The sequence below is a fragment of the Streptomyces sp. NPDC015532 genome (genome assembly GCF_043078065.1).
In the GTDB taxonomy this organism is placed as follows: Bacteria; Actinomycetota; Actinomycetes; order Streptomycetales; family Streptomycetaceae; genus Streptomyces.
In genome coordinates this window covers 57,672-393,240 of sequence record NZ_JBIBSY010000001.1, presented here as the reverse complement: position 1 = coordinate 393,240, position 335,569 = coordinate 57,672, and the positions used below count along the sequence as shown (strand labels likewise).

Here is a 335,569-nt window from a genome sequence, read left to right as displayed (position 1 = left end):
GCCGTACCGGCACCGGGGTCCTCCCGGTCCGGGGGCGGCCCGCGGGCCGGTGCCGGTACGGCGGGTCCTGCGTCGTCCGGCGCCTCCAGGGGCGGCGGTTCGCGTGGCTCCGACAGCGTCGGCGTGCGCGGCGGATCACCCACCAGCTCGCGGACGTCGTCGCGGACGTCGTCCCGCTCCTCGCAGTCGCGGCGATCGGTCTCCGGCCGCCTGTCGCGGTCGTTGTCGGGCCGGTCGACGGGCCGGTCGGTGTCGGTGCGCAGCTCCGGCTCGGCGGCGTCCTCCTCCGGGCGGGGCCGCCTCGGCGCCGGGCTCGTCGAGGTGCCGGGGGTGCCGCGGCCCGACCCGCGCGAGATGGTCCTGGAGAACCCGGAGGTGCCCGAGCGCAAACGGTTCTGTTCGCGCTCCGACTGCGGTGCGCCGGTGGGGCGTTCGCGCGGCGACCGGCCCGGCCGCACCGAGGGGTTCTGCACGAAGTGCGGCCACCCGTACTCGTTCGTGCCAAAGCTGGGCACCGGTGACGTGGTGCACGGCCAGTACGAGGTGATGGGCTGTCTGGCGCACGGCGGGCTCGGCTGGGTGTACCTCGCCGTCGACCGCGCGGTGTCCGACCGGTGGGTGGTCCTGAAGGGTCTGCTCGACACCGGCGACCAGGACGCGATGGCGGCCGCGATCTCCGAGCGGCGCTTCCTCGCGGAGATCGAGCACGCCAACATCGTGCGGATCTACAACTTCGTCGAGCACCTCGACCAGCGGACGGGTTCGCTGGACGGGTACATCGTCATGGAGTACGTGGGCGGCAAGTCACTCAAGGAGCTGGCCAACGGGCGCCGCACGGCGGACGGCAAGCGCGATCCGCTGCCGGTGGAACAGGCCTGCGCGTACGGCATCGAGGCCCTGGAGGCCCTCGGCCATCTGCACAGCCGCAACCTGCTGTACTGCGACTTCAAGGTCGACAACGCGATCCAGACCGAGGACCAGCTCAAGCTGATCGACATGGGCGCGGTGCGCAGGATGGACGACGACGAGTCGGCCATCTACGGCACGGTGGGCTACCAGGCCCCCGAGGTGGCCGAGGTGGGCCCCTCGGTCGCCTCCGACCTCTACACGGTCGCCCGGACGCTCGCCGTCCTCGCCTTCGACTTCCAGGGCTACACGAACGTCTTCGTGGACTCCCTGCCCGACCCGGACAACATCGAGGTCTTCCGTCAGTACGAGTCGTTCTACCGGCTTCTCGTCCGGGCCACCGACCCCGACCCGGCCCGCCGTTTCGCCTCGGCGCAGGAGATGTCCGAGCAGCTGACGGGCGTGCTGCGCGAGGTGGTCTCGCTCCAGACCGGGCGTGCGCGGCCGGCGCTGTCGACCCTGTTCGGGCCGGAGACCAAGGTCACCGACACCGAGCTGTTCGGGAAGGCCGTCGAGGACGTGTCGCGGCTGGGGGCCCGCGTGGTCCCCCTACGGGCCGGGAAGGGCGCGGCCGCGCTGCCCGCGGGGACGAACGGGAGCGGGCCGCTGCCGCCCGGGCCGCCGTCCTCCGCCACCCTGGTCAGGCCCGTCGCGGCGGCGGCCACCGCGCTCGCCCTGCCCGTGCCGCGGGTGGACCCGGGCGACCCGAACGCCGGTTTCCTCGCGGGGCTCATCGCGTCCGCGCCCGCGGAGCTGATCGCCGCGCTGCGGGCGGCACCGGCCGCTTCTCCGGAACTGCGGCTGCGGGAGCTGCGGGCCCGCCTGGAGATGGGCGACCCGAGCGGCGCCGGCTCGGCCGTCGACGCGCTGGAGGCCGATCACCCGGACGACTGGCGGGTGGTCTGGTACCGCGGTGTCACGGCGCTGGCGACCGGCGAGAACGAGATCGCGGCGCTGTCCTTCGACGCGGTCTACGACGCCTTCCCCGGTGAGCCCGCGCCCAAGCTGGCCCTCGGCGTGTGCGCGGAGGTGCTCGGCCAGCTCGACAACGCCGCCGAGTACTACCGGCTGGTGTGGACGACCGACCCCAGCTATGTGAGCTCGGCGTTCGGGCTGGCCAGGGTGCAGCTCGCGGCCGGGGACCGCCGGGGCGCCGTACGTACCCTGGAATCCGTGCCGGAGTCGTCGATCCACTACACGGCGGCCCGGGTCGCCGCCGTGCGGGCACGGCTGCGGCAGCGCCCGGTGACGGAGAGCGCGGCGCCGTTGCTGGACGATCTGACGGCGGCGGCCGGGCAGGTCGAGGCCCTCGACGGATTCGGTCTGGACGCGGTGCGGCGCGAGCAGTTGTCGACGGAGGTCCTCGGCTGCGCGCTGGACTGGGTACTCTCCGGTAGCCAGGGTTCCGCTCCGGCTTCCCGAGGCGGACCCGCGCTGCTCGGCAGCGAGTTGGACGAACGTGGCCTCCGTTTCGGCCTCGAACGTTCGTACCGGACGCTGGCCCGGCTCGCGCGGGGCGGCGAGGAAAGGATCGACCTGGTGGAACGCGCAAACCGTTACCGCCCCCGGACGTGGGTGTGATTGATGTCCCAGATGCCCCAGCCGACGGCCCTTTCGCGGTGCCCCAGTTGCGAGGAGCCGCTGGACGCGGCCGACCGTTTCTGCGGTGCCTGCGGCTATGACCTGTCGACGGTGTCCGCACCGCCGCCGGACCACCCCACGATCGCCATGAACGGCACCGCGGCCGGCCCCCCGCCGGCCGCCCCGTCCACGGGCTGGCCCCTGGCGCACGAGACCGGTGGCACGGACACACCCGCGCCGGTCCACCGCGCCGCCGACATCCCGGGCACCGATTCGGGTGGTTCCGAACTGCCGCACCCCGAGCACCCCGAGCACCCCGAGCAGGATCCGGCGGCCGTCCGCCCGGCCGCCGCCAGGCGGACCGCCGGGCAGCCCTCGGGCGTACGGTTCGACAGGCCGTCGGAGCCCGACGAGTACCCGCTCGCCCCTCCGGCCGACGGCCCGGACCGCGCGGTACCCGCCGATCCCCGGACCGGCGACCTCCCGGTTCCCCCCGCGGGCGCCAAGCTGTGTGTGGCCTGCCGTGCGGGCCAGGTGGACACCGACGGCTACTGCGAGAACTGCGGGCACGCGCAGCCACGGGAACGGGACCACATGGAACAGGAGTTGGGCGCGGTCGCCGCGGTCAGCGACCGGGGCCTGCGCCACCACCGCAACGAGGACGCCTTCGCGATCTCCTCGACCGCGCTGCCCGACGGCTCCCCCGTGGTCGTCGCGATCGTCTGCGACGGCGTCTCCTCCGCGACCCGCCCCGACGAGGCCTCGCTCGCCGCCTCCCTCGCGGCCAACGAGTCGCTCCTCGCGGCCCTTCCGCTGGGCACGCATCCGCAGCAGGCCATGCACGAGGCGATCGTCGCCGCCTCGGAGGCCGTCAACGCGCTGGCCGGCCCGTCCACCGCGCAGGGCGAGCACGCGCCGCACGTGAACGCGCCCGCCTGCACCATCGTCGGCGCCATCGTGACGTCCTCCCTGCTGATCGTCGGCTGGGTCGGCGACAGCCGTGTCTACTGGGTGCCCGTCGACCGCTCCTCCCTGCCGGCCCGGCTCACCGAGGACGACTCCTGGGCCGCGCAGATGGTCGCCGCGGGCCTGATGAACGAGGCCGAGGCGTACGCCGACGAGCGCGCCCACGCGATCACCGGCTGGCTCGGCGCCGACGCCTACGAACTGGAGCCGCACACCGTCTCGTTCAAGCCGGACCGGCCGGGTGTGGTCGTGGTGTGCACGGACGGACTGTGGAACTACGCGGAGAGCGCGGAGGAGATGGCCGAGGCCGTTCCCCTCGACGCCGCCGAGAGGCCGCTGCACAGCGCCCAGGTTCTCGTCGGCCACGCCCTGGACGGCGGGGGCCACGACAACGTAACAGTGGCCGTCCTGCCGTTCCCCGCGCCCTCCCAGGGGGCAGGATCGGCCTGAGGCCGTATATGAACGGGGGCGGCCGCGGACCGGAGGGGACCGGTCCGCACACAGTCAGCACCTCCGCCGGGGGCGGAGGCCCGAGGGGGACGAAAAGGCATGGCCAATTTCTCGAAGTCGAACGTGCCGCAGTTCTCGGTCGACGTGTACCAGAACGAGTTCTTGCCGGAGGGCGGTCGTGAGGTCAACGCGATCGTCACGGTGAGCGCGACCGGCGGCGGCACCATCGGAAGCGCGGTCACCTCGCCGCACCTGTACACGGCGGGCCAGGGCCCGGACGCCGCCGTGGCGATCATGGTCGACTGTTCGGGCTCGATGGACTACCCGCCGGCCAAGATGCGCAACGCCCGCGACGCGACGGCCGCCGCGATCGACACCCTGCGCGACGGGGTCCACTTCGCGGTGATCGGCGGCACGCACGTCGCCAAGGAGGTCTACCCGGGTGGCGGGCGGCTCGCCGTGGCGGACGCCTCCACCCGCGACCAGGCCAAGCAGGCGCTGCGCAAGCTGAGCGCGGGCGGCGGTACGGCGATCGGCACCTGGCTGCGGCTCGCCGACCGGCTGCTCTCCTCCGCGGAGGTGTCGATCCGGCACGGCATCCTGCTCACCGACGGCCGCAACGAACACGAGTCGCCCGAGGACCTGCGGGCCGCGCTGGGCTCCTGCGCCGGGCGCTTCACCTGCGACGCCCGGGGGGTCGGCACCGACTGGGAGGTCAAGGAGGTCACCGGGATCGCCTCGGCGCTGCTCGGCACCGCCGACATCGTGGCCGACCCCGCCGCCCTCTCCGCCGACTTCACGCACATGATGGAGACGGCCATGGGCAAGGAGGTCGCCGACGTGGCCCTGCGGGTGTGGACGCCGGTCGGCACCGAGATCAGGTTCGTCAAGCAAGTGGCGCCCACGGTGGAGGAGTTGACGGAACGCCGCACCGAGGCCGGACCCCGCGCGGGCGACTACCCGACGGGCTCCTGGGGCGACGAGTCCCGCGACTACCACGTGTGCGTCCAGGTCCCGACGGCCGCGATCGGCCAGGAGATGCTCGCCGCCCGTGTCTCGCTGGTGATCCCGCAGAGCGACGGCAGCGTGCAGAACCTCGGCGCACAGGGGCTCGTACGGGCCGTGTGGACCGACGACATGGCCGCCTCGACCTCCATCAATCCGCAGGTCGCGCACTACACAGGTCAGGCCGAACTGGCACAAGTCATCCAACAAGGTCTGGATCTTCGCAAAGCGGGAGATGTCGACGGAGCAACGGCCAAGCTGGGACGGGCCGTTCAACTCGCCGGAGCCTCCGGAAACGCCGATACCGCGAAACTCCTCGCGAAGGTGGTGGACGTGGTCGACGTCGCGGCAGGTACTGTGCGATTGAAAGCACGTGTCGCGGAGGCCGACGAGATGACCCTCGAGACACGGTCCACAAAGACTGTTCGTGTAAAGAAGTAGCGAGCCCGGGTCCCGCGGGGATCCGGAGAAACCCGGTCATCACGACCGGAAAAGGAAGGGGGAAGCGCCGACATGCCGACATGCCCGAACGGACACCAGTCGGGTTCCGACGATTGGTGCGAGGTCTGCGGTCACCGCATGGCCGGTACCGTGCCCCCGCTCCCTCCACCGCCGCCCGGCTACGGCTACCCGGCGCCCGGTTCGCCGCCGCCGGCGCCCGGCGGGCGGTCCGGCGTGCCGGACGCCAACGCCGAGTTCTGCCCGCAGTGCCGCACGCCCCGTGAGGGCGCGGCGCCGTTCTGCGAGGAGTGCCGGTGGAACTTCCTGACCAACACCGCCACCTCGTACACCCCGGCGGCACCGCGTCCGCCGGCCGGCGGTCAGGGTGGTCCGGGCGGTCCTGGCGTTCCCGGCGGGCAGTCGCCGTACGGCGGTCCCGGTGGTCACGGTGGTCCCGGCGGCCAGAATCCGGCGCCGCGGTTCCCGCAGCCCGGGCAGGGACAGCCGGCCGGTCCGGGTGCCGGTGGCCCCGGTCACGACCCGTTCGAGTACCAGAGCTCGCGGCCCTCGCAGATGAACCGGCCCGCGGAGCCGATCCCGCCGGGCCCGGGGGCGCAGCCGTACGGCGGCCCCCAGGGCTTCGGCGGCGCCCCCTCCCGCCAGGCGGCGCCGACCGCGCCCGGCGGCCCCGGTGCTCCGCAGCAGGCCTACACCCAGCAGCCCTCCCCGCCGCCCTTCGGGCAGGGCGGACCGCAGCGGCAGGCCGGCCCGCAGCCCGGCGGCCCGGCCTTCGGCGGCGGTGAGGACGACTGGGTGATCCCCCCGCCGTCGTCCGGTACGCCCGGTGGTCAGGGCGGTCAGGGCGGCCCGGGTCAGGCAGCCGGCTACGGCTACCCGCAGCCCGGCGCCACCCAGGCTCCGCCCGGTCCCGGCTACCAGCAACAGCAACAGCAACAGCAACAGCAGTCGCTGTCCTGGAGCGCGACCATCGCACCGGACCGCGAGTACTTCATGGCGATGATGCAGCGCTCCGGTCCCGAGGCCGCGGGCCTGAACCTGCCCGCGTACTCGCCGGAGCTCCAGCGTCCGCTCCTCGGCAACCAGATCACGATCGGCCGCCGCCGGCACTCCACCGGCGAGTCCCCGGACATCGACCTGTCGGTGCCCCCGGAGGACCCGGGTGTCTCGCACCAGCACGCGGTCCTGGTCCAGCAGCCCGACAGCACCTGGGCGGTCGTCGACCAGAACTCGACGAACGGGACCACGGTCAACGGCGGCGAGGAGCCCATCCAGCCGTTCGTGCCGGTGCCGCTCCAGGACGGCGACCGGGTGCACGTGGGCGCCTGGACGACGATCACCATCCGGCGCGGCTGAGCACCGTCCTGCCGGGCCCGGCACGGTGGCCCGGCAGGTCTCCCGTGCCGGGGCCGCCGCCTGAGCGCCTCCCTGCCGTTCGGGGTCCCGGCCGCGCGGCTCAGGCCAGCGGCCAGCTGTAGGGCCCCTCGGGGTCGTCCAGCCACGCCCTGGCGCCCTCCTCGCCGACCGTGACCCCGTACCGCTCGCGCTGGGGCCGCCCCTCGCGCTCCCACAGCGTGTAGGCGTCGTACGGGTCCAGGCGGCCCGCGGTCAGGGCAAGCAGGAAACGGAAGAGATCGTGGCCGAGGGCCCGGCGCGGCACGCCGTCGGTCCGGGCGGGCTCCGGCTCGGGTCCGGGCCGGGTGGCACCGCGCAGCGGCACGAAGAAGGCGGACGTGTGCAGGAAGCGTCCCTCGGCATGACCGGAGTCCCGGACCTCCAGCGCGATCAGGCCGGTGGCCAGCGGCGCGAGGACGCGGGCTCCGGGGCCGCACTGGGCCAGCCAGGGGGGCGGGATCGTGGTCAGGGTGCAGGTGGCGATGATCCGGTCGAAGGGGGCGCGCTCGGGGACACCGCGCGCTCCGTCCGCGGTGACGACGGTCGGGTGGTACCCGGCGATGTCCAGATGCCGGCGAGCGGTCTCCGTGATCTCCACGTCGAGGTCGACCGTGGTCACCAGGCCGTCGCCGAGACGGTACGCGAGCAGGGCCGCGTTGTAGCCGGTCCCCGCGCCGATCTCCAGGACGCTGTCGCCGTCCCGTACGTCCAGCTCGGCCAGCATCTTGGCCATCAGCGACGGCTGGCTGCTGGAGGAGACCAGCTCCCCGTCCCGTACCCGGGTGGCCAGCGGGGCGTCCGCGTACGCGCCGCGCAGCCAGCGGTCCCGGACCAGCGGGTCCGGGTCCTCGCCCCACAGCCGCTCGTAGCCGCCGATCCCGCCGAGGTAGTAGTACGGCACGAACAGGTGGCGCGGGACGGCCTCGAAGGCCTCCCGCCAGACGGGATCGCCCTCCCAGGCCCCGCTGCGCTCGATCACGCGCACCAGGGACGCCCGCGCCAGATCGGCGAGGTCGTCGGGACCGGGACCGGATGCGAGAGCGTGCGCGCCCATACCTCCACTGTGCTGCCGAACGGGCCACGAGGCGAGCGCCGGCCCGGCCGCCCCGAAGCCGCCGCGTCCGCCGCACCGTGTGTGGTCCTCGGCCGGTCCTAAGCCTTGAGTCCTCGGTCGCGCCGTCTGAGAACATGGGGACGTGAAAGAGATTCGGCGCGGCACGCTTCAGGAGCAGACCTTCTACGAGCAGGTCGGCGGCGAGGAGACCTTCCGGCGCCTCGTACACCGTTTCTACGAAGGTGTCGCCGGGGATCCGCTGCTGAAGCCCATGTATCCCGAGGAGGACCTGGGCCCGGCCGAGGAGCGCCTCACGCTGTTCCTGATCCAGTACTGGGGCGGCCCGACGACGTACAGCGAGAACCGCGGCCACCCCCGGCTGCGGATGCGGCACGTCCCGTTCAAGGTCGACCAGGCGGCTCACGACGCCTGGCTGAAGCACATGCGGGTGGCCGTCGACGAGCTCGGCCTCTCCGAGGAGCACGAGCACACGCTGTGGAACTACCTGACGTACGCCGCCGCCTCGATGGTGAACACGGCGAGCTGATCGCCGGCTCCGGCGCCGGACACCGTGCGCCGCCGGGCGGGCCGCGGCGCGCGGGGGTCAGTGGACGCTGACGCCCAGCGAGCCGAGTCCCGCCCGGCGGACGGCGATCGAACCGAACGGCGTCCGCAGCCGCAGCCACGCACCGGACGAGTACAGCGCCAACGGGCTGTCGCCCGAGGTGACCTGTCCCCCGGCGGAGACGGGCGCGGGCGGTACGGGCCGCAGGAATCCGAGGGCCTGCGCGGCGTGCGCGGCCCGCACGGGAAGTCCGGTGTCACCGATCGGCCGGGACCATATCTCCCGCCCGACCCGGTCGAGTTCCGCACGGGTGCGCAGCTCGGGGGCCAACTCCTCGGTACGGGACCGGAATTCGGCCACCGCCTCGGCGACCTTCGCCCGCACGGCGTCGGCGGTGGGCAGTCCCGGCTCCGGCCGCCAGCCGCCGCGGGGCGGCAGGACGCCGGCCCACGGGGGCCCGGTGACGGGGACCGGGACGCCGACGGTGGCTGCCTGCTCCTCGACGGACTCCAGCAGTTCACCGGCGGAGACGGTCACGTCGAGGGTGACGTCGAGCCCGTTCTCGTACGGCTTGGCGAGCCGTGCCGTACGGATCGCGAGGACCTCGAACGACGGCGGCCGGCCGAAGACCGCGAGCGTGGTGCCGTGCGCCTGAAGGCGCACGGCGGCCGCGCGGTCGTAGTGGACGAGCCGGGAGAGGAAGGCGGCGAGATCCGCCGCCTCCCCCGCGTCGGCGAGGTGCAGGACGGTCATGCCGCGACGGCCTCGTCCTCGTCGTCGCGGTACGACTCCAGGAAGTCGCGTTCCTCGGCCGTGATCCGGCGAGGGCGCTGGTGCCCGAAGTCGAAGGGCACGATCACCGTCGACGCCGTGACGTAGACCTGATCGGGATCCTTCACCTCGTAGGTGATCGTGAAGGAGGCCGCGCGGATCTGCGTCACCCAGAGCTCGATGTCCACCGGCGCGTGCCGGTGGACCAGCTGCCGCTTGTAGTCGATCTCATGGCGCGCCACCACGGACCCCTGCTTGAAGTCCTTCTCCGGGCGGAACAGGAAGTCGATACGGGCTTCCTCCAGGTAGCGGAGGAACACCACGTTGTTGACGTGGCCGTACGCGTCCATGTCCGCCCAGCGCAGCGGGCAGCGGTAGATGTGCCGCAAGATCGATCAGCCCCGGGTCAGCTTCTTGTAGGTGGCACGGTGCGGACGCGCGGCATCGGCGCCGAGCCGCTGGATCTTGTTCTTCTCGTACGACTCGAAGTTGCCCTCGAACCAGTACCACTTCGACTCACCCTCGTACGCGAGGATGTGCGTCGCGACCCGGTCCAGGAACCAGCGGTCGTGGGAGATGACCACGGCCGCACCGGGGAACTCCAGCAGCGCGTTCTCGAGCGAGGACAGGGTCTCCACGTCGAGGTCGTTCGTGGGCTCGTCGAGAAGCAGCAGGTTGCCGCCCTCCTTGAGGGTCAGCGCCAGGTTCAGCCGGTTGCGCTCACCGCCGGAGAGGACACCCGCGGGCTTCTGCTGGTCCGGGCCCTTGAAGCCGAAGGCGGACACGTAGGCCCGCGACGGCATCTCGACCTGGCCGACGTTGATGTAGTCGAGCTCGTCGGAGACGACGGCCCACAGCGTCTTCTTGGGGTCGATGTTGGCGCGGCTCTGGTCGACGTAACTGATCTTGACCGTGTCGCCGACCTTGATCGCGCCGGAGTCCGGCGTCTCCAGGCCCTGGATCATCTTGAACAGCGTGGTCTTGCCCGCGCCGTTCGGGCCGATGACGCCCACGATGCCGTTGCGCGGCAGGGTGAAGGAGAGGTCGTCGATGAGGACCTTGTCGCCGAACGCCTTGGAGAGGTTGTTGACCTCGACGACGATGGAGCCCAGACGCGGGCCCGGCGGGATCTGGATCTCCTCGAAGTCCAGCTTCCGCATCTTGTCGGCCTCGGCAGCCATCTCCTCGTAACGGGCGAGGCGGGCCTTGGACTTGGTCTGACGGCCCTTGGCGTTGGACCGGACCCACTCCAGCTCTTCCTTGAGCCGCTTGGCGCGCTTCTCGTCCTTGCGGCCCTCGACCTTGAGGCGGGAGGCCTTCTTGTCGAGGTACGTGGAGTAGTTGCCCTCGTAGGGGATCGCGCGGCCGCGGTCCAGTTCGAGGATCCACTCGGCGACGTTGTTCAGGAAGTACCGGTCGTGCGTGACGGCGACGACGGCGCCCGCGTACTTCGTGAGGTGCTGCTCCAGCCAGTTCACCGACTCGGCGTCGAGGTGGTTGGTGGGCTCGTCGAGGAGGAGCAGGTCCGGAGCCTCGATCAGCAGCTTGCAGAGCGCCACGCGGCGCTTCTCGCCACCGGAGAGGTTGTTGACCGGCCAGTCGCCGGGCGGGCAGCCCAGCGCGTCCATGGCCTGTTCGAGCTGCGCGTCCAGGTCCCAGGCGTTGGAGTGGTCCAGGTCGTCCTGGAGCTTCCCCATCTCCTCCATGAGCGCGTCCGAGTAGTCGGTCGCCATCAGCTCGGCGACCTCGTTGAAGCGGTTGAGCTTGCCCATCAGCTCGGCGGCACCGTCCTGGACGTTCTCCAGCACCGTCTTGGACTCGTCCAGCTCCGGCTCCTGCATGAGGATGCCGACGCTGAAGCCGGGCGACAGGAACGCGTCACCGTTGGAGGGCTGCTCGATGCCCGCCATGATCTTGAGAACGGTGGACTTACCGGCACCGTTCGGACCGACCACACCGATCTTCGCGCCCGGGAGGAAGCTCAGGGTGACGTCGTCGAGGATCACCTTGTCGCCGTGCGCCTTGCGCGTCTTGCGCATGGTGTAAATGAACTCAGCCAAGAGAAACCGTCCGGACGCTTGAAATCGGCAGTGGGCAGATACACCCCATCTTGCCTGACGGCTAGCCCTCGGGGGAAACCCGTTCGGCCGGGGGGCTGTGACCTGGGGGTCCACCGCCGACGTCCGCGGCTCATCCGTCACTCTCGGTCGCCGTCGTCACCGTCGGTCGCCGTCGGTCCGCCTCGGAGAGCTCCGGAGCGCCCCGGACGGCCCCGCGGAGCGGGAAGCGGAGCAGGAAGCTGAGCAGGAAGCGGAGCAGGAAGCGGAGCAGCGAGCGGGAAGCGCAGCGGGACACGGAGCCGCAAAGGGGCTGGACCCGTGGGGAACGGACATCGCCGTGGGAGGGGCCCCGGAATCCCCTCTTCCCGCGCACAACCATTCCGACGGTTCCATGGTCACACCCGTGTCATAGGCATCCGAAGCATGCCGCGCCCGGTGCGTTCCGACCTCCGGCGACGCGCGGCCTCCCACGGCTCATGGGGGCTCGAACCATCTTGCGCAACCGCAGAATCTCCACCGCGACGGCACTCGCCGTCCTCTTCAGCTCCGTCGCCCTGACGGGCCTCGGGTCCACGGCCGCCCACGCGGACGGCCACGCCGTCCTGCCCGTCGCCTCCGTCGCCGACGTCGTCGTGGACAGCGTGCACCAGCGCGTCTTCGTGAGCGACCCGACCGGCGGCAAGGTCGTCGCCACCGACTACAGCGGCAACGTCGTCGGGACGCTCGGCTCCCTGCCGGAGGCCAACGGTCTGGAACTCTCGGCCGACTCGCGGACGCTGTACGTGGCCGTCCGGGGCAGCGACGAGATCGCGGCCATCGACACGGCCGGCCTCACCGAGTCCGCGCGCTACCCGACCGGCACCGCCGACGCGCCGACGACCCTGGCCCGCGCCGGCGGGAAGCTGTGGTTCGGCTACGGCACCGCGACGGAGGGGAACATCGGCTCCCTCGACCTCTCGGGCCCGGATCCTGTTCTCGCCGTCGCCCAGGACAGCCGCAGCCGCTGGTACTACGCGCCCCGGCTGGCGTCCAACCCGGCCGCGCCCGGTGTGCTGGCCGCGGGCGTGCCGGGCCTCAGCCCCTCCGCCGTGGCGACCTATGACGTCTCCGGCGCCGACGCGCCCACGCTCATCGCCCAGGGCGAGGCCGGCAGCAACCTGCGCGACCTGGAGGTGACCCCGGACGGCAGCCAGGTCGTCACGGCGAGCGGCGCACCCTACGAGCACCAGGTGCTGTCCGCCACCGACCTGAAGAAGGTCGGCAGCTACCCGACCGACGCCTACCCGAACGCCGTCGACATCGCCGCGGACGGCACCGTCGCCGCGGGCATCGACGGCATGTACGAGCCGGACGTCTACATATTCAAGCCCGGTACCACCCAGCCGCTCCGGAAGTACGACTTCGCCGAGACCGGCGCCGGCACGCTGGTCCCGGACGGCCTGGCCTGGGAGCCGGACGGCGACCACCTCTTCGCGGTCACCGAGAGCGGCAGCACGTACCGCCTCAACCCGCTGAACGCGCCGACCAGGGCCGTCACGACGGTGACGGTGAGCGCGCCTTCCACGGTGGTTCCCGGCACGTCGCTCACGGTCACCGGAAAGGTCAGCGGCGGCGATCCCCTGCCGGCCGGAACGTCACTGACGGTCACCCGCACCGACGCCCAGTCGCCCTCGGGCAGGACACTGCCCCCGGTCACGACCGACGAGGACGGCACCTTCACCTTCACCGACAGCCCGTCGGTCGAGGGCGACGCGAAGTACACCGTCTCCTACGCGGGCGACGCCGACCACGCCCCGGCGTCCGCCACGCGGACCGTGGCCGTGTCCCGCAGCACCACGACGGTGACGGTGAGCGCGCCTGCCTCGGTGGTTCCCGGCACGTCGCTGACGGTCACCGGAAAGGTCAGCGGCGGCGATCCCCTGCCGACCGGAACATCACTGACGGTCACCCGCACCGACGCCCAGTCGCCCTCGGGCAAGACACTGCCCCCGGTCACGACCGACGAGGACGGCACCTTCACCTTCACCGACGCCCCGCCGGTCGAGGGCGACGCGAAGTACACCGTCTCCTACGCGGGCGACACGACCCGCACCCCGGCTTCCGGCTCCGACACGGTGGCCGTCTCCCGGACCGCCACCACGCTGACGGTGAGCGCTCCCGCCACGGCCACCCGTGCCAAGGCACTGACCGTCACCGGCAAGGTCACCAACGCCGCGGCCCTGCCCGCCGGCACGGTACTCACCGTCAAGCGCACGGACCTGGAGTCGCCCTCAGGCAAGACGCTCGCCTCGGTGAAGACCAAGGCGGACGGCACCTTCTCCTTCACCGACGCCCCGCCGGCCGGCGGCGACGTGAAGTACACCGTCTCCTACGCGGGGGACACGACCCGCGCCGCGGCGTCCGGCTCCGACACGGTGGCCGTCTCCCGGACCGCCACCACGCTGAGCCTGAACAACAACGGCACGGTGTACTCGTACGACAAGGACGTCACCTTCACCACGCACCTGGGCACCACCTACAAGAACCGCACGGTGGAGATCTGGGCCAACCCCTTCGGCTCGGACAAGCCCAACGTCCTGGTGAAGAAGGCGACCGTCAACTCCAGCGGAAACGTCTCCGCCGTGGTGGACATGAAGCGGGACACCACCGTCACCGCGGTCTTCGCCGGTGACGCCCGTAACGCCCCGAAGTCGGTCAAGGTCACCGCGTACGCCAAGGTGAGTGTCTCCACCTCTCTGGCGAAGCACTACAAGACCGGCAAGCTCAGCGCGAACTCCTCGACGTACTACTGGTACCGCAAGAACACCGGCCCGCTGTTCACCACCGCGATGACCTCCCACCCGGGCCGCCACTACCGGCTGGACATCGACGTCTACCTCCGGGGCCAGTGGCAACGCGGTTACGCGGAGTACTTCGAACTGGGCGCCAACGGCAAGAGCGTCATCGACCTCGGCGCCTCCGACGAGGCGGGCCTGCGCGTCCGGGTCCGGTCGGCCTACATCAACGACTCCTCCGGCGACGACGTCAACTCCACCACGTACAGCTCCTGGAAGTACATCTACTTCACCAACTGACCCGCGTCCGCGGGCCGTCGGTCACCCCCACGACGGCCCGCGGACGACGGCCTCCGACGCCGCACAGGCACCGACGCGCCACCCCGTGTGACCCTCCGCCCCCTCGCCTCGTGCCAGGACGGCCGGAGGAGCACACTTCTTCTGAGGGCTTCACCGGGGGGCGGCTGCTTCGGAGGTGATCGCGATGACACAAATGACAGCGATGCAGGCACGGACCACGGTCGGCTGGCATGTCGAGATGGAATTCCAGGAGGACGACCACCGCACCCGCGCGGCCGCCCTGCTGCGGCTCCCCGACGGCAGCGAGGTACGCGCCCACGGATACGCCAGCCGCCACCCGTCCGACTCGAACCAGCCCAGGGTCGGCGAGGAGGTCGCGGGCGCGAGGGCCCTGAACGAGCTGGCCATGCAACTGCTGACCAAGGCCCACGACGAGATCGACGCGGCATCCGGCAGGACGTCCCACACGCTGAGGTGACCGCGGGGCCGCCCCGCTCGTTGGACCCGTTGGACCCGTTGGACCCGTCCGGGCGTCTTGGCCTGCCCGGAGGCCGACCGGGGCGGACAGCTTAAGGACCTTTACACGAATCCCGCACAGATTCTGCGCGACTCCTCCGTATACGGTTTCGTGGGCACTACAGTCACCCGCGCACCGATCACCGCACGACGGCGGGCGTCAGGCGGCCGGGCGGGCGTGTCGGCACACCGAGTTGCATCGTTCTGGGGGGCTTCATGCGTGAAATGGTCAAAGGGTCGAATGTCTCGCTCGCGGCGCTGAGCGAGACCATCGATTCGGTGATCGTCAGTCTGGGCTGGGGGAGCTCGACCGGCGAGGGGGACGCCGATGTGTCCGTCCTCCTGCTGGACGCGAACGGCAAGGTCCGCAGCGACGCCGACTTCTACTTCTACAACAACCCGGTCGCCGCGGACGGAAGCGTGCAGCTTCTGGGCAAGACGCCGACGGCGGACGGCGACGAGGACCGGATCAGCTTCGACCTGACCGCGGTGGCCCCCGAAGTCGATCGCATCGTCCTGGCCGCCAGCCGCTACGAGGGCGCCCGCTTCGGCGAACTGGACCGCGTGAGGCTGGCGTTGTCGGACGGCGGGGGTGAGGAACTCCTCCACTTCGCCATCGACGACGCCGACTCGGTGAGCGCGATCATCTTCGGTGAGCTGTACAGGCGGGCCGAGGAGTGGAAGTTCCGCGCCGTCGGCCAGGGTTACGACGCGGGTCTCGCCGGTCTGGCCGCGGACTTCGGGGTCGACATCGACGACGACGCGGCGACCGAGGCGGCACTGGACGAGGCGGCCGACGACGATCAGCCGGACACGACGACGCCCGCGGCGTCGCCAGCGACCTCGGCAGCGACCTCGGTCGGCGAACCCCAGCCGCCCCAGCCGCAGGAGACGCCGGCGGCGATCCCCTCCCCGCGCCGGCCGGAAGGCGAGGCCCAGCCGACGAAGGCGGCGGCGCGGCCTCGTACGGCCAAGAAGAAGGTCACCCTGCCCAAGGCGGTCAGGAAGACGCTGGCCGAGAACGAGTCGTGGAGGGACGCGCGGCTCTTCCCCGCGTCGGCGCTCAAGAGCGACCGCGAGCGCGAGACGCGTGCGACCTCGGTACTGCTGTCCGTGATGGCTCAGGTGCCGGAATTCGGCAGGCGCCTGACCGCCGCATTCGGAGCGCCGGCCGGGCGCATGGAGACCTTCACCGAGGTCACCCTGCCGCACGGCGACACCCCCCGTCGCCCCGACGGAGTGATCCGGGTCGAGCGGGCCGGCAAGCTGTGGACGGCGCTGGTCGAGACGAAGACCAACGGCAGCGCGCTCAGGGCCGAGCAGGTCCAGGCGTACATGGACATCGCCGCACGCCGTGGCTACGAGGCCGTGATCACCCTGTCGAACGACGTCGCGCTCGAAGGCAGCCCGCTCGTCGAGGTGAAGATCGACAAGCGGCGCAAGCACAAGGTGGCCCTGTGGCACCTGTCGTGGGCGGAAGTCGCCCATCAGGCGCAGCTGTTGATCAGGCACGAGGGCGTGAACAACGCGGCGCACGCCTGGCTCCTCCATGAACTGCTGCACTATCTGCGGCACGAGAACTCCGGCTGCCACGGCTTCCAGAACATGGGACCGGCCTGGGTGCCGGTACGCAACGGGCTCGACGACGAGACCCTGTGCCAGGGAGACCCGCGCGCGCTGGAGGTCGTCGAGAGCTGGGAACGCCTCGTACGCCAGGTCTGCCTGCGGCTGGGCGGCGAACTGGGGCAGAAGGTACTGCCTGTCCAGCGCACCAGACGCGGAACCGATCCGAAAGCGCTGCGCGCCGGTCTCGCGGATCAGCTCTGTCTGGACGGGCGGCTTCAGGCGGAGCTGCGCATCGAGGGTACGCCCGGCGTCCTGGCGATCAGCGCGGACCTGCGTACGGGCAAGCTCCGCACCTCGATCGAGATCCCGGCGCCCGCGCAGGGCTACCCCTTGTCGTGGGCGAAGCGACTGATCCGGCGGCTGGCCGAGGCACCGGCGGCTCTTCATGTCGAGACCCTCGTCGAAGGCGAGGCGCCCGGCCCCCGGGGAACGCTCGAACGCCTCCGTCCCGAGCCGGCCGACATGCTGCCCAAGGATCCCGCCTCCCAGATCACCGGGTTCCGGCTGTCCCTGCTCAAGAGCATGGGAAGCACGCGCGGGAACGCGGAGTCGGGCTTCATCCGCAGCGTCGACGACGCGGTACACCGCTTCTACACCGGTGTGGTGGTCCACCTGGACGGTACGACAACGCGCCGGACGCCTTCCAAGGAGTACGCGACGACGAGCTGAGCCCGGCGATCGGGACGGAAGGGAGCCGGCGCCGCGGTGGCCGGATGCGCGTCACGCGACCGCTGCCACCCGGGTGAACCGGCCAGGCAGTCCGGGACAGAAGAGGGGGCCCGGCCGGGAGAACACGGCCGGGCCCCTGGCGGTGCCGCCGGATCTCCTCGAACGCGAGACGAGGGTAGGGGCGCACGCGACATGGGCCGCCACATACCTGCATACGGCAATCACTTAGCACGTGCCAATCGACAGGAGATTGCGGAACGCTGCGCAACAGGCGAAGTCGTGCGCCTGATCAGGCACTTCAGGATGGCCGTCATGGAGACCGCAGGGACGGTCCTCCTCATCGGGTGCGCAGGTGCACAGGGTTTGCCTTCCGCAACCTCGCCCTGACCGGCACCGACTGGATGCCCGGTACGCAGGTCACCACATCCGGCGGATTCGGCACCGCGCACGCCTCGGTCCCCTGCCAGGACTCTGCGCCGGACGCGCTGGCGCCCGGCGACTCGTTCACCTCCTGCGGGACGTACATGACGGCGAAGGACGTCAGCGTGATGTCCGTGACGCACACGCTCGGGGGCGGGTTCATCAGCCCGGCCGACCAGGTCACCTTCTGGCCGGTCGACGGCGGCCTCGCCACGGCCGAGAAGGAGATGGCGGCCCAAGGCGACACCATCGCCGTCCGCTGGGACACCGGTGCCGGGGCCGGTGACCTGGTCCCGCCCGGCGGCAGGGTGACGCAGCGCACCGTCCACCTCCTGGCGGACGGCGACGAACCGGTCGGGATCGGCTTCGAGGACGCGGACGAGGGCGACCTCTCGGTCCGGCGGGCGCACGTCTCCTGATCCGGTCCCCCGAGCGGGCGCCCGGCGGGCCGAGGGACGGAGAGCTGACCTGAAAAGGCGCCTCGGAACCGCCGGACATCTCGCCGACCCGCCCGATCCGGGCCGAGGCTTCCCGCCGAGGACTTCGCCACGTATGCGGCAGGGCCACCCGCGAAATCCCGGTGACAGCCGGACAGCCCCGGACCTTCCCCTTGATCATCGGGGAGGTGTCCGGGGCTTCGTCGTATCGAGTGAAACGTTCTCTGACCAGCAAAAAGCCCTCCCCAAAGGGAGGGCGGAGACTGGCGCCCCCGGCAGGACTCGAACCTGCGGCCAAGCGCTTAGAAGGCGCCTGCTCTATCCACTGAGCTACGGGGGCCGGGTGTGTCGGCCTGTGTCCTGGTGCCCGGGTGTGGGCGGATCCGTGACCTTGCCGGGGACAAGGATAGGGCTCCCGCATCCCTGCCCCTCATACTGCGCCTCCGTGGCTCGATGTGGAGGTTCAGTGAAGCGGTCCTGATAATCGCAGGCGGGTACGAATCGTGCACCGCTTTTGGCGTCTCGCGCATCGGGTGTTGTGCACTCGTTATGCCTGCGCCCCAGTCATCCCTTCCGCCCCGTGTGTCCTGTCGGCGCGCAGACATACCCATATGCTTCAGAAAGACTCCAAAATTGGGCATTCTTCGCATGTGGTGACCTTGGACGTACGGCCCCAGCTGCTCGACGCACTTTCCGCCCTGCGCGACCGTGTCGCCGCCGCATGCTTTCCGCTGCCCCTGGCGGGGGCTCCACGCGCGCGTGCCAACCGCGACGAACTGCTCGCACAACTCGACGACTATTTGGTGCCCCGGTTGAGAGAACCCGAAGCACCCCTTCTCGCCGTCATCGGAGGGTCCACCGGTGCCGGCAAGTCGACCCTCGTCAACTCCCTTGTGGGGCGCCGGGTCAGCGAGGCGGGCGTCCTGCGCCCGACGACCCGTACCCCGGTACTGGTGTGCCATCCGGAGGACCATCACTGGTTCAGCGGCATGCGGGTACTGCCCCAGCTCACGCGCGTGTGGATGCCCCATCAGGAGCCCGGCGACGATCTGCCCGCAGGCACCGAACGCGGGGAGCGGGTGCTGCGTATCGAGACCGCCGACACGCTTCCCCGCGGCCTCGCCCTCCTCGACGCGCCCGACGTCGACTCCCTGGTGGCCGAAAACCGGGTGCTGGCCGCCGAACTGATCTGCGCGGCCGACATCTGGGTGATGGTCACGACGGCCGCGCGGTACGCCGACGCGGTGCCGTGGCATCTGCTGCGTACCGCCAAGGAGCAGAAGGCGACCCTGGTGACGGTCCTGGACCGCGTGCCGCACCAGGTGGTCTCCGAGGTCTCGCGGCAGTACGGCGCTCTGCTCGCCAAGGCGGGACTCGGTGAGGCGCCCCGCTTCACCGTGCCCGAACTGCCCGAGTCCGCCTGGGGCGGCGGTCTGCTGCCCGCCACGGCCGTCGCACCGCTGCGTACGTGGCTCACGCACCAAGCCCAGGACCCGGGAGCCCGGCACGGAGCCATGGCCCGTACGGCCCATGGCGTCCTCGACTCCCTGAAGGCGCGGATGCCGGAACTGGCCAGCGCCACCGCCGCGCAGTACGCCGCCGCAACACGGCTCACCGCGGCCGTGGACGGGGCGTACGACAGCGAGCACGCACGCGCGAAGGGGCGCCTGCAGGCCGGGGCCGTGCTCTCCGGGGACGCCCTCAAGCGCTGGCGCGCCTATCCCCTCGACTGCACCGCCGAGGAATTGCTGGACGCGCTCGTGGAAAGCCTGTCCGCCCTGCTGCTGTGCTCCGTCACGGCCGCCGACGAACGCGTGGACGACGCCTGGCGCCGTGAACCGGCCTCGGGCGCTCCGGGGCTGACGGACCGTGATCCGGCGCTGGAGAGCGCGGAGCACCGGATCGGCCTGGCCGTACGACGCTGGCGACGCGTCCTGGAGGAGTACGCCGAGGACGAGGTGCGCGACCTCGACAAGAGTGTCGCGCCGGACTCCGCGGTGGTGGCCGCGCTGGTCGCCACCGCGCTCCTGGGCGGCCGCAGGGCGCGCAGCGCGGGCGAGGGACTGGCCGAGCGGATCGGGGCCCACGGCGCGCTGCGGCTGCGCGACAAGGGCGGCCGGCTGCTCACGGACCTCGTCGACAAAACCCTCCAGACCGAACGCGAGCGCCGGCTCGCCCCCCTCGAAGCGCTCGACGTCCATCCGGAACCCCAGGCCGAACTCATCGCCGCGCTGTCCGTACTGCAGAAGGAGAGGTGACCGCGGTGACTGCCGTCACTGACCACACGGATCAAGCCGACCGTCCCGGAGAAGGAGGTCCCGAGGACAGTCGTCCGGAGAACGGCCGTCCCCCGGAGGACCACCCCGAGGACGGTGCCGGCGAAAACAACCCCTCCCGGGCGGGCGCCCCGGGCGAGAAGCGCACCGGCCTCGACGACCACGACGGGGCGGCCGGGGGCGCCGGGGGCACTCAGGAAGGCCGCCCGGACGACGGCCGGGCCGGTGGGCCGCGTTCCGGGGCCCGGCTCCTGGAGGGCGCCAGGGAGGCCGGAGGGGGCGGTGAGGGGGATACAGGCGGAAGGGCCGCGCGCGGCGACGGTACGGCCGGACAGGGAGCCTCGCAGGACGCGTCCGGAGCGGAGCCCAGCGCGCGTGGGGAGGGCGACGACCCGGCGCCCGCGGAGGACGGCCCCGTCTGGGACGACGGCCTCATCGCGCGGCGCGTGAGCGAGGCGGCCCCGGCCCGGTACCAGGCGCCGCCGGTGGAGGCCAAGGCAGCCGTCCCGTCGGTGCCTGCGCCCCTCGCGTACGACGGGCCGCTGCGCTCGCGCCTGGACGCGCTGCGCGAACTGGTCGGACTCTCCCGCGCCCGGCTCGACAGCGGAACCCTCGCCGAGGCGGGCCGGGTCCTGGACGAGGCGGCCGCCCGCCGCAGGCTGTCCGGGGAGCACACCGTCGTCGCGATCGCCGGAGCCACCGGCAGCGGCAAGTCGCAGCTCTTCAACGCGCTCGCGGGCGTGGCGATCTCGGAGACCGGCGTGCGCAGGCCGACCACGTCGGCCCCCATCGCCTGCACCTGGAGCGACGGCGCGGCCACCCTGATCGACCGGCTCGGCATCCCCGGGCGGCTGCGCAGACGCCCGTTGCAGAGCGCGGAGGCGGAGGCCCAGCTGCGCGGCCTGGTCCTGGTGGACCTGCCCGACCACGACTCGGCGGCCGTTCAGCACCGCGCGCAGGTGGACCGGGTCCTCGGGCTGGTCGACGCGGTCATCTGGGTGGTGGATCCGGAGAAGTACGCGGACGCCGTCCTCCATGAGCGCTATCTGCGGCCGCTGGCCGGGCACGCGGAGGTCACCTTCGTGGTCCTCAACCAGGTGGACCGGCTCCCCGGCGAGGCCGCCGATCAGGTGCTGGACGATCTGCGGCGGTTGCTCGACGAGGACGGCATCGCGCTCGGCGAGTACGGCGAACCGGGCGCGACCGTCCTCTCGCTGTCCGCCCTCACCGGGGCCGGGGTCCCCGAACTGCGGGAGTGTCTCGGCCAGTTCGTGGCGGAGCGGGGCGCCGCCGCGCGACGGATCTCGGCCGATCTCGACGCGGCCGCCGCACGGCTGCGGCCCATCTACGCGACGGGACGGCGGGTCGGGCTCAGCGAGGAGGCGCGGGACGAGTTCGCGGACCGGCTCGCGGACGCGGTCGGCGCCGTGGCGGCCGGCGAGGCCGCCGAACGGTCCTGGCGCCGCAACGCCAACCGCGCCTGCGGCACGCCCTGGCTGCGGCTGTGGCGCTGGTATCTGGAGCGGCGCGAGCCCCCGACCGGGCGTCTTCCCGTGCGCGCTCCTGCGGACGAGGAGGCCACCGCCCGCCAGCGCGTCGAGCAGGCGGTGCGGACGGTCGCCGACCGGGCCGCGTACGGGCTTCCGGCGCCCTGGGCGCTGGCGGTGCGCGAGGCGGCCGTACGGGGCGCGCAGGGGCTGCCCGAGGCGCTGGACGACATGGCGGCGCGCGCGGCGGCACCGGCGGGACGGCCGCCGAGGCCCGGGTGGTGGCCCGTCGCGGTGCTGGCACAGGCCGCGATGACGATCGTTCAGGTCATCGGCGGGCTCTGGCTGGTGGGCCAGATCATCGGGGTCATGTCTCCGAATCTCGGGGTTCCGGTGCTGCTGATGGTGTCGGGCATCGTCGGCGGCCCGGCCGTCGAGTGGGCCAGCAGGATTGCGGCCCGCGGCCCGGCCCGGCGCTACGGCCTGGAAGCGGAGAGACGATTGCGCGAGGCGGCCGCCGGCTGCGGACGGGCGCGGGTGCTGGATCCCGTGGCGGCGGAGTTGCTGCGGTATCGCGAGGTGCGGGAGCAGTACGGGCGGGTCATGGGGACGGCGACGGCGGGTACGCCGGTCGGGTGACGCGGTTTTCCACAACCGTCCGTCGGTCCACAGCGCCCAGCGGGCCCGGCCCGGCGGAGGCAGTCTGAATCCCGCGGCGACCGCAGCGCATGCGATCGCCGCGGCAGACGCATCCGCACGGGAGGGATTCACGATGAACGAGACGATGGTGTGCGCGGTGGGGAACGTGGCGACACGGCCCGTGTACCGGGACGTGGCGAACGGCGCGTCGGCGCGGTTCCGGCTGGCGGTGACCTCGCGGTACTGGGACCGCGAGAAGAACGGGTGGACGGACGGGCACACCAACTTCTTCACGGTGTGGGCCAATCGCGCGCTCGCCACGAACGTGGGAGCCTCGGTGTCGGTGGGCGATCCCGTCATCGTGCAGGGCAGGCTGAAGGTGCGCACCGAGACCCGTGACGGGCAGAGCTGGACGTCGGCGGACATCGACGCGGTGGCGATCGGCCACGACCTCTCCCGCGGTACGTCGGCCTTCCGGCGCCCGTCCAAGGAGGCCGAGCCGGCCGCGGCGCAGCGCCCCGAGCCCAGTTGGGAGTCGGTCCCGGACGACCCGCCGGAGGGCGTGTCCCCATCGCGTCCGGAACCGGCCGGGGTGACGTGATGTCAGCGGGAACCACGATCTGACCGAACTGCGGCTTATCGACGAATACATGACTAACAGTCCTCATGGATTTGTCGATAAGCGCAGCTCACGAGGTGATCGCGATAACGATTCCGAGTCAGATCGGTTGTCGGACGACATGACCGGGGGGAGCGATGCGGCACTTCTTTAGGATGCCGAACACAGCTCTCGGGGCTTCTGATTCTGCTGGCGGGACCGTCCCCCATGTCAAAGGGTCCTGCGCGAAGGGGAATTCTGTGTCATCTGCGTTCTCGGTGTTGTCCGCGCGCGGGCGACGGGCAGCGCGTCTCGCCGCCGCGGCCCTGGTGTGGGGACTCGCCGCCACGGGAACGATCGCCGCAGCCGGCACGGCCGCCGCAGAGGAGCTCCCGCAGAGCCAGGGCGGAGCGACCGCCACCGTAGGGGAACTGAAGACGTACGGGTCGGCGGTCATCCACGAGAACGGCGAGGACTCCTGGGTCTCGGCCGGCCTGTTCGAGATGTCAGTCGAGAACGGCGGCATGCTGCAGACCTATTGCGTCGACCTCCACAACCCGACCCAGCGGGACGCCAGATACCAGGAGACCTCCTGGAGCGGAACCTCGCTGAGCGGCAACAAGGACGCGGGCCGGATCCGCTGGATCCTCGAGCACTCCTATCCGCAGGTGAACGACCTGGCGGCGCTGGCCGAGAAGGCAGGCGTCACCGGTCTCACCGAGCAGGACGCGGCGGCGGGCACCCAGGTGGCGATCTGGCGGTACTCGGACGGCGCCGACGTGGACGCCGCGGACCCGCAGGCCCAGAAGCTCGCGGACTATCTGCAGAAGAACGCGCGGGACCTGGCGGAGCCGCGGGCCTCGCTGACACTCACCCCCGCCGCGGTGTCCGGCCACCCCGGTGAGCGGCTCGGCCCGGTCACGGTGCACACCAACGCGGGCAGCGTGACGGTGACTCCGCCGACGGACATCGCCGCCGGCGGAGTGAAGATCGTCGACCAGAAGGGCAGGGCGGTCACCTCCGCGAAGGACGGGAGCCGGATCTTCTTCGACGTGCCGAAGGACGGCGCGGACGGTTCCACCGCCCTCACGGTGCAGGCCTCGACGACGGTTCCGGTCGGGCGCGCCTTCACCTCGGAGACCCGCAGCCAGACGCAGATCCTCGCCGGCTCCAGCGAGTCCACCGTCTCCGCGACGGCGAGCGCGAAATGGGCGGCGAAGGGCGCGATACCCGCCCTGTCCGCCCAGAAGAACTGCTCGAAGCGCGGTGTGGACATCACGGCCGCGAACAAGGGCGACGCGGCGTTCACGTTCGAGCTGATGGGCGTCGAGCACACCGTCGAGGCGGGCATATCCGAGACGCTCACCATCCCGCTCCAGGAGGACCAGGCGTACGACTTCACGATCGGCGCCACGGCCGGCGACGGGCAGCGCTTCAAGGGCGTCCTGGACTGCGAGACCCAGGGCAGTCCGGGCGACCTCTCGGCCCAGACCCTCAGCGAGCCGAGCCCGGCGTCGGTGGGAGGCACGGGCGGGGGCACCGACCTCGCCGAGACCGGCGGCTCCGGACTGACTCCGGTCATCGCGGGCGCGGCCATCGCCCTCGTCGTGATCGGCGGCGGCGTGGTGGTCTTCGTCGGCAGGAAGCAGACACCGCCGCGGGTCTGACGGACCGACAGCCGAGCCGGGGCCAGGCCTGAGGGGACCGGCCGCCCCGCCGACCGGAGTCGACGAGGCGGCGGCAGCACCCGAGGGGCGGCGTCGGGACCGCGGGGTGGCGGCGGGACCGGACTAGGGCTGGGTCTTCCGGACGCGTACGACGGCGAAGGCCGCCGCGAGCAGACCGAGAACACCGACGATCAGGCCCGCGGTGCCCAGGGCACGTGCCGTGGAGTCGCTGCTCTTGTCGCTCGCGGTCGATTCGGCGGCGGCTGCGGAGGAGGACGACGAGGACGAGTCGGAGCCGGAGGCCCCGGTCCCGGCCGAAGCCGGTTCCTCTCCCGCGCCCTCGGCGGTGAGGGCGAGCGCCGGAGCCGGGCTCTCCGGCTCCTCCTCACCCTTCTGCGGCTGCTCGATCCAGCGGACCACCTTGCCGTCCGAGTAGGTCTGGAGCGTCTTGAAGGTCAACTGGTCGACGTCGTCCGGGAGCTGGCCGAAGGCGACCTGGAAGTCCTGGAACTCGCCGTGGCGGATCCGGCCGCCGGTCCAGGTGATCTCGGAGACCGCGTCGGTGATCGTGCCGTCGTCCGTCTTGACGGGCTTCTTCAGCTTGACGGTGGTCGCCTTCGCGGTCCAGCCCGCCTGCGGGGTGACGAGGACGCCCACGACCGGGTGGTCGGTGGGCAGGAAGATCTGCACCTTGGTGGTGCTGGCGGTGTCCTCCTCGTTGGGGACACGGAAGCTCAGGAGGCCGTCCGTGGCTCCCTTGGCGTAGCTCTCGGGGTGGACCGTCACGTGCGCGAAGGCCGCGCCCGCGGTGGTCAGGACGCCGGCGGCGGCGAGGGCGGCGACGGCGGCGGTGCGGCGCAGGGTGGTGCTGATCGGGGACATCCGGGGAACTCCGTACTGAAGGGGAACGTGGTCAGGGCGTGTGAGCGAGCCCTGCCGGCGGTCCCCGGCGCGAGACGGCGTGACGCAGCAGCGCCTGGCCGAGCGGCGACGGCTCGGCGGGCCTCTGGCCCACGGCCTCCCGGTACGGCCGTACCGGGGACAGTCCCGTCCTCGTCCTCCACCAGGCGGCGAGCCCCGGGACGAACGTCGCGGCCCGGCGCAGCAGGGACCACAGGGCGGCCTCGCCGCGCCGCAGCCACCATGTCGCCAGCAGCGCGGCGGCGACATGCGCGGCCGTGGCGTGCGGGGTCAGGGCGTGCGCGACCGGGTGTGCCATGTGCATCCCGTGCATGTTCATCGTCATGCGCGGCCGGGCGGCCTCGAAGCCGAGGTGGAGTCCGGCCTGCGCGACCAGCATGGCGCCGCCTATCCCGGACAGGGACCGTTCGCGGCCGCCGAGCGCACAGCCGGCGGCGAGGACGGCCAGCAGTCCGGCGCCCTCCGCCCACAGCGGCGGCGCCTGCCCGGTGGCGAGCACATGCCCCCCGGCGGCCAGCAGCACGCACAGCACGGCGAACACCGCGGCGCGCAGACTCCGTACCGCCGGCGACGCATTCATAGTGCCCAGATACTGCCATGAGGCGGGAGTGACCGTCGCGGCTTCCCCCCGCGGTCCGCCGTCGTGGTCCGCCCGGCTCCGCCCGCCGCCGCTCGGGTAGGGTCCGGCTGAGCCTGGGAGGGACCCGTCATGCGTCTTCGCTGTGCCGTGCTGGACGACTATCAGAGCGTCGCGACCCGGATCGCCGACTGGTCGCCCGTCGCGGACACCGTGGAAGTCACCGGTTTCGACCGGCACTTCGGTGACGAGGACGCGCTGGCGGCCGCGCTGGCGGACTTCGACATCGTCGTCACACTGCGCGAACGCGTGCCCTTCCCGGCGTCCTTGCTGGCCCGGCTGCCGCGGCTGAGGCTGCTGATCGCCTCCGGGATGCGCAACTCGGTGATCGACTACGCCGCCGCCGAGGCGCACGGGGTGACCGTGTGCGGTACGCCGAGTTCCTCGACGCCGCCGGTCGAGCTGACCTGGGCCCTGCTGCTCGGCCTCGCACGGGGGATCGTCACGGAGAACAACGCCCTGCGGGCGGGCGGTCCTTGGCAGAGCACCGTCGGAGCCGATCTGCACGGCCGGCGGCTCGGCCTGCTCGGGCTGGGCAAGATCGGCGGCCGGGTGGCCCAGGTCGGGCTCGCCTTCGGCATGCGGGTCGGCGCGTGGAGCCAGAACCTCACCGCGGAACGGGCCGAGGAGGTGGGGGTGGACCTCGCGGCCTCCAAGGAAGAGCTGCTGACGGACAGCGACTTCGTCTCCGTCCACCTCGCGCTCGGCGACCGCACCCGGGGGCTCGTCGGCGCCGCCGAACTGGCCCTTCTCAAGCCGACCGCCTACCTCGTCAACACCTCGCGCTCGGCGATCGTCGACCAGGACGCCCTGCTGGCCGCGCTGCACGCGGGGCGGATCGCCGGGGCGGGCGTCGACGTGTTCGACACCGAGCCGCTGCCCGCCGGCCATCCCCTGCGCTCGGCCCCTCGCCTGCTGGCCACCCCGCACCTCGGCTATGTGTCGCGGTCCAACTACGCGACGTACTACGGGGCGGCCGTCGAGAACATCCAGGCGTTCCTGGCGGGCACACCCCTGCGCCGTCTCGGCTGACGACGCCCACCCGGTCACCGGTCCGCCCCGCTCCTCGGTCCACCGATCCGCCCCGCTCCTCGGTCCGCTCGACCGCCGGTCCGGACGAACAGTCGCTCGTCAGGACCCTGTTCGAACACTGATCCCCTGGTGGAACGCCCGTGACCACGTGCCGACGGACGCGTTGAACGGGAAGTGCGGTCGCGTCCGAGCCATCGCACTCATCAAATCTAAGGAGAACGTGATGTCTCGCATCGCGAAGGCCGCCGCAGTCCTCGTGGGCACGGGTGCCGTGGCCCTCAGCGGGGCCGGCATGGCCATGGCTGACGCCGGCGCCCACGGCGGGGCCGTCGGCTCGCCCGGCGTCCTGTCGGGCAACGTCATCCAGGCCCCGATCCACATCCCGGTCAACCTGTGCGGCAACACGATCAACGTCGTCGGTCTGCTGAACCCGGCCTTCGGCAACGCCTGCGTGAACGGTGACGCCCCGGTCAAGAAGCACCACGCCGACAAGAAGCACGGGAGCAAGAAGCACCACGAGGCCCGCGGCTACGGCAACTGAGCCCAACTCACCGAGCCCAGCACGCGCGAGGCCCCCGGCGGGATGTCACCGCCGGGGGCCTCGTCGTCGTCGTCGCCGGTGCCTGTGCCTGTGCCTGTGGCTGTGGCTGTGGCTGTGGCTGTGGCTGTGGCTACGCGTACCGGTAGATGAGGCTGTGGTCCTCCATCGACTCCGGCGTCACGCCCCACGGGGGCATCTTCTCGCGCCGCGCGACGATACGCCGGTGCTGGGAGTCGCCCGGTCCCGGTGGCCGCTCGGGCAGATATGGGGCACCCCTGTGCAGCATCTGCCAGCGGGACCACTGAAGGTCGACGAAGGCGTGGTGCAGCCAGAAGACGGGATCGTTGACGGAGGCACCGCCCAGCATGTGGCCACCGACCCAGCGGTGGACCCGGTTGTGGTTCTCCCAGGTGGCGTTCCCCACCCCGTGGCCCCACCCCTCCAACCGGTTGCGGAAGCCGCGCCGGGTCGTCGAGTCGAAGGGTGCGGTGTCGTAGACGGGGTCGCTCAGGGCCGCGTTCAGCGAGGCCAGTGTGGGCAGTTGGATCGGCTTGCGCGGGCGGCCGAACTCACGCATGAGGAACGCGCCGTCGGTCACGCCCTCCTTGATCGTCCACTGGCCCTGCGCGTAGGCGAAGGGCCCGGTCATGACCTGCCGGTCCGAACGCCGCCCGTCGCCGCCGAGCAGGTCCTTGGTCCACGGGGCGGAGGCCGGCGTGCGGTCCCGCGTCCAGTCCCAGTACGGCACGCTCACACCGGGGTCCACACGTCTGAGCGCATTCTCCAGGTCCAGCAGGAAGCACCGGTGCCAGGGCAGGAACGAGGGCGCCATGTGGGCCGCGCGCAGCCCGCCTTCGCCGTCGGAGACGTAGTAGTCGATGTGTCTGCGGACGAACTCGTCGTATTCTCCGCGGCGTTTGAGCTCCAGCATCGCGGTGACGAAACGGCGCCGCTCCGCGCTCGTGAGCGTACTGACGTTCTTACGGGTGTACACCATGGTGGTGGCCGCTCCCCTCCGTACCGTTCTTCCCCGTGCCGGTCCCGCGCCCGCCCACGTCGCCCGCTCCGCCGTTCCCGGCGCCCATGCCGCCCATGCCCCTGAGCTGCTCGGCCGGGCCCAGTTGGTCGACGGCCGCGCGGACCGCCGCCAGCGGTGTCGGATAGGACTCGTAGTGGTCCACCATGCTGAGGTAGCTGCCGTCGGCGCGGCGCATCAGATGGAGCGGCCGGCCGTCCACCGTGACCTGCCACTCGACGCCCGCGAACGCGGCCCTGCCGTCCGAGCGGCTCTGCGTGCCGAGGATGTGCCGGCCGCGGTACACCTCGTCGAAGGAGATGTCCCGGGGGCGGTGGCGCGGCGGCCGTGAGGCCGCGACGACGGGGGCCAGCGCGGCGCCGACGGCCGACACGAGCAGGCCGCGCATCGCGCCGCGCCGGGTCAGCGCCAGCCCGCCCGCCACGCGTTCCGTCCCGCGGCCGCGCCCCGGGGCGTCCGGCACCCGGCCGCCCCGCCCGCGTCTCGATACTCTGCCCGGCATCCAGCTGGCGAACATGCTTCTCTCCTCGGCGAATTCACGCTGTGTCGTTCGGTTTCGGGAAGGCCGACGGCGGAGCGCGCCCGGCCGGACCTCCGGGCCCGCTCCGCCGGACGGAACGCCTAGGCGCCGGAGCCCATCTCCAGGTTCGCCGTCGGGGTGGTCCTCACCAGCGGTGCGAGCACCGCGGCCTGCGGCTCCTTCAGTCCGGGAAGACCGAGGCGCGCGGGGTCCGGTGCGCCGAGCGGGCTGTCCAGGTCCGCTCCTGGGGTCAGTGTCCGCAGACCGGCCGCCGGCGCGGAGAGCCCGAGGTGCTCGAATCCGCCGTCGAGGACGTGCGGGAGAGGCGTACGGACGTCCGCGCCGGGAAGTCCGCCGCTGAGCGGCACCTGCGGCACGGCCCCGGCGGGGATCATCCGGCCCTCGGCGTACCGCGGTCCCTCCGGCCGGCCCGGCAGGGGCAACGGCAGTTCACCCGCGACCTCGGGCGCCTTCAGGCCGAGGGACTGCTCGACCCCGTTCAACGGCACCGGGATGGGAACCGTGGCAGCCGCGACGGCCGGTGTGGCGGCGGCGGCACCCACCGCCGCGGCCACACCGGTCATGACGGCGGCGAGAGTTCCTCGTGTGGTCGGCTTCATCTCAGGTACGGTCCCTTTCAGGATTCGGGGGCTCGGCGTCCGTATCACGTAACGATTCCGGGAACGTCATCAGCGCAAGTTTCCCCCGACGGACTCATTAGTCGTCCGATAGGGAGATCTCAGCTCGTCCAGAAATCCCACCAGCGGGTGAGGATCAGCATTCCGATGACGCCGATGTGCAGCACCGGAACGACCCAGGTGAACTCTGCGAGAAATACCTTCAGCCATTTCGGGGCGGGCAGAAACGCGTTCCGCACGGTGAAGGAGGTGACATACCAGAACATGATGATCGTGGCGGCCCACGCCAGACAGCACCACAGACACAGTGCGTTGATCCGGTAGAACGACTGGAACTGGAGCCAGCTGCAGAATCCGACGCCGAACAGCATGCCCGCGTCGAAGGTCAGCCAGTACCACCGCGGGAATCGCGCACCGGCCAGCAGACTCACGCCGACACAGATCACCACGCTGTACGTCACCAGGCCAAGCATCGGGTTGGGGAACCCGAAGGCGGACGCCTGCTCGCTCTTCATGACGCTGCCGCACGAGACCACCGGGTTCAGGCTGCACCCAGGAACGAAGTTCGGGTTCTCCAGCAGCTTGAACTTGTCGATCGTGATGACCCACGCGGCGAGGAGACCGGCCGCCCCGGTGATCACCAGCAGTACGGCCAGGGCACGGCCGCTGCCCGCGGTGTGGCCGCGGGGACCGCCGCCGCCCGCCACCGATCCCGCGGCGGCCGGCATCAGCCGCGCAGCCTGCGCGCGGGCAGCAGCACGTGGGACGCGCTGAGCAGAGTCTCCTCGTCGCCCGCGAAGGCCGTCAGGTCCTCGGGCGCGACGGGCTTGCCGGGCTGGGCGACGGGCCAGGCACGGGTGGCGAACAGGAAGTAGGCGTAGCCGCGTTCCCCGACCGCCTCGAGCCACTCCGGCGGTGCCACACACTGGGCATTGAGGTACGGCATGCTGACGACGGCCTGGCCGGCCTCGACGAGCAGGGTGAGCGGCAGGCTCGGCTGCCGGGATCCGTCGATGAGCTTGTCGCCCACGGGCAGTCCGTTGTCGATCAGCAGTTGCCGGATGGCCGCGGCGGAGCCCTCGGGGCCACCGTCGCCGTCTCCCAGCGAGTAGGCGAGGAGATAGGGCATGTCGCCGTCGGGGGCTTCCCCGCTGAATGCCATGACGGCGAGCGTGCCGAGATCGGCGCTCCGAAGTGAGCGCTTTTCGCTTGATGTTGAGGTCACCGCGGAACCTTATCGATGCGTCCGTTCGGGTTCTGACCCGATATCACCCGACCGGGGGATGCCGGGGAGTGTGACCACACGAACGAGGTACGCGGCTCGAACAGCGCGAAGGACCGATTCCGCATCGGGGGAATCGGCCCTTCGCACCACTTCGGCCGTGGGATGTCAGCCGTTGAGGCAGGTGTTGCCGAACGCCGGGTTCAGCAGACCGATGACGTTCACGGTGTTGCCGCAGACATTGACCGGAACGTGTACGGGAACCTGGACGACATTGCCCGAGAGGACACCCGGGGAATTGGCCGCGACGCCCTCGGCTCCGGAGTCCGCGATGGCACTCCCGGCGGCGGCACCCGCGGCCATTCCGGCGGTGGCGAAAATAAGAGCGGCCTTCTTGGCAGTGTTCATTGTGAGCCCTTTCATCGGAGATTTTCTCCAGAGCCTAGGGAAATGCCCGCGGGCATTGCGGAAAGACACGCACGCAAGGGAGACGACTAACCCTGAAGGGGAAGTCCGCCGAGGAGCTGCGCGGGGGAGGCCTTCGAGTTGAGCGTCTTGGCCGCGCTGTTCACGCCGTTCAGCGCGGAGCCCTTGTTCTCGGTGTCGAGCGCGTTCGACTGGTGCTGGAGAGGAAGAGCGTCCTGCGCGCTGATCGAACGCTGGCTGGTGAGGGTCTCCAGGGCGCCGTTGAGGCTGGAGGGCGCGAGGTCGGAGGCTCCGGCGGCGAACGCGGGCGCGGCGGCACCGGCGACGACCAGGGACCCGGCGACGACAGCGGCGGCCTTGAGGGACTTCATCGTGTTCCTTTCTTCGGCGACGGATGTCACCGGAGGGAATTCCTCTGTGCGCTGCCTAACGAGCCCCGAACGCGACGGAAACTCCGTGTGCGGAGAATTCCTGGCCCCAGGGAGCCGGGGCGCGCCGGGCGGCACCGGCCTGGCCGGGCCTTCGCGTGAACGGCCGGCGCCGTGGGCGGCAACGCGGACCGGCCGCCCTCCGTTTCGGGAGGACGGCCGGCCAGAAGGGTCCGCGCTGACGTCAGCCGTTGACGCAGGTGTTCCCGAACGCGGGGTTCAGCAGGGCGATGACGTTCACGGTGTTGCCGCAGACGTTGACCGGGACGTGAACGGGAACCTGCAGGACGTTGCCCGACAGGACGCCCGGGGAGTGGGCGGCCGCGCCGTGCGCGCCGCTGTCGGCGGCGGCGATGCCGGCGGTGCCGGCCACGGCGGCGGCGGCAACGGAAGTCAGGGCCAGGCCCTTCGCGATACGCGACATGGGGAAGTGCTCCTTGGAAATCGACACAACATCCGGGCGGGATACCCGGCTCTGGTGCAACGCGTGAGGCTCACGCGGGTTGCGGCTCCAAAGGGGTGATGTCCCGGACAGCCGGAGTTGACGATTCCGACACACATCACAGCTTTCGATGACAAAGGCGGACACCAGCTAGAGTCAGGCGCTCCGAGGACGACTGGAAGCAGGCGTCCAGGGGCGCCGGGGGCTCGCGGGGAGCCGACGCGCACATGCCTGATTCATCCGATTCTCGGATTTCCGCCCGTCCTCTCGTCCAGAACCTTTCCCCGAAAGGGCACCGCCGGTCATGCGTACTTCCCCGGGCCTGCTGCTGCGCCGTGCGATCGTGGGCGGCTCCGCCCTCGCCACCTTCTGGGCGCCCGGCGTCCCCGCGTCCGCGGAGCCGCCCGCCGACAGACCGCCCGCCGCGCGGGCACAGACGCTCCCGTTCACGCAGCGGTACCACGCGCTCCAGCACGGTGGAATCGTCCGGGCCGCCAACTCCTCGATCAGTTGCCGCGGTTCGGCGAGGGCCGCGCTGCCCCACGGCTCGGTGAGAACAGCCGGCATGTCCCGCGCCACGGCCCCCACGTGCCTCGCGGCACGCCGGGGCGCTCCGGCCGCGAACGGCGACTTCGACATGGCCTACATCGACGTCGACCAGGACCCGAACACCTACAACTCCAGCCGCGCGGAGGTCCGTCTGCCCCGGGGCGCGCGGGTCACGTACGCACGGCTGTACTGGGGCGGCAACCTCCGGGCCGGCGAGCAGAAGCCGCCGGGGGACAACGGGCGGGTGCTGATCGCCGAACCCGGCGGCGCGTACAAGGATCTGCGCGCGGACCGTGCGGTCGGGCACCGGGTGGCCCGCGGGGCCGACGCGTTCCAGGCCTCGGCGGACGTCACCCGGCTGGTGCGGGCGAGCGGTTCGGGTCTCTACACCGTGGCGCAGGTCAATGTGGCGAGGGGCCGGTCCGCCGCGGGGGCGTGGGGTGGCTGGACGCTGATGGTGGCGTACGAGAGGAAGTCGGAGCCGCTCCGGCATCTGGCCCTGTGGGACGGCTTCGGGACGCTCGGCCCCGGCGAGGAGCGGGTGGTCCGGCTGGACCGGCTCAGGCTCCCCGCACACCCACGGGGCCGGGTGGGCATGGTCGCGTACAACGGCGACCGCGGACGCGGGGGCGACGCGCTGTCCGTCTCCACGGGCCGCGGTACGCCGACGGCGCTGGGCGACTCGGCCAACCCCCGCGACGACGTGCTGAATTCCAGCATCAGCGGGCCCGGAGCCGGTGCCCCGAGACGGGTGCCCTCGTACGCGAACACCCTCGGTTACGACTCGGACGTCCTCGAACTTGGCAAGGGGATCCGCGGCGGGGGTGACCAGTTGGCCTTCCGGATCGTTTCGCAGCGGGACGCGGCCTGGATCGGAGCACTGTTCGCCGCCGTCGACGCGAAGCAGTGACGCGTGCCCCGGCGCGCCGCCCGTGAGCAAGGAACCGCGCATGCATCTGCCCTCAGACCCTCCGCCGCGGGTCCTTCATGTCACGCAGCCGGTCGACGGCGGTGTCGCCCGCGTGGTCACCGACCTCGTCGGTGCCCAGATCGCCGCCGGGACGCGGGTCACCGTCGCCTGCCCGGACGGCAACGCCTTCACCCGGGACGTGCGGGCGCTCGGCGCGGACGTACGCCCCTGGCACGCGACGCGGGCGCCGGGGCCGCAGCTCGCTCAGGAGGTACGGCGGCTCGGCCGGGTCCTGGCGCGGGTGCGGCCCGACGTGGTGCACGCGCACAGCGCGAAGGCGGGGCTCGCGGCCCGGCTCGCGCTGCGTGGACGGGTGCCGACGGTGTTCCAGCCGCACGCCTGGTCGTTCGAGGCCGTCGACGGTGCCGCCGCGGCGCTCGCGCTGCGCTGGGAGCGGTGGGGGGCGCGCTGGGCGTCCCTGGTGGTGTGCGTCAGCGAGGCGGAGCGCGCGACCGGCGTACGAGCAGGGGTGCGCGCCCCCTGGAGGGTGATCCCCAACGGCGTCGACCCCGGGCGATTCCACCCCGCCGCCGCGGACACCGTACGCGCCGGAATGCCGCTGCTCGCGGGGGTCGGTCCGGCCGCTCCCCTGGTGGTGTGCGTGGGACGGCTGTGCCGGCAGAAGGGGCAGGACATCCTCCTCGACGCGTGGCCCGCGGTGCTGCGGCGGGTGCCCACGGCGCGGCTCGTGCTCGTCGGGGACGGACCGGACGCGGCACGGCTGCGCGCCGCGGCACCGCGTGACGTGCTGTTCGCCGGGACCGCCGCCGACGCGGTGCCCTGGTACCAGGCCGCCGATCTGGTGGTGCTGCCGTCCCGCTGGGAAGGCATGGCGCTGGCCCCGCTGGAGGCCATGGCCTGCGGGCGTCCGGTCGTCATGACGGACGTGGACGGCGCCCGCGAGAGCCTGCCGCCGGGGCACGACAGCCGCTGTCTGGTGACCGCGCCGGAACCGGCGCCGCTGGCGGAGGCGATCGGCGCGCTGCTGGCCGATCCCCCGCTGCGCGCGTCGCTCGGCCACCAGGGGCGCCGCCACGTACTGACCACGCACGACGTGCGCCTCACGGCGGACGCCGTCGCGGGGGTGTACCGCGAACTGCTGGCCGGCCGACAGCCGCCGCACGCCGGAAGCGTCCTGTGCGCGGACCACACCGAGTGCAGGGAGTCCATCCACTCGTGACTGCGGAAAGCAGCGTTCCCTCCCCCGGCGGACAGCCCCGGGAGCACGGATTCTCACCCGTCTCGGTCATGTCGTCACGCGGGAGCGACGGGGGTTTCAGGTTCCCCGCCGGACAGCGGAAGACGGTCCGGCGCGTCTCCTGGCTGCCGCTGGCCGCCGTGGACGCCGTCGCGGCGCTGACGGCCGGACAGACGCTCACGGAGATCCAGCGCCACCCCCTGTCCGTCCTCGCGCTGCTGCTCGTCGTCATCCTGCTGAACACGCGGGCGTCCCTGTACCGGCCGGCGCCGCTGCCCGCCCTGCTCGACGAACTGCCCGCCGTCTGCGCGCGGATCGCGGTCACCTGGTGCGCCCTGGCCGCCGTGTTCGCCGCGTTCGCCCCGGACGAGGCGCTGACGGCCCGGACGCTGGCCCTGGGCTGCGCCGCGCAGTCGGTGATCAGCTGCGCCGGACGCGGCACCGTCCACTGGCGGCGTCGCCGGGCCCTCGCGCTGCACCCCGGGGCCGCCCTGGTGATCGGTCCCGCCGCGACCGCGCAGCGGGTGGCCGCGGCCTTCCTGCGCCACCCGAACTGCGGGGTACGGCCGGTCGGTGTCGTCGCCGACCGGCAGACCGGCCCTGAAGGGCTGCCGGTGCTCACCACCGGCGAGGAGGTGCAGCGGGCGCTCATCCAGAACGGGGTGCGGGCCGCGCTGGTGGTGGAGCCGCCGGTCAGGCACGGGCCGATGCTGCGGGCGCTGGCCCTCGCGGGCTGCGAGCTGTGGGAGGTCGACCCGGACTCCCCGTCGTACGACCGTCCGGGCCGGCACACGCTGGCGGGCTTCGCCTGCCGCCCCCTGTCGATCGGCGCCCGGCGCGCCGCGTTCGGGAAGCGGTTCCTCGATGTCGCCGTCTCCGGCGCGCTGCTGCTGCTGGTCAGTCCGCTGCTGCTGGTGTTCGCGGCCGTCCTGCGGCTCACCGACGGACCCGGTGTGGTGTTCCGGCAGGAGCGCATCGGCAAGGACGGACGGCCGTTCACGCTGCTGAAGTTCCGCACCCATCGCCCGGTCGACGCGCACGAGGCCGCGACCCGCTGGAGCGTGGCGGGCGAGCAGGAGATGAGCCGCTTCTGCCACTTCCTCCGACGCACCTCGCTCGATGAGCTGCTCCAGCTCCTGAACGTCCTGTGGGGCGACATGAGCCTGGTCGGACCGCGTCCCGAACGGCCCTACTTCGTGGCCCAGTTCAGCCAGACCTACCCCGGCTACGCGGCCCGTCACCGGATGCAGACCGGCATCACCGGACTCGCCCAGGTGCACGGGCTGCGCGGCGACACCTCGATCGAGGACCGGTGCCGGTTCGACAACGCGTACATCGACAACTGGTCGATGTGGCAGGACATCTGCATCCTGCTGCGCACGGCCGCGGCGCTCGTGCGCCCGACGGGGAGCTGACCCGGTGAGCCAGGCCCTGCCCGTCACTCCCCTGGACACCGCGACCGCCGCCCTGCGGCGCGCGCTGCCGGTGCTGCCCGTCGTCGCGGTGATCGCGCTGCTCGGGCTGCCGATCGCGCCGAGCGGCGAGGGCGGCGCGAACATCGCGGACGCCATGTCCGGTCTCGTGGTGCTCTGCTGCGTGATCCAGCTCGTACGGACCCGCCGGCGCCCGCTGTCCGCGACCGCCGCCCTCGTTCTCGGTCTCCCCGTGGTCGGCATCTCGGTCGCGGCGGCCGGGGCGGCGGACCCGGGCGCGGGGATCACCGGGCTCACCCGGTATCTCCAGGTCTTCGTGCTGGTGCCGGCCGCGGTCCTGCTGCTCGTCCGCGACCGGCGCGACCTCCGGCTGCTGGCCTGGTCGTTCGTCGCCCTGGCGCTGTGGCAGGGGGCGGTCGGGGTACGGCAGTACGTCACCGGGACCGGCGCCTCCTACCAGGGCGAGGACGTCCGGGCGGTCGGCACCTTCGGGCCGACCGACGTGATGGGCATGGCGACGGTGGTCGCGTTCGGGCTGGTGTGCGCGGTGGCGCTGGCCCTGGGAGCCGGTGAGGCACGGCAGCGCTCGGTCGCCGTGCTGTGCGCGCTGGCCCTGCTGCCGCCGCTCGCGCTGTCGTTCAGCCGGGGCGCGTGGATCGCCACGGCCGTGGCCTGCGGCGCGCAGCTCGTGCTGGCGGGGCCGCGGCGCGCGGTCAAGGCGGTCGCCGCGCTGGCCGCGGCCGGGATGATCCTGGTGGGCGGGCTGGGCCTCGGCAGCGCGATGCTCCAGGAGCGCGTCACCAGCATCACGCAGGTCACCGACGCGCCGGACCAGTCGGTGACCGACCGGTACACGATGTGGGCGGCGGCCACCGACATGTGGCGCGAACACCCCCTGACGGGCGTCGGACTGAAGGGCTTCCCCGAGTACCGGGACGGTCACGCCTCGCTCGCGCTCTCCTCGGGCAGCGACATCGCGGGCGCGGGCGCCGCCTATCACAAGCAGGCGCTCCTCTCGCCGCACAACATGTATCTCCTCGTGCTCAGCGAGCAGGGTCTCGTCGGACTGCTCGCCCTGGTGGGCAGCTGGCTGGCGCTGCTGGTGTGTTCGCTGCGCGGACTCGTCCGCGTACGCCGCACGGCACGGCAGGCCACGGCACCCGGCCTCGCGACGGCGGGTCCCACCCCGCACGGCACGGACTGCGCGCTCGTCGCCTGCGGGCTGCTCGTCTGGCAGCTCGTCGACTTCGTGTACGCGGACATCGGCGGCCCCTCCACGGTCCTGACGGCCGTCGTCTTCGGCGTCATCGGCTGGTGGGCCCTGATGGATCCGTCGGCCACGCCCGCCGCCGCACGGGAACAGGCCGCGGCGCGATGACGGTGACGCCGCCCAGGGCGGGGGAAGGCCCGGACACCACCGCGGACTTCGAGACGGGCGGATCGAAGGACACGGGTACGCGAACCGGTCCGGACACGGGCACGGGAACCGGCACGGGGACGGGTGCGAGGGGCGGTATGGGTGTGGGGGGCGCGGGGATGAGCACGGAGACCGAAGCGAGTGCCGAGTCGGGGGTGGGTGCCGCGTCGGGGGTGGGTGCCGCGTCGAAGGCGGGCGCCAGGTCGAAGTCGCGTGCCCGGTCAAGGGCGGCTGCCCGGTCGCAGGCGGGTGTGGGTGCCCCGTCGGCGGCGGATGCCCGGTCAGGGGTGGATGCCGGCGCGGGGGCGAGTGCAGGGTCGGGGGCGGGTGCCGGCGGGGTGAGCGGGGTCGGGGCCGCCTTCCCGTTGCCGCCCGCCCGTGCCTGTGGCGCGCCCGGCGGCCCGCCGCCCGCGTCCGCCGCCGTGAAGACCCCCGGTTCCCCGAAGGGCCGCAAGGGCCGGAAGGAGGCGGATCAGCCCGAGGCCGCCTCCAACCGGTTCCTCGCCAAGGCCGCTCTCGTCACCATCGCCCTCTCGATCGCCGGAGCCCTGCTGGGCCTCGGCCGGGACCAGGCGCTGGCGCATCTGTTCGGGGCCGGGTCGGACACGGACGCCTTCCTCGTCGCGTGGACGGTGCCGGAGTTCGCGGCGACGCTGCTGATCGAGGACGGGCTGGCCTTCGTGCTGATCCCGGCGTTCAGCGTGGCCGTGACGCGGCGGGCCCGGGGAGCCGCCGGTGATCCCGTACGCGCCCTGGTCGCCGCCACCCTGCCCCGGCTGACGTTCGCCTTCGCGGCCTTCGGCGCGCTGCTCGTCGCGGGGGCGCCGTACCTGGTCGAGGCGCTCGCGCCCGGCCTGCCCGACCCCCGGCTCGCGGTGGACTGCACCCGGCTGACCGCGACCTGTGTGTTCTCCTTCGGGCTCGCCGGGTACTGCAGCGCGGCCCTGCGGGCGCACCGGCGCTTCGTGGCACCGGCGGCGATCTACATGGCGTACAACACCGGGATCATCGGGGTGATGTTCGTCCTCGGCGCGCGCTGGGGCGTACGGTCGGCGGCCCTCGGTGTCGCGGTCGGCGGCGCGCTCATGGTGATGGCGCAGGCACCGTCGCTGTGGCGGCAGCTGCGGCGCGGGCGAGAGGCGACCGGGTCCCTGGACGGTGAGCCGGCCCGCCCCATGAACCTGACCCTCATCGGTACGGTCCTGCTCTTCGCGCTGTGCCGGCAGTCCCAGGTCCTCATCGAGCGCTTCCTCGCCTCCTCGCTGCCCGCCGGGGCCATCTCGCATCTGAACTACGCCCAGAAAGTGGCCCAGATGCCGATGGTGCTCTCGCTGATGCTCTGCACGGTCACCTTCCCCGTGGTCGCGCAGGCCATCGCCGAGGGCGACACCGAGCGGGCCCGCGACCGGGTGGAGCGCGATCTGACACTCGTCGCCTGCACGGTGCTCCTCGGCACGGCGGTGGTCGTGGCGTGCGCCCCGCAGATCATCCAGCTGCTCTTTCAGCGCGGCGCGTTCACCGAGCGGGACACGGCGGCGACGGCGGCGGTCATGCGGGTGTACGCCCTCGGACTGCTGGGCCACACCCTGGTCGGCGCGCTCGTGCGCTCGTACTTCTGCTCGGGGCGGCCGACCTGGTACCCGCTGTTCGCGATGACCGCCGGGATCGTCGCGACCGGCTGGGCCGGGGCCTTGGCCGTCGGCCCGTGGGGGGTCTGCGGGATCGCCGCGGCCAACGCGGCCGGCATCACCCTCACCGCCGTGCTCCTGCTGCACGGGATGGGGCCGCGCAGTGTGCCGATCCGCACCCGCGCGGTGGTGGCCGAGATCGGCAAACCGCTGCGGGCCGCCCTGACCGCGGCGGTGACCGGTGCCCTGTGCGCGGGCGCCGTGGATTCCCCGCTGCTCGGACTCGTCGTCGGCTGCACGGTCGTGACCGTCGTCTTCGCCCTGCTGGCCTGGGCCTTCCGGGTCGAGGGGTTCGCCTCCGCACTCCGTTCCGTCACACGAAGGGTTCCGTATGCCCGTTTCCGCTGACAGCAGCAGACGTACCGGTACGAGCTCCCTCGACGCGCCGCCCTGGGTGGCGATGTACCACTCCGTCGGAGACTGTTCCGACGACCCGTACCGCGTCACGGTCTCCCCCGACCGCCTCGGCCGGCAGCTCGGCTGGCTGCGCCGGCGCGGTCTGCGCGGGGTGTGCGTCGCGGACCTGCTCGCGGCCCGCGCCCGCGGCCAGGGCCAGGACCTGGTGGGCCTGACCTTCGACGACGGGTACGCCGACTTCGTCGAGACCGCGCTCCCCCTCCTGCGGCGCCACGGATTCGGCGCCACCCTGTTCGTGCTGCCCGGCCGGCTCGACGGCGAGAACGCCTGGGATCCGCTGGGCCCACGCAAGCCGCTGCTGGGCAAGCAGGGCATCCGGCTCACCGCCGCGTCCGAGGGCATGGAGGTCGGCTCGCACGGACTCACCCACGTCGACCTGACGAAGGCAGACGACGCCGTGCTGCGCGCCGAGGTCGCTGAGAGCAGAGCGGTGCTCTCGGACCTGATCGGTGCTCACGTCGACGGCTTCTGCTATCCGTACGGGACCGTCGACCGCCGGGTCGTCGACGCCGTGCGTGACGCCGGATACGGCTACGGCTGCGCGATCGACCCCGGCCCGCTGACCGGCCCGCACGCCCTCCCCCGAGTGCACATCGGCGAGAACGACACCTCCGTACGCCTGTTCCTGAAGCACCGCCTTCACCGGCTGCGCCGGCGTCCCGTGGAGGCGGGCCGGTGAAGGTGCTGCACATCATCACCGGCCTCGGTGTCGGTGGCGCCGAGCAGCAACTGCGGCTGCTGCTGCGGCACCTGCCCGTCCCCTGCGACGTCGTGACGCTGACGAATCCGGGCACCGTCGCCGAGGGGCTCGCCGCCGACGGCGTACGCGTGATCCATCTCGGCATGTCCGGCAACCGCGACCTCGCCGCGCTCCCCCGCCTGGTGAAGGTGATCCGCGCGGGCCGCTACGACCTCGTGCACACCCACCTCTACCGGGCCTGCGTGTACGGAAGGCTCGCCGCCCGGCTGGCCGGGGTCAAAGGAGTCGTCGCCACCGAGCACTCGCTCGGCGACTCACAGATGGAGGGCCGCCGGCTCGGTCCGGGCGTACGCGCCCTGTATCTGGCCAGCGAGCGGCTCGGCACCTCCACCGTCGCCGTCTCGCCCACGGTCGCCGAACGGCTGCGCCGCTGGGGTGTGCCCGCGCCGCGCATCGAGGTCGTGCCGAACGGCGTCGACATCGCCCGCCTGCGCTTCGACCCGGGTCTGCGCGAACGCACCCGCCGCCGGCTCGGGCTCCCGCAGGACGCGTACGTCATCGGCGGCGTCGGCCGGCTCGCGCCGGGCAAGCGGTTCGACGTCCTGATCGGCGCGCTGGCAGGGCTGCCCGACGACTGCCGGCTGCTGCTCGTCGGCGGTGGCATGGAGGAGACCGCGCTGCGGCGCGCGGCGCACGACGCCGGGGTCGCGGACCGGGTGCTGTTCGCCGGCGAGCGCCCCGCGGGCGGCTCTCCCGGGGCTGATCTGCCGTCCCTGCTGGGGGCCATGGACGTCCTCGCCTCGCCCAGCCCCGAGGAGGCGTTCGGGCTGGCCGTCGTGGAGGCGCTCGCGGCCGGACTGCCGGTGCTGTACGTCTCCTGCCCGGCCGTCGAGGACCTGCCGCCCGGGGCGGCGCGCGGCGCCACCCGGGTCGGCGGCGGTGCGGACTCCTTCGCCCGCGCGCTGGCCGGCGTCCGGGCCGAGGGACCCGCCCCCCGCTCGGCCCCGGAGGCGGCCCACCACTACTGCATCACTCGCAGCGCCGCACAGCTCATGGACGTGTACGCGGCCGCCGTCTCCCGCACCTGACTGGAGTGAATTCCACATGTCCGAAAACCTCACCAGGGGCCACCGCTCCTCGGGTTCGGCCCTTTCCCGGGCGAGAACCATGCCGGCCTGGTCGCTGCTCGCGGCCACGGCCGTGTTCGGCGGCGTGCTCGGCGGCGCGTACGGCGTGGTGAAGCCGCCGGCCTACACGGCCACGAGCTACGTCATCGCCGTTCCGACGGACAAGGGGGACCCGTCCGCCGCGCTCGGCTTCGCCCAGGCCTACGGCCGGGTCGCCACGCAGCTCGCGGTGCTCGGGGACGCGCAGGTGTGGGCCGGTGTGCCGGTGAAGACGCTGGAGGCCGACGTGCGGACGGCGACCTCCCCGGACGCGCCGATGGTCGCCGTCTCCGCCACGTCCACTCGCCCCGACCGGGCCGCCGACATGGCCAACGCGGTCACCCGCTCCCTCACCCAGCACGCCAACGCGAGCCAGAAGAGCACCCACGTCCAGCTCCTGTCGTTCTCCCGCGCGGTGAAGCCGACTTCGGCGTCCTCCCCTTCCCCGACGGTGACGGGCCTGGTCGGCGCGAGCGCGGGCGGCCTCCTCGGCGGCCTCGTGCTGCTGGTCCGTCCCCGGCGGGCCGCCGACACGGTCCGCCCGGCCTCGGTGCCGAGCCCGGCCACCGCCGCCGATGTGCACGGCCAGCGGTGAGCGCGACCACGCTCCGGGCCGGCGTTCGGAGCACCGCACGGGCCGAACTCATCACCGAGGAGCGGGAGTTCGCCGAACTGGCGGGGGCGTGGGGGCGGCTGTACCGCCGGTGCGGCGCGGCCACCGCGTTCCAGAGCCACGCCTGGCTGCACTCCTGGTGGCTCTCGTACGGCACGCCGGGGCGCCTGCGTCTGGTGGTCGTGCGCGAGGACGGTGAACTGCTCGCGGTCGCGCCGCTGATGCGGGCCCGGCGACGGCTGCCGATGCTCGTGCCGCTCGGCGGACCGATCTCCGACTACGCGGACGTGCTCCTCGACGACGAGCACGCCGACCGCGCGGCGGGCCTGCTCGCCGAGGGGCTGTCGGCCGCGGCCCGCACCGCGCTGATCGACTTCCGCGAGGTCCGCCCCGGCGGGGCGATGGAGCGGGTCTACGAGCACTGGCGCGGACCGCGCCGCCAGGTCGGGGACTCCCTGTGCCTGGAGCTCCCGGCCACCTCGATGGACGAGCTGGTCGGCCGCCTCCCCTCGTCCAAGGCCCAGCGCGTCCGGGCCAAGCTGCGCAAACTCACCGCGCTCGGGGTCGAACAGCGGATGGTGGGCCCCGACGAGGTGGACGTGGCCCTCGGCCGGCTGCTCGAACTGCACCGGTTGCAGTGGGAGGGCCGGAAGGTGACGTCCGAGCACCTCCATGAACGGTTCTCGGAGCATCTGGTCCGCTCGGTGCGCCCGATGGTGCGGACCGGGGACGCCGTGGTCACCGAGTTCCGGCTCGACGGCACCGTGATGGCCGTGGACCTCACGCTGCTGTCCCGGCGCCTGGCGGGCGGCTACCTGTACGGCGCCCATCCGCAGTTGCGCGAACGCAAGGCGGACGTGGCGGTGATACTGCTCGACGCCTGCTCCCGGCACACCGAGGGCGGCGACCGCGGGACGCTGAGCCTGCTGCGCGGCGACGAACCGTACAAGCATCACTGGCGCCCGGACCCGGTCGTCAACCAACGGCTGCTCCTGGCCCGTCGGCGTACGGCGCCGCTGATGTCGGCGGTCGTCTGTGACGTCGCCGCGCGCCGACGGGGCAAGGAACTGCTGCGGAGCTGGAAGGAACGCGGTGGCGGCAGGCCCTGACCGACCCGCCGCCACCCGGGGGTCACCAGCCGCTCGGCCACCAGTCGCCGGACCACCACTCGTCCGGCGTCCAGTCGACACGCACGCACGGCTTCCCGCCGAGCCAGTACTCCACCCAGTCACCGAGCTCCAGCGGAGCGCAGGCGGCCTGGTCCGGTGTCGCGTGCGGGACGGGCTCGCGCGCCGGGGGCGGGGTCGGGGTCGGTGTGGAGACCGGCTCCGACACCGGCGTCTTGACCGGCGTCGGGGTCGGCTCGGCCACCGGCGTCTTGACCGGCGTGGGAACCGGCTTCGGCGTCGGTGTCGGGACCGGCTTCGGCGTCACGGTCGGCGTGGAGACCGGCTCCGAGACCGGCGTCTTGACCGGGGTCGGTGTCGGCTCGGCCGTCGGTGTCTTGACCGGTGTCGGGACCGGCTCGGCCGTCGGCGTCTTGACCGGCGTCGGGACCGGCTTCGGCGTCGGGACCGGTGTCGACGCCGGCTCGGACACCGGGGTCTTCACCGGTGTCGGAACCGGCTTCGGCGTCGGCGTCTTGACCGGTGTCGGAACCGGCTTCGGCGTGGAGGCGGGCTCGGTCGCCGGAGTCGAAGCCGGTACAGGCGTGGAGGGCGCCGCGGGTGTCGGCGTCGACGCCGGCTCGGACGCCGGGGTCGGTGCCGGAGCCGTGGGCGGCGGATCGGCGACGTGGGACAGCGCGGCCCGGTAGGCCTCGGCCGCCGACGGGTTGTCCTGGCACTGCCACACACCGTGCGGGCAGTAGTCGGTGAGCGTGTTGTACAGCGGCTTGTGCTCGTCGATCCACGCGAGCATGTCCTTCATGTACGACGCGTTGTCGCCGTTGCGATAAAGGCCCCACTCGGGATAGGAAATGGACTTGCCGTGGGCCTTGGCGAAATCCACCTGTTCCTGAAGCCCGTACGGCTCCTTCACCTGCTCGTCGAACGAAAGTCCCGACGGCTGGTCGTACGCGTCCATACCGATGATGTCGACCGTGTCGTCGCCGGGATAGCACTCGGTCCAGGGAATGGCGTCCCGGCCGCGGTTCGGCGTGAAATCGAACCGGAATCTCTGTCCCGGCACCGACCGCATGGTGGTGACGATTCTGTTCCAGTACGTCTTCCAGGCCTCCGGGTCGGGACCGCAGCGATGGGTGTACGTGATGCCGTTCATCTCCCAGCCGAGCACGATGACGGTGTCGGGCACCTTCAGCTCGACGAGCCGCTCGGCGAGCGCGCGGAAATGGTGGTCGAAGGCTCCGGTCCCGGCCTCGCGCAGCAGCCGGCGGACCTGGCCGTCGGAGAAGCCTTCCTCGTTGCGCTCCATCATGGGGACGTTGAGGACGAGCATCCGGTCGTCCTGGCGGCGGCGCCAGTCCGCCCAGGCGTCCAGGAATCCGGGCGCGCCCTCGATGTTGCTCCAGAGGTCGCCGGGCAGATACGTGTGGCCGACCCGCAGTTCGGTGCCGCCCAGCCACCGGCTGAGCTGCTCGATACGGGCGACGCCCTGGGGGCCGAAGTCGAGGTAGGCGCCGAAGGCGGGCAGCCCGGCCGCGCCCGGCCGGGCGGGCTTCACGCCGTCCCTGCCGGGTGCCGTGGGTCCGCCGGCGGCCGGGCTCGGCGTGCCGGTGGGCACCGGGGCCGACATCGCGGCCGGGCCGCCACCACGGACCGAGGCGTTCCGGGGTGGTTCCGCCGTCGTGGGTGTCGGAGCCGGTGGGTCGCCTACCCGCACCGCCCCGCCGCCCACGGCGTACGCCGGACCGGACGCGAGGGCGACCGACGTGACGATGCCGGCCGCGATGAACGCCAGCCTTCCGCTCCGGGGTCGCTGCCGCTGCCGCTGTGGGGCCATGCCTGCTCCTCTCCCTCTTGATTCTCGGATTTCCCTTTCCGATGACTGACACTCAGTCACATGAATGCGTATTCAGCCAACCGTGCTTTCGGTCTCCCGTTTTGATGATCACTCCCACGGGTGACCCGCCCGGTCTCCGTGCCCTCTCGATTCCGAAGGAGAGCCCGTGCAGAATCTCGACAGCCGAGTTCCCGCCGTGCTGCTGCGCATCGACCGGAATCCCTTTCACCACGGAACGCTGGGAGCCGTGCGCTCACTCGGCAGAGCCGGTGTGGAGGTGCACCTGGTCGCGGATTGCCAGGGAAGTCCCGTCCGCAGATCGCGCTTTGTGAGCGAGACGCACCCTCCGCCCCCACCCGGTTCGTCGCTCGCGGACATCGCCGAGGTGTTGCGCCAAGTGGCCGCCCGGGTTTCCCGGCCCGCCGTACTGGTCCCGTTGGATGACGTGAGCGCCCTCGCGGTGAACGGCCTGGGCGAGGAGCTCGCCTCCGGGTTCCTGCTGCCGCGCCAGCCCCGCGCTCTCGCCGAGCGCGTCGCCGACAAGGCCGAACTGGCCGCCCTCTGCGAGAGTCTGGGTGTTCCGCATCCCGTGACCCTGATGCCGCACAGCCCGGAGCAGGCGGCCGCCGCGGCCTGGCAACTGGGGCTGCCGCTGGTGGCCAAGTGGAGCCGGCCCTGGCTGATCCCGGCCGGGAGGGGTCTGCGCAGCACGGTGGTGGTCCGCTCCGCGCGGGAGGCGCGGGCTCTGTATCTGCGCACCGCGGAAGCGGGCAGTCCGCTGCTGTTCCAGGCCTACCTGCCGCCGGGGCCCGACCGCGACTGGTTCTTCCACGGGTACGTCGACGGGGCCGGGGTGACCCACGGCGGCGGCGCGGGCCGCAAGCACCACGCCTGGCCGCGCGGCGCGGGGCTGACGACCGTGGGCCGCTGGACGCCCAACCCGCGGCTCCAGGACCTCGTCGGGCAACTCGTCCGGGCCCTCGGCTACCGCGGTGTCCTCGACCTCGACTTCCGTAGGGACGACACGACGGGCCACTACCACCTGCTGGACTTCAACCCCCGCCCCGGCGCCCAGTTCCGGCTCTTCGAGGACGGGTCGGGCCTGGACGTCGTCCGCGCCCTGCACCTCGATCTGACCCGCCGTCCCCTGCCCGCCCCGGCACCCGTGCCGGGCCGTGCGTTCGTGGTGGAGAACTACGCCCCGCTCACGGCTCTGCGCCGGGGCGGCCCGCAGCGCGAACTGGCCTGGCACGCGCCGGACGACCGCGCGCCCGGACGCGCGCTGTGGGGTCTGTGGGCCCGCCATGTGACGCTGCGTCTGGCGCAGCGCGTCGGCCGTCTGCTGCGCGCACCGGCCGTCCCGGCGAGCACGACCGCAATAGCCGTCGCCGCTCCCGGGACGGCGACGGCAAAGGCCCTCTGGATGCCGGCTCCGGCGTCCGTCCGCCCGGCCGACCCGCAGGCGGGCTCCCCCGCCCGCGCCCTTGCCGACGACGAGAAAGCGAGCAGACGCTGATGTACGACCTCCTGGTGGTGGGAGCCGGCCCCTACGGCCTGTCCATCGCGTCCCACGCGGCGGCGGCCGGGCTGAGCCTGCGCGTCCTCGGCCGCCCCATGGCGTCCTGGCGTGACCACATGCCCCGCGGCATGTTCCTGAAGTCGGAGCCCTGGGCGTCCAGCCTCTCCGACCCCGAGGGCCGCCGGCGCCTGGAGACGTACTGCGCGGGCCGGGGTGTCGCGGCCCGGCACGGCGAGCCGGTCCCGGTCGAGCTGTTCGCCTCGTACGGCCTGTGGTTCGCCCGCAACGCCGTGCCCGACGTCGACGAACGCACGGTCACCCGCGTAGGGGTGTGCTCGGGGGGCTTCGAGGTCCTGACCGCCGACGGCGAGGTGCTGCGCGCCCGCGCGGTCGCCCTGGCCATCGGCGTGATGCCCTTCGTCGAGATGCCGTCCGCGCTGAGCGGCCTCGGGCCGGAGCGGGTGTCGCACAGCAGTCACCACGGTGACCTCTCCCGCTTCCGAGGGCGGGACGTGACGGTGATCGGCGGCGGCCAGGCCGCCCTGGAGACGGCGGCCCTGCTCACCGAACAGGGCACCCGGACAAGGGTCCTGGCCCGCGCCGACGGGCTGTCCTGGAACGACGTGCCGCCCGACTGGGAGCGGCCGTGGTGGCGGTCCGCCCGCGCGCCGCACACCGGCCTGGGCTGCGGGTGGCGCAACTGGTTCTACGCCGAGCGCCCCGGCCTCTTCCGCAGGCTCCCGGAACCCACGCGGGTACGGATCACGGCCTCCGCGCTGGGCCCCGCGGGTGCCTGGTGGGTCCGCGATCGGGTGGAAGGGGCGGTGGAGCTGATGCTGGGGCACGAGGTCACGTCGGCCCACGGCTCGGGCACCGGTGTACGGCTCGAAGCGGTGGACCGGGACGGCACGCCGACCCGTCTGGAGACCGACCACGTCATCGCGGCCACGGGGTTCAGGGCCCGGCGCGAGCGGCTCGGCCTGCTGGACGACGAGCTGCGCGCGGGTCTGGCGGTTCTGCCGGACGGTTCCCCGGAGGTCGGCCGGGACTTCGAGTCGTCGGTGCCGGGACTGTTCATGGCGGGTCTGATCACCGCCTCGGCCTTCGGCCCGGCCATGCGCTTCGTGCACGGCGCCGGCTTCACGGCGGGCACGCTGGTGCGCGGTGTGCGGCGACGGCTGCGCACGGGCACGGGCCGCGGCCGGATCCCGGCGCCCGGGGAGGGCCGTCGGCGGGGATCGGACCGGGGGCTCAGCGCCGGGCTCTGACACCGGCCGCGCAGCGATCGGACCGGCTCCGGCCGCCCGCCGGTCGGGTGTGCGAACCGGGTCCGGCCGCCCGCCGGTCGGACGCGTGAACCGGGTCCGGCCGCCCGCCGGTCGGACGCGTGAACCGGGTCCGGCCGCGCGCGGATCGGGCGCGGATCGGCTCCGGGTGCCGGGCGTGAGAACGCGAGCGGCACCCGGAGCGGGGCGTCACGGGCGGGACTGGGCCCGGCTGCGCCGGTACAGCAGGGCGCCGCCCGTCATCAGGGCGGCACTGATCGCGGCGTTGGCGAACACTCCCTCGCCGCCGGTCTCCGCCAGCGTGGGCGGGCTGTACTGCCGGTGCACCGTGGGCGGGGCCGGGGGCTGCTCGTGGACCGTCACGGGCGTGTGCGGAGTACGCGACTTCGGCGGCTGCGGGGGCGTGTGCGGAGGAGTCACCGGCGGAGTGCAATGGTGCGGGGTCGTCGCGTGGCCCTCCGGCGCGTGGTGGTGGGCGCACGAGTTGCCGAACACGGGGTTCGCGATGCCGATCACGTCCAGCGTGTTGCCGCAGAACTCGACCGGGATGTCCACCGGAGCCGCCACCTGGTCGCCCGAGAGGACGCCGGGCGATCCGTGCGTCCCGCCGTACGACGAGGAGCCGCCCCAACCGCCGTGGTGGGCACCCGAGTCACCGTGCCCCCGGCTCAGGTGACCGGAGTGCCCCTGCCGGGAGTCACCGTAACCAGAGTCCCCGTAACCGGACTGACCGTGCCGGGAGTCACCGTAACCAGAGCCGCCGTAACCGGACTGACCGTGCCGGGAGTCGCCGTAGCCCGAGTCGCCGTAACCACCGTGCGCACCGCCGTAACCGCCCTGGCCACCGGCCTGGTGACCCCCGTGTCCGGCGTGTTCGGTGCCACCGTGACCGGCGCCGCGTCCCGGGTGGTGCGAGGAGCCGGCGCCGTGCTGCGCGGGGTGGTGCGGCGCCGTGTGCCTGCCCTTCGAAACCGGGCCGTTGGCGCAGGAGTTGCCGAACGCCGGGTTGAGGGCGGCGACGACGTCGACCGTGTTGCCGCAGATGTTCAGCGGCACGTTCACCGGAACCTGGACGTTGTTTCCCGACGCCACGCCGGGTGAGTCCGAAGCGGTCGCGCTCGCGTTCGAGTCCGCGAAGGCCGGGCTGGCGTACAGGGACATGATGCCTGTCGCGGCCGCGGCCAGGACCACTCCCCTACTCAGGTTCTGTCGCACTCTTGTTGTCTTCCTGCTGGGAGAAGTGAGGAAGCCGGCCTTGGGGTCCGCGAGGCGGTCCAAGGCCGGCCGTGGCACAGCCTGAGGCGGCTGAAGTGCCGAAACGTCAGCCGTTGGCGCAGACGTTGCCGATCGCCGGGTTCAGCAGGGCGATCACGTTGACCGAGTTGCCGCACACGTTGACGGGGATGTGGATCGGGATCTGGATCACGTTGCCCGAGAGGACGCCGGGAGAGTTGGCGGCGAGACCCTCGGCGCCCGAGTCCGCGAAGGCCGGGGCAGCCATGCCCAGAGCCATGATCGCGCCGACGACGACGGAAGTGCCCTTGCTGAGCTTCACGTGCTTTCCCTTCTCTGCGGCCATGCCCCTTTGTCGGCCGGAACCGAGCGAGCGCACTGGGGCGGCTCGCATCATGACCTGCAGGCTGTGAACGAGGCACGGACCGCCGAAGAAACTGCGAAACGTAAGCCCATGAGGAATTCACTCGAATCGCCCTGCCCGGAATGGACACGGAAGCTTCACATCAGGAGAAACGCCCCTCTCGAAGGAGAAGCGTTTCACCCGGGACGGGAATGTCAACGCGACGGAAATGGAATTCATATATACGACGGGCCCACGTGTCGGGGCCCGGACCGCCCGCCTGGACACGACGTGCGGCCCGGGCCCCGGGCGGAGGTCAGCTGCCCAGGGCGCCGTTGCCCGACAGGACCGGGATGTTGTCCACGATGTGCGAGAGCGGCTCGTCACCCTTGGCCTGGGTGGAGTTCTCGGTGCACTGCTGGTTCTGCGGGGCGGAGAGGACCGGGACGTCCTGAAGACCGGCCTGCGCCAGCAGGCCGAGCACGTTCTGGGCGTTGACCTTGGCCGGCAGACCGATGCAGGGCTTGTTCAGCGAGCCCTGGACCACCGAGAGCTGGGGGCTCTGGTCGCCCTTGGTCAGGGCGTTGCCGTACGTCTGCTCGGCACCGTTCCCGTTGACCGTGGTGACGCCGTCGTCGTTGCCGATGGCCAGCGCCTGCGGGGCGGCCGCCGCCGAGACGCCGACGACGGAAGCCGCGACCGCTGCCACGGCCATTGCCTTCTTGAACATTTCTCCGGGTTCCTTTTCTGCCTGTGCCCGTATTCCTGTCTCCACCCCCAACCGGAGCCGAAGGGATTGGTTGCGTGACGTCACCCGATCGGGCTGTACGGCCCGTCCGAATTCACGGAACCTCTGGCCCGAGGATTTGACCGCTACGCCACCCACCTCGACCATTGGGGTGAACCGGAGCAACTATGCAGCCGGGGGCGAGTTGTCCAGATCGCTCCGGTGGACGGGGTTTCTCCAGAAGGGATCAGTAAGTGATCAAGAAGGTTATGGCTGCCGCGGCGATCGCCGCTTCCGTCGTCGGAGCCTCGGCCGCCGCCGCGCCGCAGGCGCTGGCCATCGGCAACGACAATGGCGTCACCACCGTCAACGGCAACGACGCCTCGCAGATCTACGGCAACCAGGCCACGTACGGCACCATGAGCCCGCAGATGGCGCTCATCCAGGGGTCCCTGAACAAGCCCTGCGTCGGTCTGCCGGCCAAGCTCAACGCCCAGAACGTGCTCGGCGCGGCGCAGATCGGCCTTCAGGACGTCCCGATCCTGTCCGCCCCGCAGAACCAGCAGTGCACCGAGAACTCCACCCAGGCCAAGGGCGACGAGCCGCTCTCGCACATCCTGGACAACATCCCGGTCCTCTCGGGCAACGGCGCCCTCGGCAGCTGACGCGCACGCCGCGTGCGGCGGGCCGCCGTCACACCGGCGGCCCGCCGCCGCTGTCACCTCCTCGACGACAGCGGCGGCGACGCGTCGGCCCGCGACCCCCGTGAGCCATCCGGGGGCACCCCGCAACCACCACCCACGCAGCACTGTTGATCATGATGCGGCTCCGCTCGGAGTCCGCTCTCCGAAAGGGCACAACGAACATGAAGAAGCTCTGGGCGACCGCGGCCGTCGCCGCCTCCCTCGTCGGCGTCGCCGCCGCCGCCGCGCCCCAGGCGCTCGCCATCGGCAACGACGACGGTGTCACCACCGTCAACGGCAACGGAGCGGTCCAGAAGTACGGCAACCAGGCCACGTTCGGCGACATGAGCCCCCAGCTCTCGCTGGTCCAGGGCTCCCTGAACAAGCCCTGTGTCGGCCTGCCGGCCAAGCTCAACGTCCAGAACGTCGCCGGCCTGGCGCAGATCGGCCTCCAGGACGTCCCGGTCCTCTCGGCCCCCCAGAACCAGCAGTGCACCGAGAACTCCACCCAGGCCAAGGGCGACGAGCCGCTCTCGCACATCCTGGACAACATCCCGGTCCTGTCGGGCAACGGCGCCCTCGGCAGCTGATCGCCTCCGCACCACGGACAGCGGGCCGCTCCTCGGAGCGGCCCGCTGTTCGCGTGTCCGGCGCGCTGTTCAACTCCCGTACAGGGCCTCGATCTCGACCGCGTAGGCCGTCGTCACCGCGTGCCTGCGCACCTTCAGGGACGGGGTGAGCAGGCCGTTGTCCTCGGTGAACTCGCCTTCCACCAGGGCGAACGCGCGAATGGACTCGGCCCGGGAGACCGCGTCGTTGGCGTGGTCCACGGCCCTCTGGACATCGGCGCGCATCCGGGGGTCGCGGACGAGGCCGGCGAGCGGGGTGTCCGCGGGAAGTCCGCGGACGGCGAGCCAGTGGGCGACCGCCTCGGCGTCGAGGGTGATCAGGGCCGCGACGAACGGGCGGTTGTCGCCGACGACGAGACACTGTCCGACGGGGGCGCGGCCGCGCAGCCGGTCCTCCAGGACGGCGGGCGAGACGTTCTTGCCGCCCGTCGTGATGAGGATGTCCTTCTTGCGGCCCGTGATGGTGAGATAGCCGTCCTGGTCCAGGGCGCCGAGGTCACCGGTGGCGAACCAGTCGCCCTTCAGGACGGCGTCGGTCGCCTCCGGGTTGTTCCAGTAGGCGCCGAAGACGACACCTCCCTTGATCAGCACCTCTCCGTCGTCGGCGATACGGACGGCGGTCCCCGGAACCGGCAGGCCGACCGTTCCCGGGCGGGGCCCGAGCGGCGGGACCACGGTGGCGGCGGCGGTCGTCTCGGTCAGGCCGTAGCCCTCGTAGACGATGATTCCGGCGGCGTGGAAGAAGAGGTTGAGGTCCCGGTCGAGCGGGGATCCGCCGCTGATGGCGTAGTGCGCGCGGCCGCCGAGTTCCTTGCGGATACGGCGGTAGACCAGCAGGTCGTACAGCGCCCAGGCCGCGTACAGGCCGGGCCCGGGGCCCTTGCCCGTGCCGAGGAACCGGTTCAGGTACGCCTCTGCGAAGCGCACGCCGACGCGGTGGGCGCGGTCGAAGGAGGCGGCGCGGCCCATCTTCTCGGCGGTCGCCCGCCCGGTGGCGTGGATCTTCTCGAAGAGATACGGCACACCGACCAGGAAGGTGGGCCGGAACTCCCGCAGCGCGGGCCGGAGTTCGCCCGGTTTGATGCTCGGACAGTGGCCCAGCTCGATCCGGGCCATCAGGCAGGCGATCTGCAGGGTGCGGCCCATGATGTGGGCGAGCGGAAGGAAGAGGATCGTCGACGCGGTCGCGCCGGTGACCTGCTGGAAGACGGGGTGCAGCAGCTCGACGGTGTTGGCGGCCTCGGCGTACAGGTTGGCGTGGGTGAGGACGCAGCCCTTGGGTCTGCCGGTGGTTCCGGAGGTGTAGCAGATCGTCGCGACGGTCTCGGGGGTGAGCGCGGCACGGCGCTCGGCGACCTCCTCGTCGGTGATGTCCCGCCCCAGGGAGGCGAGTTCGGCGAGGGCTCCCTCGTCCAGCTGCCAGACGCGCGGGGGTTCGGGGTGGCGGGCGACACCGGTGGAGACGGTCTCCGCGTTCGCGGGGTTCTCGACGATCACGAAGCGGGCGCCCGAGTCCCGGACGATCCACTCCACCTGTTCGGCGGAGGAGGTCGCGTAGACCGGGACGGTCTGGCCGCCGGCCGCCCAGACGGCGAAGTCGAGGACCGTCCACTCGTAGCGCGTCCGGGACATCACCGCGACCCGGCCGCCCGGTTCGAGGCCCGCCGCGATCAGTCCCCTGGCGGTGTCGGTGACCTCGCGGGCGAAGGCGGCCGCGGTCACCGGCGTCCAGCCGCCGGCGCCCGGCCGCCGCAGCACGACCGCGCCGGGAGCCTCGGCCGCGTTGGTGAACGGCAGGTCGGCCGTGCTGCCGGCGGCCGGGGTGGGCGCCAGGGTGGCGGTACGGGCCTCGCGGACCGTACCGCTCTCGTCCCTGACCAGCTCCACCCGGCCGCGGCCCGCCAGGTCCGCGTGCCGCTTCGCCCGTTTCAGGTCCTTGCGTACGCCCATGGCGGCTCCCGGTCGCAGGGTTCTTTACCGGCGAGTCAACTTACCCGTGCGTAACAGAATTTCAACGGGTCGCGCAGTCGTCGGCGCAGATGTCCAGTTCGTCGGCCTGCCCGATCGCGGTGGCGAGCGCCGCGACGTCCTTGTCCTCGGTCACGTTCGCCAGGGAGCGGGCCCGCGAGGCGAGTTCTCCGAGGGAGGGGACACCGGGCAGGGAGCTCCAGCGGGCGTCGCCGGAGCGCAGGTCGTCGGCGAAGTAGGCGGCCACGGCGGTGACCTGGAAGGAGTACGGCGAGGTCCAGACACCCTCGCGCAGACCGCCGGTCTCCAGGCTGCCGGACTCCTCGTGCGGGGCGCGGGAGCGGGGGTCGAGCCAGCGGACGGTCGCGGTGGCCAGATGCCCGGAGGCGCCGGGGCGGGTGCGGACGGCGTAGAGGGCGGTGACGGTGTGGCCGGGGCCCACCTCGCCGCCGTCCACCCGGTCGTCGCGGAAGTCCTCGTCGGCGACCTTCCGGTCGTCGTAGCCGATCAGCCGGAACCGTTCGACCGTCTCGGGGTCGAAGGCGACCTGCGCCTTGGCGTCGCGTGCCGTGAGGTCGATGTTCTGCGGAAGCCGGTCGCAGAAGACGGTGAGGGCGTCGTCGCGATCGGAGACGTACGTCGTGTGGCCGTCGCCCTTGTCGGCGAGGCGTTCCATGAGGGCGTCGCCGTAGTCGCTGCCGACACCCACGCCGAAGAGGGTGATGCCGTGCTCGCGGCGGGCGGAGGAGATCCGTTCGAGGATGTCGTCCGCGTCCGTGTCGCCGGTGTTGGCGAGGGCGTCGGAGATCAGGACGACCCGGTTGGTCGCTCCCTCGCGCAGCCCGCGGACGGCGGTCGCGTACCCGGTCCGCACGCCCGCGCCGAGGTTGGTCGAGTCGGTCGGCTCCAGGCTGCCGATCGCCCGGTGGACGCGGGCCCGGTGACCTCCGAGCCGGGTCATCGGCAGCACGGTCTCGGCTTCGTCGCTGAAGGTGACCAGGGCGACCGAGTCGTCGTCGCGCAGCCGGTCCGTCATCACGTCGAGGGATTCCGTGGCCAGGTCGAGGCGGCCCGGCTCCGCCATGGAACCCGAGATGTCGATGACGAAGGTGAGGGCGGCGGGCGGGCGTTCGCTCTCGCTCTCGGCGGGCCGGGTGGCGAGCCCGACCCGGACGAGGGACCAGCGTCCGTCGTCGGTGCGGGCTCCGTCGACGGACAGGGAGAAGCCGTTGCCGTCGGGGCGTTCGTAGTCCTGGCGGAAGCTGTTGACGAACTCCTCGGGGCGGATCGTCGAGGGGTCGGGGGCGCGGCCGTCCGCGAGGGTGCGGCGGGCGTAGCCGTACGACGCGGTGTCGACGTCGAGGGCGAACGTGGAGAGGTAGTCGGGCGACGGCTGGACGTCCGGGGCGTCCGACTGCTCGCCCTCGGTGCCGCGCTCGGCCGCGCCGCCGGTCGGCTGCGCGGGGCCCGGCAGCGGGAGGTTGTTACGGCCGCCGCCGGACTTGTCCGCGCCGTCCGAGGAGTTGCTGCCGTCGCCCGCGCCGCATCCGGTGAGCAGGAGTGCGCCCGCGAGGGGCAGGGCGAGCAGTGTCCCGGCGAGCCGTCGACGGCTCGCCCTCCGTGCGCCGCTGTGGGGGCGGCCCGCGAAGGCCGCCGTCCGTGTGTGCTTGATCCCCATCTGTGCCCCCTCGGCGTACGGCCCTTGTGTGGGCCGACTTGTGTGACTGTGACGGCCGAGGGGGCCGGTACGTGCGCTCGGATGCGTTGCGGAAGGATCTCGAAGCGGCCACGACGGCGGGCCGCCGAGACCGGTAGGTGATCTTCCGGAGACCTACGACACGATGTCCTTGCGCCGGAAGCCGCGGAAGGCCAGGGCGAACAGGACGAGGGCGTACGTCACGGAGACCGCCGCGCCCTGGATCATGCCTCCCCACTCCGGTGTCGGCTGGATGGCGTCGGCCCAGGCGAACTGCCAGTGGGCCGGCAGGAAGTCGCGCCAGTGGCCGAGTGCGGTGACCGCGTCCAGGACGTTGCCCACGATGGTCAGGCCGACCGCGCCGCCGACCGCGCCGAGCGGGGCGTCCGTCTTCGTCGACAGCCAGAACGCGAGCCCGGCGGTGACCAGTTGGGACACGAAGATGTACGCGATCACCGCGAACAGCCGCTGGGCGGCGGTGCCCGCGGAGAGCGCGCCGCCGGTGGGGATCTCCAGCGGGCCCCAGCCGTAGGCGGCGGTGCCCACGGCCAGCGCGACGACCGGCAGCAGGACCATCGCCGCGAGGCTGAGCCCGAGGGCGACGGTGAGCTTGGACCACAGCAGCCGGGCTCTGGGCACGGGCGCCGCCAGCAGGTAGCGCAGGGAGGACCAGCTCGCCTCGGAGGCGACGGTGTCCCCGCAGAACAGCGCGACCGGGATCACCAGGAGGAAGCCCGCCGAGACGAACAGGTTCACCGCGGCGAAGTTGGCGCCCGAGGCGGTGGCCGTGTCCAGCAGGGTGATCCGGCCGTTCCGCGCGCCCGGCTGACCACCGATCGCGAACGCGACGAGCAGGACGAAGGGCAGGGCCGCGAGGACCGACCCCATCACCAGGGTGCGGCGGCGCTTGAGCTGGCGGACGAGCTCGACGCGCAGCGGCAGGGTGCGGCTCGCCCGGTACCCGTCCGCCGTCTCGGTCCGCTGGAGTGTGCTCATGCGGAGCCTCCGATCAGGGTGAGGAACGCGTCTTCCAGACGGCGGTGGGGTCCCACCGACGCCACCGGTACTTCGAGGCGTACGAGTTCCACGACCAGGCGTTGCGCGCTGCCGCCGGTGTCGAGGCGGACCAGCAGCCCGTCCTCGGTCGCGACGGCCGAGAGGACGCCCGGCAGCGCGCCCACCTTCTCCACGACCGGCGCGTCGACGGGTGCCCCCGTGCCGACGAGCAGGGTGTCGCCGGAGCCGATGATCTCGGACACCGGGCCGGCCTGGACGAGCCGGCCGCGGTCCATGACCACGAGGTGGGTGCAGGACTGCTCGACCTCGGCGAGGAGATGGCTGGAGACGATGACGGTACGGCCCGCGGCCGCGTAGCGGATCATCACCTGGCGCATCTCGCGGATCTGCGGCGGGTCGAGGCCGTTGGTGGGTTCGTCCAGGATCAGCAGGTCCGGGAGGCCGAGCATGGCCTGGGCGATGGCGAGGCGCTGGCGCATGCCCTGGGAGTAGGTGCGCACCGCGCGGGCGAGGGCGTCGCCGAGTCCGGCGATCTCCAGGGCCTCCTCCAGGTGGGCGTCCTCGCGGGGACGGCCGGTGGCCTGCCAGTACAGCTCCAGGTTCTCGCGGCCGGTCAGGTGCGGGAGGAAGCCCGCGCCCTCGACGAACGCTCCGACCCGGGAGAGGACCGGCGCGCCGGGGCGGATCGCGTGCCCGAAGACGCGGACCTCGCCGTCGTCGGGCTGGATGAGGCCCATGAGCATGCGCAGCGTGGTGGTCTTGCCCGCGCCGTTCGGCCCGAGCAGGCCGAGGACCTGGCCCTTCTCCACGCGGAACGACAGGTCCCGTACGGCGTACCGGTCGGCGGACTTGGCGTAGCGCTTGCTCAGGCCGGTGATCTGGAGCGGGACTTCGGCCAGTCCGGGGTCGGCTGCCGGGGCGCTCGTACGGCGGCGGCCCGTCACCAGCAGGGCCAGGGCGGCGAGCGCGCCGGCGAGCGGCAGCCACCACACCCAGGAGGGCAGCGGCGCGGCGGCGGTCTTCACCGCGGGGGCCGTCGGCACCTGGAGGGCGCTCTTGAGGGACACCGTGTACGTGGCGGGGGCCACCGGGGAGGCGTAGCCGAGGTCGGTCGAGGCGAGGACCAGGCGCAGCCGGTGGCCCTTGCGGACCGCGTGGTCGACGGCGGGAAGGGTCAGGGACACGTCCTTGCCGCTCTTCGCGCCCTCGACGCGGACCGGGGTGACGAGCTGGGAGGGCAGTACCTGCTGGGTGCCGCCGGGTCCGACGTCGTACACCTTGCCGAAGAGGACCGCGTCGTCGGTGCTCGACCCGACGTGCACGGTGACGGTCGGCGAGCCGGTGATCCGCAGGTCGTCCCGGAAGGGAGCGGACTCGAAGCGGGCGTACTGGCCGGGGAAGTCCAGGGAGACCCCGAGGCCGAGGGTGGAGAGCTGGGCGAGGCCGCCGGAGCCGCCGAGTCCCGGCAGGGCCGAGATGGCGGGCGGACTGGCGCCCGCCGGGTTCTGGAAGCGCTGTTCACGGCCGGTCAGCTCAATCGTGCGGCGGCCGCTGTCCAGTCCGGGGTAGGTGTCCGAGCTCGCGCCGCGCAGCAGGGCGGCGCCGTCGGTGGAGTCGACCCCACCGGTGCGGGTGACGCGGAAGGCGGGGCCGGTGCCCGCGCCCTTGTCGTCCTTCAGGTAGCGGTCGAACCAGGAGACGACGCGGGAGGTGACGCGGTCCGTCTCCATGTCGCCGCCGTCGTGTCCGCCCGCGATCCAGTCGACGTCGACGGGGGCGCCGTTGGCCTTGACGGCCCTGGCCATCGCGTCGGCCTGGCCGAGCGTGAACAGGGAGTCGGACTGGCCCTGGGTGATGAGGGTGGGGACCTTGACGCGGTCGCCGACGGCGGAGGGGCTGCGCTCCTGGAGCAGCTTCGTCGCCGCCGCGTCCGGCTTACCGGACTCCGCGACCCGGTCGTACATCGCGCACAGCTCGGGCTCGAAGCGGGCGCAGCCGCCGCCGGAGTTGATGAAGATGCCGGCCCAGAGCTTCTTGAACACGCCGTTGGGGAACAGGGCGTCCGCGAGGTTCCAGTACGTGATCGACGGGGCGATGGCGTCGACGCGCCGGTCGTTCGCGGCGGCCAGCAGGGAGATCGCCCCGCCGTACGAGGCTCCCGCCACGCCCACGCGCGGGTCCCCGCTCCCGTCGAGCCGGACCTCGGGGCGCCGGGCGAGCCAGTCGACGAGCCGGGAGACGTCGGCGACCTCGGCCTTGGGGTCGTTCAGCCCGATCTTTCCGGTGGAACTGCCGAAGCCGCGCGCCGACCAGGTCAGGACCGCGTATCCGTCGCGGGCGAGCTTTTCCGCCTCGGCGCGTACGTCCGCCTTGCTGCCGCCGAAGCCGTGCGCGAGGAGGACGGCGGGGCGGCGGGGCGAGGACGGTCCCGCGGTGAAGTACGAGGTGTCGAGCCGCACTCCGCCGTCCATGGCCATGACGCGGTCGGAGCGGTGGACGGCGGGCGCGCCGTCGGAGGCGACGGCCGTCCAGGTGCCCGCGCCGGCGAGCACCACGAGGGCAGCGGCGGCGGCCGCCCATCGCCCGCGGGCTCGGGCCGCCGTGCGGCCGGAGGGGTGTCCCCGGCGCGGCCCGCGCGGCCGGGGCAGTCGAAGATCCATGGCTCAACCGTACGGGCGCCACCCGGCGGCAGGGACAGCCGCCGGGTTGAACCGGCACCCCTCCCGGGGAAGTACGGCGGGGGCCGCGTGTACCGCGTCCGTGGTACGAACGGGCCGTCAAGCCGCGGCGCGCCGCCGCCGTCCCGGGGCGCCGGGAGGTTCCCGTACGGGCCGGCGGGTCACGCCTGGGCGTCCTCCGGAATCGACACCAGCCAGCGGGTGTCGCGGCGCGGGCGCAGGTAGAAGGCCCAGTACAGGGTGGCGACGGCGGTGATGCCGCCGGTCCACAGCAGGTACTGCGTCTCCTGCTGGGTGAGGACGTAGGCGAGCACGACGATCAGCAGGATCGGCGTCGCAGGCCACAGCGGCATCCGCCAGGCGGGGGTGTGGCGGTGGTGGCCGCGCCGGGCGAGCAGGGCGGCGACCGCGACGAGCAGGTACATGGCGGTCACCGACACGCCCGTGACGCCGTACAGGGTGTCGAGGTTGACGAAGCAGAGGGCGGCGCCGGGGACGCCCACCAGCAGGGTGGCGACCCAGGGGGAGCCGAACCGGCCGAGCCTGGACAGGCCGTTGTTGACCGGCTCGGGCCACGCCTTGTCACGGGCCGAGGCGAACAGGACGCGCGAGTTCTGGATGACCATGACGATGCCCGCGTTGATGATCGCGAGGGCGACGCAGAGGCTGACGAACGTGCCGACGGCCGAGTTGGACCAGGCCGTGACCATGCCGCTGATGTCGCCGCCGGTGAGCTCCTTGATGTCGGAGGCGCCCAGGGTGATGGCGACGACCGGGACCAGGATCACGACCGTGGAGATCGCGAGGGTGGCCAGGACCGTGCGGGCGACGTTGCGCCGCGGGTTCTCCAGTTCCTCGGAGAGGTAGACGGCGGTCGAGAAGCCCTGGGTGGCGAAGAGGGCGATGGCGAGCCCGGAGATGACGAGCATGGCCGTCACGGCGTCGGTGTGTCCGCCGGTCCCGGCGACCTGCAGGGAGGTCAGGCTGCTCAGGCCCCGCTGGCTGTGCGTGAAGCCGAGCAGGGCCACCACACCGGCGGCGACGACTTCGAGGACCAGGAAGATGCCGGTGATCCAGGCGTTGGCGCGCAGGTCGAGCAGTCCGGCGAGGGTGGCCAGCAGCATCACGCCGGCGCCGGTCATCGCCGGGTCGAGGTGTACGAGCGGGGCGAGGTAGTCGGCGGTGCCGATGGCGATCACCGGCGGGACGATCATGACCACGAGCAGGGACATCACGAAGACGAGCCAGCCCGCGAGCCGTCCGGCCATCGTGGAGACCATGGCGTACTCGCCGCCCGCGCTGGGGATGAGGGTGCCCAGCTCCGAGTAGCAGAACGCCACGGCGACGCAGAGCAGCGAGCCGATCGCGATCGTGAGGGCGGTCGCGGTGCCGAGCGAGCCGAAGAGGTCGGGGATGACCACGAACAGCGTCGAGGCCGGGGTCACGCAGGACAGCGTCAGCAGGGTGCCGCCGACGACGCCGATGGAACGCTTGAGTGTCTTCGGGTTCCCCGTCTCCGTGGGGGCGGGGTCCAGGACGGCGGTCTCTGCGGGGCGGAGCGTGTCGGTCATCAAGCGGTTCCGATCGACTCGGGCGTCAGGTGGTTCGGGCGGGAGCGATATCGCCTCCGGCGGCTCGCGTCGTACTTCGTTCTCGTCCGCTCCCGCGCCGATGGAACCTTGACGGAAACCGTTGCGTCAATGGCCGTTCACCTACGGAATCCGCAGGAGTGGAGCGACGCACATCACATCACTTTCCCAGGCAAGGGCGCCATGGTGATGCAATCATCAAGAATTTTTCCGTCATGACCTTGCTTTCGCAGGTCGCGATGCCGAGTAACCTGCGTCACCCGTTTCATCACCACATGACGAGAACAGCAGTCACGCCGCCGAAACTCCCCGGAATTGGTCCGCATTCCGGACGGCACCCACGGACCGGACGGAGTCCCTGGGCTCGGCCGAGGTCAGGGTGACGACCCCGTTGAACGGCGGCGCCCCCATAACCATGGAGGCGGCAGCAGGCCGGGACGGCAGGATGCCCGGACCTCGGGAGGCCCGGAACGCGACGGTGCCCCGCCCCGGGCGAGGGGCGGGGCACCAGGGACGCGGACGCCTCAGTGGTTGCGGGGGAAGCCCAGGTCGACGCCCGCCGGTGCCTCCGACGGGTCCGGCCAGCGGGTGGTGACGACCTTGCCGCGCGTGTAGAAGTGCGTGCCGTCGTTGCCGTAGATGTGGTGGTCCCCGAACAGGGAGTCCTTCCAGCCTCCGAAGGAGTGGTAGCCGACGGGGACCGGGATCGGCACGTTCACGCCGACCATGCCCGCCTCGATCTCCAGCTGGAAGCGGCGGGCGGCGCCGCCGTCCCGGGTGAAGATCGCGGTGCCGTTGCCGAAGGGGGACGCGTTGATCAGCGCCACGCCCTCGTCGTAGGTGTCCACGCGCAGCACGCACAGCACCGGGCCGAAGATCTCGTCCTTGTACGCGTCCGCCGTCACCGGCACACGGTCCAGCAGCGACAGGCCGATCCAGTGACCGTCCTCGTGGCCCTCGACCGTGTAGCCCGTGCCGTCGAGGACGACCTCGCAGCCCTGGTCGGCGGCGCCCTTCACGTACGACGCCACCTTGTCGCGGTGGACGGCCGTGATGAGCGGGCCCATCTCCGACGTCGGGTCGTTGCCGGGACCGATCTTGATCTTCTCGGCGCGCTCACGGATCTTGGCCACCAGCTCGTCGCCGACGGAACCGACCGCCACGACGGCGGAGATCGCCATGCAGCGCTCGCCGGCGGAGCCGTACGCGGCCGAGACGGCGGCGTCGGCCGCGGCGTCCAGGTCGGCGTCCGGCAGGACCAGCATGTGGTTCTTGGCGCCGCCGAGGGCCTGGACCCGCTTGTGGTTCGCGGCGGCGGTGGTGTGGATGTAGCGGGCGATCGGGGTCGAGCCCACGAAGGACACCGCGGCGACGTCCGGGTGCTCCAGGAGCCGGTCGACGGCCACCTTGTCACCGTGCACGACGTTGAAGACACCGTCGGGCAGGCCCGCCTCGGCCAGCAGCTCGGCGAGCTTCATCGCGGCCGACGGGTCCTTCTCCGAGGGCTTGAGGACGAAGGTGTTGCCGCAGGCGATGGCGATCGGGAACATCCACATCGGGACCATGGCCGGGAAGTTGAACGGCGTGATGCCCGCGACGACACCCAGCGGCTGGCGGATCGAGGACACGTCGACCCGGGAGGCCACCTCGGTCGACAGCTCGCCCTTGAGCTGCGTCGTGATCGCGCAGGCCAGCTCGACGATCTCCAGACCGCGCGCGACCTCGCCGAGCGCGTCCGAGTGCACCTTGCCGTGCTCGGCGGTGATCAGCTCGGCGATCGCGTCCCGGTTGGCGTCGAGCAGCGCGCGGAACGCGAACAGGATCGTGGTCCTCCTGGCCAGCGAGGACCGGCCCCAGGTCGCGTAGGCGTCCTTCGCGGCGGCGACCGCGGCGTCGACCTCCTCGGCGGTCGCGAAGGCGACCTTCGTGGTCACGGCGCCGGTCGCCGGGTCGGTGACCGGCCCGTACGTACCCGACGCACCCTCGACGGTCTTGCCACCGATCCAGTGGTCGACGGTCTTCGTCATGGCCATGCACTCCTTCACAGATGGCGGCGTCGGGCGGCGACGTGCCGGTCGTACTCCTCACGGGCCTTGACCGCGGACGGTCGGGTCGCGGTCTCGGCCACAGGTACATCCCACCAGGCCTGGGCCGGAGGCGCGCCCGACACTGTGTCTGCCGTTTCGGTCTCCACGTAGACACAAGTGGGAGTGTCCGCCTCGCGCGCCTCTGCCAGGGCCGCCCGCAGGTCACGCACGGTCCTCGCGCGCAGGACCCGCATCCCCAGACTGGCCGCGTTGGCCGCGAGATCCACCGGCAGGGGCGCCCCCGTGTACGTACGGTCCGCGGCCAGCGCGCGGTACGCCGTGCCCAGGCGCTCGCCGCCCACGGACTCCGAGAGCCCGCCGATAGAGGCGTACCCGTGGTTCTGGAGGATGACCACCTTGATCGCGACGCCCTCCTGGACCGCGGTGACGATCTCGGTCGGCATCATCAGATACGTACCGTCGCCGACCAGCGCCCACACCGGCCGGTCCGGGGCCGCCATCCGCACACCGATCGCGGCCGGGATCTCGTAGCCCATGCACGAATAGCCGTACTCGACGTGGTACTGGTCCCGCGACCGCGCCCGCCACAGTTTGTGCAGGTCGCCGGGGAGCGAGCCGGCCGCGTTGATCAGGATGTCGTCCTCGGTGACCAGCTCGTCGAGGACGCCGAGGACCTGCGGCTGGGTGGGCCGGGTGTCGATGTCCTCGGCGTCGTAGGCCGCGTCGACGCGGTGCTCCCAGCGCTCCTTGCCGTCCGTGTACTCGGTGACGTACGCGGGCTCCGCGCGGTGGCGGTCCGCCGGCAGGGCCCCGGTGAGCGCTTCGAGACCCGCGCGGGCGTCGGCGATCAGCGGAGAGCCGGCGAGTTTGTGACCGTCGTACGGAGCGATGTTGAGGTTGAGGAAGCGGACGCCCGGGGCCGTGAACAGCGTGCCCGAGGCGGTGGTGAAGTCGGTGTAGCGGGTGCCGACCCCGATCACCAGGTCGGCGGTGCGGGCGAGCTCGTCGGCGGTCGCCGTGCCGGTGTGCCCGATGCCGCCGACGTCCTGGGGGTGGTCCCAGCGCAGCGAGCCCTTGCCCGCCTGGGTGGAGGCGACGGGAATGCCGGTGGCCGAGGCGAACGCGGCGAGCGCCTCCTCGGCGCGGCTGTGGTGGACGCCGCCGCCCGCGACGATCAGCGGCCGCCGGGCGGCGCGGACCGCCTCGACGGCCCGGGTCAGCTCCACGGCGTCGGGCGCCTGGCGCCGTACGGTCCAGGTCCGCTCGGCGAAGAACTCCTCCGGCCAGTCGTACGCCTCCGTCTGCACGTCCTGCGGCAGCGCGAGCGTGACGGCGCCGGTGTCGACGGGGTCGGTGAGCACGCGCATCGCCTGGAGGGCCGCGGGGATCAGGGCCTCGGGGCGGGTGATCCGGTCGAAGTACCTCGACACCGGGCGCAGACAGTCGTTGACCGAGACGTCCCCGGCGAAGGGGACCTCCAGTTGCTGGAGCACCGGGTCGGCGGGGCGGGCCGCGAAGACGTCGCCGGGCAGGAGCAGCACCGGCAGGTGGTTGACGGTGGCGAGCGCGGCGCCGGTGACGAGGTTGGTGGCGCCGGGCCCGATGGAGGTGGTCACGGCGTGCGCCGACAGCCGGCCGCACTGACGGGCGTAGCCGACGGCCGCGTGCACCATGGCCTGTTCGTTGCGCCCCTGGTGGTACGGCATCAGGGGCGACGCGGGAGGTGTCCCGCCGCCGGGCACGGTGGCGTGCTCGACGAGCGCCTGGCCGATCCCCGCGACGTTCCCGTGGCCGAAGATGCCCCAGACGGCGCCGATCAGCCGGCGGCGCGCGCCGTCCCGTTCGGTGTACTGCGCGGCCAGGAACCGCACCAGCGCCTGCGCCACCGTCAGCCTCGTCGTCGAGGTCATCGGTACCCCCCTGTGCCCTTCGCGTGTCCCGGGTGGAAGCGGATCCGCCACTCCCTGTCCCCGCCCGGCCCCGCCATGACGTTCAGGTAGTACATGGTGTGACCGGGCTGGGCGATGGACGGGCCGTGCCATCCGTCGGGGACGAGGACGGCGTCGCCGGTGCGGACCTCGGCGAGGACGTCCGAACCGCCCTCACGGGAGGGGAAGACGCGCTGATAGCCGAACCCGTCCGGTCCCTCGATCTCGAAGTAGTAGATCTCCTCCAGCAGGGACTCCACACCGGGCAGGTGTTCGTCGTGCTTGTGCGGCGGATACGAGGACCAGTTGCCGCCCGGGGTGATCACCTCCACGGCGATGAGCCGGTCGCACGCGAAGACGTCCGCGGCGGCGAAGTTGCGTACCTGGCGGGCGCAGTTGCCGCTGCCGCGGTCTTCGACGGGAACCTCCGGCGCGGGGCCGTAGCGGGCGGGGAGTCGGCGCTCGCACTTCGCTCCTGCCAGGGCGAAGCGGCCTCCCGCGCCGGAGGCGATCTGGGCCCGGGCCTCACGGGGAACGTACGCGAAGTCGGAGACTCCGTCGAACACGCTCCGCCTGCCCAGGAGTTGGAACTCCTGCTCTTCCGTACCGTCCTTGGTGCGCACCGTGCAGCCGCCGCCGAGCGGGAGCACGATCCACTCGCTGTCCCCGGTGGTGAACGTATGGGTGCCGCCGGGGGCCAGCTCCACGATCCGCAGGCTGCTGTGGGTCCAGCCGGCCCGTTCGGGGCCGATGTCGAGGGCGTGGTGGGCGTCGGCGGCGGTGCCCGCGGGCACGTACAGCTCGTTGCTCGGACGACTCATGCGGCCCTCACAGAAGTCCTACGGCGGTGTCCACGGCCGCGGCGACATCGCCGTCCGCGGGGTACAGCAGCGAACGCCCCACCACCAGGCCCTGCACGGTGGGGAGTTGGAGCGCCCCGCGCCATTTCTCGTACGCGCCCTCCTGGTCCTCGCCGACATCGCCGCCGAGCAGGACGGCGGGCAGCGTGGAGGTCTCCATGACCCGGGCCATGTCGTCGGGGTTCTCGGTGACGGGGACCTTCAGCCAGGTGTACGCCGAACTGCCGCCCAGGCCGCCGGCGATGGCGATGGACTTGGTGACGGCCTCGGCGCTCAGATCGTTGCGCAGGGAGCCGTCGTCCCGGCGACGGCAGAGGAACGGCTCGACGAAGACCGGAAGCCGCCGTTCGGCCATGTCGTCGATGACGCGGGCGGCGGACTCCAGGGTGCGCAGCGACCCTGGATCGTCGTAGTCGATGCGCAGCAGCAGTTTGCCGGCGTCGAAGCCGAGCCGTTCGATGTCCCGCGGGCGGTACCCGGTGAAGCGGTCGTCCAGTTCGAAGGCGGAGCCCGCGAGTCCGCCCCGGTTCATCGAGCCGATGACCACCTTGCCGTCGAGCACGCCGAGCAGCAGCAGGTCGTCCAGTATGTCGGCGGTGGCGAGCACGCCGTCGACCCCGGGGCGCGAGAGCGCGACGCACAGGCGTTCCAGCAGACCGGCGCGCCCCGCCATGGCCATCCTCCGGTCGCCGACGGCCAGCATGCCGCGTGCCGGGTGGTCCGCGGCGACGATCATCAGCCGTCCGGAGCCGTCGACCAGCGGCCGCCGCACCCGCCGGGCTGCGGCCTCCGCGATGGCCTCGGGGTGGCGGGCACGGGCCCGCACGAGGGCGGAGACGTCGACACGCACCGGCGCGGGCCCGTCGCCGCCCTGTTCGGGGCGGGCTCCCCCGACGTGGCCCGCCCTCACCGCACCGCTCCGGCGGAGAGGGCCTGTTCGATCTCGCGCTCGGTGGGCATCGCGGAGGAGCACTCCAGCCGGGAGGCGACGATGGCGCCCGCCGCGTTCGCGTGACGCATGACCTTCTCCAGGTCCCAGCCGGCGAGGAGTCCGTGGCAGAGGGAGCCGCCGAACGCGTCCCCGGCACCGAGGCCGTTGAGGACCTCGACCGGGAGGGGCGGGACCTCGGCGGTGGTGCCGTCGCGGTGGACGGCGAGGACGCCCTTGGGGCCCTGCTTCACCACGGCGAGCTCGACGCCGGCTTCGAGGAGGGCGGCGGCGGCCGCGTGCGGCTCGCGTTCCCCCGTGGCGACCTCGACCTCGTCGAGGTTGCCGACGGCGACGGTGGCGTGGCGCAGGGCCTCCGCGTAGAAGGGGCGCGCGGAGGAGGCCGGGTCGTCCGGGTCCGGGGTCTCCCGGGCCGTGTTCGGGCGGGCTGGGCTTGTCCAGAACGTGGGGCGCCAGTCGAGGTCGAAGACCGTCGTGCCGGAGCGGGCCCGGTGGGCCAGGGCGGCGAGGGTGGCCGTGCGGCTGGGCTCCGCGCTCAGGCCCGTGCCCGTCATCCAGAAGACACGGGCCTCGCGCACGGCGTCGAGGTCGAGTTCGTCGACGCCGATCTCCAGGTCGGGGGCCTTGGGCTCCCGGTAGAAGTACAGCGGGAAGTCGTCCGGCGGGAAGATCTCGCAGAAGGTGACCGGCGTCGGCAGTCCCGGGACCGAGGTGACCCAGCGGTCGTCGACACCGAAGTCCCGCAACGCCTCACGCAGATAGGTTCCGAAGGGGTCCGCACCCGTTCGGGTGACGACGGCCGTACGCCGTCCGAGCCGCGCGGCCGCCACCGCGACGTTGGTCGCCGAGCCGCCGAGGAACTTGCCGAAGGAGGTCACCCGGGACAGCGGGACACCCGTCTGCAACGGGTAGAGGTCCACACCGATCCGCCCCATGGTGATCAGCTCGTACGCCATCGAGTTCCCTTCTCCGCGGTCCCTGCGGCTGCCCCCAGGTCTAGTCCCGCGAGGGGACCCTGTCAACGTTTTGTCCAGACATTCGGACCAGGGCTTGACACCTCCAGGGAGCCGCCGGAAGCTGACGCCCATGACGTCGTTGCCGCCGCAGTCATCGCCGCAGCCACCACCCGGACCCTCCCCGAGGTCGTCACCGCGGTCGTCACCTCCCTCCTCACTGTCGCGCATCCGGATCGGTTCGGCCCCCGACTCCTGGGGCGTCTGGTTCCCCGACGACCCCGGGCAGGTCCCCTGGCAGCGCTTCCTCGACGAGGTCTCCGGCTCCGGCTACGAGTGGATCGAGCTCGGCCCGTACGGCTATCTGCCCACCGATCCGGACGTCCTGCGGGAGGAGACCGCCCGGCGCGGGCTCAGCGTCTCGGCGGGCACCGTCTTCACCGGGCTGCACCGGGGTCCCGACGTGTGGGAGTCCACCTGGGCTCACGTCTCGGACATCGCTGCGCTCGCCCAGGCGATGGGCGCCGGGCATCTCGTGGTCATCCCGGCCTTCTGGCGGGACGACAAGACCGGCGCGGTGCTGGAGGACAGCGTGCTGACGCCGGCCCAGTGGCGCGATCTGACCGCCCAGACCGAGCGGCTCGCCCATGAGGTGCGCGAGCGCTACGGGCTGCGCGTCGTCGTCCATCCGCACGCCGACACGCACATCGACAGCGAGGAGAACGTCACCCGTTTCCTCGACGCGACCGATTCCTCGCTGGTGTCGCTCTGTCTGGACACGGGCCACTACGCCTACTGCGGCGGCGACAGCGTCAAGCTCATCGAGACGTACGGCGAACGCGTCGGCTATCTCCACCTCAAGCAGGTGGACCCGCAGGTGCTGGCCGGGGTACGGGCCGAGGAGCTGCCGTTCGGGCCCGCCGTCGCACGCGGTGTGATGTGCGAACCGCCCTCCGGCGTACCGGCACTGGAGCCCGTCCTCGCCGCCGCGCAGGACCTCGGCGTCGAGCTCTTCGCGATCGTCGAGCAGGACATGTACCCGTGTCCGCCGGACAAGCCGCTTCCCATCGCCCGGCGCACCCGGGCGTTCCTGCGCTCCTGCGGGGCCTGACACCCGCCTACCGGGGCACCCGGACCCCTGGCCCGCCGGGTGTTCGGGGCCTGCCGGGCGTTCGGGACCGGCGGGTGTTCGGGGCCCGGCGGGTCGTCAGGGCCACCGAGTCGCACGGGGCGGGGTCACCGGGCCGCCCGAGGTCCGTCAGGGTCACCGGGCCGCCCGGTGACCCCGCCCCGTGCGGCGACCGAAAGGCACCGGCGCCTCCACCCCCGTCCGCACCACCGGCGCCACTCGCACCACCCGCTCCACCCCGCTACCGCCAATGCGTCACTCGTGTCACAAATAACACCCCTGTGTCACGCATGTCGCGTTTACGCGGGTCTTGGGTCACACCCGGTCGACAGTCACAGTCCAGCGCTCACGCTGCGTCGTTCACCGGGCACACGCTTTGTGATCACCAGCGCAGCGCCCGGCTCCCCCGACGACCGTCCCAGGCCGCCGCCGCGGCGCGCGCGGGGAGGTGCCACTCATGACCGACCGCACGCTCTGGTCGTACAAGGAGATCGCCGCGCACATCAAGGTGCAGCCGGACACCGTCCGGTCCTACCGCAAGCACGGGCTGCTGCCGCCGCCCGACCACGTCGAGGCCGGAAAGCCCTACTGGTACGCCGACACCGTCCGTGCCTGGGTCGCCTCCCGCCCGGGAAACCGGGGCCGCGGCGACAGATGACTCCGCACGGGGTTCTCGACCCCGGGCCCCTCTCCCGGCGGCGCCTCACCTCCGGGTGGGGCGCCGCCCCGAATTCGATTGCCGTCGCACCGGCCGCCCGTCGATGATCCAGCGATGAGCTTCTCCGAGAAACCCGTCCTCGTCGGCGAGAAGACCCTGCTGCGGCCGTTCACGCCCGACGACGTCCCGGTGATGACCGGGATCCTCGGCGACCCCGAGGTCCTGCGGCTCACCGGCAGCCCCGACGAGGAGCTGGGGCCGGAGCGGCTGCGCTCCTGGTACGCGACGCGCAACGAGCAGCCGGACCGGCTGGACCTCGGCGTGGTGGACCGCGCCACCGGTGAACTGGTCGGCGAGGCCGTCCTTTACGAGTGGGACCGGCACAACCACAACTGCGTGTTCCGCATCCTCATCGGACCGCGCGGCCGGGACCGGGGGCTCGGCACCGAGGCCACCCGGCTCATCGTCGGACACGCCTTCGAGCAACTGGCCCTGCACCGCGTCTCGCTGTACGTCTTCGCCTTCAACCCCCGCGCCCGACGCGCCTACGAGAAGGCCGGGTTCGTGGCCGAGGGGATCGAACGCCAGACGCTGCTCCAGGGCGGCGAGTGGATCGACGCCGTACGGATGTCGGTCCTGGCCCACGAGTGGGCCGCCCACCGGGGACATCCCACCGGCCCGACGGGCGTCAGCTCCACGGCTCGATGACCGTCACCCCCGATCCCGGTGCCGAGCCCATCGCCGCCAGTGCCGCCGGCGCGGCGTCCAGGGTGATGGTGGACGTCACCAGGAGGTCGGGCCGCAGGATCCCGGCGCGGACCGACTCAAGGAGCGGCGGGTAGGCGTGGGCCGCCATCCCGTGGCTGCCGAGGAGTTCGAGTTCGAGGGCGATCACCCGGGCCATCGGGACCGGGGTGACACCGGTCGGTGAGGGCAGCAGGCCGACCTGGACATGGCGGCCGCGGCGGCGCAGGCCGTCGATCGAGGCCGCGCACGTGCCGGGCGATCCGAGGGCGTCCAGCGACAGGTGCGCGCCACCGCCGGTCAGTTCACGGACCGCCCGCGCCGGGTCGGCCACGACGGAGGCGTCCACGCACTCCGCCGCCCCGAACCTTCGCGCCAGACCGAGCGCCTCGGAGGACACGTCGACGGCCACGACCCGCGCCCCGGAGGCCGCCGCGATCATCACCGCCGAAAGGCCCACGCCGCCGCAGCCGTGCACCGCGACCCACTCCCCCGGGGCCACCCGCCCCTGGGCGGCCACCGCCCGGAACGCCGTGGCGAACCGGCATCCCAGCGAGGCCGCCGTCGCGAAGGACAGCTCCGGCGGCAGCGGGATCAGGTTCACCTCCGCGTGGTCGAGCGCCACGTACTGGGCGAAGGAGCCCCAGTGGGTGAACCCCGGCTGGGTCTGCCGCTCGCACACCTGCTGGTCGCCCGCCGCGCAGGCGGGGCAGCTTCCGCAGGCGCAGACGAACGGGACGGTGACCCGGTCGCCGGGGCGATGGCCGCTCACCCCGGCGCCCACCGCCTCGATCACCCCGGCCAGTTCATGGCCCGGAACGTGCGGCAGCGCGATGTCCGGGTCGTGGCCCATCCAGCCGTGCCAGTCGCTGCGGCACAGCCCCGTGGCCTCCACCCGCACCACCACCCCTTGCTCCGCGGGCGCCGGGTCCGCCACCTCCCGGACCTCGGCCGGCTCCCCGTACCGCTCGAACACCACTGCCCGCATCCGCTCCCGCCCTCCACTCGGAGATCAGCTCCAGCGGAAACGCTATCCGCGTGCCTCGGCCCTGTCCCGGCCGGACTCCGCCGATGCGTCCGGCACCGCGTCCGGCACCGGCTCGGCCCTGGACACCGTGTCCGGGACCGGCTCTGCGGCCGGAGCCGGCCGCGGAGTCTCCGCCTCGCTGAGGCCGAACCGGTCGTGGAAGCGCCGCAGGGGTCCGGGCGCCCACCAGGTGGCCTTGCCCGTCAGACGCATGACCGCCGGGACCAGCAGGCTCCGCACGACCATCGCGTCCATCAGGACGGCCAGCGCGACGCCCAGTCCGAGCATCTTGGTGTTGGCCACCCGGGAGGTGCCGATGGCGACCATCACCACCGCGAGGATGACCGCGGCCGCGGTGATCAGTCCCCCGGTGCGCTGGAGTCCGAAGCGGACCGCCTCCCGGTGGTCGCCGGTGTGGTCGTACTCCTCCTTGATGCGGGAGAGGAGGAAGACGCCGTAGTCCATGGACAGACCGAAGGCCACGCAGAACATCAGGACCGGGAGGGTCGTCTCGATCGACCCGGAGCTGGTGAAGTCGAGGAGGCCGGAGAGATGGCCGTCCTGGAAGACCCAGACCACCGCGCCGAACATCGCGGTCAGACTCAGCGCGTTGAGCAGGACCGCCTGGACCGGGATCAGCACGCTGCCCGTCAGCAGGAACACCAGGAGCAGGGTGACGATCGCGATGAAGCCGGCCGCCCACGGGAGCCGGTCGGCTATCGCGTGCTTGGAGTCGACCAGAACGGCCGCGGTGCCGGTCACGGAGGTGCCGAACGGAGCGTCGGCCGCCCGGAGTTCGCCCACCAGCCGCTGGGCCCCCTCGTCCACGGCCTCGCCCTTCGGCAGCACCGAGAAGTAGGCGGCGTCGCCCTTCACCAGCGGGCCGTCCACCCGCAGCACCTCGGGCAGCGCGGCGATCCGCTCCCGGTACCGGGCGTACTCCGTCTGCGTGGCGCTCCCCTCGGCCAGCACCTCCAGAGCGCCGCCGGGGCTGCCCGGGAAGCCGTCGCGGATGTGCTGCTGGACGATGTGCGACTCCGCGCCCGAGGGCAGCTGCCGGTCGTCGGCCGTGCCGAACTTGACGCCCAGGAAGGGCAGTCCGAGCACGATGAGGCCGGCCGTGGTGGCCACCGCGAAGAGCGGTGCCCTGCGCATGACGAGGGCGGCCGTGCGGCCCCACACGGCTCCGCCGCCGGACGGGTCCTGCCTTCCGCGCCGGAACAGCCGCCGCAGGTCCAGGGAGTTCACCCGGTCGCCGAGGAGCATCAGAGCGGCGGGGAGCAGGATCAGGGCGGCGGCCGCGGCGAGCAGCACGACGGCGATGCCCGCGTAGGCGAAGGAGCGCAGGAAGTACTGCGGGAAGACCAGCATCGCGGCCAGCGACACGGCGACCGTGAGGGAGGAGAAGAGAACGGTCCGGCCCGCGGTGCGCAGGGTGACACCGATCGCGGCGCGCGGCGGGGCGCCGGTGGCCAGCTCCTCGCGGAACCTGCGGACGATGAACAGGGCGTAGTCGATGGCGAGGCCGAGACCGAGGGCCGTCGTCAGGTTCATCGCGAAGACCGATACGTCCGTGACCTCGGTGAGTCCGCGCAGCACGGCGTTGGTGCCGAGGATCGCGATGATCCCGACCCCGAGCGGGAGCAGGGCCGCGACGGCGCTGCCGAAGACCATGACCAGCAGCAGGAGGGTCACCGGGAGGGCGATCATCTCGGCCCGGGTGAGGTCCTCCTTGATGGTCGTCTGCATCTCGTGCCGTACGGCGATCGGTCCGCCGACCTCGACCTCGACGGGCCCGCTCTTCCCTCGGTAGGAGGATGCGAGGCGGTCCAGGGTGTCGGCCGCGGCCGTCTCGTCGCCGGTGATCCGGGCGGCGATCAGCGCTTCGTGGCCGTCGCGTGCCTTGAGCGCGGGTGAACCGGACTGCCAGTACGAACCGACGCCGGTGACACCGTGCTCGGCGGCCAGACGTGCCGCGATCCGTTTCGCCTCCGCGGCGACCGAGGGGTCGTCGACCGAGGCCGCGCCCGCGTCGAGAAGGAGCAGCAGATTGGGCTGCGAGGCGGGGAACTCCCGTTCCAGCGCCTTGGTCGCGTACGTGGACTGCGCGGTGGGGTCCTCCCAGCCGCCGCTGCCCAGCCGGTCCGCGACCCCGCTGCCGGCGACCACGGCGAGCGCGGTCAGCAGGAGGGCGACGAGCAGGGAGAGCCGCGGCCGCGCGGTGACGAACCGGGTCCAGCCGCCGAGGCGCGCACCCCCGCCCGTACGGCCGGCCGAGGCCGTACCCGTACCCCCGCCCGTACCCGTACCCCCGCCCGGGCCTTCGCTCCCGCCCGGGTCCCTGCCGGGCCTCTTCGCGGGCCCGTCGTCCGCGCCGTCGACTTCGGACATGATGCGGTGTCCCCTTCACCGTGACCCGATGACCCGCATCCGTGCAGGCATCATGGATCGCCCATTGCCATAGACTGGCAAACACGAGTCATCGCTCGCGTTTCTCAAGAATGCGAGTGACCGCTCGCGTTTGTCAATCGTGTCCCGAGAAGCTGGGGATGACCCGTGCCCGAGAAGCAGCAGACCGAGGAGCCCCCGGAGCACCCGCGGCCGGCCGAGGAGAAGCCGCGCCGCCGCCAGGCCCGCGGCGAGCGCCGCGTCGCCCAGCTCCTGGAAGCGGCCGCCTCGGTGTTCTGCCGGTCCGGCTACACCGCGGCGAGCACCAACGCCATCGCCCGCGAGGCCGGCGTCTCCCCCGGCACGCTCTACCAGTTCTTCCCGAACAAGGAGGCCATCGCCGTCGGCCTCAGCGACCAGCTCCTCGACCACTGGGCCCGCTCGCACGGACAGGCGCTCGCCCAGGAGAACGCCGGCCTCCCGCTGGACCGGATGCTCAACGCGGTCCTCGACCCGCTGATCGCGTTCAACGTCGAGAACCCGGCCTTCGCCGTCCTGATGCACGGCGCCGACACCCCGGGGGTGATCGTCGAGGAGATCGGCACCCTGCACGGCACCCTCCTCGCCCGCGTCGAGGAGATGATCGCCGCCCGCCTGCCGGACATGCCCTCCGACGAGCGCACCCGCACGGCGAACATGACGGTCCACCTGTTCAAGGCCGGTCTCACCCTGGTCATGTCCCACGAGGGCGCCGAACGGGACGCCTACATCGCGGAGCTGAAGACGGTCATGCACCGCTACCTGAAGCCCCTGCTCGAAAGCGGGTCACCCGCCGGACGCTGAGCCGCGCCGGACGGGATCGACACCGGCGTTCCGGCCCGCGACATCGGGGACATGTGTCATAAGATTCGGACAAATCGACAGCGATCCGCGGCATCGATCCGTCCGCACGCCCCCGCGTCCCCCACCTGGGGCCGTCCCGGCGCGCCGGGACGCGGGTCCCCCGCCCCTGCCGGCGTACGGCGACATTTCTTGGAGAAATACCCCCTAGGGGTATAGTGTGGTGAACATCGAGGGGAACCCTGGGTTCCCAGGGGTCCCTCCCTCACACGCACGCCCCAGAACGCCTCGATGAGGAGTAACGCCATGACCGCCCAGACAGGCACCCCGGGTTCCGTCACCACCGTCTACCAGGTGAGCGGCATGAGCTGCGGACACTGCGAAGGCTCCGTCAGCGGCGAGATCTCCGCGATCCCCGGCGTGAGCTCGGTGAAGGCCGTCGCCTCGACCGGTGAGGTCACCGTCGTCTCCGCCGCCGCGCTCGACGAGAGCGCCGTCCGCGCCGCGGTCGACGAGGCGGGCTTCGAGCTCGCCGGCCAGGCCTGAGCGACCCCGCAGCTCTTCCTCTCCGTACCGGGCCGTGCCGACCGGCTGATACCGGCTCCGCGCGGCCCGGCCCCTTACTGGAGCCGCACCATGACCACCGCAGCACCCGAGACACCGATAGGCACGGCCTCGGAGATCGAGCTCTCCATCGGCGGGATGACCTGCGCCTCCTGCGCGGCCCGCGTCGAGAAGAAGCTCAACCGCATGGACGGCGTCACCGCCACGGTCAACTTCGCGACGGAGAAGGCCAAGGTCTCCTACCCCGAGGGGGTACGGGTCGCCGATCTGATCGCCACCGTGGTCAGGACGGGCTACACCGCCGAGGAGCCCCCGCCGCCCGCGCCGCCCGAGCAGCAGGCGCCGCCCGCCAACGACGATCCCGAGACCGCCTCCCTGCGCGAGCGGCTGACCGTCTCCGCGGTGCTCGCCCTGCCCGTCGTCCTCATGTCGATGATCCCCGCCCTCCAGTTCGAGAACTGGCAGTGGCTCTCCCTGACGCTCGCCGCCCCCGTCGTGGTCTGGGGCGGGCTGCCCTTCCACCGGGCCGCCGTGACGAACGCGCGGCACGGCGCGGCCACCATGGACACCCTGGTCTCGGTCGGCACCCTCGCCGCGTTCGGCTGGTCCCTGTGGGCGCTCTTCTTCGGCGACGCGGGGATGCCGGGCATGCGGCACGGCTTCGAGTTCACCGTCTCCCGTACGGACGGGACCTCCACGCTCTATCTGGAGGTCGCCGCGGGTGTCGTCGCGTTCATCCTGCTCGGCCGCTTCCTGGAGGCCCGCTCCAAGCGGCGCGCCGGGGCGGCGCTGCGGGCGCTGCTGGAGCTCGGCGCCAAGGACGTCAGCGTCCTGCGGGACGGCCGTGAGGTCCGCGTCCCCGTGGCACGGCTGGCGGTCGGCGACCGCTTCGTCGTACGGCCCGGCGAGAAGATCGCCACCGACGGGACCGTCGTCGAGGGCACGTCGGCCGTGGACGCGTCCATGCTGACCGGCGAGTCGGTGCCGGTGGACGTGGGCGTCGGGGACGCCGTCACCGGTGCGACCGTGAACGCCGGGGGCCGGCTCGTCGTCGAGGCCGGCCGGATCGGCGCGGACACCCAGCTCGCGCGGATGGCCCGGCTCGTGGAGGACGCGCAGAACGGCAAGGCCGAGGTGCAGCGGCTCGCCGACCGGATCTCCGGGGTCTTCGTGCCCGTCGTGCTGGTGATCGCGCTCGGCACCTTCGGGGCCTGGATCGCGGTCACGGGGGACACGGTCGCGGCCTTCACCGCCGCCGTCGCGGTGCTGATCATCGCCTGCCCGTGCGCGCTCGGTCTGGCCACCCCGACCGCCCTGATGGTCGGCACCGGCCGCGGCGCCCAGCTCGGCATCCTGATCAAGGGGCCCGAGGTCCTGGAGTCCACCCGCCGGGTCGACACCGTCCTGCTGGACAAGACCGGCACGGTGACGACGGGCCGCATGAGCCTGCACGAGGTGTACGTCGCCGGGGGGCGGGCCGAGGAAGACGTCCTGAGGCTCGCGGGAGCCCTGGAACACGCCTCCGAGCATCCGGTTGCCCGAGCGATCGCGGCAGGCGCTCAGGAGCGCGTCGGTGCCCTTCCGGCGCCCGAGCACTTCGAGAACGTGCCGGGGCGGGGCGTGCGCGGGCGGGTGGAGGGCCACGAGGTCACCGTCGGCCGGTTCCCGGGCACGCTGCCGGCAACGCTTGCGGACGCGAAGAACGCGGCCGAGGCGGCGGGGCGTACGGCCGTCGTGGTCACCCTGGACCGCAGGGCGGCGGGCGTGCTGGCCGTCGCCGACACGGTCAAGGAGACCAGCGCCGAGGCCGTACGCGCGCTGCGGGACCTCGGGCTCACGCCGATGCTGCTGACCGGGGACAACCGGGCGGTCGCCGAGGCCGTGGCACGGGAGGTCGGCATCGCCCCGGCCGACGTGTTCGCCGAGGTGCTGCCCGAGGACAAGGTCGCCGTGGTCCAGCGGCTGCGGGGCGAGGGGCGGACGGTCGCGATGGTCGGCGACGGGGTGAACGACGCGGCGGCGCTCGCCACCGCCGATCTGGGCCTCGCGATGGGCACGGGGACGGACGCGGCGATCGAGGCGAGCGATCTGACGCTCGTGCGCGGGGATCTGCGGGTGGCCGCGGACGCGATCCGGCTGGCCCGCGCCACGCTGTCGACGATCAAGGGAAACCTGGTCTGGGCCTTCGGCTACAACGTGGCGGCGCTTCCGCTGGCCGCCGCCGGCCTGCTGAACCCCATGATCGCGGGGGCGGCGATGGCCTTCTCCTCCGTCTTCGTGGTCACGAACAGCCTTCGACTGAGAGCATTCGCGTGACGACAGACCACGAGTCCCCCTAGAGTCCAACGGGAGCCTCACATAAGCTCTTCACAAGGCTCGCGCATCTTCCTTACGATTGGTCCTCGATTCCCATATCGGGGCTCTTGCCTATCTTCAGGACATATGCAAGAGATCCAGATCACAGTGATGTGAACGTAACCACCGAAGGGGTTCGTCAGTCTAAGTTGGCGATGTCAGAAGCGTCTTGGGGGGCGTGACTGGCATCTGGGGATGTCTTGGGGGACGTTCCCGGAAATTGCGTCGCCGGGGCACGTACAGCGGGGAGCTTTGAGCGGCCCTCCCGATCCGTACGCGTCCCGGCAGATCGCACCGCACCACCGCAGTACGGCGAGTTCAGCTCGCCCGGCTCACCGTCGGCTTCGTGCCGGCACACAGCGATTCAGGCGCTGTCCCACAGACGCCCGGCCGGATCCCGTGGGGGGAATCCGCACCGGGACAAGGAAAGCGCCCTGACTGCCGGCCCGTGGGGGGACCAGTAGCAGGGCGCTTTCCGTTTTTCCGCCTGGGTACGAGACCGCCGGGCCCCGCGTACGGGACCCGGCGATCTGTCGTGCAGGCGTCAGCGAGCCTCGACCGGCACGAAGTCGCGCTCGACGATGCCCGTGTAGATCTGACGCGGGCGGCCGATGCGGGAGCCGGGCTCCTTGATCATCTCGTGCCACTGGGCGATCCAGCCCGGCAGCCGGCCGAGGGCGAACAGGACCGTGAACATCTCGGTCGGGAAGCCCATGGCGCGGTAGATCAGGCCGGTGTAGAAGTCGACGTTCGGGTAGAGGTTGCGCGAGACGAAGTAGTCGTCCGAGAGCGCGTGCTCCTCCAGCTTCAGGGCGATGTCCAGCAGCTCGTCGGACTTGCCGAGAGCGGACAGGACGTCGTGCGCGGCGGCCTTGATGATCTTCGCGCGCGGGTCGAAGGACTTGTACACCCGGTGGCCGAAGCCCATCAGGCGGACGCCGTCCTCCTTGTTCTTCACCTTGCGGATGAAGGAGTCGACGTCGCCGCCGTTGGCCTGGATGCCTTCAAGCATCTCCAGGACGGACTGGTTGGCGCCGCCGTGCAGCGGGCCCCACAGCGCGGAGATGCCGGCGGAGATCGAGGCGAACATGTTCGCCTGCGAGGAGCCGACCAGACGCACGGTGGAGGTCGAACAGTTCTGCTCGTGGTCGGCGTGCAGGATCAGCAGCTTGTCGAGCGCGGAGACGACCACCGGGTCGAGCTCGTAGTCCTGCGCGGGGACCGAGAAGGTCATGCGCAGGAAGTTCTCGACGTAGCCGAGGTTGTTGCGCGGGTACACGAAGGGGTGACCGACCGACTTCTTGTACGCGTAGGCCGCGATCGTCGGAAGCTTGGCGAGAAGCCGGATGGTGGAGAGGTTGCGCTGCTTCTCGTCGAACGGGTTGTGGCTGTCCTGGTAGAAGGTCGACAGCGCCGAGACGACCGAGGAGAGCATCGCCATCGGGTGGGCGTCGCGCGGGAAGCCCCGGTAGAAGTTCTTGACGTCCTCGTGCAGCAGGGTGTGCTGCGTGATCTCGTTCTTGAAGGTGGAGAGCTCGTCGATGTTCGGGAGCTCACCGTTGATCAGCAGGTAGGCCACCTCCAGGAAGGTGGAACGCTCGGCCAGCTGCTCGATCGGGTAGCCCCGGTAGCGGAGGATGCCCTGCTCACCGTCGAGATAGGTGACCGCGGATTTATACGCGGCGGTGTTGCCGTACCCGCTGTCCAGCGTCACCAGACCGGTCTGGGCGCGGAGCTTGCCGATGTCGAAGCCCTTGTCGCCGACGGTGCTGTCGATCACCGGGTAGGTGTACTCGCCATCGCCGAACCGCAGTACTACAGAGTTGTCGCTCACGTCATCCCTCACCGACGTTGTGCCTCTTCTTCGAGGTGCCCTGACTGTCTCTACCATCCCCCATTTGGCCCTGGAGAGTGCACTCGGGGTCGACCATTGGGCCTATTGGCGGCACTCAGTGCCGCCAACCTGCTCATCCTGCCGCGTTCGCCCCGCAACCGGAAGTGCTCTGTGACCTTCATGACTCGTTTGATCGATCATTTTTTGCGACGGGCCCCGCCCCGTGCCCGAAAGGCCCCGTTCGACGCTCGGGCGGGGCCTGTCCGTCGCACGGAGAGGCGGTGGTTCACGAGCCGGAGAGCCGGAAGTCCAGGGCCGTGCACCGGCGTCCCGCGGACACCGTACGCACCGCCTGGCCTATCGCCTTGCGCGAACCGACGAGAACGACGAGCTTCTTGGCCCGGGTGACCGCCGTGTAGAGCAGATTGCGCTGGAGCATCATCCAGGCGCCCGTGGTCACGGGGATCACCACCGCCGGATACTCGCTGCCCTGGGAACGGTGGATGGTCACCGCGTAGGCGTGGGCCAGTTCGTCGAGCTCGTCGAACTCGTACGGCACCTCCTCGTCCTCGTCGGTGCGCACCGTCAGCCGCTGCTCGACCGGGTCGAGGGAGGTGACGACCCCCACGGTGCCGTTGAAGACGCCGTTCTCGCCCTTGTCGTAGTTGTTGCGGATCTGGGTGACCTTGTCGCCGACCCGGAAGACACGGCCGCCGATCCGCTTCTCGGCGAGGTCCGGGCGGCCGGGGGTGATGGCCTGCTGGAGCAGTCCGTTCAGATGCCCCGCGCCGGCCGGGCCCCGGTGCATGGGAGCGAGGACCTGGATGTCCCGGCGGGGGTCGAGACCGAACTTGGCCGGAATCCGCCGGGCCGCCACGTCCACCGTGAGCCGTCCGGCCTCCTCGGTGTCGTCCTCGACGAACAGGAAGAAGTCCTTCATGCCGTCGGTGAGCGGATGCTGCCCCGAGTTGATCCGGTGCGCGTTGGTCACCACACCGGACTGCTGGGCCTGACGGAACACCTTGGTCAGGCGCACCGCGGGGACCGGGCCCCGCTCGGCGAGCAGGTCGCGCAGCACCTCGCCGGCGCCGACGCTCGGAAGCTGGTCGACGTCGCCGACGAAGAGCAGGTGGGCACCCGGCGGCACCGCCTTGACCAGCTTGTTGGCGAGCAGCAGGTCGAGCATGGAGGCCTCGTCCACGACCACCAGGTCGGCGTCCAGCGGCCGGTCCTTGTCATAGGCCGCGTCTCCGCCCGGCTTGAGCTCCAGGAGCCGGTGCACGGTGGAGGCCTCGGCTCCGGTCAGCTCCGCCAGACGCTTGGCGGCGCGGCCGGTGGGCGCCGCGAGAACGACCTTGGCCCCCTTGGCGCGGGCCAGCTCCACGATCGAGCGGACCGTGAACGACTTGCCGCAGCCCGGGCCTCCGGTGAGCACGGCGACCTTCTCGGTGAGCGCGAGCCGGACCGCCGCCTCCTGCTCGGGGGCCAGCTCCGCGCCCGTACGCCCCTTCAGCCAGGTCAGTGCCTTGTCCCAGGCCACGTCGCGGAAGCCGGGCATGCGGTCCCGGTCGGCGCGCAGCAGGCGCAGCAGCTGCGCGGACAGCGAGAGTTCGGCGCGGTGGAAGGGGACCAGGTAGACGGCCGTCACCGGGTCGCCTCCGTCCGGGCCGGGCACCTTCTCCCGTACGACACCGGGGTCCTCGCCGTCCTCCGCGGGGGCCGCCAGCTCGGCCAGGCACTCGATGACCAGGCCGGTGTCGACCTGGAGCAGCTTCACCGCGTCGGCGATCAGCCGCTCCTCGGGGAGGTAGCAGTGGCCCTGGTCGGTGGACTGCGACAGGGCGTACTGAAGGCCGGCCTTGACCCGCTCCGGGCTGTCGTGCGGGATGCCGACGGACTGGGCGATCTTGTCGGCGGTGAGGAAGCCGATGCCCCAGACGTCGGACGCCAGGCGGTAGGGCTGGTTCTTCACGACCGAGATCGACGCGTCGCCGTACTTCTTGAAGATGCGCACCGCGATGGAGGTGGACACCTCCACGGTCTGGAGGAAGAGCATGACCTCCTTGATCGCCTTCTGCTCCTCCCAGGCGTCGGCGATCCTGCCCGTGCGCTTGGGGCCGAGGCCGGGAACCTCGATGAGCCGCTTCGGCTCCTCCTCGATGATCCGCAGGGTGTCCAGGCCGAAGTGCTCGGTGATGCGGTCGGCGAAGACCGGTCCGATGCCCTTGACCAGGCCGGAGCCGAGATAGCGGCGGATCCCCTGGACGGTTGCCGGGAGCACGGTCGTGTAGTTCTCCACGGTGAACTGCTTGCCGTACTGCGGGTGGGAGCCCCAACGGCCCTCCATGCGCAGGGACTCGCCGACCTGGGCGCCGAGCAGGGCTCCGACGACGGTGAGCAGATCGCCCGCACCGCGGCCGGTGTCGACCCGGGCGACCGTGTAGCCGTTCTCCTCGTTGGCGTACGTGATGCGTTCGAGCACGCCTTCCAGCGTGGCCAGTCGCCGCTCGCCTGTCTGGGCGGCCCCCGCCTGATCGGTCATAACCCGACGGTACCGCCCGCCTCCGACAGCGCTCGGGCGGTGTGGACGGCTCACCCGATCGCGGCACTCCAAGGGCGTCGGGAGCGGTCGCGAAAAATTTCGAGGGGCCCGGTCCGTCGACCGGGCCCCTCGGTTTTCCCCTCCGTATCAGAACCCCCGCGATCCCCCCGGATCCCCCCTCCAAAGGTCCTGATGCCACGTACGACCCGCGAAGTCGCGGAAGGGTTGTACGGCTTCCGGATTTTTTTTCCGGCGGCTTTCGGGACCCGGGATCCGGGTCAGCGGACGACGTGTTCCACGAACCGTGCCGCCGTCTCCGCCAGCACCTCACGCCCGTCCCTGGCCCACAGTTCCTCGTTGAAGAGTTCGACCTCGACGGGTCCGGTGTAGCCCGCCGCCTCGACCAGGCCGCGCCACACGCGGAAGTCGACCGAGCCGTCGCCGAGCTGGCCGCGGCCGTCGAGGACGCCCGCGGGAAGCGGGGTGGTCCAGTCGGCGAGCTGGAAGCTGTGGATGCGGCCCCCCGCCCCCGCGCGGGCGATCTGGGCGGGCGCCGTGTCGTCCCACCAGAGGTGGTACGTGTCGACGGTGACGCCCACCTGTTCGGCGGGGAAGCGTTCCGCGAGGTCCAGGGCCTGGGCGAGCGTGGACACCACGCAGCGGTCGGCCGCGTACATGGGGTGGAGCGGTTCGATGGCCAGGCGCACCCCGCGGGAGGCGGCGTACGGGCCCAGTTCGCCGAGCGCGTCGGCGATGCGCTCACGGGCGCCGTGCAGGTCCTTCGAGCCGGTCGGCAGACCGCCGGAGACCAGGACGAGGGTGTCGGTGCCGAGGACCGCGGCCTCGTCGACGGCGGCCCGGTTGTCGTCCAGCGCGCGCCGCCGCTCCCTGGGCTCGATCGCCGTGAGGAAGCCGCCCCGGCACAGGGTGGTGACCACCAGACCCGCGTCGTGGACGAGCTCGGCGGTGGCGTCCAGGCCGTAGGACCGCACGGGTTCGCGCCACAGGCCGACGCCCGGGACGCCGGTCTCCCGGCAGGCCGCGACCAGTTCGGGCATCGAGAGCTGCTTGACGGTCATCTGGTTGACGGAGAAGCGGGCGAGGTCGGTCATGCGGTCACTCCGTACAGGGCGAGCAGGGTCCTCATCCGGGCCTCGGCGCGGTGCGGGTCCGGGAACAGGCCCAGTCCGTCGGCCAGTTCGTAGGCGCGGGCGAGGTGCGGCAGGGAACGCGCCGACTGGAGGCCGCCCACCATCGCGAAGTGGTCCTGGTGACCGGCGAGCCAGGCCAGCAGGACGACACCCGTCTTGTAGAAGCGGGTCGGGGGCTGAAAGAGGTGCCGGGACAGCTCGACCGTGGGGTCGAGGAGTTCACGGAACCCCTTGGTGTCCCCGGTGTCCAGGACGCGCACGGCCCGGGCGGCGAGCGGGCCGAGCGGGTCGAAGACGCCGAGCAGCGCGTGGCTGAAGCCGCGCTCGTCGCCCGCGATCAGCTCGGGGTAGTTGAAGTCGTCGCCGGTGTAGCAGCGGACGCCGTCCGGGAGCCGGCGGCGCAGCTCGACCTCCCGGCGGGCGTCCAGCAGGGAGACCTTGACGCCGTCCACCTTGTCCGGGTGCGCGGCGATCGCCTCCAGGAACACCTCCGTCGCCGCGTCGAGGTCGCCCGATCCCCAATAGCCCTCCAGGGCCGGGTCGAACATCGGGCCCAGCCAGTGCAGGATCACCGGTCCGGCGGACTGGCGCAGGAGGTGGCCGTAGACGTCGAGGTAGTCCTCGGGTCCGGCGGCGGCAGCGGCGAGCGCGCGCGAGGCCATCAGGACCGGCCGCGCCCCCGACTCCTCGACGAGGGCGAGCTGTTCCTCGTAGGCGGCCCGCACGTCCCGCGCCGTGGCCGGTCCGGTGAGCTGGTCCGTTCCGACGCCGCAGACGATCGCGCCGCCGGTGGCCCTGGCCTCGGCCGAGGACCGCCGGATCAGTTCGGCCGCCCCGGCCCAGTCCAGGCCCATCCCCCGCTGGGAGGTGTCCATGGCCTCGGCGACACCGAGGCCGTGCGACCACAGATGACGCCGGAAGGCGAGCGTGGCGTCCCAGTCGACGGCGGCGGGCGCGTCGGGCGAGACGTCGGCGTACGGGTCGGCGACGACATGCGCGGCGGCGAAGACCGTACGGGAGACGAGGGGTTCGTTCGCGGGGAGGACGGGGAGGGGGTCGGTCCGCGGCTCGTAGGTCCGCAACCGGCCGCCGGTGTCCGGGAGTCGGATGGTCACAGGGCGATCTCCGGTACGTCGAGGCGGCGGCCCTCGGCCGAGGATCTCAGGCCCAGTTCGGCGAGTTGCACGCCGCGGGCACCCGCGAGGAGGTCCCAGCGGTAGGGGGCGTCGGCGTAGACGTGCCGCAGGAACAGCTCCCACTGGGCCTTGAAGCCGTTGTCGTAGTCGGCGTTGTCGGGGACCTCCTGCCACTGGTCGCGGAAGGAGTAGGTGGCGGGGATGTCCGGGTTCCAGACCGGCCTGGGGGTCGAACCGCGGTGCTGGACACGGCAGTTGCGCAGCCCTGCGACGGCGGACCCCTCCGTGCCGTCGACCTGGAACTCCACGAGCTCGTCACGGTTGACGCGCACGGTCCAGGAGGAGTTGATCTGGGCGACCGCGCCGCCCTCCAGCTCGAAGATGCCGTAGGCGGCGTCGTCGGCCGTGGCGTCGTAGGGCTTGCCCCGCTCGTCCCAGCGCTGCGGGACATGGGTGGCGGTGAGCGCCTGCACCGAGGTGACGCGGCCGAACAGCTCGTGCAGGACGTACTCCCAGTGCGGGAACATGTCGACGACGATGCCGCCGCCGTCCTCGGAGCGGTAGTTCCAGGAGGGCCGCTGGGCGCTCTGCCAGTCGCCCTCGAAGACCCAGTAGCCGAACTCCCCGCGCACGGACAGGATCCGCCCGAAGAAGCCGCCGTCGACGAGCCGCTTCAGTTTGAGCAGGCCGGGGAGGAAGAGCTTGTCCTGGACGACGCCGTGCTTGACGCCCGCGGCGTGCGCGAGGCGGGCCAGTTCGAGGGCTCCGTCGAACCCGGTGGCGGTCGGCTTCTCCGTGTAGATGTGCTTGCCGGCGGCGACGGCCTTCCTGAGGGCCTCCTCGCGGGCGGACGTCACCTGGGCGTCGAAGTAGAGGTCGACGGACGGATCGGCGAGCACCGCGTCCAGGTCCGCCGACCAGTGGCCGAGGCCGTGCCGCTCGGCGAGCGCCTTCAGCGCGTCCTCGCGACGGCCGACGAGGACGGGCTCGGGCCACAGCACGGTGCCGTCGCCGAGGTCGAGGCCGCCCTGCTCGCGCAGGGCGAGTATCGAGCGGACGAGGTGCTGGCGGTAGCCCATACGTCCCGTCACGCCGTTCATGGCGATCCGCACCGTCTTGCGTGTCACGTCTTTCCCTCCGTACGCCTCGGGCGCCGCGCACGCGTACAGGTGAGCGTGACAGCAAGCGCTTTCTATCCTGGGAGAAGCTAGCCTCTTCGCAGCGGTATGGACAAGACCACCGCGAAGCCGAGTTGTTCGAGGGGGCGAACAACCCGGGCCGATGGCCGTATGGTCTGCACGGACCCTGCCCACAGGAAGCGGCGCACCCGGCCTTCCGCTCCGTGTTCGACGCCGTACGACGAGGCGGGACCAGGCACGACGACGTACGAGACGTACGAAGTGGTACGACACAACGCGCGACCGGAGGACGACGAGATGACGGTGACCCTGGCGGACGTGGCGGCCCGCGCGCAGGTCTCTCCCGCGACGGTGTCGCGCGTGCTGAACGGGAACTACCCCGTGGCCTCCTCCACGCGTGAGCGGGTGCTGCGGGCGGTGGACGAGCTGGACTACGTACTGAACGGGCCGGCGAGTTCGCTGGCGGCGGCGACCTCCGACCTCGTCGGCATCCTGGTCAATGACATCGCCGACCCCTTCTTCGGGATCATGGCGGCGGCGATCCAGTCGGAGATCGGCGGGCCCGGGGGGCGCGCGGGCGGGGAGCGGCTCGGGGTCGTCTGCAACACCGGCGGCTCCCCGGAGCGCGAACTCACCTACCTCACCCTCCTTCAGCGCCAGCGCGCCGCCGCGGTCGTGCTCACCGGCGGCGCCATAGAGGACACCGCGCACGCGGGTGCGGTCGCCGCCAAGCTGCGCAAGCTGACGGAAGCGGGCACCCGGGTCGTGCTGTGCGGGCGGCCGCCCGCTCCGGAGGCGCCCGCGGCGATCGCGCTCACCTTCGACAACCGCGGTGGCGGCAGACAGCTCACCGAGCACCTGATCGGCCTCGGGCACCGGCGGCTCGGATACATCGCGGGCCCCGAGGAACGCACGACGACCCGTCACCGGCTGGAGGGTCACCGTGCCGCGCTCGACGCCCACGGCGTCGAGGACGACCCCCGGCGCACCGTGCACGGCCGCTACGACCGCCGGTCCGGTTACGAGGCGACGCTGGAACTCCTGCGCCGCGAACCGTCGTTGACCGCGGTCGTCGCCGCGAACGACACCGTGGCGCTGGGCGCCTGCGCGGCGCTGCGCGACTCCGGTCTCGACATCCCCGGCGACGTGTCCGTCGCGGGCTTCGACGACCTGCCGTTCAGCATCGACGCGGTGCCCGCCCTCACGACCGTCCGGCTGCCGCTCTCCGAGGCGGGCGCCCGCGCCGGGCGGATCGCCATGGGCCGCGAGGAGCCGCCGCCGGGCGGGATCGCCACGGTGCGCGGCGAGCTGATGGTGCGGGGATCCGCCGGGGTTCCCCGGGGCTGAGGTCCGCCGGGACGTCGGCGCGGAGGTAGGCAGGGGGCCGGGGCGGGTTCTATGCTCGGGGGAGATATCTCTGACTGAGTCAGCGGTCTGGGCCGAGCCGGCCGCCGTGACCGCGCGAGCCGACCTTCGGGGCCGATCATGACCGTCCAGGACATCCGCTCCTTCAACCGCTTCTACACGAACGTCATCGGCGCGCTCGACTACGGCCGCCATCTCTACGCGCCCTACACGCTGACCGAGTCACGCGTCCTGTACGAACTGGCGCACACGCCCCGGGCGGACGCCGCCGACCTGCGGACCCGTCTCTCTCTGGACTCGGGCTACCTGAGCCGGATCCTGAACAAGTTCGAGCAGGACGGGCTGGTCGAGCGGGCCGCCTCCGAGAAGGACCCGCGGCGCCGCCGGATCACGCTCACCGCGCGCGGGCGGGAGGCCGCCGCGCTGCTGGACGAGCGGGCGCGTCAGAGCGTGGGCACGCTGCTGGCGACCGTGCCGCCGGCCGACCGGCCGCGGCTCGCGGAGGCGATGCGCACGGTACGGACCCTCCTGGGGGACGGGCGGGCCGCGCCGGGCCCCGAGGACGTCCTCCTGCGCGAGCCGGGCCCCGGTGACCTCGGCTGGATCGTGCAGCGCAACGCCGCGCTGTACGCGGCCGAGTACGGCTGGAACGCCGACTACGAGGGCCTGGTCGCGAGGATCGTCGCCGATTTCGCCGAGGACCACGACCCGCACCTGGAGCGGGTGTGGATCGCCGAACTCGACGGGCGGCCCGTCGGGTGTGTGATGTGCGTACGCGACGACGCCCCCGGCACCGCCCGCCTCCGACTGCTGCTGGTCGAGCCGGAGACCCGGGGTCTCGGCGTCGGCGACCGGCTCGTCGGGGCCGTCACCGACTTCGCGCGCGGGGTCGGCTACCACGAGCTCGTCCTGTGGACCAACGACGTCCTGGCCGCCGCCCGGCGGATCTACCGGCGCCACGGCTTCGCCCTGGTCGCCGAGAAGCCGCACCGGTCCTTCGGGGCGGATCTGACGGGCCAGGACTGGCGGCTTGACCTGCGCGCCGGCCGGGAATGACACGGACCGCGGCGGGCCGTGTCCAGGGCCTGTCCGGCGTGATCCGCCGTGCCGGCCCCGGCGCCCGCCAGCGGGGTGCGCGCCGCCGTGTCCGGAGTGCGGACAGCTCGTCCGTCCGATGAACCCGTCCGCATCACGGAGTTAACGCAAACACCCACCGTACGGATCCGCTCACGCAACCTGGGCGCGGGACCGTACTCCCCCAAGTAACCTGTTCCCTGGGGGAGTTGGCATATATGCAAGGCACCGTGGACGGCTTCGAGTTCGGGGCGGTGACTCCGGCGGCCTCCTACCTCGTCGCTTGCGTGGGCAGCGCCCTGGGGCTGCGCTGCGTCGTCCGTTCACTGAACAACCGGCGGTCGTGGAAGCCCGGTTGGCCGGCCCTGGGGGCCGCGACCATCGGCTGCGGCATCTGGACCATGCACTTCGTCGCGATGGTCGGCTTCAGGATCCAGGGGATCCCGATCGACTACGACGCCCGTCTGACGTCGCTGAGCCTCGTGGTGGCGATCGTGGTGGTCGGCATCGGCGTCTTCGCCGTCGGATACCGCGGGGCCACCCCCGTCACCCTGACCGCGGCCGGGATCCTCACCGGGCTCGCCGTGGTGGGCACGCACTACACCGGCATGGCCGCGCTCAAGCTGAACGGGTCCCTGGAGTACGACGCGCTCACGGTGTCGGCCTCCGTGCTGCTCGCGGTCACCGCCGCGACCGCCGCGCTGTGGACCGCCGCGTCCCGCCGGGGTTTCCCGGCCGCCCTCGGAGCCGCTCTCCTCATGGGCGTCGCGCTGACCGGCACGCACTACACCGGCATGGCCGCCCTCGGGGTGCATCTGCGCGGTGCCACGAACGCGTCGTACCTGACCGGGTCGTACGGCAGCAGTTCACCGGCCTCGATCCTGCTCCCCATGCTCATCGGACCGGTCGTCTTCCTGATCCTGGCCGGAGTCGTGGTGATGTTCGACCCCCAGCTCGTCCTCGGCGACGGGGAGTGGAGCCGGGCCGCCCCGCGCCGTCGCCGGGCCGCGGGGGCCGTTCCCGAGCGCCCCGAACGGCCCCCGGGGACCGGCTCCCTCTTCGATTCCCGCGACCGGCACGCTGGCCGGCACGCTAGCCCGCGCGGGCGGTGAGCCGCGCCGTCCCGTCCAGACACCACTCCAGCACGGCGGGCCAGGGCCCGTACCCGGCGTCCATGCCGAGATGCCCGGCCCCGGACAGGATCCGCGTCGGTACGCCCAGCGGCTCGCCGTAGACGGCACCGGCGCCCTCGGAGCAGTACGGGTCGTCGTCGCCCGCGACCAGCCGGGTGGGCCCGGGGAGGGTGAAGTCCTGTGCGGTCAGGGCGAATCCGGCGATCTCCGGCAGACCCGCGAGGACGGAGGCGGAGGGCGGGGCGACGAGCAGCACCCGGTCGACGCCTGCCGCGCCCGGCAGCCCACGGGCGGCGGCGTGCAGCCACAGCACGGCCGAGAGGCTGTGGGCGACGACCACACGTTCGGATCCGCGCAGGGCGTCCAGGTGGCGGGCCAGCTCCGCCAGCCACACCTCCAGGTCCGGGACGTCCGGGTCCGGGAGCTGCGGGTAGACGACGTGCCGGCCGAGCTCGCCGAGCCGCCCGGCGAGCCAGTGCTGCCAGTGGCCCTCCGGGCGGTGGTTCTGCCAGCCGTGCAGGATCAGGAAGGACTGCGGGGCCGGCGCGGGGCCGTCGTTCGCGAGATCACCGGTGTCGTACGTGGTCATGGCACCGATCGTTTCCGATTCCCGGGCTCCCGGTCCAGCGGATCCTCCCCGGTGTCCGCCCGCTGGACACCCGCCGCCGGCTCACCCCGGCCTCCGCGCGGGCCCCGAGGCCCTCCCGGAAGGTCCTCGCCGCCGTCGGCGCTCCGTCACGCGCCAGGAGGGCCGGCCTGTTGGGCCGGCGCGCCGGCCGCCCGGGACGAGGCCCCGGCCACCCTCGCGGACAGCCGGTCCCGGCACGCGGGCCACTCCGCCGCCGTCACCGAGAAGACCGCGGAGTCGCGCAGCAGGCCCTCCTCGCCGGGCGCCCAGGAGCGGGACCAGTTGCGCAGGACGCCCTCCAGACGGGCGCCGGTGCTCGCGATCGCCGCGCGGGAGCGGGCGTTGCGGGCGTCGGTCTTCAGGTCCACCCGAGCCACACCCCATTCCTCGAAGGCGTGCCCGAAGAGCAGGAGCTTGGACTCGGCGTTCAGACCGGTGCCCTGGGCCGAGGCGGCGAGCCAGGTGAAGCCGACCTCGACGGCGTCGAGCCGGTCGTCCGACCGCCAGCAGCGCGGTTCCCAGTACGCCGTGGCGCCGACCGCCCGTCCCGAGGCGAGGGAGATCTGCGCGTAGGGCGCGAGCATGCCCGTGGCGGCGCGGGCGAGCTGCGCCTCGACGTAGTCCCCGACCTCAGCGGCCCGGGGCACCCAGGTGAACGCGTACGAGTCCCGGTGTTCCTCCGCCGCCTCGGCGAGCTCGGCCGCGTGCCGGTGGCCGAGCGGCTCCAGCCGTACCAGCGTGCCTTCGAGGACCGGCCCCTTCATCTGGAAACCCAACGCCCCGCACCCTTCGCCGACCGGTATGTGTCCGGTGCGATTCCTATGCGGTGGGGGCGGCGCGTGTCCAGCGGTTATACGTCCTCGACGGTGCCGGCGAGGCGGGCCCGCTCGGCGGCCAGGACGGTGAGGTGGCTGGTCAGGGACTCGCGCGGGCCGGACTTCACCAGATCGGGGTTCCCGGTGGCGACGGCGCCGACGAAGGCGTCCATCAGCCCGGCGTCGCCGCCCCCGTGGCCGCCCGCCGCGTCCATGCCGCCCGGCCCCGCGAGGTCGACGGCCTCCTCGGTCCGGGTCAGGAAGTCGTAGACGCTCAGACTCCCGCCGTCGCCGCGCAGTTCGCCGCGGGTCCCGAAGATCCGGGTCCGGCGGTCGGCCTGCTCGGTGAAGGCGGTCATGGTGAAGGTGGCGGTGGCCCCGGAGGCGAACTCCATCGACACCACCTGGTGGTCGACCACGTCGTTGTTGCAGGCGTACACGCACCGCCCGTAGGGGCCCTCGCGCAGGGCCCTCTCCAGGGCCTCGGGGGTGTAGTCGTCGACCAGCACGCTCAGCGGCCAGTGGTGTTCGCCGCGGGCGAGCCGGTCGCCGTACTCGCGCCGGGCGGAGTAGGGGCAGGTGTTCTCCACCGCGCAGTCGAGGCAGCGGTCGGCGGCACCCTCGGGCTTGTTCTCGGGACGGAAGTGCGAGAGGCGGCCGAAACTGGAGACGCGGACGGGGGGTTGCCCGAGGACGTACTGCAACCAGTCGATGTCGTGGCAGGACTTGGCCATCAGCATGGACGTGGCCCGGTCCGTGCGGCCCCAGTTGCCCCGGACGAAGGAGTGCGCCTGGTGCCAGAAGCCGACGGGTTCCAGGTGCTGGACGCTGACCACGTCACCGAGCCGGCCGGAGTCCACCACCTCCTTCACGGCGCGCGTGTACCGGGTGTAGCGCAGGACGTGTCCGACCGCGAGGATCACACCGGCCTTCTCCACGGCGTCGACGATCCGCCGGCACTCGTCCTCGGTCAGGGCCATCGGCTTCTCCAGCAGGATGTGGTAGCCGAGGGCCGCGAACTCCAGGACGGGCTCCAGGTGTTCGCGGTCGAGGGTGCAGACCAGCACGGCGTCCGCGATCCGGCCGCGGGCGGCGAGCGCGCGCCAGTCGTCCACCGCGGCGTCCGGTTCCAGGCCGTGGGCGGCCGCGAACCGGTCGCGCCGGGTCTTCCGGGGCTCGGCGACGGCCACCACCCGGGCCCGCTCCGGGTGGTCCAGGGCCCAGCGCGCGTGACCGGTCCCGCGGTCCCCGGCACCGACGACGGCGAGTGTGACAACGGAGGCGACGGGGGACATCTGTTCACCGCTTTCCCGGTCGGGGCACAGGCGCGGTCGGCGCCGTCCGTCGCGAAGCTAGCCGCTCCGGATCTTCCCGACAAGACGTCGGCAATGCACGCCGGGACCGCTCAGCCCTCGTGCGCGGCGACCGCGGCGGCCCGCTCCGGCGCCGGAACGTCCGCCGGCCTGACCCTTCGTGGCGCCCGTGACGTGAGCGCCACGCCGCCCACCAGCAGGGCCGCCGCCGCCCACCGCGGCGGGCTGACCGACTCGTGCAGGAACAGCGCGGCCGACGACATCCCGAAGACCGGGACGAGCAGCGAGAAGGGCGCGACGGTGGACGCGGGGTGCCGGTGCAGCAGCCAGCCCCAGGCGCCGAAGCCGAAGACGGTGGTGATCCAGGCGACGTAGACGACGACTCCGGCGCCCTGCCAGTCGAGGTCGCGCAGCGCGTCGAGGTCGCGGGAGGGGCCCTCGGTGAGCAGGGACAGGCAAAGCAGCGGCAGGACGGGGACGGTGCTCACCCACACCATGAAGTTCAGCGCGTCGGGCGGGGACGCCTTGCGGGTGAGGACGTTGGACAGTCCCCAGCAGGCCGCCGCCGCGATGACCAGGGCGAAGGCGCCGAGGGGGCCGGACGTGCCCTCGTCGACGGCGGCGAGGCCCACCCCGGCGAGGGCCACCGCCATGCCGTACAGCCTGACGCGGCCGGGGCGTTCGCCGAGGAAGGCGAAGGCGGCGACCGCGGTGAACACCGCCTGGATCTGGAGCACGAGGGAGGACAGTCCGGCGGGCATCCCCGCGTCCATGCCGATGAACAGCAGGCCGAACTTGGCGACACCGAGGACGAGTCCGACCGCCACGATCCACTTCCACGCCACCTTGGGGCGGCCCACGAGGAACACGGCGGGCACGGCCGCCACCAGGAAGCGCAGGGCCGAGAAGAGCAGGGGCGGGAAGTGGTCGAGTCCGACCTCGATGACGGTGAAGTTCACGCCCCAGACGGCGGCGACGAGAACGGCGAGGCTGATGTGTGCGGGGCGCATACGTCGAGCATCGGACGCCACCACCATGTAGCACTAGCACGGATGTCTGCATGGATGGATGAAGCAACGCTTACGTAAGCTGGGTGGCGAGCGACATCGCGGACCGGGAGGCCTCCATGCTCGATCTTCAGCGCCTGCGCGCCCTGCACGCCGTCGCGGTGCACGGCACGGTCGGCGCCGCGGCGGCCACGCTCGGCTACACCCCCTCCGCCGTGTCCCAGCAGATCGCGAAACTGGAGCGGGAGACCAGGACGGTCCTGCTGGAACGGCGTGGACGCGGCGTCCGGCTCACCGAGCAGGCCGAACAACTCGCCGCGACGGCACAGGAGTTGCTGGCCATCGTGGAACGGGCGGAGACCGAACTGGAGGAGCGCCGGGGCATGCCCGCGGGACGGCTGACGGTGGCCGCGTTCGCCTCGGCGGCCCGCGGTCTGATGCCCGCCGTCCTGGCCGATCTGGCCGCCCGGCACCCGGCCCTGGACACCCGGCTGACGGAGATCGACCCGCATCTGTCCGTCGACCTGGTCGCCAGGGGCGCGGTCGACCTGGCCGTCGCGCACGACTGGGACATCTCCCCGCTGCCCGCCCCGCCGGGGGTGGAGCAGGCGGTGATCGGGGACGACCTGTGCGATCTGCTCGTCCCCGCCGGGCACCCCTTCACCGGGCGGGCCTCGGTGCGGCGCGAGGACCTGGGCGGCCAGCGGTGGATCTGCCAGCCGCCCGGGCGGGTCTGCCACGACTGGCTGGTGCGCACCCTGCGCGCGGCGGGCAGTGAGCCGGACATCGTCCACCAGGCCGAGGAGAACCCGACCCTCATCGCGCTCGTCGCCGCCGGTCTCGGTGTCGCCCTCATCCCGCGCCTGGGCCGCGGCCCCCTCCCCGAAGGGGTGGTGGAGGTACCGCTCGACCCGCTGCCGGTCCGCCGGCTGTACGCGCTGTGGCGCACGGGGGCGGCGCGCCGGCCGGCCATCGCGGAGACGGTCCGCACGCTCCGGTCGCACTGGCCTGCGGTGGCGAGCCGCGACTGAGCGGGCCGCGACCGGCCGGGCCGGGCAGGCCGCGGTACCCGCGATCGCCGGCCGGTCCCCTCCGCCGCCCGCGGCCGACAGCGTGCCGTCACCGGCGCGCCCCCCTCCAACTGCGCCGGTGGCGGCCCTTTCACGGATACTGTGCACACTCTTGACTGGAAGAAACTTCCCGGATAATCGTGATTCCTCGGAAGTTTCCTTCACGAGGGAAGGAGCGCTCGTGCGCGACTCCAGCACGGGAAGCACCGCAAGACCGTCCGGGCCGCCCGAGCCGGACAGACCGTCAAGGCCCTCCCGGCGTACGGTTCTCGCCGCCACGGCGGGGATCACCGCCGCGCTGGCGGCCGGCCCCCGCGCCCACGCGGCCGACGCCCGCCCGCACGACGACAAGGCCCTGCGCGCCCTGATCTCCCGTATGACACTGGAGGAGAAGGTCGGCCAGCTCTTCGTCATGCGGGTGTACGGCCATTCGGCCACGGCGCCCGACCAGGCCGACATCGACGCCAACCTCAAGGAGATCGGCGTCCGCACGGCCGCCGAGCTGATCGCCACGTACCGTGTCGGCGGCATCATCTACTTCGCCTGGGCGCACAACACCCGCGATCCGCACCAGATCGCCGCGCTGTCGAACGGGATCCAGCAAGCCTCGCTGGAGCTGCCGCGCGGGCTGCCGTTGCTGATCTCCACCGACCAGGAACACGGGATAGTGGCCCGGGTGGGCAAGCCCGCGACGCTGTTCCCGGGCGCCATGGCGCTGGGCGCGGGCGGCTCGCGGGCCGACGCCCGGACGGTGGGCCGCGTCAGCGGGGCCGAACTGCGCGCGATCGGCATCAGCCAGGACTACTCCCCCGACGCCGACGTGAACGTCAATCCGGCCAACCCGGTGATCGGCGTGCGCTCCTTCGGCGCCGACCCGGAGGCCGTGGCGGGCCTGGTGGCGGCCGAGGTGAAGGGGTACCAGAGCTCGGGGGTCGCGGCCACGGCCAAGCACTTCCCCGGCCACGGCGACACCGCCGTGGACAGCCACTTCGGCTTCCCGGTCATCACCCACAGCCGTGAACTGTGGTCGGAGCTCGACGCGGTGCCCTTCCGGGCGGCGATCCGCGCCGGCATCGACTCGATCATGACCGCGCACATCATGGTCCCCGCGCTCGACCCCGCCGGAGACCCCGCCACGCTGTCCCACCCGATCCTCACCGGCATCCTGCGCGGCGAACTGGGCTACGACGGCGTCGTGGTGACGGACTCGCTCGGCATGGAGGGCGTGCGCACGAAGTACGGCGACGACCGCGTCCCCGTCCTCGCGCTCAAGGCCGGTGTCGACCAGCTCCTCAACCCGCCCGACCTGGCCGTCGCGTGGAACGCGGTGCTGAACGCCGTGCGCGGCGGCGAGCTGACCGAGGCCCGGCTCGACGAGTCGATCCTGCGCATCCTGCGGCTCAAGGCGAAGCACGGGCTGCTGAGCGACCCGTACGTCCGTGACGCGGCCGTCGACCGGGTGGTCGGCGTCCCGGCGCACCTCAGGGCCGCCGACCGGATCGCCGAGCGCACCACCACCCTGCTGGTCAACAAGGAGGGGCTACTCCCGCTGTCCCGGCGGCGCACCCCGAGGGTGCTGGTGGTGGGCGCCGATCCCGCCTCGCCGTCGCTGTCCGACGGACCGCCCACCACCGTCGTGGCCGCCGAACTGACCGGGCTGGGCTTCACGGCGACGGCCCTGTCGACGGGTACGGCGCCGTCGGCGGCCACGATCGCCAAGGCCGTCACGGCGGCGGCCGGCGCGGACGCGGTGGTCGTCCTGACGTACAACCTGACGGCGACCGGCTCCCAGAAGACGCTGGTCGAGAGTCTGGTCGCCACGGGAGTCCCGGTGACCGCCGTCGCCATCCGCAACCCGTACGACATCGCCCAGATCCCGGGGGTCGGCGCCTGCCTGGCCTCGTACTCCTGGACCGACGTCGAGGTGCGCGCCGCCGCGCGGGTGATCGCCGGCCGGGTGCACCCGCGGGGCAGGCTGCCGGTGCCGGTGCAACGGACGGACGACCCGGCGCAGGTGCTGTATCCGATCGGGTACGGCCTGAGGTACTAGCGGTACGCGGTCGCGCCCGCCCGTGTGAACGCGGGCGGGCGCGGTCGCGCTCCGGTCAGGGACGCAGGGTCATGTCCCGTTCGGTGTCCCGGCGGTCCAGCTTCGCGTCGAACCTCGCGAGCGGCCGGGCCGCCGAGGGGTCCGCCTGGACCGTCGCGGAGGCGACGCCCGCCCAGTCGAGGACGCGGGCGGTGGCGAGCGCCTTCTCGTCGGCGGCGAGTCCGGCGACGTTGGCGCCGTGGTTCAGGCCCGGAGCCGTGAAGACGTAGGAGTCGCGCGCCTTGGAACCGAGACGGAACCGCTCGGCTCCCCAGGGGTCGTTCTGGCCGTAGACGAACAGCATGTGGTGCGCGTTCCGGCGGACCCAGCCGTCCACGTCACGCATCGCGGAGGGCTGGAACCTCATCGGGATGGAACGCGGTACGAAATGGCGCGGGGGCTGGTAGCCGTAGCGGACGTACTTCTTCTCGATGTACGGGAAGTGGATGGTGGGCGCGCCCAGTTGGGTTCCCGCCTGGTAGTAGTACGGGGTGTACGGCTCCAGGCCCTGGTCGGTGTAGAACGAGAAGCCTGAGATCGTGTCGACGGAGTTCCAGATGTCCTCGTCGCTCGCGTGCGCCGCCTCCGCGGGAATCGTGTCGCAGTCCGTCAGCAGGCTGTACTGCCAGAAGCCCCACACGTAGTCGAGCACGACCGCCTCGTACGCCTTGTCGAGGCTGCCGACCGTGGTGAATGTGTAGCCGTTGTCGGCGGCGTACTGGGCGTACTTCTTCTCCAGCGGTTCGCGGCGCACGAGGGCCTCGCGCTGCACGGCGTTCAGCTTGTCGCGGCACTCCTTGGTGCCGACCGACGCGAAGAAGCGGTCGTACGCCGAGTCCTCGTCGTTCACGACGTCGTTGGGCGCGACATAGGCGACGACGCCGTCCATGTCACGCGGGTAGAAGCGCTCGTAGTACGTGGCGGTCATGCCGCCCTTCGAGCCGCCGGTGGAGATCCACTTCTTGTCGTAGACCGGCTTCAGGGCCTCGAAGATGCGGTGCTGGTCGCTCGCCGCCTGCCAGATGTCGAGCTTGGACCAGTCGGCCGGGTCGGGCCGGGACGGCGTGAAGTAGCGGTACTCCATGGAGACCTGGTTGCCGTCCACGATCTGGGTCGGCTCGCGCCGGCTCGGCGTGGTCGAGACGTTGTAGCCGCCGGTGTAGAAGACCGTCGGGCGCGCGGTGTCCTTGTGCAGCACGGTGATCCGCTGCTGGAACGTGCCCTTGGACGGGTGCCGGTGGTCGACCGGCTGGGTGAAGTTCAGGACGAAGAACCGGTAGCCGGTGTACGGCTTCTCCTGGACGAGGCTCATGCCCGGGATCGCGAGGAGCCGGTCCAGGATGTCCTTGCCCTCGTCGGCCGTGCTGGTTGCTCCTGTGGTGCCGTGGACTTCCGGCTGGACGGCGGTGGCCGTCCCGGCCGTGCTCAGCGTGCCGATGAGCACCGTGAGCACGAGCAGCCCTCTGAGCGCCTTGCGCATGCACCCTCCCCTGGGAATACGCAGTTGTCCGCCGGAACCTAACGGAGCAACTCCCGTGACGCCAGGGGGTCTTGGGTCATCTGCGGTTCAGCACAGGATCCAGCCGGAACTCACCGAACCCGAACCGACCGAGCCTTTGATCCGGACACAGCGATGGCCCGCGTACAGGGTCACCGGGCCCGCGTGATGCGCGAAGCGTCCGGAGTCCACCACCGGCCGGCCGCCGCGCGCCTGCACGCTGACGGACATCCGCTTGCGCGAGCCCCGCGCCTCGGGGAAGGTCACGGCGCAGACATAGCCGCTGCGCCTGTACACCTGGACGGAACCGGTCGTGAAGGGCAGGGTGCGGACCTTGCGGCCCGAGCAGGAGGAGGGGGCGGCCTGGGCGCTGCCCGCACCCGTGAAGGCGAGCAGTCCGGCCGCGGCCAGGACGGCCAGGCCGAGCGCCATCCGCCGGCGTATCGCACCACGGTCCACTGTCGTCCCTCCCGCAGCAATCAGCGTACTGGTGTACGGACGCAGGACGTACGGCGGATGGTTGCGTACCGCTACGGCCTCACCTGCGGGCGCCTCTCACCCTTGCGAGGTCTTTGCCTTCTTCGGCCACAACCGTGCCGGTTTCTCCCGGGTCCAACCGACCAGGAAACGAAAGGCGGTTCTCCATGTCCGGCATCAAGCCCTCCCTCACTCCCGGCCGCGCGGTCATCGCCGCGGCCCTTCTCATCGCCGCCGGCGCCTCGGTGCCGGCCGTCGCGAGTTCCACCGCCGCGCCGCCCGCGCGCAGCGGAAGCAGCGGTCCCGCCTACGACCGCGTGGCCGACTTCTACGGCGCCTACATCGACGCCGTGACCGACGGGGACTCCGGCACCCTGAGCACCCGGCTGCGCTCCTTCTACCTGACGTCTGGGCTGCGCACCCAGCTCACCGGCTGGGAGCGCCGGCAGCACGCCGACGGGGTGCTGCGCGCCCAGGACGTGCCGAGCGCCTGGAAGGTGACGGCGGGCGACAGCGGCGCCGGGCACACCTGGTCGACGGTCCGGCTGACCTGGGGTTCAGCGCAGCACCCGACGTACACCTATCTGACGGTGCAGTCGGATCTCGCGACGAAGAAGATCTCCGGCATCAAGCCGAGGAGCTGACGGGCTCCTCGGGCTCCGGGGAACCCACGAAGGTCCGCCACAGGGCGGCGTAGCGGCCGTCCAGGCGGAGCAGTTCCTCGTGGGTGCCGTCCTCGGCGACCCGGCCGTGGTCCATGAGCACGACCCGGTCCGCGCGGGCGGCCGTCGTCAGCCGGTGGGCGACCACCAGCGTCGTACGGCGGCCCGCAAGCCGGTCGGTGGCCTGGTTGACCAGGGCCTCGGTCGCCAGGTCCAGCGCCGCCGTCGCCTCGTCGAGCAGCAGCACGTCCGGGTCGACCAGCTCGGCGCGGGCCAGCGCGATGAGCTGGCGCTGGCCGGCCGAGAGGTTCCGGCCGCGCTCGGCGACCTCGTGGAGATAGCCGCCGTCCAGGGTGGCGATCATCTCGTGGGCGCCGACCGCGCGGGCGGCGGCCTCCACCTCGGCGTCGGCGGCGCCCGGACGGCCGTAGGCGATGGCGTCGCGGACGGTCCCCTGGAAGAGATAGGCCTCCTGGGGGACGACACCGAGGCGGTGCCGGTAGGAGGTGATGTCCAGGTCGCGCAGATCCGTGCCGTCGACCGTCACCCGCCCGGCCGTGGGGTCGTAGAACCGGGCGACCAGCTTCACCAGCGTCGACTTGCCCGCGCCGGTCTCGCCGACGAAGGCGACGGTCTGCCCGGCGGGGATGCGCAGGGACACCGCGCTGAGCGCCTCCTCGGCCTCGCCCGCGCGGCCGTACGCGAAGCCGACGTCCTCGAACGCGATCTCGCCCCGCAGCGACGTGACGTCCCGCGGCGCGTCGGCGGGCTTCGTCGAGGTCGGCTCGCGGAGCAGTTCCTGGATGCGGCCGAGCGAGACGGTGGCCTGCTGGTATCCGTCGAACACCTGCGAGAGCTGCTGCACGGGCGCGAAGAACAGGTCGATGTACAGGAGATAGGCGACCAGCGCGCCGGTGGTGAGCGTGCCGGAGTCGATCCGGTGGGCGCCCACGATCAGCACGGCCGCCGCGGCCCCCGAGGCGAGGAGCTGGACGAACGGGAAGTAGACGGAGATCAGCCACTGCCCGCGGATCCTGGCCCTGCGGTAGCTGTCGCTGCCCTCCGCGAACCGCCGCCCGCTCGCGTCCTCGCGCCGGAACGCCTGGAGGATCCGCAGCCCGGACACCGACTCCTGGAGATCGGCGTTGACCACCGAAACCCGCTCGCGGGCCAGTTCGTACGCCTTGACGCTCGCCCGGCGGAAGAAGAACGTGCCGACGACCAGCGGCGGCAGCGTCACGAAGACGACCAGCGCGAGCTGTACGTCGATCACCAGCAGGGCGCCCATGATGCCGAAGAAGGTGACGACGGAGACGAACGCGGTGACGAGCCCGGTCTGCAGGAACGTCGACAGGGCGTCCACGTCGGTCGTCATCCGGGTCATGATCCGGCCCGTGAGCTCCCGCTCGTAGTAGTCGAGTCCCAGGCGTTGGAGCTGCGCGAAGATCTTCAGGCGCAGCGCGTACAGGACCCGCTCGCCGGTGCGGCCGGTCATCCGGGTCTCGCCGATCTGCGCGGTCCACTGCACGAGCACGGTGATCAGCGCGAGCACGGCCGCCGCCCACACCGCGCCGAGCGCGAGCCGGGTGACGCCCTGGTCGATGCCGTGCCGGATCAGGATCGGCAGCAGCAGCGTCATGACCGCGTCGACGGCGACCAGCGCGAGGCTGATGAGCAGCGGGGCCCCGAAGCCGCGCAGCAGCCGGCGCAGTCCGTAGGAGTCCTCGGCCCGGACCGCGCGGGCCTCGTCGACGTCCGGGACGTCGTCGGCCGGGGGCAGCGCCTCGACCTGGGCGAGGAGCCCGGGGGTGGCGGGCATCCCTTCGAGCGCGTTGTCCCGGGGCTCGCGGTCGCCGGTCCACAGACGCGGGGTCACCCCGCGCTCGGCGTCGAACTCGGCGTCCAGCTCCTCGCGTACGGACGTGTCCTCCCGCGGCGCCGCCGGAACGGCGTGTCCCGGGGAGACGCCGCCCAGCTCGTCGGGGTCGGTGAGCAGGCGCCGGTAGAGGGCGCAGCGGTCCTGGAGTTCCTCGTGGGTGCCGATGTCGGCGAGCCGGCCTCCGTCGAGGACGGCGATGCGGTCGGCGAGGTTGAGGGTGGAGCGGCGGTGCGCGATCAGCAGGGTCGTACGGCCCCGCATGACCTGCCCGAGGGCCTCGTGGATCTCGTGCTCGACCTGGGCGTCCACGGCGGAGGTGGCGTCGTCGAGAACGAGCAGCCGCGGGTCGGTGAGGATGGCGCGGGCGAGCGCGACGCGCTGGCGCTGGCCTCCGGAGAGGGTCAGGCCGTGCTCGCCGACCTTGGTGTCGTACCCGCCGGGCAGCTCGGCGATGAACCGGTGCGCCTGGGCGGCGCGGGCGGCGGTCTCGATCTCGTCCTGGGTGGCGCCAGGGCGGCCGTAGGCGATGTTGGCGCGCACGGTGTCGGAGAAGAGGAAGGAGTCCTCGGGGACGAGCCCGATCGCGGCGCGCAGGGACTCGGTCGTCAGCTCGCGGACGTCGTGCCCGCCGATCAGGACGGCGCCGCGCGTCACGTCGTAGAAGCGGGGCAGCAGCAGCGAGACCGTCGACTTGCCCGAGCCGGAGGAGCCGACGACGGCGAGGGTCTCGCCGGGCCGGATCTCGAAGCTCAGCCCGTCCAGGACGGGGCGGTCCCTGGTGTACCCGAAGGACACGTCGTCGAACTCGACGGTGGCGGGCGCGTCGGCCGGCAGGGTCTTGGTGCCGTCCTTGATCGACGGTTCGGTGTCGATGAGCTCCAGCACGCGCTCGGCACCCGCGCGGGCCTGCTGTCCGACGGTCAGCACGACGGCCAGCATCCGTACCGGTCCGACGAGCTGCGCGAGGTAGGTGGAGAAGGCCACGAAGGTGCCCAGCGTGATCTGGCCGCGTACGGCCAGCCAGCCGCCGAGCGCGAGCATCGCGACCTGGCCGAGGGCGGGCACCGCCTGGAGGGCCGGGGTGTACCTGGCGTTGAGCCGGATGGTCCGCAGCCGGCCCGCGAAGAGCCGCCGCCCGACCTCGCGCAGCTTGCCGGTCTCCTGGTCCTCCTGCCCGAAGCCCTTCACCACCCGGACGCCGCTGACGGCGCCGTCGACGACACCCGCCACGGCGGCGGCCTGTGCCTGCGCGTACCAGGTGGCGGGGTGCAGCCGGGAGCGGCTGCGTCGGGCGACGACCCACAGGGCCGGGGCGACGGCCAGCGCGACCAGGGTCAGCGGCAGGGACAGCGCGGCCATGATTCCGAGGGAGATCAGGAAGAGCAGGACGTTCCCGATGGTCATCGGGAGCATGAACAGCAGACCCTGGATGAGCTGGAGGTCACTGGTCGCGCGGCCCACGACCTGCCCGGTGGACAGCTCGTCCTGGCGCCGCCCGTCCAGCCGGGTGATCGTCTCGTACATGTCGGTCCGCAGATCGTGCTGGACGTCGAGGGCGAGCCGGCCGCCGTAGTAGCGGCGGACGAAGGTGAGGGCGTAGACGAGGACGGCGGCGCCGAGCAGCGCTCCCGCCCAGGGGGCCATGCCGCGGCTGTGGTCACCGATGACGTCGTCGATGACCACCTTGGTGATCAGCGGGACCACCGCCATCACGGCCATGCCGCCCAGCGAGGAGCCGAGCGCGAGCACCACGTCCTTCGGGTACCGCCAGGCGTACCCGGCGAGCCGCCGCGCCCATCCCCGTTCCGTCGCCACTCCGGCACCTTCCGTAGATCTCACTCCGCCGGAAGGCACCAACACCGAGCGAAGCGGATTTCATCCCTCCGCAACAAAAGCGTCCGCCCGCCGGGCAGGAGTGCCGGGCGGGCGGACGACGGACCGGGGACCGCGGAGTGCGTACCGCGAGCCCCTCGGGCCACGGATGCCGACGGACGTGACGACGCGGGGTACGGCCCCGGTCAGCCCGCCGGGACGGCCGGGAAGGCCTCCGCCGGCCGCGTGGTCGGCGTGAACCGCTGGGGCGCGACGGTGGTCGGCACGAGGTCCTTGTGGATGGCCTTGGCTACGGCCTGGATGGTGGCGACGCCGTAGTCCATGGTGCTGCTGCCGACGGTGAGCACCGACATCATGTAGTCGTGGCCGCCGCCGTTGAAGGTGCCGAGGCTGTGCACCCGCCACGCGTTGGAGGAACGCGAGAGCCAGCCGTTCTTGACGTGCACGGTGACCGTCGAGGGCGCCCCGGCCGGTGTCCCCCAGCGCTGCGAGGAGACGACCTTGTTCATGAGCTTCAGGATGTAGGCGCGCGCGTTGTCGCTCAGCACCGTGTTCTTCGCCGTGACGAGTTTGAGCAGCTTCTGCTCGTCGGTGACGTTGATCTGCGTCAGACCCCAGTAGCCGCCGGTGCCCGGCGTGGTCTTCGTCATCCCCGCGGCGGCCAGGAATCCCTTGATCTTCGTCAGACCGAGCTGGTTCCAGAGCTTGGTGGTGGAGGCGTTGTCCGACTGGGTGATCATCTTGGTGGCGAGCGACGTCTCGGTGCTCGTCAGATAGCGGTTGTGCTTCTTCGCGTCCCACAGCAGCGCGGCGAGGACGGTGACCTTCACCGTGCTGGCCGAGTCGAACGAGGTGGTGGCGCGGAGTGTGCAGGTGGTGCTGGTCGAGCGGTCGTACAGACCGACCGCGACCGTGCCCCGGCGGTTCGCGAGCGCCGCGGTGATGTCCTTCTGAAGTTTGGCGGCCAGACCGGCCTTGCCCGACGTGCAGCTGACCGTCGGCGCCGGCGCTGCGGCGGCCGGGGTCGCGGCGGCCACGAGCGGCACGATCACCGCGGCACCGAGGCTCGCTGCGAACACCCGGGCGCCCCGGGATATCCGGTGAGTCATGGAGGCTTCCCATCCCCTTGAAGCGATACGAACGCGCCAAGGGCGCGCTCGTATCGGATGACTCACAGGAACGCCCGATAGTTGTACGGGTGTTCTAAGAACGGGGATCCGGATCGCCGGGGTGCCGGAAGGCGCCTATTCGCCCACAGGCCACTCACAGGCGGCTGACAGGCCGCAGGTCACGTACACGCCGAAAGAGCGGCGGTTCCCCGGAGGCGCGCGTCACGGCACCCGCCCCGCCCGCCGGAATGCGCGTTGTCGCACCTCGGGGGCCGGCGTGCCGGCCGGCGCCGGTCCCGGCCGGCTCGGCTCCCGGCACCCGGCGCGCCTTGGCCCACTTTCGGCCGGCGGCCGGATGCGGCGGACCGCGCCCTGTTCCCTCATGTCCCGTGCGCGGCAGCCGAGTTGTTGAATCCCGACACAGAACCGACACCCTTTCTTAACCCCATCGACAGCATGTCCATGTCACCCTCCCGGTTATCCCGCTCCATTCAACCCGCGTAGAACGGACACCCCACGATGCCCGCCACGCACATAGGCCGCTGGAAGACCCTGGCGCTGAGTACCTCCGCGATCCTCATCGGCATCACCCTGCCGACGATGACCGCGACCCCCGCGAGCGCCACCACCACCGCGTACGACAGCACGTACTACAAGAACGCGGTCGGCAAGACCGGCACCAGCCTGAAGTCCTCGCTGCACACCATCATCAGCAGCCAGACCAAGATCTCGTACTCCGCGGTCTGGAACGCCCTGATGGCCACCGACCAGGACCCGAACAACAGCAACAACGTGATCCTGCTGTACAGCGGGGTCTCGCGCGCCAAGTCCCTCAACGGCGGCGACGTCGGCGACTGGAACCGCGAGCACACCTGGGCCAAGTCGCACGGCGACTTCGGCGAGGTGACCGGCCCCGGCACCGACCTGCACCACCTGCGTCCCGCGGACGTCCAGGTGAACAGCATCCGCGGCAACCTGGACTTCGACAACGGCGGCAGCGCCGTCACCAACGGCGGCGGCAGCACCGTCGACTCCGACTCCTTCGCGCCTCGCGCGGCGGACCGGGGCGACGTGGCCCGCATGATCCTCTACATGGCCGTGCGCTACGAGGGCGACGACGGCTTCGCGAACCTGGAGCCCAACGAGAAGGTCGGCAACGGCAGCAACCCCTACATGGGCAAGCTGTCCGTCCTCAAGGCATGGAACGAGGCGGACCCGCCGAGCGCCTTCGAGGAGAAGCGCAACCAGGTCATCTACGACACCTACCAGCACAACCGCAACCCGTTCATCGACCACCCGGAGTGGGTCGAGGCGATCTGGTAGACGGGCGGGCCCGGCCCGGCCCTTGCCCGTACGCCGGGGCCTCTTCCGGACGGGAGAGGCCCCGGGGTGCTCTTCCGGAACGGGAGAGGCCCCGGGGTGGCCCTCGGTCCCGGCGGGGGCGGGCCCTCAGCCCAGGTGGGTCGGCTCGAACATCCGCAGCAGCGCCGGGAGGACGACCACCGAGGGGCCGGGCGCGGCCAGGGCCCTGGTCAGATCCTCCTCCAGCGTCCCGGGGGTCGTCAGGACACCCGGGACGCCGAAGGACTCGGCGAGGGCCACGTAGTCCGGGCGGGCCAGTTCCGTGGCGGTCGCCTGGCCGAAGGCGTCGGTCATGTACTCGCGCAGGATGCCGTAGCCGCCGTCGTCGACGATCAGCCAGGTGACGTTCAGGCCGTACTGCCTGGCCGTGGCGAGTTCGGCGATCGAGTACAGCGCGCCGCCGTCGCCGGAGACCGCGAGGACGGGGCGGGTGGGATCGGCCGCCGCCGCGCCCAGCGCCGCCGGGAATCCGTAGCCGAGACCGCCCGCGCCCTGGGCGGAGTGCATGGTGTTCTTTCCGCGCGGGTCGAAGGCCGACCACGCCCAGTACGCCAGGATCGTCATGTCCCAGAAGGACGGCGAGCCGGCCGGCAGGGCCCGGCGGACGGAGGCCAGCACGTCCTGTTCCAGGATGAGTTCCTGGGCGGCGATGCGTTCCGCCACCCGCGCGAGGACCGCACTCACGCGCTCCGCCGCCGACGGGTCGGGACGTTCCCCGACCGTCTCCAGCAGCGCGGACAGCGCGAGACGGGCGTCCGCGTGGATGCCCAGCGCCGGGTGGTTGGACTCCAGCTTGCCGAGGTCGGCCTCGATCTGGATCACCCGGCCCCGGGGCTTGAACGTGTGGTAGTTCGAGGACAGTTCACCGAGGCCGGAGCCGACCACCAGCAGGACGTCCGCGTCCTCCAGGAAGTCCGTGGTGTGCCGGTCCTCCAGCCAGGACTGGAGCGAGAGCGGGTGGGTCCAGGGGAAGGCGCCCTTGCCGCCGAACGTGGTGACGACCGGCGCGTTCAGCCTCTCCGCGAGGGACTTCAGCTTGCCGGACGCGTCCGACCGGACGACACCGCCGCCCGCGATGATCGCGGGGCGGGCCGCCGAGGACAGCAAGTGGGCCGCCAGCGCGGTCAGTTCGGGACGAGGGACGAGGTCCTCGGGGGTCGCGTCCATCGCCGTGACCTGCGGCAGGTGCGTCTCGGCGAGCAGGACGTCCTGCGGGATCTCGACCCACACCGGTCCGTGCGGGGCGGTCAGCGCCGACTCCCAGGCCGCCGCGATGGCGGAGGGGATCTGCGACTGCGTACGCACGGTGTGGACGGACTTGACGACACCCCTGAACGACGCCTGCTGGTCGGGGAGTTCGTGGAGATAGCCGTGGCGGCCGCCGCCGAGTCCGGCGGTCGGGACCTGGCTGCTGATGGCGAGGACGGGGGCCGAGGCGGCGCGCGCCTCCTGGAGCGCGGCCAGCGAGGTCAGCGCCCCGGGGCCGGTGGACAGCAGCAGCGGCGCGGCCTCGCCGGTGATCCGGCCGTAGGCGTCCGCCGCGAATCCCGCGTTGTTCTCGACGCGCAGCCCGATGTACCGGAGCGAGGAGCGGCGCAGCGCGTCGAACATGCCGAGCGCGTGCTGGCCCGGCAGCCCGAAGACGGTCGTCGCGCCGAGACCGGAGAGGGTCTCCACGACCAGGTCTCCGCCGTTGCGGCCGGGGGGCGGGTTGAGCGCGGCCTCCGTCTGTGCCGCCGACGGGCGGAGAACCAGGTCGTGGTCGTGGGTCACTTGTTTCGGGCCTCCGCGATCTGGCGGGACATGATGGTGGTCAGTTCGTAGGCGGTGTGGGACGCGGCCACCGCGGTGATCTCGGCGTGGTCGTAGGCCGGGGCGACCTCGACGACGTCGGCCGAGACCAGGTTGCAGGACGAGAGTCCGCGCAGGATCTCCAGGAGCTCGCGGGAGGTCATGCCGCCTGCCTCCGGGGTGCCGGTGCCGGGCGCGTGCGCCGGGTCGAGGCAGTCGATGTCGATGGAGATGTAGAGCGGGCGGTTCCCGATGCGCTGGCGGAGCTGGTCGGCGACCTCGTCGGCGCCGCGGCGGTAGACGTCCGCCGAGGTGACGATGCCGAAGCCCATCTTCTCGTCGTCGGTGAGGTCCTGCTTGCCGTACAGCGGACCGCGGATGCCGACGTGGGAGAGCGCGGAGGTGTCGAGGATGCCCTCCTCGACGGCGCGGCGGAACGGGGTGCCGTGGGTGTACTCGGCGCCGAAGTAGGTGTCCCAGGTGTCGAGGTGCGCGTCGAAGTGGAGCAGCGCGACCGGGCCGTGCTTCTTGGCGACCGAGCGCAGCAGGGGCAGCGCGATGGTGTGGTCGCCGCCCAGGGTCATCAGGCGGGCGCCGGTGCCGAGCAGTTCGTCGGCGGCGGCCTCCACCGTCTCCACGGCCTCGTTGATGTTGAACGGGTTCGCCGCGATGTCACCGGCGTCCGCGACCTGCGCGAGGGCGAACGGGGAGGCGTCCTGCGCCGGGTTGTAGGGGCGCAGCAGCCGGGACGCCTCGCGGATCGCGTTGCCGCCGAAGCGGGCGCCCGGCCGGTACGAGACGCCGGAGTCGAACGGCACACCGACGACGGCGACGTCGGTGGTGCCGACCTCGTCGAGGCGCGGCAGCCGGGCGAAGGTCGCGGGACCGGCGTACCGCGGGACGCGGGACGAGTCGACGGGGCCGCGGGGCGTCTCGTTGCTGCTCATGAGGTATTGCCTTCTTTCCTACGCTTCGTCGCGTATGTACAACTAAGTACAAGTAATACGACTCTACTGGGGAACCGGGACCGGTTCGGACAGGGGTTCGGCGTCGCGGCCCGCGAGCCGCTCCCGCCAGGTGGCCAGCACCGCGGCGTCGGTCGCCGGCGTGGCCAGCGAGACGATCACGTACGCGGCCAGGGAGAGGATCAGTCCGTAGTAGACGGGCTCGTTGGCGAGGATGCCGTAGCCGGCCATCAGGCCGATGACGGCGACACCGCCGACGACGACGGAGGCGAGGGCGCCGTGGACCGTGCCGCGCTTCCACAGCAGACCGCCGAGGATCGGGACGAGCAGGCCGCCGACGAGCAGGTTGTAGGCGACGGTCAGCGCCTCGACGACGTTGTTGAGCGCGATCGCCGTGCAGATCACGGCGATGCCCATGACCAGGATGAAGACGCGGTTGCCCTTGACCTCGTCGTGGTCCCCGGCGTCGCGCTTCACGGCGCCGCGCAGCCGCGACCAGATGTCGTTGTTGGCGACGGTGGCACAGGCGATCAGGGCGCCGGAGGAGGTGGACATCACGGCGGCGAGGGCCGCGGCGAGCACCAGTCCGCGCACACCGACGGGGAGTTCGTCCTTGACGATGGTCGCGAAGGCGGTGTCGGCGCTGGGCAGCTTCGGGTACATGACCTTGGCCGCGGTGCCGATGACGGCGCCGGCCACGGCGTAGACCAGGCAGTAGGTGCCGGCGACCGTGCCGCCCCACTTGGCGGTCCTGTCACCGCGCGCGGTGAACACGCGCTGCCAGATGTCCTGTCCGATCAGCATGCCGAACGTGTAGATCAGGACGTAGGTGAAGATCGTCTCGCCGCCGATGCCCAGCGGGTCGAAGTACTCGGTGGGCAACTTGGCCTTCATCTCGCCGAACCCGCCGGCCTTGACGACCGCGATGGGCAGGAGCAGGAGCAGCACGCCGATCGTCTTGACCACGAACTGCACCATGTCGGTGAGGGTGATCGACCACATGCCGCCGAGCGTCGAGTACGCGACGACGATCGAGCCGCCGAGGATGATCGCGAGCGTGCGGTTCATGTCGAACAGGACGTCGAAGATCGTGGCGTACGCGATGGTCGAGGTGACCGCGAGCATCAGGGTGTACGCCCACATGACGACGCCGGAGATGACTCCGGCACGGCCGCCGTAGCGCAGGTCGAGCATCTCGGAGACGGTGTAGACCTTGAGGCGCGCGATGCGGGCGGAGAAGAAGACGGACAGGGCCAGCAGGCCGAGGCCGATGGTGAAGACCATCCAGGCCCCGGAGAGGCCGTACTGGTAGCCGAGGCCGACACCGCCGATGGTGGACGCGCCGCCCAGGACGATCGCGGCCATGGTGCCGGAGTACATGACGGGCCCGAGCCGTCGCCCCGCGACGAGGAAGTCGCTCTTGGACTTGGCGCGGCGCATGCCCCACCAGCCCATGGCCAGCATGCCGGCCAGATAGACGACGATGACTGCGTAGTCGACGGCCATGGGTCTCCTCGGGGTGCTCTGTGGCGTGTCGTGCAGGGATGTGGGGGACGAGCCGGCAACTGATCGCGGGGACATCCGCCCGTACCCGTGGCTGCCGGTCGGGACCGACACTAGGTGGCCGGAAAGCGGCTGCGAAGTGTACGTTTCATCCATTCGATCCGAACAGGATGGAGGAACTGTCCATCGTGCCGGACTCACCGTCACCGTCCGTCCCGGCCGTGTCCGTCCCGGCCGTGCCGCCGACCCCTCCGGTGCCGTTGTCGGCGCTGCTGGCCCGCGAGGACCTGGCCCTGCGCCTGATCGCCGGACCCGCGGAGCCCGACACGGTGATCCACTGGGCCCACACCTCGGAGATGGCCGACCCCTATCCGTATCTGCTGGGCGGAGAGCTGCTGCTGACCGCCGGGGTCCACGTGCCCGCCGCGGCCGGTCCCGGTGAAGGCGGCCCCGGCCCGGAGGACTACTTCGACGGCTATGTCTCCCGGATCGTCGCGGCGGGCGGAGCGGCCCTGGGGTTCGGCCTGGCTCCGGTCCACGACACCGTCCCGCCCGCCCTCGTCGCGGCCTGCGACACCTACGGGCTGCCACTGCTGGAGGTCCCGCCCCGCACGACGTTCTCCGGCGTCGCCCGTGCGGTGTGGCAGCTCATGGCCCAGGCCCGGCTGGCCGAGCTGCGCCGGGTGACCGAGGCCCAGCAGAGTCTGGCGGCCGCCGCCGCCCGCCCCGACCCGGTGCCGGCGGTACTGCGGCAGCTCGCCCGGCGGGTGAACGGCTGGGCGGTGCTGTACGGCCCGGAGGGCACGGAGCTGACCCGAGCCGGAACCGTCCCGCCGCCCGGCCCACCGGAGGCACCCCGGCCCGGCCCTGCCGCCCCCGCACCCCACCCGACCCCGGGAGACCCGGCGCCCGCCCCTCCCGGCGGCCCGACGGCTTCCGTCCGACCGGCGCAGGCAGGCCCGGCGGCTCCGGGAAACCCGGCGACCCCCGGCAGCCCACCGGCGCAGGCAGGCCCGGCGGGTCCTGGCAGCCCCGCACCTGCCGGCAGCCCGCCGGCGCAGGCAGGCCCGGCGGCTCCGGGAAACCCGCCGGCCCCCGGCAGCCCCACGCCTCCCGGCAGCCCCGTGCCTCCCGGCGGCCCGACAGTTCCGGCCTACCCGACGGCTCCGGCCGGCCCGGCGGCTCGCGTCCGTCCGGTCCGTGGGGGGTCTCCCGAGGACGTGCTCGGCGAGCTCGCCGGGGTCGTGCGGCCCCGTGACGCGCAGGGCCCCGCTCCGGCCTCGGCCACCGACACCGTGGGCGGTGTCCATCTCACGGCCTACGCCCTCGGCAGCGGCCAGGGCTTCGTCCTGGGCGTCGCCTCGCCGCGCCGCGACCCCGGCGACCACACGATCGCCTCCGTCGCGTCCGTGCTGCTCTCCCTGCTCACCGGGGAGCACCAGAGCGCGAGCGGGGCCGCGCGGTCGGCGGCCCTGGTGCGGCTGCTGCTCGGGGCGGCACCCGAGACGGTGGCCCCCCTTCTCGGCGGTGAACAGTGGGTGGTCGTGCACGCGCGCCCCGCCGGGGACGGCCCCGCCCCGGACGCCGTCTCCGCGTCCGCGCTGGCCGCCGCGCTGGGCTCCGCGCTGGTGGACACCGGCGGCGACGTCGTCCGCGTCCTCGTCCCCGGTGACCGAGCGCCCGCCGCGCAGCCGGGCTGGACCTGCGGGGTCAGCGCGCCCGCCGGCCCGCACGGGTGGGCGGCCGCCGACACCCAGGCGGCGCGCGCGCTGGCCCGCGCCCGCGCCACCCGGGCGGCCCTGGTCCGGCACGGCGACCGTCCCGCACTCGCCGACCTCGTCCCCCCGGCGGACGCCGAGGCCCACGCCCAGGCCCTCCTCGCCCCCGTCTCCGGGACCCCGGCCCTGACCGAGACGCTGCGCGCCTGGCTCTCCCTGCACGGCAGTTGGGACCGCACCGCGGTGGCCCTCTCCGTCCACCGCAACACCGTCCGCCAACGCATCGCCCGCTGCGCCGCGTTGCTGGGCACGGACCTCGACGACCCGGACGTACGCATGGAGTTGTGGTTCGCGCTCAGGGAGGACGGAACGCGGGTCGCGCCGGACGGCCCCGCGGCCCGAACACCCGAGTGACGCACGTCCCAGCGACCGGGACGGCCGCGCCCGGGGCCCAAAAGCACCGGCACAATGGGGGTATGCCGATACCCGGGACGCCCAGCCGCGCCGAACTCGTCGACCATCTCGTGAAGACCCGCATCGCGGGGGATGTCGCCACGCCCCGCGAGAACAACCTCTCCCACTACCGCAAGCTGGCGAACGGGGAGCGCAACTGGTGGCTCGGACTGGAACTCGGCGACCGCTGGGCCGACGAGCAGGACGTGCTCGCGGTGATGGCGGAGCGGGTCGGCGTCAACGACGATCCCGAGTACCGCTACGGCCAGGACACCATCGACCCCGAGCTGACCGTGGACGCGCTGGACCGCCTCGCGGGACGGCTGCGCAAGGCGGCGGAGGACCGTCAGCGGGTGCTGTTCGCGACCGGTCACCCGGGCGGTCTGCTGGACGTGCACCGGGCCACGGCCGCCGCCCTGCGCGCCGCCGGCTGCGAGATCGTGGTGATCCCGGACGGCCTCCAGACGGACGAGGGTTACGTCATGCAGTTCGCGGACGTGGCGGTCCTGGAGCACGGCGCCACGCTGTGGCACACGCACTCGGGCGAGCCGATGCGCGCGATCCTCACCGCGCTGGAGCGGGAGGGCCGCCCGCTGCCCGACCTGGTCGTGGCCGACCACGGCTGGGCCGGCTACGCGGGCCGCCACGGTGTCGACTCCGTCGGCTACGCCGACTCCAACGACCCGGCGCTCTTCCTCGCCGAGTCGGAGGGCACGCTCCAGGTCGTGGTCCCGCTCGACGACCACGTCCTCAGCCCGCGCCACTACGACCCGATGACGGCGTACCTGCTCAGAGAGGCCGGCCTCGCCTGAGCCTCCTCGGACACCGGCCCGGATCCCGGCGACCGGTCCGGGGGCGCGCCCGGCGCGGGCGGGCTCCCGGACGGCGTCCGCCGCCCCGCGCCATCGGCCCGCGCGGCGCGGGCCCCGCTCACGGCCAGGGATTCAGCCCCTCGGACCGCCGCTGGGCACCGCCCGGTGTCGGGTCCAGGTACACCCTGCTCACCGAGGGGAACACCGACCGGATCCGGTCCTCGGCCCGCTCGCAGGCCCACTCGATCTGGGCCGCGGTCGACGCGTCCCGGAAGTCGACCTTGGCGGCGACGAGCGCCTCGCGCGGCCCCTGTACGAGCGTGATCAGCTCCAGTACGGCCTCCACGTGCTCCACGTCCAGCAGCTCCGCCCGGATCCGCTCCCGCATCGGCCTGGGCAGCGGCCGTCCGATCAGCAGCTCCGCGTTGGAACGGCCGAGCACCCAGGCGACGTAGAGCAGCAGGAGTCCGATGAGCAGCGAGGCGACGCCGTCCCAGACGCCCGATCCGGTGAGCTGGCCGCCGAGCAGGCCACCCGCGGCGAGCACCAGGCCGACCAGCGCGGCCGAGTCCTCCATGACGACGGCCTTCACCGCGGTGTCGGGGGTGCGCCGGAGGTAGGCCCGGAAGGGGACGTCGAGGCGGGCGGCCTCACCGCGCGCCTGCCGCAGTCCCGTCCGCAGGGAGAAGCCCTCCAGCAGGAAGGCGACGGCCAGCACGATGTACGACACGAGCGGGTCGCCGAGCTCCTCCCCCGCGACCAGGGTGTGGACGCCGTCGTAGATCGAGAAGACCGCGCCGCCGACGAAGGTGGCGACGGCGGCGAGCAGGGCCCAGATGTAGCGCTCGGGTCCGTAGCCGAGCGGATGGTCCTCGTCCGCCGGCTTCTCGCTCCGTTTCAGCGCCGTGAGCAGCAGCAGCTCGGTGACGGTGTCGGCGACGGAGTGGGCTGCCTCGGACAGCATCGCGCTGGAGCCGCTGATGACACCGGCGACCGCCTTGGCGAGGGCGATCCCGAGATTGGCGACGGCGGCGACGATCACCGTGAAGACGCTCTCGCCGCCGCCGGAGTCCTGCGCTGCGTCAGTCATGCCCCAGTCTTACCGGGCCACGGCTACCGGGGGACGCGGACCACGCCCTCCTGGATCACCGAGATGGCCAGCCGGCCGTCCTGGGTGTAGATGCGCGCCTGGCCGAGGCCCCGGCCGCCCGAGGCGGACGGCGACTCCTGGTCGTACAGCAGCCATTCGTCGGCGCGGAAGGGGCGGTGGAACCACATGGCGTGGTCGAGCGAGGCGCCGACGACGTCGCCGGTCACCCAGCCGCCGCGCCCGTGCGCGAGCAGGATGGAGTCGAGGAGTGTCATGTCCGAGACGTAGGTCGCGAGGACGACGTGCAGCAGCGGGTCGTCCGCGAGTTTGCCGTTGGTGCGGAACCACACCTGGGAGCGCGGCTCGCGGGCCTCGCCGACGGTGGCGTACGGCGGCGCGTCGACATAGCGCAGATCGACGGACTCCCGGGCCTCCAGGATGCGTTCCACGACCTCGGCGTCGGTGAAGACGTCGGCGTACAGCGGAAGGAGTTCGGCGGCCGTGGGCAGCGTCTCCGGGTCGGGCGCGGGCGGCATCGGCGCCTGGTGCTCCATGCCCTCCTCGTACGCCTGGAAGGACGCGGAGAGATGGAAGATCGGCTGTCCGTGCTGGACCGCGACCACCCGGCGGGTGGTGAAGGAGCGGCCGTCGCGGATGCGGTCCACCGAGTACACGATGGGCGCGCCGGGGTCGCCGATCCGCAGGAAGTACGCGTGCAGGGAGTGGGCGAGCCGGTCCTCGGGGACCGTGCGCCCGGCGGCCACGAGTGCCTGCGCCGCCACCTGTCCGCCGAAGACCCGGGGGACGACGGCGGACCGTGAACGGCCGCGGAAGATGTCCTCCTCGATCCGCTCGAGGTCGAGCAGATCGAGGAGGGACTGAAGTGCCTCGCTCATAAGGCAGTTGTACCGCGCAGTCTTTTCTCGGACCTTACAGGCCCATGTCCTTGGCGATGATCGTCTTCATGATCTCGCTGGTGCCGCCGTAGATGCGGTTGACCCGGTTGTCCGCGTACAGACGGGCGATCGGGTACTCGTTCATGAAGCCGTAGCCGCCGTGGAGCTGGAGGCAGCGGTCGATGACGCGGTGCGCGACCTCGGTGCAGAAGAGCTTCGCGCTGGCGGCCTCGGCCGGGGTCAGCTCGCCGGCGTCCAGGGCCTCCAGGGCGCGGTCGGCGACGGCCTCGGCCGCGTCCACCTCGGCCTGGCAGGCGGCCAGCTCGAACTTGGTGTTCTGGAAGGACGCGACGGTCTTGCCGAAGACGGTGCGCTCCTGGACGTACTCCTTGGCGAACCGCACGGCGGCCTTGGCCTGCGCGTAGGCGCCGAAGGCGATGCCCCAGCGCTCGGAGGCGAGGTTGTGGCCGAGGTAGGAGAAGCCCTTGTTCTCCTCGCCGAGCAGGTCCTCGACGGGCACCTTCACGTCGACGAACGCCAGCTCGGCGGTGTCGGAGGTCTTCAGGCCGAGCTTGTCCAGCTTGCGGCCGATGGAGTAGCCCTCGGACTTGGTGTCCACAGCGAACAGGGAGATGCCGAAGCGGCGGTCCTCGGCGGTGGGCGCGGAGGTGCGGGCGCAGACGATCACGCGGTCGGCGTGGACGCCACCGGTGATGAAGGTCTTGGAGCCGTTGAGGACGTAGTGCGTGCCGTCCTCGGAGAGCCTGGCGGTGGTCTTCATGCCCGCGAGGTCGGAGCCGGTGCCCGGCTCGGTCATCGCGAGGGCCCACATCTCCTCGCCGCTGACGAACTTCGGCAGGAAGCGCTTCTTCTGCTCGTCGGTGGCGAGCGACTTGAGGTAGGGCAGGCCGAGCAGCACGTGCACACCGGAGCCGCCGAACTGGACACCGGCGCGCGCGGTCTCCTCGTACATCACGGCCTCGAACTTGTACGAGTCGATGCCGGCGCCGCCGAACTCCTCGTCCACGCGGATGCCGAAGACGCCGAGCTCGGCGAGCTTGTAGTAGAAGTCGCGCGGCGCCTGGCCGGCGGCGAACCACTCGTCGTAGACCGGGACGACCTCGGCCTCGATGAAGGCGCGCAGGGTCTCCCGGAACGCCTCGTGGTCCTCGTTGAACACAGTACGGCGCACCGCCGCCACCTCCGCCTGGATACCTTGGGTTATTTCTAAGCGCTTGCTCAGATACGAGGTTACCCGTCGGTCACGAGCGCCGTCCAGGGGTCGCCCCCCGAGACGCTCGTCACGCCCCGGGAACCACGGGAGCCTCGGGAGCCACGGCCGCCGCGCCGAAAGCGCCCCGCGCCATCCGGTGCAGCAGCTCGGCGGTCCCCGCCCGCCCGGGCAGCGCGCCCGGCCGCCCCAGGTGAGGGGTCGAGTTCAGCAGCCCGAAGACCGAGTGCACGGCCGAACGGGCGGCGGGCTCGGTGAGCTCGGGGTACACGTCGCGGACCACCTCCACCCACAGCTCGACGTACTGGCGCTGGAGCTGGCGCACGAGCTTGCGGTCGCTGTCCCGCAGGCGGTCCAGCTCGCGGTCGTGCAGGGTGATCAGAGGGCGGTCGTCGAGCGCGAAGTCGATGTGCCCCTCGATGAGCGAGTCGAGGAGACACCCGGCGCCGCCCTCGGCCTCCGCCACCCTGCGCCGGCCGCCCGTGAGCAGCTGCCCGCTGATCCCCACCAGCAGCTCGGCGAGCATCGCGTCCTTGCCGGCGAAGTGCCGGTAGAGACCCGGGCCGCTGATTCCGACCGCCGCCCCTATCTCATCCACTCCCACACCGTGGAAACCGCGCTCGGCGAAGAGCCGCGCGGCCTCCCTGAGGATCTGCTCGCGCCGGCTGGGGGCGTCGGTTCTCGTGGCCATGAAAACAATTCTAGACATCGGGGTTAGCGGTCGTTAACCTGAAGGAGTTGCGTTAACGCTCATTAACTGGTCGACCACTGGTGAGGGGACCGCAGGATGCAAGAGGCACCGGAGCTGACGAGCGCGGCAGATCCCGCGTCGGAGGCCTGGAGGGCCAACGAGGCGGCGCACCGCGCGCTGGGCGAGGAGCTGCGCCACAAGCTGGCCGCGGCGCGGCTCGGCGGCGGCGAGAAGGCACGTGCGCGGCACACCGCGCGCGGCAAGCTGCTGCCCCGCGACCGTGTGGACGCCCTGCTCGACCCCGGCTCGCCGTTCCTGGAGCTGGCGCCGCTCGCCGCCGACGGGATGTACGACGGGGCGGCCCCGGCCGCCGGCGTCATCGCCGGGATCGGCCGGGTGAGCGGGCGCGAGTGCGTGATCGTCGCCAACGACGCCACCGTCAAGGGCGGCACGTACTACCCGATGACGGTGAAGAAGCACCTGCGCGCCCAGGAGGTGGCGCTGGAGAACCGTCTGCCCTGTCTGTATCTCGTCGACTCCGGAGGCGCCTTCCTGCCCATGCAGGACGAGGTGTTCCCCGACCGTGAGCACTTCGGGCGGATCTTCTACAACCAGGCGCGGATGTCCGGCGCCGGGATCCCGCAGATCGCGGCCGTCCTCGGCTCCTGCACGGCCGGCGGCGCGTATGTGCCGGCGATGAGCGACGAGGCCGTGATCGTCCGCAACCAGGGGACGATCTTCCTGGGCGGGCCCCCGCTGGTGAAGGCCGCCACCGGTGAGGTGGTGACCGCCGAGGAACTGGGCGGCGGCGAGGTCCACTCCCGGATCTCCGGCGTCACCGACCACCTCGCCGAGGACGACGCGCACGCGCTGCGGATCGTGCGCACCATCGTCGCCACGCTTCCAGCTCGCGGGAAACTCCCCTGGGAGGTCGCCGCGGCGGCGGAGCCCAAGGTCGACCCGTACGGGCTGTACGGCGCGGTGCCGGTCGACTCCCGCACTCCCTACGACGTGCGCGAGGTCATCGCGCGCGTGGTCGACGGTTCGCGTTTCGCCGAGTTCAAGGCCGAGTTCGGGCAGACCCTGGTCACCGGCTTCGCGCGGATCCACGGGCACCCGGTCGGGATCGTCGCCAACAACGGCATCCTGTTCTCCGAGTCGGCCCAGAAGGGCGCCCACTTCATCGAGCTGTGCGACCAGCGCGGCATCCCGCTGGTGTTCCTCCAGAACATCTCCGGATTCATGGTGGGCCGCCAGTACGAGGCCGGCGGCATCGCCAAGCACGGCGCGAAGATGGTCACGGCCGTCGCCTGCACCCGCGTGCCGAAGCTGACCGTCGTGATCGGCGGTTCGTACGGCGCGGGCAACTACTCGATGTGCGGCCGGGCGTACTCGCCGCGCTTCCTGTGGATGTGGCCGGGCGCCAAGATCTCCGTGATGGGCGGCGAGCAGGCCTCGTCGGTCCTCGCGACCGTCAAGCGCGACCAGATCGAGGCGCGCGGCGAGTCCTGGCCGGCCGCGGACGAAGAGGACTTCAAGGACCCGATCCGCCGGCAGTACGAGCAGCAGGGCAACGCCTACTACGCGAGCGCCCGCCTCTGGGACGACGGTGTGATCGACCCGATGGAGACCCGGCAGGTCCTCGGACTCGCCTTGACCGCCTGCGCCAACGCGCCCCTGGGTGACCCCCAGTTCGGCGTCTTCCGGATGTGAGGGGACCCATGTTCGACACAGTGCTCGTGGCCAACCGGGGTGAGATCGCCGTACGCGTCATCCGCACCCTGCGCGCGCTCGGCGTGCGCTCGGTGGCCGTCTTCTCTGACGCGGACGCGGACGCCCGGCATGTCCGGGAGGCCGACACGGCGGTGCGGATCGGACCGGCGCCCGCTTCGGAGAGCTATCTGTCGGTGGAGCGGCTGCTGGAGGCGGCGGCCCGCACCGGCGCCCAGGCGGTGCACCCGGGGTACGGCTTCCTCGCCGAGAACGCCGCCTTCGCGCGGGCCTGCGCGGAGGCCGGACTGGTCTTCATCGGCCCGTCCGCCGAGGCGATCTCCCTGATGGGCGACAAGATCCGCGCCAAGGAGACGGTGAAGGCGGCCGGAGTCCCGGTCGTCCCCGGCTCCTCGGGCAGCGGTCTGACGGACGCGGAGCTGATCGCGGCCGCCCGCGAGATCGGCGTCCCGGTGCTCCTGAAGCCGAGCGCGGGCGGTGGCGGCAAGGGCATGCGCCTGGTGCGCGACACCGCGGTCCTGGCCGACGAGATCGCCGCCGCCCGACGCGAGGCACGGGCCTCCTTCGGCGACGACACGCTTCTCGTCGAGCGCTGGGTCGACCGGCCCCGGCACATCGAGATCCAGGTCCTGGCGGACGGGCACGGCAACGTCGTGCACCTGGGCGAGCGCGAGTGCTCCCTCCAGCGCCGCCACCAGAAGATCATCGAGGAGGCGCCCAGCGTGCTCCTCGACCCCGCCACGCGCGCCGCGATGGGCGAGGCGGCCGTCCAGGCGGCCCGCTCCTGCGGCTACCGGGGCGCGGGCACGGTCGAGTTCATCGTCCCCGGCGGCGACCCGTCCTCGTACTACTTCATGGAGATGAACACCCGCCTCCAGGTGGAGCACCCGGTCACCGAGCTGGTGACCGGCCTCGACCTCGTCGAGTGGCAGCTGCGGGTCGCCGCCGGCGAGCACCTGCCGTACGCGCAGGAGGACATCAGCCTCACCGGGCACGCGGTGGAGGCCCGGATCTGCGCCGAGGACCCGGCGCGCGGCTTCCTCCCCTCCGGCGGCACGGTGCTCGCGCTGCGCGAGCCCCAGGGCGACGGGGTGCGCACCGACTCGGGCCTCTCCGAGGGCACCGAGGTCGGCAGCCTCTACGACCCGATGCTCTCCAAGGTCATCGCGTACGGCCCCGACCGCCCGACGGCGCTGCGCAGGCTCCGGGCCGCGCTCGCCGACACGGTCACCCTGGGCGTCCAGACGAACGCGGGCTTCCTGCGCCGTCTGCTGGCCCACCCGGACGTGGTGGCCGGCGACCTGGACACCGGTCTGGTCGAGCGGGAGGCCGACGGTCTGGTCAGCGCCGAGGTGCCCGAGGAGGTGTACGAGGCGGCGGCGGCCGTCCGGCTGGCCGCTCTGGCCCCGTCGGGCGAGGGCTGGACCGACCCGTTCTCGGTGCCGAGCGGATGGCGGCTCGGCGGCACACCGAAGCCGGTGGGCTTCTGCCTGCGCGTCCTCGACCCCGTGGAGTACACCCCGCGCGGCACCCACACGGTGACCGCCGACCGCGTCGCGGTGACCCTCGACGGGGTGCGGCACACCTTCCACCGCGCCGCCGACTGGATCGGCCGCGACGGCGACGCCTGGCACGTGCGTGATCACGACCCGGTGGCCGCCTCGCTCACCGGATCCGCGCACGCCGGTGCCGACTCGCTGACCGCGCCCATGCCCGGCACGGTCACCGTCGTGAAGGTCGCCGTCGGCGACGAGGTGACCGCCGGACAGAGCCTGCTCGTGGTCGAGGCGATGAAGATGGAGCACGTCATCTCCGCGCCGCACGCCGGGACCGTCAGCGAGCTGGACGTCACCCCGGGCACGACGGTCGCCATGGACCAGATCCTGGCGGTCATCACCCCCGCGGAGGAGGCGGAGACGGCATGAGCACTTCCGAACTGGGCCTGCCGATGGCCGTACCGGCCCAGGGCCTGCCCGCCCGGGTGCGGATCTACGAGGTCGGCGCGCGCGACGGGCTCCAGAACGAGAAGGCGACCGTGCCGACCGAGGTGAAGGCGGAGTTCATCCGCCGCCTCGCGGACTCGGGGCTGACCACGATCGAGGCGACCAGCTTCGTCCACCCCAAGTGGGTTCCCCAACTGGCCGACGCGGAACAGCTGTTCCCTCAGATCGCCGGCCTGCCGGTGGCGCTTCCGGTGCTGGTGCCGAACGAGCGCGGGCTGGAGCGGGCGCTGGCGCTCGGCGCCCGGCACGTGGCCGTCTTCGCCAGCGCGACGGAGTCCTTCGCCAAGGCCAACCTCAACCGGACGGTCGACGAGTCGCTCGCCATGTTCGAGCCGGTGGTGAGCCGCGCCAAGGCCGCGAACCTCACGGTCCGCGGCTACATCTCGATGTGCTTCGGCGACCCCTGGGAGGGCCCGGTCCCGGTCCATCAGGTCGTCCGCGTCTCCAAGGCGCTGAGGGACATGGGCTGTGACGAGCTGAGCCTCGGCGACACGATCGGCGTGGCGACGCCGGGCCATGTGCAGGCCCTGCTCGCCGCGCTGAACGAGGAGGGTGTGCCCACCGACGCGCTCGGCGTGCACTTCCACGACACCTACGGCCAGGCGCTCTCCAACACCCTGGCCGCTCTCCAGCACGGCGTCGCCACCGTCGACGCCTCCGCGGGCGGCCTCGGCGGCTGCCCGTACGCGAAGTCCGCGACGGGCAACCTCGCGACCGAAGACCTCGTATGGATGCTCCAGGGCCTCGGTATCGACACCGGGGTCGACCTCGGCCGCCTCACCGCCACAAGCGTGTGGATGGCCGGACAACTGGGCCGACCCAGCCCGTCCCGCACCGTCAAAGCACTCGGTAAAACGACTCAGTCCCACCAGGAGTGATCCGCATGTCCCTGGACCACCGCCTCTCCCCCGAGCTCGAAGAACTCCGCCGTACGGTCGAGGAGTTCGCCCACGACGTCGTGGCGCCGAAGATCGGCGACTTCTACGAGCGGCACGAGTTCCCGTACGAGATCGTGCGGGAGATGGGCCGCATGGGCCTGTTCGGCCTGCCGTTCCCCGAGGAGTACGGCGGCATGGGCGGCGACTACCTCGCGCTCGGTATCGCCCTGGAGGAGCTGGCCCGGGTCGACTCCTCCGTGGCCATCACCCTGGAGGCGGGCGTCTCGCTGGGCGCCATGCCGATCCACCTCTTCGGCACCGAGGAGCAGAAGCGGGAGTGGCTCCCGCGGCTGTGCTCCGGGGAGATCCTGGGCGCCTTCGGCCTGACCGAGCCGGACGGCGGCTCGGACGCGGGCGCGACCCGGACGACGGCCCGCCTCGACCCCGAGACGAACGAGTGGGTCATCAACGGCAGCAAGTGCTTCATCACCAACTCCGGCACGGACATCACGGGCCTGGTGACGGTCACGGCGGTCACCGGGCGCAAGCCCGACGGCAGGCCGCTGATCTCCGCGATCATCGTCCCCTCGGGCACCCCTGGGTTCACGGTCGCCGCCCCGTACTCGAAGGTCGGCTGGAACGCCTCCGACACCCGTGAGCTGTCCTTCTCGGACGTGCGCGTCCCGGCCGCCAACCTGCTCGGCGAGGAGGGCCGCGGCTACGCGCAGTTCCTGCGCATCCTGGACGAGGGCCGCGTCGCCATCGCGGCGCTGGCCACGGGTCTGGCGCAGGGCTGCGTCGACGAGTCGGTCAAGTACGCCAAGGAGCGGCACGCCTTCGGGCGTCCGATCGGCGCCAACCAGGCGATCCAGTTCAAGATCGCCGACATGGAGATGAAGGCGCACATGGCCCGGGTGGGCTGGCGCGACGCCGCGTCCCGTCTCGTCGCGGGTGAGCCCTTCAAGAAGGAGGCGGCGGTCGCCAAGCTGTACTCCTCCACGATCGCCGTCGACAACGCCCGGGACGCCACCCAGGTCCACGGCGGCTACGGCTTCATGAACGAGTACCCGGTCGCCCGTATGTGGCGCGACTCCAAGATCCTGGAGATCGGCGAGGGCACGAGCGAGGTGCAGCGGATGCTGATCGCCCGGGAGCTGGGGCTCACGGGCTGATCCCGCGCCGTGACCGCGGCTCCCGGACACCACCGGGAGCCGCGAGGGCCGCGGGACGCCGCGCCCGGCCGGACGTCAGGTCTGGTTGCCCGCTCCCGCGGTGGCCTTACGGGCAGTCAACTCCCGTCGACCTACGGACTGTTGGAGAACTCCCGGAACGGCGGAGGGAGATCGGCGGGCACACGCGCCGACCTGCGGCACGGCGGGGCCGGCTCGCGGACCCGGTGGTGGCACCCGCCCTCTGGACATGAGCTGAGGTTAGGCTAACCTACCTTCGAACTGATCCGGTGGAGCTTCACCGCCCCATGTCGAAAGCAGCCACACTCATGCCCAACGCCCGTGCCACCCACCTCTCCCGTCGCGGCATCCTCGCCGCCGGCGGCGCCCTCGGCCTCGGCGCCGTCCTCGCCGCCTGTGGCGACGACGACGCTGCGAAAAGCGGTGGCTCGGACGCGACGAAGGCCGCCGCGAAGGCCGGCCCCTGGACGTTCAAGGACGACCGCGGCACGACCGTGAAGCTGGGCAAGACCCCGGCGAACATCGTCGCCTTCACCGGTGTCGCCGCCGCCCTGTTCGACTACGGCATCGAGGTCAAGGGCGTCTTCGGCCCGACCACGACCAAGGACGGCAAGGCCGACGTCCAGGCCGGCGACATGGACGTCAGCAAGCTGACGGTCCTCGGCAACGAGTGGGGCCAGTTCAACATCGAGAAGTACGCGGGCCTCGCCCCCGACGTGCTGATCTCCACGATGTTCGACACCGCGGGCACCCTCTGGTACGTCCCCGAGGAGTCCAAGGACAAGATCCTCAAGCTCGCGCCGAGCGTCGGCGTCTCCGTCTACGACCGCCAGATGCCTCAGTCCCTGGAGCGCATGTACGCGCTGGCCGAGTCCCTGGGCGCCGACGTGAAGTCCCCGAAGACCGTCGAGGCGAAGAAGAAGTTCGAGGCGGCCGCCGAGCGGCTGCGCAAGGCCGCCAAGGCGCGCCCGGAGATCAAGGTGCTGGCCGGCTCCGCGAGCCAGGACATCTTCTACGTCTCCGGCTCCAACCTCTCCATCGACCTGGAGTACTTCAAGGCCCTCGGCGTGAACATCGTCGAGCCCTCCGCCAAGGCCCTGAAGGCCAGTGGCGGCTGGTTCGAGAACCTGAGCTGGGAGAACGTCGACAAGTACCCGGCCGACATCATCATCATGGACGACCGCAGCGCGACCATCCAGCCGGCCGACATCACCGAGGCCACCTGGAAGAAGCTGCCCGCCGTCAAGGCCGGCCAGGTCATCGCCCGCACGCCCGAGGCGATCCTGTCGTACGACAAGTGCACCCCGATCATCGAGCGCCTCGCCGAAGCCATCGAGAACGCCAAGAAGGTCGCCTGACACCCTCCGGGTGACCCCCTGACGATCACTCAGGAGCGCACATGACGACGGCCGTAGCCGCCCCGTTCCGTTTCTTCACCCTCCGGGTCGTACGGACGAGGCGGCTCGGCCCGTCTCTGGTCCGGGTGACCTTCGGCGGACCCGACCTGCGGGACTTCCACTCCGACGGGCGTGACCAGTCCCTGTCGCTGTTCCTCCCGCACCCCGGCCAGGACGAGCCGGCCGTGCCCTTCGAGCTGGGCGACGACTGGTGGCAGGCCTGGCGCGAACTGCCCGACGACGTACGGGCGGTGATGCGCTCGTACACCCTGCGCGAGCTGCGCCGCGACCCCGACGAGATCGACATCGACCTCGCGCTGCACGGCCTGGAACCGGGCGCGGCCGTCCCCGCCGGGCCCGCCGCGCGCTGGGCTTCCGGCGCGCGGCCCGGTGACCCGGTGGTCCTGCTCGGGCCCGCCGTGGCGGACAACCGGGCCATCCGCTTCCGCCCGCCCGCGGACGCCGACCTCGTGGTCCTGTGGGGCGACGAGACGGCCCTTCCCGCGGTGTCCGCCATCCTCGAATCCCTTCCGGCGGGCCTGCCGGTGCGGGCCTGGCTGGAGGTCCCGCACGCCGGTGACATCCAGGACCTGGCCACCCCGGCCGACGCCGAGATCACCTGGCTGGTCAGGGACGGCCGCACCGCCGGGGACGCGCCCCTGGCGCTCGATGCCCTGCGGGACGCTCGGCTCCCGCCCGCCGAGGCCCCCTACGCCTGGATCGCGGGCGAGTCCGGGTGCGTACGGGAACTGCGCCGCCACCTGGTGCGCGAGCGTGGCATCAACGGCCGCCGGGTCACCTTCGTGGGCTACTGGCGGCAGGGGCTGAGCGAGGAGCAACTGCGCGATCTGGGCGAGTAGTTCGCGAACATCCGCGAGGTCTCCCCTCGGAGATCGAACCGAGGCGCACATCACGAAAGGCACAGGTGGGGCGGGGTCGCCCAGTCGACTTAGGTTAGGCTAACCTTAGTTGAACGTCGCGACTCCGCCCTTCTCCTGTCCCGCTCGGACTCTCCCCCGCACGGAGGACCCCCACATGCGCTCGCACCTGCTCAACGACACCACCGCGGACCGGTATCGCCGCTCCGTGACCGAAGGGGTCGAGCGGGTGGCCGCCAAACTCGCCGCCACCGAACGCCCGTTCACCGGCGTCACGGTCGACGACCTCGCCCCCCGCATCGAGCGGATCGACCTCGACAAGCCCCTGCACGACACCACGGCCGTCCTCGACGAGCTGGAAGAGGTCTACCTCAAGGACGCGGTCTACTTCCACCACCCGCGCTACCTCGCCCACCTCAACTGCCCGGTCGTCATCCCCGCCGTGCTCGGCGAGGCCATCCTGTCCGCGGTCAACTCCTCGCTGGACACCTGGGACCAGTCGGCCGGCGGCACCCTCATCGAGCGCAGGCTCATCGACTGGACGAACGAGCGCATCGGCCTCGGCCCGGCCGCCGACGGCGTGTTCACCAGCGGCGGCAGCCAGTCCAACCTCCAGGCCCTGCTCCTCGCCCGGGAGGAGGCCAAGGCGGAGAGCCTCGCCGATCTGCGGATCTTCGCCTCCGACGTCAGCCACTTCAGCGTCAAGAAGTCGGCCAGACTCCTCGGCCTCGCCCCCGACGCCGTCGTCTCGATCCCCGTCGACCACGACAAGCGCATGCAGACCGTCGCCCTCGCCCACGAGCTGGAGCGCTGCCGGCAGGACGGCCTCGTCCCCATGGCCGTCGTCGCCACCGCCGGCACCACCGACTTCGGCTCCATCGACCCGCTGCCCGAAATCGCTGAACTGTGCTCCCAGTTCGGCGCCTGGATGCACGTGGACGCGGCCTACGGCTGCGGACTGCTCACCTCGCTGAGGAACCGGGACCGCATCGACGGCATCGAGCGGGCCGGCTCCGTCACCGTCGACTACCACAAGTCCTTCTTCCAGCCCGTGAGTTCCTCGGCCCTGCTGGTCCGCGACGCCGCGACGCTGCGCCACGCGACCTACCACGCGGAGTACCTCAACCCGCGCCGCATGGTCGAGGAGCGCATTCCCAACCAGGTCGACAAGTCCCTCCAGACCACCCGCCGCTTCGACGCGCTCAAGCTGTGGATGACGCTGCGCGTCATGGGCGCCGACGGCATCGGCGAACTCTTCGACGAGGTCTGCGACCTGGCCGCCGAGGGCTGGAAACTGCTGGCCGCGGACCCGCGCTTCGACGTCGTCGTGCGGCCCTCGCTGTCCACCCTCGTCTTCCGGTACCTCCCGGCCGCCGTCACCGACCCGGCCGAGATCGACCGCGCCAACCTCTACGCCCGCAAGGCCCTGTTCGCCTCCGGTGACGCCGTCGTCGCGGGCACCAAGGTCGGCGGACGCCACTTCCTGAAGTTCACCCTGCTCAACCCCGAGACCACGACGGGCGACATCGCCGCCGTCCTCGATCTGATCGCCGGCCACGCCGAGCAGTACCTGGGAGACTCCCTTGACCGCGCTTGCTGAATCCACGCACACCACCTACGACTTCGTGGGAATCGGGCTCGGGCCCTTCAACCTCGGCCTCGCCTGCCTGACCGAGCCGATCGCCGAACTCAGCGGCGTCTTCCTGGAGTCGAAGCCCCACTTCGAGTGGCACTCCGGCATGTTCCTGGAGGGCGCGCACCTCCAGACCCCGTTCATGTCGGACCTGGTCACCCTCGCCGACCCGACCTCCCCGTACTCCTTCCTCAACTACCTGAAGGAATCGGGCCGTCTGTACGCGTTCTACATCCGCGAGAACTTCTACCCGCTGCGGATCGAGTACGACGACTACTGCCGCTGGGCCGCGGACAAGCTGAGCAGCGTCCGCTTCTCCACGAAGGTCGCGGAGGTGACGTACGAGGACGAGGTGTACACCGTACGGACCGAGGCCGGCGAGGTGTTCCGCGCCCGCCACCTGGTCCTCGGCACCGGCACCTCGCCGCACGTCCCGGACTCCTGCGCGGACCTCGGCGGCGACTTCATCCACAACTCCCGCTACACACGGCACAAGCAAGAGCTCCAGGCCAAGGACTCGATCACCCTGATCGGCAGCGGCCAGTCCGCCGCCGAGATCTTCTACGACCTGCTCAGCGAGATCGACGTCCACGGCTACCGGCTGAACTGGGTGACCCGCTCGCCGCGCTTCTTCCCCCTCGAATACACCAAGCTCACCCTGGAGATGACCTCCCCGGAGTACATCGACTACTTCCACGCGCTGCCCGAGGCGACCCGCTACCGCCTCCAGTCGGAACAGAAGGGCCTGTTCAAGGGCATCGACGGCGACCTGATCAACGAGATCTTCGACCTGCTCTACCAGAAGAACCTCCGCGGCCCGGTTCCCGCCCGGCTCCTCACCAACTCCTCGCTCGAAAGCGCGCGGTACGACCAGGGCACGTACACCCTCGGGTTCCGCCAGCAGGAGCAGGGCAAGGACTACGAGCTGAGCTCGGCGGGCCTGGTGCTGGCCACCGGCTACCGCTACGCGGAGCCCGCGTTCCTCGCGCCGGTCCGCGACCGGCTCCGCTACGACACCCAGGGCAACTTCGACGTGGCCCGCAACTACGCCATCGACACCACCGGGCACGGGATCTTCCTGCAGAACGCGGGCGTCCACACCCACTCGATCACCTCGCCGGACCTCGGCATGGGCCCGTACCGCAACGCGTCCATCATCCGCGAGCTGCTCGGCACCGAGTACTACCCGGTCGAGAAGACCATCGCGTTCCAGGAGTTCGCCATATGACCACCGCCACCGCCATCGGCACCTTCACCGTCCGGCCCCTCGACCCGATCGAGGACGGCCCGACGCTGCACCGGTGGGTGACCCACCCCAAGTCCGCCTTCTGGATGATGCAGGAGGCGAGACTGCACGACGTGGAGCGCGAGTACATGGCCATCGCGGCCAGTGATCACCACGACGCCTTCCTCGGTCTCCTGGACGGCGAGCCCGTCTTCCTGATGGAGCGCTACGACCCCCGGTACGTCGAACTCGTCGGCCTGTACGAGCCGGAGCCGGGTGATGTCGGCATGCACTTCCTGGTCGCCCCGAGCGACACGCCCGTGCACGGCTTCACCCGGGCCGTGATCACCACGGTGATGGAGCACCTCTTCGCCGACCCGGCGACCGAGCGCGTCGTCGTCGAGCCCGATGTGAGCAACACGGCCGTGCACGCCCTCAACGAGGCCGTCGGCTTCGTGCCCGTGGGGGAGATCCAGAAGCCCGAGAAGAAGGCGCTGCTGAGCTTCTGCACCCGGGAGCGGTTCACGAAGGCGGTGGCCGCGTGAACCTCACCGAGAGTGTCGCCCACCTGTCCCCCGAGCGCTGGGACCTCGCCAACCGCCTCCTCGTCCGCAAGGCGCTCGCCGAGTTCGCCCACGAGCGGCTGATCGCCCCGCGGACCCTGCCGGACGGCCGGTACGAGGTCCGCGGCGACGACGGCCTGACGAGCTACCGGTTCACCGCCACCAGGCGGGCCCTCGACCACTGGCAGGTGGCCGCCGAGTCGATCACCCGGCACCGTGACGGGAACGAACTCCCGCTGTCCGCGCTCGACTTCTTCGTCGAGCTGAAGGAATCGCTCGGCCTGAGCGACGAGATCCTGCCCGTCTACCTGGAGGAGATCTCCTCCACCCTCGCGGGCACCTGCTACAAGCTCACCAAGCCGCGGGTTCCCGTCCGCGAGCTGGCCGGCTCCGGTTTCCAGGCCATCGAGACCGGCATGACCGAGGGGCACCCCTGCTTCGTCGCCAACAACGGGCGGCTCGGCTTCGGTGTGCACGACTACCGCGCCTACGCGCCCGAGACCGCGAGTCCGGTGCGGCTGGTGTGGCTGGCCGCGCACCGCTCACGGGCCGCCTTCACGGCGGGCGTCGGCATCACGTACGAGTCCTTCGTGCGCGACGAGCTGGGCGCGGAGACGGTCGAGCGGTTCGACGGGATCCTGCGTGAGCGGGGGCTGGACCCCGAGGACTACCTCCTCATACCCGTCCACCCCTGGCAGTGGTGGAACAAGCTGTCGGTGACGTTCGCCGCCGAGGTCGCCCAGCGGCGTCTGGTCTGTCTCGGCGAGGGCGACGACGAGTACCTGGCGCAGCAGTCCATCCGGACGTTCTTCAACACCACCAGCCCGGAGAAGCACTATGTGAAGACCGCGCTGAGCGTGCTGAACATGGGCTTCATGCGGGGGCTGTCCGCCGCCTACATGGAGGCGACCCCGGCCATCAACGACTGGCTGGCCCAGCTCGTCGAGAACGACCCGGTGCTGAAGTCGACGGGTCTGTCGATCATCCGTGAGCGGGCGGCCGTCGGCTACCGGCACCTGGAGTACGAGGCGGCCACGGACCGGTACTCCCCGTACCGCAAGATGCTCGCCGCGCTGTGGCGCGAGAGCCCGGTCCCCTCGCTCCAGGAGGGCGAGTCGCTGGCGACGATGGCGTCCCTCGTCCATGTCGACCACGAGGGCGCCTCGTTCGCGGCCGCGCTGATCGAGCGGTCGGGCCTGACGCCGGTGGAGTGGCTGCGCGGCTATCTGCGCGCCTACCTCACCCCGCTCCTGCACAGCTTCTACGCGTACGACCTGGTCTACATGCCGCACGGCGAGAACGTCATCCTCGTGCTGGAGGACGGGGCGGTGCGGCGGGCGGTCTACAAGGACATCGCCGAGGAGATCGCGGTCATGGACCCGCAGGCGGTACTGCCGCCCGCGGTCGAGCGGATCCGCGTCGACGTCCCCGAGGACACGAAGCTGCTGTCCGTCTTCACGGACGTCTTCGACTGCTTCTTCCGGTTCCTGGCGGCCCAGTTGGCGGACGAGGGCGTCCTCGGCGAGGAGGACTTCTGGCGGACGGTCGCCGAGTCGGTGCGCGCCTATCAGGAGGCGACGCCCGAACTCGAGGACAAGTTCCGGCAGTACGACCTGTTCGCGCCCGAGTTCGCGCTGTCCTGCCTCAACCGGCTCCAGCTGCGCGACAACCGGCAGATGGTCGACCTGGCGGACCCGTCGGGAGCGCTCCAGCTCATCGGCACGCTGAAGAACCCGATCGCCGGGTTCTGAGCACCGGGCTCCCAGGAGCCCCACGGACGGGCGGGCGCCCCGGAGACGGTCCTCCGGGGCGCCCGTCGGCATTCCCTCTAGCCCGCGGGCCAGGGGACCTGGGGTGAGCGGTAGTACGCGATGCCGAGGGCGTCCCAGCGCGGAGCCTGTGCCGCGAGCCGCACCTTGTAGGTGTCCCAGTCGTGCGTGGCCGCGGGCGACCAGCCGAGTTCGGCGGCCCCGGGCAGCCTCGGGAAGGCCATGACGTCGATGTCCGCCGAGGTCTGGATCGTCTCCGTCCACAGCGGTGCCTCGACGCCCTCGACGGCCGAGGCGGGCACTCCGGGCAGGTAGCTGCCCGGGTCCCAGTCGTAGGCCCGCCGCACCTCCACCAGACCGGCCCAGTCCTGGCCGAGCGGGGTGTCCGCGGTGTACTTCATGTCGAGGTAGAGCCGGTCCGCGGGCGACAGCACGAGCCCGGTCCCGTTCCGCGCGGCCTCGGCGACCTGCGCCTTCTCCTCGGCGCCGGTGTCGTCGAGCCCCCAGAACTGCGCGATGGCGCCCTTCGCCGGGGTGGCCCCGGTCAGCTGGTGCCAGCCCATCACCTTCTTGCCGTACTTGGCGACCAGGGGCTGCACCTTGTCCATGAAGGTCACGTAGTCGGCGTGGCTGGTGGAGTGGGCCTCGTCGCCGCCGATGTGGAGGTAGGCGCCCGGGGTGATCGCGGCCAGCTCGCGGATCACGTCGTCCACGAAGTCGTAGGTCCGCGGCTTGCCCACGCACAGCGAGCTGAAGCCGACCTCGGTGCCGGTGTACAGCGGCGGCGCGACGCCGTCGCAGTTCAGTTCGGCGTACGAGGCGAGGGCGGCGTTGGTGTGCCCGGGCATGTCGATCTCCGGGACGACCTCCAGATAGCGCGAGGCGGCGTACCGGACGATCTCCCGGTAGTCGGCCTTGGTGTAGAACCCGCCCTGTCCGCCCCCGACCTGGGTGGAGCCGCCGTGGGCCGCCAGCTTCGGCCAGGAGTCGACGGCGATACGCCAGCCCTGGTCGTCGCTCAGGTGCAGATGCAGCTTGTTGACCTTGTAGAGCGCCAGTTCGTCGATGTAGCGCTTGACCTGGCCGACGGTGAAGAAGTGCCGGGAGACGTCCAGCATGGCGCCGCGGTAGCCGTAGCGCGGGGTGTCTTTGATGGTGCCGCCGGCGATCAGCCAGGGGCCTCGCTGTACGGACTTCCTCTCGACGCCGGCGGGCAGCAGCTGACGCAGGGTCTGGACGCCGTGGAAGAGGCCGGCGGGCCTGCCGGCCGTGATGGTGACGCCCGAGGCGCCGCTGTCGAGCCGGTAGCCCTCGTCGCCCAGCCCCTTGCCGCCGAGCCGGAGCCGGATCGCTCCCGTGCCGTGCGAGCCGACCGGCAGCCGGTAGCCGGTCGAGGGCCGCAGGATGCCGGCGAGGTACTCGCCGACGGCGCGGGCCGCGCGCGAGTCGTCGACGCGGATGCGGGTGTCACCGGTGATGCGGTACGGGGCTCCGCCCGGCTCGACGGAGGCGGGGGCCGGGACGACGCGGCCCAGCGGGGCGGCGGTCCCGGTGTGCGGTGCCGCGCCGACGAGGGAGAAGCCGGCCGTCGCCACGAGCAGCAGCGTACCGAGAAGGCGGGGCGTTCTGTGGTGCTGTCTCACAAGCGCTCCCTTCGGTGCCCGGCGAAATTCCCGGCCCGTCCTCGGCCGCGCGCTCTCGCCGTGCCCTTCGATCTGGTCGAGACCTCGAATTGGTCGAGACCACTCTGCCGCAGACGGGGTGGAACAATCCCCCGCATGGCGGAAATCATCCAGCGGGACGGCACATGGATCTTCGACGGCGACACGTTGCGCCTGACGCCGGGACGGGACAAGAACGTCAGCCTGCTGCGCCGGACCCTGGGTGAACTCGCCGTGCCGCTCGGGGCGTTGGCGGGGGTCTCGCTGGAGCAGGGCAGGAAGGCCGGACGGCTCAGGCTCCGGCTGCGGGACGGCGCCGACCCGCTGCTCCAGGCGACCGGCGGCAAGCTCGCGGAGCCGAACGATCCGTATCAGCTCACGGTGGAGGCCGACCGTCTCGGGGTCGCCGAGTACTTCGTGGACGAGGTGCGGGGCGCGCTGCTCCTCGACCAGGTCCCGGCCGGTCCGGTCGACGGCTATCTGGTGCCCGGCCCGGCGGTGCCGCTGTCCGCGTCCGCGGGTGACGGCTCGGCGAGTTTCGACGGCGAGCGCGTACGTCTGGAGTGGAACTGGAAGACGGAGGACGCGAAGTCCGCGGCGGGCTCCCGCACGCTCGCCCTCGCCGACATCACGGCCGTCGAGTGGCGGCCGGCGGCCGGACTGGAGAACGGCTGTCTGCGTTTCACCGTGCGGGGCGCCGACACGAAGGCTCCGCCGAAGTACGACCCGAACTCCGTTGAGCTGTGGGGCTTCAAGCGGGATCCGCTGATGGCGCTGGTCGCGGCGGCCGTGCAGGCGAGGCTGCCGCATCCGGCGGCGGCGGTGGACGACCCTCCCGCCGAGGAGCCGGACGGGGCGGCGGCCCTGGGGCCGGGGCCCGAGGCCGACCACGACGCCCTCCTGCGCAGGCTGCGCGAACTGGGCGAGTTGCACAGGCAGGGCGTCCTGACGGACGAGGAGTTCGCCCTGGCCAAGCAGGCGGTCCTCAAACGCCTGTAGGAACGGGCGGGCGAGGACCGCCGCGCGGGGGCCGGCCGCCGGTCAGGGAGGCGGTACGCCCCGCCTTCCGGGTGTACCTGGTCCTGGGGGCCGGCGGTGTCCGGTGCGCCGGGTACGCGGGCCCGGGGCTACTTGGCCCGGCGCGCGATGGTGAAGTGGTCGACCTCCGCACCGGTCTCGGCGATACCGCGGACCTTCAGGGTGGCCAGGCGTCCCTTCGGGGCCGGCTGGACGTCGACGCGCAGGAACGAGTAGTCGAGGTAGCGCACGCGCGACCAGGCGACCGTCTCGTTCTGCTTGCCCTCCTTGAGGTTGACGAAGGAGGCGACGGACTCGACCTCGTTCTCCTTGCCCTCGTAGGACTCCGGGGCGCTGAAGGCGTACAGGCTGCGGCCGGCCGCGCCCGCCGTCACGTACACGACGCCGTCGGTCTCGGTGTACGCCGTGCCGCCGATCGGCAGCTTCCTGGTGACCGTGTTCGCCTTGATGACGTCCGTGCGCTCGTACTGGTGGTTGTGGCCGTTGATCACCAGGTCGACGGTGTACTTCTCGAACAGCGGCACCCACTCCTGTCGCACGCCCCCCTCCGAGGCGTGCGCCGTGGAGGTGCAGTACGCGCAGTGGTGGAAGAAGACCACGACGAAGTCGATGTCCCGCGCGGCCCGGTACTTCTTGAGCTGAGCCTCCAGCCACGTGGTCTGGGTGCCGCCGGAGATGCCGAGGTTGGCCGGGATCTCGAAGGAGATGTCGTTGGCGTCCAGGGAGATGATCGCCGTGTTGCCGTGGACGAAGGAGTAGACGCCGGGCAGGTTGGCCTTGTCGGGGCCGTTGTCCGGAAGCGTCCAGCGGGCCTCCTCGCCGCCGTAGCCGTTGGGCGAGTACCAGGCCTCCATGTCGTGGTTGCCGTACGCCGGCATCCACGGGACCTGCTTGGCGACCGTCTCGGTCTGGGCGAGGAACTGGTCCCAGATGCGCGAGTCGAAGCCGGTGTCGGCGGTCTTGCCCTGGCCCGCCGGGTCCGCGTACGCGATGTCGCCCGCGTGCAGGTGGAAGGCGGGGTTCTGGGCGAGCAGCAGGGCGTCGTTGGCGAGGCCGTGGTAGCCGACGCCCTCGTCGCCGAAGGCGGTGAAGGTGAAGGGCTCGGCACGGTCGGGCGCGGTGGTGAAGGTGCCGAGCGTGCCGAGGAGGTGGGGCGCGGCCGGGTCGAAGCCCGCGTGGCCGACGCCGTAGTAGTAGGTCCTGCCGGGGCGCAGGTGGGTGAGCCTGGCGTGCAGGTAGTACTGGGTGTGGTCGCCGCTCACGCCCACGCCGGCCGGGGTGTACAGGGTGCGGACCTCGGCGTCGATCTTGCGGGAGAGGTCCCAGGGGTGGGCGCCGATGCGGATGTAGGGCTTGCCGACCGCGGTCGGCACCTGCCAGGAGACGGTCATCTCGGTGCGCGGGTCGTTGCCGAAGGCGAGGTGGCGGCCGAAGGGGGCGACGAGCGCGCCGTCGACCTTCTGGGCCGAGACGGGAGCCGCGGTCCGCTGCGACGGGGCGGCCGCCTGGGCGACGCCGGGCACGAAGGCGCCGCCCGCGACGGCGCCGATGGTGACGGCGCCGCCTCTGATCATGTTGCGCCGCGAGAACGTTGCGCGAAGGTACTCGTGCTGCTCGGCCATGGTCATCTTCTCGGCGAGCCGCTCGGGTACGCCCATGCGTGGAGTGTCCATGGCTCCAGAAGTTGCTCCGGGCAATCGACGGGACGTAAGACGCCGGATGGACAGCCCGCAAACAGCACACCATGAGAGATTCAACAAGCGCTTGCCCGATATCGGGCAGGATTCTTGCGAATCGTCTTCCGGTACCTCAGGATCAACGGGTGCACGACGAACTCGTTGATCATTTGACGCGGTCGACCCCCCTGAACCGGGGTGAGGCGCTGCGGGTGATCCAGGACGTTCTCGCCTACTTCGACGAGACGGCCCAGGAGTTCGTCCGCCGCCGCCACCGCGAGCTCCAGGCCCAGGGCCTGGTGAACGAGTCGATCTTCGCGCGGATCGAGGCGGACCTGAAATACCGCGCGGTCGCGCCGCCGGAGCTCACGCTCAGGCAGCTCCGCCGCATCGTCTATGGCTGAGGGAATCTACCTGTATGTGCGGAATCGTCGGATACATCGGCAGGCGTGATGTGACCCCGCTGCTCCTCGAAGGCCTTCAGCGCCTGGAGTACCGCGGCTACGACTCGGCGGGCATAGTCGTGACCTCCCCGAAGTCGGCCGGCCTGAAGATGGTCAAGGCGAAGGGCCGGGTCCGCGACCTGGAGGCGAAGGTCCCCAAGCGCTTCGCCGGCACCACGGGTATCGCCCACACCCGCTGGGCCACGCACGGCGCCCCCTCCGACGTGAACGCGCACCCGCACATGTCCGGCGACAACAAGGTCGCGGTCGTGCACAACGGCATCATCGACAACGCCTCCGACCTGCGCAAGAAGCTTGAGGCCGACGGCGTCGAGTTCCTCTCCGAGACCGACACCGAGGTCCTCACCCACCTCGTCGCGCGCTCCCAGCAGGAGAAGCTGGAGGACAAGGTCCGTGAGGCGCTGCGCGTCATCGAGGGCACCTACGGCATCGCCGTGATGCACGCCGACTTCCCCGACCGCATCGTGGTGGCGCGCAACGGCTCCCCCGTCGTGCTCGGCATCGGCGAGAAGGAGATGTTCGTCGCCTCGGACATCGCCGCCCTGGTCACCCACACCCGCCAGATCGTCACGCTGGACGACGGCGAGATGGCCACGCTCAAGGCCGACGACTTCCGGACGTACACCACCGAGGGCACCCGTACGACCTCCGAGCCCACCACCGTCGAGTGGGAGGCCGCGTCGTACGACATGGGCGGCCACGACACGTACATGCACAAGGAGATCCACGAGCAGGTCGAGGCCGTGGACCGCGTGCTGCGCGGCCGGATCGACGACCGGTTCTCGACGGTCCACCTCGGCGGCCTGAACCTGGACGCCCGCGACGCGCGCGCCGTGCGCCGCGTGAAGATCCTCGGCTGCGGCACCTCGTACCACGCGGGCATGATCGGTGCCCAGATGATCGAGGAGCTGGCCCGTATCCCCGCGGACGCCGAGCCGGCCTCCGAGTTCCGCTACCGCAACGCGGTCGTCGACCCCGACACCCTGTACATCGCGGTCTCCCAGTCCGGTGAGACGTACGACGTGCTGGCCGCCGTGCAGGAGCTGAAGCGCAAGGGCGCGCGGGTCCTCGGCGTGGTCAACGTCGTCGGCTCGGCGATCGCCCGCGAGGCGGACGGCGGCATGTACGTGCACGCGGGCCCCGAGGTCTGCGTCGTCTCGACGAAGTGCTTCACCAACACCACCGTGGCCTTCGCGCTGCTCGCCCTGCACCTCGGCCGCACCCGCGACCTGTCGGTCCGTGACGGCAAGCGGATCATCGAGGGCCTGCGCAAGCTCCCCGCCCAGATCGCCGAGATCCTGGAGCAGGAGGACGAGATCAAGAAGCTGGCCGAGCAGTACGCCGAGGCCCGCTCGATGCTCTTCATCGGCCGCGTCCGGGGCTACCCGGTGGCCCGCGAGGCCTCGCTGAAGCTCAAGGAGGTCTCGTACATCCACGCCGAGGCCTACCCGGCCTCCGAGCTCAAGCACGGTCCGCTGGCGCTCATCGAGCCCGCGCTCCCCACCGTCGCGATCGTCCCCGACGACGACCTGCTGGAGAAGAACCGCGCCGCCCTGGAGGAGATCAAGGCCCGCAGCGGCCAGATCCTCGCCGTCGCGCACCGGCACCAGGAGAAGGCCGACCAGACGATCGTCGTCCCGAAGAACGAGGACGAGCTCGACCCGATCCTGATGGGCATCCCGCTCCAGCTCCTCGCGTACCACACGGCGCTGGCGCTCGGCCGGGACATCGACAAGCCGCGCAACCTCGCCAAGTCGGTCACCGTCGAGTAGTCAGCACCGGGCGGCGGATCGACCGCCGCCCCCTCGTCGCCGCCCAAGTCCCATGCGGGCGGCCGGACATGAACGATCCCCGTGCGCACCACCCGCGCACGGGGATCGTTCTTCGAGGGGCCGGAGCCGCCCAATACCCCGGCCCGCGCCGAGGTCAGCCGGTGGCCGTCACCCCCCGGCCGGCGGCGCGTCGCGGAAGTGCGGTGGGCCAGTGGGCGAGAGCCGCGGTCGCCGCGTACCAGGCGACCGCGCCGGCCGCGACGGCGAACCAGCCGCCGGCCTTGCCCAGGACGGCGCTGTCCGCGAAGCGGCCGACGGCGAGAAGCAGCAGGGAGACGAAGAACAGTCCGTAGGTGCCCTGGCCGAGGGTGTCCCCGCCCGCGAGGGCGAGCGAGAGCACGACGAGCGCGAAGAGCAGCAGGAAGAGTCCCGCCGCGTTGTCGGAGACCTGGCCACCGGCCGAGACGGCCCAGGTGAACCAGAGGGCGCCGAGTCCCGTGAAGGCCGTGCCGTCGGCCGTGTCACGGTCGCGGAAGGCGAGCAGACCGGCGACGAACAGCGCGACGCCGCCTACGTAGTGGGCCAGTGACACGGCGTCGGCCGCCGTCACTCCGTCGATCAGGTCGGTGTACCCGAGGCCGAAGGCCAGCAGGGTCACGCCGAGCGCGAGTCTTCCTACGATGGTGGTGGTGGTGCTTCCCGCAGAGACGTCATTGTCCACGGCGGGCTCCCTTCATGCCTGTGCAGTTGTGCTGCGCCGTACCGGTCGCCGCGTAGGACCGGCGTCCGGTATATGCCCTTCACAAAGGCACAAACACCTCTACGCGTCAGTAGGTTCACTCACCGCACTGAGAACGCCGCCCGCCGCGCGCGGCGCGGCAGGTCCGGCCCACGAGGGACGGGGCGTCAGGGAATGACGATGACAGGGCGCTTGGCGCGCTTGGCGAGACGTCCCGCGACCGAGCCGAAGATGCGCCCGACGATGCCGTGCGTGGAGCCCACGACTATCGCGTCCGCCTCGTACTCCCGGCCCACTTCCTCGAGTTCGTGGCAGATGTCTCCGCCGCGCTCGACCAGGATCCAGGGCACTTCGGAGAGGTACTCGGCGCAGGCGAGTTCGAGCCCCAGCACCTCGGTGCGGTGGTCGGGTACGTCGACGAAGACAGGCGGCTCGCAGCCGGCCCACACCGTGGTGGGCAGCCGGTTGGCCACATGGACGATGATCAGGCCCGAGCCGGAGCGGTGGGCCATCCCGATCGCGTAGGCGAGGGCACGCTCGCTGGACGTCGAGCCGTCGAAACCGACGACGACGCCGTGCTTGAAGGCGGGATCGCAGGAGTGGCGGGGTTCTTCCGCCGCCAGGGGCTCGGCCGCCGTGGGATCGGCGAGCGGGCGCTTGCGGTCCGCGGGATCGAAGAATTCGTGACCGGCCATGGGTGTCTCGGCGTTTGGATCCTCGTGGTGGGGACGACAACGAACGGCAGAGCTGTGTCTGGGAAACATCTTCCCAACCCCATACCCCCAAGGGTACGGCGGCACGCCTCCTCTGCCCAGATCCCGCGCGCCTTACGCGGCATTCCAGGGAGCATGCACGAAAGGGCGCCCGTAACGCAATGGTTGCTGCCCTGTACAGGTGGTTTGCGCACGGCTCCCCGTGAATTTGCACCGGCGCCCGGGAACGGGGAATTCCGTCGCCGTACGGGACCGGGCGATCACCGTCCCGGCACACGCTCCACCGACCGGGCAGTGACCGGCGGGTCGAACACGCGTTGAACCGGTCGCAGCCGCCGCGGAGAAGGCACGCCATGGAGATCACATGCCGTGCGAAGCCCGGAGAACACCGGAGCACAAGGGAGCAGAACGTGTCCGGACCCGACACCGTCCCCCGCTCCCCCGCTCCCTCCGTACCCTCCGCCCCACCGGCCCGCCCCACCCGTTCCCCCTCGCCCCCGGCACTCCCTGGAGCGCGACCCGGATCACACTCCGGATCGCGATCGGGAACGTGCCCCGGTTCGCGCCCCCCGGCGCCCCCCGTGCCGGACACGGTGAGCGACGTGGTCCGCTGGGCCGCCTTCAGCTGCGTCCTGGTCCCGGCGGTCCTCCTCTGGTACGGCGGCTCGCTCGCCGGCGCGGCCGGTACGGCGCTGGGTCTCGCGGCCGTGACGGGGGCCTGTGTGATCCTGCTGCGCCAGTCCGAGCGAGGGGCGGCGCTCCTGGCCGATGAGCAGCGGAGCACGTCACGCTCGCACGCCCGCCGGCGTGCCGACCGGCGGCGCGGACGGCACGGGAGGACCGGCCCGGGGAGCACGGGAAGCACCGCGGCCGCGGGGCACGGGAGCGCGGCGGGCCCGAGAGTCGTCCCGTGGGGCGGAAGCGGCACGGGAGTTCACCGAGGCGCTCGTCACAGTGCGGGGAACAAGTCGGTCGACTGACCGGTTTGCGCGTACACCTACGCTTCTTTTCAGCCAACTTCCGGCCATGGCCCATCCCTTGCTCGAACGACCCCCCAACCCCCGTTCGACCTGCACCTAAAGGGGTACGGAGGGCGCGCGCACCCTACGTGGATTGGCCACTGCCACGAGGCGCACTTCCCTGGGGCGCCCACGAGTGCAACGCTTCGTGATCGAATGCTTCACGCCAAGTTGCCATGTCGACATTCTGCGGAGTACCGAACTGGTCACCTTGGCGTGACGGGACACAGTAGATTCGATCTTGTCTTACGGCGGGGGACTCGTGCAGGACCGAGGGGAAACGTGCAGGAGCGACACAACCGAGGAGCCGCGACCACCGAGGGGGGCTTAGCAGGATGAGCCACGACTCCACTGCCGCGCCGGAAACCGCGGCCCGGAAACTGTCCGGGCGACGCCGCAAGGAGATCGTCGCGGTGCTGCTGTTCAGCGGCGGCCCCATTTTCGAGAGTTCCATTCCGCTGTCGGTGTTCGGGATTGACCGCCAGGACGCCGGCGTGCCGCGCTACCGCCTCTTGGTGTGTGCCGGCGAGGAAGGCCCGCTGCGGACCACAGGGGGCCTGGAACTCACCGCACCACATGGCCTGGAAGCGATCTCCAGGGCAGGCACGGTCGTCGTGCCCGCCTGGCGGTCGATCACCTCGCCACCACCGGAGGAGGCGCTCGACGCACTGCGCCGTGCCCATGAGGAAGGCGCCCGCATAGTCGGGCTGTGCACCGGCGCCTTCGTGCTCGCCGCGGCCGGCTTACTGGACGGCCGTCCGGCGACCACCCACTGGATGTACGCGCCGACACTGGCCAAGCGCTATCCGTCGGTGCACGTCGACCCCCGCGAGCTCTTCGTGGACGACGGCGACGTCCTGACATCGGCGGGTACGGCGGCCGGAATCGATCTCTGTCTCCACATCGTGCGGACGGACCACGGCAACGAGGCGGCCGGCGCGCTCGCCCGGCGTCTGGTGGTCCCGCCGCGGCGCAGCGGAGGCCAGGAGCGCTATCTCGACCGGTCACTGCCGGAAGAGATCGGCGCCGACCCCCTCGCGGAGGTCGTCGCCTGGGCGCTGGAACATCTCCACGAGCAGTTCGACGTCGAGACGCTGGCGGCTCGCGCCTACATGAGCCGCCGCACCTTCGACCGCCGGTTCCGCTCGCTCACCGGAAGCGCTCCGCTGCAGTGGCTGATCACTCAGCGCGTCCTGCAGGCGCAGCGTCTCCTGGAGACGTCCGACTACTCGGTGGACGAGGTCGCGGGCCGCTGCGGCTTCCGTTCGCCGGTCGCGCTGCGGGGCCACTTCCGGCGGCAGCTGGGTTCGTCCCCGGCCGCGTACCGGGCGGCGTACCGCGCCCGCAGGCCACAGGCCGAGCGGGTCGCGGATCCGGACGGCCCGACGGGTCCGGTCGGACCACCGGCGTCACTGCACCAGGAGCACTCGGGCCCGGTCCCGATGCAGACCCGCCGTACCGCGGCGGCCGGCCTGAGCGCGGCGGCCTCGCACTCCGCGGAGGCGATGCGGGAACGGGCGGAGCTGTACGCCACGGGCAGGCCGAGCCTGCCCGGACAGCGCAGCGCGCCGTAGCTCCGGCTCCGGCGGCAGGACACGCGGGGCCCGCACCTTCGGGTGCGGGCTCCTTCGTATGCGGACCCCTTCACGCGCGGGCGCGGACCCGGAGCGATCCGCCGCCCCGGCGGGGCGCACGGGCGGGTCCACCGGAGGGAGGCGGGCCGTAGGGTGAGACGCATGAACGATCGCATGGTGTGGATCGACTGCGAGATGACAGGACTCTCGCTGTCGGAAGACGCGCTCATCGAGGTGGCCGCGCTGGTCACCGACTCTGAGCTGAACGTGCTCGGCGAAGGGGTGGACATCGTGATCCGCCCGCCGGACGCGGCCCTGGAGACGATGCCGGACGTGGTGCGCCAGATGCACACGGCCTCCGGCCTGCTGGAGGAGCTCGCCGGGGGAACGACCCTGGCGGACGCCGAGGAGCAGGTCCTCTCCTACGTACGTGAGCACGTCAAGGAGCCGGGCAAGGCCCCGCTCTGCGGGAACTCCGTCGGAACGGACCGGGGTTTCCTGCTGCGCGACATGCCGACGCTGGAGGAGTACCTCCACTACCGCATCGTGGACGTGTCCTCGGTCAAGGAGCTGGCCCGCCGCTGGTATCCCCGGGCGTACTTCAACAGCCCGGAGAAGAACGGCAACCACCGCGCCCTGGCCGACATCCGCGAGTCCATCGCCGAGCTCCGGTACTACCGCGAGGCAGTCTTCGTCCCGCAGCCGGGCCCCGACTCGGACACCGCCCGCACGATCGCGGCCAAGCACGTCCTGCCCGCCGAATAGGCCTTTGCCGGGGCCCGGATGGGCCCCGGAAAAAGCTGTGCGCGAGCACCCCTTCAGACCCTGTACACTTTTTCTCGGCCGGTCGGAGAAGCACGAAGACCGGACATGGTGGGTGTAGCTCAGTTGGTAGAGCACCTGGTTGTGGTCCAGGTGGCCGCGGGTTCAAGTCCCGTCACTCACCCTGAGTGATCAGCCGGTGACCTGGTGAACAGGTCACCGGCTGATTGCGTTCCCGGACCCCTCGGCCCGTACGCTCCCCTCGTGTCGCACCCCACTAAGCCCCTCGCCACCGCCCGGCTCGATCTCCTGCCGCTGCGGGCCGAGCACGCCGAGGAGATGGCCGTGGTGCTGTCCGATCCGGCGTTGCACGCGTTCATCGGCGGGGCGCCGGACACTCCGCAGGCGCTGCGGGCCCGGTACGAGCGCCTCGTCACGGGTTCGCCGGATCCGGACGTCCTCTGGTGCAACTGGGTGCTGCGGGAGCGGGCCCTGGGATGCCTGGTGGGGACGGTGCAGGCGACCGTCTCGGAGGAGACCGCGGAGGTCGCCTGGGTCGTGGGCACGCCCTGGCAGGGCCGGGGATACGCGGTGGAGGCGGCGACGGCACTGGTCCGGCATGCGGTCCGGGCGTTCCCCGTCCGCGGGGTCGTGGCCCATGTGCACCCCGCTCATCACGCCTCGGCCGCCGTCGCCGCGGCGGCGGGACTCACCGCGACCGGCGAACTCCAGGACGGTGAGGTCCGCTGGGAGCTGACGGTACGACGGTGACCCGGGCCGGCCGCCATGCCCCCGCCCCGACCCGAACCCCACCGCTGACCGCCGTACGGCGTCGCGGGACCGGCCACGCCGCGAGACCGCCCTTCGGGCGACGAGGACCGCCCCCGGCCCGCGAGGCCGCGTCGTCCCGAGCCACGAGCCGCCCTCCCGGCGAGGGAGACCACCCCACCCGGCACACCGGAGCGCACCCCCGGGCACCGCGGGCCGCTCTCCGGAACACGGATGCCGCCCCGCCGGGGGACGATGCCGCCCGGGCCCGGCCGGGGACCGCCCCGCGCCGGTCTCAGGACGAGGCCCGCACCACCAGTTCCGCGGGCAGCACCAACTGGCGCTTCTCCAGGCCCCTGGAGGCCACGGGGCGGCGGTCCGCGATCTCGCCGAGCAGGAGGTCGATCATGGCCCGGCCCATCTCCTCGATGGGCTGGCGGACGCTGGTCAGGGGCGGATCCATGTGCCGGGCTATGGCGGAGTCGTCGTAGCCGATGAGCGCCACGTCGTCCGGGATGCGCCGGCCCTTCTCGCGGAGCACCTGCCGGGCACCCGCCGCCATGACGTCGGAGCCGGCGAAGACCGCGTCGAGGTCGGGGAAGCGCTCCAGCAGCAGGGTCATGGCGCGCCGGCCCCCTTCCTCGGTGAAGTCGCCGGGGACGATCAGCCGGTCGTCCACCTCGCGGCCCGCGTCCCGCAGACCCTGGCGGTAGCCGTCGACGCGTCGCTGGGCGCCGTAGACGTCCATACGGCCGGCGAGGTGGCCGATTCTGCCGCGCCCCCGGGAGACGAGATGTTCCACGGCCGCGCGCCCGCCGCCGTAGTTGTCGGAGTCCACCGACGGAAGCGTCTCCTCCGCCGAGCGCCGGCCGCTGATCACGGCGGGGATCTCCAGCTGGGAGAGCAGGTCGGGAAGCGGGTCGTCGGCGTGCACCGAGACCAGCAGGACGCCGTCCACGCGGTGCGCCGCCAGGTACTGGGCGAGGCGCTGCCGCTCCCGGTCGCTGCCCGCGAATATCAGCAGCAACTGCATCTCGGTCTCGGAGAGTTCGGCACCGACACCGCGCAGCATGTCCGAGAAGTACGGTTCCGCGAAGAAACGCGTCTCCGGTTCGGGGACGACCAGGGCGATCGCGTCCGTGCGATTGGCCGCGAGGGCGCGGGCCGCCGTGTTCGGAACATATCCGAGCTCCGCGACCGCCGCCTCCACCGCCGCCCGGGTCGCGTCACTGACCCGCGGGGAGCCGTTGATCACCCGGGAGACCGTGCCACGGCCCACTCCCGCGCGCGCGGCCACCTCTTCGAGGGTCGGCCGCCCACCGCTGCGGCCCCGCGCTCCGTGGACTGCCATGGCCTCCGCCTCCCGTTGAAACCAAGTTGGCCTGGAATCTAACAGCCTCGTCCGGTGAGGCTCGCGTCCCTGGGCCACCGCCCGGGAGGCGTCACGTCACCGAACCCGCCCCCCTTCGGGCGCCGGATCCGCCATGAGAGGCTTCCGGCCATGTGGCGGAATGACATCTTCAGCTAACAGGCCGATAACTGAACGCATCTCTCCGCTCCCTCACCCTTGACACCCCCGCCCGAACCGACGACTCTTCAACACATCACCTGTGGGAGCGCTCCCACAGTACCTGACACATACACATCCCGCACGTTCCCCGCCCGAGCCGCAGCGAGAAACAACGGGCGCCACCAATGCAGTTGGCCGGGGGGTCGGCACGTCAGGCAACAGGAGGACGCAATGCGCACGAGTACCCGCCGGTCCCGCAGGCTGGGGGCCATCGCGGTCGTCGCCGCGCTGGCTACGGGGCTGCTGGCCGGCTGTTCCAGCGACCCGGACAACGGCTCGTCGGACAACAACGGTGGAAGCGGCAAGGGCAAGACGACCCTGACCATAGGCACCTTCGGCGTCTTCGGATACAAGCAGGCCGGCCTCTACGACGAGTACATGAAGCAGCACCCCGACATCTCCATCAAGGAGAACGTCACCACGCGTACCGACGTCTACTGGCCCAAGACGCTCACGCGCCTCCAGGCCGGCTCCGGCACCGACGACATCCAGGCGATCGAGGTCGGCAACATCACCGAGGCCGTCCAGACGCAGGCCGACAAGTTCGTCGACCTCGGCAAGGAGGTCGACAAGTCGCAGTTCCTGCCCTGGAAGGTGTCCCAGGCCACCACCAAGGACGGCAAGACCATCGCGCTCGGCACCGACATCGGCCCGATGGCGATCTGCTACCGCAAGGACCTCTTCGAGAAGGCCGGTCTGGAGACCGACCGCACCAAGCTCGCCGAGCAGTGGAAGGGCGACTGGGCGAAGTACGTCGCCCTCGGCAAGGACTACATGAAGAAGGCGCCGAGCGGCACCAAGTTCGTGGACTCCGCCTCCTCGGTCTACAACGCGGCCCTCGGCGGCGAGAGCCAGCGGTACTACGACAAGGACGGCAACGTCATCTGGGACAAGTCCACGGGCGTGAAGAAGTCCTGGAACACCGCGATGACCGTGGCGACCAGCAACATGTCGGCGAAGCTGAAGCAGTTCGACCCGACGTGGGACCAGGGCTTCGCCAAGGGCTCGTTCGCGACCGTGGCCTGCCCCGCCTGGATGATGGGCTACATCCAGGAGAAGTCCGGTGACTCGGGCAAGGGCAAGTGGGACGTGGCGGCCGCGCCGACCGCGGCCAACTGGGGCGGTTCGTTCATCGGTGTCCCGGTGGCCGGCAAGCACCAGAAGGAGGCCATCGCGCTGGCGAAGTGGCTGACCGCCCCCGAGCAGCAGGCGAAGGTCTTCGCCAAGCAGGCGAGCTTCCCGTCGACCCCGTCGGCCTACGCGTCCCTGACGCCGGCCGCCGCCACCACGGAGTACTTCTCCAACGCGCCGATCACGCAGATCTTCGGCGACTCGGCGAAGACCATCCCGGTCCAGTACTTCGGCACGAAGGACCAGCCGATCAACACCGCGATCTCCGACGTCGGCATCCTCCAGGTCGAGCAGAAGGGCAAGTCCCCCGACCAGGGCTGGAGCGCGGCAAAGGCTGAGATCAAGGACGTGCTCGGCCAGTGACCAGCTCCAAGCAGGCTCTCGCGCACCCCGCGACGAGCGCCGACGCCGCGCCCGGCTCTCAGCCGGGCGCGGCCCGGGGCGCTCAGGGTCGCGGTAAGCCGCCGCAGGACCCGGGGTCCTGGCGCAGCCGGCTGTACCGCTGGGACATGAAGGCGTCGCCGTACGCATTCATCGCCCCCTTCTTCATCGTCTTCGGAGCCTTCGGGCTCGTACCGCTGCTCTACACGGCCTGGTACTCGCTGCACAATGTGCAGCTTTCCGGGCTCGACCACCAGACCTGGGCCGGTCTGGACAACTACAAGAACCTGCTGTCCTCGGAGTTCTTCTGGAACGCCCTGGGGAACACCTTCACCATCGGTGTGATCTCCACGGTGCCGCAGCTGCTGATGGCGATCGGCATCGCCCACCTGCTCAACTACCGGCTCCGCGGCTCGACCGTGTGGCGGGTCGTCATGCTCACCCCGTACGCCACCTCGGTGGCGGCGGCGACGCTCGTCTTCACGCTGCTGTACTCGTGGGACGGCGGCATGATCAACTGGCTGCTGCACTTCGTCGGGGTGGACCCGATCAACTGGCGCGAGTCCGACTGGGGCGGCCAGTTCGCCGTCTCCTCGATCGTGATCTGGCGCTGGACCGGCTACAACGCGCTGATCTATCTCGCGGCGATGCAGGCGATCCCCACGGACCTGTACGAGTCGGCCGCCCTCGACGGCGCCGGCCGCTGGCAGCAGTTCCGCCACGTGACGATCCCCATGCTGCGGCCGACGATCCTGTTCACGGTCGTCGTGTCCACGATCGGCGCGACCCAGCTCTTCGGTGAACCGCTCCTGTTCGGCGGGGTCAGCGGCTCGAAGGGCGGCTCCGCGCACCAGTACCAGACGCTCGGCCTGTACATGTACGACCAGGGCTGGAACATCGGCAACCTCGGCAAGGCGTCGGCGATCGCATGGACGATGTTCCTGATCCTCCTGATCATCGCCGCGATCAACCTGCTGATCACCCGACGGCTGAGGAAATCCCAATGACCACGACTGAACTGACCGCCTCCCCGGCAGACGCGAGGCCGACCCCGGACAAGCGCGAGCCCGGACGCCGCCGGGTGCTCGGCGCGGGCAAGCAGCTCCACGCGGGTCCGGTCACCTATCTCGTCCTGATCGTGTTCGCGCTGGTCTCGCTCGCGCCGCTGGTCTGGACGGCCGTCGCGGCCTCGCGCAACAACACCCGGCTGGCGCAGTCACCGCCGCCGCTCTGGTTCGGCGGGAACCTGTTCAAGAACCTCCAGGCCGCGTGGGAACAGGCCGGGCTCGGCACCGCGATGGTCAACTCCACGATCGTCGCCGGGACCATCACCGTCGGCACGGTCGTGTTCTCCACGCTCGCCGGCTTCGCCTTCGCCAAGCTGCGGTTCAAGTTCTCCGGACTTCTCCTGCTGCTGACCATCGGCACGATGATGATCCCGCCGCAGCTCGCCGTCGTACCGCTGTATCTGTGGATGAGCGACCTGGGCTGGTCCAACCAGCTCCAGACGGTCATCCTGCCCACCCTGGTGAGCGCCTTCGGTACGTTCTTCATGCGCCAGTACCTGTTGCAGGCCCTGCCCTCCGAGCTCATCGAGGCGGCGCGGGTCGACGGCGCGAACAGTCTGCGCGTGGTGTGGCACGTCGTCTTCCCGGCGGCGCGCCCGGCGATGGCGGTGCTCGGCCTGCTGACGTTCGTGATGGCCTGGAACGACTTCCTGTGGCCGATCATCGCCCTGAACCAGCAGGAGCCGACCGTGCAGGTCGCCCTGAACGCGCTGGGCACCGGCTACATCCCCGACCAGGCCGTCATCATGGCGGGCGCGCTGCTCGGCACTCTGCCGCTGCTCATCGCCTTCCTCCTGTTCGGCAAGCAGATCGTGGGCGGGATCATGCAGGGCGCGATCAAGGGCTGACCGCCCTTCCAGGGGCCGGGTCACCGCCGCCTCGGCCCCTCAGTGACGCCGCTACTTCCCCACCTCCAACTCGTCGGTCTTCACGACCCCCTTGGGAGCGCTTCCATGCCTGAGCCCGCAACATCCGTGACGTTTCCTCCGGCCTTCCTCTGGGGTGCGGCGACCTCCGCCTACCAGATCGAAGGTGCGGTGCGGGAGGACGGCCGAACGCCGTCGATCTGGGACACCTTCAGCCATACACCTGGCAAGACGGCCGGCGGCGAGCACGGTGACATCGCTGTCGACCACTACCACCGCTACCGCGACGACGTGGCCATGATGGCGGACCTCGGACTGGGCGCGTACCGCTTCTCCGTCTCCTGGTCGCGGGTGCAGCCCACCGGCCGGGGCCCCGCCGTCCAGCGCGGCCTGGACTTCTACCGGCGGCTGGTCGACGAGCTGCTGTCGCACGGCATCAAGCCGGCCATCACCCTCTACCACTGGGACCTGCCGCAGGAGCTGGAGGACGCGGGCGGCTGGCCCGAGCGCGAGACGGCGCTGCGCTTCGCGGAGTACGCGCAGATCGTGGGCGAGGCGCTGGGCGACCGCGTCGAGCAGTGGATCACGCTGAACGAGCCCTGGTGCAGTGCCTTCCTGGGCTACGCCTCCGGGGTGCACGCCCCGGGCCGGACGGACCCGGCGGCGGCGCTGCGCGCGGCCCACCACCTGAACCTCGCGCACGGGCTCGGCACCTCGGCGCTCCGTTCCGTCATGCCGTCCCGCAACTCGGTCGCGGTGAGCCTCAACTCCTGCCCGATCCGGCCCCTTTCGCAGGACCCGGCGGACCTGGCCGCGGTCCAGCGCATCGACGACCTGGCCAACGGCGTCTTCCACGGCCCGATGCTGCACGGCGCCTACCCGCAGACCCTGATCACGGCGACCCGGTCGATCACCGACTGGTCGCACGTCCAGGACGGCGACCTCGCGCTGATCCACCAGCCGCTGGACGCCCTCGGCCTCAACTACTACACCCCGACGCTGGTCTCGGCGGCCTCCAAGGCTCCCACCGACAGTCCGCGCGCGGACGGCCACGGCTCCAGCGCGCACTCCCCCTGGCCGGGCGCGGACGACGTCACGTTCCACCAGACCCCGGGCGAGCGCACCGAGATGGGCTGGACGATCGAACCGCAGGGACTGCACGACCTGATCATGCGGTACACCCGCGAGGCGCCGGGCCTGCCCCTGTACATCACGGAGAACGGCGCGGCCTACGACGACAAGCCGGACCCGGACGGCCGCGTCCACGACCCCGAGCGCGTTTCCTACCTGCACGGCCACCTGTCCGCGGTGCACCGCGCGATCGCCGACGGGGCGGACGTCCGCGGCTACTACCTGTGGTCCCTGATGGACAACTTCGAATGGGCCTACGGCTACGAGAAGCGCTTCGGCGCGGTCTACGTGGACTACGCGACCCAGGTCCGCACCCCGAAGTCGAGCGCCCACTGGTACAGCCAGGCGGCCCGCACGGGAACGCTGGCGCCGGTGACGCCCGCCGAGTAGGCCGGCGCCCGGAAGACACGGGGCGCGACACCCGAGGGGGGTGCCGCGCCCCGGCACGGCGGTGAGGGGAAGAGGAAGGGTCTGGGCCGCGTCCGGAACATCACCGGACGCGGCCCAGACCCTTCACGCCTTGCTACGACGCCCCGGCCGGGTGGGGGGTGGAGAAGTCCGGCCGGGGCGCGCAACCCCCGTTCTCGCGATGGCTACTTGAGAGCGGCGAACGCCTTGGAGAAGGCGCCGTCGCTCTGGACGATGGAGCTGCAGACCGCGTCCGCGGTGTTCTTGGCACCGCCGGCGCACTGCTTGTCACGGGCGGCGGACCACATCGAGAGCCAGCCGATGCCCTTGGACTGCGCGAAGGCCACGAGCTGCGAGGCGTCGTCGACCTTGAAGATCTCCGAGGCCACGTCGTTGACGCCGATCATCGGGGTGACGGCGACGGTCTTCCACGCGGCACTGTCGGAGAGGCCGAGGACGCTCTTGATCTGCGCCTGCGTGGCCGTGGCGGCCTGCTGGGCGAGGTCGCCCATGTCACCGCTGAACGCCGGGCCGTAGTCCATCGCCATGATGTTCACGGTGTTGATCTTCACGCCGTTGGACTTGGCGTCGGAGAGCAGGCTGACGCCGTCCTGGGTGAGGCCCTGGGGCAGGACCGGCAGGGTGAAGGAGACGTCCAGGCCCGGGTGCTGCTGCTGGAGCTTGGCGATGGCCTTCGCCCGGTTGGAGTTGGCCGTCGTGTTGGGCAGCGCACCGCCCTCGACGTCGAAGTCGACCTTCGTCAGCTTGTAGGCGTCCACCGCCTTGCCGTACGCCGTCGCCAGCGCGTCGGCCGAGGAGCAGGTGGTGGCCAGTTCCGAGCCGGAGGCCCCGCCGAAGGAGACTCGGACGTCGCCGCCCTTGGCGCGCAGCGCGCCGATCTGCGCGGCCACCGCGTCACTGGCGAGGTCGCTCACGCCGCCCCACTTCGGGGTGCAGCCGCCGCCGTCGGTGACGAACGCGAGGTTGTAGTTCTTCACTCCGGTGGCGTCGGCCGCCTTGAGCAGGTCGAAGGCCGGGAAGAGGGAGGTGTCGACGTAGGGCGCGAAGCCCGCGGTCGTCGTGGTGCCGCCGCCCGAGCTCTGTGTGGGGGTCGGGGTGGCCGTGGCGGTGGCCGTCGGCTTCGGGGTCGCTGTCTGCGTCGCGCTCGCGGTCGGGGTGGGCGCGGCCGTGGGGGTCGCGGTCTGCGTCGGGCGTCCGCTCGGTTCGGGCGTCGCTCCGTCGTCCACCGAGCACTTGGTGCCGTCGATGACACAGCCTGTCGGGTTCGCGGTGCCGGTCACGACGAAGCCGACGGTGACGGACTCGCCGGCCGCCAGACCGTCCTTGTCCCAGGACGGCGGCGTCACGGTGACGTGCTGCCCGCTCACCGACGACGTCGCGTCCCACAGCGAGCTGAGCTTGGACCCCGAGGGCAGGTCGAACTCCAGCTTCCAGTCGGGCTTCCGCTGGCCCGTGTCGTTGGAGACGACGTACTGCCCGGTGTACCCCGTGGACCACTCGCTGGTCCTGGTGTAGGCGGCGCCGACGCTCGACGCGTTCGCGATGCCGGTGAACACGAGGGCGCCACCGCCGGCCACGGCCGCCGCGACGATGCCGCCGATCACCTTGTTCCTGCCACTGACCTTGCGCCGGTGCGTGCTGCTCATCGCGTGTGCCTGCCTTCGCGGAATCACGGGGTTCGCTGGGTTGTCCCAGGGGGTGCGGGCATCACGCTAACGATCCGGAATCGGTCAAACCGCCTGATCCGGACGGCGGTTGAGGATCTTAGGGTCCGCTTAAGGAAGGCATCGGGAGGCGTTAAAGGTCGAGACCAATGTGGGCGGTTTGCCGGGTGCGCGGGCCCACGGGGAACAGCAGGTCGCCCGTGGCGTGTCAGCGCACGCCCGCGCCGCGCCTGCGGCGCCGGACGCTGCCGCGGTGTCCGCTGCGGACCGGCGCTCTGCCGTCCAGCTGGATCCAGATCCGCACCTCGGTTCCGCCCAGCACGGAGGACCCGATCCGTACGTCCCCGCCCGTCGCCTCCGCGAGCCGTCGCACGATGTCGAGGCCGAGGCCCGTCGACCCGTCGTTGCCCGAGCCCCGGCCGCGGGCCATCGCCGCCTCCGGATCCACGATTCCGGCGCCCGCGTCCGACACCAGCACGATCACGGCGTCCTCGGCGTTGTGCACGTCGACCGCGAAGGCCGTGCCCTCGGGGGTGTGACGGAAGACGTTGCCGAGGAGGGCGTCGAGCGCGGCGACGAGATCGGCGCGGGCCACGGGTATGCGGCACGGCCGGTCCACACCGGCCACCCGCACCTTGCGTCCCTCGTCCTCCGCGAGCGCCGACCAGAAGTCCATCCGCTCACGGACGACTTCGGACGCGTCGCACCCGGCTCCGGCGCCGATCGCCGCGGTCTGCGGTTTGGCCTCCCGGGCCGTCCTGATGATCGTGTCGACCTCACGCTCCAATTGCTCGACGGCGGCCCGGGTCTGCTCGGCGGCCGGTCCGTCCCCGAGGGAGGCGGTGTTGAGCCGCAGCACGGTCAGCGGCGTACGCAGACGGTGCGAGAGGTCGGCGGCGAGTTCTCTCTCGTTGGCGAGCAGTTGGACGACCTGGTCGGCCATGGAGTTGAAGGCGACGGCTGCCTGACGCAGTTCGGTCGGCCCTTCCTCGGGCACTCGGGAGCCCAGCTTCCCCTCGCCCAGTTCGTGCGCGCTCTCGGCGAGGCGCTGCGCGGGCTGCACCATCCGCACGCCCAGCCGGTCGGCGACCGCGACCGAGCCGACGACGAGGGCGGCGCCGACCGCGGCGAGGACCGCCCAGGCCGTGCCGACGCCGTTGCTGACCTCGGACTCGGGGACGTACACCTCGATGACCGCGATCTCGCCGGAGCCGAGCGCGACGGGCTGGAGCAGGGTGGAGCCGCCGGGGACGTCCGCGGTGGAGGCCCGGCCCAGCCGCCGGGTCATGGCGATGTCCTTGCCGACGGCGCGCCGCTTGCCGATCTCGACGGCCGGCTGGCCGTCGGCGGCGGGGATGTGCACGGCCATCTGCGCGTCCGATCCGGCGGAGACGACGACGCGCTCCAGCTTCTCCCGGTCGGTGGTGATGGAGAGCGCGGGCGCGATGGCGGCGGCCTGCCGCTCGGCGTTCGAGAACGCCCGGTCCCGTGCCATCTCCTTGATCACCAGGCCGAGCGGGACCGCGAAGGCGACGACGACCATCGTCGTCACCGCGACGCACACCTTGACCAGGGCCCACCTCACAGCGGACGCTCCGCTCTCGGCGGCTCCAGCTTCACGCCGACGCCCCGCAGGGTGTGCAGATAGCGCGGGCGGGCCGCGGTCTCCCCCAGTTTCCGGCGCAGCCACGAGAGATGGACGTCTATGGTCTGGTCGTCGCCGTAGGACTGCTGCCACACCTCGGCGAGCAGTTCCCTGCGCGGCACGACGACACCGGGGCGGCCGGCCAGGAAGGCGAGCAGGTCGAACTCGCGCCGGGTGAGGTCGAGTCGTACGCCTTCCAGTTCCGCCTGGCGGCGCAGCGGGTCGATGGCGAGCCCGCCGACGCGAAGGACCGTCGACACGGGGGTGTCGCCCACGGTGGTCCGCGAACGGCGCAGCACCGCCGCCATCCGCGCGGACAGGTGCTCGACCGAGAACGGCTTGGTCAGATAGTCGTCCGCGCCGGCGTTCAGGAGCCGGACGATCTCCGTCTCGTCGTCCCGCGCGGTGGCGATGATCACCGGGACGTCGGTGATCCCGCGCAGCATCTTCAGTGCCTCGGACCCGTCCAGGTCGGGCAGTCCGAGATCGAGGATCACGACGTCGAAGGAGAAGTGGGCGACCTCGCGCAGCGCCTCCAGGGCGGTGCCGACGCTGCGCACGATGTGCGCGGCCTCGGTCAGATGCCGGATGAGCGCCGAGCGTACGAACTGATCGTCCTCGACGACGAGCACACTTGCCATGGGCGGCACCGTACGCCATTCGGGAGCGACCGTCCGGAGCCTGTGGACAACCCCCGTCAGGCACTTGTGGACAATCCCGGCCCGGCCCCCCGGGACATTCCGGATCTTGGCAGGGCCGGGAGACACCCGTGGTGCTCGTGGTGCAGTATGGCCGCGATGCGCAGAGGACTCGTACACGTACTCGCGTGGTTGCTCGCCACGGGCGCGGCGGTCACGCTGTCGTGGTGGGGTGTCCACACCGTCATGACGGGGACGGCCTACGACCCGCCGCGCGCCCTGCCCATCACGGTGGCGGGCGCGACGGCGCCGGAGACGAGACCGCTGGCGTCCTCGACCCGGCGGGCCGAGCCGTCCAGGAGTGCTCCGAACAGCGCGTCCACGAGCCCGAAGCCGAGCTCGACGCCCTCGAAGTCCGGTTCGGCGAGCGGCAGTCCGTCACCGGCCCCGCCGGCTGCGACGGCGTCCCCGTCCGCCTCCGGACAGGTCAAGGGCTACGACTCCGACGGCGGCCGGGTGGTCTTCGACATCACCGCCACGTACGGGACGCTGGTGTCCGCGACGCCGAACACCGGCTGGTCGATGCAGGTGTGGAAGACCGAGACGTGGATCCGCGTGGAGTTCACCTCGGGCGCCGACCGGGTGTCGGTGTTCTGCGACTGGCACGACGGGCCTCCGCACGTGGACATCGGGACGTACTGAACCGACGCGCGCGGCGAGCGGGCGTCCGCACGCCCGCCGGGGTGCGCTGACGCCGGGTCAGCGGAACACGGACGGCGGCGGTGCCGGTGAGGCGACCGCCACCGCGTCCGTGACCGGTACCGCGCCGCCCGTGAAGTCCAGGAGCTCCTTGCCGTGTTCGACCCGGGCGGGATGCGGGTCGGAGGCGGCGCGGCGGGTCAGTTCGGCGATGGGCAGGGGCCGGCCGGAGGCGACGAGGACGGCGTTCCCGAAGCGTTTGCCGCGCAGCACCGTCGGGTCGGCGACCAGGGCGAGCTCGGGGAAGACGGAGGCGACGGTGGCGATCTGGCCGCGGAGGTGCGCGAGCGGGGGGCCGTCGGCGAGGTTAGCGGCGTAGACCCCGGAGTCCTTCACGGTCCGGCGGACCTCCGTGACGAACTCGGCGGACGTCAGGTGGGCCGGGGTGCGCGCGCCGCTGAAGACGTCGGCGATGACCAGGTCCGCCCAGCCGTCGGGCACCTTGGCGAGGCCTTCCCGCGCGTCCACGGAACGCACCCTGATCCGGGCGTTCGGGTCCAGTGGCAGTTCGCGGCGCACCAGTTGGACGAGGGCCGCGTCCCGCTCGACGACCTGCTGGGTGGACCGGGGACGCGTGGCGGCCGTGTAGCGGGCCAGGCTGAGGGCGCCGCCGCCGAGGTGGACGACCTGCACGGGCTTGCCGGGCGGGGCGACGAGGTCGATGACATGACCGAGGCGGCGCTGGTACTCGAAGCTGAGGTACGCGGGGTCGTCGAGGTCGACGTGGGACTGCGGGGCGCCGTCGATGAGCAGGGTCCAGCCGCGTGCCCGGTCGCGGTCGGGCAGCAGCTCGGCGAGCCCGCCGTCGACGGCCTCGACGACCGCCTCGGCCGGCCCGCGCCGTCCACCCCGTCCGGTGTCACGGCCGTCGTCCGCCCGCTGTTTCCTCGCCCTTGCCATCTGGCCATTATCGGGGCGCGGGGACGGGTCGGCTCAGCGACCGGTCACCGGGGCGCGCGCCCGCTCACCGGCAGCCGTCGGCCGCCTCGATCAGCCGCGCGGCCTCGCCCAGCGCGGCCCGCAGCACCGCCGGATCGGTCGCGAGGTCCGCGTCACCGGGCGGGAGCAGCCAGTCCGAGCCCTCGACCGGAGGCTCGGGCGCCGGCCGCAGGCCGCGGCCGCCGGTCTGCGTACAGGTGCTGCCGGGCACGTCCCAGGCGTCGGCGGTGCCGGGCGGCACCAGGAAGCCGAGGGTGTCGCAGCCGCCGTCGTGCAGGACGGGCCCCACGAGGTCGGCCGCGCCCCGGCGCAGGATGTCGACCGCTTCCAGCCCCTGGCGGGCCGGGACGGTCACCAGGTCGCACTCGGCGGCCGGCCGCGGCGGGACGCCGCGCTCCGGGGACGGCCTGTGCTGCGCGGTCGACGGCGGCGTACGGAACTCGATGCTCTGCGTGATCTGCATCCCGGCCTCCAACGGAACCCCTCCTCATGACGAGTGGGTCGGGAGTTCGGGCGGCTCCCGGTCCACCCGGTTCAACGCGCCAGGACGTCAACGGCTACGGCGAAACTCCGCCACAAAGGATGGCAGTTCATGGCAGATCGTGGATGAGATATCCGGTTTGTAGCCAAACCCAGCGTGGCGGCGTTGTCACAGCAGGTACGTTCTTGCCCCGCCGGAAGCAGGCACCTACCGGGTACAACCCGGTCAAGTCAGCCTCGGTTCCGGCGTGGTTCGACGGTTCGCAAGAGAGGGCCCGGCCATGGCGTCGTCATCGGTGACCTCGTCCCCGTCCCCCCGGCCGGCACGGCCGAATCTCGCCTTCCGGAGGCTGCGCGGTCAGCGCTCCCCGGGCGAGTTCGCCGCGCTGGTACGGAGGGCCGCGCGCGAGATCGGCGAGCGGGTGAGCTGCGACGCGCGCTACATCGGGCGCGTCGAGGCGGGAGAGATCCGCTGTCCCAACTACGCGTACGAGCGGGTGTTCCTGCACATGTTTCCCGGCCGCACACTGACGGACCTCGGTTTCACGCCCCGCTCATGGGTGCGCGGACGCGGGGCGCGCGACACCGGGGAGCCCCCCCTCGCGCACTCCACGAACCTCCCGCACGCCCCGCACGCGCATGAGACGGACGGGGCGCGCGAGACGTATGAGACGTCGGGTCCGCTCCCTGTCCCGGCTCCGTACGGCCCGCGCACCGCGCACCACACGGACAGCCCGCACGATCCGTACAGCCCGCACGATCCGTACGACCCGCACCGCTTGTGCGATCCGTACGACCCGTACGACAAACGCGATCAGAACCACGAGGAGAGCGACGTGCAGCGTCGCGCATTCATGACCGGAGGCACCGCCACGGTGGCCGCCTCACTGGGACCCTTCGCGGGCGCCTTCGGCGGCACCGCCGCGGCCTGCGAACGCCGCGTCCACCGGGCGGGTACGTCCGAGGCGGGCGCCCTCGAAGAGGCCGTCCGCAGGATCCGGCTGCTCGACGACAGACACGGGGCCGACGGGCTCTACCGACGCGCGGCGGCACCCCTGCGCACGGCCTACGAACTGCTCGACGCGGGCACCACCCGGCGGGCGACCGCCGACCGGCTGTACTCCGGAGCGGGCGAACTGGCCATCTCGGTGGGCTGGCTGGCACATGACTCCGGGCGCTTCGACGACGCGCGCTCGCACTACGCGGAAGCCCTCGCGACCGCCCGGATGGCGGGCGACGCGGGCCTGGAGGCCCACGCCTTCTGCAACACGGCGTTCCTCGCCCGCGACGCGGGGCGCCCGCGCGAGGCCGTACGCGCGGCCCAGGCCGCCCAGCGCGCCGCACGTCCCCTCGGATCCCCCCGGCTGCTCTCCCTGCTGGCGCTGCGCGAGGCGGGCGGCTGGGCCGGACTCGCCGACCGCCGGGGATGCGAGCAGGCGATGGCCCGCGCACAGGCCCTCTACGAACGGGGCCCCTCGGAGACCGACCCCGAGTGGATGACCTTCTACGGGGAGGCCGAGCTGGAGGGGCTGGAGGCGCAGTGCTGGTCGACGCTGGGCGACTGGCCCCGGGCCGCCCGCCACGCACGCCGCGCGGCCCACCTCCAGGACCCGCACTTCACCCGCAACATCGCCCTCTACACCGCCGAACTCGCCGACGACCTCGCCCGCGGCGGCCGCCCGGACGAGGCGGCCCTCGCCGGTCTGCGCGTCCTGGACCTGCTGAACGAGGTCCAGTCCTCCCGCATCCAGACCATGCTGGCGGCCACGGCCCGCGTGCTGCTGCCTCACCGCCGGGCCTCGGGCGTCTCGGCGTTCCTCGACCGGCACGCGAGCCTGCCCCGCACGGCGTGAGGGCGGCCGGGGGCGCCGGTCAGGCGCTCAGGTGCCCGCAGTCGTTCCACACCTCGATCGCCGGTTCCCCATAAGCCCAGCCGAGCACCGACAAAGAGGTCGGGTTGAGGCGGATGCGGGCCGCGAAGTCCAGCGGAAGGCCCATCCAGCGGGCGCCTATGGAACGCAGGATGTGGCCGTGGGCGAAGATCAGCACATCGCGGTCCTCGGAGCGGGCCCACGAGACGACCTCGTCCGCGCGCGCGGTGACCTGCTCCAGGGTCTCCCCCTCGGGGACCCCGTCGCGCCAGATGAACCAGCCGGGACGGATGTCCTGTATCTCGGCCGGGGTCATGCCCTCGTAGGCGCCGTAGTCCCACTCCATGAGCGCGTCCCAGGCCGTCGCCCGCTCCCCGAAGCCCGCGAGTTCGCACGTCTCGCTCGCGCGCGCGAGCGGGCTGGCACGCACCTCGGCGGCGGGCAGCGAGTCGAACGGTGACCGGTGGAGCCGCTCGCCCAGCAGCTTGGCTCCGCGCCGCCCCTCCTCCAGGAGGGGGATGTCCGTCCTGCCGGTGTGCTTTCCGGACAGCGACCATTCGGTCTGTCCGTGCCGGGCCAGCAGGATGCGCGGTGCCATGACGAGGAGCCTTTCCGTGACGGGCGGCACGGATGAGAGGGCCGGCTCACCCGTGGACGACTGAGGAGTGGGTCACTCCATCATCGCTCACGTCCGCTCCGGGCAACCCGGAGGGCGATCTCCGCGTCTTTGACATCCGGGGCGCCCCTCCGGGGAATTCGCGTACACCGTAAAATCCCCGGGTGGCCACGGACCGGGTCACCGCGAACGAGCAAGCACGAGCAGTTGGGGGAGGGCGATCGGATGCCGCAGACCGATGCACCGCGTACCGAAGCGGCACCGCGCGCCCGGTCGGGCCGGTGGAGCGCCCTGCGCGCGTCCGCCGCGTCGCAGGCCCGTCTGCGCTGGTGGACCGAGGTCCCGCTGATCCTGCTCGTGTACGGGGCGTACACCGCGGGCCGGCTGCTCGCCCGGGGCAACACCTCCGGCGCCGTGGACCACGGCCTGGAGATCCTGCGCGTCGAGAAGGCTCTCCACCTCAACGCCGAGCATCCGCTGAACCGGCTGTTCACGCGGGAGACCTGGCTCGGTGTGCCCGCCGACTTCTGGTACGCGTCGCTGCACTACGTGGTGACGCCGGCGATCCTCATATGGCTCTTCCGCTCCCGGACCGTGCGCTACCGCGCGGCCCGCACCTGGCTCTGGACCTCCACGTTCATCGGCCTGATCGGCTTCACCCTGCTGCCGACCTGCCCGCCCCGGCTGCTGTCGCCCGAGCACGGCTTCGTCGACACGATGGCCCAGTACAGCGCCTACGGCTGGTGGGGCGGCGAGGCGAGCGCGCCGCGCGGCATGGGCGGGATGACCAACCAGTACGCGGCGATGCCGAGCCTGCACGTGGGCTGGGCGCTGTGGTGCGGGGTGATGCTGTGGCGTCACGGCCGTACGCCCGCGGCCAGGGCCGCCGCCGTCATCTATCCGCTGTTCACCACGATCGTCGTGATGGGCACGGCCAACCACTACTTCCTGGACGCCGTCGCGGGTGCCGCCGTGATGGGGGCCGGCCTGCTGCTGACCCCGTTCGTGATGCGGGCGGCGGACCGGGTGCGGACGCTGCTGAAGGTCCGTGTCCCGTGGGCCGGGGGTGCCGCGGGGGGCGAGGGTTCCGCGATTGTCAGTGCGGGGTGCCAGACTTCCACGGGTGAACGAATTCCCCGACAGCGCGAGTCCCGGCCCGGGCCGGGAGCCGAGGCAGGTGCCTCCGCCACGGAGGCGGGCGACAGCGCTGCGACAGCAGCTCGCTGAGCTGCGCGGTCCGGACATCGCGCCGAAGGCGCTGGACGCGCGGGCGCTGGCGGCGCTCGCCGCCAACCCCGGGTGCGACCGGCGCGCCCTGCTGGACGGCGTGGGCGTCGACAAGGCGAAGCTGGCCGGTGCGATCGGCGCGCCGTCCGCGTTCGGGATGTCGCAGTTCGCCTTCATGCGGGGCAACGCGTTCGAGGCACGGGTCAAGGCCGACGGCGGCGCCGAGCTGCTGCGGCTGGTGCACGAGAAGCTGGACCCCGGCGCCGCGCCGCCCGGCGCCGGTTCCGTTCCCGACCTGAGCGCGATCGGCCCCGAGGGGCGCACGGAACGTACGGCACGGGCGTTGCGCGAGGCCACCGGGGCCGGCGCCTGGACCCTGCTCGACCACCCCATGCTCGCCCTGGACGTCGCGGGTTCCCCGGCCTTCCTGGAGCCGGACGCGGTGGTCGTGCATCCCGACGGCGGCTGGACGGTCGTCGAGATCAAGTCGTTCCCGATGCTCGACGGCTCGGCCGACCCCGCCAAGGTGGGCGCCGCCGCCCGGCAGTCCGCGGTGTACGTCCTGGCCCTGGAGGAGGTCGCGGCCGGCCTCGATCCCGCTCCCGAGGTCCACCACCGTGTCCTGCTGGTCTGCCCGAAGGACTTCTCCAACCTCCCGGCCGCCTCGGCCGTCGACGTGCGCAAACAGCGCGCGGTCACCCGCCGCCAGCTCGCCCGCCTCACCCGCGTCGAGGACATCGCGGCCGCCCTCCCCGAGGGCACCTGCTTCTCCCCCGGTCTTCCCGCCGAGGATCTGATCACGGCCGTCGAGGCGGTCCCCGCCACCTATGCCCCCGAGTGCCTGTCCGCCTGCGAACTGGCCTTCCACTGCCGGGCCCGCTCGCGCGCCGAGGGCGCGGTGACCTCGCTCGGCCGCTCGCTGCGCGCGGAACTCGGCGCCCTGACGACCGTCCCGGACGTCCTCGCCGCGGCACGCGGGAAGGCGGGCGACCCCGGCGATCCCGCCGTGGCGGCCCTCAGGAGAGCGGCAGCGCTGCGCGCGGAGGCCCTGAGCGGCGCGTCCGCGCAGGCCCGTACCCGAGCGGCGGAGCGGGTACCGGCCGCGGTGGCGGCACGGACCGGCGTACGGGACGACCACGCGGCAGGCCGGATCGGCACCGCCGGCGCCCTCCTCGCCACGCCACCCACGGTGCCCGCCCCCGGCTCCCCGACCCTGGAGGCCGACGCACCCCGAGCCGACGCATCGCGGACCGGCACACCCCGAGCCGACGCACCCCAGGCCGGTGCACCGCGGACGGGCGCATCGCGGGCCGGTGCGCCCGGAACCGCTGCGGCCGGTGTGCCCGGGTCCCCCGAGGCGTCCGCCCCCGGCGTCACGGACGGCCGGGAGGCGGGCGTATGTCGCTGATCACCGCCCTCGCCCGGCTGGAGGCCGTCGAGAGCGGCCGGGCGCAGCCCGCCGCCACCGTGCTCCACCGCCATCTCGTCGAACGGCCGCTGGTGTTCGTGCCGCTGACCACCGCGGGCGAGGCGGGGGCCCCGCTCGGCGCGCTCGTCGGCACGGACCGGGACGCGCCCCGGCTGCTGGTCGTGCCGCAGCCGCGCGACCGCGACCTGCGTTTCGCCTTCCTCGCCGAACTCGCGGACGTCGTCCTGCCCTATGTCGACGCGTACGCCGACGTCGTCGAGGCGGCCGAGCGCAGCGAGACCGACCCGGAGACCGGCAAGCGCGTCAAGGTCGAGGTCGAGCTGTGCGCCGACGCTCCGCAGCTGATCGTGCCGGGCCGGGCCGGTATCGAGTTCGTCCGCCTCCTCGGGCGCTCCACCCGCTTTCGCCGCACCGCCGAGCAGGATCCCGAGACACCGCATCCGGCGCCTCCCCGGGTGCCGCTGTTCGGGCGCTGGCTGACCCACTTCGGGGAGCGCGCCCGGGTGCCCGGCTCCGCCCTGCTCCTCGCCCTCACCGATGTGCTGTCACGGCACTGGGCCACCGGTCAGAGCAGCCTGGAGGATCAGCATCTGGGCGCGCTCCTGGCCTGGCTCGATCCGCCGGACGGCGGGCCGGGCGCCGAGGCGGCGGTGCGGGCCGAGCTCCAGCGGGACACGCGCGGTCAGCTCGTCTGCCCGCCCGCGGGACCGGCCACCGACCCCGCCTTCGACAACGAGCTGCTGGCCCCCGCGATCGAACGCTACGACCGCGCGCGTACGGCGCTGGCCGCCGCCGAGGACGGCGTCGAGGCGGACGACCGGCTCGGTGAACTCACCGCGGCCGAGCGGAGGATCCGCGACCTGGTCGAGAGCGTCACCCGGCCCACCTGGGACGCGGTCTGGCACGGGCTCGACCTGCTGCGGGCCCTGCCGGAGGGGGCGCGCGCCGCCGACCGGTGGACCCGTGACCGCTGGTCGTTCACCGGACACCGCGACCGGGTGGTGGCGGGCGAGCCGCCGCAGCCGCGCCGCGACGACGCGGTCACCGCCGCGAACAAGCTGGCCACCCGCGAGCGGGAGCAGGCCCGGCTGGAGGCGCAGGAGGCCCTGGACGACCCGCTGGTCATGGCCGGCCGGCGGCTCGCCGGAGAGGCGTTCGCCGGAGAGGTCACCGAGGTCGTGACGGCGTACAGCGAGGGCAAGCGGCCGAGCCCCCGCCCGCTGGTGACCGTCCGCACGGACGACCGCCCGCACCTGGGGGAACGGGCCAGGGTGTACCGCTCGCTCGGCGGGAAGCCGCAGGCCGCGGAGTTCGTGGGGTACGCCGACGAGGGCGCGGCCGTGGTGCTGCGGATCGTCGACAAGATGGGGCGCGGCAAGGAACCCGAGGCCGGGTCCGTGCCGGAGAAGGGGGACCTCGTCTGCTTCACGCTCTTCGAGCACGAGCAGCGCGGCGGTGCCAAGCTGCCCGACCCGGAGGAGACGCCGTGGACGCACGGAGGGCCGCCGGGTGAGCCCGACGCCCTGCCGCTGCCGGACCAGGTGACGGAGGAGGACGTCCTGTGACCGTTGTCTTCGACCCGGGTGCCGAGGCCGCCCGCGCCACCGACGCGATCCTGCGCGACACCCTGCACGGCACCGACCGCGGCGTCGTGGTCGACTCCCCGCCGGGCGCCGGCAAGTCGACCCTCGTCGTCCGGGCCGCTCTCGAACTGGCTGCCGCCGGACGCCCGTTGATGGTCATCGCGCAGACGAACGCCCAGGTCGACGATCTGGTGCTGCGGCTCGCGGAGAAGGAACCGGACCTGCCCGTGGGCCGGCTGCACAGCAGCGACTCCGACCCGTACGACAAGGCGCTTGACGGCCTGGACCAGGTCCGCAAGTCCGCGAAGGCGGCCGACCTGGCGGGCCTGGACGTCGTCGTCTCGACCGCCGCGAAGTGGGCGCACGTCAAGGGTGTCGAGCCCTGGCGGCACGCCATCGTCGACGAGGCGTACCAGATGCGCTCGGACGCGCTGCTCGCGGTCGCCGGGCTCTTCGAGCGGGCGCTGTTCGTGGGCGACCCGGGGCAGTTGGACCCGTTCGCGATCGTCGGTTCGGAGCAGTGGGCGGGACTGTCCTACGACCCGTCCGCGTCCGCGGTGTCCACGCTGCTCGCGCACAATCCGCAGCTGCCGCAGCACCGGCTGCCGGTGTCCTGGCGGCTGCCCGCGTCGGCCGCGCCCCTGGTCTCGGGCGCCTTCTACCCGTACACGCCGTTCCGCAGCGGCACCGGTCACGGCGACCGGCGGCTGGACTTCGCCGTCCCGTCGGACGGTTCGGGCACCGACCGGGTCATCGACGAGGCGGCCGAGTCCGGTTGGGGGCTGCTGGAACTGCCGGCCCGGCACACTCCGCGCACGGACCCGGAGGCAATCCACGCGGTGGCCGGGGTCGTACGGCGGCTGCTCGACCGGGGCGGCGCGGCCGTGTCGGAGCGGGCGGAGGATCCGGTGCCCCTGACGGCCGACCGGATCGCCGTCGGCACGGCGCACCGCGACCAGGCCGCGGCCGTGCGGGCGGCGCTGGCCGGTCTCGGCGTCACGGATGTCACCGTGGACACGGCGAACCGGCTCCAGGGACGGGAGTTCGACGTCACCGTCGTCCTGCACCCGCTGTCGGGACGGCCCGACGCCACGGCCTTCCATCTGGAGACCGGACGTCTGTGCGTCCTCGCTTCCCGGCACCGGCACGCGTGCATCGTGATCTGCCGGGAAGGAATCACGGAGTTGCTGGACGACCACCCGTCGACCGAGCCCGTACAGCTGGGGGTGACCGTGAAGTTTCCGGATGGCTGGGAGGCCAATCATTCGGTGCTGTCGCATCTGGCGGAACACCGGGTGGCCTGGCGGCCCTGAGCCCGCGGGCGGCCCGCTCCGAGGGCCCAGGGATCCGGCGAGGTCCGGCTTCCGCGGGCGTGCTCGGCCCTGCGGGCCCACTTGCGCGGGCGCGAGACAATGGACGGTGGCCCTTTGCCGAGAGGGGCCCCGAACCTACGAGGAGGAGAAGACATGGCGGAGCCCACGCCGCGTCGGAACGAACCGCGGCTACGCCCCGCGCCCCTGCTCTTCGAGCCCGCGGAGGCCGCCGGGGATCCGGAGCATTTCTTCGACCTGGAGTCGATCGACGATCCGCGCGCGCTGCTCGACCGGTCCACGGAGCTGGCGCACGCGTTTCGCGCCGCCGCCGACCGGGCCGTGGAGTTCCAGGCCATGGCCGCCGCGCAGCTCGCCGATCCGCGCCGTTTCGACCGGCTGACCACCGCCTCGATCGCCGAGCGGGCCGAGTGGACCGAGGACTACGCGAAGAAGATGGTCGAGTTCGGCCAGGACCTGCTGCGGGGCGCGGAGGGCAACGGACACGGTCACGGGGTGACCGACCCGCTGTGACGCGGACGCCCGGGATCAGGACGGCCGGGCGGCCTCACCCCGCCCCCTTCCTGGCATATGCCAGCCGGGCAAGATACTCCACCTCGGCCCTGCCTGTCCCGATTTCCGGCAACCCTCCGGGACGGGACGCTCACCGCCGGTAGATGTATGCGGCATGAGCAGCACACGGAACCCGCCGAGCAGCAGCCCGCACAGCCCCGGAGCCAGGTCGCCCGAAGAGCTGGACGTCTCGGGTGTCACGGCCGAGGGCGCCGCCTGGCTCGCCTCCGCGGGAACGTATCCGCGCAGCACGCTCGCTCTGTGGCGCGAACGGCCCGACGCCCCGGTCGTCCTGCTCTGCGGCAGCGCGTTCGACGTCGTCAGCGCCTCGGCCCTCTTCGGGCGGCGGATGCTCGACCGGCTCTGGGACGAGGGGCCGGGCTCGGGCCCGGTGGCGGCCTACCGCGGACGGATCCTGCTCTTCGCCGCGCCCGGCACCGCCCAGCGGCTCCCTTCGCTCATGGAGTGGGAGGAGTGGGGCGTGAGCACCTCCCCGGAACACGCGGGCGCCTCCCCCGCCCGCGTCGGCACTTCCCCGGAACACGTCGGCACCTCCCCGTCCCCGGAACGCGTCGGCACCTCCCCGTCCCCGGAACGCGTCGGCACCTCCCCGTCCCCGGAACGCGTCGGCACCTCCCCGTCCCGGGAACACGTCGGCGCCTTCCCGGGGCCGGCCGGCGCCTTCCCGGAGCGCGCGGGCGCCGGGGAGCGGGGCGGGCGCCCGGCGGCCGGGGCCGTCCAGGGGCCCGGTGGCCCCGTCGGCTCCGCCGGCCCGGGACACGGCCCCCGGGCGGGGCGGTGCCGCGAGGTGCCACCGCTGCTGTGCCACGGCACGGGAGACGCGGTCACCGTGCCCCCGCTGAACCCCGGGAGCCACGGGCCGGAGGCCGTCCGGGCCGATTCCCGCTGGCTGGTCGCCCCCGACACGCGGCGGCCCTGGCTTCCCGGCCCCGAGATCCTGCTCTGGGCGGCCGTGCGGGCGGCCCGCGAGGCGGCGGCGTCGGCGGTACGGATATCGATTTTTCCTCGTGCCGATCAGGATGCTAAGGTCTACGACGTCAGCAGGCGCCGCTAGCTCAGTTGGTTAGAGCAGCTGACTCTTAATCAGCGGGTCCGGGGTTCGAGTCCCTGGCGGCGCACGCCAACGAGAGCGGGATGATTCGCGGAAACGCGAGCATCCCGCTCTCGTCGTTTCCGCGGTCGCGGAGCCCGCTCAGCCTGTCGTGATCCGCACCGTCCAGGCCCCCGAGGCCGTCCGGTCCTCCACCTGGACCCGGACGTTCGCGCCCGGCACCTCGAAGCCCTCCCCGAGGCCCACCGGGGCGTCCGCGAGCGGCGGGTACACCGAGTCCTCCCAGCAGGACTCGGTGCCGGGGTGGGCGTCGAGGACCTGGATGGGTCCGCTGCCCGACTCGGTCCGGCTGCGGACCCGGTAGACGAGGACGCCCTGCTCGCACGTCGACCTGTCGTTGCCCGACGGCCCCCTGGCCTCGAAGGCGATCGCGCTGTCCGGGCCCGTCGGAACCACCGCCAGCTTGGTGCCCCGGCCGGCGCCGACGGTCCGCGATCCGGGGGGAGCCGCCACACCCACCGCGTTCGAGGAGGTGCCCGGCGCGCCCGGACCCCGCACGGACGTCCGCGGTCCGCCCGAGGGCACCCGCGGCCCCTGCCAGGCCACCTCCGGTCCGGTCGCCCCACTCGGCCCGGTCGCCCCGTTCGCCCCGTTCGACGCGGCCCGGCCTCTCGCCGCCGACGCGGCCGGGCCGGTGGCCAGCACCCCGGCTCCGGCGTCCTCCCGGGCGCTCGCTCCGGCCGATCCGACCGTGGAGCGGGCGGGTCCGGCCTCCAGCGGTTCCAGCGTCAGCCGGGTGGTGCCGGAGCCCAGGACGCACGCCACTTGATGCGGTTCCAGCCACCCCAGCCGCCACTTGTGCCAGCCGAAGAGGTCGGGGGCGAGGCCGAACTGGCTGCCCATGAGGTCCCAGTCGCCCACATAGGTGTCCCAGTCGCCCTTGCCGTCGGTGGGGCGGTGGTAGAGGTCGGGCAGATCGAAGACGTGGCCGGTCTCGTGCGCGAGGACGAGCCGGTCCGGCGGATGCTTCTCGAAGACCGTGACCACGCGCCGGATGTCCTTGCCGTCCGCGCGCAGCGGCGTGTCCAGGTTGACGACCTTCGTGGCGTCCGAGTCGACGCCCGGAGCGTCCGGGTCCGCGACGAAGTAGACGACGTCGTACCGCGAGAAGTCGATCCGCGGGTCGGCCACGGACAGGGCGTCGCGCAGATAGGCGGCACGGTCACCGGCGTTCCAGTCACGCTGTATGGCGTACGAGGTGGAGGCGTGCGGCATCCGGATCCAGGCACGCTGGGGATGCGGCCGGACCGTGAACTTTCCGTACGAGGCCTGCTCGAAGAAGCGGCTGGTGGCCGGGAAGTAGTCGCCCGTCAGCTCGGCGGGCGTGGTGCGCGGGGTGGAGTCGGGGAAGGACAGGAAGACCATCACGGCGTCGAGGGGCCGCGTGGGCCGCTCATAGGCGGCGTTCCAGGTGTCGGCGCCCTCCGAGTGGTGTGCCCCGGTCCGCGTCAGGGCGCAGGGCGACGCGAGGGGTTCGGCGATCGCGTGGCCCGGCCCCAGCGAGGTCGCCGCGAGCGCGGTCATCGACGTGAACATGGCCGCGGTGCTGCGCCAGCGGGCCGCCCCGTCGCGGGCGGGACCGCGCAGGAGCCCGCGAGCGAGAACCCTCAAGGGGAGCGGACGCGGCACGTCGACCTCCGGATGCGGTTTCGGGTCACCGCACCCAGCCTGATTGAATTTGTACTATTTCGCCCTGTTTGTCTGCACCGGACGAGTGAGTGCCGAGGGGGCCGACACCCCCGGACATGCACGGAACGTCACGTGCGGTCGGCGGGAGAGGGAACCCGTCCGGATAACAGGCAGAAACGATCTGTCAGAACAGGTGGTTGTTCCTGGACACTGGACAGTGGCCGCACCGTTTCGCGGGCAGCCTCTATGATCGGCACACTTTCCTGCACGGACACGGCTTGTGCGGCCGCCCATCACCGGCCGACCGCCCCGAGAGACCCATACGAAGAACGAGTGCACTGCGGGAGCGAGCGGTGAGCGGAACGTCCGAAGGGCCGGCGCCCGCGGGAGACCTCGTCCGGCCGACCGTCACAGAGCGTCACGTCGACACGTCTTCTCGTACGTCCGCCGGAACCTCTCACGGCCCACCCGCCCCCTCCGTACCGTCCGTGGCGCCGGGGCCGCCTTCCGGGACACCGGCCTCCCCTGCGGTTCCCGACGGAACGTCACTCCGTACCTTCCACGCGGCCTTCGGTACGGCTCCCCTCGCGATGGCCGTCGTCGACCGCGAAGGTCTCGTCGTCACCGCCAACGAAGCGCTGGGCACGCTGCTCGGCGCCGAGGCGCGGACGTTCACCGGGCGGGCCGCCGCCGATCTGGTGGACCTGGCCTCCGACGCCCGCACCTGGCACGCGTACCGGGAGATGCTGGGAGGCAGCCGGGCCCGGCTGCGCTGCACCCGCCGGCTCAAGCATCCCGACGGTCATGTGGTCTGGGCGCAGGTCACGATCGCGCCACTGCCCCCGCAGGAACGGGCGGTGCTGATCTCGGTCACGGACATCGGCGCGCGGCGTGAACTCCAGGCGCGGCTGCGCCACTTGCAGATGCACGACCCGGTGACCCGGCTGCCCAACCGCACCCTGTTCTTCGAGCGCCTCTCGGCGGCGCTGGAGGCGGAGGCGTACGCGGAGTGCGGCACCGGCCGGATCGGGCTCTGCTATCTGGACCTGGACGGCTTCAAGGCGGTCAACGACACACTCGGCCACCGGGTCGGGGACCGGCTGCTCGCGGCGGTCGCGGAGCGTCTGACGCGCTGCGCCGAGGAGGCCGGCCTCACGCGGGCCGCCAAACCCCTGGTGGCCCGGCTGGGAGGGGACGAGTTCGCGCTGCTCGTCGAGGACTCCACGGGCACCGACCAGCTCGCGGATCTCGCCGAGTCCGTACTGAAGGCGCTCCAGGCGCCGTTCGACCTGTCGGGGCAGCGGCTGTCCCTGTCGGCGTCCATCGGGGTCGTCGAGCGGCGCGCCACCGGCACGACGGCGACCGGTCTGATGCAGGCCGCGGACACCACGCTGTACTGGGCGAAGGCGGACGGCAAAGGCCGCTGGACGCTCTTCGACCCGGAGCGCAACGCGCACCGCATGACCCGCCAGGCCCTGTCGTCCACCCTGCGCGCGGCCGTCGAGCGGGGTGAGTTCGCCTTGGAGTACCAACCGTTGGTGGGGATGGAGGACGGCGGTGTGCACGGGGTCGAGGCGCTCGTCCGCTGGAACCACCCGCGGTTCGGGACGCTCACACCGAACCGGTTCATCGGACTGGCCGAGGAGAACGGCTCGATCGTCCAGCTCGGCCGCTGGGTGCTGGCCACCGCCTGCCGCCAGGCGCGCCGTTGGCAGCTCGACCGTCCGGACGCCCCGCCGATCTTCGTCAGCGTCAATGTCGCCGTGCGCCAGGTCTGGGACTCCGACCTGGTGGCGGACGTGGCGAAGATCCTGGCGGAGACCGGACTGGCCCCGCATCTGCTCCAGTTGGAACTGACGGAGTCGGCGGTGATGGGCTCGGCGGGCCGTCCGCTCCAGGCGTTGCAGGCACTCAGCGACATGGGGGTCCGCATCGCCATCGACGACTTCGGCACCGGCTACTCGAACCTCGCCTACCTGAGCAGGCTCCCGGTGTCGGTGCTGAAGCTGGACGGCTCGTTCGTGCGGGGCTTCCAGTACGAGAACGCCGACGGTTCGTCCGCCCACCCCAACCCGGCCGACGAGGTCATCGTCGAGGCGCTCATCCAGCTCGCCCACCGGCTCGGCCTGACGGTCACCGCCGAGTGCGTGGAGACCGCCTCGCAGGCGTCACGGCTGCGCGGGATCGGCTGCGACACCGGCCAGGGCTGGCTGTACTCCCGGCCGGTGGCGCCGGAACGCATCTCCGCGCTCCTGATGTCGGCGACCTGCCCTCAGGCCTGAGCGGTCCGCGCCCCCGGCAACCCGTAGGCGTCCGCGATCAGTTCGTACGAGCGCAGCCGTACGTCGGCGCTGTGCGCGTTGCCCGTGATCATCAACTCGTCGGCGCCGGTGCGCTTCTGAAGGTCGTCGAGGCCGGCGCGCACCTCGTCGGCGGTGCCGTGGATGACGTTGGCGTTCCAGGATCCGATGAACTCCCGCTCCATCGGGCTGAATTCGTAGGCCTCCGCCTCCTCCGGGGTGGGCACGAGTCCGGGACGCCCGGTGCGCAGGCGGACCATGTTCAGCGCGGCGGCCAGCACCTGGCGGCGGGCCTCCCTCTCCTCGTCCGCGGCGAGCGCGGAGACGCCGATGAGGGCGTACGGGGCGTCGAGGACCGCGCTCGGCCGGAAGGACTCGCGGTAGAGGTCGAGCGCCGGGATCGTGTTCTGCGCCGAGAAGTGGTGCGCGAAGGCGAACGGCAGGCCGAGGGACCCGGCGAGGCGGGCGCTGAAACCGGAGGAGCCGAGCAGCCAGACCGGGGGCCGGTGCGGGGACTGGACGCCGCCCGGCGAGGTCGCCTGGACCGGCCCGGGAACGGCGTGGATCCGGGCGTAGGGGTGGCCGTCGGGGAAGTCGTCGTCCAGGAAGCGGACCAGTTCCGCGAGCTGTTCGGGGAAGTCGTCGGCGCCCTCGCCCAGCCGCTGGGTGCGGCGCAGCGCGGCGGCCGTCGCGCCGTCCGTACCCGGGGCCCTGCCGAGGCCCAGGTCGACGCGGTGCGGGGCCATCGCCTCCAGCGTGCCGAACTGCTCGGCGATGACCAGCGGGGCGTGGTTGGGGAGCATCACTCCGCCGGAGCCCAGGCGGATGCGGTCCGTGTGGGCGGCCAGGTGGGCGAGGATCACCGCGGGCGAGGAGCTGGCCACGCCGGGCATCGAGTGGTGTTCGGCCACCCAGTAGCGGTGGAAGCCGCGGGACTCCGCGAGGCGGGCGATCTCGACACTGGTGCGCAGGGCGTCGGTCGCGGTGCGGCCCGCGCCCACGGTGACCAGGTCCAGTACGGACAGGGGCACGGGGGCGGTGCCCTGTGCCGTACCTCGGATCTCGTCCGTCTCGGCCGTCTCGTCCACCGGGGTGCCTCCTGTTGCGTACGCGTTGGTGTCCTCGGCGTACGAACAGGAGGCCGTCTCCGCTTATTCCCTCCGGGTGGGCGGGGAGCGCCCCTCAGACGCCGGAGGGGCTGGATCTTTCACTCCTGAAGGGCTGGACCACCCTCCGCCTGGACGATCGGTTCCCTGGTGAAGAGGGTGCCGAGGGCCGGGGCGTTCACGCGGCGGTCCGTCAGGCGCAGGGCCTCCCAGACCGTGACCTGGTTGGCGGTGAGGACCGGTTTGGCGAGCTCCTTCTCCAGGTCCGTGAGATGGGAGACGGTGTGCAGGGCCGTGTCGGGGAGGAGGATCGCGTCGGCGTCCGGGTGGTCCGCCGCCCTGGCCAGCGCGAGGACCTCGTCGTAGTCCCAGCCGGCGACCTCGGCGGCGGTGACGACGCCGGAGCCGCGCACCGCGGCCACCTCCGTACCGGTCTCCTTCAGGAACCCGGCGAAGAGCGCGGCCACGTCGTCGGGGTAGGTCGCCCCGATCGCGACCCGCCTCGCCCCGAGCTCCCGCACGGCATGGGCGAAGGCGAAGGACGTCGAGGAGGCGGGCAGCCCGGCCGTCCTGGCGAGGTCGCGGACCTGCTCGTGGGCGCCCTGCACCCCGTACACGAAACTGCCGCTCGTACACGCCCAGACCACGGCCTCCGCGCCGGACAGGCGCAGCTCCTCGACGCCCGCCGCCAGGCGGTGTGCCGAGCCCATTTCGAGGAGGGCGTCCACGCGGTGGGCGTCCTCCCCCATGTCCGTGTGGACGACGGTCAGGCGGATGTCGCTGCCGAGGAGCTGCTCGACGCGTGGGTAGTCGTCCTCGGCCGAGTGGCCCGGGTAGAGGAATCCGAGTGCGGTCATGCCCAACCTTCCTGTTCTTCGGGAAGTACGGGTCCCCGGCGGGCGGCCCGGTCAATCAGCCGCTGATAGGGGCCCACCGCCCGGGTACCCAGTTGGCGCAGCGCCGCCCACATCGTCACCTGGTTGGCCGAGATCACCGGTATCCGCAGTTCCGCCTCCAGCTGGGGGATGACGTCGTACGTCGGAAGGTTGGTGCAGCTGATGAAGAGGGCGTCCGCCGCGCCTCGCGCCGCCCGGCGGGCCATGTCGGCCACATCGCGGTACGGGACCTTCCAGATGTGCCTGGTCAGACCCATGAAGGCGCGCTCGGTGACTGTGATGCCGGCTTCCGCGAGGTACTCCTCCAGGGACTGGGTGACCGAGACCGTGTAGGGGGTGACCAGGGCGATCCGGCGGGCGCCGAGCTCCTCCAGGGCGGCGAGGAGGGCGCCGGAGGTGGTGAGCGAGGGCAGCGCGCCCGCCCGGGTCATCGCCTCGCACATCGCCCGCTCCCCGGCGACCCCGCCGACGAAACTGCCGGACGTGCACGCGTACGCGACGACCTCGGGCGCGACCGCGTTCAGGGCGCGGACCGCGTCGCCGAGGGTCTCGTGCTCGGAGACCAGGCGGGCCAGGTGCAGGCTCACCTCGACCGGTACGAACGGGGTGCGGGTCAGGTGCAGGGAGACGTCGTCCGGGACCCACCGCCACAGTTCACGGTCGAGGGCGAAGTCGAAGGGGGCGACGACGCCGACCCCGCGCTGTGGATACGGACCGCCGAGAAAGGAGACATCCATGGCAGGCACCGGCCTCGAAGAGGGAAACGGGCGGGCAACGGACCGTATGCGAGCCCGTGTTGACGAAGGTAGGTTCGGGTGCGAGCGTGGTCAATCCGCCCATCTCAGACGGTTCGGCTCCCGTTCGCCCGCACGTCTCCCGGTCATTTCGCCCCAGGATCTCCCAGAGAAGCGGACTCCCCTTGCGAAACGGTTTCCTCCGATGAACGCCCGTGTGTCCCCCGGCGCGTCCAGCCCGTCGGACCGGGCCACACTGCTCGTCCTGGACGCCGACCCGCTTCCCCGGCTGGGCCGGCTCACCGGCCGCGTACGGATCGAGCACGCCGACGAGTCCACGCTCGCGAAGCTGCTGCCGCACGCGGACGTGCTGCTCGTGTGGGACTTCACCTCGCGGGCCGTACGCCGTGCCTGGCCGGGCGAGGGGCCGCGGCCGCGCTGGGTGCACACCGCGAGCGCGGGTGTGGACCATCTGATGTGCCCCGAGCTCGCCGCCTCCGACACGGTGGTGACCAACGCGCGCGGCGTCTTCGACCGGCCGATCGCCGAGTACGTGGCCGCGCTGGTCCTCGCCATGGCGAAGGACCTTCCGCGGACCTGGGACCTCCAGCGGCAGCGCGAGTGGCGGCACCGCGAGTCGCAGCGGGTCGCCGGGACCCGCGCCTGCGTGGTGGGGTCGGGGCCGATCGGACGGGCGATCGTCCGCACCCTCAAGGCGCTCGATGTCACGACGGCACTGGTGGGACGCGTCCCGCGCACCGGGATCCACGGTCCCGGGGAGCTGGACCGGCTGATGGCGCGTGCCGACTGGGTGGTGTCGGCGGCGCCGCTCACCGCGGAGACACGCGGCATGTTCGACGCCCGGCGCTTCGGGTTGATGCAGCCCTCGGCCCGCTTCGTCAATGTCGGGCGCGGGCAGCTCGTCGTCGAGGAGGCGCTCGCCGAGGCGCTGTCGAAACGGTGGATCGCGGGCGCGGCCCTCGATGTCTTCGAGCACGAACCCCTCGGCCGCGACAGCCCGTTGTGGGACGTCCCGGGTCTGATCGTGTCGCCGCACATGAGCGGGGACACGGCCGGCTGGCGGGACGAGCTGGGGGAGCAGTTCGTGGAGCTGTTCGAGCGCTGGGCCGCGGGCAGACCGCTGTCGAACGTGGTCGACAAGAAGCGCGGGTACGTGCCCGGACACTGAACCGCCTCTGGGAGGGACCGATGCCGGAACTCACCGAGCTGACGGCGATACAACTCGTCGACGGGTACCGCAAGGGCGAATTCAGCCCCGAGGACGCGACCCGCGCGGCCCTGGAGAGAGCCGGCCGCGCGCAGCCCGCCGTGAACGCGTTCGTCGTTCTCTTCGCGGACGAGGCCCTGGCGCGGGCACGGGAATCAGCGGACCGCTGGCGGCGGGGCGAGCCCGCGGGCCTGCTGGACGGCGTGCCCGTGACGGTGAAGGACATCCTGCTGCTGCGCGGCCATCCCACCCTGCGCGGCTCCAGGACCACGATCGCGGGGGGCCGTTGGGAGGAGGACGCGCCGGCCGTGGCCCGGCTGCGCGAGCACGGCGCGGTGTTCCTGGGCAAGACGACGACGCCCGAGTTCGGCTGGAAGGGGGTCACGGACTCACCGCTGTCGGGGGTGACGCGCAATCCGTACGACGTCACGCGCACCGCGGGTGGCTCCAGCGGGGGCAGCGCGGCGGCCGTGGCGACGGGAGCGGGACCGTTGTCGCTCGGTACGGACGGCGGCGGCAGTGTCCGTATCCCGGCCGCTTTCTGCGGCATCTTCGGACTGAAGCCGACGTACGGCAGGGTGCCGCTGTATCCGCCGAGTGCCTTCGGGACTCTCGCGCACGTGGGCCCGATGACCCGGGACGCCGCCGACGCGGCCCTCATGCTCGACGTGATCGGCGCGCCGGACGCCCGCGACTGGTCGGCGCAGGCCCCGGCCGGGGGGTCCTTCGTGGACGCCCTCGGCGCGGGGGTCCGGGGGCTGCGGGTCGCCTTCTCGCCCTCGCTCGGCGGACAGGTCGCGGTCGCCCCGGCCGTGGCGGCGGCGGTACGGCGGGCGGTGGAGCGCCTCGCGGGCCTCGGCGCCCATGTCACCGAGACGGACCCCGGCTTCGCCGATCCGGTGGAGGCCTTCCACACCCTGTGGTTCAGCGGGGCGGCCCGGGTGACCCAGCGGTTCGGCGCCGGCCGGCGGGCCCTGCTCGACCCGGGCCTGCTGGAGATCAGCGGCCTGGGAGCCCGGTTCAGCGCGCTGGACTATCTCGCCGCCACGGACGTCCGGATGGCGCTCGGGCGCAGGATGAGCCTGTTCCACACGTCGTACGACGTGCTGATCACGCCCACCCTGCCGCTGACGGCCTTCGAGGCGGGCGCCGAGGTCCCGGCCGGGTCGGGCTCCCGTCGCTGGACGGGCTGGACCCCGTTCACCTACCCCTTCAATCTGACGCAGCAGCCCGCGGCGACGGTCCCGGTCGGCACGGACGGCCAGGGACTTCCGGCCGGCCTGCAGATCGTCGCCGCCCGGCACCGGGACGACCTCGTCCTGCGGACGGCACACGCGCTGTACGAGGCGGGCGCCGCCGGCGTCGCGGCGCCACCGCCCGTTCTCTAGAGCCGTTCGAAGCTCAGCGTCTCCCCCGCGGCGCCGGTGCGCCACAGGTCGTTGCAGGCTCGGGCCATCTCGTCGAGACCCTCGACCAGTTGGCCCCAGACGATGCCCGGCACCCAGCCCACGTCTCCGTTGAGGAGCAGGTTGTTGCGTTCGTAGAAGAGCGCGAGGTCGACCACGGTGGTGCCGGGGCGGACGTCGGTGCCGTATCCGTAGGCCCCGGTACCCAACTCCGTACCCGCGAAGGCGAAGTAGCAAAGGTCCCCGGGAATGGGAGTGACGGTCGGATTCTCCAGCGGTGGCTCGGATGTCGCGAAAGGGGGGAAGAGTGCGTAGATCTCATTGCGCGCGTACTTCGCGTGGTACACGTCCCCGCTCAGCGGGAGCGCGTCCCACACCGCCGCGCAGGTGACCGGCGCGCGGTCGTCGAGAAGTTTCACGGTGCCGTGCACACCGCGCCTGACCAGCGAGACTTCGATGAATCGAGCAGCCATGCGTTCCATGGTCCCGCGGCGGTCAAGAGCCCGTCGGCCCGCACGGGGCCGGAATCGGCCCGCATACAACGCATGGTCTCGGGTAGCCGCGCGGCCATGGCTCCACCATTCGAGAACGCACGTGCGAACACAACGGGAAACGAGAGACATCCCTCCGGGACGACCCGCCGGTCGCTGCTCGCGGGGGTCGCGGCACTCGGCGCGCTCGGCGCCGCCGGATGCAGTCGCGTGGCCTCGGCGTCGTCGACGGACGGCGGAGATCTCCTCGACCGGCTGAAGGCGCAGGGGGTCGTCCGCCTCGGCATCGCCGGCGAGATCCCCTTCGGCTACATCGACCGGGACGGCGAACTGACCGGCGAGGCACCGGAACTCGCCAGGGCCGTCTTCAAACGGCTGGGCGTCGACCGGGTCCAGCCGGTGCCGACCGAGTTCGGTTCCCTCATACCCGGTCTCAACTCGCAGCAGTTCGACGTCGTCTCCGCCGGGATGTACATCAACGCCGAGCGCTGCGAACAGGTCATCTTCGCCGACCCCGACTACCGGATGCTCGACGCGTTCATCGTGCGCAAGGGCAACCCGAAGGGGCTGCACGACTACAAGGACGTCGTGGCGAAGAAGGCCAGGTTCGCGACGGGGACCGGTTACGCGGAGATCCAGTACGCGGTCGAGGCCGGATACAAGGAGAGCGACATCCTGATCGTGCCCGACCAGGTCGCCGGGCTGAACGCGGTCGAGGCCGGTCGCGCCGACGTGTTCGCGGGGACCGCGCTGACCGTCCGCGAGGTGGTGCGTAAGTCCGCCAAGGCCGAGAGCACGAAGCCCTTCGCGCCGCTGGTCAAGGGCAGGCCGCACGTCGACGGCGGCGGCTTCGCGTTCCGTTCGCCGGAGACGAGGCTGCGGGACGCCTTCAACGTCGAGCTGCGGAAGATGAAGGAGAGCGGCGACGTCTTCCGCATCCTGCGGCCGTTCGGCTTCACCAAGGCCGAGATGACCGACATGACCGCGAAGGAGCTGTGCCGCGGATGACATCGGGACTCTGGAAACTCGTTCTCGAAGGGATCTGGGTCACCGTCCAACTGCTGTTCTTCAGCGCCTTGTTGGCCGGAGCCATGTCCTTTCTGGCAGGAATCGCGCGTACGTCGCGGCGGTGGGTCGTCCGCTTCCTCGCGGGCTTCTACACCGAGGTGTTCCGCGGCACCTCAGCGCTGATCATGATCTTCTGGGTGTACTTCGTGCTGCCGCTCGCCTTCGGCTGGCAGCTCGTCCCGCTGTGGGCGGGCACCCTGGCGCTCGGGCTGACCTATGGGGCGTACGGCTCCGAGATCGTGCGCGGCGCGCTCGACGCGGTCGACCCGGCGCAGCGCGAGGGCGGGATCGCGCTCAGCTTCACACCGGGGCAGCGGATGCGGCTGATCCTGCTGCCGCAGGCGGTGCCGGAGATGATCCCGCCCTTCTCCAACCTGCTGGTCGAACTGCTCAAGGGCACGGCGCTCGTCTCCGTGATGGGGATGGGTGACCTGACCTTCAGCGCCAATCTGGTGCGGCTCGCCCTCCAGCAGAGCGCGGAGGTCTACACGTACGTCCTGCTCATCTACTTCGTCATCGCCTTCCTGCTCACCCGGCTGATGCGCGGCCTGGAGAAGCGGCTGAAGGCCGGGGTCGGCGGGGTGCCGGACAGCACGCCGGTCCGCGAGGCGAAGCGGGCCGCGACGACCGGCGCGGGCGCCGGTGCGGGCGCCGCCGCGGGCGGAGGTGCCTCATGAGCACCACGCCTCACGCCACGCCTCTCCACGCCACACCCCTCAGCGCCATCCCCCTCATGAAGACGACGATCGGTGGTGCCCCGTGACTTGGGACTGGAGCGCCGTCGGCGACTTCATGCCGCACTTCCGGGACGGCCTGCTGGTCACCCTTGAGGCCCTGGCCCTCGGTTCGGTGATCTCGTTCGTTCTCGGCCTGGTGTGGGCGCTGCTGATGCGGACACCGACGCGCTGGGTGCGCTGGCCGGTCGGGGTGGCCACCGAGTTCGTACGCAACACCCCGCTGCTGGTGCAGCTGTTCTTCCTCTTCTACGTGCTGCCCGAGTGGAACATCACGTTCTCCGCGCTGACCACCGGTGTGATCGCGATCGGGCTGCACTACTCGACGTACACGATGCAGGTCTACCGGGCCGGTATCGAGGGCGTGCCCGCCGGCCAGTGGGAAGCGGCCACGGCGCTCGGCCTGCCCGTGCGGCGCACCTGGACGGCGGTGATCCTGCCGCAGGCTGTCCGCCGTGTGGTGCCCGCGCTCGGCAACTACGTCATCGCGATGCTCAAGGACACCCCGCTGCTGATGACGGTCACCGTGCTGGAGATGCTGGGCGAGGCGCGGCTGTACTCGCAGCAGCACTTCCAGTTCACGGAGCCGCTCACGGTCATCGGCGTGGCCTTCATCCTCATTTCCTACCCGGCTTCCCTGCTGCTGCGAGCCCTGGAGCGACGCCTTGTCCGCTGACACGAACACCGGCGCGAACGCCGGCGCGCACAACGACCCGACCGCCGGTACGACCGCCGGCCCCGACACCGAGGCCGGCCCCCTGAAGGACCTCACCAACCCCCCGGTGGACGGCACCGAGCTGATCCGCTTCGACAAGGTCACCAAGCGCTTCGGGGACAACACCGTCCTCGACGGGCTCGACTTCCGCGTCGACTCCGGCAAGCACGTCACGCTGATCGGCCCGTCCGGTTCCGGCAAGACGACGATCCTGCGGCTGCTGATGACCCTGGACCGGCCGGACGAGGGCACGATCACGGTCGCCGGGGACCGGCTGTTCCCGGCGCAGGGGAAGCAGGTCCGCGAGGTCCGCAAGAAGATCGGGATGGTCTTCCAGCAGTTCAACCTGTTCCCGAACATGAGCGTGCTGCGCAATGTCACCGAGGCGCCCGTCACCGTGCTCGGCCTGTCCCGGGACGAGGCCGAGGAGCGGGCCCGCGGTCTGCTGGACCTGGTCGGTCTCGCGGACAAGTGCGACGAGCGGCCGGGCCGGCTGTCCGGCGGCCAGCAGCAGCGCGTGGCCATCGCCCGCGCGCTGGCGATGCGGCCGCAGGTCCTGCTGCTGGACGAGGTGACGTCCGCGCTCGACCCCGAACTCGTCGCGGGCGTCCTCGACGTCCTGCGCGACATCGCCCACACCACGGACATCACGATGCTCTGTGTGACCCACGAGATGAATTTCGCCAGGGACATCTCGGACCAGGTGCTGATGTTCGATTCTGGCCATGTCATCGAATCCGGCCCGCCGGAGCGGATCTTCGGCGACCCGGAGCACGAGCGGACCAGGGAGTTCCTCGGCGCGGTCCTCTGAGGCCGGGGAGCGCGGGAGGGGCGGAAGGGCGGCACGGACGGCAAGGCGCGAGGTCCGGCCGGTGGGACATGCCCGAAGGGTCATGCCTTTGGCATATGCCAAGGTGGTGCGCTCCTGCTGAGAGGCATGAGGCGCACCATCAATCTCGTCAACAGACCGCCACAGATGGCGTCTTGGCCGTTATCGTGTAGTGAGCCCAGGTGTCCGGGCCGACGTCATTTTTGAGCCGGGCCATGAAGCGCAGGGGGAAACCGTGGCGCTGATGAACGAGCCGACCGCGCCGTACCACTCGGCCCAGGACGCCCTGCGCGTCCTGGAGACGGTGTCGCGGCACACCACCGGCGTCACCGCGACCGAACTCGCCCGCCAGGCCGGCCTCGGCGCCGACCGGCTGACCGCACTGCTGCGCATGCTGCGCCGGGAGGGCTACGTCGAGCAGGTCACGGACGGCGCGTACGTCACCGGCGCCGCCCTCGGCCGGCTCGGTTCCGCCCACGGCCGCGAGCAGGCGCTGCGCGACACACTCCAGCAGACGATCGACCGGCTCCGCGACTCGGTCGGCGCCGCGATCTACCTCAGCCGCTACATCGACGGCGAGGTGCACGTCACCCAGTACGCGGAGAGCCCGTCCACCCCCGCGGTCAACGAATGGGTCGACTTCCGCTCCTCCGCGCACGCCAGCGCGGTCGGCAAGAGCCTGCTCGGCCAACTCGACCACAACGGCCGCCGCGACCATCTCGCCCGCCACAAGATGGCCCGGCTCACCTCGCGGACCATCACCAGCGAGCGGCTCCTGCTGTCCCGTCTCGACTCCCAGCCGGCCACCGTGCCCGTGCTCGACCTCCAGGAGTACGCGATCGGCACGGTCTGCGCGGCCGTCCCGATCACCGCGGGCTCCTCCGTCGGCTGCCTCGCCCTCTCCCTCCCGGTCGAACACGCCCATCGACTCCGCCGCGCCGCGGACACGCTGAACCGCGGGGCGACCCCGGTACTGCTCTCCCTGGCGATCTGACAGCGCTCACCCGGCCCGTACGAGCTCCACCCGTGCGGTTCGCGCGAACGGTGCGCGCGGCTGGTCGGAAGCACCGCCGCGGACCAGGTAGTATTTCTTTCGTCGCCGACCGCGCAAGCGGAAGGCGAGAGTCATGCGCCGCTAGCTCAGTTGGTTAGAGCAGCTGACTCTTAATCAGCGGGTCCGGGGTTCGAGTCCCTGGCGGCGCACTTCGGTGAAGGCCCTCCACTTCGGTGGGGGGCCTTCACGCATGTCCGGGGAACCTCAGACGCCTCCGCTCGCCCCGGTCCGCTCCGCCGTGACGAACTCGGTCAGCACCCGCGCCAGCAGCTCCGGGTCCCGCGCCCCGCACAGTTCACGCGCCGAGTGCATCGACAGCCCGGCCACCCCGACGTCGACGGTCGTCACGCCGAGGCGGGCCGCGGTGACCGGGCCGATCGACGTCCCGCACGGCATCGCGTTGTGGGAGACGAACGGCTGCCACGGCACCCCGGCCCGTTCGCACGCGGCGGCGAAGGCGGCGACACCGACGCCGTCGCTGGCGTAGCGCTGATTGACGTTGACCTTGATCACGGGGCCGCCGTTGGGCAGCGGACGGTGGTCCGGTTCGTGGCGTTCGGCGTAGTTGGGGTGCACCGCGTGGGTCATGTCGGAGGAGACGCACAGGGCGTCGGCGAGAGCACGGTCGAAGTCCTCCGGTCCGCCACCCCTGGCGGTCACGGAGCGGCTGAGCACCCGTTCCAGGAACGGGCCCTGGGCTCCGGACTCCGATCCGTTGCCGACCTCCTCGTGGTCGAAGGCGGCGAGCACCGGTATGGACGCGGGCGGCCGTTCCGCGCCGGCCGCGGCGACCAGGGCGGTGACACCCGCGTGCACCGAGATCTGGTTGTCGAGGCGTGGCGCGGCGATGAACTCCTCGTCCGCCCCCAGATATCCGGGCGGCTGGATGTCGTGCAGCATGAGGTCCCAGCCGAGGACCTCCGCGGCGTCGGCGCCCGCCTCGTCCGCGATCCGGCCGAGCAGGGCGCCGGGCGCGGGGCCGCCGAGCCCCCACAGCGGGGTCATGTGCCGCTGCCGGTCCAGGGCGAGCCCCTCGTTCACGGTCCGGTCGAGGTGGATGGCGAGCTGCGGCACCCGCAGCAGCGGCTTGTCGACGCGGACCAGCCGGGTCGAACCGTCCCGCAGGGCCAGCCGCCCCGAGACACCGAGGTCCCGGTCGAGCCAGGTGTTGAGCGGCACCGCGCCGTAGATCTCCACGGCTGTCTGCCGCCACCCCGCCGAGCCGGTGTCCGGCACGGGCTTGACCCGCAGGTTCGGTGAGTCGGTGTGGGTGCCGACGATCCGGAACGGGGTGGTGGCCGGGGCGCCCGGCGGGACGTACCAGGCGACCAGTGCTCCCCCGCGCACGACATAACGGCCTCCCTCGGTTCCGGCCGTCCACCCGTCCCGCTCCCGCAGCTCCGCGAAACCCGCCTTCTCCAGGCGCTGCGCCGCGCTCGCCACCACGTGGTACGGCGAGGGGCTGGCTCTGACGAAGCTGAACAGGTCGTCGTTGTGTCCGCGGTCGAGTGGGTCATGCGTGGGGGACATGATGGCCTTTCGGGTGCCGTCGAGGGGGTGGGGGTGGGGGCGTCGGACCGCCCCGCCGGTCGCGCGGTTCGGCCGGGGCGACGGTCCCGCCGGGAGGCGGCCTGGGCCTGGGTCTCACGGGCATGGGACCGGGACCGGACCTCGGCACACGCGGCACCACCGACGTCACCGGCGCGGACGTGGGCCGGGGCGGCGGCGCCCCGCGGCTTCCGTGTCCGCGACCCGGATCAGGCAACGCAACGCCCTTCTTCCCTCGGCTCGGGGCTCTGGCGCGCAGGCCCCTCGGCACACGTGCCCGGATATCCTCCCCGCGGAAAGCGGCCGGGATGCCTCATGTCGCCACCGTTCACAAGACACCACCGGACGCCCCCGGCCCCGCGAACCGTCCCGGCCGACACCACGGGACACCGCGCCCGCCCGCCGTGCCCCGGCTCCGGGGCCGCGGTGCTCCGCCGGAGTGCCCGTTCCCCGAACCGGCCCCGCGGTCAGCGCGTCAGCAGCTCCTCGCGCCCGTGCTCCCGGTACCGGGTCACCAGCACGGACACGTCCGCCGCCGTCAGTCTGCGGTACGTCTCCTCGCCCGGGGGCCGCCACAACACCGGGTCGGCGCAGTGGAAGCCCTCGCGCCTCAGGGCCACCCGGTGGATCTTGTTGGTGGCGGTGACGGGCATCCGCTCCACCAGACGCAGGAACCGGGGTGCCATCTTCGTGCCCAGATCCGGCTGGGCACGCAGGAACGCGGCGAAGGGCGCGGGACCGAAACGCGCCCCGTCCTTCAGGGCCAGGGCCGCCATCACCTGGTCGCCCGCCACCGGATCCGGTACGGCGTACACCGCGACGGCGGCGGCGTCCTCGTACCGGGCCAGGATGTTCTCGATCATCGCGGCGGCGAGGTTCTCGCTGTCGACGCGCAGCCGGTCGTCGGACCGTCCGGCGAAGTAGAGGAAGCCGTCGGCGTCGCGGTAGAAGAGGTCACCGGTCCAGTACCAGCCCTCCCCCGCCCCAGCGCTCCCTTTCCCCGCTCCACCTGCCCCTGCGTTCCCTGTGCTCCCTGCCCCCGCTTCCCCTGTCCCGCCCGGCTCGGGTGAGGCCCCCCGGCGCCGGGCCGCCTCGGCTCCGGGATTGCGCCAGTACCCCTCGAAGAGACTGGCGCCCCGGTTCACCAACTCCCCTATCGCGGCCGCGCCGTTGAGCAGACGTCCGCCCGCGTCGAAGACGGCCGGCGGACATTCGCGCCGGGTGTCCGGGTCGAGCACCGCGAGGTCGTCGGCGGGCGCCGCCCGGCCGATCGCCCCGGCCGGGGTGCCGGGCGTGCGCTGGATGGCGGCGCCGCCCTCCGAGGAGCCGTACCCCTCGACGAGTCGCGCCCCGAACCGCTTCTCGAAGGCGGCCACGTCGACCGCTCCGGCCTCCGTCCCGAACCCCAGACGCAGCGGGTTGTCGCGGTCGTCGGGGCGGGCGGGCGTGGCCAGCAGATACTGCACGGCACGCCCGACATAGGTGAAGTACGTGGCCCCGCAGGCCCGTACGTCGGGCAGGAACCCGGAGGCCGAGAAGCGGCGCCGCAGCGCGATCCCCGCGCCGGCCGCCAGCGCGGGAGCCCAGTCCGCGATCACCGCGTTGCCGTGGAACATCGGCATGCAGATGTAGTGGGTGTCGTCCGCGCGCACTCCGAAGTGGCCGGCGAGCGACCGCCCGGCCGCGGCGATCCTGCCCTGGGTGCAGATCGCGGCCTTGGGCGCGCCGGTCGAACCGGACGTGAACAGCAGCAGGAAGCGGCTGTCAGGACGCGCCCCGCCGTCGTCCGGAGGCGTGCCCTCGTACGTCTTCAGGAGCTCGGCGTAGGCGTCCGTATCGGTCACCAGGACGTGCAGGCCGGGCAGTTCGAGTCCGTCGAGAAGCGGCAGAAGGGCCCGCTCGGTGACCAGGACGCGGCACTCGGTGTGCCGGATGTCCCGGGCCAGTTCGGGTCCGCGCCGGGTCGGATTGATCCCCGCGACGGCGGCACCGGCGAGGGCGGCCGCGCCCAACCACAGTGGGTACTCAGGGGTGTTGTCGAGGAGCACTCCCACGTGCGGCTCCGCGCCCGGCGGCAGCAGCTCGGCGAGCAGCGCCGCGCGCGCCGCCGCGCCCTCCACGACCCGGTGATGGCTGATGGTCCGGCCCTCGAACCACAGTCCCGGCCGATGGTCGCCCCACCGCTCCCGCACGAGCTCCCCGACGGTACGCCTCCTGGACTCCATGGAGACGTAAGGTAATTGACGGTCCATCAGATAGGGAGTCTCGTGCGCGGACCCGCCCGCCCGCACTAGCTCCCGAGGAACGCGTCGCCGGAGAATGCCGCGTGGTACGTGATCATGAAGCCGACGCAGAAGCTGACGATCACTCCGTAGAACACCAGCATGCCGAGGGTGCCCGCGGCCACCTTCGCCGGGCTCGGAGGGTACGCCGTGCCCTTCTCGGGGTGACGGGCGGTGTAGTACGCCGGGACGATGTCGCCCTCGACGACCGTCGAGGGGCCGTTCGGCTCCTCGAAGCGGATCGTCCGGCCGTCGCGGGTCGTGAACTCGTAGACGTGGTGCATGGTCGTGGTGACGTGGGTGTCGTTGCCTCCGCCGCGGACCGTCGTGTACGAACGCAGACAGCGCGCCTCCGCGGTCAGTCCGCTGTTCCAGGCGCTGCGCAGCTCCAGCGAACGGCGCACGGTCCTGGCCGCCACGAACAGCACAAAGACGATCATCAGACTGGGCAAGGCATAGAAGAACACACTCATGACGGTCCCCCGGTGGTCGGATACTGCTCCCCGCACGTCGACCTGGTCATGTCGACGTGCGGGGAACATACCCGTACCGGTGCCGTCAGCGCCTCAAGGAAGGCTCAGAACCCGGGCTTCAGAACGTGACGTCCGCGCAGGAGTAGAACGCGTTCGTCGTGTCCGCGACCGTCCACACCCCGAGGATGACGTGGTGTCCGGTCCTGCCGCCGGGCAGGGTGCCGGTGTGCGAGAGCGTGGACGGGGGGCGCTGTCCGTTGTAGGGGACCGTCAGGAACGGGGTGGTCTCCAGGTCGGCGCGGGTCAGCGCGTGGTTCTGGTTCCAGCCGGTCTTGGTGATGAAGTACTTGAAGTCGGTCGTCGCGTGCATCGCGGTGAACTGCCAGCGGAAGGTGTACGTCTGTCCCGCGGTCACCTTGGTCGTCGGCCAGGCCGTACCCGCGGGGGTCTTGGGCTGGTCGAGCTGGCCGAAGTTCGTGTGGTTGGCGGAGCAGATCCGGCCGTCGGCCGGGCCCGCCGCCGGGAAGCCCTTGAGGCCCTCGACGCTCTGCGGCTCCCATTGGATGTCACCGCAGTTGGCCACGATGCCGCCGTTCGCGGCGCACATCTTCTGGCGGCTGAGGGGCTGGTCGGTGTAGCCGTGGGCGCTGGCTCCGCCCGTGGAGAGCACGAAGGTGCCCGCCGTCGCGAGGCCCAGCGCCGCCGCGTACATCTTCGCTTTCCTGCCGGTACGGGACCGGCCGGTGAGGTTCTGGTTCGTCCGTTTGCGCATGCTGCCGCTCCTGGAGGACGTGGGGGATGTTCCCGTGAGCCGTGCGCGCAGGGTTCAGGTCTAGACCAAGTATCAGATTATTGCGGGTAGTTGAACATGTCCATACCAATGCCCGACCCGGCCGACCGCCCCACGCGAGGCACCCGAGCGGCGCGAGCCGCGCGAGGCGCCCCCACGGTCCGCAAGGGCACGAGGAGGAGGAGTACGGGGAGTACGGGAATGGCAAGGCCTACGAAGGCACGAGGCCTACGAGGACACCTCCCCGCGCCCCGTGCAGAACGCCACCGTCAAGTCCTTCACCAACGCCTTGCGTTCGTAGTCGTCCAGTTCGACCAGCCCGCGCAGGGTCAGCCGGGTCACCGTGTCCTCGACCGAGTCGACGACCGAGCCGAGCACGCTGTCGCGGTGCTGGGCGTCCAGGGCCGCGATCCGGCGGCGCTGCATCACGGCGGCGATCTCCGGCGCGTACTCGATCCGGGTGGGCTGCGCGGAGAACACCTCCAGGCCCACGGGAGCCGTGTCCGCGGCCACCATCCGGGTCAGCGCCTCGCCGACCGCGTCCGTGTTGCGCAGGGTCAGATCCCTGATGACGGCGGGCGGCAGCTCGGCCGGCAGCTGGGAGAGCACCCGCGAGAGCGCCGCCTCCACACATTCGCGCAGATACGTCCGGTGGTCGTCGACCGCGAGGGTCGCCCGCGCGGTGTCCTTGACGCGCCACACCACGAGCACGACCACCCGCAGCTCGACCCCGTTCGCGTCGACCACGGACATCGGCTCGCTGCGCCAGTGCCGCAGCCGCACATCGACCCGGCGGCGCAGCACCAGGGGGTTGACCCACATCAGACCGGTGCGCCGGACGGTACCGCGATAACGCCCGAACAGCCCGAGCACCCAGGCCCGCCCGGTCCGGCCGCGGGCGAGACCCCCGAAGCCGAACAGACCGAGCGCGCCCGCCCCGGCGTACGCCGCCCATTGCGCGGGGCCGAGTCCGGTACCCGCGTGGCCGTGCAGTTCCAGGGCGGCCAGCACGGAGGGCGGCAGCAGGCCCGCCCACCAGGTGGTGAGGGCACATCCGGCCGCACCACAGGCCCCGGCCAGCACACCCGCCGCGCCGGGCAGCACCCGTGCCGGCCGTTCGACCAGCTCGGGGTCGACGTCCGGCACCGGGCGCGGAGGCCGGCCGGGCGTGGGCCGCCGGATTCTCGGCTGCTCCCCGGTACCGCGCCGGCGGCCCACGACGGCGGGCGCGAGCGGCACGGACACCGGGTCGGGGTCGTCGCGGAAGAGCAGGTGAACGGGGATCTCGGTGGTGACCTCGTTGTGGATGAGCCGGGCGGGCCGATGACCCCCACCACCCTCGGCCGCCGCACCGGACCGCTCACCACCACGGCCCTCGACCGCCGCACCGGACCGCTCACCACCGCGCCCCTCAGCCGCCGCACCGGACCACTGACCGTCGCCGCCCTCGGCCGCAGCACCGGACCACTGACCGTCGCCGCCCTCGGCCGCCGTGCCGGACCCGGGTTCCACCGGAGGTGCTCCTTCTGACTCCGGGGTGTCTGACGTCGTCGTACTCATAGCTGCCTCCATGCCTCCGCGCCTGGAAGTGTGTTCACGAGCCGTGGGGAAACCGGCCGCTCAGGAGAAGAGCCGCCGCCAGGTCTCCGGTCCCGGATAGCCGTCCGCCGCCCCGCCGCGCCAGCCCTGGGCCCGCTGGAACGCCTCGACGTTGCGCCGGTCCGCCTCGCCCCAACGCGGCCCCGGACCGGACGTGTAGTACGTGCCGAACCCCTTCTTGACCAGCTGCTTTCCCAGCTCGGTCACCTGGGCGTCGTTCGCTCCGGGCCGGAACACCGCGCGTCCCGGATAGCCGGGGACGGCATGCGAGGAACCCGGACCGGCCGTCACGGCGGGGATGTTCCTGCCCTTCTTGCCCACCAGGTACGACCAGGTCGCCGGCCCCGGCAGCCCGTCCGCGTCGGCGCCCTTCCAGCCCTGCGCCCGCTGGAACGCCTGGGTGGCCCGCTTGTCCGCGGCCGACCAGCGCGGCCCCGGTCCCTTGGTGTAGAAGCGGCGCCCGCCCCGGTCCACCAGGAGCCGGCCGAGCTGGGTGACGTACGCGTTGTTCGCACCGGTCCCGAAGTACGCGGCCCCCGGATAGCGGGTCGACGTGGAGGGCGGCGAACCACCCGCGCCCTCCGTGATCCCCCGGTAGCGGTAGGGCACGTAGTGGTCCGAGTTCGTCCAGTACGCGTACGGCGTGGGCTGCTTCCTGGCCCGCGGCGGGCTCTGCTCGTAGGCGACGTACTGGGTGTGCGTGTAGTCGGTCCAGCCGCCGAAGATGACGACGTGCGAGCCCTTCTCGGGGTTGGCGGGGTTGTGGAAGAGCAGCATGTCGCCCGGCTGGAGCCGGTCCCGGGTGATCCGCACCCCGAAGCTGTCGAGGCTGCCGGTCCACTCGTTGCCCGGCAGGTTCCAGGCCATCGAGACGAAGCCCGAGCAGTCCTGCCGGTACCCGTCCCGCCAGTAGTCGTCCATGCTGTACGGCACTTGCGCGTCGATCCATGTCATGGCGCGGCTGATGATCGCGGCCCGCGTGGTGGCGGGTGCCCGGACCGCCGTCCCCGGCCTGGTGGGCAGCGCGGGCTTCCCCGCCGGTCCGTGCAGCGGCGCCCGGCGGCCCTGGGGGGTGCCGTCGTGTCCGTCGGCCGGGGGGAGACCGGGCCGGACGGGTCCGTGCACGGCGGCGACCGCTGGGACCGCGCCGAGGACGGTGCCCGCCGTGGCGGCCAGCGCGAGCGCCATGGGGGTTCGCGCGACCCCCGCCAGGCCGAGGACATGGGCACGGGCCGCCGGATGCCCCGGAGGGCCGGACGGCCCGAGCCGCGAGGAGACGGGCAGGACACGCCGCCAGTGGACGCATCCGGGGCAATCACAGTCACTCGCGGGATCGACCTCCTCGAACACCGGAGTCTTCATGCGACGCCCCTCACCCTCCAGATTGAAATGTCCGCAATTCTGCACAATCGTCAGTTTCTCAACTGACATGCGGCGCCGCACGCTGACGGTCCGAATGATGTACGGGACCGCCCCCACCTGCCACGGAGCCGCCCACCTGGTCGGGAGCACCCCCGTGGGTCGGGTAGAGTTTTCCCGTCAGCAAGCGCCGCTAGCTCAGTTGGTTAGAGCAGCTGACTCTTAATCAGCGGGTCCGGGGTTCGAGTCCCTGGCGGCGCACAGACCGGAGGGCCTCCTCGTGAGAACGAGGGGGCCCTTCGTCATGCCTGCCCGGAAAGCCCCGGGGGGGAGGCCGCGAGGGGCGCCTCACGACCCCCATCGAGCACCTTCCGCCTCACAGCCCTCTCCCCGTGAGGTACGCCGAGACGACCACGTTCGCCGTGTAGCTGCCGTCGGTCCGGTCGAAGGTTCCGCCGCAGGTGATCAGCCGCAGCTCGGCCCGCCCGGACTCCCGTACCCCGTAGGCCTGCCGGGCATCGAAGTGGTCGCGCGGCAGAACCTGGACGTCGTCCACGGTGAACTCGGCGACGGTCCCGTCGTCGCGCATGACCCGGACGGTGTCGCCGGGCTTGACGGTGCTGAGCCGGTAGAAGACCGCGGGCCGGGTCTCGGTGTCGACGTGGCCGACCATCAGCGCCGTCCCGGCGGCCCCCGGCCTCGCCCCCGCCGCGTACCAGCCGACGACACCCGGCTGGTCGAACGGCGGCGGATCGATGGCGCCCCGGCCGTCCAGCCCGCGGGCCACGACGGGCGCCTGCACCCCCATCGAGGGAATGTCGACGCGCTGCGGCCGGGCGCCGCCGAGGGGCTTGAGCGCGGGGGGCAGCCGCACCTCCGGCGGCCGGCCGACGGCGGCGATGTCCCCCGTGGTCGGTGCCGACGTCCCCAGCCGCAGATCCGTCACCTCACGGCCCCACAGCCACAGCCCGAGCAGCAGGACCAGCCAGGCCACACCGGTCAGCAGACGGCCGCTGCCGGATGAACGCTCCCGATCGGACATGTCAGTCGCGGCCGTCGTTGCCCCGGCGCGAACCGCGGACCGCGACGGCGATCGCGGCGACGCTCGCGAGGATCAGGCCGACCACCGCCTGCCTGGTGCCGGGTCCGGCCGCGTGGGCGTCGTCCGCCGCGGCGAGGCGGGCCGTTCCGCCGCCCCCCGCGTTCACCGGCGCGACCGGCGAGGCGGGCATGACGCTCGGGGAGGAGTCGCGTGCCGGGACGGTGAGCGTGCCCTTGACCCGCTCGCGGTGGCCGTCGCAGTCCACCTGGATGCCGTAGCTGCCGGGCCGCAGCGCGGTACGGACGCGGGTGTCACCGACGAGTCCGCCGCCGCCCCCGCCGGTCAGCCGCGCGTCCGAGACGAACGCGTCCGACGCCGCCGTGCCCGTCCGGCCCGCGCAGCCCATGGCCCGCAGCCGGATGTCGCTGCCCGCGGCCGGGGACACCGGGTTCACGGAGACACCGGCCGGTCCCGCGTCGGCCGCGTACGCGGCGGGCGTGAGCGCCGCGGCGACCGCCGCCCCGGCACAGAGAGTGAGTCGCATCGAGCGCATCGTGAAACCTCCAGACAACTGGAGACTCCCCCTCGGGGCGGCGGCCCGCATCTCCAGGGGGCCGCCGCTGCTCCGTACGGGTCTGTGCGCGGCGCCGGGGGTTTGGGCCCGGCCCGACGCGCTCCGGAACCAGGACCGGAGTCTCCCGGAGGTGCTCACCACCGCCGGGCGTCCGGACCGGAGGTCACGAACGGACGGCCCGGTCACGGATGTGCGGCCTGTGGCCGGGCATCCGGGTCGCGGTCACGGAGATGCGGCCCCCGGCCGGGCGTCCGGGGCGGTGCGGTGGCTCAGACGCGGTCGACGAGGTCCGCGATCGAGTCGACGATCTTCGACGGACGGTACGGGTACCGCTCGACCTCCTCGGGCGTGGTCAGCCCGGTCAGGACGAGGAAGGTCTGCATCCCCGCCTCCAGACCGGCCAGCACGTCGGTGTCCATCCGGTCGCCGATCATCGCGCTGGACTCGGAGTGCGCGCCGATGGCGTTCAGGCCGGTCCTCATCATCAGCGGGTTCGGCTTGCCCGCGAAGTACGGCTGCTTGCCGGTGGCCTTGGTGATCAGCGCGGCGACCGCTCCGGTGGCCGGCAGCGGACCCTCGGTGGACGGCCCGGTCTCGTCCGGGTTGGTGGCGATGAACCGGGCGCCCCCCTTGATCAGCCGGACCGCCTTGGTCATGGCCTCGAAGGAGTACGTACGGGTCTCGCCGAGGACCACGTAGTCCGGTTCGTGGTCGGTCAGCACGTAGCCGATGTCGTGCAGCGCGGTGGTCAGACCCGCCTCGCCGATGACGTACGCCGTGCCGCCGGGCCGCTGGTCGTCCAGGAACTTGGCGGTGGCGAGGGCGGAGGTCCAGATGTTCTCGACCGGTACGTCCAGGCCCATGCGCTTGAGCCTGGCGTGCAGGTCGCGCGCCGTGTAGATGGAGTTGTTCGTCAGCACCAGGAACGGCTTCCCGGACTCCCGCAGTCTCTTGATGAAGGCGTCGGCGCCGGGGATGGGCACCCCTTCGTGGATGAGGACGCCGTCCATGTCGGTGAGCCACGACTCGATGGGCTTGCGCTCTGACATGTGCTGGGTCTCCTGCCGTCCTGGCGTACGTAACGCACTCGAACCGGGGCTGCCGGAACGACGCTGTGCCGACCCGCCCAGCCTAGTCAGGACGGCACGCCCACGGCCGGGCCGCCCTGGCCGCGGCTCCGTCACGCCCTTCGCACGCCTTGCCACGCCCGGCCGGCCACCGGACCCGGACTCAGCCCCGGGTCCCCGCCGCCCTCTTACGGCTTCCGGCTTACGTCTTCCGGCTTCGCGCTTCCCGCGCCCCGGGGTCAGCGTCGGCGCGGGCGCATGCGCCGGGCCAGGGCGAACAGTCCGGAGCCGAAGGCGACGAGGACGAGCGCGAGCGCGGCCAGTGCCGGCCGGTTCGCTCCGCCGGGTCCGGTGCTGGCGAGCTGTTCGGCGGACGGCGCCGTCGTGCCGGTCCCGGTGGTGGTCCCCCTGCCCGTGTCCGTACGGGCCTCACCGGTACCGGTGGTCCCGGTCCCGGTGCCGGGACCCACGCCGGCGTCGGCGTCGGCACCGGTGTCCGCGGTGCCGTCCTGGTCCTCGCCCGTACCGGTCTCCTCGCCCGACTCCGGGTCCTTGTCCCTGACGGCGCCCTCGATCCGGAAGCGGTAGGCGTTCGACTCTCCGACCCAGTCGCCGTCGTCGTCGTGCTTCTGCACGACGGCCGCGTTCGCGACGACGGAGTTCGGGGCGCTCGCGCCGGACGCCAGGGAGAGCCGGACCTTCACGGTCAGGGTGCGGCCGGGGGCGACGGTGAACCCGGGGAAGCCGTCGTCGAACGGTGCCACGTTCTCGGCCTCGTCGCTCCGCTCGAACCTCACGGCATGGGCCCGCTCCCCCTCGTAGAACTCCAGCCGCGCCTGCTCCGGCCGCAGCGTCCGCTTCTCGTCCACGAGGACGACGACCGGATGGATCGCGCCGCAGGGGTGTGCCGTGGTGTTGGTGAGGTCGATGTACCAGGTCCCGGAGTCGCCGCCCGCCTGGTAGGCGTCGGGGCCGCCGTGGATCCGGGTCTTGATCGGAAAGTCGTGGGTGTCGGACGCGACACAGCCCGGGCGGGGCTCCAGCGCGTGCGCCGGAGCCGAGGTGAACGTCACGAACAGGGCGAGAGCGGTCGGGGCGAGGGCGGTCGGAGCGAGCGGATGAGACGTACGCAGTCGCATGAGGAGCCTTTGGCCGATCGAGAGGGGGCGGGGATCGGGAGGATCGAAAGCGTCAGTCGGTACCGGGCAATGGCCTCGTGACCCTGCCACGCCGCACCCCAGCCGCCGGACCGCCGAACGGGCGGTCACCCCCGTTCGGCCCCCGGAATCCCACCGTCCGGCGGCACCCCCACCGATCCGGCCCCCCATCGACCGGCCCCTGCGGACCTCGTCGAGCCTGCTGTTCTCGTTGAGCCTGCTGTTCTCGCTGAGCTTCCAGGAGACGACGGTCAAGTCCCGATTGCTCAGCCCTCCCCGCGCCCGAACAGCGGAGCCAGCAGCAGTTGGGCCGCGCCCTCGGCCACCCCTCGCGCTCCGCCGGGGGCCACCCGGACCGGCACCGCCGGACCGCCTCCTTCGCGCCGGGCGCGTTCCTCCAGGACGGCCCCGACCCCCTGGAGGAAGACCTCCTCGTGAGCCGCGACCGTGCGCCCTCCCAGCAGCACGAGGTCGATGTCGAGCAGCCCCACCAGATTCGCCGCTCCGGCGCCGAGCACCCGAGCGGCCTCGGCCACGGTCCCCCGCCCCACCGCGTCCAGGCACAGCACCTCGATGCATCCGCGGTTCCCGCACTCGCACTTCGGCCCGTCCAGCTGGATGACCTGGTGTCCGAACTCCCCGGCTCCGGTACGGGCCCCCCGGTGCACGGCCCCGCCGATCACGAGCCCGGCGCCCAGACCCGTACCGAGGTGCAGATACGCGAACGACCCGCCGCCCGTGACGCCGGGGCCGGACCGGGCACCGGCCCCCACCGCCACCCCGAGCGCCGCCGCGTTGGTGTCCTTGTCCACGACCACCGGCAGCCCGAGCCGCCCGGCCAGCGCGTCCCGCAGGGCGAACCCGTCCCACTCCGGGAACCCCGTCACCCGGTGCAGCACCCCCAGGACGTGATCGAGCGGCCCCGGCAGCGCGACCCCCACACCCAGCGGTGACACCCCGCCGAGCAGGGCGGAGACCTCCCCGGCCGCCCCCTCGACCACCGCGTCGGCCCCGGCTCCCAGATCGAGCGGGGCGTGCCGCTCGGCCACCACGGCCCCGGTGAGATCGCAGAGCACCGCGGTCAGCTCGTCCCGGTCCAGATGCAGCCCGACCGCGTGCCCGGCGTCGGGCACGAGCCGCAGCACCGTACGGGGCTTGCCGCCCGTGGACGCGAGACGCCCCGCCTCCGTCGCGAGGCCGTCCGCCCGCAGCCGCGCGGTGATCTTGCTGACGGCCTGCGGGGTCAGCCCGGTCCGCTCGGCGAGTTCCAGGCGGCTGATGCCGGAGGCGCCCGCAGTGCGCAGCAGATCGAGCACCAGCGCGGCGTTGTGCGTGCGCAGGGCGGGCAGGTTCACCCCGGCCGCCCCGGCGCCGGCGCCCCCGCCGGAACCCGGATTCCCGGGAACGCCGTGGTTCGCGAAGACACCGGAACCCGGATTCCCGGGGACCCCGTGGTTCGCGAAGACACCGGAAGCCCCGCCCCCGCCGTTCCGGTCGGAAGCCCCGCCGCCCGCACCGTGACGACCGGAACCGCCGGCCTCCCCGGCTCCGCCCTGATCCGCGCATTGTCCCGAGGTCCGGGGTACACCTGGATTCCCGGGCGTTCCCTGCGTCCCGGCCCCACCCGCATTGGTCCTGTTCACATCACCCATTGTCCCCTGCGCTTGCACTTTGGCAACAGCGTTGCGAAAGTAGGACGCATGACAGGCATGACTGGTACTGGTACGCCCCTTCGCGTGGGTCTCGTCGGCTACGGCCTCGCGGGTTCCGTCTTCCACGCCCCGCTGATCGCCACGACCGAGGGGCTCGCCCTCGACACGGTCGTCACCTCGAACCCGGAGCGCCAGGCGCAGGCCCGCGCCGAGTTCGGCGACGGACTCCGCTTCGCCGCGACGCCCGACGAACTGCTGGACCGCGCCGACGAACTCGACCTGATCGTCATCGCGTCCCCGAACAAGACCCACGTCCCGATCGCGACCGCCGCCCTGAAGGCCGGCCTCCCCGTGGTCGTGGACAAGCCCATCGCCGGTACGGCGGCCGAGGCCCGCGAGCTGGCCGCCCTGGCCGACGAGCGCGGCCTGCTGCTCTCCGTCTTCCAGAACCGCCGCTGGGACAACGACTTCCTGACCCTGCGCAAGCTGTTCGCCGACGGCGAGCTGGGTGACGTCTGGCGCTTCGAGTCCCGGTTCGAGCGCTGGCGTCCGCAGCCGAAGGGCGGCTGGCGCGAGTCCGGCGACCCGGCGGAGATCGGGGGTCTGCTCTACGACCTCGGCAGCCACCTCGTCGACCAGGCGCTCGTCCTCTTCGGCCCCGCGGCCTCGGTGTACGCGGAGTCGGACGTCCGCCGTCCGGGCGCGCTGACCGACGACGACACGTTCATCGCGATCACGCACGAGAACGGGGTCCGCTCGCACCTCTACGTCTCCGCGACGACCGCCCAGCTCGGCCCGCGCTTCCGCGTCCTCGGCTCGCAGGCGGGTTACGTCAAGTACGGCCTCGACCCGCAGGAGGCCGACCTGCGCGACGGCAAGCGCCCCGGCGCCGGCGCCGAGTGGGGCGTCGAGCCGGAGGCCCTGTGGGGCCGCGTCGGTTCCGGCGAGTCCCCGCTGACCGGTGGCGGCCGTCCCGAGCCGACGGTTCCGGGTACGTACCCCGCGTACTACGCGGCCGTCGCCGCCGCCATCCGTGACGGCGCCCCGAACCCGGTCACCGCCCACGAGGCCGCCGCCGCCCTGGAGGTCCTGGAGGCGGCCCGCCGCTCCGCCCGCGAGTCCGTGGTGGTGTCCCTGTGAACGCGCCCGTCGCACCGGAGATCGCCGACCTGGAGGAGCAGGAGCGCCGGCTGACGCTCCAGCGTTTCACCCACGACGACGCCTGGGCCCTCGGCACGCTCCTCGTCGAACTCGCCCGCGAGCGCGAGGCGCCGGTCGCCATCGACATCCGCCGCGGTGGCCAGCAGCTCTTCCACGCGGCGCTGCCGGGGTCCACCCCGGACAACGACGCCTGGATCGACCGCAAGCGCCGCGTCGTCGAGCGCTACGGGTGCTCCTCGCTGCTGGTCGGCTCGCGCTTCCGCGCCAAGGGCACGACCTTCGAGGACTCCTCGCGCCTGGACCCCGACACGTACGCGGCCCACGGCGGCGCCTTCCCGATCGCCGTGACGGGCGCGGGCGTCATCGGCACCGTGGTGGTCTCGGGCCTGCCCCAGGTCGAGGACCACAAGATGGTGGTGGAGGCCCTGGAGAAGTTCCTGGCCGCCTAGCGAACCGGTTCCCCGCGCCCCCGTCAGGGGCGCGGGGAACCGCGCGAGCAACCACGAACCACCCGCGGAGCACGACGCACGGCAGAGCCCCGTCAGGGGCGCGGGGAACGGCGCGAACAACCACGACGCACCCGCGGCAAAAAAAGTCACCCGGCCCCGGCGGACCCGAACCGCAAACGAAGCGGAGCGCCTACGCGTTCTTGAGTTCCTGGCGCTGCCGCCCCAGCCCCTCGATCTCCAGCTCGACGACGTCACCCGCCCGCAGGAACGGCTTGGGGTCGGGCCGGCCGAGCGCCACCCCGGCGGGCGTACCGGTGTTGATCACGTCCCCCGGGTACAGGGTCATGAACTGGCTGACGTACCGGACGACCTCGGCGACCGGGAAGATCTGCTCGGCCGTCGTCCCGTCCTGCTTGAGCTCCCCGTTCACCCAGAGCCGCAGCGACAGCGCCTGCGGGTCCGGGACCTCGTCGGCGGTCACCAGCCACGGCCCGAGCGGGTTGAACGTCTCGCAGTTCTTGCCCTTGTCCCAGGTGCCGCCCCGCTCGATCTGGAACTCTCGCTCGGAGACGTCGTGCGCCACCGCGTACCCGGCGACATGCGCGAGCGCCTCCTGCCCGGACTCCAGGTAGCGGGCGGTACGGCCGATGACGACGGCCAGCTCGACCTCCCAGTCGGTCTTCACCGACCCGCGCGGCACCAGCACCGTGTCGTCCGGTCCGACCACGGTGTCCGCCGCCTTGAAGAAGATCACCGGCTCGGCGGGCGGCTCGGCCCCGGTCTCCCGGGCATGGTCGTGGTAGTTCAGCCCGATGCACACGACCTTGCCGATCCGGGCCAGCGGCGGTCCCACGCGCAGTCCGTCGGCGTCCAGCACTGGCAGCTCACCGGCCGCCGCGGCGGACCGGATCCGGCCGAGCACCGCGTCGTCGGCGAGCAGTGCCCCGTCGATGTCGGCGACCAGTCCCGACAGGTCCCGGAGGATCCCCTCGGCGTCGAGCAGCGCGGGCCGCTCCGCCCCGGTCGTACCGACTCGCAGCAGCTTCATGGTCACCGTCTCCCTCGGTCGCGGGCCGTCCGACCGACGGGTGCGGCCGTCGGAGGACCGTGCGATCCTCCAAGCTCACGGTCCAGTCCGCAAGACCCCGTTCACGGACTGGACCGACCGGCGCCCTTCCGCAGCCGGCCGCGATGCCCTTCCCACAGCCCGGTCGCCGCACCCCCCTCCCGAGGCCCGGCCGGACGAGCCGCCCCGTCAGGCACGCGGTCCCGTCAGGCGAGAGCCGCGGCCGCGGGCACCGCGCCCGGCATGTCCCGGTAGAGCACCGCCCGCTCCACCGCGCTCCAGGCCGCACTGGTCACCACGTACAGCGCGGCAGCCAGCGGCACCACGGCCACGGTGAACAGCGTGAAGAAGGACATGAACGGCATGATCTTGGCGACCGAGGCGAGAGCGGCCGCCTGCTCGCCGCCGGCCTCACCCGCCACCGGCGCGGCGACGACGGCCGTCCGCTTCGTGCGCACGTAGTTGAAACCGGCCACGACCGTGACGACGGCGAAGAGGACCAGGTAGACGAGGCCGGCCGGGCCGAAGAGCCCGCCGTCGCCGAGCGCGTCCGCCCACCGGTCCCCGAGCGGCGCGGCGAACAGCTTGTGCCCGAGGAGGGTGTTGGCCTCGCCGCCGATCGCCGAGCTGGAGAACAGGTGGTAGAGGAGGAAGAAGGCCGGCATCTGGATCAGGCTGGGCAGACATCCGGAGAGCGGCGACACCTTCTCCTCGGCGTGCAGCTCCATCAGCGCCTTCTGGAACTTCTCGCGGTCCTTCCCGTGCTCCTTCTTCAGCTCGGTGATCCGCGGCTGGAGCGCCGCCCGCGCCCGCTGTCCGCGTGCCGCCGCCCGCGACAGGGGATGCACGAGCAGTCGTACGAGCGCGGTGAACAGGACGATCGCCGCGGCGGCCGCCGAGGCGTGGAACAGCGGCTGGAGCAGGTCGGCGATGTGCTCGACCAGGTGCGCGAAAACGGACATGAACGTGGACATGCGTGAGCCCTCCGGGGGTCTCGTCGTGCCGGGAGTACGGAATGCGGCATGACGACCCGCGCGGGTCACCCGTGACGGAGCACCACTCGGGGTGAGTCACCGGGAGTGGGGAACCACCCCGGGCGAACGGTCACCGGGGGTGGAGGGGAAGGGTGCCTACGCGGTCGCCGGGAGGGCGTGTCCGGGTGCCCTGGGGCGCGGCCGTCCGCTGGCGTCGGGATCGCGTTGCGGCAGGAAGGCCGTGCGGCGGTCGCGGTCGCGGATGGCCGTACGGACCCGGGTGGGCGGCACGACGGGCGCGCAGCGCGCCACGATGAGGGAGCAGGCCGCGAAGGCGGACCCGGCCGCGGCCGTCGCGGCGACCGCGACGGTGGCGGTGAGGGTGCCCGTGTCGAGCAGGGCGACCTCGAGGAGCAGAAGCAGCAGTACGGCGGCGGGGCGGGCGTCGGCCCAGGTCCGGGTCATCGACCGCTCCTCCTCTCGTACGTGGCGCGCGTGTCTCGTACGCGGCGCGCGTGTCCCTCCGTTCGTTATACAGGATGCTTCTCGGCGGACCGCCCGGGAAGCGACGCGGCGTCCGCCACACCGCCCGGACCGCGGTCCGTCCCGGCGGACCTTCGGAAGTCCGACCTGGCGGACCTTCGGGAGTCCGGCCCGGCCAGCCCGCCGGATTCGGCGGCCACCGGCTTCCGCGGGTCCGTCTGACCCGCGTCGCGCAGGGAGCAGCGAACGCGGCGATCCTCGCGAGCAGCCTGGGACTGATCGTGCACACCTTCTCGACCCTGCGCGGGCGGCTACGCGCGACAGGGGTGTGGGGCAAGCAGCGGCCTGCTCAACGCCGCGCTGCCGCTGCTGGCCGTCGAATCCGTGCCACCGACCCGTGCGGCGATGGACTCGGGCGCCCAGCAGGCCTTCCGCTACCGGTAATCATTCGCAGTGCTCCGGCCTTCAGGCCGGGGTGAAGCGAATCCTGTGGTCGCGACACGGAGCGTCGCAGTGGCGTTCCGGCGGAGCCGGACCCCGCTTCATGACGGTGACGGGTCGCTCACATGTTCCCGGTGACGATGCGGGTTCGACTTGCCTAATGTGATCGTCATGCGGCTCCGGTACGCCTTCAGGCTGTACCCGGACTCGGTCAGTGCACGGCGCTGGCGAAGGCGTTCGGGTGCGCACGTGTTGTGTTCAACGACGCGGTGCGTGCCCGTGAGGACGCCCGCAAGGCCCAGCAGCCGTTCCCGACGGCTGGCCAGCCGTCCACGCGCCTGATCACCCAGGCCAAGCGGACAGCGGAACGGTCCTGGCTGGGCGAGGTCTCCGCGGTGGTGCTCCAGCAGTCCCTGCGCGATGCCGAGGCTGCCTACCGCAACTTTTTCGCCTCCCTCAAGGGCACCCGCAAGGGTCCCAGGCTGGGTGCGCCCCGCTTCAAGTCCCGCAAGGACACCCGGCAGTCGATCCGGTTCACCACCAATGCCCGCTGGAACATCACCGCCGGCGGACGGCTGAACCTGCCGAAGATCGGCGCGGTGAAGGTGAAATGGTCCCGCACCCTGCCCACCACCCCACCTCAGTCACCGTGATCAAGGACAGCGCGGGACGGTACTTCGCCTCCTTCGTCATCGACACCGACCCGGCTGTCGACGCCGCCCGGATGTCCGACACCCATCAGACGGTCGGCATCGACCTCGGCCTAACCCACTTCGCGGTCCTCTCCGACGGCACGAAGATCAACTCCCCGCGGTTCCTGCGCCGGGCGGAGAAGAAACTGAAGAAGATCCAAAAGGAGCTGTCCCGCAAACAGAAGGGAAGCAAGAACCGCGCCAAGGCCCGCCTGAAGGTCGCCCGCGCCCATGCGAGGGTGGCCGATGCCCGCCGTGAGTTCCACCACCAGCTCTCCACGAAGCTGATCCGCGAGAACCAAGCGATCGGCGTGGAGGACCTGGCAGTCAAGGGACTGGCGCGCACCAGGCTGGCCAAGAGCGTGTATGGCGCGGGCTGGGCACAGTTCATCGGCATGCTGGAGTACAAGGCGGCCCGGTACGGGCGCACCCTGATCAAGATCGGCCGGTTCGAACCGACGAGCCAGGTCTGCTCCACGTGCGGGGTCAAGGACGGACCCAAACCCCTGAACGTGCGGGAATGGACCTGCACCGCCTGCGGCACCCACCACGACCGGGACACCAACGCCGCGATCAACGTGAAGACGGCCGCCGGACTGGCGGCATCGGCCTGCGGAGCGCCGATAAGACCAGGAGCAATCCCGGCACAGCGCGAAGAAACAGGAAGCCACGGATTCCCGACCGGGAACCGTGCCGCGTAGCGGTACGGCAACCAGTCGAGGAAGGCCGGAATCCTCGCCCTTCAGGGCGAGGAGCATGTCAAATCGGTTCGTGCGCCGGGGTCGCGTCCTAACGACCGCCCTGGTCACCTCCACCGGCGGACCGGCGCACGGCGCGGACATCGCGATCGCCGTCTCGGCGGGCCTCGCCGCACCGGCCGCGGCGAGCGTCCTGGTCCTGCGGGACCGGGCGTGAACCCCGATCGTCACCGGGGCCGCATGGAGGTGAGCTTCCCCCACACCGCCATGCGGTACCGGGAGGTGTACTCGGGGGTGCACGTGGTGAGCGTGATGTAGTACCCGGGCCGGCTGTACCCGTACGACGGCCGGACGGTGCTGCGCGGCACCGGGCGGATCACCCCGACGTCCCGCGCGGAGGTCCGCGGAAGCGTCCGGTCGACGGTGTACGTGTAGACGGCGGTCCTCGTCTCGACGGTGATCGTGTCACCGCGCCGGAGCCTCGGCAGGTACCGGAACGGCTCCCCGTGCGTGTTCCGGTGCCCGGCGAGCGCGAAGTTCCCTGCCTGCCCCGGCTGCTGGGTGCCCTTGTAGTGGCCGACGTAGCCCTTGTTGAGGACGCCCGCCTTGCTCACGCCCTCCGCGACCGGTACCCGCAGGGAGAGCCGCGGAATGCCGAGGACGGCGTAGGCCTGCGACCAACGGGGGCGCTCCGGACCGCCGGTGCCGCTCCCGGGCCCCGACGAGGAGTGCCGCCCCGCCGACCGTCCGGCGCCGCTCCCCCCGTCGTCGGGCCCACCCTCCCCGGTCCCCCCGGCACCGGAGGCGGCGCCCGCATCGGGGCCGGCACTCCCGGGCGCCGGGGTCCCCCACTCCCGCTCCAGCGCCTGCACCTTGCGCTCGGCACCGTGCCGCGCCTGCCGGTTGGTCCACCAGAGCTGGTGCGCGACCAGGAGGAGCAGCACCACTCCGACGGTGACGAGCACCTCGGCGCCGCTCCAGACCACGCGCCGGTACGCGGCCCGCCGTCGCCGCGTGCCGTGGTGCACGACCCCCGGAGCCCGCATCCGTACGCCCCCTTCGCCGGGCGCACGATAGGCGCAGGCCCGCCAACTCTCCAGCCCCGCGCGGCCCTTGTCCGGACCGGCACTCCTCCGGCGCCCTTCGGCGCGCCCCCGCCGAGGCTTCCTCCATCGGTTTTAGAAAGGGCTGTCACAACCCTCGACAACCTCAGGCGCCACACCCGATGCTTCCTGATGGCATCACCGGGACGGGCAAGCGCCGACGGGAGCGCCCCGGCGACCGAGTTCGAAGTCGAGTCGACAGAGACGGCCAACTCCGCCACACGGCAAGCGAGTTGCGTCGAGACGGACGGAGAAGCCAGCCATGATCCGACGCAGAACACTTCTGGCCGCCACGGGCGGTACGGTCCTCGGCGGCGCCCTGGCGACAGGCACGGCCCGCGCGGACGCGACGATCGCCGTCAACCCGGCGACGACGTACGGGAAATGGGAGGGATGGGGTACCTCCCTGGCGTGGTGGGCCAATGTCTTCGGCGCCCGCGACGACTTCGCCGACCTCTTCTTCACCACCAAGTCGACCACGTACAACGGCGCTTCACGCCCCGGCCTGGGCATGACCATCGCCCGCTACAACCTCGGCGCGTGCGGCTGGAACACCGTGGGCGGCGAGAGCATGACGGCCTCCGCCAACATCCCCTCCTTCAAGCAGATCGAGGGCTACTGGCAGGACTGGAACAACGAGGACCCGACGTCGTCGGCCTGGAAGTGGACGGCGGACGCCACCCAGCGCGCCGCCCTCACCAAGGCGACGGCGCGCGGCGCGACGAGTGAGCTGTTCGCCAACTCCCCGATGTGGTGGATGTGTCTGAACCACAACCCCTCGGGCGCGTCCGGGGGCGGCAACAACCTCCAGTCCTGGAACTACCGCCAGCACGCCTCCCACCTCGCGGCGGTCGCCCTCTACGCGAAGTCGAACTGGGGCGTGAACTTCGCCACCGTGGAGGCGTTCAACGAGCCCGCCTCCAACTGGTGGACGTCCACCGGCACCCAGGAGGGCTGCCACATGGACGCGTCCGTCCAGGCGGCCGTCCTCCCCTACCTTCGCAGCGAGCTGGACAAGCGGGGCCTCACGTCCACCAGGATCTCCGCGTCGGACGAGACGAGCTACGACCTGGCCCGTACGACATGGAGCTCCTTCAGCTCGACGGCCAAGGCCCTGGTCAACCGGGTCAACGTGCACGGCTACCAGGGCTCGGGCGGCCGCCGGGACCTTCTCTACACGGATGCCGTGACGTCGTCCGGCAAGGCGCTGTGGAACTCCGAGTACGGCGACGGAGACGGCACCGGCCTGACCCTGGCGAGCAACCTCCTCCTCGACTTCCGCTGGCTGCATCCGACCGCCTGGGTCTACTGGCAGGTGATGGACCCCACCGCGGGCTGGGGCATGGTCAAGTACGACGCGAGCACCCTGACCGCCGGCGCGGTCGAGACGAAGCTCTATGTGATGGCCCAGTTCAGCCGCCACATCCGCCCGGGCATGACGATCGTGGCCACGGGCGTGGACTACGCGGTGGCGGCGTACGACGCGACGGCGAAGCGCCTGGTGATCGTCGCCGCCAACAAGGCGACGTCGGCCCAGACGCTGACCTTCGACCTCTCCCGCTTCACGACGGTCTCCGGCGGCACGAACGGCCTGGTCCCCCGCTGGAACACCCTGACGTCCGGCGGCGGCGACCTCTACACCGCCCGCTCGGACACCTACCTCAGCGGCAAGTCCCTGGCGGTGCCGTTCGCGGCGGGGGCGGTCCAGACGCTGCAGGTGGACGGGGTCGTGGCGTGAGGCGGGGCTGAGGGCCTCGGCGGTGCGGACGCCCGTGGCCCCGGCCGCGGGCGGCCGACCGCCGGCCGGGCGACGCGTCGAAGCGTCGAAGCGTCGAAGCGTCGAAGCGTCGAAGCGTCGAAGCGTCGAAGCGTCGAAGCGTCGAAGCGTCGAAGCGTCGAACGCAACGTGAAATATGCCATCGGGGACTCCCGCGTCTCTGGCCAGCAGGTCTCTCTCCTTGGCGGCCCGGCGGCAGTACGGTGTCCCCCATGCGCCCCGACACGCCTGCCGAGAACGTCGACCACACCGCCGAAGCGGCTCGCCTGGAGCGGACCGCCGGCCTGTACCCGGAGGACGCCGAGCACCTGCTCCTGCAGGCCGCGGCTCACCTCGAACTGGCCGGCGACCGCCCCGGCGCCTCCACCCTCTACGACCGCCTTCTCGCCTCGGACACTCCGCTGGAGAAGCCCTATCTCGTCCGCGCCCTCAAGGCGTCGAACCTGTGGGAGTACGACCACGAGGCCGAGGCCCGCGCGATCATCGACGGAGTCCGGGCGGCGGCGCCCCGCGACCCGGCTCCCTGGGTGATCGTGGCGGAGGCCCTGGAGTCGCACGACGAGCTGGAAGCGGCACAGGACACCTTCACGCAGGGAACGGTCCTGCTCCTGACGGACGTACCGGAACCCCCCTACTCCACGCTCCCCCTCCTCTTCGGCCGTCACCGGGTGCGCCGCATGCTGGGCGCGGCGCACGACGAGTGGGACGCCCTGGCCGACACCCTCCACTCATCCCCGATCTCCCTGGACGAACTCCACGACCCGAAGCGCGTCTGGTCCCTCGGCTCGGACAACCCGGCGGAACTCCAGGCCGAGATCAGCCGTCTCCAGGCCGAACTGGGCACCTACCGCGAGGCCCTGTCGCGCCCCTTCCCGGTGGCGGTCCTGCACTGGTCGGCCCCCGAACTCACGGAACTGACCACCGCGTACCCGGACCTCACCGCCGAGTACCCGTCGCACGACGAGCACCTCGCGACGATAGAGGCGTCCCTGCGCGAACTGGCCGGCTCCGGCACCCCGAACCTCGGCATCGTCACCGCCACGGTCCCCTCCTACGAAGCCTTCGCCGCCTCGGAGGCCTCGTCCCCCTCGGACACGACCCTGCTCCCCCAGTACGCGACGACCCTCGCGGCCCGCGGCCTGGCGGTGGCATGGCCGCCGCAGCGGACGAGCGAGTGCTGGTGCGGATCGGGCATCTCCTACGGCGAGTGCCACGGGGCGCAGGACGCTTGAGACCGGCACGCCACACCCCTTGGAACGCGGTCCCTGGAACGCCTCCGGGGGCCGCACGCGTATTCGTGTCGGCCCCGTTACTCCTTCACAACTCGTTCACGCTAACGTCACACCCGACCTGCTGAACCCGGCACGCCCGCACCCCTCCCGGACGTGTCCCTGCGCGCGAGGACCACGTATGCCGCCCTACCAGCCGTCTTCCGACTGGCAGTTCGACGTACCCACGAGCGGGAGCAAGCGACTCCCCCCGGCGGCCAGGTCGTTCGAATCACTCGCGCACCAGGGCTACGGCTTCGAAGCGGCCATCGCCGACCTGATCGACAACTCGATCGACGCCGGAGCCCGCGACGTCGTCGTGAGCTTCCTGCGGGACACGGGTGAGCGCGGCGGACGGGACCGCCTCGTCGGCCTGCTCGTCATCGACGACGGCCACGGCATGGACGAGGCGGGCCTGGACACGGCGATGACCGTCGGCGGGCGCGAGAAATACGCCGTCGGGGCTCTCGGGCACTTCGGCGCCGGGCTGAAGGCCGCCTCCCTCTCGCACGCCGACGCGCTCACCGTCATCAGCCGGACGAAGCGCAGCCCGTCGACCGGCCGCCGCTGGCTCACCGCCCGTGCGCGGGCCGACTTCACCTGCGACATCGTCGACGCGACGTACTGTCAGGACCTGGTCGACCGCTACGACGGGATCATCGACTGGCACGGCACGATCGTGCGCTGGGACCAGGTCCGTCCGTTCGAGACCATCACCGCCGGTCAGACCGACCGCTACCTCAACGACGCGATCGAACGTCTCGAGACCCACCTCGGTCTCTACCTCCACCGCTTCCTCGCCCGCGACGGCTTCCACATAGACATCGTCGTCGAGGACGTCCACACCCGGGAGGAGCTGGACCACCGCAGCGTCGAGCCCATCGACCCGTTCGGGTACCGGGTCCCGGGCAGCCCCGGCTATCCCCGTACGTACACCGCGCCTGTCGAAGGCCTCGGAGACGTCTCGCTCACCGCGCACATATGGCCGCCCAAGTCGCCACTGGTCGCCTACCGCGGCATCGGCCCGCTCGCCGAGCGCCAGGGCTTCTATCTCTACCGCAACGACCGACTCGTGCAGGCGGGCGGCTGGAACGACACCCGCAGCCCGGAGAGTCACCTCGCCCTCGCCAGGATCGCCCTGGATCTGCCGTCCGAGCCCAACGACGTTTTCTCGCTGACCGTCAAGAAGGACGGTGTCCAGGTCACCCCGGCGTTCGCCCGCGGTCTGGAGAAGGCGGCGAACCCCGACACCGGCCACACGTTCACCGACTACGTCCGTGACGCGGAGACGGCCTACCGCGAAGCCGCCAAGCGCCGCACCGAGGTCAAGCGCATGGCCGTCATCCCGCCCGGCAAGGGCATCGACCCCAAGCTGAAGCGGACCCTGCGGGACGAACTGCCCCAGCTGGAGGGCGTCGACCCCATCACCTTCATCTGGACCAGACTCGACGTGCCGGCCGGCGTCGACCCCGCTGAACTCGTCTTCACGATCGACCACAAGGAACGCCTGGTCGTCCTCAACAGGGACTACCGGCAGGCTTTCAACGGCGGTCGGCGCGGAGGTTCCAACGACGCTCCGGTTCTCAAGAGCCTTCTCTACCTGATGCTCAACGAAATCTTCCAGAAGGAACGGGTCTGGGCCAATCAGACCGACAAGGTCGCCCTGTGGAACAGCGTGCTCGTCACCGCGGTACGGGCCGAACTCGCCCGCGCCGAGGACTAGTCCACCGCTCTCCCCGCATCTTCCCGTACACCAGAGAGGCCTCCCGACCACCGTGACCGCCGAGAACGCGCCCGCCGCCGACCACCTCACCGACCTCCACGGCGAGGTGCTCGACGCGATGAGCCGGCGCGGCCCCAAGCATTTCGCGAAGCTCGCCTTCGCGCTCGCCGACGACGCCGAGGAGCCGGCGGACACAGACGTGGCAGGTTTCCACGAGCGCATCCTGGCCGCGGCCCCCGGAGACGACCTGCTCGCCGTCTGGCGCCGCAAGCTCACCGCCTGGGATTTCGAGCAGACCCCCTCGTGGTCGGCCACGACGGCACGCACCCCCGAGCGGCGCGCCGAGGTCTACGACAAGCTCGCGCTGGACGCGGATCTCCGCAAGGCGTTCGACGCGGCCGTTCCGGTCCACACCGAACCCGGTCCTGTCACCATCAGCCGCGAGTTCCAGCCCTGGTACACCCGGGAACAGGCGGCGAACCGCTCCTTCTACTGGACGTCGTACGAGCGTCTGTTGCGCCGCAAGGGCTGGGGGGACGCAGCCGTCTGCGGTCTGGACGAGGCCGCCCACGCGGTCGTGGAGCGGCTCGCCGACCCCACCCGTGACGACCCCTACGGCGCCCGCGGACTGGTCGTCGGCTACGTGCAGTCCGGCAAGACAGCCAACTTCACCGGGGTCACGGCCAAGGCCATCGACGCCGGCTACCGGCTGGTCATCGTGCTCGGCGGCACCCTGAACCTGCTGCGCGGCCAGACCCAGCGCCGGCTCGACATGGAACTGATCGGCCAGGAGAACATCCTGGGCGCCGCCGACCCGAACGACCCGGACGCCCTGGTCGGCATCGACTACCAGGACGACGAGGACTGGCCGGCGAAGTTCGTCTCGTTCGGTGCCCGCCCCTCCCTCCTCGGCGCGTTCGACATCGAGCGTCTGACCTCGCGCGACCGCGACTACATGTCTCTCGAACGCGGCATCAGCGCGCTGGAGTTCGAGAAGCCCGACCGCACCCGGCCTCTGCACGACCCGGCGAACCTGCACGCGGCACGCGCGCGCGTCATGGTCGTGAAGAAGAACAAGTCGGTGCTGGAGAAACTGGTCAAGGACCTCAAGAAGATGGGTCCGATCCTCGGTGAGATACCGGCCCTGATCATCGACGACGAGTCGGACCAGGCCTCGGTGAACACCACGGACCCGAAGAAGTGGGAGGACGGCAAGGTCACCCGCACCGCGATCAACGGCCAGATCAGCAAGCTCCTCAAGCTGCTGCCCCGCGCCCAGTACGTCGGCTACACCGCGACCCCGTTCGCCAACGTGTTCGTCGACCCGGGCGACGACGAGGACCTCTTCCCGCGCGACTTCCTGATCTCCCTCCCCCGGCCCAAGGACTACATGGGCGTTCAGGACTTCCACGACCTGGACTCCGTCGACGGAGAGGAGGGCGAGGCCGAGCGGAAACACGTCCGGGGCATCTGCGACTGCACGGGCGACCCCGGCATGGGGTCGGAGTCCACGGGTGACCGCCTCCAGGAGGCCCTGGACGCCTTCGTCCTCACCGGGGCGCTGAAGCTCTACCGCGCGGAGCACGACGTTCCCTCCGACCCGTTCCGGCACCACACGATGCTCGTGCACGAATCCGTCCGCATGGCCGAACACGCGGTGCTCGCGCAGCGCATCAACACCATGTGGAACAACGCCGCGTACACCGGCCCCGAGGGCCACGCACGCCTGGCGTCCCTCTTCGAGAAGGACTTCCACACCTACGCGGACGGCTCCCTGCCCACCCCCGCGACGTACGAGGACCTGAGGCCGTACGTCCATGGGGCGCGTCGCCTCATCAACCAGGGCGGCACGCCCGTCATCGTCGTCAACGGCGAGAGCGAGCGCGACTACGCCCAGCCCGACCTCGACTTCGACCGCACCCCGAACGTGTGGAAGATCCTCGTCGGCGGCACCAAGCTGTCCCGCGGCTTCACCGTCGAGGGCCTGACGATCACGTACTACCGCCGGACGACCCAGCAGGCCGACACCCTGATGCAGATGGGCCGCTGGTTCGGCTTCCGCCCCGGGTACCGGGACCTGGTGCGGCTCTACATCGGCCGCGAGGAGACCCTCGGCCGCGGGCGCAACGCCAAGACCGTCGACCTGTACGAGGCCTTCGAGGCGATCTGCCGCGACGAGGAACTCTTCCGCGCCGAACTGGCCCGCTACGCCCCCCTGGTGGACGGCCGCCCCCAGGTCACGCCGGCCCAGATCCCGCCCCTGGTGGCCCAGCACCTGCCGTGGGTGAAGCCGTCGGCCCGGAACAAGATGTTCAACGCCGAGCTGGTGGAGGTGCGGTCGCCGGGGACCTGGGTGGAGCCGACCGCCTACCCCGACACCCCGCAGGGTTTGGCCCACAACACCGAGTGCTGGGAGCCCGTGCTCGCCGCGCTGGGGCAGGACCCGGTACGTCTGTCGGTCGGCGACGGCCCCGAGTACGAGGCACGCGTGGGGACGGTCTCGCACGAGACGCTGACGAAGGTGCTGTGCGACCTGCGCTGGTCGCTCCCGAGCCAGTTCTCGCCGCACCTGGAGTTCCTGCTGGGCACGGGACGGCGACCGACGATCGACGACTGGCTCGTGATCACTCCTCTGCAGACCTCCGTCAGGCGCGTGGAGGCTCGCATCCTGGGGCACGGACCGTTCACCCCGGCCCGCCGTACCCGCAGGCGTGGTTCGCTCTTCGGCGCGGTCAGTGAGCCGAAACATCGCGCCGCCGCCCTGCGCGTCGCGGGCACCGTGGAGACGCCCGGGAACACGACGGTCGAGCAGCACCTCCACCCGCGTCGAGGCGCCCTGCTGCTCTACCCGGTGGTCGAGTCCGAGCCCCGACTCGCCTCCGACGGGACGATCGATCCCGGTGACCTCGTGATGGCCTTCTCCTTCGTCGCCCCGATGTCGTCGGGGGAATCCGAACGCCCCCTGATCCGGTTCCGCACGATCGACTCCAGCCGGCAGGATGCGATCGTCATCGACCGGGACGACGTACGTATTTGAGGCGCGAGAGCATTGGACAACGTGAGGCCCTCCTCTCCCGCCGTCTCGGCGCGCATGTCCCGCCAGGCCAGCAAGAACACGAACGCCGAACTGGCCGTGCGGCGGCTGCTGCACGCGGCGGGCCTGCGCTACCGCGTGGAGTACCCGGTGCCGGGCATGGCACGACGCCGCATCGACGTGGCCTTCACCCGGGCCAGAGTGGCCGTCCTGATCGACGGATGCTTCTGGCACGGGTGCCCGGAGCACGCCACGCGGCCGAAGGCCAACGCTGAGTGGTGGCGCGAGAAGCTGGACCGGAACATGGCCCGCGACCGGGAGACGACGGAGCACCTGGTCGCGCAGAAGTGGGTGGTGCTGCGGTTCTGGGAGCACGAGACTCCCGAGGAAGTGACCGCGCGGGTGGCCGCGACCGTGCGGCGACGACTGGCAGAACGATCGAAGGGCCGTGAAGAGTGACGGGACTGACGTTCGTGGACGTGTGCTCCGGAGCCGGTGGCTTGGCCCTCGGGCTGGAGCAAGCGGGATTCGCACCACGTCTCCTTCTGGACGACGACGAGGTCGCCGTCGCGACCCTGAGGACCAACCGGCCCCGATGGAACGTTCTGCGGTCCGACCTACTGGATTTCGATCCGGCCGAGCACCCCGAGAGCCACGACGTCGACCTCCTCGCGGCCGGTCTGCCCAGGGTGAGGTCGACGGCGACCGCCGGGCGGGTGGATTCGGGCCTGGAGGAACGACTGTTGAAGGCAACGGTCTATCTCGTTCACGCGATCAGACCACGGGCTGTGCTCATCGAGAACGTCCCCGAACTCACCCACTCGGACAGCCATGAGGCGTTCCGCGAATTCGCCCGTATCGAACTGGATCACTTGGGATACGCGTTCCGTTGGTTCGTCGTGGACGCCGTCGACTTCGGTGTACCGCAGAACCGGAAGCACGGCGTCCTGGTGGCTGTCCGGCGGCAGTGGGCCGAGGCGTTTCGACCGCCGGCGCCCACCTCGCGAGAACCGATGACGGTGGGTGCCGCTCTGGGACCGTCCATGGCCGCACGCGGTTGGGCCGACGCGACCCGCTGGGCCGATCAAGCCGATCAACCCGCTCCGACGCTCGTCGGCGGGTCGAAGAACCGTGGCGGAGCCGACCTGGGGCCGACGAGGACCAAGAAGAAGTGGGCCACGATGGGCGTGAACGCGCACACCGTGGGTGACAGAGTCCCCGGCCCCGACTTCGTCTGGGACCCTGAACTCGGCCGGGAGAATATGGTGAAGCTCACAGTCGAACAGGCCGCCCTGTTGCAGGGGTTCCCGGCGACGTGGCAGATCAGCGGCCTGAAGACGGCCCGGTACCGCCAGGTCGGACACGCGACGCCACCCCCCGTCGGGAAGGCGCTCGGGCTGGCCGTCGCCGAAGCGCTGCACAGTGGTTCGACGATCTTCGCTGCCGGCTAGACTTCAGCCCCATGACCAGCACGGTGCCCCAGCAGTCCTTCCTCGACAGACCCTTTGTCCTGGACCTCTTCGCGGGACCCGGTGGACTGGACGTCGCCGGGCATGAGCTCGACATCCCGAGCCTCGGCATCGAATGGGAGAAGAGTGCCTGCCTGACCCGCTACGCGGCGGGGCTGGAGACCCTCCATGCCGACGTGAGCGCGGTTCGCCGGGACGCCTTCGAGTCGCTTCCGCCGGAGATCAATGTGCTCGCCGGTGGACCTCCGTGCCAGACCTACTCAGTGGCCGGGCACGGCGCGGGCCGCGAAGCCCTGGAGGAAGTCAAGCAGTACATCCACCGACTGGTCGCGGGCGAGCCCGACGAGGCGATCGACAAGGATCTGAAGAAGCTCAGCGATCCGCGCACCGCCCTGGTCCTCGAACCTCTTCGTTACGCCATCCGGGCGACCAGGAGCCGGGCCCGGGCCAACCGCCCGTACGACGTGATCGTTCTGGAGCAGGTACCCACGGTCGCCCCGGTCTGGGAACACTATGCCAAGGCGCTGAGGGACAAGGGTCTGCCCGACGGCACCAAGTACGAGGTCACGTTCGGTGTTCTCGCCACCGAGAGGTACGGGGTGCCGCAGACGCGATCCCGCGCCGTGTTGATCGCTCGACGTGCCGGGCTCGGTCAGCCCTCCCTCCCCTCGCCGACCCACCGCGCCTACGAGCCGAAGGCCTGGAACCGCAGGATCGCCTCGGGCGAGAACCCGGTCCATCAGCCGACGCTCGACGACGCGGAAGCGCGAGGTCGTGGGAAGAAGGCAGATCAGGACCTACCGTCGTGGAAGTCCATGGGGGAGGTACTTCGCGACCGCGTGGGCACACATCCCGGGCGAACCACTCCCTTCCTTGTCCGCTCGAACTACGGCAGTTCCGGAATTCCCGGGCGCCGCGGGGTGCGGACCGACCAGCAGCCCGCCGCCACCGTCACGGGTCGTATCTCCCGCTTCGTGGTCTTCGAGCACCTCGACGAGAACGTCGTCCACGAGGGCGCGCGCTTCAGCATGAACGAGGCGGGGATGCTGCAGAGCTTCCCGCCGGACTACCCGTGGTCCGGTACGGCACAGGCCCAGCAGGTCGGCAACGCCGTGCCGCCCGCGTTCGGCATGCACCTGCTTAGCGCCGCGCTCGGTCTTCCCACTCCCGACACACAGCTCCTGCGCAAGCCGTGGCAGGCGGCCACGGAGGACCAGCGGGCCAAGTCGCGAAGCCACGGTTGCGGAGACGCGGACGCGTGCACCGAGAGGTGCCCGCGCCCGCAGGACCAGGTTCCACCGCCCTCCTCGCGCCCGCGCAAGAAGGTCAAGTAGGTCGATCCGCGCTTCGCCGACCCCTGACCGGTGCCGTCTCGAACAGGTCGGCGAAGTAGTCGGTGAGCGCGACGACGGATTTCTCCGGAACGGGATCCTCGTCGGGCCCTTTGGGGAGCGCGTGCCGTTCCACGGGGGGTGCCGATCCCGCCTCCGCGATCCAATCCCGCAGACGGGCAGGGTCCCTGGGTTCGTCCGGCGCCAGGATGTCGTAGATCAAGGTCGCGCCGGCCGCGTTGATCGCGGTACTGAGGCCGTTGACCCCTCGGCCCGTGGCGACCTGTTCGTTCCGCAGGAGCCTGACCAGGGCCTGGGCGGTGGGCCGGTGGTCGATCAGCTCCATCCGGAGAACCGTGTGGATGAGGTCCTGGTTTCCGCAGGCCGCCTCGACCGGCTCATAGTCCGACCCGTTCCGGAAGAGTTCGGCCGCCCACCACAGGCGGGAGAAACACTGGCGGTCGGCGACACCCCGAAAACGCTCTGGAGCGATTCGCCTTTCCGGCCTCTTGGCAGTCGGCTCCGAGAGATGGCGCCAGGCGACATAGTCGGGGGCCACAGCAAGGGCGATGTGGTTCCACAGCCGCTTGTCCGCCGCTTCCCGCCGTGTCAGGCGCAAAGTGGCGTGGAGCCGTGGCGCGAGCCACGCGTCCGCTCGGGTCCGTTCCTCCCTGAACTCGAACATGGCGTCCTCCACCAGACCCCGGATCGGTTCGACCGACCACCTGGCGTCGTCCTCGGCGAGGGGCTCGACGACCTTGGCGAGATCGATGCCCCCGTGCACCTGCTCGCCTCTCAGCAGTTCCTCCGTGAGAAACGGATCGGCGGCCGGTGTGGGGAGATGGGCCAAGCGCTCCGGTACGTGGTTCGGTCTGGTGATCATGCGTCGCTCCCGCGGTTCATCTGTTCCAGACTGCGAATGACGTAGGCGAGGGCCTTGGAGGCATCGGCCCGACGGACCGCCGCGTAGTGGATGCGGGTCTGCAGCTCCACCCAGCCCGAGTCACCGGTGCGACGTCGATGCACCTGGCGCAGTGCCTCCTCCACGTGCACTCCGGGGATCACGTCGGGGAGCATCTCCCGCAACACCTCGCCCTGCCAATCGGTCGGGAAGACCGGGCCGCCGCCGGGCTCGACCTCCAGATCGCCGATGGCGCCGTGGAACACCGCCGTCCAGGCATCTGTGGCCATCTGGGACACCACGAGGTCGCGCACCTTGCTGTCGACACCGGAGCCCCTGCTGTCCAGCAGGCCCATGACGCTCTCGACGTCGGTGTTCACGAGGACCGTGGGAACCCGGGCCGAGACGTCGACGATCCAGGGGGCGTCGGCGTACGCGTGCAACCACTCCCGGGAACTTCGCTTGAACGAGGCTTTCTGGACGTCCAGTTGCAGTCCTCGGGTCGGCTCCTCCGAGACCGTGTCGATGACCCAGTTCCGGTCGGTCTCCGCGATGGCTCGACCGCGTACGTCGTCCACCGTGGCGACGGCGTGCACAGCGAGAGAGGCCCGCCCCATGTGTTCGTCACGGAGCAGTTCCAGCGATCCGGACCAGTCTCGACCGTCGTCCGTGTCACGTCCCAGTTCCACCGAGGTGCGGATGTTGGTCTCGCCGTCGGTCAGTACGGCGAGGACCTGTAGATCGGACCAGGGCGCGTCGGAGGCGTTCGCGCCGGGCGGCAGGGTCGCCGACAGACGGATCGTGGCGCTCACCCAGTCGTCGTGACCCGCGACACCGAGCGCCACGGTCTGCTGCTGGGTCGAGTAGGCGGTGGTCTCCAGCGGATCGCGGGTGCCGTCGGACAGTCTGAGCGAGACCGAGGTCACCCTGAGCGTCACCGGTCGGTTGAGTCGCTTGTACGGATAGATCTTCACGTGTCATTCCCCCTTACCGGCTCGGAGTTCGACGACAAGGCGGGTCAGCGTCGTCCTGACCGGGTGGCTGGTGACGTCGGTGGATCCTCGGAACTTCGCACGCCGGACACCCGGTGTGAAGCGCAGGACTCCGTCCTGCACCTCACAGCCGTCGACAGCCACGAGCTCGGCCCAGTCCAACCTCGGGCGGCCTCCGGACCGCACGTCCATCTGGACGACCGGCACCATCGGAGTGATCTCGTCGCCACGCGGAATGCTCACCTCGGCGGTGATCAGCCACTCCCCGTCCTCGCCGATCGTCGCGTCCAGTCCGTCCAGTACCGGGACCACCGGTCCGGAGGGTGCCTTCGGCTTGGGCTTCGCCTTCACCGTCAGTGCCTTGCGCAGAGCCTCACCGCCTTCACCCGTGCTGCGCTTCGGCCGGGCTACGAGCTCCTTGACCGCGCTGTTCACCTCGGTGGTCAGCATGTTGATCCGGCGGTACGCGGAGGGGGACCAGCGCAGGGTCAGCTCCTCCGTCTGCCCCCAGCGATCGTGCTCGGGCGGCTCCGCCGCCCGGAGGAACTCTTCCGCCTCCTTCGCGAAGGGGGCCGATTCCCCGGCGGCCTCGCCGACCAGGACGACGGCCTGGAACGGGTTCGTCCCGAGCGGCAGGTTCGGCACACCGGTCTCTTTGACCGTCATCCGGTTGCCGCGCAGGGAGTGGACCTGATTCTTGTCCCCGTCGTCATCCACGCCGTCGGTGACCAGCAGCACGGCCTGATGGACACCCAGCGTGCCCCGAGGAGCTCCGGAGAGCGGCAGCTTCAATGGAACGGTGCGCGCCGCCACATGCCCGGCCTCGGTGAGCCGGTCCACCGTGGTGCCCTCGTAGTACGCCCGAAGGGCCCGGGTTCGCGACGGCTGCTTGTCGGAAGGATCGACCTGCTCCTCCTCCATCACCACCTCGCCGTTGCGCAGGGATCGGACGGAGACCTCCAGCAGGGGAAGCCTGTTGCCACCGCCGGTCATCGCGGCCCAGAAGTCCCGCCCCAACGCCTCGACCAGGCGACGGTGCATCTTTCGGATGTTCCGCGTGTCGTCGGCGCCTTCGTCGTCCGTCATCTCGTCGTCGTCGGCATCGGACGACCTCTCGTCGAGGCTGGCCACGTCGTGCGCCCCGACGATCAGGAAGGAGGTGCCCGGCTCGTCGTTCTCCCGGGTCAGGTGCAGGCGGGCCACGGTCTCCTCGTCCGCCCACCAGGAACGAGCGACCTGGGCGCCCGCGGAATCGGGGTCCGGACGTCCGAACCACGCGGGGCCGGCGTACGGACGACCCTCGACCTCGCGCCAGGGCAGCTCCAGACGGCCGATGACTCGGCGCTCGGTACGACCCTCGTGCGGAACGGACAGGGTGGAGTTGATGAGCACGAGCCCCAACGCGCTGGTGGCCCAAAGAGTCGCCTTGCCGAGGCCGTACGAACCACCCGCCCCGTGACTCGACTTGAGACTCTCCAACTGGCGTCTGACCACTGCGGAGAACTTGCCGTCGCCGTAGTCGTCACCGATGAGCCCGGAAGCGTTGTAGTCGTCGACCCGCAGCAGGACCAATCGACCCTTCTCGTACATGTCACGCACTCCCGCGTCCACGACTCGGCCGACCTTCTGGTTGCCCGCACCCTCCGAGACGGCGGAGTAGTGGGGGAAGAGATCGTTCCAGAGGATCGCCTCACGGAAGGCGTCGAGCGCCTCGCCGGTCAACTCGTGCAGCGTATAGCGGACCTTGACAGGTCGCCCGTTCTCCGGGAGGCGTTCGTCGAGGCTGTTCTGGCAGGTCTCTCGAGCGAGCACCTGCACGTCGGCGTCGAAGGCGAAGGCCGCGGCATTGCCCAGGTCACGGCCGCCGTCGGGGTACCCCGGGCGGTGGTACCAGGTGGTCGGCAGACCGGTCTGGGTATCCGTGGTGCGGGTGTGCACCGTACCGACGTCGGTGCCGAGCGCTTTGGCGATGTCCAACATGACGGTCGGGCGCGGAGTCGACCTTCCGGTGATCCACGCGGACACGGCGGCCCGGGTCAACTGGAGTTCCTCGGCCAGTTCGGCCTGGGTCTTCCCCGCAAGCTTGAGCTGCCGAGCCAACCATGGCCCGAACTCCTCGCCTGTCTCCACGCGTCACCTGCTCTTCCCCTCGGAGCCGCGGCAGGTCGCACACGGCAGACCCGGAGGCTAATTTGACGCCGACTCGACTGTCAACCAACAGTTGATCGGGCGCGACACCCTCACAGCTCTTCGCCAGATGCCCGATTTCGGCAATTCACCCAGCCTTGCCCTGTATGTTCAATCCAAAAGCGGAACGACCAATTCCCCATCTCCCTGCCGAGAGAAGGCAGTTGAGGGTTGCCAGCTTGCGGCACCACCCGATAGCCTTGCATCGACGGAAAAGCCGTCTCGCTCGAAAACCCGAATTCGGGAAGCTCGGGCGACGGGACACAGCTGTACCCAAATTCAGAGTTGGACCGAAAAACTCGACGCAGGCCCCTTCAGGCAACCCCTGACCGCACCGAAGCCGCACAGAAACGATCCCCCCAAAACGCTGGCGCCGCGAGACCCGCAACCGCTACCGTTTTCAACGGGGAAGGTTCTCACTCGAGAACCACCCACTTCACGGGGGCTATTAAGTGTGCCCAAAACCCCTGTGCGACCTCGACCACATCATAATCACAGGGGTGAATCTTCATGGACGGACAGGGATACAGCAACTACTTGAACTCGAGCCGCGAGTTAAGTGCATTTGAAATGGAAATTCAGATGGCGGACAGCAAGGCCAAGGTGACAGAAATCCTCGATTGGGTCGACCTGTCCGAAGAAAATTTCATTGAAGGATTTCCCGACTTGGCAAAGAAGGTTCGAGACCTGCCTGACAGCCCCACCTTCTCTGACTGATATTTCTTGCCGCACAACACCTGCAGCCAGGCATCTTCCCACAGGTGACGCTGCCCTCTCGGCCTCGTGCAAGCTCGCCATGAGGCCCTCTTGAGCAACCAAAAAATTCCATCGCCTCACGTCGAGAACGACGATCCGGCTGTTCATCTCTGACAGCCGGCCACCGGTTCTCACTTTCAGCCCCGGATCTTCACACCCAGGAGCGCAGAAGCAGTGTCACCTTCGCACCAGTCAGTGATTGAAACCGTTCTCGAACAGTCTTCCCGAGTACTCCACACCTACGCCGTGGACCCCGGCCTCGTCGCCGAACACGCAAATGGAGAACGCCGGATCACCCAGGGCGGATACGGCGACCGGCAACTGTTCGAACTCGTCCAGAATGCTGCCGACGAGATTTCCGGAGAACCGGGTGGGCGCGTCCACGTCACCCTCACGGAAACGCATCTCTATTGCGCCAACGAGGGAAGTCCGGTCACCCCCGAGGGTGCCGAGACAATTCTTCGAATGAGCATGTCGAAGAAGCGTGGAGGACAGATCGGAAGGTTCGGTGTCGGCATCAAATCTGTTCTCGTGGTGACCGATGCACCGGAATTCTTCAGTCGCACCGGCAGTTTCGGATTCGACCGTGCGTGGTCGTACGAGCAGATCAAGTCGGTGGCCGGCGTAACGGCTCGGTACGGTCCGGAATTCGACGCCCCCGTGCTACGGATGGCCCGCCCTCTCGACATACAGGCCGAGCGCGCCGCCGACCCCGTCCTGCACGAGTTGCTGACCTGGGCGACCACGGTCGTCCGCCTTCCTCTGCTCCCGAAGGCGGACGACCGTCTGGGCCGGGACATGCACGGCGGACGCGCCAAGGATCACGGCGAGCCCCGGGACGAGTTCCCGATGGGTTTCCAGCTCTTCTCACCGCACGTGGCGAAGGTCGTCCTGGAGGATCGTCGTCCACGCCCCGTCGCTCGCCGGGTGCTGACCGCACAGAACTCCGGTGATCTGCACACCGTGATCGAGGAAAGGACGGGAAAGGCCACCGTCACCGATCGTTGGCGGGTGTTCACCACGACCTACGAGCCCGGCCCGTCGGCCCGGGCCGACGCCGGTGAACTCCATGACCGGCTGTCGCTCGATCTCTCCTGGGGCGTCCCCGCCTTGGAGAAGGACCTGGAAAGCGGCCTGTACGTCAACTCGCGGGCCCGTGGCCGCGGCAGGTTCTGGTCGTTCTTCCCGACCAAGTACGAAATGTCGTTGAGCGGCATTCTCAACGGCGCCTGGAAGACCAACGAGGACCGACAGAACCTCCTCGACTCCTCGCCCTTCAACCAGGAAATGATCAAAGTGTCGGCGGCATTGGTCGTCGACTCGCTCCCCGAACTGGCACCCGCCGAGGATCCGGCCGCCTACCTCCGGCTGCTCCCCGGACGCGTCAAGGAGGCGATCAGCTGGGCGGACGAGTTCCTGACCCGGGAGGTCTGGGCCCGCGCGGCGACCCGTCCGTCGCTCCCCGACCAGGACGGCGTCCTGCGCGTCCCGACCGCCCTACGCATCCACCCCCGACTCGACAAGGACCAGAAGCGGTTGGCCGGTTGGCTGCGGATGTGGCACGAGTGCCCCGGGCGGCCCTCGAACTGGCTGCACCCGAGCGTCGAGGGCGACAGCCTGCGCTCCGGGAAGGTGGAGCACATCCTCGGCGCGGCCGGGCACGAGCGGTCGGACGTCCGCTCGTGGCTGGAGGCCTTGGTCGACGGCGGTACCGCCGAGGGCTCGGCCGTGGCGATGCGGATCCTCGCCGACATGATCGAGCGCGGCTCTCCTCACGCGGACGAGGCCCGCAGGGCGCACATCGTGCTCACCGAGGAGCACGGACTCGTTCCTCCCGTGCACGGTCGGGTCTTCCGCCGCGCCGACGAGGGCGGGTTGCGCGAGTCCCTGGTGTACGTGGTCGACGCGCTCGCCCAGGATCCGTCGCTGGCGCACGCGCTCAATGTCCTCGGAATCCGCGAGGCCGACATCGAGGGGCGTTTCGTCAGCGTCCTCGACCAGGGCTTCGACGGATACCGGGACGCCGAGTGGGAGCGATTCTGGGAGCTGTTCCGCCAGGCCGGGATCCGCCGGTTGGCGCACAAGTTGCTGGAGCGGGTTCCCTCACCCGGCTCGACACTGCGCGTGCGGACGGCCGACGGCCGGTTCCGTCCGATCGAGGACTGCATGCTCCCGGGCCCGGTGGTCGACGCCGGACGTGACCCGAGCATCGCCGTCGACATGAGGTTCCACTCCGACGACATCGCCTTCTTCGCCCAGGTCGGCCTGCTCGAGCGCCCCACCAGGGGAGTCCAGCCGAAGGAGGGGACCGCCTGGTTCGACGCCTACCGGGAGGCCGTCCACTCCGCGTACCTGCGCAAACTGGACAGTCACGCGCCCCGACCCACGCTGAACCGACTGAAGGTCGAAGGAGCCGCGATCGGCGGCCCCCTCCACATCTTCCCTGCGCTGTCCGAAGCGTCCCGCGCCGCCTTCCTGAAGGCGCTGCCCGACGACGCCGTGGTGGACAACTGGACCCGGCAGATCGGTGCGCAGAGCAGCACCCGACAGCCCGTGATCTCGCCGATCCGCTGGATGCTGCGCAAACACGGCACGGTCGCCACGTCCCAGGGGATCAAGCCACTGAGTGAGGCGGTGGGACCCCAACTCGCCTCCTACCGCGACGTTCTGCCGGTCGCCGACATCTCTGCCGAGAAGGCTCGCAAGCTACGGCTGCCGACCACGGTCGACGAAGTCCCCGCGGACCGCTGGAACTCGCTCCTCGACGAAGTCACCCGCAGCGAGGACGACTCCTTCGTCGGCGCCACCTACGTGATGCTGACCCGGTTCGGTGCGGACTTCCCCACCGACTCCCTCACCCGCTGCCGGATCGGCGACAGCTGGGGCACCCGCCCCGACGACGAGATCACGCTCGCCGTCGGCGCCGCCGAGTACCGGGCGCTGCGTGCCGAGCAGCTCCCGGCCCTGCTCGTATCCACCGACGACGACGCCGAGCTGATGGTCGAGAAATGGGGCATGCTCCGTTACGCCGACGTGATCAGCCGCGAGACCCGCGAGGTCGTCGAGGGCGCTCCGATCCCACTGGTCGAGCTGTACCCCGCTCTGCGTCGGAATCTCAACGGTTCCAATCGGAACAGCCTGGTGCAGCGGTGCACCGAGCTGGAGGAGGTCACGCGCACCCCGAACGGCACCCGGACCTCTCCCCTGGACGCCGTCCGTCAGGACGGCACCGTCAAGGTCCGTGTCCCCCTCGATCCGGAGCCGATGCTGCGACTGATCGACCGTGAACTCGGGCTGGGCCTCGGCTCCTCCGGCTGCAGGGCCGTGCTGGAGCTCCAGGAGCGGATGGCTCGCGACAGCGCGATGCAGGCGGCCCGGAAGGCCGTGCGCGACGCCGACGACGTGGTCGTCAAGATCGAGTTGCTGATCGGGGCCGAGGCCCTCCGGGGCGGCCTTCCCGAGGGGCTCATGGAGGCCGAACTCCAGGAGAGCGACGGTGTCGAACCGTCGGGCCGGCGGATCGCGCAGATGGCGTTCAACGCCCACGGTGACGGCGTGCTCAACCAGCACGCCCGCGACATCCAGGCGCGTTTCCCCGACGCGCCGGTCGGCTACAGCGGCTCCTCGGTCGCCGTCGCCTTCGTGTCGGACCTGAAGCTCCCGGCGTCCTTCGCGGGATCGCGGACCCCCACCCCCCCGTCGTTCGAGACCGTCGAGGGTCCGCGGGACTTCCCGAGTCTCCACGGCTACCAGGAGGACCTCGTCCGCAACATCACCACCATGCTCGACCGCCTCGCACCTCAGCGCGGCATGCTGTCGCTGCCGACCGGCGCGGGCAAGACCCGTGTCACCGCCGAGGCCGTGATCCGCTGGGTGAAGCGGGTGGGTGATCTGAAGGGACCGCTGCTCTGGATCGCGCAGACCGAGGAACTGTGCGAGCAGGCCGTGCAGAGCTGGAAGTTCGTCTGGAGCAAGGTCGGCGCGGAGCGACCGCTGACCATCAGCCGTCTCTGGAGCAGCAACGAGGTCGGGAACGTCGTCGATCACCCCCACCTGGTGGTCGCCACCGACGCCAAGCTGGAACGTTGCCTGGACACCGAGCAGTACACGTGGCTGAAGCAGTCCGCCCTGGTGATCGTGGACGAGGCCCACACCGCCATCTCCAAGAGGTACACCGAGATCCTGAGCCTATTGGGTCTGACCCAGTACGAGACCGGCCGGCATCTGCTCGGCCTGACCGCCACCCCGTTCCGCAACACCAACGAAGTCGAGACTCGTCGCCTGGTCAGCCGCTTCGGCAACCGGAGGCTCGACGAGGGCGTCTTCCCGTCCGGCGACCCGTACCGTGATCTCCAGAAGTGGGGGATGCTCGCACAGGTCGAGCACCGCACCCTGGAAGGCGGTCGGATCGAACTGACCCGTGACGAGAAGGCACAGGCCGAACGGATGGCGATGCTCTCTCGCGCCGCCGAACAGCGGCTCGCCGACGACCACGCGCGCAGCCGGCGCATCGTCGATTCGGTGGTCGCGCTTCCCAGCGACTGGCCGACATTGTTGTTCGCCACCTCCGTCGACCATGCCAAGTACCTGTCGGCCATGCTCAACGACCGGGGTGTCCCGTCCGCCGCCGTGGACTCGACGACCAGTGCGAACGACCGTCGCACACGCATCGAGAACTTCCGCAACGGGCGCATCCGGGTACTCACCAACTACGGCGTCCTGACCCAGGGATTCGACGCCCCCGCCACGCGCGTCGTGGTCGTGGCCCGCCCCGTGTACAGCACCAACGTCTACCAGCAGATGATCGGCCGAGGCCTGCGCGGTCCGCTCAACGGCGGCAAGGACACCTGCCTGATCCTCAACGTCAGCGACAACATCGCCAACTTCGACACCCAGCTGGCCTTCACCCAGTTCGAGCACCTCTGGAGCGAGAAGTGACCGACGCCTACCTCGGCAGTCCGCCTCTCACCGACGAGCAGCGGACCGTGGTCGAACAGCCCTGGGACGCACGCGTACTGGTCACGGCGGGCGCCGGAGCGGGAAAGACGCACACCTTGGTGCGTCGCCTCGATGCCCTGTGCGGTCATGAGGATCCCGACGAGGCGTTGGAGGCCGCCGAGATCCTGGTGCTCACCTTCTCCCGTGCCGCCGCGCGTGAGCTGCGCGAGCGGATCGCCCGGCACGGGGAGCGGGCGATCCGGGTACGCGCCCAGACCTTCGACTCCTGGGCGTACGGGGTGCTCCTCCAGGCTCGCCCGGACGTCGAGTGGGGTGCGACCGGCTTCGACGAGCGGATCAAGGCCGCGGCCCAGGCGATCGGGGAGAGGGCGCTGGAAGCGGGCGATGCCGTTCCGCCGGCTCACATCGTGATCGACGAGGTACAGGATCTGCTGGGTGCCAGACGCGAGTTGGTGGAGGCCCTCCTCGATCAGTACCAGGGCAGTTGCGGCTTCACCGTCGTCGGCGACGCCGCTCAGTCCGTCTACGGCTTCCAGATCGAGGATCCGGCCGAACGCGCCGACGAGACCGGCCGGTTCTTCGACTGGCTGCGTTGCTCGTACCCCGACGACCTGGTGGAACTGCGTCTCACTCAGAACTTCCGGGCCGTCACCCCGGAGGCCCGGATCGCGCTGGCGCACGGCCCCGGGCTCCAGCGGGTCACCGACGCGGACGAGGCGGCGACCCTGTACGAGGATCTGCGTGACCTGCTGATGGACCCGGCGAACGAGATGGGTGACCTCATCGATCCGTTCACCGTGGCCGGCCTGCGCGATCTCTCCGAGACATGTGCGATCCTCACCCGCGACAACCGACAGGCTCTGGTCGTCTCCGGGCTGCTCCACCGCCACGGCGTGGAGCATCGGTTGAGGCGCCCGCTCGAAGATCGTCCGGTGCCGTACTGGGTGGCCGAGCTGCTGCACCGCACCGAGGCGACGGGCCTCACCGAGCAGCGGTTCCGCTCACTGCTCGGCGACATCCCTCTGCCGTACGAGCCGAACGCGGACGCCCTGTGGACGGTGCTTCGCCGCACCGCGCGCGGGGCCGGACGCGACGTGATCGATCTGGAGAAGCTGCGCCGCTCGGTCGCCGACGGAAGGTTCCCCGACGAGGCGGCCGACCCCGAGACCGCCAGAATCGTCGTCTCCACCGTGCACCGGTCCAAGGGGCTCGAGTTCGACAGGGTGATCGTCCTGAACCCGCCGACCGTCGCCGAACTCGGCAAGCGGCACAAGGGCGACTTGGACCTCCCTGCCGAGGCACGAGCCCTCTACGTGGCGATGACACGCGCCCGCCAGGACATCTACCACGCGGACTCTCCCGAGTTGCCGCTCCTCAGGAGAGCGGGCGGCAGGAAGAACGGTCGCCGGTACGTGGGCGGATGGCAGCCGCACAAAAGATTCGGGGTCGTCGCCGAGGCGGGTGACGTCTGTCGGGACAACCCTCCCGGTCACGACACGGACGGTGTGGCGACCCAGGCGTATCTGCTGAACCATGTCGGTCCCGGACAGGAAGTGGTGTGGCGGAAGCGACATGATCTGCCGATGGGTGAACATCAGAGCCCGCCCTATGCGCTGATCCACGACGGGCGGGAGATCGGTGAGGCGTCGGAGCTGTTCCGCGAGGAGTTGTTCCAGGTACAGAAGGTGAATCGGACGTGGGATCCCTGGTGGCCCGACGAGATCCATGGCCTACAGGTGGACACTCTGGAGACCGTCACCGGCAGCCCCGCCGCGGGCGCCAACGCGGGCCTCGGTGATCGGGGTGTGTGGATCGCACCCCGCATCACCGGCATCGGTCTGTACCGGAGAGTTGACGACAACGGGAAGAACAGCGAATGACGTACGTGGCAGGCCGACACTCCGAGCACTACCGCGTTCGGGACGAGGAACTCCTGGTGGGGCTCCGCCGTGAACTCCTCGGCCCCCCGGAGGACGCGGGCCCGGACGACAAGGACGAGGTGCTCGCTCATGACGCACCGATCGACCGCTACCTGACCGGTGTCCTGTACCCGCGAGCGGCCGACAGAGCCGCACAACAGCGGAAGGCCGAGGACCACGCCGAACTCGACGGTCTGGACCAAGCACCCCGGCTCGCCCGCGACGACGTCGAGGAGGCCGGAACCGCACAGGACGTCGGCGCCTCGACGGACCGGCGCCCCTCCTCGATGGGGCTCACCTTCGCGATCGACCCGACCATAAGCGACACGATCGTGGTCTCGGCACGTGCCGTCGTCTACGAGCCCACGGACGCCGACGGCACGCTGATCCCGGCCCGCCGCGCGGAGGCCCGCACCACCGCCGACCAGCGGGAACAGTGGCGACGCCGGGAACTCGACCTGCCGGACCACCGCATCGTCGTGACCGAGCCGGCGCCGGGCGAACCGATCGCGCTCGGGCCGGAAGCCGCGTTGCACGTCATCGCCCGACGCCCCGACCCCGCAACCGGCACGGTCACGATCACGGTCACCCTGATCAACACCCAGAAGGTCGGCGAGCGGGATCTGCAGGACGCGTTCTCCTTGTTCCAGTGCGGTCTGACCGTGCGGGCGGTCGACGGCTCCACCGTGTTCGTCGAACGCCCCGCCCCGGCGGCCGCCCATGACGCGGAGATCGCCACGAGCAGACTGCTGCACCGACACGCACCGACCTTCGCCGTCGGCCACGGCTGCGCAGCCGAATGGGACTGGACACCGCCGCCGATCGGCGTGACCGATACCGTCCTGGCCGCCGTCGCCGAGGTGCGAAGCGAATTCGTACCCACCGTGGAAGTGCTGCTCACGGACTCCAACCCGGAGATCGACAGCTCAGCGCTGTCCATGCTGGGGCTGGCGGAGAAGTCCGACGCCGAGGTCCTGGCCGCTCTGGAGGAACTCTCCACGGGCTACGAGCGCTGGATCGACCGAAAGGCCGCCGAGGCGGAGTCCCTGGCGGGCGGCACCCACGAGAAGCCCGCCCTGGATCAGGTGGCGGCCTGCCGTGAGGCTCTCGGCAGGATCCGTGAGGGCATCGACCTCCTGCGGACCAAGCCTGACCTGATGCGGGCGTTCCGGTTCGCCAATCGCGCCATGGCCGACCAGCGCGCCCGCAGCGTCTGGGTGAAAGGTGGACGCCGCGGCTCCCCCGATCCGGCCGCCGGCCGCTGGCGCCCCTTCCAGATCGCGTTCGTACTGCTCTGTCTGGCCGGCATCGACGACCCCGAGCACCGCGACCGGCAGGTCTCCGATCTGCTGTGGTTCCCCACCGGTGGTGGAAAGACGGAGGCCTATCTCGGGCTGATCGCCCTCACGTCGTTCCTACGTCGTCTGCGCAGGGGTGGCAGCGGCGGAGGCGTCACGGTCCTCATGCGCTACACGCTGCGTCTGCTCACCCTTCAGCAGTTCGAGCGTGCGGCGATCCTGCTCTGCGCGATGGAGCACATGCGTCGCCACACGCCCGAGTTGGGCCATGAGGAGTTCTCCGTCGGCATGTGGGTGGGGCGCTCGGCCACCCCCAACACGCTGGCCGAGGCCGACAAGAAGCTCGATGAGCTGCGTGCGAACCTCGACAGGCGACTGGCCACCGAGAACCCCGTCCAGCTGCATGTCTGCCCCTGGTGCGGGAGCCGCCTCGACGCCCGGAACTACAAAGTCGACGAGGACGCCGGGCGGATGTACGTCCGATGCCCCGGGACGGGCTGCGACTTCGCCGACGGCCTCCCCGTCCATCTGATCGACGAGGCGGTGTACGCCGCCCGGCCGACGCTGGTGATCGCCACCGTCGACAAGTTCGCCTCGATGCCATGGCGTCCGGCGACCTCAGCACTCTTCAACCGGAACGACCCGGATGACCCCACCCCTCCCCCGGAACTGATCGTCCAGGACGAACTCCACCTGATCTCCGGGCCTTTGGGGACACTCACCGGCCTGTACGAGACCGCTGTGGACGCACTGGCGGATCGCCCCAAGGTGATCGCCTCCACCGCGACCATCCGTCGTGCCGCCGAACAGGGGCGCCACCTCTTCGCCCGCGAGGTGCGGCAGTTCCCGCCCGCCGGACTGGATGCCCGTGACTCGTGGTTCGCCGTGGAGACACCGCGCGAGGAGAAGGCGAGCCGCCGCTACGTCGGTCTCCTTGCTCCCGGTACCAGCCAGTCGACCCTGCTGATCCGCACGTACGCCACTCTTCTCCACCGTGCCAAGCACGCGAGGACCAAGGACGAGGTGCGCGACGCCTACTGGAGTCTCGTCGGCTACTTCAACAGCCTCCGTATCCTCTCGGCGGCCGAACTCCAGGTCCACGACGACGTGGTGGCCTACCTCGAACTGCTCGCCGAGCGTGAAGGAGTGGCGGTGCGGCCGATCGCCAACTACTCCGAGCTGACCAGTCGGATCGACGCCAGCGAGATCCCCACCCGCCTCAAGGGCATCGAGAAGAGACTCCCCGACGAGGACACCGTGGATGTCCTGCTCGCCACCAACATGATCGCGGTGGGGGTGGACGTGGACCGCCTCGGCCTCATGGCTGTGATGGGCCAGCCGCAGACGACCGCCGAGTACATCCAGGCCACCAGCCGGGTCGGCCGCGCCCACCCCGGGCTGGTCGCGGTCATGCTCAACTCGTCGCGATCCCGTGACCGTTCCCACTACGAGGGCTTCCAGCACTACCACTCGGCCCTCTACCGCGAGGTCGAGTCCACCTCCGTCACCCCGTTCTCCGCCCGCGCCCGCGAACGAGGTCTGCATGCGGTGATCGTCGCCCTCGCCCGCATCATGATCCCGGCCGCCCGCCCCAACGAGGGCGCCGGAGACGTCGAGTCCTACGAACACCTCCTCAAGGGCCACATCAAATCGGTGCTCCTGGATCGCGTCCGGGAAGTCACCCCGGAGGAGACCGGCGCTGTGTCGCTCGCCTTCGACGAGTTCGTCGAGTGGTGGTGCGAGGAGGCCGACATCCACGGTGGCCTCCTCTTCGAACCGCGCCGGGGCAATCGATCCCCCTCGCTCCTCAAGGCGTACGACGACGAGTCGGAGGATTCCGAGGCGTGGTCCACGCTCTGGAGCCTGCGCGACGTCGACGCCGAGTCCGCACTGTTCATGGAGGGAACCCGATGACCCCGCCCCCCGCCCGCCGTCGCCGTACCGGCGCGACGGGCTCCGCACCCTCGCACAACCTCCCGCGCCGCGGCACGGTCCGTCGTGCCCAGGCGATCACCACGTACGGAGTCGGATCGCTCGTCGCCGTCGATCACGAATCCTTCGTCGTCTCGGGTCTGGATCACGCCGAGGAGAGCTGGAGCGCCGACGAGTCCCCGCGAGTCCACGAACGTCGTCTGGCCCGAGTACTCGGTGTCGACTATTTCCGACTGCCGCCCGCATCCGGCGACACCAGTAAGGACGGCCTGCGGGTCCGCCGCTTCCCCCTGATGCACTCGTGTCCGGAATGCGACGACCTGCAACGGCACCGCGACTTCAACCCGCCCGCGGGGCGAAGCGTCTGCGGCGTGTGCGAGGTCGAGCTCGTCCCCTCACGCTTCGTCGTCGCCTGCGAGGCCGGGCACCTCGACGAGTTCCCGTACTGGCAGTGGGTGCACCGCTCCACCGAACGCGGTACGACCTCGTCGGGACAGTGCGGGGGAAAGCTCAGGATGCGCTCGTCGGGGCGTACGTCCTCGCTCCGTTCGATCCTCGTCTCCTGTACCTGCGGACGCGCTGCCGAGGTCTCGATGGAGGGCTCGTTCCGCAGGAACGCGCTCAAGGACCTGGGCCTCAAGTGCCGAGGCACCCGCCCTTGGCTCGGCACGTCCGCCCCCGCTCAGGAGTGCGGGCTTCCCCTGCGTACGCTCCAGCGTGGTTCGTCGGCGGTGTGGCAACCGGTGCTGAAGTCGGCGCTCTCCATCCCTCCGTGGAGCGACGGCCGCGCGGACCCTCTTGCCGAACACTGGGACGCGCTCCGCGAGTACGACAGCCGTGAGCACGTCGAGATCTATCTCAAAGGTGTTTTCAAGGGAGCGTGCCCCGTACCGCTGGACGAGGTGATGGCGCTGCTCGACGCGGAGCGCGAGGAGGATCCCGACGGCGAGACGGCACCCACCTTCGACCATCGCTACCGTGCCTTGCGCAGCAAGGAGTACGAGCGCCTCAGCACGGGCAACGCCGAGAGCGAGCACTCTCACGACGAGCAGTTCGTCTGCGAGGCCCCGTCGGGCGATCAGAGCGTCCTCGGCCCGATCGGCGTCACCTCTCCGATGCTGGTCAAGAAGCTCCGCGAGGTGCGCGCCCTCAAGGCCTTCACCCGGCTCGCCGACCCCGACTCGACGACCGACTCGAAGGAGATGCCGCTCTCCGGTTCTCCTCTGCGTTGGCTCCCTGCCATGCAGGTACGGGGGGAGGGGGTCTTTCTTCGTATGGACGAGGACCGACTCCGCGCCTGGGAGAAGGCCACGACAGTGGCAGCCCGGATCGAGCGGATGCGCACCGCTCACCAACGGGTTCTGGAGCAGCGCGCCGACGACCCGAGTCAGGTCGTTCCCTCCCCGGCCACCCCTCGCATGGTGCTGCTGCACACCCTGGCCCACGTGCTCATCAACGAGTGGAGCCTGGAGGCGGGCTACCCGGCCGCTTCCCTGCGTGAGCGCCTGTACGCCACCGACGACATGGCCGGGGTGCTCGTCTACACAGCGACGAGCGACTCCGCGGGCAGTCTCGGGGGTCTCGTCGCGCAGGGCGAACCGGACCGCCTCGAACGGTCGATCCGCTCGGCCGTTCAGCGCGCCGAGTGGTGTTCCTCCGACCCGCTCTGCATGGAGACCGAGGCTTCCGGCGCCGGCGGAACGAACCTGGCCGCCTGCCACGCCTGCGTGATGCTCCCCGAGACGAGCTGCGAGCACAACAACATCCTGTTGGACCGCGCGCTGCTGGTTGGGACCCCGGAAGATCCTGACCTGGGCTTCTTCGCGAACATATTGGCCCGCTGAGGCCACGGGCAGAGGAGGCATCGGCGGCAGACCTTGTCCGCCGGTGCCTCGACGGAGGTGGGAACGTCGGGCTGCTTCGAGCGCACCATCAGTGACTCGAAGCAGCCGTCGCCTCCACCGCACGACTCTCCACGCCTCTTCGTCACGGATCCCGGCAAGGTCGACCTGGAGCTTCCGAGATCTGTGCCTCGAAGCGGATCTGCGCTCTGTCCAGGACCTCCTCCTCGTCGCAGTCACGTGCGCGCAGCCAGTGGAGGACATCCACGATGACGTCGCTCGCCGCCTCTGCCGCGAGCGTCCTGCTCAGTCTGTTCGGGGTCCCCTCACAAACCGATCCTGTGGCTTCGCGGAGACTCAGAAGGGCTTCGGCCCGCGCGACCGCGGCTCCGTCCACGTGGCCGTTCGACGTGTTCGATCCCGTCGCCAATTCGCACCATGTCACTTTTCGGTCCGCGCGCAGCGAGACACCCCAACCGTCGGCGATCGCATCGACGATGGCCATACCTCGCCCGGCCTCGCAGTCGGAACCCGCCTCGACGAGGGTGGGCTGAGCCTGCGTGTCCGGATCGTGCAACTCGATACGGAGACGAGTGCCGTTCATCGAGACACCGAGCATGGCCGGGGTGCCCGCCCCCACGTGCTTGATGATGTTGGACACCAACTCGCTGACGCACAACTGGGCCGCGTCGGCGACCTCATGAAGGCCCCAGAGCCCCAGGTGCAACCGCATGACACGGCGCAGGGCGGCCGCTTGCTCGGGTTCCGCGGTGAAGTCCAGTTCCCAAGGCTTCCGCGACATACACGTTTCTCGGATCACGAAGACCTCTCTCGTCGTACGTCATCTCCACACGATCAACGGAGCGTCACGCATTCTCACGCGGAGTTGCGCCGCGCATCAGAATGGCGTGTGCATATCCCGCCGTGCAATGTGCACAGCGGGATTCCCACTTCCGAGTGATTGGCAAGCACACCCCTTGGCGAAAGACTGAACGCCCGTTATCAGGAGAGGGGTTGGGATGGCCGGCTCACCGACCGCACGACGTCGACGTCTCTCGATCGAGCTGAAGAAGCTCCGTGAGCAGAGCGAGCTGACCTGTGCGCAGGTCGGCGAGGCGCTGGACTGGAGTGGCTCAAAGGTCAATCGGATGGAGACAGGCAGCGGCAGGGTCCAGCCGTCCGACGTCGATGTCCTGTGCCGGTTCTACTCCACCGGTGACGAGTTGCGTGAGTTCCTGAAGTCGCTGGCCCGGCAGGCCAGAACTCGCGGTTGGTGGCAGGCGCACGGCTCCGGAGTCCCCGATTGGTTCTCGATCTACATCGGCCTGGAGCAGGACGCGTCCACGTTCCGCCAGTACCAGTGCGAGTTGCTGCCCGGTCTCATGCAGACCACGGCGTACGCTTCCGAACTCCACCGGACCGGAGCGCACATGACGCCCGCCGACATCGACCGTGCGGTGCGCGTCAGGCTGGAGCGGCAGTCCATGCTCACTCGGCCCGACGGTCCGGACGCCTGGTTCATCGTGAACGAAGGCACTCTCCGCAATACCATCGGCGATCGGGCCCTGATGCGTGAGCAACTCGAGCGCGTCCTGAAGTCGGTGGAGTCGCCGTCCGTGACATTGCAGGTGCTGCCCTTCGACTCAGGCACCTACCCGGCCATCGGGTCGTTCACGATGCTCGGGTTTCCCGACCCGGAGGATCCGGACATCGTGTATCGGGACGGCATCACCGACGCCATCTACCTGGAGGGCGAGCATCATGTTCGGGAGTACACCCGGGCGTTCGACGGTTTGAGAGCTGCCGCCCTGAGCCCTCAGCGCTCCAAAGAGTTGATCGAATCGGTTCTGAAGGATTACGCACGATGAGCATTGCAGAATCCACCGTCCCCACCGGCTCGGCATGGTTCAAGTCCTCGTACAGCAACGGCGCCGGCGGCGAGTGCGTCGAATGCGCCCACATCGGCCAGGACACGTTGATACGCGATTCCAAGGCCGACCCCGGCTCCGTCGTCACCGTCGGCCGTCGCAGTTGGCATGCCTTCCTCCGTGCCCTTGTCCAGGAGACCCTGGAGCGTTGACCATCGGTGGACCTGGTCGCGTGCAACCGTCGAAGCGCGCTTCCGGCGTGCCCGGTTCAGGACGCGTCCGGCCGCAGATCGTCGGTCAGCGGGTATCCCATGGCCCTCGCGGCCGCGACCACTTCGGGCACGGAAGCCCCGGGGTTGAGTGCGATGATCTGGGGCAGTCCGAGGGGGCGCAGCTCGTAGAGGTGTCGTAGGGCCCCGATGTCCACCGGTACCTCGTAGCAGTCCTCGGCGAACGCCCGGAACGCCTCGGGGGTCGGGGCGAGCAGGAGTTCGAAGAGCTGGGTCGAACCGTCGGGGTCCGGGTGGTCGGCGGGGTAGGTGATCTGGCCCGTCCGCCAGGACGTGGCGTTCGTTTCGCGCCACAGGCACGCCGTCACCACAGGGCAGTCGTCCTCGTCGGTGAAGGCCGGCTCGTCGACGTAGCGCCGGAAGGCCTCGGGCACCGAGTCCAGCACGCCTGGCCAGGGCTCCGGCCCGTCCTCGTGTCGGTACGGGCTCAAAGGGGACTCGTGGTCGAAGCCGCGGATGTACGCGCCGACGGGCGCGAAGACGATGTCGTACTCGTCGCCCGAGCCGTTGCGCATCGAGGCCACCTGCTCGGTCTCGGACCACTCGGCGCTGTAGGAGTAGAAGCACTCGCCGTCGGGGTTCAGTATCGCCTCGGCCATGGCCATCGATCGGCAGAGGTCCTTCAGAGTGTCGATGTCGGGCAGGACGGCGGCGATGTCTCGGACTGTCATGCGGGCCATCCAATCGGGTACCACCGACAGTGGGTCCGGGGCGGCCCCGGGCGACGACCGGGCCTCACCCGGCCCACGGCCACCCGCGCGCCCGCCGGGCTCCGGCACCGGGTTAGCCTCGGGGGACGAACAAGGAGGCAGCAATGGCGAAGGTTCCGGCCGCGGTGGTGGCCGCCGGGGGACTTGTCGGTGGGTACGGTGTCGCTCGGTGGACGAGGAAGCGGCAGCTCGGCGGGGTCGTGCTCGCCGCCGCCGGAGTCGCCGCCGCGCGGCAGTGGAAGCAGGAGGCCGGTGGGGTGGCCGCCGGGGTGCTGACCGCCGGGTACGTCGCCGCGTTCGCCGGGTCGCATCCGCTGGCCAAGAAGGTGGGCGCCTGGCCCGCCGTCTTCGGCGTCGCCGGTGCCATGGCCATCGCCTCCTGGGCCGTGGCCGACCGACGCGCCTGAGCCGAGCGCCGGTCCCGGCTCAGACCCAGGCCCGGTCCACGGGCCGGGGCATCTCATACCCAGGGCCCCCACGCACTGCGTCACGCCCAGTGCCGCCTCCCTGCCCAGGGTCACACCCACGCCCATGATTCAGGAGGCCGGCTCCTCCACCCCCCGAAACGCCCGTCGATACGCGTACGGGCTCGTCCCCACCACTCGCTTGAAGCGGTCCCTGAAGGCTGTCGGGGAGCCGAAGCCCGCCTGGGACGCGATGCGTTCGACCGGATACGTGGTCGTCTCCAGGAGGTACTGGGCACGGCGTACCCGGGCCCGGTGCAGCCACTGGAGCGGAGTCGTGCCCGTCTGTTCGCGAAAGCGGCGGTTGAGGGTGCGGGTGCTCGTGCCGGCGTGCGCCGCGATGTCCTCCAGGGTCAGATCCCGGCCCGCGTTCTCCTCCAGCCAGTCGAGCAGCGGCTCCATGGTCGTGCCCGCCGGTGTCGGCGGCTGGGTGTGGACGATGAACTGGGCCTGGCCGCCCTCCCGTTCGAGCGGCATCACGGACATCCGGGCGGCATGTGCGGCGACCGCAGAACCGTGGTCCTTGCGGATCATGTGCAGGCACATGTCCAGCGCCGCCGACGCGCCCGCCGAGGTCAGGAACTGGCCGTTGTCCACGTAGAGCACGTTCGGGTCCACGGTCACCGCCGGGTGCCTGGCCGCCAGTTCCCCGGCCGCGACCCAGTGCGTGGTCACGCGCAGTCCGTCCAGCAGGCCGGTGGCGGCGAGAATGAAGGCGCCGACGCAGACCGAGGCGATCCGGGTGCCGTTCGCGGCCGCCGCGCGCAGCGCCTCCGCGACGCCGGGCGGGAGGGTGGCGGACGGGTCGGCCACGCCCGGCACGATGATCGTGTCCGCGTCGGCCAGCGCCTCCAGGCCGTAGGGGGCGCGCAGCGTGAACGCTCCCGCGCTCACCTCCGCGTCCGCCGTGACCGCGCACACCCGGGTCCGGTAGGCCGGGCGGCCGTCGGGCAGCCGGGCCCAGCCGAACGTGTCGATCGGGGCGGAGAGATCGAACGGGATAACCTGGTCGAGTGCCAGTACGGCCACGGTGTGCATGACCAGAGCGTAGGCATACACCGGGTTCCCGTCATGCCCCGCCGGTGCGGCGACGATCCGTCCCGCGCCCATACCGGGTGCGCGCCATGCCCCACGGTGACGGCCCGTCCCCCGTCCACACCGGGTTCACCGTCCTGCGCACACACCGGGTTCGCGCCATGCCCGCACGCCGACGGCCTGTCCTGCGCGCGCACCGGGTTCCTGTCAGCGCGCACACCGGGTTCCCGTCCCGCGCACACCCCGGGGCTCCGCAGGCCGGTGGCCATGTCTCGCCTGCGTCTTCACCCCGGGCAAGGGCGGCGAAAAGCCTGGCCGGAGGCCCTGGCTGGAATCCGTTGGCTCCTGGCAGAAGTGCCACTTCTCCATGATCCGGCCGCCCCCTACCGTCACCCCGTGACCAAGTTCCTCCTCGCCGTCCACGTCATCGCCGCGATCGTCGCCATCGGGCCCGTCACCGTCGCCGCGAGCATGTTCCCGCCGGCCGCGCGCAAGGTGCTCGAAGCGCCGGACGACGCGAGCGCCCTCGCCGCCGTCCGGCTGCTGCACCGCATCTGCCAGGTGTACGCCGTGGCGGGCGTCGTCGTCCCCGTGTTCGGGTTCGCCACGGCGAGCGACATGGGTGTGCTCGGCGACACCTGGCTGATCGTCTCGATCGTGCTGACCGCGCTCGCGGCCGTGGTCCTCGCCGCGCTGGTCCTGCCCCGGCAGAGCGCGATCCTGGAGGGAGCCGTCCAGGACAGGACCGTGGACCGCGCGGCGACCGTGCGGCTCGCCATGTTCACCGGGATCTTCAACCTGCTGTGGGCCACCGTCACCGTGCTGATGATCATCCGGCCGGGATCCACGACAGGCGCCTAGCCGACTCCCCCGGCCGGGTTCCTCGACGGGCCCTAGGACCCGTCCGATCGGCTCCTCCGACCGGAACCCCGCCCACCCGTTCCGGTCGGTGTCCCGGGACCTTAGGATCCCCGCCATGGACGCAAACCAGCAGCAATCCGCACCGGGTACCTATCTGACCTTCGTGGAGGGTCAGTTGACCGCCGACGGGTGCGCCACGCGGTGGGAGGACTGGGCCGGGGTGCCCGTACTCGTGGGGCGGCGGGGCGAGTTCCGGATGCGCTGGATGGGGACGAAGCTGCATCTGTTCACGGTGGCCGCGGCCGTCCCGGAGATAACCGTGCAGGCGATCTCCGGGTTCACCGACCAGGTGATGAAGTACGCCAAGGACACCAAGGGCGGTCTGCCCGTCGGTTTCCAGAACGGCATCGGTGCTTTCCCGCTGCTGGTCAGCGACCGGGTCGATCCGGCGGCCGTGCAGTGGGCGGAGGCGCAGCAGCGGGTCAAGTTCGCCTGTATGACCCGGCCCGTCGTGGTCGACAGTTCGCGCCAGTACGTGGGGATGTACCGCGGCAAGCCGGTTCTCGGGCGCGTCTACGCCTCGTACTTCAACGAGAAGGGCTCGCGGTACTTCTACGGCCGATGAGCGGGCCGGTGCCGGCTGGCCGGCCTGCGTCCTCCGACGTCAGCCGGCCAGGACCAGTTCCTCGTCCATGGCGTCCGCCACGTCCGTCCTGAACTGCCGTGCCACCGCGCTCGCGACCAGGACGGCGGCGGCCCCGAGCAGCGTGACGGCCGCCCAGGTCAGCGGCCACACCTGGACGAAGCCGTCCGGCGGGCCGGGATGGGTCCGCAGCGACACGTGGAGCAGGGTCGCCGGGGGTGCCGCGACCAGGAGCAACGGCCAGGCCAGCGCGTCCCGGAGTCCGAAGTGGACGGCCAGGACCAGCAGGATCGCGGCGAGGGCGAGGACGCCGGTACCCGTCACCGGAGTGGTCTCCGCGACGGAGCCCGGCGTCTCGGGGCGGTTGCGCAGGTCCCAGGGAAGGCACAGAAGGTACGCCGCGCACGAGAGGGCGGCGCCGAGGACACGCGTCAGCCAGCGTTCCGGCCAAGGGCGCGTTCGCAAGGGGCGGAGCAGTTTCTCGGTCATGCGTACGAGGGTTCCGCGCCCGGCGGGGCCGCGACAGAGTACGCGTACTCAGAACCGTGGACGAGTCACGCCGAGCGCGACGCGTCGCGGACCGGGAGCCGGGAGGAACCGCCCGCGCCCGCCCGCGCCGGCTCAGGTCGCCTGTGCCGTGGTCGCCGACGACGAGGTGCCGGCCGTGGCGGGTGCCGTCGACAGGGGCGCGGCGATGTCCTCCAGGGAACGGCGCTCGGCCTTGACCGCGAGGAACACGGCGACCAGGCCGGCGGCGCACATCAGGGACGCGCCGATCTGGAACGCGAGCACCGTGTCGCCGACGACGCCGGACTTCGTGAGGTCGGCGAAGACCAGCGGGCCGCTGATGCCGCCGGCCGCGGTGCCGATGGCGTAGAAGAAGGCGATGGCCATCGCCCGGGTCTCCATGGGGAAGACCTCGGACACGGTCAGATACGCGCTGGAGGCGCCCGCCGACGCGAAGAAGAGCACCACGCACCAGCAGGCCGTCATCGTCACCGCGTTCAGCGACCCCTGGTCGAAGAGCCAGGCGGTGCCGAAGAGCAGCAGACCCGAGAGCAGATAGGTCGAGGAGATCATCACCCGGCGGCCGAGGGTGTCGAAGAGCTTGCCGAGCAGCAGCGGGCCGAGGAAGTTGCCGGCCGCGATGACGGCGAAGTAGTAGCCGGTGCCGCCGGTGGGCACGTCGAAGAACGTGGTGAGGATGGAGCCGAAGCCGAAGGTGATCGCGTTGTAGAGGAAGGCCTGGCCGATGAAGAGGGCGAGTCCGAGCACGGCTCGTTTCGGGTACCGGCCGAAGACGGTCTTCGCGATGACGCCGAACCCGATGCTCTTGCGCTGTTCGATGGTGATCTCACCCTTGGGCCGTGGCAGTGGTTCGCCCCGCTCCTCCTCGATCTCCTCCTCGACGGAGGAGACCAGTTCCTCCGCCTGTTCGCCGCGGCCGTGGATGAACTGCCAGCGCGGGCTCTCCGGCACGTGCCGCCTGACCAGCAGGATCACCAGACCGAGGACCACGCCGAGGGCGAAGGTCAGCCGCCAGCCGAGGTCCTTGGGGAAGATGTCCGTGTTCAGCATGACGATCGACAGCAGCGCACCGCCGATCGCGCCGAGCCAGTAGGTGCCGTTGATGATCAGGTCGACCCGGCCGCGGAACCTGGCGGGGATGAGCTCGTCGATCGCCGAGTTGATGGCCGCGTACTCGCCGCCGATGCCGAAGCCGGTGAGGAAGCGGAAGACGAAGAACCACCAGGCGTCGAAGGACAGGGCGGTGAGCGCGGTCGCGGAGAGGTAGACGACGAGTGTGATCATGAAGAGTTTCTTGCGGCCGTACCGGTCGGTGAGCCAGCCGAAGAACAGGGCGCCCGCGCAGGCACCCGCCACGTAGAGCGCCGCCGCGATACCGGTGACCTGCGCCGAGGTGATGGACAGGCCGCTGCCCTCCTCGGAGAGCCGGCCCGCGATGTTGCCGACGGTCGTGACCTCCAGGCCGTCCAGGATCCAGACGGTCCCGAGGCCGATCACGATCATCCAGTGCCAGCGGGACCAGGGCAGCCGGTCAAGCCGGGACGGCACGTTCGTGGTGACCGTGCCGGTGGCACCGGGGGCGGGTGCCGGTGAGGTGGGGGCGGGCATGGGGTTCCCTCTCCGTCGGGCGAGCCCCGCCCGGGCTCCCTCTTCGCCGGGCGAGCCTCGCCCGGGTTCCCCGGCCTTCTCCCGCTTACGCCCCCAACGCCCGTGACACCACGTAGATCAGCAGTCCGGCCAGCGAGCCGACGACCGTGCCGTTGATCCGGATGAACTGCAGGTCGCGGCCGATGTTCGCCTCGATCTTCCTGGTCGTGTGCTCGGCGTCCCAGCCCGCCACCGTGTCCGTGATGAGCGAGGTGATCTCCTTGCGGTACGTCGTCACGACGTACACGGCGGCGCCCTCCACCCAACTGTCCACCTTGGCCTGGAGCTTGGGTTCGGTGGCCATCCGGGCGCCGAGGGACAGCAGGGAGGCCCGCACGCGCAGCCGCAGCTCACTGCGCTCGTCCTCGGCCGCGGACACGATCATCGACCGTACGGCCGTCCAGGCGGAGGCGATCAGGTCCTGGACCTCGCCGCGGCCGAGCACCTCGCCCTTGAGGCGCTCCACGCGCGCGCGGGTGTCGGTGTCGGACTGGAGGTCGGAGGCGAAGTCGGTGAGAAACCGGTCCAGGGCACCACGGGCCGGGTGGGACGGGGAGTCGCGCATCTCGGTGACGAAGCGGAGCAGTTCCTTGTAGACGCGCTCGCCGACCTTCTTGTCGACGAAACGGGGCGTCCAGCCGGGTGCGCCGCCCTGGACTGCGCCCATCACCTGCTCGTCGTGGAACACCAGCCAGTCGTGGGCGCGGGTGACCACCAGGTCGACGAACCGCCTGTGGCCGCCGTCCACGACGATCTTCTCCAGCATCTTCCCTATGCCGGGCGCGATCTCCTGCGCGTCGGCGCGGCGGGTGATCGCCTCCCCGACGACGGCCTGGACGTCGGAGTCCCGAAGGACGGTCAGCGCGCCCCTGAGCGCGGCGGCCAGTTCGGCCGTGACCCGGTCCGCGTGGTCCGGATCGGCGAGCCAGGCGCCCAGCCTGCTGCCGATGCCCACCGCGCGCAGCCGCTGGCGCACGACCTCCTCGGAGAGGAAGTTCTCGCCGACGAACTCGCCCAGCGACACGCCCAGCTGGTCCTTCTTCTTGGGGATGATCGCGGTGTGCGGGATGGGCAGGCCGAGCGGGTGCCGGAAGAGGGCCGTGACCGCGAACCAGTCGGCCATCGCGCCGACCATGCCCGCCTCGGCGGCCGCCGCGACATAGCCGGCCCAGGCGCCCGCGCCCTCGTTGGAGGCCCATTTCGCCAGGACGTAGACGAGCGCGACGAAGAGCAGCAGGCCGGTGGCGGTCGCCTTCATCCGGCGCACCCCGCGGCGCTTCTCCTCGTCGGCGGGGCTGAAGGTATTCATCGCCCGGCCCGGCGGCGCGCCGGACCTCCGGACGTCCGCGCCACCGGCGGCCCTCGCGGCACCAGCACCAGCACCAGCACCAGCACCAGCGGCACCGTCAGCGGCGTCCGCCGGATCGGCCGTGTCCGCGCCACCGGCGGCCCCCGCGGCGGCGTCACCGGCGTTCACCGCCTCGGCGGCGTTCGCGGCGTCGCCGGGACGGGCATGCTGCTCCGTGCCGTCCCCTTCACCCGAATTCGTGCGTCCCATTCACTCCACCCGTTCGCAGGCCACGTCACGCACCGTACCCATTGTCCCTTTCTCCCTCTCTTCTCACCGACTCCTGGAACGACACGGGAGTTCCCGGCGTCTGTTCGGATGGGGAATCAGTCAGGGGGGTCCCTCAGGGGGCGCGTCGGAGTCCTCGCGCTGCATGACGCATCATGGAGTGATCACATCGGAGCCTCGGGCTCCCTCGCCCGAGGAGACACGCACCGCATGACCAAGCGTCACGGTTATGCCCTGCTCGCCGCGATCCTTGCCGTGGTCGTGGTCCTTTCCGCCGCCATCTACACAGGCGTCGCGGCGGACGACGGCAACGAGACCAGGGCCACCGTGGCCAGTGGCCGCACATCCCACGACGCCGCCCCCGCCTCCACCGGCACCTGGGTCGGCGCCTGGTCCACCTCCCCCGTCGGAGCCGAGCCCGGCACCGAGCCCGACGGACTGGCGGGCCGCTCCGTGCGCAACGTCGTGCACACGGCCGCCGGGGGTACGAGTGCCCGCATCACGCTGTCCAATCTCTACGGGCAGCAGCCGCTGGTCATCGCACACGCCACGATCGCCGTCGCCGCGACCGCGAACAACGCCGCCGCCACGGCCGACACCATGCGCCGCCTCACGTTCGGCGGCGCCACGACCGTCGTGATCCCGGCGGGCCGGCAGGTGATGAGCGACGCCGTACGTGTGCGCATCCCGCACGGTGTGGACGTCCTCGTCACGACGTACTCACCGACCCCGTCAGGGCCGGTCACCTACCACCCGCACGCCCAGCAGATCTCGTACGTGGCGGACGGCGACCGCACGGAGGACGTGAGCGCCGCCCCGTACACCGAACAGAGCCCGTACTGGCGCTACCTGACGGCGCTCGACGTGCTCAGCGACGACGCCACGGGCACCGTCGTCGTCCTGGGCGACTCCCTCACCGACGGCATCACGTCCACCGTGGGGGCCAACCGCCGCTGGACGGACGTCCTTTCGGAGCGGCTGAGCGCCTCGGCCGGAACCGGCCAGACGCCCCGCTACAGCGTCGTCAACCAGGGCATCAGCGGGAACCAGGTCCTCGCCGCCGGGTTCGGCCGGCCGGCCGACAACCCCAGCGGACTGAGCCGGTTCGGCCGCGACGTGCTCGACCGTACGAACGTCAAGGCCGTCGTCATCGACCTCGGCGTCAACGACATCCTGCGCAACCCCGCCCAGGTCGACCCGAACACCGTGACCCAGGGACTGCGGACCCTGGTGCAGCAGGCGCACGCCCGCGGACTGCGGGTCATCGGCGCCACGTTGATGCCCTTCCAGGGGCACCGCGGATACACCGAGGCGCGGGAGGCCGTACGCCGGGCCGTGAACGCGGAGATCCGGGCAGGGAAGGTGTACGACGCCGTCGTCGACTTCGACGCGGCGCTGCGGGACCCGTACAACCCGCGCCGGCTGCGGCCCGACTACGACTCGGGCGATCATCTGCACCCCAGCGACAAGGGGTTCCGGCGGATGGCCGAGGTGTTCGACCTGAAGGAGCTGAAGGGACCGGTTCCGGCGGAGCTGTGATCCAACGGCGGTTCAGGCGAACCGTGTTCCGCCGACGGCCCGGGCAGAACAGCCGAGAAGACCCGCGGCCCGGGCAGCACGGCCGAAAGGCCTACCGCCCGGAGGGGCGCGGGAGTTCAGTAGTCGCCGTCGCGCCGCCGGTGGCGGTCCTCCCGGCGCTCGCGGTGCCGCTCCCGGCGCTCCTCATGGCGTTCACGGCGCTCCTCGTGGCGCTCGCGTATCAGGTCGCGGGCCTCTTCGAGCGCGTCGAACATGTCACCGAGACCCTCGTCCCGCGACCCGTCGAGCTCCTTGCGGGCCTCCCTGCGCTCCACCTTCTCCTGCCGGCGCTCCTCCTTGAGACGCTGGCGCTCGGCACGGGTGAGCTTGCGCTCCACGCCGACACCGCCCCAGAAGGCGAAGCCCGTGACCACGACCCGGGGTGCGCCCGGGTCGCCCGGCCGGCCCTCCTCGCGGTGGTCGAAGCCGCCCATCACGCCGATGCCACGCACCACGACCTCGACACCCGGCGGCACGATGACGTTCAACCCGCCCATCACCGCGACACAGTTGATGACGACCTCACGGTCCGCGAAGTTCGCCTCGCGCAGGTCGATCTCGCCACCGCCCATGAAGGCGAAGCAGTTGAAGCGCTTGGGGACCGTCCAGCGGCCCTTGCGCTCGAAGCCCGACAGAACCGCCACACCCCACGAGGACGAGCCCTCGCCGCCGACGACACGGGATCCCCAACTTCCGTCGTCCACAGGCTGCTTGACCATGGAGATGCGGGCCGTCCCCACCGCGCCCGGCAGATCGCGGGTGATCGGCGTCAACTCCCCGTAGGTACGGGCCGCGTACGTCGCCTCCAGCCGCTCCTCGAACTCCTCCATGTCGAGGCGGCCCTCCGCGAGGGCGTCCCTCAGCTGTTCGGCGACTCGTTCGCGATCGGCGTCGGAGGCACGCAGCTCCGGGAGTTCGTCGGTCATGGGCAGCAGCCTACGAGGTCCCCCGCCCGCGGGCTATCCGGCCCGCGGTTGCGGCGGCCTTCCTACGACACCCTCTTCCCGGCGTACATACGGCTGATGACCGCCTCGATGTCCGGCTCCCGCACCGAAAGGTCCACCAGCGGATAGTCCGCCGCGATCCGGGCCACCAGCGGAGCGGCCGACATGCCGGCGGGGAAGGCCAGCCACTGACGCGGCCCCTCCACCTTCACCACCCGCGCCGACTCCAGCTCGATCGGGGGCAGTTCCCGCTCCAGGTCCACGACCAGGGTCCGCTCGCTCTCCCCCACCGCGTGCAGTCCGCTCAGGGCGCCGTCGTACATCAGCCGCCCGTGATCGATGACCATCACCCGCCGGCACAGCTGCTCGATGTCGGTGAGGTCGTGCGTGGTGAGCAGGACGGTCGTACCGCGTTCGGCGTTCAGATCCCGCAGGAACTCCCGGACCCGCACCTTGCTGACCACGTCGAGCCCGATCGTCGGCTCGTCGAGATAGAGCACCTCGGGGTCGTGCAGCAGGGCCGCCGCGATGTCACCGCGCATCCGCTGCCCCAGCGACAACTGCCGTACGGGAACGTCCAGCAGGGCACCGAGCTCCAGGAGTTCGACACAGCGGTCGAGGTTCTCCCGGAACCGCGCCTCCGGCACGCGGTACATCCGGTGCATGAGCCGGTACGAGTCGATCAGCGGGAGGTCCCACCACAGCGTCGTACGCTGCCCGAACACGACCCCGATCCGGCGCGCGACACGGGTGCGCTCGCGGGACGGGTCCAGACCGGCCACCCGCAGCCGGCCGGCGGACGGGGTGAGGATGCCGGTGAGCATCTTGATCGTGGTCGACTTGCCGGCGCCGTTCGGGCCGATGTAGCCGACCATCTCCCCGCGCCCGACCGTGAACGAGATCGAGTCGACGGCCCGCACCTGCCGCCGCTCACCGCGCAGGAACCCCGTCCTCCTGCGCACATCGAAGACCTTCTCGACCCCGTCCAGCTCGATGAAGCCGGCCCCCGGGCCCGGTTCCCCGCCCGGACCGGCCGGTTCCCTGTCCACTGCGATGGCCACGCCCGTTCCCCTAACTTCCCGTACTCCGGTAGGCGCGCAGCCCCGCGCGCCAGGCGAGCCCGGCCAGCGCGCAGCACAGCGCCGCCACGACCGGTGGTGCGAACGCGACCCACGCCGGCAGGTCGAGCGGATAGGGCCGCCCCAGCACGTACAGCGCGGGCAGCCAGTTGACGAAGGCGAGCGGGAGGACGAACGTCACTCCGCGCAGCATGTCCTTGGCGAAGACGGTCGGGGGGTACTGCAACAGCGTATTGCCGCCGTACGTGAAGGAGTTCTGCACCTCGGAGGCGTCCTGCGCGACGAACTGGAACGCCCCGCCCGCCACGAACACCGCCGAGAAGATCGCCGAACCGCTGAGCAGCATCATCGGCATCATCAGCACCTTGAGCGGCGTCCAGTGGATGTCGAGGACGACGAGGGCGTACCCGAGGACGAACAGCCCCTGGGTGATGCGGCCGAGCCGGCGCAGCGCGAAACGGTCCGCGGCGACCTGGGCGAGCACCGGCGCGGGACGCACCAGCAGGGTGTCCAGCGTGCCGTCGCGCACCCGGCGCCCCAGCCGGTCCATCGAGCCGAGCGCGAGGTCCGCGAACCCGAACGCGACACCGGACACCCCGTAGAGCAGGGCGACCTCGGGCAGGCTGTAACCACCCAGCCGGTCGACCCGCGAGAACATGATCAGGACCGCCACGAAGTCGAGGGCGGTCGCCGCGAAGTTCCCGAAGGCGGTCATCGCGAACGAGGCCCGGTAGGCCATCGTCGAGCGGATCCACATCGCGGTGATCAGCCGGTAGGCGCGCAGCCCGTCCCGCAGCCGCTCGTACGCCCCCTGCCGCTCGAACGGCTCGAAGTCCACCGCCGGGACCGCCGTCTCCCGGACCGGCCCGGCCTCGGCCCGATCCCGCGCCGGCCCCGCCACGACCCCCGCCCCGCGCTCCACCGGATCAGCCACCCTGCACCACCACCCTGCGCGTCGCCACCGACTGGATCAGCCGCCCGGCCGCCAGCAGCCCGGCCGCCCAGGCGCCCTGCACCGCGTACGTGCCCAGCGGATCCGCCGTGCCGAGCAGGACGTCCACGGGCGCCTGGATCAGCGACGACCAGGGCAGCGCCCGTACGACCTCGCCCAGCGCGCCCGGAAAGACGTTCAGCGGCAGCAGCATCCCCGAGCAGAAGATCCCCGCGATGGAGGTCAGCTGCGCCACCCCCGCTCCGTCGAGCAGCCAGAACGCGGACAGGGCCACCAGGAAGCGGATCGCGAACCCGACGACCACCCCGAGCGCGACCGCGACCAGGAAGGCGAGCCAGGTCAGCGGATCCGAGGGCAGCGCCAGGTCGAAGACCAGCGCGCCGAACAGGAGCGGAACCACTCCGCGGCCCAGCAGATGGAACAGCGCCCGGCCCATGTCCTGGGCGAGCCACCACATCTGCAGGTCGGCCGGCCGGTACAGGTCGATCGCGATGTCACCCGTACGGATCCGTTCGATCAGTTCGTCCTCGAAGCCGCCGCCCATCATCGCGACCACCATCAGCAGCCCCTGGCTGACCCACACATAGGTCAGCGCCTGCGCCTGGTCGTAGCCGCCGAGGTGCGGCTTCACGTCCCACAGGGCGATGAACAGGTACGCCAGGATCAGCCCGAAGACGGTGTTGGTGAAGACACCGGCGGCGGTGGCGACCCGATAGGTGGCGTACCGCCGGAACCCGCTGCCCGCGACAGCCGCGTACAACCGCGCCGTGCCCACAACCCGTCCCTTTCCCCAGCGTTGAGCCAAAGCGCAGGAGCCTAGTCCGGACCCGGCACGGCCCGCCAGGCATTTTCCGGCGCGACGCGTGCCGGGATCGGGGAACGGAACACATGGTGCGAGAGTCTTCATACGGGGCGCACCAGGCGTACAAGGGCGTACGACGCGAAACAGGAGTCCGGCGAACAGATGAGCGACGAGCCGCAGCAGCGCAGCCAGGGCTGGGCACCCAGGGAACCGGGAGCGGGCCCCCGCCCGAACCCGGCCCCCGCGGCGGGACCGCAGACAGGCCCGCGGTCGGGGCCGGGAACAGGACCGGGCGGGCCCGGCGCCAAGCGGAACCCGCAGCAGAAGGGGAAGCGGACACAGCGGCCGAAGCGGACGGGCCTGCGCAGACTCGTCCCGACCTGGCGCATGCTGCTCGGCACCGTCCTCGGCACGGCACTGCTCCTGGCCGGACTCTTCGCGCTCGGCTACTTCCTCGTCAGGATCCCCTCCGCGAACGCCTCCGCGGTCAAGCAGAGCAACGTCTTCCTGTACGCCGACGGCAGCCAGCTCGCCCGCGACGGCGACGTCAACCGCGAGAACGTCGCACTGGAGCACATCTCCAAAGCCGCCCAGCACGCCACCCTCGCCGCCGAGGACCGCGACTTCTACAGCGAGTCCGCCGTCGACCCCAAGGCGATGCTCCGCGCCGGCTGGAACACCGTCACCGGCAAGGGCAGACAGTCCGGCTCGACCATCACCCAGCAGTACGTCAAGAACTACTACCTGGGCCAGGAACAGACCGTCACCCGCAAGGTGAAGGAGTTCTTCATCTCCATCAAGCTCGACCGGGAGAAGAGCAAGGACGACATCCTGGAGGGCTACCTCAACACCAGCTACTACGGCCGCAACGCCTACGGCATCCAGGCCGCCGCCCAGGCCTACTACGGCGTGAACGCCAGGGACCTCACCGTCGGCCAGGGCGCCTACCTCGCCGCCCTGCTCAACGCGCCCAGCGAGTACGACGTGATCGCGCACCCCGAGAACAGGGCCGGGGTCCTCGCCCGCTGGAACTACGTCCTCGACGGCATGGTCAAACAGAAGTGGCTGACCCGGGCCGCACGCGACCGGGTCTCCTTCCCGAAGCCCCGGCAGGCCAGGGGGTCGGCGGGCCTCTCGGGCCAGCGCGGCTACCTCGTCCAGGCCGTGACCGCCTACCTGACCTCGAACAGGATCCTCGACGAGGACACCCTCGGCCGCGGCGGCTACCGCATCACCACCACCCTCCAGAAGTCCAAGCAGGACGCCTTCGTCAAGGCCGTGAACGACCAGGTGATGGACCAGCTCGACAAGAAGAACCGCAAGGTGGACACCTACGTCCGCGCCGGCGGCGTCGCCATCGACCCCACCGACGGCCGGGTCCTCGCGATGTACGGCGGCATCGACTACACCAAGCAGTACGTCAACAACGCCACCCGCCGCGACTACCAGGTCGGCTCCACCTTCAAGCCGTTCGTCTTCGCCTCGGCCGTCCAGAACGGCTCACAGACCCAGGACGGCCGCACCATCACCCCGAACACCGTCTACGACGGCACCGACCAGCGCCCCGTGCGGGGCTGGAACGGCGGCGCCTACGCACCGGAGAACGAGGACGGCGGGTCGTACGGGGACATCTCCGTGCGCACCGCCACCGACAGGTCGGTCAACTCGGTGTACGCGCAGATGGCCGTCGACGTGGGCCCCGCCGCCGTGGAGAAGACCGCCGTGGCCCTCGGCCTGCCCGCCGGCACCCCCGACCTGACCGCCTCCCCCTCCATCGCGCTCGGCCCGGCCACGGCCAGTGTCCTCGACATGGCGGAGGCGTACGCCACGCTCGCCAACCACGGCCGGCACGGCACGTACACGCTCGTGCGGAAGATCACCAAGGACGGCTCGGAGGACGTGGAACTGCCGGCCCGGGACGACGTCCGGCAGGCCGTGAGCCGCGAGGCCGCCGACACGACGACCGCCATGCTCCAGAGCGTCGTCGACGGCGGCACCGGCCAGGCCGCGCAGAACGCGGGCCGGCCCGCCGCGGGCAAGACCGGCACGGCGGAGGAGGACACCGCCGCGTGGTTCGCGGGCTACACCCCCGACCTCGCCACCGTCGTCGCCGTGATGGGCCAGGACCCCGGCACCGGCGCCCACAAGTCCCTGTACGGCGCCCTCGGGCAGTCCCGCATCAACGGCGGCGGCTACCCCGCGCAGATCTGGGCCCAGTTCACCGGGGACGCGCTGGAGGGAACGGAGGTGTCGGACTTCGACCTCCGGCTCCAGCCGGGCGCCGAGGAGATGTACGACCCCGGCGACGAGACCGACGACCCGGACGCCACCGTCGAACCGGACGGCGACGGCACCGCCGACGGGGGCGAGAGCGCGGGCGGGGCCAACGGCAGCACACCGGCGTCGCCGAACGGCCGGACCCCGAGCCAGGGCCAGACCCCGGGCCGGACCGACGGCCGCACCCAGGGCCGCACCGACGGCGGCACGGACACCTCCGGCGGGACCTCGGCCGGCACCACCGGTGGCACCCCCACGGACGGAGGCGCCACCGGAACCACCCCGACCGGGGGCACCACGGCCGGCACCACGGGCGGCGGGGGCACCACGTCCGGCGGCGGCACGGGCACGACAGCGGGCGAGGGACCGCTCAGCGGGCTCACCCCCAGAAGGGAGAACCACTGAGCGCGCCGGCCGCCCGGCCGTCGGTTCCGCGATCGGTCCGACGGTCGGTCGCGGGTGAAGCGGTCAGATCCCCAGGTCCTTGATGATCTTCGCCACGTGTCCGGTCGCCTTCACGTTGTAGAGCGCCCGCTCGACCTTGCCCTCCTCGTCCACGACCACCGTGGAGCGGATGACGCCGACGACCGTCTTGCCGTACAGCTTCTTCTCGCCGAAGGCCCCGTACGCCTCCAGGACCGTCTTGTCGGGGTCGCCGACCAGCGTGACCTTCAAGGACTCCTTCTCGCGGAACTTGGCGAGCTTCTCGGGCTTGTCCGGGGACACACCGATCACGTCGTAACCGGCACCCGCCAGCAGATCCAGGTTGTCCGTGAAGTCGCAGGCCTGCTTAGTGCAGCCCGGGGTGAGGGCGGCCGGGTAGAAGTAGACGATGACCTTGCGGCCCTTGTGATCGGCGAGGGAGACCTCGTTGCCGTCGGCGTCGGGCAGGGTGAAGGCGGGGGCGGTGTCGCCGGGCTGGAGTCGCTCGCTCATCGGAACCTCACGTGGCCGGGGGGATGGAATGGATACGGAACGAGCGTAATGGGGGGTGCCGAGGGGTGCGGTCCGGTACGAACTGACAGACTGTCCGAATCAGGGACTCACTACACGACCACGGAGGCAGCGCGGTGTCGGATACGTCGAGAACGCCGGATACCAGGACTCCGGCGCAGATCGAGGCGGACATCAAGCACCGCCGCACAACACTCGCCGACACGCTCGACGAGATCGGCGTACGGGTGCACCCCAAGACGATCGTCGGAGACGCCAAGGCCAAGGTCGCCTCCAACATCGACCACACCCTGGGGCGCGCCTATGTCGGCGTCAACCGCGTCGTCGGCGATGTGAAGGGCCAGTTCGTCACGGAGGAGGGCGCGCCCCGGCTGGAGCGCATCGTCCCGGTGGCTCTGGTCGCGGTGGGACTCGTCGGGCTGCTCGTCGTGGGCACGCGGCGGCGCAAGGGCTGACCCGTCCGCGTACGAAACGGGCCGGGACAGGTAGGTTCAGGGCGTGAGCGCCAACCGTGAAACGCACAGCACCCATGACGACAAGCTGCCCATCCGGATGCTGCACGACCGCGTGCTGGTACGGCAGGACGCCGCCGAGGGCGAGCGGCGCTCCGGCGGCGGCATCCTGATCCCCGCGACGGCGGCCGTCGGCCGCCGGCTCGCGTGGGCCGACGTCGTCGCGGTCGGGCAGAACGTCCGTACGGTGGAGCCGGGCGACCGGGTCCTGTACGACCCCGAGGACCGTGCCGAGGTCGAGGTGCGGGGGATCGCCTACGTGCTGATGCGCGAGCGGGATCTGCACGCCGTGGCCGCGGACCGCTTCGAGGGGTCCGAGGACTCGACCGGCCTGTATTTGTAGGGCGTACGCATTCCGAAGGGGCCGGTGACCATGGTCACCGGCCCCTTTCGCCATTCCTTGCTACGGTGGAGGGACCCCGACGAGACGCGCCGTACCGGGCTCAGCAAAGACGACGCAGCCTGTGATGCCGTCGTCTCCCGGAGGTGCCTCCCATGGCCTGGGTCCTGCTGATCGTCGCCGGACTGCTCGAAGTCGGCTGGTCGATCGGAATGAAGTACACCGACGGTTTCACCCGCCCGGTCCCCAGCGTTCTGACGGCCGCGGGCATCGTCGCGAGCATGCTCCTGCTGTCACAGGCGGCCAAGTCGCTCCCGATCGGCACCGCGTACGGCGTCTGGGTCGGCATCGGCGCGGCCGGCGCCGCGATCCTCGGCATGACCCTCCTGGGCGAACCGGCGACAGCCGCCCGCGTCTTCTTCGTCTGCCTGCTCCTGGCATCGGTGGTGGGCCTGAAGGCGACGTCGGGCCACTGAGCGCGCCGAACCCGACCGGACACGCACTGGGCGTAACCGTCCGATTAACGGTTCGTTAGTCCGTACGAGGTCGCGAACGTGCGGTCGAGAACGGAGCGGGCATGAGCGTCAGGTACACCCGTGAGTTGCTTGAGGAAGCAGCTCGCGAGACACGGCACATTGACGACGCGGTCCGGTGGTGCGGAGGAAATCCGACACCGGGCAGCCGTCGGTACCTGCGGCAAAAGATGAGCGAGGCCGGCATAGACATCTCGCATTTCATGACGAGCCAAGTGCGCCACACGGAGGAACGCCTGAAGGCGGCAGTGAGCGTGTCGACCAGCATCAAAGACGTCGTACGCCACCTCGGAATCAGCCAGGTCGGCGGCAATCAAACACATGTGGCCCGCAGGATCACCGCGCTCGGGATCGACACGTCGCACTTCACTCAGACCCGCCGTGGCGCATCAAAGGGCTCGCTCAGCGGCCTCCTCACCGTTCGGCTTCCGGAGAACGGCAGAGTTCCAGGAAGGAGGCTCCGGCGCGAGTTGCTGCGATCCGGACTGGAAGAGCGCTGCGCCGAGTGTGGCACTGGCCCCGAATGGAACGGCAGGCCACTCACCCTCGAGGTCGACCACATCAGCGGGCGCTGGTGGGACAACCGGCCGGAGAACCTACGCCTCCTCTGCCCCAACTGCCACGCCGCAACGGACACTTATCGCGGCCGCCAGAGGAGGCACACGTGACTGGCTCGAAGTATCCACGGGACAGGCTGGCCAGGACGGCAGCCGTCTCCACAAGTCTGGTGGACCTGTTGCGACGCCTCGGCGCTCCCCTCGGCAGCCACACTCTGCGCTATGTGAGCAGCAGGCTCGACCACTATGGAATCGATACCTCGCACTTCATCGGCGAGCCCCTGCCCTCCCGTGAGAAACGCTTCTACACACGGGAGTTGCTTCAAGAGGCGGCCCGTCACTCGCGCAGCCTGAGGGAGATTTTCGAGTATCTCGGATACTCACCCGACAACAGCCCGTACGGCCATGTCCGCAAGAAGCTCGACCAGTTCGGAATCGACACCTCACACTTCACCAGTGGCCGCAGATACGGCCCCGGCTTGGTCCCGGCGGAAAGACTCATGCCCGCCGCCGCGCAGTCCAGCAGCATCGCAGGCTTGCTGAAACTGCTTGGCCTGACGGACAACGGCGCAAGTCGAGAACGGGTGAAGCGCAGCGCGGAAAGGTACGGCATCTCGATCGACCACTTCACCGGCCAGGGGCACCGGCGAGGTCAATCTTCGCCGCAGCGGAAATCCGCCGCAGATATTCTGCGCCTAGAGCCGCCTGGATTGCAGCGAACCAAGACCGCTCACCTCAGACGGGCCCTCGACGACCTCGGCGTGCCGCACATGTGCACGGAGTGCGGAACCGGGGACTCCTGGCGGGGCAAGCGTCTGGTGCTGGAGATCGACCACGTCAACGGTGACCGGCTCGACAACCGTCGCGAAAACTTGCGATACCTCTGCCCGTCCTGTCACAGCCAGACGAGGAGCTACTCCCGGAGTCGACGAACACACGACCCGCACCGCCCAGTAAAGTAGGCGCGGTACACGCGCCTGTACTCCAATTGGCAGAGAGACTGGTCCTAGGAACCAGCTGTTGTCGGTTCGAATCCGACCGGGCGCACCACGGCGAAGGCCCGGCTCGGACTGTGAGAGCTGGGCCTTCGTGTGTGTGCGGCGCTCGGCAGGCCGGGCTCAGCCCAACAGCTCCCGCACCACCGGTACCAGTGCGCGGAATGCCTTGCCCCTGTGGCTGATCGCGTTCTTCTCGTCGGGTGACAGTTCGGCGCAGGTACGGGAATCGCCCTCGGGCTGGAGGATCGGGTCGTAGCCGAAGCCGTTCGTGCCGGCGGGGGTGTGGCGGAGGGTGCCGAGCAGTTGGCCCTCCACGACGCGTTCCGTGCCGTCCGGCAGGGCCAGGGCCGCCGCGCAGGCGAAGTGGGCGCCCCGGTGGGGGGCGTCGATGTCGGAGAGCTGGGCGAGGAGCAGGTCCAGGTTGGCCTGGTCGTCGCCGTGGCGGCCGGCCCAGCGGGCGGAGAAGATGCCGGGGGCGCCGTTCAGGACGTCGACGCACAGGCCCGAGTCGTCGGCGACGGCGGGCAGCCCGGTGGCCTGGGCGAGGGCGTGGGCCTTCAGCAGGGCGTTCTCGGCGAAGGTGACGCCGGTTTCCTTGACGTCGGGGATGTCGGGGTAGGCGTCCGCGCCGACGAGGTCATGGGTGAGCCCTGCGTCGGCGAGGATCGCCTTCAACTCGGTGAGCTTTCCGGCGTTGCGGGTGGCGAGGATCAGGCGGGTCATGGTCGCCAGTATCTCCGAGTCCGGCCCTGAGCCGGGCTCAGGCCGCCCCGAGCCGGGTCCCGGTGGGGCCCTACGGCGTGCAGACCTTCGTCAGTTCGCCCGCCGCGGCCGTGACGGGGCTGATGTCGGGGGTGGTGTCGCCGTTCTTGACGGCCGTACGGACGTTGCCGACCGCCTTGTTCAGCTCGTCGACCGCCTTGTTGACGTCGGCGTTGTCGGTCTTGTCGCCGATCTTGTCGAGGTTGTTCTCGATGGCGTTGAGGGACGCGTCGGTCTGCGTCGGGTCGTTCGCCGCGTTCTCGACGGCCTGCTGGAGGTCGGTGACGCTGTCGGCTATCGAGTCGGCGGTCTGCACGCAGTCGAGCGCCTTGCTGACGGCGTCGCAGCCGACGACTGCCGGCAGGACGACAAGTGCGGCGACGACGGTGAATGCGGCGGTACGGCGGCGATTGCGGTGGCGCGCGGCCATGGAACGGTCCCTCCCCGTGGACGTGGTGTGGTGCGGCCGCACCGACCGCATCGCACCGGTCCGCTTGTGCGGTCGGCCCGATCCGCCCGAAGGGGCCGGCGGGCGCACGGCTGGACCGTACGCCCGTACCCATAAGAACGCTGAGGGTCAGCCCTCGGTTGCCTGTGAGGTCTCTTCGAGTACCGCGCGCTGGATGGCGGCGAGTTCGTCGCAGCCGGCGACGGCGAGGTCCAGCAGGGCGTTGAGCTCCTTGCGGTCGAAGGGCTCGGCCTCGGCGGTGCCCTGGACCTCGACGAAACGGCCGTCGCCGGTGCACACGACGTTCATGTCGGTGTCGGCCCTGACGTCCTCCTCGTAGCAGAGGTCGAGGAGGGGGACGCCGCCGACGATGCCGACGGAGACCGCGGAGACCGTGCCGGTGAGCGGCTTGCGGCCGGGCTTGACGAGCTTCTTGCCCTGGGCCCAGGTGACGGCGTCGGCGAGGGCGACGTACGCGCCGGTGATGGCCGCGGTGCGGGTGCCGCCGTCGGCCTGGAGGACGTCGCAGTCGAGGACGATGGTGTTCTCGCCGAGCGCCTTGTAGTCGATGACGGCGCGCAGTGAGCGGCCGATGAGGCGGCTGATCTCGTGGGTGCGGCCGCCGATCTTGCCGCGGACGGATTCGCGGTCGCCGCGGGTGTTGGTGGCGCGGGGCAGCATGGAGTATTCGGCGGTGACCCAGCCCTCGCCGCTGCCCTTGCGCCAGCGCGGGACGCCTTCGGTGACGGAGGCCGTGCAGAAGACCTTGGTGTCGCCGAAGGATACGAGGACGGAGCCCTCGGCATGCTTGCTCCAGCCACGCTGGATGGTGATGGGGCGCAGCTGTTCGGGGGTGCGGCCGTCGATTCGAGACATGGCGTCGAGCCTATCCGCACAGGCGTGAGGGGCTGCCCGCCGGTGGCGGAATCAGCCCCTCATGGGTGAGCCGGTGCGGCTCCTGAAGCGGTGTGCGGCTCGCGAGGGGCCGGGGTGGCTTCAGTGGGTCCTGCCGGTCACATCATGTCTTCGATCTCGCCGGCGATGGGGTCGGCGTCGGTTCCGATGACGACCTGGATGGCGGTGCCCATCTTGACGACGCCGTGGGCGCCTGCGGCCTTCAGGGCGGCCTCGTCGACGAGTGAGGCGTCATGGACCTCGGTGCGCAGGCGGGTGATGCAGCCTTCGACCTCTTCGATGTTGTCGATGCCGCCGAGCCCGGCGACGATCTTCTCAGCCTTGGTGGCCATGTCCTACTCCCTGATCAGAACCGCTTTTTCGCAGTAACCCACAGTTGGCCCATCTTCGCGAGCGGTCATGTCGTGGGTGCCGAAGGATGGCGATCACGACAGAGCGACTGCCCGCCGACTGGTCTACACCAGTCGGCGGGCAGTCGCCAAACCGGCCCGCCCGGAGGACGCCCATGAGTGCCGTAAGTGATGTGTCTCCAGCGCGTGCCCGCTGGCACAAGGCGTTCCAGGGACTGCAGAAGATGGGCCGCAGCCTGCAGTTGCCGATCGCGGTGCTGCCGGCCGCGGGCATTTTGAACCGGCTCGGTCAGCCTGATGTGTTCGGTGCGGACGGGCTCGGCTGGGACAACCTGTCGAAGGTGATCGGCGCGGCGGGCGGCGCGCTGCTGGACGGCAATCTCGGGCTGCCGATGCTGTTCTGTGTCGGCGTGGCCATCGGTATGGCGAAGAAGGCGGACGGCTCGACGGCCCTGGCGGCCGTCGTGGGTTTCCTCGTCTACTACAACGTGCTGCGCGCGTTCCCGGAGACCTGCCCGGGCGGGAGCATCCAGATCAAGCTGGGCTGTCAGCTGGAGGACAACTCGGTCGTCGAGTTCACGTACCAGAACCCCGGGGTGTTCGGCGGTATCGCCATCGGGCTGATGTCGGCGTTCTTCTGGCAGCGCTATCACCGGACGAAGCTGGTGGACTGGTTGGGCTTCTTCAACGGGCGCCGGCTGGTGCCGATCATCATGGCGTTCGTGGCCATGGGGTTCGCCTCGCTGTGTCTGTGGGTGTGGCCGCCGATCGGTGACGGGCTGGAGAACTTCAGCGACTGGCTGGTGGGACTGGGGGCGTGGGGTGCGGGTGTGTTCGGTCTGGCGAACCGGGCTCTGCTGGTGATCGGTCTGCACCAGTTCCTGAACGTGCCCATCTGGTTCCAGTTCGGCAGTTTCACCAAGCCCGACGGCCAGGTCGTGCACGGGGACATCAACATGTTCCTGGCGGGCGACCCGAACGCGGGGCAGTTCCTCTCGGGCTTCTTCCCGATCATGATGTTCGCGCTGCCGGCGGCGGCGCTCGCGATGACGCACACCGCGAAGCCGCATCGGCGCAAGGAGATCGGCGGTCTGATGCTGTCGGTGGCGCTGACGTCGTTCGTCACGGGTATCACCGAGCCGATCGAGTACTCGTTCCTGTTCATCGCGCCGCTGCTGTTCGCGGTGCACGCGGTGCTCACGGGTGTGTCGATGGCGGTGACGTGGGGGCTCGGTGTGCACGACGGGTTCAGTTTCTCGGCCGGTCTGATCGACTACATCATCAACTGGAACCTGGCGACGAAGCCGTGGTTGATCATGCCGATCGGGCTGTGTTTCGCCGCGGTGTACTACGTGATCTTCCGGTTCGCGATCACGAAGTTCGATCTGAAGACTCCGGGGCGGGAGCCTGAGGAGGACGTCGAGGACACGACGAAGGCGTAGCTTCCGCGCCGGGCCGCGAGCCCGTGCGGGGCGTGGGCCCCCGGACCACCTGGTCCGGGGGCCTTCGTCATGACCGGAATCAGTTGTTCCCGTTATGGCCCAGACCACAAAATTCGTGGGTTCCTTATCCGGCCTTCACCGTGCTAGAAACAGGTCTACACCACTGAGTGGTGTAGACCACGCGAGGCAGACGAGTCACCGCGTGCCGTCGAAGACGCCGCCGTCCTCTCCTGTCCCCTGGGCGGCGCCTTGCCAACTGGAGGAAGTTGATGACCACGGCCAGCGCGGCACCCGCCGCCGAGAAGAAGAAGGGCGCCGGCGCGATGGCGGTCCTGCAGCGCATCGGCCGCAGCCTGATGCTGCCGGTCGCCGTGCTGCCCGCAGCCGCGCTGCTGGTGCGCCTCGGCAACCCCGACATGCTGGGGCGCCCGTCGTTCCCGATGTTCCTCACCAAGATCGCCGGCTTCATGGCGGCGGGCGGCAACGCGATCCTCGACAACATGGCCCTGCTGTTCGCGGTGGGCATCGCGATCGGCTTCGCGAAGAAGTCGGACGGCTCGACCGCGCTCGCGGCCGTGGTCGGTTACCTGGTCTTCAAGAACGTGCTGGCCACGTTCACCGACAAGAACCTGCCGAAGGTGGCCACGGCCGTCGACGGCAAGGTGGTCATGGTCGACGCCGCGGTGGACGCGAAGGTCCTCGGCGGTGTCGTGATGGGCATCGTCGTGGCCCTGATATACCAGCGCTTCTACCGCACCAAGCTGCCCGACTGGGCAGGCTTCTTCGGCGGTCGCCGTCTCGTCCCGATCCTCTCCGCCTTCGCGGGTCTGCTGATCGGCATCGTGTTCGGCTACATCTGGCCGGTCCTCGGCACGGGTCTGCACAACTTCGGTGAGTGGCTGGTCGGTTCGGGTGCCGTCGGAGCGGGCATCTTCGGCGTCGCCAACCGCGCGCTCATCCCGATCGGCATGCACCACCTGCTGAACTCCTACCCCTGGTTCCAGGCGGGCGACTACCACGGCAAGAGCGGCGACATCTCCCGCTTCCTCGCGGGCGACCCGAGCGCCGGACAGTTCATGACCGGCTTCTTCCCGATCATGATGTTCGCCCTTCCCGCGGCCTGCCTCGCGATCGTGCACTGCGCCCGCCCCGAGCGCCGCAAGGTCGTCGGCGGCATGATGTTCTCGCTCGCCCTGACCTCCTTCGTCACGGGTGTCACCGAGCCCATCGAGTTCACGTTCATGTTCATCGCCCCGGCCCTGTACGCGATCCACGCGGTCCTCACCGGTGTCTCGCTGGCGCTCACCTGGGCGCTCGGGATGAAGGACGGCTTCGGCTTCTCGGCCGGCGTGGTCGACTTCGGCCTCAACCTGGGCATCGCGTCCAACCCGTGGGGCCTGGTCCTGGTGGGCCTGTGCTTCGCCGCCGTCTACTACGTCGTCTTCCGCTTCGCGATCACCAAGTGGAACCTCCCGACCCCCGGTCGCGAGTCCGACGAGGAGCTCGCGGAACTGCAGAAGGCCGAGGCCAAGTAGCAGCGGCCGCTGCCCCCGGCACAGCAGAATTCCCCGGACCGTCCGCCGGTCCGGGGAATTCTGCGTGTCAGGGAACTCTGCGCGCCGCGCCGCGGGCGTCAGATCTCGTACGTCGCTCCCGGGGCCGCCAGTTCCACCGGGCCCCGGTACGCCGAGCGGGCGTCCGTCAGGTTGGTGTCGGCGTCCGTCCACGGGGGGATGTGGGTGAGGACGAGGCGGCGGGCACCCGCGCGGGCGGCGGTCTCACCGGCCTCCAGGCCGTTGAGGTGGAGCCCGGGGATGTTCTCCTTGCCGTGCGTGAACGCGGCCTCGCACAGGAACAGGTCCGTGTCGCGAGCGAGTTCGTCCAGGGCTCCGGTCACCCCCGTGTCACCGGAGTACGTCAACGACCGTCCACCGTGCTCCACCCGGATGCCGTACGCCTCCACCGGGTGGGCCACCCGTTCGGTGTGCACGGTGAAGGGGCCGACCTCGAACGTGGACGGCTTGACCGTGTGGAAGTCGAAGACCTCGCTCATGGACGAGGCGCTCGGGGTGTCGGCGTAGGCCGTGGTGAGCCGGTGCTCGGTACCTTCGGGGCCGTAGACCGGGAGCGGGTCGCAGCGGCCGCCGTCGTGCCGGTAGTAGCGCGCGACGAAGTAGGCGCACATGTCGATGCAGTGGTCGGCGTGCAGATGGCTCAGGAAGATCGCGTCGAGGTCGTAGAGACCGCAGTGGCGCTGCAGCTCGCCCAGGGCACCGTTGCCCATGTCGAGAAGCAGCCGGAAGTCGTCGGCCTCTACGAGGTAGCTCGAACAGGCCGATTCCGCGGACGGGAACGACCCCGAGCAGCCGACGACGGTGAGCTTCATAAAGCAGAAACCTCCGCTGGCGGGTAACAGCTGGAAACGGGGAGGACGGGGGTCGTGCGGTCCGTCGAGCGTAAGGCGCAAAAGGACGGGTCGCTCCTCCGCCTGGGGCTGTTGTGGGCGAACTCACCTGTGCTGTCACCGGTTCGGATGGACCTGAGGCACGGTGTTTGGATCAGTTCGGACGACACGTCGGACACCGGGCTCGTCCCAGGGCGGGCGCGGTCACCCGCGCGCCGGTACCTTCTTTGCTGTGGACACGTCCTGGTGGCTCGCGTTGGCGGCGGTGGTGCTGCTCGCGCTGGTCGCGACACTGGTGGACGGCTGGGGGCGCCGCGGGCGCTGGCCGGCCGGACGGACGCGCCCGCCGGGCCGGGACCGGGGACCGCGCCGGAGCGGAACGCGGCGTGAGGGGCGGGCGCCGCGGGCGGCGGAGATCTGGTGGGCGAACGTCCCCTACGAGGACGGGCCGGGGGCCAAGGACCGGCCGTGTCTGGTGCTGGTGGTGCGCGGGAAGCGGGTGACCGTCGCGAAGATCACCAGCAAGTACCACGACGAGCGGCCCGGGGTGATCCCGTTGCCCCCGGGGGCCGTGGGCGACACGCAGGGGCGGCCGAGCTTCCTGGAGACGGACGAGTTGCGCGAGGTGCCGGTGGGCGACTTCCGGCGCCGGGTCGGTGTGGTGGATCCGGTCCTGTGGGACCAGGTCCGTTACCTGGCCCGCTGAGCCGCTCTCCGGCCCGGGTGGAGCACGCGAGAACGCGGAAGGGCGCGGGGACCGTCGATCGGTCCCCGCGCCCTTCGTCGCGGCCGGTGCCGTGTCCGGTCTACGCCCAGAGCTGGCCCTGGAGTGTCTCGATGGCCTCTTCCGTCGTCGCCGCCGTGTAGACGCCCGTCGACAGGTACTTCCAGCCGCCGTCGGCGACCACGAAGGCGATGTCGGCAGGCTCTCCGGCCTTGACGGCCTTGTTGCCGACGCCGATCGCGGCGTGCAGCGCGGCTCCGGTGGAGACGCCCGCGAAGATGCCCTCCTGCTGGAGGAGTTCCCGGGTGCGGGTGACCGCGTCCGCCGAGCCGACGGAGAAGCGGGTGGTGAGGACGGAGGCGTCGTACAGCTCCGGTACGAAGCCCTCGTCCAGGTTCCTGAGGCCGTAGACCAGGTCGTCGTAGCGCGGCTCCGCGGCGACGATCTTGACGTCCGGCTTGTGCTCACGCAGGAAGCGGCCGACGCCCATGAGGGTGCCGGTGGTGCCGAGTCCCGCCACGAAGTGGGTGATGGAGGGGAGGTCGGCGAGGATCTCGGGGCCCGTCGTGGCGTAGTGGGCACCGGCGTTGTCCGGGTTGCCGTACTGGTAGAGCATCACCCAGTCCGGGTGCTGCGCGGAGAGTTCCTTGGCGAGGCGGACGGCGGTGTTGGAACCGCCGGCGGCCGGGCTGGGGATGATCTCGGCGCCCCACATGCCGAGCAGGTCACGGCGTTCCTGCGAGGTGTTCTCGGGCATCACGCAGACCATGCGGTAGCCCTTGAGCTTGGCCGCCATCGCCAGGGAGATGCCGGTGTTGCCGCTGGTCGGTTCCAGGATCGTGCAGCCCGGTGTCAGACGGCCGTCCTTCTCCGCCTGCTCGATCATGTGGAGGGCCGGCCGGTCCTTGACGGAGCCGGTCGGGTTGCGGTCCTCCAGCTTCGCCCAGATACGGACGTCCGCGGACGGCGACAGCCGCGGCAGGCGCACCAGAGGGGTGTTGCCCACCGCGGCGAGCGGGGAGTCGTAGCGCATGGGTGACCAGGGTCCGATCAGGCCATGCCGCCGGCGACGGCCGGCAGGATCGTGACGCTGTCGCCGTCGGTGAGCTTGGTGTTGATGCCGTCGAGGAAGCGGACGTCCTCGTCGTTGAGGTAGACGTTGACGAAGCGGCGCAGCTCGCCGTTGTCCACGATCCGGGCCCGGATGCCCGCGTGACGGGTGTCGAGGTCGGTGAACAGCTCGGCAAGGGTCGCCCCGCCGCCCTCGACGGCCTTCTCGCCGTTCGTGTAGGTGCGGAGGATGGTGGGGATGCGGACCTCGATGGCCATGGTTGCGGGCTCCTGTCGGAAGGAAAGTCAGGTCGGACGACGCGCGGCAGCGCGGGCAGGGCAGGGGGTGCGCCGGTTGCGGAGCCGCGGCTCTCCGGCCGTACGCGGCGGCGGGTCAGCGCGTACAGATGGCGCTCTGCAGCCTGCACAGGTCGACGTGCAGCCGCGCGACGAGCATCATGCCCGGCGTCTTGTCGCTCACGTCGTTCAGAACCATGGGCTCATCGTATCGATTCCCGGTACGGGCCCCGGACTGTGATCTCGCATTCCGGACGCTTTTGGGTCGGTGGGTGAGATCAGTAGCTCTCTACGACCTTGACCTCCTCCTCCGTGACCTCGCCCTCCACGATCCGGTACGAGCGGAACTGGAAGGGACCGGCGTCGTCGGTGTCCGCCGTGGAGACCAGGACGTAGTGCGCGCCGGGCTCGTTCGCGTAGGCGAGGTCGGTGCGGGAGGGGTAGGCCTCGGTCGCGGTGTGCGAGTGGTAGATGACGACGGGCTCCTCGTCGCGGTCGTCCATCTCGCGGTAGAGCTTGAGCAGGTCGCCGGAGTCGAACTCGTAGAACGTGGGCGAGCGGGCCGCGTTGAGCATCGGGATGAAGCGCTCGGGCCGGCCGGTGCCCGCGGGCCCCGCGACGACGCCGCACGCCTCGTCGGGGTGGTCCTGGCGTGCGTGGGCGACGATCTGGTCGAACAGGGCCTCGGTGATGGTCAGCATGCTGGTCAGGATAGACAGAAGGGCCGTCCCGTACCGAGGCGTGGTACGGGACGGCCCGAATGCCGGACGTCCTGAGCGGTGGCCCGGGGGCCGGACATCCGTGACGTGGTCAGCCGATCTTCTCGAGCTCCGGCTCGCGGCGTTCGGTGACCTGGGGGTTGCGCGCCTTGAGGATCGCCCAGCCGACGGCCAGTGCGACGGCCCAGACGGCCATCACGTACAGGCAGACGCGGGAGTCCGGGTCGTAGGCGATCAGGCCGGTGACGAAGAGCAGGAACGCGACCGCGACGTAGCTGCACTTCGCGCCGCCGGGGGCGGGGAAGGACGAGGCCGGGAGCCGGCCCGCGTCGACCGCGCGCCGGTAGCGGATGTGGCTGACCAGGATCATCAGCCAGGTCCAGATGCCCGCTCCGGTGGCCACCGAGGTGACGTAGGCGAAGGCCTTCTCGGGGACGACGTAGTTCAGGATCACGCCGATGCCCATGAAGAGGACCGAGATCGTGATGCCGAGCGCCGGGGTCTTGGTCGCGGACAGCTTGCTGAAGCCCTTGGGGGCCTCCCCGTTGTCGGCGAGGTTGCGCAGCATGCGGCCGGTGGAGTACATGCCCGAGTTGCAGGAGGACAGGGCGGCGGTGAGGACCACGAAGTTGACGATGCCGGCGCCGGCCGGGATGCCGATCACGGCGAACGCCTTCACGAAGGGGCTCACCCCGGGCATGAACTCGGTCCACTTCACGACGCAGAGGATGACCGTGAGGGCGCCGACGTAGAAGAGGGCGATGCGCCACGGGAGGGTGTTGATGGCCTTGGGGAGCGTCTTCTCGGGGTTCTCGGACTCCCCCGCCGTGACGCCGACGAGCTCGACGGCGAGGTAGGCGAACATGACGCCCTGGAGGGTCATCAGGGACGAGCCGATGCCGTTGGGGAAGAAGCCGTCGAACTGCCAGAGGTTGCCGACGGACGCGGTGTCACCGGCGGCGCTGAAGCCGAAGGTGAGCACGCCCAGGCCGATCACGATCATGCCGATGAGGGCGGTGACCTTGACCATCGAGGCCCAGAACTCGATCTCTCCGAAGAGCTTCACCGAGATCAGGTTGGCCACGAACAGGACGACCAGGAAGACCAGCGCCGACACCCATTGGTGGATCGACGGGAACCAGTAGTGGACGTAGATCGCGGCGGCGGTGAGTTCCGCCATGCCGGTGACCACCCACATCAGCCAGTAGGTCCAGGCCGTGAAGTAGCCGAAGAACGGGCCGAGGAACTCACGGGAGTAGTCCGCGAAGGAGCCCGAGACAGGGCGGTAGAGCAGGAGCTCGCCGAGCGCCCGCATGATGAAGAAGATGATCACGCCCGCGAGGGCGTACATGAGGATGAGACTGGGTCCCGCCTTGGCGATGTTCGCCCCGGCGTTCAGGAAGAGGCCGACGCCGATGGCGCCGCCGATCGCGATCATCTGGACCTGACGGCTGCCGAGCCCGCGCTCGTACCCCTCTTCGGGGGCGTCGCCGCCCACGGCCTCACTGCCGTCGTGCTGCTTGCCGACCTGCGATGAGGTCATGTGGTGCGCCTTTCTCCATACCGGCCCGAGCCAGTGCCTTGGCCTCGAATCGGCTTCCGATCCCCCCGGACAGGTGGAGCTTGTGCCTGGCCGGCGGTCCGCCGGCTCGGTGGCGCACCCGGCGGACATGGGTGGTGTCCTGCCGGGCGGTCGTGAAGATCTATCACGGCGGCGGCGTTGATCGGTTGCGGCTCATGTTGCGCAGACCACAGGAAGAACCGGACAAAACGTCGAACCGCGCCCCAAAGGACGCGGTTACGGTGACGTGATCGTTATCCGGATTTGAGCGTCCGCTGAGCGAACGCGCGGGGGGTCACGCGACGGGTCGCACGGGGGTGCGTATCCCGGCGGATCAGGGCATAAGGGTGGTGACGAGGGTCTCCTGGAGGCCGCCGAGCCACAGGTAGGCCATCACCATCGGCTTGCGCGGGTCCTCGTCGGGGAGGCGGTAGAGGAGGTCGGTGTCCTCCTCGTCGACGACGTCGAGCCGCGAACCGATGGCCAGACGCAGGTCGTTCAGGGCGCGCAGCCACTGCTCGGACTGTGCCGTGGTCAGCTCCAGGACCGCTCCGCCGTCGCCTCCGGGCGTCAGCGCGTCCAGCGAGCGGACCACCGCGAGGGCGTTCTCGCGCTTGCCGGCGCGCAGGTCGTTCTCGGTGAAACGGCGGAACTCGGCGGAGTGGGCGTGCTGCTCCTCGGCCTGCTCGGGCGTGTCGGCCCGGACGCCCGGGCCGCTGTAGGCGTCGGGGAACAGGCGCTTGAGCACCGGGTCGCTCGGCGGCTCGCTGGGGCCCTCGGCGAACAGCTCGGCGAGCGGGTCGGCGGAGGCGCTCTCCGCGGGGCCCGGACCGATGAGCTCCAGGAGCTGGACGGCGAGGGAGCGGATGATGGAGATCTCGACCTCGTCGAGCGCGACGGCCGCGCCGCCGCCGGGGAGCGGTTCGAAGTGTCCGGGCATGGAGTGAGTTCGCTACTTCCGGTCCTGCGGGCGGTCGGTTGACAGGGGGCCGGCTACTTCCGGTCCTGCTGAAGGGTGGCCCACAGACCGTAGCCGTGCATGGCCTGTACGTCGCGCTCCATCTCCTCGCGCGTGCCGCTGGAGACGACGGCCCGGCCCTTGTGATGGACATCCATCATCAGCTTGGTGGCCTTGTCCTTGGAGTAGCCGAAGTACGTCTGGAAGACATACGTCACGTAGCTCATGAGGTTGACCGGGTCGTTGTGGACGATCGTGACCCAGGGGACGTCCGGCTCGGGTACGGCGTAGACCTCCTCCGCCGACTCGGTCTTCTCGATCTCTAGAGGTGCGGGAGCCGTCACACCGCCCATGCTCCCACCAGAGGGGGTCACCCGCATAAACGGGCCCCGGAACACGTGCTCGGGCGCTCCGGGAATCGCCGGTCCGATAGAAATCGTCAAACTGACGAAATGGGGGTACGATCCCTGCCATGAACACAGCGGACCTTGGGCTGCCGGTGGATGTTCCCTCTACGGCACTCTTCACCGACCAGTACGAACTGACGATGCTGCAGGCCGCGCTCGCGGCCGGAACCGCCGAGCGCCGCTCGGTCTTCGAGGTCTTCACCCGGCGGCTGCCCGAAGGGCGGCGCTACGGGGTGGTGGCGGGCACCGGACGTGTCCTCGACGCCGTCGAGAACTTCCGGTTCGACCCGGACGTCATCGGCTTCCTGCGCGAGCACTCGATCGTGGACGAGCCGACGCTGGAGTGGCTCGCCTCCTACCGCTTCGAGGGAGACATCTGGGGCTACCCCGAGGGCGAGGTGTACTTCCCGGGCTCGCCCCTCCTGCGGGTCGAGGGCAGCTTCGCCGAGTGCGTGCTCCTGGAGACGGTGATCCTCTCGATCCTCAACCACGACTCCGCCATCGCGGCGGCCGCCTCCCGCATGTCCTCCGCCGCGGGCAGCCGGCCGCTGATCGAGATGGGCGCCCGGCGCACCCACGAGCTGGCCGCGGTGGCCGCCTCGCGAGCCGCGTACCTCGGCGGGTTCACCAGCACCTCGGACCTCGCCGCCGGTTTCCGCTACGGCATCCCGACCGTGGGCACCTCCGCGCACGCCTTCACGCTCCTGCACGACCACGAGCGGGACGCCTTCCGGGCCCAGGTGGACTCGCTGGGCCGCGGCACCACGCTGCTCGTGGACACCTACGACGTCGCCGAAGCGGTCCGCACGGCCGTCGAGGTCGCCGGGCCCGGACTCGGCGCGGTGCGCATCGACTCCGGCGACCTGCTGCTCGTCGCCCACCGGGTACGCCGGCAGCTCGACGAGCTGGGTGCGACCGAGACGAAGATCGTCGTGACCTCCGACCTCGACGAGTACGCCATCGCCTCGCTCGCGGCGGCCCCCGTGGACGCGTACGGCGTCGGCACCCAGCTCGTGACGGGATCGGGCCACCCGACGTGCTCGATGGTCTACAAACTGGTCGCCCGCGCCGAGTCGGCCGACCCGAAGGCGCCGCTGGAGCCGGTGGCCAAGAAGTCCACGGGCGGCAAGACCTCCATCGGCGGCCGCAAGTGGGCCGCGCGGCGGCTGGACGGGCAGGGGGTCGCGGAGGCCGAGGTGATCGGCGTCGGACCGGTGCCCGCCGAGCTGGCCGACCGGCAGCTCCTGGTCCAGCTGGTCAAGGGCGGACAGGTCCTGGCCCGCGAACCGCTCGACGTCGTACGCGACCGGCACGCGACGGCCCGCGCCCGGCTGCCGCTGTCGGCGACCCAGCTGTCGCGCGGCGAGCCGGTGATCCCCACCGAATACCTCTGAGACGCCCGGGACGGGTGGTGCGGGCGTTGCCGGGGTGGCACCGCGCATGAACCCTCGGTGAGCGGGAATGCAACGGCAGCGTGCCCGCGCGGGCACCCGAAGCCGAATACCCCCTCCCGCACGACCCCGGAATTCTCTAGGCTCGGAAGTTCAACGGCCGGGCCCGCACCCTTGTCTGCCGCCCCCCATAGCCGAAGGACACAGCCCATGCGCCGCGCCTTGATCGTCGTAGACGTGCAGAACGACTTCTGCGAGGGAGGCAGCCTCGCCGTGGCCGGGGGCGCCGATGTGGCCGCCGCGGTCACGGAGCTGATCGGGCAGGCCCCCGCCGGCTACCGGCACGTGGTCGCCACCCGGGACCTGCACATCGCGCCGGGCGGCCACTTCGCCGACAACCCCGACTACGTGCACTCCTGGCCCGCGCACTGCGTGGCCGGCACCGAGGGGGTGGGCTTCCACCCGAACTTCGCCCCGGCCGTCGCCTCCGGCGCGATCGACGCGGTGTTCGACAAGGGCGCCTACGCGGCGGCGTACAGCGGCTTCGAGGGCGCCGACGAGAACGGGCTGCCCCTGGGCGACTGGCTGCGCGCCCGCGGGATCGGCGAGGTGGACGTGGTCGGCATCGCGACCGACCACTGCGTGAAGGCGACCGCCCTGGACGCGGCGCGGCAGGGCTTCCGCACGACCGTCCTGCTGGACCTGACGGCCGGGGTGGCGGAGGAGACGACGCAGCGGGCGCTGGAGGAGCTGCGGGCCGCAGGAGTCGAGCTCACGGGCAAGCCCGTGGTCTGACCGAGCCGCCCCACCCGCGACACCCGCCGCACCCGTGGGGCCGCGACACCCGCCGAATCCGCGAGGTCCGGCGAACCCGTGATGTCCGCCGCCCCGCCACAGCGAGCACGGGCGGTCACGGCAGGCACGGTGACGCGCGAGGCGTCACGCCCAGTGGTACCGGGCGACCCCGGGTCGTGCCCGGTCCGTCCCGGTCGGCCGCCGCGCGGTCACGGCTGTGGTGCCGGGCGTCTGAGCAGCGTCCTGACCGGGTGCCACAGCTCCTGGCTGAGCTCGGTGCAGCCGGTCTCGGGGGCCGTGCGCCATATGAGCCCGTCGGGATGGTGCAGCACCGCGGTGATCTCGTCGGGGCTGGGCGGGGACGCGTTGCCCCGCAGGTAGACGGCGCGCAGGCCCAGGTTGCGCAGCCGTGTCAGGGCGCGGGCCCGGTTCGGGGCGACGACCAGGAAGCGCACGCAACCGCCCGCCGGACCCGCCGGGCTGGGCAGGTTCAGCGCCACGACGACGCTGCCGTTGGGCAGTCTGCAGAAACCTCCTGCGGCCATGCGGTCACACCCCCGTGCGAGTCGGTTCAGATGTCGGTGTCAATAAGCCAGGCACAGGAGGCACCTAAACACGATCGGCGGCAACCCGCCAGGGGTTGCCGCCGATACGCTTTTGACCTGCGGAAATGGTGATTACTTCACCGCGGGGCCAACCTTGAGGGAGATCGTCGAGCCATCCTTGGCCTGCTTGACGATCTCGATCTTGGTGTTGGTGTCAGTGATCTTGACACCGCCGGTCGGGTTCCGGTTGTCGTAGTAGTCGCTGGTGTGGTCGTTGAAGACCGACACCCCCTTCGACGACGGAATCTTCGTGGCGACGTCCGCGCTGTGCAGCGTGAGACCACCCGTGCGGTACAGGCTGAACGGCGAGTCGTAGGCCTGGATGCGGTTGCGCATCAGCGTGCCGTTGTCCCACCACAGAGCCTTGGGGTGCGAGTCGACCGGAAGGGCGAGGCCGACACCCGGGTGCTGGCTGGTGTTGTTGTCCGCCTGCGAGGTGTCCCACTTCCAGATCAACAGGCCGGTCTGGTACGGGTAGTGCTCCACCCAGTCCGGACGGGTCGTCGAGAAGCCGAAGTTGTACGGGCCGACCTTGAGGGTCTTGTCGTACGAGACGTACTGACGGTTCTCCGCGAGGTAGTACTGCGCGTAGTCCTTGGTGAACGAGGCGCCGATGCGGGAGAAGCCGGCGGCGGTCCAAGCGGCGTCGGCCGACTCGGCGTTGTCCGAGAAGAGCGCGGTGCCGTCCGCGGTGACGCTGATCTCGTCGGCCGCGAAGCCCTTCAACGCCACGCCGCCGTCGCTCTGGTAGCGGAAGCGGACGTCGATCTTCTTGCCCGCGTAGGCGTCGAGCGGGTACACCAGCTTCGCGTACGCGTCGATGGTGCCGGTGAGGGCGGGCTTGTCGCTGCCGTCACGCGGGATGGCGGCACCGTCCACCGTGCCGTCGAGAGCGGTCCAGTTGGCACCGCCGTCGGTCGAGACCTCGGTGTAGAGGTAGTCGTAGTTCGCCTCGATGTCGTACCAGCCGTCGAGGGTCAGCTTCGCCGACGACTTGCCCGTGAGGTCCACCGACCGGGTCAGCGTGTTCTTCAGGTTGTCACCGCTGCCGCTCCACCACTGGGACGAGCCCTGCGCCGGGTTGACGACCGTGGTCGTGACCGCCTTGTCCGGCAGGGAGACGACGAGCGCCTGCTTGTCGAACGTGTTGTACTCGGCGACGCCCAGCTTGTGCGTGGACTGCTTGCCGGCCTTGGCGGAGTCGTAGTTCAGCCAGCCGAGCTGGAGCTTGTCCCAGGCGTTGAAGTCGCCGGGGAGGTCACCGATGGACTGCTTGCCGGTGCCGAGCCAGGAACCCGAGGACATCAGGGTCCAGAAACCGGTGGAGTTGTCGCCTCCGGCCGTGTCGTAGTGGTCCGGCAGACCGAGGTCGTGGCCGTACTCGTGCGCGAAGACGCCGAGTCCGCCGTTCTCCGGCTGGATGGTGTAGTCGCCGACCCAGATGCCGGTGTCGCCGATCTGGGCGCCGCCGAGCTTGTTGTCGCCCGGACCCGTGGCGCCCGCGTCGGTGCCGAACGCGTACCAGCGGTGGGCCCAGATGGCGTCCTCGCCCTGAACACCGCCGCCCGCGGACTCGTCCTCACCGGCGTGCACGATCTGGAAGTGGTCGATGTAGCCGTCGGGCTCGTTGAAGTTGCCGTCGCCGTCGAAGTCGTAGCGGTCCCACTGGTCGAACTGGGTCAGGTCCGCCTTGATGGCCGCGTCGGTCCGGCCGGCCGCCTTCTGCTGGGCGACCCACGCGGTGACGCCGTCCTTGACGACGTTCCACACGCTCGGGCAGTTCGTGCTCCCGCAGGCGTTGTTGCCGTAACGGGCCTCGTTGTACGGCACCTTGACCCAGTCGGCGACCTCGCCGTCGACCGAGTAGCGGCCCGAGGACTGCGTCTCGTAGAACTTCTTCATCGACTCGACGTTCTTGCCGGTGCCGAAGTAGAGGTTCTGGAAGTGCTTCTGGTTGTAATCCGCCTGCCAGGCCGTGCTGTTGTCCTTCTTGCGGTCCGGCGCGGCGATCGTGTTGTGCGCGGGACCGGCGGTGCCGCCGAACTTGGGGTCCGTCTGGTCGCCGAACTCGACAAGAATCGTGAAGATCTTGTCGGTCTTCTCGCGGCCGAGCTCGACGTACTTGCTGTCGCCCTTCTTGGACTTCAGCTGGACGACCTGCGAGCCGTTGCGCTTCTGCACCTTGGCGTCGCCGGATATCACCTGGTTCAGCGCCTCCTGGCGCTGGGCGTTCTGCGTCTTGCTCAGCGGGCCGTCGAGGTCGTGATCGACCGTGTTCTTGACCGGCTGCGGGTCGTGGCGGTCCACGACCGGTGAAGCGGCGGCCGAGTCGGCCTGCGCCACGGCGTACGTCGAGAACGTGGCGGTGGCCGCCGCGAGGGCAACGCCCACCGCGGCCGCTCTGAACGTCCATGGTCTGTTGGTCACTTGATGTCCTCCCCCGCGCACGTTCACGCGGAGGGGGTTCCGGGTCATGGAGGTCCGCGAGCGTCTGCGCGATTCAAGTGACGACATTTGACCGGAGTTACGAAAGAAAAAACAGATCTTGACTTGAACCTGGCAAGTGCGTTATGCGGAGCCCTCGTTCGGTATCCGGACGGCCCCGAAACCCCCCAACGGGCGCGCCTTCAGGCCTACTTGTCAGGCCCGGTGACTCCGTGCGCCCCCTGTGCACCGGCACCGTGGGTAAGGTCACGCTTACCGGACGTTCCACTCGGGCATGCAGGCGAATAGAGTCGATTGGCGAAGCGTCGGAAGCCGGCGGACAGCCACGTCGACACCGTTGTCTCACCCCCGACATCTATCCGCACCCTCCCCCATCGCGAGAGGCCCCGGGGGGAGAACCCCCATCCGAGGACACGATTGCCATGCCTCGTCCGACCGCCGCACAGCTCGCCTACGGTTCCTGCACCGTGATCTTCTCCACACTCGCCATGCTGCTGCTGTCACAGACGAGTTCGAGTCTGGGGATCGTGCTGATCACCCTCTCGGCGCTCGCTCTCGGACTGCTGGTGGCCATGACCGTCCCGATGCCGAAGCCCTCGCCGTCCGCCCCGGCGGCCGTCGTGCCCGAGCGGGTTCCGGCCCGGCGCGAGACCGCGTCCGTGTCCGTGTCGGTGTCCGCGTCCTCGGCGCCCGAGCCGGTGCGCGAACCCGCGGGGCCCTGAAGCCGCGTACACGCGCCCTGTTTCCCGGCCTGCCGCCGGCATCCCGGACGCTCCGGCCTCGTACCGGAACGGCGGGCCCGTGAAGCTCGGGCCCGCCGTTCCGGTGTGCGCACGCGCCGCCCGGCCCGTCGTCCGGCCGCCGTCCCGTGACGCGATGTCGTCCGGCCGCCGTCAGCCGGTGTCGACCACGACCGTCTTGGCCGCCTTGTCGTGCAGGCCCTGTTTGTAGGGCTTGTCGAAGAAGCTCCAGCCGCCCGCGATCGCCGTCCAGATGCAGGCGCAGCAGAACGCGAACGGAATCCACAGCACCAGGGCACGGACCAGGGACGTCTGCACGGAGGGCGTCGAGCCGTTGTCGAGGTTGGCGACCCGGTGGTTGAACAACTTCTTGCCGACGGTCTGGCCCGTCTTGCTGATCATCACGGTGTCGTAGGTCACGAAGAGCACCGCGACCACCAGGGACTGCCCGAGCGACTTGCCGTACTCGATCTTGTTCGAGTCCATGTTGTACTCGGTGACCCCGAACGCCCAGGACAGCAGCCACGCCACGATGCCCACCAGGATCATGTCCAGGATCCTGGCCAGCACCCGCTTCCCGCTGTCCGCGAGCGGCGGCATGCCGGCGAGCGGGTCGCCGCCGTAGGGGCCGCCACCGCCGTAGGGGTCTCCGCCTCCCGGGGGCGGTCCACCGCTGCCCTGGTAGGGGCCGCCGCCTTCGCCGTAGGGGCCGCCGCCGAACGGCGGCGGCTCGCTGCCGTAGGGCGGGGTCCCGTCGCCGGGACGGGGCGGCGGGTCGTACGGGGAGCCCGTGCCCTCACCGGGCGGGGGCTGCTTCTTGAACGGGTCGTCGTCCGGTGGCCCGCCGGGGGCCGGGGGCGGCGGTTCGCTGCTCATGGCCCGAGTCGACCGCGAACCCCCCGGCTCCGCATCCGGCGAAGGGCCGTCCGGGGGACGGGGTTACCGGGCCGGGCCGGCCACGAAGGTGTGCGCCGCCTTGTCGTGCCAGCACTGGCTCCAGGGTTTGTCGAACAGGCCCCACACGACCCCTGCGAGTCCCACGACCAGCAGACACGGCACGCTGAGGACGAGCCAGCGGACCAGGGCCCGTCCGAAGCCCGGCGGTTCGTGGCCCTCGATGTCGCGCACCTCGATGCCGCACAGCTTCTTGCCCAGGGTGCGGCCCCACCGGGCGGTGGGCAGGACTTCGTAGAGGACGCCGAAGACGAGCAGGACGGCGAGGACGGCACCGAGGCAGGAGGCGGTCGTGCCGTCGAGGAGCCAGACGGTGACCTTCTCGCCCGACAGCTTGGCCGCGTCGATCTTCTCGTCGACGTGGTCGACGGCCCTGGTGCCCAGCGGCACGGCGGCCGCCGCGGTGACACCCGCGATGACGACGGTGTCCAGCAGCCGGGCGACCAGCCTTCTGCCGAACCCGGCCGGGCGGGCCGCCGCCTGACGGCGCGCGGCCGCCTGGAACGGATCGTCGACCGGGGGCTTCCACGGCGCGACGCGCTGTCCGCCCTCGGCCGGTTCACCCGCGAGCTGGTGCACCTGCTGGGCCCAGGAGGGCTGACCGCCGCCGGTCCCGGAGGCCACGGGGGCGGATTCACCGGGCTGTTGGGGGACGGCGGAGGCGGGAGCGGCCTGCCCGGCGGGAGCGGGAGCGGCCTGCCCGGCGGGAGCGGGAGCGGCCTGCCCGGCGGGAGCGGGAGCGGCCTGCCCGGCGGGAGCGGGAGCGGCCTGCCCGGCCGACGGCTGCGCGGCGGCGCCCGGGGCGGCGCTCTGCGCGGCGCCCGGGACGGCGGGGCTGTGCGCGGCCGTCCCGGCTCCGAAGCCGCCTCCGGCCGGCGCGGTGGACGCCGCGGGCGGGGCGGAGGCGGCGGATGCGGCCGTCGGGCCGGGTGCGGCCGTCGGGCGGCCGGTCGCGGCGGACGCGGCCGACGGGCCGGACGCGGGGGACACACCCGGCGCGTCCGCCGAACCCGTGCCCCCGCCCTGGCGCTCCGTACGCGGGGAGGGCGCACGGAACGCCGCGTCACCCTCGGCGGGCACGGGGTCCGCTGTGCCCGGAGTGGCGGTGAGGTGTCCGGCGCCGGACGGCGCCGTGCCCGGGGCGGCCCCTGTCCCGGGCCCGATCCGGCTCTCGGCTCCGCCCGAACTCGCCTCATCCGTACGGCTCGTGGCGCTCGCGCCCGCCGCGCCGTCCGGCCCCGCCGACGGCACCGGACCGGTGGGGCGGCGGAAGACCACGGGACCCGCGGCCGCGGAAGGCCGGGAAGCGGAGCCGGAGTCGGGGGCGGGCGGGATCGTCGTCGTGCCGTCCGCGCGCGCCGAGGCACCGTCGGGGCGGCTCACCGGGTCGGCGGGTCCCGCGGCGCGCGGGTCCGCCCCCTTGGGCGCGCCCCAGGACACCCGGCGATCCTGGTCGCCGCCGAACCCGGACTGCCGGGAGCGGTCGGCGCCCCACGAGGCGGCGGGTTCGGGGCGGTTGCCGTGCTGCGACTCGGCCGGGGCGGGGTGCTGGGCCTCGGCGGGGACCGGGTGCCGGGACTCGGCCGGGGCCGGGTGGTGGGGCTCGGCCGGGGCTGGGTGGTGGGGCTGCGGGTCCTCGTCGAAGAAGTGCGGACCCGTCTCCTCCGCGGCGGGGACGTCCGTCCGCCCCCGGGGGGTCGTGTACTCGGGGGAGGTCGCCGGAGCGGGCACATGCGCGGGACGGGCGGCGGCCGGCGGGGCGAGCGCCTCGCCGCCGGACGGCGCCGGGCGGCTCGTGCCCGGCACCCAGGCGGCGCCGTTCCAGTACCGGACGTATCCGGGGATGGAGGGGTCCGGGTAATACCCTTCGCGGGGCTTGTCGTCACCGGGGGCCGGGGTTGGGGCGCTCATGTCCGTCGTCCCGTATCTGCTCGGGGGTCGTGTGGGAGGTCCACATCTACCAGACCGGCGCACGCGTCACGGCCGGTCCCGCTGTACCCACTCCTTTCGGGCAAGGATCCGTTCCCTCGCGCGGCCGGAGGCCCGAGGCTGTTCCCGGTGTGCCCGAAGGGGGACCGAAGCGGACCCGAAAGAATTCTCCGAACCCGCGTAATGGTCGCGGCGCGAGGCGCTCTCCACTCGTACGGGCCCGTCCGCAGGAGCCCGTACGACGAAAGGAAGCACATCGACATGCACACCGTGGTGGAACGCGAGCTGGAGCTTCATCTCGTCCTGTCGCCCGAACACAGCATCCCGGTCCCGGCGCGTCTGAGGTACCGCGCCGACGACCCGTACGCCGTCCGCATCACCTTCCACGTCGGCTCCGACCATCCCGTCAACTGGACCTTCGCCCGTGAACTGCTCGTCGAGGGGGTGTTCCGGCCGTGCGGTCACGGCGACGTACGGGTGTGGCCGACGAAGGTCGGCGGCCGCGGCGTCGTCCTGATGGCGCTGAGCTCGCCGGACGGCGACGCGCTCCTTGAGGCGCCCGCCGCGCAGATCACCGCCTGGCTGGAGCGCACCCTCAGGGCGGTCCCCCCGGGCACCGAGGCCGGTCAGCTCGGCATCGACGCCGGTCTGGCCGAGCTGCTCGCGCCGTCCCCGAGGCTGTCGGCCCCGCTCGACCCGACGGGAGCGCCGTCCCCCGACGATCTGTGGCTGCGCGACCCGTGGCCCTCGGACGAGTCGGCGGACGGTGAACGGCCCTGACGGGCCGGCGGACGGTGAGGTGTCCGACCGACGGACGGTGAGCGGTCCGAGGGGCCGGCGGACGGTGAGCGGTCCGAGCGGCCGGCGGCGGAGCGGTCCCGGACCTCAGAACAGTTTGCCCGGGTTCAGGAGGCCCAGCGGGTCGAACGCCGCCTTGATCGCCCGCTGCATCTCCACACCCACCGGGCCGATCTCGCGGGCCAGCCACTCCTTCTTCAGCACACCCACGCCGTGCTCACCGGTGATCGTGCCGCCGAGTTCGAGGCCGAGGGCCATGATCTCGTCGAAGGACTCGCGGGCGCGCCGGGACTCGTCGGGATCGGTCGCGTCGAAGCAGACGGTGGGGTGCGTGTTGCCGTCGCCCGCGTGCGCGCAGACGCCGATGGTCAGGGCGTACTTCTCGGCGACGCGTTCGATGCCGTCGAGCATGTCGCCGAGCCGGGAGCGCGGTACGCACACGTCGTCGATCATCGTGGTGCCCTTGACCGCTTCGAGCGCGGTGAGCGACAACCTCCGCGCCTGGAGGAGGAGTTCGGACTCGGCCGCGTCCTCGGCGGGGACCACCTGGGTGGCACCGGCGGCCTCGCAGAGGGCGCCCACCAGGGCGAGGTCGGCCGCCGGGTCGTGCGTGTCGAAGGCGGCGAGCAGCAGCGCCTCGGTGGTCTCCGGGAGGCCCATGTGCGCGAGGTCGTTGACGGCCTTGACGGTCGTCCGGTCCATCAGTTCGAGCAGGGAGGGGACATGCCCGCCCTCCATGATCTTGCAGACGGCGTCGCAGGCGGCCCGCGCCGACCCGAACTCGGCCGCGAGGACGAGCTGTTGGGGCGGCTGCGGCTTCAGCGCGAGCACGGCCCGTACGACGATGCCGAGCGATCCCTCGGAGCCCACGAAGAGGCGGGTGAGGTCGTAGCCGGCGACGCCCTTGGCGGTTCGGCGCCCGGTGGACATCAGCCGCCCGTCGGCGAGGACGACGTCCAGGCCGAGGACGTACTCGGCCGTCACCCCGTACTTCACACAGCACAGGCCGCCGGAGGCCGTGCCGATGTTGCCGCCGATGGTGCACATCTCCCAGCTGGAGGGGTCCGGCGGGTAGTACAGGCCGTGTTCGCCCACGGCGCGGGAGAGCGTGGCGTTGACGACACCGGGCTCGACGACGGCGATGCGGTCGACGGGGCTGATCTCCAGGATGCGGTCCATCTTGACGAGGGACAGCACCACACAGCCGTCGGTGGCGTTGGCCGCTCCGGACAGGCCGGTGCGGGCGCCCTGCGGGACGACGGGGACGCGCAGTTCGGTCGCGACGCGCATGACGTGCTGGACCTGCTCGACCGTGCGCGGCAGGACGACCACGGCGGGGGTGCCCGCCTCGCAGAAGCTCGCCATGTCGTTGGCGTAGGAGGCCGTGACGTCCGGGTCGGTCAGGACGGCCTCGGCCGGCAGAGCGCTCAGCAGACGGTCGAGGAGGCTTCCGGCCGCTGCCGTGTCCTCATCGCGCGGGGCTTCGATACGGCTCATGATCACAGGGTCGCACCCGGGGCCATCGGTGTGAACCCCATTCGCGCGAGGCTTGGCGTGCCGGGGTGCGGTCTTCGTATTGACGCACAGTGAGCGGCATGGAGATCGAAGAGCGACAGCCGGTGCCCGCCGGTCCGCGGTCCGAGGAGCCCTCCGGCGAGCGGTCCGAGGGGCCCTCCGGCCCGCGCCGCTCCCCGTTCGCCCGGCGCCCGCTGATCGCCGCGGCCGCCGGCTGTGCCGTGCTCGGCGGTGTGCTGGTACTGCTGCCCTCGACGGACGAGGGCGGGGCACCGCGGCCCGCCCCGGGTCCGGTGGCGCGGGCGGTGGGCGCGGTGGGAGCCGGGGCGCCCGCGGCGCTGCCCGATCTCGCCGCGCTCATCCACGACCGCGAGTCCCGGGTGCGGGCCCGTCCGCGCGACGACGTGTCGTGGGCGGTGCTGGGTGCCGCGTACACGGAGCGGGCGCGGCGGACGGCGGCGGGCGCGTCCTACCCGAAGGCCGAGAAGGCGCTGCGCACCTCGCTGCGGCTGCGGCCCAAGGACAACGTGGCGGCGCTGGAGGGGCTCGCCTCCCTCGCCGGCGCGCGGGGCGACTTCCGGGCCGCGAAGCAGTGGGGCGAGGCCGCTGCGGAGCTGGCGCCGAAGCGGTGGACGACGTATCCGGCGCTCGTCGACGCGTACACCGGGCTCGGCGACTACAAGGCCGTGGACAGGGCCCTCGCCAGGCTGCTGGCCCTGCGTTCCGGGCCGGCGGCGCAGGCCGTCGCGTCGCGCGTGTACCGGGACCGCGGGCGGCGCGAGGACGCGGCGGCGGCGATCTCGGACGCGGCGGCGGGCGCGGCCACCCCGTCCGAGCAGGCCGCCTTCCTCACGCAGGCCGGGGACCTGGCGTGGGAACGCGGCGACCGTCAGGAGTCCCTGGACCACTACCGGGCCGCGGTGAACACCGACGCCGACGCGTACGACGCGCTGGCCGGGCAGGGGCGCGCGCTGGCGGCGCTGGGGCGCGCGCCGGAGGCGCTGCGCGCGTACCGGGCGGCGCTCGCCGGGCGGCCCGTGCCGCGTTACGCGCTGGAGCTGGGTGAGCTGTACGACCAGCTCGGGCTCGGCGCGGAGGCGCGCGCTCAGTACGACCTGGTGCGGGACCTGGTGCGGCGGGACGGTGCCGCGGGTGTGGACGACGCGCCGGTCCTCGGGCTCTTCGAGGCGGATCACGGCGACCCGCGGGCCGCCGTGCGGGAGCTGCGCGCCGCGTGGCAGCGGCGGCCGGGCATCGAGGTGGCGGACGCGCTGGGCTGGGCGCTGCACCGCGCCGGGGACGACCAGGAGGCGCTCGGCTTCGCCGTGCGGGCCACGGACAAGGAGCACGGGGGCGGTGTGCGCAGTGCGCTGTACGCGTACCACCGGGGGCAGATCGAGCGTGATCTGGGGCTGTCCGGTGCGGCCCGCCGGCATCTCGCCGAGGCGTTGCGGATCAATCCGTACTTCTCGCCGCTGCTGGTGCCCGCGGCCCGGGAGGCGCTGACCGCGCTGGGCGAGCCGCCCGCCGGGGGCCCGCCGGAGGAGTCCGGGGACGAGGACACGGCGGCCCCGCCGGCGCCGCCCGCCGCCCCGGGGCAGACCTCTGCGCGCTGAACACCATCACGAGGACACCGTCGGGAAGGCACCCGTACGAAAGCACCGGCACGAAAGCACTCGTGCGACGGCACGCGTGCGAAGAACGTGTCCGGGGGACGCCGGTTCGGCGTCCCCCGGACACGTGGAGACCGACAGGCCTTCGGGGAAGGCCCGATCGCTGCCTCAGAGGTTGCCGCGCTTCTCCTGCTCGCGCTCGATCGCCTCGAACAGGGCCTTGAAGTTGCCCTTGCCGAAGCCCATCGATCCGTGGCGCTCGATCATCTCGAAGAAGACGGTCGGACGGTCCTGGACCGGCTTGGTGAAGATCTGGAGCAGATAGCCGTCCTCGTCGCGGTCGACGAGGATCTTCAGCTCGCGCAGGGTGTCGACGGGGACGCGGGTGTCGCCGGCCCACTCGCCGAGGGTGTCGTAGTACGAGTCGGGGGTGTCGAGGAACTGGACGCCGGCCGCGCGCATGGTGCGTACGGTCGCGACGATGTCGTTCGTGTTCAGCGCGATGTGCTGGACACCCGCGCCGCCGTAGAACTCCAGGTACTCGTCGATCTGGGACTTCTTCTTGGCGATGGCGGGCTCGTTGATCGGGAACTTGACCTTGAGCGTGCCGTCGGCGACGACCTTCGACATCAGCGCGCTGTACTCGGTCGCGATGTCGTCGCCCACGAACTCCTTCATGTTCGTGAAGCCCATGACCTTGTTGTAGAAGCCGACCCAGTCGTTCATCCGGCCGAGCTCGACGTTGCCGACGCAGTGGTCGATGGCCTGGAAGGTGCGCCGCGCGGGGGGCTCGACGATGGGCGCGGCGGCGACGAAGCCGGGCAGGTAGGGGCCGTCGTAGCCGGTCCGCTCGACGAGCGTGTGGCGGGTCTTGCCGTAGGTGGCGATGGCGGCGAGGACGACCGTGCCGTTCTCGTCCTTCATCTCGTGCGGCTCGGCGATCGAGGTGGCGCCGTGCTCGACGGCGTAGGCGTACGCGGCGCGCGCGTCCGGGACCTCGATGGCGAGGTCGACGACGCCGTCGCCGTGCTCCGCCACGTGTTCGGCCAGGAAGTGGCCCCAGGTGGTGGCGGGCTTGATCACCGAGGTGAACACGAAGCGCGCCGAGCCGTTCTCGAGGACGTACGACGCCGTCTCGCGGCTGCCGTTCTCCGGTCCGGAGTACGCGACGAGCCGCATGCCGAAGGCCGTGGAGTAGTAGTGCGCGGCCTGCTTGGCGTTGCCGACGGCGAAGACGACCGCGTCCATTCCCTTGACCGGGAAGGGATCGGCCTGCCGGGCGGTGTCGGGAGTGTGGTGTGTGGTCTGCGTCATGGCCGCAGGCTCCCTCCGTTCCGCAAGGTGCGCAATAGTTCGCCTGTCGGTTGAACAATGTGTGCAGCGAAAGACCCGGGCCAGCGGGCTTTCTGTACATGATGACCATCTCGGAGGCCCGCATGGCGATCGATCATCTGGACGGGCGGCTACTGGTGCTGCTGGCGAAGGAGCCGCGCATCGGGGTCCTGGAGATGTCGCGGCGGCTCGGGGTCGCACGGGGGACGGTGCAGGCCCGGCTGGACCGTCTTCAGTCGAACGGAGTCATCCGGGGCTTCGGTCCCGAGGTCGATCCGGCGGCGCTCGGCTATCCGGTCACGGCGTTCGCCACGCTCCAGATCCGCCAGGGACAAGGGGCGGACGTACGCGCCCACTTGACGACCGTGCCCGAGGTGCTGGAGCTGCACACGACGACCGGCAGCGGGGACATGCTGTGCCGGCTGGTGGCCCGCTCGAACGCCGATCTCCAACGTGTGATCGACCGGGTTGTCGGTTTTGATGGCATCGTCCGGGCCTCCACGGCGATCGTCATGGAGAACCCGGTCCCACTGCGGATCATCCCGCTCGTGGAACAGGCGGCGACCGAGCGCTGAACCGAGGAGCGGGGTGATGGCGTGAACTTCTGGCAGTACCTGAGCAGCCGCCACGAGCAGCTCCTCACGGACACCTACCAACACGCCAGCGCGGTCTTCCAGTGCATGGTCGTGGCGACCGTCATCGGTGTGCTGATCGGCGTCGTCACCTACCGCAGCGACTGGGCGGGAAACCTCGCCACCACGACGACGTCCGCGATTCTGACCATTCCCTCGCTGGCCATGATCGGTCTGCTGATCCCGATCGTGGGGCTCGGCGTCCCGCCGACCGTGATCGCCCTGACGCTGTACGGGCTGCTGCCGATCGTGCGCAACTCGATCGTCGGTCTGCGCGGTGTCGATCCCTCGCTGGTGGACGCGGCCACGGGTATCGGGATGTCGCGGACGGCCCGCCTGATGCGGGTCGAACTGCCGCTGGCCTGGCCGCCGATCCTGACCGGCATCCGGATCTCCACCCAGATGCTGATGGGCATCGCGGCCATCGCGGCCTACGCCTCCGGGCCCGGCCTCGGCAACGAGATCTTCCGCGGCATCAGCTCGCTGGGCAGCAAGAACGCGCTCAACCAGGTACTCGCGGGCACGGTCGGGATCATCATCCTCGCGCTGCTCTTCGACGCCGCCTACGTCCTGCTCGGCCGGCTGACCATCCCGAGGGGGATCCGTGCCTGAGGCCGCAGAGACCGCAGAGGGCCCCGCGGACGCCGAGGGCGGCGCCGGTACGCCGGGCGCCGCGCGCGCGGACGGCGGCAGCGGGGGCGGGAGGACCTCGTCCACCACGGGCGCCACCATCGAGCTGGAGAACCTCACCAAGCGCTACCCCGGCAGCCGCGACGCCGCCGTCGACAGCGTCAACATGGAGATCAAGGCGGGTGAGCTCGTCGTCTTCGTCGGCCCGTCCGGCTGCGGCAAGTCGACCACCCTGAAGATGATCAACCGGCTGATCGAGCCGAGCGGCGGCCGCATCCGGATCGGCGGCGAGGACGTCACCGACATGGACCCGGTGAAGCTGCGCCGCAAGGTCGGGTACGCGATCCAGTCCTCCGGGCTGTTCCCGCACATGACGGTCGCCCAGAACATCGCGCTCGTGCCGAAGATGACCGGCTGGCCGAAGGCGCGGATCAAGGCGCGGGTCGAGGAGATGCTGGACCTGGTCGGGCTCGACCCCGGCGAGTTCCAGGGCCGCTATCCGCGCCAGCTCTCCGGCGGTCAGCAGCAGCGCGTGGGCGTGGCGCGGGCGCTGGCCGCGGACCCGCCCGTCCTGCTCATGGACGAGCCGTTCGGAGCGGTGGACCCGATCACCCGCGACCATCTCCAGGACGAGCTGATCCGGCTCCAGCACGAGTTGCACAAGACGATCGTCTTCGTGACGCACGACTTCGACGAGGCCATCAAGCTGGGCGACCGGATCGCGGTCCTGCGCGAGCACTCGCACATCGCGCAGTTCGACACCCCGGAGGCGATCCTCACCAACCCGGCCGACGACTTCGTGTCGGGGTTCGTGGGCGCGGGCGCGGCGCTGAAGCGGCTCAACCTCAGCCGCGTACGGGATGTGGAGATCACCGACTATCCGACGGTCACCGTCGACGATCCCCTCCAGGAGATCTTCGGCAAGCTCCGCTCCAGCGGGACGAACGAGATCCTGCTGCTCGACAAGCGGGGCCGCCCCTACAAGTGGCTGCGGCGCGGCGATCTGATGCGGGCCAAGGGCTCGCTGGCGCGGGCGGGCACGCTGGTGCACGACACGGTGACCAGGGACGCCACCCTGCGCGACGCCCTGGAGGCGGTGCTCACGGACAACTCGGGCCGGGTCCCGGTGACCGGGCGGCGCGGCGAGTACACCGGGGTGGTCGACATGGAGACCCTGATGAACTCCGTGCACGAACTCCTGGAGGCCGACCGGCTGGAGGCGCTGGAGCACCAGCACGACCTGGAGGAGGCACGCGCCCATCAGACCCAGTTCGAGCAGGAGGGTGTCGACGGCGGGGAGGCGAAGGCGTGAGCACGCCGCCGACGGACCAGCGCCCCGAGGGCGAGCACGAGGTCAAGGGCGTCCCCTTCCGCGACGACAGCGACGGTGACGGCGAGGGCGAGCGGGAAGCCCCGCCGCCGCACGCGCCCCCGAGGCGGCGGATCAGCTGGCAGAAGCTGACCTTCCTGCCCGCCGTGCTGATCGCCCTGCTGCTGGCCACCTGGATCTGGTTCCAGCAGGCCGACCTCGACGCGATCTCCAAGAACGCCCTGTCGAACGGCCAGGTGTCCAAGGCGCTGTGGCAGCACATCCAGCTGACGGTGATCTCCACGTTCTTCGTGCTGATCATCGCCATTCCGCTGGGGATCCTGCTGACCCGCAAGGCCTTCAAGAAGCTGACGCCGATCGCGATGACGGTCGCCAACATGGGGCAGGCGACCCCGGCGATCGGCCTGCTGGCCCTCCTCGTGATCTGGCTCGGCACCGGCGAGAAGTCGGCCCTGATCGGCATCACGATCTACGCGATCCTGCCGGTCCTGTCCAACACGATCGCCGGGCTGAAGGCCAACGACCCGACCCTGCTGGAGGCGGCGCGCGGCATCGGCATGTCACCGCTGGGCGTGCTCACCCGGGTGGAACTGCCGCTGGCCGTACCGCTGATCCTCGCCGGCGTCCGGACGGCGCTCGTCCTGAACGTGGGCACCGCGACCCTCGCCACGTTCGGCGGAGGCGGCGGCCTCGGCGTCCTGATCACCACGGGCATCACCACCCAGCGCATGCCGGTCCTGGTCCTCGGCGCCATCCTCACGGTGGCGCTCGCGCTCCTTGTCGACTGGCTGGCGTCGCTGGCGGAACTGCTGCTGAGGCCGCGCGGGCTGGAGGTGGGGACATGAGCGGGGTGCGCGCCCACGCGGCCCTGGCCGCCGTCCTCGTCCTGGCGTCCGCGTGCGGGCTGACCAGCGGCTCCCCCATGACCGACAACGTCGAGCCCGGGTCCATCGGGCGGGGCGAGCCGCTGAAGGGCGCCACGCTCACGGTGGCGTCGAAGGAGTTCACCGAGCAGCTGATCCTCGGCGCGATCATGGGCATCGCGTTCCAGGCGGCGGGCGCGAAGGTGATCGACCGCACCGGCATCCAGGGATCGATCGGCGCGCGCGAGGCCATCAAGAACGGTGACGCGGACGCCATGTACGAGTACACGGGCACCGCGTGGATCACCTATCTCGGCAACAGCGAGCCGATCCCGGACCCGCAGAAGCAGTGGCAGGCCGTGCACGACGCCGACCCGGAGAACGGGGTCACCTGGCTGCCGCCGTCCGCCCTCAACAACACCTACGCGCTCGCCATGAACCAGGCCAACTTCAAGAAGTACGGCACCACGACGCTGTCCGACGTGGCCGCGCTGTCGAAATCGGACCCGAGCGCCGTCACCCTGTGCGTGGAGAGCGAGTTCGCCAACCGGGCCGACGGACTGCCGGGCATGGAGAAGGCGTACGGGATGGACATCCCCGCGAAGAACATCACGCAGATGGACACCGGGATCATCTACACCCAGGTGGAGAAGGGGAGTTGTACGTACGGGGAGGTGTTCACCACCGACGGGCGCATCAAGTCGATGAACCTGGTGGTGATGAAGGACGACAAGAAGTTCTTCCCCAACTACAACGCCGCGCCCGTCATCAACTCCAAGGCCCTGAAGAAGTATCCGCAGATCGCCGAGGTCATCGAGCCGGTCACGAAGAAGCTCAACAACACGGTGGCGCAGGACCTGAACGCGAAGGTGGACGTCCAGGGCCAGGACCCGCACGAGGTGGCACTGGACTGGATGACGCAGGAGGGCTTCGTCAAGCAGGACTGATCCCGCGGGCCCGCTCCAAAGAAGTGGTTGCAAAGAAGTGGTTGCAAGGGATTCTTTGCAACGCTATCTTTGTACGCATGACGGAGCAGCCCCCGCTTTCCCCCGAACCGCCGGACCTTCCGGATGCCGGCGGTCCCCCGGTCCCGCCGGAGGCACCAGGCCCCCCGGCTCCCCCCTCCCCGCCCCTGCCGCCGGAGCCCCCGCAGCACCGCCGCCTCGACGCCCGCTCACTGCGCGGGATCGCCCACCCCCTGCGGATGGAACTGCTGAGCAGCCTGCGCCAGAAAGGCCCGGCCACCGCGTCGATGCTCGCCGAGCGGCTGGGGGAGTCCAGCGGAGCGACCAGCTACCACCTGCGTCAGCTCGCCGCGCACGGCTTCGTCGAGGACGCCCCCGAACGGGGCAAGGGGCGCGAGCGCTGGTGGCGGGCGGTGCACCAGGGCCTGGACTTCGGCGAGGACCTGCTCAGCGACCCGGACCCGGTGGTACGCGGAGCGGCCGACATGTTCCTGCACGAGGTGGCCACCACCCACGCGCGTGAGCTGTCGACCTGGCTCGGCACCCGCGAAGAGTGGGGGGACAGATGGACCCCCGCCTCCGACATGAGCGACTTCACGATGCGCCTGACCCCGGCGCAGGCCAGGGAACTCGTCAAGAAGATGCACGACCTGCTCGACAGCTACTGCGCCCTCGAACGACCCGAGGACGATCCCGAGGCGGAGCAGGTGCGCTTCCACACGCACGTCTTCCCTCAGACCTCCGGCTGATCCGCTCGGTCGAGGACCGCGTCGCGCCCGCCCGACCCGCACGACGGCTCGGCACGGACACCCCGCACCACCCGCACGTCCGGCTCACCTCGCACGATCACACCGACTCGATCACGAAGAGAGGTCACCCCGATGCATCCCGAGACCCGCCTCCAGTTGCAGCACGTGCGCGCCGCCGACCTGCGAGCGGAGGCGGACGCCTACCGGCTCACGGCCGGGACCAGGAACACCCCCCGGCTGCGCGCCCGCGTCGGCTGGACGCTGGTGGAGGTCGGCCTCCGGCTGGCCTCCGCGCCGCGGGCGGCCGTCGCCCTCGGCTGACCCGGCCGCACCCCGGCCGTCGCCCCTCCCCCGCCGACCCGGCCGCACCCCGGCCGGAGGGCCTCAGCAGCTCGGGACCGAGCCCTTGTTCCTCTCCAGGGCCACCAGGGCGTTCACCGCTCCGTCGAGGTCGGTCACCGGGATCAGCCGGAGCCCCTTCGGCAGTTCCGCCTTCGCGTCCGAGCACTCCGCCTTCGGAACCAGGAACACGGTCGCGCCGTCACGGTGGGCCGCCTGCGTCTTGAGGCTGACACCGCCGACCGCACCGACCTTGCCGTCGGGGTCGATCGTGCCCGTCCCCGCGACGACGCGGCCGCCCGTGAGGTCACCGCCGCTGCCGTCGCCGTCCAGCTTGTCGACGATCCCGAGCGAGAAGAGCAGTCCGGCGCTCGGTCCGCCGACGTCGGCGAGCTTGAGCGTGACCTTCACGTCGCCCTTCTCGTGCAGGTACCCCAGGGCCGCCTCGGTGGCGCTGTCCTGGGACTCCTTCATCTCGTTCGCGTTGTGCCGCTCGATCTCCTTGACGCTGCCACCGCTCGGGTACACCGAGTCGCGGGGCATCACGGCCTTGTCCGTGGCGAACCAGGCACTGAGCACGTCACCGAGGGAGACGCTCGCGTCCGGGCCGGTGGCCTCGATCGTCGTCATCCGCAGCTGACCGCTGGTGTTCCGGGTGGGCGCCCCGCTGATGGTGATCACCGGCTCGCCCTTGTTCTCGCCGAGGACGTTCGCCGTCAGGCCGGGCTGCGCCAGGGAGAACGGCAGCGGCGCGAACACGGCCGTGGCCAGCAGGGCCACGACGGGGAAGGCGCAGACGGCGACGGCTTGGGGGCGCGTGAGGCGAGAGAGCACGGGGTCAATCTAACGTCACCACCGGGCGGAACCTCCGGACAGGTCCCACGGCCTCCGCACAGGACCCCGGACCTGGGGTCACGAACCCGGCCCCGCACGGGGGTTCGAGGCACGTCGGGCTCCGGTCCGGACCCAGTGACGAGCCTCCGGACCCACGGCCAGCGCAGGACGTGCCCGCACGGGGGGGGCGAGGCACGTCGGGCTCCGGACCGGACCAGACGCGACCTTCCGCACCCGGTCAGCGCAGGGCGTCCGCCACCTCACGGGCCGCGTCGACCACGCGCGGGCCGACCCGCTCCGGAACGGCGTCCGCCAGCATGACCACGCCCACGCTGCCCTCGACCCCCGTCACCCCGACCAGCGGAGCCGCCGCCCCGCACGCCCCGGCCTCCAGCTCTCCATGGGTGAGCGTGTATCCGGGCTCCCCCACCGGCGCCTTCCGGGCGGCGAGGATCGCGCGGCCCGCGGCCCCCCGGTCCAGGGCGTGCCGGAAACCGGCGCGGTAGGCGACGTGATAGTCCGTCCACGTCGGCTCGACGACCGCGACGGCGAGCGCCTCCGTCCCGTCGACCAGGGTCAGATGAGCCGTCGCGCCTATGTCCTCGGCCAGCGACCGCAGCGCGGGCAGCGCGGCCTCCCGGACCAGCGGATGCACCTGGCGGCCCAGACGCAGCACGCCGAGCCCGACCCGGGCACGGCCGCCCAGATCACGGCGTACGAGAGCGTGCTGCTCCAGGGTGGCGAGCAACCGGTACACCACGGTCCGGTTCACGCCCAGCTTGTTCGCGAGCTCGGTGACGGTCAGTCCGTGATCGGTGTCGGCGAGCAGCTTGAGGACCCGCAGTCCCCGGTCGAGCGTCTGAGAGGTCTCCGCGGTCACGACGCCCACTCCTTAGTGGTGAGGTCGACGGCCCTCGTACGGCGGATGCGGCACCGAGTCCCGTCGGCGACGCGCTTCAGAGGCCGCCGGTCGGCCGGCGCCCCGGGCTGTTCCCGGGCCGCAGTCGCTTCACGGCTGCGCTCCGCGGCGGCGCTGCCACGGGGCGTGTGCGTAGCCGGACAGTAGCGAGCCGGTCCGCTCAGCGGAAGCCTCCGTCCAGAATCCGGGCATCCGCCGGTGCGAAGTGATTCCGTTTGTCCCGGAACGCGGGGCGCGCGCGACTCGGCGTACACCGCTCGTATACGCAGCGCACGGGCCACGGCACACGCCTGTCCGAACACAACACGCCCCCTCGGTACGGCATCCGCGGCCCGCGGTACGGGTTCCGGATACCGCCGTCGCCGGCGGTGATCGGCTCACCGTCCCGACGGTTGGACGCCCCGGGCACACTCCCCGGTTCCCCGTGGACGTCACCGCATCCGGGTGGCCCACTCCTGGACCTTGGCGATGCGCTGCCGGAGCTGTCCGGCCGTGGCCTCCGCGCTCGGGGGGCCGCCGCAGACGCGGCGCAGTTCGGTGTGGATCACGCCGTGCGGCTTGCCGCTCTGGTGGACGTACGCGCCGACCATGGTGTTGAGCTGCTTGCGCAGTTCCAGCATCTCCTTGTGGGAGACGACGGGGCGGCGCTCGGCGGGAAGTTCGAGGAGGTCCGCCTCCTCGGCCGGCTTCTTGCGGCTGTGCGCGATCTGCCGGGCCTGCCGCTTCTGGAGCAGGAGCTGTACCTGGTCGGGTTCGAGGAGCCCGGGGATGCCGAGGTAGTCCTGCTCCTCCGCGCTTCCCGGGTGGGCCTGCATGCCGAACTCGGCGCCGTCGTACAGGACCCGGTCGAAGACGGCCTCGGACTCGAGCGCCTCGAAGGAGAACTGCTCCTGCTCGCCGGTGTCCTCGTCCTGCTCCTTGTTCGCCTCCTCCATCTCCTTCTCGGAGTCGGCGTACGGGTCCTCCTCGCCCTCCTTCTTGGGCTTGTCGAGGGCGTGGTCGCGCTCGACCTCCATCTCGTTGGCGAAGGTGAGGAGGTCGGGGACGGTCGGCAGGAACACGGAGGCCGTCTCGCCGCGCCTGCGGGACCGTACGAAACGGCCGACGGCCTGGGCGAAGAAGAGGGGCGTCGAGATGGTGGTGGCGTACACACCGACGGCCAGGCGGGGCACGTCGACGCCCTCGGACACCATGCGGACGGCGACCATCCACCGGTCTTCGCTCGCCGCGAAGTCGTCGATCCGCTTCGAGGCCCCGGTGTCGTCGGAGAGCACGAGGGTCGCCTTGGTGCCGGTGATCTCGCGGATCAGCTTGGCGTAGGCGCGCGCGGAGTCCTGGTCCGAGGCGATGACGAGCGCCCCGGCGTCCGGGATGCCTTTGCGCACCTCGGTGAGGCGCTGGTCGGCGGCGCGCAGCACGCTCGGCATCCACTCGCCGCGCGGGTCGAGCGCTGTGCGCCAGGCCTGGCTGATGGCGTCCTTGGTCATCGGCTCGCCGAGCCGGGCGGCGATCTCGTCGCCCGCCTTGGTGCGCCAGCGCATGTTGCCGCTGTAGGAGAGGAAGATGACCGGCCGCACGACGTGGTCGGCCAGCGCGTTCCCGTAGCCGTACGTGTAGTCGGCGGACGAACGCCGGATCCCGTCCCTCCCCTCTTCGTACGTGACGAAGGGGATGGGGTTGGTGTCGGACCTGAAGGGCGTACCCGTGAGCGCGAGCCGGCGGGTGGCGGGCTCGAACGCCTCCAGGCAGGCCTCGCCCCACGACTTGCTGTCTCCGGCGTGGTGGATCTCGTCGAGGATGACGAGGGTCTTGCGCTGCTCGGAGCGGTTGCGGTGGAGCATCGGCCGCACACCGACACCGGCGTACGTGACGGCGACGCCGTGGTACTCCTTGCTGAGGGGTCCGGCGCTGTACTCGGGATCGAGCTTGATCCCTATCCGCGCGGCCGCCTCGGCCCACTGCTTCTTCAGGTGCTCGGTCGGCGCGACGACGGTCACCTGCTGCACGACATGGTGGTGCAGCAGCCAGGACGCGAGCGTCAGGGCGAACGTCGTCTTGCCGGCGCCGGGGGTGGCTACGGCGAGGAAGTCGCGCGGCTGCTCCTGGAGGTACCTCTCCATCGCCCCCTGCTGCCAGGCACGCAGCTTGTTGGCGGTACCCCAGGGGGCTCGTCCGGGGAACGCGGGCGAGAGGTGGTGGGTGTGCGAGGAGGCGCTGGCGGCGGTGGTAGTCACGGTCTCCGGTCTGGGTGTCGATTGGGAGCGTCCGGGTCCACGCGCGACGCGTCAGCGGTGACGGGTGGGCGGCTCGGCTACGTATGACAACCGGGCCACCCTACCGGCGCCCGGCTCACGACGACGTGCGGACAAGGCCGGGCCGGCGGTGGATGGGACTGACGTCACAGATCACCCGCCCGCAACACCGGCACCTCGGTCCGCCCTCCGCGCGAGCCTTCCCGGACCGCGTCAGCCCGTGTTCGCGGGTTCCCGCAGCCGGGTCGTCACCCATGCCCCCAGCAGTGCCACCCCCGCCATCGGCAGGAACACCGCGGCGAAGGCGGCCGGGTGGGAGGTGGGGGCGGCGGATGTCGCGACGGTGGCCGCGTCGGCGACCGCGCCGCCGCCCAGGGCCGCGAAGGCGGCTCCGCCGAGGGCGAGCAGCAGCACGTTGGCCAGGGCGTCGGAGATCTGCAGGGCGGCCGAATTGGCGCCGGCCTCCGCGGGGGCGGAGAGGTGGAGCAGCAGCACGCTGGTCGAGGCGATCACCAGGCCCATGCCGAAGCAGCCGAACGCCCAGGCGACGGCGACGGTCCACACCGGAACGGCGGGGATCAGCACGCTCGGCGCGGCGGCGACGGCCGCCGCGACCAAGAGCATGCCGAGAAACATCAGGCGTTCCCGGTACGGCTCCACGCGCGGCCGCGCCTGCACCCAGGAACCCAGCGCCCAGGTCCCGCCGCCGGCCGCGAGCGAGAGCCCGGCGAGCGTCGGCGACAGCCCTCTCTGGGTGACCAGCATCAGGGGCACGAAGGACTCGGCGGCGATGAAGGCTCCGGCGGAGACCCCGCGCAGCAGGACCACCGAGGGCAGCCCGCGGGCCGCCCGGCAGGTGCCGCGGGGCAGCAGCCCGCGCACGGCCGGGACGAGCAGGGCGGCTCCGGCCGCGGCGGGTACGAGGGAGAGCGGGCGCGGATCCTGCGCGGCGTACTGGAGGAGCCCCGCGCCCAGCGCGATCCCGAACGCCAGCCGGATGCGCCGCCGGTCCAGCCGCGGGCGGCCGCCCGCCTCGGCGGGCCCGGACGCCCGCCGCCGTATCTGCGGCAGCGCGAGCGCGAGCGGAACACCGACCAGTGCCGGGATCCCGATGAAGACCCAGCGCCAGCCGAGGTGCTCGGTGACCGCGCCCGCGGCGAGTGGTCCCACCACGGACGGCACCACCCAGGCCGCCGCGAACGCGGCCATGATCGCGGGCCGCAGCCGCTGCGGGTAGGCCCGGCCGACCACGACGTACAGCGCGACGATGACGAGCCCGCCGCCGAGTCCCTGGACGGCCCGCCCGAGGATGAACATCCACATCCCGCCGGCCGTCCCGGACAGCAGCAGTCCCGCGGCGAACGCGCCGATGCCCGAGGCCAGCGAGGTCAGCGGCCCGTCGCGGTCGGACAGCTGCCCGGCGAGCACCATCCCGAACAGGCTCGTCGTGAAGTAGCCCGAGAACGCGAACGCGTACAGGGCGACCCCGTCGAGGTCCCGCGCGGCGACGGGCATCGCCGTGCCCACGGCCGTCGCCTCGAACGCGATGACCAGCACCACGGACACGATCCCGACGGTGAGCGCCCGGTGGGCCCGGCCGAGCACCCCGCCGTCGCCGTCGTCACCCTCGGACCGAACCGTCGCGACCTCGGTCGCCTCCACTGCTGTCATGCCGGCCAGCGTAAGGTGCGCAGCTTTCGTTGACTCCTGTCGGCAGACGGTGATCAGGCGGTCCTTTGGACCTAGGACCACTCCCCCGAGCCGTCCGACGGCCCTGTTCCCGGCGGGTCGGGCCGCCGTTCGTGAACGGCGTGTGGCAGTCGCGTTGCGGCCGCCCCGGAACCCTTGAGCCGGCTCCCGCACCCCGCCTACGGTCGACCCATCAGGTTCGGAACGAGTGAGCCGTGCCGCACCTGAGAACGGCCGTGTGCCCGAGTGGTTCAGGGGCTCGACTGCAAATCGAGTTACGTGGGTTCGATTCCCGCCACGGCCTCCACGCAGGGGTCGGCCGTCCCGGTTGGGGCGGCCGATCTGCTGTGTCCGCCCCTTCGCCGGGCGGCCGGGACCACCAGGACAGGCCCTAGGCGTAGAGCATGCCGATCGAGCGGTCCTCGAATATCTCCGGCCAGTGGCGGCGGCCGTCGTCGCCCGGGAGGGTCGGGGTCCGGTCGCAGGCGGTGGGGTCGACGGTGGCGAGGGTCTCGGTCAGGGTGGCCGCGAGCTGGCCGTAGGAGCCGCTGAGGCCGCGGGCCGCCTCCACGGTCTTCTCGCGGTGGACGAGCCAGAGGGTGAAGGCCAGCGTCGAGATGTCCGCGTTGAGCGGGCGCAGGGTCAGGTCCGGCTCGCTCCAGGCGAGTACGGCGCCCGTGGCGCCGTCCACCACCAGGCTCGTGTCCTCCAGGAGGCGGCCGAGGCGTATCAGGCGGTCGGCGGCGGCCGGGAGCAGGCCGGCGGCGAACGCCTCGGGGCGCTCGTCCGCGTAGAACTCGGTGAGGGACGGCAGCGGCATCTCGGTGTCGAGCTGGAAGAGCAAGCCGTCCTCGGGCAGGCCCGACTCCCGCAGGAAGCGGCGGGTCGGCTCGTGCGTCAGGGCGGGCGGGAAGTCGACGTCCTCGAAGCGCATGATCCCGCCCGCGCCGAACTCCTCGTCCAGCAGCCGCTTCGGCAGACCGAGGACGAGCCCGTCACCGGGTCCGGCGATCCGGGCGAGCGGGCGGATCAGGGCGGCCATCCGCCAGTACGGCGGCACGTCCTCGCCGGTGCAGCCCTCGAAGACGGCGCTCAGCCGGTGCGACACCTGGGCGACCGCCTTCGGACCGAAGGGGCCGGAACGACCGCGGGGCAGGGTCAGTTCCTCGGTGGCCGCCGCGAAGCGCAGCAGGGCGTCCAGGGAGGGGGCCAGGGGCGCGAGGTCCAGGTGGGCGGGGTCCCGCCGGACGTACGCCGAGGACACCTCGCCCGTCGTCCCGTCGAGCACGATCGGCTCCAGGTCGCGGTCGAGGCTGCGCAGCGCCCCGATGACGAGCCGGTCGCGCAGTTCCTCGGCGAGCCGGTCGGCGCCGCCCGCCAGGTCGGCGACCGTGCGCAGACCGTGCTCGCGCAGGGCGTCGAAGGCGAGCAGCGCGCCGCCGGGAGGCAGTCCGGGACCGGTGAGCCGGTCCCGGGTGCCCGGGTGGGTGACGAACGGATCCAGCTCGTCGCCGGTCAGCGTGATCGCGCCGCCGATCTCGGTGTCAGTCGTACTCATGGCTCCCCCGCGCATGTGAACGCTCCGTGCTTCCCCCGAAGGGAACGGCCGGTCGTTCCACGGCAGTTCCCCATCGAGCCAGAACGATACGCCGCCCCACTGACAACGCCAGGGACGCGCCGGAACCGGCCGTGCGCGGATGCGGAACCGTCCGCGTGATGCCGCGGCGGGCGTCAGGTGAGGTAGACGCCGCCCAGGACGACGACCAGGGCCGCCAGCACGAACAGCAGCACCCAGAACAGCAGCTTCCCCACGCTGGGCGGGGGTTCGTACCGCGGCTGCCCGGCCTCGGCGCCGGGCGGCGGCGGGGCGGAGCCGTCCGGCGAGGGTTCGCCGGCCGGCCGCTCCCGCTCGGTCACGAGGCCGTCACCACGGCCGCCTGCGGGCGGATCGGCAGACGGTTGACCGGCCGGCCGGTGGCCGCCCGTACGGCGGAGGCGATGGCCGCGGGTGAGGTCACGACCGGCACCGCGCTGGCCGCCTTGGCGCCGAAGGGGGCGACGACGTCGCGCTCCTCGACCAGCTTGACGATGCGGATCTCGGGCGCGTCCAGCGCGGTCGGCAGGGCGTAGCCGGTGAGGTCGGGGTGGCGGACCAGGCCGCGGTTGGTCCGCAGGTTCTCGGTCAGCGCGGCGCCCACGCCCTGGGTGACGCCCGCCTCGATGCGGGCCTTGAGCTGTGCCGGGTTGAGGATCCGGCCGACGTCCTGGGCGAGCGCCAGCTCCACGACCCGTACCGAGCCCAGCTCGATGTCGACGTCGACGACCGCGCGGATGGCGCAGAAGGCGAGACCCACGAAGGCGTCGCCCTGGCCGGCCTCGTCCAGCGGTTCGGTCGGGTGCGGGCGGCACTGCGCGGTCGCCCACAGCTCCTTGCCGTCCATCGCCTCGGTGACCGTGGTCGACAGGACCCCGTCGTACGAGGTGATCTTGCCGTCGGTGATCTGGAGCAGCTCGGTGGACATGCCGAACTTGTGCGCCAGGGGCTGGAGCAGCTGCGTACGGACCATCTTGGCCGCGCGCTCCACCGCTCCGCCGGACACCCAGGTGTGCCGGCCCCGGCAGCTCGGACCGGCCGGCGGCTGGTCGGTGTCGACCGGGGCCACGTGCACCTCGTCGATGCCGAGGGTCTCCTGGACGATCTGGCGGGCCAGCGTGGTGAAGCCCTGGCCGGTCTCCACGGCCGCGCAGAGCACGGTGGCGACGCCGTCGTGGACCTTCACGGTGGCCGTCGAGACCTCGTCGGCGCCCTCGGCGCCGAGCATGTGCACCATGCCGAGTCCGTAGCCGACGCCGCGGCGTACGGCACCGGGTTCGCCGGCGCCCTCGGGGCCGCCGGGCAGCAGCCACTCGTCCTCGGGCGTGTCCTTGGGCAGCGCGGGCAGCGGGTAGTCGCGTACGGCCTGGAGCAGCTCGGCGACGGGCGCCGGGCAGGTCACGGTCTGGCCGGTCGGCAGGACGTCGCCCGTGGCCATGACGTTGCGCAGGCGCAGTTCCGCGGGGTCGATGCCGAGCTTCTTCGCCAGCTTGTCCATCTGGGCCTCGTAGGCGGCGCAGACCTGGAGGGCGCCCTCGCCGCGCACATGGCCCGAGGGCGGGTTGTTGGTGCGGACGGCCCAGCCCTCGATGAAGGCGTTCGGGACGACGTAGGGGCCGCAGGCGAAGGAGACCGCGGCGGCCAGGGACTCGCCGGAGGTGTCGGCGTAGGCGCCGGCGTCGAGCAGGATCTGCGCCTCGACCTTGACCAGATTGCCCTCGGCGTCGGCGTGGTGCCGGTAGCGCAGCAGGGTCGGGTGCCGGTGGGAGTGGCCGAGGAAGGACTCCTCGCGCGTGGCGGTGAGTTTCACCGGGCAGCCGGTCGCCAGGGCGAGCAGGCCGAGCGCGAGCTGGAAGCCCTGGTCCTCACGGTCGGCGGTGGCTCCGGGGACGCCCGTGACGACGACCTTCACGCGCGCGGGTTCGAGGCCGTAGCAGGCGGCGGCCGCGTCGCGGTCGCTGTGCGGGTCGGTGGAGGCGATGTAGAGCTCGACGCCGCCGTCGGGGCGGGGCACGGCGAGTCCGGCCTCGGCGCCGATGGGGGCGGGGTCCTGGCGGCCGATGCGGTACTGGCCCTCGACGACGACCTCGCCGACGGCGTCCGGGTCGCCGTGGCGCAGCGGGATGTGCCGGATCAGGTTGCCGTCGGGGTGCAGCGGTTCGGCCTCGAAGGCGTGCTCCGGGTCGGTGACCGGTTCGAGGACCTCGTACTCGACGATGACGGCGGCGGCGGCCATCCGCGCGGTGTCCGGGTGGTCGGCGGCGACGGCCGCGATGGGCTCACCGTGGTGGCGTACGACGTCGGAGGCGAACACCGGACGGTCGGCTCTGCCGCGGCCGTGCAGCGGGGTGCCGGGCACGTCCTCGTGGGTGATGACGGCGCGTACGCCGGGCATCTCGCGCGCGTGGCTGGTGTCGATGGACAGGATGCGGGCGTGCGGGTGCGGCGAGCGGAGCACGGCGGCCCACAGCAGGCCCTCGGCCCACAGGTCGGCGGCGTAGGGGAACGTGCCCTCGGTCTTGGCGCGGTCCTCGGCGGCGGGCAGCGAGACGCCCAGCCCGTGCGGCAGGGGCTCGGGGCCCGTCTCGGGCGCCACCGGTGTCGCGGTCGCGGCTTGGTTGGTCACGCCTGGCCTCCGTCCTGGCCGTACGGCTGTTCGTGCTGTGCCGGTGAACCGTAGGCGGCGCCGTCCTCGTACGCGGACGGGTGGACGCCGCCGGCGCCGGGTCCGGCCTGGTGCGGGATGCGGGCCGCGTCCGCGTCGGGGGCCTCGGCCGCGGCGACGGAGTGCGCCTCGCGTTCGGCGACGACCTCGCGCACGGCGTCCAGGACACCGCGGTAGCCGGAGCAGCGGCACAGGTTGCCGCACAGCGCCTGGCGGGTCTCCAGCTCGGTCGGAGCGGGGTTGCCCTCCAGCAGGTCGTGCAGGGTCATCGCCATGCCGGGGACGCAGAAGCCGCACTGCACGGCCCCGCACTTGGCGAGCGCGCGCTGGACGTCGGAGGGCTGTCCGTCGGCGGCCAGGCCCTCGACGGTGCGCACCTCGCTGCCGGCGGCGGTGACGCCGGGCACCAGGCAGGACGCCACGAGCCGGCCGTCCACCTGGATGTTGCAGGCGCCGCACTCGCCCTGCGAGCAGCCGTCCTTGGCGCCCGCGAGGCCGAGCCGCTCGCGCAGGACGTAGAGCAGCGACTCGCCGACCCAGGCGTCGGTGACCGGCCGGTCGGCGCCGTTGACCCGCAGGACGTAGGAGGCGAGGGGGTGGTCGTCGTGTCCGGCCGGGGCCGGGAGGTCCGCGTCCGGCGTTCCGTCGCCCGTCACGATGGCCTCGTGCGCCGGATCCGGCTCGGCCACCCCGTGTGTCCCCGCGGTCACCGGACCGGGGCCGGCGTCGGGCTCAGCGGCCTCGTGGGCGTCCTGTGCGGGCCTCTGGGCGGCCTGCGCGGGTGATTCGGCCCCTGATTGCCCCGCGGGCCCTGCGAGGGCCTCAGCGGCCGCTTCTCGCGCGTCGGCGGTCCAGGGCTGCCCGATGTCGCCGGCCCAGGGCGCGGCCGCGCCGCCGGGGAGCGTGGAGGGCGGGGTGCCGCCCCACTGCTCGACGAGCGCCGACGTGGTGAACTCGCCCGATTCGTCCGGGAGGTCGCCTCCGGCCATCGGGATCGACCACTGTCCGGTCACATCGTGTCCGGGGCCCTGTGCCTGACCCTGCGCCTGGCCCTGCCCCGCGCCGTCGTCGAACTGCCACTGCCCGGTGGACCCGGGGTGGTAGGCGAACCGGTCGTCGTGGGCGCCGTCCCGCGGCTGCGCGGCGTCGGGATCCGGCCATCGCGGGTCACCGCCCTGACCGGCCCAGGTTCCGCCGTCGGCCGGGTCCCCGGCCGCGGGCGGGGCGGGTGTCACGCTGATCTGCGGGGGCACGTAGCCGTGTCCGGGTGCGGCGAGCGGCTCCCGGGCGGCGAGGAGGGCCTCGATGCCCCCCTCGGGAAGTTTGACGAAGGCGGTGGCCCCGTCGTCGTAGTCGCCCTGGGGCAGCGGGTCCCAGCGGCCCCCGCCGCGCGACGCGCCCTCTTCGTGCTGGTCGTCGGTCACGACAATGCCCTTCCAAGTGCTCGTCGGGCCAGCGCGGCGACGGTGCGCCGCAGGTGCAGTACGGCGGGCGGAAGCGGGGTGAGGGTTCCGTCCTCGGCGGGGACGGGGTCCGGGATGCAGGCCGCGGCCACGTACTCGCCGAACGCGGTCAGCGCTTCCGGGACGATCGCGCGGCTGTTGTCCCAGTCGATGAGCTGGGCCACCCAGGCCTCGGCGTCCAGCGGTCGCAGCGGCATCGGCGCTATGGCGCCGACGGCGCAGCGGACGCCGCGCCTGGCCGGGTCGAGGACGACCGCCACGGAGGCGATGGCCCGCCCGGGTCCGGTGCGGCCGGTGGCCTTCAGGAAGACCTGCGGGGCGTGCAGCAGCGGCACGCGCACATAGCCGATGAGTTCTCCGCCGCGGAGCATGTCCACGCCGGCGAGCAGGTGCGACACGGGGATCTCGCGGCGGGCTCCGCCCGGTCCCGCGATGATCAACGTGGCTTCCAGGGCGGCCAGTACGGGCAGCGCGTCCCCCGTGGGGGCGGCCGAGGCGACGTTTCCGCCGAGGGTGCCCGCGTTGCGGATCTGCGGCGGTCCGGCCGCCCGCGCGGCGGCCGCCAGCGCCGGGATCAGGGCGGCGAAGTCGGGGCGGCCCATGCGGGCGTGCGTGAGGCCCGCGCCGAGCAGCGCGTGGCCGTCCTGGTACTGCCAGCCGCGGATCTCGGTGATCCGGCCGAGGCCGACGAGCGCGGCCGGTCTGAGCTGCCCGGAGTTGACCGCGGCCATCAGATCCGTGCCGCCCGCGACCGGAACGGCCGTGGGCATGGCGGACAGCGCCGCCACCGCCTCGTCCAGCGAGACGGGCAGCGTCACGGCCTGCGCCGTCCGCGGTGCGTGCGTGGTCAAACCGGTTGCCCCTTCCCGCTGCCCCACCTGGTCCCACCTGTGCTGCCGTACGGTACGTGCTGACAGGGCGGACGTGGCAACTCTGGCACATCTTCCCGGGCCCTCGACGCGGGGGTCCGCTAGGAGGCATTCGCCCGCCTCACCAGGGATGTGGCCGGTTTTCGCACGGCATCACCGGTGGGAGCCGATTATCACTCTTCGGTGACCCTTGGGGGCCTTTTTTCCTTGGGGTGCAAAGGCTCCGGGGCACCGCGGACGGGGCCGGGCGACCGTGAGCGGTCTCACACGTTCGGGGGCGCCCCCTCGATCGGGCGTCCGAGCACCCCCGGCCGCCGCTGCCAGGGCCGCGGACCCGAGGGCGCGCGGTAGGCCACGCCGAGGGCGTCGAGCCGCCCGTAGTGGGCGTTCATCCTCCGCTCGAAGCCGGCGAAGTCCCGCTCCCCGGGGGCCGGCAGGCGGCTCCAGGCGACCTCGGCGAAGGCGGCGAGCCTCGGGAACGCCTGGTAGTCCACGCGCGTGTGGTCTTCCATCACCTCGGTCCACAGGTTGGCCTGCGTGCCCAGGACGTGCCGCGCCTCCGCCTCGGTGAGCTGCGGCGGAACCGGCTCGAAGCGGTAGACGTCCTCCAGGGTGCGCACGTAGGCGATCGGCACCGGTTCGTCCTCGCCCGCGGCCTGACGGTAGTCCAGGTACACGTGCTGCTCGGGGCACATGACCACGTCGTGACCCGCGCGCGCGGCCGTGACGCCGCCCTGGTAGCCGCGCCACGACGACACCGCGGCGCCCGGCGCGAGACCGCCCTCCAGGATCTCGTCCCAGCCGATCAGCCGACGTCCGCGCGCGGACAGCCAGTTGTCGAAGTGCCGGATGAACCAGGCCTGCAACGCGTCCTCGTCGGCGAGCCCGAGTTCCTTGATGCGCGCCTGCGCCGTGGCCGACTCCTTCCACTGGTCCTTGGCGCACTCGTCGCCCCCGATGTGGAAGAAACCGGAGAACTCCGGGAAGCGGGCGGGGTCCGCCGGGAACAGGTCGAGGAGTTCCTCGAAGACCCCTTCGTAGAAGCGCAGGGTGTTGTCAGTGGGGGCGAGTACGTTTTTGGAGACGCCCCAGGTGTCCCAGACGGTCAGGGAGGTCGTGTCGATGACGTCGGTGTTGCCCAGTTCCGGATACGCGGCGATGGCCGCCTGCGAGTGGCCGGGGATGTCGATTTCGGGGACGACGGCGATATGCCGCTCGGCCGCGTACGCGACGATCTCCCGGATGTCGTCCTGGGTGTAGAAGCCTCCGTGCGGCTTCTCCTCCCACAACGGCGAGGCCCGGTGGCCGAATTTGGTGCGCGCCCGCCAGGAACCGATCTCCGTCAGCTTCGGGTAGCGATTGATCTGAACACGCCATCCCTGATCGTCGGTGAGATGGAAGTGGAAGACGTTGAGTTTGTGCGCGGCCAGCAGATCGAGGTAGCGCAGGACGCCTTCCTTGGGCATGAAGTGCCGGGCGACGTCGAGCATCAGGCCGCGCCAGCGGAATCGGGGCGCGTCCTCGACGGTGCCGTGCTCGATTTCGTACGCCGTCCGCGGATGGACCGGGGCCCGGCGGAAAGCGTCGGGGCCGAGCAGTTGACGCAGTGTCTGGGCGCCCCAGAAGACCCCGGCCGCGTCGCCGCCGCGGATCTCGACACCGTCGTCGCCGACGGCGAGCCGGTAGGCCTCCGGCCCCAGGGTGTCGTCGAGGAGCAGGCGTACGGCCCGCGTCGCGTCCCGCGGCCCAGGTCGCAGGGGCAGTCCGAGTGCGGCGCCGAGCGTCGAGCCGAGCCAGCGTGCGGTGGTGTCCGTGCCGGGCGCGGACCACAGGACGGTGTCCGCGTCCAGCGCGAACCGCCCGTGCGCGGCGCCGTCGACGACGAGGGGAGCGGGAATCAGGCCCGTATCCATCATGTCCATCCGTCCTTCAGTCCTTTTCCGCCACAGGGGCCGGAGACGAGTCTCTGGGGTTCGCGTACGAAGAAGATCGGCCGGTGAATGGTCTTCACCGTGAAGACGGCGACGGCCGTCACCGCGGAGACGGCCGCCATACCGTCCGGTCGGGCTCTTGGGCTCGCGCCGCGCGGGCGAGGACATCCGCGCGGACCGCGCGCGACGACGCCCGGGAGAAGGGGCCGGGGAACGCGAACCCTTCGCCATCGGCGTGCGCGGGAAAACGTCCCGGCGGCCGTGAGGCGGGGGAACGCGGGCGCGAAAGGCATCCGCCGGGGAAATCGTGTGCGGCGCGCTCCGCCGGGTTCACAGTCACCTTCCGCGCATCCGCGGCGGCCTCGGTGAAACCGCGTGACATCGGGGTCGCGAAGGGCCCCGGGCGGGCCGCGTACGACAGGGTCCCCGAACTCGCCGTGTTCGGCCGGCCGAGGTCCCGCGGGAAGAGGAAGAGAGGTTCGCCGGAGGCTCGGCGGGCATCGTCCGGGCGGCCGGGAACATGATCGGCGAGGTGGCCCGTAATCGGAGGCGGAATGATCCCCGCACCGCCGCCGGAAAGAATCCGACGAGCGCGGGGACGACCGCGGCACGGTCCGACCGAGAAGGCGTCCGGAGAACCGACGGGCGAATTCCCGCCGCCGCGCGACGCCGTGAGGCGGGACGCGGGAAAGATCAGCGGGAAGGCCGCGGTCCGCGGGGTGGGAGCGCGGCGGACCCCGCCCGGCCGGATCGCCCGAGCGCGACCGGCGCCGCCCCACGGGGAGGTGGTCACGGTCCCGGCCACGACGGTGAGGGGGCACTGGGCTTCATCGGCGTCCTCCGGCGCGTGTTGCGGTGCGCGCAATGACGGTTTCGCATCGCACAACACTCCGGAGGCTAAGGAGTTCCGGGACCCGCCCACAAGAGGTCTACACCACTCTGTGATCACGGGCGCCGCGAAAACCCGCCCTCCCCGGACACGACACGGCCGCGGCACCCCTCGCCAGGGGCGTCGCGGCCGTGGTCGTTCTGCGCGGCGTGCACCGCGCCGGGGGCGGAGTCCCGGCGCTACTTCTTGTCGCCGCCCTTGCCCTGGTCGCCGCCGGCGCCCATGGACTCGAAGATCTCCTTGCACATGGGACACACGGGGTACTTCTTCGGGTCGCGGCCCGGCACCCACACCTTGCCGCACAGCGCCACCACGGGCGTGCCGTCCAGCGCGCTCGCCATGATCTTGTCCTTCTGGACGTAATGGGCGAAGCGCTCGTGGTCCCCGTCACCGTGCGACACCTGCGGCGTCGGCTCTACGAGGGTCCCCGTCCCCGTGCCTCGCTGGGGCTGGGTCTCAGGCTCAAGAGTGCTCATGGAGCCAAGGGTACTGGGGCTCGCACCCATCAGTTGAGGGAAGGGTCGCGGCGCTTCGGCGCACGGCTCGCGGGCCGGTGCGCCGGTCAGTTGAGGGAGGGGTCGTCGGGATACGTCGCGACCATCGCCAGATCGCTGCGCTGGCGGCGCAGGACCTCGCGCCACAGGCGTTCCGGCGACGGGGAGGAGACGTCACCGGGCTCGGACTCGACGACGTACCAGGCTCCGTCGACCAGTTCGTTCTCCAGCTGGCCCGGTCCCCAGCCCGCGTACCCGGCGAAGATGCGCAGGGAGCCGAGGGCGGAGGCGAGAAGCTCGGGCGGGGCCTCCAGGTCCACCAGACCGATCGCACCGTGCACACGCCGCCAGCCGAGGGGCGCGCGCTCCCCCGCCGTGCCGCCCGGGATGACCGCCACCCCCAGCGCGGAGTCCAGCGAGACGGGGCCGCCCTGGAAGACGACGCCCGGTTCCCCGGCCAGACCGGCCCAGTTCTCCAGGATGTCGCCGACACCCACCGGGGTCGGGCGGTTGAGGACGACACCGAGGGAGCCCTCCTCGTCGTGGTCGAGGAGCAGCACCACCGCACGGTCGAAGTTCGGGTCCGCCAGGGCGGGCGTGGCCACGAGCAGCCGCCCTGTGAGCGAGGACACCTCGGTCATGCCAGACATGATCCCGCACATTCCCTCCATGTGGGGAGCCAATGCGTGTACGGGAGTGAATGCAGCTCAGGGCGCAACGAAGCGCTGCCCGCGCACGCGTGCGACGGTGACCCCGTGTGCCCGGGGCGGAACGGCTCGTGTTGTGGCCAAGCTATGACCGAGCTGAGTCCTCCTCGGGCTTACTGCGCCGGGGTGGGCGGCCATTACCCTTGCTGTTCGGCTCCCGTACGACCGGCCTGCCGACGACCACGCCTGCCCAACTCATCGGAACGCGAGATACATGACCGTCAACGACGATGTCCTGCTTGTCCATGGCGGAACCCCGCTTGAGGGCGAGATCCGTGTCCGCGGTGCGAAGAACCTCGTACCGAAGGCCATGGTCGCCGCCCTGCTGGGCAGCGGGCCGAGCCGGCTGCGCAATGTCCCCGACATCCGCGACGTCCGTGTCGTACGCGGGCTGCTGCAGTTGCATGGTGTGACCGTCCGTCCGGGTGAGGAGCCCGGTGAGCTGATCCTCGATCCCTCGCACGTCGAGAGCGCGAACGTCGCCGACATCGACGCCCACGCGGGCTCGTCGCGCATCCCGATCCTCTTCTGCGGCCCGCTGCTGCACCGGCTGGGCCACGCGTTCATCCCGGGTCTCGGCGGCTGCGACATCGGCGGCCGGCCGATCGACTTCCACTTCGAGGTGCTGCGGCAGTTCGGCGCGAAGATCGAGAAGCGGGAGGACGGCCAGTACCTGGAGGCCCCGCAGCGGCTGCGCGGCACCAAGATCCAGCTTCCGTACCCGTCCGTGGGCGCGACCGAGCAGGTGCTGCTGACCGCGGTCCTCGCGGAGGGGGTCACGGAGCTCTCGAACGCGGCCGTGGAGCCGGAGATCGAGGACCTGATCTGCGTCCTTCAGAAGATGGGCGCCATCATCGCGATGGACACCGACCGGACGATCCGCATCACCGGTGTGGACTCGCTCGGCGGTTACACCCACGCGGCCCTCCCGGACCGCCTGGAGGCAGCCTCCTGGGCCTCCGCCGCGCTGGCGACCGAGGGCAACATCTACGTCCGCGGCGCCCAGCAGCGGTCGATGATGACGTTCCTGAACACCTACCGCAAGGTGGGCGGTGCCTTCGAGATCGACGACGAGGGCATCCGCTTCTGGCACCCGGGCGGCCAGCTCAAGTCCATCGCCCTGGAGACGGACGTCCACCCCGGCTTCCAGACGGACTGGCAGCAGCCCCTGGTCGTGGCCCTGACGCAGGCCACCGGCCTGTCGATCATCCACGAGACGGTGTACGAGTCCCGGCTGGGCTTCACGTCCGCGCTGAACCAGATGGGCGCGCACATCCAGCTCTACCGCGAGTGCCTCGGCGGCTCCAGCTGCCGCTTCGGCCAGCGCAACTTCCTGCACTCCGCGGTCGTTTCGGGCCCGACGAAGCTCCAGGGCGCCGACCTGGTCATCCCCGACCTGCGCGGCGGCTTCTCGTACCTGATCGCGGCGCTGGCGGCGCAGGGCACGTCCCGCGTCCACGGCATCGAACTCATCAACCGCGGCTACGAGAACTTCATGGAGAAGCTGATCGAGCTGGGCGCGAAGGTCGAACTGCCCGGCAAGGCCCTCGGCTGACCCAGCCTCTCGCCCCGGCCCGGGCAACGCCGTTCGGCTGGGGGTCCGGGGGTCATCCCCCGGGCAGGCACAGCATGCGGCGGAGTGATCCGCCTACGACGATGGGGCGGCCCCCTGAAAGGGGCCGCCCCATCGGGCGTTACCGGCCTTGTACGCGTCCCGCGTCCCGCGTCCGAGGAAAACGTACCGGCGCCGGGGCTAGTTGCCCTTGGCGGCTTCCTTGAGCTTGCTGCCCGCGGAGACCTTCACGCTGAAGCCGGCCGGGATCTGGATCGGGTCGCCGGTCTGCGGGTTGCGCGCGGTGCGAGCGGCACGGTGGGTGCGCTCGAAGGTCAGGAAGCCGGGGATGGTCACCTTCTCGTCGCCCTTGGCGACGATCTCGCCGACGGTCTCGGCGAAAGCGGCCAGAACGGCGTCGGCGTCCTTGCGGGTCACCTCGGCGCGGTCGGCCAGCGCGGCCACCAGCTCACTGCGGTTCATGTTGTTACTCCCGTGTTCTTCTTGCTGTTGAGGCGTGCCAGGCGGCGGAGCCGCATATCGGGCACAGTGAAGCCGATGCTGCCAGGGTCCTCGGTCGGCTCCCGGACCCGGGTCCGTGGCCAGACCGTCGCGCCCGAATACGCATCCTGCCCCCACCTGCGGCGGGAAAGCCAATCCGGCACCCCTGGGAGTCACACGAACACCCTTGGGGGTCACACGAAGAGGCCCCTGCGAGGCCTGAACCTGGCCGCCACCCTAGAGGCGGCCACGGGCCCCGCGTTCCGCGACGCGCCGGGTTCCGGGCGGTCGTGGCGCCCGTCACAGACGGGACATCTCCGTGCAGGACACGGGAACGGGGCCCGGTTCGACCCGTACTACGCGCTCGCGTTGGCCGCGACCGCGGCCCCCGCCGCCTTCGCCGCGTCACGCACCGCTCCGGCGACCGCGCCCGCGACCTTGTCGTTGAAGACGCTGGGGATGATGTAGTTCGCGTTGAGCTCGTCCTCCGTCACCACGCTCGCGAGCGCGGCCGCGGCGGCCAGCATCATGTCCGTGTTGACGGTACGCGACTGGGCGTCCAGGAGGCCGCGGAAGACACCCGGGAACACCAGCACGTTGTTGATCTGGTTGGGGAAGTCGGAGCGGCCGGTGGCCACAACTGCCGCCGTCTGGCGGGCGATTGCCGGGTCGACCTCGGGGTCGGGGTTCGCGAGCGCGAACACGATGGAGTTCTCCGCCATCGAGGCCACGTCGGCGCCGTCGATCACGTTCGGGGCCGAGACACCGATGAACACGTCGGCGTCGCGCACAGCCTCCTTCAACGTGCCCGTGAGGCCTTCGAGGTTGGTGTTGTCGGCGATCCAGCGCAGCGGCGAGTCCGCGGCGGCGTCGACGAGGTCCGCGCGGTCCGCGTGCACGACACCGTGGATGTCGGCGACGACGGCGTGCTTCACACCGGCGGCGATCAGCAACTTGAGGATGGCCGTACCGGCAGCTCCCGCACCCGACATGACGACCCGGATGTCGCCGATCGCCTTGCCCGCGACGCGAAGTGCGTTGGTCAGGGCGGCGAGGACGACGATGGCCGTGCCGTGCTGGTCGTCGTGGAAGACGGGGATGTCGAGGGCCTCGCGCAGCCGGGCCTCGATCTCGAAGCAGCGCGGCGCGGAGATGTCCTCCAGGTTGATGCCCGCGAAGCCGGGGGCGATCGCCTTGACGATCTCGACGATCGCGTCGGTGTCCTGAGTGTCCAGGCACAGCGGCCAGGCGTCGATGCCGGCGAACCGCTTGAAGAGGGCCGCCTTGCCCTCCATGACGGGCAGCGCGGCCATCGGGCCGATGTTGCCGAGGCCCAGCACCGCGGAGCCGTCCGTCACGACCGCAACGGAATTGCGCTTGATGGTGAGGCGGCGGGCGTCCTCGGGGTTCTCGGCGATCGCCATGCACACCCGGGCCACACCCGGGGTGTAGATCATGGAGAGGTCGTCACGGTTGCGGATCGGGTGCTTGGACTGCATCTCGATCTTGCCGCCGAGGTGCATGAGGAACGTACGGTCGGAGACCTTGCCGAGGGTCACGCCCTCGATCTGCCGGAGCTGCTCGACGATCTCGTCGGCGTGCGAGGTGGAGCTCGCCGCGATGGTGACGTCGATCCGGAGCTTCTCGTGGCCGGACGCGGTCACGTCGAGGCCGGTCACCGAGCCTCCGCTGGACTCCACGGCCGTGGTGAGCTGGGAGACCGCGGTTCCGCTCGCGGGCACCTCCAGCCGGACCGTCATCGAGTAGGAGACGCTGGGCGCCGTTGCCATGGCCGACTTCCTCTGCTTTCACCGAGTCACTGCTTGTGCCGTCCGATCGTCGCACCTACCCCTGAGTACGCGGTAGTCGCCCCGGATTGCGGACGTTTTGTTCACCGGAGGCCCGTTTCCCGGAAAGCTGATTCCACTCTACGAGAGAGGGGTCCGCCCTGCGCCGACGGGCCCGGGGACGAAAGAGGCCCACGTCACAGGGTGACGTGGGCCTCTTCAGGTCCTTCGGTGAAGGACGACGGTCAATGACACCGACCCGCCATGCTCGCCTCGCGGCAAGTGGTCGCTCGTAGCGACGAAGGTTGGGCCCGGGGGCTTGGATCGGGCCGGTGTCACGTCAAAGGTAACAAAGGATTCCCATAGAGCAATTCCCGTCCCGGGAGTTCTTTTCGGCCGGGACGGGACACGGGGCCCACGGTGGCGGACAGCCCGTGCTCCGGGCGGGTGACGCGGAGCGCGTCAGTCCCGCAGGAGGTCGGGGATCCCGTCCGCGTCGGGTTCGTCGCGGTCGCTGGAGACGACGGTGAGCTGCTGCGTGGCCCGGGTCAGGGCGACGTACAGCACACGCAGTCCGGCGGGCGACTCGTCGGCGATCTCCGCGGGCGAGACGACCACCGTCGCGTCGTACTCCAGGCCCTTGGCCTCCAGGCTTCCCAGGGCCACCACGCGGTCCCCGAGCCCGGCGAGCCAGCGGGCGGCCTCCTCGCGCCGGTTCATGGCGACGACGACGCCCACGGTGCCGTCGACCCGGTCGAGGAGATGGGCGGCCTCGGCGCGCACGGTCTGCGCGAGGGAGTCCCGTACGACGGCGAACCGGGGCTCGACGCCCGTGGACCGTACGGCGGACGGCGACTCCGAACCCGGCATGGCGAGGGCGAGGACCTTGGCGGCCAGCTCGGCGATCTCCGCCGGGTTGCGGTAGTTGACGGTGAGGGTGAAGCGGCGCCGGGGGCGGGTGCCGAGCGCCTCGTCACGGGCCTCCGCCGCCTCGTCCGGGTCGGACCACGAGGACTGCGCCGGGTCGCCCACGACCGTCCAGGTGGCGTGGCGGCCGCGCCGGCCGACCATCCGCCACTGCATGGGCGTGAGGTCCTGCGCCTCGTCGACGATGACGTGCGCGTACTCGGTCCGCTCCAGCGCGAGGCGCTCGGCGCGTTCGCGCTGCGTCTCCTCGCGGTGGGGCATGAGCTCCTCGAGACCCGTGAGGTGGGCCAGCGGGTCCACGTCGCGCCGCTTCTTGGGGCGGACGGGCGCGCCGACGATGGCCTCCAGCTCGTCGAGCATCGCCACGTCGTGCACGGAGAACCCGTCCCGCTTGAGCGAGCGGGCCACCCGGCGGACCTCACCGGGGTTGAGGATCCGACGCGCCCAGCGCCCGAGGCGCCGTTCGTCGGCCATGGCGGCCAGCACCCCGCGCGGGGTCAGCTCCGGCCACCAGGCGTCCAGGAACGCCAGGAAGCTGTCCTCGGAGGTGACGTCCTCGTCGAACGAGGACCGCAGCTCGGCGGAGAGCTCCGGGTCCGCGTGCCGGGTCCCGGCGCCCGACTTCGCCCACAGGGCGTCCAGCAGCAGTCTGCGGGCGCGTGGGCGCAGCAGGTTGACCGGCGCGGTCCCGCCGAGCGCGTTGTGCTTGATCCGGTCCAGCTCGGCGGACTCCAGCTCCAGCCGGCGCCCGAAGGCGACCACCCGCAGCCGGGTGGGAGCTCCCGCGGGAGCCGCCTCCGGCTCACCGAAGGCCAGCTGGCCGCCGCCCCGGCCGGACGCGCCCGCCGGGGCCTCCAGCGCCCCGCGCGCCGCCTTCCGCAGCACCCGCAGCATCCGGTACGAGCCCTTGGCCCGGGCCACCGCCGGGGAGTCGTACAGCGTGGCGCCCACGCCGTCCACGAGCGAGCCGATCGCGCGGATCGCGACCTGCCCCTCCTCGCCGAGCGAGGGCAGCACGCCCTCGGTGTAGGCGACGAGCAGCGGGGTCGGGGAGACGATCAGGATGCCGCCCGCGTACCGGCGGCGGTCCTGGTAGAGGAGATAGGCGGCCCGGTGCAGGGCCACCGCGGTCTTGCCGGTGCCGGGGCCGCCCTCGACATAGGTCACGGACGCGGCGGGCGCGCGGATCACCATGTCCTGCTCGGCCTGGATGGACGCCACGATGTCGCGCATGGTGTGGCTGCGGGCCTGCCCGAGGGCGGCCATGAGCGCGCCGTCGCCGATGACGGGCAGCTCCTGGCCGTCGAGGGAGGCCTTCACCTGCGGGCGCATCAGGTCGTCCTCGACCCCGAGGACCCTGCGGCCCTTGGAGCGGATGACCCGGCGGCGTACGACCCGGCCGGGGTCGACCGGGGTGGAGCGGTAGAACGGGGCCGCGGCGGGCGCCCGCCAGTCGATCACCAGCGGCGCGTACTCGGCGTCCAGGACGCCGATACGGCCGATGTGGAGCGTCTCCGCGATGTCGGCGGTGTTGTCCTCGCGGACCGCGCCGTCGGCGGGTTCCACGGCGGTGTAGGCACCGTCGGGCCCCTTCACGCCGTCCTTCCCGCGGAGCAGGTCGATCCGGCCGAAGAGAAAGTCCTCGAACTCGTTGTTGAGACGGTTGAGGTGGATTCCCGCGCGGAACACCTGGGCGTCTCGCTCGGCGAGCGCCCCCGGTGTGCCGACGTGACCGCGCTGGGCGGCGTCGTGCATGAGGAACTCGGCCTCGTGGATCTTCTCCTCGAGGCGCCGGTAGACCCGGTCCAGATGTTCCTGTTCGACAGCGACCTCACGGTCCCGTACGGAGTCGTCCTTGACGGATTCGTCCGGCACGGATGTGCGGACCGAGCCGAGCGCGGTTTCCTGCTGAGCCTGAGCGGCCACCGGGCGCCCCCTTCTGACGTGCTGGGCAGCCGTCAACCGTACGCGAAGGGAGGCCCGCCGGGCTACGTCCGCGCCCGGAGTCCGCTCACGCCTTCACCTCGACGAGACGCTTCCCACTGAAGGTCATGACCTCGAAGTGGTCGATCTGGTTCGGCTCGAAGGCCGCGCCGCCATGGACGTAGAGGGGCTGCTTGGCCTCCTCGGTCTTGGCGTTGGGAGTGCCGTAGCCCCACTCCGGGACCGACCAGGAGGTCACCGTCTCGCGCTCGCCGTTCTTGCCGACGGCGATCAGGGAGCACTTCTCCGGGCCCGTGACGTTCTTGAGCTGGAGGACCGCGTGGGTGCCCCAGTCCTTCGGCTCGATCGCGACGACGGCGTTGACCTTGGTCTTCGGGTCCGTGGCCGACGACTTGTCGGTCATGTCCTGGAAGGCGGCCTTGGCCGGGCTGGTCGCGTGCGCCTGCGGCATGTTCGTTCCGGTGTCGCTGCCGCCGTTGACCGCCATGACGGTCAGCGGACCGCCGATGATCAGCGCGGCCGCGGCCGCCACCAGGTACATGCCGCGCCTGCGCTTCTGGGCGCGGCGTGCCGAGACCTCGTCCACCAGCCGCTCCGCGAGCCGTGGGCTCGGGCGGGCCGAGAGGGACTCCGCGATGGCCGGGCTGCCCTGCGAGGCGGGCAGGTCGGCGAGTGCCGCGAGCATCGGTTCCATCCCGGCGAGCTCGTCGAGCTGCTGGGCGCACCACTCGCAGGAGGCGAGATGCTCCTCGAAGGCCGTCGCCTCGACGTCGTCGAGGATGCCGAGCGCGTAGGCGCCGACAGTCTCGTGAATGTTGTCCCCGGACCCTTGCTGTCCTCGTGGACCTTGCATGGCTCCCGGACCACCTGTTCCGTAACCCCCGTACGTGTTCATGCCGTCACCCCCCGCTCCTCCAGCGCAAGCTTCATCGACCGCAGGGCGTAGAAAACCCGTGAGCGCACAGTGCCGCTGGGAATGCCGAGCGTTTCGGCCGCCTCATTGACGGTACGCCCTTTGAAGTATGTTTCGACCAATACTTCCCTGTGAGCAGGGGTCAGGTCGTCCAGCGCGTCCGACAGTGTCATCAGCCACAACGCCTTGTCGATCTCGTCCTCCGCGGGGATGACCTCCAGCGGCGACGGGTCGACCTCCTGCGGCCGGGCCTGCCGACTGCGGTGGCCGTCGATGACGATGCGTCGGGCGACCGTCACCAGCCAGGGGCGTACCGAACCGGTCGCTCGATTGAGCTGGCCGGCGTTCTTCCAGGCACGGATGAGCGTTTCCTGCACGACGTCCTCGGCGCGCTGCCGGTCTCCGGCCACCAGGCGCAGCACGTAGGCCAGCAGGGGCCCCGCGTGTTCCCGGTACAACGCACGCATCAGCTCCTCGTCGGGTTCGGTCGACGAGGACTGCTGAGACATGCGATGTCGGGCCCTTGGCCTGTGTTCATCAGCCACGGCTGAATCCTTGCGCACGCCTACCTCCGGTGTCCGGGGGTTCCCCCAGTCGGTCGCTCATCACCGGGTACGTGTGCCGGTACGCGAGTGTTCAAAGTGTTCAGGATTTTTTCTGGTGAAGATGTGTAGACAGCGAAAAGAATGCATACCGATCACCTCACGTCACTGGTACATCACGGACGGGTGTGATCAGGCGCGCGCCAGAGCCGCGCGGCGCCGGTGCCGGGCCACTCGCTCCCGATTGCCGCACACCTCGCTGGAGCACCAACGGCGGCGTCGGCCGCGCGAGGTGTCCAGATAGACGATCGGGCAGTTGTCACCCGCACACTGTCTCAGACTCGCGCGGGCGTTCGGGTCGGTGAGCAGGTCGAGGGCGTCCCGGGCCACCAGGGAAAGGAGTTCACCGCAGCGGGGCGGGGCGTGCAGCGCCCGGCGCAGCGAGCCATCGGCGGCGCGGACGGCCCAGGGCGCGGGCGGGGCCGCGAGGGCAACGGCGTTGACGCGGGCGAGCGCGCTGTCCGCGGGCCGCCCGTCCAGCTCGCCGCGCACCAACTGGGTGATATGTCCGCGCAGTTCCTGGAAGCCGAGCAGCCATGAGGCGTCCACGGCGGCCAGCGCGGTGCCGACGGGTACCAGCCCGGAGGCGACGACCCAGGCGCTCAACCGGGCGGCCGAATCGAGGCGTTCGTCGGGATGGGTGGTCGCCGTCAGGTCCAGGCAGATCCGCCCGGAGTCGAACCGCAGCTCGTACGAGGCTGTGGCCATGCCCGATGCCATGCGCCTGTCACCGCCTTGGGGTCACCTGCCGTGGTACCCCTACAGTGCCTCCCCCGGCGCCCCGCCGGAAGACTCGGCACCGGTCCCGTACCGGATGCGTACCCGACGGGCACCGGACGGGGTCCGCGGCGCGGCGTGGACGCCCGCTTATGCGGCCGCGCTCCTCGGCCATGTCACCCGCTCCGGACCGCCGGTTGACTGAGGGACATGACGGACAACAGCACGGAGCGGCGTGACGCCGCCGCGGGTGTACTGGGTGCGGCCACGGTGGCGACGGGCCTGGTCGCCGGAACCTTCTACGTCTTCGCCTGCGCGGTGATGCCGGCGCTGGCACGCAGCGACGACCGCGTCTTCATCGAGGTCATGCAGAACATCGACGAGGTCATCCAGAACCCCGTCTTCTTCCTGGGTTTCCTGGGCGCGCCGGTGCTGACGGCGGTCGCCGCCCGGCAGTCGCGCGGCGCGCCGGAGAGGTGGTGGGTGCTGGCCGCGCTCGCCGCGTACACGCTCGCGTTCGTGGTCACCGTGGCCGTCAACGTCCCGCTCAACAACGGTCTCGCGAACGCGGGCGCCCCCGGGCGCATCGCCGATCCGGCCGCTGTGCGCGACCGGTTCGAGGACCCGTGGGTGGCGTGGAACGTCGTACGGGCGCTGCTGTCGACGCTGGCGCTCGCCTGCCTCGCCCGCGCCCTGCTGCTGCGCCGGCGGCCTCAGGCGTCGGCGTACTTGGCGTCGGCCGCCGGGTCGAGCGCGAGCCGGTAGCCCCGCTTGACGACCGTCTGGATCAGCTTGGGCGCGCCGAGTGCCGTACGCAGCCGGGCCATCGCGGTCTCCACGGCGTGCTCGTCGCGGCCCGATCCCGGCAGCGCGCGCAGCAGTTCGGCCCGCGCCACCACCCAGCCGGGGCGCCGCGCGAGGGCTCGCAGCAGCGACATCCCGGCGGGCGGGACGGGCCGCAGCGAGCGGTCCACCAGCACGGCGTGCCCCCGGATCTCCACCTGGTGCCCGGCGATGGGCAACACCCGTGCCCGGCCGGGCAGTTCCTGGCACAAGAGCTGTACGAGGGGGCCGAGCCGGAAGCGTTCGGGCTGGACGGTGTCGACGCCGAGGGCCTGCAACGGCAGCGCGGTGACCGGGCCGACGCAGGCGGGCAGGACGTCGTGGTGCAGCGCGGCGAGGAACTCCGCGCTCAGGCCCCGCTCCTCGGCCCTGGACAGCAGGGAGGCCGCGGCGGGGGCGCTGGTGAAGGTGAGCGCGTCCACGCCGCGGGTGAGGGCCGCGTCGAGCAGCCGGTCGACCGGGCCGATGTCCTCCGGCGGCATCCACCGGTAGACGGGCACGAGGACGACCTCGGCACCGGCGGCGCGCAGCGACTCGACGAATCCGGGCAGCGGTTCGCCGTGCAGCTGTACGGCGATACGGCGGCCGTCCACCCCTTCTTCGAGCAGCCGGTCGAGCACCTCGGCCATCGACTCGGAGGACGGCGACCACTCCTCGGTCAGCCCCTGGGCCCGGACCGCGCCCTTGACCTTGGGTCCCCGGGCGAGCAGTTCCACGCTCCGCAGCCGCTCCAGCAGTTCCTCGCCCATGCCCCAGCCGTCGGCGGCCTCGACCCAGCCGCGGAATCCGATGGCGGTGGTGGCCACCACCACGTCCGGCGCGTTGTCGACCAACTCCTTCGTCGCGGTGAGCAGTTCGCCGTCGTCGGCGAGGGGCACGATCCGCAGGGCCGGCGCGTGCACGACGGTGGCCCCGCGCCGCTGGAGCAGCGCGCCCAGTTCGTCTGCCCGGCGCGCGGCGGTCACCCCCACGGTGAATCCGGAGAGTGGACCGTGCTCGGGTCGCTGCTGTTCGTCGTGCATGCGGTCTCGTCTCGCGCTCGTCGAGTCGTCGTACGGGTCTGTGCTTGTCGTACGTCGTGGCGGATCCGAGCCTGTCAACGGACCGTGACAGGCTCGGATCAAGGTGATGTCGGGCGTGTTACGTCACACCTCGGCGTAGCTGAGCTGGGCCTTCGCCTCGGCGGTGGCGCTCGCCCGGGCCGGGGCGGCCGGCCGGCGAAGGTATACGGCCCAGGTGACCGCGAAGGCCGCCGCGTAGAAGGCGAGGAACGTGACGAAGGCGCCGGTGCCGGAGCCTGAGTCGAGGAACGACTGGCGGAAGGCGAGGTTGATGCCGACACCGCCGAGCGCGCCCACGGCACCGATGAGCCCCATGGCCGCGCCGGACAGGCGCCGTCCGTGGCGGGCGGCCTCCTCCCCTTCGAGCCCGGCGTCCAGGGCCTTCCGCTGGAAGATGCCGGGGATCATCTTGTACGTCGACCCGTTGCCGAGCCCGCTGAGCACGAAGAGCACCACGAAGACCGAGACGAAGAGCGGCAGCGACCCCTCACTGCTGGCGAAGACCAGGACCCCGGTCGCCGCGGCCATGGCGACGAAGTTCCAGAGCGTGATCCTGGCGCCGCCGTAGCGGTCGGCGAGCCGGCCGCCGACGGGCCGGATCAGCGAACCGAGCAGCGGGCCGATGAAGGTGAGGTAGGCGGCCTGGAGCGGCGTACGCCCGAACTGGACCTGGAGCACCTGTCCGAACGCGAAGGCGTAGCCGATGAACGACCCGAAGGTGCCGATGTAGAGGAACGACATGATCCAGGTGTGCGCGTCCTTCGCGGCGTCCAGGGCGGCGCCGGTGTCGTTCTTCACGGAGGCGATGTTGTCCATGAAGAGGCCGGCGAGGACGGCGGCCACGACGATGAGCGGGATGTAGATCCCGAGGAGCAGCCGGGGGCCGCCGCTCGCCCCGATGATGGCGAGGGCCACGAGCTGGATGACGGGGACGCCGATGTTGCCGCCGCCCGCGTTGAGGCCGAGCGCCCAGCCTTTCCTCCGCAGCGGGAAGAAGGCGTTGATGTTGGTCATGCTGGAGGCGAAGTTGCCGCCGCCGACACCGGCCAGCAGGCCCACCACGAGGAACGTGTCGAACGAGGTGCCCGGCTTCATCACGACGAACGCGGCGACGGTCGGTACGAGCAGCAGGGTCGCGGACACGATCGTCCAGTTCCGGCCGCCGAAGAGGGCGACGGCGAAGGTGTAGGGAACCCGCACCACCGCGCCGACCAGCGTCACCATCGAGGTGAGCAGGAACTTGTCGGCCGGGGTGAGTCCGTACTCGGGTCCCATGAACAGGACCAGCACCGACCACATGGTCCAGACGGAGAACCCGATGTGCTCGGACAGCACGGAGAAGAGCAGGTTGCGCCGGGCGACCTTCTCGCCCTTCTCCGCCCAGAAGACCTCGTCCTCCGGATCCCACTCCTCGATCCAGCGACCGCCCCGCGCGGGGGCCGTACTCGTGTCTGGGGCAGTCATGTCACGCCTCCATTGGTTCTCCGGGCTTACTGGCCTGCTGTTTCCCGAAGGTAGGGAGGGCTCGTTTCCGCCCTGTGGCTGTGAGTGACCTGAAGGGAACGTTGCTCTCACCCGGTCCCGGACCCGGCGGTGAGGACGGGCCCGGGACGGGGTGAGGTCCGTCCGGCGCGCTCGCCCGCCGGGCGGGTCCGTCCGGCGTGCTCGCCGCAGGGCGGGAGGGCGTACGGGGCGCTCGTCCGGGCCTGTCAGACGGCCGCGTTGTGGTACGAGGTGATGGCCCAGGTCGCGTCGGCGGGGTCGCGGACGAGCACCCAGGTCGCCCGGTGCTGCCGGCCGGCGGGCACCTCGCTCTCCCCGGCCAGGAGAATTCCGGCCTCGCTGACCACGACGGCGGTGCCGGGGCGCGGGAAGCGGATCCGCCGGGGTTCGTCGAGCGGCCGGGATCCCTTCAGCGGTCCCTCGAACGCGGCCGCGATGTAGGAGCGGATCTCCTCCCGCCCGTCGTTGAAGACGCCGGGCATCACGACGGTCGCGTCCTCGGTGTAGAGGGCGGCGAAGGCGTCGGCGTCGTAGTCGGCCCAGGCGGAGTAGAGACGGGCGAGGACGCGGCGGATGTCCTGGACGTCGTCGGTGCTGGTCATGATGGTTCCTTCTCCTCGAACGGGTTCGGCGCCGGTATGTACCTCGACGGCACCCGGAAGTCATCGGTGCCGCGGCGATGAGTCCGGGCGGGTCCGGAGGTAGGTACCGGTGACGGACGGGACTCGGCGAAGCGAGCCCCGAGGAGCGGACCGCCGACGCAGCCGAGGAGCAGACCATGGAGACGCGGGACGACGGGCGCCTCGACGGGCACGACGAGCCCTTCGACGGGGACGACGGGGGTGACCGGCCCTTCGAGGGGGACGACGGGGACGACGAGCCCTTCGACGGGGACGACGGGGGTGACCGGCGCGACGACTTCGAGAAGCGGACGGCGCCCTACCGCCGCGAGCTGCTGACCCACTGCTACCGGATGCTCGGTTCGGTGCACGAGGCCGAGGACCTGGTGCAGGAGACGATGCTCCGGGCCTGGCTCGCGTACGACCGTTACGACGCCGGCCTCGCGTCCCTGCGCACCTGGCTGTACCGCATCGCCACCAACCGATGCCTCACCGCGCTGCGCGGCCGCACGCGCAGACCGCTGCCGTCGGGTCTGGTGGGCGCGCTGGAGGATCCGGGGGCGCCGATGACCCTGGGGGCGGAGGTGCCGTGGCTCGAACCGTTCCCGGACCGGGGCGCGACCGGGCCGGTGTTCGGCGCCGGGGCCGCGGCCGGGGATCCCGCGGGTGTGGTCGCCGCCCGGGGCAGTCTGCGCCTCGCGCTGATCGCCGCGATGCAGTTGCTGCCGCCGCGCCAGCGGGCCGTCCTCATCCTGCGCGACGTACTGGCCTGGCCGGCGGCCGAGGTGGCCGAGGCCCTCGGCACGTCGACGGCCTCCGTGAACAGCGCGCTGCAACGGGCCCGCGCACGACTCGGCGAGGCCGGTCTGACCGAGGAGGAGGTGACGGAGCCACCGGACCATGAGCAGCGCGCGGTGATCGACCGTTATCTGCGCGCCTTCGAGGACGCCGACCTCGACGCCCTGCGCGCCCTGCTCACCCAGGACGTCGTCCTGGAGATGCCCCCGGTGCTCAACTGGTACGTCGGCCCGGACGCCTACGTCGCCTTCATCGCCCGCGTCTTCGCGATGCGCGGCACGGACTGGCGCCTGCGCCCCACCACCGCGAACGGCCAGCCCGCACTGGCGGCCTACGTCCGCGCCCCCGGCGACGACACCTACCGCCTGCACACCCTCCAGGTCTTCACAGCGACCCACGGCGCGGTGAGCCACACGGTGGTCTTCCAACTCCCGACGGTCTTCACGGCGTTCGGGCTGGCGGAGGAGTGGGAGGACTGACCACGCCGGGGCCGTGGACTACTGGGGTGGTTGCGGCTGCGCCTGCGGTGGTACGGGTCCGGACTGGGCGGCGTACGGGTTGCCGGGCCCGCCCGGGGCAGGGACGGGGGGCTGCTGAGCGTAGGGGCCGGGGGTCTGCGGGGGCTGACCGGCGTAGGGAGGCTGGCCCGCGTACGGAGGTTGCGGGGCCTGAGCCGGGTAGGGAGCCTGACCCGCGTACGGGGATTGGGGGGCTTGACCGTACGGGGGCTGGGCGGCGTACGGGGGCTGGCCGGCGTACGGACCTTGCGGAGCCTGAGCCGGGTAGGGAGCCTGGCCCGCGTACGGGGCTTGCGGGGCCTGGCCCGCCTGCCCCGCCTGCGGGGCATAGGGGCCGTACGGGCCGGTGGGCTGACCGGCGTACCCGGCCGTCGGCGGCAGATACCGCACCCGCCCGCCCTCCTCCGTCACGGGAGCGAACCCGGCCGCCCGCAGCAACGCCGCGAACTTAGCGTTCCGCTTGCGTGTGACGACGAGCCCCACGCCGAGGACGACCATCATCACGGCCCAGAGCACGCCCGCCACCGTGAAGGCGACGGAGCCACCGCCGGCCCGTACCGCGAGGACGACGCAGCCGACGCTGAGACCGACCCCCGCGTACACCATCCGCTTCTCGGCGTTCTTGCCGGTGAGGTCGAAGTTGATGCGGGCCTTGAGGAGTTCCAGGGCGTCGGGGACGACGGGCGGCAACGAGACCCCGTCGCCGGCCTTCGGGTACTGCGCCCCGTTCTGCGCGGCACGCGCCTGAGCCTGCGGGCCGGGGTCGGGCACGATGAGCATCGTGAGCGCGTTGTTGCGGCCGCTGCCCTGACGCACGTCCGCGTACTCGTAGCCGAACTGCTGGGCGATGAAGGCGAGTCGGGCCAGCTTCTTCACGGAGGCCATGGGGCTCGTGAGCTGTACCGCCTGGCCCTGAGCCATGAGCCCGAACATCTTCCGGATCTGCCGCTTACTCACGTGACCCCCAACTCCCCACCGAACCAACCCGTTCGCATCAGCAACGGCCCCACCTTTTCACGCACGACATCTCCGCAGAACAGCCGGGCATCTCCGTTTACCGGCGCTTGACTCGGCCTTGCCGGGCCCGTGGACAGGCCGGGCTCAGCGGTTGATGGACTGGATCTCCTGGACGACGACGTCCTGGTCGGCTCCGAAGGTGCCGTCCGGCAGGTTCCGCGCGTCGGGTACGCCGGTACCTGTCCAGTGGATCTTCCAGGTGATGGTGGCCCTCAGCTTGTACGAAGCGTCGCCAGAGGAACGCAGGTACTTCACCCCGCAGGGCGGGGTCTCCCCGGCTTTGCCCTTCGCGTACGCCTCGCCGATGCGGTCGCCCGTGATCTCGCAGACGCCCGACGCGGGATACGTCTGCGCGTCCGCCGTACCCGGCTCGATCCTGAGGGAGACCGGCTCCGCCGTCGTCGTGGCCGTCACACGCAGCAGGGGAACCGACGCGGTCACCGACACCGGCTTGAACTTCGCCGTGTCCAGCCACGCCCACGTCGGCAGATTCACCTTCGTCGTCCCCGCCGGAGCCAGATCCACCTTCGTCGACGGCACCCGTATCTCCGCATACGCGAGCTGCGCCAGCATCTCCGGCGTGATCGCCTCCGGAATATCCGCCGGAGGCGCCTCACCCGTGTCCACCCAGAAGATGCCCTTCGTGCACTTCAGCGCACCGGGGTCACCCTCACGACCCGGCGTGACATACGAGTCCCACCAATAGCCCTTGCCGGTCTTGTCCTTGTTGAAATCCTTGGCTTCGCCACCATTGACGTACTTGTCACGCTGGGTCTGATCCCAATCGGAACCGGTCGACTCGGCGTTCCAGATGGGCTCCAGATACTTCTGCAACTCATCCGGCGTGTACTTCGGCGCGTAATAGCAGGCGGGCGGAGTCCAGTCACCGGACGAAGAGGTCACTGGCCCCGACGAGCCCCCCGACCCGTTCTTGGACCGATCGAACACAACAGCACCGGCAGTGGCGGTGAGGTTGCCCTTTCCGTCACTGTCACCGGAGGTGTGCGTGCCGCCAGGCTTCTGGCTGCCGTTGCCGAAGTCGTCGTCGGCTATGGCAGAGTTGGCGTTGACCAAGAGAAGAATCGCAACCGCGGAGCCGCTCACAGCCCCGCGCCATTTCACGGCTGACATTTCCCGCTGCCCCTCTCCGAGAGCATGTCCTGCGTCACCCAGACACCGTCCGCATTCCGCTTCAACGACGTGTTGTAGAAGATGTAGCTGTTCTTCGTGACGGGAGTCTTGTCGACCTTTCCGGTCTTGACGAACTTGTTGTACGCCTTGCCCTGGTCTTCGCAGTACGTGAGCGCCGCCGATCCGTCACCGAGAAGCGTCGCCGTCTCGCCGTAGAAACGGTAGGTACCGGTGGTCCGAGCCTTGTGGTCCACAAATCGCTGCACGTACTTCTGCGTCGCCGCCGCGAGCTCTTCCGCCGAGTAGAAGCGGTATGCGGGGTCGAGCGGGTCCTGATTGGCGATCGCCTGGTCCGTGGCCTTGATGAACAGTTCACCGTCGGCCAGGACGGCGTCCTTATCCTTGTTGCCCGTCTTGCGCCACTCGAAGGTGTAGTGAAGGTCGGCAGGCAACTCGATCTTCGGTCGGCCCGTCGATTGCGTCGCGCTTGCGCTGGGTGTGGCCGACGCCTTGTCTCCGGTGTCCGCGCCGGCGATCTTGTCGTTGGCCTTCGGCTTGTCACCACCCCCACCGCAGGCGGTCAGAACCAGCACGGCTGACGCTCCGACAGCGGCTGTGGCAAACAGGCGGGAACGGCGGTTCACGGCAGACTCCTGTGCGGCGTGGGGTGCGGAGGGGCACCAACACGCTAGCGGGGGTCTGTGCGACGACACCACAGCGAATGGTGCCAAGCGAGTAACAGACGCCGACCATAGATGCCCATAGCGTGCTCAACTGGCCGCCCGGAGCCTTCGATTCAGCGAACGCCACCGGAAGCACGGTTCACCCAGTTGCTCTCCGCAAAGCTCTCAGCCTCCGTCCCCGCGCCCCAGGGCGGCTGGACGCAGCGGATTGTCGAAGGAGGCCAGGGCCGCGATCCGGCGAAGGATCACTCGGTACTGCTCACGCCGGCCGACAGCGGTCGTGCTCAGCGTGAACACGGCCAGCTGTCTGCAGTCCGGATGCGGCAGGTGGGCGCGGAACTGGACCAACGGCATCTGGGGGATTCCGCTCACGGCTCCGGGAGTATGAACGGCCTCGCTGAACGTGACCGGCCCGCAGGGGAGTTCGGTGAACTCGACGCGGGCCTGCCCATCGAACCCGCTCACCGCACGCGCGGCCGTCACGGCTCGTGGTGAGACCGCCGTCGCCCGCCAGGAGACGGTGAAGAACGACAACAGCGGCCGGCCACAGCTCGCGTCCCCCGCGTCGACGTCATCACGGTGCAGTCCGATGGAGCAATGGACGGTTCCCGCCTCCGTCAGAGCGGCGAGCAGTCGCTGCCCCTGAGTGAACTGAGCGATGAACCGCTCTCGTGCCATCCCGTCAAGAGCCGCCTCCAGGAACGGCGCGAGTGCGGTACGCAGGTCATCCGCGGCCTGGGAGCCGGGTTCGGGCAGCAACGCGTCGAGGGGCACAGCCGTGAAGCCGGCGGGTTCCGCGAACCAGATATCGGCGTCGGGGTCTTCGGCCGAGTCGGCGACGGTGAAATGAGGGGCCGTGGTCATCGGATCCTGCCGGGTACGAGTCAGTGAGGGTGGGAATGCGGGCGCACCGCGTCGGGGACGTGGGCGCCGGAACGGCGGGCCCGTTCGAGTGCGGCAGGGCTCGCGTTCCAGTCGGTCGGCTCGATGCCCCGGCGGCCCGTGGCCGTGCGCTGATAGAGCAGGTGCAGCCTCTTGGGTGCCTCACCCTTTTTCCTGGAGGCCGCGATGACGGCGATGAAACGGGGGTCCCCGGCGAACCAGAGCGGCTCGATCTCGGCCTTCAGCTCCGGCTTCGTACGAGCGGTACCGAACCGCCGCATCCACCAGAAGGTCCGCATACCGGAAAGGAACAGCAGAGGAATCCTCTCCCCCGGCTCCTCAGGATTGGACAACTCCAGCCACATCTCATCTTCCTGAACCATCGGATGCCGGTTCCGTCCCCGGGGTACATCAGCCATAAGCTGCCAGGGGTACTGCCAGAGGACGCGCTGAATGTAGATGGAGGGACGGATGTAGGCGAGTTGGAGGACGGCTCGGAAGGCTGCATAGCCCAGGATGGGGACGAAGAGCAGGGTAAATCCTGGCGAGAGAAAGACCACCAGGAAAGCCAACGAGCCGATCCAGACTGCGATCCAGCCCAGTAGCCGCAGAACGATCAAGATCGAGTGCTGAACGAAGGCTCTTCTGGTCGGGGGGTGGTCCCATGCTGTCGGGTACTCGGTCGGAGCCATGTGGCGCCTTCTCTCTGCTCGGAAATCAGAAGACATGACGGGCGATGTCCACAAGTCCTCCGACGTCCAGGCCAAGCCTGGCGCCGTCGATACCCGCCACCGAGCCGTCCTTGATCCCATCGTCGTCGGTGTCCACGGCGGTCATGGCGAGTCCAAAGCCTGCGGTACCCACGCCCACCGAGGCCGAGGTGACCTCAATCCCTTTGGTGATCTGGGCCGCTCTGGCACCGCGAACCGTGAAGCCGAGCAGCGCATTGTCCAAGCCTGAAATGGCTTTCGCATGCTCCATGGTGCTGCCCCCAAATCGGATGACCCGTTGACCGAGCGAGAGAGCATCACCCGTCTCACTCGCAGCCCGAAGCCCAACCGCGGCGCCCTTGCCCACCGCAGCAATTCCGGGAAACATTCCAAGAGCGTCGCCCCCGACCGTCACGAGGTTGCTCCAGAAGTCGGTGTCGAACTCTCCCTTGGCAAACCCATCTCTCAGCGACGCCCACACCGTGGGGTGCTCAGAGATCCGGAGAGTCAAGGCCGTCGCACTCAGAACCGACGCAGCCAGCAGCAACACCGCAGCCAACGTCCCACCCGACACCACAAACAACGCGACCAAGCCGATCACGGCCCCCAAAGTGCTCAGGATGTCCGGCAAGTTCTCGGTGACCCAGTCCAGTGCCGAGTCGAACCAGCCCGGTTCATGGGGCGTCAGCTTCTTCGTGGCGTCGCGGATCCTGTCGGCCCGAAGCCGGGCCTGGTGCTCGTGTTCCTCGGCGAGTTCGCGCGCCTTGCCGCGAACTCTGCGCAGCACGTCCTCGGCGTCGTCCACCGCCGATTCCGCCTTGGTCAGTGCCTTGCGCGCCTCGTCGTGCGCGGCGCCCTTCCCCTCCAGATCGGCGCTGTCGCCCGCCTTCGTGGCGTGGCCCTTCGCCCGGTCCACGGTGGCCTGGGCTTCCTTCGCCTCTTGTTCCAGTCGCTTCGCCCGCCGCTGGAAGTCGTCGAGTTCGCCTTCCCAGCGGTCGAGTTGTCGGGCCGCCTTGCGGATGGAGTGCGCCGCGTTCTTCAGGTTCAGCGGAAGCGGTCCGCCGTCCAGCTGCTCGCGGAAGGCGACGGCCGCGTCGCCCTCCCAATAGCTGCCGTCCATCAGCTTGGTGACGAGTTCACGCGTCTCTTCGAGGACCTTCGCACACCCCGTGAGCTTCTTGCGGAGGCCGCTCACGGTCTCCGTACTGCCGGGCACCGGATCGAACCCGAGGTGCGGGTAGTCGGGGTTGGGGATGCGCGGGACCGACTTGAGTCCCTGCGGCTTGTCGTGGTCGGCGAGGGACCGCGGGTCCATCGCCGCTCCGGTGTCCTCGGGCTCGTAGGTCACCTCGTACCCCCGCCGCCGTTCCCGGCCTTCTTCAGAGCCTGCTCCAGGGCTCTGTCCACCTCGCGGTAGCTGTCCCTGCTCTTCCCGATGATCTCGGCCAGGTCCTCGGTCTGCTCACCGATCTGGTCGGCTCCGTACTTCCAGTTGTCCTGGAAGTCCTCGCAGGCACAGTCGAGGTCGTCCGTTCCCAGACCGGTGACCGTGGCGTCCTCCAACGCTCTGCGCAGGCCCCGCAACGACTCGGTTGACTTCCGGAGCATCTTCATGAAGTGCGACAGCTCATCGCCGTCGACAGCAAGCCGTTCCGCCATGCCCTCTGCTCGTTCCGGATCTCAGGGAGTCCGGAGGGCCGGACTCAGCGGTTGATGGACTGGATCTCCTGCACGACGACCTCCTGGTCGGCGCCGAACATGCCGTCCGGCAGGCTCCGTGGCGCGGGTATGCCGGTGCCGGTCCAGTGGATCCGCCAGGTGAGGGTGGCCCGCAACCGGTACGAGGCGTCGCCCGAGGAACGCAGGTACCGCAGCCCGCAAGAAGGCGTCTCCTTGGCCTTGCCCCTGGCGTACGCCTCGCCGATGCGGTCGCCCGTGATCTCGCAGACGCCCGACGCGGGATACGTCTGCGCGTCCGCCGTACCGGGCTCGATCCTGAGGGAGACCGGCTCCGCGGTCGTCGTGGCGGTCACATCGAGCAGGGGAACCGACGCGGTCACCGACACCGGCTTGAACTTCGCCGTGTCCAGCCACGCCCACGTCGGCAGATTCACCTTCGTCGTCCCCGCCGGAGCCAGATCCACCTTCGTCGACGGCACGCGCATCTCCGCGTACGCGAGCTGCGCCAGCATCTCCGGCGTGATCGCCTCCGGGATGCCCGCCGGCGGGGACGCGCCCCTGTCGACCCAGAAGGTGTCCTCGGTGCATGTGGAGGCCGCGGGGTCGCCCTCGCGGCCTTCGGTGACGTACGAGTCCCACCAGTAGCCCTGGCCGGCCTTGGCCTTGTTGAAGTCCTTGTAGGGGTGCCCGTTCACATACGTGGCGCGCTGCTCCGCGTCCCACTGATACCCGGTCGATTCGACTGCCCAGATCGACTCCTTGTACTTCTGCATCTGAGCCGGGGTGTACTTCGGGGCGTAGTAGCAGGCGGGCGGGGTCCATTCACCCGACGCAGAGGTCACCGGCCCGACAGAGTCACCCGCCCCGTTCCCCGACCGATCGAACACAACAGCCCCTGCCGCGGCAAAGAGGTCGCCCTTGCCGTCCGCACCTCCGGAAGCCCTCACGCTGGGAGGGGTTGTCTGCGCGCCTCCGCCGATCTCGTTGTCGGCCACTGCGGGCGCTGCACTCAGCCAGAGAGAACCAATCATCGATACGGAGATCACTGCTCCCCAGCCGGTGCTCAGGGCCGGCACTTTGTGCTTCCCCTCTGAGAAAGGAGCTTCTCGATGACCCAGACGCCCTTGCCGTTCTTGTGCAACTGGGTGTTGTACAGAACGTAGCTGTTCTTCGTGACGGCCGTTTTGTCGATTCTTTTCGGCTTCAGGTACATGTCGTACGCCTTGCTCTGGTCCTCGCAGTAGACGAGCGACGCGCTGTCGGCGCCGTTCACCTTCACCGCTGGGGCGTAGTACCGGTACGTGCCCGTCGTACGCGCCTTGGCGTTGACGTATGCCTCGACGAACTTCTGGGTCTGCGCGGCGGCTTCGCCCTCGTAATAGAAGAGATATGCCTTGTCGAGAGCGTCTTGGTTGGCGATGGCCAGGTCCACGGCCCTGATGGACTGCTCGCTGTCCCTGAGCACCGCGTCCTTGTCCTCGTCGCCCGTCTTGGGCCACTCGAACGTGTAAGTGAGATCCGACGGCAACTCGATCTCCGGTCGCCCCGCCGGCGGCGTCGCCCTCACCCCCGGCGAAGCCGACCTCGCACCCCCCGCCCCCGCGATCTCGTCGTGCCCCTTCGGCTCGGTGCCGCCCCCGCCGCAGGCGGTCAGGAGGAGCAGTGCGGCTGTCGCTCCGGCGGCGGTCGTGGGGAACAGGCGGGGGCGGCGGGTCACGGAGAGCTCCTGGCGGCGTGGGGGCAGCGGCACGTCACGCTAGCGGGGCCCTCGCGACGGCTCCAGGACAACGAACGCCGAGCAGGTGGACATAAAGGTTCATAGCGTGACCAAACGGCCACCTGGAAACCTTCGATTGAGTGACATCGCGGATGAACGGGGCAGGAAGCCTCTAAGCCTTGGTCCGGCGTCCCCGCGCCGTCGAACGGCCCTTGGACTTACGGCTCTTGGCTCCGTTCGGCCACAGACGCGGGCTTCGTTTGGCCGCGATGTCCTCGATCCAGCCGAAGGCCAGGATGGTCAGGCCGATCAGCGGCCACACCAGGACGAGCATCCACAGGGTGTAGGTGGCGTCGAGGGCGGCCGTCGCCTGGTCGTTCTCCATGAAGGGGAGGTTGTAGAGCTGGTCGAGGATCGGGACCGTGGCCATGATGAGCATGTTGTGCCACAGGTAGATCGTGACCGCGCGGTTGTTGGACAGCGTCACCAGCTTGTCCCACCGGGCGAGGCGGCCCGGCAGTTCCTGCCAGGACGGGCTGTACTGGAGCAGGATCACCACGAACCCGAAGGACCACATCGCGTCGGCCAGCGGGATGTCGTTCAAGTCCCAGCCGTCGGGGCCCAGATGACCCGAGGCCCACCACAGGCCGAAGGCCATGGTCAGGGTCGAGCACGAGATGGCGATGTAGCGCGGGACCTTCGCGAGCTTGCCCTCGTGGTGGGCGAAGCCCAGGATCCAGCAGCCGCCGTAGACAGCGAAGTCGGTGATGGCGTTGCCGGTCTCACCGGGGATGGTGACCAGCCCGGTGCCGACCACCGCCGTCAGGGCGAGGGGAGCCAGCACGGTCACCCACGGAGCGCGGCGGAACGCCCACAGCATGAGCGGGGACGCGACCACGAACCACAGGTACGCGCGCAGATACCAGAGCACACCGGCGCTCTGGACCGCCCAGCTGTCCTCCAGCAGGCCCGACTTGGAGCCGACACTCCAGGGGAACGGCGGGGCGCCGACCGGGACGATGTAGTTGAGCAGGTCGACCAGGCCCCACATGCCACCGTGGTCGGGGTCGTTCCAGGGGTTCCAGCCGCCCGCGAACATCATGGCCAGCGCCACCGCGCTGAAGGCCCAGAGCGGGGGCAGCAGACGCCGTACGCGTCCCCTGATCACGTTCAGCGGCGGCCGGCTCAGCGAGCGGGCCATCAGGGAGCCGGCCAGCGCGAACATCACGCCCATGGAGGGGAAGACGACCGTCAGCCAGCCCCAGCCCATCAGGTGGTACACGACCACGCGGACCAGCGCCATGGAGCGGAGCAGGTCCAGGTAGCGGTCACGGCCGGGGCGGCTCGGGGCCGGGGCCGGCTTCCGCCCCGGGTCCGCCCCTTCGGCGGTCTCGGGAAGCGGGCTCGTCCCGGACAACGGTCCCGTCCCGGGGAGCGGCGCCGTCTCGGACAGCGATCCCGGGTCGGACAGCATTGCCGGGTCCTTGTCCGTCGGCGGCTGTGGCTCCGGCTGCGGGCGCGGCCAGTCGTCCGCGGGCGCTCCCGGGTACGTCCGCGGACGCGGGACCGCCGGCTTCGGCGTGCCCAGCGGCGGAGTCGCCCCCACCGGGTACTCGTGCGTGGTCATCCGACCGGCCTCCGTTCGTTCCCGCTGTCCGACGCCCGCTGCTGCGGGACGGATCCCGGTGCCGCGCCCACGACGCCGGTGCGGCGCAGCTTCTGCCAGCGCAGCCGGCCGCCGGTGAGGGCGGTGATCCAGGACTGCAGCAGGACGACGTACATCAGCTGCCGGTAGAGGATCTGCTGAAGGGGCAGCGAGATCAGATGGGTCATGGGTTCCTTGTCCAGGCGGAACGCGTACGCCGCGCACACCGCCTGGATGGTGAGGACACCGAGCCAGGCCACGATCGTCTTCTGGGTCGGGCCGAAGACGACGCCGTACAGGAGGAAGACGTCGATCAGGGGCGCGAGGAGCGGGGCGAGGACCATGAAGAGGGAGACCAGGGGCAGGCCGACCCGGCCGAAGCGGCCCGACGGGCCCCGTTCGATCAGGGCGCGGCGGTGCTTCCAGATCGCCTGCATGGTGCCGTAGCACCAGCGGTAGCGCTGGGACCACAGCTGCTGGACGGACTCCGGGGCCTCGGTCCAGGCGCGCGCGTTCTCCGCGTAGACGACCCGCCAGCCGTCGCGGTGCAGGGCCATCGTGATGTCGGTGTCCTCGGCGAGCGTGTCGTCGCTCATGCCGCCGACGCGCTCGAGCGCGGTACGGCGGAAGGCTCCGACGGCGCCGGGGATGGTGGGCATGCAGCGCATCAGGTCGTACATGCGGCGGTCGAGGTTGAAGCCCATCACGTACTCGATGTGCTGCCAGGCGCCGATGAGGGAGTCCCGGTTGCCGACCTTGGCGTTGCCCGCGACCGCGCCGACCTTGGGGTCGGCGAAGGGCTGGACGAGTTCGCGGACGGTCGCCGGCTCGAAGACCGTGTCGCCGTCCATCATCACGATGATGTCGTGGCCGGCGTTCGCCAGGCCCCGGTTGAGGGCCGCTGGTTTGCCGGCGTTGGTCTGGCGTACGACGCGTACGTTCGGCAGATACATGTCCTCGACGATGCGGGCGGTGCCGTCGCCCGATCCGTCGTCGATGACGATGATCTCGATGGGGTGCTCGCTCGCCATGAGGGAGTTCACCGTGTTCTCGATGCACTTGGCCTCGTTGTACGCCGGGACCAGCACCGTCACCGGTTCGGCGACCGGCGCCGCGCCCCAGCGGAAGTCCTTGCGGCGGACCCGGCGGGCGTGCAGCGCGGAGAGCAGGAGCATCAGCCCGAAGCGGGTGAAGACCAGCACGCCGATGATCGCGATTCCGACGACCAGGATGTCGGTGGTCTTCTCCGAGGCCTGCACCAGGAAGATCCAGGCCTTGCCCTTCCACAGGTCGAGGCCGGTCACCGGGGTGTTCGCGCTCGGCGCGTCGAGTGCCTCGGTGAGGTTCTGGAACGCGTAGCCCTGCCGCTGGAGCCGGGGCAGGAACTCGGCCAGCGCCTGCACGGTCTGATGGCGGTCGCCGCCCGAGTCGTGCATGAGGACGATGGCGCCCTTGCCGCCCTTCGGCGTGGCCCGTCGGATGATCTCGGCGACGCCCGGCTTCTGCCAGTCCTCACTGTCGGTGTTGTTGACGACGGTGATGTAGCCGCGGGTTCCGACGTACTGCGTCACCGGCCAGGACTTGTCGTCCATGGCGTCGGCGAACGAGGAGTACGGCGGGCGGAACAGGGAGCTGCGGATGCCCGCCGCACCCTCCAGCGCCAGCTGGTTCTGCGACAGTTCCCAGTCGATACGGCTCTTGGACTGGTACGACAGGTCGGGGTGGCTGAAGGTGTGCAGGCCGACCTCGTGGCCTTCCCTCACCATCCGCTCGACGAGCTCCGGGTAGCGCGAGGCCATGGTGCCGGTGACGAAGAAGACCGCGTGGGCGTGGTTCGCCTTGAGGACGTCCAGGACCTTGGGGGTCCAGGTCGGGTCGGGGCCGTCGTCGAAGGTGAGGACGAGACGGTGGTCCGGGACGCCGAGGCTGGTCGTGCGTCCGCTGCGGGTGTCGATGACCGGGCCGCCGTCGAGGATCTTCTGCGGCACCTTGTCCGTGGCCGCCTCGGGCCGGATGCGGTGGTCCGCGAGGATCTCGCTGTGCACGTAGCCGCGCAGCATCAGCATGCCCATCATCGCGGCCAGGACGAGGACGGGCAGCAGGAAGCGCAGGGGGAGGCGGCGGCGCCGGACGTCGCGGGCCCGTCGCGGGGTGGTGCCGAGGCCATGACGCGGCGCGCTGGGCGCGGGACCGTGGCGGCTGGAGCGGGACATCAGAGGAGGTTCTCCGGAAGCGAAGGGGAGAGGGAGTACGGGGTGGTGAGGTGGCTCGGCCGCCTGGACGCCGCGAGCGTGTCCTCGACGAGCGCCGCCACCGCGCCGGGCGCGGTGGCGGGAGCGTGTTCCCGCCCGGCGGGCGCGCGCCGGTGAAGGGCGCTCATCCGGTGCCGGCCCCCGCTCCGGTTTCGCCTGTGGTGCCCGTGCTCTCCGTGGGAGCCGGGGTGCTGCCGGGAGTGGTCGCCGGGGCGGAGGCCGTGGGCTGGCCGTCCGCGGAGGACGTCGGTTCGGGGTCAGGGGCCGGGTTCTTGGTGGTGGCGCCGGGATTCGGCTTCTTGGTCGGCGACGTGCTGGGCTCGGGGTCGCTGGAGGCGCCCGTGGCGGTGGCGTCGGCGGAGGCGCCGGCCGTGGCGGTCGAGCCGGGTGAGGGCGTCGTTCCGTCGGCGGCCGTGGCCACCGCGCCGGGCGCGGTGGCGGCGCCCTTGGCGGAGGGGTTCACCGACTGCGTGGGCAGCGGCGAGGTCTCGACCTGCCCGGCGGGGGTGTCCTCCTCCTGGCCCGGGACCGGGAGCCAGGGTGCGTTCGAGTTGCCCGACAGGAGCGTGGCGACGATCACGACGGCGTAGACCGCGCAGGCCACGGCGACGAGCATGCCGAGGCGTCGGAATCGGCGGCTGCGGCGGCCGGACTCGTCGACGAAGACGGGGCCGTCGGAGATGTCGGCGGTCGCCGGGACGTCCTTGCCCGGCCCGTCGTCCGCCTTGCCCGCGCTGTCGAGCTGGATGGTGACCTCGTGCGGGTCGTGGCCGTCCGCCGGCCGGCCGGTGTTCTCCGGGGACGCGGACAGCGGGCGGCCCGAGTCCGGTGCGGCTCCGGGGAGCAGCTGGGTCGACGGGCCGTCGTCGAAGACAGGTCCGTCGTTGAAGAAGGGCCGTACCGGGGCCGTGCGGGTGAGGGTCGACGTCTCCGTGCCTCCGGGGGCGGGCCACGCCACCCCCGGCTCCTGCTCGGACGCCGAGGCCGGCTCGGGACGCCGGCCGGAGAGCACCTCCGTCTCCGTGACGCGACCGACGAGCAGTTCGGTCTCCGGCTCCGGGGTTCGCTCGGGACGCCCGCCGACTGCTCGCTCGGCGCGTCCCCCACGCTCAGGACTGATGCCAACTCCCATATCCGGCCACGAAATCGTTCCGCCGGCTCTCGGCCGGGAGATCGGTTCCCCGGCTTGTTGCCCAGGTGACGGATCGACTCGTCGTCCGTCCCGCCGACCGCTTTCCCGATCGAACGGTTGGGCGTCTTTCCGCCAGTTCTCTACGCGCACGTGCATCCCCCCACGGGACTGATCACGGGTGCGCGACGACTCCGGGCAAATAATCTTTATGCCGTCAGGACCAGGCCCCCACCCGGTCTGAGCGCCCCCCAATATCACACCGCGCCCGGACCGAAAATGTAGCGGCGGTGGGACTCGTGCGGTTACGTCTCATCCGCGTTTCATGAAAATGAGGGCATCGGTGGCTGGAATCCACCCTCTCCGGGGACTCAGGAGCCACTTTTCGTCGCTTGCGAGTTCGATAGAAGCTCGTATTAGCGCATCAATTCCTGGATGAACGAGTCCCTTGCGCCACACCAGTGACACTGGTGAGAGCGGAACGGGGTCGATGAGGGGTCTCGACACCGAACCGGGCATGGCCGGAAACTCCACCACGGCCAGGACCGGAGTCCGCCACTTCGCCATGATCCGCCGGAATTCCTCGGGCCCGACCGCCACCGGTGCGGGTGACGCGAGTCGGATACCCCGTCCCTCGAACAGGTGACGTGCCAGGTCGGTCCACTCCAGCGTCCGGGGGTTGCCCGCTCCCGCGTACACGGTCTCGCCCGCGAGCGCGGCCAGCGGCACCGCGTCCAGGGCGGCGAGGTGATGGTCCTCGGGCAGGACGACGGCCATCGGCTCGTAGCGCACGAGCCGCTGCTCCAGCCGGGCCCGCACGGCCGGGTCGAGTCCCGCGAACCGGCCGAACGACACGTCCAGACGGCCGGCGAGCAGGTCCGCCGCCGCGCCGGTGAGCCCCGTCTCGTACCGGGCCATCAGTTCGCTGCCGGGGGCGAGTTCACGGGCCCGGTCGAGGATGCGGCTGGAGACCAGTCCGGGCGTGTTGACGTCCACGAGCAGCGGTCGCTCCTCGCCGCCGGGGCGCGCGAAGGCGTCCAGCAGCGCGTCGTGCGCCTCCAGCACGCGGCGCGCGTACGGCAGCAGCCGCTCGGCGTCCAGTGTCGGCGTCACCTGCCGGGTCGTGCGCACGAACAGCTCCGCCCCGAGTTCCCGCTCCAGCCGGCGGATGTCACGGCTCAGGGACTGCTGGGCGACGTACAGGCGGGCGGCGGCGCGGGTGAAGTGCAGTTCCTCGGCGACAGCGAGGAAGGCGCGCAGCAGACGGGGGTCCAGGTGGCCGGGAAAGGGGCGTTGCCCGGGCGAGGGGCGGTGATCGGGAAGGGGGCGTTGACCGGGCATCACGTGAACCTACAACCCATGTGCGTCAATCGCGACGGAGCAGGTGTTGGACCGCCGCCGCCGTGCCGGGCGACGGTTCACCCATGTCACCGCTCACCCCGTACCGCCGTCTCTTCGCGCTGCCCGGCACCCGCGCCTTCACCCTCGGAAACCTCGTCGCCCGGCTGCCCATGGGCATGTTCAGCGTGAGCGCGGTCATCATGATCGCCGGCGCGCGGGGCTCGTACGCGCTCGCCGGAGCCGTCACCGCGACGGGTCTCGCCGCGACGGCCGTGGTCGCTCCCTGGACCGCGCGGCTCGTCGACCGGCACGGACAGGCCCGGGTGGCCGTGCCCGCCACGGCCTTCGCACTGCTCGGCGGGGCGGGGCTGGTGGCGTGCGTGCGCTTCGGGGCGCCCGACTGGACCCTGTTCGCCGCGTACGCCGCCACCGCCACGACCCCCAACACGGGCGGGATGTCACGCGCGCGCTGGGCCCACCTCCTCGAAGGGGACGCGGCGGCGCTGCACACCGCGAACTCCTTCGAGCAGGCCGCGGACGAGCTGTGTTTCATGCTCGGCCCGGTGCTCGCGGCCTTCCTGTGCGGGACGATCGCCCCGGAGGCCGGCATGCTCGTGGGGTCCGCGCTGCTGCTGACGGGTGTCCTGCTCTTCACCGCACAGCGTTCGACGCAGCCGCCGCCCCGGCCGGTCACGACGTCCGGGTCGCCCGTGCTCGCGCCCGGAATGCCCCCGCTGCTGCTCTCCTTCCTCGCCACCGGAGCGGTGTTCGGCGCGATGGAGGTGGCCACGATCGCGTTCGCGGACGAGCGGGGGCACCGGTCGGCCGCAGGGGTCGTGCTCGCTCTCCAGGCGGCGGGGTCCTGCGTGGCGGGCCTGCTGTTCGGCGCGCTGCGGCGGGGCGCTCCGTCGCCCGGCCGCACGACTCCCGCCGACCGCGCGGCGGGTCCCGCCCGGAACGTCGAACCGTTCGACGCCGAGGCGCTCGCCGCCCGGCGGTACGCGGTGTGTGTCGGCGCCATGGCGGTCCTGCTGACGCTTCCGCTTCTCGCCGTCCGGCTCACCGGCTCGCTCACGGTTCTCGCGGGCGCGCTGCTCGTGGCCGGCATGGCGACCGCTCCGACCATGGTCACCGGCATGACGCTGGTCCAGCGGCGCACACCCGAGGGCAGGCTGAACGAGGGCATGACGCTCGCGGTGACCGGCCTGCTGGGCGGGATAGCCGGCGGCTCCGCGGCGGGCGGCTGGATGGTGGAGCGCTGGTCGCCGGCCGCGGGATACACGGTCCCGGTCGTGGCGGCGACGACCGCGCTGGTGATCGCCGCGCTGGCCGCGAGAACGGGCACGGCACGGCGCCCGGAGCGGCGCCTCGCACTCGGCCCGGTGAACACTCCCTAGGCTCCTGGCCGGCACCCGGCGCCCGGCACCGCCGCGTGCCGGCGCCCGGCACCGCCGCCGTCCGATCCGTCGAACGCCTGCCCCAATTCCGGTTCAGCCCATTGACGTGTCCACGGCCCCCACCTACCTTCCCCCGTCGAAGCGCTTCGACGGCGTGCATCGAAACGGTTCGACGACGGTGCATGGCGGCCCGATACCCATCCGACTCCTCTGGAGGCAGTGGATGCTGACGAAACGACGGCGTGCGGCGGCGGCGGTGGCCCTGGCGGGCGCCCTGCTGGCGACGTCCTGCGGCGGCTCGGACAGCGGTTCCCCGGACGGCAAGACCCTGAAGCTGTGGCACTACGAAGGTCCGGACAGCGCGATGGGGGTGGCCTGGAAGGAGGCCATCAAGGAATTCGAAGCGCAACACCCGGGCGTGCGGGTGAAGTTCGAGGAGAAGGGCTTCGAGCAGATCCAGAAGACGGCGCCCATGGTCCTCAACTCGGACGACGCCCCCGACCTCATGGAGTACAACAAGGGCAACGCGACCGCCGGACTCCTGTCCAAGCAGGGGCTGCTGACCGACCTCACGGCCGAGGCCACCCGGCGCGGCTGGGACAAGAAGCTGAGCGCCGGTGTGACGACCACGAGCCAGTACGACACCAACGGCGTCATGGGCTCCGGCAAGTGGTACGGCGTGCCCAACTACGCCGAGTACACGATGGTCTACTACAACAAGGACCTGTTCAAGAAGTACGGGATCGCGGTGCCGGCCACGTACGACGAACTGGTCTCCGCGATGGACGCGTTCACGGCGAAGGGCGTCACCCCGCTCGCCAACGCGGGCGCCGAGTACATGGCCCAGCAGTACCTCTACCAGCTCGCCCTCTCCCGGGCCGACCGCTCCTGGGTCGACAGCTACGAGCTGTACAAGGGCAGGACCGACTTCCACGACACGGCCTGGACCTACGCGGCGGACACCTTCGCCGACTGGGTGAGGAAGGGCTACATCTCCGAGAAGTCCAGCGGCACGAAGGCCGAGGACGCCGGCGTGTCCTGGATCCAGGGCAAGTCCCCGATCCTGTTCTCCGGAAGCTGGTGGTACGGCCGCTTCGAGTCGGAGGCCACGTTCGACTGGGACTCCGGCCTGTTCCCCGGTTCGAACCTCACCCTGGGGTCCGGCGGCAACCTGTGGGTGGTGCCCAAGGGCGCCGAGAACAAGGAACTGGCCTACGACTTCATCGACATCACCATGTCGAAGAAGATCCAGAACCTGCTGGGCAACAAGGGCGGTGTCCCGGTGGCCGCGGACACCTCCGCGATCACCGACGCCAGGACGAAGACGCTGATAGCCGACTACAACACCCTCTCGGGGCGTGACGGGCTCGCCTTCTACCCCGACTGGCCGGTGGCGGGCTTCTACGACACCCTCGTCTCCGAGACGCAGAAGCTGATCACCGGCAGCGAGAAGCCCGACGCCTACCTGGACAACCTCCAGAAGGCGTACGACAAGGGCGTACCGCGGCGATGACGGTGACCGCCGAACGCGGCGGGCGGGTGACCGGCCTGAAGGCCCGGGCCGGTCACCCACGCCGCCCGCGCACCTCGTACGCACTGTTCCTGCTGCCCGGAGCGGTGGCCTTCACGGTCGTCATCGTCGTGCCGTTCCTGATGAACACCGGTCTCGGCTTCACCGCCTGGCAGGGCGTCGGGACTCCTTCGTGGACCGGGCTCGCCAACTACCGTGCCCTGGCGGACGACAGCGAGTTCTGGGCGTCGTTCCGGCACAGCCTCTTCATGGTGCTGGCGATGGCCGTCGTGCCCACCGCCGCCGGACTCGTCCTGGCCGCCGCCCTGTTCGACTACGTCGGCAGGCACTTCGGCAGCAGGATCGTGGCGGTGCTGCGGGCCTGCTACTACCTCCCCCAGGTCCTGCCGATCGCCGTCGCCGGGATCGTGTGGAGCTGGATCCTCGCACCCGACAACGGGTCGCTCAACGAACTGCTCCAGGCCCTCGGCCTCGGATCCTGGCAGCAGGACTGGCTCGGTGACCCCGACTTCGCGCTGTACAGCGTGATGGGAGTGATGATCTGGGTGCAGCTCGGCTTCCCGCTGGTGGTCTTCATGGCGGGACTCCAGCGCGTCGACCCGGGGCTGCACGAGGCCGCCGAGCTGGACGGCGCGGGCTGGTGGCGGCGGTTCTGGCACATCACGCTGCCGCAGATCCGCCCGGAGATCTCGGTCGTCCTGCTGTGGTGCACGATCGCCGCGCTGAAGGTGTTCGGGGCGGTCTACGTCCTGACGAAGGGCGGCCCGGGCGGAGCCACCGACGTGCCGTCGTACTTCTCCTTCACGACCTTCTTCGAGAAGACCCAGGTCGGCTACGGCGCGGCCGTCTCCACCGTCCTGACCGTGATCATCCTGGCGCTGGCGCTGATCGGGCTGAGGTTCCAGACCCGCGCCGAGGACGCCGAGGAAGGGGCCCGCGCATGACCGCCCTCCGCCGCTACCCGGTGCTCGGGGCGCTCGTCATCGGCGCCCTGTTCATGGTGCTGCCCTTCGCCGTCGTCGCCGTCAACGCGGTCAAGTCGCCCGCCGAATACGCCGAGCACGGACCGCTCAGCCTCCCGCACGGCCTCTACCTCGACGGGATCGAGGACTTCTGGCAGCGCGTCGACTTCGGGCGGAAGCTCCTCAACTCGGTCCTGATCTCCGGGTCGGTGGCGGCCCTGGCCGCCATCCTGTCGGTCCTCAACGCGTACGCCATCGGCATCGGCCGGATCAGGGGCCGCACCTGGGTGCTCGCCTTCTTCGTCCTCGCCAACACGCTGCCGCAGGAGGCGCTGGTCTACCCGCTCTACTACCTGAGCAAGCAGGCCGGCCTCTACGACACCAGGCTCAGCGTGATCATCGTGTTCGCGGTGATCCAGACGGCCTTCGGCACCTATCTCCTCTCCGCCGTCCTCGGGCGGTTCCCCCGCGAGATCATCGAGGCCGCGCGCATCGACGGGGCGAACCGGTGGCAGGTGCTGTGGCGGATCGTCGTCCCGGTCAGCCGCCCCACGATCGGCGTGCTGCTCGTCTTCTTCTTCATCTGGACGTGGAACGAGTTCCTGCTGCCGCTGGTCATGCTGATCTCCAACGACAACCAGACCGTGTCGGTGGCCCTCGGCGTCCTCCAGGGACAGCGTCTGATGGACGCCACGATGACGAACGCGGCGGCCCTGCTGGGCGTGCTGCCCGCCATCGTCTTCTTCCTCGTCTTCCAGCGGACCCTCACCCGCGGCATCGCCGTCGGCGCAGTGAAGTAAGGGGTAGGAAAGTGAAGTTCACGGACGGCTACTGGCTCCTGCGCGAGGGCGTCACCGCGGCCCATCCGGTCGAGGTCCTCGATGTGACCTCGGGCCCCGGCGGCCTGGAGATCCACGCGCCGACACAGCCCATCCGGCACCGCGGTGACCTGCTGAAGGGACCGGTCGTGACGATCAGCGCCCACGCGCCGATGCCCGACGTCATCGGCGTCACGTTCACCCACTTCCAGGGCGAGGAGCCCCGGGGCCCCCGGTTCGAGGTGCGCGGAACCGGGTTCACTCCGCACACGGAGTACGACGACAGCCACGCGACCCTGACCTCGGGCGCCCTGTCCGTCCGGGTCGCCCGCACCAGCCCCTGGCACCTCGACTTCCTCGCGCACGGCCGCGTCCTCACCGGCAGCGGCCCCAAGGGCATGGGCATCATGCGGGACACGACCGGCGCCCACTATCTGCGCGAGCAGCTCGACCTCGGCGTCGGCACCCAGGTCTACGGCCTCGGCGAGCGGTTCGGGCCGCTCGTCAAGAACGGCCAGGTCGTGGACATGTGGAACGCCGACGGCGGGACCGCCACCGAACAGGCCTACAAGAACGTGCCGTTCTATCTGACGGACGCGGGCTACGGCGTCTTCGTCGACCACCCGGGCCGGGTCTCCTTCGAGGTCGGCTCGGAGGCGGTCTCCCGGGTCCAGTTCAGCGCCGAGGCCCAGCAGTTGACGTACTACGTCATCCACGGCCCGACCCCGAAGGACATCCTGCGCACGTACACGGCCCTCACCGGCCGTCCGGCCCTGCCGCCCGCGTGGTCCTTCGGTCTGTGGCTGTCGACGTCGTTCACCACCTCCTACGACGAGGACACCGTCACCTCCTTCATCGACGGCATGCGGGAGCGCGAACTACCGCTGTCCGTCTTCCACTTCGACTGCTTCTGGATGCGCGAGTTCAACTGGTGCGACTTCCGGTGGGACCCGCGGGTGTTCCCCGACCCGGAGGGGATGCTGACGCGGCTCAAGGACAAGGGGCTGCGGATCTGCGTCTGGATCAACCCGTACATCGCGCAGCGCTCACCGCTGTTCGCGGAGGGACGGGCCCTCGGGCATCTGCTGCGACGGCCGGACGGAAGCGTGTGGCAGTGGGACCTGTGGCAGCCGGGCATGGCACTGGTCGACTTCACCAGCCCGGCCGCCCGGGACTGGTACGCCGCGAAGCTGGAGGCGCTGCTGGAGCAGGGCGTCGACTGCTTCAAGACGGACTTCGGCGAGCGGGTCCCGGTGGACGTGGCCTACGCCGACGGCGCCGACCCGGAGCGCATGCACAACTACTACACGTACCTCTACAACCAGACCGTGTTCGAGGTGCTCCGCAAACACCGGGGGGAAGAGGAGGCCGTCGTCTTCGCCCGCTCGGCGACCGCGGGGAGCCAGCAGTTCCCGGTGCACTGGGGCGGCGACTGCGAGGCGACGTACGCGTCGATGGCCGAGTCGCTGCGCGGCGGGCTCAGTCTCGGCATGTCGGGGTTCGGGTTCTGGAGCCACGACATCGGCGGCTTCGAGGGGACCCCGACGGCCGCCCTGTTCAAGCGGTGGATCGCCTTCGGGCTGCTGTCCTCGCACAGCCGGCTGCACGGCTCGTCCTCGTACCGCGTGCCCTGGCTGTTCGACGAGGAGGCGGTGGACGTCCTGCGGCTGTTCACCCGGCTCAAGCTCGGGCTCATGCCGTATCTGTACGAGGCCGCCCGCACCGCCCACGCGGAGGGGGTGCCGATGATGCGGGCGATGGTCCTGGAGTTCCCGGACGATCCGGGGTGCGCGCATCTGGAACGGCAGTACATGCTGGGCCCGGACCTGCTGGTCGCGCCCGTCTTCAGCGACGAGGGGGACGTCTCGTACTACGTGCCCGAGGGCACGTGGACCCCCTACCTCGGCGGGCCGCCGGTGACAGGACCACGCTGGGTGCGCGAGCGGCACGGATTCCTGAGCGTGCCGCTGCTGGTGCGGCCGGGCGCGGTCGTCCCGGTCGGCGCGGTGGACGACCGCCCCGAGTACGACCACGCCGACGGGGTCACCCTGCGCGCGTACGGCCTGAAGCGGGGGGCGCGGGTGTCGGTGCCGGTCGGCCCGGTCACCTTCACCGTCGTGCGCGAGGGGAACACCCTGCGCGCGTCCTGCGACGACCCGTCCGCGCCCTGGGGGCTGGCCGCGGGCGGACGCGAGGTCCGGGCCCGCGCCGGGACGGGCTTCCTCTCCGTCGAGCTGGAGTCCGAGTGATGGTCAAGATCACCGATGTGGCGCGGCACGCCGGGGTGTCCCCGAGCACGGTCTCCTACGCCCTCAGCGGCAAGCGGCCGATCTCCGAGGAGACCCGGCGGCGCGTCGAGGAGAGCATCCGCCGGCTGGGCTACCGCCCGCACGCGGGGGCCAGGGCGCTGGCCAGCAGCCGGTCGAACGTCCTGGCGCTGGTCGTGCCGCTGCGGGCGGGCATCCATGTGCCGGTGGTGATGCAGTTCGCGGTGTCGGTGGTGACGGCGGCCCGGCTGCACGACCACGACGTCCTGCTGCTCACCCAGGAGGAGGGCGAGGAGGGGCTGCGCCGGGTGGCGGACACGGCGCTGGTGGACGCGCTGATCGTGATGGACGTCCAGCTCCACGACCCCCGGCTGCCGTCTCTGCGCGCGCTGGACCGGCCGTCGGTGCTCATCGGCTTCCCGGCCGCCCCCGACGGGCTCACCTGCATCGACCTGGACTTCAAGGCGGCCGGCGAGCTGTGCGTGGAGCGGCTCGCCGGGCTCGGGCACCGGGTCGTCGCGCTGGTCGGCTCGCCGCCGGAGGTGTACGTGCGGGGCACGGCGTTCGCGCAACGGGTGGTGCAGGGGTTCACGGCCGCAGCCGACCGGAACGGGCTGGCCTCGTCCGTCCACCCCTGTGAGGCCTCCCCCGCCGCCGCGCGCCGGGTGGCCGAGCAACTCCTGCGCGAACAGCCCGCGTTGACCGGGGTGGTCGTGCACAACGAGCCGGTCCTGGAGCCGTTGATCGAAGCTTTCGAACAGCTCGGTCTGCGGGTTCCGGCCGATCTGTCCGTCACCGCGATCTGTCCGGACGAGCTCGCCGGGAGTCTGCGCGTGCCGGTGACGTCCATCGCCATCCCGTCGGCGGAAGTGGGGGCGCGGGCGGTGGAGTTGCTGATGCGGAAACTGGCGGGCACGCCGGTCGCGGAGGCGACCCTGCTGGCTCCCCGGCTGACGGAACGCGCGAGTACGGCACCGCGCACGCTGAACGCTTGAGGAGTCCCGACACGAGGAAGCACGGTCGAAGGAGGGCGGTCGGGGGAACGCGGTCGATGGCGCGCGGGACGGAAACCCCGTACGACCGCGCGCCGGCGGCCGCCGGCCGACACCTCCGCCCGGCGCGGGGGCGGGTCAGCCGGTCTCGATCAGGTGGTCCACGTCGGAGACGTGATGGGCGCCGTACCCGAAGCGCTCACCGATCACCTGGAACCGGTCGTACCGCTCCCGCGTGAGGGGCACCCGCAGCGTGCGCAGGACACGGAGGAACAACCGGAATCCGAGATCGGGATCGACCCGGGTGACCACGTGTTCCAGCGCGTCCATGACCTCCGTCGCGGGCACGGGGTGCCAGTGAGGGCTGACGGCCCTGTCCGCCACCGTGGGCGCTGTCTCCCGGACTTCACGCAGCACGGTGCCGGCGAGTTCGCCGCGAGCGGGCGCCACGACGGGGCTGTACCCGGGGGCGACCTCCCTCAGCCGTTCACGGCACACGTCCGCGACCAGCCGAAGCCGGGCCCGGCCGTCGGTGCTCGCCGGCCGGTCCGAGGCCCCGGACCACAGGGCGGAGACCGCCGCGTCGGGCAGCGCGGACCGCAGCAGGCGGAGCGCGTCCTCCAGGAGGACGGCCGCCGCGGAGCCCGGGGTCTGCCCGACGTCGTCGCCCTCGGCCGCCCTTCGGATGTCCTCCCGGCCTCCAGGCCAGTCCTGGTGGACCTGTCCGGCGAGGCGGGAGAGCCCGAAGTCCCAGACGGTGTCCCGGCGGGCGGAGTCGATGGGCGGCCACGCGACGTCGAGACCGGTGCCGATCAGAGAACAGTGGTGGCCGAACCTGTCTCCCAGCGCCTGGAACCGGTCGTGCCGCTCCTTGTCGATCCGCACGGAGCACGCCTTCAGCGCGCGGAGGAAGAGCCGGAAGGCGAGTTCGGGATGCGCGTGGACAGCCACCTCCTCAAGGGCCGACAGAGTGCCCGGGGAAGGAAGGACCGGGTCGCCGGCGTGCGCTGCACGACACCCGAGGGAACCTGCCGGGCGCTCGCGGCAGGAACGGATCTCCGCGACGACGTCGTCACGCGTCTCGTCGGCCGACGGCGGCCGGGTGTCCCACAGCGGGGAAGGCGCCGGGCGCCGCCCGGGGATCCTCCGGGGCGGGCGCGCTGCACAGGTCTCCTCGACGCGTCGCAGCCAGCCGCGGGCGCTCATCCCGTGCGCCGCCGGATCCCACCCACCCCCGGCGGCCACTCGCCATACGGTCCGGATCGTCTCGTCCGACAGCGGTGACGCGACGATCGTGCGCACGTCGGCGCGCAGATCGTCGGCGTACCCCCACTCGTCGTGGCTGGTGTCGTATCCGAGGATGCTCCGCTCATCCGCGCCGAGATGGTCGAAGGTGTCCACGGGCGTCTCACGGTCGTGGGCGTCGAGCTTCGCCGTGACGAGCCCGAGTGCCGCGCGGACGTTCTCGGGAGCGGGTGTGAGGGCGAACGCCTCGGCCAGCCCGCTGAGCCCGAAGTCCCCTTCGTAGCAGAGGTGGTACGGCTCCCGCCGTCCCGTCACAGTCGTCCCCTCCGGTCTTCGATGCCCTTTACGGCGTGCCCGCGCGTACGGTTCGGCGACGAGCTCCTCGGAGCCGTGTACATGGTCACGACCGCCGCGAGACCGGGCTCCGGCCATGACACAGGCCCCGCCGCTCGAAAGCGACGGGGCCTGTGCCCACATGGGATGAGTGGAGATGGCGGGAATCGAACCCGCGTCCAACGGTGCAAAATCAGGGCTTCTCCGTGTGCAGTTCGCTGCGCTTTTCTCAGCCCCGGTGATCACGCGAACAAGTCGCCGACGGGCTCAGTCACTGTTTGATTTCCCACCGAACCCCGTGACCGGGCTCAGTGGTTTAGTCCCCTAGATTATGCCAGGATCCGGGTCGGGAACACTCCCGGGCTGACACCCATTAAGGGTCCTTCACTCACTGCTTATTAGGCAGCGAGGGCGAAGGACTGGGAATCGCTCTTGGTATTGGCGATTATTTTTTGCGACATATGGTTTACGAGATCATTGCCGCTTCCTCGACACGCTTCCCCTGCTTCAACAGCCGCTGTCGAAACCGATCATCCCCATGTTGATTTTTCAAAGCTCGGCCCCTCCGGGGAGGAACCACTCCACACCCGCTGTGGGGTGCGTTGCCATCGTACGTGACCAACGCACGACGGTGCCAGCCTATTCCGCGGGCCCCGCCCGGCGCCCTACTCGCCGCGCTGCTTCCGCTTGGCCGACGCGATCGCGCGGTCCGACTCGCGCCGGTCCTGCTTCTCGCGCAGGGTCTGCCGCTTGTCGTACTCCTTCTTGCCCCGGGCGAGCGCGATCTCCGCCTTCGCCCGGCCGTCCTTGAAGTACAGGGCGAGCGGGACGATCGTGTGACCCGTCTCCTGGGTCTTCGCCTCCAGCTTGTCGATCTCCTCGCGGTGCAGGAGGAGCTTGCGCTTGCGGCGCACGGTGTGGTTGGTCCAGGTGCCCTGGCTGTACTCCGGGATGTGGGCGTTGTGCAGCCACGCCTCGTTCCCGTCGATCTGGACGAAGCCGTCCGTCAGCGAGGCGCGGCCCTGGCGCAGCGACTTGACCTCGGTGCCGGTCAGGACGAGCCCGGCCTCGAAGGTGTCGATGATCGCGTAGTCGTGCCGCGCCTTCTTGTTCTGCGCGACGATCTTGCGCTTGCCGTCCTTGACCTTGCCGGAGGCCTGGCCGCCCTGCTTGGGCTGGGACTCCTTCGGTACGTACATTCCCTTGCTCATAGTGCTGGCCATTTTCGCACTACAGGGGGGCTCGGGGGAAAGCCGATTACCCGGGCCGCGGTCCGCGGGTCAGGGAAGGTCCCCGAGACCGCTCAGCACGGTCTCGGCCCGCTTCAGCGACTCCTTGTCCGCCTCCAGGTCGGGGGTGATGCCCCGGCCGTCGACGGAGCGGCCCGCGGGGGTGCGGTAGTGGCCGACGGTGAGCTCGGCGACGGAGCCGTCGGGCAGCCGGCTCGGCATCTGCACGGAGCCCTTGCCGAAGGTCCTGGAGCCCACGACGACCGCGCGCCCGCGGTCCTGGAGGGCCCCGGTGAGCAGTTCGGCCGCGCTCATCGTGCCGCCGTCGACGAGCGTGACCAGGGGCCTGGAGGTGTCACCGCCGGCGTCCGCGTGCAGAGCGCGCTGGGCGCCGTTCACGTCGTACGTGGCGACGAGGCCGCCGTCGAGGAAGGCCGAGGCTGTGGTGACGGCCTCGGTGACCAGGCCGCCGGAGTTGCCGCGCAGGTCGAGGACGATCCCGGCCCGGCCCGGGGCACGGCCGACCGCGCTCCGCACGGCGTCGCCCACGCCCTTGGTGAAGGCGTCGACCTTGATCAGGGTGACCCGGCCGGGAAGGCTGCTGACGGTCACGGAGTCCGTGGAGAGCCGGGCGCGGCGCAGGGTCCGGCTCCACGACTGCGTGCCGCGCTCCAGGCCGAGGGAGACCTTCGTGCCGGCGGTCGCCGCGTCGGCGTCGCCGCGCAGTAAGGAGACCACCTCGGTGACCGGCCGGCCGTCCACCTTGGCGCCGTCGACGGTGCGCAGCAGGTCGCCCTCGCGGATGCCCGCCGCGGCGGCGGGTGAGCCGGCGCTGACGCGGGTGACCTCGATCCGTCCGTCGCTCTCGCGGCGGGCCCACAGGCCGACGCCGGTGTACTGGCCGTCCAGGGCCTCCTCGAACTCCTCGTACTCGCCCTGGGAGTAGACGGCGCCCCAGCGGTCCCCGCTGCGGCTGACGGCCCGTTCGGCGGCCTCCATGGGGGATTTGCCGTCGGCCATCGCCTCGGCGGCGGCCTGGGTGACCTCGTCGTGACGGCGTGCCGAGGCCGAACCGGGCGTCGGGTCAGTGGTCTTCCGGGCGGGGTCGGAGAACGATCCGGTGGCCGCGCCGGCGACCAGGACACTCGCGAACACCAATGTCAGGGCCGCCCCGCGGCGGATGCGGCGGGGCTCACAGAACAGGTCACGGCCTGACATGCCGGTGAGTCTAGGACAACGCGAAGGGCCGCACCGCCGGTTGACGGTACGGCCCTCTTGGGATGCGTCACACCTTCAGGTACTTGCGCAATGCGAAGAATGCGGCCAGTGCGGGCATCAGCAGGCTTGTCGCGAGGATGAGCGGGAGCTTGGTCAACACGGCGTCCCAGCCGATGAAGTTGATCAAGTTGAGCTTCTCGGACAGCGCCAGACCGTGGTCGATGATGAAGTACCGGGCGATCAGCAGGAATCCG

At 71.3% G+C, this 335,569-nt stretch carries 281 protein-coding genes, 7 tRNA genes, 1 other RNA gene, 3 pseudogenes and 1 riboswitch (1 of these 293 running past the window's edge); of the genes and pseudogenes, 138 read left to right on the top strand and 154 right to left on the bottom strand.

Annotated features, from left to right (window positions below):
- From ACF07B_RS01650 to ACF07B_RS01635, 4 genes are all read left to right on the top strand, one after another.
- Positions 1 to 2,487 (top strand): tetratricopeptide repeat protein (locus tag ACF07B_RS01650; protein WP_392177375.1); only part of this gene is annotated, 2,487 nt, incomplete at its 5' end.
- A 3-nt stretch (positions 2,488 to 2,490) separates the two neighbouring features.
- On the top strand, positions 2,491 to 3,903 hold the full coding sequence (locus tag ACF07B_RS01645; protein ID WP_392177374.1) for a protein phosphatase 2C domain-containing protein: 1,413 nt from the start codon (positions 2,491 to 2,493) through the stop codon (positions 3,901 to 3,903).
- Between the two features lie 99 nt (positions 3,904 to 4,002).
- Complete coding sequence (locus ACF07B_RS01640) at positions 4,003 to 5,349, top strand: VWA domain-containing protein (RefSeq protein ID WP_369480921.1); 1,347 nt, start codon at positions 4,003 to 4,005, stop codon at positions 5,347 to 5,349.
- A 72-nt stretch (positions 5,350 to 5,421) separates the two neighbouring features.
- A complete protein-coding gene (locus tag ACF07B_RS01635) occupies positions 5,422 to 6,723 on the top strand; it encodes an FHA domain-containing protein (RefSeq protein ID WP_392177373.1) in 1,302 nt (433 codons plus the stop codon).
- A gap of 100 nt (positions 6,724 to 6,823) precedes the next feature.
- On the opposite strand, the gene ACF07B_RS01630 is transcribed toward ACF07B_RS01635, so the two are convergent.
- Positions 6,824 to 7,816 (bottom strand): methyltransferase domain-containing protein, encoded by a 993-nt coding sequence (locus tag ACF07B_RS01630; protein ID WP_392177372.1) that lies wholly within the window; start codon positions 7,814 to 7,816, stop codon positions 6,824 to 6,826.
- A 142-nt stretch (positions 7,817 to 7,958) separates the two neighbouring features.
- Here ACF07B_RS01630 and ACF07B_RS01625 point away from each other — a divergent pair, with 142 nt between their 5' ends.
- Positions 7,959 to 8,363, top strand: a complete 405-nt coding sequence (locus ACF07B_RS01625) for a globin (RefSeq protein WP_362390224.1) — start codon at positions 7,959 to 7,961, stop codon at positions 8,361 to 8,363.
- 57 nt (positions 8,364 to 8,420) lie between these two features.
- Here the strand turns inward: ACF07B_RS01625 and ACF07B_RS01620 are convergent, their stop codons facing one another.
- The 3 genes from ACF07B_RS01620 to ettA are packed head-to-tail and all read right to left on the bottom strand — an operon-like array spanning position 8,421 to position 11,212.
- On the bottom strand, positions 8,421 to 9,134 hold the full coding sequence (locus ACF07B_RS01620; RefSeq protein ID WP_392177371.1) for a hypothetical protein: 714 nt from the start codon (positions 9,132 to 9,134) through the stop codon (positions 8,421 to 8,423).
- Positions 9,131 to 9,541, bottom strand: coding sequence for an acyl-CoA thioesterase (locus tag ACF07B_RS01615; RefSeq protein ID WP_369480918.1), 411 nt, complete (start codon positions 9,539 to 9,541; stop codon positions 9,131 to 9,133). Before ACF07B_RS01615 ends, ACF07B_RS01620 begins: the two co-directional genes overlap by 4 nt.
- Positions 9,542 to 9,547: 6 nt before the next feature.
- Positions 9,548 to 11,212, bottom strand: a complete 1,665-nt coding sequence (ettA, locus tag ACF07B_RS01610; RefSeq protein WP_328452356.1) for an energy-dependent translational throttle protein EttA — start codon at positions 11,210 to 11,212, stop codon at positions 9,548 to 9,550.
- A 494-nt stretch (positions 11,213 to 11,706) separates the two neighbouring features.
- Here ettA and ACF07B_RS01605 point away from each other — a divergent pair, with 494 nt between their 5' ends.
- The 4 genes from ACF07B_RS01605 (at position 11,707) to ACF07B_RS01590 (ending at position 17,936) form a co-directional block, all read left to right on the top strand.
- The gene (locus tag ACF07B_RS01605; RefSeq protein WP_392177370.1) at positions 11,707 to 14,286 is read left to right on the top strand and encodes a hypothetical protein; all 2,580 of its coding nucleotides are present in this window, start codon (positions 11,707 to 11,709) and stop codon (positions 14,284 to 14,286) included.
- Positions 14,287 to 14,479: 193 nt separating this feature from the next.
- Complete coding sequence (locus ACF07B_RS01600) at positions 14,480 to 14,764, top strand: DUF1876 domain-containing protein (RefSeq protein ID WP_326790949.1); 285 nt, start codon at positions 14,480 to 14,482, stop codon at positions 14,762 to 14,764.
- A 254-nt stretch (positions 14,765 to 15,018) separates the two neighbouring features.
- Positions 15,019 to 17,097 carry a TerD family protein gene (locus ACF07B_RS01595; RefSeq protein ID WP_392177369.1) on the top strand — a complete coding sequence of 693 codons (2,079 nt, stop codon included), beginning with the start codon at positions 15,019 to 15,021 and terminating at the stop codon, positions 17,095 to 17,097.
- Positions 17,098 to 17,441: 344 nt separating this feature from the next.
- Complete coding sequence (locus tag ACF07B_RS01590; protein ID WP_392177368.1) at positions 17,442 to 17,936, top strand: hypothetical protein; 495 nt, start codon at positions 17,442 to 17,444, stop codon at positions 17,934 to 17,936.
- A 282-nt stretch (positions 17,937 to 18,218) separates the two neighbouring features.
- Here ACF07B_RS01590 and ACF07B_RS01585 read toward each other — a convergent pair.
- A tRNA-Arg gene (locus ACF07B_RS01585) sits at positions 18,219 to 18,294 on the bottom strand.
- Between the two features lie 271 nt (positions 18,295 to 18,565).
- On the opposite strand from ACF07B_RS01585, the gene ACF07B_RS01580 reads away from it, so the two are divergent.
- The 4 genes from ACF07B_RS01580 (at position 18,566) to ACF07B_RS01565 (ending at position 24,621) form a co-directional block, all read left to right on the top strand.
- Positions 18,566 to 20,212: a dynamin family protein gene (locus tag ACF07B_RS01580; RefSeq protein WP_369480914.1), complete on the top strand. Its 1,647-nt coding sequence runs from the start codon at positions 18,566 to 18,568 to the stop codon at positions 20,210 to 20,212.
- Positions 20,213 to 20,217: 5 nt separating this feature from the next.
- On the top strand, positions 20,218 to 22,356 hold the full coding sequence (locus ACF07B_RS01575; RefSeq protein WP_392177367.1) for a GTPase: 2,139 nt from the start codon (positions 20,218 to 20,220) through the stop codon (positions 22,354 to 22,356).
- Positions 22,357 to 22,489: 133 nt separating this feature from the next.
- Positions 22,490 to 22,957, top strand: a complete 468-nt coding sequence (locus ACF07B_RS01570; RefSeq protein ID WP_369480912.1) for a single-stranded DNA-binding protein — start codon at positions 22,490 to 22,492, stop codon at positions 22,955 to 22,957.
- A gap of 257 nt (positions 22,958 to 23,214) precedes the next feature.
- On the top strand, positions 23,215 to 24,621 hold the full coding sequence (locus tag ACF07B_RS01565) for a Cys-Gln thioester bond-forming surface protein (protein WP_392177366.1): 1,407 nt from the start codon (positions 23,215 to 23,217) through the stop codon (positions 24,619 to 24,621).
- Positions 24,622 to 24,744: 123 nt separating this feature from the next.
- On the opposite strand, the gene ACF07B_RS01560 is transcribed toward ACF07B_RS01565, so the two are convergent.
- Positions 24,745 to 25,503 (bottom strand): YcnI family protein, encoded by a 759-nt coding sequence (locus ACF07B_RS01560; protein WP_384238183.1) that lies wholly within the window; start codon positions 25,501 to 25,503, stop codon positions 24,745 to 24,747.
- 31 nt (positions 25,504 to 25,534) lie between these two features.
- Positions 25,535 to 26,122: a hypothetical protein gene (locus ACF07B_RS01555; protein ID WP_392177365.1), complete on the bottom strand. Its 588-nt coding sequence runs from the start codon at positions 26,120 to 26,122 to the stop codon at positions 25,535 to 25,537.
- Between the two features lie 129 nt (positions 26,123 to 26,251).
- Here ACF07B_RS01555 and ACF07B_RS01550 point away from each other — a divergent pair, with 129 nt between their 5' ends.
- Both ACF07B_RS01550 and ACF07B_RS01545 read left to right on the top strand, forming a co-directional pair.
- Complete coding sequence (locus ACF07B_RS01550; protein WP_392177364.1) at positions 26,252 to 27,211, top strand: D-2-hydroxyacid dehydrogenase family protein; 960 nt, start codon at positions 26,252 to 26,254, stop codon at positions 27,209 to 27,211.
- Positions 27,212 to 27,434: 223 nt separating this feature from the next.
- A complete protein-coding gene (locus tag ACF07B_RS01545; protein WP_392177363.1) occupies positions 27,435 to 27,752 on the top strand; it encodes a chaplin in 318 nt (105 codons plus the stop codon).
- A 130-nt stretch (positions 27,753 to 27,882) separates the two neighbouring features.
- Here ACF07B_RS01545 and ACF07B_RS01540 read toward each other — a convergent pair whose 3' ends face one another.
- The 8 genes from ACF07B_RS01540 to chpG form a co-directional block, all read right to left on the bottom strand.
- Complete coding sequence (locus tag ACF07B_RS01540) at positions 27,883 to 28,749, bottom strand: tyrosinase family protein (RefSeq protein WP_392177362.1); 867 nt, start codon at positions 28,747 to 28,749, stop codon at positions 27,883 to 27,885.
- Positions 28,733 to 29,305, bottom strand: a complete 573-nt coding sequence (locus ACF07B_RS01535; RefSeq protein ID WP_392177361.1) for a tyrosinase family oxidase copper chaperone — start codon at positions 29,303 to 29,305, stop codon at positions 28,733 to 28,735. Before ACF07B_RS01535 ends, ACF07B_RS01540 begins: the two co-directional genes overlap by 17 nt.
- A 104-nt stretch (positions 29,306 to 29,409) precedes the next feature.
- Entirely contained in the window at positions 29,410 to 29,928 is a 519-nt protein-coding gene (locus ACF07B_RS01530) for a hypothetical protein (protein ID WP_392177360.1), read from the bottom strand.
- Between the two features lie 119 nt (positions 29,929 to 30,047).
- The gene (locus tag ACF07B_RS01525; protein WP_392177359.1) at positions 30,048 to 30,674 is read right to left on the bottom strand and encodes a vitamin K epoxide reductase family protein; all 627 of its coding nucleotides are present in this window, start codon (positions 30,672 to 30,674) and stop codon (positions 30,048 to 30,050) included.
- A complete protein-coding gene (locus ACF07B_RS01520; RefSeq protein WP_369483501.1) occupies positions 30,674 to 31,171 on the bottom strand; it encodes a DUF5949 family protein in 498 nt (165 codons plus the stop codon). The genes ACF07B_RS01525 and ACF07B_RS01520 overlap by 1 nt, the downstream gene beginning before the upstream one ends.
- A gap of 165 nt (positions 31,172 to 31,336) precedes the next feature.
- Entirely contained in the window at positions 31,337 to 31,576 is a 240-nt protein-coding gene (locus ACF07B_RS01515) for a chaplin (protein WP_392177358.1), read from the bottom strand.
- Between the two features lie 86 nt (positions 31,577 to 31,662).
- Entirely contained in the window at positions 31,663 to 31,965 is a 303-nt protein-coding gene (locus ACF07B_RS01510) for a hypothetical protein (RefSeq protein WP_392177357.1), read from the bottom strand.
- Positions 31,966 to 32,206: 241 nt separating this feature from the next.
- Positions 32,207 to 32,446, bottom strand: coding sequence for a chaplin ChpG (gene chpG / locus ACF07B_RS01505; protein ID WP_369483499.1), 240 nt, complete (start codon positions 32,444 to 32,446; stop codon positions 32,207 to 32,209).
- A gap of 322 nt (positions 32,447 to 32,768) precedes the next feature.
- Between chpG and ACF07B_RS01500 the strand changes: the two genes are divergently transcribed.
- The 9 genes from ACF07B_RS01500 (at position 32,769) to ACF07B_RS01460 (ending at position 43,724) form a co-directional block, all read left to right on the top strand.
- Entirely contained in the window at positions 32,769 to 33,923 is a 1,155-nt protein-coding gene (locus tag ACF07B_RS01500; protein ID WP_392177356.1) for a DUF3344 domain-containing protein, read from the top strand.
- Positions 33,924 to 33,963: 40 nt separating this feature from the next.
- Positions 33,964 to 35,163 (top strand): glycosyltransferase family 4 protein, encoded by a 1,200-nt coding sequence (locus ACF07B_RS01495; RefSeq protein ID WP_392177355.1) that lies wholly within the window; start codon positions 33,964 to 33,966, stop codon positions 35,161 to 35,163.
- Complete coding sequence (locus ACF07B_RS01490) at positions 35,160 to 36,596, top strand: exopolysaccharide biosynthesis polyprenyl glycosylphosphotransferase (RefSeq protein ID WP_392177354.1); 1,437 nt, start codon at positions 35,160 to 35,162, stop codon at positions 36,594 to 36,596. The genes ACF07B_RS01495 and ACF07B_RS01490 overlap by 4 nt, the downstream gene beginning before the upstream one ends.
- Before the next feature lie 4 nt (positions 36,597 to 36,600).
- Positions 36,601 to 37,992 (top strand): O-antigen ligase family protein, encoded by a 1,392-nt coding sequence (locus tag ACF07B_RS01485; RefSeq protein WP_392177353.1) that lies wholly within the window; start codon positions 36,601 to 36,603, stop codon positions 37,990 to 37,992.
- 377 nt (positions 37,993 to 38,369) lie between these two features.
- A complete protein-coding gene (gene murJ / locus ACF07B_RS01480) occupies positions 38,370 to 40,067 on the top strand; it encodes a murein biosynthesis integral membrane protein MurJ (RefSeq protein WP_392177352.1) in 1,698 nt (565 codons plus the stop codon).
- Entirely contained in the window at positions 40,051 to 40,815 is a 765-nt protein-coding gene (locus tag ACF07B_RS01475) for a polysaccharide deacetylase family protein (protein WP_392177351.1), read from the top strand. Before murJ ends, ACF07B_RS01475 begins: the two co-directional genes overlap by 17 nt.
- Positions 40,812 to 41,924, top strand: coding sequence for a glycosyltransferase (locus ACF07B_RS01470; RefSeq protein WP_392177350.1), 1,113 nt, complete (start codon positions 40,812 to 40,814; stop codon positions 41,922 to 41,924). The genes ACF07B_RS01475 and ACF07B_RS01470 overlap by 4 nt, the downstream gene beginning before the upstream one ends.
- Before the next feature lie 16 nt (positions 41,925 to 41,940).
- A complete protein-coding gene (locus tag ACF07B_RS01465) occupies positions 41,941 to 42,597 on the top strand; it encodes a lipopolysaccharide biosynthesis protein (RefSeq protein ID WP_369483492.1) in 657 nt (218 codons plus the stop codon).
- Positions 42,598 to 42,647: 50 nt separating this feature from the next.
- Positions 42,648 to 43,724 (top strand): GNAT family N-acetyltransferase, encoded by a 1,077-nt coding sequence (locus ACF07B_RS01460; protein ID WP_392177941.1) that lies wholly within the window; start codon positions 42,648 to 42,650, stop codon positions 43,722 to 43,724.
- Between the two features lie 562 nt (positions 43,725 to 44,286).
- Here ACF07B_RS01460 and ACF07B_RS01455 read toward each other — a convergent pair.
- Positions 44,287 to 45,576, bottom strand: a pseudogene (locus tag ACF07B_RS01455) (glycosyl hydrolase); the annotation flags it as partial.
- A gap of 166 nt (positions 45,577 to 45,742) precedes the next feature.
- On the opposite strand from ACF07B_RS01455, the gene ACF07B_RS01450 reads away from it, so the two are divergent.
- A complete protein-coding gene (locus tag ACF07B_RS01450; protein ID WP_392177349.1) occupies positions 45,743 to 47,092 on the top strand; it encodes an ATP-grasp domain-containing protein in 1,350 nt (449 codons plus the stop codon).
- Entirely contained in the window at positions 47,092 to 48,363 is a 1,272-nt protein-coding gene (locus tag ACF07B_RS01445; RefSeq protein ID WP_392177348.1) for an NAD(P)/FAD-dependent oxidoreductase, read from the top strand. The genes ACF07B_RS01450 and ACF07B_RS01445 overlap by 1 nt, the downstream gene beginning before the upstream one ends.
- 207 nt (positions 48,364 to 48,570) lie before the next feature.
- Here the strand turns inward: ACF07B_RS01445 and ACF07B_RS01440 are convergent, their stop codons facing one another.
- From ACF07B_RS01440 to ACF07B_RS01430, 3 genes are all read right to left on the bottom strand, one after another.
- On the bottom strand, positions 48,571 to 49,596 hold the full coding sequence (locus ACF07B_RS01440) for a chaplin (protein WP_392177347.1): 1,026 nt from the start codon (positions 49,594 to 49,596) through the stop codon (positions 48,571 to 48,573).
- A gap of 106 nt (positions 49,597 to 49,702) precedes the next feature.
- The gene (locus tag ACF07B_RS01435) at positions 49,703 to 49,960 is read right to left on the bottom strand and encodes a chaplin (RefSeq protein ID WP_369483487.1); all 258 of its coding nucleotides are present in this window, start codon (positions 49,958 to 49,960) and stop codon (positions 49,703 to 49,705) included.
- Between the two features lie 313 nt (positions 49,961 to 50,273).
- The gene (locus tag ACF07B_RS01430) at positions 50,274 to 50,687 is read right to left on the bottom strand and encodes a rodlin (protein ID WP_369483486.1); all 414 of its coding nucleotides are present in this window, start codon (positions 50,685 to 50,687) and stop codon (positions 50,274 to 50,276) included.
- Positions 50,688 to 50,938: 251 nt separating this feature from the next.
- On the opposite strand from ACF07B_RS01430, the gene ACF07B_RS01425 reads away from it, so the two are divergent.
- Together ACF07B_RS01425 and ACF07B_RS01420 are read left to right on the top strand one after the other, a co-directional pair.
- Positions 50,939 to 51,349, top strand: a complete 411-nt coding sequence (locus ACF07B_RS01425) for a rodlin (protein ID WP_384238835.1) — start codon at positions 50,939 to 50,941, stop codon at positions 51,347 to 51,349.
- A 200-nt stretch (positions 51,350 to 51,549) separates the two neighbouring features.
- Positions 51,550 to 51,957, top strand: coding sequence for a rodlin (locus ACF07B_RS01420; RefSeq protein ID WP_369483505.1), 408 nt, complete (start codon positions 51,550 to 51,552; stop codon positions 51,955 to 51,957).
- A 69-nt stretch (positions 51,958 to 52,026) separates the two neighbouring features.
- Here ACF07B_RS01420 and ACF07B_RS01415 read toward each other — a convergent pair whose 3' ends face one another.
- From ACF07B_RS01415 to iolC, 10 genes are all read right to left on the bottom strand, one after another.
- The gene (locus tag ACF07B_RS01415; protein WP_392177346.1) at positions 52,027 to 53,946 is read right to left on the bottom strand and encodes an AMP-dependent synthetase/ligase; all 1,920 of its coding nucleotides are present in this window, start codon (positions 53,944 to 53,946) and stop codon (positions 52,027 to 52,029) included.
- Positions 53,947 to 54,007: 61 nt separating this feature from the next.
- The gene (locus ACF07B_RS01410; protein ID WP_392177345.1) at positions 54,008 to 55,642 is read right to left on the bottom strand and encodes a von Willebrand factor type A domain-containing protein; all 1,635 of its coding nucleotides are present in this window, start codon (positions 55,640 to 55,642) and stop codon (positions 54,008 to 54,010) included.
- Positions 55,643 to 55,795: 153 nt separating this feature from the next.
- Positions 55,796 to 56,656, bottom strand: a complete 861-nt coding sequence (locus tag ACF07B_RS01405; RefSeq protein WP_369483483.1) for an ABC transporter permease — start codon at positions 56,654 to 56,656, stop codon at positions 55,796 to 55,798.
- Positions 56,653 to 59,337 (bottom strand): alpha/beta fold hydrolase, encoded by a 2,685-nt coding sequence (locus ACF07B_RS01400; protein ID WP_392177344.1) that lies wholly within the window; start codon positions 59,335 to 59,337, stop codon positions 56,653 to 56,655. The genes ACF07B_RS01405 and ACF07B_RS01400 overlap by 4 nt, the downstream gene beginning before the upstream one ends.
- A gap of 179 nt (positions 59,338 to 59,516) precedes the next feature.
- Positions 59,517 to 60,926, bottom strand: coding sequence for an APC family permease (locus ACF07B_RS01395; protein ID WP_392177343.1), 1,410 nt, complete (start codon positions 60,924 to 60,926; stop codon positions 59,517 to 59,519).
- A 542-nt stretch (positions 60,927 to 61,468) separates the two neighbouring features.
- Entirely contained in the window at positions 61,469 to 62,971 is a 1,503-nt protein-coding gene (gene mmsA, locus ACF07B_RS01390) for a CoA-acylating methylmalonate-semialdehyde dehydrogenase (protein WP_369483480.1), read from the bottom strand.
- A gap of 14 nt (positions 62,972 to 62,985) precedes the next feature.
- Positions 62,986 to 64,902: a 3D-(3,5/4)-trihydroxycyclohexane-1,2-dione acylhydrolase (decyclizing) gene (iolD, locus tag ACF07B_RS01385; RefSeq protein ID WP_392177342.1), complete on the bottom strand. Its 1,917-nt coding sequence runs from the start codon at positions 64,900 to 64,902 to the stop codon at positions 62,986 to 62,988.
- On the bottom strand, positions 64,899 to 65,741 hold the full coding sequence (iolB, locus tag ACF07B_RS01380; protein WP_369483478.1) for a 5-deoxy-glucuronate isomerase: 843 nt from the start codon (positions 65,739 to 65,741) through the stop codon (positions 64,899 to 64,901). Before iolB ends, iolD begins: the two co-directional genes overlap by 4 nt.
- A gap of 7 nt (positions 65,742 to 65,748) precedes the next feature.
- The gene (locus ACF07B_RS01375) at positions 65,749 to 66,630 is read right to left on the bottom strand and encodes a deoxyribose-phosphate aldolase (RefSeq protein ID WP_392177940.1); all 882 of its coding nucleotides are present in this window, start codon (positions 66,628 to 66,630) and stop codon (positions 65,749 to 65,751) included.
- Between the two features lie 56 nt (positions 66,631 to 66,686).
- The gene (gene iolC / locus ACF07B_RS01370) at positions 66,687 to 67,685 is read right to left on the bottom strand and encodes a 5-dehydro-2-deoxygluconokinase (protein ID WP_392177341.1); all 999 of its coding nucleotides are present in this window, start codon (positions 67,683 to 67,685) and stop codon (positions 66,687 to 66,689) included.
- Between the two features lie 130 nt (positions 67,686 to 67,815).
- Between iolC and ACF07B_RS01365 the strand changes: the two genes are divergently transcribed.
- The 3 genes from ACF07B_RS01365 (at position 67,816) to ACF07B_RS01355 (ending at position 70,177) form a co-directional block, all read left to right on the top strand.
- The gene (locus ACF07B_RS01365) at positions 67,816 to 68,793 is read left to right on the top strand and encodes a sugar phosphate isomerase/epimerase (RefSeq protein WP_328669210.1); all 978 of its coding nucleotides are present in this window, start codon (positions 67,816 to 67,818) and stop codon (positions 68,791 to 68,793) included.
- A 475-nt stretch (positions 68,794 to 69,268) separates the two neighbouring features.
- Positions 69,269 to 69,469, top strand: coding sequence for a helix-turn-helix transcriptional regulator (locus ACF07B_RS01360; RefSeq protein WP_369483474.1), 201 nt, complete (start codon positions 69,269 to 69,271; stop codon positions 69,467 to 69,469).
- A 114-nt stretch (positions 69,470 to 69,583) separates the two neighbouring features.
- A complete protein-coding gene (locus ACF07B_RS01355) occupies positions 69,584 to 70,177 on the top strand; it encodes a GNAT family N-acetyltransferase (RefSeq protein ID WP_392177340.1) in 594 nt (197 codons plus the stop codon).
- Here ACF07B_RS01355 and ACF07B_RS01350 read toward each other — a convergent pair.
- Entirely contained in the window at positions 70,158 to 71,201 is a 1,044-nt protein-coding gene (locus ACF07B_RS01350) for a zinc-dependent alcohol dehydrogenase family protein (RefSeq protein ID WP_392177339.1), read from the bottom strand. The genes ACF07B_RS01355 and ACF07B_RS01350 overlap by 20 nt on opposite strands.
- 42 nt (positions 71,202 to 71,243) lie before the next feature.
- Positions 71,244 to 73,631 carry an MMPL family transporter gene (locus ACF07B_RS01345; RefSeq protein ID WP_392177338.1) on the bottom strand — a complete coding sequence of 796 codons (2,388 nt, stop codon included), beginning with the start codon at positions 73,629 to 73,631 and terminating at the stop codon, positions 71,244 to 71,246.
- A gap of 165 nt (positions 73,632 to 73,796) precedes the next feature.
- On the opposite strand from ACF07B_RS01345, the gene ACF07B_RS01340 reads away from it, so the two are divergent.
- The 3 genes from ACF07B_RS01340 to ACF07B_RS01330 all read left to right on the top strand — a co-directional run bounded on the left by ACF07B_RS01340 (position 73,797) and on the right by ACF07B_RS01330 (position 77,348).
- A complete protein-coding gene (locus tag ACF07B_RS01340; protein ID WP_392177337.1) occupies positions 73,797 to 74,471 on the top strand; it encodes a TetR/AcrR family transcriptional regulator in 675 nt (224 codons plus the stop codon).
- Positions 74,472 to 74,774: 303 nt separating this feature from the next.
- Positions 74,775 to 75,014, top strand: a complete 240-nt coding sequence (locus tag ACF07B_RS01335) for a heavy-metal-associated domain-containing protein (protein ID WP_362390115.1) — start codon at positions 74,775 to 74,777, stop codon at positions 75,012 to 75,014.
- Between the two features lie 90 nt (positions 75,015 to 75,104).
- Positions 75,105 to 77,348 carry a heavy metal translocating P-type ATPase gene (locus ACF07B_RS01330; protein WP_392177336.1) on the top strand — a complete coding sequence of 748 codons (2,244 nt, stop codon included), beginning with the start codon at positions 75,105 to 75,107 and terminating at the stop codon, positions 77,346 to 77,348.
- 583 nt (positions 77,349 to 77,931) lie between these two features.
- On the opposite strand, the gene ACF07B_RS01325 is transcribed toward ACF07B_RS01330, so the two are convergent.
- From ACF07B_RS01325 to ACF07B_RS01305, 5 genes are all read right to left on the bottom strand, one after another.
- Positions 77,932 to 79,221, bottom strand: a complete 1,290-nt coding sequence (locus tag ACF07B_RS01325) for a citrate synthase (RefSeq protein WP_351862848.1) — start codon at positions 79,219 to 79,221, stop codon at positions 77,932 to 77,934.
- Positions 79,222 to 79,507: 286 nt separating this feature from the next.
- On the bottom strand, positions 79,508 to 81,763 hold the full coding sequence (locus tag ACF07B_RS01320; RefSeq protein WP_392177335.1) for an ATP-dependent RecD-like DNA helicase: 2,256 nt from the start codon (positions 81,761 to 81,763) through the stop codon (positions 79,508 to 79,510).
- Positions 81,764 to 82,041: 278 nt separating this feature from the next.
- On the bottom strand, positions 82,042 to 82,875 hold the full coding sequence (locus ACF07B_RS01315; RefSeq protein WP_392177334.1) for a sugar phosphate isomerase/epimerase family protein: 834 nt from the start codon (positions 82,873 to 82,875) through the stop codon (positions 82,042 to 82,044).
- Positions 82,872 to 84,029 carry a dihydrodipicolinate synthase family protein gene (locus ACF07B_RS01310; protein WP_392177333.1) on the bottom strand — a complete coding sequence of 386 codons (1,158 nt, stop codon included), beginning with the start codon at positions 84,027 to 84,029 and terminating at the stop codon, positions 82,872 to 82,874. Before ACF07B_RS01310 ends, ACF07B_RS01315 begins: the two co-directional genes overlap by 4 nt.
- On the bottom strand, positions 84,026 to 85,177 hold the full coding sequence (locus tag ACF07B_RS01305) for a Gfo/Idh/MocA family protein (RefSeq protein ID WP_392177332.1): 1,152 nt from the start codon (positions 85,175 to 85,177) through the stop codon (positions 84,026 to 84,028). The genes ACF07B_RS01310 and ACF07B_RS01305 overlap by 4 nt, the downstream gene beginning before the upstream one ends.
- A gap of 309 nt (positions 85,178 to 85,486) precedes the next feature.
- Between ACF07B_RS01305 and ACF07B_RS01300 the strand changes: the two genes are divergently transcribed.
- The 3 genes from ACF07B_RS01300 (at position 85,487) to ACF07B_RS01290 (ending at position 88,740) form a co-directional block, all read left to right on the top strand.
- Positions 85,487 to 86,536 (top strand): LacI family DNA-binding transcriptional regulator, encoded by a 1,050-nt coding sequence (locus ACF07B_RS01300; protein ID WP_392177331.1) that lies wholly within the window; start codon positions 85,487 to 85,489, stop codon positions 86,534 to 86,536.
- Between the two features lie 138 nt (positions 86,537 to 86,674).
- Complete coding sequence (locus ACF07B_RS01295; RefSeq protein ID WP_392177330.1) at positions 86,675 to 87,610, top strand: GNAT family N-acetyltransferase; 936 nt, start codon at positions 86,675 to 86,677, stop codon at positions 87,608 to 87,610.
- A gap of 236 nt (positions 87,611 to 87,846) precedes the next feature.
- Positions 87,847 to 88,740 (top strand): MHYT domain-containing protein, encoded by an 894-nt coding sequence (locus tag ACF07B_RS01290; RefSeq protein ID WP_392177329.1) that lies wholly within the window; start codon positions 87,847 to 87,849, stop codon positions 88,738 to 88,740.
- Here the strand turns inward: ACF07B_RS01290 and ACF07B_RS01285 are convergent.
- The 4 genes from ACF07B_RS01285 to ACF07B_RS01270 all read right to left on the bottom strand — a co-directional run bounded on the left by ACF07B_RS01285 (position 88,721) and on the right by ACF07B_RS01270 (position 92,527).
- Positions 88,721 to 89,350: an RBBP9/YdeN family alpha/beta hydrolase gene (locus ACF07B_RS01285; protein ID WP_392177328.1), complete on the bottom strand. Its 630-nt coding sequence runs from the start codon at positions 89,348 to 89,350 to the stop codon at positions 88,721 to 88,723. The genes ACF07B_RS01290 and ACF07B_RS01285 overlap by 20 nt on opposite strands.
- Before the next feature lie 146 nt (positions 89,351 to 89,496).
- Positions 89,497 to 90,165, bottom strand: coding sequence for a GNAT family N-acetyltransferase (locus ACF07B_RS01280; protein WP_392177327.1), 669 nt, complete (start codon positions 90,163 to 90,165; stop codon positions 89,497 to 89,499).
- 74 nt (positions 90,166 to 90,239) lie between these two features.
- Positions 90,240 to 91,499 carry a Gfo/Idh/MocA family protein gene (locus ACF07B_RS01275; RefSeq protein WP_392177326.1) on the bottom strand — a complete coding sequence of 420 codons (1,260 nt, stop codon included), beginning with the start codon at positions 91,497 to 91,499 and terminating at the stop codon, positions 90,240 to 90,242.
- A gap of 110 nt (positions 91,500 to 91,609) precedes the next feature.
- Positions 91,610 to 92,527: an EamA family transporter gene (locus tag ACF07B_RS01270; RefSeq protein ID WP_369486169.1), complete on the bottom strand. Its 918-nt coding sequence runs from the start codon at positions 92,525 to 92,527 to the stop codon at positions 91,610 to 91,612.
- A 116-nt stretch (positions 92,528 to 92,643) separates the two neighbouring features.
- Between ACF07B_RS01270 and ACF07B_RS01265 the strand changes: the two genes are divergently transcribed.
- Together ACF07B_RS01265 and ACF07B_RS01260 are read left to right on the top strand one after the other, a co-directional pair.
- Positions 92,644 to 93,555 (top strand): LysR family transcriptional regulator, encoded by a 912-nt coding sequence (locus ACF07B_RS01265; RefSeq protein WP_392177939.1) that lies wholly within the window; start codon positions 92,644 to 92,646, stop codon positions 93,553 to 93,555.
- A gap of 220 nt (positions 93,556 to 93,775) precedes the next feature.
- Positions 93,776 to 95,644, top strand: coding sequence for a glycoside hydrolase family 3 protein (locus ACF07B_RS01260; protein ID WP_384235440.1), 1,869 nt, complete (start codon positions 93,776 to 93,778; stop codon positions 95,642 to 95,644).
- A 55-nt stretch (positions 95,645 to 95,699) separates the two neighbouring features.
- On the opposite strand, the gene ACF07B_RS01255 is transcribed toward ACF07B_RS01260, so the two are convergent.
- Together ACF07B_RS01255 and ACF07B_RS01250 are read right to left on the bottom strand one after the other, a co-directional pair.
- Positions 95,700 to 97,163, bottom strand: a complete 1,464-nt coding sequence (locus ACF07B_RS01255; protein ID WP_392177325.1) for a S28 family serine protease — start codon at positions 97,161 to 97,163, stop codon at positions 95,700 to 95,702.
- 87 nt (positions 97,164 to 97,250) lie between these two features.
- The gene (locus ACF07B_RS01250; RefSeq protein ID WP_392177324.1) at positions 97,251 to 97,640 is read right to left on the bottom strand and encodes a hypothetical protein; all 390 of its coding nucleotides are present in this window, start codon (positions 97,638 to 97,640) and stop codon (positions 97,251 to 97,253) included.
- A gap of 185 nt (positions 97,641 to 97,825) precedes the next feature.
- Here ACF07B_RS01250 and ACF07B_RS01245 point away from each other — a divergent pair, with 185 nt between their 5' ends.
- The gene (locus tag ACF07B_RS01245) at positions 97,826 to 98,302 is read left to right on the top strand and encodes a hypothetical protein (protein WP_392177323.1); all 477 of its coding nucleotides are present in this window, start codon (positions 97,826 to 97,828) and stop codon (positions 98,300 to 98,302) included.
- Here ACF07B_RS01245 and ACF07B_RS01240 read toward each other — a convergent pair.
- A complete protein-coding gene (locus ACF07B_RS01240) occupies positions 98,286 to 102,014 on the bottom strand; it encodes an ABC transporter ATP-binding protein (protein WP_392177322.1) in 3,729 nt (1,242 codons plus the stop codon). The genes ACF07B_RS01245 and ACF07B_RS01240 overlap by 17 nt on opposite strands.
- 203 nt (positions 102,015 to 102,217) lie before the next feature.
- Positions 102,218 to 103,141, bottom strand: coding sequence for a serine hydrolase (locus ACF07B_RS01235; RefSeq protein ID WP_384239970.1), 924 nt, complete (start codon positions 103,139 to 103,141; stop codon positions 102,218 to 102,220).
- A gap of 519 nt (positions 103,142 to 103,660) precedes the next feature.
- On the opposite strand from ACF07B_RS01235, the gene ACF07B_RS01230 reads away from it, so the two are divergent.
- The gene (locus ACF07B_RS01230; RefSeq protein WP_369485958.1) at positions 103,661 to 104,464 is read left to right on the top strand and encodes an endonuclease I family protein; all 804 of its coding nucleotides are present in this window, start codon (positions 103,661 to 103,663) and stop codon (positions 104,462 to 104,464) included.
- Positions 104,465 to 104,590: 126 nt separating this feature from the next.
- Here the strand turns inward: ACF07B_RS01230 and ACF07B_RS01225 are convergent, their stop codons facing one another.
- The 3 genes from ACF07B_RS01225 to ACF07B_RS01215 form a co-directional block, all read right to left on the bottom strand.
- Complete coding sequence (locus ACF07B_RS01225) at positions 104,591 to 106,276, bottom strand: thiamine pyrophosphate-binding protein (protein ID WP_392177321.1); 1,686 nt, start codon at positions 106,274 to 106,276, stop codon at positions 104,591 to 104,593.
- Positions 106,273 to 107,241, bottom strand: a complete 969-nt coding sequence (speB, locus tag ACF07B_RS01220; protein ID WP_326787619.1) for an agmatinase — start codon at positions 107,239 to 107,241, stop codon at positions 106,273 to 106,275. The genes ACF07B_RS01225 and speB overlap by 4 nt, the downstream gene beginning before the upstream one ends.
- Before the next feature lie 63 nt (positions 107,242 to 107,304).
- On the bottom strand, positions 107,305 to 108,765 hold the full coding sequence (locus ACF07B_RS01215) for a sodium:solute symporter (RefSeq protein WP_369485960.1): 1,461 nt from the start codon (positions 108,763 to 108,765) through the stop codon (positions 107,305 to 107,307).
- Positions 108,766 to 108,932: 167 nt separating this feature from the next.
- Here ACF07B_RS01215 and ACF07B_RS01210 point away from each other — a divergent pair, with 167 nt between their 5' ends.
- A complete protein-coding gene (locus ACF07B_RS01210; RefSeq protein ID WP_392177320.1) occupies positions 108,933 to 110,894 on the top strand; it encodes a helix-turn-helix domain-containing protein in 1,962 nt (653 codons plus the stop codon).
- A gap of 62 nt (positions 110,895 to 110,956) precedes the next feature.
- Complete coding sequence (locus tag ACF07B_RS01205; RefSeq protein ID WP_369486299.1) at positions 110,957 to 111,745, top strand: phosphatase; 789 nt, start codon at positions 110,957 to 110,959, stop codon at positions 111,743 to 111,745.
- Between the two features lie 118 nt (positions 111,746 to 111,863).
- Here ACF07B_RS01205 and ACF07B_RS01200 read toward each other — a convergent pair whose 3' ends face one another.
- From ACF07B_RS01200 to ACF07B_RS01185, 4 genes are all read right to left on the bottom strand, one after another.
- A complete protein-coding gene (locus ACF07B_RS01200; protein WP_392177319.1) occupies positions 111,864 to 112,835 on the bottom strand; it encodes a cation diffusion facilitator family transporter in 972 nt (323 codons plus the stop codon).
- A 23-nt stretch (positions 112,836 to 112,858) separates the two neighbouring features.
- Complete coding sequence (gene tesB, locus ACF07B_RS01195; protein WP_351861648.1) at positions 112,859 to 113,731, bottom strand: acyl-CoA thioesterase II; 873 nt, start codon at positions 113,729 to 113,731, stop codon at positions 112,859 to 112,861.
- 34 nt (positions 113,732 to 113,765) lie between these two features.
- Positions 113,766 to 114,923 carry an acyl-CoA dehydrogenase family protein gene (locus ACF07B_RS01190; protein ID WP_369486301.1) on the bottom strand — a complete coding sequence of 386 codons (1,158 nt, stop codon included), beginning with the start codon at positions 114,921 to 114,923 and terminating at the stop codon, positions 113,766 to 113,768.
- Between the two features lie 109 nt (positions 114,924 to 115,032).
- Positions 115,033 to 115,653, bottom strand: coding sequence for a TetR/AcrR family transcriptional regulator (locus tag ACF07B_RS01185; RefSeq protein WP_369486302.1), 621 nt, complete (start codon positions 115,651 to 115,653; stop codon positions 115,033 to 115,035).
- A 96-nt stretch (positions 115,654 to 115,749) separates the two neighbouring features.
- Between ACF07B_RS01185 and ACF07B_RS01180 the strand changes: the two genes are divergently transcribed.
- The 10 genes from ACF07B_RS01180 (at position 115,750) to ACF07B_RS01135 (ending at position 128,902) form a co-directional block, all read left to right on the top strand.
- Positions 115,750 to 117,366, top strand: coding sequence for a carboxyl transferase domain-containing protein (locus tag ACF07B_RS01180; protein WP_369486303.1), 1,617 nt, complete (start codon positions 115,750 to 115,752; stop codon positions 117,364 to 117,366).
- A gap of 8 nt (positions 117,367 to 117,374) precedes the next feature.
- Entirely contained in the window at positions 117,375 to 119,309 is a 1,935-nt protein-coding gene (locus ACF07B_RS01175) for an acetyl/propionyl/methylcrotonyl-CoA carboxylase subunit alpha (protein WP_392177318.1), read from the top strand.
- Positions 119,306 to 120,265, top strand: coding sequence for a hydroxymethylglutaryl-CoA lyase (locus ACF07B_RS01170; RefSeq protein WP_392177317.1), 960 nt, complete (start codon positions 119,306 to 119,308; stop codon positions 120,263 to 120,265). Before ACF07B_RS01175 ends, ACF07B_RS01170 begins: the two co-directional genes overlap by 4 nt.
- A gap of 11 nt (positions 120,266 to 120,276) precedes the next feature.
- Complete coding sequence (locus tag ACF07B_RS01165) at positions 120,277 to 121,437, top strand: acyl-CoA dehydrogenase family protein (protein WP_369486306.1); 1,161 nt, start codon at positions 120,277 to 120,279, stop codon at positions 121,435 to 121,437.
- Positions 121,438 to 121,763: 326 nt separating this feature from the next.
- A complete protein-coding gene (locus ACF07B_RS01160; RefSeq protein ID WP_392177938.1) occupies positions 121,764 to 122,813 on the top strand; it encodes an ABC transporter substrate-binding protein in 1,050 nt (349 codons plus the stop codon).
- Positions 122,814 to 122,854: 41 nt separating this feature from the next.
- On the top strand, positions 122,855 to 123,712 hold the full coding sequence (locus tag ACF07B_RS01155) for a siderophore-interacting protein (protein WP_392177316.1): 858 nt from the start codon (positions 122,855 to 122,857) through the stop codon (positions 123,710 to 123,712).
- A gap of 175 nt (positions 123,713 to 123,887) precedes the next feature.
- Positions 123,888 to 125,330 carry a lysine decarboxylase DesA gene (desA, locus tag ACF07B_RS01150; RefSeq protein ID WP_392177315.1) on the top strand — a complete coding sequence of 481 codons (1,443 nt, stop codon included), beginning with the start codon at positions 123,888 to 123,890 and terminating at the stop codon, positions 125,328 to 125,330.
- Positions 125,314 to 126,591, top strand: a complete 1,278-nt coding sequence (locus tag ACF07B_RS01145; protein ID WP_392177314.1) for a lysine N(6)-hydroxylase/L-ornithine N(5)-oxygenase family protein — start codon at positions 125,314 to 125,316, stop codon at positions 126,589 to 126,591. Before desA ends, ACF07B_RS01145 begins: the two co-directional genes overlap by 17 nt.
- Positions 126,588 to 127,133 carry a GNAT family N-acetyltransferase gene (locus ACF07B_RS01140; protein ID WP_369486042.1) on the top strand — a complete coding sequence of 182 codons (546 nt, stop codon included), beginning with the start codon at positions 126,588 to 126,590 and terminating at the stop codon, positions 127,131 to 127,133. Before ACF07B_RS01145 ends, ACF07B_RS01140 begins: the two co-directional genes overlap by 4 nt.
- Positions 127,130 to 128,902: an IucA/IucC family protein gene (locus tag ACF07B_RS01135; protein WP_392177313.1), complete on the top strand. Its 1,773-nt coding sequence runs from the start codon at positions 127,130 to 127,132 to the stop codon at positions 128,900 to 128,902. The genes ACF07B_RS01140 and ACF07B_RS01135 overlap by 4 nt, the downstream gene beginning before the upstream one ends.
- Positions 128,903 to 128,979: 77 nt before the next feature.
- Here the strand turns inward: ACF07B_RS01135 and ACF07B_RS01130 are convergent, their stop codons facing one another.
- Entirely contained in the window at positions 128,980 to 130,563 is a 1,584-nt protein-coding gene (locus ACF07B_RS01130) for a beta-N-acetylhexosaminidase (RefSeq protein WP_392177312.1), read from the bottom strand.
- Positions 130,564 to 130,698: 135 nt separating this feature from the next.
- Between ACF07B_RS01130 and ACF07B_RS01125 the strand changes: the two genes are divergently transcribed.
- Positions 130,699 to 131,580 (top strand): DUF4429 domain-containing protein, encoded by an 882-nt coding sequence (locus tag ACF07B_RS01125; protein WP_392177311.1) that lies wholly within the window; start codon positions 130,699 to 130,701, stop codon positions 131,578 to 131,580.
- Between the two features lie 128 nt (positions 131,581 to 131,708).
- Here the strand turns inward: ACF07B_RS01125 and ACF07B_RS01120 are convergent, their stop codons facing one another.
- Positions 131,709 to 133,277, bottom strand: a complete 1,569-nt coding sequence (locus tag ACF07B_RS01120; RefSeq protein ID WP_392177310.1) for a fibronectin type III domain-containing protein — start codon at positions 133,275 to 133,277, stop codon at positions 131,709 to 131,711.
- A gap of 164 nt (positions 133,278 to 133,441) precedes the next feature.
- Here ACF07B_RS01120 and ACF07B_RS01115 point away from each other — a divergent pair, with 164 nt between their 5' ends.
- Both ACF07B_RS01115 and glmS read left to right on the top strand, forming a co-directional pair.
- Positions 133,442 to 133,699: a hypothetical protein gene (locus tag ACF07B_RS01115; RefSeq protein WP_369486037.1), complete on the top strand. Its 258-nt coding sequence runs from the start codon at positions 133,442 to 133,444 to the stop codon at positions 133,697 to 133,699.
- 14 nt (positions 133,700 to 133,713) lie between these two features.
- A complete protein-coding gene (glmS, locus tag ACF07B_RS01110) occupies positions 133,714 to 135,531 on the top strand; it encodes a glutamine--fructose-6-phosphate transaminase (isomerizing) (RefSeq protein WP_392177309.1) in 1,818 nt (605 codons plus the stop codon).
- Between the two features lie 154 nt (positions 135,532 to 135,685).
- Here the strand turns inward: glmS and ACF07B_RS01105 are convergent, their stop codons facing one another.
- Entirely contained in the window at positions 135,686 to 136,252 is a 567-nt protein-coding gene (locus tag ACF07B_RS01105; RefSeq protein WP_392177308.1) for a GPR1/FUN34/YaaH family transporter, read from the bottom strand.
- Between the two features lie 185 nt (positions 136,253 to 136,437).
- Positions 136,438 to 136,965 carry a universal stress protein gene (locus ACF07B_RS01100; RefSeq protein WP_037619095.1) on the bottom strand — a complete coding sequence of 176 codons (528 nt, stop codon included), beginning with the start codon at positions 136,963 to 136,965 and terminating at the stop codon, positions 136,438 to 136,440.
- Positions 136,966 to 137,564: 599 nt separating this feature from the next.
- Between ACF07B_RS01100 and ACF07B_RS01095 the strand changes: the two genes are divergently transcribed.
- The 5 genes from ACF07B_RS01095 to ACF07B_RS01075 all read left to right on the top strand — a co-directional run bounded on the left by ACF07B_RS01095 (position 137,565) and on the right by ACF07B_RS01075 (position 141,109).
- Positions 137,565 to 137,963: a hypothetical protein gene (locus ACF07B_RS01095; protein ID WP_369486034.1), complete on the top strand. Its 399-nt coding sequence runs from the start codon at positions 137,565 to 137,567 to the stop codon at positions 137,961 to 137,963.
- A 374-nt stretch (positions 137,964 to 138,337) separates the two neighbouring features.
- On the top strand, positions 138,338 to 139,576 hold the full coding sequence (locus ACF07B_RS01090; RefSeq protein ID WP_369486033.1) for a helix-turn-helix domain-containing protein: 1,239 nt from the start codon (positions 138,338 to 138,340) through the stop codon (positions 139,574 to 139,576).
- Positions 139,577 to 139,738: 162 nt separating this feature from the next.
- Positions 139,739 to 140,341: an oligoribonuclease gene (orn, locus tag ACF07B_RS01085; RefSeq protein WP_362390037.1), complete on the top strand. Its 603-nt coding sequence runs from the start codon at positions 139,739 to 139,741 to the stop codon at positions 140,339 to 140,341.
- A 108-nt stretch (positions 140,342 to 140,449) separates the two neighbouring features.
- A tRNA-His gene (locus tag ACF07B_RS01080) sits at positions 140,450 to 140,522 on the top strand.
- Positions 140,523 to 140,602: 80 nt separating this feature from the next.
- Positions 140,603 to 141,109 carry a GNAT family N-acetyltransferase gene (locus ACF07B_RS01075; protein WP_392177307.1) on the top strand — a complete coding sequence of 169 codons (507 nt, stop codon included), beginning with the start codon at positions 140,603 to 140,605 and terminating at the stop codon, positions 141,107 to 141,109.
- A 292-nt stretch (positions 141,110 to 141,401) separates the two neighbouring features.
- Here ACF07B_RS01075 and ACF07B_RS01070 read toward each other — a convergent pair whose 3' ends face one another.
- Positions 141,402 to 142,457, bottom strand: a complete 1,056-nt coding sequence (locus tag ACF07B_RS01070; RefSeq protein WP_369485541.1) for a LacI family DNA-binding transcriptional regulator — start codon at positions 142,455 to 142,457, stop codon at positions 141,402 to 141,404.
- Between the two features lie 390 nt (positions 142,458 to 142,847).
- Between ACF07B_RS01070 and ACF07B_RS01065 the strand changes: the two genes are divergently transcribed.
- The 4 genes from ACF07B_RS01065 to ACF07B_RS01050 all read left to right on the top strand — a co-directional run bounded on the left by ACF07B_RS01065 (position 142,848) and on the right by ACF07B_RS01050 (position 147,642).
- Positions 142,848 to 144,170 carry an ABC transporter substrate-binding protein gene (locus ACF07B_RS01065; protein WP_392177306.1) on the top strand — a complete coding sequence of 441 codons (1,323 nt, stop codon included), beginning with the start codon at positions 142,848 to 142,850 and terminating at the stop codon, positions 144,168 to 144,170.
- Positions 144,167 to 145,195 (top strand): carbohydrate ABC transporter permease, encoded by a 1,029-nt coding sequence (locus ACF07B_RS01060; RefSeq protein ID WP_392177305.1) that lies wholly within the window; start codon positions 144,167 to 144,169, stop codon positions 145,193 to 145,195. Before ACF07B_RS01065 ends, ACF07B_RS01060 begins: the two co-directional genes overlap by 4 nt.
- Positions 145,192 to 146,103 carry a carbohydrate ABC transporter permease gene (locus ACF07B_RS01055; protein WP_362389875.1) on the top strand — a complete coding sequence of 304 codons (912 nt, stop codon included), beginning with the start codon at positions 145,192 to 145,194 and terminating at the stop codon, positions 146,101 to 146,103. The genes ACF07B_RS01060 and ACF07B_RS01055 overlap by 4 nt, the downstream gene beginning before the upstream one ends.
- A 105-nt stretch (positions 146,104 to 146,208) precedes the next feature.
- Entirely contained in the window at positions 146,209 to 147,642 is a 1,434-nt protein-coding gene (locus ACF07B_RS01050; protein WP_369485538.1) for a GH1 family beta-glucosidase, read from the top strand.
- Between the two features lie 203 nt (positions 147,643 to 147,845).
- Here ACF07B_RS01050 and ACF07B_RS01045 read toward each other — a convergent pair whose 3' ends face one another.
- The 3 genes from ACF07B_RS01045 to ACF07B_RS01035 all read right to left on the bottom strand — a co-directional run bounded on the left by ACF07B_RS01045 (position 147,846) and on the right by ACF07B_RS01035 (position 151,631).
- Positions 147,846 to 149,327, bottom strand: a complete 1,482-nt coding sequence (locus ACF07B_RS01045) for a cellulose binding domain-containing protein (RefSeq protein ID WP_392177304.1) — start codon at positions 149,325 to 149,327, stop codon at positions 147,846 to 147,848.
- A gap of 226 nt (positions 149,328 to 149,553) precedes the next feature.
- Entirely contained in the window at positions 149,554 to 150,930 is a 1,377-nt protein-coding gene (locus ACF07B_RS01040; RefSeq protein ID WP_392177303.1) for an ATP-binding protein, read from the bottom strand.
- Entirely contained in the window at positions 150,927 to 151,631 is a 705-nt protein-coding gene (locus ACF07B_RS01035) for a response regulator transcription factor (RefSeq protein ID WP_369485535.1), read from the bottom strand. Before ACF07B_RS01035 ends, ACF07B_RS01040 begins: the two co-directional genes overlap by 4 nt.
- A 156-nt stretch (positions 151,632 to 151,787) precedes the next feature.
- On the opposite strand from ACF07B_RS01035, the gene ACF07B_RS01030 reads away from it, so the two are divergent.
- The gene (locus ACF07B_RS01030) at positions 151,788 to 152,330 is read left to right on the top strand and encodes a hypothetical protein (RefSeq protein WP_392177302.1); all 543 of its coding nucleotides are present in this window, start codon (positions 151,788 to 151,790) and stop codon (positions 152,328 to 152,330) included.
- A 57-nt stretch (positions 152,331 to 152,387) separates the two neighbouring features.
- Here ACF07B_RS01030 and ACF07B_RS01025 read toward each other — a convergent pair whose 3' ends face one another.
- A complete protein-coding gene (locus ACF07B_RS01025; RefSeq protein ID WP_392177301.1) occupies positions 152,388 to 153,287 on the bottom strand; it encodes a spermidine synthase in 900 nt (299 codons plus the stop codon).
- A 64-nt stretch (positions 153,288 to 153,351) separates the two neighbouring features.
- Complete coding sequence (locus ACF07B_RS01020) at positions 153,352 to 153,789, bottom strand: hypothetical protein (RefSeq protein ID WP_362389861.1); 438 nt, start codon at positions 153,787 to 153,789, stop codon at positions 153,352 to 153,354.
- A 298-nt stretch (positions 153,790 to 154,087) separates the two neighbouring features.
- Between ACF07B_RS01020 and ACF07B_RS01015 the strand changes: the two genes are divergently transcribed.
- Positions 154,088 to 155,659, top strand: a complete 1,572-nt coding sequence (locus tag ACF07B_RS01015; RefSeq protein ID WP_392177300.1) for a hypothetical protein — start codon at positions 154,088 to 154,090, stop codon at positions 155,657 to 155,659.
- Positions 155,660 to 155,678: 19 nt separating this feature from the next.
- Here the strand turns inward: ACF07B_RS01015 and ACF07B_RS01010 are convergent, their stop codons facing one another.
- Positions 155,679 to 156,275: a histidine phosphatase family protein gene (locus tag ACF07B_RS01010; RefSeq protein WP_369485531.1), complete on the bottom strand. Its 597-nt coding sequence runs from the start codon at positions 156,273 to 156,275 to the stop codon at positions 155,679 to 155,681.
- Positions 156,276 to 156,518: 243 nt separating this feature from the next.
- Between ACF07B_RS01010 and ACF07B_RS01005 the strand changes: the two genes are divergently transcribed.
- The 7 genes and pseudogenes from ACF07B_RS01005 to ACF07B_RS00975 all read left to right on the top strand — a co-directional run bounded on the left by ACF07B_RS01005 (position 156,519) and on the right by ACF07B_RS00975 (position 163,554).
- The gene (locus tag ACF07B_RS01005) at positions 156,519 to 157,520 is read left to right on the top strand and encodes a phosphatase PAP2 family protein (protein WP_392177299.1); all 1,002 of its coding nucleotides are present in this window, start codon (positions 156,519 to 156,521) and stop codon (positions 157,518 to 157,520) included.
- A pseudogene (locus ACF07B_RS01000) lies at positions 157,471 to 158,586 on the top strand (hypothetical protein); the annotation flags it as partial. The gene ACF07B_RS01005 and the pseudogene ACF07B_RS01000, both read left to right, overlap by 50 nt.
- A 332-nt stretch (positions 158,587 to 158,918) precedes the next feature.
- Positions 158,919 to 160,514 (top strand): hypothetical protein, encoded by a 1,596-nt coding sequence (locus ACF07B_RS00995; RefSeq protein WP_392177298.1) that lies wholly within the window; start codon positions 158,919 to 158,921, stop codon positions 160,512 to 160,514.
- Positions 160,511 to 161,845 (top strand): AAA family ATPase, encoded by a 1,335-nt coding sequence (locus ACF07B_RS00990; protein WP_392177297.1) that lies wholly within the window; start codon positions 160,511 to 160,513, stop codon positions 161,843 to 161,845. The genes ACF07B_RS00995 and ACF07B_RS00990 overlap by 4 nt, the downstream gene beginning before the upstream one ends.
- A gap of 153 nt (positions 161,846 to 161,998) precedes the next feature.
- On the top strand, positions 161,999 to 162,376 hold the full coding sequence (locus ACF07B_RS00985) for a hypothetical protein (protein WP_362389849.1): 378 nt from the start codon (positions 161,999 to 162,001) through the stop codon (positions 162,374 to 162,376).
- Positions 162,377 to 162,596: 220 nt separating this feature from the next.
- The gene (locus ACF07B_RS00980) at positions 162,597 to 163,490 is read left to right on the top strand and encodes a hypothetical protein (protein ID WP_392177937.1); all 894 of its coding nucleotides are present in this window, start codon (positions 162,597 to 162,599) and stop codon (positions 163,488 to 163,490) included.
- Positions 163,481 to 163,554, top strand: a tRNA-Lys gene (locus tag ACF07B_RS00975). Before ACF07B_RS00980 ends, ACF07B_RS00975 begins: the two co-directional genes overlap by 10 nt.
- A 74-nt stretch (positions 163,555 to 163,628) precedes the next feature.
- On the opposite strand, the gene ACF07B_RS00970 is transcribed toward ACF07B_RS00975, so the two are convergent.
- A complete protein-coding gene (locus ACF07B_RS00970; RefSeq protein WP_392177296.1) occupies positions 163,629 to 165,176 on the bottom strand; it encodes a M6 family metalloprotease domain-containing protein in 1,548 nt (515 codons plus the stop codon).
- A 353-nt stretch (positions 165,177 to 165,529) separates the two neighbouring features.
- Between ACF07B_RS00970 and ACF07B_RS00965 the strand changes: the two genes are divergently transcribed.
- Positions 165,530 to 167,458: a putative bifunctional diguanylate cyclase/phosphodiesterase gene (locus ACF07B_RS00965; protein ID WP_384232773.1), complete on the top strand. Its 1,929-nt coding sequence runs from the start codon at positions 165,530 to 165,532 to the stop codon at positions 167,456 to 167,458.
- On the opposite strand, the gene ACF07B_RS00960 is transcribed toward ACF07B_RS00965, so the two are convergent.
- The 3 genes from ACF07B_RS00960 to ACF07B_RS00950 form a co-directional block, all read right to left on the bottom strand.
- Positions 167,449 to 168,564 carry an LLM class flavin-dependent oxidoreductase gene (locus ACF07B_RS00960; RefSeq protein WP_392177295.1) on the bottom strand — a complete coding sequence of 372 codons (1,116 nt, stop codon included), beginning with the start codon at positions 168,562 to 168,564 and terminating at the stop codon, positions 167,449 to 167,451. The two genes, ACF07B_RS00965 and ACF07B_RS00960, sit on opposite strands and share 10 nt — an antisense overlap.
- Before the next feature lie 119 nt (positions 168,565 to 168,683).
- Positions 168,684 to 169,439, bottom strand: coding sequence for a decarboxylase (locus ACF07B_RS00955; protein WP_392177294.1), 756 nt, complete (start codon positions 169,437 to 169,439; stop codon positions 168,684 to 168,686).
- Positions 169,436 to 170,215: an aspartate/glutamate racemase family protein gene (locus tag ACF07B_RS00950; protein WP_392177293.1), complete on the bottom strand. Its 780-nt coding sequence runs from the start codon at positions 170,213 to 170,215 to the stop codon at positions 169,436 to 169,438. Before ACF07B_RS00950 ends, ACF07B_RS00955 begins: the two co-directional genes overlap by 4 nt.
- 202 nt (positions 170,216 to 170,417) lie before the next feature.
- On the opposite strand from ACF07B_RS00950, the gene ACF07B_RS00945 reads away from it, so the two are divergent.
- Positions 170,418 to 171,401 (top strand): D-2-hydroxyacid dehydrogenase, encoded by a 984-nt coding sequence (locus ACF07B_RS00945; protein ID WP_392177292.1) that lies wholly within the window; start codon positions 170,418 to 170,420, stop codon positions 171,399 to 171,401.
- A 20-nt stretch (positions 171,402 to 171,421) separates the two neighbouring features.
- On the top strand, positions 171,422 to 172,828 hold the full coding sequence (locus ACF07B_RS00940; RefSeq protein ID WP_392177291.1) for an amidase: 1,407 nt from the start codon (positions 171,422 to 171,424) through the stop codon (positions 172,826 to 172,828).
- Here the strand turns inward: ACF07B_RS00940 and ACF07B_RS00935 are convergent.
- Positions 172,825 to 173,319, bottom strand: a complete 495-nt coding sequence (locus ACF07B_RS00935) for a DUF3830 family protein (RefSeq protein WP_362389831.1) — start codon at positions 173,317 to 173,319, stop codon at positions 172,825 to 172,827. The genes ACF07B_RS00940 and ACF07B_RS00935 overlap by 4 nt on opposite strands.
- Positions 173,320 to 173,415: 96 nt before the next feature.
- On the opposite strand from ACF07B_RS00935, the gene ehuB reads away from it, so the two are divergent.
- The 6 genes from ehuB (at position 173,416) to ACF07B_RS00905 (ending at position 177,886) form a co-directional block, all read left to right on the top strand.
- On the top strand, positions 173,416 to 174,345 hold the full coding sequence (ehuB, locus tag ACF07B_RS00930; RefSeq protein WP_392177290.1) for an ectoine/hydroxyectoine ABC transporter substrate-binding protein EhuB: 930 nt from the start codon (positions 173,416 to 173,418) through the stop codon (positions 174,343 to 174,345).
- Positions 174,342 to 175,082 carry an ectoine/hydroxyectoine ABC transporter permease subunit EhuC gene (gene ehuC / locus ACF07B_RS00925; RefSeq protein WP_392177289.1) on the top strand — a complete coding sequence of 247 codons (741 nt, stop codon included), beginning with the start codon at positions 174,342 to 174,344 and terminating at the stop codon, positions 175,080 to 175,082. Before ehuB ends, ehuC begins: the two co-directional genes overlap by 4 nt.
- 82 nt (positions 175,083 to 175,164) lie before the next feature.
- On the top strand, positions 175,165 to 175,815 hold the full coding sequence (gene ehuD / locus ACF07B_RS00920; RefSeq protein ID WP_369481555.1) for an ectoine/hydroxyectoine ABC transporter permease subunit EhuD: 651 nt from the start codon (positions 175,165 to 175,167) through the stop codon (positions 175,813 to 175,815).
- Positions 175,816 to 175,897: 82 nt separating this feature from the next.
- Positions 175,898 to 176,665, top strand: a complete 768-nt coding sequence (gene ehuA, locus ACF07B_RS00915; RefSeq protein WP_362390606.1) for an ectoine/hydroxyectoine ABC transporter ATP-binding protein EhuA — start codon at positions 175,898 to 175,900, stop codon at positions 176,663 to 176,665.
- Between the two features lie 253 nt (positions 176,666 to 176,918).
- Positions 176,919 to 177,677, top strand: coding sequence for an IclR family transcriptional regulator (locus tag ACF07B_RS00910; RefSeq protein WP_369481554.1), 759 nt, complete (start codon positions 176,919 to 176,921; stop codon positions 177,675 to 177,677).
- A gap of 135 nt (positions 177,678 to 177,812) precedes the next feature.
- Positions 177,813 to 177,886: transfer RNA gene (locus tag ACF07B_RS00905), tRNA-Lys, on the top strand.
- Positions 177,887 to 177,941: 55 nt separating this feature from the next.
- On the opposite strand, the gene ACF07B_RS00900 is transcribed toward ACF07B_RS00905, so the two are convergent.
- The 6 genes from ACF07B_RS00900 to ACF07B_RS00875 form a co-directional block, all read right to left on the bottom strand.
- Positions 177,942 to 179,267, bottom strand: a complete 1,326-nt coding sequence (locus tag ACF07B_RS00900; protein ID WP_369481553.1) for a M18 family aminopeptidase — start codon at positions 179,265 to 179,267, stop codon at positions 177,942 to 177,944.
- Positions 179,268 to 179,752: 485 nt separating this feature from the next.
- The gene (locus tag ACF07B_RS00895) at positions 179,753 to 181,510 is read right to left on the bottom strand and encodes an AMP-binding protein (RefSeq protein WP_392177288.1); all 1,758 of its coding nucleotides are present in this window, start codon (positions 181,508 to 181,510) and stop codon (positions 179,753 to 179,755) included.
- A gap of 65 nt (positions 181,511 to 181,575) precedes the next feature.
- On the bottom strand, positions 181,576 to 182,040 hold the full coding sequence (locus ACF07B_RS00890; RefSeq protein ID WP_369481551.1) for a DUF3592 domain-containing protein: 465 nt from the start codon (positions 182,038 to 182,040) through the stop codon (positions 181,576 to 181,578).
- A 118-nt stretch (positions 182,041 to 182,158) separates the two neighbouring features.
- Positions 182,159 to 182,812: a lytic polysaccharide monooxygenase gene (locus ACF07B_RS00885; protein ID WP_392177287.1), complete on the bottom strand. Its 654-nt coding sequence runs from the start codon at positions 182,810 to 182,812 to the stop codon at positions 182,159 to 182,161.
- A 246-nt stretch (positions 182,813 to 183,058) separates the two neighbouring features.
- Complete coding sequence (locus tag ACF07B_RS00880) at positions 183,059 to 184,138, bottom strand: SPFH domain-containing protein (RefSeq protein WP_392177936.1); 1,080 nt, start codon at positions 184,136 to 184,138, stop codon at positions 183,059 to 183,061.
- 312 nt (positions 184,139 to 184,450) lie between these two features.
- Positions 184,451 to 185,791, bottom strand: a complete 1,341-nt coding sequence (locus ACF07B_RS00875) for a peptidoglycan-binding protein (RefSeq protein ID WP_392177286.1) — start codon at positions 185,789 to 185,791, stop codon at positions 184,451 to 184,453.
- 184 nt (positions 185,792 to 185,975) lie between these two features.
- On the opposite strand from ACF07B_RS00875, the gene ACF07B_RS00870 reads away from it, so the two are divergent.
- Positions 185,976 to 186,049: transfer RNA gene (locus ACF07B_RS00870), tRNA-Lys, on the top strand.
- Between the two features lie 115 nt (positions 186,050 to 186,164).
- Here the strand turns inward: ACF07B_RS00870 and ACF07B_RS00865 are convergent.
- The 5 genes from ACF07B_RS00865 to ACF07B_RS00845 form a co-directional block, all read right to left on the bottom strand.
- The gene (locus tag ACF07B_RS00865) at positions 186,165 to 186,830 is read right to left on the bottom strand and encodes a class F sortase (protein ID WP_384232763.1); all 666 of its coding nucleotides are present in this window, start codon (positions 186,828 to 186,830) and stop codon (positions 186,165 to 186,167) included.
- 1 nt (position 186,831) lies between these two features.
- Positions 186,832 to 187,383, bottom strand: coding sequence for a hypothetical protein (locus ACF07B_RS00860; protein WP_392177285.1), 552 nt, complete (start codon positions 187,381 to 187,383; stop codon positions 186,832 to 186,834).
- 290 nt (positions 187,384 to 187,673) lie between these two features.
- Positions 187,674 to 188,453 carry an HAD-IIA family hydrolase gene (locus tag ACF07B_RS00855; RefSeq protein ID WP_369481546.1) on the bottom strand — a complete coding sequence of 260 codons (780 nt, stop codon included), beginning with the start codon at positions 188,451 to 188,453 and terminating at the stop codon, positions 187,674 to 187,676.
- A 257-nt stretch (positions 188,454 to 188,710) separates the two neighbouring features.
- Positions 188,711 to 189,610, bottom strand: a complete 900-nt coding sequence (locus tag ACF07B_RS00850; protein WP_392177284.1) for a hypothetical protein — start codon at positions 189,608 to 189,610, stop codon at positions 188,711 to 188,713.
- A gap of 284 nt (positions 189,611 to 189,894) precedes the next feature.
- Positions 189,895 to 190,983, bottom strand: a complete 1,089-nt coding sequence (locus ACF07B_RS00845; protein ID WP_392177283.1) for an ROK family protein — start codon at positions 190,981 to 190,983, stop codon at positions 189,895 to 189,897.
- Between the two features lie 345 nt (positions 190,984 to 191,328).
- Between ACF07B_RS00845 and ACF07B_RS00840 the strand changes: the two genes are divergently transcribed.
- Both ACF07B_RS00840 and ACF07B_RS00835 read left to right on the top strand, forming a co-directional pair.
- Positions 191,329 to 192,420 carry a Gfo/Idh/MocA family oxidoreductase gene (locus ACF07B_RS00840; RefSeq protein ID WP_392177282.1) on the top strand — a complete coding sequence of 364 codons (1,092 nt, stop codon included), beginning with the start codon at positions 191,329 to 191,331 and terminating at the stop codon, positions 192,418 to 192,420.
- Complete coding sequence (locus ACF07B_RS00835) at positions 192,417 to 192,890, top strand: heme-degrading domain-containing protein (protein ID WP_369481542.1); 474 nt, start codon at positions 192,417 to 192,419, stop codon at positions 192,888 to 192,890. The genes ACF07B_RS00840 and ACF07B_RS00835 overlap by 4 nt, the downstream gene beginning before the upstream one ends.
- 190 nt (positions 192,891 to 193,080) lie before the next feature.
- Here the strand turns inward: ACF07B_RS00835 and ACF07B_RS00830 are convergent, their stop codons facing one another.
- The 3 genes from ACF07B_RS00830 to ACF07B_RS00820 all read right to left on the bottom strand — a co-directional run bounded on the left by ACF07B_RS00830 (position 193,081) and on the right by ACF07B_RS00820 (position 195,395).
- Positions 193,081 to 193,938 carry a fumarylacetoacetate hydrolase family protein gene (locus ACF07B_RS00830; protein WP_392177281.1) on the bottom strand — a complete coding sequence of 286 codons (858 nt, stop codon included), beginning with the start codon at positions 193,936 to 193,938 and terminating at the stop codon, positions 193,081 to 193,083.
- 224 nt (positions 193,939 to 194,162) lie between these two features.
- Positions 194,163 to 194,918: a YidC/Oxa1 family membrane protein insertase gene (locus ACF07B_RS00825; RefSeq protein WP_392177935.1), complete on the bottom strand. Its 756-nt coding sequence runs from the start codon at positions 194,916 to 194,918 to the stop codon at positions 194,163 to 194,165.
- Between the two features lie 168 nt (positions 194,919 to 195,086).
- Entirely contained in the window at positions 195,087 to 195,395 is a 309-nt protein-coding gene (locus ACF07B_RS00820) for a DUF6412 domain-containing protein (RefSeq protein ID WP_329299877.1), read from the bottom strand.
- A 630-nt stretch (positions 195,396 to 196,025) separates the two neighbouring features.
- On the opposite strand from ACF07B_RS00820, the pseudogene ACF07B_RS00815 reads away from it, so the two are divergent.
- Positions 196,026 to 197,247, top strand: a pseudogene (locus tag ACF07B_RS00815) (RNA-guided endonuclease InsQ/TnpB family protein).
- A gap of 55 nt (positions 197,248 to 197,302) precedes the next feature.
- On the top strand, positions 197,303 to 197,461 hold the full coding sequence (locus ACF07B_RS00810; RefSeq protein ID WP_392177280.1) for a hypothetical protein: 159 nt from the start codon (positions 197,303 to 197,305) through the stop codon (positions 197,459 to 197,461).
- A 10-nt stretch (positions 197,462 to 197,471) separates the two neighbouring features.
- On the opposite strand, the gene ACF07B_RS00805 is transcribed toward ACF07B_RS00810, so the two are convergent.
- Entirely contained in the window at positions 197,472 to 198,290 is an 819-nt protein-coding gene (locus ACF07B_RS00805; protein ID WP_392177279.1) for a class E sortase, read from the bottom strand.
- 319 nt (positions 198,291 to 198,609) lie between these two features.
- Between ACF07B_RS00805 and ACF07B_RS00800 the strand changes: the two genes are divergently transcribed.
- The 7 genes from ACF07B_RS00800 to ACF07B_RS00770 all read left to right on the top strand — a co-directional run bounded on the left by ACF07B_RS00800 (position 198,610) and on the right by ACF07B_RS00770 (position 208,952).
- A complete protein-coding gene (locus tag ACF07B_RS00800) occupies positions 198,610 to 200,085 on the top strand; it encodes a beta-1,6-galactanase (RefSeq protein WP_392177278.1) in 1,476 nt (491 codons plus the stop codon).
- Positions 200,086 to 200,336: 251 nt separating this feature from the next.
- Positions 200,337 to 201,356, top strand: coding sequence for an SEC-C domain-containing protein (locus ACF07B_RS00795; RefSeq protein ID WP_362389792.1), 1,020 nt, complete (start codon positions 200,337 to 200,339; stop codon positions 201,354 to 201,356).
- 178 nt (positions 201,357 to 201,534) lie between these two features.
- Positions 201,535 to 203,115, top strand: coding sequence for an ATP-binding protein (locus ACF07B_RS00790; protein ID WP_392177277.1), 1,581 nt, complete (start codon positions 201,535 to 201,537; stop codon positions 203,113 to 203,115).
- Between the two features lie 118 nt (positions 203,116 to 203,233).
- Positions 203,234 to 206,152, top strand: coding sequence for a Z1 domain-containing protein (locus ACF07B_RS00785; protein WP_392177934.1), 2,919 nt, complete (start codon positions 203,234 to 203,236; stop codon positions 206,150 to 206,152).
- 54 nt (positions 206,153 to 206,206) lie between these two features.
- A complete protein-coding gene (locus ACF07B_RS00780; protein ID WP_392177933.1) occupies positions 206,207 to 206,608 on the top strand; it encodes a very short patch repair endonuclease in 402 nt (133 codons plus the stop codon).
- Positions 206,605 to 207,600, top strand: coding sequence for a DNA cytosine methyltransferase (locus ACF07B_RS00775; RefSeq protein WP_392177276.1), 996 nt, complete (start codon positions 206,605 to 206,607; stop codon positions 207,598 to 207,600). Before ACF07B_RS00780 ends, ACF07B_RS00775 begins: the two co-directional genes overlap by 4 nt.
- Positions 207,601 to 207,611: 11 nt before the next feature.
- The gene (locus tag ACF07B_RS00770; RefSeq protein ID WP_392177275.1) at positions 207,612 to 208,952 is read left to right on the top strand and encodes a DNA cytosine methyltransferase; all 1,341 of its coding nucleotides are present in this window, start codon (positions 207,612 to 207,614) and stop codon (positions 208,950 to 208,952) included.
- On the opposite strand, the gene ACF07B_RS00765 is transcribed toward ACF07B_RS00770, so the two are convergent.
- Genes ACF07B_RS00765 through ACF07B_RS00755 form a run of 3 tightly spaced genes read right to left on the bottom strand, consistent with a single transcriptional unit; the run spans position 208,945 to position 212,972 of the window.
- Positions 208,945 to 209,832 (bottom strand): DUF6339 family protein, encoded by an 888-nt coding sequence (locus ACF07B_RS00765; protein ID WP_392177274.1) that lies wholly within the window; start codon positions 209,830 to 209,832, stop codon positions 208,945 to 208,947. The two genes, ACF07B_RS00770 and ACF07B_RS00765, sit on opposite strands and share 8 nt — an antisense overlap.
- A complete protein-coding gene (locus ACF07B_RS00760) occupies positions 209,829 to 210,824 on the bottom strand; it encodes a hypothetical protein (protein ID WP_369481533.1) in 996 nt (331 codons plus the stop codon). The genes ACF07B_RS00765 and ACF07B_RS00760 overlap by 4 nt, the downstream gene beginning before the upstream one ends.
- A gap of 3 nt (positions 210,825 to 210,827) precedes the next feature.
- Positions 210,828 to 212,972: a helix-turn-helix transcriptional regulator gene (locus ACF07B_RS00755; protein WP_392177273.1), complete on the bottom strand. Its 2,145-nt coding sequence runs from the start codon at positions 212,970 to 212,972 to the stop codon at positions 210,828 to 210,830.
- A 567-nt stretch (positions 212,973 to 213,539) separates the two neighbouring features.
- On the opposite strand from ACF07B_RS00755, the gene ACF07B_RS00750 reads away from it, so the two are divergent.
- The 5 genes from ACF07B_RS00750 to drmB all read left to right on the top strand — a co-directional run bounded on the left by ACF07B_RS00750 (position 213,540) and on the right by drmB (position 225,737).
- Positions 213,540 to 213,746, top strand: coding sequence for a hypothetical protein (locus ACF07B_RS00750; RefSeq protein ID WP_392177272.1), 207 nt, complete (start codon positions 213,540 to 213,542; stop codon positions 213,744 to 213,746).
- Between the two features lie 213 nt (positions 213,747 to 213,959).
- Positions 213,960 to 218,723: a sacsin N-terminal ATP-binding-like domain-containing protein gene (locus ACF07B_RS00745; RefSeq protein WP_392177271.1), complete on the top strand. Its 4,764-nt coding sequence runs from the start codon at positions 213,960 to 213,962 to the stop codon at positions 218,721 to 218,723.
- The gene (locus ACF07B_RS00740; RefSeq protein WP_392177270.1) at positions 218,720 to 220,624 is read left to right on the top strand and encodes a UvrD-helicase domain-containing protein; all 1,905 of its coding nucleotides are present in this window, start codon (positions 218,720 to 218,722) and stop codon (positions 220,622 to 220,624) included. Before ACF07B_RS00745 ends, ACF07B_RS00740 begins: the two co-directional genes overlap by 4 nt.
- Positions 220,621 to 223,875, top strand: coding sequence for a helicase-related protein (locus ACF07B_RS00735; RefSeq protein WP_392177269.1), 3,255 nt, complete (start codon positions 220,621 to 220,623; stop codon positions 223,873 to 223,875). Before ACF07B_RS00740 ends, ACF07B_RS00735 begins: the two co-directional genes overlap by 4 nt.
- The gene (gene drmB, locus ACF07B_RS00730; protein ID WP_369481527.1) at positions 223,872 to 225,737 is read left to right on the top strand and encodes a DrmB family protein; all 1,866 of its coding nucleotides are present in this window, start codon (positions 223,872 to 223,874) and stop codon (positions 225,735 to 225,737) included. Before ACF07B_RS00735 ends, drmB begins: the two co-directional genes overlap by 4 nt.
- Before the next feature lie 142 nt (positions 225,738 to 225,879).
- On the opposite strand, the gene ACF07B_RS00725 is transcribed toward drmB, so the two are convergent.
- Positions 225,880 to 226,536 carry an ATP-binding protein gene (locus ACF07B_RS00725; protein WP_392177268.1) on the bottom strand — a complete coding sequence of 219 codons (657 nt, stop codon included), beginning with the start codon at positions 226,534 to 226,536 and terminating at the stop codon, positions 225,880 to 225,882.
- A gap of 217 nt (positions 226,537 to 226,753) precedes the next feature.
- Here ACF07B_RS00725 and ACF07B_RS00720 point away from each other — a divergent pair, with 217 nt between their 5' ends.
- Positions 226,754 to 227,602, top strand: a complete 849-nt coding sequence (locus ACF07B_RS00720; protein ID WP_369481525.1) for a helix-turn-helix domain-containing protein — start codon at positions 226,754 to 226,756, stop codon at positions 227,600 to 227,602.
- Positions 227,599 to 227,814 (top strand): DUF397 domain-containing protein, encoded by a 216-nt coding sequence (locus ACF07B_RS00715; RefSeq protein WP_369481524.1) that lies wholly within the window; start codon positions 227,599 to 227,601, stop codon positions 227,812 to 227,814. The genes ACF07B_RS00720 and ACF07B_RS00715 overlap by 4 nt, the downstream gene beginning before the upstream one ends.
- 56 nt (positions 227,815 to 227,870) lie before the next feature.
- On the opposite strand, the gene ACF07B_RS00710 is transcribed toward ACF07B_RS00715, so the two are convergent.
- A complete protein-coding gene (locus tag ACF07B_RS00710; protein WP_392177267.1) occupies positions 227,871 to 228,563 on the bottom strand; it encodes a hypothetical protein in 693 nt (230 codons plus the stop codon).
- Between the two features lie 143 nt (positions 228,564 to 228,706).
- On the opposite strand from ACF07B_RS00710, the gene ACF07B_RS00705 reads away from it, so the two are divergent.
- On the top strand, positions 228,707 to 229,009 hold the full coding sequence (locus tag ACF07B_RS00705) for a hypothetical protein (RefSeq protein WP_392177266.1): 303 nt from the start codon (positions 228,707 to 228,709) through the stop codon (positions 229,007 to 229,009).
- A gap of 129 nt (positions 229,010 to 229,138) precedes the next feature.
- On the opposite strand, the gene ACF07B_RS00700 is transcribed toward ACF07B_RS00705, so the two are convergent.
- Entirely contained in the window at positions 229,139 to 230,104 is a 966-nt protein-coding gene (locus tag ACF07B_RS00700) for a GlxA family transcriptional regulator (protein ID WP_392177265.1), read from the bottom strand.
- 393 nt (positions 230,105 to 230,497) lie between these two features.
- On the opposite strand from ACF07B_RS00700, the gene ACF07B_RS00695 reads away from it, so the two are divergent.
- Positions 230,498 to 230,962 (top strand): DUF2269 family protein, encoded by a 465-nt coding sequence (locus ACF07B_RS00695; protein WP_392177264.1) that lies wholly within the window; start codon positions 230,498 to 230,500, stop codon positions 230,960 to 230,962.
- A gap of 115 nt (positions 230,963 to 231,077) precedes the next feature.
- A complete protein-coding gene (locus ACF07B_RS00690) occupies positions 231,078 to 231,587 on the top strand; it encodes a levansucrase (RefSeq protein ID WP_392177263.1) in 510 nt (169 codons plus the stop codon).
- 39 nt (positions 231,588 to 231,626) lie between these two features.
- On the opposite strand, the gene ACF07B_RS00685 is transcribed toward ACF07B_RS00690, so the two are convergent.
- From ACF07B_RS00685 to ACF07B_RS00675, 3 genes are all read right to left on the bottom strand, one after another.
- Positions 231,627 to 232,094, bottom strand: coding sequence for a hypothetical protein (locus ACF07B_RS00685; protein ID WP_392177262.1), 468 nt, complete (start codon positions 232,092 to 232,094; stop codon positions 231,627 to 231,629).
- A gap of 132 nt (positions 232,095 to 232,226) precedes the next feature.
- Complete coding sequence (locus ACF07B_RS00680; protein ID WP_392177261.1) at positions 232,227 to 233,741, bottom strand: MFS transporter; 1,515 nt, start codon at positions 233,739 to 233,741, stop codon at positions 232,227 to 232,229.
- 85 nt (positions 233,742 to 233,826) lie between these two features.
- Positions 233,827 to 235,089 (bottom strand): DUF445 domain-containing protein, encoded by a 1,263-nt coding sequence (locus tag ACF07B_RS00675; protein ID WP_392177932.1) that lies wholly within the window; start codon positions 235,087 to 235,089, stop codon positions 233,827 to 233,829.
- Between the two features lie 477 nt (positions 235,090 to 235,566).
- On the opposite strand from ACF07B_RS00675, the gene ACF07B_RS00670 reads away from it, so the two are divergent.
- Entirely contained in the window at positions 235,567 to 236,895 is a 1,329-nt protein-coding gene (locus ACF07B_RS00670) for an SGNH/GDSL hydrolase family protein (protein WP_392177260.1), read from the top strand.
- 116 nt (positions 236,896 to 237,011) lie between these two features.
- Here ACF07B_RS00670 and ACF07B_RS00665 read toward each other — a convergent pair whose 3' ends face one another.
- From ACF07B_RS00665 to ACF07B_RS00650, 4 genes are all read right to left on the bottom strand, one after another.
- A complete protein-coding gene (locus ACF07B_RS00665; RefSeq protein WP_392177259.1) occupies positions 237,012 to 237,860 on the bottom strand; it encodes a DUF1707 domain-containing protein in 849 nt (282 codons plus the stop codon).
- A gap of 62 nt (positions 237,861 to 237,922) precedes the next feature.
- On the bottom strand, positions 237,923 to 238,933 hold the full coding sequence (locus ACF07B_RS00660; protein WP_392177931.1) for an ATP-binding cassette domain-containing protein: 1,011 nt from the start codon (positions 238,931 to 238,933) through the stop codon (positions 237,923 to 237,925).
- Positions 238,934 to 238,949: 16 nt separating this feature from the next.
- Positions 238,950 to 239,795, bottom strand: a complete 846-nt coding sequence (locus ACF07B_RS00655; RefSeq protein ID WP_392177930.1) for an ABC transporter permease — start codon at positions 239,793 to 239,795, stop codon at positions 238,950 to 238,952.
- An 88-nt stretch (positions 239,796 to 239,883) separates the two neighbouring features.
- Complete coding sequence (locus tag ACF07B_RS00650; protein WP_392177258.1) at positions 239,884 to 240,684, bottom strand: ABC transporter permease; 801 nt, start codon at positions 240,682 to 240,684, stop codon at positions 239,884 to 239,886.
- Positions 240,685 to 240,873: 189 nt separating this feature from the next.
- Between ACF07B_RS00650 and ACF07B_RS00645 the strand changes: the two genes are divergently transcribed.
- The gene (locus ACF07B_RS00645) at positions 240,874 to 243,393 is read left to right on the top strand and encodes a transglycosylase domain-containing protein (protein WP_392177257.1); all 2,520 of its coding nucleotides are present in this window, start codon (positions 240,874 to 240,876) and stop codon (positions 243,391 to 243,393) included.
- Positions 243,394 to 243,456: 63 nt separating this feature from the next.
- Here ACF07B_RS00645 and bcp read toward each other — a convergent pair whose 3' ends face one another.
- Positions 243,457 to 243,924, bottom strand: a complete 468-nt coding sequence (gene bcp / locus ACF07B_RS00640) for a thioredoxin-dependent thiol peroxidase (protein WP_037619171.1) — start codon at positions 243,922 to 243,924, stop codon at positions 243,457 to 243,459.
- A 134-nt stretch (positions 243,925 to 244,058) separates the two neighbouring features.
- Between bcp and ACF07B_RS00635 the strand changes: the two genes are divergently transcribed.
- From ACF07B_RS00635 to ACF07B_RS00610, 6 genes are all read left to right on the top strand, one after another.
- Positions 244,059 to 244,397 (top strand): DUF3618 domain-containing protein, encoded by a 339-nt coding sequence (locus ACF07B_RS00635; protein WP_369481512.1) that lies wholly within the window; start codon positions 244,059 to 244,061, stop codon positions 244,395 to 244,397.
- A 97-nt stretch (positions 244,398 to 244,494) separates the two neighbouring features.
- Entirely contained in the window at positions 244,495 to 244,797 is a 303-nt protein-coding gene (locus tag ACF07B_RS00630; protein WP_103554526.1) for a co-chaperone GroES, read from the top strand.
- 49 nt (positions 244,798 to 244,846) lie between these two features.
- Positions 244,847 to 244,916, top strand: a riboswitch (guanidine-III (ykkC-III) riboswitch).
- A gap of 33 nt (positions 244,917 to 244,949) precedes the next feature.
- A complete protein-coding gene (locus ACF07B_RS00625) occupies positions 244,950 to 245,270 on the top strand; it encodes a DMT family transporter (RefSeq protein WP_392177256.1) in 321 nt (106 codons plus the stop codon).
- Positions 245,271 to 245,371: 101 nt separating this feature from the next.
- Entirely contained in the window at positions 245,372 to 245,995 is a 624-nt protein-coding gene (locus ACF07B_RS00620; RefSeq protein WP_392177255.1) for an HNH endonuclease, read from the top strand.
- Positions 245,992 to 246,846, top strand: a complete 855-nt coding sequence (locus ACF07B_RS00615; protein WP_392177254.1) for an HNH endonuclease — start codon at positions 245,992 to 245,994, stop codon at positions 246,844 to 246,846. Before ACF07B_RS00620 ends, ACF07B_RS00615 begins: the two co-directional genes overlap by 4 nt.
- Before the next feature lie 11 nt (positions 246,847 to 246,857).
- Positions 246,858 to 246,934, top strand: a tRNA-Leu gene (locus tag ACF07B_RS00610).
- Positions 246,935 to 247,002: 68 nt separating this feature from the next.
- Here ACF07B_RS00610 and rdgB read toward each other — a convergent pair.
- The 4 genes from rdgB to ACF07B_RS00590 form a co-directional block, all read right to left on the bottom strand.
- The gene (gene rdgB / locus ACF07B_RS00605; protein ID WP_392177253.1) at positions 247,003 to 247,605 is read right to left on the bottom strand and encodes an RdgB/HAM1 family non-canonical purine NTP pyrophosphatase; all 603 of its coding nucleotides are present in this window, start codon (positions 247,603 to 247,605) and stop codon (positions 247,003 to 247,005) included.
- Positions 247,606 to 247,675: 70 nt separating this feature from the next.
- Positions 247,676 to 248,074 (bottom strand): hypothetical protein, encoded by a 399-nt coding sequence (locus ACF07B_RS00600; RefSeq protein ID WP_362389726.1) that lies wholly within the window; start codon positions 248,072 to 248,074, stop codon positions 247,676 to 247,678.
- Between the two features lie 147 nt (positions 248,075 to 248,221).
- Positions 248,222 to 248,968, bottom strand: a complete 747-nt coding sequence (gene rph, locus ACF07B_RS00595) for a ribonuclease PH (protein ID WP_362389724.1) — start codon at positions 248,966 to 248,968, stop codon at positions 248,222 to 248,224.
- 137 nt (positions 248,969 to 249,105) lie between these two features.
- Positions 249,106 to 249,339 carry a glucose PTS transporter subunit EIIB gene (locus ACF07B_RS00590; protein WP_069920430.1) on the bottom strand — a complete coding sequence of 78 codons (234 nt, stop codon included), beginning with the start codon at positions 249,337 to 249,339 and terminating at the stop codon, positions 249,106 to 249,108.
- A gap of 173 nt (positions 249,340 to 249,512) precedes the next feature.
- Here ACF07B_RS00590 and ACF07B_RS00585 point away from each other — a divergent pair, with 173 nt between their 5' ends.
- Both ACF07B_RS00585 and ACF07B_RS00580 read left to right on the top strand, forming a co-directional pair.
- Complete coding sequence (locus tag ACF07B_RS00585; protein ID WP_392177252.1) at positions 249,513 to 250,799, top strand: PTS transporter subunit EIIC; 1,287 nt, start codon at positions 249,513 to 249,515, stop codon at positions 250,797 to 250,799.
- A gap of 269 nt (positions 250,800 to 251,068) precedes the next feature.
- Positions 251,069 to 252,334, top strand: coding sequence for a PTS transporter subunit EIIC (locus ACF07B_RS00580; protein ID WP_392177251.1), 1,266 nt, complete (start codon positions 251,069 to 251,071; stop codon positions 252,332 to 252,334).
- A 98-nt stretch (positions 252,335 to 252,432) separates the two neighbouring features.
- Here ACF07B_RS00580 and ACF07B_RS00575 read toward each other — a convergent pair whose 3' ends face one another.
- Positions 252,433 to 253,185, bottom strand: coding sequence for an MBL fold metallo-hydrolase (locus tag ACF07B_RS00575; RefSeq protein ID WP_362389718.1), 753 nt, complete (start codon positions 253,183 to 253,185; stop codon positions 252,433 to 252,435).
- Between the two features lie 250 nt (positions 253,186 to 253,435).
- On the opposite strand from ACF07B_RS00575, the gene ACF07B_RS00570 reads away from it, so the two are divergent.
- Positions 253,436 to 253,909 (top strand): type II toxin-antitoxin system PemK/MazF family toxin, encoded by a 474-nt coding sequence (locus ACF07B_RS00570; RefSeq protein ID WP_392177250.1) that lies wholly within the window; start codon positions 253,436 to 253,438, stop codon positions 253,907 to 253,909.
- A 100-nt stretch (positions 253,910 to 254,009) separates the two neighbouring features.
- Here ACF07B_RS00570 and ACF07B_RS00565 read toward each other — a convergent pair whose 3' ends face one another.
- From ACF07B_RS00565 to clpS, 7 genes are all read right to left on the bottom strand, one after another.
- Positions 254,010 to 254,960 carry a cysteine synthase gene (locus tag ACF07B_RS00565; RefSeq protein ID WP_328669348.1) on the bottom strand — a complete coding sequence of 317 codons (951 nt, stop codon included), beginning with the start codon at positions 254,958 to 254,960 and terminating at the stop codon, positions 254,010 to 254,012.
- Between the two features lie 17 nt (positions 254,961 to 254,977).
- On the bottom strand, positions 254,978 to 255,256 hold the full coding sequence (locus ACF07B_RS00560) for a MoaD/ThiS family protein (protein ID WP_362389714.1): 279 nt from the start codon (positions 255,254 to 255,256) through the stop codon (positions 254,978 to 254,980).
- A gap of 115 nt (positions 255,257 to 255,371) precedes the next feature.
- Positions 255,372 to 255,473, bottom strand: coding sequence for a putative leader peptide (locus ACF07B_RS00555; RefSeq protein ID WP_369481506.1), 102 nt, complete (start codon positions 255,471 to 255,473; stop codon positions 255,372 to 255,374).
- A 79-nt stretch (positions 255,474 to 255,552) separates the two neighbouring features.
- Positions 255,553 to 255,975 (bottom strand): M67 family metallopeptidase, encoded by a 423-nt coding sequence (locus ACF07B_RS00550; RefSeq protein ID WP_328555299.1) that lies wholly within the window; start codon positions 255,973 to 255,975, stop codon positions 255,553 to 255,555.
- 109 nt (positions 255,976 to 256,084) lie between these two features.
- Positions 256,085 to 257,536 carry an amino acid permease gene (locus ACF07B_RS00545; RefSeq protein WP_384232718.1) on the bottom strand — a complete coding sequence of 484 codons (1,452 nt, stop codon included), beginning with the start codon at positions 257,534 to 257,536 and terminating at the stop codon, positions 256,085 to 256,087.
- A 352-nt stretch (positions 257,537 to 257,888) separates the two neighbouring features.
- Positions 257,889 to 258,494 carry a DUF2017 domain-containing protein gene (locus ACF07B_RS00540; RefSeq protein WP_392177249.1) on the bottom strand — a complete coding sequence of 202 codons (606 nt, stop codon included), beginning with the start codon at positions 258,492 to 258,494 and terminating at the stop codon, positions 257,889 to 257,891.
- A gap of 53 nt (positions 258,495 to 258,547) precedes the next feature.
- Positions 258,548 to 258,865 carry an ATP-dependent Clp protease adapter ClpS gene (clpS, locus tag ACF07B_RS00535; RefSeq protein ID WP_362389706.1) on the bottom strand — a complete coding sequence of 106 codons (318 nt, stop codon included), beginning with the start codon at positions 258,863 to 258,865 and terminating at the stop codon, positions 258,548 to 258,550.
- A gap of 119 nt (positions 258,866 to 258,984) precedes the next feature.
- Here clpS and ACF07B_RS00530 point away from each other — a divergent pair, with 119 nt between their 5' ends.
- Together ACF07B_RS00530 and ACF07B_RS00525 are read left to right on the top strand one after the other, a co-directional pair.
- Complete coding sequence (locus ACF07B_RS00530) at positions 258,985 to 260,313, top strand: nicotinate phosphoribosyltransferase (RefSeq protein WP_392177248.1); 1,329 nt, start codon at positions 258,985 to 258,987, stop codon at positions 260,311 to 260,313.
- 207 nt (positions 260,314 to 260,520) lie between these two features.
- Entirely contained in the window at positions 260,521 to 261,105 is a 585-nt protein-coding gene (locus tag ACF07B_RS00525) for an isochorismatase family protein (RefSeq protein WP_369481502.1), read from the top strand.
- Between the two features lie 209 nt (positions 261,106 to 261,314).
- Here ACF07B_RS00525 and ACF07B_RS00520 read toward each other — a convergent pair whose 3' ends face one another.
- Entirely contained in the window at positions 261,315 to 261,650 is a 336-nt protein-coding gene (locus ACF07B_RS00520) for a hypothetical protein (protein ID WP_369481501.1), read from the bottom strand.
- A 132-nt stretch (positions 261,651 to 261,782) separates the two neighbouring features.
- Positions 261,783 to 264,137, bottom strand: a complete 2,355-nt coding sequence (locus tag ACF07B_RS00515; RefSeq protein ID WP_392177247.1) for an immune inhibitor A domain-containing protein — start codon at positions 264,135 to 264,137, stop codon at positions 261,783 to 261,785.
- A 440-nt stretch (positions 264,138 to 264,577) separates the two neighbouring features.
- On the opposite strand from ACF07B_RS00515, the gene ACF07B_RS00510 reads away from it, so the two are divergent.
- Positions 264,578 to 264,877 (top strand): hypothetical protein, encoded by a 300-nt coding sequence (locus ACF07B_RS00510; RefSeq protein ID WP_392177246.1) that lies wholly within the window; start codon positions 264,578 to 264,580, stop codon positions 264,875 to 264,877.
- A gap of 171 nt (positions 264,878 to 265,048) precedes the next feature.
- On the opposite strand, the gene ACF07B_RS00505 is transcribed toward ACF07B_RS00510, so the two are convergent.
- Both ACF07B_RS00505 and ACF07B_RS00500 read right to left on the bottom strand, forming a co-directional pair.
- Complete coding sequence (locus tag ACF07B_RS00505) at positions 265,049 to 265,771, bottom strand: RDD family protein (RefSeq protein WP_362389694.1); 723 nt, start codon at positions 265,769 to 265,771, stop codon at positions 265,049 to 265,051.
- A gap of 63 nt (positions 265,772 to 265,834) precedes the next feature.
- Entirely contained in the window at positions 265,835 to 267,760 is a 1,926-nt protein-coding gene (locus ACF07B_RS00500; RefSeq protein ID WP_392177245.1) for an RDD family protein, read from the bottom strand.
- A 279-nt stretch (positions 267,761 to 268,039) separates the two neighbouring features.
- On the opposite strand from ACF07B_RS00500, the gene ACF07B_RS00495 reads away from it, so the two are divergent.
- Complete coding sequence (locus ACF07B_RS00495) at positions 268,040 to 268,558, top strand: SsgA family sporulation/cell division regulator (protein WP_384232712.1); 519 nt, start codon at positions 268,040 to 268,042, stop codon at positions 268,556 to 268,558.
- A gap of 105 nt (positions 268,559 to 268,663) precedes the next feature.
- Here ACF07B_RS00495 and ACF07B_RS00490 read toward each other — a convergent pair whose 3' ends face one another.
- Positions 268,664 to 270,079, bottom strand: coding sequence for an FAD-binding oxidoreductase (locus ACF07B_RS00490; RefSeq protein WP_392177244.1), 1,416 nt, complete (start codon positions 270,077 to 270,079; stop codon positions 268,664 to 268,666).
- A gap of 92 nt (positions 270,080 to 270,171) precedes the next feature.
- Here ACF07B_RS00490 and ACF07B_RS00485 point away from each other — a divergent pair, with 92 nt between their 5' ends.
- The gene (locus tag ACF07B_RS00485; RefSeq protein WP_392177243.1) at positions 270,172 to 271,707 is read left to right on the top strand and encodes a tetratricopeptide repeat protein; all 1,536 of its coding nucleotides are present in this window, start codon (positions 270,172 to 270,174) and stop codon (positions 271,705 to 271,707) included.
- Between the two features lie 165 nt (positions 271,708 to 271,872).
- On the opposite strand, the gene hppD is transcribed toward ACF07B_RS00485, so the two are convergent.
- The gene (gene hppD, locus ACF07B_RS00480; RefSeq protein WP_392177242.1) at positions 271,873 to 273,018 is read right to left on the bottom strand and encodes a 4-hydroxyphenylpyruvate dioxygenase; all 1,146 of its coding nucleotides are present in this window, start codon (positions 273,016 to 273,018) and stop codon (positions 271,873 to 271,875) included.
- Positions 273,019 to 273,140: 122 nt separating this feature from the next.
- Here hppD and ACF07B_RS00475 point away from each other — a divergent pair, with 122 nt between their 5' ends.
- From ACF07B_RS00475 to ACF07B_RS00445, 7 genes are all read left to right on the top strand, one after another.
- Positions 273,141 to 273,611, top strand: coding sequence for an Lrp/AsnC family transcriptional regulator (locus tag ACF07B_RS00475; RefSeq protein WP_362389683.1), 471 nt, complete (start codon positions 273,141 to 273,143; stop codon positions 273,609 to 273,611).
- Between the two features lie 21 nt (positions 273,612 to 273,632).
- Complete coding sequence (locus ACF07B_RS00470; RefSeq protein ID WP_369483989.1) at positions 273,633 to 274,280, top strand: ABC transporter permease; 648 nt, start codon at positions 273,633 to 273,635, stop codon at positions 274,278 to 274,280.
- A gap of 118 nt (positions 274,281 to 274,398) precedes the next feature.
- Positions 274,399 to 275,610, top strand: coding sequence for a betaine/proline/choline family ABC transporter ATP-binding protein (locus ACF07B_RS00465; RefSeq protein ID WP_392177929.1), 1,212 nt, complete (start codon positions 274,399 to 274,401; stop codon positions 275,608 to 275,610).
- Positions 275,607 to 276,473 carry an ABC transporter permease gene (locus tag ACF07B_RS00460; protein ID WP_392177241.1) on the top strand — a complete coding sequence of 289 codons (867 nt, stop codon included), beginning with the start codon at positions 275,607 to 275,609 and terminating at the stop codon, positions 276,471 to 276,473. Before ACF07B_RS00465 ends, ACF07B_RS00460 begins: the two co-directional genes overlap by 4 nt.
- A complete protein-coding gene (locus tag ACF07B_RS00455) occupies positions 276,470 to 277,438 on the top strand; it encodes a glycine betaine ABC transporter substrate-binding protein (protein ID WP_392177240.1) in 969 nt (322 codons plus the stop codon). The genes ACF07B_RS00460 and ACF07B_RS00455 overlap by 4 nt, the downstream gene beginning before the upstream one ends.
- Positions 277,439 to 277,515: 77 nt before the next feature.
- Entirely contained in the window at positions 277,516 to 278,205 is a 690-nt protein-coding gene (locus tag ACF07B_RS00450) for an ArsR/SmtB family transcription factor (protein ID WP_369483985.1), read from the top strand.
- Between the two features lie 132 nt (positions 278,206 to 278,337).
- Positions 278,338 to 278,526 carry a hypothetical protein gene (locus ACF07B_RS00445; protein ID WP_369483984.1) on the top strand — a complete coding sequence of 63 codons (189 nt, stop codon included), beginning with the start codon at positions 278,338 to 278,340 and terminating at the stop codon, positions 278,524 to 278,526.
- Between the two features lie 63 nt (positions 278,527 to 278,589).
- Here ACF07B_RS00445 and ACF07B_RS00440 read toward each other — a convergent pair whose 3' ends face one another.
- The 4 genes from ACF07B_RS00440 to ACF07B_RS00425 form a co-directional block, all read right to left on the bottom strand.
- Complete coding sequence (locus ACF07B_RS00440) at positions 278,590 to 279,378, bottom strand: PDZ domain-containing protein (protein ID WP_369483983.1); 789 nt, start codon at positions 279,376 to 279,378, stop codon at positions 278,590 to 278,592.
- 238 nt (positions 279,379 to 279,616) lie between these two features.
- Positions 279,617 to 280,258, bottom strand: a complete 642-nt coding sequence (locus ACF07B_RS00435) for an IclR family transcriptional regulator (protein WP_369483982.1) — start codon at positions 280,256 to 280,258, stop codon at positions 279,617 to 279,619.
- A gap of 470 nt (positions 280,259 to 280,728) precedes the next feature.
- On the bottom strand, positions 280,729 to 282,531 hold the full coding sequence (locus tag ACF07B_RS00430; protein WP_384232701.1) for a DEAD/DEAH box helicase: 1,803 nt from the start codon (positions 282,529 to 282,531) through the stop codon (positions 280,729 to 280,731).
- A 231-nt stretch (positions 282,532 to 282,762) separates the two neighbouring features.
- A complete protein-coding gene (locus tag ACF07B_RS00425) occupies positions 282,763 to 284,220 on the bottom strand; it encodes an MFS transporter (protein ID WP_392177239.1) in 1,458 nt (485 codons plus the stop codon).
- A gap of 250 nt (positions 284,221 to 284,470) precedes the next feature.
- Here ACF07B_RS00425 and ACF07B_RS00420 point away from each other — a divergent pair.
- Positions 284,471 to 284,545: transfer RNA gene (locus ACF07B_RS00420), tRNA-Cys, on the top strand.
- Between the two features lie 84 nt (positions 284,546 to 284,629).
- On the opposite strand, the gene ACF07B_RS00415 is transcribed toward ACF07B_RS00420, so the two are convergent.
- The 8 genes from ACF07B_RS00415 to ACF07B_RS00380 all read right to left on the bottom strand — a co-directional run bounded on the left by ACF07B_RS00415 (position 284,630) and on the right by ACF07B_RS00380 (position 294,784).
- Positions 284,630 to 285,796: an SUKH-4 family immunity protein gene (locus tag ACF07B_RS00415; protein WP_392177238.1), complete on the bottom strand. Its 1,167-nt coding sequence runs from the start codon at positions 285,794 to 285,796 to the stop codon at positions 284,630 to 284,632.
- 173 nt (positions 285,797 to 285,969) lie between these two features.
- Positions 285,970 to 286,155, bottom strand: coding sequence for a hypothetical protein (locus tag ACF07B_RS00410; protein WP_392177237.1), 186 nt, complete (start codon positions 286,153 to 286,155; stop codon positions 285,970 to 285,972).
- The gene (locus ACF07B_RS00405) at positions 286,152 to 288,458 is read right to left on the bottom strand and encodes a molybdopterin cofactor-binding domain-containing protein (protein WP_362389660.1); all 2,307 of its coding nucleotides are present in this window, start codon (positions 288,456 to 288,458) and stop codon (positions 286,152 to 286,154) included. The genes ACF07B_RS00410 and ACF07B_RS00405 overlap by 4 nt, the downstream gene beginning before the upstream one ends.
- Positions 288,455 to 289,921, bottom strand: a complete 1,467-nt coding sequence (locus ACF07B_RS00400; protein ID WP_392177236.1) for a (2Fe-2S)-binding protein — start codon at positions 289,919 to 289,921, stop codon at positions 288,455 to 288,457. Before ACF07B_RS00400 ends, ACF07B_RS00405 begins: the two co-directional genes overlap by 4 nt.
- Positions 289,918 to 290,811 carry a xanthine dehydrogenase family protein subunit M gene (locus ACF07B_RS00395; protein WP_369483975.1) on the bottom strand — a complete coding sequence of 298 codons (894 nt, stop codon included), beginning with the start codon at positions 290,809 to 290,811 and terminating at the stop codon, positions 289,918 to 289,920. The genes ACF07B_RS00400 and ACF07B_RS00395 overlap by 4 nt, the downstream gene beginning before the upstream one ends.
- A 281-nt stretch (positions 290,812 to 291,092) precedes the next feature.
- Entirely contained in the window at positions 291,093 to 292,751 is a 1,659-nt protein-coding gene (locus ACF07B_RS00390; RefSeq protein ID WP_392177235.1) for a beta-N-acetylhexosaminidase, read from the bottom strand.
- 1,077 nt (positions 292,752 to 293,828) lie between these two features.
- A complete protein-coding gene (locus ACF07B_RS00385) occupies positions 293,829 to 294,125 on the bottom strand; it encodes a DUF3039 domain-containing protein (RefSeq protein ID WP_103554931.1) in 297 nt (98 codons plus the stop codon).
- Positions 294,126 to 294,211: 86 nt separating this feature from the next.
- A complete protein-coding gene (locus ACF07B_RS00380) occupies positions 294,212 to 294,784 on the bottom strand; it encodes a YqgE/AlgH family protein (protein WP_369483973.1) in 573 nt (190 codons plus the stop codon).
- Between the two features lie 280 nt (positions 294,785 to 295,064).
- Here ACF07B_RS00380 and murA point away from each other — a divergent pair, with 280 nt between their 5' ends.
- Complete coding sequence (murA, locus tag ACF07B_RS00375; protein WP_369483972.1) at positions 295,065 to 296,405, top strand: UDP-N-acetylglucosamine 1-carboxyvinyltransferase; 1,341 nt, start codon at positions 295,065 to 295,067, stop codon at positions 296,403 to 296,405.
- A 198-nt stretch (positions 296,406 to 296,603) separates the two neighbouring features.
- Here the strand turns inward: murA and ACF07B_RS00370 are convergent, their stop codons facing one another.
- The 6 genes from ACF07B_RS00370 to ACF07B_RS00345 form a co-directional block, all read right to left on the bottom strand.
- Positions 296,604 to 296,885 carry an HU family DNA-binding protein gene (locus ACF07B_RS00370; protein ID WP_037619258.1) on the bottom strand — a complete coding sequence of 94 codons (282 nt, stop codon included), beginning with the start codon at positions 296,883 to 296,885 and terminating at the stop codon, positions 296,604 to 296,606.
- 374 nt (positions 296,886 to 297,259) lie between these two features.
- A complete protein-coding gene (locus tag ACF07B_RS00365; protein WP_392177234.1) occupies positions 297,260 to 298,693 on the bottom strand; it encodes an NAD-dependent malic enzyme in 1,434 nt (477 codons plus the stop codon).
- Positions 298,694 to 299,152: 459 nt separating this feature from the next.
- Positions 299,153 to 301,543, bottom strand: coding sequence for a HelD family protein (locus tag ACF07B_RS00360; RefSeq protein WP_392177233.1), 2,391 nt, complete (start codon positions 301,541 to 301,543; stop codon positions 299,153 to 299,155).
- 85 nt (positions 301,544 to 301,628) lie between these two features.
- Complete coding sequence (locus ACF07B_RS00355; protein ID WP_392177232.1) at positions 301,629 to 302,414, bottom strand: anti-sigma factor family protein; 786 nt, start codon at positions 302,412 to 302,414, stop codon at positions 301,629 to 301,631.
- Between the two features lie 38 nt (positions 302,415 to 302,452).
- A complete protein-coding gene (locus ACF07B_RS00350) occupies positions 302,453 to 302,983 on the bottom strand; it encodes a sigma-70 family RNA polymerase sigma factor (RefSeq protein ID WP_037619265.1) in 531 nt (176 codons plus the stop codon).
- Between the two features lie 225 nt (positions 302,984 to 303,208).
- The gene (locus ACF07B_RS00345) at positions 303,209 to 303,796 is read right to left on the bottom strand and encodes a CGNR zinc finger domain-containing protein (protein WP_392177231.1); all 588 of its coding nucleotides are present in this window, start codon (positions 303,794 to 303,796) and stop codon (positions 303,209 to 303,211) included.
- Between the two features lie 207 nt (positions 303,797 to 304,003).
- Here ACF07B_RS00345 and ACF07B_RS00340 point away from each other — a divergent pair, with 207 nt between their 5' ends.
- Positions 304,004 to 304,558 (top strand): DUF1772 domain-containing protein, encoded by a 555-nt coding sequence (locus ACF07B_RS00340; RefSeq protein ID WP_392177230.1) that lies wholly within the window; start codon positions 304,004 to 304,006, stop codon positions 304,556 to 304,558.
- Here ACF07B_RS00340 and ACF07B_RS00335 read toward each other — a convergent pair.
- The 3 genes from ACF07B_RS00335 to ACF07B_RS00325 form a co-directional block, all read right to left on the bottom strand.
- Entirely contained in the window at positions 304,507 to 305,658 is a 1,152-nt protein-coding gene (locus ACF07B_RS00335) for a uroporphyrinogen-III synthase (RefSeq protein WP_369483966.1), read from the bottom strand. The two genes, ACF07B_RS00340 and ACF07B_RS00335, sit on opposite strands and share 52 nt — an antisense overlap.
- Before the next feature lie 123 nt (positions 305,659 to 305,781).
- A complete protein-coding gene (locus tag ACF07B_RS00330) occupies positions 305,782 to 307,161 on the bottom strand; it encodes a NarK family nitrate/nitrite MFS transporter (protein WP_392177229.1) in 1,380 nt (459 codons plus the stop codon).
- 245 nt (positions 307,162 to 307,406) lie between these two features.
- Positions 307,407 to 307,802, bottom strand: coding sequence for an SgcJ/EcaC family oxidoreductase (locus tag ACF07B_RS00325; protein ID WP_392177228.1), 396 nt, complete (start codon positions 307,800 to 307,802; stop codon positions 307,407 to 307,409).
- 176 nt (positions 307,803 to 307,978) lie between these two features.
- Here ACF07B_RS00325 and ACF07B_RS00320 point away from each other — a divergent pair, with 176 nt between their 5' ends.
- On the top strand, positions 307,979 to 309,097 hold the full coding sequence (locus ACF07B_RS00320; protein WP_392177227.1) for a sigma-70 family RNA polymerase sigma factor: 1,119 nt from the start codon (positions 307,979 to 307,981) through the stop codon (positions 309,095 to 309,097).
- Positions 309,098 to 309,115: 18 nt separating this feature from the next.
- Here ACF07B_RS00320 and ACF07B_RS00315 read toward each other — a convergent pair whose 3' ends face one another.
- The 14 genes from ACF07B_RS00315 to ACF07B_RS00250 form a co-directional block, all read right to left on the bottom strand.
- Positions 309,116 to 310,093 (bottom strand): hypothetical protein, encoded by a 978-nt coding sequence (locus tag ACF07B_RS00315; RefSeq protein WP_392177226.1) that lies wholly within the window; start codon positions 310,091 to 310,093, stop codon positions 309,116 to 309,118.
- A 144-nt stretch (positions 310,094 to 310,237) separates the two neighbouring features.
- Positions 310,238 to 311,284 (bottom strand): hypothetical protein, encoded by a 1,047-nt coding sequence (locus ACF07B_RS00310; RefSeq protein WP_392177225.1) that lies wholly within the window; start codon positions 311,282 to 311,284, stop codon positions 310,238 to 310,240.
- Positions 311,272 to 311,928 (bottom strand): hypothetical protein, encoded by a 657-nt coding sequence (locus ACF07B_RS00305; RefSeq protein ID WP_369483960.1) that lies wholly within the window; start codon positions 311,926 to 311,928, stop codon positions 311,272 to 311,274. Before ACF07B_RS00305 ends, ACF07B_RS00310 begins: the two co-directional genes overlap by 13 nt.
- A 204-nt stretch (positions 311,929 to 312,132) precedes the next feature.
- Complete coding sequence (locus tag ACF07B_RS00300) at positions 312,133 to 312,831, bottom strand: hypothetical protein (RefSeq protein ID WP_392177224.1); 699 nt, start codon at positions 312,829 to 312,831, stop codon at positions 312,133 to 312,135.
- A 20-nt stretch (positions 312,832 to 312,851) separates the two neighbouring features.
- Positions 312,852 to 313,541, bottom strand: a complete 690-nt coding sequence (locus ACF07B_RS00295) for a hypothetical protein (protein ID WP_392177223.1) — start codon at positions 313,539 to 313,541, stop codon at positions 312,852 to 312,854.
- Between the two features lie 25 nt (positions 313,542 to 313,566).
- A complete protein-coding gene (locus ACF07B_RS00290) occupies positions 313,567 to 314,907 on the bottom strand; it encodes a hypothetical protein (RefSeq protein WP_392177222.1) in 1,341 nt (446 codons plus the stop codon).
- Positions 314,904 to 315,218 carry a hypothetical protein gene (locus tag ACF07B_RS00285; protein WP_362389621.1) on the bottom strand — a complete coding sequence of 105 codons (315 nt, stop codon included), beginning with the start codon at positions 315,216 to 315,218 and terminating at the stop codon, positions 314,904 to 314,906. The genes ACF07B_RS00290 and ACF07B_RS00285 overlap by 4 nt, the downstream gene beginning before the upstream one ends.
- Before the next feature lie 44 nt (positions 315,219 to 315,262).
- The gene (locus ACF07B_RS00280) at positions 315,263 to 316,270 is read right to left on the bottom strand and encodes a hypothetical protein (RefSeq protein WP_392177221.1); all 1,008 of its coding nucleotides are present in this window, start codon (positions 316,268 to 316,270) and stop codon (positions 315,263 to 315,265) included.
- 32 nt (positions 316,271 to 316,302) lie between these two features.
- Positions 316,303 to 316,956, bottom strand: a complete 654-nt coding sequence (locus ACF07B_RS00275) for a hypothetical protein (protein ID WP_392177220.1) — start codon at positions 316,954 to 316,956, stop codon at positions 316,303 to 316,305.
- A gap of 172 nt (positions 316,957 to 317,128) precedes the next feature.
- The gene (locus tag ACF07B_RS00270) at positions 317,129 to 318,430 is read right to left on the bottom strand and encodes an acyltransferase (protein ID WP_392177928.1); all 1,302 of its coding nucleotides are present in this window, start codon (positions 318,428 to 318,430) and stop codon (positions 317,129 to 317,131) included.
- 149 nt (positions 318,431 to 318,579) lie between these two features.
- Positions 318,580 to 320,814: a bifunctional polysaccharide deacetylase/glycosyltransferase family 2 protein gene (locus tag ACF07B_RS00265; protein WP_392177219.1), complete on the bottom strand. Its 2,235-nt coding sequence runs from the start codon at positions 320,812 to 320,814 to the stop codon at positions 318,580 to 318,582.
- Positions 320,814 to 320,981, bottom strand: coding sequence for a hypothetical protein (locus ACF07B_RS00260; RefSeq protein WP_392177218.1), 168 nt, complete (start codon positions 320,979 to 320,981; stop codon positions 320,814 to 320,816). Before ACF07B_RS00260 ends, ACF07B_RS00265 begins: the two co-directional genes overlap by 1 nt.
- Positions 320,978 to 321,985: a hypothetical protein gene (locus ACF07B_RS00255; RefSeq protein WP_392177217.1), complete on the bottom strand. Its 1,008-nt coding sequence runs from the start codon at positions 321,983 to 321,985 to the stop codon at positions 320,978 to 320,980. The genes ACF07B_RS00260 and ACF07B_RS00255 overlap by 4 nt, the downstream gene beginning before the upstream one ends.
- 309 nt (positions 321,986 to 322,294) lie before the next feature.
- Positions 322,295 to 323,323: a LysR family transcriptional regulator gene (locus tag ACF07B_RS00250; RefSeq protein WP_369486294.1), complete on the bottom strand. Its 1,029-nt coding sequence runs from the start codon at positions 323,321 to 323,323 to the stop codon at positions 322,295 to 322,297.
- An 83-nt stretch (positions 323,324 to 323,406) separates the two neighbouring features.
- Between ACF07B_RS00250 and ACF07B_RS00245 the strand changes: the two genes are divergently transcribed.
- The 6 genes from ACF07B_RS00245 (at position 323,407) to ACF07B_RS00220 (ending at position 331,293) form a co-directional block, all read left to right on the top strand.
- Entirely contained in the window at positions 323,407 to 324,720 is a 1,314-nt protein-coding gene (locus ACF07B_RS00245) for an MFS transporter (RefSeq protein WP_392177216.1), read from the top strand.
- Between the two features lie 223 nt (positions 324,721 to 324,943).
- A complete protein-coding gene (locus ACF07B_RS00240) occupies positions 324,944 to 326,233 on the top strand; it encodes an extracellular solute-binding protein (protein WP_392177215.1) in 1,290 nt (429 codons plus the stop codon).
- Positions 326,230 to 327,195 carry a carbohydrate ABC transporter permease gene (locus ACF07B_RS00235; protein ID WP_392177214.1) on the top strand — a complete coding sequence of 322 codons (966 nt, stop codon included), beginning with the start codon at positions 326,230 to 326,232 and terminating at the stop codon, positions 327,193 to 327,195. The genes ACF07B_RS00240 and ACF07B_RS00235 overlap by 4 nt, the downstream gene beginning before the upstream one ends.
- Positions 327,192 to 328,013 (top strand): carbohydrate ABC transporter permease, encoded by an 822-nt coding sequence (locus ACF07B_RS00230; RefSeq protein WP_369486290.1) that lies wholly within the window; start codon positions 327,192 to 327,194, stop codon positions 328,011 to 328,013. Before ACF07B_RS00235 ends, ACF07B_RS00230 begins: the two co-directional genes overlap by 4 nt.
- Positions 328,014 to 328,024: 11 nt before the next feature.
- Complete coding sequence (yicI, locus tag ACF07B_RS00225) at positions 328,025 to 330,280, top strand: alpha-xylosidase (RefSeq protein WP_392177213.1); 2,256 nt, start codon at positions 328,025 to 328,027, stop codon at positions 330,278 to 330,280.
- Positions 330,280 to 331,293: a LacI family DNA-binding transcriptional regulator gene (locus ACF07B_RS00220; protein ID WP_384232664.1), complete on the top strand. Its 1,014-nt coding sequence runs from the start codon at positions 330,280 to 330,282 to the stop codon at positions 331,291 to 331,293. Before yicI ends, ACF07B_RS00220 begins: the two co-directional genes overlap by 1 nt.
- 135 nt (positions 331,294 to 331,428) lie before the next feature.
- On the opposite strand, the gene ACF07B_RS00215 is transcribed toward ACF07B_RS00220, so the two are convergent.
- From ACF07B_RS00215 to ftsX, 5 genes are all read right to left on the bottom strand, one after another.
- Positions 331,429 to 332,850 carry a hypothetical protein gene (locus ACF07B_RS00215; RefSeq protein WP_392177212.1) on the bottom strand — a complete coding sequence of 474 codons (1,422 nt, stop codon included), beginning with the start codon at positions 332,848 to 332,850 and terminating at the stop codon, positions 331,429 to 331,431.
- A 167-nt stretch (positions 332,851 to 333,017) separates the two neighbouring features.
- Positions 333,018 to 333,406, bottom strand: a transfer-messenger RNA (tmRNA) gene (gene ssrA, locus ACF07B_RS00210).
- Between the two features lie 127 nt (positions 333,407 to 333,533).
- Positions 333,534 to 334,079 (bottom strand): SsrA-binding protein SmpB, encoded by a 546-nt coding sequence (smpB, locus tag ACF07B_RS00205; protein ID WP_326787444.1) that lies wholly within the window; start codon positions 334,077 to 334,079, stop codon positions 333,534 to 333,536.
- Positions 334,080 to 334,148: 69 nt separating this feature from the next.
- The gene (locus ACF07B_RS00200) at positions 334,149 to 335,315 is read right to left on the bottom strand and encodes a S41 family peptidase (RefSeq protein WP_369486509.1); all 1,167 of its coding nucleotides are present in this window, start codon (positions 335,313 to 335,315) and stop codon (positions 334,149 to 334,151) included.
- A 67-nt stretch (positions 335,316 to 335,382) separates the two neighbouring features.
- A protein-coding gene (gene ftsX, locus ACF07B_RS00195; protein WP_369486508.1) for a permease-like cell division protein FtsX crosses the window boundary here: on the bottom strand, positions 335,383 to 335,569 show its final stretch. It continues 734 nt past the right edge of the window; the window shows 187 of its 921 coding nt (coding positions 735-921); its start codon lies beyond the right edge, outside the window; its stop codon occupies positions 335,383 to 335,385.

Coding starts and splice junctions, on each gene's coding strand:
- mmsA (WP_369483480.1), bottom strand. CDS start 62,971: ATGACGAAGACCGTCGACCACTGGATCGGTGGCAAGACCGTCGAGGGT.
- ehuB (WP_392177290.1), top strand. CDS start 173,416: ATGGCTCCACCATTCGAGAACGCACGTGCGAACACAACGGGAAACGAG.
- ACF07B_RS00890 (WP_369481551.1), bottom strand. CDS start 182,040: ATGAGTGTGTTCTTCTATGCCTTGCCCAGTCTGATGATCGTCTTTGTG.
- ACF07B_RS00485 (WP_392177243.1), top strand. CDS start 270,172: ATGGAGATCGAAGAGCGACAGCCGGTGCCCGCCGGTCCGCGGTCCGAG.
- ACF07B_RS01020 (WP_362389861.1), bottom strand. CDS start 153,789: ATGCAGATCACGCAGAGCATCGAGTTCCGTACGCCGCCGTCGACCGCG.
- ACF07B_RS01120 (WP_392177310.1), bottom strand. CDS start 133,277: ATGGGCGTACCCGAGCGGCTCGCCGAGAAGATGACCATGGCCGAGCAG.
- ACF07B_RS01550 (WP_392177364.1), top strand. CDS start 26,252: ATGCGTCTTCGCTGTGCCGTGCTGGACGACTATCAGAGCGTCGCGACC.
- ACF07B_RS01140 (WP_369486042.1), top strand. CDS start 126,588: ATGACCACCGCCACCGCCATCGGCACCTTCACCGTCCGGCCCCTCGAC.
- ACF07B_RS01030 (WP_392177302.1), top strand. CDS start 151,788: ATGCGCAGAGGACTCGTACACGTACTCGCGTGGTTGCTCGCCACGGGC.
- ACF07B_RS00765 (WP_392177274.1), bottom strand. CDS start 209,832: ATGATCACCAGACCGAACCACGTACCGGAGCGCTTGGCCCATCTCCCC.
- ACF07B_RS00415 (WP_392177238.1), bottom strand. CDS start 285,796: ATGAGTACGACTGACACCGAGATCGGCGGCGCGATCACGCTGACCGGC.
- ACF07B_RS00295 (WP_392177223.1), bottom strand. CDS start 313,541: ATGGCTCCGACCGAGTACCCGACAGCATGGGACCACCCCCCGACCAGA.
- ACF07B_RS01175 (WP_392177318.1), top strand. CDS start 117,375: ATGTTCGACACAGTGCTCGTGGCCAACCGGGGTGAGATCGCCGTACGC.
- ACF07B_RS01070 (WP_369485541.1), bottom strand. CDS start 142,457: ATGGCAGTCCACGGAGCGCGGGGCCGCAGCGGTGGGCGGCCGACCCTC.
- ACF07B_RS00475 (WP_362389683.1), top strand. CDS start 273,141: ATGGCGATCGATCATCTGGACGGGCGGCTACTGGTGCTGCTGGCGAAG.
- ACF07B_RS01230 (WP_369485958.1), top strand. CDS start 103,661: ATGCCCGCCACGCACATAGGCCGCTGGAAGACCCTGGCGCTGAGTACC.
- ACF07B_RS01155 (WP_392177316.1), top strand. CDS start 122,855: ATGACGACGGCCGTAGCCGCCCCGTTCCGTTTCTTCACCCTCCGGGTC.
- ACF07B_RS00580 (WP_392177251.1), top strand. CDS start 251,069: ATGACCACGGCCAGCGCGGCACCCGCCGCCGAGAAGAAGAAGGGCGCC.
- ACF07B_RS00900 (WP_369481553.1), bottom strand. CDS start 179,267: ATGTCCCCCACGCATGACCCACTCGACCGCGGACACAACGACGACCTG.
- ACF07B_RS01530 (WP_392177360.1), bottom strand. CDS start 29,928: ATGAAGCCGACCACACGAGGAACTCTCGCCGCCGTCATGACCGGTGTG.
- ACF07B_RS00600 (WP_362389726.1), bottom strand. CDS start 248,074: ATGGCCGCGCGCCACCGCAATCGCCGCCGTACCGCCGCATTCACCGTC.
- ACF07B_RS00520 (WP_369481501.1), bottom strand. CDS start 261,650: ATGGCCGCAGGAGGTTTCTGCAGACTGCCCAACGGCAGCGTCGTCGTG.
- ACF07B_RS01525 (WP_392177359.1), bottom strand. CDS start 30,674: ATGCCGGCCGCCGCGGGATCGGTGGCGGGCGGCGGCGGTCCCCGCGGC.
- ACF07B_RS01545 (WP_392177363.1), top strand. CDS start 27,435: ATGTCTCGCATCGCGAAGGCCGCCGCAGTCCTCGTGGGCACGGGTGCC.
- ACF07B_RS00325 (WP_392177228.1), bottom strand. CDS start 307,802: ATGACCAGCACCGACGACGTCCAGGACATCCGCCGCGTCCTCGCCCGT.
- ACF07B_RS00590 (WP_069920430.1), bottom strand. CDS start 249,339: ATGGCCACCAAGGCTGAGAAGATCGTCGCCGGGCTCGGCGGCATCGAC.
- ACF07B_RS00710 (WP_392177267.1), bottom strand. CDS start 228,563: ATGACAGTCCGAGACATCGCCGCCGTCCTGCCCGACATCGACACTCTG.
- smpB (WP_326787444.1), bottom strand. CDS start 334,079: ATGAGCAAGGGAATGTACGTACCGAAGGAGTCCCAGCCCAAGCAGGGC.
- ACF07B_RS00550 (WP_328555299.1), bottom strand. CDS start 255,975: ATGCTGACCATCACCGAGGCCCTGTTCGACCAGATCGTCGCCCACGCA.
- ACF07B_RS00955 (WP_392177294.1), bottom strand. CDS start 169,439: ATGACCGCACTCGGATTCCTCTACCCGGGCCACTCGGCCGAGGACGAC.
- ACF07B_RS01580 (WP_369480914.1), top strand. CDS start 18,566: ATGCTTCAGAAAGACTCCAAAATTGGGCATTCTTCGCATGTGGTGACC.
- ACF07B_RS00820 (WP_329299877.1), bottom strand. CDS start 195,395: ATGACCCGGACCTGGGCCGACGCCCGCCCCGCCGCCGTACTGCTGCTT.
- ACF07B_RS01560 (WP_384238183.1), bottom strand. CDS start 25,503: ATGTCCCCGATCAGCACCACCCTGCGCCGCACCGCCGCCGTCGCCGCC.
- speB (WP_326787619.1), bottom strand. CDS start 107,241: ATGAGCAGCAACGAGACGCCCCGCGGCCCCGTCGACTCGTCCCGCGTC.
- ACF07B_RS00560 (WP_362389714.1), bottom strand. CDS start 255,256: ATGGCCATCGAGGTCCGCATCCCCACCATCCTCCGCACCTACACGAAC.
- ACF07B_RS00750 (WP_392177272.1), top strand. CDS start 213,540: ATGGACGGACAGGGATACAGCAACTACTTGAACTCGAGCCGCGAGTTA.
- ACF07B_RS01050 (WP_369485538.1), top strand. CDS start 146,209: ATGCCTGAGCCCGCAACATCCGTGACGTTTCCTCCGGCCTTCCTCTGG.
- ACF07B_RS01360 (WP_369483474.1), top strand. CDS start 69,269: ATGACCGACCGCACGCTCTGGTCGTACAAGGAGATCGCCGCGCACATC.
- ACF07B_RS00525 (WP_369481502.1), top strand. CDS start 260,521: ATGCGCCGCGCCTTGATCGTCGTAGACGTGCAGAACGACTTCTGCGAG.
- ACF07B_RS00350 (WP_037619265.1), bottom strand. CDS start 302,983: ATGTCTCAGCAGTCCTCGTCGACCGAACCCGACGAGGAGCTGATGCGT.
- ACF07B_RS00865 (WP_384232763.1), bottom strand. CDS start 186,830: ATGTCCGATCGGGAGCGTTCATCCGGCAGCGGCCGTCTGCTGACCGGT.
- ACF07B_RS00785 (WP_392177934.1), top strand. CDS start 203,234: ATGAGCCGGCGCGGCCCCAAGCATTTCGCGAAGCTCGCCTTCGCGCTC.
- ACF07B_RS00335 (WP_369483966.1), bottom strand. CDS start 305,658: ATGCACGACGAACAGCAGCGACCCGAGCACGGTCCACTCTCCGGATTC.
- ACF07B_RS00575 (WP_362389718.1), bottom strand. CDS start 253,185: ATGAAGCTCACCGTCGTCGGCTGCTCGGGGTCGTTCCCGTCCGCGGAA.
- ACF07B_RS01275 (WP_392177326.1), bottom strand. CDS start 91,499: ATGTCCCCCGTCGCCTCCGTTGTCACACTCGCCGTCGTCGGTGCCGGG.
- ACF07B_RS01510 (WP_392177357.1), bottom strand. CDS start 31,965: ATGAAGTCCCTCAAGGCCGCCGCTGTCGTCGCCGGGTCCCTGGTCGTC.
- ACF07B_RS00825 (WP_392177935.1), bottom strand. CDS start 194,918: ATGTCCGTTTTCGCGCACCTGGTCGAGCACATCGCCGACCTGCTCCAG.
- ACF07B_RS01270 (WP_369486169.1), bottom strand. CDS start 92,527: ATGCGCCCCGCACACATCAGCCTCGCCGTTCTCGTCGCCGCCGTCTGG.
- ACF07B_RS01405 (WP_369483483.1), bottom strand. CDS start 56,656: ATGAGCACACTCCAGCGGACCGAGACGGCGGACGGGTACCGGGCGAGC.
- ACF07B_RS00445 (WP_369483984.1), top strand. CDS start 278,338: ATGCATCCCGAGACCCGCCTCCAGTTGCAGCACGTGCGCGCCGCCGAC.
- ACF07B_RS01290 (WP_392177329.1), top strand. CDS start 87,847: ATGCAAGGCACCGTGGACGGCTTCGAGTTCGGGGCGGTGACTCCGGCG.
- ACF07B_RS01410 (WP_392177345.1), bottom strand. CDS start 55,642: ATGGGGATCAAGCACACACGGACGGCGGCCTTCGCGGGCCGCCCCCAC.
- ACF07B_RS00685 (WP_392177262.1), bottom strand. CDS start 232,094: ATGACCGAGAAACTGCTCCGCCCCTTGCGAACGCGCCCTTGGCCGGAA.
- ACF07B_RS00240 (WP_392177215.1), top strand. CDS start 324,944: ATGCTGACGAAACGACGGCGTGCGGCGGCGGCGGTGGCCCTGGCGGGC.
- ACF07B_RS01445 (WP_392177348.1), top strand. CDS start 47,092: ATGTACGACCTCCTGGTGGTGGGAGCCGGCCCCTACGGCCTGTCCATC.
- ACF07B_RS01295 (WP_392177330.1), top strand. CDS start 86,675: ATGACCGTCCAGGACATCCGCTCCTTCAACCGCTTCTACACGAACGTC.
- ACF07B_RS00330 (WP_392177229.1), bottom strand. CDS start 307,161: ATGACTGCCCCAGACACGAGTACGGCCCCCGCGCGGGGCGGTCGCTGG.
- ACF07B_RS00565 (WP_328669348.1), bottom strand. CDS start 254,960: ATGCGCTACGACTCCCCGCTCGCCGCGGTGGGCAACACCCCTCTGGTG.
- ACF07B_RS01285 (WP_392177328.1), bottom strand. CDS start 89,350: ATGACCACGTACGACACCGGTGATCTCGCGAACGACGGCCCCGCGCCG.
- iolC (WP_392177341.1), bottom strand. CDS start 67,685: ATGGCGTACGAGCTGATCACCATGGGGCGGATCGGTGTGGACCTCTAC.
- ACF07B_RS00995 (WP_392177298.1), top strand. CDS start 158,919: ATGTCGCTGATCACCGCCCTCGCCCGGCTGGAGGCCGTCGAGAGCGGC.
- ACF07B_RS00245 (WP_392177216.1), top strand. CDS start 323,407: ATGTCACCGCTCACCCCGTACCGCCGTCTCTTCGCGCTGCCCGGCACC.
- ACF07B_RS01045 (WP_392177304.1), bottom strand. CDS start 149,327: ATGAGCAGCACGCACCGGCGCAAGGTCAGTGGCAGGAACAAGGTGATC.
- ACF07B_RS00625 (WP_392177256.1), top strand. CDS start 244,950: ATGGCCTGGGTCCTGCTGATCGTCGCCGGACTGCTCGAAGTCGGCTGG.
- ACF07B_RS01355 (WP_392177340.1), top strand. CDS start 69,584: ATGAGCTTCTCCGAGAAACCCGTCCTCGTCGGCGAGAAGACCCTGCTG.
- ACF07B_RS01300 (WP_392177331.1), top strand. CDS start 85,487: ATGACGGTGACCCTGGCGGACGTGGCGGCCCGCGCGCAGGTCTCTCCC.
- ACF07B_RS01345 (WP_392177338.1), bottom strand. CDS start 73,631: ATGTCCGAAGTCGACGGCGCGGACGACGGGCCCGCGAAGAGGCCCGGC.
- ACF07B_RS00265 (WP_392177219.1), bottom strand. CDS start 320,814: ATGTCCCGCTCCAGCCGCCACGGTCCCGCGCCCAGCGCGCCGCGTCAT.
- ACF07B_RS01100 (WP_037619095.1), bottom strand. CDS start 136,965: ATGGCCGGTCACGAATTCTTCGATCCCGCGGACCGCAAGCGCCCGCTC.
- ACF07B_RS01330 (WP_392177336.1), top strand. CDS start 75,105: ATGACCACCGCAGCACCCGAGACACCGATAGGCACGGCCTCGGAGATC.
- ACF07B_RS01335 (WP_362390115.1), top strand. CDS start 74,775: ATGACCGCCCAGACAGGCACCCCGGGTTCCGTCACCACCGTCTACCAG.
- ACF07B_RS01465 (WP_369483492.1), top strand. CDS start 41,941: ATGTCCGAAAACCTCACCAGGGGCCACCGCTCCTCGGGTTCGGCCCTT.
- ACF07B_RS00450 (WP_369483985.1), top strand. CDS start 277,516: ATGACGGAGCAGCCCCCGCTTTCCCCCGAACCGCCGGACCTTCCGGAT.
- ACF07B_RS00270 (WP_392177928.1), bottom strand. CDS start 318,430: ATGCTGTCCGACCCGGGATCGCTGTCCGAGACGGCGCCGCTCCCCGGG.
- ACF07B_RS00345 (WP_392177231.1), bottom strand. CDS start 303,796: ATGGCATCGGGCATGGCCACAGCCTCGTACGAGCTGCGGTTCGACTCC.
- ACF07B_RS01005 (WP_392177299.1), top strand. CDS start 156,519: ATGCCGCAGACCGATGCACCGCGTACCGAAGCGGCACCGCGCGCCCGG.
- ACF07B_RS00510 (WP_392177246.1), top strand. CDS start 264,578: ATGCCTCGTCCGACCGCCGCACAGCTCGCCTACGGTTCCTGCACCGTG.
- ACF07B_RS00720 (WP_369481525.1), top strand. CDS start 226,754: ATGGCCGGCTCACCGACCGCACGACGTCGACGTCTCTCGATCGAGCTG.
- ACF07B_RS01010 (WP_369485531.1), bottom strand. CDS start 156,275: ATGGCACCGCGCATCCTGCTGGCCCGGCACGGACAGACCGAATGGTCG.
- ACF07B_RS00285 (WP_362389621.1), bottom strand. CDS start 315,218: ATGGCGGAACGGCTTGCTGTCGACGGCGATGAGCTGTCGCACTTCATG.
- ACF07B_RS01245 (WP_392177323.1), top strand. CDS start 97,826: ATGTCCGGCATCAAGCCCTCCCTCACTCCCGGCCGCGCGGTCATCGCC.
- ACF07B_RS00260 (WP_392177218.1), bottom strand. CDS start 320,981: ATGAGCGCCCTTCACCGGCGCGCGCCCGCCGGGCGGGAACACGCTCCC.
- drmB (WP_369481527.1), top strand. CDS start 223,872: ATGACCCCGCCCCCCGCCCGCCGTCGCCGTACCGGCGCGACGGGCTCC.
- ACF07B_RS00545 (WP_384232718.1), bottom strand. CDS start 257,536: ATGACCTCATCGCAGGTCGGCAAGCAGCACGACGGCAGTGAGGCCGTG.
- ACF07B_RS00300 (WP_392177224.1), bottom strand. CDS start 312,831: ATGACCACGGCCCCTCATTTCACCGTCGCCGACTCGGCCGAAGACCCC.
- ACF07B_RS00390 (WP_392177235.1), bottom strand. CDS start 292,751: ATGGACATGATGGATACGGGCCTGATTCCCGCTCCCCTCGTCGTCGAC.
- chpG (WP_369483499.1), bottom strand. CDS start 32,446: ATGTCGCGTATCGCGAAGGGCCTGGCCCTGACTTCCGTTGCCGCCGCC.
- clpS (WP_362389706.1), bottom strand. CDS start 258,865: ATGGGCGGTGTGACGGCTCCCGCACCTCTAGAGATCGAGAAGACCGAG.
- ACF07B_RS01415 (WP_392177346.1), bottom strand. CDS start 53,946: ATGGGCGTACGCAAGGACCTGAAACGGGCGAAGCGGCACGCGGACCTG.
- ACF07B_RS01055 (WP_362389875.1), top strand. CDS start 145,192: ATGACCACGACTGAACTGACCGCCTCCCCGGCAGACGCGAGGCCGACC.
- rph (WP_362389724.1), bottom strand. CDS start 248,968: ATGTCTCGAATCGACGGCCGCACCCCCGAACAGCTGCGCCCCATCACC.
- hppD (WP_392177242.1), bottom strand. CDS start 273,018: ATGACGCAGACCACACACCACACTCCCGACACCGCCCGGCAGGCCGAT.
- orn (WP_362390037.1), top strand. CDS start 139,739: ATGAACGATCGCATGGTGTGGATCGACTGCGAGATGACAGGACTCTCG.
- murA (WP_369483972.1), top strand. CDS start 295,065: ATGACCGTCAACGACGATGTCCTGCTTGTCCATGGCGGAACCCCGCTT.
- ACF07B_RS00725 (WP_392177268.1), bottom strand. CDS start 226,536: ATGTCGCGGAAGCCTTGGGAACTGGACTTCACCGCGGAACCCGAGCAA.
- ACF07B_RS00495 (WP_384232712.1), top strand. CDS start 268,040: ATGCACACCGTGGTGGAACGCGAGCTGGAGCTTCATCTCGTCCTGTCG.
- ACF07B_RS00715 (WP_369481524.1), top strand. CDS start 227,599: ATGAGCATTGCAGAATCCACCGTCCCCACCGGCTCGGCATGGTTCAAG.
- ACF07B_RS00455 (WP_392177240.1), top strand. CDS start 276,470: ATGAGCGGGGTGCGCGCCCACGCGGCCCTGGCCGCCGTCCTCGTCCTG.
- ACF07B_RS00805 (WP_392177279.1), bottom strand. CDS start 198,290: ATGCGGGCTCCGGGGGTCGTGCACCACGGCACGCGGCGACGGCGGGCC.
- ACF07B_RS01430 (WP_369483486.1), bottom strand. CDS start 50,687: ATGTTCAAGAAGGCAATGGCCGTGGCAGCGGTCGCGGCTTCCGTCGTC.
- ACF07B_RS00855 (WP_369481546.1), bottom strand. CDS start 188,453: ATGTCAGAGCGCAAGCCCATCGAGTCGTGGCTCACCGACATGGACGGC.
- ACF07B_RS00200 (WP_369486509.1), bottom strand. CDS start 335,315: ATGTCAGGCCGTGACCTGTTCTGTGAGCCCCGCCGCATCCGCCGCGGG.
- ACF07B_RS01025 (WP_392177301.1), bottom strand. CDS start 153,287: ATGGCAAGGGCGAGGAAACAGCGGGCGGACGACGGCCGTGACACCGGA.
- ACF07B_RS00235 (WP_392177214.1), top strand. CDS start 326,230: ATGACGGTGACCGCCGAACGCGGCGGGCGGGTGACCGGCCTGAAGGCC.
- ACF07B_RS01350 (WP_392177339.1), bottom strand. CDS start 71,201: ATGCGGGCAGTGGTGTTCGAGCGGTACGGGGAGCCGGCCGAGGTCCGG.
- glmS (WP_392177309.1), top strand. CDS start 133,714: ATGTGCGGAATCGTCGGATACATCGGCAGGCGTGATGTGACCCCGCTG.
- ACF07B_RS01540 (WP_392177362.1), bottom strand. CDS start 28,749: ATGGTGTACACCCGTAAGAACGTCAGTACGCTCACGAGCGCGGAGCGG.
- tesB (WP_351861648.1), bottom strand. CDS start 113,731: ATGAGCGAGGCACTTCAGTCCCTCCTCGATCTGCTCGACCTCGAGCGG.
- ACF07B_RS01495 (WP_392177355.1), top strand. CDS start 33,964: ATGCATCTGCCCTCAGACCCTCCGCCGCGGGTCCTTCATGTCACGCAG.
- ACF07B_RS00945 (WP_392177292.1), top strand. CDS start 170,418: ATGAACGCCCGTGTGTCCCCCGGCGCGTCCAGCCCGTCGGACCGGGCC.
- ACF07B_RS01535 (WP_392177361.1), bottom strand. CDS start 29,305: ATGTTCGCCAGCTGGATGCCGGGCAGAGTATCGAGACGCGGGCGGGGC.
- ACF07B_RS01090 (WP_369486033.1), top strand. CDS start 138,338: ATGAGCCACGACTCCACTGCCGCGCCGGAAACCGCGGCCCGGAAACTG.
- ACF07B_RS01420 (WP_369483505.1), top strand. CDS start 51,550: ATGAAGAAGCTCTGGGCGACCGCGGCCGTCGCCGCCTCCCTCGTCGGC.
- ACF07B_RS01620 (WP_392177371.1), bottom strand. CDS start 9,134: ATGACCGTCCTGCACCTCGCCGACGCGGGGGAGGCGGCGGATCTCGCC.
- ACF07B_RS00885 (WP_392177287.1), bottom strand. CDS start 182,812: ATGCGCAAACGGACGAACCAGAACCTCACCGGCCGGTCCCGTACCGGC.
- ACF07B_RS00530 (WP_392177248.1), top strand. CDS start 258,985: ATGAACACAGCGGACCTTGGGCTGCCGGTGGATGTTCCCTCTACGGCA.
- ACF07B_RS01160 (WP_392177938.1), top strand. CDS start 121,764: ATGCCCAACGCCCGTGCCACCCACCTCTCCCGTCGCGGCATCCTCGCC.
- ACF07B_RS00735 (WP_392177269.1), top strand. CDS start 220,621: ATGACGTACGTGGCAGGCCGACACTCCGAGCACTACCGCGTTCGGGAC.
- ACF07B_RS01500 (WP_392177356.1), top strand. CDS start 32,769: ATGCGTACTTCCCCGGGCCTGCTGCTGCGCCGTGCGATCGTGGGCGGC.
- ACF07B_RS01435 (WP_369483487.1), bottom strand. CDS start 49,960: ATGGCCGCAGAGAAGGGAAAGCACGTGAAGCTCAGCAAGGGCACTTCC.
- ACF07B_RS01210 (WP_392177320.1), top strand. CDS start 108,933: ATGGAGGAACTGTCCATCGTGCCGGACTCACCGTCACCGTCCGTCCCG.
- ACF07B_RS01035 (WP_369485535.1), bottom strand. CDS start 151,631: ATGGCAAGTGTGCTCGTCGTCGAGGACGATCAGTTCGTACGCTCGGCG.
- ACF07B_RS00370 (WP_037619258.1), bottom strand. CDS start 296,885: ATGAACCGCAGTGAGCTGGTGGCCGCGCTGGCCGACCGCGCCGAGGTG.
- ACF07B_RS01570 (WP_369480912.1), top strand. CDS start 22,490: ATGAACGAGACGATGGTGTGCGCGGTGGGGAACGTGGCGACACGGCCC.
- ACF07B_RS00705 (WP_392177266.1), top strand. CDS start 228,707: ATGGCGAAGGTTCCGGCCGCGGTGGTGGCCGCCGGGGGACTTGTCGGT.
- ACF07B_RS01170 (WP_392177317.1), top strand. CDS start 119,306: ATGAGCACTTCCGAACTGGGCCTGCCGATGGCCGTACCGGCCCAGGGC.
- ACF07B_RS01635 (WP_392177373.1), top strand. CDS start 5,422: ATGCCGACATGCCCGAACGGACACCAGTCGGGTTCCGACGATTGGTGC.
- ACF07B_RS01400 (WP_392177344.1), bottom strand. CDS start 59,337: ATGGATCTTCGACTGCCCCGGCCGCGCGGGCCGCGCCGGGGACACCCC.
- ACF07B_RS00555 (WP_369481506.1), bottom strand. CDS start 255,473: ATGGTTCTGAACGACGTGAGCGACAAGACGCCGGGCATGATGCTCGTC.
- ACF07B_RS00365 (WP_392177234.1), bottom strand. CDS start 298,693: ATGGCAACGGCGCCCAGCGTCTCCTACTCGATGACGGTCCGGCTGGAG.
- ACF07B_RS00645 (WP_392177257.1), top strand. CDS start 240,874: ATGAGCGACGAGCCGCAGCAGCGCAGCCAGGGCTGGGCACCCAGGGAA.
- ACF07B_RS00800 (WP_392177278.1), top strand. CDS start 198,610: ATGATCCGACGCAGAACACTTCTGGCCGCCACGGGCGGTACGGTCCTC.
- ACF07B_RS00700 (WP_392177265.1), bottom strand. CDS start 230,104: ATGCACACCGTGGCCGTACTGGCACTCGACCAGGTTATCCCGTTCGAT.
- ACF07B_RS01255 (WP_392177325.1), bottom strand. CDS start 97,163: ATGCGCAAGGCGCTCAGAGGGCTGCTCGTGCTCACGGTGCTCATCGGC.
- ACF07B_RS00540 (WP_392177249.1), bottom strand. CDS start 258,494: ATGCCCGGACACTTCGAACCGCTCCCCGGCGGCGGCGCGGCCGTCGCG.
- ACF07B_RS01235 (WP_384239970.1), bottom strand. CDS start 103,141: ATGACTCACCGGATATCCCGGGGCGCCCGGGTGTTCGCAGCGAGCCTC.
- ACF07B_RS01395 (WP_392177343.1), bottom strand. CDS start 60,926: ATGACCGACACGCTCCGCCCCGCAGAGACCGCCGTCCTGGACCCCGCC.
- ACF07B_RS00670 (WP_392177260.1), top strand. CDS start 235,567: ATGACCAAGCGTCACGGTTATGCCCTGCTCGCCGCGATCCTTGCCGTG.
- ACF07B_RS01215 (WP_369485960.1), bottom strand. CDS start 108,765: ATGGCCGTCGACTACGCAGTCATCGTCGTCTATCTGGCCGGCATGCTG.
- ACF07B_RS01365 (WP_328669210.1), top strand. CDS start 67,816: ATGACGTCGTTGCCGCCGCAGTCATCGCCGCAGCCACCACCCGGACCC.
- ACF07B_RS00630 (WP_103554526.1), top strand. CDS start 244,495: ATGCTGCACGACCGCGTGCTGGTACGGCAGGACGCCGCCGAGGGCGAG.
- ACF07B_RS00935 (WP_362389831.1), bottom strand. CDS start 173,319: ATGGCTGCTCGATTCATCGAAGTCTCGCTGGTCAGGCGCGGTGTGCAC.
- ACF07B_RS00355 (WP_392177232.1), bottom strand. CDS start 302,414: ATGCAAGGTCCACGAGGACAGCAAGGGTCCGGGGACAACATTCACGAG.
- ACF07B_RS01320 (WP_392177335.1), bottom strand. CDS start 81,763: ATGACCGATCAGGCGGGGGCCGCCCAGACAGGCGAGCGGCGACTGGCC.
- ACF07B_RS01065 (WP_392177306.1), top strand. CDS start 142,848: ATGCGCACGAGTACCCGCCGGTCCCGCAGGCTGGGGGCCATCGCGGTC.
- ACF07B_RS00385 (WP_103554931.1), bottom strand. CDS start 294,125: ATGAGCACTCTTGAGCCTGAGACCCAGCCCCAGCGAGGCACGGGGACG.
- ACF07B_RS00310 (WP_392177225.1), bottom strand. CDS start 311,284: ATGTCAGCCGTGAAATGGCGCGGGGCTGTGAGCGGCTCCGCGGTTGCG.
- ehuC (WP_392177289.1), top strand. CDS start 174,342: ATGACATCGGGACTCTGGAAACTCGTTCTCGAAGGGATCTGGGTCACC.
- ACF07B_RS00795 (WP_362389792.1), top strand. CDS start 200,337: ATGCGCCCCGACACGCCTGCCGAGAACGTCGACCACACCGCCGAAGCG.
- ACF07B_RS00500 (WP_392177245.1), bottom strand. CDS start 267,760: ATGAGCGCCCCAACCCCGGCCCCCGGTGACGACAAGCCCCGCGAAGGG.
- ACF07B_RS01645 (WP_392177374.1), top strand. CDS start 2,491: ATGTCCCAGATGCCCCAGCCGACGGCCCTTTCGCGGTGCCCCAGTTGC.
- ACF07B_RS00985 (WP_362389849.1), top strand. CDS start 161,999: ATGGCGGAGCCCACGCCGCGTCGGAACGAACCGCGGCTACGCCCCGCG.
- ACF07B_RS00790 (WP_392177277.1), top strand. CDS start 201,535: ATGCCGCCCTACCAGCCGTCTTCCGACTGGCAGTTCGACGTACCCACG.
- ACF07B_RS01630 (WP_392177372.1), bottom strand. CDS start 7,816: ATGGGCGCGCACGCTCTCGCATCCGGTCCCGGTCCCGACGACCTCGCC.
- iolD (WP_392177342.1), bottom strand. CDS start 64,902: ATGACCTCGACGACGAGGCTGACGGTGGCGCAGGCGCTGGTGCGGTTC.
- ACF07B_RS01180 (WP_369486303.1), top strand. CDS start 115,750: ATGCAAGAGGCACCGGAGCTGACGAGCGCGGCAGATCCCGCGTCGGAG.
- iolB (WP_369483478.1), bottom strand. CDS start 65,741: ATGAGTCGTCCGAGCAACGAGCTGTACGTGCCCGCGGGCACCGCCGCC.
- ACF07B_RS00425 (WP_392177239.1), bottom strand. CDS start 284,220: ATGACAGCAGTGGAGGCGACCGAGGTCGCGACGGTTCGGTCCGAGGGT.
- ACF07B_RS01555 (WP_392177365.1), bottom strand. CDS start 26,122: ATGAATGCGTCGCCGGCGGTACGGAGTCTGCGCGCCGCGGTGTTCGCC.
- ACF07B_RS00505 (WP_362389694.1), bottom strand. CDS start 265,771: ATGAGCAGCGAACCGCCGCCCCCGGCCCCCGGCGGGCCACCGGACGAC.
- ACF07B_RS00770 (WP_392177275.1), top strand. CDS start 207,612: ATGACCAGCACGGTGCCCCAGCAGTCCTTCCTCGACAGACCCTTTGTC.
- ACF07B_RS00585 (WP_392177252.1), top strand. CDS start 249,513: ATGAGTGCCGTAAGTGATGTGTCTCCAGCGCGTGCCCGCTGGCACAAG.
- ACF07B_RS00620 (WP_392177255.1), top strand. CDS start 245,372: ATGAGCGTCAGGTACACCCGTGAGTTGCTTGAGGAAGCAGCTCGCGAG.
- ACF07B_RS01015 (WP_392177300.1), top strand. CDS start 154,088: ATGGCGTCGTCATCGGTGACCTCGTCCCCGTCCCCCCGGCCGGCACGG.
- ACF07B_RS00665 (WP_392177259.1), bottom strand. CDS start 237,860: ATGACCGACGAACTCCCGGAGCTGCGTGCCTCCGACGCCGATCGCGAA.
- ACF07B_RS01200 (WP_392177319.1), bottom strand. CDS start 112,835: ATGACTGACGCAGCGCAGGACTCCGGCGGCGGCGAGAGCGTCTTCACG.
- ACF07B_RS00230 (WP_369486290.1), top strand. CDS start 327,192: ATGACCGCCCTCCGCCGCTACCCGGTGCTCGGGGCGCTCGTCATCGGC.
- ACF07B_RS00810 (WP_392177280.1), top strand. CDS start 197,303: ATGTCAAATCGGTTCGTGCGCCGGGGTCGCGTCCTAACGACCGCCCTG.
- ACF07B_RS00850 (WP_392177284.1), bottom strand. CDS start 189,610: ATGCGACTGCGTACGTCTCATCCGCTCGCTCCGACCGCCCTCGCCCCG.
- ACF07B_RS01125 (WP_392177311.1), top strand. CDS start 130,699: ATGGCGGAAATCATCCAGCGGGACGGCACATGGATCTTCGACGGCGAC.
- bcp (WP_037619171.1), bottom strand. CDS start 243,924: ATGAGCGAGCGACTCCAGCCCGGCGACACCGCCCCCGCCTTCACCCTG.
- ACF07B_RS00250 (WP_369486294.1), bottom strand. CDS start 323,323: ATGCCCGGTCAACGCCCCCTTCCCGATCACCGCCCCTCGCCCGGGCAA.
- ACF07B_RS00680 (WP_392177261.1), bottom strand. CDS start 233,741: ATGCCCGCCCCCACCTCACCGGCACCCGCCCCCGGTGCCACCGGCACG.
- ACF07B_RS01315 (WP_392177334.1), bottom strand. CDS start 82,875: ATGACCGACCTCGCCCGCTTCTCCGTCAACCAGATGACCGTCAAGCAG.
- ACF07B_RS00320 (WP_392177227.1), top strand. CDS start 307,979: ATGGAGACGCGGGACGACGGGCGCCTCGACGGGCACGACGAGCCCTTC.
- ACF07B_RS00780 (WP_392177933.1), top strand. CDS start 206,207: ATGTCCCGCCAGGCCAGCAAGAACACGAACGCCGAACTGGCCGTGCGG.
- ACF07B_RS00220 (WP_384232664.1), top strand. CDS start 330,280: ATGGTCAAGATCACCGATGTGGCGCGGCACGCCGGGGTGTCCCCGAGC.
- ACF07B_RS01600 (WP_326790949.1), top strand. CDS start 14,480: ATGACAGCGATGCAGGCACGGACCACGGTCGGCTGGCATGTCGAGATG.
- ACF07B_RS01185 (WP_369486302.1), bottom strand. CDS start 115,653: ATGGCCACGAGAACCGACGCCCCCAGCCGGCGCGAGCAGATCCTCAGG.
- ACF07B_RS01265 (WP_392177939.1), top strand. CDS start 92,644: ATGCTCGATCTTCAGCGCCTGCGCGCCCTGCACGCCGTCGCGGTGCAC.
- ACF07B_RS00255 (WP_392177217.1), bottom strand. CDS start 321,985: ATGGGAGTTGGCATCAGTCCTGAGCGTGGGGGACGCGCCGAGCGAGCA.
- ACF07B_RS00380 (WP_369483973.1), bottom strand. CDS start 294,784: ATGACCGAGGTGTCCTCGCTCACAGGGCGGCTGCTCGTGGCCACGCCC.
- rdgB (WP_392177253.1), bottom strand. CDS start 247,605: ATGACCCGCCTGATCCTCGCCACCCGCAACGCCGGAAAGCTCACCGAG.
- ACF07B_RS00875 (WP_392177286.1), bottom strand. CDS start 185,791: ATGAAGACTCCGGTGTTCGAGGAGGTCGATCCCGCGAGTGACTGTGAT.
- ACF07B_RS00840 (WP_392177282.1), top strand. CDS start 191,329: ATGACAGGCATGACTGGTACTGGTACGCCCCTTCGCGTGGGTCTCGTC.
- ACF07B_RS00895 (WP_392177288.1), bottom strand. CDS start 181,510: ATGGAGTCCAGGAGGCGTACCGTCGGGGAGCTCGTGCGGGAGCGGTGG.
- ACF07B_RS00950 (WP_392177293.1), bottom strand. CDS start 170,215: ATGGATGTCTCCTTTCTCGGCGGTCCGTATCCACAGCGCGGGGTCGGC.
- ACF07B_RS01640 (WP_369480921.1), top strand. CDS start 4,003: ATGGCCAATTTCTCGAAGTCGAACGTGCCGCAGTTCTCGGTCGACGTG.
- ACF07B_RS01475 (WP_392177351.1), top strand. CDS start 40,051: ATGCCCGTTTCCGCTGACAGCAGCAGACGTACCGGTACGAGCTCCCTC.
- ACF07B_RS01595 (WP_392177369.1), top strand. CDS start 15,019: ATGCGTGAAATGGTCAAAGGGTCGAATGTCTCGCTCGCGGCGCTGAGC.
- desA (WP_392177315.1), top strand. CDS start 123,888: ATGCGCTCGCACCTGCTCAACGACACCACCGCGGACCGGTATCGCCGC.
- ACF07B_RS00940 (WP_392177291.1), top strand. CDS start 171,422: ATGCCGGAACTCACCGAGCTGACGGCGATACAACTCGTCGACGGGTAC.
- ACF07B_RS00675 (WP_392177932.1), bottom strand. CDS start 235,089: ATGAATACCTTCAGCCCCGCCGACGAGGAGAAGCGCCGCGGGGTGCGC.
- ACF07B_RS01515 (WP_392177358.1), bottom strand. CDS start 31,576: ATGAACACTGCCAAGAAGGCCGCTCTTATTTTCGCCACCGCCGGAATG.
- ACF07B_RS00690 (WP_392177263.1), top strand. CDS start 231,078: ATGGACGCAAACCAGCAGCAATCCGCACCGGGTACCTATCTGACCTTC.
- ACF07B_RS00830 (WP_392177281.1), bottom strand. CDS start 193,938: ATGAAGCTGCTGCGAGTCGGTACGACCGGGGCGGAGCGGCCCGCGCTG.
- ACF07B_RS00340 (WP_392177230.1), top strand. CDS start 304,004: ATGACGGACAACAGCACGGAGCGGCGTGACGCCGCCGCGGGTGTACTG.
- ACF07B_RS01205 (WP_369486299.1), top strand. CDS start 110,957: ATGCCGATACCCGGGACGCCCAGCCGCGCCGAACTCGTCGACCATCTC.
- ACF07B_RS00860 (WP_392177285.1), bottom strand. CDS start 187,383: ATGCGCTCGATGCGACTCACTCTCTGTGCCGGGGCGGCGGTCGCCGCG.
- ACF07B_RS00280 (WP_392177221.1), bottom strand. CDS start 316,270: ATGATTGGTTCTCTCTGGCTGAGTGCAGCGCCCGCAGTGGCCGACAAC.